Genomic DNA, 456,572 nt, shown 5'->3' on the forward strand with positions numbered 1-456,572 from the left:
CCGCTCCAATTCGTCGATTACGTCGACGAGCGCCTTGGTGAGCCGACTGTTGCCGCTGAAGTGCGCCATGATGCCTTCGAACTCGATGCCGACCGGCAGCCAGTCGTCGAGGCCGGTTTCGCCCGGCACGTAGGCGAACGACATTTCCGACAGCTCTTCGAGCCGTTTGAGCGCCGCCGCCGGGATGCCGTTGCGCGCCGCCGCCGCGGCCGCCTCGCCGGACAGCAACGACCGCAGACCGCACAGCTCGTCGGTGTCCTGCAACGTGATCGGGCTGACCACATATCCCGCGCGCGGGAGCGCGGTGACCAGTCCGTCGCGCCGCAGCCGCGCCAGCGCCTCTCGCACCGGCGTCTTGCTGATCTGCCATTGCTGCGCGAGCGACGTCTCGGTGAAACTGCTGCCGGGCGGCAGCGTCAGATCGATGATCTGCCGCCGGATCGCGCGGTATGCCTGACTCGTCCGGTCCAAGCCGGATTCGTCCTGGCCGACCAGCAGCAGCGCGGGGATGTTCGAGGATCCGGGAAGCAAGTCGTGAATATCGGGCACTCCGTCAGAATACCAGCTTTTGCCGGTTGATATGGCAGCGAAACAATCCAGTCTTCACTATAAGATACTTACTCTTGTTGTTGATATCTTAACGTGGCATGCTGCTACCCATGTCGCACTCCGCAACCAGTCCCTCCGCCCTCCACGACGTCCCCGCACTCGGCGCGATGACCGCCCGCGACCGCGCTCGCCGAACCGGCGGCCGGATTCTCCCGCTCATGGGCGCCCCGGTCCTCCCGATGCCCGAGCACGTGCGGGAGGCGGTCCGGCAGGCGATGGACCAACCGGACCCGCGCGACAGCCGCGGCCTTCCCGAGCTCCGTGCCGCGATCGCGGCCGAGCTCAGTCCCGGCGTCGATCCCGAACGCCGCCTGCTGGTCACCAACGGAGCGATGCACGGTCTTTCGCTCGCCCTGCGCACCTTGCTCGCACCTGGAGACGAGGTGATCGTGCCGACCCCGGCGTACTTCTTCGACGGCGCCATCCGCGAGTCCGGCGCGACGCCGAAGTACGTCCCGTCCCACAGCGGATGGACGTTCGATCTCGACGGCATGGCGGCCGCGGTGACCTCCCGCAGCCGTGCCGTGCTGCTCTGCAATCCGGTCAATCCGACTGGATACCTGCCCGACGCCGAGACCGTCGCCGCGGTAGTCGGTCTCGCCGCCCGGCACGGGCTGTTCGTCGTTTCCGACGATTCATGGCAGCATTTCGTTTTCGACGGCCGCCGGCACCATCCGGTGGAAGCGCTCGCGGAAACCTGGCCGCACCTGATCACCGTCACCAGCCTCAGCAAGTACTACGCACTCGCGACCTGGCGGCTGGGCTACGTGCTCGCGCCGCCCGCGGTCGTAGACGCGATGGAACGCCGCTTGCAGTGGGAAGCAGTGTGCTGCGGCGCGATTCCGCAGCATGCTGCCGCGGCCGCGCTCACCGGTCCGCGCGAGTGGCTCGACCGCGCTTTGTCGACCTACCAGCGAAAGCGCGATCTAGTCTGCGCCGGGGTCGAGGCCAGCGGGCTCCCCGCCCCGGTGCGCCCCGGCGGCGGCGCGTTCCTACTCGCCGACTGCGCCCGCCTCGGCGACACCCCGGACGCCATCGACCGGGCATTGCTGCGCAACGGGATCGCGACCATCCGCGGAACCGACCTGCACGCCCCGGAAAGCCATGTCCGAATCACCTTCGGCGCAGCCGAACCGGTGCTGGAGGAGCTGGTCGGCGCGCTCAGCCAGGCATGCCGGGAGTCCTAGCGGTACCGGTTTCGCGGCGTCGCCGAAGTCCGCTACTCTCGGTGCGGCATTTATCACAGTGTCAGCACGCTGGAGGTCTGCGTCGATGTCCGACCCACTCAACGCACCGCCCGGAGTCGACCCGACCAAGTCGAGTGTCGCGCGTCTCTACGACTATCTCCTCGGCGGGAAAGACAACTACGAGATCGACCGGCAGGTCGCCCGCGAGATGGCGGCGGCGGTGCCGGAGATCGCGCAGACCGCGTTGGAGAACCGGAACTTCCTGATCCGCGCCTGCCGCTTCCTCGCCTTCAGCGCGGGCGTCCGGCAGTACATCGACTGCGGGTCCGGGCTGCCGACGACGGAAAACGTGCACCAGGTCGTGCAGCGCGCGGACCCGACGGCGAAGGTCGTCTACGTGGACTACGACCCGGTGGTGGCCAGCCACGGCCGGGCGCTGCTGGACGAGAACGACTTCACCGAGTACATCCAGGCCGACATCTTCGACCCGATGAGCATCCTCGACAACCCGACGGTGCAGAACCACCTCGACTGGAACGAGCCGATCGCGGTCCTGTTCATCGCGGCGCTGCACCACCACAAGGGCGACCGCGGCGCACCGGCCGCGGTGACCAAGAAGTTCGTCGACCGGCTTCCCTCCGGCTCCTTCCTGGCGATCACCCACCTGATCGACGCGGCCGACAGCTCGCCGGACGACCAGGCGGTGCAGGACCTGGTCGAGGCGATCCACAAGGGCTCGATGAAGGACGTCACCGCGCGCACCCGCGAGGAGATCACCCAGCTGTTCCACGACCTGGAGATGATCCCGACCGGACCCGGCCGGCCCGCCGAGATCGTCGCGATTTCCGACTGGTGGCCGGACGGCCCGCGGCTGGGCGGGCAGACCGTCGCACAGCGGATCATGGCCGGCGGGGTGGCCCGGAAGCCCTGAGCGGGCGCTGAGTTTCGACGCGAGGGCCGGTGCTCCGGCCGGACAGCTTCGGCTGTTCCGGCGGAGCACCGGCCCTTTTCGGGTGCCCGGCCGTCTCGATCCGGTGCCGTCCCCGCGACCAGGTCACCGCCGCCAGCGGACCGGACGGCAACCCGGCACCCGCGCTGGCTCACTGCGCGACCAATTCCGGTTCCGCGGCCGGTTCCGGAGCAGTCGAACGCCGCAAAGCCACCATCCCGACGACTGCGAACACCACCACGACAGCGGCGCCGATCCCGGCCACCGTGTGCAGCCCCGACGAGAACGCGTCCCGCGCGGCAGCCAGCAACTGCTCCCCGACGCGCCCCGGCAGCGTCGCCGACGCCTCGATCGCCCCGGCGATGCTGTCGGTCGCCTGCGCGGCCGCCGGTGCCGGAACCCCGGCCGGGACGACGATCCCGCCGCGGTACACCGCCGTCGCGACGCTGCCGAACACCGCGATCCCCATCGCTATCCCGAATTCCGCGCTGGTCTCGGACATCGCCGAGGCCGCCCCCGCCCGCCGCGGCGAGACCGAGCCGACCACCATTTCGGTGCACAGCACGCCCTGCGGTCCCATGCCGAAGCTGGCGATCGCCATGCCCAGCACCACGAACGGCACGCCGCCGGTCCCGCCGGCGAGCGTGAACAGCACGATCCCGCCCGCCGCCACGAGCATTCCGAAGCCCAGCACGAACTCCGGCCGGTACCGGCGCGCCAGCCGCGGCGCGATCATCGAGCCGACGACCACCGCGAGCGCCTGCGGAACCAGCAGCAGGCCCGCGTCCACGGTGTTCAGTCCGGCGACCATCTGCAGGTACTGGCTGACCAGCATGAACACCCCGCCCATGGTGACCGCGCCGACCAGCATGATCGCCACCGCCGCGCTGAACGCGCGCACCCGGAACAAGCCGAGGTCGAGCAGCGGGTGTTCCAGCCGCTGCTGCCGCCGGACGAAAACGGCGCCGATCGCGAGACCGGCCGCGAGCACGAACAGTTCGAACAGAGACAAACCGTTCTTGGCGATTTCCTTGAGCGCGTAGATCACCGGCAGGATCGCGCCGAGCGACAGCGCGACGCTGGCGAGGTCAAGGCGTCCGGCGGCGGGATCGCGGTACTCCGGCAGCAGCTTCGGCGCGGTGGTGAGCAGCAGGATCATCACCGGCACGCCGAGCAGGAACACCGAGCCCCAGCGGAAATGCTCCAGCAGGAAGCCGCCGGCCACCGGACCGGCCACCATGCCGCCCATGAAGCAGCTCATCCAGACCGCGATCGCGGCGCTGCGCTCCTTGGGGTCCGGGAACATGTTGCTGATCAGCGCGAGCGTCGACGGCATCAGCGTCGCGCCGGCGACCCCGAGCACCGCGCGCGCCGCGATGAGCATCTCCGGACTGGTCGAGAACGCCGCCGCGACCGACGCGAGCCCGAACGCCGCACTGCCCGCCATCAGCAGCTTCCGCCGCCCGATCCGGTCGCCGAGGGTGCCCATCGTGACGAGGAACCCGGCGATCATGAAGCCGTAGATGTCGATGATCCAGAGCAGCTGCGTGCTGGACGGCCGCAGGTCCGCGGCGAGGTGCGGAACCGCGAGGTGCAGCACGCTCATGTCCAGCGACAGCAGCACGGTCGGCAGGGCCAGCACCGCCAGGCCCAGCCATTCTCGTCGTCCTGCGCTCATTGCCCGTCTCCCGTCGATCAGTGGTCTCACGGAAGCGACGATCGGAGCCAGGGCGGATCGACATCGGCGGCGAAAAAGATTTCGGTGCGGTTCGACGGACGGTGTTTCCGCAGGTCGACCGCCTGCCGAGGGCACCGCGCGCTGCCCTGCTGGTTGTCCGTCTCGGTTGACCTTCAAGCCGCTTGAACCCTGATGATGGGCAGGTGCCCAACCTGCTCACTATCGGTGCGTTCGCCCGCCGTTGCGGCCTCACCGCCAGCGCGCTGCGCTTCTACGCGGATTCCGGCCTTGTCCGGCCGGTCCGGGTGGACGGCGAATCCGGCTACCGCTACTACTCGCCAAGCCAAGTGGGCGAGGCACTGCTCGTCCGGCAGCTGCGCGAAATCGGCCTGCCGCTGGAACGCGTGGCGGCGGTTCTCGCCGCGGACCGAGGCGAAGCCGCGCGGATCGTCGACAACCACGTCGCCAGCCTGACCTCGCAGGCACGGGCGGCGCGCGCCACGGCCGCCGAACTGAAAGCCGCACTGGGCGGGTCAGCGGCTCCCGCTTCCTCCGTCGTGGTCACCGGCCCGGTCTTCACCGCCGCCGTCGAACAGGTCCTCACCGCCGCGACGCAGGAGTTGCCGGAGCTCAACAGCCTGCGCCTGGAAGTCTCCGCCGGAACGATCGTGCTCACCGCGACCGACCGGTACCGGCTCGCCACCCGCACTCTGGCCACCGCCGAACCGGACCCAGCCGAGTGGACCGCCACCATCGACGCCGACGACCTGCGGCTCGTCCTGCCCTGGACCCGTGGCCACCACCGACTGCGGCTGAGCGCCCGAGCAGGCAGCGTCGGTTTCGACGGCGGCGACGGAGCGGTCCGCACCTGCCGGACGCTCAGCGACCCCTTCCCCGACTACCGCCTGATGCTCGATTCCCTGCCCTCAGCGCGCACGCGGACCGTCGTGTCACGCGCCGCTTTGCTGTCCAGTGTGGAGCGACAGTACTCGCCACGGATCCGGCTCTCCTTCGAGGAAGCGAAAGTAACCGTTGCGGCCGAGGTAATTCCGGCTGTCCACACTGGACCACCGAGCTCGCTGGAGTTCGCGGCGAACACGCTGTACCCGGCTCTTCGCACCGCCGTCGGACCGGACGTGATGCTGGACATCGCCGCGCCGCACCTTCCCGTCGTCGTGCGCTCCGCCGACGACGGCGACTTGACGACCCTCGCGATGCCGCTGGAAGGGAAGAACTGATGTCGGACCCGATGCTCGCCGAGATCACCGCCGCCGTGACCGTGGGCCGGACTGGCGACGCAGACGCGGCGCGCGCCCGGCTGCGAGACCTCTGGGACGAAATCGGTCCCGGCGGCGATCCTTTCCACCGGTGCGTTCTCGCGCACTACCAGGCGGACCTGTTCGCCGATCCGGCCGAAGCACTGGTCTGGGACGTGCGGGCCCTGGACGCGGCCGCGACCGTCACCGATGAGCAGGTCCAGGCGCATTCCGCCGGGACGCAGGTAGCCGGGTTCTACCCGTCTCTGCACCTGAACCTCGCGGACAACTTCCGCCGCCTCGGCTCGTTTCCCGCCGCCGAACACCACATCGCCGAAGCCCGCCGCCGGCAGGACGCCCTCGGCGACGACGCCTACGGAGCCCTGCTCCGCCAGGCGATCAGCGAGGTAGCCGAGGCCATCGCCCACCGGTCCACGGAGAGGCGGGCCACCGCGCCAGGGGTGGGATAGGTCAACGTCCGTGAAGGGCGCCCTGGGGGAATCTGATTCCCTCAAGGGGCCCTTCACGGACTGCTGGAGCACGCGGCGGTCGGTCCGGCGTGCCGCTTCGCCAGCGCGGGCCCCGGCTCGGACCGGCAACCCTCAAGTAGCTCGATCGAGTGAACCTTCGCGCCAATCCCGCGCAACCGGACAATCCCCCCGTATTCCAGGCCGTGAAGGACCCCTTGAGGGAATCTGATTCCGGCGCGGGGCCCTTCACGGACAGTTAGCCCGGCACCTTCAGTGCCCGCATCCGCGCGTACAGCGTCGTCCGCGAGATCCCCAGCGCGCCGGCCGCCTTGACCTTGTTCCCGCCGGCCGACCGCAGGGCCGCCACGATCGCGTTCCGCTCGGCCCGTTCGATCGGAGCCAGCTCGTGCCCGGAGGCGTCCGCCAGCAGCGTCGGCGGCAGGTCGGCCGGGCCGATCGCGCCTGCCGATCGCTTGCGGATCGCCTGCCCGAGCACCCCGCGCAGCTCGGGCAGGTTTCCCGGCCAGTCGTACGAGCCGAGGATCCGCATCGCGCCGGGCGTGATGTTGTGCGTTCGCCCAGCCCCGAGTTCCGCCAGCATCCGCATCGCGACCTCGGGGAAGTCCGAGCGATGCGCCAGCGGCAGCAGCTCGACGCTCTCCGCGCACGACGCGACCAGCGCCCGCTCCGGCCCGCTCAGCCCCTCGCGCGGTCCGGTGGTCAGGACCAGATTCGGCCCCGCTCCGGTGGCGGCGTGCCGGGCCACCAGGTCGACCAGCTCAGCGGGCAGCAGATCCGCGCCGTCGACGCAGATGGTTCCGCTCCCTGCCTCGACCGCGGTCTGAAACTGCGCCGCCCACACCGCGGATCCGCCCAGCACCGCCTGCGCACCGGTCAGCAGCGTGCACGCGGGTGCGCGCAGCTGGGCTTCCGTCGTGCGGCCGGCCCCCGGCGGGCCGGAGATGTGCACATGCCCGATCGCGGCGGGCGAAACCTGCCGGACGCGGCCGCGCCGGCGGGTCTCGCCCGTGCCCAGCGGACGGATCTCGACCAGCACCCCGCCGCGAGCGCCGGAAACCGGTTCGGCGCGGACCCGGACGCGCTGCCCGGACCGCAGCTCGGTCTCCATTTCGGACGGTCCGGCGACCTCGCCGGCGAGGTTCCACAGCTGCGCGACATCCGAACCGTCCAGCAGGTCCGCGGCGGCCTGATTGCACAGCAGCAGGTCCGGGCCGATCGCGACCACCGGCCGGGTGCGCCGCGACGCCGCCTGGAACGCGGCCAGCAACGACCGTTCGGACACTTTGCTGCCCTCGAGAAGCTGTCGCTCGATCTCCTCCACGGCCTTCGCGACCAGCGGTGCGAGCAGCGGGTTCGCCTCGGCGGCCAGCAGGGTGATGTCCAGCGCGCCCTCCAGCCTGCGGGTCACCGGATGGAAAATCGGGTGCCCGTAACAGCTGAAGCCGCGCAGCGCCTCGGCGTAGTGCTCTTCGCCGTGCACCACGATGCTCGACCGAGTCTCCAGCGCGGTGCCCGGACCGTTGGTGCCGACCACGTCTTCCAGCAGGCAGGAGCCTATTTCCAGGCCCAGCTCCTCGAAGCAGTCCTCGGCCGCGCGATCGGCGCTCCACCGGTGCACCATCCGGCCCTCGTGGTCGACGAGCACAGTGGACATCGCGGTACCGGCGAGCCGCTCGTCCAGGTCTTCCAGCACCGGGGCGGCGGCGGACAGCAAGTGGCTGGCCGGGTCGACCTCCGCGGTCCGCAGATCGAGCAGCGCGGTGGCGGGCGCCAGACCGGCGAGCGAGGCACGGTGCCAGGACTGGGCGATCGGTTCCCGCAGCGCCACGCTGCGCGAGGACGTCATCGAGCTCACGCGGATCTCCACCTTCGTTGGTGACGCGCAGCAGGATAACCGTCGCTCTCCGCTGACGCTGTCCAGAACTTGAACACTTGGCCCCCGAATCACCCGGCAAGGTGGTGCCCCACCACCACCCGCGTGTCCGTGATGCGATCCGACGCGCGGTCCTTACCTCGAAAGGGGAAGCAGCGTGACTCTCAGTCACTCCGAGCCGGACACCGGGAACGAGCGTCCGGGCGTTTCCCGGCGCGGGTTCCTCGGCTACGTCGTCGCGGCCGGGACCCTGGTCGTGGCCGCCGACGTCGGGCTCACCACCTCCGCGGCGGCGAACGGACTCGCTCCGGCCGCGGTGCCGTCGCTTCCGCAGCCGCCCGAGCTGTACGACCTCAACGACGCGCTCACCGACGCCGCCCTGCCGACGTCGCAGCTGATCACCGTCACGATCAACAAGGACGGCAGCGCGTCGTTCGCGATCCCCCGTGCCGAAGTCGGCCAGGGCATCACCACCTCCTCGGCGATGATCATCGCCGAGGAGCTCGACCTGCCGGTCGAGAAGGTGCATGTCACGCTCGCCCCGGCCCGCCCGGAACTGCTGTTCAACCAGCTGACCGGCGGCTCGAACACCACGGTGTCGACCTACACGCCGATCCGGGTGGCCGCCGCGATCGCCAAGCAGCAGCTGCTCCAGGCAGCCGTGCTCCTGCTGGGCGGCACCGCCGACCGGTACCTCGTCAAGGGCGGGGTGATCACCGCGCCGAGCGGAAAGTCGCTCACCTACGGCGAATTGGCGACGAAGGCCGCGTCCAGCACCACCAAGCAGGTCACGCTCGACCCGAGCAAGCTCAAGAACGCCAGCCAGTTCAAGGTGCTCGGCAAGCCGCAGAACCGGCTCGACGCGCTCGACATCGTCACCGGCAAGAAGCAGTTCGCGATGGACCTGGACGTCCCGGGCGCGCTGCCGACCATGATCTGCCGGCCGCCGACGCTCAACGGCACACCGAAAGCCGTCCGCAACAAGGCGGACGTGCTGAAGCTGCCCGGCGTCACCGACGTCGCGATGATCCCGACCGGAGTCGCGGTCCGCGCGGAAACCTTCGGCCAGTGCATCGACGGCGTGCGCGCGCTCCAGGTCGACTGGGGCAAGGGCAGCGTCGAGGGCGAGAACGACGAAACGGTGCTGGCGAACCTGCGCCGAGCCGAGCTTCCCCTTGCCGTGCCGAAGGTTCCGGTCCTGGCGCAGACGGTCGAGGCGGACTTCGAGTTCATGTTCCGCTCCAGCGCGGCGCTCGAGCCCTACTGCGCGGTCGCCGACGTCCGGGACGGCAGCGCGGAAATCTGGGCCGGCCTGAAGTCGCCGATCGTCTCGCAGGGCGAGGTAGCGCAAGCGATCGGATTGCCGCAGGGCAAGGTGAAGGTGCACGTCATCACCGGCGGCGGTTCCTTCGGGCACAAGCTGTTCGGCAACCACGCCATCGAAGCGGCACAGGCATCGAAGGCGTTCGGCAAGCCGGTGCGGCTGATGTGGCACCGCGCCGACGAGCCGCGCCAGGGCCGGCTGCACCCGATGGCGACGTCGCGGATGCGAGCCACCGTGCTCGCCGGCAATGTGCTCACCTTCGAGCAGCGGCACACGTCGGTGGAGACCTCGTTCCGGCACGGTCTCGGCGAAGTGCTGACCTCGGTCGCCACGAAACTGCCGACCGGGCTGGGCAACCTCGGCGTGGCCGAAGCAGTTTTCGTGCTGAGCCAGGAAATGCCGTACAACTTCGGCGTCGTCGACCAGACGCTCACCGAGACCGACCAGCGGTTCAACACCGGGTCGATGCGCAACGTCTACTCGCCGGACGTGGGCTGCGCCAACGAGCTGATGGTGGACATCCTCGCCAAGGCGATGGGCAAGGACCCGCTGGCGTTCCGGCTCGAATTCCTGAAGAACGACAAGGTGAAGAGCGTGTTGCGCAAGGTCGCCGAGGTCGGCGGCTGGGGCAAGAAGATGGCCCCGGGCACCGCGCAGGGCATCGCGATCCACAAGGAGTACAAGGGCGCGAGCGCCTGCCTGGTGGAGATCGACTGCCGTCCGGAGACGGTGAACCGCAAGATCCGCGACGGCGTCGGCGGTCCGCGCGTGACGAAGGCGGTCATCGCCATCGACACTGGGCTGGTGATCAACCCGCGCGGTCTGGAAGCCCAGATGATGGGCTGCTTCTCCGACGGGCTGGCGCTGGCGCTGACCAGCAGTGTCCACCTGAAGGACGGGCATTTCCTGGAAGCCAGCTGGGACAACTACTTCTACACCCGGCAGTGGAACATCCCGCACGACTTCACCGCGATCGCGATGCCGTCCAACGGGGAGCAGCCGGGCGGCGGCGGCGAAGCGGGCGTGGCCTGTTCCGTCGCGGCGGTCGCGTGCGCGTACGCCCGCGCCACCGGCAAGGTCCCGAAGCGGTTCCCGATCAACCACGACGACCCGATCGGCTTCGAAGTCAAGACGTTCATCCCGCCCGTTCCCGAATCCCCGACCGACGGCCTGCGCCACACCTACTGAGGAGCCACCCGACGATGAGCAAGCACACCTTCATCCTCAACGGGAAGCCGGTGTCCGTCGACGTCGACGACGACGTGCGGCTGCTGTGGGTCCTGCGCGACGTGCTCGGCGTGCGCGGGCCGAAGTACGGCTGCGGCATCAACGTGTGCAAGGCGTGCACGTCGCACTTCAACGGCAAGGCGTTCAACCCGTGCTCGGTGCGGGTCGCGGACATCAAGGCCAGCGACGAGATCACCACGATCGAGGGCCTGCCGGACACCGTCAAGGCCGATCTGCACCCGATGCAGGAAGCCTGGCTGGAGAACGACGTCGCGCAGTGCGGCTACTGCCAGCCCGGCCAGATCATGGCCGCGGTGGCCAAGGTGAAGCAGGTCAAGGCCGAGGGCCGGGAGATCACCGACGCGGACCTGGACGAGATCCGCAACGTCTGCCGATGCGGGACCTACTCCCGCATCCGCGAGGCGATCAAGGCCGGCGCCGCGAAGATGTGAGCCGCGTTCGCTGCCCCGCACCCGCTTCCCGGTGCGGGGCAGCGTCGTGTCCGGGACTTGCCTGGACCAGCGCGCCGCCGAGGAGCAGCACGCCGACGCCGATCAGCTGCGCCGCGGTCAGCGCCTGGCCCAGCAGCAGCCAAGCAAGCAGGAGGGCGACCAGCGGTTCGGCCAGTGCCAGCACTCCGGCCGCCGCGACCGGCAGTCCGCGCAGGGCAGCCAGCCCGGCCAAGTACGGCACGACGGTGCCCGCCGCGGCCAGCACCAGCAGGGCCGGCCAGACCGGGAAGCTCGCCCCGCCGAGCCGGATCGGGCCGGCGGCGGCTTGCAATGTCCACAATGGACTCATTGCCAGCACCGCGGCCGCGCCGATCGCCAGCCCGGCCGCGGTCAGCCCGACCGGATCATGGTGCCGTACACCGCGTTCTCCGAGCAGGAAGTATCCGGCCGAGCAGACCGCCGAAGCGAGTCCCGCGACGACGCCGAGCACGTCCAGCTTCGTGCCCAGCCCGACGCCCGAGAGCAGCACCAGCCCGCCGATCGCGAGCGCGATGCCCAGCCAGGCCGGCGAAGAGAGCACGGACCGGCGGACGAAGCGCACCCACAGCGCGACCAGCACTGGCGACAGGTTGACGAGGACCATCGCGACCCCGACCGGAATCCGTTCTACCGCGGCGAAAAAGAAGAGCTGCACGCCCGCGACGCCGAGCAGACCGTCACCGAGCGGCAGCCACCGTTCGCCGCGCCGGAACCGCAGCGCCCGCGGCCGGGCGAGCGCGACGGCGGGCAGCAGCAGGACCGCGGCCAGCCCGATCCGTGCCGCGGTGGCCGCCGCCGGGCTCCAGCCCGAGTCCATCACCGCTTTGGCGAGCGGACCGGAGCTCGCGAACAGCGTCCAGGAGAGCAGGCTCAACCCGGTCGAGGTGCTCCGCTGCGGTGCCATCCGCGCATTGTGCGGGCGCGCACGGGACGGCGGCCACTGGTTTTCCGGGTGCGACGCGGGCCACATTCCCGGTTGTCACAACTTCCAGGCGCGCGGCATCTCATGGGCATCCGCTGCACGACACTGGAGGAAACGATGAACGCACGCATCGACATGATGGGCAACGACACCGCCAAGGCGCTCGGCAAGCGGTTCGCCGGGCTGAGCATGGTGTTGCACAACTCGTCGCTGCCGCAGCCGACACAGGAGCTGGTTTCGTTGCGCGCCAGCCAGATCAACGGCTGCGGTTTCTGCACCGACATGCACACCAAGGACGCCACCGCGGCCGGGGAGACCGTCGAACGGCTGTTCCTGGTCGCTGCCTGGCGCGAAGCGACGGTGTTCACCGACGCCGAGCGGGCCGCGCTCGCGCTGACCGAAGAAGGCACCCGCGTCGCCGACGGCGGGAGCGTGTCGGACGAGACGTGGGCGGAGGTGCAGAAACACTACGACGAGGACCAGCAGGTCGCGTTGATCTTCCTGGTCGGGTTGATCAACGCGGCGAACCGGATGAACGTCATCGCCCGCACGCCGGCCGGGTTCTACCAGCCGGCGATGCGCGCCGCGTTCGCGGACTGAGCGGCACACGTGCCGCCGCCGAGCAGCGGTGGAGCTCGGCGGCGGCCCGTGCCCTTCCTTCCCCCGGGCGGAAAACCCGTGCGCCTAGTCGATCCGGGCGATGGCCGACCCCTGTTTCACCACTTCGCCCTCCGCCACCAGCAGCCGGAGCACGCCGGCTGCCGGTGCGGGGACTTCCGCGTCGACCTTGTCGACCGCGACCTCGGCGATCAGGTCGCCTTCGGCCACCGTCGCGCCGTCCGCGGCGAACCAGGTGGCCAGTACTCCCTCGGCCTCCGGATCGTTCTCGGACAGCGCCGGGAACACGATGTCGGTCATGCGCCCACCAGGTCGAGCACGGCACGGCGGATCCGGGCCGGCGTCGGCAGGACCGCGTACTCCAGCGGCCGCGCGTACGGGATCGGCACGTCCGGCACCGCGACCCGGGCGGCGGGCGCGCGCAGCAGGCCGGGATCCCGTTCCGCGACGCGGGCGATCACCTCGCCGGACAGGCCGAACGACAGGTAGTCCTCGTCGACCACCAGCAGCCGCCCGGTCTTGCCCACCGAGGCGAGGATCGTGTCGGTGTCCAGCGGGACCAGGCTGCGCAGGTCCACGACCTCGCAGTCGACGCCCTGCCCGGCGAGCTCGTCGGCGACGTCCAGCGCGTGGTGGACCGAGAGCGACAGCGTGACGATCGTGACGTCGCCGCCGGTGCGCACCACGTTCGCCTTGCCGATCGGGACCTCGTAGTCGCCTTCCGGCACCGCGTCGACCGAGCGGCGGTTCTTCGCCATCCACGGCAGCCCCATGACTCCCTTGTGGAACAGGTACACCACCGGGTTGTCGTCCCGGATCGCCGCGGTCATCAAGCCCTTGGCGTCGGCCGGGCAGCTCGGCACGACGACCTTCATCCCGGGCAGGTGCGCGAACGTCCCCCACAGGCACTGGGAATGCTGCGCGCCGTCGGAATAGCCGCCGCCGACCGCGGCGGTCAGCACCATCGGCACCGCCACGTTGCCGCCGGACTCGAAGTGGATCTTGGCCATGTGGTTGTAGATCTGATCCATGCAGACGCCGAAGAAGTCGACGAACATCAGCTCGACGATCGGCCGCAGGCCCTCGACCGCCGCGCCGATCGCGGTGCCGATGAACGCGGACTCCGAAATCGGTGTGTCGAGCACCCGGCGCGGGCCGAATTTGTCGAGCAACCCGGTGGTGGAGCTGAAGATCCCGCCGTAGGCTCCGACGTCCTCGCCGAGCACGAACACCCGGTCGTCGCGCTCCATTTCCTGGGAGATCGCCTCCACCATGGCTTTCGCGGTGCTGAGCTTCCGCCCGGCGGGCGCGGAGGGTTCGGTGAGCGTCATTGCTTCTCTCCTCGCTGGTCAGGCTTGCGCGAACACGAAGTCCAGGGCAGCGGCCGGGTCGGGCTCGGGACTGTCCTTGGCGAACGCGATGGCCGCTTCGACCCGCTTGCTCGCGTCTCCGGCGATGCCGGCGGCCGCGGAATCGTCGAGCACGCCGTCGGCGCGCAGCTGCCGTTCGTAACCGGGCAGCGGATCCCGGCCGGGCACCCCCTCCAGATCGGACCGGTAGCCCTGCGCGTCACCCTCGAAGTGGCCCCACAGCCGAAGCGTGTGCACCTCGATCAAGCTGGGCCCGTCCCCGGCGCGGGCCCGCGCGACCGCCCGGCCCGCCGCCTCGTGCACCGCCTCGACCGAGTTGTCCTCGACGCGTTCGCCCGGAATCCCGTACCCGGCAGCACGTTCCGCGTTCGACGGAACACAGGTGGACGCGGAGCGCGGCACCGAAATGCCCCAGTCGTTGTCCTCCACTACGAACACGACCGGCAGGTGCCACAACGCGGCGAGATTGAGCGATTCGTGGAACGCGCCCTGGTTCGCCGCCCCCTCGCCGGTGACCGCGACCGCGACCCGGTCGGTTCCGCGGCGCTGGAACGCGAACGCCTGCCCGAGCGCCGGCGGATACCCCTCGGCGATGATGCCGGAGCAGGAGAAGTGCACGGTCGGGTCGAACAGGTGCATGTGCCCGCCGCGTCCCTTGCCGAGACCGGTCGAGCGGCCGAAGATCTCCGCGGTCATCTTGTCCAGGTCGACGCCGTGCGCGATGGCGAAATGATGCGGCCGGTGCGTGGCGGTGACCGCGTCGTCGGCGGTGAGGTGCGCACAAACCCCCGCAGCGACCGGTTCCTGCCCGGCGGACAGGTGCATCTCGCCCGGCACCAGCCCGGCCCCGATGTCGAAGACCGGTTTCTTGTCGGCGTGGTACTCGCGGAGGATCGCCTCCTCGTACGTGCGGATCAGGACCATCGTGCGGTACAGGTCCAGCCTGACCTTTGCTTCCATCGGGACCTCCGATTCGCTCTGGAGGCCAGAATCGCGCTGGTCCGGTCGCCGGACAACGGGCTGGATTTCAGATGGTGATAACGCTCAGCGCGCGAGACACCCGCTGCGCGGCCCGGCGCAACGACTGCGGCTGCGCGGTGCCCAGCCTCCGCGACGGGAGCGAAATCGCGACCGCCCCCAGCAACCCGTGCGCACGGACGGTGGCGGCCACGCACGACGTGCCCAGAAGGTATTCCTCGCGGTCGTTGAAGACGTCGTCGCTCTGCGAAAGCCGCTGCTCGAGGACGCGGGTGTCGGTGATGGTGTGCGGCGTGAGATCGGCGAGCCGGTGGCGGGAGAGGTAGTCGCGCCGCCCGTCGGCGTCGAGAGCGGACAGGATGCACTTGCCGAACGCCGTCGCGTGCGCCGATTCGTGCACGCCGACCCACAAGTCGGCCGACGGCGCGGTCGGGCCGTCGGCGATGTCGACAAGCTTGATGTCGCCGTCGGAATAGAGCGAGAGGTACGCGGCGCCGTGGACCTCGTCGCGGAGCGCGCGCAGGACTGGACGGATGCGCGGCAGCAGAGCGTGGAGCGAGTTGCGCCGGCGGAGTTCGCCGACCTGGCTGCCGAGCGTGTAGCCGTCGTCGAGTTTGCTGAGATAGCCCTCGTGGACGAGGGTGCGGAGCAGGTGATACGCCGTCGGCAGCGGCAGGCCGACAGTGCGCGCGAGCACCTTCGCCGGGACCGGGCGTTCGCTCGCGCCGACCGCGTCGAGCAGGTGGAGGGCGCGTTGGACAGACCCGATCAGAGTCGGTTCAGCCGCCATGCTGGTCACCTCCGCTGGTAACGCCCGCGAGATCCAGCATGAGGGATCGCTCTGACCTGGGCAAGGGCGGTTCAGCCGGACGGTTTACCGGGGTGTGGTCCGGGGAAGAGCCCGTTCACCCCACGCCGCGCCACTCCCCGCAAGGCGCGACACACGAGGATCGGAATCGCCCGCCAGCCGGGCCAGCGCGGCGGCCAGCCGCTCGCGATCGTGTTCAGCACATCCAGTGCGCCGAGCCGGACCGGCCCGGTACCGCGACTGCGCTGTCCAGCCGCCAGCACGCGTGACGGGGCCGCGTCCTCGGTCGCGACGAGCGGGGATGGCAGACCGATGCAGCCGCCGTCGGCCCGCCGTCCCGGAACGGCCCGCACCGGCTGTCCGAGGACTGCCCGGACCGCCCGAACCGCTCGCACTGAGCAGCGCAAACACCCGTCGTTCGCCAGTTGTGCGGGAATCTACTCGCTGGTAGGTTACCGGCCAGTCGTGATCCACTTCACGGTTCAAAGGGGAGCCATGATCCGGAAACCCGTCCGCGCGCTGATCGCCGCCGCCGCTCTCGCGATCTCGTCCGCCGTCGCGCTGCCCGGCGTGGCCTCGGCCGATTCCTTCTACCAGTACGACGGCAGCGCGCCGCTCTCGTCCTACGCCCCGGGCACCGTCCTCAAGACGCGGACGCTGAGCTACCACGTCTTCGGCATTCCCACTCCGGTGCAAGCCACCCAGCTGCTCTACCGGACCTCCGACGCGCAGGGCCGGGCCACCGCCAACGTCACCTCGGTCGTGCGGAACCCGGTGAACCCCAACGGAAAAGCCATCTCCTACCAGTCCGCGTACGATTCGCTGAACCCGGCCGACTCGCCGTCTCGCGCGATCGCCGGGGACGTGCGGCTCGGCGGCGTGCTGCCGAACGCCGAGTCGCTGCTCATCGCGCCGGCGCTCGCGCTCGGCTACAGCGTCGTCATCCCGGACACCGAAGGCCCGACCGCCGATTTCGCCGCCGGCCCGGAGTACGGACAGACCACCCTGGACTCCCTCCGCGCCGCGACACACGCGCCCGGCACCGGAATGAACGGGACCACCAAGGTCGGTTTGCTCGGCTACTCCGGCGGGGCGATCGCGACCGGCTGGGCGTCCGCGCTCGCCGCGAGCTACGCGCCGGACGTGGCGAAGAACCTCGTCGGCTTCGCCGAGGGCGGCGTGCTGGTCGACCCGGCGCACAACCTCCAGTACGTCGGCGGCAGCCCGGTCTGGTCCGGGGTCATCCCGATGGCGCTGATCGGCGTTTCGCGCAGCTACGGCATTGACTTGAAGCCGTACGCCAGCGAGTACGGGCTGAAGGTGCTCGCCGAGACCGAAAACGCCTCGATCGTCGACGCGCTCGGCCACTACCCAGGGCTGACCTGGCAGAAGCTGGTCAAACCGGAGTACGCCGACCCGGATTCGGTGCCGCCGTTCGTGGACGCGGTGAACAAGGTGAACATCGGCTCCGCACCGACCCCGTCGGTCCCCGGGTTCATCGCGCAGGCCAACAACGGCGCGCTGGAAGGGACCGTCAGCAACGTGGCGGGCATCGGCTCCGGCGACGGCGTGATGGTCGCCGGGGACGTCCGCGCGCTGGCGAAGCAGTACTGCGCCACCGGGAACACCTCGATCCAGTACACGCAGTACGACCTGCTCAGCCACTCGAGCGCGGTCCCGGCATGGGCGCCGGCAGCGCTGGCCTGGCTGAACGACCGGTTCGCTGGGAAGGCCGCGCCGTCGAGCTGCGGGCAGATCGCGCCGGGCAACTCGCTGGCGCCGGAGCAGCACACCGGCGCGTAAGGCGTCGCCGGACAACCGAATGACCAGGGGAGCCGGACCGCCGCGGTCCGGCTCCCCGCGTTTCCGGCCCGGCGCGCGATCAGCGGCCGCCGAGGCTCTCCGCCAGCCGGTCCAGCTGCCGCGCCCGGTCCAACTGCCGCGCCCGGTCCAGCTGCCGCAGCCGGTCCGTCGTCGGCGCCGGGTTAGTCCGTGAAGGGCCCCTTCACGGAATCTAAGTCCGTGAGGGGCCCCTTCACGGAATCTAAGTCCGCGAGGGGCCCCTTCACGGAATCTAAGTCCGCGAGGGGCCCCTCACGGAACCCACGTCCCTGAAGGGGCCCTTCACGGACGTGGGCCGGAACCGCTGCCACGAGGGAGGCCCCCGTCCCGAAGGACGAGGGCCTCCCGGTGCCCGCTCAGGAAATCAGCCGTCCGATTCGGCCGACGGGAGGTACGCCCCCGGGACCTGGTCCGGGGCGAAGATCTTGTCCTCGCCCGGGTACGGCTGGGTCCACCCGTGCACCTGGTACCACGTGAAGTGGTCCATCTGCGCCGGGTTGGCGTAGTCCGCGGTGGCGTTCGGGCCGCTCAGCTTCTGCTGGGACTGCCACTGCTCCCACTGCTTCGCCACCTGCTGCTGGCTCGCGGGCACCGCCGCCGACGCCGCGGCCGTGGACGCGGTCGGGACCACGTCCGGACCGCACGACGGCAGGGTCTTGAGGCCCGCGGTCAGCGACGTCTGGTTCGGCACCGCGGTGAACGGTGCGTAGTCCGGCTTCGCGGTGAAGGCGGTCGACATCGGGGTGGCCGCGCTGTCCTTCTGGTTCATCGGGTGGATCCCGAGGATCTGCTCGATGGTGCGGATCATGGTGATCTGCGAGTAGTACCGGCTGTCGGTCTTGCCGCGCTGCGCGTACGGGCTGATGACCTGGATCGGCGCCCGGTGGCCGTCGACGTGGTCGAGTCCGGCCTGGGAGTCGTCCTCGACCACGAAGACGGCCGAGTCCTTCCAGTACGGGCTGTGCGAGATCGTGTCGACGATCTTGCCCACCGCGAGGTCGTTGTCGGCGACCTGCGCGGCCGGGCTCGGCGGCCCGCCGGTGTGGTCGCTCGACAGCCACAGCATGTTCAGGTTGGCCGGGCCGTTCTTCTCGAAGTCCTTCTTCCAGATCTCGTACCGGTACTGGTCCGGGACCGCGGTGTCGAACTTCGGGTAGCCAGGCACCGAAACGCTGTTCAGCGACGGGATCGGCGACGAGGAGACCATCGGGTAGGCGCTCGGCTCGCCGGTGGCGGCCATGTTCTTCGCGTCGCAGTAGGTGTTCTGCCAGCTGGCCGCGGCCGGCTTGTCCAGGAACTGGTGGAACTCCCCGAAGTCGCGGACCGACTTGCCGGCCGCCTGTGCCCCGCTCCAGATGAAGCCGCTGCGCTGGTGGCCCAGCGCGTCGTCCTCGGTGTCGTAGCTGCGGGTGTACTCGCCCGCCGACGATTCGGTGTACTCCGGGTTGTCCGACTGCATGAGCCAGTTGTGGCCCTCGGCGGAGTTCGTGCCGATGTCGTAGGTGTTGTCGTACAGGCCGAACTGCTGCGCCAGCGCGTGCTGGTTCGGCGTGACGGCCTGGCCGAACTGGGCCAGCGCGGCGTTGCCGTTGCCGGTCTTGATGTCCCCGTAGAGCTGGTCGTACGTCCGGTTCTCCTTGACCAGCAGGAACACGTGCTTGATCGTCGACGGGTCGCCGAGCCGCTGCGGGACCGGGACCGGCGCCACCGGGCGATTGCCCTTCGCCTGCTGCACCGAACCCGGGGTCCAGCCGTTCTGCCTGAACACCTGCGACGTGGCGGACCAGGTCTGCCAGTCGCTGGGCAAAGGGAAGCGCTGCAGGCTGGAGGTGGTGTCGTGCGTCCCGTGCCCGGCCGCGGTGGTCGGGCGGCGGGCGTCGATGCCGCGGGTGTTCGCGACCAGGATGTTGTTGCCCTTGGCCGAGATGCCGGACGGGAAGTAGTCCGTCGGCAGCAGCCCGATGAAGGCGGCCGGGGCCTGCGGGAACCAGTAGCGGTAGACCGCGACCGCGTTCGCCCGGCCGAGCGTCACCAGCAGGTGGCCGTCGTCGGTGAGCGCGATGTCGGTCGGCTCGTAGCCGACGGTGGCCTCCGGCCACGGCTGCGTCGCGATGGTCTGGACTACGGCGTCGCGCTTGGCGTCGATCACCGAAACGCTGTCGCTGCCGGTGTTCGCCACGAAGAGGGTGTCGTTCTTGGCACGCAGCGCGGTCGGGTGCAGGCCGACGTCGATGCTCTTGACCGCGGCGGCCGGGTTCGCCAGGTCGATCACGCTGACCGTGCCGGTGGTGGCGGCGCCGGTCTTCGGGTTCGCGACGATGTCAGTCCCGTAGGAGTTGATCGTCGTCTCGCCCGGCTTGGCGGCGCGGCCGCCCTCGTTGCCGACGTAGATCCGGTTGCCGATGCGCACCAGGGCGCGCGGCGCGTTGCCGACCGTCCAGCTCTGCTTGATCTGGCCGCTGGCCGCATCGATCGCGACGACCCGGTTCTGGCCGTTCACCGCGGAGTACACAGTGGACCCGTCGGCGGAGAAGACCGCGCCGGAGGCGAGCGCGTGCTTGCTGCCGTCGGCCGGGATGGCGACCCAGGTCGGGTTCGCGACGCTGCCGTCGGGCTGCACGTCGAACTTGCGGTAGCCGTCGGTCTGGCCGAGCCACAGCGTCTTGCCGTCCGGCGAGTACGACGGGCCTTCCTGTCCGACGTCGTTGCCCGGGATCTGCAGGTCGGCCAGCTTGTTCTTGCCGACCAGCTGCTGCACCTTCCAGCTCTTCAGGTCGACGATGGTCAGCGCGATGCCCCCGTCGGTGGTCAGCGCGGCCAGGTGGCTGCCGTCCGGGCTGACTTCCGAAGCCATGATCTTGCCGTTCGGGACGACCAGGCGGTCGCCGATCGGCTTGAGGTACTGGTCGCTGGAGATCGTCAGGCCGTACTTGCCGTCCGAACCGACCTGGTCGTTGCCGAACTGCTGGGTGGAGGCGAGGCCGATGCCCGAACCGGCGGCCACGAGAGCGACCGCGGTCGCCCCCGCGGTGCCATAACGCAGCCGGCGGGACCTGAGGAGCCCCTTGGACTCCCCTGCCCGCCTGCGTCGGCGCGTTACTTGCATTGACTCATCCCTTCGGGGTCGAGGAGAGCAGTTCGACGTTGCCGTCGAACTGCCAAAGCGGGTTGGGTTGGTCCCCTTCCGGGGTCCGCACCTGGAAGTAGCCGTTCACTTCCTTCGGCCCGTCGCCGTCGGCGACGAACCGCCCGTCTGCGGTGACATCGAGCTGGTAGATCGCCTGTCCGGCGGCAGCGATGCCAGGGAGATGCCAGGTGACGACACAGCGCCAGTCGTTGCCGGCGCCCTCGGCTTCGACCCGGCCGCCGCCCTTGGCGCATTCCGTGGTGGCGGCGAGCTGGTCCTCGGTGACGTCGGGACGGTTCAGCTGCGCAGCCTGGATCCGGTAGAGGTGCGCGAACTCGACCGACAGCGACTGCTGCAGCTTCGCCTGGTCGATGCCCGATCCGGACGCGGGCGTGGCGGCCGCGACGACCGCCGTCGTCACGCCGATCAGCGCCACCAGCGGGACCAGGCCCGAGGTGACCACGCGACGGCCGGCGCCGTCGTAGCTGAGGTCGGTGAAGTCGCGCCGCAGGAACAGCAGATACGCCAGGCTGGTCGCGCCGGCCGCCCACACCAGGCTCACCGCGACGCTGATCAGCAGGGGTCCGAGCTGTGCCGGGTCGGTGAAGAGCCCGTTCCAGGAGATGAACGCATACGTCGGCAGCGCGAGCCGCACCACCACCGGCAGCGGCAGCAGCTGCGCCACCGCCATCACCAGCGCCACCACCGCGGGCAGCAGCAGGCCCATCGGCGACCGTCCTAACGCGACAGAGCCGAGGAGGCCGATGCCGGCCAGCGCGAGGGTCGGGGCGAGCACCGAGATCCAAGCGAGCGCGACTTTCAGCGCGGCGTCGCCGGAGGACAGCAGGTGTCCGTCGAGGCCGATCAGCGGCTGGTCACCGACTCCGAGCAGGCCGCCGGCTGTGCTGGACACGGCGAGCCCGGCCACCAGCAGCACGATCACGGTGAGGCTGGCGAACGCCTTCGCCGCGAAGATCCGCTGGTACGAGCGCATCGCGACGAGAAGGTGCCGCCAGGTGCCGAGCCGGTCTTCGGCGGCGAAGACGTCGCCGGCGACCAGCGAGGTCAGCAGCGGGAGCGCGTAGCTGCCGGCGAAACCGAGCAGCACCAGCGGACCGGCCCAGCCGGTCTGGCTCATCAGCCGGCCGAACACGGTGTCCACCGGCAGGTCGCTCTGCTGGCTCACCGCGGCGACGAACACCGCCGGGGCGATCCAGCAGGCCAGCAGCAGCAACCGGATCCGCCACTGGGACAGCAGCTTCCGCAGTTCGAACCGGTACCCGCGGCCCAGCCCGACCGGGCGGACCGGCGCGGGTGCCGGGGCGGCCTCGGCGACGGTCATCGCTTGCCCTCCTGCTCGGTCAGCTCCAGGAACGCCGCCTCCAGCGGCGAAACCACCGGAGCCAGTTCCCGGATGCCGATGCCCTCGCCGACGAGCCGCGCGACGAGGGCGTCCAGCGCGGGCGTCAGCCCGCTGATCACCAGCACGTCCGCCTGGCCGCGCGGGGTCTGCTTGTCGTCGATGCGCAGCTTCGGCACGTCCCCGGCGATCCGGCGGGCGGCTGCCTGGTCCGAGGTCGCCAGCCGGTAGGCCAGGCGGCGGTCCTCGGACTGGAGTTTCGTCACCGGGCCGGTGAAAACGACCTGGCCGGCGGACAGGATGGTGACCTCCGAGCAGAGCGCTTCCAGGTCGTCCATCCGGTGGCTGGAGAGCACGACCGCGGTGCCCTCGTCGGCGAGCCGGCCGAGCACGCCGTGCACGTGTTTCTTGCCGGCCGGGTCGAGGCCGTTCGACGGTTCGTCCAGCACCAGCAGCTTCGGTTTGGCCAGCAGCGCGGCGGCGAGCCCGAGCCGCTGGCGCATCCCGAGCGAGAAGCCGCGCACCCGGTCGTCGGCCACGTCGGCGAGCCCGACCTGGGCGAGGATGTCATCGATGTCGACCCGCTCGCCGCGCAACGAGGCCAGCGCGGCCAGGTTCTGCCGGGCGGTGAGCGACGGGTAGAGCCCCGGCCCGTCGACGAAGCCGGCGATGCCGTCGGGGGTCGCCAGCGCCCGGCCGACCGGGCGGCCGAGGATCTCCAGTTCGCCCTCGTCCGCGACGGCCAGGCCGAGCAGCAATCCGAGCAGTGTCGTCTTGCCCGCTCCGTTCGGGCCGACCAAACCGTGGATCTCGCCGTAGGCGACATCCAGGTCGACGCCGTCGAGTGCGACCACGTCGCCGAAACACTTGGTGATCGCGCGGGCTCGCACCGCGTCGCTTGCGTTCATGGTCCCCACTTTCCGAAGCCGTGAGGAACTTAGGCACGACAAGTGACGCGCGGACCGGTGCGCGGTTGAACGTTGGGGAAACCCCGGAGAGCGGATTCCGGCATCTCCGAACTAATCGGGCTTATCCGACGCGCGAGGTATCCTGGATCAAGGCATCGGACCGCGTGCGCTCGGCGTGGTCGTGCACCGGCGTGGTGATCATCAGCTCGTCGGGATCAGCGGCGGTGGCGACTGTCCGCAACGATTTCCGTAGGGTCGCCGGGCATCCGATGTGGACTGGCCGTCGTCGGCCGACGAGCCGGGAGCTGCGTCTTCCGGGCGGGGCAAGCGGATCCGCTTCCCGCGCGATCGGCTGAGCGTCTTAGCCCGAATGGAGCGCGCGAGTCAGCCGGGCCGTCGGTGTCCGCCGCGATCGCCGCGACGCTGACCACAATGGACGGTTCGGGCAGCGGGCCGGGGCGGAAGGTCTCCCGGCAGATCCGGGTCGCGTCCGGGTTGAGGTGGCAGGCGAAGGCGCAGTCCGGCGGCGCGATGCGAAGCCCTGCCGGCCGTCAGCTATTCCGTTGGGCAGGATCCTGCTCGGCCTGAATCCCGTGCTGGCGCGCGTACACGATGGCCTGCGGGCGGTCACGGCTGCCGGTCTTGGCGAAGATCTGGTTGATGTGGGTCTTCACCGTGGAGCGGCTCAGGTACAGCCGGGCGGCGATCTCCGCGTTGGACAGTCCCTCCGCGATCAGGCCGAGCACTTGGCCCTCGCGTTCGGTCAGGCCGCCGGGGAGGGCGGCGTCCCTCCCGGGGCGGCCGGGATCGTCGCGGCGGCTTGCCTGGATCAGCCGGGCCGCCGCGAGCGGATCGAGCATGGCGTGGCCGGAGGCGGCGGCTTCGATGGCGCGCTGGATGTCCGCGGCCGAGGCGTTCTTGGTCAGGTAGCCGATGGCACCGGCCTCGAGTGCGGCGAGGACCGAGTCGTCGTCGGTGTAGGTGGTGAGGACCACGACGGCGGTGGCCGGGCGTTCGGTCCGCAGCCGGCGGGTGGCCTCGACGCCGTCCGTGCCGGGCATGTGCAGGTCCATCAAGACCACGTCGGCCTCCTGCTCTACCGCCAGAGCGACGGCCTGCGCGCCGTCCGCGGCCGTACCGGCGACGTGCACCCCCTCGACGGCGCCGAGGATAGTGGCCAGGCCCGCGCGCACGACCTGGTGGTCGTCGGCGATGATCACGGAGATCGGGGTGGGGCTCATCGGTTGCTCCCGTCGCTGCGATCACCCAGATTGCCTGGTCGGCAAGGGATGCGTGCGGTGACTCGCCATCCGCCGTCAGGTGCGGGGCCGGCCTGGAGAGCGCCGCCGGCCTGCTCGACGCGTTCCCGCATGCCCTGGAGCCCGAATCCGCCGCCGCTCGCGCGCGATGCCGGTGATGTGTCCGGGCTTTCGGCAGGTCTGGTGTTGGCGACCTGCACGGTCACGTCGTTCGGCCCGAAGCAGACCCGCACGCTCACGCTCGAGGCCGGGGCATGTTTAGCGGCGTTGGTCAGGGCTTCCTGCACGAGCCGGTAGAGCGTGAGCGTGACGTCGGCATCGAGCGCTTGCCAGCCGCCCTCCAGCGCGAGATCTGCCTGATGGAGTTCGCAGAGCCGTTCGAGCTGCGCGGCCAGCGGCGCGCTCCCTCCGCGCAGCGCGCGGACGGCTTGGCGTGCCTCGTCCAAGCCGGTGCTGACCAGCTCGTGGCCCAGCTCGATCTGCTCGACAAGTTTCTCGCGCGGCGCGTCGGTGCGGGCGAGGGTGTCGATCGCGGTGAGCTGGATCGAAAGGGCGCCGAGGGTGTGCGCGAGCACGTCGTGCAGCTCGCGGCCGAGACGGTTGCGCTCCCCGGCCAGGTCCGCCTCGGCCTGGGCGACCTCGGCACGCTGCCGCTCGGTCGCGACCAGTGTACGGTGCCGGGCACGCTGGTCGATCTCGCGCCGGCTGGCACCAGCCACCAGCCCGGCAAGGGTCACCGCGGCGGTGGCCAGCAGGCGGCCGGGAAAAGGCCCGTGCGGGATCGTTGCGAGGCAGTAGGCGACGGGACCGGCCATCGCCAGCACGAGAGCGGCGGCCGGATCGAACGCGACGGCGGCGATGCTCGCCGCGACGCCGGTGAAGATCAGCCCATTGGCTTCGGTGGCAGCGAGCACCGCCCCGGCCGCGCACATCACCGCGACCGCCGCGGCCACCCGCGCACCCCGGGTGACGACGATCAGAACGAGCCAGGCCAGCGCGGCGACGGCGAGTGCGACGGGTGCCACGATCCCCGCGCCGGCGGGGAGCGTGACGACGTTGATCCAGATGGACACTCCCAGACCCGCCAGCATGGCCGCGACCCGCGCCCGCGGGTCGCGGATCATCCCGCTCAGCCCGATCCCGGGATGATCCTCGGCCGGCCTGAACCTGCTGGTGATACTCATCGCCCCGGATTATCCCTGCCCACCGCGCCCGCCGGGCGCACCCGAAGCGCGCGGGCGAGCCGGACGAAGCCGGCGACCATCGGCATCACCGCGTACCGGCCGGCGCGCGGACGGAGCCCGTTGCCGATCCCTGCGCCGCGACCGTGCCGGCCTGGGCCAGGCAGGCCCGGCCACGCGTCCACAGCCCAAGACTGCGGAAGAGGCTCATACTCACCGACAGGAAGATGAAGGCGTTCGTCAAAGCGGCCTCGCTCAGGTGATGGGCAGCCAGGAAAACGCCGAGTTCCGCCGGAAAGAGGTGCTGGGCGCCATAGGCGAAGCCGAGCCGGGCAGCGGTCACGGCGATCCAGACCGCCGCGTAACCGGCCCCCGAGCGGCTGACCGCGGCGGGCCTGCCCTGCCCGGGCGAGGTGCGCGGCCAGCGGCGCCGCCAATCCGGCTGGTAGCGGACCGACACCAGCAGCGGGCAGACCGAGAACAGCCCGAGCGCCGCCCCGACCAGCGCGCTGGCGCCCTGCAGCAGCAGGTCGTCGCGGCCGGTGGGCAGTGAGGTGAAGAAGAACGGCACGATCAGGGCGACGCCGACGAGCGGCCGTCCCACCCGGACCCAGCCGATCTTGCGGCGGCCGAGATCGGACTCGAGCACCACCGCCAGGATCGCCAGTTGCATGATCACGATGTTCGCTGTCATGCACTCACCCTCGCCGCGACGCCCCGTTCTGCCATCGGCCTCCGGGCTGGTCACCGGGTGGAGATGCGAGGACGGGGGGTGGAGAACCGGGTCCACCCCCTCCCCCCGGCTGCTGCTGCCGGAACCGGCCTCCCGGCCCGGACGCGGGCGGCTCGGCGGAAGCCTCAGCCGCAACCCTTGCCCCGACCCAGCCAGATCGTATATCTTTTGAGATATCTTCCCCGCCGACGACGACAACGACTCCCGGGCAGGTCACCGCTATGCACCCCTCGTCCAGCCGCACCCCGCCGGAACGCCCGGGCAAGGTCATCGCGCTTCATCTCAACTACCCCTCCCGCGCCGAACAACGTGGCCGCACCCCCGCAAAACCCTCGTACTTCCTCAAACCGGCCACCTCGATCAGCTCGTCCGGCACCCCGATCGAGCGTCCGGCCGGCACCGAACTGCTCGCCTTCGAAGGCGAGATCGCCCTGATCATCGGCAAGCGGGCACGGCGCGTCACCCCGGGCGACGGCTGGTCCCACGTCTCCGGCGTCACCGCTGCCAACGACTTCGGCGTATATGATCTGCGGTACGCCGACGGCGGCTCGAACCTCCGTTCCAAGGGCGGCGACGGCTTCACTCCGCTCGGCCCGGACGTTCTCCCCGCCGCCGGCATCGACCCGAAGAACCTCCGGCTCCGCACCTGGGTCAACGGCGAGCTCGCCCAGGACGACACGACGAAGGACCTCATCTTCGACTTCGGCACCCTGGTCGCCGACCTCTCCCAGCTCATCACCCTCGAACCGGGCGATGTCATCCTCACCGGCACCCCGGCCGGCTCCACCGTCGTGCAGCCCGGCGACGTCGTCGAAGTCGAAGTCGGCCACGACGACCAGACGACCGGCCGGCTGGTCACCCCGGTCGCCGAGGGCGCCACGCCGCTGCCGGAATACACCGCCCAGCCGAAAACCGACGACAACCAACGCGAACAGGCTTACGGCACCAGGGAATCCGCTGGTCTCCCGCCGGCTTTCGCCCTCACCGACGAGCTCAAAGCCAAGCTCGCCAGCGTAGGCACCGCCACCCTCTCCGCCCAGCTCCGCAAGAGGGGCTACAACGCCGTCTCCATCGACGGCCTGCGCTCCACTCGCCCGGACGCCAAACTCATCGGCCGCGCGAGGACGCTCCGCTACGTCCCCTTCCGCGAAGACCTCTTCAAGTCCCACGGCGGCGGCTACAACGCCCAGAAACGCGCGATCGACTCCCTCCACCCCGGCGACGTCCTCGTGATGGAAGCCCGAGGAGAAAAGGGAACCGGCACGGTCGGCGACATCCTCGCGCTGCGCGCCCAGGTCCGCGGTGCGGCCGGGATCGTCACCGACGGCGGCGTCCGCGACCTCAATGCCGTGGCGGCGCTGGACATTCCGACCTACCACGCCGGCCCGCACCCGGCCGTCCTCGGCCGCCGCCACGTTCCCTGGGACACCGACGTCACTGTCGCTTGCGGCGGCGCGACCGTCCAGCCGGGAGACGTGATCGTCGGTGATGCCGACGGCGTCCTGGTCATTCCGCCGCACCTGGTCGAGACCATCGCCGACGCGGCCGTCGAGCAGGAACGCCAGGAAACGTTCATCGCCGAGCAGGTCGCGGCAGGGGAAAGCGTCGACGGCTTGTACCCGATGAACGACCACTGGAAAGCCAGGTACGCGCAGTGGCACCGGTAACCGGAGAGAGCAAGTCGCAACGGGCGTACCGGTGGCTGAAAGAACGCATCGCCAACCGGACGTTCGGCCCCGGCTACCGGCTGGTGCTCGGCCAGATCGCCAAGGAACTGGACGTCAGCGTAGTGCCGGTGCGCGAAGCGATCCGCTTGCTGGAAGCCGAAGGACTCGTCACGTTCGAGCGCAACGTCGGCGCTCAGGTGGTCATGGTCGACGAGACCGCCTACGAGCACACCATGCAAACCCTGGCGCTGGTAGAGGGTTTCGCCACGTCCCTCTCTGCGCCCAGACTGTCCTCTTCGGACATCGAACGGGCGCGCACGATCAACGAGCAGATGCGCCAGTCGCTGGAGAGCTTCGAACCGCACCGGTTCACCGAACTGAACCAGGAATTCCACTCGGTCCTCTTCGAACCGTGCCCCAACCCGCACGTGCTCGACCTGGTCCACCGCGGCTGGCACCGGCTCGCCGCGCTCCGCGATTCCACCTTCAGCTTCGTCCCGGGCCGCGCGCACGAATCGGTCAAGGAACACGAACAGCTCCTCGTCCTGATCGAGCAGCACGCCGATCCGCTCGAACTCGAAATCGCCGCCCGCCGGCACCGCACCGCCACCCTCGACGCCTACCTCGACCGCCGGGCCGCCGCGTCCAGCGCGACCGCGCGCGAAACAACCTTGCCCGAAGCCACCCGGAAGGACCGCACCGCATGAGGTTCCGCAGCACCCCGAGCGCCATCACCGGCTCGATCGCCCCGCTGATGACCCCGTTCCTCAGCACCGGGGAGCTCGATCACGAAAGCCTGGCGAACCTGGTGAACTGGCAGATCGCGTCCGGTTCGCACGGCGTCTCGATCGGCGGCTCCACCGGCGAGCCCGGCGCGATGACCGTCGCCGAACGCGCCGAGTCGATCCGCACCGTGGCCAAAGCGGTCGACGACCGGGTGCCGTTCATGCCCGGCACTGGTTCCGCGAAGCTGGACGAGACGCTGGAACTCACCTCCGCCGCGCGCGACGCCGGCGTCGACGCCGCGCTGATCATCACCCCGTACTACGCGCGGCCCACCCAAGAAGCGCTTTACGCCTGGTACGCCACGGTCGCGAAGGAATTCCCGGACCTGCCGATCGTCGCCTACAACGTGCCGAGCCGGACGTCGGTCGACCTGGCCCCGGAAACCGTCGCGCGGCTGTTCCGCGATTTCGACAACTTCGTCGGGATCAAGGAGACCACCAAGGACTTCGAGCACTTCTCCCGCGTCCTGCACCTGTGCGGCAAGGAACTTCTCGTCTGGTCCGGCATCGAGCTGCTCTGCCTGCCGCTGCTCGCGCTCGGCGGCGCCGGATTCGTCAGCGCCACCGCCAACATCGCGCCGGCCGCCAGCGCCGAGATGTACCAGGCGTGGACCGAAGGCGATTTCGACCGGGCCCGCGAAATCCACTACGGCCTGCATCCGCTGGTCGACCTGCTCTTCGTCGAGACCAACCCGGCCCCCGGCAAGTGGGTGCTCGAGCAGCGCGGCCTCATCCGGTCCGGCTACGTGCGCCCGCCGCTGATCACCCCGACCGAACCCGGGCTGGCCCGGATCGCCGACCTGATGCGCCAAGGCGAGCAGTACCTCTCGCCCGTCGACGGCTTCACCGCGGAAGGAAACTGACCATGACCGCGCACCACGTTCCGGACGACCTGCCAGAACACCTCCGCCACTACATCGGCGGCGCCCCCGCCGACAGCGTCTCAGGCGACACCTTCGAGGTGCTCGACCCAGTCACGAACCAGCCGTACCTGACGGCTTCGGCGGGCAAGGCCGAGGACATCGCGCTCGCGGTCGCCGCCGCGAAGGAAGCCTTCGACCACGGTCCGTGGCCGAGGATGGCGCCGCGCCAGCGCGCCCGGGTGCTCAACAAGATCGCCGATCTGGTGGAGAGCCGCGACAAGCGGCTGGCCGAGCTGGAAACCTTCGACACCGGCCTGCCGATCACCCAGGCGCTCGGCCAGGCGCAGCGCGCGGCGGAGAACTTCCGGTTCTTCGCCGACCTGATCGTCGCGCAGGCCGACGACGCCTACCAGGTGCCCGGCAAGCAGATCAATTACGTCAACCGCAAGCCGGTGGGCGTCGCCGGGCTGATCACGCCGTGGAACACGCCGTTCATGCTGGAGAGCTGGAAGCTCGCGCCAGCGCTGGCGTCCGGCTGCACGGTGGTGCTCAAGCCAGCCGAGTTCACGCCGCTTTCGGCGAGCCTGTGGGCGGACATCTTCCGCGAGGCGGGCGTTCCGGACGGAGTGTTCAACCTGGTCAACGGGCTCGGCGAGGAAGCAGGCGACGCGCTGGTCAAGCATCCGGACGTCCGGCTGATCTCGTTCACCGGCGAAACCACCACCGGCGAAACGATTTTCCGCAACTGCGCGCTCGGCCTCAAGGGCATGTCGATGGAGCTGGGCGGCAAGTCCCCCGCCGTCGTGTTCGCCGACGCGGACTTCGAAGCGGCACTGGACTCGACGCTGTTCGGCGTCTTCTCGCTCAACGGCGAACGCTGCACCGCGGGCAGCCGGATCCTCGTGGAACGCCCGATCTACGACGAGTTCTGCGCCCGTTACGCCGAGCGCGCCCGCGACATCGTCGTCGGCGACCCGCACGACCCGGCCACCGAAGTCGGCGCACTGGTGCACCCGGAGCACTTCGAGAAGGTGATGAGCTACGTCGAAATCGGGAAGAGCGAAGGAAAACTGCTGGCCGGCGGCGGTCGCCCGGCGGGCTTGGACACCGGGAACTACGTCGCCCCGACGGTCTTCGCCGACGTAAAGCCGGATGCTCGGATCTTCCAGGAAGAGATTTTCGGCCCGGTCGTGGCGATCACGCCGTTCGACACCGACGAAGAGGCGCTCGCGATGGCCAACGACGTCAAATACGGCCTGGCCGCGTATGTCTGGACGGCCGACCTGACGCGTGCGCACACCTTCGCACAGGGCATCGAGGCCGGAATGGTCTGGTTGAACTCGCACAACGTGCGCGACCTGCGCACGCCGTTCGGCGGGGTCAAGGCGTCCGGCCTCGGCCACGAGGGCGGCTACCGCTCGATCGACTTCTACACCGAGCAGCAGGCCGTGCACATCACGCTCGGCGACGTGCACACCGCGCGCTTCGGAGCCGGGAAGGACAAGGCATGAACACCACGCCACCTGATGTCATCCGCTGCGCCTACGCCGAACTGATCGTCAGCGACCTGGCCAAGTCGCGCGAGTTCTATGTGGACGTGCTCGGCCTCGTCGTGACCTACGAGGACGACGACGCGATATATCTGCGCGCGTTCGAGGAATACCTGCACCACTCGCTGATTCTGCGCAAGGGCGCGGAGCCGGCGCTGGCCGTGCTCGCGTACCGGGTGCGCGGCGAGGCCGAACTTGACGTCGCCGAGGCGTACTACCGGGAACTCGGCGTCGAGGTGCGCCGCGTCGCGGCCGGGACGACTCGCGGAATCGGCGAAGCGGTGCGTATTCTCGACCCGCTCGGCTTCCCGGTCGAATTCTTCTACGAGGCCGAGCACGTCGAGCGTTTCACCCAGCGCTACGACGTGCACGGCGCGGGCGCGCTCTCGCGACTGGACCACTTCAACGTGAACACCCCGGACGTGCCTGCCGCGCGGAAGTACTACGAGGGCCTCGGTTTCCGGGTGTCGGAAGACATCGTGGACGACGAGGGCACGGTGTACGCGGCGTGGATGTTCCGCAAGCCGACCGTGCACGACGTCGCGCTCACCGGCGGCGCGGGCCCGCGGCTGCACCACCTCGCGTTCGCGACCCACGAGCGGCACCAGATCCTGCACATCTGCGACCACCTCGGCGCGGTCCGGGAATCGGACCGGATCGAGCGGGGCCCGGGACGGCACGGCGTGTCGAACGCGTTCTATCTCTACGTGCGGGACCCGGACGGCCACCGGATCGAGATCTACACCCACGACTACTACACCGGCGACCCGGACAACCCGGTGATCAGCTGGGACGTGCACGACAACCAGCGGCGCGACTGGTGGGGCAACCCGGTGGTGCCGAGCTGGTACACCGAAGCGTCCCGGGTGCTCGACCTGGACGGGAAGCTCCAGCCGGTGATCGAGCGCACGGCGACGAAGGAAATGGACGTGACGATCGGCGCGGACGGGTTCTCCTACACCCGCGCCGACGAGCAGGGTTTCAAGCTGGGCGAACAGGTCTGAGGTCCGGCCCTCTCCGTGAAGGGCCCCTTCCGGGACTTAGATTCTCTCAAGGGGCCCTTCACGGACAACTGCGGCGGCACTTCGATGGAGCGGTGCGGCTACGCCGACTCGAACCTCGCTCGGCCAGATCCCGGCCCGGCACAGATCGCGGGCGCGACGTGAAGCCGAGGCGTGGGAGTTCCGCGGCGGGCCGTCCGTTTCAGGCCGGCCGGTCGATCCGGCCCGGCATCGGGTCGCCTTCGGCCGAACCCGCCGGGAACGGCGGCGTCAGCCCGGCGACGCTGTTCTCGCCGGGGTCTCGACAGTCCTTTCCGGACTGCCGAGACCCCGCCGCGTCACCCGGCGCGCTTCGTGGCCCGTCCGGAGTGGACATACGCCGCCCGCCCGGAACCGTCGTCGCCCAGGAACACGAACGGCAGGTAGAAGCCGCTGTGCGCCTCTTTGAGGATCAGCGAGTCCTCGGCCCATCCGACCAGCTCCACCTTCGACCCGGAGCCGAATTCCGCCGCCTTGCCCTTCGGCCGATCCTCACTCCAGATCCGGCCTTCGTCGTCCTGCGAGATCACCACATCCCCTACCTCGCTGGCGTACGTGCCGAGATACCGGTCGGCCGAGAACGACACCGGCTCGGCCGGCGGCCGCGGCAGCGACGGCAGCTCCACCCCGGTGAGTTCCTTGACCAGCACCGGAACGACGTCGGCGTACAGCGGCACCGTGTTGCCGCCGTTGGTCAGCAGCACCACGGCGACGTTGTGTTCCGGCACGAGACGCAGGAACGCGGCCTGGCCGATCGTGTTGCCGTCATGGCCGTGCACCTGCCCGCTCGGCGTGTCGAACAGTTCCCAGCCGAGCCCCCATTTGTCGCCCAGAATCCCCAGCCGGGGCAACGTGACCTGCGGCCGCAGCATCGCCGCCGCGCTGTCGGCGCTGAGCACCTCGCCGCCGCCCGCGAGATGCATCCGCCCGAACGCCAGCAGATCCTCGGCGGTCATCGCCAGCATCGACCCGGCCGGGCCGTTGGACCGCAACATCGACCAGAACGGCGCCGGCACGAGATCCGCGCCGGGCTCCGGTTCGAGGTGCCCGATCGCGGCACGGAACCGGATCGCGTCGTTCGCCGAAGGCGAGAAATGCGTCAGGCCGAGCGGTTGTGCGAGATGGTCGCGAAGGCAGTCGTCGTAAGGCTTTTCGCGCAGCACCTCGACCAGCCGGCCGAGCACCACGTACCCCGCGTTGTTGTAGGAGAACAGCTCGCCCGGAGGGAAGAGCTGCGCGACCCCGTCGAGCGTCGCGACGAACTTCTCCACCGCGTCGTCGCCAGGCCCGGTGTCGGTGAACAGATCGCCCTCGAATCCGGCGGTATGACTGAGCAGCTGCCGCACGGTGATCGCCGCCGCGGCCTTTTCGTCGCCCAGCTTCAGACCGGGAAGGTACCGCCGGACCGGCGCGTCCAGATCGACGAGGCCCTCGTCCACGAGCTGCAGGACGAGCGTCGCCGTCCACACCTTGGTGATCGAGCCGATCTGGAAGACCGAATCGGTCGTGGCGGCGACGCCGGTGCCGAGGTTGAGCACCCCGGCGGCGGCGACCGCCGTCTCGTCGCCGACCGCCACCGCGACTGCCGCCGCCGGGACTCCGTGCTGTTCCAGCAGGGCGGGCAGCTGCTGCTCCAGCCTGCGAAATGCGTCGAGCTTGTCCATAGCCCGCAACGTAGCCCGCGAAAACGCGGAAAAGTTCGTCCTCCGGAACGAACTAACGCCCGCCCCCTGAACACCGGGACGAACCGCCGCGCGAACAGGCGTCAGCCAAGCCTGCCCGCCAACTGCGGTGAAGGGAACTGGGGGTCCGATGTTCCGCTCACGGCCTCGAACCCGAACCGCCCCAGCCCTCAGACCAGCACTTCCCCGCCACGGGCGACAATCCGCCCGCCGGAAACCACCAACGACCGGACCGGCACCCGCATCAACGCGTCCGGCACGTTCTCCGCGTCGATCAGCACCAGATCGGCTCGGCCCCCGACCACGAGATCATGCTTCTCCCGCCCCACGAACGCCCCGCCGCGACGAGTGGCCAGCTCCACCGCGGCCGTCAGGTCCGTGTCGGTCCGCAGCCCGTGCAACCGCGCGAACCCCTGCGCGACTCGCAGCACGTCCCCGTCTCCATAAGGCGACCACAAATCGCGGATGCCATCGGTCCCCAGCCCGACCGGCACCCCGCGTGCCGCCAGCTCGCCCCACGGCAAAGGCGCGGTCCGCACCGGCGCCACCGTCGCCAGCGAGATCCCGGCCGCCGCGATCTGGTCGGCCAAGGCGGACTGCCGAGCCGCCGGCAGCTCCCCGAGGGCGAACCCGTGCGACACCGTGACCTTGCCCCGCAGCCCGGTCCGCAGTGTCCGGTCCGCGATCAGTTCGTACTGGAACGCGCCCAGTTCGCCGCCGTCGTGCAGGTGGATGTCGAGGCCGACGCCCCGTCGCTCGGCGATGTCGAACAGCCCGTCCAGCTGCCCCACCGGATCCCGGTCGATGCCCGCCGGGTCCAGCCCGCCGATCCACCCGGCACCGGCCGCCGCTGCCTGGTCCAGCAGCTTCAGCACGCCCGGCCGGCGCAGCACCCCGTCCTGCGGGAAGGCGACGATCTCCATCGCCACCGCGCCGTCCAGCCGCGCCGCCGCTTCGCGGGCGATCTCGATGCCGCGCAGGCCCAGGCCCAGGTCGACGTCGATGTGCGTGCGGGTGGCCGTGGTGCCGTGCCGCAGGAATTCGCGCAGCACCGCCTCGGTCCCGTCGAGGCCGGGGATGCCCAGCTTGTCCCGCTCGGCCCGTTCGTGCGCGATCCGGCCTTCGGTGCTAGCGACGCCGCCGTAGGACACCCACGGTTGGCCCCACCAGCTCTTGTCGACGTGCGCGTGCGCGTTGACGAACCCGGGCAGCGCGAGGTGCCCGCCGCCGTCGACCGCCTCGCCCTCGACCGGGGCCGAGCCGGCCGGGCGTATCCCGGAAATCAGGTCGCCGTCGAGGACCAGGTCGGAGAGCTCGCCGCCCCAGGGGCGCACGCCGGTCACAGTGAGAGTAGCCACCAAAATGGTATACCAAATGGGCCGACTTGGCGTCGAACCTGGCCCTGACACTCCCAGGACCGGCGGGGTACTGGCCGCGCTTCCCGGCGGCTAGCACCATGGTCGAGGGCCGCGACGGGAAACCGATCCGCCGCGGCGGGAAAGGACAGGAAATGACCGACAACCGCCTCGGCGGAACATTCTCGATGGCCGGGCAGCCCGTCGCCCGCATGGGATACGGCGCGATGCAGCTGGCCGGCCCCGGCGTGTTCGGGCCGCCGCAGGACCGCGACGAAGCGCTCGCCGTCCTGCGCACCGCCCTCGACCTGGGCGTGAATCACTTCGACACGGCGGACTTCTACGGCCCGTACGTGACCAACGAGCTGCTCCGCGAAGCCCTCGCGCCCTACGACGGCCTGCAGATCGTCACCAAGGTCGGCGCGGTCCGCGACGACAAGGGCGGCTGGGTGCACGAACGCTCGCCCGAGCAGCTGCGCGAACAGGTCGAGTCGAACCTGCGCAACCTCGGTGTCGAGGCACTGGACGTGGTGAACCTGCGCGTCGGCGGCGGCGCGGACGGCCACTCGCCGGTGCCGGGCTCACTGGCCGAGCCGTTCGGCGCGCTCGCCGAGCTGCGCCAGGCGGGCAAGATCAAGGAACTCGGCGTAAGCGTCGTGGACGCCGAACAGGTCGCCGAAGCGCAGTCGATCGCGCCGGTGGTCACCGTGCAGAACTGGTACAACGTCGCACACCGCGGCGACGAAAAGCTCATCGAATCCCTAGCCGGGCAAGAAATCTCCTACGTTCCGTTCTGGCCGCTCGGCGGATTCGACCCGGTGCAGTCGTCCACTTTGGACCGGGTCGCCGCGCGCCTGGAAGCCAGCCCGAAGGCGGTCGCGCTGGCCTGGCTGTTGCACCAGTCGCCGAACATCCTGCTGATCCCGGGCACGTCTTCGGTCGCGCACCTGCGCGAAAACGTCGCCGCGGCCAGCCTGGAACTGCCCGCCGACGCGCTCGCCGAACTGGACCGCGTCGCGGAGTGACGGTTCCGTGGGTGGCAGAGCCCGGCTCTGCCACCCACGGCGGCTCCGGCGGTTGCCGAGGAACGACCGCGGCTGTCCTGCCCGCGTCTCGCACCTTGCCGGTACACCGCCCGCCGGACCGGTCCCGAGCCGCTGCCTCCGAGGAAGGAATCGAGCGACTGTTCTGGATCATGAATCCGGCGAAACTCACCGCGTACGCCGGCTGAAGGTGGGTACCCGCCGGGTATGAAGCGACCCGGCCCGGTGCGCTGGCTGCACTACGTCTACGGCGGCAGACTCCCCGACGTCTACCGCGAGTGGGTCCTGTACGACGCCACCGCGAAGACCTGGGTGCTCCGGTTCGCGTTCCGGGTCTTCGTCGAGGCGCTGCCGTGGCTGATCGCGGGCTACGTGGTGTTGCGGCTCGTGACGCCGATGCCGACGCTGATGATCGTCGCCGCCTTGCTGATCAGCCTGTTGCTGAGCCTTTTCCTGACCGTCACCAGCGCCGACGAACTGGCCGAGGTCCGGCTGGCGAAGCACGGATTCCCGCCTGGAACGGGGAAAGCGGTGCGGAAGCAACGCGGCGGCGCGTCGACTTGGCCGTAGCGGTCCGGCTCCGCCAGGCGAGCGGCGGGCGTCCGGGCTCGCTCGCCGATCCGGCGGTAGATTCCGGACAATCTCCCCCAGTGCCACGAACACCCCGAAGAAGGAGAGCCTCGGCGCGGATCCGGACGGGTGGCGGCCATATGGAGTACACTGATGTACCTGTAACTTTGAGTAGTCCCGCGTGACGAAGTGTGGGCCAGCCCGGTGGGAGGCGCACGATGAACGGAATCTCGGGCAGCACCCTGGCGAACCAGGTGCCCGCGCCCGACCGGCACGACGACGCGCGCACCGACGCCGAATTGCTCGCCGCCGTCCGAGCTGGTGATTGCCAAGCCGGCGGCGAACTGTTCCGGCGGCATGTGTCGCTCATGCGCGGGATCGCGAGCGGATGGGTGCGCCAGCCCGCCGAACGGGAGGATTTGGTCGCCGAAGCGTTCGCGCGGGTGCTGAGCACGGTCGCGGCGGGCGGCGGGCCGGAATCGAACGCGCCGGCGTACCTGGTGGCCACCATGCGAAATCTGTTCGCACGCTGGAGTCGCTACGAAAACCGGATCGATCTCTACGCGACGGTTCCGGAACACGCATCGGCGGACCTGGGTGCCGACGAACTCGCGGTGACCCGCTCCGAAGACCGCCTGGTCTGGTCGGCCTACCGGACCCTTCCCGGCCGCTGGCGAACGGTGCTGTGGCGGCAGGCCGCCGAAGGCGACACCGCGGCCGAGCTCGCCCCGCTGCTCGGCGTTTCGCCGAACGGAGTGGCGGTGCTGGCCCGCCGGGCCCGGGAAGGGCTGCGGCAGGCGTACCTGCAAGTCCAGGTGCCGGACGCGGATTTGCCGCAGTGCCAGGAAGTCCGCCGCCGGATGGGGGCGTGGCTGCGCGGCACTCTGCCCGCGCGACGAGCCGGCCTGCTGTCCGGGCATCTGACCGGATGCGCGCCGTGCCATTCGGTGGCCGCCGAACTGGCGGAGATCAATCGCGAGCTGCCGGCGATGACCGGATGCTGCGAGCCGGTGGTCCCCAAGCCTCGCTGACGAGGACTCGACCGACGGCTCCTGCCCGGACACCGAATGTCCGCGCGCCGTGCCGATGCGCTGCGAGACACGCCGATGCTGGTCAACGCAGGCGATCCGGGAGGAGACCGCGACGCACCCGGAACGGGGCGGCGAAGACGGTGCCCGCGCTGCCCGGGAAGAGCGCGGAAGGAGTCGTCTGGGCAGCGACCGCGCTGCCGGACGGGCCGAGCGGCGGGATGTTCGGGGACGGTCGCGAACGCACTGCGGGCCCAGACCGAAAATTCGGCCCGGGCCCGCAGATTTCCCCCCTCAACACACCATGAGGTCAGTGACCCAGGTGCATGTCCCCGAGGTGCAGCGCGCCGGCGTGCGACTCGAGCCCGTTGGCCAGGTCGTGCACGTGGTTCTGAACCTCGTTGAGCACGTTCGCGCCGTGCGTGGCGTCCGGCAGCTCGCCGGTGGCGACGTGCTGCGCGCCGGTCTCGACCGCGTCGTGCACCGCGCCCGCGGCGTGGTGCGCGGCAGCGCCGACGGCCGGCGCGTGCGAGGTCGCGCCCTCGATCGCGTGGGTCAGCGAGCCCGCGTTCGGCGCGGCCGGGACCGCGGCCGGCAGGTGCGGCAGTTCGCCCGCACCCGGGACCTGCGGCAGCGCACCGACGCCCGGAACCTGCGGCAGCGCACCGACACCCGGCACCGCCGGAAGAGCCGGCACGGCCGGAAGGCCCGGCACCGCCGGAAGGCCCGGCACCGCCGGGACGCCCGGCACGGCCGGCAGCGCCGGGGCGCCCGGGATCGCGCCGGCGGCGTGGTCCAGGGTCCCCGCCAGGTCACCGGCCGAAGTCAGGTCGCCCGCGGCGTGGGTCAGGTCGGCACGGACGTCGCCGTGCTCGCCGACCGGGGTGGAGCCGATCGCTTCGTTCACGGTGCCGAGCAGGTGCGAGCCGCCCACGCGGACGTCCTCGACCAGGCCGCTGACCGGGCCGCCGACGCCCGGGATCTTCGCGGTCTCGGCCACGACGGCCTTCCAGGTCAGCGCGTCGCCGAGGTGGTTGGTGGTGGCGTCCACGGCGGAGCCGACCAGCTTGCCGTCGAAGACGTGGTCGCCCACGGCGCGCACGGTGTTCTGGGTGTCGATCGCGGCCGCGTCGAGGATCGGGCCGACCAGCGGGGCCGGGTGGGTCGCGGCGGCGACGTGGTCCAGCACGCCCGAGACCGCGCCCAGCGCGCCGTGCGTGACGGTGTTCAGGCCGGTCTCGTCCGCGACGTTGCTGACGCCCTCGAAGACCGGGCTGAGGTTCGGCAGGTTGCCGAGGAGGCCGCCGAGTCCGGCGCCCGCCTCGTGCGCCACCGGCTCGGCAGCGGTGTTCGCCTTGTCCAGCGCGCCGGACACGGAGGCCGGGGCGGCCGGAACCGCGGGCACGCCGGCCGGGACCGCGGCGGGCAGCGGGGCGCTGTCCATCACCAGCGGCATGATGTCCTGCACGTCGGACGGGCTGAGCTCGCCGAGGCCGGCGCCGTTGAGCACGCCCTGCGGGTCAGCCTTGTAGTCCGCCAGGGACTGCGGGTCGTTCAGCAGGTTCATCGCGAAATCGTGCAGCGTCTGCACCGGGCCCATAGTTCGTATTCTCCTGTAATGACCAACGGATCGGGGTGGGGTGTCCGAAGAAAACACGGACGCGCCGCCCGTTGCGGCGGCGCTTTTTCCGAAGATAGGACTAAGCCGAATACCCGCCATCGGGGGGTCACCCGGGTCCGCGGCGGCCACCACTAGGGAGTTCACCCCTCCCCCGATTAGGGGCGTTAGGGGATTTGCGGCGTCATGCCAGGTCAACGGCCTATCGCGGGGACCACTCCGAAGAGCGCCGGTCACCCGCCGATCGGGGGACGGGCGGGCGTCGCCAGCCAATACTCCCCGGGACCACCCAATGGTGTGACACCCGAAGGAATTTCGCCCTGCCCGGAACGGACGAAACGGCGGGGAGGCCGGGCGAACCCGCTCTCCCCGCCGTTTCGCGGGCCAGCCGGAAACGAGAACGCGGAATCCGCAGTGCTCCCGTGACCGGCCTAGCCGATCCTAAGTCAGGCCCGGGCGACCTCCACGGAATCCGGCGTCGCAAGCTCCTTGAGCAGCTCTTCCTGCCGCTTCCGGTAGGCCGCGACGTTGGCGAGCTTGATCTCCTCGTATCCGCGCACCGCGTCCGGCAGCCCGGCCAGCTCGACCAGCCGCGCGTCGTCCGGACCGGCGACGTCCAGCGCCCGCTCGATCGTCTGCCGGTACTCGCCGACCAGCGCCCGCTCGACCTTGCGGACCTCGGCCCTGCCGAACGGGTCGAACCGGGTGCCGCGCAGCTTGCGCATGGCCCGCAGAGCCGCGAACGCAGGCCGGAAGCCGCGGCTGCCGAGGCTGATCTTGCGGTTCATGCCCAGCGCGCGCAGCACCGGCGGGTGCAACCGGTGCGCGAACCGGGTGCCGACGCCGAACTGGGCTTCGATCTCCGCGGTCAGCCGCGGATCCAGCGACAGCCGGGCGACCTCGTACTCGTCCTTGTAGGCCATCAGCTTGAACAGGTTCCGCGCGACCGCCTCGGCGACCGGCGCGCTGGCGCGGACGCGGATCCGCTCGACGAACTCCGCGTACTGCCGGGCGTACCGCTCGTCCTGGTAGGCGATCAGGTCCGGGACGCGGATGTCGAGCAGCCGGGCGAGTTCGCCGTCCGCCCGCACCAGCGAACGCACCCGGGCGACCGCCGCCGCGTCCACCGGGGCCGGTGCGGACGCGGCTTCCGGGGCGAGTTCGGCTTGCAGCGCCTCCGGGTCCGCGACCAGCTGACGGCCGCGGCGGAACGCCTGGACGTTCGTCTCCACCGCGGTGCCGTTGATCTCGATGGCGCGTTCCAGGCTCTCCGCGGTCACCGACAGCATGCCGGTCTGGTACGCCGCGCCGAGCTGGAGAATGTTCGCGAACTGGTCGTCGCCGAAGATTTGCTCGGCAAGGCCCCGCGCGTCCAGGTAGTGCCCGGACTCGGTGGCGTCGCCGAGCGCGGCGCGGATGCTCGTCTGGTCCGGGTAGGAGACTTCCTTGTCCACGACCATCCGCCCGGTCGGCACCTCCGAGGTGGAGACCACCGCGACGGTGCGGGCGGGATCGGTCACGCTCAAATACGCCGGGTCGGCCGCGACCAGCGCGTCGCACGCCAGGTAGAGATCGCATTCGCCGTTGGCGAGCTTCGGGGCCTGCTCGACCGCGCCAGCAGTGATCTTGACGTCCGAGACGACCGCGCCGCCCTTCTGCGCGAGGCCGATCTGGTCCAGAGTGCGGACCTCCTTGCCGTCGAGAACGCCTGCCACGCCGAGGATCTGCGCGACGGTGACCACGCCGGTGCCGCCGATGCCGGTGATCCGCACCGCGACGTCGCGCGGGGTCCGCACCGGTTCCGGCAGCGCGTCGGCGGCCAGCGGGGCGAGGTGGCGCCGCCGGACCTCGCCGGTCGGCACCACGGTCAGGAACGACGGGCAGTCGCCGTCGAGGCACGAGTAGTCGACGTTGCAGGACGCTTGGTGGATCTGGGTTTTCCGGCCGAACTCGGTGTCGACCGGCTGCACCGAAAGACAATTCGACTTCACGCCGCAGTCGCCGCAGCCCTCGCAGACGCGCTCGTTCACGAACACCTTGCGCGCTGGGGTTTCCTGCTTGCCCCGACGCCGCTTGCGCCGCTTCTCCGCCGCGCACTCCTGCTCGTGGATCAGCACCGTCACCCCGCGGTGGGCAGCCAATTCCTCCTGCGTACGAAGAAGTTCCGACCGGTCCCGCACCTCGACGCCGCGCGGCAGCGCGCGCTTGCGCAACCGGCGCGGCGCGTCCGAGGTGATGACGACCTTCGCCGCGCCTTCGGTCAGCAGCAACGCCGCGACCTTCTCCACCGACAGCCCGCCGACCGCGTCCTGCCCGCCGGTCATCGCGACCGCGGAGTTGTAGAGCAGCTTGTACGTGATGTCGACGCCCGCCGCGACCGCCGCGCGCACGGCGAGGCTGCCGGAGTGCATGAACGTTCCGTCGCCGATGTTCTGCATCAGATGCGGGGTCTCGACGAAGGGCGCCATGCCGATCCACTGCGCGCCTTCCCCGCCCATCTGGGTCAGCCCGACGACCTCGCCGACCTGCTCCGGTTCCATGAACAGAGCCATGGTGTGGCAACCGATTCCGGCGCCGACCAAGGTGCCTTCCGGGACCTTCGTGGACGAGTTGTGCGGACAGCCGGAGCAGAAATACGGCGTACGGGCCAGCAACGGCACCGAAATCCGCTCACGCCGGCGACGCTGCCGCCAAGCCGCGACGGGTTCGGCGCCGGACAGGCGCTTGGCCAGCCCGCCGGCGATCCGGTCCGGGTCGAGCTCGCCGAGTTCGGTGAACAGCACCTGCCCGTCCGGCCCGGACTTGCCGTGCACTCGCGGCGCGTTGGCGCGGCCGTACAGGATTTCCTTGATCGCCGGTTCCACCAGCGCACGCTTCTCTTCGACGACCAGGATTTCGTCGAGCCCCTCGGCGAACTCCTTGACGATCGTCGGCTCCACCGGGTAGATCACGCCGAGCTTCAGCAGCCGGATCCCGTAGCGGGACAACGCGGACTCGTCCAGGCCGAGCAACCGCAGCGCCTGCCGGAGGTCCAAATAGGACTTGCCGGCGGTGACGATGCCGATCCGGTCGCCGGGCGCGGACCGCACGATCCGGTTGACGCCGCTGGCCCGCACGTACTCCATCGCGAGCGGCAGCCGGACGCGGTGCAGGCTGTGCTCCAGCGTGACCAGCTCCGGGCCGAGCAGGCGGCTGTTCGGCTGGTGCCGGTAGGCGCCTTCGGGCAGCTCCGGCGCCCGCCATGGCGAACCGACCACCGCGGTGCCGCCGGCGTCGGCGACGTTCGCGACGATCTTCATCGACGACCACAGCCCGCTCGCCCGGGACAGCTCGACCGCGTGCCGGCCGTGGTCGAGCACATCCTGCGAATCGGCCGGGAAGAACACCGGCATCGCCAGGTCGGCCAGCGCGTGCTCGGACGCGCACGGAATGGTGGAGGACTTCGCGTTCGGGTCGTCGCCGACCAGCGCGACCGCCCCGCCGCGCGGGTCGGTGCCGGCCAGGTTCGCGTGCCGCAGCGCGTCGGTGGCGCGGTCCAGCCCGGGTGCCTTGCCGTACCACATGCCGACCACGCCGTCCGGGCGCATGGTGCCCGCCCGGGCGGCCAGCTGGCTGCCCATCACCGCGGTCGCGCCGAGTTCCTCGTTCACCCCCGGCTGGTGCACGATCCCGTGCTCGGCCAGCAGTTTCGCCCGGCGCGCCAGCTCCAGGTCGAACCCGCCGAGCGGCGACCCCTGGTATCCGGAGACGAACGCCGCCGGGTCCGCACCTGCGGCCCGGTCCAGCCGGATCCGGTCCAGCAGCACGCGCACCAGCGCCTGCACCCCGGTCAGGTAGACCGTGCCCGCTTCGCGAACGTACCGGTCTTCCAACGTGAAGGCGCTCATCCGCACTTCCCTTCCGCATGCCATTTCGCCCACGGACACCCCGCCGTTGGGACGTGAGCCACCTCACCGCAACGCTGACCCTGGCGCAACGCGCCCGGCCACCCTAGTGGCAAGGACGCAACGGATGTCACCGGACAGGGCCTTTTCGGCACATCCGTTGCGTACGATGCCCGTCATGGCCGAAGAACTGCTGGACGCGACGGACTACGAGATCATCGCGCTGCTGCGCGAGGACGCGCGCCGCACGTTCTCGGACATCGCCACGCAGGTGTCGCTGTCCACCGCGGCGGTGAAGCGGCGAGTGGACCGGCTCCGCGAGAAGGGCGTGATCACCGGCTTCACGGTGCAGATCGACCACGCGAAACTCGGCTGGGGCATCGAGGCGTTCGCGCAGCTGCGGTTCTTCGGCAGCACCAACGTCGCGGAGATCGTGGAGACCACCACCCGGATCCCGGAGGCGCAGGCGGTGTTCACCATCGCCGGCGACCCGGACGCGGTGGTGTGGCTGCGCAGCCGCGACATGGCGCATTTGCAGCGGACCATCGACGAGCTGCGGCGCAGCCACCGGATCACCAGCACACGCACGCTGATCGTGCTCGACTCGTGGGTGCGCGGGGAGGACCGGCCCGCGCCGGAATGACGAGAAGGGGCGAGCCGGCCGGCTCGCCCCTTCGAGGAGTGGTTCAGGCCTTGCGAATCGGCCCGATTGGCAGCAGAGTGCGGCCCGCGGTGGTGTTCGTGACCACGGCGAACGAGCCATACCAGGCGAGTACGGCGGTGACGAGCCCCAGCCAGCCGCCGACCTTGCCCATGCTCGCCGCTCCGCCCAGTTCGGCGATGGTGAGGAACAGGAAGGTCAGGAACAGCAGCACGAACACCCCGACCAGCACCGCGTTCGTGCGCAGCGCCGCGATCGTCATGTAGCCGGTGAAGATCGTGAAGACCAGCAGGAACATGCCGGTCGCGGTCGCCGCGTCGGCGGCCGGGATCTTGGGCGCGAACTGCCAGACGTAGAAGGCGAACGCCAGCCAGAACGCTCCGTAGGTGCCGAACGCGGTGGCGCCGAAAGTGTTGTTCTTGCGGAATTCCCACATCCCGGCGAGCAGCTGGGCGAGCCCGCCGTAGAACAGCGCTAGCGGCAGCACCACTGGTTCGATGGACTTCGGCACCAGACCGGCGTTGACGGTGCTGAGCACGAACGTGGTGGCGGCGAATCCGGCCAGCCCGAGTGGGCCGGGATCCGCGATCCCCGGGGCGGTTGAGGTCGGATGGGCGGCCGGTTCAGTCATCGGTTCCCTCGTTTCTTCCGGTGCTGCTTACTCCTCCTTGCCGGCATTGAGTCCGGCGGAGATGAGGTCCATGACCGAGGAGTCGGCGAGCGTGGTGACGTCGCCGATCTGGCGGTTTTCCGCGACGTCGCGCAGCAGGCGGCGCATGATCTTGCCGGATCGGGTCTTGGGCAGCTCGGCCACGACCATGATCTGCCGCGGTTTCGCGATCGGCCCGATCTCCTTCGCGACGTGGTTGCGCAGCTCCTGCACCGCCCCGTCACCTCCATCCACAGCGTTGCCGCGCAGGATCACGAACGCGACGATGCCCTGCCCGGTCGTCGGGTCCGTCGCGCCCACCACAGCGGCCTCGGCGACCGTCGGGTGCGACACCAGCGCGGACTCGACCTCGGTGGTGGAGATCCGGTGCCCGGACACGTTCATCACGTCGTCGACCCGGCCCAGCAGCCAGATGTCGCCGTCCGCGTCGTACTTCGCGCCGTCCCCGGCGAAGTAGTAGCCCTGCTCGGCGAACCGGGACCAGTAGGTGTCGCGGAACCGCTCGTCGTCGCCCCACACCCCGCGCAGCATCGAGGGCCACGGCTTGTCCAGCACCAGGTACCCGCCGCCGCCGTGCGGGACCTCCGTGCCGGTGTCGTCCACGACCTTCGCCGAAATCCCCGGCAGCGCCCGCTGCGCCGAACCCGGCTTCGCGGCGGTGACCCCGGGCAGCGGCGAGATCATGATCGCCCCGGTCTCGGTCTGCCACCACGTGTCCACCACCGGCGTCGTGTTCGCGCCGATCTTCTCCCGGTACCAGATCCACGCCTCCGGGTTGATCGGCTCGCCCACCGACCCGAGCACCCGCAGGCTCGACAGGTCGTACTTCGCCGGGATGTCCTCGCCCCACTTCATGAACGTCCGGATCAACGTCGGCGCGGTGTAGTAGATCGACACCTTGTACTTCTGGATGATCTCCCAGTGCCGGCCCTCGTGCGGCGTGTTCGGCGTCCCCTCGTACACCACCTGCGTCACCCGGTTCGCCAACGGCCCGTACACGATGTACGAGTGGCCGGTGATCCAGCCGATGTCGGCGGTGCACCAGTAGACGTCTTCGCCCGGCTTGTGGTCGAACACGACGTTGTGGGTGTACGCGGTCTGGGTCAGGTAGCCGCCGGAGGTGTGCAGAATGCCCTTCGGCTTACCGGTGGTGCCCGAGGTGTACAGGATGAACAGCGGGTGTTCGGAATCGAACGCTTCCGGCTGGTGCTCCGCGGACTGCCCGTCGACCAGCTCGTGCCACCACAGGTCGCGGCCCTCGGTCCACGGCGCCTCGCCTTCGAGGTCGCTGCCGGTGCGCTTGACCACGATGACCTTCTGGACGGTTTCCGCGCCCTGCAACGCTTCGTCGACGTTCGCCTTCATCGGCGCGGCCTTGCCGCGACGGTACTGCCCGTCCGAGGTAATCACGATCTTCGCCGCCGCGTCGTCCACCCGCGCCCGCAACGCCGTCGGCGAAAACCCGCCGAACACCACGCTGTGCAACGCCCCGATCCGCGCGCACGCCAGCATCGCGAAAATCGCCTCCGGCACCATCTGCAGCTGGATCGCCACCACGTCGCCCGCGCCCACCCCCAGCGACGACAGCGCGTTCGCCGCCCGCGACACCTCGTCCTTCAACTCCGCGTACGTGATGTCGCGAGTGTCGCCCGGCTCGCCGACCCAATGGATCGCCACCTGCTCCCCGTGCCCCGACTCCACATGCCGGTCCACGCAGTTGTACGCGACGTTCAGCTTCCCGCCCACGAACCACTTCGCGAACGGCGCATTGGTCCAGTCCAAAACCTGCGACCACTTCGTGTCCCACGACAGCCGCTCCGCCTGCGCCGCCCAGAACGCCTCCCGATCAGCGTCCGCGGCCGCATACAAATCCGCCTTCGCGTTCGCCTGACCAGCGAACTGCTCACTCGGCGGAAACGTACGGCTCTCCGTGAGCAGGTTGTCCAATGCTGGGGACTGCTCGGACATGGTGCAAAGCCTCCGTCGCCCTCGGCAGCAGGATCTCCACATCTGACACCTGCCGCAACAGACTTGTCCACTGTCCCCAGTGTCCCTCTTTCGAGTGGCCATCGGTAGTCTTCACCCGATTTGCGCACACAGTTTCGGAATATACTTCCCATTCCAGGACAAATGCTCCTCGCGGATACATTAAGAACGTCGCGGAATAAACCGGGAATACCGCGCCGGCGACTGGCACGGGAGCCCCCGCCGCCCCAGTGAGGTTCCGGCCCCGCCGACCGGACCGGAGCGAGTAGTGTCACCGGGTGCCAGAAGGCCCACCGGAGGGGAACAGCATGTCAGCCGAACCGGCCGGGGAGCCGCGTCCCCGCCGCGGCCGCCCGCGCGGGACCAGCGCGCGCCAGCTGGAGGAGATCGCGCTGCGCCTGTTCACCGAACAGGGTTTCCACGAGACGACCGTCGACCAGATCGCGGCCTCGGCCGGCGTCAGCCGGCGCACCTTCTTCCGTTACTACGACGCCAAGTCGGACGTGCTCTGGAACGAGTTCGACTCCGAAGTGGACACCATTCGCGAGCTGCTGGCGGACACCCCGGACGGCCTGCCGGTGCTGGAAGCCGTCCGGCGCGCGGTGCTGGCCGCCAACCACTACCGCGCCGAAGACGTGCCTGAGCTGCGGATGCGGATGAACCTGCTGAGCACCGTCGCCGAGCTGGCCGCGAGCGCGACCCGGCACTACGACGACTGGGAACGCGCGGTGATCAGCTTCGTGGCCCACCGCACCGGCCAGCCCGAAGACTCGCTGTATCCGCTGGCGGTCGGCCGCGCGGTCCTGGCCACCTGCCGGGCGGCGTACGAACGCTGGTCCGCCCGCGCGGACGCCGACCTCACCCTCTACCTGGACGCCGGCCTGCGCGCCCTCGCCGCCGGCTTCTCCGACGAAGTCCTGACCGCCGAGCCCGAGGCGCCATGACCAAGCCGTTCCGTGAAGGGCCCCATGAGGGACATAGATTCCCTCAAGGGGCCCTTCACGGACCAACGCCCGGCGGAACCTCAACTACCGGTGGTCGAGCAGAGCGGCGAGAGCGGCCGGCGCGGCCGCGGCGCCGCTGAGCGGATACCAGCGCGCACCGGATTCGCGTGCGAACCGTTCGGCTTCCTCGCAGTCCTCCGCCGGAGCCAGAATCAGCAATTCCTCGCACGCGCGCGCGGCCGGCAACGGATCCTGATCATCGGTCGCCCGGCAATCCGACAACAGAATGATCGTCTTCCGCGCCGCCCGCGAAGACGACAATTGCTCATTCGCTTTTCGCAACGCCGCCGCGAGCGCCGTCACGCCATGCCCCCGCAAGGACAACACCGATTCCACCACCGCGGCTTTCGACCGCGACGACCGCAGCGGCCGGATGACCTCGGCCTGCCGCGCGAACGACACCACTGCGTGTTCCTCCGGTGCCCGCCACGCACAGGCCGCCGCCGTGAGCGCGGCGGCCGCCAGCCGGGCACCCGTCATCGACCCGCTGGTGTCGATCACCATGCACAGCGCCAGTTCCGGCCGAGCCCAGCGGCGGGCCACCAGGTCGTCCAACGCCGGCACCCCGCCGATCGCCGCGGCGTCCACCAGCGCGGGCAGCGACCGGTCCAGGTCCAGTTCCCCGCCGCGATCGGCGCGATCGCGGCGCAGTTTTCCCACGCCTCGCCCGCGCGCGACGCCTCGCCGGGCAACGTCGATCATCAACCGCCGCGCCAGCCCGCGAGCCGCGGCACGCAACGACTCGTCGGTCGCCTTGCTCATCTCGACCAGGAGCGCCATCGCCTCGTCCGCGTCGTCGCGGAACACCGCGCTGAACGCTTCCTCGTCGAGAACGCCGACTTCCGGCGAGATCTCCGCGAACCGGCTGTTGCGGGACAGTTCCGAGCGCGGCGTGGTGCTGCTGCGCGCGGAACCCGGCCGCGGCGGTCGTTGCTGGTGTTGCTCAGTGCCCGCCGGCGGCGGGCTCAGGCTTCCCCCGGCGGTTCACCGCCTTCCGGTTCCTTCGGCGCGGATTCCTCGCCGAACACCGCCACGTACAGCTCGTCGATCACCGATTCCGCGGTGCGCCCGCTGGATTCGTGCATCCCGATCCGGCCGGACAGCGCCGCCATCGCGGCATCGTGGCCGACCCGCCACTCCGTCGCCTCCGCACCGCGGATCCGGGCCAGCGAAACCGAAAGCCGCACCACGTCGATCGCGCCGCGCACCGAAGAACCGACGCGCACGTCCGCGTGCTCCCGGGTACGCCGGACCAGGTCCACCACGCGGTCGCGCCACGGCGCCGGCACCGGCGGGCACCGGCGCGCGACGATGTCGTTTTCCTCGTCGTGGCTCTGGTAGCCCATGACGATCCGGCACACCCGGTCGTAGATCGCCGACGAGATCCGCGCCGTCCCCACCGCGTCGAACGGGTTCATCGCGGCCACCAGCCGGAACCCCTCGGCCGCGCGCACCCGGCCCAGCCGCGGCACGTGCAGCTCCGCTTCGGACATCACGGTGATCAGGACGTTGAGCGTCTCCTCCGGAATCCGGTTGACCTCCTCGACGTAGAGCAGCCCGCCGGTCCGCAGCGCCTCGATCAGCGGACCGTCCACAAAGGTCTCCGGGACGTAGCCTTCGGCCAGCACCCGCGACGGATCGAACTGCCCGACCAGCCGGGCCGGCGTCAGCTCCGCGTTCCCTTCCACGAACACGAACGACGAGCCGCCCGCTTCCGCGACCGCACGCAGCAGCGTGGTCTTCCCGGTGCCGGGCGGGCCTTCGAGCACGACGTGCGCGCCGCAGTCGAGACCGGCCAGCAGCAGTTCGATCTCGCGCTGCCGGCCGACCACCTCGTCGGAGAGGAACGGTACCGCCGCCCGGGGGCCGGAAACCGGCCCCCGGGCAGCGTGCAATGCCGTCACGGCGCGTCGTGGACCAGCACGCCGCGCACGTTCCGGCCCTCCAGCAGATCGTCGTACCCCTGGTTGATCTCTTCCAGGGTGTACGTCCGGGTGATGATTTCGTCCAGCTTCAGGTCCCCGCTCTGGTACAGCCCGAGGATCTTCGGGATGTCCGTGGTCGGGTTGCAGTCGCCGAACAAGCTGCCCTTCACGGTCTTCTTGAACAGCGTGAGGATCGAGCCGGGCAGGTTGACGTTGTTCACCGACAGCTTGTTCAGCCCGGTCAGCACGATCGTGCCGCCCTTGCCGGTGGCGTTGAACGCGCCGGTGACGATCTCCTCGGTGACGATGCCCGCGGTGACGATGGTCTTGTCCGCTCCGTTGCCGTTGGTGAACGACTGGGCCAGCTCAGCCGCTTCCTCCGGCGTCGCGACCGCGTGCGTCGCGCCGAGCTCCATCGCCTTCTCCCGCTTGTTCTCCAACGGGTCCAGCGCGATCACGTTCTTCGCACCGGCGTACCGCGCGCCCTGCACCGCATTGATGCCGATGCCGCCGACGCCGGACACGATCACCGTCTCGCCGGGCCGGACGTCGGCCGCGTTGACCGCCGAACCCCAGCCGGTCGGGACGCCGCAGCCGACCAGCACCGCCTTGTCCAGCGGCAGGTCGTCGTCGACCTTGACCACCGAGTTCTGGTGGATCGTGGAGTACTGGCTGAACGTGCCCAGCATGCACATCGCGCCGTATTCCTTGACCGGGCCGGGGCCGCTGAACGGGAACCGCTCGCCCGGCAGGTAGCCCTCCAGGATGGTGGCGCCCATGTCGCAGATCGCCTGCTGCCCGGTGGCGCACCAGCGGCACACGCCGCAGTTGGGGATGAACGAGCACACCACATGGTCGCCGGGCTTGACGCGGGTGACGCCGACGCCGACTTCCTCGATGATGCCCGCGCCTTCGTGGCCGAGCACCATCGGCAGCCGGGCCTCCAGGTCGCCGTGCGCGATGTGCACGTCGGAGTGGCACAGCCCGGCATGCGTGTACCGGATCAGCACCTCGCCCTCGCCCGGGCCTTCGAGATCCAGCTCCACTACCTCGATCGGCTTGCCGATTTCGTAGACCACCGCGGCCTTAGTCTTCATCGGGAACTCCTTTGTTCGATTGGGCGGATCACAACGCGACGTTGACGGACTTGGTCTGGGTGTAGAGGTCGAGCGCGGCGGCGCCGAGTTCCCGGCCCCAGCCGGACTGTTTGAAGCCGCCGAACGGCATCGCGGTGTCGAAGCCGTTGTACTGGTTGACCCAGACCGAACCGGCCTTCAGTTCCTTGGCGGTCCGGTGCGCCTTCGAGATGTCCCGGGTCCAGATGCCGGCGGCGAGGCCGTACTCGCTGTCGTTGGCCGCCGCGGCCACGCCTTGTTCGGCGTTGAACGGCAAGGCCGCCACGACCGGGCCGAAGATCTCCTCGCGGACGATGCTGAATTCCGGCTGCACGTCGACGAAAACGGTCGGCTCGATGAAGTATCCGGTGTCGCCCCAGCGTTTCCCGCCGGTGAGCGCGCGGGCCCCGTCGGCGATGCCCTCGCCGAGGTAGCGAGAGACCCGCTCGAACTGTTCCTGCGAAACCATCGGGCCGAGCTGGGTCGACGGGTCGAGGCCGGGGCCGATCTTCACCTGGCTCGCGGCGTCCGCGACCGCCTGGGTGAATTCCTCGAAGATGGTGTCCTCTACGTACAGCCGGGTGCCGGCGACGCAGCACTGGCCGTGGTTGAACATCCACGCGTTGACCGAACCGGGCACCGCGAGGTCGAAGTCGGCGTCCGCGAACACCACGTTCGGGCTCTTGCCGCCCAGTTCGAGGGAGACCTTCTTGAGGTTGCCGCTGGCCGCCTGGACGATCTTCTTGCCGACCTCGGTCGAGCCGGTGAAGGCGACCTTGTCGACGCCGTCGTGCGCGGCGAGCGCGGCGCCGGCGTCGCCGAACCCGGTGACGACGTTGACCACCCCGGGCGGGAACCCGGCTTCCTCGAACAGCTTGCCCAGCAGCAGCGCGGTCAGCGGCGTCTGCTCGGCGGGCTTGAGCACCACGGTGTTGCCCGCGGCGAGCGCCGGCGCGATCTTCCAGGCGGCCATCAGCAGCGGGAAGTTCCACGGGATGATCTGGGCGCACACGCCGACCGGCTCGCGCAGGGTGTAGGCGTGGAACTGGGCGTCCGGTGCGAACGGCATCGACACGTTCACCGTGCTGCCTTCGATCTTGGTCGCCCAGCCGGCGTAGTAGCGGAACACGTCGGCCGCCCAGCCGGTGTCCACCGCGGTGGCGATCGCCGCGGACTTGCCGTTGTCGAGGGCTTCGAGCTGCCCGAAGATCTCCGCCCGCTCGGACAGCAGGTCGCCGATGCGCCAGATCAGCCGTTCCCGCTGGTTCGGCTTCATCGCCGGCCACGGGCCTTCGTCGAACGCCTTGCGCGCGGCCGCCACCGCCCGGTTGACGTCCTCCGCTTCGGCGTGCGCGACCTCGGCGATCTTCTCGCCGGTGGCCGGGTCGTAGGTCGGGAACGTGCGGCCGGACGCGGCCGGCACCCACTGTCCGCCGATGAGCAGTTCGAGCGGCCCGGACACGAACTCCCGGACCCCGGTGTGCAGGGGGTACTCAACCGTTGCGGTCACCTGGCGCCTCCTCACTTCGTTGTGACGGAGGTCATCGTCACCCGGCGGACCGGGCGCGAAGTGTTACAGAAGTGGACAGTCCTCGGTGATGCCCAGCGCCTGCATGCGGCGGTAGAGCGTGGTGCGGCTGATGCCCAGCTCGCGCGCGGCGCGCAGCTTGTTGCCTTCGCTGGCGCGCAACGCCGTGACGATCGCGTTCCGTTCGGCGAGCTCGCGGCCGCCGAGCTGCCGGGTCCTCGAGCTGCCGCGGCAAGCCGGCGGCAGCTGAGCGAGGTCGATCACCCCCGTGTACGGAAGACGGGAGACTTCGCGCATCGCGGCGCGGAGTTCGTGCAGGTTGCCGGACCACGGGTGGGTGCGCAACGCGGCCAGTGCGGTGCCGGTGAACCGTGGTTTCCGGTCCGGGTGCTCGTCGCGGAGCATCGCTTCGGCGATGGCGGGCAGCTCGTCCAGCCGCTCGCGCAGCGGCGCGAGCGAGACGGTCTGGACGCACCTCGTCGCCACCGCCGCGACGGCGGGCGGCATGGCCTTCGGCGGGACGCTGGTGAGCAGCAGTGCCTTGCCGTCGTCGAGTGCTTCGCCGACCAGCGGCAGCAGGCTCTCCGGGAGCAGGTGGACGTCGTCCAGGATGACCGTGGTCCCCGGCTGGCCGACCAGGTCTGCGAAGCGGGCGGCCCAGGCGCGCGGTTCCTCCCGCAACGCGGCGGCCGCATGCAGCACGACCGGGTCGTCCACGCCGGCCCGGGTGCGCGCTTCGGTGGTGCGGCCGGTGCCGGGCTCGCCCGTGACGAGGACGGAGCGGGCGGTTTTCGCCGCCGCCGGCGCATACTTCCGCCGCTCGGTTTTCGAGATCCGGAATACCGCGCCGTCGGTTGACCCCGCGACGCGTTCGGCGGCCACCGAGAGAGTGATGCCGTCCCCCACCTCGAGGCAGGTGTCGAACACTCCGCGTTCCGGCACTTGCGGAAGCAGGGTGCGCAGCAGCGTCGGATCGGCGGGCCGGAGCTGGTCGATACAGGTTTCGTTGGCGAAGACGAGGTCGCCGCCGAGCACCGCGACCGGCACGCTGCGGTGATGCGTGGCCTGCTGGAAAGCGAGGAACAGCCGGCGTTCGCTGGCGCGCGCGGTTTCCAGGATGACCTGCTCGATGTCGCCGACCACGCGTTTCACCAGCGGCCCGAAAAGCGGGTTGCCGCTGGTGCTTTCACCGGTGATGTCGAGGACGCCTTCGATGCGCCCGGTCAGCGGATGCCGGATCGGATGGCCGTAGCAGCTGAACCGCTTCAACGCGTCGGCGTAGTGCTCCTGGCCGTGGATCTCGACGGCCTGCCGGGACTCGTGCGGCGTGCCCAGCGCGTTCGTGCCGACCCGGCCCTCGCTGAGCTGGGAGCCGTGCAGGACGCCGATCTCTTCGAGCTGGTGCTGCAGGCCGCGGTCGCCGAACCAGCGGAACACCAGGCGGCAGTCCTTGTCGGTGAGGAGGATGGAGAATTTCGTGCCGGCGAGCTGCTCGGCCAGCTGGTCGAGGACCGGCCGGGCGGCCTTCATCAGCCTGCTGGCCGGGTCGACGTCGGCGATCGAGATCGCCGAGGCGTTCAGCCCTGGTTCCACCCCGAACAGGCGAGACCGGCGCCAGGAGTCAGCGATGGGCGGGCGCAGCACAGCACCCCCCTGCGGCGGAATCCCTCCGAGCGACACTGCTCCTCCCGACTACCGGACGGCGACGTAGCGGTTCGTTCGACAGTACCTTCGCGGATCGTCAAGTTCCAGACGTGCACCCCAACCGACCTGCGAAGTCCTTTGTGGACAGTGCGTGGTCCCCGGGGCGGCCGGCGACGTCTCGCGACCATTTCGTCCCTCCTGTTCGACCGGGCCGACGGGGAACACCGGCGTTCACCGCGCCGCGGCCTGGGACCACGGGGACCGGCGAGGCGGTGGTGGAACTGCCGCCGCGGAAGCCGGCGCAATCGCATTGGTCAAGGATTTTCCCCATCCCGGCGGGCGAGGGTTCTTTTTTCCGGAGTCGAAGAGGGAAGACGCTCTGCTCCGACAGCGGGCCAGGCTGCCTCGCCTCACTCAGCGGCGTCCCGGACCACCTGCTCTAGCCTCTTCCCATGTCCGCCCCTTCCGCCGAGGATGTAGCAGCCGCGCTGTTCAGCGCGGTCGGCCTGATCTCCCGCCGGCTCCGCCAGAACCCCGTCGCCGCCGAGCTGTCCCTGCCGGAGCGCTCGGCGCTGTCCCACTTGAACCGCTACGGCCCGGCCACCACCGCAGCACTGGCCCGGACCGAACAGATCACCCCGCAGGCGATGAGCACCACCATCAGCGGACTGGCCGGTCGCGGCTTCGTGCGGCGCAGCCCAGACCCGGCGGACGGACGGCAGATGATCGTCTCCCTGACCGACGAGGGGACCGAAGTCCTGCGCGCCCGCCGCGACGCCCGGATCCGCCAGATCGCCGCTTCGCTCACCACGAGCTTCACCGCGGAGGAGCTGGCCGTGCTGGCCGAAGCGGCACCATTGCTGGACCGGCTGGGCGAGACGTTCTGATCGCGCGGCGGGCGTCGTCCGGATCGGCCGGAAGATCGCATCGCCGGCAGCAGCGGAGGGACCGGTCTGCGGCCGGAGCGCCAGCCAGCGGGGACGCGTGCGGCTCAACGAGTACGCGGCGTCTGCCGTCAAGTCTCGTCGGCCGACGAGCCGGGGCTCGCCGCCGTCCGGCCCGGAACTCAGCTGCGGGGCTCAAGATCCCTTGGTATCCTTGATCGCGGCCAGCAGCACCGATCCAGAGGATTCCTATCGTGGCAGGTGAAGACGACATCTCCGGGTGAGCCCGGGGCACGGGCCTTCCCGAGGACCAGCCGCGCAGGCGGTCCCGGGAGCACGGCACCGGCCCCTCGCTGAGCCCCGGCACGGCCGTTGCTGCCGTGCACGGAGATTCCCCCGGTATCGCGGCAGGTCAGGCGCACCGCGCCGACGCCGCGAAGTTCGAGGGCTGCGAGGTATTCGACCCCCAGCAGGCGAAGCGCGCTACTCGGGTGCGGCTGCGCACCGAGGCAGCGTGCCGCACCCGCGATGCGGCTCACGCCACCGGATGCGGCACCGCGACCGCGATGAGGCCAACCCAGCCGAGTGCGACGCACTTCGGCCGGACGCGGCACCGCCGCCAGGCGCAGCGCACTGGAACGGTGCAGCACCGCCGGCAGGGTGCGGCACCACCGGCGGCGGCCGCAAGCCCGCCAGGTGCGCCGCCCAGCACAGGGTCGAGAGAACGCCATTTCCCGCCGCGCGCGCCAGCGCCGCCGCGGGACCGGCAAGGCCAACGGTGCGACCGAAGCCCGCCAGGTCGTCCGCCCAATCCCAGCAGGCGCCACCGCCTGCCGATCCACCGTGAGGCACGCACCGCCATGTCCGATCTCCGCATCGTCCTTTCCGGACTCTCCTTCTCCTGGCCGGACGACACGCCGGTCTTCGACCAGCTCTCCGCCACCTTCCCGGCCGGACGCACCGGGCTCGTCGCGCCCAACGGGGCAGGCAAGTCCACCCTGCTCAAGCTCATCGCGGGGCAGCTCAAGCCCGCCGCGGGCAGCGTCACGGTCGACGGCGTCCTCGGGTACCTGCCGCAGGATCTCCCGCTTACCGCCGAGCGCACGGTCGCCGAGGTGCTCGGCGTCGACGCGATCCTCAAGGCCATCACGGCGGTCGAAGGGGGCGACGCGGCCGAGGAGCACTTCACGACCATCGGCGCCGACTGGGACGTCGAGGACCGTACGCGGGCCCAGCTCGACCGGCTCGGGCTCGGGGACGTCGCGCTCGACCGGCTGCTCGGCACGCTCAGCGGCGGCCAGGTCGTGTCGCTCGGGCTCGCCGCGCAATTGCTGCGCGACCCGGACGTCCTGCTTCTCGACGAACCCACCAACAACCTCGACCAGACCGCCCGGCACCAGCTTCGCGCGGTGCTCGACGACTGGTCCGGCTGCCTGCTCGTGGTCAGCCACGACCGCGCGCTGCTCGACCGGATGGACCGGATCGCCGAGCTCGGCCCGGACGAAATCCGGTTCTACGGCGGCAATTTCACTGAATACGAGCAGGCCGTGCAGGCGGAGCGCGAGGTCGCCGAGAAGAACATCCGCAACGCCGAACAAGAGGTCAAGCGCGAGAAGCGCGAGATGCAGCAAGCTCGCGAGCGCGCGGCCAAACGGGCCAGCAACGCACAGCGGAACCTGTCCAGTGCCGGACTGCCGAAGATCTTCGCGGGCACCATGAAGCGCAACGCGCAGGAATCCGCGGCGAAGGCGGACGGAGCGCACGCCTCCCGGGTCAGCGCGGCGAAAGCCAAGCTCGACCAGGCTGAGCGGTCGCTGCGCGAGGAACAGAAGATCAGTCTCGAACTGCCGAAAACTGCGGTGCCGCAGGGGCGGACGTTGTTCGACGGCAAGCACCTGAAGGTCCGGGACTTGTTCGCGGGCGAAGGCGCGGACCTGTCGATTCGCGGTCCGGAACGGATCGCGCTCACCGGCCCGAACGGCGTCGGCAAGTCGACATTGCTGCGGCTGGTGCACGGCACGCTCGCGCCGGACGCGGGCGAGATCAGCCGGGCGGACAGCCGGATCGCGTACCTTTCGCAGCGGCTCGACCTGCTCGACCTCGACCGGACGGTGGCGGAAAACCTCGCCGGCGCGGCACCGGAAATGCTGCCCGCGGACCGGATGAACCTGTTGGCGCGCTTCCTGTTCCGCGGTGCGCGGGCGCATCTGCCGGTCGGCGGGCTGTCCGGTGGGGAACGGCTGCGCGCGACGCTCGCGTGCGTGCTGTTCGCCGAGCCCGCTCCGCAGCTGCTGCTGCTCGACGAGCCGACGAACAACCTCGACCTGGTCAGCGCCGGTCAGCTGGAAAGCGCGCTGAACGCCTACCAGGGCGCGTTCGTCGTGGTCAGCCATGACGAACGGTTCCTCGCCGAGATCGGCGTCGACCGCTGGCTGCGGCTGGAGAACGGGCAGCTCCGGGAAACGGCCGGGATCGACGCGTGAGCGCGCTGCGCGCGCACGAGATCGTGCGGGTGCTCGGGGGACGGCGCGTGCTCGACGGGCTGTCGGTCACCGCGCCCCCCGGCCGCCGGATCGGCGTGATCGGGGAGAACGGCGCCGGGAAGTCGACCTTGCTGCGGGTGCTCGCGGGGGTGGACGCGCCCGACCGCGGCGAGGTCGAACGGCCGCCGGATCTCGGTTTCCTGCACCAGGAAATGCCGTACCACCCGGCCGCGACCATCGCGGACGTCGTCGGTCGCGCGCTCGCCGCGGCCCGCCGGGTGCTGGCCGAGCTCGAGCGGGTAGCCGCACTGCTCTCCGACGACGATCCGGCTCGGCTCGCCGAGTACTCCGGACTGCTCGACCAGGCACAGCGGCACGAAGTGTGGGATGCGGACCGCCGCGCGGAGGTCGTCCTGACCGGCCTCGGGCTCGGCGCGGTGCCGCGCGACCGCGCGCTCGGGTCGCTCTCCGGCGGCCAGCGCGGCCGCCTCGCGCTGGCCGAGCTGCTGATCCGCCGTCCGTCTGCGGTGCTGCTCGACGAACCGACCAACCATCTCGACGCCGAAGCGGTCACGTTCCTAGAACAGCAGCTGCGCGAACTGCCTGGCAGCGTGGTGTTCGCGAGTCACGACCGAGCATTCCTCGACGCCGTCTGCACCGACCTTCTCGACCTCGATCCGTCGCCGGAAGGCCCGGTGCGCCACGGCGGCGGCTACACCGATTACCTCGGCTGGAAACGCGCCGAACGAGAACGCTGGGAACGCCAGTACCTCGAAGAACAGGAAGAGCTGGAGCAGCTGCGCGACGCGCTCGGCAGCACCGCGCATCGGATCGCACCCGGACGGATCGCGCGGGACAACGAGAAAATGGGGTTCGGCCACACGTCCGGCCGGGTGCAGAACCAGATCTCGCGGCGCGTCCGCTCCGCCGCGAAACGGCTCGAAGAGAAGGAACGCACTCAGCTGCCCGCCCCGCCGCCGCGGCTCCGGTTCCGCCCGCGCGCCCTGTCCGCCGGCCTGTCCGGCGAAAAGCTGGTCACGCTGGAAAACGTGCACCTGCCGGACCGGCTGTCCGTCGCCGGGCTGGAGATCCGGCCGGACACCCGGCTCCTGGTCACCGGCCCGAACGGCGCGGGAAAGTCCACCCTGCTCCAGGTCCTGGCCGGACGGGCGGCCGTCGACGGCGTGACCCGGCAGCCCGGCCTGCGGATCGGATTCCTCGGCCAGGACACCGCATTCGACCGGCCGAACCGGACGGCGCGCGCCACCTACGCCGCGGTCCTCGGCCCCGAACGCGCCGCCGAGGTACCGCTTTCGTCGTTGGGGCTGCTGGGAAAGCCCGAGTCCGCCCGCCCGGTCGGCGAGCTGTCCGCCGGTCAGCGGCGCCGGCTCGCGCTGGCGCTGCTCATCGCCGACCCGCCGCAGCTGCTCCTGCTCGACGAGCCGACCAACCACCTCTCCCCCACCCTGTGCGACGAGCTGGAGGAGGCGCTGCGCACCAATCCCGGCGCGATCGTGGCCGCCACGCACGACCGGCGGCTGCGCGAACACTGGACCGGGGATCTCCTGGCGATCGGACCGGACCACCGCGCCACGCCGGGAAGGTGACCGCCGCGGAAGAGATCGACGATGTTCACGAGATCCCGCTCCGCGCCCGGTCGGCTACCTCGACCCCGCGGACCTGCCGATCACCGTCCGGGGCCTCTCGCCTTCCGCTGCGGCTACGGCCGGCCGCCGGACTTCCCGCTGCCTCGGACCCAGGAACTGCTCACGGTGCGGACCGACGGCCGCGAAGTCCGGCGGCGCCCGGAACCGGACGAATGACTCGCCCCGCTCGCCGGCAGCCCGCCGCCTGCCGGCGGACCGGACGGAGGCACCCCGCAGAGGGCGGATTTCCGGCTGGCCGGGGCGCGGTGAAATGCCCCGCGACCAGGCGGATCACCATGCCCTGCCGCCGTTTCGTCCCTGCTGCCGCACTCCGCGCCGGACACGTCCGTGCCAGAGTCATCGCGCGCGAACCGTGCCCTGTACTGTGACTCCGGGCCGGCAGTGTGCCTCAGGCGAGGCGACGACGACGGGGGGTTGACGTGGGCATCTTCGACAAGATCCGCGGCGAATTCATCGACATCATCGAGTGGACCGACGACAGCCGGGACACTCTCGTGTGGCGCTTCCCGCGCTACGAGAACGAGATCAAGATGAACGCCAAGCTGACCGTGCGCGAGTCGCAGGCCGCGGTGTTCGTGAACGAAGGCCAGGTCGCCGACGCCTACCCGCCCGGCATGTACACCCTGCAGACGCAGAACATGCCGATCATGTCCACCCTCAAGGGCTGGAAGTACGGCTTCAACTCGCCGTTCAAGGCCGAGGTGTACTTCGTCAACACCCGGCAGTTCACCGACCTCAAGTGGGGCACGCAGAACCCGATCATCCTGCGCGATCCGGAGTTCGGCATGGTCCGGCTGCGCGCGTTCGGCGGCTACGCGGTCCGGGTGGTCGAGCCGGTCGCGCTGCTGAAGGAGCTGGCCGGCACCGACCCGCAGTTCCGCACCGAAGAGGTGTCGGAGTACCTGCGCAGCATGGTCATCAGCAAGCTCGGGCCGTCGATCGCGGCGGCCAAGGTGCCGATGCTCGACCTGGTCACCCAGCAGGACCAGATCGCGGGCAAGATCGCCAACGCGCTGAACCTCGAACTGCGCGAGGTCGGCGTCGAGATCTCGAAGTTCATGATCGAGAACATCTCGGTGCCGCCCGAGGTCGAGGCCGCGATGGACAAGCGGACCCAGATGGGCGTGGTCGGCGACCTCGACCAGTACACGAAGTTCCAGTCCGCGAACGCGATCGAGGCCGCCGCCAACAACCAGGGCGGCGCGGGCGAGGGGCTCGGCATCGGACTGGGCATGGCTCTCGGCCAGCGCGCGGCCGGCCCGCAGCAGCCGCAGTACCAGCAGGCCGCCCCGCAGCAGTACCAGCAACCGCAGCAGTACCAGCAGGCGCCCCCGCCGCAGCAGCCTCCGATGCCGCCGCCGCTGCCGCAGGGCGAGCAGTGGTTCATCGGCGCGAACGGCCAGCAGCTCGGCCCGTTCGACCGCAACGGCCTCGGCCAGCAGATCTCCGCCGGCGCGCTCGTCCAGGACACGCTCGTGTGGAAGGCCGGCATGGCGCAGTGGACGCCGGCGTCGCAGGTGCCGGAGGTGTCCGCGCTGTTCGGCGCGGCCCCGCCGCCGCTCCCGCCGCAGTCCTGAGCCGAACCGACCGTTCCGGGGGAGACCCATGACCGATCCAGGCTTCCAGCAGAGCGGCGTGGCCAACACGACCTATCCGTGCGGCGGCTGCGGGGCGCGGCTGGAGTTCGCGCCCGGCTCGACGTCCCTGCAGTGCCCGTACTGCGGGTACCGGCAGGAGATCGCGCAGGGCGACCGGCAGATCAACGAGATCCCGTTCGCCCAGCTGGCCAGCCTCGCCCGCAAGCCGGTGGGTTCCATCGGCAAGTACGTGTTCGTCTGCCAGCGGTGCGGGGCGAGAACGGAGACGAACGAGACCGCGAGCGTATGCCAGTTCTGCGGCGCGCCGCTGGTCATCGACGGCAACGCGTCCGGGCAGCTGGTTCCCGAGGGTGTGCTGCCGTTCGCGTTCGACCGCGGCGCGGTGAGCACGCACCTGAAGAAGTGGACGGGTTCGCGCTGGTTCGCGCCGAACGCGCTGAAGAAGGTCACCACCGCCGAGTCCACCAAGAGCACCTACATCCCGCACTGGACCTACGACTCGCAGACGGTGTCGGTCTACACCGGCTCGCGCGGCGAGTACTACTACGTGACCGAGACCTATTACGAGAACGGCGAGCGCAAGACCCGCCAGGTCCGCCACACCCGCTGGTACCCGGCGCGCGGCCGGGTCGCCCGGAACTTCGACGACGTGCTGGTGCCGGCGAGCATGCAGCTGCCGCTGCCGGAACTGGACAAGCTCGCGCCGTGGCCGCTGCTCGAATCGGCGCCGTATCAGCCCCAGTTCCTGTCCGGGCACTACGCGCTGCGCTACGACGTGGAACCGGAGAACGGCTTCGAAGAGGCCAAGAACCGGATGGCCCCGGTCATCGCCGACGACTGCAGGCACGACATCGGCGGCGACGAGCAGCGGCTGGACTCGGTCGACACCCAGCACAACAACGTGACGTTCAAGCTGCTGCTGCTCCCGGTGTGGGTGGCGAGCTACGTGTACGCGGGCAAGACCTGGCAGATCCTGGTCAACGGCCGCACCGGCGAGATCCACGGCGAGCGTCCGTGGAGCAAGGTCAAGATCACCATCGCGGTGATCCTGGCCCTGATCGCGATCGCGGTGATCGTGTACTTCGTGGCCACCGGCAAGCATTCCGGGTCGACACACACGTCGTCCACCCACACGAGCCACACCCGGCACTGATCTTTCCGAGGCCGTGAAGGGCCCCTTGCCGGAATCTGATTCCGGCAAGGGGGCCTTCACGGACAAGCCGACCGGCACGATCGGCACAATCCGGGTCTTCCCTCCCCTATCCTCGCTAGGGAAACCGGGGGGCCGATGCATGCCGAAACCAGCCTTCGCAGTGCCACGCAAAGATCTGGTCCGCACCATTCTCCGCGGCAGCCCCGCAGAGCCCCCGGACCCCGCCGGCGACCTCTCCGCGGTCGGCGACGCCACCCTGGCCCGGGCCGCCCGCTACTGGGTGGTCGTCCCGGCCGCCTACCGCATCGCCGCCTTTCTCAAGGTCTTCATCGGCTACGCCTCGGCCAACGGTGCTCTCGGCCTGCCCCAAGTCCTTTCGGCGACCGCCTTCGGGATGACCGCGAACGCGGGATTCCTCTGGTGGCTGATCCGGTCCCGCGGACTTCCCGCCCGCCGCACCCGCCCCGTCCTGATCGCCGATCTGACTGTCGGACTCCTCCTCAACGTGGTCGTCGCCGCGACCGCGCCGTCGGCGGTCCAGCCCTTCGCCGTCGACGTGGCCTGGACCTGGATGATCGGCGCGGTCGCCATGTGGGCCGGCACCCGGGGCCTCCCCGCCGCGCTGGGCCTGCTGGCCGCGGCGATCCCGGTCCGCGCCGCGCTGACCCTGGCCGGCGGTCTCCCGCTGACCGACCCGCTGGCGGTCAGCCGCTCGGTCGGCTGCCTGATCGCGCTGGCGGTGGCGATCATCGTCGCCTGCGGCATCCTCGTCCTGCTCGGCGTCGGCACCCGGTTCGCCCTCGACATCGGCTTGCGCCGCGGCCAGGAAGCCGAACGCCGCCGCACCCGGCGCCTCCTCCACGACAGCGTCCTGCAGACCCTGGAAGCGTTCGCGATCACTCCGCCCGGCGACGACGATCACGCCGCGGAACGGCTCGCCCAGCTCCGCGCCGTCGCGCACGCCGAAGCGGCCGAACTCCGCCGCAGCATCACCGAACCCGTCGACCAGCGTTCCCGGCGCACTTTCCTGGTCGAACTGGCCGACGTCGCCGCCGAACTGGCCCGCGAGGGCCTGCGCACCCAACTCGTAGCCGCGGATTTCGCCGACGACGACCGCCTTTCCGCCGACCGCCGCACCGCGTTGTGCGAAGCAGTGCGAGAAGCATTGCGCAACACCGCGAAACACGCCGGAACCCGCCAGGTCGTGCTCCGCGTCGAGGAGCGCGACGGCGGCACCGCGGTAGTCGCGCGCGACCAGGGCCGCGGCTTCGACGTGCGCCAGCGGCGTCCCGGCTTCGGCATCCAGCAGTCCATCGAGGCGCGCTTGGCCGAGGTCGGCGGCACCGGACAGGTCGAATCGACGCCCGGCCACGGCACCCGCGTCACACTGTGGGTCCCGCACTGATTAGCAACCAAGACTGTTCAGTTTGATTTACCCAGTCTAACCTGTCTATGCTGCCGGCAGGCGCGCGATCACCCGCGCCGGACTTCGTCCTCCCCAGCCCGCAGAGAAGGACCCAGACATGCCTGTCAGCACGCTCGATCCCCAACCCGCGCTGGTCGTCGTCGATCTGCAGAACGGACTGGCCGCCCTCCCCGGGGTGCCGGAAGTCATCGCCCGCACGGCGGAACTGGCCGACGCCTTCCGCGCCCGCGAGCATCCGGTCGTCCTGGTCCGCGTCACCTTCGCCGCCGACGGCGCCGACCTGGTCCCCGGCCGCACCGAAGCGCCGCGGTCCAGCTTCGCCCGCCCGGACGGCTGGGACCAGATCACCCCGGAGCTGGCCGGGCACGACCAGGACATCGTGGTGACCAAACGCAACTGGTCCGCCTTCTACGGCACCGATCTCGACCTGCAGCTGCGCCGCCGCGGCGTGACCCAGGTGGTGCTCACCGGGGTGGCGACGAGCATCGGCGTGGAGTCGACCGCCCGTGCCGCGCACGAGCACGGGTACCACGTGGTGCTGGCGACCGACGCGATGGCGGATACGCAGCCGGAAGCCCACGAGAACAGCGTCCAGCGGATCTTCCCGCGGCTCGGCGAGACCGGCACGGTCGCCGAAATCCTCGAGTTGCTGCCCTGACCCGGGCAATCCGCTCGTAGTGCGTCGGCAACTGCAGTCGCACACCGTGCCCGCGTGCCGATTCACCACTTTCGGTGGTTAGCAGACCGCCCCCGCGCGGCCCACAATGCAAGGCCGGACACGGCCGAGGGCAGCCGCGGGGGCGATCGCATGGACACGCCGGAGAACGCACGCACCGACCGCAATCGCCGGATGCTCGAATCCTGGCGGCGCGGCGCGTCGATCACCGAAATCGCCCGGGAACACGGCCTGTCGCTGAGCTGGACCGGACGCCTGCTGCGCCAGGAAGGCGCGGTGCTGCCAGAGATCCGCCGAGGGGTGCGCCGCAAGCTCGACACCGCCCGGATAGTCCGGGAATACGAGGCCGGTGCCCCGATGCAGCACCTGGCCGCACAGCATTCCGCTTCCTACGGCACAATCCGCCGCCTGCTGTTGCGAGAGAACGTGAAAATACGTCCGCACGGCGGACAGAACGCCGGCGGACGGCGCACGCCGGACTCCCCCGATTCGCCCGCCGGATAACGAAAACGGATTCCGGGCCGCCGCCGTGGTTCGAAGTCGCGGCTAAGAGCGTGTCTCGTTTGGTGCGGTTGACAGGGCGGGCGGACTCGTCCGTGAGGGATCTCGGCGCCCTAGTCAACTGAGACGCGCTCTTAAGCACTCTTCCGCAGCCGCAACGCCAGCACCGGGCAAGCCGCCGCCGCGCGCCGGGCCTCGGCCACCAGCGGCTCCGGTACCGAAGCACCGGCGATCACCGGATAGCCCCACTCGTCCAACGACACCAGCTCCGGCAGCACCTCCGCGCACAACCCGTGTGCCCGGCAGGCAATCGGATCCACCGTCAGCCGGTTCACGCCGCACCCGCCGTCACCCGGCACGAGCCGCTTGTCAGATGTGCCTGGACGTCCGCGGCGAACACCCGCAACGCGCTCGCCGCCAGTCGCGCCGCTCCGTCCGGGTGGGCGCACGCGCCGCGGCCGGTCAGGACCGGGAGACGGCGTGCCAGCCGCCCTGTCGAGTCCCGCCCGGCCAGCAGTTCGGCGAAATCTCCAGCGACAGCCGGAAGGCCGAACATGCACGGCCCGCATTGCCGGGCCGACTCCGCCGCCAGCCGGGACAGGATGCGCGCCGTCACCTCCAGTCCGCAGCCCGGGTCCGGCAGCAGGTGCAAGGACGACAACCCGGGCTCCTTCCCCAGCGGCACCGGGTCCGCGAGCGCCCGCGGCAGCCACGTCCCGCCGAACCCGCCGACCAGAACCGCTCGCGAGGCAAGGGATCCGCCCGCCCGGGCGAGGACCGTGGAGATCGGCGTGCCCGCCGGAAATTCCAGCACGCCCGGCCGCGAAACCGCGCCGGTCACGGTGACCAAGTCGGTCCGGCCCGCCTGGTAGCGGTCCGCGCCGAGGCGGCTGATCAGCGCGAACCGGGCCAGCGTCTCGACGTTCTGCACCAAAGTCGGCCGCCCGTACAAGCCACGCTCTGTCGGGCGCGGAAGCTTGCCGGTCGGGCGCGCGTCGCCAGACGCGAGGAAGTGCACGAGTGCGGTCTCCTCGCTCGCGACGTACCGCGGCGGCACAGCGATCAGCTTGACCGGCACCGCGTCGCGGCGTTCCGCCAACGCCTCCAGCACGCTGCGGTTTCCTTCGTGCAGACAGAGAAATGCCTCCGTCGCACCGACCGCGCGAGCCGCGACCTGGATGCCGTCCAGCACGAGGTGCGGCGCGAGGTCGAGCAGCGCACGGTCCTTCGTGCTGAACGGATCGCTCTCGCAGCCGTTGGCGATCACGATCGCCTGACCGGGTGCGACCGAGCGCAGTTTCACCGCGGAGGGAAAGCCCCCTCCGCCGCGGCCCCGCAGGCCGGCGGCGTCGATCTCGCGGATCAGCGCGTCCCGGCTCAGCACGGGAAGTCCACCGTGGACAGTCAGATGTGCGGCCAGGTTGTGCCGGCGCGAGGGAAGCACGGAAGTCACCTCTGAAGGGACGAGAGGCGGCGAGCCTCGGTGTCGGGGTGGGTACTGCTGAACCGCACCGTCGCGGCGGCCAGCACGGCGATCACGCAGGCGATGTCCAGCGAGACCAGCAGCGGACGGGCGCTGTCGGAGGCGACCAGGCCGATGCCGTGCACGAGCGCGACCGGCCAGCACAGGTAGGCGAGCCAGTGCACCGCGCGCCACACCCGCAGCGGGATGCGCGCCCGCAAGAGACTGGTCACCACGATGGCGAGCAGCAGGTCCACCGCGGCCGCACCGAGTCCGACCCAGAACGGCTGGTAGCCCGAGACGAACGGAACCAGCACCGCCAGCCAGCTGAGATTCACGTAGCCGTCCACTACCGCGAACACAATGTGTGCGGCCAAGAACACGAGGCTGGCCAGCGAGAGGTTCCGGTGCAGGTCGGCCAGCGCGGACCGGGGCCACCGGCGCGTCGCCAGCCGGCTGGTGTTCAAGAACCCGAGCACGACGACCGCGGTGAAGAAGACCAATGCGACGATCCCGGTCGCCCGGCTGAAGTACCAGAGCGCGGAGCTCACGACGCACGCACCTTGCGGTCCTGCGGCCAGCCCGCGGTGGTGGCCACCGCACCCCGCGAACTCACCAGCCGGGCCGGCAGGCCCCTCGACGTCAGCCAGTCCGGTGCCGCCGTCCCGAGCACGACCGAAGCCGTGCTCGCGGTGTTGGCGTCCAGGCAGGACTTCGCCGCCACCGACACCGTCCGCCAGCACGGGCCGGCCGGCTTGCCAGTCCGCGGGTCGACGATGTGGTGCACCGTCCGGTCGCCGCGCCGCCAAGTCCTCCTGGCCACCCCCGACGTGGCCAGTCCGCCGCTGGTCAGCGTGATCGTCGGGCCGGACTGATCAGCCGCGTCGGCGTGGTCGTCGCCGATCGCGACCTGCCAGCCGCCCTCCGGAGCCGGGCCGTGGACCGCGAGGTCGCCGCCCAGGTTGACCAGCACGCCGCATCCCGCGCGGCGGGCGATCTCGACGGCGGTCCGGTCCGCGGCGAAAGCTTTCGCGGTCGCGCCCAGGTCGAGAAACACCCCGCGCAGCAGCACGACCGTCCGGGTCGCGGGGTCGAACAGCACCCGGTGCGTTCCGGGTGCGGGGACCGGCGACAGCTCAGGCCCGTCGGCGACCGACGCGAAGTCCCGGTCGTAGCCGAGCGCCGCCATCGACCCGCCGACCGTCGGGTCCACCAGGCCGCCGGTCAGCCAGGACGCCCGCAGTGCCGCCGACAACGCGTCCGCCAGCAGAGGGCTCACCCGCACCTCGCGACCGGCCGAGCGGTGCAGAGCGGAGATTTCCGAATCCGTCCGGAACCGGCTGCACGCCTGGTCGAGTTCGGCGAGCCGGGTGCGCAGCAGCGCGGTCGCCGGGCCGAGCGCGGCCTCCTCGGTGACGAGCACCCGGGCGGTCGTGCCCAGTGCCGGGAACTCCGCCGAGTACGGCCCGGTCACGACGCACCCGACCCGGTGTGCGCGCGGCCGGAACCGTGCCCGGGATTGGCCGCGGGCGCCTGCAGCTGGTCCTGGCCGGAGGTGCTCAAGTTGTTGCCGGTGCCGGTGCTGGAGTCGCCGGTTGCCGAGGTGCTGCCGGCGGGCGAAGCGTGCGCCGCGGTCAGCCCGTATCCGATCCCGCCCGCCGCCGCGATGCCGAGCACCGCCGCGACCGCCGTGGTGAACGCGGTCCGGTGCCGGACGCGCGCCCGTTCCTGTTGCCTGTTCCTGATCACCGGGTCCATGCCGGGTGTCCTCTCCTGCCGGGGAAACCCCAGTCTCAGCCGCGTAGCTATGAACCCGCTGGGAGAAACCTGTCAGTTTCCTGCCGGTCCCCGGCAGGTCCGGAATGAACGGGAGAACGGGCTGGTCGGCACCCGGCCGATGGCCCGGTTCGGCGGTCGAGCCACCGACATCCGGCGGCTCATCCGGTCCAGGCGCTGCCCGGCGAAGCACCGCGCCGCGTTCCAGCCGGGCTTCGGGTGGCGGTCCGGGAGAGCGAGTTCACACCACCCGGGGATGCACGTTCATACATCGTCGTGCATAATCATTCCTATGTCCAAGGTGCTCACTTCCCTTCCCGTCGGCGAGCGGGTCGGCATCGCGTTCTCCGGCGGCCTCGACACGTCCGTGGCAGTGGCCTGGATGCGCGACAAGGGTGCGGTCCCGTGCACCTACACCGCCGACATCGGCCAGTACGACGAACCCGACATCGCGTCCGTCCCGGGCCGCGCGCACGCCTACGGGGCGGAGCTCGCCCGGCTGGTGGACTGCAAGGAAGCCCTCGTCGAAGAGGGGCTTGCGGCGCTGACCTGCGGCGCGTTCCACATCCGCACCGGCGGCCGGGCCTACTTCAACACCACCCCGCTCGGCCGCGCGGTCACCGGCACCCTGCTGGTGCGCGCGATGCTCGAGGACGACGTCCAGATCTGGGGCGACGGCTCCACCTACAAGGGCAACGACATCGAGCGGTTCTACCGCTACGGCCTGCTCGCCAACCCCGGACTGCGGATCTACAAGCCGTGGCTGGACGCGGCGTTCGTCACCGAACTCGGCGGCCGCAAGGAAATGTCCGAGTGGCTGCAGGCTCACGAGCTGCCCTACCGCGACAGCACCGAGAAGGCGTACTCCACCGACGCCAACATCTGGGGCGCGACGCACGAGGCGAAGTCGCTGGAGCACCTCGACACCGGCATCGAGATCGTCGAGCCGATCATGGGCGTGCGGTTCTGGGACCCGTCGGTCGAGATCCCCGCCGAGGACGTCACCATCGGCTTCGAGCAGGGCCGCCCGGTGACGATCAACGGCAAGGAGTTCGACACCGCGGTGGACCTGGTGCTCGAAGCCAACGCCATCGGCGGGCGGCACGGGCTCGGCATGTCCGACCAGATCGAGAACCGGATCATCGAGGCGAAGAGCCGCGGCATCTACGAGGCTCCCGGCATGGCGCTGTTGCACGCGGCCTACGAGCGGCTCGTCAACGCGATCCACAACGAGGACACTCTCGCCAGCTACCACAACGAGGGCCGTCGGCTGGGCCGGCTGATGTACGAGGGCCGCTGGCTCGACCCGCAGGCGATGATGCTGCGCGAGTCGCTGCAGCGCTGGGTGGGCACCGCGGTGACCGGCGAGGTCACCCTGCGGCTGCGGCGCGGCGAGGACTACTCGATCCTCGACACCACCGGCCCGGCGTTCAGCTACCACCCGGACAAGCTGTCGATGGAGCGCACCGCGGACTCCGCGTTCGGCCCGGTCGACCGGATCGGCCAGCTGACCATGCGGAACCTCGACATCGCCGACTCCCGCGCCAAGCTCGAGCAGTACGCGAGCCTCGGCATGGTCGGCGGCACCTCGCACCCGAAGCTGATCGGCGCCGCGCAGGCCGCCGCGACCGGTCTGATCGGCGCGATGCCCGAGGGCGGCGCCGAGGCGATCGCCTCGCGCGGCAAGACGGACGACGTCGAACTGCTCGACCGGGCGGCGATGGAGTCCGGCACCGACTGATCCACCTCCCGCAGAACGCCCGCGCCGCATACCGGCGCGGGCGTTCTCCTCTGCGGAGCGTGGCCCGCTAACGTGTCGGCGTGACCCCGATCTTCCAGCTGTCCGACACCCATGTGACGGCCGAAGCCGAACTCGACCCGGTCTCCGCCACCTACGCGGGCATCGCCGTCGACCCGGCCGCGCTCACCGACCTGACCCCGGACGGTTTCGCCGCCCGCGCCGACCTGAACCGGCGCACGCTCGCCACTCTCGCGACGCTGGCGCCCGAGTCCCGCGCGGACCGGATCGCCGCCGCGCACCTGCGGAACAGCCTCGAAGCCGAGCTGGCCTGGTACGACCTCGACGAGCCGTACCGGACTGTCCAAGCGCATTTCGGCACGCTCAGCTCGCTGGCCGACTCCGTCCGGCTGATGCCGCGCACCGGCGAGGACGCCTGGCGCGCCTTGGCGATCCGGATGGCCGGCGTCGAAACGATGCTGGCCGGCTGGCAGACGACGCTGCGGACCGGCCTCGGCCGCGGGCTGCGCGCCGCCCGCCGGCAGGCGCTGGAAACCGCCGCACAGGCCGACCGGTATGCCGGGGTCCACAATGGACTCGTAGCGGAGTACGGCGACGGACCGCAAGCCGACGACCTGCGCGCCGCCGCTGCCGCCGCGCACCGCGGTTACGCGGCGATCGCCCGCTTCCTGCGCGAGGACTATGCCCCGCACGCCACCGAAACCGAAGGCGTCGGCGCGGAGCGCTACGCCGTCGGCGCCCGGCTGTGCCTCGGCGCGGAGATCGATCTGGCCGAAGCGTACGAGTGGGGCTGGGCCGAGCTTGCCCGGATCGAGTCCGAAATCGCCGCCGAGGCCGCGAAAATCCGGCCGGGCGCGAGCGTAAGGGAAGTTCTCGCGCTGCTGAACGACGAATGCGCGGTGGACGGCGAAGAGTCCTATTTGGACTGGCTACGCGCCGCGCACGACCATGCGCTCGAGGCGGCCGCGGAACACTTCGACATCCCGGAACCGTTGCACGCCTTGGACGTCACCCTCGCGCGCGACTCCGGCGCCGGTTCGCCGTACTACACCGGCCCGGCCGAGGACGGCAGCCGTCCCGGCCGCACCTGGTGGCCGCTGGGCGGGCGGAACCGGTTCGCCACCTGGTCGGAGCTGACCACGGTGTTCCACGAGGGCGTCCCCGGGCATCATCTGCAAATCGGCGTCGCCAGCCTGGCCGGAGACGCGGTGAGCCGCTACGCCCGGATCCATTCGGTCAGCGGGCACGCGGAGGGCTGGGCGCTCTACGCCGAACGCCTCGCCGACGAACTGGGCTGGTACTCCGAGCGCGGCACCCGGCTCGGAATGCTCGCGGGTTCCGCGCTGCGCGCCGCCCGGGTCGTGATCGACCTCGGCGCGCACTTGAACCTGCCGCTGCCGGACGGTTCCCGCTGGGACTTCGAGACCGCTTGCCGGTTCTTGCACGAACGCGGACTGGCCGCGGAACACCGCGTGCACGCCGAGGTCGTCCGCTACTTCGGCTGGCCGGCCCAGGCCATCTCGTACAAGCTCGGCGAACGCGCCTGGCTGCAGGCCCGCGAGGAAGCGGCCGCCAAGCCCGGGTTCACGCTGCGCCAGTGGCACCACGACGCGCTGGCGGTCGGCCCGGTCGGGCTCGCCGCCCTGCGGGACGCGCTGCGCTAAAAGCTTGTCTCAGGTGCTGCTCCCGTGATGCCTGGGCGGCCAGTGTGCCGGTCTGGCCGCGAAGGGCCCCTTCAGGGACTTGGATTCCCTCGACGGGCCCTTCACCGATAGGCCAGCCAACCGTTCGGCGCGCGCCACGTGAGACAAGCTAACCGCGGTTCTCGCACTCCTCGCACATGCCCCACCAGGTGACCTCGGCCTGGTCCACCCGGAATCCCGGTACCGGGCCAGGTTCGAGGCACGGCGCGGCGCCGACCGCGCACGGCACGTCCTGAATGCGTCCGCAACCACGGCACACCAGGTGGTGGTGGTTGTCGTCAAGCTCCACTTCGAACCGGGCCGGCGACCCGGCCGGCTCCAGCGAGCGCAGCAGCCGGGCGCCGACCAGGTCGTCCAGCACGTTGTACAGCCCCTGCCGGGACAACGCGCCGACCGCGCCTTCGGCGGAGAGCGAGGACGCGATCTCGGCGGCGGTGACGTGCGGAGTCCGGGCGACCGCCGCCAGCACCGCGCGCCGCTGCGGCGTGACGCGCAGGCCCTTGTCGCGCAACCGCGCCGCTAACTCGTCCATGGCCGCGAGCGTACCCGCGGAGTTGACCGGATCAATTCTGTCGTGCACCGGCTCACAGTCCCAGAGTTGACCTGATCCTAGGTTTGACTGGATCAACTTTAGGGTTGACAATGGTGCCGTGCTCACGACCCCGGTTCCTTCCGACGCTCCCGTGGACGTCCGGCTCCGGCGCGCCGGACTGCGCGTGACGACCGTGCGGCAAGTCGTGCTCGAAGTACTGGCCGACCACCCGCACGTCACCGTCGCCGAACTGCTGCCGCTGGTCCGCACCCGGTTGCGGATGGCCTCCACCCGCGCGGTGCACGACGTGCTCGCCACCGGCGTCGCCGCCGGCCTGGTGCACAGGTTCGACCACGTCGGAGTCGCCCAGCGCTACGAGATGTCCGGCTTCGACCATTCGCACCTGCTGTGCCGGCAATGCGGCCGGCTGGAGGCGACCGCCCCGACCGACTCCCCCGGCGAAGCGATCTCTGGACTCTGCACGTCCTGCAGGTAGCCGTCGCGCGCCACCCAGCCTTGCGCCGGTGAAGGACCCTTGCTGGACCCAGATTCCCGTCAGGGCCCCTTCACGGACCGAGTCGCATTACCTCAGGCGTAATTTACATACAGACTGAATGTATGTATCTTCCGGTGCATGACCTCACAAGAAGCGCTCGGCGCCCAGCACCTCCTCCCCCTCGCCCAAGGCACCCTCCGCTACTACGACCGGGGCGAACCCGGCGCCCGCCCGGTCGTCTTCGTGCACGGTGTCCTCACCAACGCCCTCCTTTGGCGCAAAGTCGTCCCCACCGTCGCCGACGCCGGATTCCGCTGCCTCGCCCCCGATCTCCCGCTCGGCTCGCACACCACCCCGATGCGGCCGGACGCCGACCTCAGCGCACCCGCCGTAGCCACCCTCCTCGGCGACTTCCTCACCGCACTGGACCTGGAAGACGCGATCCTCGTCGCGAACGACACCGGCGGGGCCATCACCCAGCTCCTGCTCGCCCGTTACCCGGACCGCGTCGGCAAAGTCGTGCTCACCCCGTCGGACAGCTTCGAGTACTTCTTCCCGCCGATCTTCCGCCCGCTGCCGAAGATCGCCCGCATCCCCGGCTCGATGTCCGTCCTCGGCCAGCTGCTGCGGATCAGGGCCCTGTACCGGCTGCCGCTCCTCTTCGGCTGGGTCGCCAAACGCCCGCTGCCGCCCGCCATCGCCGAGGAGTACCTCGGAAAGCTCCGCAAGTCCAAGGGAGTGCGCCGAGACCTGCGCAAGTTCCTCCGCACCGTCCACTCCCGGCACACCCTCGCCGCGGCCGAGAAACTGCGTCAGTTCAACCAGCCAGTCCTGCTCGTCTGGCCGCCGGAGGAAAAGCTGTTCCCGATCAGCCTCGCCCACCGGTTGGCGGCCGTGCTGCCGGACGCTGAACTGGTCGAGGTCCCGGATTCCTACACCTTCGTCTCCGAAGACCAGCCGGACGCACTGGCCGGCCACATCAAACGATTCGCCGCCGCCATGGCAGATTAGGTGCGTGCGACGTACCCAGCAGGAACGCTCCGACGCGACGCGAGCCGCCCTGATCACGGCCGCGCGCGACCTGTTCGGCGCGCGCGGCTACCACGATGTGCCCGCCGAAGAAATCACGCGCACGGCAGGTGTCACCCGAGGCGCGCTGTACCACCACTTCGGCGACAAGAAGGGCCTCTTCCGCGCCGTAGTCGAAGTGCTGGAACGAGAGCTGACCAACGAGGTGGACGCCGTGCTCGGCGATGCGGCAAACCCGCTGTCCGGCCTCGCTACCGCGCTGGGCGTCTTCCTCGACGCGTGCCTGCGCGAGGAAGTCCGGCGGATCTCCCTCACCGATGCGCCCGCCGTGCTGGGCTGGGAGGAATGGCGGCAGATCGAAGCCGCCTACGGCCTGGGTCTCGTCACGGAAAACCTGGCCAAGGCCCGGGACTCCGGCTTGATCGCCGACACTCCGGTGGAGACGCTGGCACAGCTGGTCCTCAGCACCGTGATGGAAGCCGCCCGGATGATCGCCGTCGCGGACGACCCGGACCGAGTGCGCGCCGACGTGCAGCAAGTGTTCGCCGGCTGGCTGTCCGGATTGCTCCGGCCGGCCTGACCGGCCGGGATGCGCCGCCGCCGACAACCGGGCACCATCGCCAAGACCGGAGGTGACCAGCCCATGCCCAACCCGCGAGCGCGTGCCCTCGGCGCGGCCCTGCGAACCGCCCGCTCCGAAGCGAACCTCGACCTCCCGCAGCTGGCCCGGCACCTCGGCGTCTCGCCCGGCCAGCTGTCCGGCTGGGAACAAGGCGAACCTGTCCCGCTGCCGGAGGAGGTCGCCGGAATCCTCGGCGCGCTGGGCGTGGTCGGCGACCGCAAAGCCCGGATTCGTTCGCTGGCCCGAGCCGCCGCCGGTTCCGCCTGGTTCACCCCGGGAACGCAGGCCGACCGCACCCACTACGAGACCCTCGTCTGCTACGAACGAGCAGCCGAACGCCTCTCGGTCTGGGCCCCGATCCTCGTCCCGGATCTGCTGCAGATCCCGGACTACGCCCGCCTCGCCTGCGGCCCGGACCTGCCCCCGGAAGCCGCGCTCGAACCGATCGTCGCCCAGCGCGTCGACCGCGCCCGCATCCTCTCCGGCACCGAAGCGGCGTTCTTCGTCGGCACTGCCGCGCTGGCGAACCACTTCGGCGACGCCGACACCATGCTCCGGCAGGTCCGAAGCCTTCAAGAACTGGCTGCCACCACCGAAATCCGCGTCCTCCCCAGCGAAACCATCGCCGAGGACGCGTTCACTCTGTTCCACGGTCCAGACCCAGCGGTGTACTTCCCGCGGAGCAACACCGGCTTGTTCCTGGTCGACGACCAGGCCGCGCCGTACCCCTCGATCGTCGCCCGGCTGGCCGAAGCCGCGCGGTCGCCCGAGGAATCCCTGCGCACGCTGAGCGAAGTGGCCGGCGAATTCGCCGGTGCGGTTCGCGCCGAACGCCGAGCCGACGACGCCGCCCTCGCCGAGATCCTGAACTCGTGAACGGCGGCGCCGGCGGGAACCGGCGCCGCCCTCGCGAGCAACGGCGTCAGTTCGTCAGATTCCCGAAGCGCCGCAACGTTTCCTCCGCACCGAGCGCCTGCGTGATCGAGTGCAGGTCCGGGCTGCGGGTCGAGCCGGTGATCGCGATCCGGATGATCTGCGACGCCTCGCGGATCGAGCCCGGGTAGGCGTCCGGGTCCTTCTTGAGTTCCTTGGCGTTCTTGGCGAACCCGTGCTTCGCCGCGACGTCGCGGATCTGCTGGAACCATTCCTGGCCGTCGTCGAGCTGCTGGTAGCTCGAGACGAAGTCCGACGCGACCGCGCGCACGACGTCCGCCGGCACGCCCAGCGCGGCGATCCGCTCGTCGTCCGGGCCGGTCGCTTCCTGGTGCAGCTGCGGGAAGAAGAACCCGTAGACGGCGCGGAAATCGCTCCACTTCTTCAGGTCCTTGCGCGGATTCTCGACGCCTTCGCGCTCCACCGCCAGCGCGCGCAGCGCCAGCTCGCGCGAGGACTCCAGCACCGTCTTGAGCTCCGGGTCGAACTGGTCCGCCCACTCCAGCACCGCTTCGAGGATCTCCGTGCCGGACAGCGTCGCGACGTAGTCGGCGGCGAGGTCGTCCAGCTTCACCAGGTCCACCAGCGGGCCGGCGACACCGCACTCGGCCAGGTTGATCGGCGCGTCCAGCGCCTCGGCGAGCGGCATCTCGGCGAGCCGGCCGTTGGCCAGGCCGCGCAGGTAGTACAGCACCGCGGGGACCGGGTAGCCGGCCTCCAGATAGAAGTCGACGGAGGCTTCCGGGTCCTTGCGCTTGGACAGCTTCCGCTTGCTGCCGCCCTCCTGCTTCATCAGCGGCGCGATGTGCGCGTACTGGATCGGCTCGAAGCCCAGCGCATCGAACAGCTGCTGGTGGGTCGGCACCGAAGAGATCCATTCGTCGCCGCGGATCACCAGGTTCACGCGCATCAGGTGATCGTCGACCGCGTGCGCGAAGTGGTAGGTGGGCAGCCGCGGGCTCTGGTCTGAGCTCTTGAGGATCACCACGTCGTTGCGGTTCGCCTCGGCCTCGATGGTGCCGCGGATCGCGTCCGTGAAGCGCACCCGCGCGCCGGTGTCGTCCGGTGCGCGGAAACGGACCACCCACGGCTCGCCCGCGTCGAGCTTCGCCTGCACGTCCTCGGCCGAAGCGTCGCGCCAGATCGCCCACGAGCCGTAGTAACCGGTCGGCAGCTTCGTCGCCTGCTGGCGCGCGGTGATGGACGCCAGCTCGTCCTTCGTCGCGAAATCGATGTACGCACGGCCTTCGCGCAACAGGTGCCGCACGTAGGTCAGGTAGATCTGCTCGCGCTCGGACTGGCGGTACGGGCCGTACTCACCGCCGCGCAGCGTGTCCTCGTCCGCCTGCAGCCCGAAGTGGGCGAAGCCGCGCTCGAACTGCTCCAGCGCACCTTCGACCTCGCGCGACTGGTCGGTGTCCTCGACACGGACCAGGTAGCGGCCTTCGGAGCGGCGCGCGACGTCCTGGTCGATCGTCGCGACGTAGATGCCGCCGATGTGCACGAAGCCGGTCGGCGACGGGCCGAACCGGGTCACCAACGCGGCGTCGGGCAGCTGCCGGGCCGGGTAGCGCTGCTCCCAGTGCTCCGGCTCGGGCAGATCCGCGGGGAACAGGGCGTCGATGACCGCACGGTCCAGCATCGGGGGTCGGGTCTCCCAGGTCGTTCGAGTGTTCTCGCTAGCCCTTCGAGTATCGCCGACCGTCGTCCTCGCCGGTCGCGCAGGTCCCCGCCGCTCTCGGCAAGGTTGCCAATCGACCGGTTCCGATATATCGTGAAAATGTCGCAATCGTTCGCGACAACTCGGCGACTGCCGCTCACCCGGAGCGGGAGCGCCGCAGCGAAAGGAAGCAAGACCATGAACACCCGACGACGACACCCCTTCCCCGGCGGCCATCACGAACACGGCGAGCACGACCAGCGCAGGCGGTCTTCGTTCGGCCCGTGGGGCCGCGACTTCGGAGACTTCGGCTTCGGCCCCGGCGGTCCGCGCGGCCGGCACGGCCACGGTCCGGGCGGACGCCGCGGACCGGGCCCCCGGCGCGGCCGGCGCGGCGACGTGCGAGCGGCGATCCTCACCCTGCTCGCGGAGCAGCCGCGGCACGGATACGAGATCATCCGCGAGATCGGGGAGCGCAGCGGCGGCCTGTGGAAGCCCAGCCCCGGCTCGATCTACCCGACCCTGCAGATGCTGGCCGACGAGGGCCTGGTGGTGAGCCGCGACGAGAGCGGCAAGAAGCTCTTCGAGCTCACCGACGAGGGCCGCGCCACCGCCGAGCAGCAGACCGGCACTCCGCCGTGGGAGCACTTCGCCGACGACGTCGACCCGGTCGAGCACGACCTGCGCAAGGCAGGCGCGACGCTCGCCGCGGCCGTGGTCCAGGTGATGCGCGCGGGCAGCGCTAACCAGCAGTCCCGCGTGGTGGACGTGCTCAACGAAGCACGCCGCTCGATCTACTCGATCCTCGGCGAGGTCGAGGACGAGGACTCCGGCGAGACGGCCGAATGACCGGGCAGGACGAGGCCGGTGGGTTTGACGCGGCAATGCACGCGATAGCCCACCGGCAGCGTCACCTCGCCCGGTCCCGGGTTCAGCCGGCGCACCTCGGCGATCGCACGCTGCGCGACCCGTGCGCTGAACTCGATCTTCAGCACTGATTCCGCCTCGGCGAAGTCCGCGAAGCGCCATCGCGTGCTCACCCGCCGGCAAGTGAACCCTTGCTCGGCGAAGAACCGTTCCACCGCGGGCGGGTCGTAGTGCGGCAAGTCCGCCCGCATCCATCCGCCGTATGGCTCGCTCGCCACGTCGAGGTCGACGATGACCGTCGTGCCTCCGGGCCGCAGCACCCTTTCCGCCTCGCGCAACCCGGGTTCGCAGCCAGGGCCGAAGAAGTACGCGGTGCGCGCGTGCACGATGTCCGCGCTGGCGTCGTCCGCGGGCACCTGCTGGGCTCGTCCGACCCGAACCCGCACGTTGTCCAGATCCCGCACCCGCCGCTCCGCGTCCCGCGCGAGCGGCGGGTGTGGTTCCACGCCGAGCACCGAACGCGCGTCCGCGGCGAAGACCGGCAAGTGGTAGCCGTCGCCGCAACCGAGGTCGAGGACGTCGCGGCCGGTCCAGTCGGCTTCCTCGCGGACGGCGCGCCAAATGTCTCCGTCGACGTCCTGCGCGCGGTTCTCGATGGCGTAAACCTGCTGGTGGTACCAAATGTTGGGGCTGGGGACGACTTCCCCGGACTTGGCCGGGCCGCGGGAGAACCAGCGCACAGGCCCTCCTCTCCCGCACCGGGCCGGCCGCGGGTGCGACCGGGTTTCCCGCTCAAAGCGTAGAACCCCGCTGCGGCGAATAGACTTCTCCCTCTCGGGAGGAGGCCATCATGTCTGTCGGCTGGGCCGGCACCCGCGCGATCCCGGCAGGTCTGCCGTGCTGGATCGAAGTGGCGTGCCGCGACGAAGCGCGAATCCAGGACTTCTATTCCCGCCTGTTCGGCTGGGAATACACGGCACGGAGAGACCCGGCCGCCCCGAACGGCAGATACTGGATCGCTTCCGCCGGCGGCGTCGCGGCCGGAGGCCTGTACCAGGCAGGGGCCCGCAGCGCGCCGGGCTGGACGCTGCAGCTGTCCGTGCCGCACACCGCCAGCGCGGCCGAATGGGTGGAACACCTCGGCGGGCAAGTCGTGCTCGGCCCGGTCGCGATCCCCGAGCGCGGCAGCATCGTGCACACCATCGACGCCTGCGGCGCGCCGGTGGTGTTCTGGGAGGCCCCGCCGGACTGGGAATTCGCCAGCGGCGTACCCAACGCGTTCAGCGGCGCGGACCTCAACACGCACGACGGCGCGGCGGCGGATCACTTCTACACCAAGCTGTTCAGCTATTCGAGCCGTCAGGTCGGCGACGGCGAAACCGTCGACTACGCCGAATACTCGCTGGAGCACACACCGGTGCTGTACCGGTACGTGATGGGCCCGGAGTACGGCCCGGACACTCCCCCGCACTGGCTGGTGTACTTCAAGGCCGAGCCCGCTCGCGGGACCGACGCCACCGCGGGCGAGGCGCTGATGCTGGGAGGTTCGGTGGTGATCGAGCCCTACGACACCGCGTTCGGCCGCACCGCGATCCTCGCCGACCCGGACGGCGCGGTGTTCGCCGTGATCGACCACTCGCGCGTGCTGGAGGACGTCGGCCGGGCCGAGGTCGACGACCCGTACGACGACTGAGTTCTACGCCGGAACGAAAGCTCCGCCCGCTCCGTCCAGGCCGGCTGCTTCCAGTCAGGCCGGAATGAAGGCCGAGAGCAGCAGCCAGGACACGACGGCCGAGGGCAGCAACGAGTCGAGCCGGTCCATGATGCCGCCGTGGCCGGGCAGCAGCGTGCCCATGTCCTTGATGCCGAGGTCGCGTTTGATCAGCGACTCGACCAGGTCGCCGAGCGTCGCGGTGAGCACGATCGCCGCGCCGAAGAGCGCGCCCTGCCAGGCGTGGCCGTTGAGCATCAGGCTGAGGGTGAGGACGCCGGCGGCGATGCCGGCGATCATCGAACCGGCGAAGCCCTCCCAGGACTTCTTCGGGCTGATCGTGGGCGCCATCGGGTGTTTGCCGCCGAGCACGCCGGCGATGTAGCCGCCGGTGTCGGAGGCGACGACGGCGATGAGGAACGCGAGGACCCGCCCGACCCCGTCCGCCGGCGGCACCAGCATCGCCGCGAAGGCGCCGAACAACGGCAGGTACGCGGCGGCGAAAACCGAGGCGCCGACGTCGCGGACGTAGCCGTTGGCCCCGCCGGGCAGCCGCCAGAGCAGGCAGGCGAGCACGGTGAGCACGAACGCGGTGAGCGCGCCTTCGCGGCCGTACGGCCAGGCGAGCCAGATCATCGCCTGCCCGCCGACGAGCACCGGGATCAACGCGACCTTGGTATTCGCGACCCGGCGCAGCACACCGGAGAACTCGACCGTGCCGACCGCGATCGCGGCGGCGATCACCCCGATGAAGAGGAACCGGACGGTGAGCAGGGAAACGATGATCGCGGCACCGAGCAGCAGCCCGACGCCGATCGCGGCGGGCAGGTTGCGCCCGGCACGAGACGTCTTCTTCGCCGGTTCCGCAGCCGATTTCGCAGCTTTTCCGGGCGCTGCACCGGAATCCGTCGACGAATCCGCCGCGGATTCTGCTTTCTCGGGCACCGCTGGGGTTTCCGCCCCGGCGGGGGGCGGAGTGGGCCGCGATTCCCGCGCCGGGCCGGACGTGGGGTCCGGCTCGGCGGCCGGGTCCGGCGCCGGGGTGTCGTGCACCCGCTCGTCGCGTTCCTCGCTCACCTGGCTCATCAGACCTCGAGCAGCTCGGCTTCCTTGTGTTTCACCAGCTCGTCGACCTGGTGGACGTAGGTGTCGGTGAGGTTCTGCAGTTCCTTCTCCGCGCGCGCGACCTCGTCCTCGCCGGCTTCGCCGTCCTTGGCGATGCGGTCGAGCTCTTCCTTGGCCTTGCGGCGGACACTGCGGATGGAGACGCGCGCGTCCTCGCCCTTGCCCTTGGCGACCTTCACCATCTCCTTGCGCCGCTCCTCGGTGAGCTGCGGGATGACGATGCGGATCACGGTGCCGTCGTTGCTCGGGTTGACGCCGAGGTCGGACTCGCGGATCGCCTTCTCGACGGCGACCAGCTGCGTCTGGTCGTAGGGCTTGACCAGCGCCATCCGCGCCTCCGGCACGGACACGCTGGCCAGCTGGTTCAGCGGGGTCGGCGCGCCGTAGTAGTCGACGACGATGCGGGAGAACATCGACGGGGTCGCCCGCCCGGTCCGCACCGAGGCGAGGTCCTCCTTCGCCACGGACACCGCTTTTTCCATCTTCTCCTCGGCGTCGAGGAGGGTCTCGTCGATCACGGCTACTCCCGGTGTTGTGATTGTCGAAGCTGTGCTTGATCCCAGCAGGTCTAGGCGGAAGCCTCGGCAGCGGGGGTGGCGACCAGCGTGCCGATCCTCTCACCACCGACCGCGCGCGCGATGTTGCCCTCGGTCAGCAGGTTGAACACGATCATCGGCATCTTGTTGTCCATGCAGAGGCTGAACGCGGTGGCGTCGGCGACCTTGAGACCGCGCTCGAGCACCTCGCGGTGGCTGATCTCGTTGAACATCTCCGCGTCCGGGTCCGTCTTCGGGTCCGCGGTGTAGACGCCGTCGACGGCCTTCGCCATCAGCACGGCTTCGCAGCCGAGTTCGAGCGCGCGCTGCGCGGCCGCGGTGTCGGTGGAGAAGTAGGGCATCCCGACGCCGGCGCCGAAGATCACGACGCGGCCCTTCTCGAGGTGGCGCTCCGCGCGCCGCGGGATGTAGGGCTCGGCGACCTGGCCCATCGTGATCGCGGTCTGCACGCGTGTGGGCAGGCCCTCCTTTTCCAGGAAGTCCTGCAGCGCCAGGCAGTTCATCACGGTGCCGAGCATCGCCATGTAGTCGGCGCGGTCGCGGTCCATGCCGCGCTGGGAAAGCTCCGCGCCGCGGAAATAGTTGCCGCCGCCGATCACCACCGCGATCTGCACCCCGGTGCGCGCGACGTCGGCGATCTGCTTGGCGACCGAATGCACGACGTCGGGATCGACTCCGACCGCGCCTCCGCCGAACATCTCGCCGCCCAGCTTCAGCAGCACCCGGCGGTATCCGCCCTCGACTCGGACGTCACCCATGTCTGTCGCCTCCTGCCCCTCGTAGACCCGACTGTGCCCCGTCCCCGATTCACGGAGACGGGGCACAGTGCCAGAACCTAGTCCCAGTGCCTCGCTCAGGCCTGGCCGACCTCGAACCGGGCGAACCGGGTCAGGGTCACGCCGGCCTCGTCGAGCAGGGCCTTGACGGTCTTCTTGTTGTCCTTGACCGACGGCTGCTCGAGCAGCACGTTGTCCTTGTAGTACGCGGTGACCTTGCCCTCGATGATCTTCGGCAGCGCCTGCTCCGGCTTGCCTTCCTCGCGGGCGGTCTGCTCGGCGATGCGGCGTTCGTTCTCGATGATCTCGGCCGGCACCTCCTCGCGGGTCAGGTACTTCGCGCGCAGCGCGGCGACCTGCATGGCGGCACCGCGGGCGGCGTTGACGTCGTCGCCGGTGAACTCGACCAGCACGCCGACGGCCGGCGGGAGGTCGGAGCCGCGGCGGTGCAGGTAGGTCGCGGTCTGGCCCTCGAAGGAGACCACGCGGCGCAGCTCGAGCTTCTCGCCGATGCGGGCGGACAGCTCCTGCACGGCCTCGTTGACCGGCTTGCCGCCCAGGTCAGCGGCCTTGAGCGCCTCGACGTCGCTGGTCTTCAGCGCCTTCGCGGCCTCGACGATCTTCGCCGCGAGCTGCTGGAACTCGTCGTTCTTGGCGACGAAGTCGGTTTCCGAGTCGAGCTCGATCAGGATGCCGCCGTCGCCGGCCACCAGGCCCTCGGCGGTGGCGCGCTCGGCGCGCTTGCCGACGTCCTTGGCACCCTTGATGCGCAGGAACTCGACGGCCTTCTCGAAGTCGCCGTCGTTCTCCTCGAGCGCCTTCTTGCAGTCCATCATGCCCGCGCCGGTCATCTCGCGCAGGCGCTTCACGTCAGCGGCGGTGTAGTTCGCCATCGTGTTGAATCCGTCCGTTTCAGGTACGTGTGCGGTGAGCAGTGCCCGGGCGGCCCTGCGCGGACCGCCCGGGCACGATGGATCAGGAGTTGGCCGGAGCCTGCTCGTCGGCGGCAGCCGGAGCGGCCTCGGCCTCGGTCGAGGCAGCGTCGGTCGCAGCGGCGGCGTCGGTCGCGGCAGCGGCCTCAGTCGCGTCCGCGGCGGCGGTCTCCGAGCCCGCGAGGAGCTCCTTTTCCCACTCGGCCAGCGGCTCTTCCGAAGCGCTGGTCTCCGGCTTCGCGTCGGCCGACCCGCCGTTGCGGCCCGAACGGGCCATCAGGCCGGCGGCAGCCGCCTCGGCGACCACCTTGGTGAGCAGCGCGGCGGAGCGGATCGCGTCGTCGTTGCCCGGGATCGGGTAGTCGACCTCGTCCGGGTCGCAGTTCGTGTCCAGGATCGCGACGACCGGGATGTTCAGCTTGCGAGCCTCGCCGACGGCGATGTGCTCCTTCTTGGTGTCGACGATCCACACCGCGGACGGCACCTTGGCCATGTCGCGGATACCGCCGAGGGTCTTCTCGAGCTTGTCCTTCTCACGGGTCAGCGTGAGAATTTCGCGCTTGGTGAGGCCGGCGAAGCCGCCGGTCTGCTCCTGCGCCTCGAGCTCCTTCAGGCGGAGAAGACGCTTGTGCACGGTCTGGAAGTTGGTCAGCATGCCGCCGAGCCAGCGCTGGTTGACGTAGGGCATGCCCACGCGCGCGGCCTCGTTGGCGATCGCTTCCTGAGCCTGCTTCTTGGTGCCGACGAACATGATGGTGCCGCCGTGCGCGACGGTTTCCTTGATGAACTCGTACGCACGGTCGATGTAGGTCAGCGTCTGCTGCAGGTCGATGATGTAGATGCCGTTGCGCTCGGTGAAGATGTAGCGCTTCATCTTCGGGTTCCACCGACGGGTCTGGTGTCCGAAGTGCACGCCGCTGTCGAGCAGCTGCTTCATGGTGACGACGGCCATTGCCGGAATCACACCTTCTCTGTAGTCACGCGCTCCCGCCGCAGGTTTCGTCCTGTGCGGAGACGCTGTTCCGGTTTGTCGCTGGCCACCGGGCGGCTGCCAGCCCTGGTGCAGTAGCCGATGCCCGGACCCGACGGGTTTGCAGTGCGAAACCCCAGGGACCGCCGGACACCGTGCGCCCCTCCGTCCGGGTCCCGCGCGAGGCGGACCGTCCGGGGAACGCGCGCACGTGCACGCGAAGTCAGCCCAGCAAGTGGACTGCGCACATGATTCTACCCCCTGCCACCAGCCCCGTCCCTGCGGGCAGCCTTCGCCCGGCCGAGAGTTGTCCACAACCGCACAAGCCTGTGGACAACTGCCGATGACGGACGGGCTGGCACCAGCTGGTCGGCGAGCATGGAGGCATGACCGCTGATCGAGGTTTTTCCCGCTTTTTCGCTGCTGGTTTCGCCGGTTTCGCTGGCGGTTCTGATGGTGGTTCTGATGGCGATCCTGCTGATGGTGCGACGTGCACCGAGGGGTTGGCGAGGTCTCTTGACGACGCTGCCGGTGCACCCGCGCCGCCGCCTGTTCTGCCCCTGCCTCCGCCACCCGCGCATCCGGTCGTCCAAGCGACCGCAGCACTGCTCTGCTGCTCCCAGGCCACCCGGTTGTCCGGCAGAGCGGACTCACCGCCCGCAGGTCCGGCCGGCGGACTCCGCACCAGCATCGTCCCCAGCACCGACGCGCTCTTCGCCGAGCGCCCGCTCCCCCGAAGCGGCCGTCACCGAAGAACGCCCGCCCGGCCGCCCATCCACCGCGTCGCCGCGTCGAGACTTCGAACGGCGTACTCCGCGACCTTCATGACGACCAGCGCCACTGCCCGATACTCGATCTTCGCCATCCGCCACACCCTCTTCGTCCTCCGCAGATTCGTCGGGCATCCGCCTCGCGCCGCCGAGCCGGGCCGCCTCCCCCGAATCCGCCTGTCCCTCCCCTGCGACTTCAGCTGGGGACACCCGCCGCTCCGGATGGCCAGGCCGACCAGCCAACCCGCCCATCCGGCACTCAGCGCGTCTTCGAACTCCCGCCGAACCACGGCCCGCACCCGGCTCACCGGGTCTGCCGCCCTGCTGTTGTGCGCCGTCCTGCTGTTTTGTGCCGTCCTGGCCGCGACCGGCACGCGCGCCGAAGCCGGACAATTCCCGGCCGCCGCCCCCACCGGATCCCTGACCTCGATCGCATCCACGCCCCCGTCCACACCCGCCGCGCCGCCGGCCCCCGCCTCGTCTCCAGCTCAAGCCACCTCCTCCGCACCACTCACCACCTCCTCCGCACCCGCCACGTCCTCCCCTGCGCCCGCCACGTCCACGCCGCTCGCCGCATCCCCTGCCCCCGCCACACCCACGCCGCCCACCACATCCCCTGCACTCACGACACCTGCGTCACCTGGGTCGTCTGCCGAGCAGCCCGGCCGCCTGTCGTGGCCGCTGACCCCGCTCCCCCACGTCACGCGCACCTTCGAACCACCCGCCACCCCATACGGTCCCGGCCACCGCGGCGTAGACCTCGAAGCCACTGCCGGACAACAGATCCTGGCCGCGGACATGGGCGTCGTCGTGTTCGCCGGCCAGGTCGGCGGCCAGGGCGTCGTAGCGCTGGACCACGACGGCGGCCTCCGCACGACCTACCTCCCCATCACCCCCGCGGTCGCCACCGGCGACCAGGTCTACCGAGGCCAGGTACTCGGAACCGTCATGCCGGGACACCTCGGCTGCCCGTCAGCAGCCTGTCTGCACTGGGGTGCCCGGCGCGGCGCCGAGTACATCGACCCGCTCGCTCTGGTCGGCGCCCCGAGCCGAGTCCGCTTGAAACCGTGGGCGGATGGCCGGTGACGTTGCGGGGTCGCAAAGCTGGCTTCATTTCCCGGCAGCCGTAGACAGCGAATCTCCGTTGCCTGCCGCTGCGACTTCGCAGTTCAAAGGCAATCGCAGTGCCGTCGCCCGTCAACAGCGCTGGTACACGTACGCCCGGCCGCCTGGGGGAACGAGCTGGCGATCCCGCAGAATGGTCGCCTTCGGCGTGCCAGGCCGGCCGCACATCTGGGTGAAATCGCCGTCGAGGTTGTCGGCGTATTCGATGTCGATCACAAGGTCGCCGTACACCTTGGCGTATGAATCGCATTCCTCGAACCGCACGCACTCCTCGGCCACCGCGAAGTCGAACCCGGCCTGTTTGCCCCGGACACCGAACTCGGCGGCGTTCTTCTGCCCGATCACCAGTCCGCTAGCGTGCGCGATCCGCGACAGTTGCGCGGCAAACGCCAGGTTGTCCTCCGGTTTGAGCGCGCCACCGGACCGGCTGAACGAGTCGAGATTGTCGATCTCGGCCGCCTGGAAACCCTTGTGCGCGCACAGCTTTATCGCCTGTCCGACCACCTCGGCCAGCCGTTCCCGCTTGGCCTCGGTGGAGGTATCCAAGATCAGCTCGTCGGGCCAGTTTCCGTCCACGAGCGGTTGGCCGTCAGCACCGCTGAGAACAAGATCGCGCCGCTGCTCCAGCCAGGTGGCCCTGTCGGCTGGCTGGGTCTGGAAACCATTGACGTAGCAGACATTGTAGAGCCCGGCGGCGGGTGAAGCGGTGCTGTCGCGCACGACGACGGCCGTGCCGGAGGGAGGCGGGTAGGCCCCGCCGAGCTGGTAGTCGAACTTCGCGCCGCCAGGCAACGCCGTGAGACCGGCGGTTGATGCTGGTGGGGCTGGTGAGCCGGGGGGCCGCTGCGGCGACGGGGAGCACGCGGCGAGCAGCCCGAGGGCGATCACCGTGCCGGCCATCGTCAGCGAAGTGCGCCTGCTCAAACAACGGTCCTCTCCGGCCACGGCTTCGTAGTGGATCTTACGCGGCCTGCCGGGCTGCTCCGGGCTGCGGTCAGCTCCCCTCCGAAAAATGCAACGACTCTGAGGCTGTTCTTGGTGGCATCACGGTGAGGCAAACAGAGAACCGCTGGTCAGCGAAGATCGACTTGTCATACGCCGCGAGCCCCTGCAGACGTCACCCCTCCCCGAACACGCCTGAAACGCACCCGCCGAGATCGACTGGAGGCAGCACGACGGCACCTTGCCGACCGCGCAGCCCGACCGCACCTCTCCGCTCCCGCAGTTGGCCACGCCGTTGGCCACGGCGCTGACCTGCGATCGATCGCGCGGCCGGTCAGCCGGTCGGCTGCTCCATGAGCTTGGCGCGCAGCCGCATCACCGCGCGAGTGTGCAGCTGGCTCACTCGCGATTCGGTGACGCCGAGCACCTTGCCGATCTCCGCCAGGGTCAGGCTTTCGAAGTAGTAGAGGCTGACCACGATCTTGTCCCGGTCGGTGAGCTGCGCGATCGCCTCGGCCAGCTGCCGCCGGTTGTCCTGGTCGACCAGGACGGCCACCGGGTCTACCGCACCGTCGTCGGGGAGCGTGTCGACCAGCGAACCGGCATCCTTGCCCGCCGCGACGAGATCCTCCAGCGCCACCACGCTGGTGAGACGGAGCTGGCCGTAGAAGTCGCGCAGGTCGTCCAGGCTGACGCCCATTTCCCCGGCGAGTTCGGCGTCCGTCGGGGTGCGGTGCAGGCGCGCGCCCAGGCGTTCCAGCGCGCGAGCGGTTTCCTTGGCCTTGCTGCGCACCGCGCGCGGCACCCAGTCCTGGGAACGCAGGTCGTCCAGGATCGCGCCCCGGATGCGCTGCATCGCATAGGTCTCGAAGCGCAAACCACGTTCCGGGTCGAACTTTTCGATCGCGTCCACCAGACCGAAAATCCCCGACTGCACCAGATCGCCAACGTCTACATGGGTCGGAAGACCGGTGCCGACTCGGCCGGCGACGTATTTGACCAGCGGGGCGTAGTGCAGCACCAGCCGGTCGCGCGACGTCTGGTCCGGTTTGTCGGCGAACTGCCGCCACAGCGCCTGGATCCCCGCGTCGACGTCATGACCAGGACGTCCGTCCCCGCTGACGGCGTCCTGCGCGCCGGGTCGGTCCGCCCCGGCTTTCGTGACCTGCGACGTGGAAGTCATTGCACGGTCGTTCTCGGCGTGCTGCTCAGTGTGGTCTCCGTGCTCGTGCGGATGCGCGTGCGCCGACGGTTCGGCCCGGCCTTCCTGGGCCGAGTCTCCGCCGGCCCCGTCAGGCCCGCGGGTGTGCTCGGTCATGGATCGCCTTCAGCCGATCGACGGTCACGTGAGTGTAGAGCTGGGTCGTGGCCAGCGTAGCGTGACCGAGCAGTTCCTGAACGCTCCTGAGATCGGCACCTCCCTCGAGCAGATGCGTCGCAGCCGAATGCCTTAGACCGTGTGGCCCCATGTCCAGAGCGCCGGGCACCGCGGACACCGCTTCGTGCACCACCCGGCGCGCCGCGCGCGGGTCGAGCCGCTTCCCGCGGACGCCCAGGAAAAGCGCCGCGACCGGCGTTTCCCCTGCCAGGGCGGGCCGTCCGGCCTCCAGCCAGACAGCCAATGCCTCCGCCGCCGGGACGCCGAACGGGACCGTCCGCTCCTTGTCGCCCTTGCCGACCACCGTCACCACCCGGCGGGAAAAATCGACCCGCCCGACGTCCAGTCCGCACAATTCCGACACCCGAATGCCGGTTGCATACAGCAATTCGACCAGCGCTCGATCACGGAGAGCGACCGGATCCCGTTCGGCTGCTCCTTTCGCGGAGGCGGTCATGAGCGCGTCCGCCTGATCGGCTCGCAACACGCCCGGCAACGTCCGATGCGCGCGCGGCGCGGCCAGCCGCCCACCCGGATCTGACTTCAGCAAGCCCGTGCGGTGCGCCCACGCGGTGAAAGTGCGCGCGGAGGCGGCGCGGCGCGCAAGGGTGGTCCGGCCGGCACCACCCGAGCGCTGCCCGGCGAGCCACGCGCGCAACAACGTGACGTCCAAGTCCTCGAAGCGCCGCGCGGGCCGGTCACCCTCCTCCACGGTCACGAACGCCAGCAGCGACACGATGTCGCCGACGTATGCGCGCACGGTGTGCGGCGACAGGCCACGCTCGAGCGCCAGGTGTCGTTCGTAATCCGCCACCACGGCCTGGGCTTGTTCCGGCAACTCGCCGCGAAGAGCACGAAGATCGGGTCGGGGCGGGTGTTTCCGGTGTCCGCCGGGACGCGGGACCGCGCCCTGGTGTGCACTCGCTGACGGCATGGCGATCACGCTGCGCGAACCATCGGCTTTGGTCAAGCATCGCCACGCCGATCATCGGCTGGCCCTTCGGACGATCTGCCGCCAGCCGGTCTCGCCGCGCACCGCGAATCCGTCGATTTCCAATGCCGGCAACAACGCGCGCACTCGCGAAACCGGCACTCCGGCACCCGCTGCGACCTGCTCCGGAGTGCGGCCGGCGCGCGGGAGCAGCGCGTCGTAGATCCGTGCGGCCTCCGGACCGAGGTCGTCGGTAGGGCGGTGACGCGTTTCCCGGACTGGGTTCGCGGCATCGAATCGGCCGACCGTTTCGAGCACCTCGTCGACAGTGGTGACCAGCGTCGCCCGGCAGTCTCGGATCAGGGCATGGCAACCCGCGGAACTTCCGGAGTGGACGGGGCCGGGCAGTGCCATCACGACCTTGCCGAGCGCACCTGCGGTGGTAGCGGTGTTGCGGGCACCGCTGCGAATTCCGGCCTCCACCACCAGGGTGCCGTCGGTGAGGCCCGCGATCAGCCGGTTCCGGACGAGGAAACGGTGACGTGCGGGGGTAGTCCCTGGCCCGTATTCGCTGACGACCGCACCGCCTTCCGCGACGATGCGCTCCAGAAGGTCGATGTTGCCCACGGGATACCCGTGGGCAAGGCCGCAGCCGAGCACCGCCACGGTGGTCCCGCCGCCCGCGAGCGCACCTCGATGCGCCGCCGCGTCAATGCCCAGCGCGGCACCGGAAAACACCGGTATCTGCCGGATTGCCAGCGCATGTGCCATCTCGACGGCATTGTGCAACCCGTAGTCGGTGGCGAGCCGAGCGCCGACGACTGCCACCGCTCGATCCGCCGCTTCAGCCAGGCTGATGGCACCGCGCACCCACAATCCGAGCGGCGCGGCGATGTTCTTCACCCCGTTCCCGGCAGCGACGGCCAACGACAGCAGCGGCCACGCCGGCCATTCGCGGTCTTCGGGAACCACGAGCCGGGCACCGGATTTGGCGGCTTCTTCGAGATCTCGTTCCGCGACCAAGGTTTCCCGCCGCGCGGCGGTTTCGCGCAGCACCTGGCTCGGACAGTCCCCGGCGCGGACGCGCGCGGCGGCTTCGACCGGTCCGCGCTCACCGACGAACTCCAGCACATGCGGTGCCGGCGGCTCCGCGACTCCGAGCAGGTAGGCGCGGGCGAGACGCTCGGACTCAGTCGCCGCGGCCTGGTCTTCGACGGCGGCTGTCACGCCGCACCTCTTCGGCAACCGGGCTGCTCGGGCAGCACGATCGCGAGGTGCCGATCCCGGGACAGCCGCTCGCGAACCCGGACCGGGTCGTGCTCGGGCCGGACCTCGCGTCCCCGGACGGGCCGCAGATGCCGGACGATCTCGCGTTGCGCGGTCCGGGGGCGGCGGTGCCGGGCGCGCGCCGGTACGGCCGGGACAGCTTGACGACGGGACATGGGGTTCCTTTCCTTCACGGTTCCGGGCGGCGGGTGCTCGTCCCGGGAGCTGGGTCAGCGGACCGGGCCGCGCTGGGCCAGGCGGGTTCGACAGGTCAGCGAGGTTTGACGGATCAGCGGCGTCCGACAGGTCAGCGGACTCGATAGGGCAGCCAGGTTTGACGAGGCAGCGGGGCTCGAACATCGGCGGGCTGGGGCTGGGGGGGCTGGCCGCCGGGTCCCGGCGGATCGGGCTGGTCAGTGGTCAGGCGGCCTTCCGCTCCCGGAAGTCCAGCGCCGCGCTGACGTGGTCCGTGTCGGGTTGCGGGAGTCCGGCCAGGTCGGCGAGCGTCCAGGCGATGCGCAGGCACCGATCGGCGCCTCGGGCGGTCAGGAGGCCGCGGTCGAGGGCTCGGTCGAGGACGGCTGTCGCGACTGGCGGGAGGGCGAAGTCGCGGCGCAGCACCGGGCCGGGCACCTCGGTGTTCGCTTGCCAGCCTTGGCCGCGCCAACGATGCCGGGCCCGGTCGCGGGCGGCCAGGACTCGCTCCCGGACCGTCGCGGACGGTTCCGGGGTCGCGGCCTGGTGGGCGGAGATCGCGGTGAGCGGGCGCAGCCGGACGCGGAGATCCACCCGGTCGAGCAAAGGGCCGGACAGCCGGGACAGGTAGCGACGGCGGGTCGTTGCCGAGCAGGTGCAGTCGGTCTCGCGAGGCGGGGCGCACGGGCAGGGGTTCGTCGCCAGGACCAGCTGGAACCTGGCCGGGTAGGTGACGACGCCTTTCGCCCGGGAGATGCGGACCTCGCCTTCCTCCAGAACCGTGCGGAGCGAATCGAGGCGCTGGCTGCCGAATTCGCAGGCTTCGTCCAGGAACAGGACCCCGCGGTGGGCCCGGCTGATCGCGCCGGGGGCGGCCAGGCCGGTGCCGCCGCCGATGAGGGCCGGCGGGCTGATCGAGTGATGCGGGGCGACGAAGGGCGGAACGGTGATCAGCGGCGCGGATTTCGACAGCGAGCCGTCCACCGAATGGATCGCCGTGACCTGGAGCGATTCCTCCGGGGAGAGATCCGGCAGCAAACCGGGCAGCCGTCGGGCCAGCATGCTTTTGCCTACGCCGGGCGGACCGGTCAGCAGGACATGGTGACCGCCGGCGGCCGCTACTTCCAGGGCCCAGCGCGCTTCCGGCTGGCCTACGACGTCGGCCAGGTCCGGGACGGCGGCGGGCACGGCACGGACCGGGGCGGCGGGGTGCTCGAGTTCGCCTTCGTCCTTCAGCCAGGCGAGCAGTTCGGACAGCCGGGAAACGCCGGCGATCTCCAGGCCGTCCACCAGCGCGGCCTCGACGAGGGACTCGATCGGTACGACGGCGCGCTCGTGTCCGGCCGCTTTGGCGGCCAGCAGGCCGGGCAGCACGCCGCGGACCGGCCGGATGCGGCCGTCCAGCGCGAGTTCTCCGAGCAGGATCGTGTTCAGCAGCTTCCGGGCCGGGACGGCGCCGGTGGCGACCAGGACCGCGGCGGCGATGCCCAGGTCGTACCCGGAGCCCATCTTCGGCAAGTTGGCCGGGGACAGCGCGAGGGTGATCTTGCCGTCCGGCCAGGGCTGGCCGGAGTTGCGGACGGCGGAGCGGACTCGGTCTTTCGCCTCGCGCAGACCGGCGTCGGGCAGGCCGACGAGAGTGACCCGGCTGAGGCCACCGCCCAAGTCGGCTTCGATCTCGACTACTCGGCCTTCGATGCCCAGCAGGGCGACGGACCAGGTTTTCGCGTGCGGCATCAGCGGGCTCCCGCAGTGCGCTGGAGGGCGGCGGGCCCGTCCATCCGGCCGCTCGGCACCGGCCAGGCTCCTGTGTTCAGCATCAGAAAGCCCCTCGGATGTGCTGCACGACCGGATCCTCGCCTCGCGGTGCGTAGACCGTCACGACGTCGTAGCGCACCCGGCACCAGCCGACGTGGTGCTCTCGCAGCCATCGCATCGCCGCTCGGTGGACCCGGTCGATCTTCTCCTGCGTCACCGACTCGGCAGGGCTTCCGTACTCCGTGCCGGAGCGGGTCTTCACCTCGCAGAAGACCACTCGCGCGCCTTCCGACAGGACCAGGTCCAGCTCGCCCTCCCGGCAGTGCCAGTTCCGGTCCAGCAGGACCAAGCCCGCGTCCTGCAGGCGCCGGGCGGCGAGGTCCTCGCCCCAGCGGCCGAACGTCTGGCGCCAGAGCGCGCCGTGGTTCGGGGCGTCGTTCATGAGGTCCCCCTCAGGCAGCGTGCGCACCGCGGTCACGGTGCGTGTGCTTCCACGATCGCAACGTGACGGAGCGCGACGCCAGGGGGATTTCCTCCGGGTGTGGATAACTCGAGGGTTGTGGATCGCTGCCCGGCCGCGGAACCCAGCGGCACCGGAAATGTCAGGGTGGTGTGCAGGAACGACGAAGGCCACCCGGCGGTGCCGGGTGGCCTTGTGGCGAAGCGGGAGAACTCAGCCCGAGAACGGGCCGTCTTCCGGGAGTCGCAGGTCGGGCTTGTCGAGTTCCTCGACGTTGACGTCTTTGAAGGTGATGACCCGGACGTGCTTGACGAACCGGGCGGGGCGGTACATGTCCCAGACCCACGCGTCCGACATGCGCACCTCGAAGTACACCTCGCCTCCACCGTCGCGCACCTGCACGTCCACGGCGTTGGCCAGGTAGAACCGCCGCTCGGTCTCCACCACGTACGAGAACTGGCCGACTATGTCGCGGTACTCGCGGTACAGCGAGAGCTCCATCTCGGTCTCGTACTTCTCGAGATCCTCTGCGCTCATGAAATCCGCGCCCCTCCTCGCGTTCGTCCTGCTCCGGCGGCGGAGCGTTCATTCTTACCCACCGGGCGGTCCGGGGCACGGACCGGCCCGCCCGCTTTTTCCAGGGCATTCTCCAGTGCAGCGTAGGTCAGTACTACCGGGTGCGGAGCAGTGAGCCCGTGTGCGAGCGCCGCGGTGGCGACATTCGTGTACGACCAGCGATGCACCCGGCTCGGACCGTACTCGCCCAGAGCGGCGAGATGGTCCGCTGTGCTGTACCCCTTGTGCACGTCGAACCCGTACGCCGGCAGCTCGTCGTGCAGGCCGGTCATGATCCGGTCCCGGGTCACCTTGGCCAGCACGGACGCCGCCGCGATGCTGGCGACGCAGCGGTCTCCCTTGATCACCGCGAGGTTCGCGGCGGGGATGCCGGGGACCGGGAAGCCGTCCGTCAGCACGTAGCCGGGGTGGGTCCGCAAGCCGGCGACGGCGCGGCGCATCCCTTCCAGATTCATCACCCGGATGCCGAGCAGATCGACCTGCTCGGCGGGGATGACGATCACGCAATAGTCGAGGGCTCGCTTCAGCACCCGGTCATAGACCCGGTCGCGGGCCTTCGCGGTGAGCAGCTTCGAGTCGGTGAGCTCCGGCAGCCGGGCAGCGTCGCCGGGGCGCAGCACGCAAGAGGCGACGACCAGCGGGCCGGCGCAAGCACCGGCTCCGGCCTCGTCCACTCCAGCGACCGGGCCGAGGCCGCGTCGCTCGAGCGCGCCCTGTAAACCCCAGAACAGTTCGCCGCGCACGACGGCGCGGGGCGGCCGCACGGGTTCGGCGGGAATGCGGGGAGCCGGGAGCGGGTACGCCGTCCCGGAATCGCCGAGGGAGCGCACTGGCTACCGTCTCCGGCCGGCCGCCTTGCGGAGGCCCGCCTTCAGCCGTCGTCCGCCGTAGAACACCGGCACGGCCGTCGCGACTCCGAGGCCGAGCGGAAGCCCTTGCTGCCAGGCCGGTGCGCCGAGCGCGACCGGCTGGGCGTTCTCCTGCGGATTGTGGTCCGAAATGCCGCCCCAGCGGCCCGGCGGCAGCACGATGATGCGCGCCTTGCCGATGACGTCGTCCACCGGCACCGCACCGTTGGGCCCGCCGCCGCCTTGATAGCGCGAGTCGGCGGAGTTGTTGCGGTTGTCGCCCATCACCCACAGGGCGCCCTGGGGCACCTTGACCGGAGCGAACGACTCCTGCACGGGGTGGTTCGGGTCTTCCCAGTGGATGTAGGGCTCGTCGAGCGCCTTGCCGTCGACGATCACCCGGTTGCGGTCGTCGCAACACTGAACGGTCTGGCCGGCGGTGGCGACGACTCGCTTGACGAAGTCCCGCTCGTCCGGCGGCGCGAAGCCGACCAGCGAGCCAAGGCCGCGCAGCGCGCGCACCACGATGTTGCTCGACTCCTGCGGCGCGATCTCGTTCTCGGTCCACGCGGGCGGGCCCTTGAACACGATCACGTCCCCCGGAGAGGGGTCCTTGAAGTCGTAGGTGACGCGGTCGACCAGGATCCGGTCGCCGGTGCACCCAGGGCAGCCGTGGAGCGTGGCCTCCATCGATCCGGACGGGATCATGTAGACCTTGGCGAGGAACGCCTGGATCAAGATCGTCAGGACCAGCGCGATCCCGATCAGGATCGGCAGTTCCTTCCAGAACGACCGTTTCTTCTCGGATTTGCCCCGCCGGTGCGACCCCCGACGCCCGCCGGACCGTTCCTGGTCCTCCGGGCGTTCGGGGCCGTCCTCGTCAGCGTTCTGGGACACGGGTTCGACCACGTCGCCAGGCTACCGGGTACCGCTGCTCAGGAAGCGGAGGTGGTCTCGCGGTTCTCGCGGCGCTCCTTGATCTTGGCCTTCTTGCCGCGGAGCTCGCGCAGGTAGTACAGCTTCGCCCGGCGGACGTCGCCGCGCTTGAAGACCTCGATCTCGGCCACGTTCGGCGAGTGCACCGGGAAGGTGCGCTCGACGCCGACGCCGAACGAGACCTTGCGGACGGTGAAGGTCTCCCGGACGCCGCCGCCGTGCCGGCGGATCACGACGCCCTGGAAGACCTGGTTGCGCTCGCGGTTGCCCTCGATGACGCGGACGTGCACCTTGAGCGTGTCGCCGGGGCGGAAGGCCGGGATGTCGGAACGCAGTGACTGCGCGTCCAGCGCGTCCAGGGTGTTCATCGGTGGTCCGTCCTCGTATTCGTGTGGCTTACGTACAGCTTGAGCGCGCAGCGATAGGCACTGCGACTAGCCCGGGGCTGATGGCGTTCACAATTGGCGACGCTGTTTGACGATTGCCGGGGCAAACGTCAAGCTGAAAGCGTCACGCCAACCGGTCCATTATGGCAAACCTCGGGCGAACCCTTCACAGGGGGTCTAGCCGGGGTGCTCGCCGAGCTGGTCGAGCACCTCGTGATCGCGCCGGTCCAGGCTGCCCTCCGGCAGCTTGGCCAGCAGATCGGGGCGGCGCCGCGCGGTGCGCTCGAGCGCCCGGTCGCGTCGCCAGCGGTCGATGACCGCGTGGTTGCCCGAGCGCAGCACGTCCGGCACCGCCAGGTCGCGCCACACCTCCGGGCGGGTGTAGCTGGGGCCTTCGAGCAAGCCGTCGGAGAACGAGTCCTCGGCCGCCGACCGCGCGTTGCCGAGCACGCCCGGCAGCAGCCGGACCACCGCCTCGACGATCACCAGCACCGCGGCCTCGCCGCCGACCAGCACGTAGTCGCCGATCGAGACCTCGTCGACCGGCATCCGGCGGGCCGCGTCGTCCACGACCCGCTGGTCGATGCCCTCGTAGCGGCCGCAGGCGAACACCAGGTGCTTTTCCTCGGCGTAGGAATGCGCCAGTTCCTGGGTGAACGGCTTGCCGGCCGGCGTGGGCACCACGAGCCGGGTCTCCTCGCCGCACACGTCGTCCAGCGCGGGACCCCAGATCTGCGGCTTCATGACCATGCCGGGACCGCCGCCGTACGGGGCGTCGTCGACCGCGCGGTGGACGTCGTGGGTCCAGTCGCGCAGGTCGTGCACGCCGACCTCGATGAGGCCGCGGTCGATCGCCCGGCCCAGCAGCGCGGCGCGCAGCGGATCCAGGTACTCGGGGAAAATGGTGACGACGTCGATGCGCAAGCGGTTACCAGTTCCAGTACTCGGTGGCCTGGGCGTGCCAGGGGCTCGGGACGTCCTGGTCGATCGCGAAGGCCATGCCGAGCCCCTTCGCGATCTTGATGCTGCGGTGCAGGGTCTTGCGGATCGGCGACCCGGCGGGCAGCCCGTTGTCGTCCGACCAGGTCTCGGTCTGCGTGACGCAGGTGCGCGCCCCGAAGCGGGCGTTCGAGCACGGAGCGGGCGCACCCCAGGTCTGCAGATGTTCGAAGTGCACGATCTTGCCCGAGCTCTTCTCGGTGATCGTGCCACGCGCGATGAGCCGGTAGTCCGTGGACGGCACGGTCCAGCGCACGTAGTGCTGGCGGCCGCCGTCGGACGGGATCGGCGTGCACGTGGAGCCGTTGCACGCGGACTCCTCGGTGACTCGCTGCGTGTAGTACGTGCCGTTGCCGTCCCAGCCGTCGAGCAGCACCCAGTCGCCCGAGCGGACGAAGTGCTCGGCGGTCGCCGGCGGCCACGTGACCGGGTCGCCCCAGGTGATCTGCGATTCGGTGGCCGACTGCGGCGACCACGCCCACTGGAACGCCTTCTCCCCCGGCGGGGCGTACTGGCCCGCGCTGCGCTGGAACATCAGCGAAAAGTCGCCGTACACCGGCGAAGCGGCCTGCGCGGGCGGCGCGGCGAAAGCGGTGGCCAGAACGGCTGCGAAGACAGCCTTCGTCCAGAACTTCACGAACTCCCCCTCAGTCAGCGTCGAGGAGGCCTTCGGGCGGATCGAGCACGACCCGACCCCCAGCGACATCCACCACCGGAACGATGGCGCGGACGAAAGGTACCAAGACCGAGCGCCCGTCGTGATCGAGTTCGAGCAGTTCCCCGGCCGGCGAGTGGACCACCTCGACGACCTTGCCGACGACCGTCCCGTCGGCCAGCTCGGCGCTCAGGCCGGCCAGCTCGTGGTCGTAGAACTCGTCCGGGTCGCCGGTGGGCGGCAGCGTGTCCGTGTCCGCCAGAAGCAGGGCTCCGCGCAGGGTTTCCGCGACATCGCGGGTGAGCACCTGCTCGAAACGCACCAGCAGCCGCCCGCTGTGTTCGCGGGCGGCTGCGATGGTGAGTTCTCTCGTGCTGCCGTCGCGCAGCTTCGTCGTGACGACCGCACCGACCGCGAACCGCTCCTGCGGAGAATCGGTGCGCACGTCGACCGCGAGCTCGCCGCGGATGCCGTGCGCTTTCGCGATACGGCCGACTACGACGTCCATCCTGACCGTTTCCGTAAGTTCCGGGTCAGCGATCGGTGTCGACGACGTCCACCCGGACGCCGCGGCCGCCGATGCCGCCCATCACGGTGCGCAGAGCGGTCGCCGTGCGACCGCCCCGGCCGATCACCTTGCCGAGGTCGTCGGGGTGCACGTGCACCTCGAGCGTGCGGCCACGACGCGTGGTCAGCAGCTCGACCCGGACCTCGTCCGGGTTGTCGACGATCCCGCGCACGAGGTGCTCGAGGGAGTCGGCGAGGAAGCTCACTCGGACTTCTCGCCCTCAGCAGCTTCGGCCTTCTCCTCGGCCTTCTTCGGGGCCTTCTTCTTCTGCGTGATCGCCTCGGCGGAGGGCTCCTCGCCCGCCGCGGCCAGCGCCGCGTTGAACAGGTCCTGCTTGGACGGCTTCGGCTCGGCCACCTTCAGGGTGCCCTCGGCGCCCGGCAGGCCCTTGAACTTCTGCCAGTCGCCGGTGATCTCGAGGATGCGCTGGACCGGCTCGGTCGGCTGCGCGCCGACGCCCAGCCAGTACTGCGCCCGCTCGGTGTCGACCTCGATGAAGCTCGGCTCTTCCTTCGGGTGGTACTTGCCGATCGTCTCGATGGCCTTGCCGTCCCGGCGGGTGCGCGCGTCGGCGATGATGATGCGGTAGTACGGCGCACGGATCTTGCCGAGGCGCTGCAGCTTGATCTTGACGGCCACGGGTGTGGGTACTCCTCAGTGCTGTGTGGTGCAAGGCGCGCGCCGAACCCGTGGGGACAGGCTTGCGGGCGCCCGGAGGTCAGGAGCTTCCGCGCGGCGAGAGGGTCCGGCGGAAGCGGGCAAGCAAACATTCTGCCAGATGCCCCGTCGTGCCTGCGCAGGGGCCCGCCGTGGTCAGAACGAGGCGATGCCGAGCGCGCCGAGCAGGATCGCGACCGCGGGCAGGAAGTTGTTCACCGCGTGCGCGACGATGCCGCCGGCGAGACGCCCGGTGCTGAGCCGGGCCAGCCCGATCGGAATCGAGATCACCAGCAGCAAGGTGGTGCGCAGCGGTTCCAGATGGCTGACCGCGAACACCGCGGTGGACAGCAGGAACGCGGCCATCCGGCCCCACTTCTCGCTGCGCCACTGCAGCCGCTCCACCGCGCCCCAGAGCAGGCCGCGGTAGATGATCTCCTCGCAGATCGGCCCGACCAGCCACAGGTAGCCGAACATGACGATCGCCGCGGGCACCGACATCTTGCGGTCGTCGACCACCGCGCTGATCGCCGAGGTCGCGTTCGACGAGCCCACCGCCTCGGTCCAGATCCACGCGCTCAGCGAGGTGAGCACCAGGCCGAGCAGTCCGTACTTGAGGCCGACGCGGGCGTCCGCCCACCGCCATTCCAGCCGCAAGTCGAGCTTCGGCCCGTTGCCGCGCACGAGCGTGACCAGCACCGCTGCCCCGGCGGCGATCAGAGTCGGCAGCATGGTGCCGAGCAGGACCGTGCTGATCGGCAGCGGCCGTCCGTGCGCGGGCTGGCCGGCCAGCACGCCGATGAACGCCGCGGACGCCAGCAGGATCGCTTCGACCAGGAGAAAGGCCCCGAATCCCCACCGATGGGACGGGAACGCGGCCGATTCGGCCCCGAATTCCTCCGGGGAGAGAGCGCTGGTTTCGCGGGGCCGTGATGTGGTCACGCCCGCCTCCCCGTGCTCGCTTGGCTCACCGGTCGAGCCTAGCCGCCGAAACGGCTTCGCACAGTACTCGGATGGTCTTGCTCAGTATCCGGTGAACAGCAGCACGGCCGGCGGCAAGTTGTTGGCGACGTGCGCGATGACGCTTGCCGAGGTCCGCCCGGAGTAGTGCCGGGCCAGGCCGAGCACCAGGCCCTGGCCGAACAGCGCGATCGTGCGGGTGGCCTCGCCGTGCAGCAGCGCGAACACCAGGGAGGTGAGCACCAGCACCACCCACGGCGGCACCCGATGGTGTACCAGTGCGTTCCACAGCGCGCCGCGCAGCAGCAGTTCCTCGGTCAGCGGCACAGCGACCACGAGCAGCAGCGCGGCGGCGACCAGCCAGACCGGGCCGCTGCCGGACACGTCCGGCAGATCGGTGAGCGGGCTGTCGGACACCTCGTCGCCGCCGAAGACGGAGATCTCGGCGAGATTCAGCACGAAACCGACGACAAGGGCGAGCGCGCCGCAGGCGAGGCCGATCCGGAGGTCGCGGCCGCGGGGGCGCAGGCCGAAGTCGCGTTCGAGACCGTCGCCGCGGCGCAGCGAGCCGAGCAGCGGGCCGAGGCCGAGGATCAGGTTCGGCAAGAGGGCCAGCAGGAGCAGCGGCCCGACGAATGCCTCGACCGGGTCGTCGTCGCGGACGTGCCGGTTGAAGGCGGCCGCGGTGAGGATGGTGACGAGGTAGTAGCCGGCGACTCCGCCGAAAAAGGCGGCGAATGCCCAATGGGCACCGAGTATTTTTCTGTCCCCAGCGTCGTCGGCCACGGTTTCACGCTAGGCGCCCGGCCCGTGGCGCGTCGCGGCGGGGTGGCGCCGGGCGAGACAGTCCTTCGCCGGGCGAGACAGTCCGCGAAGGGCCCCTTGAGGGAATCTGAGTCCGGTAATGGGACCTTCACGGACCGGCCGGCAGACCGCTCAGTGGAAGACGGTGCCGCCCAGCACGATGTGGCTCGGGTGGTGCAGCGCGGCCAGGTCCTCGCGCGGGTCGTCCGGATAGACGATCAGATCCGCCGGTGCGCCGTGTTCGAGGCCCGGGTGGCCAAGCCACTCACGCGCCGCCCAGGAGGCGCTCGCCAGTGCCTGCGTACGCGACATGCCCGCGCGGTGCAGCGCTTCGACCTCGTCCGCGATCCGGCCGTGCGCGACCATGCCGCCCGCGTCCGTGCCCGCGAAGACGCGTACGCCCGCTTCGACCGCTGAGGAGACCATCTCCGCCACGCCTGCGTGCAGGGCGCGCATGTGCGCCGCGTACGCCGGGTACTTGCCAGCTTTCTCCGCGATGCCCGGGAAGTTCTCGATGTTGATCAAAGTGGGCACCAGCGCGACGTCGCGGCGCGCGAGTTCGGCCAGCTGCTCCGGGGACAGCGCGGTCCCGTGCTCGAGACAATCGATGCCCGCGCCGATCAGGCCCGGCAACGCGGCTTCGCCGAACACGTGCGCGGTGACGCGCGCGCCGAGGTCATGAGCGACCCGGATGGCTTCGGCCAGGACGTCGTCCGGCCACAGCGGGGCGAGATCGCCTTCGGCGCGGTCGATCCAGTCGCCGACCAGTTTGACCCAGCCGTCGCCGCCGCGGGCTTGTTCGGCGACTGCTTCGGGCAGCAGTTCCGGGTCGTCCAGCTCGATCGCGAAGCCGGGGATGTACCGCTTCGGCAGCGCCAGATGCCGGCCGCAGCGGATGATCGTCGGCAGGTCGGCGCGGGATTGCAGAGGGCGCACGTCGAGCGGCAGGCCGCAGTCGCGGATCAGCAGCGTGCCGGCCTCCCGGTCGGTCACCGCCTGCTCCGCCGCCTCCTCCACCGGCACCGCGCCGTGCGGGCCCAGGCCCGGGTGGCAGTGCGCGTCGACGAGGCCGGGAACCACGAATCCGCCGGTCGACAGCGTCTCCGCGCCGGGGACCGGCTCGAAGGACAGCTTTCCGTCGTGGATCCACAGGTCCCGCGGCTCGCCGTCGGGCAGGACAGTGCCGCGCAGGTGCAGCGGGCTCACTTGTTCTTCGGGTCCTTCGGCAGCTTGAACTTGGACGGGTCGAAACCGGGCACGTCGTTCATGCTGCCGAGCTGGGACAGGTCCGGCATTCCGCCGGGCATTCCGCCGCCCATGCCGCCGGGGGGCAGCATCGGCATGCCGCCGGGCATTCCGCCGCGCACCTTGGGCTGCGTGGGGCCGCGCCCCTTGCTGCCCTTCTTCCCCTTCTTGCCCTTGCGGCTCTTGCTGCCGCCGCCTCCGCCGAAGCCGAACCGGCCGGCCATCTGCGCCATCATCTTGCGCGCTTCGAAGAACCGGTTGACCAGGTCGTTGACCTCGCGCACGGTCACCCCGGAGCCGTTCGCGATGCGCAGCCGGCGGGACCCGTTGATCATCTTCGGGTCGGCCCGCTCGGCCGGGGTCATGCCGCGGATGATCGCCTGCAGCCGGTCCAGGTGCTTGTCGTCGACCTGGGCGAGCTGGTCTTTCATCTGGCCCGCGCCGGGCAGCATGCCGAGCAGGTTGCCGATCGGCCCCATCTTCCGCACGGCCAGCATCTGCTCGAGGAAGTCCTCCAGCGTGAGCTGCCCGCTGGTCAGCTTCTGCGCGGCCTGTTCGGCCTGCTCCTGGTCGAAGTGCTGCTCGGCCTGTTCGATCAGGGTCAGCACGTCGCCCATGCCCAGGATGCGCGAGGCCATCCGGTCCGGGTGGAACGTGTCGAAGTCTTCGAGCTTCTCGCCGTTGGACGCGAAGAGGATCGGCTGTCCGGTGACCTCGCGCACGGACAGCGCGGCGCCACCGCGAGCGTCGCCGTCCAGCTTCGTCAGCACCACACCGGTGAAGCCGACGCCGTCCCGGAACGCCTCGGCGGTGGTGACCGCGTCCTGACCGATCATGGCGTCGACCACGAACAGGACCTCATCGGGGCGGATGGCTGCCCTGATATCACTGGCCTGCTTCATCAGCTCTTCGTCGACGCCCAGCCGGCCGGCGGTGTCGACGACGACGATGTCGTGCTGCGCGTGCTTGGCCTCTTCGATGGCGCGGCGGGCGACGTCCACCGGGTCGCCGACGCCGTTGCCCGGCTCGGGCGCGAACACCGTGACTCCGGCGCGCTCGCCGACCACCTGCAGCTGGGTGACCGCGTTCGGCCGCTGGAGGTCGCAGGCGACCAGCATCGGCGCGTGCCCCTGCTTCTTCAGCCACATCGCCAGCTTGCCGGCCAGCGTCGTCTTGCCGGCGCCCTGGAGGCCGGCCAGCATGATCACCGACGGCGGGTTCTTCGCCAGGTTCAGCCGGCGGGTCTCGCCGCCGAGGATGCCGACGAGCTCCTCGTTGACGATCTTGACGACCTGCTGCGCCGGGTTCAGCGCCTGGGAGACCTCGGCGCCCTTCGCGCGATCCTTGATCTTGGCGATGAACGCCTTGACGACCGGGAGCGCGACGTCCGCTTCGAGCAGCGCGATGCGGATCTCACGCGCGGTGGCGTCGATGTCGGCATCGGACAGCCGGCCCTTGCGCGAGAGCGTCTGCAGGGCCGAGGTGAGCCGATCGGAGAGGGTGTCGAACACGGGGGTGCACGCTCCAGCTGGGTCGAGAGTTCGCGTGCCGGGCGGCGCTCGACACCCCCGGCATCCTCCGAGGGTAGCCGCCCCGGCCGTCCGGCCTTCACAGGCACGCGCGAGTTATTACTCGCAGGCGTAGCAGCTTCCGGGACGACATACCCAAGAACGTGGGAAAATCGGTCGACGAGAGCCGGAAAAATAGTAAACATAGGCGTATGACATCAGCTATCGCCCGCCGCCCGACACTCGCCGAGCAGTCCGGGGACGACGACGAAGCGGTCCCGTTCCGGCGCATCGCCGGCCTGTTCCGGCCGCACCGGCGGGCGCTGGCCGGGCTGTGCGCGCTGCTGGTCGCGCAGGCCGGGCTGGGCGTGACGGCTCCGTTCCTGCTTCGGGAGATGCTCGACACCGCGCTGCCGCGCCGGGACGCGCTGCTGGTCAGCCTGCTGGCGATGGGGATGATCGCCGCCGCGCTCGGCTCCGGCGCGCTGAGCGTGGCGACCACCGGGCTGTCCAACACCATCGGCCAGCGAGTGATGAACGAGCTGCGGGTCGCGGTGTACAGCCACCTGCAGCGGATGTCGCTCGGCTTCTACACCCGGACGAAGACCGGCGAAGTGCTGTCCCGGGTGTTCAACGACATCGGCGGCGTCGACAACGTGGTGACCGAGACCGCCGCGGCGATCGTGCAGAACGGCACCACCGCACTGGCCATCGCGGTCGCGATCCTGATCATGGACTGGCAGCTCGCACTGCTTTCGCTGGTGGTCGTGCCGCTGTTCCTGCTGTTCACCCTGCGCCTCGGCGGCAAGCAGCGGAAACTGGCGCGCGGCCGGACCCGGCGGATGGCGCGGCTGACCACGATCGTCGAGGAATCGCTGTCGGTCACCGGCGTACTGCTGGCCAAGACGATGGGCAACGGCAAGCTGATGCGCGACCGGTTCGCCGAGGAATCGCGCGAAGTGGCGGCGCTGGAACGCAGCGCCGCGCTCGCCGGGCGCTGGCAGCGGGCGGCGCGGACGATGAGCCTGACCATCGTCCCGGCGCTGGTCTACTGGGCGGCCGGGCTGGAGCTCGCGGGCGGCGCGGCACCGGTTTCGCTGGGCACCGTGGTCGCGTTCACCAGCATGCTCAACCGGCTGCTCGGGCCGGCGACCGCGATGCAGACGGTGGGCCAGAACGTCGCGTCGGCGAAGGCGTTGTTCGGGCGGATCTTCGAGGTGCTGGACCTGCCGGTGGAGATCGGCGATCGGCCGGGCGCTCGCGAACTCGTCGCATCCGGCGGCGCGGTGTCGATGCGCGGGGTTTCGTTCCGCTACGACGACGAGGGTCCGTGGACGCTGCGCGACATCGACCTCGACGTGCCAGCCGGGACGACGACGGCACTCGTCGGTTCCACCGGTTCTGGAAAAACGACGCTCGCTTACCTGGTCGCACGGTTGTATGAGGCGACGGAGGGGAAGGTGTTCGTGGACGGGACGGACGTGCGGGAGGTGACGCTGGCTTCGCTGGCCGCCGGGGTCGGGCTGGTGTCGCAAGAGACGTATCTCTTCCACGCCTCGGTGCGCGAGAACCTGCGGTTCGCGAAGCCGGACGCGACGGACGAGGAACTGGAGACCGCGGCGAAGGCGGCGCATGTCCACGACATGCTGGCCGCGCTGCCGGAGGGGTACGACACCGTGGTCGGCGAGCGGGGATACCGGTTTTCCGGCGGCGAGAAGCAGCGGATGGCGATCGCGCGGATCCTGTTGCGCAATCCGCCGGTGCTGATCCTCGACGAGGCGACCAGCGCTCTGGACAACCGCACCGAACGTGCCGTGCAGGCAGAGCTGGACCGGCTGGCGGCGGGACGGACGACGCTGACCATCGCGCATCGGCTGTCCACTGTGGAGCACGCGGACCAGATCGCGGTGCTGGACGCCGGGCGGATCGTGGAGCGGGGCACGCACGACTCGCTGCTCGCCGCCGGCGGGAGGTATGCGCGGCTGGTGCGGGGCGAAACCGCCTAATCTGGCGGGTATGCAGACCGAATCCCCCGGCCGGATCGACGAAAACCGTTCCGGCGAGCTGTCGCAGCTGGCGCGGTCGGTGCGAGAGGGCGTCGGGCGGCTGAACTGGCGGATGCGGTCGGAGGTCGGCTCGCGAGTGCCCGGGCCGGCGGTGCTGGCGGTGCTGTCCCGGCTTTACCGCGGAGGGACGCAGACGCCCGGGGAACTGGCCGAGGCGGAGCGGATCCATCCCCAGTCGCTGACGCGCATTCTGGCGGGGCTGGTGGAGCGGGGGCAGGTCACCCGGACGCCGGATCCCGCGGACGGCCGCAGGTCGTTGATCGAGATCACCCCGGAGGGACTGCGGGAGCTGCGGGCTTACTCGGAGGAGCGGGAGCGGTGGCTGGCGGAGGCGGTCGAGCGGGAGTTGAGCGATACCGAGCGGGAGCTGCTGCGGCTGGCGGCCGGGTTGCTGGTCCGGCTGGCGGAGTCTTGACGGCGGAGGCCCCCGCTGGCTCCGCAGAAGTCCGTGAAGGGCCCCATCAGGGAATCTAAGTCCGGCAAGGGGCCCCTCGCGCACACGCCCCGCCGCGAAAAGTCTCGACTGGGCATGGGTGCGCGGGGCCAGGGTGTCACCGGGAGTTCCGGGGCGACCGCTCCCCACGGTCGTCCCCGGAACCTGGCGGAAGGACTCACCTCCCCGGGAGCCTTCCGCCGTCGGCACGCGGAGCGGGTCCCCCTCGACCGTTCTGCGTTGAGGAGAAGTCTGCCGGGTGGGCGGGGGCGCGCGGCAGCGTGAAGTCCCTCAATCCGGACTGCGTAGGACTACTCAGATGGCGACGCCGGGACTGCTCAGATGCAGGTGTCGGGGTCGGCCGTCTCGCTGACGAACTCGATGGTCGGCTCGGCGTCGGCCAGTTCCTCGGCGGAGCAGCTCACCGCGCAGGCCGCGGCTTGCAGGACCTCGACCAGGACGTCCAGCTCCTGGTTCGGCACGGCGGCGAGCACCGGATTGCGCGCGTCCATCCGGCCGGCCAGCCCGGCCAGGGCGTGCGCGAGCGCGTGCTGGCCGGCGACCAGCTGCGTGACGACCTCGGACAGCTCGCCCAGCGTCGCGGCGGGACCGTCGCCTCGCAGGGTGAGCGCCAGCTCGTCCGCGCAGGCACGCAGGTGGCCGGCCACGACGGTCGGAGGCAGTGACAGCCCCGGCAGGTTCTCTTGGCCCCGCACGCGTTCACCCCGCTCTCGCGCCGCCGCTCGGACTCGCCATCCTGCCACCGGAACCCGGCTGCGCACCCCCGACACCCCGAATGGGTGAACTCGGATGGCGCAATCCGGCCGGACGTGCTTGGCCAGGCCGAGGTCAGGAGACCGCGGCCAGCACCTCGTCGGTGACCGTGGCCCGCCACTGCGGAGTGACGCGCCCGGACTTCGGCGACAGCGCGAACGAGTCCACGACCGCGCCGCCGAGCGTGGCCGCCTTCGCCCAGTGGACATCCGCCTCGGCGCGGCGCAGGGCGCTCGCCACCCGGAACAGCAGGCCGATCCGGTCGGCGGCGCGCAGCTCCAGCACGACGGCGTCCGGGCCGCTCGTTTCGTCGTCGAACCACCGGACCACCGGGGCCACGACCACGGGCGACGACGTGGCGTAGTCGCGTTCCTTGGCGGCCAGACGCTGGGTGAGCGGCAGCGTCCCGGCGACGGCGCGGGCGAACTGTTCCCGCAGCAGCGCGGGCTCCGGCGGGGAGCCGAACTTCGGCGACGCGCTGAAGACGCCGGCGCGGCCGGCACCGTGTTCGCGCAGGACCGCCGAGTGGACTTCGAGGGAGTTCAGCGCCAGCACCCCGGCCGCGGGCGCGAGCAGTTCGCGGTTCGGCGGCACGGCCAGCACCACCGTGACGACCTTGCCCTGAGAGGTGATCCGGATCTGGCCGACGCCGGTCCGGGCGGCTTCGGCGACCAGTTCCCGCTGGTCGTCGTCGAGCGGCTCAGGCGGAGTGAAACCCTTGCCGTGCATGGCCTCTTCGCAGCTGCTGACCAGTTCGGCGAGGAGCCGGTCCTTCCAGTCGGTCCAGACGCCGGGCCCGGTCGCCAGCGAATCAGCGCGGGTCAGGGCGTGCAGGAGTTCCAGCAGGACCACGTTGCCGTCCAGGGTCTTCACGACGCGGGAGACGGTCGCCGGGTCGGCGATGTCGCGCCGGGTCGCGGTGTGCGGAAGCAGCAGGTGGTGGCGGACCGCGGCGGAAACGGTCGCCACGTCGGCCGGAGGCAGGCCGAGGCGTTGCGCGACCGAGCTGGCGATCTTCGCGCCCAGTTCGGAGTGGTCGACGTCGCGGCCCTTGCCGATGTCGTGCAGCAAGGTGCTGATCAGCAGCAGGTCCGGCCGCGAGACCGTGGTGGTGAGTTTGGCGGCTTCGACGCAGGCTTGCACGAGGTGCCGGTCGACGGTCCATTGGTGCACCGGCGAACGCGGCGGGAGGTCGCGGACGGCACCCCATTCCGGGAACAGCCGGGCCCACAGGCCGGTGCGGTCGAGCGCCTCGACGGCATCGACCAGGCCTTCCCCCGCGCCGAGCAGCTCTACGAGGGCGTTGCGTGCGTCGTCCGGCCAGGGTTCGCGCAGCTCGGGGGCGGATTCGGCGAGGGTGCGCAGGGTGCCCGGCGAGACCGGTTTCCCGGTGCGCGCGGACGCCGCGGCGACCCGCAGCAGGAGGGCTGGGTCCTTGGCGGGCAGCGCGTCGCGGGCCAGCGCGACTTCGTCCCCGTGCAGGACGACGCCTTCGGCGAGCGGACGGCGGACCGGGCGACGGCCGAAACGCGGCTTGTCCTCAGTGGACCGAAGGGCGACATCGACGGCGTAGGAGATGGCTCGGCCGGCACCGGACAGCTTGCGAGCCAAGGCGAATCGATCGCCGAGACCCAGTTCGGACGCCACCACGTCGGCTTCCGGTGCGCTCAGGATGTCTCGTTCGCGCCGCTGCTCGCGGCGCAGTTCGGTGCGGACGTCCAGCAGAAGTTGCTTGGCGGCCAGCAGTTCTTCGCCCGGCCGGTCGGTGAGCTGACCCGCGGCGAGGGCTTCCAGCACGGCGAAGTCGCGGAGGCCGCCTCGGCCGTGTTTGAGGTCCGGTTCGGCGGACTGGGCGATTTCGCCGCTGCGCCGCCAGCGCGTGTGGACGGACTCCGCCAGCTCGGGCAGGCGTTTGCGAGCGGTGCGCCGCCATTGGTCGCGAGCTGCGGACGCGAGCCGTTCGGTGAGCGCCGGGTCGCCGGCGATGTGCCGGGCGTCGAGCAGACCGAGCGCGGTCCGCAGGTCCTCGGACGCGACCTTCAGCGCTTCGCCGGGGGTGCGGACCGAGTGGTCCAGGCCGACTCGCGCGTCCCACAGCGGGTACCAGAGCGCGTCCGCGATCTCGCCGATCCGGCTGTTTCCGTTGTGCAGCAACACTAGGTCCAGGTCCGAGCACGGCACCAGCTCGCGTCGTCCCAGTCCCCCCACGGCGACCAGCGCGACACCCGAATCCGCGGTGTCGACGCCGGCCGCCGTCGCTCCTTTCCCGAGCCAGAACTCGTACAGGTCGACCAGAGCGGCCCGCAATGCGGGTGCTCCGTGCCGGCCGTCGAGCAGCAGTGCGGTGGCCCGGGCCAGTTCTCCCCCGTCGGTCATCGGCTACAGCGCATCCGTCCCGCGCTCGCCGGTGCGAACCCGGATCACCGTGTCCACTGGCGTGACCCAGACCTTCCCGTCGCCGATCTTTCCGGTGTGCGCGGCGGTGGTGACCGCGTCGAGGACCTTCTCCACGACGGTGTCGTCCACCACCACCTCGATCTTCAGCTTGGACACGAAGTCCACCGAGTACTCGGCGCCGCGGTAGACCTCGGTGTGCCCCTTCTGCCGCCCGTAGCCCTGCACCTCGCTCACCGTCATGCCGAGCACGCCCAGCTGCTCCAGCCCGGAGCGGACGTCGTCGAGCGTGAACGGCTTGACGATCGCGGTGATCAGCTTCATGCCTTCGTCTCCTCGAGTTTCGTGGCCGGCTTGACCGGGAACGTCGCCGAGTGGCCGAGCCCGCCCATCCCGGTGAAGTCGTACGCGCTCTCCGCGTGCTGGCCCTCGTCGATGCCGCCGACCTCGTGTTCCACGCTGACCCGGAACCCGCCGGCCTTCTTGATCGCGAAGCCGATGATCAGGGTAAGCACGAACGAGTAAGCCAGCACGGCCAGCGCGGCGACCGTCTGGATGCCCAACTGCTTGAAGCCGCCGCCGTAGAACAGGCCGTTCGCGCCGGCCGAGTTGACGCTCGTGGTGGCGAAGAAGCCGATCAGGATGGTGCCCACCAGGCCGCCGACCAGGTGCACGCCGACCACGTCGAGCGAGTCGTCGAAGCCGAACCGGAACTTGAGCGACACGGCCAGCGCGCACAGCACCCCGGCGATCACGCCGATCGCGATCGAGCCGAGCGGACTGACGAAACCGCAAGCCGGGGTGATCGCGACCAGGCCGGCGACCGCGCCGGAAGCCGCACCGAGCGTGGTCGGCTTGCCGAACTTGAGCTGTTCCACGAGCAGCCAGCCGAGCACCGCGGCCGCGGTGGCCACCGTGGTGTTGGTGAACGCGACGGCGGCGAGGTCGTTCGCGCCGAGCGACGAGCCGGCGTTGAAGCCGTACCAGCCGAACCACAGCAGCGAAGCGCCGAGCAGCACGAACGGGACGTTGTGCGGACGGCCGGTGTCCTTCGGCCAGCCCTTGCGCTTGCCGAGCACGATGGCCAGCGCGAGGCCCGCGGCGCCGGCGTTGATGTGCACCGCGGTGCCGCCTGCGAAGTCGAGCGCCTTGAGCTGGTTGGCGATCCAGCCGCCGACCGCGTCCTTGCCGGTGAATCCGTCGAACGAGAACACCCAGTGCGCGACCGGGAAATAGACCACGACAACCCAGATCGTGATGAACAGCGACCAGCCCCAGAATTTCGCCCGGTCGGCGATCGCGCCGGAAATGAGCGCCGGAGTGATCACCGCGAACATCAGCTGGAACATGCAGAACGCGAGCAGCGGCAACGCGTCCGGTCCGGGCCAGGGCACCGGCGGCGGGCCTTGGCTCGCCAGGCCGACCAGCTTGCCGAACGCGTCGGACAGCCCGGCGAAGTCGAGATTCCCGACCAGGCCGCCGAAAGCGTCGTTGCCGAAGGCTAGCGAGAACCCGAAGAGCACCCACAGCACACCGACAATGGCCAGTGCGATGAAGTTCATCATCAACATGTTCAAAACGCTCTTCGCGCGGACCATGCCGCCATAGAAGAACGCGAGGCCTGGGGTCATGAGCATGACCAGCGCGGCGCTGATCAGCACCCAGGCGGTATCTCCAGCGTTCAGCACAATCGTCCTCCCGTGCCGTGGGCAACTGTTGAGGAAGTGTTGGGCGCAGGTGTTTCGCCGGGGTCCGGTTCACGTTTCCCGCGCGTGAACTCCGGTGCGGTGGTTGTTACAGCCACGTTTCCGGGAGACCAGGGTGAAGTGTCCGGTTAGGCAACGTCATGGTCGAATAGCGGTCATGTCGTTTCCTGCCCGCGTCGTCGACGCGCTGCGCTGTTCGGTGTGCGCTTCGCCGGTCACGCTGGACGAGCGGACGCTCCGCTGTGCGCAGCGGCACTCGTTCGATTTGGCCCGGCAGGGTTATGTCAACCTGCTGCACGCCCGCATCCCGGCGGGCACCGCGGACACCGCGCCGATGGTGGACGCGCGGGCCGCGTTTCTGGCCTCCGGCGCCTACGCGCCGCTCGCCGCGGCGATCGCGGACGCGGCCGGCGCGACGACCGGGTTGGTCATCGACGCGGGCGCGGGGCCGGGGTACTACCTGTCGCGGGTGCTGGACGGTGCGCCGGAGGCGGTCGGGCTGGCGCTGGACGTGTCGGCGATCGCGTTGCGCCGGGCGGCTCGGGCGCACGCGCGGCTGGGCGCGGCAGTGTGGAACTTGTGGGAGCCGTGGCCGGTGGGCGACGGGGTGGCGTCGGTGGTGCTGGACGTGTTCTCGCCGCGGAACGCGAGCGAGTTTCACCGGGTGCTGACACCGGGCGGGAAGCTGGTGGTGGCGTCGCCGTTGCCGGGACATCTGGCGGAGCTGGGCGATCTGGTGCTCGCCGTGGACTCCCGGAAGGAAGAACGACTTGAAGCTGCGCTGGGCGGGTTCTTCGCGCGCGAGTCGGCGGTGGAGGTCGTGCGGACCGGAGAGTTCAGTGCGGCGCAGGTGCGGGACGTGGTCGCGATGGGGCCGGCCGGGTTCCACCTGGACCGGGACAACCGGCGGGAGCGGCTCGCGGCGGCGGCCGGACGGGCCGTGACGGTGGCGGTTTCGGTGAGCGTCTGGCGGCAGCGGTGAGTGCGGTGCTGCGCGTTGCCGAAACGGCTGACGTCGCGGCTGTCCGCCAGTTCGGCGAGGTGCACATTCGGTCGCATTACACCCCTCTGATCGGTGCCGAGGCGGCCGAGCGACAGGTCCGGCGATGGTGGAACGAAACCGAGCTCGCCGCCGCGGCCGCGGCGGGGCGGGTCGTCGTGGCGGAAGACGGCGGCGAGGTCGCCGGCGTCGGGCAGATCGGCGCTGACTGCGTCGTCGGCGAGCTGTATCTGGAGCCGCTTCACCGCGGCCAGGGGCTCGGGCCGAAGCTGCTCGGCACCCTCGCCGCGCGGGTGCCAGACGGCGGCCTGCGGGTCGAGCACTTCGCCGCCGACCAGCGCGCCGGCGCGTTTTACGAACGGGAAGGGTTCGCCGTCGAGCGGATCGAGGCGGGCCTCGGCGGGGACCCGGCGCTGGCCGTCGTCCGGCGCACCCGCGGGACCGTCCGGTGCCCGCACGGCTGGCGTGTCCGGGAAACCGGACTGGCCTGCCTGGACGATCTCGAAGTCGTGTTCCCCGGCGAACCGCCCGAAGCGGTGGCAGTGCGGTTCGCCGAGCGCCACGCCGCGACTCATCACCTGGACCGGAGACTGTTCTTCGCCGTCCAGGCAACAGCACCGGGACTGAACGCCCGGCTGGAAGGCGTCGGCAACTACGTCGACGGTCGCGGTCTCGCGCAGTTCCTCGACCGGCTCGACTTCCGCGGCTGGGAGGGCGAGCAGCGCTGGACCAGCGCCGACCGCGACGTCAGCGTCGCCGCGACCTACCGCCCGGGCGGCCGGATCGAACTGGCGTGGACGATCCGGCCGTGGCGGCAGTCCGTCTTCGGCGAGTGGGAAGCGACCGTGCTGACCTCGATCGAGGCGGGCGCGGAGAAGGACGAACTCGCCGCCCGGCTGCACCATTTCCTTACTGCCGAAGGGTTTCCAGTCGACTACCGCTGAGCGGTCACGGTCGCCACCAGGAACTCCTCCCCCGACGTCCGCAGGCCGTCCGCGCGTCCGGCCAGGTACCGGCCGATCAGGTCGTCCGCGCTGACGTGCCGGACGTCGCGGAACCCGCATTCCCGCGCGAACGCCAGCATCTCGTCCGGCGCGAAGAAGCTGACGAACGGCGTCCCGGCCGCTTCCGCGCCGCGCATCGCCGCTTCCCGGGCGGCGCGGTCCTGTTCGTCCAGGTACTTGTCCGGCAGCTGGAAGGTCATCGCCACCACGGTCCCCGGAGCGAACCCGGAGAGGGCGCGCAGCGTCGCCGCGTTCGCCTCGCGGGTCAGGTACATGCTGACCCCGGCGGATGCCACGACAGCGGGCTCGGACCGATCGAACCCATTGGCTGCCAACCGGTCCGGCCATTGTTCGCCGGACTCGAAGTCGACCGGCACGAACCGGTGCGGGGCGGGCAGGCCGAGTTCGGCCAGCCGCGCCCGCTTCCACTCCTGGACGCCCGGCCGGTCGATTTCGAAGACCCGCACGTCGAGCCCGGCCTCCCGCTGCGCGAACGTGTCCAGCCCGGCGCCCAGCAGAACGTACTGCGACGCCCCGCTTTCGCGTACCAGATCCTCGGCGAACCGGCTGCGCAGCACGATCCCGACGCGGAACCGCCGGGTGAACTCCAGGTCCATGTCCCCGCGGGAGCGCCAGTCCGGGCCGGGGTCGGCCAGCCGGAGCCCGATTTCGTCGGCCAGCGCGTGCGGCGGCGGATCGGCGAGCACGTGCAGCGCGCGCCACAACGCGACGCGTACCGCGGTGTGGTCCGGCTCGCTCACGACGCGGCCCGCAGCACCCACGTCCGGCCGTCCGGGTCGCGCACCGTCATCTCGCGCGTGCCGTAGTGGGTGTCCTCGAACGGGGTGAGCACGTCCAGCCCGGTGTCGACCGACTCCGACGGAACGGCCACCACCAGCGCCGTCTTGGGTTCCTGGCTCTCTGGCACCTCGACCACGAACACCGGCGGGCCGTCCCCGTTGGAGAGCTGGCCGGAACTGTGGTCGGTCTCGAAATCGAGGCTGAACCCCATGCGCTGCAAGAACTTCGCCGTCTTGCCCCAGTTGTGCGTCTCCATCACGAACATCGTGATGCCCTCGCTCATGTCACTCGTCCTCTCGCTCGTCCGGCGAGGCGCCGAGATAGGCCCGCAAGGCCGCGGTGACCAGTGCGGACAGCGATTGCTCGTTCTCGATCGCCCGGTACTTGACCTGCTTGATCAGCTCGACCGGCAGGTACACGTTGAACTGTTTGACCTCTTCTCCGGCCATACTAGAATGCTAGCAATCTAGTATGGCCCGGGCAAGGTCCCGCGACCAGGCGAGATGCGCCGTGAGAGGGTGGAGACATGGCGAAACCCTCCGGACTGCAGATCAGGAACATCATCGCCGCCGTCCTGATGGCTGCCGCGTTCGTGTTCAACCTGGTCACCGGCGGCCCGTGGTGGGTCACCGCGATCGTCGGCGTGGCGTGCATGCTGTCCTGCTTCTCGGCCTACCTGAACCGGCCGAGCGCACGCGGCTAGCCGCCCGGGCAATCCGGCAGGTGCAGACGGGAAACCCTGCGCCGAGTTCAGGTCTCGTCCTCTCGGGAGTCGCCTGCGGTTCAGGCGCCGCTGATTCACTCAGCGCGCTCATGATCGCAAGAGAGGACCATCGGTGCCCGGAAACGAATTCGCCGTCCATCCGGACGAGCTGGACAAGTTCAGCCAGTATCTGGAACAGACGACGGCACCCGCGGTGAAGCAGGCCGCGGCCGACGTGCACGGCTCCAACGGGTTCGACTACGACGCGTTCGGCGTGTTCCTCGCCCAGGTCCTCGCGGTCCCCGCGCGCATCGCGCTCGCCGTCGTCGGCGACAACCTGAACGGCGTGTCCGACAACGTCGCGCACACCTCCGACCTCACCAAGAAGGCCGCGAAGGCGTACCGGGACCAGGATGCCAGCGCGAAGGAAGGCATCGACAAGTTCCTGCCGGAGCTGGAAAAATGACCGACTTCAAGTGGGTCGACACCAGCAACCCGACCGCCGGCACCGGCGTCGCCGACAGCTGGAACGGCTTCGCCGGCGCGATCGACTCCCTCAAGAACGCGCACGGCGCGGACACCGCCGCGGTCGCCGTCGAAATCGGCGTCACCCTGGTCGGCGCGGTCATCGACACGGTCGCCTTCGTCCTCGACCCGATCGGCAAGCTCGCCGCGGCCGGCGTCGGCTGGCTGATCGAGCACATCGGCCCGCTCAAGGAAGCGCTCGACGCGTTCGCCGGCGACCCGACGGCGATCAAGCAGCTCGCCGACAACCTGCACAAGACCGGCGAGACGCTGCGCCAGGCAGGCCAGGACCTGGAAGCCTCGTACAAAGCCCAGATCACCCAGTGGGCGGGCACCACCGCGGACAAGTTCAAGAACGAGATCGACACCCGGATCACCCAGATCAACGACTCCGGCAAGGCGGTGGACACCGCGGGCTACGTCGTCGAGACGACGATGGCGCTGGTCAGCGTGACCCGCTCGCTGGTCCGCGACATCATCTCGACGGTGCTCGGCGACATCATCGCGGTGGCGCTGGTCGCGCTGGCGGCGGCGGTCTGGACGTTCGGCGCGTCGCTGGTCGCCGGCGTGGCGACGATCGTCGGGAAGGTCGCGGTCACCGTCGCGGACGTGATCGCCAAGATCGCCAAGATCGTCGCCCTCGCCGGCCGGACCCTGGGCCGGCTGAAGGACCTGGGGAAGATGTCCAAGCCGCTGCCGAACAAGCCCGGCAGCGACATCGAGATGCACCCTCCCGGCTCGCACCCGACACCGACACCGACGCCGCCGCCCTCGCCTCGGCCGAGTTCGGAAAGCGGCGGCGCGGGAGTCGGCGGCAGCGGTACGCACGCCCCGCCCGGCGAGCACCCGCCAGTCCCGCCGCCCGCAGAGCGTCCGCCGTCCCCGAACGGCGAGCACCCGCCGGGCAGCCAGACCCCGCACGAGGACGGGCCGAACCCCAACCAGCACCTCGACGACTGGAAGACCTGGGACGAGCACTTCAACCCGCCGCCGAAGGAGCCGACCCCGCCGCCGCGGGAACCAACGCCGCCGCCGCACGAACCGACCCCGCCGCCGAACGACCACACGTCCACGTCGTCGACGCCGGATCCTTCGCGGCCCAACACCCCGGACCCGGCCGCGCAGCGCCCGCCGGGCGGCGAAACCCCTCCGGCCAGTACGCCGCCGGCGAAGGTATCACCGCTGGAGCAGTACAAGATCGAGTGGATGAAGCACGACGACTGGCTCAAGAAGAACTACACGGAGAACCAGGCCAAGGCCAAGTTCATGGAGAACTGGCTCAAGAACGACCCGAAGTACAACGAGTACTTCCCGCTGATCAAGGGCATCTCGGACGCGAAGAGCACGAAGAACTGGGTCGGCTGGGTGACCAAGGACGCGATCACGGTGGACAAGGCGATGACCGACATCCACATGCGCGCGGAAGAGGCATGGAACCAGTCGGCCGAGGACTGGCGGAAGAACCACCCGGACCCGGCCCAGGGCGCCTGATCGCGATGAGCGGCCCGGCTAACCGACCCGCTCGGTGCCCCGGCCCGCGCGGTGACCGACCCGCGCGGCTGACCGCCGCGCGGCTGACCGGCGCGCGGTGAGCGGCGCGCGGTGAGCGGCCGCGGCTGACCAGCGCGCGAGTACCCCGGAAGCCGATGCCGTGAAGGGCCCCTTGACGGAATCTGATTCCCTCAAGGAGCCCTTCACGGAACCCGAGTCCCTCAAGGGGCCCTTCACGGAACCCGAGTCCCTCAACGGGCCTTTCTCGGAACCCGAGTCCCTCAAGGGGCCCTTCACGGCTTACCGGGGCTGGCGTAAAGACCTATCCGGCAGTCTCCGCGTAGCGGGCCGTGACGGCCTCCCGGCCACGCTTGCTCAGCTCTCCGAACAGCCTCAGCCGGGCCAGGCCGCCGTCGGGGTAGATGTCCAGGCGGACTTCGGTGACTTCGGGGCCGTCCTCGGCCAGCGCGAACCGGTGGCGCGTGTCCGGCTGCAGGCGGGTCTTCGGCAGCAGCTCGGCCCACTCCCCCTCGTCCAGCCGTCCGCTCACCGACGCCCATCCGGGCGCGTTGCCCTTCAGGTTGCTGGTGTCCAGTTCCACGAACCGCACCAGGCCGGCGCCCGCCAGCCGGACCGTGGCCCAGTCGTTGCCGTCGTCGCGGCGGCGGGCGGTTTCCCAGCCTTCCGCCTGGTGCGCGGCCAATCCCGGCGACAGCATGTTGTTCGGCGACGAGTAGAACATGTTGCTGCACCCGGTCACGATCGCGCCGTTCTCCAGCGCCGCCAGGTCCAGCGAGCGCGGGTCCAGCAGCGCCGGGTCGGGCACCGGGGCGCCATGGACGCGCAACCGGGCCACGCCGCCGTCGGGGTGCTGGGTCAGGCGGACGTGCGTGTACCGGCGCGGGGACGTGACCTTGTAGAAGTTCTCCGAGTCGCCGGTCGCGGGAGCGCGGTCGACCAGGATGTCCCAGTCGGCGTCCCGCAGTTCCGCCGCGCTCGGGTAACCGGGCGCCGAGGTCGCCGCGACCGAGACGAACGGCGGGTAGTTTCCCTTGAAAAACGCGGTGTCCACTACGACCCCGGAGAAGACTCCGGCCAGGCCGAGGCGGACGAGTGCGTGGTCGTCGCCCGGTTCGCGGTGACGGCGGGTCTCCCAGCCGTCGTACACCTGGCCCTTCGGCCCGAACGTCTCGGCGCGGTGCGCCGGGCGCCACGGGTTGACCAGGTTCTCCTTTTCGGCGAACAACTCGTCGCTCGCCCACATCACGGTGCCGCCGAACAGCCGCGAGGCCAGGTCGGGCTGTGCTGTCCACTCCGGACGGTCGGACACGCGCTCCTCCATCTCTTTAGCAGTTTCCCCGGGTCAGCAAGGTCCCCCTCGGCTCGTCGCCGGTCACCGGCTCGCCGCGCAGCCAGGTGCCGCGCACCACCCCGGCCAGCGGACGCTGGTCGTAGGCGCTCACCGGGTTGCGGTGGGCCAGTTTCGCGACGTCCACGACGAAGGCCTCGTCGGGCGCGAAGACCACGAAGTCGGCGTCGAAGCCGACCTCCAGCTTGCCCTTGCGGGTCATCCCCACTTGCGCGGCCGGGCGTTCGGCCATCCAGCGGACGACATCGGCCAGCCCGAACCCGCGCTGGCGGGCCTGCGTCCAGATCGCCGGCAAACCCAGCTGCAGGCTGGAAATCCCGCCCCACGCCAGGCCGAAGTCGCCGGTGTCAAAGCGCTTCAGCTCCGGAGTGCACGGCGAGTGGTCGCTGACGATCGTGTCGATCACACCGTCCGCCAGCCCCTGCCACAGCAATTCCCGGTTCGCTGCCTCGCGAATCGGCGGACAGCACTTGAATTGCGTTGCCCCGTCCCGGATTTCCTCCGCCACGAAGGACAAGTAATGCGGACAGGTCTCCACCGACAGCGCGACCCCCTCGCGACGCGCGCTGGCGATCAGCGGCAAAGCGTCCGAAGAGGACAGATGCAGCACGTGCGCGCGGGCGCCGGTGCGGCGCGCGGCTTCGATGACGTGGGTGATCGCCAGGTTTTCCGCGCCGCGCGGGCGGGAGCCGAGGAAGTCGCGGTACTTCTCGCCGTGCGGGTCGGGTGCCGCGTCGATCGCCTCGGAATCCTCGGCGTGCACGATCATCAGCGCGTCGAAGGACTTGAGCTCGCGCAGCGCCGACTCCAGCCCGGCCGCGTCCAGCGGCGGGAACTCGTCCACGCCGGAGTGCAGCAGGAAGCACTTGAAGCCGAAGACGCCCTCGTCGTGCAGGCCGCGCAGGTCGCTCTCGTTGCCGGGGATCGCACCGCCCCAGAAGCCGACGTCCACGTGCACCCGGCCGCTCGCGGCCTTGCGCTTGACCTCCAGCGCGGCCACGTCGACAGTCGGCGGCAGGCTGTTGAGCGGCATGTCCACTATCGTCGTGACCCCGCCGGCGGCGGCGGCGCGGGTCGCGGTCGCGAAGCCCTCCCATTCGGCCCGGCCGGGGTCGTTGACGTGCACGTGGGTGTCCACCAGCCCGGGCAGCAGGACCTCGTCCTCGACCAGCTCGATCACCCGGTCCGCGGGCAGGTCGGCCATGCCCGGCTCGACCGCGACGATCCGGCCGTCCTGGACGCCGATCGTCGCCGGTCCGAGGCCGGACGGGGTCACCGCGCGAGCGGCGCGCACCACGAGATCCATCGACGGCTGCCCTCCAATTTCACGGTACGGAAAGAGTCTTTCGCTCTCCGAGATTAGACACGTTCTTCCCGGCTCGTCAACGGCGCGCCCACCAGGTTACGGTCACCAAGTGGAGTTGGAAGCCGAGTTCACCAGCGAACCGTTCCGCGGCGAAGGCGCCCCGCCGGACCACGCCGTCCGCGCCCGCGACGCCGCGGACGCGGCCGGACTCGAAACCGACTTCGGCCCGCTCGGCACACTGGCCCGCGGCCCGGCCGAGGACCTGTTCGCCGCACTGCCGGCGATCGCCCGGGCCGCCCTCGAAGGCGGGGCCACCCGGGTAACGCTGCAACTGCGCCGGACCGACGATTCCGAAGCCGTTCCCGGGGTCGAACTCAACAGCGCGCTGGCCCGATTGATCGCCGACGTGGAACGCGAACTCGGCGCGAAACTGAGCGAACTCGACCGGCCGGCGAAGCAGCGCGCGGTACGCCTGCTGCGCGAGCGAGGGGCCTTCAACCTGCGGAAATCGGTCTCGGCGGTGGCCGAAGAGCTGGGCGTCACCCGGTTCACGGTCTACAACTACCTGAACCGCGAAGCGGACTGAAGATCGATTCAACAAAGTGTTGACGGACGCTCGGGCCGGCCGTACCGTCAGCGGAACACCACCTCCCCGGAGGAGATTCCGTTGCCGCTCGCACTCGCCGAGTTCAACTCCGCGTCCGCCGAAGAAGTCCGGCCCGTTCTCAGCGCCTGCCTGGCCGTTCCGCGCTGGGTCGACGCCCTGCTCGCCGCCCGCCCGTACGCCGATTTCGCCGCGCTGAGCACCACTGCGGACCAGGTGACTCCGTTGCGGCGCAACGAGATTCGCGCCGCGATCGCCGCGCACCCGCGCATCGGCGAACAGCCGGCAAGCAAGGGCAGCGACGCCGACTGGTCGCGTTCCGAGCAATCCGGTGTGGACAATCCGGACGAATTCGCCGCCGCGAACGCCGCTTACGAAGAACGGTTCGGCCACGTGTTCCTGGTGTGCGCCAGCGGGCGCAGCGGCGAGGAACTGCTCGCGAACCTGCGGTCCCGGCTGGGCAACGACCCGGAAACCGAACTCGACGTCGCCGGCGCGGAGCTGGCGAAGATCGCGCGACTGCGCCTGGCGAAAGCGATTACGGCATGAGCCTCGTGACCACCCACGTCCTCGACACCGCGACCGGCAAGCCCGCCGCCGGGATCGCGGTGCGCTTCGAGCGCCAGGACGGGACGCCGGTCGCGCAAGGCGTCACCGACGACGACGGCCGCATCCGCGACCTCGGACCGGACACGCTCGACCCCGGCGGGTACCGGTTGATCTTCGACACCGGGAGCTACCTCGGACCGGAGGCATTCTTCCCGGACGTCACAATCACCTTCCGGATCGCCGACGGCACCTCGCACCACCACGTGCCGGTGCTGCTGAGCCCGTTCGCCTATTCCACCTATCGCGGGAGCTGACATGGGAATCTCCTTGGGCCCCAACCAGTACGGCAAAGCCGAGGTCCGCCTCGTCACGGTCCGCCGGGAGGGAACCGTGCACCACCTGCGCGACCTCACCGTGTCCTCCGCGCTGCGCGGCGACCTGACGGCCACCCACCTGACCGGCGACAACACCGCCGTACTCGCCACCGACACGCAGAAGAACACGATGTACGCGTTCGCCAAGCAGCAGGACGTCGGCGAGATCGAGGACTTCGCGATCCGGCTCGGCCGGCACTTCGTCGACACCCAGGAAAAGATCACCGGCGCGCGCCTGACCATCGAAGAGCAGGGCTGGGACCGGATCGCGGTCGAGGGCACCCCGCACGACCACGCGTTCAGCCGCGCCGGCGGCGCCGAACGCCGCACCACCACCGTCACCGTGCAGGACGGCCGTGCCTGGGTGGTGTCCGGAGTGGACGGCCTGGTCGTGCTCAAGTCCACCGGGTCGGAATTCCACGGTTTTCCGAAGGACGAATACACCACCCTCGCCGAAACCGACGACCGCATTCTCGCCACCGCCGTCACCGCGCGCTGGCGCTACGAAGGATCCACCGGGATCGACTGGGCCAAGAGCCATCGGGAGATCCGGCAGACGCTGCTGCAGACGTTTGCCGCCAAGCACAGCCTCTCGCTGCAGCAAACCCTGTACGCGATGGGCGAAGCCGTGCTGCACTCGCGGCCGGAGGTAGCCGAAATCCGGTTCTCCTTGCCCAACAAGCACCATTTCCTCGTCGATCTAAGCCCCTTCGGCCTCGAGAACGCAGGCGAGGTGTTCTACGCCGCCGACCGCCCGTACGGCCTCATCGAAGGCTCGGTGGTCCGCGACGAAGCCGAAGAGCCCGGCCCGGCCTGGACCGACGCCGTGCTCTAGCCCCGAGTCCCCTCCGGGAGAGCGCATGTCAGCTTCGCAGGAACGACCATCTCGGCACCCCGTGGACGCGGCGCCTCCGCTGCCGCAACTGATCCTCGGAGGAATCCAGCACGTCGCGGCCATGTACGCCGGAGTGGTGGCCCCACCGCTCGTCATCGGCGCGGCTGTCGGCCTGTCCCCCGGCCAGCTCGCGCTGCTGATCAGCGCGGCGTTGTTCACCGCGGGGCTGGCCACCCTGCTGCAGACTCTCGGATGCTGGCGTTTCGGCGCCCGGCTGCCGCTGGTCAACGGCGTGACTTTCGCCGCGGTAGCACCGATTCTGTCCATCGCGGAGCAGCACCGCGGCGCCAATCCGCTCGGCGTGGTGTACGGCGCCACGCTCGCCGGCGGCGTGTTCGTCGTGTTCGCCGCTCCGTTCTTCTCCAAACTGACGCGGTTCTTCCCGCCGGTCGTGACGGGGACGGTCATCACCCTCATCGGGATCTCGCTGCTGCCGGTCGCGGTGCAGTGGATCGCCGCACAGCAGAAGGCCGCCAAGCCCACCGGCCTGGTGCTGGCCGGGATCACGCTGGTCGCGGTCTTGCTCTTCACCCGGTTCCTGACCGGGTTCTGGAGCCGGGTCGCGCTCCTGCTCGGCCTGGTCGCGGGCACCGTCGTCGCCTGGCCGCTCGGGCAGGTCGACACGTCCACCCTGAAACAAGCCCCGGTCTTCGGCATTGTTTCGCCGTTCCACTTCGGCGCGCCGGCCTTCGATATCGCCGCGATCGTCTCGATGCTGATCGTGATGCTCGTGGTGATGGCGGAAAGCACCGCGGACCTGCTCGCGCTCGGCGAGATCGTGGGCCGTCCGACCGACAGCCGCGTGCTGGCCGACGGCCTGCGCGCGGACGGGCTGTCCACCGCGGTAGGCACCGTCTTCGGCGGGTTCGCCTGCACGGCGTTCGCGCAGAACATCGGGCTGGTGTCGCTCACCCGGATGTTCAGCCGGTACGTGGTCGCCGCCAGCGGCGTGGTGCTCGTGCTGCTGGGCGTGTTCCCGGTGACCGGCGGGATCATCGCGCTGGTGCCGCAGCCGGTGCTCGGCGGGGCCGGGCTGGTGCTGTTCGGCAGCGTCGCGGTGAGCGGCGTCCGGACGCTCGCGAAGGCGTCGTTCGAGCATCCGGTCAACGTCGCGATCGTCGCCGCGTCGCTGGGCGTCGGGCTGATCCCGATCGCCATGCCGGGGTTCTACTCCGGGTTCCCGGCGGCGCTGCAGGTCGTGCTGAACTCCGGGATCAGCGCCGGCTGCGTCACCGCGGTGGTGCTGAACCTGGTGCTCCGGCCGCGCTTGATAGAACGCTCTACTGTGCAGGAGTTATCCTCGGTGCCGTGACAGGCACCAAGGACCGCATCCTCGCCGCAGGGGCGGAGTTGTTCCGCCAGGGCGGGTACGCCGGCACCGGCGTGAAGCAGATCGTCGAAAAGGCGGGCGCGCCCTTCGGGTCGCTGTACCACTTCTTCCCCGGCGGCAAAGTCCAGCTGGGCGAAGAAGTGGTACGGACCTCGGGAATGCAGTACGCGCAGCTGTTCGAGGTCTTCATCGCGCCGGCACCGGACCTGCTCACCGGCCTCGAAACGTTCTTCGGGGCCGCGGTCACCACCTTGCTGGAGACGGATTACGTCGAGGGCTGCCCGATCGCGACCGTCGCGCTCGAAGTGGCGACCACGAACGAACCCCTGCGCCAGGCCACCGCGGACGTGTTCACGGCCTGGACCGAGGCGGGCACCCGCGGCTTCGCGCCGTTCGGGCTGCCCGCCGAGCAGGGCCGCACCCTGACACTGGCTCTGGTCACCAGCCTGGAAGGGGCTTTTGTCCTGTCCCGTTCCCTTCGGTCGACCGAACCGATGGCGGTGGCGGGCGCGGCAGTGGTGGACGTCGCGCGGCGATTGCTGAGCGAACTCGGCCACGACGGGAAAAGGCAACCCGCCGGAGGCTAAGCGCTTGCCTCAGGCGGTGCGCGCCGAACGGTCCTCTTGCCTGTCCGTGAAGGGCCCTTGAGGGACTTGGATTCCCGCAAGGGGCCCTTTACGGACGGACCGGCGAACTGGCCGCCGGCCGCCCTGGCATCACGACAGCGCCAGGTGAGACATGCTCTAAGCTGGCGGCACTGACCGCGGCGTTCCCGGAGGAGGTGGGCGGTGTTCGGTCTCAGCATCGACCATATCGTCATCCTGCTGATCGCCGCGTTGTTCATCGTCGGCCCGGAACGACTGCCCGAGACCACCCAGTGGCTCGCGAAGACACTGCGGCAGATCCGCGGGTTCGCCGCGGGCACCCGGGCGCAACTCGAAGCCGAACTCGGCCCCGAGTATCAGCAACTGCGGAAACCGTTGCAGGAGCTGCAATCCCTGCGAATCGGCGACCCGCGGGCCGCGGTGACGAAGTTCCTTCTGGACGACACTCCAGCCGCGCCGGCCGCCTCGGTCGCCGCGCCGGCGGCTGTCGCACCGGTGCCGCTGCGGCCGGACGAGCGGCCGCCGGTCGATCCGGACGCGACCTGATCAGTCCGCGGCGCGCCACGCCCAGGCAGCCAGCACCAGCAATTCCCCGAGTTCCAGCACCGCCATCACGCGTTCCACCAGCCCGGTCGCCACGGTCGGCAGATGGCGGCCGAACAGGACATTCGCCGCGAACGGAATGAGAAACGGCAGAAAGAACGGCACCGCGGCATAAGACAGAATGCGCGACGATCGAGCGAAACCGCGCCACTGCGGCGAATTCCGCTGAGCTCGGCCGAGCAGCCAGCCGGCCAGCGGCAAACTGACGCAACTCACCCCGGTCGCACCGAGGTGCACTTTTCCGACCAGGGTCACCGCATTCCCCTGCGGGTCTTTCGTGAACAACGCGACCGCGGCCAGCCCGGCACACCAGGCGGTCATCGCCACCAGCGCCAGCGGCCCGCGCAGGATCGCGCGCCGGCGCAGCACCGCCAGCACCACGACCGACCCGGCAGAGGTGAGCAGCATCGCCGCCGCCCACATCCACCAGCCGGGACACCAGGCGTAGTCGCTGAGCATCGCGCTGACCGGGTCGATCGGGCCCCATCGCCGGTCGACGTGCAACACCACCAGGAACGCGGTCGCCGCCAGCACCGCGACCACTGCCGCACCGAGCGCGAGCTTCGTCCCTTTCGCCGGCGGGGCTGGCACCCGGACGCTGATCGCCGGGGTCAGTTCTGTCGCCACTGTGAGTTCTCCACTCGGATCCGCTGCCGTCCGGAAAAGCATATCCCGGACTCGGCCGCGCCCCTTTCCCGACAGTCCGGCCGCATTGCCCCGAAAACCGGGAAATCGCCCGATTCCCCTCTCAGCGTCCTGTCAGAAAATCCGGCTACGCTCACCGGAGTTCAGCGGGTGAAAAGACGGGAAATCCATGGGCGCCGCACGCGGCACGGAATTGCGGCTGTTGCTGTTCGCGGTGGCGCTCACCTGGTGCGCGCTCCTGCTCGTCGACGCCGACGCGTTGCAGCGCATCGATTCCTCGGTCCTCACCTACGGCGCGTCGTTCACCGCGGTGATGGCGGTGGCGCATTTCGCGGTCCGCCGCTGGGCCCCGCACGCGGACCCGCTGATCCTGCCGAGCACCGCGCTGCTGAACGGGATCGGCCTGGTGATGATCCACCGGATCGATCTGGGCTTGGCCGAACAGGCGGCGGAGAAGGGCAAGCAGTACTCCGCGGTGGCCGGCCAGCAGGTGCTGTGGACCGTGGTCGGCGTCGCGTTGTTCGTCGGCGTGCTGGGGTTCGTGCGCGACCACCGGGTGCTGACCCGCTACGGCCACCTCGCCGGACTGGCCGGGATCGTCGCGATCGTGCTGCCCGCGGTGCTGCCCGCCTCGATGTCCGAGGTCAACGGCGCGAAGGTGTGGATCAAGATCGGCGCAGCGTCGATCCAGCCCGGCGAGTTCGCGAAGCTGATGCTGATCGTGTTCGCTGCGACCTCGCTGGTGGCGAAACGGGACTTGTTCCGGGTCGCCGGGCGGAAAGTGCTCGGCGTCGAGCTGCCGCGAGCGCGCGACCTCGGCCCGATCGTGCTCGCCGCGCTGGGCTGCGTCGCGGTGCTGGCCTTCGAGAAGGAGCTGGGCGCCGCGCTGCTGTTCTTCGGGATCGTCCTGGTGATGATCTACCTGGCGACCGAGCGGGCGATCTGGGTGTTCGCCGGCCTGCTGATCTTCGTCGTCGGCTGCGTGCTGGCGTACTTCCTGTTCAACCACGTGCGCCAACGGGTCGCGAACTGGATGGACCCGCTGGCGACCTACGACCGGCCCGGCGGCGGGTACCAGATCGCGCAGGGACTGTTCGGGCTCGGCACCGGCGGCCTCGGCGGGACCGGTCTCGGCAACGGACGGCCGGACATCGTGCCGGAAGCGAACACCGACTTCATCACCGCGAGCATCGGCGAGGAGCTGGGTTTCCTCGGCCTGGCCGCGGTGCTGATGCTGTACCTGCTGATCGCCCTGCGGGGCATGCGGCACGCGCTCGCCGTCCGCGACAGCTTCGGCAAACTTCTCGGCGGCGGGCTCGCGTTCACCGTGGTGATGCAGATCTTCGTCGTCGTCGGCGGCGTGACGAAGCTGATCCCGGAAACCGGCATCACCGCGCCGTTCCTGTCGAAGGGCGGCTCGTCGTTGCTGGCGAACTACATCCTGGTGGCGTTGCTGCTGCGGATCTCCGACGCGGCAAGAAAACCGGCGACCGAACCGGTGAAGGCGATGCGCGCGCCGCTGGCGGACGCCGGGACGGTGCTCGTGCAGCGACCGCCGGTGCCGCCTCCTCCTCGCTGATACCGCGATGCCGGGCCGTGAAGGGAACATTGAGGGACTCTGAGTCCCTCAATGTTCCCTTCACGGCCGGGCCGGGGTCGTTTGCGAGGCCCCCGTCCGCACCGTCCTGGCAGCCGCGCGCGTCGTGGCCGGTTTCCCGGCGATCAGCGCTCCCGCAGCCGCGCGCTCGCCGTGGCCAGTTCTCCGGCGATCACCGCTTCCTCGCCCGACCGCAGCCGCCCGTCCGCGACCACGGTCCGGCCGCCAACGAACACCCGGCGCAACGGCGGCGTCGCGGCGAGCACCAGCGCCGCGACCGGGTCCTCGATCCCCGCGTAGTTCAGCCCGGTCAGGTCCCACAGGGCCAGATCCGCGAGCTTGCCCACCTCGACCGAGCCGAGCTCGTCCGCCCGGCCAAGGCAGCGGGCGCCGCCCATCGTCCCGAGCCACAGGGCTTCCCGGGTGGTCAACGCGGTCGGCCCGCCCCGCTGCCGGGCTTGCAGCAGCGCCTGGTGCAGCTCCTCGCCGAGCCCGCCGGACTCGCTCGACGCCGCGCCGTCCACGCCGAGGCCGACCGGTGCGCCCGCGTCCAGCAGGTCCCGCACCGGGGCGATCCCGGTGCCCAGCCGGCCGTTCGACGTCGGACAGTGCGCCGAGCCGGTACCGGTTTCGCCGAAGCGGCGGATCGCCGCCGGGGCGAGGTGGACGGTGTGCGCGAGCCAGACGTCCGCCGCGAGCCAGCCGAGCTTTTCCGCGTACTCCGCGGGGGTGCACCCGGTTTCGGCGAGGCATTGCTGTTCCTCGTCGCGAGTCTCGGCCAGGTGCGTGTGCAGCCGGACGCCCCGGCGGCGGGCCAGTTCCGCCGCGCCGGTCATCAGCTGCTCGGTCACCGAGAACGGCGAGCACGGCCCGACCGCGATCTGGAGGACGGCGCCGGGCGAGGCGTCGTGGTAGCGGTCGATCGCGGCCTCGGTGCCCAGCAGAGCGTCCTCTGTGGACTCGACCAACCGGTCCGGCGGGAGGCCGCCGTCCGATTCGCCGCGGTCCATCGAACCGCGGACCAGGTGCAGCCGCAGCCCGATCCGCTCCCGCGCGGCGGCGAGCGCGGCTACCTGGTCTCCGCCGTCGGACGGGAAAACGTAGTGATGGTCGGCGACGGTCGTGCAGCCGGTCAGCGCCAGCCGGGCCAGGCCGGCGGTACCGGCCGCGTGCGTGAGGTCCGCGTCGAGCTTGCCCCACACCGGGTACAGCGCGACGAGCCATTCGAACAAGGTGTGGTCGGCGGCCAAGCCCCGGGTCGCCCACTGGTACAGATGGTGGTGCGTGTTGACCAGGCCGGGAGTGACGAGACAGCCGGACGCGTCCACGCGCTCGTCGACCGGGCCGGGATAGCTGCCGGGACCGACCGCGGCGATGCGGTCGTCCTCGACGACGACGAACCCGGTGCGGTACTCCGGCCCGCTCACCGTCGCGATCGCGGCGTTCTCGACCACTGTCCTCATGCGACACCACACTTTCTCGCTGGACGGTCCAGTACACGCGCCCAGCCACCTGGCCGGCAACGGTGCGGTGCTACGAAAACCGGGGCGAAACCCCGCCGCCGCTTGGTGTGTTCGCACAGCGGCTGCCCCGGCCTGGCCAGGCCGGGGCAGCCAGCCGTCACAGCGCCTTCGCCGCCCGGTCCGCGACCAGGCTGAGGAACCGGCTCGGGTCGCTCAGCTCGCCGCCCTCGGCGAGCAAAGCCATGCCGTGCAGCAGTTCCGCGGTCTCGGCCAGCGAGGTGTCCTCCGGGTGCTCGGCGAACGCCTTGCGCAGCCCGGTCACCAACGCGTGCTCCGGGTTGAGCTCCAGGACGCGCTTCACCGGCGGAAGCTCCTGACCCATCGCGCGGTACATCTTCTCCAGCGTCGGCGTCAGGTCGCCCGCGTCGCCGACGATGCAGGACGGCGACGTGGTCAGCCGCGACGACAGCCGGACCTCCTTGACCGTGTCGGACAGCGTCGCCGACATCCACTTCAGCAGGTCCGCGTACTCGGCCTTCTTTTCGTCGCTGGCCTCGTCGCCGAGGTCGACCTCGCCCTTCGCCACCGACTGGAACGTCTTGCCGTCGAAGCCGCTCACCGCGTCCGACCACATCTCGTCCACCGGGTCGGTGAGGATCAGCACCTCGTACCCCTTGGCACGGAACGCTTCCAGGTGCGGCGAGTTCTCGATGACGGTGCGCGAATCGCCGGTCAGGTAGTAGATGTGCTCCTGCCCGTCCTTCATCCGCGAGACGTAGTCGCGCAGCGAGGTCGGCTTCTGCGCGTGGTGCGTCGAGTCGAACGACGAGATCTCCAGGATCTGCTCCCGGTTCTCCGGATCGTCGATCAGCCCTTCCTTGACCGCGCGGCCGAACTCGGCCCAGAAGGTCGCGTACTTCTCCGGCTCCTCGGTCATCATCGTCTTGACGGTGGAGAGCACCTTCTTCTCCAGCCGCCGCCGGATCGCGCGGATCTGGCGGTCCTGCTGCAGGATCTCGCGCGACACATTCAGCGACAGGTCCTGCGCGTCGACGACCCCCTTCACGAAGCGCAGGTAGTTCGGCATCAGCGCTTCGCAGTCGTCCATGATGAAGACGCGCTTCACGTACAGCTGCACGCCGCGCTTCGCGTCCCGCAGGAACAGGTCCATCGGCGCGCGGGACGGGAGGAACAGCAGCGCCTGGTACTCGAAGGTGCCCTCAGCCTGCATCCGGACCGTCTCGAGCGGATCGGTCCAGTCGTGGCTGATGTGCTTGTAGAACTCGTGGTACTCCTCGTCGGAGACCTCGTCCTTCGAGCGCGCCCAGAGCGCCTTCATCGAGTTGACGGTCTCCAGCGCCCCGTCTTCTTCGCCCAGCTTGACCATCTGCACCGGCCAGGTGATGAAGTCCGAGTAACGCTTGACGATCTCCCGCACCTTCAACGGCGACGTGTAGTCGAAGAGGTGGTCCTCGTCGTCGGCCGGCTTGAGGTGCAGCGTGACCGACGTGCCCTGCGGGGCGTCGGCGACCGTCTCAATCGTGTAGGTGCCCTCGCCTTCCGACTCCCAGCGCACGCCCTCCTCGGCGCCCGCGCGGCGGGTCAGCAGGGTGACCTTGTCGGCGACCATGAAGCTGGAGTAGAACCCGACGCCGAACTGGCCGATCAGGTCCTGCCCGGCGGAGTCCTTCGATTCCTTGAGCTTGCGCAGGAATTCGGCGGTCCCCGACTTCGCGATGGTGCCGATCAGATTGACGACGTCGTCGCGGTTCATCCCGATGCCGTTGTCGCGCACGGTGAGGGTGCGCGCCTCGGCGTCGAGAAGGATCTCGATGTGCAGATTGTCCGTCTCGGCCCGCAGATCCTTGTCGCGGTACGTCTCCAGGCGCAGCTTGTCGAGCGCGTCGGAGGCGTTCGACACCAGCTCGCGCAGGAAGATGTCCTTGTTCGAGTAGATCGAGTGGATCATCAGCTGCAGCAGCTGGCGCGCCTCGGACTGGAACTCCAGCGTCTCGACCTGCGCGGTTTCCTCTGCCATGGCTTTAGCGTTTCCTTTCCCGCCCCTGAAAAGACCGGCGGGAAGTCTACCCGCGCGCAACCAGGCGCCGCGCGGAGACCACTAAGTCCGTGAAGGGCCCCTTGAGGGACTTAGATTCCCTCAAGGGGCCCTTCACGGACCACAGCCGCGCCAACTCGCCAACCGCAGCCGCCGCAACCAGCCAACCCGGGCGTGACCGCCGCGAACGTTCAGGCTTGCCGCCGCGCGTACGCGTCCAGCCGGGCCGCCTCGAACGGCAGCTCCGACTCCGCCAACGCCCCGCAGCGGTAGCCGCCCAGCAGATACCGGGCCAGTGCCTCGGCCGTGGCGGGCTCGTCCAGCACTCCCCCGGCCGTCTTCGACGCGTAGTCCTGCAACCGTTTGGCTGCCGCCGGGGCACCCTCGCGGTAGAAGGTGTAGGTCGCCGCGTACCGGGTCGGCAGCTGGTGCGGGTGCAGGTCCCAGCCCTGGTAGAAGCCGTTCTCCAGCGACCGGCGCACCAGTCGCAGGTGCTCGGCCCACGCGCCGGGCAGGTCGTCGCCGACCGGGAGCCGGTTGGTCGAGCCGTCCGACAGCCGGACTCCGGTGCCTGCCGCCGCGACCTGCATCAGCTGCTTCGCGAAGTCCGCCGCCGGGTGCGCCATGCTCTGGTACGCCGCGCTGATGCCGAGACCCGCGCTGTAGTCGTAGGTCCCGTAATGCAGCCCGGAGCACCGGCCGTCGGCCGCCTGGACGATCTGCGCGACCGCCACCGTGCCGTCGGTCGACAGGATCGACTGCGCGGTTTCGATCTGCACCTCGAACCGCAGCGCCCGGTCCGGCAGTCCGTACGCGGTTTCCAGCCGCCCCAGCACTTCCGCGGCGACCTCGACCTGTTCCACCGCGGTGACCTTCGGCAGCGTCACCACGAATCCGTCCGGCAGCGAGCCCTCGGAAAGCAGCCCGGACAGGAACAGGTCAAGCGTCCGGATGCCCCGGCGCCGCGTCGCGGCTTCGAAGCTCTTGAACCGGATTCCGACGAACGGGGTGCCGCCGGTCGTCGCGAGAGTGCGCCCGGCAGCCGCCGCGGCCGCGTCCTCCGCTTCGTCGCCGGGATGGCCGTAGCCGTCCTCGAAGTCGATGCGGAGGTCCTCGATCGGCTCGGTGAGAAGCTTCTCGCGGACTCGCTCGGCCACCGCCGGGTCGAGATTCAGCAGGTCGCCGTGTTCGACGAAGGCCCGCATCGCCTGCTTGCCCCAATCGGCGACCAAGCGCGTGCGGTACTGCGACGCCGGCACGTACACCGTGTGCACTGGACGACGGCCCGGAGACTCGCCGGGGTAGCGCGCCGCCACCCGCGCGTCGGCCTCGGCCAGACGCGCGTCGGCGGCGGTGTAGACGTCCTCGGCGAGCCGTCCGCCGCCCATTACTGGATGTGCTCGTAGGCCGGCAGCGTCAGGAAGTCCGGGAAGTCGTCGGCAAGCGCGACCTGCTCGAACAGCTCGACAGCCGGCTTCAGCAGGTCGTCCTGGATCTCCGCGGCCAGCTCGCCGCGGACGTCGGCGACGACGCCGCGCACCAGCTCCGCGGTGACCTGGTCGCCGCTGTCCAGCTGCGTGCCGTTCTTGACCCACTGCCACACCTGCGACCGCGAGATCTCCGCCGTCGCCGCGTCTTCCATCAGGTTGTGGATCGCCGCCGCGCCATTGCCGCCCAGCCACGAGGCCAGGTAGCGGATGCCGACGTCGACCGCCGCGCGCAGACCGGCCGCGGTGGCGCTGCCCGGCGTCGACGCGACGTCCAGCAGCTGGTCGGCCGTCACGCTGACCTCGTCGCGGGTGCGCTCCAGCTGGTTCGGCTTGTCGCCGAGGACCTTGTCGAACTCTTCCTTGCAGAGTGCGACCATGCCCGGGTGCGCGACCCACGAACCGTCGAAGCCGTCCCCGGCCTCCCGCGACTTGTCGGCGTGCACCTTGTCGAAGGCGCCCTGGTTGACTTCCGGGTCCTTGCTCGGGATGAACGCGGCCATGCCGCCGATCGCGAACGCGCCGCGCTTGTGGCAGGTGCGCACCAGCAGCTCGGTGTAGGCGCGCATGAACGGCGCGGTCATGGTGACCGAGTTGCGGTCCGGCAGCACGAACTTCTCGCCCGCGTCGCGGAAGTACTTGATGACGCTGAACAGGTAGTCCCAGCGGCCCGCGTTGAGACCGGAGGCGTGCTCGCGCAGTTCGTAGAGGATCTCTTCCATCTCGAACGCGGCCGGGATGGTCTCGATCAGCACGGTGGCGCGGACGGTGCCGTGCGGGATGCCGAGTGCCTTCTCCGCGTGCGTGAACACGTCGTTCCACAGCCGCGCTTCGAGGTGGCTTTCCATCTTCGGCAGGTAGAAGTACGGGCCCTTGCCGGAGTCCAGCAGCGCCTGCGCGTTGTGGAAGAAGAACAGGCCGAAGTCGACCAGCGCGCCGACGCCCCTGCGGCCGCCGAAGGTCAGGTTGCGCTCGTCGAGGTGCCAGCCGCGCGGGCGGACCACGATGGTGGCGTGCTCGACGTCCGGCTTCAGCTCGTAGTGCTTGCCGTTCTGGTCCAACGTGATGGTGCCGCGGATCGCGTCGGACAGGTTGACCTGGCCGCCCACCACGTTCGCCCAGTGCGGCGTGTTGGCGTCCTCGAAGTCGGCGAGCCACACCTTGGCGCCGGAATTGAGGGCGTTGATCGTCATCTTGCGGTCGGTGGGACCGGTGATCTCCACGCGGCGGTCGCGCAGCGCGGCCGGAGCCCCGGCCACCTGCCAGTCGCCGTCGCGGATCTCCTTGGTCTCCGGGAGGAAGTCGAGGCGTCCGGTGGTCCGGGCCTCCTCCCTCCGCTTGCCGCGGGCGACGAGCAGCTCGTCGCGCCGCGCGGCGAACTCGTCGTGCAAGCCCGCCACGAAGGCAAGAGCTTCCTGCGTCAGAATCTCGTCTCCACGCTCGACCGTACCGCCGAGAACCTGGACCTCAGACATGCGCAACACCCCGGGTAGTACTTCGGATAACGTCCCTACGGTTTTCTACCTGACGGACTATAGTTTCTGCATAGCGGAACAGCAATCGGGTCAGTTCAGCTCTGTGAGGAGGACCACTGGTGGCGGCTGAGAAGACCGGACGGGACGGCGGCGTCCAGTCCCTGCAAAGGGCATTCGACCTGCTGGAGCACCTGGCGGACACCGGCGGCGAGGCCAGCCTTTCGGAGCTGGCGACGCTGTCCGGGCTGCCGATGCCGACCATCCACCGGCTGATCCGGACACTGGTCGCGCTCGGCTACGTCCGGCAGAACACCAACCGGCACTACGCGCTCGGCGCGCGGCTGATCCGGCTCGGCGAGAACGCGAGCATGCAGTTCGGCGCGTGGGCGCGGCCGCTGCTGGTGGAGCTGGTCGAGGAGGTCGGCGAAACGGCGAATCTGGCGGTGCTCGAACGCGACGAGGTGGTGTACGTCGCCCAGGTGCCGTCGAAGCACTCGATGCGGATGTTCACCGAGGTCGGCCGGCGGCTGCTGCCGCACGGAACCGGCGTGGGCAAGGCGATGCTGGCCGAACTGCCCGCGGACGAGGTCTCGGCGCTGCTGGAGCGGACCGGGATGCCCGCCTACACCGAGCACACGTTCACCGACCCGGACGCGCTCGCGGTCGAACTGAAGAAGATCGCCGGCCAGGGCTACGCACTGGACGAGGCGGAACAGGAACTGGGCGTGCGCTGCATCGCCGTCGCCGTCCCGGGCGCGCCGGTGCCGGCCGCGGTGTCGGTCTCCGGCCCGTCCGGACGGCTGACGGCGGACGCGGTCAGCCACATCGCGCCGGTCGTGCAGAAGATCGCGGACCGGCTCTCCCAGCAGTTGCCGGCTACCTGAGCTCGCCTTCGAGGAGGTCCAGCAGCATCCCGTCGTGCAAGGTGCCGTCGGGTGCCCGCTCGTAGCTCCGGAGCACCCCGACCCGGCGAAAGCCGAGCTTCTCGTACACGTGGATCGCGCGGGCGTTGTCCGCCGCCGGGTCGATGGTCAGCCGGTGGTGGCCCTGGTCGAACAGGCGCTGAGCCAGGACCCGGATCGCCTGCGCGCCGAGGCCGCGGCCGTAGTAGTCCGGGTGCACGGCGAGGTCGATGCCGGCGTGCCGGTACCGGCGGTCGAGTTCTTCCCAGGCTTGGATCACACCGGCCATGCGGCCTTCGTGCTCGATCGCGTACGCCTGGTGGCCTTCCTCGACCACGAGCAGGTCGTCGGTTTCCTCGTCCGGATCGCCCCACCACCGTGCGACCTCCGGCGCGGCGAGGATCTCCCGGATCCGTGGCCGGTCGGCTTCGGTCAGCGGCCGGAGGGCGATCATGACATCGGCTTGTCGTCCACCTTGACATGATATTTCGCGGTGGTCCCGTCGACCTCGGTGATCGTCGCGGTGACCCCGATCCGCAGCTTGTCGGAGGTCAGCTCGCACCGGGCCGACTTGCCCACCTCCGCCGGGATCGGCCCAGGGCAGGTGACCGAGTCCGGATGCTGCCCGATCGAGTCCAGTGCGCGGGTGATCGCGCGCTCGACGTCGGTTTTGGACGCCTCCGGCCCGACCGACACCGACACCGAACAGGCGGTCAGCGCAAGCCCGCAGGCGGCAAGCAGGACAGGGCGAATCGAGTGACGCACGGCAGGTCTCCTACTTGGCCCAGACGGACGGGGAAATGCGGTCGAGTACATCGCACCGCTGGTCGAGCGCGGCCAGCAGCTTCTCCGGATCCCGGTGCTCGTTCAGCCAGTCTTGAACCGTCAAGCGCCCGTTGATGAGCGTATATCCCTGGAAGTTGCGCAGACCGGTCTTGAGATACGCGGTGACGACCGGATTGAGCACGGCCCGGGCAAAGTCCGGATCGCCGGACCGCACCTGGTACGCGTCGTCGAATTCCGGATCGCCGACTGTGATGTCGCCTTGGCCGATCGCGGCGTTGATCCGGCTCTCCATCTTGGCGACCCGAGCAACCTCCAGCGCGGGACTCGTACCCGGGGCGTACACCCAGATCACCGGCCGGTCAGCTGCTTCGCCCTCGATCGCGGAGAGGGCAAGCCTCGCCGCGACGAACGGCCTGCCGCGGTGCCAGCCGGTCACCACATGGCGTGCGCGGCTCGCCCAGTACCGGTGGGTGATCGGTGCCATCGGCTGGAGGATGCGCTCTCCCCAGTTCCGCACGACGAACCGGTCTCCGTCGTTGTACTGGGCGCACACAGAGTCGTCAGGCGCCGCATAGGTCCAGCCTCGCCGCGCGCATTCCGCTTGCAGGAGAGCCGCCAGCTTCTTGTCGTTGCGGTTCAGCCACACGAACAACCAGATCATCCCGCCGACGAACAGCAGCGTCCCGCCGATGCCGAGGACGAGGATCCACAGCAGGCTCATCGCTGCGGCTCGCCGAATGTCCCGATGCCGTCGTTCATCCACGCCCCGCAACCGTGTCGATCTTGTTCCGGGGTTTACCGTGGCAGAGCTGTCCAGGGGAGCTGCGGCGAATGCCGCGTTATCCCCCGTTCGGGGGGGATCAGCCCAGCAAGGCGTCCACGAACGCGCCCGGCTCGAACGGCGCCAGGTCGTCCGGTCCCTCGCCGAGGCCGACGAGCTTCACCGGTACGCCCAGTTCGCGCTGGACCTGGAACACGATGCCGCCCTTCGCGGTGCCGTCGAGTTTCGTCAGCACGATCCCGGTGACGTCGATGACCTCGCCGAACACCCGGGCCTGCGCGAGGCCGTTCTGGCCGGTCGTGGCGTCCAGCACGAGCAGCACTTCGTCCACCCGCGCCTGCTTCTCGACGACCCGCTTCACCTTGCCGAGTTCGTCCATCAGGCCGGTCTTCGTGTGCAGCCGTCCGGCGGTGTCGACCAGGACCGCGTCCACGCCCTCCGCGATGCCTCGCTTCACCGCGTCGAACGCGACCGCGGCCGGGTCTCCGCCTTCCTTGCCCCGGACCACCGAGGCGCCTACGCGTTCGGCCCAGGTCTGCAGCTGGTCGGCGGCGGCGGCGCGGAAGGTGTCCGCGGCGCCCAGCACGACCGTGCCGCCTTGGGCGACCAGGACTCGGGCCAGTTTTCCGGTCGTGGTGGTCTTGCCGGTGCCGTTCACGCCGGCCACGAGCACGACCGCCGGCTGCTTCTTGCCGTCCACCTCGTGCGGCAGCGCGCGGACCGCGCGCTCGGCGTCGGTCGACAGCGCGGCGGTCAGCACCTCGTGCAGCAGTTCACGCGCCTCCCCCGAGGTGCGCACCGCGCGGCGGTTCAGCTCGTCGCGGAGCCGCTCGACGATCTGGGTCGTGGTGGCCGCGCCGAGGTCGGCCAGCAGCAGCGTGTCTTCGATGTCCTGCCAGGAGTCCTCGTCCAGGTCGCCGCCGCCGAGCAGGCCCAGGAGGCTCTTGCCGAACATCGACTGCGACTTCGACAGCCGTCCGCGCAGGCGCTCCAGACGGCCGGTGGCCGGCTCGATCTCCTCGATCTCGGCCACAGCGGGTGCGGCGGGTGCCGCGGGCTCGGGGACGACCTCGACCGGCGCCTCGACAACCGGCTCCGGTTCCGCTTCGACCGGCTCGGGCAGCTTGACGTCGAGCACCGAGCGCTGGTCCGAGTCGCGCGGCACCGCGGCGTCGTCGCCAACCGCGGGCTGGCCGTCTACCTCCGTGCGGTCTTCGACCGGATGCTCGACTGCCTCCGGTTCCGGCGCGGCCTTAGTCTCGCCGCCGGGCGCGAAGGAGATCCCGCCGGACGCGGTGTACCCGCCGCCCTTCGGCTTCTCCTCGACCTCGCGCGACTTGGCGATGCTGATCCGCCGCTTGCGCGCGATGAGCAGCCCGGACACCAGGATGGCGACCAGGACGACGACGGCGACGACAACGATCCAGAACCACATGCTCGACACGCCACCATCCTGTCATCCGCGTGCACCGGCCACAGGGCACCCCACCGCGAAGCCAACAGGTAACGCGAACTGTTCCGATTCGGCCAAGACTCCACTTTGCGGCTTGCGCCACCCTGTCCGCTTTGACTAGACCACTCCGAATGACCTCCCCCGCCGGTCACCGATTCCGCGTTCTCGGCCTGTTGTCGGGCACGTCCGTCGACGGCATCGACGTCGCCGTCGCCGAATTCCGCGTCGAAGACGGCGGCACGGTCGTCCTCGTCCCGCTCGGCGAACTCGACCTGCCCTGCCCGCGGGACCTCCGCGCCGAGCTGCTCGACGCACTCCCGCCGCGGCCGAGCAGCGCGCGGCAGCTGACTGTCCTCGACACCCGGGTCGGCCAAGCCTTCGCCGAAGCCGCCGCGCGCGGGATCGCCGAGTTCGGGCCGGTCGACGTGATCGCCTCGCTCGGGCAGACCGTCTACCACTGGGTCGAGGACGGCAAGGCGCTCGGCACCCTGCAGCTCGGGCAGCCGGCGTGGATCGCCGAGCGCACCGGCGTCCCGGTGATCGCCGATCTGCGGATCCGCGACATCACCGCCGGCGGACAGGGCGCGCCGCTGGCGAGCACGCTCGACGCGTGGTGGCTGCGCGGGATCGCCGAGCAGACCGGTCGTCCAGTGGCCGCGCTGAATCTCGGCGGCATCGCGAACATCACCGTGGTCACCGGATCGGACGCGGTGCTCGCCTATGACACCGGCCCGGCCAACGCGCTGCTCGACCTCGCCGCCGCGCGGGTCACCGGCGGCCGGCTCTCCGCCGACATCGACGGACGGCTCGCGCTGGCCGGTTCGGTGCGGCGGGACCTCCTCGACCGGCTCCTCGCCGATCCGTACTTCGCCGCCGCGGCACCGAAATCCACCGGCAAAGAACACTTCCACAGCGGATACCTTGATACCGCGCTGTCCGGATTGCCGCCGTTGCCGCCGGAGGACCTGCTGGCCACCCTCACCGAACTGACCGCCGCGACGGTCGCCGCGGAATGCCGGCGGCACGCCGTCGCCACCGTCGTCGCATCCGGCGGCGGAATCGCGAACCCGGCGCTCGCCGCCGCGCTCGCCCGGCACCTGCCCGGGGCACTGCGCACCAGCGACGACCTCGGCCTGCCCAGTTCCGCCAAGGAGGCTTACCTGACCGCGTTGCTCGGCTGGCTGAGCTGGTGCGGCGTCCCGGCGACGCTGCCCTCGGCCACCGGCGCACGCGGTCCGCGTCTGCTCGGCTCCCTCACGCCGGGCGCGACGCCCCTGAATCTCCCCGCCCCGCTGGGGGGCGCCGTGACCCGGCTCCGGGTCGCGAAATCCGGGAAACCACGGTAGGAGAACCCCATGAATCCAGTCGATCTGGTGATCGTCATCGTGTACCTCGCGGCGATGCCGATCATCGGCGTGCTGGTCGGACGCAGACAGAAGTCCGCGAACGACTACTTCGTCGGCGAGCGCAGCATGCCGTGGTGGGCGGTGACGCTGTCGGTGGTCGCCACCGAGACGTCCACGCTCACCGTGATCTCCACGCCCGGGCTCGTGTTCGGCAGTGCGTTCCTGTTCCTGGAAGTGGCTTTCGGCTACATCATCGGCCGGATCATCGCCGCGTTCGTGCTGCTGCCGCGCTACTTCCGCGGCAACTACGTGAGCGCCTACGAGTTCCTGGGCCGCCGCTTCGGCCGCGGGCTGCAGGGCACCGCGTCGGTCACCTTCGTGGTCACCCGGCTGCTGGCCGAAGGTCTGCGGCTGTTCGCGGGCGCGATCCCGATCAAGGCGATCCTGGACCACTACGGCATCCACACCGCGTACTGGCACATCGTCGTGCTGCTGACCGCGCTGACGGTGATCTACGCGTTCGTCGGCGGCATCAAATCGGTGATCTGGGTCGATGTCATCCAGTGGTCGCTCTACATCCTGGGCGCGATCGGCGCGGTGATCTTCCTGTCCACGAAGCTGCCGTCCGGCTGGACCTCGATCGCCGCCGACCAGGGCCGGTTCAAGCTGGTCGATTTCGCGTCGAACGTCCTCACCAACCCGTACGCGTTCCTGTGCGCGGTGGTCGGCGGGGCGTTCCTGTCGATGGCTTCGCACGGCGCGGACCAGCTGATCGTGGGCCGTCTCCTGTCGTGCCGGAACCTGCGCGACGGCCAGCGCGCGCTGATCGGCTCCTCCCTCGTGGTGTTCGTCCAGTTCGCACTGTTCCTGCTGGTCGGCGCGATGCTGTGGGTCTACACCGGCGGCAAGACCGGGGCGACCGCCACCGCGGTCGCGGCGGGCAAGATGTCCGGCGACGACGTGTTCTCCAACTTCATCGTCAACGACCTGCCGGTGGGCCTGGCCGGGCTGCTCATCGCCGGCATCCTCGCCTCCACCATGGGCGCGCTGGCCTCGGCGCTCAACGCGCTGTCCACGTCCACCATCGCCGACCTGTACCAGCGGTTCACGCACAAGTCGGTCGCGGACGCCAAGCTGCTGCGGCACGGTCGCATGTGGACACTCATCTGGGCGGCGGTGTTCGCGGTGTTCGCGTCGCTGTTCACCAACTCGAAGGACCCGGTGATCCAGCAGGGCCTCGGCATCGTGGGCTACACCTACGGCGCGCTGCTCGGCTCGTTCTTCCTGGGCCTGATCGTCCGCAAGGCCCGCCAGTCCGACGCGGTGATCGCGTTCGCCTGTTCGGTGGCCGGGATGGCGTTCCTGATCCTGTTCGTGAAATTCGACAAGGCGACCGCCGCGGTGCACCTGCGGTTCGGCGCCGCGACGAAGACGCTGGTGCCGCTGGCGACCTACTGGTACACCTTCGTCGGCGTGTTGATCACGCTGCTCGTCGGCGGATTGCTGTCGCTGCGCCGCCGAGGTGTGGACCCGAACGTCGAGAAGGTCGAAGAACCCGCGGAAACCGCTGCCTAGCAAAGGTTTATTCCGAAACGCGGCCCGGCGTCCTCAGTACGGGGACGCCGGGCCGCGGTCATCCGGCTCAGTGCGGTGCCCGGGCGGACAGCGCGGCAGCTTTCCGGCCCGCTCGCACCCGAAGACCGGGAGGGTCAGGCCGCCTTGCCGTGGAAGGAAAGACCCGCCTTGCCGCAGTAGATCTGCTTGCTGCCGCCGGCACCGCCGTCGTAGCCGCAGTTCCAGCCGTCGACGTCCAGGAACTGCCCGGTGCCCTCCGCCTTGGTCGGCGCCTGCCGCAAGTAGTCCGACATCACGTTGATCGCCTCGGTGCAGCCGACGGTGCCCGCCGGCATCGCGTCGGTCACTACGTCCACCTTGCTGTTCGGGCCGTCGACCGGGCCGCAGTCGGCGCCCTTGCCGAGTTCGCCGCGGCCGGGCAGGCCGCCTGACTTGGTCTGGCGCGGCGCGGGGACAATGCGCGGCTTGGTCTCGTGCGTGGCGGCCGGCGGCTTGGCGGGCGACTGGTGCGGCGTCGTCGCCGGCGCGCTCTGCGTGACCGGCGAAGCCGCCGACGACGCAGTGGGCGCGGCCGACAGCGAAGACATCGGCGACGCGGCCTGCGAGCCTTCGTTGCACGCGGCCACCGCCAGGACGATGCCGAGCATCGAACCGGAAATCAGCGTGCGAGCCACCTTGGTGCGCATTGTTCTGTCCCTTTCGCGTACTGCTTTGTTCCCCGGCACTCACCATGACGTGCGGGCAACGCGGCAGCCGGCTGAGCGGACAGAGCTTGCCCGTTCGGGCAGGAATCCACGTCCGGGGACAACCCGATCAGGACGCGGGCACCGGTTCCTCGGCCGCGGCGCGCAGCCGCTGCGAGATCACCTTCGTGATGCCGTCGCCCTGCATGCTCACGCCGTACAGCGCGTCGGCGATCTCCATGGTCGGCTTCTGGTGGGTGATGATGATCAGCTGCGAGGAATCGCGCAGCTGCTCCAGCAGGCCGATCAGCCGGCGCATGTTGGTGTCGTCCAGCGCCGCCTCGACCTCGTCCATCACGTAGAAGGGCGAAGGGCGGGCGCGGAAGATGGCCACCAGCATGCCGACCGCGACCAGCGACTTCTCCCCGCCGGAGAGCAGCGACAGCCGCTTGACCTTCTTGCCCGGCGGACGCGCTTCCACGTCCACGCCGGTGGCGAGCATGTCGTTCGGCTCGGTGAGCACCATCCGGCCCTCGCCGCCGGGGAACAGCACGCCGAAAACGGTTTCGAACTCGCGGGCGACGTCGGCGTAGGCCGAGGTGAATACCTCCAGGATCTTCTCGTCGACCTGCTTGATCACCGCTTCCAGGTCCTTGCGGGTGTCCTTGAGGTCTTCCAGCTGAGTGGAGAGGAACTTGTACCGCTCCTCCAGCGCCGCGAACTCCTCCAGCGCCAGCGGGTTCACCTTGCCCAGCAAAGTCAGGTCCTTCTCCGCGCGCTTGGCGCGGCGGGCCTGGGTTTCGCGGTCGTAGGGCATCGGCGGCGGCGGGGTGACGTTCTCGCCGCGTTCCTTGGCCGCCTCGTACTCGGCCACCTCGCCGGCGCTCGGCGGCACCGGGACGGCCGGGCCGTATTCCTCGACCAGGTCGGTCAGCCCGATGCCGAAGTCCTCGGCGATCTTGGCTTCCAGCGTCTCCAGCCGCAGTTTCTGCTCCGCGCGCAGCACTTCGTCGCGGTGCACCGCGTCGGTGAGCTTCTCGAGTTCACCGGACAATTCGCGGACCTTCGCGCGCACCGCGGTGAGCGCGGTCTCGCGGGTCTGCCGCTGCGCCTGTGCTTCGTCACGTTCCGCGGCGGCGCGCTGCACCGAAATCTCGATGCGCTCCAACGCGAACTCACCGGCGTTCACGACCGCGTTGGCGATCTCCGCGCCGCGTTCTCGCGCCGCTCGCGCCTTCGCCGCGCGTTCGCGGGCCTGCTGCTCGGCATAAGCGGCACGGCGCAGCGATTCCGCGCGACCGGCGATGCTGCGCGCCCGCTCTTCCGCGGTGCGCTGCGCGAGCCGCGCTTCGACTTCTTCCTGCCGTACCACGGCAAGCAGCTCGGCGGCCTCGTCGCGCTCGGCGGTGTCCGGGTCGTCCTCCACCGGCTGCTCGGCCACCGCGGCGAGCCGTTCTTCCAGCTCTGCCAGCTGTTCGAGCGCCTGCTCGCGGCTCTGCTCGACCTTCGCGCGCTGCTGGGTCAACCGCTCGACCTCGGCCTGCGCGGACCGCGCCGCTTGCTGCAACCGGTTCAGCCGCTCCGACGAACGCGCCTTGCGCACCTTGGCATCGCCGAGCGCGTCCTTCGCCTGGCCGACTTCCTCCCGGCGCGCCTGCTGCTCGGCACGCGCGCCTTCCAGCTCGGCGGAGTACTGCTCCAGCGCGCGTTCGGCTGTCCGCAGCCGTTCCCGCGCCTCGTCGACCGCCGCCTGGACCTCGATCACGCTCTCGCGCGCCGCCGAACCGCCTGCGATCCAGTCGGTGCCGAAGACATCGCCTTCCGCGGTCACCGCGCGCACCGCCGGGTGCTGTGCGACCAGCTGCCGGGCGGCTTCCAGGTCGGGCACCAGCGCGAGCCGGTCCAGCGCCTTGTCCACAGCCGGCCGCAACTGCTCCGGCGCGCTGACGACTTCCCGGGCCCAGCGCGCGCCCTCGGGCAGCGTCGGCCAGCCGCTGGTGTCCACAGTGGACCAACCACCGGCCGGGAGAATCCCGGCGCGGCCGGAATCGGTGTCCTTCAAGTACTTCAGCGCGTGCAGCGCGTTCTCGCCGCCGGACACCGCGACCGCGTCCGCCACCGGTCCGAGCGCCGCGGCCAGCGCCACCTCGTGCCCGGGCTGCACGGTCAGCAAGGCGGCGACCGAACCGAGCAGGCCGGGCATCTCCGCGGAAGCTCCGAGCAGCGCACCCGCGCCGTCCTTGCGCCTGAGCCCCATCGACAGCGCTTCGACGCGTGCCTTCTCCGAGGCGATCTCCCGCTCGGCGCCGCGCTCGGCCTTCACCAATTCCTCGACGCGCGCCTTGGCCGCGTTGTTCGCTTCCACCGCGCGGTCGTGGCGCTGCTGCAGCTCGGCGTCGTCGGACTCTTCGGTCCCGCCGGCGGCCTTCTCTTCTTCCAGCTCTTCGACGGCGATTTCCGCGCGCTCGGCCGCTTCCTGCAAGCCGACGGTGAGCCGGTCGACCTCGTCCGCGGTCGCGCCGTTCTTGCTGCGCAGCGCTTCGACCTGACCGGTCAGCTTCGCCATGCCCTCGCGGCGGTCCGCGATCGCCCGGACCGCGGCCCAGTGCGCGCGCTCGGCGGCCTGCACCCGCTGTTCGAGATCTTCCCGGCGCAGCACGGTTTCCGCGAGCAGCTCGCGGGCTTCCAGGACAGCTTCGTTCAGTTCCTGCTCGCGCTCGGCGGCCTGCTCGGCCTCGGCGAGCAGCTCCTCCGGGTCGCGGCCGCCGGTCGGCGCGGACACGTCGGACGAGAGGTGCCGCTGCCGTTCCACCGCCAGCCGCACGGTGCCGCGCAGCCGCTCGGTGAGCGCCGACAGCTTGTACCAGGTCTCCTGGGCGATCTGCAGCCGCGGCGCGTCCTCGGCCAGCGACGCTTCCAGCTCGGCTTCTTCGGCGGCGACCAGTTCCAGCGCCTGCTCGACTTCGGCACGGCGCTGCCGGGCGGTGCGTTCGTCGGCCTCGTCGCGCTGGATCGTCTCGCGCTGGGTGACCAGGTCGTCGGCGAACAGCCGGAGCCGGGCGTCGCGCAGGTCGGACTGCACCGACTGGGCCTTGCGGGCGATCTCGGCCTGCTTGCCCAGCGGTTTGAGCTGACGGCGCAGCTCGGTGGTGAGGTCGGTGAGCCGGTCCAGGTTGCCCTGCATGTTGTTGAGCTTGCGCAGGGTCTGTTCCTTGCGCTTTCGGTGCTTGAGGACGCCGGCCGCCTCTTCGATGAACGCGCGCCGCTCTTCCGGCTTCGATTCGAGGATCGCCGACAGCTGTCCCTGCCCGACGATGACGTGCATCTCCCGGCCGATGCCGGAGTCGGACAGCAGTTCCTGCACGTCCATCAGCCGGCAGCGGTTGCCGTTGATCTCGTACTCGCTCGCCCCGTCGCGAAACATCCGGCGGGTGATGGAAACCTCGGCGTACTCGATCGGCAGCGCGCCGTCGGCGTTGTCGATGGTGAGCGTGACCTCGGCGCGGCCCAGCGGGGCGCGGCCCGCGGTGCCGGCGAAGATGACGTCTTCCATCTTGCCGCCGCGCAGGTCCTTCGCGCCCTGGGTGCCCATGACCCAGCGGAGCGCGTCCAGGACGTTCGACTTGCCGGAGCCGTTCGGGCCGACCACGCAGGTGATGCCGGGTTCGAAGCGCAGCGTGGTCGCCGAGGCGAAGGACTTGAAGCCCTTGAGCGTCAGGCTTTTCAGGTGCACGTTGCTGCCGACCCCTCTGGCCACGGGTGCTGGTTGCTGCCGGTTGCCCCGGTCGGGACAGGCTACCCGGGGGTTCGGCGGCCCGGTGGGAGGCGGTGCCGCTCGGGCGCGCCTAGCACAGGACCGGCCGCCTCGGCAACCCCTTGAGTCACTTCCGGCGCACCCGCCTCAGCGTTCGCGGAACCCCTCGAGACCGCCCTTGGCCCCGGTCCAGCGCTCGACCACCTGATCCACTCTTCCGGGTGACGTTCCCGACCGCAGCGCGGCCAGCAACTGCGCACAGTCGCCTCGGCTACCCTCCGCGACCATCTCGACACGGCCGTCCGGGAGATTCCGGGCGAACCCGGTCAACCCGAGTTCCAGCGCCCGGCTCCGGGTCCACCAGCGAAAACCGACGCCCTGCACCTGTCCGTGCACCCAGGCCGCCAGGCGGACCGGGGATTCCTGCTCGCTCACCGGCCCCATCTTGCCGCATCCGGCCGGCTGCGGACTGTGACAGGCCGTCCCCCGCTGTCGCGCGAACGGGTCAACGGCAGTGATAGCCTCCGCCAGGGATCCGGGTCCGGAGCCGAGTTCTCCGCGCCGTCCCGCCTGTCTTTGAGTGGTGAATTAAGGAGCCTGCATGTCCCGTCCCGACGGGCCTTCAGCCGATTCCGGGAACACCGTCGCGGTGAGTGCCGCCACCGCGCCCCCGCCCGGCGCGTCCAGCCGGCTCGGCCGGTCCGGTTTCGCGGTGCTCGGCGTAGCCGGCCTGGTAGTGGCCACGGCCTTCGCCGCGGTCGCCGAGCTGGCCGGGCCGGGCACGGCCACCGACGCCGCCACCCCGGACACCAACCGCCAGGGCGGCGTCACGGACAGCTCGCAGGTGGTGCCCGGGAACGCGGTGCCGGGCGGCCCGATGACGCTGACCGGGTCGCCGACGCCGGGGCAGACCTCTTCGTCGGCGCCGACCACGGTGGTGTCCACCGGAGCCGACGGCAAGCCGACCACCAGCGTGGTCGCCCCTCCGCCGGTCGGCGGGCAGCCGGGCAACCCGGTGCCAGGCACCACTTCGGGCCGCAGCGACACGCCGCCGAACACGCCGGGCGGAGGCGGGACGCCGACCCAGCCTTCGTCGGACCCCAACCCCACCACCGCGACGACCACTCACTCCTCGACCCCGCCGAGTCCCCCGGCCAGTACGCCGACGAATCCGCCGGGCAGCAGCTCGACCGGCGGCCAGCCGTCGTCGTCGGCGGCGTCATCGTCGGCGTCGTCGCAGAGCCAGTCCTCTTCGGACTCCAGCCCCGCGCAGCCGTAAAGCTTGTCTCACGTAGTGCTGTTGTGATGCCTGGACGGCCAGTGTGCCGGTCCGTCCGTCCGTGAAGGGCCCCTTGAGGGACTTAGATTCCCTCAAGGGGCCCTTCACGGCTTTTCTTTACACCTCGAAGCGATACCCCATGCCCGGCTCGGTCAGCAGGTGCCGCGGCCGCGAGGGTTCCGGCTCCAGCTTTCGCCGCAGCTGCGCCAGGTACACGCGCAGGTAATGGGATTCCGTCTCGTAGGACGGCCCCCACACCTCGTGCAGCAGCTGTTTCTGCGCCACCAGCCGTCCCCGGTTGCGGACCAGCAGCTCCAGCACGCCCCACTCGGTTTTGGTCAGATGCACCTCGCGGCCCTCGCGCAGCACCTTCTTCGCCGCCAGGTCGATGGTGAAGGATCCGGTGTCCACCACGGCTTCCGAGCCGTCCGGGCCGCCGACCGTCGACCGGCGGACCGCCGCGCGCAGACGGGCCAGCAGCTCGTCCATGCCGAACGGTTTGGTCACGTAGTCGTCCGCGCCGGCGTCCAGCGCCTGCACCTTGTCCGCCGAGTCGCCGCGCGCGGACAGGACGATGATCGGCACCGTCGTCCAGCCGCGCAGGCCCGCGATCACCTCGGTGCCGTCCAGGTCCGGCAGGCCCAGGTCCAGGACCACCACGTCCGGCTTCGTCTCGGCGACGGCTTTGAGCGCGGCGGTGCCGTCGTGCGCGGTGATCACCTTGTACCCGCGAGCGTTGAGATTGATCCGCAGCGCCCGCACGATCTGCGGTTCGTCGTCGACGACCAGTACGGTCGCCGCGTTGTCGGCAGTCATCGCGCCACTCCCTCCTCGACCGCTTCGGCTTCCACCAGTTCCCGCCCGGTGCAAGCCGGCAGCGAAATCACCACCGTCAGTCCCCCGCCGGGAGTGTCCTCGGCGCGAACCGTACCGCCCATCGCTTCGGTGAACCCCTTGGCCACCGACAGGCCCAGCCCGACCCCCGGCGTCGAGTCCCGGTCGCCGCCGAGGCGCTGGAACGGCGCGAACGCCGATTCCGCGGCCCCCTTGCGCAGTCCCTTGCCGTGGTCGACGATCCGCAGTTCCACGAACTCCGAGTGCGCGCTGGCCCGGGCCGAAACGTCGCCGCCGCCGTGCCGCAGCGCATTGTCCAGGACGTTCGCGATCACCCGCTCCAGCAGACCCGGATCCGCCTGCACCGAAGGCAACCTCGCGTCCACCGCCACCTGCACCCCCTGCGAGTTGTCCACAGTAGACAAGGCGTGCGCGAGCACCTCGTCGTAGCCGACCGGGCGCAGGTGCGGGGTGACCGCACCGGTCGCCAGCCGGGACGAGTCCAGCAAGTTGTTGATCAGCCCGGCCAGCCGGTCCGCGGAGAGTTCCACGGCCTCCATCAATTCCTCAGTGTCCTCGTCGGACAGCGAGAGATCCGGTGCGCGCAGGCTGCCGATCGCCGCCTTGATGGAAGTGAGCGGCGTGCGCAGGTCGTGTCCGACGGCGGACAGCAACGTGGTGCGCAACTCGGTCGCCTCGGCTTTCCGCTCCGCTGCTGCCGCGGCGGCCGCCATCCGCTGCTGCCGCAAGGCGAGCAATGCTTGTCCGGCAACGGCTTCCAGCACCCGGCGGTCCGCCGCGGGCAACGCGCGTCCGCTCAGCGTCAGGTGCACGTCCGCGGTGACCGCGATGTCCACGTCGGCCTCGTCCGGATCCGCGCACGGCTGGTCGCCGGCCACCGCGACCTTGTCCCACTTGCCGTCGCGCTTCTCCAGCAACGTCACCGAAGTCAGGACGAAGTTCTCCCGCACTTTCTCCAGCAGCCGCTCGATCGGGTTCGGATTGGTCAGCACCGTCCGCGCGTAGGAAGCCAGCAACGACGCTTCGGTACGCGCCCGCGCCGCCGCGGCGCCTCGCCGGGCCGCGGAAGCAACCACCAGGGCCACCATGATCGCCACGACCATCATGACGATGAGCGTGACGACGTTCTGCGGGCTGTGCACATTCAGCGTGTACAGCGGCGGAGTGAAGAAGAAATTCAGCAACCCCGCGCCGAGAATCGACGCGAGCAAGGCTGGGCCCAGCCCGCCGACCAGCGCGACGATCACGGTCGCCAGCACGTAAAGGATCACGTCGGTGGAGAACTCCACCGCGTCCCGCAGCAACACGCCGAGACCGGTCGCGGCGAGCGGGAGCAGGACGGCGAGCACCCACCCGACGACGATTCGCGACGGCGCCAGTGGACTCGCGCCCAGCCTCGCGCGCAGCCGCCCGCCCGCGTAGGAGTGCGTGACCATGTGCACGTCGATCGGCCCGGACTGCTGGATCACCGTCGCGCCGATGCCCTCGTCGAAAAGCCGTGCCACCCGGGAGCGCCGGGACGTGCCGATCACCAGCTGAGTCGCGTTGACCCCCCGCGCGAAGTCGAGCAACGCGGTCGGCACGTCGTCGCCGACCACCGCGTGGAAGGTCGCGCCGACCTCCTCGGCCAGCGTGCGGCAGCGGGCCATCGCGGTCGGCCCGAGGCCGGCCAGCCCGTCGCCGCGCAGGATGTGCACGACCTGCAGCTCCGCGCCCGCCCGGGTGGCGATCCGGCTGGCGCGCCGGATCAGCGTCTCGCTCTCCGGTCCGCCGGTGATCGACACGACCACCCGTTCGCGGGTCTCCCAGGTATCGGTGATCTTCTGCTCGGCGCGGTAGCGCTGCAGCGCGACGTCCACCTGGTCGGCCACCCACAGCAGCGCCAGCTCGCGCAGCGCGGTCAGGTTGCCGGGCCGGAAGTAGTTGCCCAGCGCGGCGTCGATCCGCTCCGCCGGGTAGACGTTGCCGTGCGCGAGCCGGCGCCGCAACGCCTCCGGCGTGATGTCCACCAGCTCCAACTGCTCAGCGCGGCGCACGACCTCGTCCGGCACGGTTTCCTGCTGGGTGACGCCGGTGATCCGCTCGACCACGTCGTTGAGGCTCTGCAAGTGCTGCACGTTGACGGTGGAGAGCACGTCGATGCCCGCGTCGAGCAGTTCTTCGATGTCCTGCCAGCGCTTCTCGTGCCGGCCGCCGGGTACGTTCGTGTGCGCCAGCTCGTCCACCGCGACCACCTCGGGCGCGCGAGCGAGCACCGCGTCGACGTCCATCTCGGCGAACTCGTGCCCGCGGTGGCTGACCGTGCGCCGGGGCACGACCTCCAGCCCGTCGAGCAGGTCGGCGGTCTTCAGCCGGCCATGCGTCTCGACCAGGCCGACGACCACGTCGGTGCCCCGGTCCAGCCGTCGGCGCGCCTCGCCGAGCATGGCGAAGGTCTTGCCCACGCCCGGAGCCGCGCCGAGGTAGATCCGGAGTTCGCCTCGGCGCGGCTTCGGTGCTGTGTCGGAAGTGCTCACAGTGTTCAGTGTGCGCCAGGAGCGGCCGAACGCACGGCAAGGTTGAGCAGGAGCACGTTCACGCCGGGGATGCCGATCCCGTTGCCGGTGGTGTTGTCCCGGACCAGCTGCCGCACCTTCTCCTCGCTCAGCCCGGTGTTGCGCGCCACCCGAAGCACCTGCAGATCGGCGTAGGCGACGCTGATCGCCGGGTCGAGCCCGGAGCCGGACGCGGTCACCGCGTCCGCGGGCACCTCCGCCGGGGCGACGCCCTCGCGCTTGGCGATCAGCGCCCGCCGCTGCGCGATGGCCTTGGTCAGGTCCTCGTTGTACGGACCCTTGTTCGACGGGCCCGAAGTCGACGGATCGGCCGGGCCGAGCACGTCCTTCGACCCGGCCGAGGGCCGGTTGTGGAACCACGGGTCGCGCGCCGGGTCGGCGGGCACCGGGTCGATCCCGATCAGCGACGAGCCGGCGACCTGGCCGTTCAGCGTCACCTGCGAGCCTTCGGCGTGCGCCTGGAGCCCCGGGACGCGCGAGACCGCCCACACGCCCAGCGGGTAGACGACGCCGAGCAGCACGGTCATCGCGATCAGCAGGCGCAGGCCCGCCCAGGTCTGCTTGAGCAAGACGTTCATATCAGCCAATCCCAGGAATGTGGCGCACGATCAGGTCGATCACCCAGATCCCGAGGAACGGGCTGACGATCCCGCCGAGGCCGTAGACGAGCAGGTTGCGGCGCAGCAGCGCGGACGCCGACGACGGCCGGTAGCGCACCCCGCGCAGGGCGAGCGGGATCAGCGCGACGATGATCAGCGCGTTGAAGACGACCGCGGAGAGAATCGCCGACTTCGGCGTGGCCAGGTGCATGATGTTCAGCGCGCCGAGCTGGGCGAAGATGCTGGTGAACATCGCCGGCAGGATGGCGAAGTACTTCGCCAGGTCGTTCGCCACGCTGAAGGTGGTGAGCGCGCCGCGGGTGATCAGCAGCTGCTTGCCGATCTCGACGATCTCGATCAGTTTCGTCGGGTTCGAGTCGAGGTCGACCATGTTGCCGGCCTCCTTGGCCGCCATGGTCCCGGTGTTCATCGCGACGCCGACGTCGGACTGGGCGAGCGCGGGCGCGTCGTTCGTGCCGTCGCCGGTCATCGCGACGAGCCGGCCGCCCTCCTGCTCCTTCTTGATGAGCGCCATCTTGTCCTCGGGCCTGGCCTCGGCGAGATAGTCGTCGACGCCCGCGTCCTCGGCGATGGCCTTCGCGGTGAGCGGGTTGTCGCCGGTGATCATCACCGTCTTGATGCCCATCGTGCGCAGTTCTTCGAAGCGCTCCTTCATGCCCGGCTTCACCACGTCGGACAGCCGGATCACGCCGCACACGTTCGCCTTGCCGCCGGCGGCTTCCGCGACCACCAGCGGGGTCCCGCCCTGCTGGCTGATCTCGTCCACCACGCGCTCGGTCTCGTCCGGCACGTCGCCGCCGCGCTCGCGCACCCACTGGCGCACCGCGGAGGTCGCGCCCTTGCGGACCTCGCGATCGCCGATGTCGATGCCGCTCATGCGGGTCTGCGCGGTGAACGGGACGAACTCGGCGAGCTTTTCCGCGTCGTCGGCGGCCGCGGGCAGCCCGTGCTGCTCGGCGGTCAGCTCGACGATGCTGCGCCCTTCCGGCGTCCCGTCGGCGAGGCTGGACAGCCGGGCGGCCCGGGCCAGGTCGGTCATGGTCGACCCGCCGACCGGGATCAGCTCGGTCGCGCGGCGGTTGCCGAAGGTGATCGTGCCGGTCTTGTCCAGCAGCAGCGTCGACACGTCGCCGGCCGCTTCCACCGCCCGGCCGGACGTGGCCAGCACGTTGCGCTGCACCAGCCGGTCCATGCCGGCGATGCCGATCGCGCTCAGCAGCGCGCCGATGGTCGTGGGAATCAGGCAGACCAGCAAAGCGGTCAGCACGATCACCGACTGCTCGCTGCCGGAGTACGCGGCCATCGGCTGCAGCGCGACGACGGCGAGCAGGAAGATGACGGTGAGCGTGGCCAGCAGGATGGTCAGCGCGATCTCGTTCGGCGTCTTCTGCCGGGAAGCGCCCTCCACCAACGCGATCATCCGGTCCACAAAGGACTCGCCGGGCTTGGTGCTGATCCGCACGACGATCCGGTCGCTCAGCACCGTGGTGCCGCCGGTGACCGCCGACCGGTCGCCGCCGGACTCGCGGATCACCGGGGCCGACTCGCCGGTGATGGCCGACTCGTCGACGGTGGCGATGCCCTCGACCACGTCGCCGTCGCCGGGGATGACCTGCCCCGCTTCGACCACGACCCGGTCGCCGACGCGCAGGTCCACCCCGGGCACCTGCTCCTCGGAGCCGTCCTCGTTGAGCCGCCGCGCGACGGTCTCCTTCTTGGTCCGCCGCAACGATTCCGCCTGCGCCTTGCCGCGCCCCTCGGCGACCGCCTCGGCCAGGTTCGCGAACACGACGGTGAACCAGAGCCAGATCGCGATGAGGATCGAGAACACGCTCGGGTCGGTGACCGCGAAGACGGTGGTGAGCACCGAACCGGCCCACACCACGAACATGACGGGGTTTTTGAGCTGGTGCTTGGGGTGCAGCTTGCGCAGCGCGTCCGGCAGGGACGACCACAGCTGCTTCGGGCTGAAGACGCCGGCCCCGACCCGTCCGGTGTTTTCGACGTGGTGCTGCGTCTCCTCTTCCGGAGTCCGCTGTTGGGTGATGGTCATGCCAGTGCCTCTCGGAATTTGCCGGACGGTCGACGCCAGCAGCGATCTTCGGCGTCACTTCCGCATTGCGCGTTCATGCCAAAGCCTCCGAGATCGGCCCCAGCGCGAGCGCCGGGATGAAGGTGAGGGCCGCGACGAGGACGACGGTGCCGGTCAGCATCGTCCCGAACAGCGGCCCGGTGGTGGGCAGCGTGCCCGCGGTTTCCGGGACCTTCTTCTGCGCGGCAAGGGAACCGGCCAGGCAGAGCACCGCGATGATGGGCACGAGCCGGCCGATCAGCATGGCCACCGAGAACGACGCCTGGAACCAGTCGCTGGTCGCGGTCAGCCCGCCGAAGGCGCTGCCGTTGTTGTTGCCGGTGGACGCGTAGCCGTACAGGATCTCGGAAAGCCCGTGCGGGCCCGAGTTGCCGAGGGCGTCGCGGGTGCTCGGGAACATCAGGGCGAGCCCCGAACCGAGCAGGACCACGACCGGCATCGCGAGCATCGAGATCGCCGCGCAGGTGACCTCGACCTTGCCGAGCTTCTTGCCGAGGTATTCCGGCGTGCGCCCGACCATCAGGCCGGCCAGGAACATCGCGATGACGGCCATCACCAGGATGCCGTACAGGCCGGTGCCGACGCCGCCCGGCGAGATCTCGCCGAAGAGCATGTTCAGCATCGTGCCGCCGCCGCCGAGGCCGGACAGGCTGTCGTGCGCGCCGTTGACCGCGCCGGTCGAGGTGCCGGTGGTGGTGTCGGCGAACAGCGACGTGCCGCTGATCCCGAACCGCACTTCCTTGCCTTCGAAGTTGCCGCCCGCGGCCAGCGCGGCCGGGCTGCCGGAGCGCGCTTCCGAGGTCCAGATCAGTGCGAGCATCGCGCCCCACAGCACGGTCATCACCGAGAGCAGGACGTAGCCCTGCTTGCGGTTGCCCACCATCTGCCCGAAGGCGCGGGTGAGGGAGACCGGGATCACCAGGATCAGGAAGATCTCGATGAGGTTGGTCCACACGTTCGGGTTCTCGAACGGGTGCGCGGAGTTCGCGTTGAAGATCCCGCCGCCGTTGGTGCCCAGCTCCTTGATCGCCTCCTGGCTCGCCGCCGGCGCCAGCGCGATGGTGCTGTTGCTGCCGTCCGGGTTGGTCACCGCGACGCCGGAACGCAGGCTCTGCACCACGCCGAGCGCGACCAGGACGAGCGCGAAGACGAACGCCATCGGCAGCAGCACGCGGATCGTGCCGCGGGTCAGGTCGACCCAGAAATTGCCGAGCCGGTCGGTGCGCGAGCGGACGAACCCTCGCGTCACCGCGATCGCCACGGCGAGCCCGACTCCCGCGGACAGGAAGTTCTGCACGGTGAGCCCGGCCATCTGGACGAAGTGGCCCATCGTGGTTTCCGGCGTGTAGGACTGCCAGTTCGTGTTGGTGACGAACGAAACCGCGGTGTTGAACGCGACCGCCGGCGACACCGCGCCGCGGCCGAAGTTCCACGGCAGGATCGCCTGCAGCCGTTGCAGCAGGTACAGCAGGATCACCGAGACGAAGGAGAAGCCCAGCACGCCGGACGCGTAGGTCTTCCAGTGCTGTTCGGTGTCCGGGTCGACCCGGACCACCTTGTACAGCGCTTTCTCGGCCCGCAGGTGCTTCTCCGAAGTGAAGACGCGGGCGAGGTAGTCGCCGAGCGGTTTGTAGACCACCGCCAGGGCGACCAGCACGAGGCCGGCTTGCAGGAAGCCGGATACGACGTCACTCATCTCAGAATTTCTCCGGCTTCACGAGAGCGACGAACAAGTAGCCGAGAAGGGCCAGCGCCAGCAGTCCGCCGATGACGTTGGCCGCGGTGCCCACGCCGCTCACAGCTTCTCCAGCCCGCGCAGAACACCGGTCAGCACTGCGAAAACGCCGATGAGCAATAAGGCGTACAGCAAATCCGCCACGAGGCACCTCTCAGGAAGGGTCACCCGGCACGGGGTGACCGTCGGTCGATGCCACTGTGCGGTAGTAGCGGAGCGTGAGCACCCCTGTCTGACGCCTCCTTGACGCGGCGACCAGCGGGCGTTTACGCGATCTTGACGAGAGGTGACCCGGACCACGACGTCAAGCGCCGTTCGGGTTAGCCGGTGACCATGACGTCTTGTAGTCGGTGGGTGACTTACGGCACAACCAGTAGTGGATCAAGGACAGAGCGTGCAATTCGGGCAGACAAGGACCGTGGCCTGTGTTACACCTGGGTTAACCAATAGTTGTAGTAACCAAATAAAACCTGGGAGGTCCTCGCATGTGCGGAATCGCGGGCTGGGTGTCCTACGAGTCCGATCTCACGCAGCGCCAGGAGATCGCGGACGCGATGACCGAAACGATGTCCTGCCGCGGCCCGGACGACCGAGGCGTCTGGGTCCGCCGGTCGGTCGCGCTCGGCCACCGCCGGCTGGCGATCATCGACCTGCCCGGCGGCAAACAGCCGATGAGCGTCCGCACGCCCAACGGCGAGGTCGCGATGGTCTACAGCGGCGAGGCGTACAACTTCACCGAACTGCGCGAAGAGCTCACCAAGCTCGGCCACACCTGGGAGACCGACAGCGACACCGAGGTCGTCCTGCACGGCTACCTGCAGTGGGGCACCGACCTGGTGGACCGGCTCAACGGCATGTACGCGTTCGCGATCTGGGACGAGCGCGACCAGAAACTCGTGATGATCCGCGACCGGATGGGCATCAAGCCGTTCTACTACTACCCCACTCGCGACGGCGTGCTGTTCGGCTCGGAGCCGAAAGCGATCCTGGCGAACCCGTTGGCGCGCAAGGCAGTCGACGCGGACGGGCTCCGCGAGCTGCTGGCCTTCACGAAGCGGCCGGGCTGGTCGCTGTGGAAGGACATGTACGAAGTCGAGCCGGGCACCGTCGTGACGGTGACCCGCGACGGCATCAACACCCGGACCTACTGGAAGCTCGACGCCCAGCAGCACACCGACGACCAGGAGACCACGGTCGCGCGGGTGCGCGATCTGATGACCGACATCGTCAACCGGCAGCTGATCGCCGACGTGCCGCGCTGCGTCCTGCTTTCCGGCGGCCTCGACTCCAGTGCGGTCACCGGCCTCGCCGCCGCCCGCCTCGTCGAGGAGGGCGAGCAGCTCCGCACGTTCTCCGTCGACTTCTTCGGCCAGGAGGAGAACTTCCAGCCGGACGAGATGCGCGACACCCCGGACTCGCCCTACATCCGCGACGTCGCGAAGCTGGTCGGGTCCGCGCACCAGGACGTAATGCTGAACCCGGCCGACCTGAGCGACCCGGACGTGCGCCGCGCGGTCGTGCGGGCCCGCGACATCCCGTCCGGGCTCGGCGACATGGACACGTCGTTGTACTTGCTGTTCAAGGCGATCCGCGGGGAATCGACGGTCGCGCTGTCCGGCGAGTCGGCGGACGAGGTGTTCGGCGGGTACCGCTGGTTCCACGACGAGGCCGCGGTGAACGCGGACACCTTCCCGTGGCTGGCCTTCCGCAACAGCCTGATGGACGACCGGGAGTCGCTGCTCGATCCGGGACTGGCCGCGAAACTGGACCTGCCCTCCTACATCGACGACCAGTACCGCACCGCGGTGGCCCAGGTCGACCCGCTGGACGGCGAATCCGCCCGCGAGTCCCGGATGCGGGTCATCTCGCACCTGCACCTGACCCGTTTCGTCCGGCAGCTGCTGGACCGCAAGGACCGGATGTCGATGGCGGTCGGGCTGGAGGTCCGGGTGCCGTTCTGCGACCACCGGCTGGTCGAGTACGTCTACAACGCGCCGTGGTCGCTGAAAACCTTCGACGGCCGGGAAAAGAGCTTGCTGCGGCACGCGACCAAACACGTGCTGCCGGCGTCGGTGCGCGACCGGGTGAAGAGCCCGTATCCGTCCACGCAGGACCCCGGCTACGCGATCGCGCTGCAGCAGCAGGTCAAGGAAGTCCTGGCGCAGAAGGACAACCCGGTATTCGACATCGTCGGCCGCGACTGGCTGCAGGCCGCCGCGGAAACCGATTCGTCCGCGATCAGCCAGGCCCAGCGCATCGGCATGGACCGCACTCTGGACCTGTACCACTGGTTCGACATGTACTCGCCGGAACTGCAGCTGGGCTGAGCCGGGGGAGCTGAAAAGCCGTGAAGGGAACATTGAGGGACTCAGAGTTCCTCAATGTTCCCTTCACGGACGCCGAACCGGGCCCGCGGGTCAGAGTTCCAGCCGCGCGTCCACGTCCGCGCCGTGCACGTCCAGCTCCGCGCCCGCCCCGCTCAGCAGCCGCCGGGCGGCGGTGTTGTCCACTGTGGTCGTCGCGACGAACCGGGCCGCGCCGCCGTCCCGGGCGGCTTCCATCAGCACCTCGGCGACGCGCTTGCCGATCCCGCGCCCGCGCATGGACCGGCTCAGCCACACCCCGGCTTCGACCTCCATCGCCGCCTGGCCGGACACCGGCCGCAGCCGGGCCGCACCGGCCGGGTTCCCGTCGACCTCGATCAGCCAGGTGGTCTCGATCGCGGTGTCCGGGTTGAGCGAACGACGCCGGTGAAACGCCAGGAACGCCTCGCGCCGCGCGTCGTTCCAGCCCGCCGGGCCGTCCACCGGCGGCATGACTTCGAGCGGGTCGGCGTCGGCCACCGCGGCCTCGAGCAGCCGCGCGAGCTCGGGCTCGTCCAGCGGGATCAGCACGATCTCGGATTCTCCGGATCCAGGCACGCCCCGCAGCTTGGCACGACCGCCCGGCACGCGCTACCCCGTTCGGCCCAGTCGTTACGATCGGGAAAGGCGATGCCGCCACTGGCCGCCTCGATCCCGCCCGCCCCGGCGCGCTCGCCGACGCCGTCGCCTACCTCCGGAAACCCGGACCTACCTGCGCACCTCCGCCACTCGGACCGGCCGGTTCTCCCGGCGCGAGACTTCGCACGCTTCCGCGATATAGAACGCCTCCAGCGCGTCTGCCGCCCCGGCTGGAGACGGTGCCCGGCCTGCCGCCACCGCCAGGAACTCCCGCAGCTCAGCCGCGTACGCCGGCCGGAACCGTTCCATGAATCCCGGATACGCCGGCCCCGGCAACGGCGCGAACCCCGGCTCTACCGACCGCAGCGGAGCCCGTCCGTCCAAGCCCACCACGGCATTCCCCTTCGAGCCGAGCGCCTCGAACCGCACGTCGTAGCCGGCTCCGTTGTAGCGCGTGAGCGAAACCGTCGCGAGAGTTCCGTCGTCCAGCGTCATCGCTACGGCCGCGGTGTCGACGTCTCCGGCCTCCGCGAAGAACTGCTCGCCCTTGTTGCGCCCCACCGCGAACACCTCCTCGACCTCCCGCCCGGTCACCCACCGGACGATGTCGAAGTCGTGCACGCCGCAGTCCCGGAACAGCCCGCCGGAATGCGCGACGTACTCCGCCGGCGGCGGGGCCGGGTCCAAAGTGGTCGCCCGGACGCTGTGCAGCCAGCCCAGTTCGCCGTTTTCCACCGCGGCACGCGCCGCCTGGTAGCCCGCGTCGAACCGGCGCTGGAACCCGATTTGCACCGGCACGTCCGAGCCGGCGATCCGGTCGATCACCGCCAGCGTGCCCGGAATGTCCGCGGCCACCGGCTTTTCGCAGAAAACCGGCAGGCCGGCGTCGACCGCGCGCAGGATCAGCGACGGGTGCGCGTCAGTGGCGGCGGCGATCACCAGCCCGTCGAGACCCGCGCCGAACAGCGCGTCGATCCCGTCGGCCGCCTCCACGCCGAGCTTCGCCGCGGTCGCCTTGGCCCGCGCCGGATCGACGTCGGCCACCACCACCGACTCGACCTCGGCGAACGCGGCGAGCGTTTCCGCGTGCGCCGCGCCGATCCGCCCGGTGCCCGCCAGTCCCAACCTCATCGTTGCGCCTCCTCGTCGAGTGGGTTCGGCCCGGTGGTCGACCGCACCACCAGGGACGGATGAAGCAGATGCCGCACCGGTTCGGCGCGTTCGCCGCGGACGCGCTCCAGCAGCGCGTCGAAAGCCAGCCGGCCCATCTCGGTCCGTGGCTGATCCACTGTGGTCAGCGAGATGTGCCGCAGCGACGCCAGCGAGGTGTTGTCATAGCCCACCACCGAAACGTCCTCCGGCACGCGCAGGCCGTGTTCTTCCAGCGCTGAGATCGCACCGACGGCGTTGAAGTCGTTGCCCGCCAGCAATGCGGTGGGCATTCCGGCGGAGAGCAGTTCCCGCACCGCCTTCTCGCCAGCCGTGTCCGTGTGCTCACTGCGCACCACGAGCGGCGCGAGGCCGTGCGCGCGCATCGCCCGCTGGAATCCTCGCCGTCGCGCGGCCGCGCCGGCCGCTCCCCCGCCGTCGAGATGCGCGATCCGGCGGTGCCCCAGCTGGACCAGATGCTCGACCGCGAGCGCCGCGCCCGCCTCGCCGTCGTCGTTCACGGTGTCCACTCCGGACAGTCGCGACGTGCGGGAAACCAGCACCACCGGACACTGCCGGGCCGCCGCTTCGATCGCCGCTGCCGGAACCACCGGCGACAAAAGGATCACGCCGGCCGGACGGAACGACAGCAGGCTCCGCAACGCCGCGCCTTCCCGCGCCGGCATCCGGCCGCCGGTGTTCAGGATCAGGTCGAACCCGGCCGCCTGCGCCGCCGCGTCCAGTCCTTCCACCACATCGGCGAAGAAAGCGTTGCGCAGATCGTTCACCATCACCCCCAGCACGGTCGACGTACGGCTGGCCAGCGACCGCGCCATCACGTGCGGGGAATAGCCCAGTTCGTCGGCGGCTTCGAGCACTGCGGCGCGCCGCCGCGCGGAGACGTTCGGCGCATTGCGCATCACGAGCGACACCAGCGCCCGGGAGACTCCGGCCCGTGCGGCCACGTCCTCCATCGTGGGCCTGCCCATCCGAGACCTCCCCGATGAACCCTTGACGCGACGGTCCGGACGCTACAAGCTTAGAGCGCTCTAATCAAGCGCGCGCTCTCACCGTCCCCCGACCGGAGAGGGATCCATGACCGCGAAGATCCGTGTCGCCGCCGCCCCGATTTCCTGGGGAGTGTGCGAAGTTCCCGGCTGGGGCCGGGTGCTCGACTCCCCGGTCGTCCTCGGCGAAATGGCCGGACTCGGCATCACCGCAACGGAACTCGGGCCGCCCGGCTACCTGCCGCGCGATCCGGCCGAGCTGAAAGCGTTGCTGGAAAGCTACCGGCTCGAACTGCTCGGCGGCTTCCTCGCCGTTGCCCTGCATCGGAATCCGGCCACTGCCGTCGCCGAAGCCGAAGAATCGGCCGCGCTCTTCGCCGCGTGCGGCGCCGGCCTGCTGGTGCTCGCCGCGGCGACCGGGCTCGACGGTTACGACGAACGGCCGGAGCTGACCGCCGCCGAATGGTCCACTTTGGTCCGCACAGCGGGCCAGATCCGCGACGTGGCGGCGAAGCACGGCCTGCAGACCGTACTGCACCCGCACGTCGGCACGCACGTGGAGACTGAAGCCGAGGTCGAACGTTTCCTGGCGGACTCGGATCTTCCGCTCTGCCTGGACACCGGGCACCTGCTGATCGGCGGCACCGATCCGGTCGCGCTCGCGCAGCGGCATCCGCATCGGATCGGCCATCTGCACCTCAAGGACGTCCGCGGCGACCTGGCATCCGCGGTTCGCGCTGGCAGACTGCCCTATGCCGAGGCGGTCGGCCAGGGCCTTTACGTGCCGCTCGGCCAAGGCGACGTCGATCTCGAAGCCATGATCCGCGCGGTGACCGAAGCGGGCTACCGCGGCTGGTACGTGCTGGAGCAAGATACCGCGCTGAGCGAGGACAGCCCGGTCGACCAGCCCGGCCGGGACGTCGCGGCCAGCCTCGCATACCTGAGGAAGATCACCGGCTGACGTCAGAAGAGAAGCGAGGAGAGACAACGATGTCCCATCGCTGGGGGCGCAAACGGCGCTCCGGCCGCTTGACGGCGGGCCTGCTGGCCGCCGGTCTGCTGCTGTCCGCGTGCACTGGCCCTGCCGCCGAGCCGAAGTCGACCGCACCCGCGGCCGCGCCGACGCCGTCCGGGCCGCTGAGGGTCTCGGTGATCACGCACGGCACCGCGGGCGACGCGTTCTGGAACGTGGTGAAGAACGGTGCCGAACAAGCGGGCAAAGACCTTGGCGTGCAGGTGGAGTACGCGTCGGACGGCGATCCGGGCGCGCAGGCGAAGCTGATCGACAACGCGGTCGCGCAGCAGACCGGCGGGCTCGTCGTCTCGATGGCGAACCCGGACGCGCTGCGGCCGTCCATCGAGGCCGCGGTCCGCGCCGGGATCCCGGTGATCACGATCAACTCCGGCGAAGACAAGAGCGCGGAGTACGGCGCGCTCACCCACGTCGGGCAGAACGAGTCGATCGCCGGGCAGGACGCCGGGAAGAAGTTCAAGGAGCTCGGCAAGCACAAGCTGCTCTGCGTGATCCACGAGGCCGGCAACGTCGGGCAGGCGCAACGCTGCGACGGCGCGAAGGCCGGATTCGCCGGCACCGTGCAGACGCTGCAGGTGGACATCTCCAACCCGGCCGACGCCGAATCGCGCATCCGCGGCGCGGTGCAGACCGATGCCTCGATCGACGCGGTCCTCACGCTGAATTCGCAGGTCGCCGCCCGCGCGGTGAGCGCGATCAAGTCGGTCGGGTCGAAGGCGCAGGTCGCCACGTTCGACCTGAACTCCGACGTGGTGGCCGCGATCAAGACCGGCGACGTGCTCTTCGCGGTCGACCAGCAGCAGTACGAACAGGGCTACCTGCCGGTGCAGTTCCTCAAGCTGTACCGGGACAACGCGAATGTCGTCGGCGGCGGCAAGCCGGTGCTCACCGGACCCGACCTGGTCGACAAATCCACAGTGGACAAGGTCGGCCAGTACGTGCAAAGGGGCACCCGATGACGACCGTCGACGAACGGCTGGCGAAACCGCGCCTGACCGACCGGCTGGTGCTGCGCCCGGAGATCGGCGCGCTGCTCGGCGCGGTCGTGGTCTTCCTGTTCTTCACCTTCGCCACCGACAAGTTCTTCAGCGCCAGTGGCGCCGCGACCTGGCTGGACGACGCGGCGACGCTCGGCATCATGGCCGTGGCGGTGTCACTGCTGATGGTCGGCGGCGAGTTCGACCTTTCCGCCGGTGTGATGACCGCGTCCACCTCGCTGGTCACCGCGATCCTCGCCACCCAGGCCGGCTGGAACGTCTGGCTCGCGCTGCTCGTTTCGCTGGTCTTCGCGCTGGCGGTCGGCGCGTTCAACGGCTGGCTGGTGATGAAGACCGGCCTGCCGAGCTTCATCGTCACACTCGGCACTTTCCTTGCCTTGCAGGGGCTGAACCTCGGGGTGACGCGGCTGGTGACCGGGACCGTGCAGGTGTCCGGGATGCGCTCCACCGACGGCTACGCGTCCGCCGGGTTCGTCTTCGCCTCCACTGTGGACGTCGGCGGTACCCCGTTCCAGATCTCCATCGTCTGGTGGCTCGGCGCGATCGCGGTCGCCGCCTGGCTGCTGCTGCGCACCCGGTTCGGCAACTGGATCTTCGCCGTCGGCGGCTCGGCGGCCAGCTCGCGCGCGGTCGGCGTGCCGGTGGTGCGCACGAAGATCCTGCTGTTCATGGGCACCGCGCTGGCCGCCTGGCTGGTCGGCTCCATCAACATCCTGCGGTTCGCGAGCGTGCAGGCGAACCAGGGCATCGGGCTGGAATTCCAGTACATCATCGCCGCGGTGATCGGCGGCTGCCTGCTCACCGGCGGCTTCGGCTCGGCCGTCGGCGCCGCGATCGGCGCGCTGATCTTCGGCATGGCGCGGCAAGGCATCGTGTTCGCCGGCTGGAACAACGACTGGTTCATGCTGTTCCTCGGCATCATGCTGCTGGCCGCGGTCCTGGTGAACAACGCACTGCGGCGACGCGCGGAAAGGGTACGGCGATGAGCGCTCTCCTCGAAGTCCGCGAGATCGGCAAGCGGTACGGAAACGTAGTCGCGCTGCGCGAGGTGTCCACCGTCGTCAATGCCGGCGAAGTCACCTGCGTGCTCGGCGACAACGGGGCCGGCAAATCCACTTTGATCAAGATCCTCGCCGGAGTGCACCAGCACGACGCCGGCGAGTTCCTGGTGGACGGCTCGCCGGTGCGGTTCGCTTCGCCGCGGGAGGCGCTGGACCGCGGCATCGCCACCGTGTACCAGGATCTCGCCGTGGTGCCGCTGATGAGCGTGTGGCGGAACTTCTTCCTCGGCTCCGAGCCGACCGTCGGGTTCGGGCCGTTCCGCGCCCTGGACCGGCGCAAGGGCCGGGCACTGACCAAGAAAGCGTTGTCCGACATGGGCATCGACCTGCGCGACGTCGAACAGCCGGTCGGCACTCTCTCCGGCGGCGAACGCCAATGCGTGGCGATCGCCCGAGCCGTCCACTTCGGAGCGAAGGTGCTGATCCTGGACGAACCGACCGCAGCCCTGGGCGTGAAACAGGCCGGGCTGGTGCTGAAGCACGTCGCACAGGCGCGGGACCGGGGCCTGGGCGTCGTGCTGATCACCCACAATCCGCACCACGCGTACCCGGTGGCGGACCGGTTCCTGCTGCTCAAACGAGGCGCGCCGCTGGGGTCCTACGAGAAGTCCGAGATCGGCCTGCCGGAGCTGACCCAGCAGATGGCAGGCGGTGCCGAGCTGGCAGCGCTGGAACACGAACTCCGGCAGGCGTAGCGATCTCGTGAGTGGCTGAGCCGGTTGTCCGCGGCTCAGCCACTCACGGCGGCTTCCAGCCACGGCCGGACGACCGGCAGCACCACCGCCGCCTGCATCGCGCCCATATGGTCCAGCCCCGGCAGCACCTCGACCGTCCAGCCGCGCGCTTGCAGCTCAAGCCGCTCCCGCACCATCGGCCCGGCGATGTCGACCGTCACCCCGCCCCACCGCTCGGCGTAAACGATCCGGTCCTTCTCGCCGGCGAAGCACATTCGCGGGCACGACAGTTCGACCGCCCGGTCGTCGAAGTCCCGCAACGCCTCGTACAGCGTCACGAACTGCTTCGTCTGCGCGGTCGACAAAGCGATGTCGACCGAGTCCCAGTCCCCCGGTTCGGCCGGTCCCGACTGCTCGGCCGCGGGCCCGGCCAGCGCCATCTCCCAGGTAGCCCGGGTCACCGCGAGCATCTCCGCGTACGGCCCGTCCACCGGCGGATACCCGCCCATCACCAGCGCGGACAGCCGGTCGGTGCGCATCGCCAGCTGCAGCCCGGAAAGCGCCAGCCAGGAGTAGCCGTAATACGCGAACCGGTCCGCCCCGACCGCGTCCGCGACCGTCAGGAAGTCGGCCGCCACCAGGTCCGGGGTCAGGTCCGCCGGATGCGCCATCCGGTGCGCTTGATAGCCGAACGCCGCCACCCGGAACCCGTCGAGCCCGGCGATCAGCGAACGCCCCAGTTCCGGGTCGGCGCCCCATTGCCGGGCGGCCTCGGCTTCCGGTCCCGACGCCGGGCGCGGATCTTCCGGCACCAGCAGCACCGGACCGTCGCCGTACTCGAAAACCTCGATCGTCGAGCCGTCGGACAATCTCGCTTCCGTCATCCCACCATCTCTTTACGTTGTAAAGTATTACCGGCCGGCAGGATACTTTACGTAGTATCGAGTTGTCGAATCAGAGCTTGTCTCATGTGGTGCGCCGAATGGTCCGCTGGCCTGTCCGTGAAGGGCCCTTTGAGGGAATCCAAGTCCCCGAAGGGGCCCTTCACGGACAGACCGGCACACCGGCCGCCCAGAGATCACGACAGCACCACGGGAAACAAGCTTTCAGTGCGTGACCGCGGGCGAGGCGGCATCCGCGACGAGCTTGCGCGGGACCCCGGACCCGTCCGCGGGCACCGACCACACGGCGTTGTCCAGGCCGTACAGGATCGTGTGGTCGTCCTGCCACAGCGCCTGGTCGTCGACACTGCGGGTCTCCGCGAGCGGGGTCTCGCGCAAGGTCTTCAGGTCGAGCACGGACAGCCGCCAGACGCCTTCGCCGATCTTCTTCTTGAACGCGATCCGCGTTTCGTCCGGCGAAAGCGACGGGCATTCCACGTTCTCCCGCAGCGCCTGGCCGCGGTAGCTGTCGTAGTCGCCCTGGACCAGATAGGTCTTCCCCTTGCTGCCCATCGTCGCGTAGAAGCGCTTGCCGTCCTTCGCGAACGTGATGCCCCAGTAGTTGACATCCGGGGCGAAGTACCGGTGCCCGCCGACCGCCACCGGCAGCTCTTCGATGGTCTTTTCCAGCTCGCCGTTGGCCAGCTGGTAGACCCCGGCCCGGGTGGAGAACCCGGTGGAGGCATAAGAATCGCCAGTGACGAACACCGTCCAGTACACCCGGTCACCGGTCGGCGAAACCCGCGCGCGGCTCGGCGTCCCGGGCAGGTACTCCTTGTGCACGGGGCCGAAGTTCTTGTCCAGCACGGTGAAGTCGCTGACCGCGGGCAGCGTGCCGGGCCGGACCGCGAGACACATCCCGGTCCGCTCGGACACCGCGAACCGGTCGCACTTCAGGTCACTGTACTTCGGGGCGGCGCCCGGGTCGGCCAGCGGAACGACGCCGACGTGCCCGGTCGTGGTGCTGCGGAAGAACAACTGCCCGGGCGCGAGCGTGAGGTGCTCGGTCTTCAGCGGCTCGGCTTCCGGCGCGGACCGCGCGGTCACGACGTAGACGACCGCGGCCGCCGCGAGAACGACCGTCCCGAGGACTGCGAGGAGAATCTTTTTCACGGGCGCACCGGCTTCGCGAAGGCGGCGCCGAGCGCCACGACGGCAAGGGCTCCGGCCGCGACCAGCACCGCGGGCCGCAGGTCCCACACGGTCCAGGCGAGTCCGAAGAGGACAGACGAGAGCATCCGGGCGGCGGCCTGCCCGGTCTGCACCACCGCGAGCCCGGTGGCGCGCAGGTCGGCGGGCACCAGCGGCCCGGCGGCAGCCATCAGCACGCCGTCGGTGGCCGCGTAGAACACGCCGTGCAGGCCGAGCGCGAGCGCCGCGAGCCAGAACCCGGACACCGGACCGCACAGCGCGAGCAGCGCGCCGGTCAACGCGACGTGCCCGCCGAGGAACACCGGCCAGCGGCCGATCTTGTCAGCCAGTTTGCCGAGCGGGATCGCCAGCACCAGGTACACGCCGGCGGTGCCAAGCGGCAGCAACGGAAAGAACGTCGCCGCGACGTCCCAGCGCCGCTGCAGGACCAGGTAGACGAACGAGTCGCCGAGCGTCACCAACCCGAGCAGTGCCGCCCAGATCACCACGCGGCGGAACCCCCGCTCGCGCAGCAGCCCGAACGCGGCCCGCGCGGACACCTTCGCCCGGTCGACGACTTCCTGCTGGTGGTCGCGCACGAACAGCACCAGCAGCAGCACCGCGATCGCCGCGATGCAGAAACTGGTGAAGAACACCGAGGTGTAGCTGCCGAGGCTCACCGCGAGCACAGCCATCGCCACCAGCGGTCCGAGGAACGCACCGACGGTGTCCATCGCCCGGTGCACGCCGAACGACCGGCCGAGCGCGCCGGGCTCGCTGCTGAGCGAGATCAACGCGTCGCGCGGGGCCGTGCGCAGCCCCTTGCCGGTCCGGTCGGCGGCGAGCACCACGCCGATCGCCGCGACCGAGGAACCGGCCGCGACCAGTCCGAGCTTGCACACCGCGGACAAGCCGTAGCCCGCTCCGGCGACCGCCTTGAGCCGGTTCCACCGGTCGGCCAGGTGCCCGCCGAGCACCCGCACCACCGCCGTCGCCCCGGCGTAGAGCCCGTCGAGCAGACCGAACTGCAGCGGATTGAGGCCGAGGCCGAGCACCAGGTACAGCGGCAGCACCGCGGTCACCATCTCCGAGGAGATGTCGGTGACCAGGCTGACCGCGCCGAGTGCGACGACATTCGCCGACACCCGGCGCAGGCCGGCCTTCCGGCCGGTGCCCGCCGCGACGTCCGAACTACGGCTTGTCGCGATGTACATGCCAGATCCCTACTGTGTTTGCCAACCCGAGCACAGCCACGGCCGAAGGACTTCGCCCCGACGGTTGCCTGCCGCTTCGGGGCCGGACTGCTTTGCCCGGATCAGCCCTTGGCGTGGCAGGTGTAGGTCGGGCTGCTGTCCAGGACCTTGCTGTCGGTGCCGATCAACTGCTCGGAGAAGGAGTTGTCGGTCATCGTCAGCTTCAGCACGCCGAAGGTGTGATCCAGCAGCTTCTCCGTGGTCGAGTGCGGCGACTTGACGTCGTACGGGTTCGCGCCGCCCATGCCGCCGAGGATCTCGACCGGGCCGTTCGGGTCCGCCTTGCCGGACGCGTCCTGCGGCTTGAACCGCTCGTAGTGGTGGTCGTGGCCGTTGAGCACCAGGTCGGCCTTGTACTGGGTGAGCAGGTCCCACACCGGCTTGGAGCCGCGCTGGTCGCCGTGGTCGCCGGAACTCCACCGCGGGTGGTGGTAGTACGCGGCGACGCAGCCCTTGGTGTTCTTCGCCAGATCCTGCTTGATCCAGTCCAGCTGCTCGGTGTCGGTCAGCGCGCCGTCGTCGTTCACGAAGCCGTTCGAATCGATGGCGATGAAGTGCCAGTTGCCCATTTCCCAGCTGTAGTACCGCTTGCCGTTCGGCGTCGCGGCCTTGCCGAAGTACTGCTGGTATGCCTCGAACGGCTTGTTGTCGTCGTAGGTCTCGTGGTTGCCCGGGATCGGGTGCGTGATGCTCTTGAACTTGCCCCAGGTCTTGTCGTAGTAGTCCTTGAAGTTCTGCAGCGTCAGGCCGACGTTCTCGCTGTCGTACTGGTTGTCGCCCATGGTGATCACCGCGGCCGGGTTCATCTGCTCGACGAGCTTCGCGGTCTTCGGGTGCTGGCAGCTGGAGCTGCTCGCGGTGCACTGCTCCGCGATGTCGCCGGCAGCGGCGAGGACGAAGCTCGTGCCCGCGTTCCCCGGTTTGGTGTGCACCTTGATCGAAGAGCTGACCGGCGAGACGTTGCCGGCCTCGTCGCGGGCGCGAACGGTGTAGGCGTAGTCGGTATTCGGCGCGACCGTCGTATCGGTGTAGGACGTGCCCTGGCTGGTGGCGACGGACTTGCCGTCGCGGAGGATGTCGTAGCCGGCCACGCCGACGTTGTCGGTCGCCGCTGCCCAGGTCAGCGCGACGCTGCCGGAGCCGATTTCTCCCGCGGCGAGGTTCGACGGCGTGCTGGGCGGCTGGGTGTCGCCGGTGGAGTCCGCGTTGCCGTAAGCCTGGATCTCCCAGAACGAGTAGCCGTACTTCGTGGCGCGCTCAGTGCCGACGAAGCGCAGGAACCGGCCGTGCCCGTTCAGCCCGGTGAGGTCGTCGGTCTTGCCGTCGCCGTCGGTGACCGTCGCGATCGGCGTGTAGGTCTTGCCGTCGTCGGACATCTCGATGCGGTACTTCTTGGCGTAGGCCGCTTCCCAGTCGATCTTGACCCGGTGGACCTTGGACGCCGTGCCCAGGTCGACGTTCAGCCACTGCGCGTCGGAGCTGACCGAACTGGCCCAGCGCGTCTTGCCGTTGCCGTCGACGGCGTTCTCGGCACCGTACGCGGATGCTTCGCGGGTGGAAGAGCTGGCCTGTTTTCCCTGCGAAAGCAGCACATCCGCGGCGGGGGCGACGGAGTCGCGCGGCGCGGCGGACACCACGGCGGGCAGCATCACCACCGCTGCCACCGGCAACGCGAACCGGGTGATATTTCGGACACGGGACGAGGACACGTCGCACTCCTTCGGGCCGGACGGGAACTGGGCGGCGGCGTTGCGGCGTCTTCTGGTGTTCGGTTTGCGTTAAGAAAGTTTCCTAACTAAAACGGGAGAGTAGCGGGGGCGGTTTGTCCCGGCAAGGGCGATGTGGGCATGAAACGATCAAGAACCTCGTTATGCAGGCGGGTCCCGGCCTAGCGTGCGGACTGGTTGACCCGAACGCGGCAGCGCCGCATTCCGGTGAGCGGGATCGGGTTAGCCGGGTCCTGTCCAAGCGTCCGTGAAGGGCCCCTTGACGGAATCCAAGTCCCTCAAGGGGCCCTTCACGGAATCCAAGTCCCTCAAGGGGCCCCTCACGGAACCCACGTCCCTCAAGGGGCCCCTCACGGACGTTTGCCGGCGGGTTAGCGGTCGAGCAGGCGGCGGACTTCTTGCACGGCGGCACGGCCCGCCCGGTTCGCGCCTACAGTGCTGGCAGAAGGGCCGTAGCCGACCAGGTGCAGGCGCGGCTCGCCGACGACCCGCGTGCCGTCCATGCGGATGCCACCGCCAGGGGTACGCAGGTGAAGCGGCGCCAAGTGGTCAATCGAGGCACGGAAGCCGGTTGCCCACAGGATCATGTCGGCGGGCTCGAAGGCGCCGTCGGCCCAGACGACTCCCCCGGGAACCAGCCGCTCGAACATGGGGCGGCGGTCCAGGTATCCCGCAGCACGGGCGGCCACGACTTCCGGCGTCACGGCCAGGTCCGTCACGCTCACCACGCTTTCCGGCGGCAGCCCGGCGCGTACGCGCTCTTCGACCTTGGCGACTGCCTGGCGTCCCCAGTCCTCGCTGAACGGCTGGTCCCGCCAGACCGGCGGGCGCCGCGTCACCCAGACCGTCGAGCGGGCAACTGGGCCGATTTCCGTCAGCAGCTGCACCGCGGAGGTTCCGCCGCCGACGACCACTACTCGCTGGTTCGTGAACTCGCCGGGGCCGCGGTAGTCCGCGGTGTGCAGCTGGCGTCCGGCGAATTCGCCCGGATAGCGCGGCCAGAACGGCCGGTCCCAGGTGCCAGTCGCGCTGATCACCGCGCGCGCCGCCCAAGTCTCAGCAGGCGATTCGACCAGCAGCCGCTCCCCTTCGCGACGCACGGCGGTTACGTCGACCGGACGGTGCACCGGCAGGTCATACGTCTTCTCGAAGCGGCCGAAGTACTCCGACACGACCTCGCTCGCCGGGCGGTTCAGGTCCGGCGTTCCGAAGGCCATCCCGGGCAGGTCGTAGATCCCGTGCACCTTGCGCATCACCAGCGACGGCCACCGGTGCTGCCACGCGCCGCCCGGGCGTTTGCCGTGGTCGAGCACCACGAAACCGCGCTCGTTGACGAACCCGGCGCGACGCAGGTGATACGCCGCGGACAGACCGGCCTGCCCAGCCCCGACGACCACCACGTCGGTCTCGTGATCCACGCTCATATAGCGTTCAACAATTGCACGCGCCCGGTATTTCCGGCCGGACTCAGATCGAGACGCGGTTCCGGCCTGCGTCCTTGGCGCGGTACAGCGCCGCGTCGGCCGAGCGCAACACCTCGTCCAGCGTGGTCCCGGCTTCTGGATAACTCGCGACGCCGACCGACACCGAAAGCCCGTCGATCCGCACCGGGCCGCCCACCGCGACGGTCAGCTCCCCCACTGCGACCCGCACGCGTTCCGCGATGCCGAGCACGTCGGTTCTCCCGGTCGCGGGCACCAGCACGACGAACTCCTCGCCGCCGAACCGGCCGACCGTGTCGCTCTGCCGCACCGACGCCTCGATCGCCACCGCGACCGCGGCGAGCACTTCGTCGCCGGTCAGGTGGCCGTAGGTGTCGTTGATGCGCTTGAAGTGGTCCAGGTCGATCATCAGGACGGCGAACCCGCTGCCTTCGCCGCGCCTGCGCACGCGGGCGAGCTCGTTCGTCGCGAGGTCATGCCAGCCCGCGGTGTTGAGCAGACCGGTCTTCTCGTCGGTCACGACCGCTACCTGTAACTGCTGCTTCAGCAACAGGTAGCGGTGCAGCAGCAACAACGGCGGCAACACGAACACCACCAGCACCGGCTGATGCACGAACGCCAACGCGACCAGCCCGCCCAGGCACAACGTCGCGAGCTCGAAGGCGTTGTCCTCCCAGGTACCGACGAGGTCCGCAGGCGAGCGGCTGTTCGTGTACAGGTAAATGCCGGTCGCTACGAACACGACATTCGACAGTTCGAAGACAGCGGCCGCGAGGATGAGCGCGAAGACACCGTGCGCCGTGTCGAGCGGGCTTCGATTCAAACCGCCGACCGTCAACACGGCCGATGCCGCGAAGCACGACAGCATCGCCCAAGCCGTACTAGCCGCGAAGCGATGCGCGGGCCTCGTACGCACGTGACGCCACACTCGCAGCCACAAGTGCAGGTACAGCACCAACGCCAACACCGCGACCCAGGCCGGCGGAAGCAGAAACGCGCCGGCGAGATACCAGACCGACGTGACGTTGATGTGCGTCTGCCCGCTCATCCACCGCCGCAGGACCTCGATCCGCCGTGACAGCTCGGCCTGCGCGATCCCCAGCCCGGCCAGCACCGCGAACGAACCGAACTGAACAGCCCCGCCGAACCCGGTCACGAGCCCGGCGATCGTCACCGCCGCGGCGGCGGCCTCGGACCCCATGGCGTATCCGATCCACCGTCGCCGAGCCACCGCCCACATCGTCCACCGGGACGGCCAGCCTCGCCAGGCCGCCACCGCACCACGCATCCCGATGAGGACAGATGCCTGCATCGTGACGCCCCCACGTGACTAGGCCGACGGTAGTGGCCCAGGGTAGCCGGTCCGCCGCCAGCACAACCGGGCACAGCCACCGGCCCACGGAGGCCGTGAAGGGCCCCTTGCCGGAATCTGATTCCGGCAAGGGGCCCTTCACGGACACGCGGCCCCAGCCGACCCGAAGGCCAGTGCCCGGACGTGGTCCGGGGTCAGGCAGTCAGCGCCGCCGCAACTTCCGCAGCACCGCCACCAGAACCACCAGCAAGACGACCCCGATCGCCACCGGAGCAACCCGCTTGGCCACCGACTGTCCCGCATAATCCAGCAGGTCGATCGCTTCCGCCTCGCCGGTAGCCCCACCGGCGGGCACGCTGCGCAACCGCGGCTTCTCCTCCTCGGCCGGCTTCTCCGCGACCGGCTTTTCCGCCGCCTTCTCGCTCGCGGCCGGAACAGCTTCAACCGGCTTCGCTTCCTCAGCCGGAGCCTCCTCCGGCCCGGTCAAAGAAGCAGCCAGGTTCCCCGCGAAAGTATCCAGGATCTTCCCGCCGACCTCGGAAATCAGCCCGCGCCCGAACTGCGCCGGCCGCCCGGTGATCGCCAGGTCCGTGGCGACCGCCCCGTGCGTCCCGCCGTCCCGCTCGCTCAGCGTCAGCGTGACGGTCGCGGCCGCGGTGCCGCCGCCCCGGGCGTCTTTCCCGGACGCCTTGATCACGACCTTCCGGGCCGCCTCGTCCTTCTCCAGGAACTCACCGTGTCCCTTGTACAGCAACGAGATCGGCCCCAGCTTGACCTTCACCGTGCCTGAGAAGGTGTCCCCTTCCACCTTGGTGAGCGAGGCCCCGGGCATGCACGGGGCAACCCGCTCCGGGTCGATGACGGCCTGCCAGACCTCCCCGATCGGGGCGGGGACGGTGAATTCGTGGTCGAGCCGCACGGGCCGACCTCCTCTCCTGCGCACTTCGTCGAGCCGTTGCCTCCACCTTACGGCCGCCGCCCGCGAAGTGGTCCGGGAAGGACTCGTTGGAGGAATTCCCGCAACGAGTCCTTCCCGGAACGATCAGGCGCCCACCGCGGCCGCGACGGCGCGTCCGGTCAGCACCCGGACGAGATGCTGGCGGTACTCGGCGTCGGAATTGCCGTCGGCGACCGGGTTGGTGCCGTCGGCCGCGTGCGCGGCGGCCGCGCGGATCGTCTCCGCGGTAGCCGGCGCGCCGAGCAGCGCCTGCTCCACGCTGGTGGCCCGGATCGGCGTCGCGCCCATGTTCGTGAGCGCGACCCGGGCCTCCTCGATCACGCCGCCCTCGGTGCGCACGGTGGCCGCCACCGCGCACATCGACCAGGCTTGCGCGACCCGGTTGAACTTCTCGTAGTGCGCCCGCCAGCCGGTGTGTTTCGGCAGCCGCACCTCCACGAGCAGCTCGTCCGGCGCCAGCGCGGTGGTGAAGTAGTCCTGGAAGAACTCCGCCGCCGAGACCGTCCGCCGCCCGTTCGGGCCGGCCAGCACCAGCTCGCCGTCCAGTGCGAGCACGGGAGCCAGCAGGTCGCCTGCCGGGTCCGCATGCGCGATCGCACCGCCGAACGTGCCGCGGTGGCGCACCTGCGGGTCCGCGACGGTGTCGGTGGCTTCCTTCACCAGCGCGGCGTGCTCGGCGATCAGCCGGTCGCGCTGCACGTCGTAATGCGTCGTCATCGCACCGACCACCAGCGCGTCGCCGTCCTCGCGCACGCCGCGCATTTCGGCGACCTTGCCGAGATCGATCAGCGTTGTCGGCGCGGCGAGCCGCATCCGCAGCACCGGCAGCAGGCTTTGCCCGCCGGCCAGCACCTTCGCGTCCTCGCCCGCCGCCGCGAGCGCCTGCACGGCTTCGTCCACGGTGGACGGAGCGACGTAGTCGAACTGGGCCGGGATCACTGGGCACCTCCGTCGGTCGAAGCAGCGCCGGACTGGATCGCGCGCCATACGCGCATCGGACTGAGCGGCATTTCGATGTCGTTCACCCCGAACTGGCGCACCGCGTCGACCACGGCGTTGACCACTGCCGGCGTGGACGCGATCGTGCCCGCCTCGCCGACGCCCTTGGCGCCCAACGGGTTCGTGGTCGACGGAGTCTCCGTCCGGTCGGTCGTGAACGACGGCAGGTCCGCCGCGGACGGCAGCAGGTAGTCGGCGAACGTGCCGGTGGTGAGCGTGCCGCTCTCATCGTGCACGGCCTCCTCGTACAGCGCCTGCGCGATGCCCTGGGCGAGCCCGCCGTGCACCTGGCCTTCCACGATCAGCGGGTTGACCACGTTGCCGACGTCGTCCACGCAGACGTAGGAGCGCAGCTTCACCTGTCCGGTCTCGGTGTCCACTTCGGCCGCGCACAGGTGCGTGCCGTGCGGGAAAGAGAAGTTCTCCGGGTCGAAGGTGGCGTCCGAGTCGAGCGAGGGTTCGAGCCCGTCCGGGAGGTTGTGCGCGGCGAACACGGCGAGCGCGATCTCCTGGATGGACGTCGACGAATCCGTGCCCTTCACGGTGAACTTGCCGCCGGAGAACTCCAGGTCGTCCTCCGAGCACTCCAGCAGGTGCGCGGCGATCGGCTTCGCCTTCGCGACCACCTTTTCGGCCGCCTTGACGACCGCGATGCCGCCGACGACCAGCGAACGCGACCCGTAGGTGTCGAGCCCCTTGTGCGACGACTGCGTGTCGCCGTGCAGCACTTCCACGTCTTCGAACGGCACGCCCAGCTGGTCGGCGACGATCTGGCTCCACGCCGTCTCGTGCCCTTGGCCGTGCGCCGACGCGCCCGTGGTGACCTCGACCTTGCCGGTGGGCAGCATCCGCAGCGACGCGTACTCCCAGCCGCCCGCGCCGTAGTCGAGCGAACCGAGCACCCGGGACGGCGCGAGACCGCACATTTCGGTGAACGTCGAGATGCCGATGCCGAGCTGCACCGGGTCGTTCGATTCACGGCGTTCCTTCTGCTCGCGGCGCAGCGCGTCGTAGCCGAAGAGTTCCTTCGCCTTGTTCGTCGCGGCTTCGTAGTTGCCGGAGTCGTAGGTGAGCCCGCAGACCGTGGTGTACGGGAATTCCTCGTGCTTGATCCAGTTCTTCTCGCGCAGCTCCACGGGATCCATGCCCAGTTCGTCGGCGAGCTCGTCCATGATCCGCTCGATCGCGAACGTCGCTTCCGGACGGCCCGCGCCGCGGTAGGCGTCGGTGAGCGTGGTCGTGGTGAACACGTTGGTGCAGGCGAAGTGGTAGGCCGGGAACTTGTAGATCGCGTTGAACATGAACGCGCCGAGGATCGGCACGCCCGGCCCGACCAGGCCGTTGTAGGCGCCGAGGTTGGCCAGCAGCTCCACTTTCAGCCCGGTGACCGTGCCGTCCGCCTTCGCCGAGATGGTGATGTCCTGGATCTGGTCCCGGCCGTGGTGCGCGGCAAGCATGGTCTCGGACCGGGATTCGTTCCACTTCACCGGTTTGCCGAGCTTCCTGGCGACCAGCATGGCCATCATTTCCTCGGGCAGCACCCCGATCTTGCCGCCGAAGCCCCCGCCGACGTCCGGCGCGATGACGCGCACCTTGTGCTCCGGGATGCCCAGCGTCAAGGCGGACATCACGCGCAGGATGTGCGGAACCTGGGTCGCCGACCACATGGTGATCTGCGCACCGGTCGGATCGACCACGCAAGCGCGCGGCTCCATGAACGCCGGGACCAGGCGCTGCTGCCGGAACCGGCGCTTCAGCACGACTTCCGAAGAGGACAGTGCTTCTTCGACATTGCCGCCCGTGCCCGCCTCGGCGGAGTCGAACACCCACAATGCGTTCTTGTTGCTGCCCAGCTCCTCGTGCACGAGCGGAGCACCGTCCGCGAGCGCCGTTTCCATGTCGAGCACCGGCGGCAGGTCGTCGTACTCGACTTCAATGGCCTCCAGCGCGTCGCGCGCCTCGCTCGCCGACCGCGCGACGACGACGGCCACGCCCTCACCAGCGAAATTGACCTGGTCCGCAGCGAGGACGGGACGTCGCGGCGCGGCCATGTCCGGGGTGATCGGCCACGCGCACGGCATCCCGATCGCGCCTTCCGGATCAAGATCGCGCGCCGTGTAAACCGCGACCACCCCGGCCGCTTCCTTGGCCGCCGACGTGTCGATCGAAACGATCTTCGCGTGCGCCAACGGACTGCGCAGCACCGCGAGGTGCAGCATTCCGGGCAGCACGATGTTGTCCGTCCACCGGGTGCGTCCGGTGATCAACCGCTCGTCTTCCTTGCGGCGACGGGCTTTGCCGACTTCGGGTTCGATCGTGGCCGTCATCATTCACCACCCACGCCGACGTGGTTGATCTTCTCCGCGGCCGGCCCGGCGCCCGGGCTCATCCGCCCCGCCGCGTCCCGCACCGCGCGAACGATGTTCTGATACCCAGTGCAGCGGCAGAGATTGCCTTCGAGTCCTTCGCGTACCGCTTGCTCGTCCGGGTCCGGGTTGTCGGCCAGGAGGTCGATCGACTGCATGATCATGCCGGGGGTGCAGTACCCGCACTGCAGCGCGTGGTTGTCGTGAAACGCTTGCTGGACCGGGTGCAGCTGCCCGTCGCGGGCGAGGCCCTCGACGGTGGTGACCTCGCTGCCGTCGGCTTGCACAGCCAGCACGGAGCAGGATTTCACGCTGTGCCCGTCGAGGTGGACGGTGCACGCGCCGCAGTTGCTGGTGTCACACCCGACGACGGTGCCCACCTTCCCGACGCGTTCCCGTAAGTAGTGGACGAGCAGGGTGCGCGGCTCGACGTCATCGGTGTATTTCGTGCCGTCGACAGTGACGGTGATGCGCATCAAGGGCCTCCAAGTGCAAATGCCCGCCAGGCCCGGAAGGGCGGCGGGCCGGTTCGGGAACGGCCAAGGCGCGGTGGTGATCGGCCTCACAGGCGAGCGTGCTACTCCTTTCGCGCGCGGACAAGTCCCGTTGTCGCACGTCAGGAGGTCGGTTCCGTATTTGCGGGAACTTTTCGCGACTGGATCCGCACATGCGGGACTCCGGACGGGTGATTTTTCCGCCGCCAGAAGTGCGGACGGATCTTCGCGCAGAGGGCCGCTTTCGGGTGCGGAGTTCACCGACGGTGCGGTGGTGACGCGATTATGCAGCGATTGCCGGGGAAACGGCGCGATGAGGCGCGAAACGGTCCGCTGGCCTGTCCGTGAAGGGCCCCTTGAGGGACTTGGATTCCCGCAAGGGGCCCTTCACGGACCGACCAGCAAACTGGCTGCCGGCCGCCCAAGCATCACGACAGCATCACTTTCTCCCCGCCGCGAGGCGTCAGGTGTGGATCCGCCCGGTCAACGCTCCGAGCCGCCGTCCCGTTCCGCTCCAGCGCAGCGCGATGATCTCCGCCGCGATCGACACCGCGGTTTCCTCCGGGGTGCGCGCGCCCAGGTCGAGGCCGATCGGCGACGACAGCCGTTCCAGCTCCGGCTCCGTGATGCCCGCGTCGCGCAGCCGTGCGAAGCGATCGTCGTGCGTCTTGCGGGAGCCCATCGCGCCGACGTACCCGACGTCCAGGCGCAACGCGACTTCCAGCAGCGGCACGTCGAACTTCGGGTCGTGCGTCAGCACCGCGATCGCCGTGCGCGAGTCGATCCGGCCCGCTTCGGCTTCGGCCTTCAGGTAACGGTGCGGCCAGTCGACGACGACCTCGTGCGCGTCCGGGAACCGGCTGCTGGTCGCGAACACCGGGCGTGCGTCGCAGACCGTCACCTGGTAGCCGAGATAAGCACCCATCCGGGCCATCGCGGCCGCGAAATCGATGGCACCGAACACAAGCAGTCGCGGCGGCGGTTCGAACGAGTTCACGAACACCGCCATTCCCTCGCCGCGGCGCTGGCCGTCCGGTCCGTAGTGCAGGGTGCCGGTGCGTCCGGAGGCGAGCAGCCCGCGCGCGTCGTCCGCGACCGCGTCGTCCATCCGGGACGAGCCGAGCGTTCCTTCGGTCCGGTCCGGCCACACGATCATGTGCTCGCCGACCAGCCCGGCCGTCTCGTGCTCCACGATCGTGACCACCGCGACCGGCTCGCCGCCGCGCACCGACTCGACGACGCGTTCCAGCTCGGGCATCGACTCGCGGTCCACCGGCTCGACGTAGATGTCGATGATCCCGCCGCAGGTCAGGCCCACCGCGAACGCGTCGTCGTCGCTCACGCCATAACGCTGCAGCACCGGCTTGCGCTCCGCGACCACCTCGTTGGCCAGCTCGTACACCGCGCCTTCGATGCAGCCGCCGGACACGCTGCCGACGACGGTGCCGTCCGGCGCGACCATCATCGACGCGCCCGGCGACCGCGGCGCCGACGAGAAGGTGGCCACGACTGTGCCGAGCCCGACCGTTTCGCCCGCCTGCCAGCGGCGGTACACGTCGTCCAATACGTCACGCATCGGCAATCTCCCCGAGGAGTCGTTCCAAGGTCGCCAGGCTGTGCCCGGCGAGCAACCGGTCGATGTGCGGCAGTGCGGCCACGATGCCGGATTGGACCGGAGCATAGCCGTCGCGTCCCGCGTGCGGATTCACCCAGAATACGGCGTGCGCGAGCCGGCGCAGCCTGCCGAGCTGTTCGGACAGCAGGCTGACGTCGCCGCGCTCCCACCCGTCGGAGAACACGGTGACGACTGCACGCCGGGCGAACCCGCGCTGCCCCCAGCGGTCGAGAAAGACGCGCAGCGTCTCGCCCAGCCGCGTCCCGCCGGCGAAATCCGGCACCGCGGTGCCGGCCGCGAGCATCGCCTGCTCCGGGTCGCGCTGCCGCAGCTGCCGGGACACCCGGGTCATCCGCGTGCCCAGCGTGAAGACCTCGACCGACATCGGCGACGACCGCGCGACGACGTGCGCGAACCGCAGCAACGCGTCCGCGTACGGGCTCATCGAACCGGAAACGTCGATCAGCAGAACGACCTTCCGCGCCCGTGTCCCCCGCCGGTAATGCGCCAGCCGGACCGGCTCGCCGCCGGCCGCGAGCATGGCCCGCAGCGTCCGTGCCGGATCGAGCGCGCCGCGATGCGCAGACGCCCGCCGGGCAGCGCGGCGCTTCGGGAGCACGGGACGCAATGTCGCCAGCAACTCCCGCAGATGAGCCCGTTCCGACTTGGTCAGGTCGGCGAGATCCCGATGCCGGAGAATCTCGTGGTCGCTCGCCGCGACGCGAAGCGTGTCGTGCGCGGCCTCGGCACTGTCTCCGTCCCCGCCCTCGGCGGCGACCAGCGGCGCGATCCGAGCCTGCTTCTTGACCGGAGTCCCCGCCGTGGCGTTCGGCCGGTCGGCGCCCTCGAACCACCGCGCGAACGCTTCCTCGTACCGGGCCAGGTCGTCCGGGTCGGAGCAGAGGGTGAGCCGGCCTGCCCAGTACAGCTGGACACGCTGCGCGACGTCGACCTTCGCGACGGCCGACAGGTACGCCTGAACCCGGCGCGCGTTGCACGCGACGCCCGCTTCCCGCAACGCCGCGGCGAACCCGGCGTAACCGGCGAGAGGGTCAGCGACTTCGGTGCTCATGGGATCCATTGTGACCCTCGGCTGAGAACCCGCGGCGCGCCCAGCCGCAGGATTTCGCTTCGCGGAATCGCGCGCCGAAGCGGCGGCGGGCACGGCGATAGGGGCTTTGCCCGCCGAAGGCCGCGAGTCGGTGTCGTGGTCCGACGGGACGGTCTGGCCGGCGGCGGTTCCGGGCAGGGCGGCGGCCGGGTTGGAGCTGCTCCAGCCCGGCGGTGTTGGGTGCAGGCGCCACTTTGATGGAACCGGTCGAGCGGCTCGAATGTTCCGCCGGATCTTCCCCCGCTACCGGCACTGGCGCTGGCGGCAGCGCAGGCCGCGGCCTTTCCCCGCGCAAAGCTGCGACGGGCGGCAGCCTTCCCGAGCGCAAGTTAGGGCGGTCCGCAGCCTTTCCGGGCGCGGGTTAGGGCGGTCCGCGCGCACCATCCCGCCTCCGGGACGGCGCGCGCGGACCGTGGTTGCGCGCGGCGGCCGACCCCGGTAGCGCAGGGCGGGCGCGCGGAACCTTCAGAAAAGAACTGGAGTCAGCGGACGGCCGGGAGGGCAGTCCGGACGACGTCGGTCACGAACCCTCCCTCCGGCGCAGTCGCACGATCATTCATCGACCGGTCAAGCATGACCGGACGCGCCGCCCGGCGCAACGCCAATTAGCTCAAACGTCCACAATGGACACGATGGACACGATCACGAGAACAGCGTGTCCAGTTTCGCTCGCACGCGGTCGAGATCCTCGCTGTACTTCAGCACCGCGCCGAGGGTGCGCGCAGCGGTCGCGGCGTCGAGTTCGTCCTGGTTGAGGGCGAGCAAGGCGCGCGCCCAGTCCAAGGATTCGGCGACCCCGGGCGGTTTGAGCAGGTCCATCGCGCGCAGCCGGTGCACCGCGTCGGCGATCTGCCGCGCGAGCGTCTCGCCGATGCCTGGCAGCCGGCGGCGCAGGATGCTGATCTCGCGGGCGAGATCGGGGTGTTCGAGCCAGTGGTACAGGCAGCGGCGCTTGAGCGCGTCATGCACCTCGCGAGTGCGGTTGGACGTCAGCACGACCAGCGGCGGCTGCTCGGCGCGCACCTCCCCGTACTCCGGAATGGTGACTGCGTACTCGTCCAGCAGCTGCAGCAGGAACGCCTCGAACTCGTCGTCCGCACGGTCGATCTCGTCGATGAGCAGCACACACGGCGACGTCTTCAACGCTTGCAGAAGGGGGCGGGCCAGCAGGAACCGCTCGGTGTACAGGGACCGTTCGGCGGATTCCGGATCGAGCCGTCCGCCGTCGGCGGCTTCGAGCGCGCGCAGGTGCAGCAGTTGGCGGGGGAAATCCCATTCGTAGAGGGCTTGCGCGGCGTCGATGCCCTCGTGGCATTGGAGTCGCACAAGCGGCCACTTCAGCGCCTCGGCCAACGCGAGCGCCAGTGAGGTCTTCCCGGTGCCTGGCTCGCCTTCGCAGAACAGCGGGCGCTGCATCTGCACCGCGAGGAATCCCGCGGTGGCCAGCCCCTCGTCGGCGAGGTAACCAGTGGTGTCGAGGGCGGCCGCGAGCGCGTCGGGCGAGGAGAGGGGCTCTGTCACACTCCCGATCGTAAAGCCGCGACTGTCGATTGCGCCGTTCGCCGCCGATCCGTTCGCGAACCGGCTTGGCCACTGCCCCGGCCGGTTCGGGCCGTGCTCATACCGGAGCGGGCCGGGCGGCCGCGGTCGAGCCGAAGCGCCGGCCCGGGTCAGCGCCGTTCCGGGCCTGGGCCAGTCAAGTCTGCCGGACGGTCGACATCGCTGCCGCTGCCGAGGTCGCCGCACTCGATCAGCTGGACATCGGTCCGGCCGCGCAGCCAGTCCCGCGCCCCGTGGTCGCCGCGCGCCGACGCCGCGATCTCGGCCCACCACCGCCGCCCGAAGAGCACTGGATGCCCGGGAATTCCCTGGTATGCGGCTCTGGCCACGACCTGCTCCCCAGCGGTGCCTGCGATCCGCGCCAGTGCCTCGGCCGGCACCCACGGCAGGTCCACCAAGTGCACCAGCACCGCGGCCGCCGGGTCGTCCGAAAGAGACTCGAGCCCGGCTTTCAGCGACTCGCCCATCCCGTCCTGCCACCGCTCGGCGAACACCGGCCTGACGTCTGGCGGCAGCAACTCCCGCACCTGCTGAGCGGATGCGCCGAGCACGACCCGAACCGAAGCGCAGCCCGCCTCGGCCAGGTTCCGCACCGCACGCTGGACCAGCGGTTCCCCGTCGTACTCGACCAGCGCTTTGGGCCCGCCGAACCGCCGCCCCGCCCCGGCGGCGAGCAGCAGCCCGGCAACTGGCTCGGACATCCGCGCCTCAGCCCTGGATCGCCTGGCCGGGCGACGCCGCGGCGAGGTCTTCCGAAATGGCGGTGGCGGTGGCGAGCAGGCGCGGCACGAGTTCGGTGCGGACTGTCTCCACGGACGTCCGGCTGGCGTGCGTGGAGATGTTCACCGCGGCCACCGCGCGGCCGGCCCGGTTGCGGATCGGCGCGGCGACCGAACGCAGGCCCTCCTCGAGTTCCTGGTCGACCATCGCCCAGCCCTGCTTCCGCACGCGCGCCAGTTCGGCCTCCAGCGCGGCCTGGTGGGTGAGCGTACGCGGCGTCAGCCTGTCGAGGTCGGCGATGACGAAATACGCCTTCAGCTCGGTCGGGTCCATGTCCGCGAGCAGCACGTGCCCCATCGACGTCGCGTGCGCCGGAAACCGCGTGCCGACGTTGATGCTCACGGTCATGATCCGCGAAACCGCGACGCGCGCCACGTACACGATGTCGGTGATCTCCAGAACCGACACCGAGCTCGATTCGTGCACTTCCGCGGACAGCCGCTCCAGGTGCGGCTGCGCGATCTCGGACAAGCTCAGGCTGGACAGGTAGGCGTAACCGAGTTCCAGCACCCGGGCGGTGAGCGAGAAGTACTTGCCGTCGGTGCGGACGTACCCGAGGTCGACGAGCGTCAGCAGGAACCGGCGCGCGGCCGCTCGCGTCAGCCCGGTGACACGCGCAACGTCGCTGAGCGTCCGATGCGGCGCCTCGGCGCTGAACGCCTTGATCACCGCCAGCCCGCGCTCCAGCGACTGCACGTGATGCGCACCGCGTTCGGCCTGCTCCTCGGATTCCATGCGGCGAACCCTATCCGGCTGGGGGCTGGGCGGTGGGTTCTCCCAGCTCGGCGAGCACCCGCTGGGCGATGCCGATCGCGGTGTTCGCCGCCGGCACTCCCGCGTAGACGCCGGTGTGCAGCAGAACCTCGCGGATCTCCTCCGCGGTGAGGCCGTTGCGCACTGCCGCGCGGACGTGCATCGCCAGCTCGTCGTGGCAGTGCAGTGCGGTGAGCGCGGCCAGCGTGATGCAGCTGCGGGTCCGCCGGTCGAGCCCGTCGCGCGTCCACACCGAGCCCCAGGCCGCCTCGGTGATGTACTCCTGGAACGGCTTGCTGAACTCGGTGGTCCGCGCGACCGCCCGGTCCACGTGCTCGTCCCCGAGCACCTCGCGGCGCACCCGCATGCCCGCGTCGTAGCGGTCTCCGGTCATCGCTGCCCTTCGATCTGCCCGAGGATCAGCCGGGTGAACTCGCCCGGCTGCTCGAAGTTGCCCAGATGCGCGGCGGACTCGACGATCTCCAGCCGTGCGCCGGGAATGCCGGCCGCGATGACCTTGCCGTGGGTTTCGGCGGGCGTCGACGGGTCTTCCGCGCCGGCGATCACCAGCGTCGGCACCGAGATCTTCGGCAGGTCTCCGGTGAGGTCCATCCGCTCGATCGCGCCGCAGCACTCGGCGTACCCCTCGTCCGACTGGGCTCCGACCATTTCGCGCAGATAGCCGGCCTGGTCCGGATGTGCCTGCGCGTAGCCCGGCGTGACCCAGCGCCCGACGCTCGCCTCCGCGACCGCCTCGGTGCCCTCGGCCCGGACTGTGCGCGCCCGGTCGGCCCACATCTGCGCTGGGCCGAGCAGCGCCGACGTGCAGCACAGCGTGAGGCTCGCCAGCCGATCGCCGGCGTGCACGCCGAGCCACATGCCCGTCATCCCGCCCAGCGACAGGCCGACGAAGTGCGCCCGCTCGATGCCGAGCTCGTCGAGCAGCGCAAGCACATCGCCGCCGAGATCGGACTGGTCGTACGGCCCGGCAGGGGCCGGTGACGCGCCGTGGCCGCGCGTGTCGTACCGGACCACGCGGAAGCCGCGTTCGGTCAGCGGCGCGACCTGCGGCTCCCACATCCGGTGGTCGGCTCCGAGCGAGTTCGACATCACCACTACCGGACCCGTCTCCGGGCCTTCGACGACCCGGTGCACCCGGACGCTGTTCACGCTTGAACCTCCACAGTGGACTCCTGAGACCTCGGCCGGTCAGACCGCGAAGAAAACCGTCTCGCCTTCGCCCTGCAATCGCACGTCGAACCGGTAGCCGTCGCCGTCTTTCCGCGCCAGCAAGGTTTCCCGCCGATCCGCGGGAACGCTCGCCAGGACGGCGTCGCCCGCGTTGTCCTGATCCGCGAAGTAGATGCGGGTGACGACCCGGTTCAGCAACCCGCGGGCGAACACCGACACGTCGATGTGCCGGGCCTGCGGGGTCCCGGAGGCGTCCGGCACCGGCCCCGGCAGCAGGGTCAGGATCCGGTACTGGCCTTGGTCGTCGGTCGGGCATCGGCCGAAGGCCCGGAACGGGGCCGCCGGCTTGCCGCGCGGGTCGTCCGGGTGGTCGAAGCCGCCGGACGGGTCGGCCTGCCAGGTCTCGATCATCGCGTCCGGCACCGGGTTCCCGGCGCCGTCGTAGACGACGCCGCGGATCCAGATCGCCCCTTCGGTGCCTTCCGGGACCACGAACGGGCCGTCGTCCCACGGCAGCCCGATGGACAGGTACGGCCCGACCGTCTGCGAGGGCGTGCTTTCGAGACTCACTCGTCTTCCTCCTCGTCCTCGAACACCGACTGGTCGCGCCCGCGCACCACGATGTCGAACTGGAACGCCAGCGCCCATTCCTCTTCGGTGCGCTCGAGGTCGAACCGGGAGATCATCCGCTGCCGGGCCTTCTCGTCCGGAACCGCGTTGAAGATCGGGTCCTGGGAGAACAGCGGATCGTCCGGGAAGTACATCTGCGTGACCAGCCGCTGGGTGAACGCCGAGCCGAACACGGAGAAGTGGATGTGCGCCGGGCGCCACGCGTTGTCGTGGTTCTTCCACGGGTACGCGCCGGGCTTGATCGTGGTGAACTGGTAGCGCCCGTCGCGGTCGGTGAGAGTGCGGCCGAGCCCGTCGAAGTTCGGGTCGAGCGGCGAGGGCCAGCGGTCGCCGGTGTGCCGGTAGCGGCCGCCGGCGTTGGCCTGCCAGATCTCGACGAGCGAGTCGCGGATCGGCCGTCCGTCTCCGTCGAGGAGCCGGCCGGTGACGATGATCCGCTGTCCCTGCGGTTCGCCCGCGTGCTGGCGGGTGAGATCGTTGTCGAGCTCGCCGATCCGGCCAGGGCCCAGCAGCGGCCCGGTGACCTCGGTGAGCATCTGCGGCAGCAGGACCAACGGCTGCTTCGGATGCCGCAGCGCGGTGGAACGGTATTGCGGACTGTCCAGCGCCGGATGCGTGCCTTCCGGGTCGGGCCGGTATCGCGGCAGAGGTGTCGTCACGGTGCTCCTCCTCAGCGGTTCTCGAGCACGACGGCCAGGCCCTGGCCGACGCCGATGCAGATGGCGGCGAGCCCCCAGCGCGCCCCGGTGCGGCGCAACTGGTGCGCGACCGCGCCGATGATCCGGCCGCCGGACGCGCCGAGCGGGTGGCCGATCGCGATGGCGCCGCCGTTCACGTTCACGATCTCCGGATCCAGCTTGGACCATTCTTTCAGGCACGCCAGCGACTGCGCGGCGAACGCCTCGTTCAGCTCCACCACGGCGAGGTCGTCCCAGCCGATTCCGGCCCGCTCGATCGCGATCTCCGCGGCGCGCACCGGCCCGATGCCGAACACGTCGGGATCGACTCCGGCCGCGCCCCGTCCGGCGATGCGGGCGAGCGGCGTCTTGCCCAGCCGTTCGGCCGCGGCCTCGTCGCCGAGCAGCAGCGCCGAGGCACCGTCGTTCAGCGGAGACGCGTTGCCGGCCGTCACGGTGCCGTTTTCCTTGCGGAACACCGTCTTCAGCTTCGCCAGCTTCTCGGCCGTGGAGTCCGGCCGGATGCCCTCGTCCCGGGTCAGCTCGACGCCCTCGACCGGCACCACGTGGTCGTCGTAGAAGCCCTCGTCCCACGCCCGGGCGGCGTTCGCGTGGCTGCGCGCGGCGAACGCGTCCTGTTCCTCCCGGCTGATGCCGTAGCGTTCGGCGAGCAATTCGGTGGACTCGCCGAGGGAAACCGTCCAGTGCGACGGCATCGCCGGGTTGACCATCCGCCAGCCGAGCGCGGTGTTGTACAGCGTCTGGTTTCCGGCCGGGAACGCCTTGTCCGGCTTGGGCATCACCAGCGGCGAGCGGCTCATCGACTCCACGCCGCCGGCGACGACCAGCGACGCGTCGCCGACCTGGATGGCCCGGCTGGCCTGCACAGTCGCCTCGACGCCAGACCCGCACAGCCGGTTGACCGTCGCCCCGGGAACCGACGTCGGCCAGCCCGCGAGCAGTGCGGCCATGCGCGCCACATTGCGGTTGTCCTCCCCCGCGCCGTTGGCGTCGCCGAGCAGCACCTCGTCCACAGTGGACGGATCGAGCCCGTTGCGCTCGGCCAGCGCGCGCAGGACGCCCGCGGCGAGGTCGTCGGGGCGCACTCCGGACAGGGCGCCGCCGTAGCGCCCGAAGGGGGTGCGGATCGCGTCGAGTACGTAAGCGTCGCTCATTCGCCGGCCTTCTTCAGTTCGCGGAGCAGGGTCAGTTCGCGTTCGGTGGGTGCGGGGGTGGTCTTGAGGTCCGCGGCCGCCTTCAGTGTCCACCCGGTGGCTGCCACCGCTTGCTCCAGCTCGACCCCCGGGTGCAGTTCGGTGAGCGTCAGCTCGGCGGTCTCCGGGTCGGGCCGCATCAGGCCGAGGTCGGTGACCACCAGCGTAGGCCCGGCGCCGCGCAGGCCGAGCCGTTCCCGGTCGCCCCGGCCGGAGCCATGGCCGAACGAGGTGATGAAATCGACCTTGTCCACGAACGTCCGCTTGCTCTGCCGCAGGACGACGAAGACTTCCTTGCAGGACGCCGCGATCTCGGGCGCGCCGCCCGCGCCGGGCAGCCGCACCTTCGGATCGTGGTAGTCGGCGCCGATCACCGTGGTGTTGATGTTGCCGAACTTGTCCAGCTGAGCCGCGCCGAGGAAGCCGACGTCGATCCGGCCGGGCTGGAGCCAGTAGTTGAACACCTCGGGCACGCTGATCACCGCGTCCGCCGTGTCGGCCAGCTCGCCGTCGCCGATCGACAGCGGCAGCCGGCTCGGCTTCGCGCCGAGACAGCCCGATTCGTAGATCAGCGTGAGGTTCGGCGCGTGCGTGCGCCGGGCCAGGTTCGCCGCGGTGCTGGGCAGCCCGATCCCGACGAAGCAGGACATCCCTTCGCCGAGCGCACGGGCCGCGGCGATGCTCATCATCTCGTCGGCGGTGTACTCGCTCATGCCGTCACCCCGGTCAGCTCGTCCAGCCACTTGGCGAACTCCGCGCGATCCCGCCCGATCGCGTCCCATGCCTGATAAGCCGCGTTGTCTCGTTCGTAGTACCCGGCGGCGTACGACGGCGCCGCCCCGCGCGGAACCTCGGCGACCGCGGTGACCGCCCAGGACGGCAGGACCAGCGCTCCCGGCCGGGGTTCCAGCTCGTCGACGACCTCTTCCACGGTGACCAGCGACCGCTTCGCCGCGAGCACCGCTTCCTTCTGCACGCCCGCGATGCCCCACAGCTGCACGTTGCCCGCCCGGTCGGCCCGCTGCGCGTGCACGATCGTGACGTCCGGGTTCAGCGCGGGCACCGCGGTGAGCTGCTCGCCGGTGAACGGGCAGGTGATCGGCTTGATCGTGTCCGTCTGCGCGGGAAGGTCGGTGCCGGTGTACCCGCGCAGCACGGCGAACGGCAGCCCGGAAGCGCCTGCCACGTAGCGGTTCGCCATGCCGGCGTGGCTGTGCTCCTCGATCTCCAGCGGCACCGGCCACCCCTGCTGGACCGCGTCGCGGAACCGGTGCAGCGAGCCGACGCCCGGGTTGCCGCCCCAGGAGAAGATCAGCTTGCTCGCGCAGCCCGCGCCGATGAGCTGGTCGTAGACGATGTCCGGAGTCATCCGCACGAGAGTGAGACCCCGTCGGCCTTGACGGATGATCTCGTGGCCGGCCGCGACCGGGATGAGGTGCGTGAAGCCCTCGAGAGCGACCGTGTCCCCGTCGTGCACCAGCTCGGCGACCGCCTCGCCGAGCGACAGCACCCTTGCCATCACGAGCCTTTCCGTCTGGATCTTCCTGCTTCTGCCAGTTCCGCGTTATGGTGTTCGCATCGCGCACACTCGTTCTGCATTCGAACATAGCATGGATCGGCGGCCCGGGCGAGAGGTCAGCCGAAGGAAGCGAGGGACAGCGGGACCGAGCGGAAGAATCGGGCGGCTCAGCCGAGAGCCGGACGGAAGCTGTCGCAGCACAATGCGTCTTCAATCGAAAAACGGAGCGCGATGCTTTGGCTGCGCCGCGATAACCGTTTCAGGACAACAAGTCTGACCCGAAAAGCCGAACCGGGACGATCGCACGGCCGCGCGATCGCGACGCGGCGGCGGTCCGGTCCGGAACGGCGACGGCCGAGCGGTTTTCGCTGCGCAGTACCGCGATGCGGAAAACAGTCAGCGGCGGCGACGGCTGCCGTCGAGCACGGGGAATACGGTCCCCGCAGCTCAGGCGGCTATCTGCGGCGCGAACCTCGCTCTGCCGACGTCCGGGGCATTAGGCTGCTCGGCATGCCCAAGATCGCTGTCACCCGCTGGATCCCAGCCGAGGCCGCACAGGTTCTCGCCGAGGCAGGCGACGTCGAGATCTCCCCGGAGGACCGGCCGCTCACGCCCGAGGAACTACGGAAATTCGTGGCCGGCTCGTCCGCGGTGGTGTCGATGCTGCACGACCGGATCGACGGCTCGGTGGCGGAAGCGGCCGGGCCCGGGCTGAAGGTCGTCGCGAACGTCGCCGTGGGCTACGACAACGTGGACGTCGGCGCACTCGCCGAACGCGGCGTGGTCGTCACCAACACCCCGGGCGTGCTCACCGAAGCGACGGCGGACCTCACGTTCGGGCTGCTGCTGTCCGTTTCGCGGCGGCTCGGCGAAGGCGAACGCCTGCTGCGCGCCCGGAAGCCGTGGTCGTTCCATCTCGGATTCCTGCGCGGGTCCGGGTTGCAGGGCAAGACGCTGGGCATCGTCGGGCTCGGGCAGATCGGCCGCGCGGTGGCGGGCCGGGCCGCGGCGTTCGGGATGCGGGTCGTCTACTCGGGACGGTCCGCGAAGCCCGATTTCGACGGCGAGTTCGTGTCCTTCGAAGAGCTGCTGCACCGGTCGGACTTCGTGTCGCTGCACTGCCCGCTCACGCCGCAGACGCGACATCTCGTCGACGCGGCCGCGTTGCGGGCGATGAAGCCGAGCGCGTACCTGGTGAACATGACGCGCGGCCCGGTCGTCGACGAGGCGGCGCTGGCGGACGCACTCGAAGCCGGCGAGATCGCCGGTGCGGCGCTGGACGTGTTCGAGAAGGAACCGGATGTGCAGCCGCGGCTGCTGGATCGCGACGACGTGGTGCTGACGCCGCACCTCGGTTCGGCGACGGTGGAAACGCGGACCGCGATGGCGGTGCTGGCCGCGCGGAACGTCGTCTCGGTGCTCGCCGGCGCCGAGCCGCTGACGGAGGCGGGCCGATGACCCGGGTCGTGATCGCGCCGGACAAGTTCAAGGGGAGCTTGACCGCGGTCGAGGTAACCGAAGCGATCGCGCAAGGCGTGCGCGACGTCGTGCCGGATGCCGAGATCGCCGCGTGCCCGGTCGCGGACGGCGGCGAGGGAACGCTCGAAGTCCTGGAGAACGCCGGCGGTTCGGTGGTGCGCAAGACAGTGCGCGGCCCGCTCGGCGATCCGGTCGACGCGCGCTACGTGCTGCTCGACGGCACGGCGTACATCGAGTCGGCGCGCGCGTGCGGGATCGAGTTCGTGACGCCGAGTCCGGAAGTCGCGCTGACCGCGCACACCTGGGGCGTCGGCGAGTTGCTGAACGATGCCCTGGCCCGAGGCGCGCGGCGGCTCGTGCTGACCGTCGGCGGCACTGCCAGCACCGACGGCGGCGCCGGAATGCTCGCCGCGATGGGGGCTGCGGTCGTCGATTCGGCAGGCGGACCCGTGGGCCTGGGCGGCGGTGCCCTGGCGCGCGTCGCGAATGTCGACTTGGCCCCGGCGCGCGAACGCCTCGGCGCGGTTCCGGTGGCAGTCGCGACGGACGTGACCAACCCGCTGCTCGGCACGAACGGCGCGGCTGCTGTCTTCGGCCCGCAGAAGGGCGCACGCCCGGCTGACGTGCAAACCCTGGACGACGCGTTGTCGCAGTGGGCCAAAGCGCTCGTCCAGGCGGGCGCGCCGGACGCTTCCGACCTTCCGGGGGCCGGAGCGGGCGGCGGTGTCGCCGCGGGCGCGATCGCCGGGCTGGGCGCGACCGTCGAGTCCGGCTTCGACCTGATCGCGGCGCTGGTCGGGGTAGACACCGCCTTGCGCGGAGCGGACCTCGTGATCACCGGAGAGGGTTCGCTGGACGAGCAGTCGCTGGCCGGCAAAGCCCCGGCGGGCATCGCGGCGCGAGCCGGGCAGGCTGGCGTCCCGCTGCTGGTACTGGCCGGCCGGATCCAGCTGGACACGGCCGCACTGGCCGGACTGGGCGTGGTCGGCAGCAGCGCGCTCATCGACCACGCACCGTCACTGGACTACGCCCGGGCGCACGCCGCGGAACTGCTGCGCGAACGGACGGCAGCGCTGGTCCGGGAGTGGCTGCAATCGAGGTGACGCCGCCTCCGCCGCTGGAGAGCTAGCTGCGGCAACTCGCGCAGATGGCCTGCCGGCCGGGTGACTCGGTGCGGCAGGCCATCAACTCACATCGCGCGCGGACTAGAAGGGCTCTACAGAGGCCATGGACGCTCAGGCGGACTGCTGCGGCAGCACTGCGAACGCGACATCCCCTGTTTCGTCCTGCTGGACGTCCAGCACCTTGTCGTCGAGCAAAGCGGCGGCCTGGGGCTCGAGGAAGACCTTCGCCCCGCCGTCCGCGCCGACGATCCGGTCGCCGTCCTCCGGCGACGGGGCGACCGACAGTGCCAGCTGTGCCCCGTCGCCTTCCATGCTTTGCAGGGCGAACCGCAGGCCGCTCTGTTCGGAATCAGTGCCTTGCTCGGCGGTCAGCGCGGTGATCGCCTCGGCGGCGGCTTCGGTGACGGTCAGCATCTCTCGGCCTTCCCTTCGTCGCAGTCGGATGCGCGGTCGGTTGCAGGTGGTTTTTCACGCTAAGGGCGGTGCGGCGGCGGCGCAGTGTGAGCGGGAAGCCGTCGCCGCGACGGTGGAACCGGTCACAAACACGTTTGAGATCACGATCTCCGGGCCATGGCTGACCGGATCGCATCGGCGACCGTGCCGCCCCCGCGGTCGACCCGTTCGCCGCGACCGGGTGTCTCCGGCGGCTCGGATCCGTCCTCCCCGGTCGGGCCGGTCGCGATGGCCGCCGGGCTGGGCGTGTCGAGCGGGTCGGCGCGAAGGCTGTCGGCACCGGGTGCTTGACTCTGGTCGTCACCGAGTTCGCGCACGGGCATCTCCCGAAGTCCGGAGTGGTTCGTGGTGAGCTACCCGAGGCGACATCGGGTGAAACGGGCCGAACGGCTGTCGCTGGAATCACAACCGTTCATCGGGTTCAACAAGTTCACGATTCTGTGAAGCGGGGTTAGCGTCACAGCATGACCACCACCAGGTGGGTGCCTCGCGGCCGGAGCACGCTCCGCCGCGGGCGCACGTCCGGGCAGGACGCCGTGCCCGGCAGCGACCGGCCAGGCGGCGCTTCCGGCGACCGCTCGTCCGAGCCGGACCGGAATGTCGGAAGCCAGTCGCCAGGGAACGGCGAAGTGACCGATCGCCTGGACACCTCCGTCACGAGTTCGCCGCCGGCGGAGCGCTCCCCCGGCACCCCGGGCAAGCCTGATCGCCGCCAGCCGGCGAACGACGGCGGCACAGCTTCCGGCGGCAGCGCCGGAACCGATGCCAGGCGGTCTTTCGAGCCGAGCACTTTCGCACAGGACACCGCCGCCAACCTCCGCGGCACCGGCAGCTCAGAGACCGGCGCGCACGCTGCCCGGCATCTCGCCCCGGGCGGGCGGATCCCGGAAGCCGCCAGCCTCGCTGTCGCACCGGCGCCCGGCCGCCACGAACTCGGCGGACACGCCGCCTGGTATCTCGCCGCCGGCGTCGTCACCACCGGGCTGCAAGCCGTCCTCTTCCTGGTTTTCCGTCCGGAGTTCGGCGCGCAATGGGCGAACCTCGCCGCACTCGCGATCACGACCGTCGGGAACACCGAATTCCACCGGCGCGTCACGTTCGCCGGGCGAAGCAGCCGGGCAGGCAAACGGCATCTGCAGGATCTCGTCACTTTCGCCTTCTACGCGGGCTACGGCTCAGCCGTTCTCGCCACCCTCGACGCTGTCGCCGGGCAGCCCTCGGCGCAGCAGCAGACTGTCGCCTTGCTCGCGGCCAGCTTCGTCGGCGGAGTAGTCCGATTCGGCGCCCTGCGGTGGTGGGTGTTCGCCCGTCGGCCGGATGCCGACGCCGCCCAAGATCACCAGGAGTAAGGAACGCCGCGCTACCCGCGGTACGACCATTCTCTGTCGCGCTACGTGGCCGTCACTCTTCGTGAGGCGGATATCCGGCCATCCGCACATGCTGCGAGGCCGAATTCGTACTGTGCGTCGCCCGGTCTCGTTTGTGTCAAGACCACTGCTGCTAACGGGGTATTCGTAGTTGAAATGTGGACGGTCAGCCTCCGGCCGCTTAAAGTTACGGAGCGTCGCAACGGTCACAGCTTCCCCCTCGATCGATCGGAGTAGCTGCGACCGCAACATCACAGAGTGTTGACCCCAAGACAGCGACGGTCGCAGGGTCGCCGGGGAGACGACCATGACAGCACCGTCGAAGACGTCCCACAGCGCGGACTCCGGTGTCGCGGGGTACGTAAGACCCGAAACGCTGCCGCGGCCCGGCGCGCGCCTGACCAAGGAAGACCTCGATCCGCTCGTGCGCGCTGCGGGCCAGGGCGACCGGACCGCCATCGCCGGTCTGCTGCACGTTCTCCGCCCGGTCGTCGCCCGCTACTGCCGAGCCCGGATGGGCGGCCGCGACCTGTCCTACCTGTCCGCCGACGACGTCGCCCAGGACGTCTGCATGGCGGTTCTCAAGGCCCTGCCCGACTATCAGGACCGCGGAGGTTCGTTCCTCTACCTCGTGCACGCGATCGCCGCCAACAAGGTCGCCGACGCCTACCGGGCGGTGGCGCGCGACCGTTCCGAGCCGGTGCCCGAGCTGCCGGAACACCCGCTCAGCCACGGAAACGAGCCAGAAACGCACGCATTGCGGCTCGACCTCGGCAGCCGCTTGCAGGAACTGCTCACCCGGCTCGCCCCGCTGCAGCAGGAAATCCTCGCGCTGCGCATCGTCGTCGGGCTCAGCGCGAACGAGACCGCCGAAACGCTCGGCATCTCGGCCGGCAACGTCCGCGTCACCCAGCATCGCGCTCTGACCAAACTCCGCGAAATGGTGCAGGGCCTGGACCTCTGAGCCGCCTCGTCACCCGAACGGCTTGCCGTTCGCGACAGGCTCGACAACGCGTCATCCGCGAAGGCACTCTGGAACGAGCCGCCGCGCTCAGCCCAGTCGATAAGTCCGTTTCGCCGTGTGCTCGAAAACCTCCAGCCGCTCCGGATCGCTCAGCCCGCCGGTGAGCGACACCGCCGCGTCCAGGACGACCTCGTAGGCTGCCGCCAGTTCGCAGACCGGCCAGTCCGACCCGAACATGACCCGGCTCGGGCCGAACGACGCGAAAACGTGGTCCGCGTAGCGGCGCAAGTGGCCGACCTGCCACTCGCGCCAGTCGGCTTCGGTCACCAAACCGGACAGTTTGCAGTGGACGTTGTCATGAGCGGCCAGCGCGGCGACATCGTCCGCCCACGGTTGCCAGTCGCCGGCCGCGATGCCGGGTTTCGCGGCGTGGTCGAGGACCAGCCGCACCTCCGGGAGTCGTTCGGCCACTTGCCGCGCGGCGGCGAGCTGGGCCGGGCCGACCAGGAGGTCGTAGACCAGTCCGGCGTCGCCGACCGCGGTCAGTCCGCGCAGGATTTCCGGACGCAGCAGCCAGTCCGGGTCCGGCTCGTCCTCGACCTGGTGCCGGATGCCGACCAGCGGGCCCAGCTCGCCCAGCCGGGCCAGCCGGTCGGCGACGTCCGGCGCGGCCAGGTCGACCCAGCCGACCACACCGGCCACGAGCGGCTCCGCCGCCGCGGTGGCGAGGAACTCCTCGGTCTCCGCCTGATCCGGCACGGTCTGCGCCAGGACGGTGGCATGCACGCCGGCCGCGGTCGTCACGGCACGGAGGTCGCCGACGGTGTACGGCCGGCGGATCGGGGCCAGCGCGTCGCCGGACATCCACGGGTAGGCGCGGCGCGTCGGATCCCAGAGATGGTGGTGCGAGTCGATCACTGCGTTCCTCCATGCGGGGCTGGGCGGGCGGGCGGCCGGGGCCGCCCTGTCGGGTTGGACGGCGGGGCTGTCGGGCGGCCGAGCGCATCGGTCACGGCGGTCGGCGAGACGCCTCGCGGCCACCGCGCGTCACCAGTCGGCAGCTCCGTCGCCACACGCCCCGCCACGTAGGGCATCGTCACTGTCCTCGAGCCGTTCGGCCCCGAGACAGCCCAGACACCGTTCAACACCGTCACTGTCCGCCTCCTGACCCCGCTCGGCTGGCAGCCAAGCGAAGCAGTCCAGCGTCCGCGAGGTCGTCCCACAACGCGGCCGGGATTTTCGCCGCTGCCCGGCGGACGTTGAGCGCTACTTGCTCCGCATCGTGCGCGCCGACGACCACTGAAACCACCGCTGGATGGGTGCGGGGCAGCGCCAGCGCGGCTTCGGGCAGCGAAACCCCATGGCGAGCGCAGATTGCCGCGATCTTCCGGGCCTTCTCCACGAGATCCGCGGGTGCGGCGGCGTAGTCGTAGATCGCGCCGGGTTCTTCGGTGGCAAGGATCCCGCCGTTGAAGACCCCGCCCGCCACCACGCCGACTCCGCGTTCGGCGCACAGCGGCAGAAGATCGTCCAGGGCAGGCTGGTTCAGCAGGGTGTAGCGACCCGCCATCAGCACGTGGTCGACGTCGAACCGGCGGACGAACTCCGCCAGCATCGGCGCCTGGTTCATTCCGGCCCCGATCGCGCGCACCACGCCCTGCTCGCGCAGTTCCAGCAGCGCCGGGAACGCGCCCGAGACCGCGTCCTCGAAATGGTCGTCCGGGTCGTGCACGTAAACCAGGTCGATCCGGTCGAGGCCGAGCCGGGTCAGGCTCGACTCAAGCGAGCGCAGCACGCCGTCGCGGCTGAAGTCCCAGCGGCGGCGATAGGTCGCGGGGACGTCGAAGCCCTCGTCGTCGCGCTCGCCGGGGGCCGCCGCGCGCGGTTCCAGCACTCGTCCGACCTTCGTCGACAGGACGTACTCGTCACGCGGATGACCGGCCAGCGCGGCCCCGAGCCGGCGCTCGGACAGGCCAAGGCCGTAATGCGGTGCCGTGTCGAAGTAGCGGATGCCCTCGTCCCACGCCCGCCGGACGCTCGCCGCGGCCACTTCGTCCGGTATCGCGTGGTAGAGATTGCCCAGCTGCGCGCCGCCGAGTCCCAGCGGGGGAAGGTCCACGCTCACGCCTCCGCCGGGAGTTCCCACACCAGGCCGAGGCCATGGGCGAGTTCGGAACGGTCGAGGTCGAGCAGCGCGTTGATCCGTTCCTGCCAGGCGATATCGGCCGGGTCGACGGCGAGTTTCGCGCGCATCTGCTCGAAATCGTCCACCTCGACGAAGTGGAACAAGTCGAGCCCGTCGCGCCAGATCCGCCACGACCGCACGCCGGCCCGGCGCAGCGCGGCATCCAGATCCTGCGGAATGACGGCGTGCACCTCCTCATACGTGCTCTCCGTGCCGGGCTTGAGCCGGGTGCGCAAGGCCACTGTCTGCGGGGCCGAGGCGTGGGTCATCGTCGCTCCTGTCTGGTCTCGTGGCACGCTGTAGGGAGTAAACATCCGAGGTCTCTGCAGGGAGGGCGATTCCGATGCCCGTCACCGATGTCGCGATCGACAAGATCAAGGACATGATCATCTCGGGCGAGCTGGCTCCGGGCGACCGGCTCCCCAAGGAGGCCGAGCTGGCGCAGCGGCTGGGACTTTCCCGCAGCTCGCTGCGGGAAGCGGTGAAAGCGCTGTGCCTGATCCGGGTCCTGGACGTCCGGCAAGGAGACGGCACCTACGTCACCAGCCTCGAGCCGAACCTGCTGCTCGACGCGATGACGTTCGTCGTCGACTTCCACCGTGACGACACCGTGCTCGATTTCCTTGCGGTACGCCGGATCCTCGAGCCCGCGGCGACCGCGCTGGCGGCGCTGCACATGAGCGACGAGGACATCGACGAGCTCGGCGCGATGCTGGGCGAGCTGCAGGATTCGCCGACCGTCGAGGCACTGGTGGCCAACGACCTCCAGTTCCACCGCAAGATCGCCGACGGCTCGGGAAACCCGGTGCTGTGCTCGCTGCTCGAAAGCTTGTCCGGGCCGACCGCGCGGGCGCGAATCTGGCGCGGGCTCACTCAGGAGGGCGCGGTGGCGCGAACCCGGGAACAGCACGGTGCAATCTACGACGCGATCGCCGCCCGGGAGCCGGAACTGGCCCGTTCGTGGGCGACGGTGCACGTGGCCGGGGTGGAGCAGTGGCTGCGCAGCACGCTGGTGGACGAGGAATCGGCCGGGGAGACGCCGGCGGCTTCCTGAACGAGGGAACCCGCCCGGTCGCGGCCGGCGGGAATCCCCGGCCCGCCCCCGAGACGCGGTGTTGTCCGTGAAGGGCCCCTTCGCGGACTTAGATTCCGGCAAGGGGCCCTTCACGGCACGAAGCTCCTTCGACATCCCAGTGCCGATCAGGTCTGCGGCTTCCCGCCGGCGTACCGGCTGATGATCAGCGCGACCAGGATGATCCCGCCGTAGATCGCCTTCAGCCATTCCGCCGGGACCTGGGCGATGCGCAGCAGGCTGTCCACCGACTGCAGCAGCAGCACCCCGGTCAGAGCGCCGACCAGCGTGCCCCGTCCGCCGTCCAGCGAGACGCCGCCGATCACGGCCGCGGCGAAGACCTGCAGGATCAGCCCGTCGCCCTGGCCGGCGCCGAGCGCGCCGACGTAGCCGGTGTAGGCCAGGCCGCCGATCGCCGCCAGCACGCCGGCCACCACGAAGACCGCCCAGGAAATCCGGTCCACCCGGATGCCCGCCGCCCGCGCCGCCTCGCGGTTGCCGCCGATGGCGTACAGCGACCGGCCCACCCGGTGGTAGCGCAGGCCCAGTCCGAAGACCACGAACAACACCGCGGCCAGCCACACCGACATCGGCAGGCCGGCGAACGTCGTCGTCGCCAAACCGGTGAACGCGTCCAGATGGTCGAACAGCGTCTTGCCGTTCGTCGTGCCGATCTGGGTTCCGCGCAGCACGGTCAGCATGGCCAGCGTCACGATGAACGCGTTCAGCTTCAGCTTCACGATCAGGAAGCCGTTCACGAACCCGATCAGCGCGCCCACCACGGGAATCGCGACCAGGCCCAGAGCGGCCGGCCACTGCGTGCCGAAGCCGGACGACGCGGCCGGGATCACCAGCATCGCGCCGATCGCCGGCGCGATGCCCATCGTCGATTCCAGCGACAGGTCGAACTTTCCGGTCAGCAGCACCAGCGATTCGCCCAGCACCACCAGCGACAGCGCGGCCGCCGCGGACAGGATGCTGATCACGTTGTCGAAGGTGAAGAACGTGTCGCTGATCAGCCCGCCGATCACGAACACGACCACGAGCGCGGGCAGCAGCGCCAGCTCGCGCAGCCACGCCGTCTTCCGCCGCTTGGCGAGCGGCGCGGGCAGCGCCGTCTGCGGGTCGCTCATCAGGTCAGTCATGGAGCCCGACTCCTTCGATGTCCGCCACCAGGTCCCCGTCGGACCAGCCGGCCTGGTGAACGGCCGCCACCGCGCCCGCGCGCAGGACCAGCACCCGGTCCGCCAGGCGCAGGTCGTCCAGCTCGTCACTCACGAGCAGCACCGCCTTCCCCTCGGCCCGCACCCGGTCCACGACCGCGAGCAGGGCCTCTTTCGACTTCACGTCCACGCCCGCGGTGGGGTTGATCAGCACGACCACCCGCGGATCGCTCGCCAGCGCACGGGCGAGCACGACTTTCTGCTGGTTCCCGCCGGAAAGATCGGACACCGGCTGGTCCGGACCGGCCGCCACGATGTCGTAGTCGGCCAGCGCCGTGGTCCCGCGCTCGCGGCGGGCTTTCGGCGACGCGATGCCGCCGGAACCCATCCGGTCCAGAATGGACAGCGTCGCGTTGTCCATGATGGAGTGTTCCAGCACGAGACCTTCGTGGTGCCGATCCCGCGGAACACAACCGATTCCCGCGTGCAGCGCCGCCGGAATGTCGCCCGGGGGAAGCTGCTTTCCTTCCACCGAAACAGTTCCGGCGGTCGGCGCGCGGAGCCCGTACACCGTCTCGGCCACCTGGTGCTTGCCGCTCGCGTTGCTGCCCGCCAGGCCGACCACCTCGCCGCGGTGCACCCGCAGCGAGACGTCCGCGAACCCTTCGCCGGACAGCGAATCGACCGTCAGCACTTCTTCGGCGTCGGCCGCCAGCGGATCACGTGACGCGGCGTCTCGGACGGCGAGACCGCCCTGCTCCCCCGTCATCGCGTCGACCAGCGCGGCGCGGCTGACCTCTTCCACCGGCGCGGTGAGCACGTGCCGCGCGTCGCGCAGCACGGTCACCGCTTGGCACACCTCGTAAACCTCGTGCAGGTGGTGCGAGATGAACAGGAAGGTGACCCCGCTGCGCCGCATCTGGCGCATTCGCTCGAACAGCCGCTCGATCGCCTGGCTGTCCAGCTGCGCGGTCGGTTCGTCCAGCACGATGAACCGGGCGCCGTAGCTCAGCGCGCGGGCGATCTCCACGAACTGCCGGTCCTCGACCGACAGTTCGCCCGCCGGGGTGTCCACATCGACCCGCACGTCCCACGAGTCGAGCAGCTCCCGCGCCTGCCGGCGCAGCTTCTTCCAGCCGATCGCGAACCCGCCGCCCGCCTGCCGGTTCAGGAACAAGTTCTCCGCGACGGTCAGCTGCGGCACCACCATCGCGTGCTGGTACACGCACGCCACGCGGGCCTTCCAGTCGTCCTGTTTGGACAGCGGAGGGGCCGGCGCGCCGCCGAAGGAGACGCTTCCGGTGTCCGTGGTGGACAGTCCGGTGAGGATGGAGACCAGGGTGGACTTGCCCGCCCCGTTCCGGCCGACGAGCGCGTGCGACTCGCCGGGCCGGACGGTGAGGCTGACGTCGTGCAGCGCGACGGTGGGACCGTAGCGCTTCCCGACGCCGTCCGCCTGTACTACCGGCGCGCTCACAGGTTGTTACCCCACAAGGCTTTGTCGTCCACGTTCTCCTTGGTCACGACCGGCGCGGGCAGCTGGTCCTCCAGGATGCCCGGGCTGATCTCGACGATCGTGGAGCCGTGGTCGGTCGGTCCCGGCTTGAACGTCTCGCCCGCCATCGCCTTCTTCAGCCAGTACATGCCGTACTTGGCGTAGGCGTCGGCAGGCTGCGAGACCGTCGCGTCCAGTTCGCCGTTGCGGATCGCGGCGAGCTCCTGCGGGATGCCGTCGTTGCTGACCAGCACCACGTGCTTCGGGTCGCCGACCGGGAAGAACAGGTTCTTGCGCTTGAGCGCCTGCTCGGTCGGCGCCAGGTACACGCCGCCCGCCTGCATGTACACGCCCTTGATGTCCGGGTTCGCGGTGAGCAGGCTGTCCAGGCCGGACGAAGCCTTGTCCGCCTTCCACTCGGCGGCGACCTCGAGCACCTTGATGTCCGGGTACTTCGTCTTCATGCAGTCGCGGAACGCCGCCGAGCGGTCGCGGCCGTTGATCGACGCGAGGTCGCCCATCACCTGCACGACCTTGCCGCTCTTGACCCGCTTGCCGATTTCGTCGCACGCCTTGGCGCCGTAGGCCTTGTTGTCCGCGCGCACCACCATCGCGACCTTGCCGCTCTCCGGGGCGACGTCCACCGCGACCACCGGGACGTTCTTGTTCTCCGCCTGCTTGAGGCCGGCGACGACCGCCGCCGAGTCGAGCGGGGTCACCAGCAGGCCCTTGACGCCCTGGTTCAGCAACGTGCCGATGTCAGTGATGAGCTTGGCCGGGTCGCTGTCGGCGTTCACCGTCGGCAGCGCGTCGAGGGCCTGCTCCTTGGCCATCTGCGGCACGTATTTGTTGTACGCCTGCCAGAACGGAGAGGTCAACAACGGCACTGTCGCCCCGATCTTGCCGGTTCCGCCGCTGCCGCCGGCCGCCGCTGGCTTGTCCTTCGTGGACCCGCACGCGCCGAGCGCCAAACCGCACGCAGCCACTGCGGCGGCCAGCCGAATCACCTTTGTACGCACCGCATCCTCCTTGATGACAGGTCTTGTGGGCAGGGCAGAGTTCAGTGCTGGACGGGTCCGCGCGGGCGCAGGCCGTACATGCCTCCGTCGACCGCGAGCGCGGTGCCGGTGGTCGACGCGGACAGCGGGCTGGCCAGGTACGCGATGGCGTTCGCGACCTCGTCCGCGGTGACCAGCCGGCCCATCGGCTGCCGGGCGGCGAGCGCGGCCCGTTCGGCCGCCGGGTCCGCCGCGGTGTCGAGCAGCCGCCCGACCCAAGGGGTGTCCGCGGTGCCGGGGCACACGCAGTTGACCCGGATCCGGTCCGGCAGGTGGTCGGTCGCCATCGCCAGGGTCAGCGAGAGCACCGCGCCTTTGGTGGCCGAGTAAAGCGCCCGGGCGGGCAGCCCGGCCCAAGCCGCGATCGAGCAGGTGTTGACGATCGCCGCCCAGGGCGAGTTCTTCAGGTGCGGCAGCGCCGCACGAGCGGTGCGGACCATCCCGACGACGTTCACGTCGTAGGCGCGGTGCCACTCGTCGTCGTCGTTCGCGGTGACGTCGCCTTGCGCACCGATTCCCGCGTTGTTGACCAGGATGTCCAGCCGGCCGAAGCGCTCGACGACCGCGTCGACCGAGCCGCGCACCTCGGCGTCGGACGTCACGTCGCAGCGGAACCCGGCCAGCGGCTCGGGCACCTCGTCGGTTTTGAGGTCCAGCACCGCTACCCGCGCGCCGCGGGCGGCGAGCAGGTTCGCCGCCGCGAGGCCGATGCCGGAGGCTCCGCCGGTGACCGCGGCGACCAGGCCGTCGAATTCGCTCACTGCGCGTTCTCCGTCCATTCAGGACCGTCCGGGAAGCTGAACCGGCGCAGCGTAGCGTCGTGCATGCGCGCGGAGAACCCCGGAGCGGAGGGGGCGAGGTAGCGGCCGCCCTCGACGACCGCCGGGTCGGTGAAGTGGTCGTGCAGGTGGTCCACCCACTCGATGCTGCGGTCGGCGTCCGAGCCGGAGACCGCGACGAAGTCGAACATGGACAGGTGCCGGACCAGCTCGCACAGCCCGACCCCGCCGGCGTGCGGGCACACCGGAATGCCGAACTTGGCGGCCAGCAACAGGATCGCCAGGTTTTCGTTCACCCCGCCGACCCGGGCGGCGTCCAGCTGCAGCACGTCGATCGCGCCCGCCTGCAGCAACTGCTTGAACACCACCCGGTTCTGCACGTGCTCGCCGGTCGCGACCTTGATCGGCGCGACCGCCTTCGCGATGGCGGCGTGGCCGAGCACGTCGTCCGGCGACGTGGGTTCTTCGATCCAGTACGGGTCGTAGGGCGCGAGCGCGGTCATCCACGACACCGCGGTCGCGACGTCCCAGCGCTGGTTCGCGTCGACCGCCACCCGGATGTCCGGGCCGACCGTCTCGCGGGCCAGCTTCATCCGCCGGACGTCGTCCTCGAGATTGCCGCCGACCTTCAGCTTGATCATCTCGAAGCCGTCGGCCACCGCCTGTTCGGCCAGCCGGACCAGCTTCGCGTCGGAGTAGCCGAGCCAGCCCGCCGACGTGCTGTACGCGCGGTAGCCGTCGGCCTCGATCTTGGCGATCCGCTCCGCCTTGCCGGGTTCGGCGGCGCGGAGGATGTCCAGCGCTTCGGCTTCGGTGAGCGCGTCGGAGAGATAGCGGAAGTCCACCAGGGAAACCAGTTCCTCCGGCGTCATCCGCGCCGCGAACTTCCACACCGGCAGCCCGGCGCGGCGCGCGGCGAGGTCCCACGCGGCGTTGACGATCGCGCCGATCGCCATGTGCGCGACGCCCTTTTCCGGTCCCAGCCACCGGAACTGCGAGTCGCCGATCAGCACTCGGGAAATCTCGCCGAGCGCTGCCGCGTCCTCCGGGACGGCACGGCCGACCACGTGCGGCGCGAGCGCGCGGATGGCGGCGGCCTGCACGTCGTTGCCGCGGCCGATGGTGAACGCGAGGCCGTAGCCGTCCGGACCGGCGTCGGTGTGCAGCTCGACGTAAGCGGCCGAGTAGTCCGGGTCCGGGTTCATCGCGTCCGAACCGTCGAGCTCGCGCGACGTCGGGAAGCGGACGTCGCGGACCTCCATGCCGATGATCTTCGCCATGTCAGGCCTGCCCGAAGGTCTGGCGCTGCTTGCCGAGGCCGTCGATTTCCAGCTCGACGACGTCGCCCGCGCGCAGGTACGGCTTCGGCTCCGGCTGTCCGAGCGCGACGCCTTCCGGGGTGCCGGTGTTGATCAGGTCGCCGGGACGCAGCACCATGAACTGGCTCAGGTAGCGGACGATCTCGGCGACCGGGAAGATCATGTCCTGGGTGGAAGAGTCCTGGAACTTCACGCCGTTGACCCAGGTGCGCAGGCCGAGCGCCTGCGGATCCGGCACCTCGTCGGCGGTGACCAGCTCCGGGCCGAGCGGGTTGAACGTCTCGCAGTTCTTGCCCTTGTCCCACTGGCCGCCGCGGTTCATCTGGAAGTCGCGCTCGGACACGTCGTTCGACACGACGTACCCGGCGACGTGCGCCAGCGCCTCCTCCGGGCTTTCCAGGTAGCGGGCCGTCTTGCCGATCACCACGCCGAGTTCGACCTCCCAGTCGGTGGCCGTGGAGCCGCGCGGGACGAGCACCTCGTCGAACGGCCCGACCATGACGTCGGGCGCCTTCATGAACAGCACCGGCTCGGCCGGCGGCCGCGCGCCGGTTTCCTCGGCGTGGCGGCGGTAGTTCATGCCGATGCAGACGATCTTTCCGGGCGCGGCGATCGGCGCGCCGACCCGCAGCCCGGTCCCGTCGACCTCCGGGAGTCCGCCCGCCGCGAGCGCTCGCGCGGCTTTCGCGGGCCCGTCGCCGGCGAGGAACGCGCCGTCGATGTCCGGCGTGACCCCGGAGAGGTCGTGAAGGGTGCCGTCACCAGCACGGACGAACGGGCGCTCAGCCCCCGCTGCCCCGAGACGCACAAAACGCACGGACGATCCCTTCTCTCTACACCCACTTCGCGATACATCCGATGTATAGCGCATCGGTGGGCGGTGAATCTAGAGCGAGACGGGATTTTCCGGGGAAAGTGGTCCGATCACCGGTCAGTGCCGGGCATTCGGACCCGATAACGGACACTGAGCAGGCGGGATCGGCCCGCCCGAGCGAAGGAGACGGACAGCGCGGATGGGCACGAAACCGGGCGACCCGGCGGGACCAGTAGCGGCGAGCCAGCCGAGCGCGGCGCACGGCAAGATCCGACGTCTGCTCATCCTCGGCGGCCTCTCCGCGTTCGGCCCGCTCTCCATCGACATGTACCTGCCGGCGCTGCCCCGGATGGCGAACGACTTCCGGGCCGCCGACACCACCGTCCAGCTGACGCTGACCGCGTTCGTGATCGGACTGGCTGTCGGGCAGATCGTCGCCGGTCCGCTGTCGGACTCGTTCGGCCGCCGGCGACCGCTGCTGGCCGGGCTCGTGCTGTACCTCGCCGGTTCGGTCGCCGCCGCGGCCAGCCCGAGCGTCGAACTGCTGATCGCGGCCCGGTCCGTGCAGGCGCTGGGCGCGGCGGCCGGGATCGTGATCGCCCGCGCGACCGTCCGCGATCTCTACACCGGCACCGCGATGACGAAATTCTTCTCGCTGCTGCTGCTTGTCAACGGTCTCGCGCCGATCCTCGCCCCGGTGGTCGGCGGGCAGCTGCTCACGTTCACGTCCTGGCGCGGCGTTTTCGTGGTGCTGACCGGGTTCGGCGCGGTGCTGCTCGCCGCCGTCGCCTTCCTGCTGCCGGAATCCCTCGCGCCCGCCCACCGGCATCCGGCGCACCTGGGCAGCGTGCTGCGGACCTACGGGCGGCTGCTGACGGAACGGGCCTTTCTCGGCTACGCACTCACCGCTGGGCTGAACTTCGCGGCGCTGTTCGCGTATATCTCGGGTTCGTCGTTCGCACTGCAGGACGTCTATCACCTCAGCCCGCAGGAGTTCAGCCTCGTTTTCGGGCTCAACGGCGTCGGGATCGTGCTTACCGGACAGCTCAACGGATGGCTCGTCGGCCGGTTCCCGGAGCGGACGCTGCTGCGTACCGGAGTCTGCCTGTCGGCGACGTCCGGCGTGCTCACCCTGGTGGCCGCCGCATTCGGGCTTCCGCTGATCGCATTGCTGATCCCGTTGCTGGCCATGGTTTCCTGCATCGGGATCATCAACCCGAACGCCAGTTCGCTGGCGCTGGCCGGGCACGCGCGCACCGCCGGCTCGGCGTCCGCCCTGCTGGGCGTGCTGCAGTTCGCGGTCGGCGGGATCGCGACCCCGCTGGTCGGGCTCGGCGGCCCGGGCACCGCGCTCCCGATGGCCGCGACGATGGCCGGGTTCAGCGTGCTGGCCCTGCTCTCGTACCTGGCCCTGGCGCGGCCGGTCAAGCCAGCTCAGCCAGGTTCCCCTTCCGCAGCTGGTCGTCAGTGACCACGACCCGGTTGTCCACCAGGTTTTCCAGCGCGTCGCCGTCGTCCCACTGATTGACGTTCATCGCGGCGGACACCTCGCCGCCCGGGGTCACCCAGAACGCGGTGAAGTCGTAGCCGGCTAGATCGCCGCGGACCACGACCCGGTCGCGGTCGAGGTCCGGCAGACCGCGGTACTCGCAGCCGATCGCCGGGCCCCCGTGCTCGGGGTCGTACTGGTCGGAGAAGAAGTACGGGCTCTTCAAGTACGGCTCGTGCTCGCCGACGAGGTTTCCAGCGACCAATTCTCCTTGCGTACGCGCGGTTGCCCAGTGCTCGACGCGTACGCGATGTCCGTAGCGCGGGTGGAACTGCGAAGCAATGTCGCCGATCGCGTACACGTCCGGAGCCGCCGTACGCAGGCCAGCGTCGACGCACACCCCGCCGTCGTCAGCCAGCTCCAGACCGGCGACGTGCGCAAGGTCCACGTTCGGTGCCGCGCCGACTGCGATCAGCACGACGTCGGCCGACAGCTCGTCGCCGTTCGACAGCCGAACGCCTGTCGCCGTCGTATCGCCAGTGATCGCCGAAACGCCTTCGCCGAGACGCCACTGCACGCCGTGCTCGGTGTGCAGACGGTGGAACACTCCAGCGATCTCTTCGCCGAGAACGTTCGCGAGCGGCTGTTTTTCCGGCGCGACAACGGTCACCTCCGCTCCGTGCGTACGCGCGGCGGCGGCGGCTTCGGTGCCGATCCAGCCCGCACCGACGATCACCACCCGCTTCGCGGCTTCGAAGGCCGCGCGCAGCCGTAGGGAATCGTCGAGGGTGCGAAGCGTGTACAAGCCGGGAAGGTCGCCTCCAGGCACTTTCAGCGCGCGCGGGCGCGAGCCGGTGGCAAGGACCAGGCGGTCGTAGCGGTGCTCGCCACCGGTGTCGTCCAGGACAAGGCGCGCGCCCAGTTCTATCCGCGTCGCGGCGACGCCGGAGACGAGGCGAATGTCGTGCTCGGCCCAGTAACCCTCTTCACGCACCCAGTCGGGCTCGTCGGCATTGCCGAGCAGCACTGCTTTCGACAGCGGAGGCAGCTCGTACGGCCGATGCGGATCAGCTCCGAGCACCAGCACGTCCCCTTCGAAACCGCGTTCCCGGACGGTGGCCGCAGCGGTGGCCCCAGCCAGTCCCGATCCGACGACGACGATGTTCCGCGGTTCCGACATCCGTCCTCCCTTGGTGCCTGTGACCTGCGGGAACCGACGCTACTCCGGTCCGTCGCGGCCTGCCGGAAACCGGCCGGTAGGCAATTCGGGTGAACCGGCGTAAGACGCCCGTCACCGGGTCGTCCCCCCTCCGCACGAAGGACACGGGCAGTACGTGATCGGAGGGCGAGGACCGTGACAGGGCACGACATCGGTGCGGAACGGAACGAGTGGACGGTCGGATGCCGGGACCTGGCGGGAAGGCGGCGGGACGTCACGGTCTTCGTGAGCAGCGACGACAAGGTCGTGGTGGTCGCGCCGCCGGGCGAGGCCGCCGTACTGGGCCCGCTGGAGGTCGGCCGGCTGCGCGCGGCCCTGCGCGACGCCGTCGTGGCCACCGCCACGCAGCACCATCGCACCGGAACCGACTGACAACTACCGTTCCTACTCGTGAGTAGGTAGAGTCGGCGCCCGCAGACCCCGAAAGGTGCCGGCCATGACCACCTATTTCGTCACGGGCGCTACGGGCTTCCTCGGGAAGCGCCTGGTCGCCCGGTTGCTCGCGCGGCGGGACACCGCCGCAGTCCACGTACTCGTCCGCAACACTTCGCGCGAGCGGCTCGCCGCGCTCGCGCGGGACTGGCCGAACTCAGACCGCCTGGTCCCCGCCGTCGGCGACCTCACCGAGCCCCTGCTCGGCCTCGACCCGGCCGGCTACGACGGGGTCGACCACGTCGTGCACCTCGGCGCGGTCTACGACTTGACCGCCGACGAGGCGGCGAACCGGTCCGCGAACGTCGAAGGCACCCGCAACGTGCTCGCCTTCGCCGCCGCCGCCGGTGCCGGGCTGGTGCACCATGTCTCGTCGATCGCGGTCGCGGGCGACCACGCCGGCCGGTTCACCGAGGCGGACTTCGACCTCGGCCAGTCGTTCAGTTCTCCCTACCACGCGACGAAGTTCGAAGCGGAGAAGCTGGTCCGCGCCGCCGGCCTGCCGTTCCGCGTCTACCGGCCCTCGGCCGTCGTCGGCGATTCGCGCACCGGCGAAATGGACAAGGTCGACGGCCCGTATTACTTCCTGCCGGCGATTTCCCGGCTCGCCGCGCTGCCCCGGCAGCTGCCGCTCCTCGCGCCCGACCTCGGTGCCACGAACCTCGTGCCGGTGGACTATGTGGTCGCCGCGATGGAGTACCTCATGCACCGCGACGCGCCTTCAGGCAGCACCTATCATCTCGCTTCGCCGCGACCGCAGAAGCTGCACGAGGTCTACAACGCCTTCGCGCGCGTCGCGGGCGCGCCTCGGGTACGCACGACAGTGCCGTCCGGACTACTTCGCGCGACAGCATCCCGTCTCGCAGCCGTGGTCGACCGTGTCCCAACTGGACGTGCGACGCGCGCTGCGGTGTTGACTGAGCTGGGCGTTCCGCTCGAAGTACTCCCCCACCTGAACGCAGAGGTGGAGTTCGATACTGCGCGCACCACTTCGGAGCTGTACGGCAGCGGTGTGCACCTTGCCGAGCTTCCCAACTACGCCGAACCGCTGTACCGCTACTGGCGCGCGCACCTCGACCCGGACCACGCTCGCCGCCCGGGACTCAACGGACGCATCGTGCTGGTGACTGGTGCGTCTTCGGGCATTGGCCGAGCTAGCGCACTCGCTGTAGCACGACGCGGCGCGAAGGTACTTCTCGTCGCGCGTCGCGCCGAAGAACTCGAAGAGGTGCGTAGCGAGATCGCCGCGGCAGGAGGCGATGCAGCGGCGTACCCGTGCGACCTGACGGACGGCGACGCGGTCGACGCGCTCGTCAAGGCAGTCCTCGCGGACCACGGCGCGGTCGACATACTGGTGAACAACGCAGGCCGGTCCATTCGCCGTTCGGTGCAGCTGTCCACCGAACGGTTCCACGACTACGAACGCACCATGGCCATCAACTACTTCGGCCCGGTGCGGTTGATCCTGGGGCTGCTGCCATCGATGACCGAGCGGCGGTTCGGGCACGTCGTGAACGTGACGACGCAGGGTCTGCAGACCGACACTCCGCGGTTTTCCGCTTACCTGGCTTCGAAAGCGGCGCTTGAGGAGTTCGGCCTGACGGCCGGCCGCGAGACGCTGTCGGACGGCGTGACGTTCTCGTCGGTCCGCATGCCATTGGTGCGCACCGACATGATCGCGCCGACCGGTTCGTACCGCGGAATGCCAGCCAGCTCGCCGGAACGCGCGGCGGCGCTCGTGGTGAAGGCGATCGAACAGCGGCCGCAGGTGCTCAGCCTGCCCGAGGGACGAGCGGCAGAGCTGAGCGCGCTGGCGATGCCGGGCTTGGCGCGGTTCGCGGCACATCTGGTGTACCGGGTGATGCCGGAATCCGCGCCGGAAGCCCGGAAGCGTCCGCGGCAACCCGCTGCGGCGGCGGTGGCGGGGACCCTGACGCGATTGGTTTGGCGACGGCGGGCCTGAGGCAGCCAGCACCCGTCGCCTCACCTCGCCCACGGTCCGTGAAGGGCCCCTTGAGGGACTTGGATTCCGTGAAGGGCCCCTTCACAGACCGCTGCCCAGCCGCTCTGCCCAGCCGCTGTCCGCCGCCACCTCTGGCCGTGAAGGGAACATTGAGGGACTCTGAGTCCCTCAATGTTCCCTTCACGGCCACCAACGACCTTCACGGCCACCAACGACGCTCACTCCGCCAACGCGTCCTCCGGTGACCCGGCGGCCAACGCGGCCAGCACCTGCAACGCACTCCCCAACGTCTCCTGCGCCGGCGCGGACACCGCGATCCGCACCGCGTTCGGCGCATGCCCCGGCACCACCGAGAACGCCGCCGCCGGAGACAACGCGATCCCCCGCCGGGCCGCCGCCGCGACGAACGTTTCCGCTCGCCACTGCTCCGGCAGCTCCCACCACCGGTGGTACGCGGCCGCGTCGCCGCGCACCCGGAACCCCGCCAGCCGGTCCGCGACGATCTCGGCGCGGACCGCCGCGTCCGCTCGTTTCGCGGCTTCCACCTCAGCCAGCACCCCGCCGGTGATCCAACGGCGCGCCGCTTCCGCCGAAAACCTCGACGCGGTCCACCCACCGGAGCGGATCGCGCTGGCCAGGCGCGGCAGCCAAGCCGGCGGCACCACCAGGAACCCGGCCGTCAGCCCCGGCGCGACCCGCTTCGACAGGCTGTCCACGAAAACCGTCCGCTCCGGCATCAGCGAGGCCAGCGGCTCGGTGTCCGGGCGGAGGAACGTGTAGATCCCGTCTTCGACCACCGGCAGGTCCAGCCGTCGGACGACCTCGGCCAGTTCCGCCCGGCGCGCGGGCGGCATCGTGATGCCGAGCGGGTTGTGCAAGGTCGGCTGGACGTACAGCGCCCGCACCGGAGCGGCAGCCGCCAGCGCGGCGGGGACCAGGCCGTGCGAGTCGGTCTCGATCGGGACCAGTTCGATGCCGAGCCGGGTCGCGGCGGCCTTGACCACGGGGTAGGTCAACGATTCCACCGCGAGCCGCTCGCCGGTCGGGACGAACGCGGACAGCGCGGCGGCGATGCCTTGCCGTCCGTTGCCGGCGACGAGGACCGATTCCGGGTCCGGTGCCCAGGATCCGCGCGAGAGCATCGCGACCGCCGCCTCGCGGACCTGCTTCGTGGCGGCCGCGCCGAGGGGGTGCAGAGCATCGGTGAAGACGTCCGCGCGCAGCACCGGTTCCAGCGCCCGCGCGAGTTTCGGCGACTGACTCGGCAATACGGCGAAGTTCAGTTCCAGGTCGATCCGCGCGTCGCCGGGCTCGGACAATGCCGGTTCCGGCCCCGGCCGGGCCGCGCGCACGAACGTGCCCCGGCCCACTTCGCCGACCGCGAGGCCGCGCCGGACGAGTTCGCCGTACACCCGCGCCGCCGTGGAACCGGCGATGCCGCGCTCGCGCGCGAACCGGCGTTGCGGGGGCAGCCGGTCGCCCGGACGCAGCCGCCCGGCCTCGATGTCGGCGGCGAGTTCGTCCGCGACGACGCGGTAGTCGTCCATCGCACCCTCGCTCTGCCCCGGGATCCGCCCGGACGCATCATGGCACCAGCCGGTCGCCTTGGGCTTCAGCGGCCCAGGGAACTCCCCGAACGGGCGTCACTAGGTTAGCCTTACCTACGTGGTACAGACGACGCGGCTGCACGCCGAAGACCTCACTCTGGCCTACGACGGCCGGACCGTCGCCGAGCGGCTCGGCGTGGTCATCCCGGACCAGTCGTTCACGGTGATCGTCGGCCCGAACGCCTGCGGCAAGACGACTCTGCTGCGCGCGCTCGCCCGGATGCTGAAGCCTCGCACGGGCGCGGTCTACCTGGACGGCGAGGTGATCTCCAGCTACGGCGCGAAGGAGGTCGCGCGCCGGCTCGGGCTGCTGCCGCAGAGCTCGATCGCACCGGACGGGATCACGGTGGCCGACCTCGTCGCGCGCGGCCGCTACCCGCATCAGAAACTGCTGCGCCAATGGTCCCGCGAGGACGCGACGGTCGTCGCCGGCTCGATGCGCGCGACCGGCGTCGACGACCTGGCCGAGCGACTGGTCGACGAACTGTCCGGCGGGCAGCGGCAGCGCGTCTGGATGGCGATGGCGCTGGCCCAGCAGACCGACTTGCTGCTTCTCGACGAGCCGACGACGTACCTGGACATCGCGCACCAACTCGACCTGCTCGACCTGTGCGCGACGCTGCACAGCGAGCAGGGCCGCACGCTCGTCGCGGTGCTGCACGACCTGAACCACGCGGCCAGGTACGCGACCCACCTGATCGCGATGCGCGACGGGAAGGTGCTGGCGACCGGGACGCCGGAAGAGGTGGTGACGGCGGAGAACGTGGAGCGGATCTTCGAGTTGCCCTGCCGGGTGATGGAGTGCCCGGAGAGCGGGAGCCCGATGGTGATCCCGAAGGTCAGCCGCCGAGCCGCGTGAACAGGGCTGCCGCGGTGGATTGGCCGGCGCGTCGGCGGCGCTTTCCCAGCAGCCGCCGAGGCCCGGCCGCGACCGGCCTTCGCCTGACGTGCGCACGCGCCGCCCTCACCGCTGCACCAGGAACGACCGCCATATCTCAGCGGGCAAGCCCGAGCCCGTCACCTTCGTCCCGTCACCGTCGACCAGCTTCCGGTCGTCGTCCGTGCCGATCCACACCGAGGCCGCCAGCTTCTCCGTGTAGCCGACCGCCCACGCGTCCTGGTTGTCCTGAGAGTTCCCGCGCTCGGACTCACCGGTCCGCAACGCGGCCGAGCCGCCGTCCGGCAGCGTCGTGCGCAGCGCCTCGGTGACGTCCCGTGCCACCTCGGGCGCGACGGTCGCGGTCGGCTCTTTCTCGTACTGCCACACGACTTTCCCGGACTGGTCCAGCACCTTGTCGACCAGATGCGCCGGCGCGTGCCGCCCGTCCGCGGCGAAGGTCGCATACGCGCTGGCGACATCGAGCGGCCGCAGCGGATACCGGCCGACCACGATGCCGGAGCCGATGGTGACGCCGTCCTTTTCCCGCATTGTCGGCGTGCTGTCGACCTCGTCCGGGATCCCGGCCGAACGGGCGGCAGCGCTCACCGCGTCGACGCCGACCTTCCTCGCCAGCGAAATGAACGGAGTGGTCGCTCCCGAAGCCAGCGCGCTGCGGACGGTGCACGGCTGCGGGCACTTCGCCGGGTACTCGAACTTCTCGCCCAGATACTCGATCCGCGCCGGTTCATCGAGCCGGTCGGTCAGCCGCATCCCGGACGCCAGCCCGGCCGCGGCGGTGAACGGGTGGAACGCGGAGCCGAGCGGGTGCCCGGTCCCGGCGTAGTCGCGGACGCCGTTGTTGCCGCCGTCGTAGGCCCGCACCGCCCCGCTCGCCGGGTCAATCGCCACCAGCGCGCCGCGAAACTCGGCCGGTGCGGCTTTGAGCCGGTCGTCCAGCGACGCGTGCGCGGCGGCCTGCAACTTCGGGTCCAAAGTGGTCTGAACGGTCAGGTTCCCTTGCTGCAACCGGGAAAGCGGGAACCCGGCCTCCTCCAGCTCGGCGAGCGCCTGCTGCTTGAGGTGATACTGGTCGTAGTTCACGCTGACCCGGGTCTCGGCGGGCGGCTTGATCTCCGCGCCCGGGTACGCCATGCCGTCGGCGTTCTTGAGATAGCCGCGCTCCACCAGCTTGTCGCGTACGTACCGCCAGCGCTTCGCGGCGTGCTCGTCGCCGGACACCGCGGGGTCGTGCACCGACGGCGACTGGATCATCCCGGCGAGGAACGCTGCCTCGCTCCAGGTGATGCTGTCGTCGAGCGGGCGGCCGAAGAACGCGTTCATCGCCGCGGCCGGGCCGAAGGTGTTGCGGCCGAAGGAGATGATGTTGACGTAGCTTTCGAAGATCTGCTCTTTGCTCTGCTGCTGGGTGATCTTCGTGGCGAGCACGAGCTCCTGCATTTTGCGCGACAGCGTCGAGTCCTCGTCGCCGGTCGACTTCTTGATGTACTGCTGGGTGATGCCGGACCCGCCGCCGACGCCGGTCAGGAACGCCCGGCCGATCCCGGTCGGGTCGAAGCCGGCGTTGTCCCAGAAGGTCGGGTCCTCGGTGGCGACGATCGCGTCCCGCAGCTTCGCCGGCACCTGGTCGAACGGCACGAACCGGCGGTCGCCGCCCGCGGGCACGATGCGCAGCAGGTCGCTGCCGTCCGCGTACTTCAGCACGACGGTCTTGTCCAGCGAGGCGAGCACGTCCTGCGGGCTGCGCACGTCCAGCAGCAGATAGGCGATCCAGAACGCGATCAGCGGCACGCCGACGGCCAGGCCGGTCGCGCAGTACGCGATCCGGCGAATCCGCCGCCACTTGCCCGGCCGGACGACAGCGGTTTGGTCACTCTCCGAGTCTGACTCCACTTATGGTGGACGGGTGAACGGGCGACAAGGTTCTGCCGATCCGGTGAATTGATCACGAGAGGAAGGCGCGCAGCAGTGACGCGGTTCCTTCGATGTGCTCGGCCATCGCGTGCCGCGCGGCCGCCGGGTCGCCGGCCAGGATCGCGTCCACGATCGCCGCGTGCTGGGCGTTCGAGTGCTCCAGGTTGGGCTCCAGCAGCGGGATCCGGTCGAGCAGCTGGTTGATCCGGGTCCGCGCGTCGGCGAGCGCGCCGGTCAGCGACGCGGACCCGGTGACCTCGGCGATCGCCAGGTGCAGCCGGGAGTCCTTGCGCCGGTAGTCGGCGAGGTCGGCGGTCGCGGCTTCGGCCAGGGTGCTGGTGAGGTGCTGGCGATCGGCCGGGCTGAGCGTGCGCGCGGCGGCCGCCTCGGCCGCTCCGGTCTCCAGCACCTGCCGCAGGCAGAACGCGTCTTCCAGGCCGGCCGCGTCGATCTCCCCGACCGTGCGTTCGGCCGGGGCCGGCAGCTGCTCGTTCACGAACGTGCCGCCGTAGCGGCCGCGCCGGGATTCCACGTAACCCGCGTCGGCCAGCGCGCGGATCGCCTCGCGCAGGGTCACCCGGCTCACCCCGAGCCGTTCGGCCAGCTCCCGCTCGGACGGCAGCCGGTCACCCGCCCCGACCACCCCGAGCCGGATCGCCTGCAACAGCCGCTCAACGGTCTCCTCGAAGGCGTTCCCGGCCCTCACCGGCCGGAACAGCGCCTCGTTCGCGCTCACCACCGAGGTCGATTCCACGGTCCGAGTCTAGGCGGTCTTATTGCAGAGAAGTATTTGCAAAGGATCCTCTGCGGTCTAGAGTGAGGCCATGGCCCTTGAACGCCGCACCCGGCAGCTCGACCCGCGCACCTTGCGCGCGCTGGCCCACCCGCTGCGGATGGAGCTGCTGGACCTGCTGACCGTCGAGGGCCCGGCCACCGCGACCGGGCTCGGCAAGCGGGTCGGCGAAAGCTCCGGGACCACGTCGTGGCATCTGCGCCAGCTGGCGGACGCCGGCCTGGTCGAGGAGGACCCCGGGCGCGGGTCGAAGCGCGAACGCTGGTGGAAGGCCGCGCAGGATTCGACGCGGATGGAACCGGAGGACTTCCTCGACGACCCGCGTACGGCCGGAACGATGCTGGCCTACATGCACCACTACCTCGACCAGAATTACCGCGAGCAAGCACAGGCCGTCGCGGATCTTCCGCGCTGGACGAAGGAATGGCGCGACAGCTCGACGTTGGGCCGCGCCGCACTGGAACTCACGCCCGGCGAAACCCGGCAGATGGTCGAAGAGATCGAAGCAGTCGTCGACCGCTACCGCCGTCCCGCCGCCCCCGGCGACGAAACCGTCATCGCGCATTGGGCGGCGTTCCCGCGTTCGGCCGACGAAACCACCTAGGGGGAATCCTGATGAAAGACTTCATGATCGAGTACGTCGCTGCCCGCCAGGCCGAACTGCGCGCCGCCGCCCGCCCGCAGCTGCGCCCGGTCCGCACCTCCCCGGCCCGGCAGCGACTCGGCTGGTGGCTGATGGAACTGGGCCTGCGCCTGGCCGCTCCCCCAGCCCCGGCCCCGGCCCCGGCCCCGAGATTCCGTGAAGGGCCCCTTCAGGGAATCTAAGTCCCTGAATGTTCCCCTCACGCGCGCCGAAGTCCCTGAAGGTTCCCCTCACGCACGCCGAAGTCCCTGAAGGGGCCCCTCACGGAACCCAAGTCCCTCAAGGTTCCCCTCACGCACGCCGAAGTCCCTGAAGGGGCCCCTCACGGAATCCAAGTCCCGCAAGGGGCCCCTCACGGACGGGAAGTCAGCACTCGATGACGTTCACGGCGAGCCCGCCGCGAGCGGTCTCCTTGTATTTCACGGACATGTCCGCACCGGTCTCGCGCATCGTCTTGATCGCCTTGTCCAGCGTCACCACGTGGCTGCCGTCGCCGCGCAACGCCATCCGGGACGCGTGGATGGCCTTCGACGCGCCCACCGCGTTGCGTTCGATGCACGGGATCTGCACCAGGCCGCCGACCGGGTCGCAAGTGAGGCCCAGGTGGTGTTCGACGCCGATCTCGGCGGCGTTCTCCACCTGCGCCGGCGTGCCGCCCTGCACCTCGGTCAGGCCGGCCGCGGCCATCGCCGACGCCGAGCCGACCTCGCCCTGGCAGCCGACCTCGGCGCCGGAGATCGACCCGGTCTGCTTGAGGATCGAGCCGATCGCGCCCGCGGTCAGCAAGAACGTGACGATGCCGTCGTCGGACGCGTCGCGCACGAACCGCTGGTAGTAGTGCAGCACCGCGGGAATGATCCCGGCCGCGCCGTTCGTCGGAGCGGTGACAACGCGCCCGCCCGCGGCGTTCTCCTCGTTGACGGCGAGCGCGTACAGGCTCACCCAGTCCATCGCGTACAACGGATCGTCCGCGCCGTCTTCAGCGAGCAGCTTGTCGTGCAGCGACTTCGCTCGCCGCGGCACCTTCAGCCCGCCGGGCAGCACACCTTCGTGCGTGTAGCCGTTGCGTACGCATTCGGCCATCACCTGCCAGATGCCGAGCAGGCCGTCTCGAACTTCTTCCTCGCTGCGCCAGGAAAGTTCGTTCTGCAGCATGATTTCGCTGATCGGCAGGCCAGTGTCCGAGCAGTGCTTCAGCAGGTCCGCGCCGGTGCGGAACGGGTACGGCACCGGTGTGGAATCCTCCACGAACACGGTGTCGGTCTCGTACGACTCGTCGCGCACGAAACCGCCGCCCACCGAGTAGTACGTGCGTTCCCGCAGCAGAGCGCCGTTCTCGCTGAACGCGCGGAACACCATGCCGTTCGGGTGCGCGGGCAGCGATTTGCGCCGGTGCATGGTCAGGTCGGCATCCTCGGCGAAGGCCACCTCGTGCGTGCCGCCGACGGAGAGCCGCCCGGACTCCCGGATCGCCGCGACCTTGGCAGCCACCGTGTCGGTGTCGACGTCCTCCGGCCGCTCGCCGGAAAGCCCGAGCAGCACCGCTTTGTCGCTGCCGTGGCCGAAGCCGGTCGCGCCGAGGGAGCCGAACAGCTCAGCTTCCACCCGCGCGACCTGGCTCAGCTCGCTGTCCTCGACGAGGCCGTCCACAAAGGTCTTGGCCGCCCGCATCGGGCCGACCGTGTGCGAACTGGACGGCCCGATGCCGATCGAAAACAGGTCGAAGACGCTGATCGCCATTGATCCGCCCCTTCTCTTAGTGTCTCGCCAGCACGCTGCTGGCTTCTTGTGCTGCTGGTCCTTCGGCGGTGAGGTGGGCCAGGTTTTCCGGGAGTTCCTCGCCCCGGTGCGCCTTCGTCTGGGCGTAGAGCCGGCCCGCCCGATACGACGACCGCACCAACGGACCCGCCATCACACCCGGGAACCCGATCCCCTCCGCAGTCCGCGCGTGCTCCACGAACTCCTCCGGCTTCACCCACCGGTCCACCGGATGATGCCGCGGCGACGGCCGCAGGTACTGGGTGATCGTGATGATCTCGCACCCCGCGTCAAACAACTCCCGCAACGCGACAGCGACCTCGTCCGGAGTCTCGCCCATCCCCAGAATCAGGTTCGACTTCGTCACCAGCCCCGCCGCACGAGCCTGCGTGATCACCTCCAGCGACCGCGCGTACCGGAAACCCGGCCGGATCCGCTTGAAAATCCGCGGCACCGTCTCCACGTTGTGCGCCAGCACCTCCGGCCGCGACCCGAACACCTCCGCCAGCTGACCCGGCTCCGCATTGAAGTCCGGAATCAACAACTCCACACCCGTGCCCGGGTTCAACGCGTGAATCTGCCGCACCGTCTCCGCATACAGCCACGCACCCCCATCAGCCAGGTCGTCCCGAGCCACCCCGGTGACCGTCGAATACCGCAACCCCATCGCCTGCACCGACTCCGCGACCTTCCGCGGCTCACTACGGTCCAACGCAGCAGGCTTGCCCGTATCGATCTGACAGAAATCACACCGCCGCGTGCACTGATCCCCACCGATCAAGAACGTCGCTTCCCGATCCTCCCAACACTCGTAAATGTTGGGACACCCCGCCTCCTCGCAAACCGTGTGCAGACCCTCCCGCCTCACCAAACCCTTCAGCTCAGTGAACTCCGGACCCATCCGCACCTTGGTCTTGATCCACGACGGCTTCTTCTCAATCGGCGTCTCACTGTTGCGGACCTCAAGCCGAAGCAGTTTGCGGCCTTCGGGCTGCGCGCTCATCGGCCGAGCTCCGCGTACAGCGGGTGCTTCTTGGCGAGCAGCTCGACGCGGGCGCGCAGCGCCTGCTGGGCCGCCTCGTCGAAGTCCGGCTTGAGCGTCTCGGCGATGATGTCGGCGACCTCGGTGAAGTCTTCGGCGCCGAAGCCGCGGGTGGCCAGCGCCGGGGTGCCGATCCGCAGGCCGGAGGTGACCATCGGCGGGCGCGGGTCGAACGGCACCGCGTTGCGGTTCACGGTGATGCCGACCTCGTGCAGCCGGTCTTCCGCCTGCTGGCCGTTCAGCTCCGAGTTGACCAGGTCGACCAGCACCAGGTGCACGTCGGTGCCGCCGGTGAGGACGCGGACGCCCGCCTCGGCGCAGTCGGTGCGCGACAGCCGGTCGGCGAGGATCTTCGCGCCCTGCAGCGTGCGCTCCTGGCGCTCGCGGAACCCGTCGGTGGCGGCGATCTTCAGCGCCACCGCCTTGGCCGCGATGACGTGCTCCAGCGGACCGCCCTGCTGCCCGGGGAACACCGCCGAGTTGATCTTCTTCGCCAGCTCCTCGCGGCACAGGATCAAGCCGCCGCGCGGGCCGCCCAGGGTTTTGTGCGTGGTGGTGGTGACGATGTCGGCGTGCGGAACCGGCGACGGGTGCAGTCCGGCGGCCACCAGGCCGGCGAAGTGCGCCATGTCGACCATCAGCTTGGCGTCGACCAGGTCGGCGATCCGGCGGAACTCGGCGAAGTCCAGCTGACGCGGGTAGGCCGACCAGCCGGCCACGATCAGCTTCGGCTTGTGCTCGACCGCCAGCCGCTCGATCTCGGCGACGTCGACGATCCCGGTCTCCTTGTCGACGTGGTAGGCGACCACGTTGTACAGCTTGCCGGAGAAGTTGATCTTCATCCCGTGCGTCAGGTGGCCGCCGTGCGCCAGGTCGAGGCCGAGGATGGTGTCGCCCGGCTTCAGCACCGCGAACATCGCCGCCGCGTTGGCCTGCGCGCCCGAGTGCGGCTGCACGTTCGCGTGCTCCGCGCCGAACAACGCCTTGGCCCGGTCGATCGCGAGCTGCTCGACCACGTCGACGTGCTCGCAGCCGCCGTAGTAGCGGCGGCCCGGGTAGCCCTCGGCGTACTTGTTGGTCAGCACCGAGCCCTGCGCCTCGAGCACGCCGACCGGCGCGAAGTTCTCCGAGGCGATCATCTCCAGGGTCGACTGCTGGCGGTGCAGCTCCGCGGCGACCGCCGCGGCGACCTCGGGATCGATCTCGGACAGGTGGGCGTCGAACGGGGAGGTCATCAGTTCTCCTGGGTCAGCTCGGCGTACGCGGAGGCGTCGAGCAGCTCCGGGACGTCGCCCGTGAGCCGCACCTTCAGCAGCCATCCTTCGGTGTACGGGTCCGAGTTGATGACCTCGGGGGTGTCCGATGTGGTCTCGTTCACCGCCACCACCTCGCCGCTCACCGGCGAGTACAGCTCGCTGACCGATTTGGTCGACTCGACCTCGCCGAAGACCTCGCCCGCGGTGACCGTGTCGCCGACTCCGGGCAGCTGCACGAACACGATGTCGCCGAGCGAGCCGGCCGCGAACGCGGTGATGCCCACCGTCGCGACGCCGTCCTCCACCGACAGCCACTCGTGTTCCTTGGTGTAGGACAGGTTCTGGGGGATGCTCACAGTTCTGGCTCTTTTCAGGCTCGGGAGTAGAAGGGCAGGGCGACGACCTCGACCGGCTCGACACGGCCCCGGATGTCGACGGACAGCGCGGTGCCGGGCTCGGCGTGCTCCCGGTCTACATACGCCATGGCGATCGGGTAGCCCAGCGTCGGCGACAGCGCGCCGCTGGTGATCTCCCCGATAGTGGCATCCCCGGCGAGCACGGCGTACCCGTGCCGCGGGGCGCGGCGGCCGGTGCCGCGCAGGCCGACCCGCACCCGCGGGACGTCGGCTTTGGCAAGCTCCGCCAGAGACGCGCGGCCCACGAAGTCGCCCGGCTTCTCGAACTTCACGACCCGGCCGAGACCAGCCGCGAACGGGTTCAGCTCGCGAGTGAGTTCGTTGCCGTACAACGGCATTCCGGCTTCCAGCCGCAGCGTGTCGCGGCAGGCGAGCCCGCACGGGACCAGGCCGTGCTCCTGGCCGGCCTCGGTCAGCAGCTGCCACAGCGCCGGGGCTTCGGCGGCCGGCACGAACAGTTCGAAGCCGTCCTCCCCGGTGTAGCCGGTGCGGGCCAGCAGCACGTCGTGCCCCTTCACGACCGCCGGGACGCTCGCGTAGTACTTGAGCGCGCCGAGGTCGGCATCGGTGACCGCGCCGAGCACCGCGACCGCGTTCGGGCCCTGCACCGCGATCAGCGCGGTGTCCGCCGACCGGTTCTCCACCACCGCGTCGAACCCGGCGACCCGCTCGGCCAGCGCGTCCGCGACCACGTCGGCGTTGCCGGCGTTGGCCACCACGAGGTACTCCTGGTCGGCGAGCCGGTAGACGACCAGGTCGTCCAGCACGCCGCCGTCGGCGTCGCAGATCATCGTGTACCGGGCCCGGCCCGGCTTCACGCCGGTCAGGTTGCCGACCAGCGCGTAGTCGAGCACGTCGGCGGCCTGCGGGCCGACCACGTGGATCTCGGCCATGTGCGACAGGTCGAACAGCCCGGCCGCCTCGCGGACCGCCTTGTGCTCGGCCAGTTCGCTGGCGTAGCGCACCGGCATCGACCAGCCCGCGAAGTCGGTGAACAGCGCGCCGAGGCCCCGGTGGACTTCGTGCAGAGAGGTTTCCTTGGACACGGGGCTCAGCCTTCGTAGGAGTCGAGGGGCGGGCAGGAGCAGACGAGGTTGCGGTCGCCGCGCGCCCCGTCGATGCGCCGCACGGGCGGCCAGTACTTGGTCTTGCGCGCCACGCCGACCGGGTACGCCGCGAGCTCGCGGTCGTAGTCCGCGGTCCACTCGCCGATGACCGACGACGCGGTGTGCGGCGCGCCGCGCAGCGGGCTGGTCTCGGCGGTCCAGCGGCCGGCGGCGACCTCGTCGATCTCGTGCCGGATGGCGATCATCGCCTCGCAGAACCGGTCGATCTCGGCCAGGTCCTCGCTCTCGGTGGGCTCGACCATGAGCGTGCCGGCGACCGGGAAGGACATGGTCGGCGCGTGGAAGCCGTAGTCGATGAGCCGCTTCGCGACGTCGTCGACGGTCACGCCGGTTTCCTTGGTGATGCCACGCAGGTCGAGGATGCACTCGTGGGCGACCAGGCCGTCCTGTCCGGTGTAGAGCACCGGGTAGTGCGGCGCCAGCCGGGCGGCGATGTAGTTGGCGGCCAGCACCGCGACCTTGGTGGCCTCGGTGAGCCCCGGCGCGCCCATCATCCGCACGTACGCCCAGGAGATCGGCAGGATCGAGGCCGAGCCGTACGGCGCGCCGCTGATCGGGCCGACTCCGGACTCCGGACCGGCCTGCGCCAGCAGCGGGTGGTTCGGCAGGTAGGGCGCGAGGTGCTCGCGGACCGCGACCGGGCCGACACCCGGTCCGCCGCCGCCGTGCGGGATGCAGAACGTCTTGTGCAGGTTCAGGTGCGACACGTCGCCGCCGAACTCGCCCGGCTTCGCCAGGCCCAGCAGCGCGTTGAGGTTCGCGCCGTCCACGTACACCTGGCCGCCGCCGTCGTGCACGATCTTGGCGAGCCGCTCGATGCCGTGCTCGTAGACGCCGTGCGTGGACGGGTAGGTGACCATGATCGCGGCCAGGTCGGCACTGTGCTCGTCCACTTTGGACTGCAGGTCTTCGAGGTCGACGTTGCCCTCGTTGGTGCACTTGACCACGACGACGCGCATTCCGGCGAGCACCGCGGACGCGGCGTTGGTGCCGTGCGCCGAGGACGGGATCAGGCAGACGTCGCGCTCGGGCTGGCCGTTCGCCCGGTGGTAGGCGCGGATGGCCAGCAGCCCGGCCAGCTCGCCCTGGCTGCCCGCGTTCGGCTGCAGCGACACCTGGTCGTAGCCGGTGACCTCGGACAGCCAGCCGGACAGCTGGCGGACCAGCTCGTGGTAGCCCTCGGCGTCTTCGGCCGGCGCGAACGGGTGGATGCCCGCGAACTCGCGCCAGCTGATCGGCTCCATTTCGGTGGTCGCGTTGAGCTTCATGGTGCAGGAGCCGAGCGGGATCATGCCGCGGTCGAGCGCGAAGTCCTGGTCGGCGAGGCGGCGCAGGTAGCGCAGCATCGAGGTCTCGGAGCGGTGCGAGTTGAACACCTGGTGGGTCAGGTAGCCGCTCTCGCGGACGAGACCGTTCGGGAGAGCCTGCGCGGCTTCCCACTCGCTGTCGACGCCGAAGGCGCGAAGCACCTTCGCGAGCGTGTCGGGACGCGTGACCTCGTCAACTGCGACGCGCACGTTGTCGGCATCGACGTGGCCGAGGTTGATGCCCGCCTCGCGCGCCGCCGCGTGGATCGCCTCCGCACGGCCCGGCACCTTCGCGACGACAGTGTCGAAGAACGCTTCGTGCGCGACCTCGACGCCGCCGGCGTGCAGCGCGTTCGCAAAGCCCGCGGCAAGCTCATGGACGCGCGTCGCGATCGCCTTCAGCCCCTCGGGGCCGTGGTAAACCGCGTACATCGATGCGAGCACCGCGGGAAGCACCTGCGCGGTGCAGATGTTGGAGGTCGCCTTCTCGCGACGGATGTGCTGCTCGCGCGTCTGCAGCGCGAGGCGGTACGCGGTGTTGCCGTCCGCGTCCACCGACACACCGACGAGACGGCCCGGCAGCGAGCGCTCGAGACCGGCGCGCACCGCCATGTAGCCGGCGTGCGGTCCGCCATAGCCCAGCGGCACACCGAAGCGCTGCGTGGAGCCGACAGCGACATCCGCGCCGAACTCGCCGGGCGCGGCGATCAGGGTGAGCGCCAGCAGGTCGGCAGCCACCGTGTACAGCGCGCCCGCGGCCTTCGCGGCCTCGGAAACCGCGTGGTAGAAACCGCGCCCGCGCAGCACGCCGGACGCGCCCGGGTACTGCACGACGACGCCGAAGAACTCGTCCGGCAGCCCGGTGAGCAGGTCGCGCACCTGCACGTCGATGCCGAGACCGGCGGCACGGGTCCGCACGACCTCGACCGTCTGCGGCAGGCACTCCGAGTCGAGGACGACCACGTTCGACTTCGACTTCGCGGCCCGGCGCATCAGCGTCATCGCCTCGGCGACCGCGGTGGACTCGTCGAGCATCGACGCGTTGGCGATGGCCAGCCCGGTGAGGTCGGAGACGGCGGTCTGGAAGTTCAGCAGCGCTTCGAGCCGGCCCTGCGAGATCTCCGGCTGGTACGGCGTATACGCGGTGTACCAGGCCGGGCTCTCCAGCACATTGCGGCGGATGACGCCGGGGGTGACGGTGTCGGAGTAGCCGAGGCCGATCATCTGCGTCATCGGCCGGTTGCGACCAGCGAGCGCGCGCAGCTCCGCGGTGGCCTCTTCTTCCGAGGCGGGGGCGGGAAGAGCGAGATCGCCCGCGGAGCGGATGGCGGTCGGGACCGCCGCTTCGACGAGGGCGTCCAGGCTTCCGTAACCGCATTCGGCGAGCATCTTGGCCCGCTCGGCCTCGCCGGGGCCGATGTGGCGGGTATCGAACGACGTGGAGGTGATGGGAGCTCCTCGGGACGGGCACCGGGCGCGGCGGTGCACTGGGAACTCCCCCTCTGTCATGGGCACCTGAGAGTTTCACCGCGCGCTCGGCACGGCTTTCACCTTGGGTGAGGCGCGCGGATGCGCCTTCTTTCCAGAGTGGCCTCGCCAAAAGCGGTAGCGGTTACCTGAGAGATTCCGGGGAGTTTGCTCCTTCGGTGTCCCACTGATCTCATGGGACTCTCCCGCTCCGGCTCGAACGGCCCGATATTCGGTTGGGCGGATCTGTTGTGGACTGTGCACGTGGTGGCGGCCACTCTACCTGCCGCTTCACGCGCCAGTCTAGCGCGCCGGACGTACGCCACACCGCTCCGGAGAGAGCCGTGAAGGGCCCGTTGCCGGACTTAGATTCCGGCAAGGGGCCCTTCACGGACAGTCACAGCGGGGTCACATAGGCACCGGAGATGCCGCCGTCGACCAGGAACTGCGAAGCGGTGATGAAGCTCGCGTCGTCGCTCGCGAGGAAGGCGACGGCGGCCGCGATTTCCTCCGGCTCCGCGAACCGGCCGACCGGCACGTGGACCAGCCGCCGCGCGGCGCGCTCCGGGTCCTTCGCGAACAGCTCCTTCAGCAGCGGGGTGTTGACCGGCCCCGGGCACAGCGCGTTGACCCGGATGTTCTCCCGGGCGAACTGCACGCCCAGCTCGCGCGTCATGGCGAGCACGCCGCCCTTCGACGCGGTGTAGGAAATCTGCGAGGTCGCCGCTCCCATCACCGCCACGAACGACGCGGTGTTCACGATCGAACCGCGGCCCTGGCGCTGCATGTGCGGCAGGACCGCCTTGCAGCACAGGTAAACCGAGGTCAGGTTGACGCGCTGTACCTTCTCCCAGGCTTCGATGCCGGTGGTGAGGATCGAGTCGTCCTCCGGCGGCGAGATGCCCGCGTTGTTGAACGCGACGTCGACCGCGCCGAACTGGTCGACGGTCGTCTGGAAGAGGGCTTCGACCTGGTCCGCGTCGGTCACGTCGACCTGGACGAACTGCCCGCCCACCTCGTCCGCGGCGGCTTTGCCCTGCTCCGGCGTGACGTCGCCGATCACTACCTTCGCGCCCTCGCTCGCCAGCCGCTTGGCAGTGGCGAGGCCGATTCCGCTCGCGCCGCCGGTGATCACCGCGACCCGGCCGTCGAAACGCTGCACCATCTCTAGTTCTCCGTACTCAGAAAGACGTTCTTGGTCTCGGTGAAGGCGGCTGCCGCGTCCGGGCCGAGCTCGCGGCCGAGCCCGGACTGCTTGAAGCCGCCGAAGGGGGTCCAGTATCGGACCGACGAATGCGAGTTGACCGACAGGTTCCCCGACTCGACGCCGCGGGCGACCCGGAACGCCCGGCCGGCGTCGCGGGTCCAGATCGAGCCGGACAGTCCGTAGTCGGTGCCGTTGGCCATCCGGACCGCCTCGTCCTCGTCGCGGAACCGGACCACCGCGACGACCGGGCCGAAGATCTCGTCCCGGGCCAGCGGGTCGTCCAGCCCGGACGGGAGCACGACGGTGGGCGCGAACCAGTAGCCCGGCCCGGCCGGCGCGCTGCCGCGGAAGGCGACCGGCGTCTCGTCGGTGACGTAGGAGGCGACCTTGGCGTGGTGGCCGGCCGAGATGAGCGGACCCATCTCGGTCGCCTCGTCCGCCGGGTTCCCGACGACGACGCCCCGAACCGCGGGTTCCAGCAGTTCCAGGAACCGGTCGTACACGGTGTCCTGCACCAGGATCAGCGACCGCGCGCAGCAGTCCTGCCCGGCGTTGTCGAACACGCCGTACGGCGCGGTGGCGGCGGCCTTCTCCAGATCGGAGTCGGCGAACACGATGTTCGCGTTCTTGCCGCCCAGCTCCAGGGTGACCCGCTTGACCTGCGCCGCGCAGCCGGCCATCACCTGCTTGCCGACCTCGGTGGAGCCGGTGAACACCACCTTGCGCACCGCGGGATGCGTCACGAACCGTTGCCCGACAACGGATCCCTTGCCCGGCAGCACCTGGAAGACGCCGTCCGGGATCCCCGCTTCGCGGGCCAGCTCGGCCAGCCGGAGCGCGGTGAGCGGGGTCAGCTCGGCGGGCTTGAGCACCACCGTGTTGCCCGCGGCCAGCGCCGGCGCGAAGCCCCAGCCGGCGATCGGCATCGGGAAGTTCCACGGCACGATCACCCCGACCACGCCGAGCGGCTCGTGGAAGGTCACGTTGATGCCGCCGGCGACCGGGATCTGCTTGCCCAGCAGCCGTTCCGGCGCACCCGCGGAGTACTCCAGCAGGTCGCGGACGTTGCCCGCCTCCCAGCGGGCGTTGCCGATGGTGTGCCCGGAGTTCTCGACCTCCAGCCGGGCGAGGTTCTCCAGGTCCCCCTCGACCGCGTCGGCGAACCGGCGCAGCAGCCTCGCCCGGTCGCCCGGGGCGACGTCCCGCCAGGCCGGGAACGCGGCTTGCGCGCGGGCGATCGCGGCGTCGGTCTGCGCGAGCGTGGTCAGCTCGACCTGGCGCACCACTTGCTCGGTGGCCGGGTTGCGCACGTCGAATACGGTCTCGGTCATTTACCCTCCTGCGCGGCGTCCGCCAGGGCGGCGAACAGCCGGACGTCGCTGATGTCCTGCTCCGGGTGCCACTGCACGCCGAGCACGAACTCCCCCGGCAGCTCCGCGGCCTCGACGGTGCCGTCGGCCGCGTGCCCGGAGGCGACCAGCCCGGCGCCGAGCCGGTCGATCGCCTGGTGGTGGTAGCACTGGACCTTCGTTTCCGAGCCGAGGATCGCCGCCGCGCGGGTGCCGTCGACCAAGCGCACCGTGCTGGCGCCGAAGGTCGCCGGGGCCGGTTGATGCGCGGTGCCGCCGAGAGTTTCCGGCAGATGCTGCGTCAGCGTGCCGCCGAGCGCGACACTGATCACCTGCAGCCCGCGACAAACGCCGAGCACTGGCTTGCCCGCTGCGCGCGCTGCCTCGAACAAGCCGAACTCGAACGCGTCGCGCGCCTCGCGGGTGTAGGTCTTCGGGTGCGCTTGCTGGCCGTAGCGGCTGGGCTGAACGTCCGCGCCACCAGTGAGGACCAGGCCGTCAATGCGTTCGACGAGCTTGTCGTACGCAGTGGAGACCGGAGGCAGCAGTACCGGGATCCCGCCCGCCGCGACCACGCTGTCCGCGTACGCGCGGTGAAGCAGTGTTGCTTCGGTGTCCCAGGCGAGAAACTTCGCCTGCTCCGAGTACATGCTGAGGCCGATGACGGGTGGGTCAGAGTCGTTCGAAACCACGGATGCGCTCCCAGTCGGTCACAGCTCGGTCGTACGCCTCGCGCTCGATCCGCGCGGCGTTGAGGTAATGGTCAACCACGTCGTCCCCGAAGGCATGTCGTGCGATACGGCTGCCGTCGAGCGCGGCTTCGGCTTCAGCGAGCGTCGACGGCACGCGGGGCTTGTCGGATCCGTACGCGTCACCGACGAACTCCGGCTCCAACGGCAGTTCGTTCTCGATGCCGTACAGCCCTGCGGCGACCATCGCGGCGACACCGAGGTACGGGTTCACGTCTCCGCCGGGTACGCGGTTCTCGACGCGCAACCCGTCGCCGTGGCCCACAACGCGCAACGCGCACGTGCGGTTGTCGTGGCCCCACGCGATCGCAGTCGGTGCGAAGCTTCCTCGAACGTAACGCTTGTAAGAGTTGATATTCGGCGCGAAGAAGTAGGTCAGCTCGCGCAGCGCTTCGAGCTGACCAGCAAGGTAGTGCTGCATCAGTTTCGAGAAGCCGTGCTCGCCATCACCGGGCAGCACCGCTTCGCCGGACTTGCTGCGCAGGCTGAGGTGGATGTGACAGGAGTTGCCCTCGCGTTCGTTGTACTTCGCCATGAACGTGAGGCTTTTGCCTTCCTGCGCGGCGATTTCTTTCGCGCCGTTCTTGTAGATCCCGTGGTTGTCGCAGGTGGCGAGCGCCTCGGTGTAGCGGAAGGCGATCTCGTGCTGGCCTGGGTTGCACTCGCCTTTCGCCGACTCCGGGTACAGCCCCGCGCCGGCCATCTCGTTCCGGATGCGGCGCAGCAGCGGCTCGATCCGCGCGGTGCCGAGCATCGAGTAGTCGACGTTGTACTGGTTGGCGGGCTTGAGGTTCTGGTAGCGCTTGTCCCACGCGGACTCGTAGCTCTCGTCGAAGACGATGAACTCGAGTTCGGTGCCCGCGTACGCGACGAGCCCGTGCTCGGCGAGCCGGTCGAGCTGCCGGCGCAGCACCTGACGCGGCGAGACGGACACTGGTCCGCCTTCCACCCGTTCGACGTCCGCGAGGACCAGCGCGGTGCCCTCCTGCCACGGAATCTCGCGCAACGTCGAGAAGTCCGGGCGGAGCACGAAGTCGCCGTAGCCGCTTTCCCAGGAAGACACCGCGTAGCCGTCGACGGTGTTCATGTCGACGTCGACCGCGAGCAGATAGTTGCACGCCTCGGTCGCGTGGCTCGCCACCTCTTCGAGGAAGTACTCCGCCGAACAACGTTTTCCCTGCAGCCGCCCCTGCATGTCGGTGATCGCGACCAGCACCGTGTCGATCGTGCCGGCCGTCACCCGTTCGCGCAGAGCTTCGAGCGTGAGCATTCCTCGCCTGACTGCCATCACACCGCCCCAAAGGTTCGGATCAGGTCCTTTGCGGGTTCTTCCTACCTGGAGGTGCCGTCGGGGTCAATCCGCTAAAAGGTATTTTTTTGATCCATTAACCGCGCTGCCACCGGCGGGCGTCGGCTATGTCCGGGTTGCCCGGCTGAGAAGATACTGTGAATCGGGTGCGTCCGGGACCAAATCCGCCGCCTCGTGCGTTGGACCGGGCAAGAGAGGTGAGAGGGATGACTGAAGCATTCACGCAGACCACGTTCAGCCAGCAGCAGGCGCGGCCGCAGCTCCCCACGCTGCCCACTGGGTGGCCGATCGGGTCGTACGAGTCCTACGAGCAGGCCCAGCGGGCCGTCGACCACCTCGCGAACGCTGACTTCCCGGTCGCCGACGTGACGATCGTCGGCGTGCAGCCGATGCTCGTGGAACGCGTGGCGGGCCGGATGACCTGGGGTCGGATGCTGAGCTCGGCGGCGATGTCGGGTGCGGTGTTCGGGCTGTTCCTGGGGCTGGTGCTGAGCTTGCTCAACCCGGCGGGGGGAATGCTGGTGATCGTGCTCGGCCTGGCGGCCGGGATCGTGTTCAATGTCGCGTTCGGGGCGCTGGGGTATGCCGCGAACCGGAACAAGCGCGGGTTCATCTCGCAGAGCCAGCTGGTGGCGCAGCGGTACGACGTGCTGTCGCAGCCGCGCAACGCGGAGAAGGGGCGCGAGCTGCTGGCCGATCTGGCCGCGCGGTCCGCGTTCAACCACTGAGTTTCCCGCAACTCGCCCCCACCGGGCGTCCGGGCCGCATGGCCGGGACGCCCGGTTTCGCGTTCCGGACCTGGCGGCGCGGGAGCCCGGGAAGCCCGGCTGAGCGTTCCGGACCTGGCCGCCGAGACGCCCAGTTGGCCTTCGGCACCCGCCGCACGGTGACGCGGCAACTGCCGGTCGCGGCTCGGAGCACGCCAAACCGCCGTCGCGAGTGCTTGCATCGGCGGCGTCGGTCAGCGGCAGATCGGCCGGGAAGCCATCCTGCCGACTCGACGCCGAACCCGGTGCGCGGCAAGCCATCGCACCGGGTTCGGCGTCTCGGCAGCCCGGATTCGCGGTTACTTCGTGGGCGGAGCGGGACTGGCCGGCGTCGCGGGGGCGGACGACGAGGCCGGGGGCTTCGGGATCGCGGCGGCGAACGGGACACCGGGTTCCTCGCGGCAGTAGTCCCGGTAGGCGTTGTAGCCGTTGACGTTTCCGCGGTCGTCCTGAGTGCCCTGGATGAGCTGCGGCCGCGGGAATTCGTTGTCGTCGCCGATGGCCTTGGTGGTCCCGGTGTCCTTTTCGCAGCCGTAGCGGGTGATCGTCAGCGGGCGGCCGCGGTCGTCGTAGAGGTAGACATTCTGCAACGGCTTGCCGTTCGCGTCGAAGGCGTAGACGTTGTTCACCCGGTAGGTGCCGTAGCGCAGCTCGCCGTCGTAGTAGGTCGGACCGTCATAGGACGAATGCGAACCGGAGGCGTACGTGTGGTTCGCGACCAGGCCGAAGCCCGCGCCGACACCTCCGAACGCCCCGCCGACCACGAACGCGGACACCGGCACCGCGAGCCACAGCAGGCGGGCGTCGGTCTTGATCCTCGGACCGGCCCACAGCACCAGGCCGGCGACGACGGCCAGGAACGGCAGCAGCAGGATCGCGTGCCGCTGCCGGACCATCAGCAGCAGCCCGAAGCCCACCAGCACCAGCGCGCAGACCACCCACCACGCCGGCTTCAGCGAACTCAGGTAGGCGACCACGCGGTCCGCCGATTTGTCTTCTCGCATCGCCTTGGCGATCGCTTTGGCGCGGTTCACCTCCGGCAGGCTGCGCACCGACTCGATGCCGTGGTGCAGCAGGAAGCCGACGCTCACCGCGAAGACCGGCACCAGGATCATCATCCCGGCCAGTCCTTCGGCGTCCGCGCGCAGCGCCGCGTAGAAGCCGACCAACGCCACCCCGAACGCGGTGAACAGCAAGCCCCACAAGGCAAGGCGCGGGCCGAGCAGATTCGGTTTGACGAGCACTGCCGTGCCCGCCGAGGCCGCGTCCGGGACGACCGCGGTCTCCGGCGCCGCGGGATAGCCGCCAGAGGCGCGCAGCTCGGCCGCATAACTCTCCGGCGTTCCGAGACGCGCGGCGAGATCGTCGACGGTCGCGTTCGCGCCGAGCTCCGCCTCGATCTCGTTCAGGTGCGGGCGGACGTCCGCCAGCAGCTCCTCGACCTCCGCCGCGGGCAGATCCGCGAGGGCGGTGCGCACCCGCGCCAGGTACACCCGCACGGCCGTGGACTTGTCCGTACTCATGCTGACTCTCCCCGATTCGTGCCGCGGACGTGCCTCCGCGGTTCCGCCTTGCCCCGCGCACCCGATCCGGCCCTCCCGCCGGGACCGAGCCGCCGCCTTCGAGCGCTCATGCCGTTTCCGCCACCAAACCGTCCATAATGGACGCGAAGCTGCGCCAGGTCCGGACCGATTCGGCCAGCCGCTGCCTGCCCGGATCGTTCAGGCTGTAGTACTTGCGGTGCGGACCTTCCTCGCTCGGCACCACATACGACGTGAGCAAACCCGCCTTGTACAGCCGCCTCAGCGTGCCGTACACCGATGCGTCCCCGACCTCCTCCAGGCCGGCGACGCGAAGTCTTCGGAGCACGTCATAGCCGTACCCGTCGCCTTCGCGCAGCACTGCCAGCACCGCCAAGTCCAGCACTCCTTTGAGCAGCTGACTGATTTCCACGGCGTCCTCCCCAGTCCTGCGGGACAGAAGGTACCACGCATAGCGCAGTAGTGCGCACGGCGGACGGCCGAACGGCGGTGCCGATGCCCGTTCGTGCCGATCACCGGGACCCAAGCAGGCAGGCTGCCGATCGCCGGGATCCAAGCAGGCAGGCTGCCGGACGCCGGGACCCAAGCAGGCAGGCTGTCGGACGGATCCGGCCGAGTCGTGGCCGAAGCCGCACTGGCGGCCCTGCCCCGTTCACGTCAGTGGTCGCCGACGTTCCAGCCCGCCTTGAGGAAGGCCGTCCACACCCGGTTCCGGGATTGGCTCGCCTGGCTGACGCTCGCGATCACGACGGCTGGCTTGGCATTCCCCGCGTCCGCGGGCGGAACGCTGAAGTCACCCCGGCAGGCAGAGAAGCCACGGGTTCCCAGCAGCGGTTGACGGATCGGCCAACTCCGCGGCTGCCCGCTCGCCGTCGCGGTGACGGCACTCGATCTTCACCACCCGACCGCCCGCCGGGATCAGCGAGCCCGCCGCTGGCACCGAGGACAGAAGTGCGACGAGCGATTCATGAAGGACTCCCGCTTGATCGGAGTCGCACACCGGGTGCACGGCTCGCCTTCGCGCCCGTACGCCTGCAACGTCCGCGAGAAGTACCCCGACTCCCCGTTCACGTTCACATAGAGCGCGTCGAATGAGGTCCCGCCGACTTTGAGCGCCTGCGCCATCACGTCAGTCGCCGCGCCGAGCAGTGTTCGGCCTTGTGCCGCAGTGAGTTTCTCGGTGGGCCGGGCCCAGTGCAGCTTCGAACGCCACAACGCCTCGTCCGCGTAGATGTTGCCGATTCCGGACACCAGCGTCTGGTCGAGCAGCGCGCGCTTCGCCTCGGTACGGCGCGCTCGCAACGCGCGCACCGCCGCCTCCAGGTCGAACTTCGGATCCATCGGGTCGCGCGCGATGTGCGCGATGGTGCGCGGAACCGAATCGCCGTCGACCTCGACCAGCTCGTCGAGAGCCAGCCCGCCGAACGTCCGCTGGTCCACGAACCGCAGTTCCGGCCCGCCGTCGGCGAACCGGACGCGCACGCGCAAATGCTTCTCGTCCGGCACGTCCGCGGGCTGCACCAGCATCTGCCCGCTCATCCCGAGATGCGCGATGACGGCCTCGCCGTGCGCCAGGTCGAGCCACAGGTACTTGCCGCGCCGCCGCGCGGCCTCGATGGTGACGCCAGCCAGCCGCCCGGCGAAATCCGCGGGCCCCTCGGCATGACGGCGAATCGCGCGATCGTGCAGCACCGTCACATCTCGCACAGTCCGGCCGGCGACATGCGCGGCCAGGCCGACGCGAACAACCTCGACCTCAGGCAACTCGGGCATGACCACATTCTGCCCGGCCCCACCGACAATTCCGGGACCGCCCGCCCGCACAGAAAACCAGGAAGGGCCTCTGGAGAGACCTAGATTCTCTCCAGAGGCCCTTCCCGGACCACGACACGTAGTTCCGCGCCGCTGAACCAGCTCCCCAGCCCTCGCCGGCTCCGGCGACGACCAAGGAAACGCCTCAGCTGGCGTCGTCCCCCGTGCCGAGTTCTTCCGACAGCGACCGCCAGGCAGTCTCCGCCGCCTTCTGCTCGGCTTCTTTCTTCGTGGTCCCGGTGCCCGAACCCAGCGCCCGCCCCGCCACCAGCACCGTGGCGGTGAACTCCTTGCGATGGTCCGGACCGCTGTCCTCGACCCGGTACTCGGGCACGCCGAGACCGGCGGACGCGGTCAGCTCCTGCAGGCTGGTCTTCCAGTCGAGGCCGGCCCCGCGCAGCGGAGCCTCGGCCAGCAACCCGTCGAAGAGGTGGTGCACGAGCTTGCGCGCGACCTCGATGCCGTGTGCGAGATACGCGGCGCCGATCACGGCCTCGAGACCGTCGGCGAGGATGCTCGCCTTGTCCCGGCCGCCCGTGAGCTCTTCACCCTTGCCCAGCAGCAGGTGCGCCCCGAGCCCGCCTTCGCCGAGCCCGCGCGCGACACCGGCCAGCGCGTGCATGTTGACGACGCTGGCGCGCAGCTTCGCGAGCTGGCCCTCGGGCAGGTCGGGGTGGGTGGTGTAGAGGTGGTCGGTGACGACCAGGCCGAGCACCGCGTCGCCGAGGAACTCCAGTCGCTCGTTCGGCGGCAGGCCGCCCTGCTCGTACGCGTACGAGCGGTGGGTGAGCGAAAGACGGAGCAGCTCGGGGTCGAGATCGACCCCGAGCGCCTCGAGCAATGCGGCGGGATCGGCCGTGGGTCCTCCGACGGACTTACCCCCCATGATCGGCTGCCCGCTCAGGCGGGCTCGACGACCTGGCGGCCGTTGTGCTGGCCGCACGCCGGGCAGGCGATGTGCTGGAGCTTCGGCTGGCGGCAGGCGCGGTTGGAGCAGGGCACCAGCTGAACCGGAGCCGCCTTCCACTGGCTGCGGCGGGAGCGCGTGTTGGATCGCGACATCTTCCGCTTCGGGACGGCCACGAGTAGATCTCCTTCAAACGGTCTGCTCGCGGACGCGAGCGAACTTTTCTTCTCCCGGATCGAGCTGGACGCTCGTCAGGCTTGCTCTCCGGAGCCGTGCGCAGGCTTATCGCCCGCGTTTTCGTCGAATCGCTCGACCAGCGCGGCCCACCGAGGATCTATCTTCTCATGCCCGTGTCCGGGCTCGAGATCGGCCCACTTGACACCGCATTCGACGCAGAGCCCGGGGCAGTCTTCCCGGCACAGCGGAGCCAGCGGAAGCGCCAGCACGACGGCGTCGCGGACGGTCGGTTCAAGATCGATCCGGTCGTCCACCAGGCGCGGGATCTCGTCCTCGTCGGTGGTCTCCTCGGTCACCGAACCGGGGTAGGCGAACAGCTCGGTCAGCTCGACCTCGACCTCTTCGGTCAGCGGGTCGAGGCAGCGCGAGCACTCGCCGGTCGCGGTGGCGGTGGCGGTGCCGCTCACGAGCACGCCTTCGACGACGGATTCGAGCAGCAGGTCGAGTTCGACCGGCGCACCCGCGGGGATCTCGAGCACGCCGGGGACGCCGAGCGCGGTCGGCACCGGCGCGCTGCGGCTCAGCTCGCGGCTGAGTCCCGCGCGGCGGCCGAGCTCACGGGTGTCGACCACCCACGGGCTGCGGTCGTCGAGCTGCGCCGGGCGGGGGTTCTGGGCAGGGTTTTCGGACATCGCCTACCAGCGTACGCAGGCCCGCACGCCCCTTTCGAGGCGGCCGGGCCAGCGGCACGCGAGGGCGGGCGAAAACCTCAGACCTGGTAGTCGTACAGCGTCGAGCGCCCGCCGCCGCTGCCGAGGCTCGTCGACGGCGACCGCAGGTGGTTGCGCCCGGAGTCGACCGTGCGCAGCGTGGTGGCCAGCAGCTCGGAGAACTCGGCGAGCTTGCCGTCCACGTACGCGTCGCAGTCGGCACGCTGGCGGTCCGCTTCGGCGTGCGCCTCGTCCACGATCCGCGCGGATTCCGCGTGCGCGGCCTGCACGACCTCGGTCTGCGAAACGAGCCGGGCCTGCTCGGCGCGGGCGTCTTCGATCGCGCGGTCGTAGGCGTCCCGGCCGGCCTGGACCATCCGGTCCGATTCGGCGCGGGAACGTTCGGTGAGGTTCTGGTACTCGGCCTGCCCGGCCGCGACCATCCGCTCGGCCTCCGCGTGCGCGTCGCCCAGCATCTGGTCGGCGCGGGCGCGCGCGTCGGCGAGGATCCGCTCGGCCTCGGACGTGGCGTCCGACACCGTCCGCTCGGCTTCCTCGTTGGCCCCGGCGACGGTCTCCCCCGCCTCTTTCCGGGCGGCCAGCAGCAGGTCGTCGCGCTTGTCGAGAACGTCCTGCGCGTCGTCGACCTCGCCGGGAAGCGCGTCGCGGACGTCGTCGAGCAGCTCGAGGACGTCGCCGCGGGGCACCACGCAGCTGGACGTCATGGGAACACCACGGGCCTCTTCGACGATCGTCACGAGCTCGTCGAGTGCCTCGAAAACCCGGTACACGGCAACTCCCTCAAGCAGTTTCCCCGATCACTGGCTCCAGTCTGCCCGCTTTGCGGCCTGAACCGGTGAACGCGCACCCGACCGGGCGTGTCCTCGCCTGGCCGGCGGGAGCGGCTCACCCGCTGGTGGTACCGCTCCCGCCGCGCTTGATCAGGAGCCGAGGTCGATCCGTTCGAAGGTCGAGTAGCGGTCCGGGGTGTAGGCGAGCTCGCCGCCGTTGCCGGCGATCACCCGGTCGTTGGTGCCGACCGGGTAGAGCGTGTAGTACCCGGAGGCGCACGACGGCAGGACGCCCTCGCGGTTCTCGTAGGTCTTGCCAGTGCCGAGGGTGCCGGCCCGGGCGCCGTCGACGACCTGCTTGGCTTCGGCGGACAGGGTCGAGTAGCCGACGCCCTTCAGCTTGGACAGGTCGCCGCACTGGGCGGTGCTGCCGCCGCCGTCGACGTCGATGACCTGGAAGGTGGCGTAGTGGTCGCCGGTGTAGAAGTACTCACCGCCCTGACCGGTGACGATCCGACGGGTGCCGCGGGTCGGCGCGCCGGGGGTGATCACCGTGTACTCGTGGTAGTAGCTCGCCGAGCAGGACGGCAGGACGCCCTCGCGGTTCGTGAACACGACCCCGTCGTTCTTCGGGTACGGGAACGGCCCGCCCGACTGGATGAGGTTGTAGGTGTCCGTCGCTTCCTTCGGCAGCGCGGACAGCTTGACGTGGGTGTAGCCGGACAGGTCGCCACAGGAGTTCTGCAGCGCGGACGCCGGGGCTGCCTGATGAAGCGGGACAGCCTCCGCGGCCGTGCCAATCCCCAGGAAACCGACCAGCAGTGCGAAAAGGACACCGACAATTCGGCTGCGGTTGTTGGTCATTTTCGGACGGTAACCCGCGGCGGCGGCCGGAAGAATGCCGCGAGGTGAACAGTCTCGGCCCGAGGCCGAAGTCCCGACGAAGGCAGTAATCCGTTCAGGCTAAAACCGGCCGCCGGACTGGCGGACCGCGCCGTCCGGGATCTCGATCACCGGCCCTGGCGGTGGTCCGTGAAGGGGCCCCTCACGGAATCTACGTCCCCCAAGGAGCCCTTCACGGAATCTAGGTCCCGGAAGGGGCCCCTCACGGAATCTAGGTCCCGCAAGGGGCCCCTCACGGAACCCAAGTCCCTCAAGGAGCCCCTCACGGAATCCAAGTCCCGCAAGGAGCCCCTCACGGAATCCAAGTCCCGCAAGGAGCCCCTCACGGAATCCAAGTCCCGCAAGGAGCCCCTCACGGAATCTAAGTCCCCCAAGGGGCCCCTCACGGAATCCAAGTCCCCCAAGGGGCCCTTCACGGACGTTTCGGGCGAAAGCCTCAGTCGCGCTTCGGGTAGATCGCGAGCAGCCGCTCGTGCACGACCGGCGGCACCAGGTTCTTGACGTCGCCGCCGAGTGCGGCGACCTCCTTGACCAGCGAGCTGGACACGAAGCCGTACGCCGGGTTGTTCGCCATCAGCAGCGTCTCGAGCCCGGTGAGCTCGCGGTTCATCTGGGCCATTTGCAGCTCGTAGTCGAAATCGCTGACCGAGCGCAGGCCCTTCGCGACGGCCGCGATGTCGTTTTCGCGGCAGTAGTCCACCAGCAGGCCGTGCCACGAGTCGACGCGCACGTTCGGCAGCTTCGCGGTGATCTCGCGCAGGATCTCCATGCGTTCCTCGACGCTGAACAGGCCCTTCTTGCTCTTGTTCACCCCCACCGCGACGACTACCTCGTCGAAGAGCACCGAGGCCCGCTCGATGATGTCGAGATGTCCGTTGGTGGCCGGATCGTAAGAGCCGGGACAGACCGCACGCCGCATGGCGCGGAACGCTATCAAGCCCCGACGTCGCGCGCTCTCTCGTGACTATTGCGTCACACCTCGGGCGCGTACTCCGCCCAGTAGAGCGCAGTGTCGCCGTAGCGCTTGTCGCGAAGCGGCTTGAACGACGACGGCCAGTCCGGGGCTCCGTCGCGCGTCGCGCGCTCGATCACGATCAGCGCGCCGTCGGTCAACCAGCCGCCACTGTGCAGAGACGCGAGCACAGTGCCCAGCGAAGCAGCGCCGACGGCGTACGGCGGATCTGCGAGCACCAGGTCGAACTGCACTGACGAAGGCACGGCGACGACCGCCTCGACACTGCTGTGCCGGACTGTGCCGCCCAACCGCAACTCGGCGACGTTGCCGCGAAGCACGTCTGCGGCGCGACGGTCCGCTTCGACGAACCACGCGTCCGCAGCACCCCGCGAGAGCGCTTCGAGGCCGAGCGCACCGGAGCCGGCGTAGAGGTCGAGCACGCGGGAGCCGTCCAGCTCACCGGCTACTTCCAGCGCGTTGAACAACGCTTCCCGTACCCGCTCCGACGTCGGCCGGGTGCCCTTGGGCGGCACCTTGAGCCGCCGTCCGCCGGCCTTGCCCGCCACGATCCTCGTCACCCGGCCATCTTCGCCGACGGTCCCGGTGTGGCGTTGGCCAGGACATGCCGAACCCGCGCGCGCGGGCGCGTAGAGTCGTCATTCGCCCTCCGGAGGCGGAGCGAGCTGGTTCAAGGGAGCGTTGCGTGTCGGAACCCCGGGTGAGACGGGCTGAGATCGCCGTCGAGCAGGCCCACGTCGACCGGGTGTACACCCGCCTCGCCGAGCTGCGGACCCAAGCCGAGGCGATGCGGGCGAAGGGCTACGAGCTAGGCCAAGGGGCCCAGCGCGAGGCGATCTTCGAGCAGGCGTCGATGCTGTTCGAGCGCGACATGATGGTCTACCACGCGAACCAGACCCTGCAGACGCTCGACGCCGAGTACGAGGGCCTGGTCTTCGGCCGGCTCGACCACCGGGACCAGGAGCACATCTACGTCGGGCGGCTCGGCATCCGCGACACCGAGTTCGACAACCTGGTCACCGACTGGCGCGCGCCCGCCGCCGCCGCGTTCTACCAGGCCACCGCGGAAGAACCGATGGACGTCGTGCGCCGCCGGGTGATCCGCTGCTCCGGGCAGACCGTGCTGGACGTGGACGACGACGTGCTGATCGCCGACGCGGTGCCCGAAGACATGCAGATCGTCGGCGAGGGCGCGCTGATGGCCGCGCTCGGCCGTTCGCGCGGCGAGAAAATGCGGGACATCGTCGCCACGATCCAGAAGGAACAGGACGAGGTCATCCGCGCGCCGTGGCGCGGTGTCACAGAGATCACCGGCGGTCCGGGCACCGGCAAGACAGCGGTCGCGCTGCATCGCGCGGCGTACCTGCTGTACCGGCACCGCCGTCAGCTCGGCGGCGCGGGCGTGCTCGTGATCGGGCCCTCGGGCGTCTTCACCACGTACATCTCGCGCGTGCTCCCGTCGATGGGCGAGACGAACGTCGAGTTGCGCGCGCTGGGCGAAGTGCTCGACGGGCTTGAAGCGACTCGGCAGGACACCGCCGCGCTGGCCGCGATCAAGGGCTCGCTTCGGATGCGAAAGGTGCTGCTGCGCGCGTTGCGCGACACGCCGCCCGGAGCGCCGACAGAGATGAAGATCGTCTACCGCGGCGAAGTGCTGAAGCTCAACGCTCGCGAGCTGGACAAGGTGCGGCGCAAGGCGCACACGCACGGCGCTCCGCCGAACCGTTCGCGCGTACGCGCCGCGGAGCTGCTGCTGGGCGCGCTCGCGGACAAGGCCGAGGAGTACGCGAAGGCGGACGGCAAGGAGGTCGACCGCGCAGAGCTGATCACCGATCTCGGCGAGCGCATCGAGTTCCACCGCTTCCTCGTGGTCTGGTGGCCGGTGCTGTACCCAGCGCAGGTGCTCAAGTGGCTCGGCGCCGAGAAGCGGATGGCCGCGGTGTCGAAGGGCATCCTGAGCCGGAACGAGATCAGCCTCCTGTCGGCCGATTTCGCGGATCGCTCGCGCGGCTGGACGGTGGCCGACGTGGCGCTGCTGGACGAGCTGCGCGTGCTGGTCGGCCCGGAGCCGAAGCGCCGCCGCCGGCAGACCGTGGTCGAAGCCGCGCCGGAACGCGGCAGCAACGGGGCCTCGACGCACCGCCCGGAGCACTACGACGAGTACTCGCACGTGGTCGTCGACGAATCTCAGGACCTTTCGCCGATGCAGTGGCGGATGGTCGGCCGGCGCGGCAAGTACGCGAGCTGGACCGTGGTCGGCGACCCGGTGCAGAGTTCCTGGCCGGACCCGGCCGAGGCGGCGCAGGCGCGCGACCAGGCGTTCGGCGTCAAGACCGCGCGCCGCCGCTACACGCTGCGCACGAACTACCGGAACTCGGCGGAGATCTTCGATCTGGCGGCGAAGGTAGTAGTCGGGCACGCACAGGCGGACGAGCTGCCGAAGGCCGTGCGCACCACCGGGATCGAGCCGGAGGTGCGGCCGGCCGACCCGGCGGCGCTGGCGACCGCGGCACAGGCGGCGGCGAAGGAACTGCTCGGCGCGGTCGAGGGGACCGTGGGCGTGATCACCGCCATGGACCGCGTCGAGGAGGTCGAGGGCTGGTTCGCCGGGCAGACCGACGAGCGGCTGAAGGTGGTCGGCAGCCTCGATTCGAAGGGCCTGGAGTACGACGCGGTCGTGCTGGTCGAACCGATGGACCTGGTCACCGAGTCGTCCACCGGCCGGCGAGTGCTGTACGTCGCGCTGACCCGGGCGACGCAGCAACTGGTCGTGCTGGCCTCGAACCCGGACTGGCTGCCCGCGTCCTCGTGAGCGCCGGTGCCGGTCAGAACCGGCATAGCCACCCGAGCGGAGGGAAGGGAATCGGGGTCGCGTGCGTTACCGCTGTACGTGACTTCCCTGCCTGACGTGCCGCTGTCCGTGCTCGACCTGTCCCCCGTCTCCGCGGGGAAGGGGGTCGGCGAAGCGCTGCGCAACACCCTCGACCTCGCCCGCAACGCCGAACGGCTGGGCTACCACCGGTACTGGCTCGCCGAGCACCACAACATGCCAGGCATCGCCAGCTCGGCGACGGCGGTGCTGATCGGGCACGTCGCGGATGCCACCGAGACGATCCGGGTCGGCTCCGGCGGCATCATGCTGCCCAACCACGCGCCGCTCGTGGTGGCCGAGCAGTTCGGCACGCTGGAGGCGTTCCACCCGGGCCGGATCGACCTGGGCATCGGCCGCGCGCCGGGCACCGACCAGCGCACCGCGCTCGCGCTGCGCGGGCCGGGCGGGCTGTCCGCGGAGAACTTCCCGGAGCACCTGATGGAGCTCATCTCCTATTTCGAACCGGACCCGGCGCGCGGCGTCAACGCGGTCACCGCGGAGGGCAACAAGCCGCCGGTGTGGCTGCTCGGCTCGTCCGGCTTCAGCGCGCAGCTGGCCGGCCGGCTGGGTCTGCCGTTCTCGTTCGCGCACCACTTCGCGGCCGAGAACACGCTGCCGGCGGTGCGGCTGTACCGGGAGAACTTCCAGCCGTCGGAAGTGCTTTCCGAGCCGTACGTGATGCTGGGCGTGCAGGTGATCGCCGCCGAGACCGACGAGCGCGCTCGATACCTCGCCGGGCCGAGCGGGCTGACCTTCCTCAGCCTGCGCCGCGGCCGCCCGATCGCGCTGCCGACGCCGGAGGACGCGGCCGAGTACCCGTACACCGAGATGGACCGGTCGTTCCTGGCCGAGCGGTTCGGGTCGAGCATCGTCGGCGGCCCGGAGACCGTTCGCAAGGGTCTGGACCAGCTGCTGGCCGACACCGGCGCGAACGAGCTGATGATCACCACCATGGTCCACGGGCACGAGGACCGGGTGCGCTCCTACGAGATCGTCGCCGACCTCAAGCGCTGATGGAGACGTTCGCCTGGCGCGGGCAGCAGGTGCGGTGGTCCCGGCAGGGTTCGGGGCCACCGCTCGTGTTCTGCCACGGCACCCCGTGGTCGTCGAAGCTGTGGGCGCCGATCGCGGCGGCCTTCGCGCCGGACTTCACCGTCTACCTGTGGGATATGCCGGGTTACGGCAGTTCCACGATGGCCGAGGGCCAGGATGTCTCGTTGGCCGCGCAGGGCGAGACGTTCGCCGCGCTGCTGGACCACTGGGGCCTCGAAGAGCCCGACGTGGTGGCGCACGATTACGGCGGCGCGGTCAGCCTGCGGGCTTATCTGTTGCACGGCGCGGCCTACCGATCGCTGGCGCTGGTCGACGTCGTCGCGCTGGCGCCGTGGGGGTCGGAGTTCTTCCGCCTGGTCGCCGAAAACGCCTCTGTGTTCGCGGCCTTGCCGCCGAATCTGCACGAGGCGCTGGTCCGCGAGTACATCGCCGGCGCGGCATATCGTCCGCTGCCGGCGGAGGCGCACGACCTGCTCGTGCGGCCGTGGCTCGGTCCGGCCGGGCAGGCGGCGTTCTACCGGCAGATCGCCCAAGCCGAGCAGCGCTACACCGACGAGATCGAGCCGCGGTACCGGGACGTCAGCCTGCCGACGCTGGTCGTGTGGGGTGCCGAGGACACCTGGATTCCAGTCGACCGCGCGCACCGGCTCGCCGGGATGATCCCGGGCGCCGGGCTGGAACTCGTCCCGTCCGCCGGGCATCTCGTCCAGCTCGACGCGCCGGAAGCGCTCACCGCGGCGCTGTACCGGTGGTTGGCGCGCTGATCAGGTCGATCAGCCGTTCCGGGGCGCGCAGCGGCAGGTAATCGCCGGCCCTGGGCACGATCTCCAGTCGTGCGCCGGGTGACCCGCGCGAGGTGGCCGACGGCGTCTTCCGCCGTGCTGAGCCCGACCAGCCCAGCCTGCTCGATGCCGAAGCGGTCGAGCACCGCGAGCAGTTCGTCCTCATACCGGAACGGCGCGGAAGGCGGCCACCGTCGGCGGGAAAGTACTCGATCGCCGTGCCGCCGGTCTCGCCAGCCCGGCCGCCCACAATGGACCGAAGCGCCGAATGCACCGCCCCGGAAAATTATTCGCGCAGTTCGACAAGCGCATTCCGCACACTTGTCAGAACCGTACAAGAATTTCGGTTTTACCAGGCCGTGACCGGTCCCGGAGTGCCAAGTTCTTGTCTGCGGGCAGGGCTCTCGTTAGCGTACTGATCAGTAATCAAACCGCACGGTAACCCCGGACACGCTTTCTCCCGGACGCGCACCGCCATTCGGAGCAACCGGAACGACGGCGTTCGACGGGTATTCCGCCGTGTCCGAAAATAGCGGGGAGGGCAGGCGATGGCGATTCCCGGTGCCGCGGCGCTGCGCCAGACCGGCCGGCTTTACGCGCTGGGACTCGACGTCGTCCGGCTGGCCTTCCGCCGCCCGTTCCAGTTCCGCGAACTCGTGCAGCAGTTCTGGTTCATCGCGAGCGTCTCGATCCTGCCGACCGCGCTGGTGTCCATCCCGTTCGGCGCGGTGATCGCGCTGCACATCGGCTCGCTGACCACTCAGATCGGCGCGCAGTCGTTCACCGGCGCGGCGAGCGTGCTGGCGATCATCCAGCAGGCCAGCCCGATCGTCACCGCGCTGCTCATCGCCGGGGCGGGCGGCAGCGCGATGTGCGCCGACCTCGGTTCGCGCACCATCCGCGAGGAAATCGACGCGATGGAGGTGCTGGGCGTTTCGCCGATCCAGCGGCTGATCGTGCCTCGGGTGCTGGCCGCGATGGGCGTTTCGGTGTTCCTGAACGGCATGGTCAGCGTGGTCGGCGTCCTCGGCGGCTATTTCTTCAACGTGATCATGCAGGGCGGCACGCCGGGCGCGTACCTGGCGAGCTTCTCCGCGCTGGCGCAACTGCCCGACCTGTGGATCAGCGAAATCAAGGCGCTGCTGTTCGGCTTCGTCGCCGCGGTCGTCGCGTCGTACCGGGGCCTCAACCCGCGCGGCGGGCCGAAGGGCGTCGGCGACGCGGTGAACCAGTCCGTCGTCATCACCTTCCTGCTGCTGTTCGTGCTGAACCTGATCCTCACCACGGTCTACCTCCAGCTCGTGCCGCCGAAGGGAAGCTGATGGCCACCCGGACCCCCGCCCGGCTGCTCGACGCCGTCGACCGCAGGCTCGGCTTCCTCGACACCCTCGGCGACCAGATCCTGTTCTTCCTGCGCGCGCTCGGCTGGGCGCCGCGCGCACTGCGCCGGTACCTGCGGGAAATCGTCCGGCTGCTGGCCGAGGTGAGCTTCGGCAGCGGCGCGCTGGCGGTGATCGGCGGGACGATCGGCGTGATGGTCGGGATGACCGTCGCGACCGGCACCGTGGTCGGGTTGCAGGGCTACTCGGCGCTGAACCAGGTCGGCACGTCCGCGTTCGCCGGGTTCATCTCGGCGTACTTCAACACCCGGGAGATCGCGCCGCTGGTGGCCGGGCTGGCCCTGTCGGCGACGGTCGGCTGCGGCTTCACCGCGCAACTGGGCGCGATGCGGATTTCCGAGGAAATCGACGCGCTGGAAGTGATGGGCATCCCGAGCGTGCCGTACCTGGTGACCACGCGGGTGATCGCCGGATTCGTCGCGGTGATCCCGCTGTACGCGGTGGGCCTGCTCTCGTCGTATCTCGCGTCCCGGCAGATCACCGTCTGGGGATTCGGCCAGTCCGCGGGCACCTACGACCATTACTTCCTGCTGTTCCTGCCGCCCGGCGATGTGCTCTGGTCGTTCGGAAAGGTGCTGGTGTTCAGCGTCGTGGTGGTGCTCGCGCACTGCTACTACGGGTTCCGTGCCAGCGGCGGGCCGGCCGGCGTCGGCGTCGCGGTCGGCCGCGCGGTACGGACCGCCATTGTCGCGATCAGCGTCCTGGACTTCTTCCTGAGCCTGGCGATCTGGGGCGCGACGACGACCGTGCAGGTGGCCGGATGAGCCGACGGCTGCAGAAGACCAAAGTCCGCGTCGCCGGAGTGTTGTTCCTGGCCGCGTTGTCCGCGTTCGTCCTCTTCACCGTGAAGGTCTACGACAAGGACTTCACCACCGCCGTGCCGGTGACGCTCAAGGCGGACCGGGTCGGCAACCAGCTGCGAGCCGGCGGTCAGGTAAAGGCGCGCGGCGTGGTGGTCGGCGAGGTCCGCGGCGTACGCGCGGTGCCCGGCGGTGCGGAGATCGCGCTGGCGCTGGAGCCGGACAAGGTGCGGTGGCTGCCGGAGAACGTGTCCGCGTTGCTGGTGCCCAAAACCCTCTTCGGCGAACGGTACGTGCAACTGTCCATTCCGGACGCCGATCGAGCGCGCCCGCTGCGCCCCGGCGACGTGATTTCCCAAGACCGCTCGGCGAACGCGATCGAGCTGGAACGGGTCTTCGACAACCTGCTGCCGGTGCTGAAAGCCGTGCAGCCGCAAAAACTGGCGACCACGCTCACCGCCGTCGCCACCGCGTTGCAGGGCCGGGGCGAACAACTCGGGCAGACCTTGGCCACCGCGGCGGACTACCTGCGGAAGTTCAACCCGAACCTGCCGCGGCTGGACCGGAACGTCCGCGATCTCGCGACGGTGACCCGGCTGTACGGCGACATCGCGCCTGATCTGCTGAACGCGCTCACCGATTCGGCAGTCCCCCTGGGCACCGTCAACGCGAAGCGCACCGACCTCGGCTCGCTGTACCAACAGGTCACAACGTCGTCGCAGGATCTCACCGCCTTCCTTCGGCAGAACGGCGACAACCTCATCGCGCTGTCCGCGGACAGCCGCCGCCCGCTGGAGATCGGCGCGAAGTACTCCCCCAGCTTCCCGTGCACCCTGCAGGCGCTGACCGACCTGAAGCCGAGCATGGACAAGGTCCTCGGTGCGGGCACGAAGGAGCCGGGGCTGCACGTCGAGATCACCGTGTCGCAGCCGCGCGGGAAATACATTCCCGGCAAGGACGCGCCTGCCTACACCGAGAAGAGCGGGCCGAGGTGCTACCCGAGCGGGGTGGTCCCGAACGCCGGAACACCGGCGGTGGCGCCTTCGGCCAAGGGCGACCTCGGCATCGCGAATTCCCCGCAGGAGCAGCAGTTCCTGGCTCCGCTGATCGCGCCTGCCCTCGGACTCGCGACGTCCGACGTGCCCACCTGGAGCAGTGTGCTCGTCGGCCCGCTCTACCGCGGAACGGAGGTGACGGCGAAGTGAGGAACCTGGCCGCTCCCCTGGTCAAAAGCCTGCTCTTCATCCTCGTGACCGCACTCGCGACGGTCGTGCTCGCCTTCTCGATCACCGGCGGTTCGGTCGGCGGCGGCCAGCGGTACGGCGCGACCTTCACCGACGCCACCTCACTCAACGTCGGCGACGACGTGCGGATCTCCGGGGTGAAAGTCGGCCAGATCGAAAGCCTGGACGTGGTGGGCCACAACCGTGCGCACGTCGAGTTCTCCCTGGAGGAAGGCCGGACCGTGCCCGCCGACGTGCTGGCGGTGCTCAAGTACCGCAACATGGTCGGGCAGCGCTATCTGGCGCTGGAACGAGGCAGCGGCACCGGCACCGGCGTGCTGCCGCCCGGCGGCGAAATCCCGCTCGACCGCACCACCCCCGCACTCGACCTGACTGAGCTGTTCAACGGCTTCAAGCCGCTGTTCCAGGCGCTGTCGCCGAAGGACGTCAACAACCTGTCCGGCGAGATCGTCCAGGTGCTGCAGGGCGAAGGCGGCACGGTGACCGAACTGCTCGCGCACACCGGGTCGCTCACCAGCACGCTGGCCGACCGCGACCGGGTGATCGGCCAGGTGATCGGCAACCTGAACTCGGTGCTGAAGACCGTGAACGGCAAGGGAGACGCGCTCGCCACCCTGGTGTCCACGCTCCGGCAACTGGTGTCCGGCCTGGCCGGCGACCGCACCGCGATCGGCGACGCGGTGTCCGGGCTGGCCGAGCTGACCCAGTCCACGTCCGGCCTGCTCACCGAGATCCGGCCCGGGCTGAAGGACAGCATCGCCGGGCTGGACCGGCTGTCGCAGAACCTGAACGAGGGGAAGGCCGACGTGGACCGGTTCCTGACCACGCTGCCGGAGAAGATGAACGGCATCGGCCGGATCGGCTCGTACGGCTCGTGGATGAACTTCTACCTGTGCAGTTCGACGCTGCGGTCCTCGCCGCCGCGCGGGGTCCCGGCGACCGCGGCGAGGTGCGGCGCGTGAAATCGTTCCGGGAGCGCAACCCGCTCGTGCTGGGGGTCATCGGCAGCGTCGCGCTGGCAGCGGTGCTCACCGGCACGCTGAACTACCGCAACCTGCCGTTCCTCGGCGGCACCGGCTACCAGGCCGAGTTCACCGAGGCAGCCGGATTGCAGGCGGACGACGAGGTGCGGATCGCCGGGATCAAGGTCGGCGAGGTGTCCCGGGTGGACCTGGACGACGACCACGTGCTGGTCAGCTTCCGGGTCAAGGACGCCTGGGTGGGCGACCAGACCTCGGCGCAGATCAAGATCAAGACGCTGCTGGGCCGGAAATTCCTGGCACTCGACCCGGCCGGCCGCGGCGAGCAAGACCCGGGCCGGCCGATCCCGCGCAGCCGCACGGTGACCCCGTACGACGTGACGGACGCGTTCAACGGCCTCGCCGACACCGTGGGCGCGATCGACACCAACCAGCTCGCGGCCAGCTTCTCCACGATCAGCGACACCTTCCGCAACTCGCCGCAGCATGTCCGGACGGCGCTCGACGGGCTCAGCGCGCTGTCGAAAACGGTGTCCTCGCGGGACCGCGAAATCGCTGAACTGCTGGCCAACGCCCGCAAACTGACCACCACGGTCGCCAATTCGAACGACGACTTCGAAAAGCTCGTCAACGACGGAAACCTGCTGCTCACCGAACTCGACCGGCGCAAGGACTCGATCCACGAGCTGCTCGTCGGCGCACAGGCGCTGGCCAAGCAGCTGTCCGGTCTCGTGACGGACAACACCGCGCAGCTCGCTCCCGCACTGCGGCAGCTCGACCAAGTAACCGACTTGCTGCAACGGCAGGACCGAAACCTCGCCAAGAGCCTCCAGCTGGCCGGACCGTACTTCCGCGTGGTGAACAACACCGCGGGCAACGGCCGCTGGATCGACACCTACCTGTGCGGCCTGATCCCGGAAAACCGCGATCCGTGCACACCGCCGCTGGGAGGCGCGAAATGACCGCCAGCACTCGGGCAGGCCGGTTGGTCGCCTTCGCCTTGGTACTGGCGCTGGTGATCTGCGGCGTCTTGTGGTGGGTGTTCTCCGGCTCCGGCCGGTACCGCGTCACGGCGTACTTTTCGCAGGCCGTCGGTGTCTACAGCGGATCCGACGTGCGAGTGCTCGGCGTGAAAGTCGGCGAGGTCACCGCGGTCGTACCGCAGGGCGACCAGGTCCGAGTCGACTTGTCGGTAGACCCGCATGTCGCGGTCGCCGCCGACACGACCGCGCTGGTAGTCGCGCCCAGCGTGGTCGCGGACCGCTACGTCCAGCTGGGCAAACTCGCCCGCACCGGGCCCCGGCTGAGCGACGGCGCGGTGATCGGCCGGGACCGCACCGGCACTCCGGTCGAGCTGGACCAGCTGTACGCCAGCTTGGACACGCTGAGCAAAGCGCTCGGCCCGAACGGCGCGAACGCCGACGGCGCACTGTCCGACCTCCTGCGCACCGGCGCGGCGAACCTGAACGGCAACGGCAAGGCCTTCAACACCTCGGTCCGCGACTTCGCCCAGCTCGCGCGCACCCTGGCGGGCAACTCCTCGGACCTGTTCGGCACCGTCGACGAGCTGCAGAAGTTCACCACCATGCTCGCCACGAACGATCACCAGGTCGGCGAGGTGAACCAGCAGCTGGCCAAGGTGTCCGGCACGCTCGCGGCGAATCGCGGCGAACTGTCCGAGGCGCTGCGCTCGCTTGGCACCGCGCTCGCCTCGGTGCAAGCATTCCTCCGGGACAACCGGGCGTCCATCAAGTCCAATGTGGACAAGCTGGCCGGGACGACCCGGACGCTCGTCGACCAGCGCGCCTCGCTGGCCGAAGCGCTGGACGTCGCACCGCTGGCCGTGCAGAACGTCCAGAACTCCTTCGACCCGGCCACCGGACGCCTGCAGGGCCGTTCCGACCTGCTCGACTACTTCCCGCTGCCCGCCTCGGCCGTGGCGGCCACCGGAGGCGGCCGATGAAAGCGCGACGGACGATCCTGGCGTTGACCCTGTCCGTGCTGGCCGGCTGCGCGGCACCGAGCGGCTTCCACGGCGTGTACGACCTGCCGCTGCCCGGCGGTGCCGACCTCGGCTCGCATCCCTACCAGGTCACCGTGCAGTTCGCGGACGTCCTCGACCTGGTTCCGCAGGCCGCGGTCAAGGTGGACGACGTCCCGGTCGGCCGGGTGCAGTCGATCCGGCTGGGCAAAGACGGCTGGACCGCCGAAACCGTGCTGGCGGTGAACGGCGACGTACGCCTGCCGGCGAACGCGGTCGCGCGGCTGCGGCAGTCTTCGCTGCTGGGCGAGAAATTCGTCGAACTCGCACCGCCGGACGGCCCCGCGTCCGGGCAGCTCGGCGCGGACGCGGTGATCCCGGTGTCGCGGACCAACCGCAACCCGGAGTTCGAGGAAATCTTCGGCGCGCTGTCGCTGCTGCTCAACGGCGGCGGCATCGGCCAGCTGCAGACGATCAACAAGGAACTGTCGAAGGCGATGGACGGCAACGAAGAGGAGATCCGCAGCTTCCTCCGCGGCGTCGACGACCTGATGTCCAATCTGGACACGCACCGCAAGGACATCACCGATGCGCTGGACGGGCTCGACCGGCTGTCGTCCTCGCTGGCGGATCGGAACAAGCAGATCGCCGACGCCCTCACCGACCTGACTCCCGGTTTGAAAACCCTCACCGACCAGCGCCCGCAGCTGGTGACCATGCTGCAGTCGATGGACCAGCTGTCCGGGGTGGCCACCAACGTCGCGAACAAGAGCCGCGACGACCTGGCCGCCGACCTCCGTGCGCTGGCGCCGATCCTGCACCGGCTCGCCGACGCCGGGTCGAATCTGCCCAAGGCGCTGGAGATCCTGCCGACGTTCCCGTTCACCGACCCCGTGCTGGACGCGCTCAAGGGCGACTACTTGAACGTCTACGCGACGTTGCTGCCCGGTGCCGACGTCCAGCTCCCGCCGCCCGGACAAGGCGTGCCCCCGGGCTTGCCGGCCCTGCTGCTGCCGTCCGGAGGCAACTGATGCTGACTCGACGGGTCCGGATCCAGGTGATCGCGTTCGTGATCGTCGCGCTGGCCGCGACCTCGATCGTCGGGGCGAAATACGCCGGCATCGCGCGGCTGTTCGGCGTCGGCGCCTACACCGTCCGGCTGGAATTGGCCGAAGGCGGCGGCATCTTCACCAACGGCGAGGTGACCTACCGCGGAGTGGCGGTCGGCCGGATCGGCCAGCTGCGGCTGACCGAACAGGGCATGGAAGCCGACTTGCTGCTGAACGACTCGGCCCCGCGAATTCCGGCGAACTCGCGGGCTTTCGTCGCGAACCGCTCCGCCGTCGGCGAGCAGTACGTCGATTTGCGCCCTTCGACCGACCGCGGCCCGTACCTGGAAGACGGCAGCGTCATCCCGCGCGGCGCGACCACGCTGCCGCTGCCCGTGCAGACCTTCTTGTCCGATGTGGACTCCCTGACCGCGTCGGTGCCGACCGCCGATCTGCGTACCGTGGTGAACGAACTGGACACCGCGTTGCAGGGCACCGGCCCGAACCTGCAAGTGCTGATGGACACGGCGAAATCGTTCACCGATTCGGCTTCCGCCCACCTGCCGCAGACGACGAAACTGGTCAACGACGGCTCGACGGTGCTGAAAACCCAAGTCGACTCGTCCTCGGCCTGGCGAGATTTCAGCCGTAACGCGCACCTGTTCGCCGCACAACTGGCCTCCTCCGACGGCGATCTGCGGCAGCTGATCGCCAGTGCCCCGCCCGCCGCGACCCAGGTGTCCGGCCTGCTCCGGGACACCAGCCCCGGACTGCCGATCCTGATGGCGAACCTCTTGACCACCGCGCAGGTTTTCAGCGCCCGCACGGACGGCTTGGAACAGCTGCTGGTGACTCTGCCGAAGACGGTCGCTTCGACATCGGCCTCGATCACCCCGGACGGCGGGAAGATGTCGCTCGCGCTGACGTTCTGGGACCCGCCGCCGTGCCGGAAGGGATACGAGGGAACGCCCGTCCGCAGCAGCCGGGACCTGCCAGTGCTCCCGTTCGACACCGCCGCGTCCTGCACCCTGCCCACGGGGAACCCGACGTCGGTCCGCGGCTCGCAGAACGCGCCGCACGCCGGCGTCCCGGCCCCGGCCCGCCCCGGCGGCCTGCCGACGGCCGCCGACGGCATCCCGACGTCGACCGATCTGGAGGAGATGCTGTGGCTGCGCCGGGGAAACTGACTGAGGTCACATCGGAGCCGCACCGCGACGACGCGGTTGCCCCGGCCGAACCTGACGGCCGAGCCGCCGACGCTCCGCGGCAAGCGCGCTCGCCGCGGAGCACCCTGACCTGGGTCACCGGAGCCGCCCTGGCCCTGGCGGCCGCGTTCGCCGCCTGGTCGGCCTGGTCCTGGCACGCCGCTGCGACGGCTCCCGCGTCGACCGGAGGCGCCACCCGGGACGAGGCAGTCGCCGCCGGCCGCACCCTGATCGCGACCGTCACGACCTTCGACCCCCAGCAGCGGGACCAGGACTTGGCGCATTGGCGAGACGCAACCACCGGCGCCTTGCAGGTCTCGCTGGCCAGCACCGCCCCGCCGTCCGGTCCCGCGACGACCGGTCACGTCCTGGACGCCGGGCTGTCCGACCTGAACGCGGAGGCGGGCACCGCGAAACTCCTCGCGTCGGTGGAAATCGCCGTGACCAAGGACGGTGCGGCACAACCCGCCCGCCGCACCCGCCTGTCCGCCACGATGACCCGCACCGCGTCCGGCTGGAAACTCAGCTCGCTCGACCAGCTGGGGGTGGCCGGATCGTGAAGAGCTCGCCGCCCCGCCGGGTCTCGCGAAAGCTGGCCGAGCCGGTCAGTCGGTCCGGAGCCCGCCTCGCGCCAGCCAGTCCCGCCGCCGACGACGACGCTTCCGGCGCCGGACCAACCCCCACCCCAGCCAGTCTCGCCGCCGACGATCGTTTCACCGCCGGACCAACCCCCACGCCAGCCAGTCTCGCCGCCGACGATCGTTCCACCGCCGGACCAACTCCCGCGCCAACCGTCCCGCACCCCCGCCGCCTGCCCGCGATTCTCCTGTCCCTTGCCGTCCTCCTCGCCGCTGCCGGCACCTGGTGCACCGTCGAAACCCACTCCGCCGCAGCGACCGGCTCCGCCGCGAATCGCGCCCTCACCGACCAGCCGGCCACCGCCGACGTCGCCGCCGCGGTCAGCCTCGCCTTGAACCAGATCTTCTCCTACTCCTACGACAAAACCGATGTCACCGAAAACGCCGCCGCCACTGTCCTGCGCGGCCGAGCGCGCGATTCCTACCAAAAACTCTTCGCGCAGGTGCGGAAGATGGCCCCGGAACAGAAACTCATCCTCACCTCCCGGGTCTCCGCCACCTCGGTGCAGCAGCTTTCCGGGGACCGCGCACAGTTGCTCGTTTTCCTCGACCAGTCCGCCGCCCGGGGGAATTCCGTCACTCCGGAGACCGCCGCCGCGCAACTGTCCGTCACTGCGCAGCGAATAGCCGGAACCTGGTTCGTCACCGATCTCGTACCCCGTTGAAAAAATAGTTCCCGACCGCCGAAGGAGTACCGTCATGCCCACTTCCCGAATCGCCCGGACCGCCCGGGTGGGCGCATTCGCCGCCGCTGCCGCGACCGCCGCGAGCCTCGCGTCGGCCGTTCCCGCGTCGGCCGCCGAAATCCCGATCCCGATCGCCTATTCGGTCGCCGGCAGCACGGTCGTGAAGAAGACCGGCAGCACGCTCTCGCTCGGTCCCGGCAGCCTTGACGGCAATCTCCTGATCGACGACCAGACCGGGGCCGTCGGCCTCAACGCGAACCTGCAGCTGCCACCCTCCACCGCGAACATCTCGCTGCTCGCCGGCGGCTTCCGGATCAAGGCGAAGGTGACCGTCACTCCGACCGCGCCCGCGACCGGCACCCTCGCGAACGGCACGCTCACCACCCACGAGACCGCGAACATGGAGATCAGCGACATCTGGGCCGGCCCGATCGTGCCGGTCTTCCCGGTGCCGACCGTGCCCGGCAGCTGCACCACGACCACGCCGATCGACCTGACCCTGTCCGCCCCGAACGTCGACATCACCAAGCCGATCACGCTCACCGGCAATTACACCATCCCGGACTTCAAGAACTGTTTCATCGCCGATCTCGCCCTCGGCGCACTCGTGTCCGGACCAGACAACACGATCTCGCTCACCCTGACCTCGAAGAGCTGACCGACAGCCAAAAGACGGGGACGCCGGACCATTTCCGGCGTCCTTTTTTCGTGTCCGCCAACTTAGCTGGATTGTCACTTCCCAACGAGCCAAGAGTACTGTTTACGCTGTCAGTGACAAGAGAATCGGTCCAGCCGAACACCCGGCAACAAGGCTCCCACCAGGCTTGTTGCCGACCGAACTCGCGGGTAACCTGGTGCGGGCGGTCAGAATTATCCAACCGAGCCTGCTCCCCGTTCCCCGCGAACCCACCGGAACGGAATCCGCGGGCAGTTCCAGCCCTCTTTTGCAGGCACCATGAAAATGCATTCGAACCTAAGGAGAATGGTATGCCTCGGATCCGCACACTGTCCAAGGGCGTCGTTACCGGCGTCGCCGTCGGTGCGATCGCGGTGCTGGCCGCGGGCACCGCGTCGGCGGCCACCCAAACCTACTCCGCCGGACCCGCCAGCTACAGCTGTACCTTCCCGGCGATCCCGGCGCAGACGGTGTCGATCTCCGCGCACTTCGACGGCCCGGACACGATCCCGGTCAACACCAGCGTCACCCCGGCCAACGTCGGCGGCAGCGCATCGATCACCTCGATCGTGCACGCACTGCTCACCGCCGCCGGCTACGACGGCATCCGCGGCACCGCGGACGTCCCGATCACCGTCGACAACGGTTCGCTGTCGCAGCCGGACGCTTCCGGCCTGCAGATCCCGGAGCAGATCTACCCGGCCGGCGGCGGGATCACGGTGAACATCAACCAGGCGTCGACGTCGGTCATTCCGACCTACACCGCACCGGCCGCGGCGGGCGCGGTGAACTTCGCCCTCGGCACGACGATCACCGCGAATCTCGAGTTCCACAAGGCAGCCGACGGCAGCTGGACCCCGTGGACGATGACCTGCACGGCACCGTCGGGCACCAGCTTCACCCCGTCCGGCACCATCACCGCATCCTGACCCTGGACCAGTGGAGGGGCGGCCCGGCGGCCGCCCCTCCAGTCGTCGTTCCGGGTCTCGTTGGGGAGCGCGCTCGGTTGACCTCAGCTTGCTGCTCGACCGAGCGGGATGCCCAGCGGCAGCGCGGAGCTGCAGGTCGAACGAACGGGAGTCGCTCTCCGCGCCAACGCCATAGGTCCTCTCGCTGCGGGCGGGACACCAGCGCCGTCGCCGACACCGCCTGGTCACCGCGAGCCGACCCGGGCGTCGGCGAAGACCGGCCCGGCCGGAGGCCCAGGAGCCGGTCCCCTCCGCACTTAGGACACGCCGCCGCGTCAGTGGCAGCGCACCGACAGGTCCGTGATCACCAGGCCGAACTCATATCCCGCCGACGCACTGGTGACCGGTCCGCACACCGGCGGCTTCGGCACCGTCGCCTGGCTGTAGGTGTTGTTGCCCCAAGCGACCAGCGACCCGTCCGCCTTGATCGCCAGGTTGTGGTTCCACCCCGCATCGATGGCGACGACCCCGCTCGCCGCCGCGGCGGGCACGTCGGTCTGGCCGTCGTTGTCGTGCCCCCAAGCGATCACTCCGCCGTTCTTCAACGCGAGACTGTGCTCGTACCCGGCCGAAATCGCCGTCACACCGGATTTCGCCGCCGTGGGAACCGTCGTCTGGCCGTACTCGTTGCTGCCCCAGCCAAGCACCGCGCCGTCCTTCAGCACGAGGCTGTGGTCCCCGCCCGCGGAGATCGCACTGACGCCGGACTGCGCGAAGTCCGGCACGTCCGTCCGGCTGCCCCAGCTCACCACCCGGCCGTTCGACAGCAACGCGAGGCTGTGCACCGCGCTGGCAGAGATCGCGATCACCCCGCTGGAAACCGCTGCCGGAAGCTCCGTCTGGCCGTACCAGTCGTTCCCCCACGCGTAGACCTTGCCGTTCTTGAGGGCGAGGCCGTGGGTCCAGCCAGCGGCGATCTCGGTGGTACCCGACGACAGGTCCTCCGGTACCTCGCTTTCGCCGAAGTTGTTGTCGCCCCAGGCGAGTACCGCGCCGTTCTTCAGCGCCAGCCCGAATAGTCCGCCTGCCGAAACCGCGGACAGGCCCGATGTGGTGGCCGGCGGCATGTTCGACATGCCCCGGGTCCCCCACTGATAGACGCCCCCAGCCGCTGTCAGCTGCGGCACGTTCGCCGCGCCAGCCGCACTGCCCGCCGCGCCAGCCGCACTCAGCGGCGCTCCGCTCGCGCTCAGCTTCGCCGCGGCCACGCCGTTCAGCGGCAACACATTCACTGCGACGACCGGCCCGCTCGCCGCGGCCCCCGCCCCGATCACGGCGACCGCGGCGACCGCGGCGACCGCGGCCGCAACCTTGTCCCATCGCCGGTGTCCGGCCGCCATCGCAGCTCCTTCCTCCGCACTGTTCACCGGGATACTTCCAGCCTTCGCGACCCCTGCGGCGAAGCCTCAGATTCTTTGTCAGAATCCGATGAAAACCGGCCTCCGAACTAGCTGGCGAACATAAGAAAAACCCCTGCTGGCAAAGGAAATCCGGCACTCGCCGACGATGCTTGCGCACCGGCCGAACCGATCGGTAACTTCGCTCGGAAACCGTTCTCGGGACCGACCGGAGGAGGCGCGATGCCGGAAGCAACCGCACCCGCCGCCCACCGCCGTCCGGCCCGCCGAACGACTTTCGCCGCGCTCGCGGTCCTCGGCGTCCTGTCGATCGGCACTGGCGCGCTCACCGGCGTCAGCTCCGCCTCGACCGAAGCGCCCGCCCCCACCGTCCCGCCCCCGTCGTCATCCGGCGAACAGCAAGTCAGCAAAGAGATCGTCTTCGACTGTCCGTACGCCGCCCCCGCCGGGCCGCAGCAGATCAGCTTGACCGTCTCCGCGACCGTGCCTACGACAGTGCAGGTCGGGACCGGATTGAAATTCCATTCCCTGACGGCTTCTTTCACGCTCCCCCAGGTCGTCGCCGCCCAGCTGGCACCAGCTCCCGCGGACAGCATCCGGGGCGGTCTCACCCTCGATCTGACCGCGCGGCAAGGAGACAAGAGCACCGCGATCCCTACGCCGTTCACGATCGACGCGACTCCGGTGCCGGCAACCGGCGACGCGAAGCTGACCGCGACCGCGGACCTGCCGGACCAGGCGATCACCGCCCCCGGCCGGGTCAGCTTCGACCTCAGCGCCCCGACCATCGCCCTGAAGCCGGCCACCGACGGACCAGCCGAGTCGACCCCGGTCGCCTGCACCCTCGTCCCGGACCAGACGACGACGCTGGTTTCGATCCTCGCCACCACGGCACCCCCCGCCGCTCCGAGCCCGGGTAACCCGAACAGCCCGCCGCCGCTCCCTCCCCCGGCCCGCCCCAACGCGGTCGCACCACAGGAGGACGGCGACTACCCGCTCATCACTCCGCTCAACTACGTCCAGGTCACCGCGACTTCGTCGATCTACCGGCTGGGCGCGACCGTCGCCGGCAACCGGACCGGGGTGCTCAACGGAACTTGGACAGTGCTTTTGGTCCCCCCTGACTACGTCCCGCGCGATCCGAGCACCATCTCCGGCGTGGTCGGCTTCCGTCCGACCACCGCGACCTTCCTCGGTTTCGGCTTCGTGCCGGTCACCGCGACCGTCGAGTTCCTGCCCCTCGACTACCGCAATTCCACGCTGATCGACCTCAGCGGCCAGCTCTGGGGCGGCAGTCGACTGACCACCCACGTCCAGGTGATGGCCCGGATGAGCAACGCCAAAATCAACGGCGTGCCACTGGACCTCGGCCCGGACTGCGTCACCGCCAAGCCGGTCTCGCTCTACCTGTCCGGCAAATACAACGCGACGACGGGCGGCGTCCTCGGCACGGACCCGAATTCGCCCGACCCCGACTACCGCGGTTTCGCCCTGCCGCCGTTCGTCCACTGCGGCACCGCCGAACCGCTCAACCCGCTGCTCACCGGCATGGCCTCCACTACGACGAACATCAACCAGGCCAAGGTGGTCGAAGTGAACTTCGGCGAGTGCGCCTCGTACTCGCACCCGGATCACACCAAATGCCCGCCGATCCCGGACACGCCGGCTCCCGGCTGAGACCGAACCGGCGCTGATGCGCCAGAACGTTTCCGGCGCATCAGCGGACATGCTCGCCCTTCATCCAGAAAGCCGTCACCAGGTTCTTGGATGGCAAGACTCTCGCTGACTTGCACTTCCCAACCACGCGAAGCGACTTCCTTTTACCGAGCATGACGAATTCGCGCAGCTCCGAGGGCACCGGCGGGCGGCCGACCTCGCTCCGCTCCGACTACCGCATCACGTGCGTGCGCCGGTATTCGTCGTGCACAACTACGGCGCTCGCTCACCCCGGAGGCTGCGCCTCTCAGCGGCGGCTTGGCGAGTCTTCGAGAGGCGTCGGACGACGGCTGGCTGGCACCACGCTCGCCCGCGCGAGAGGCGGCGGCCAAGGCAGTTCCGGTCGGAGCTGATCGTCCCCGGCCGCACGCAGGACCAGTTCCATCTCAAACCTCGCCGCCGGGTCACGGAGCAAATCGCCAAACGTCGCCTGCAGCTGGCGCATGCGATAGCGCACCGTCTGCGGGTGAACTTGGAGCCGCTCGGCGATCTCGACCACGTTCGCCTGGCTGTCCAGCCAGGCGCGGAGCGTTTCGAGCAGCCGGTCCTGCTGTTTGTCGGTCATCTCCGCCAGCGGAGCGAAAAGCCGAGCCCGGAGCAGCTCGGTCAGCGCACCGTCGGAATGCACGAGCAGCGCAGCAAGATGGCCCTCGGCGCGAATCACCCGTTGAGCAGGGATTCGCCCTCGATCGGCGAGAACCAGCGCCCGGCGGGCCCAGCGCAACGAATCGGCGAGATTCGCCAACGGCACACACGGCCCGACGGCCAGCCGGCAGTCCGGCAGCGCCGCCTCAAGCGTCGCCAGCCGCGCGCCGGTGACCGCGCCGGGGACGACGATGCACGGCTCGGCGGAATCCAGTTCCGCGAGCACATCCGAGTCGAACGTCGCATGGCGACGCGCCCTGCCGTTCAACGGCGATTTGACCGCGACCGGCGAAGCCTGCTCCGGCACCCCCCACCCAGTGAGCTGCGCCAGCTCCGCGATCGCCTTTGGCGGAGCAGCCGGCACTTCCAGCAGGACTCCGAGCAGCCGTCGCCGCCAAGTGTCCAGTGCGCCAGCCGTCCGGGCTTTCGCTTCCAAGTAGCCGTCCAGCGCCACGGACGCCAATTCGTCCATGAACGCCAACATCGCGTCGGCCAGCTGAGACATCACCGCCGACGAAAGACCGGCCCGCCGTCCGACGCGCATGATGCGACGCCACGACACGCGCGCGCCGACCCGATACGCCGACTGCAGCGTGTCCAGGCTGCGCCCTTCGCGCATCTCGTTCTGACCGAGCCGGTGATGTACCTCCAGCGACTGCTCCTTCGACACGCGCGGGTCCGCGATTTGCGCGACGAACAGCGTGATGGCGTACTGGACCCCAGCCCGGATCGATCGCCCATACGGACCGTCGAGCGGTCTCGCGTAGGCAGGAATCGACCCGCGGATCTCGTCGACGATCTCGTCGGACAGACTCGCGAGCTCAGGACGCAGGATCTCGGCTAGCTTGCGCGGCAGCGCGGTCGGCGGCACAGCGTGATCGAGTCCCCGCTCCACCGACATCGCAGCTCCTTCGCTCCGCCCCGGTCTCCCCGGCCGCCTCAGAATGGCCGGCAACTCCCGCATCCATTGCGGGGTGACACCCGGCACATCGAAAAGACAACGCGAAACGTGTCACCGGTCCGGGAAGAAACCGATTTCTTGTCACTTTTGTGACAAGTTCACGAGGTCGGCCCCGTACCGCGTGACAACACACCGCTGGCCGCGCCGTGGCGTGCGTGCGAATGGGCGAACCCGGCCGCCTCCGCCCGCGATCGCCGGACCACGCCCCGATCGCCGCTCAGTGGCAACCGAGCGTGACCGCCCAGCGAGCCCGTCCTCCCTCTTGTATCATCTACTTGATACAAGAGGGAGGAACCCGCCATGAGGCTGGACTCAGCCATCGCGGTCGCGATCAGCACCGGCGTCGTGGGCTTGATCGTGCTGATCGTGCTCTGGCCGAACGAGAAGCAGGGCACCCGGCTGCTCGTCAAATGGGGCGTGCCGAACCTGGCCGCCGACCAGGTGTCGGTTGCCGTGCGCTACCTGCGCCGCCGGCGGTTCTGGTACCCATGGCTGTTCATCGGTCTCCCGCTGATCCCCCATGCGGAAGATCTCGCGCGGGCGCACGGCCTCGGCTCGATCGTGTTCGTCGCGCTGTTCGGCGGGCTGATCGCCGAAGTCCTGGCTCAGCGTTCCTCGCGAGAACCCCGCAAGGAAGCCTTGCTCGCACCCCGTGGCGTGCTCGATTTCGCTCCGCTGTGGACGATCATCGTCGCCGGACTGGCCACCGGAATCGCTGCGGTGCATCTCGCCGTTCAGGGGCAATGGCCCCAGACGGCGGTCATCCTCGGCTCGGCCGCAGTGTCCTGGCTGATCGTGCTTCTCGCCGTCCGGCGGCCAGCCGCCGGCGACCCGGAAGCCGACTTGGCACTGCGCACGCGCAGCGCCCGCGTCGCGCTCGGGCTCAGCGTCGGAACGACCGGAACGCTGGGATGGAGCGTCGGCACGATGAGCGCATTCATCGCGTTTGTCGCCACCATCGCCGCGTTCCTCGCGATCGTCGGCCCGCCGGCGAAACCGCGCACGACAACCCGGGCAGCACGCTAGATGCCGCTGCGAGTGGTGGTCGACGCGGAAAACGGCGTTCCGCCATGGCGTCAGGTACACGACCAGATCGCCCGTGCGATCACGACCGGCTCCCTGCCGCGGGATGCCCGTCTGCCGCCGATTCGTCAGCTCTCGAGGGACCTCGGACTCGCCTCCGGGACCGTCGCTCGCGTGTACCGCGAACTCGAAGCCGCCGGCTGGGTCACCACTGCCCGGGCCAGGGGCACCGTCGTGACCGGACCGGCCGATCGGCCGGATCCGGCGACACTGCTCCTCGGCGCGGCCGCCGAATACGCCCGGCACAGCCGGGAACTCGGCGTCACGCCGGACGAAGCCGTCGACGCCGTGCGGGTGGCGCTGGCGAATCTGGACGCACCGCCGCAGTAAACCCGGGCGACCGTCCGGCCGGCGTGGTTTTCGCCGTCAGGCGGACCGTGTTCCGCACGGTGCGCGCGCACCTCCTTCTGCCCGTGCGTTTTCCTTGGTCCGCGGACCGGACGAGGCGCGGATCGCTGCCTCGGCGCGGAGGCTCAGCCCTCCATCAGCACCCTCCCCACCGCGGCCAGCACCGGCTCGAGCGCCGAAACGTCCGAGCCGACGCATTCCGTGATGCCGGCGCCGACGACGTCCATTCCGGACAGTCCGTCGATCGCCGCGGCCAATTCGGCGATTGTGAGCCCGCCGGGCTCCGGACAGTTCACTCCGGCGAATTCGCCCGGGTCGAGAACGTCCAAGTCCACATGCAGATAAACGCGGTCCGCGCCGGCGGTCGCCAGCGCGGCGGCGACGTCTTCGGTCCGCACAGCGAGCCCGCTGGCGATGGCTTTCTCTTCGGCCGGATCGAACGCGCGAGTGCCGAACAGCGCCACGCGGCCGGGTTCGATCGCCGGGCTGGCGGCGAACTCGTTGTCTCCTTCGCCCAGCAGCGACCGCAACACCATGCCGTGGAAAGCGCCGGACGGCGAAGATTCCGCGGTGTTCAGGTCCGCGTGCGCGTCGAACCAGGCGACGCCAAGCGTTGCGCCGTAACGGAAACGCGCGACGCCGACCGGGATCAGCTCCACTCCGCAGTCGCCGCCGATGGTCAGCACCGGGCCTTCCGGCGCTTCGATCGCGGACAGCTGCAGCTGCCGGTTCGTGCCGGTGAGCACGGCCCGGTTGGCGATTCCAGTGACGACGTCGGACCCGGAAAAGTCCTGGCGCACATGGTGCACTGGTTTGCCGAGCACGTGCCCGGCGAGTTCGGAGAGCGCGCGGCAGCCCTCGACCAGCTTCCGTGCCCGGGACCCGATCGCGCCCTGCCATTGCGGCACCGCGTTGATCAGCATGCTTCGACGCTAGCGCGACCGGACCGGAAAAAGCGAGGACGAAAAAATGCGAGGGGTCCTTTCGCGCCGGGCTGGCGCGAAAGGACCCCTCGTGCACTGAAAAGTGGCGCGGGAAGCGGCTATTCGAGCACGATGAGAAGGTCCCCGCCCTCGACCTGCTGAACGGAGGTGATCGCCAATCGACCGACCTTGCCCGCGGCCGAAGCGGTGATCGAGGCTTCCATCTTCATCGCCTCGATGGTCGCCACGGTCGCCCCGGCCTCCACTTGGTCGCCCTCGGCCACCTGCAGGGTCACCACGCCGGCGAACGGCGCGGCGATCTGCTTCGGGTTGCCCTTCTCGGCCTTTTCGGTGGCCGGGATGTCCGAGGCGATCGAGCGGTCCCGGATCTGGATCGGCCGCAGCTGGCCGTTGAGCGTGGTCATGACGGTGCGCATGCCGCGTTCGTCGGCCTCGCCGACGGCTTCCAGTTCGATGAGCAGCCGCACGCCGGGCTGGAGCTCCACCCGGTATTCCTCGCCCGGGCGCAGACCGTAGAAGAAGTCCTTGCTCGGGAGCACGCTGGTGTCGCCGTATGCCTCGCGGTGCGCGAGGAATTCCTTGGTGGGGCCAGGGAACAGCAGTCGGTTCAGCGCGCCGCGGCGGTTCTCAGCGAGCTCCTTGCGGTCCTCCTCGGACAGTTCGGCGACCGGCTTCGCGGCCGAACGGCCTTCGAGCGCCTTGGTGCGGAACGGTTCCGGCCAGCCGCCCGGCGGGTCGCCGAGTTCGCCGCGCAGGAAGCCGATCACCGAGTCCGGGATGTCGAACTTGTTCGGCTCCGCCTCGAAGTCCGCCGGAGCGACGCCGGCGCCGACGAGGTGCAGCGCGAGGTCGCCGACCACCTTGGACGACGGCGTCACCTTCACCAGGTGGCCGAGGATCTTGTCCGCCGCGGCGTACATGGCCTCGATGTCCTCGAACCGGTCGCCAAGGCCGAGCGCGATGGCCTGGGTGCGCAGGTTGGAGAGCTGCCCGCCGGGGATCTCGTGGTCGTAGACGCGGCCGGTCGGCGAAGCGAGACCCGCTTCGAACGGCGCGTAGATCTTGCGGACGCTCTCCCAGTACGGCTCCAGGTCGCCGATCGCGTGCAAGTCGAGACCGGTGCTGTGCGGCGAGTGGTCGGTAGCCGCCACGATCGAGCCGAGCGACGGCTGCGAAGTGGTGCCTGCCATCGACGACACCGCGCCGTCCACCGCGTCGGCGCCGGCCTGGATCGCCGCCAGGTAGGTGGCGAGCTGGCCGCCGGCGGTGTCGTGCGTGTGGAGGTGCACCGGCAAGTCGAATTCCTTGCGCAGCGCGGTCACCAGCCGCGCCGCGGCGGGCGCGCGGAGCAGGCCGGCCATGTCCTTGATCGCCAGGACGTGCGCCCCGGCGCCGACGATCTGCTCGGCCAGCTTGAGGTAATAGTCGAGCGTGTAGAGCTTCTCGTTCGGATCGGACAGGTCCGAGGTATAGCAGAGCGCGACCTCGGCGACCGCCGACCCAGTGGCGCGGACGGCTTCGATGGCCGGCCGCATCTGCTCGACGTCGTTGAGCGCGTCGAAGATCCGGAAGATGTCGATACCGGTCGCGGTCGCCTCATCGACGAAGGCCGTGGTGACCTCAGTCGGGTAAGGCGTGTAGCCGACCGTGTTGCGGCCGCGCAGCAGCATCTGCAGACAGATGTTCGGCACGGCTTCGCGCAACTGCGCCAGCCGCTCCCACGGGTCCTCGGCGAGGAAGCGCAGCGCTACGTCGTACGTCGCGCCGCCCCAGCATTCGAGCGACAGCAGCTGCGGCACGGTCGCGGCGACGACCGGGGCCACCGCGAGCAGGTCCTTCGTGCGCACCCGGGTCGCGAGCAGAGACTGGTGCGCGTCGCGGAAGGTGGTGTCGGTGACGCCGAGCTGCGGCGACTCCCGCAGCCAGCGCGCGAATCCTTCCGGACCGAGCTCGACCAGCTTCTGCTTGGACCCGTCCGGCGGCGTTGTGTCGGCGGGCAGCTTCGGCAGCTTGGTGGCCGCATCGGGCGTGCGCGGGCGCTCGCCGTGCGGTCGGTTGACAGTCTGGTCGGCAAGGTAGGTGAGCAGGCGCGTGCCGCGGTCGGCGGAGTGGCGCGCGGTCAGCAGGTGCGGCCGTTGCTCGATGAACGAGGTGGTGACGTTGCCTTCGCGGAAGTCCGGATCGTCCAGCACTGCCTGCAGGAACGGGATGTTCGTCGCCACTCCGCGGATGCGGAACTCGGCGACCGCGCGGCGGGCGCGGCCCACCGCGGTGCGGAAATCGCGGCCGCGGCAGGTGAGCTTCACCAGCAGCGAGTCGAAGTGGGCGCTGATCTCGGTGCCGGAGAACGCGGTGCCGCCGTCGAGCCGGATGCCCGAGCCGCCCGGTGAGCGGTAGGCGCTGATCATGCCGATGTCCGGACGGAAGCCGTTGGCCGGGTCTTCGGTGGTGATGCGGCACTGCAGCGCGGCGCCGCGCAGGTAGATCTTGTCCTGCGACAGGCCGAGGTCGGCCAGGTTCTCACCGGCGGCGATGCGCAGCTGGGACTGCACGAGGTCGACGTCGGTGACCTCCTCGGTGACCGTGTGCTCGACCTGGATGCGCGGGTTCATCTCGATGAACACGTGCTTGCCCTGGCGGTCCAGGAGGAATTCGACGGTGCCCGCGTTGCGGTAGCCGATCTGCCGCGCGAACTTCACCGCGTCCGCGCAGATGCGGTCGCGCAGCTCGGGGTCGAGGTTCGGCGCGGGGGCCAGCTCGACGACCTTCTGGTGCCGGCGCTGCACGGAACAGTCGCGCTCGTACAGGTGGATCACATTGCCCTCGCCGTCGGCGAGGATCTGCACCTCGATGTGCCGCGGTTCGACCACGGCCTTCTCCAGGAACACGGTCGGGTCGCCGAACGCCGATTCGGCCTCGCGCGCGGCGGCCTCGATCGACTCGCGCAGCTGGGCCGGGTCCTCGACGCGGCGCATGCCGCGCCCGCCGCCGCCCGCGACCGCCTTGACGAACACCGGGAAGCCCAGCTCGCCGGCCGCGGCGACCAGTTCGTCCACGTCGCTGGAGGGCTGCGACGAGCCGAGCACCGGGACGCCCGCCTCGCGCGCCGCCTTGACCGCGCGCGCCTTGTTGCCGGTCAGCTCGAGGATCTCGGCGCTCGGGCCGACGAAGGTGATCCCCGCTTCTTCGCAGGCCCTGGCCAGGTCGGGGTTCTCCGACAGGAAGCCGTAGCCCGGGTAGACCGCGTCGGCGCCCGCCTTCTTGGCGGCCTGGACGATCTCCTCCACCGAGAGGTAGGCGCGGACCGGGTGGCCCGGTTCGCCGATCTCGTACGCCTCGTCGGCTTTCAGCCGGTGCAGCGAGTTGCGGTCTTCGTGCGGAAACACGGCGACTGTGCCCGCGCCCAGTTCGTAACCTGCGCGGAACGCCCGGATCGCGATTTCGCCGCGATTGGCCACCAGCACTTTGCGGAACATGCCCGGTCCTTCCCTGTTCGGATCGGTATTCGAAGGCACGTTACCCGGTTGTTCCCGCGGTACGGGAGGCGTAGTCCAAGTGATGGACATCATGGGCCCCGACCTGCCGGACCGCCGCTGGCCCGGCTGGCCGCCCGCACCGGTCAGGGCTTGTCTTCGGGCAGCGTGCAGACCAGCCGATTGGCCGTTCCAGAGGGCACATTCTTGACTACGTTCTGCGTTGCGTCCCGCACAATTGCCTCGTCGACCGCGGCGGGCGCGAGGTCCGGATGCGCGGACCGGTAGACGGCCACCGCGCCGGCCGCCACCGCCGCCGCCATCGAGGTGCCGGAAAGAGGCCCGACATCCGCGGTGCCGGCGATCGGCGCGGGGATGTCGACGCCCGGCGCGTACAGGTCGAGCGGCGTCCCAAAGTTCGAGAAACTCGCGACTTGGTCTTGGACGTCGGTCGCGCCGACGGTCAGCGCCGCCGGGACGCGAGCAGGCGATATCTGGCTGGCATCGGTGCCGCCCTCCCCGGCCGGAACCACGATCGGCATCACCGCGGCGACACCTTTGACAGCGTTGTCGAGCTGTTCGTTCGGCACGCCGCCGATCCCGAGCACGGCGACCGCGGGCTGATGCGCGTTCTTCGCGACCCAGTCCAGGCCAGCGATGATTGTGTCGGTCGCTCCGCCGCCTGCCTTGTCCAGGACCCGGACCGGGAAGATCTGCGCGCCCTTGGCGACGCCGTAGCTGTGCCCGGCGACGATTCCCGCGACCCGGGTGCCGTGGCCGTTGGTGTCGGACGTGTCAGTGCCAGTGGTGAGGAAATCCTTGCCGGGCAGCACCTGGCCTTGCAGATCCGGATGTTTCGCATCGACACCGCTGTCGATCACGTAGACGGTGACGCCGGAACCGTCCGAATCGTAGTGGTACTTCTGGTCGAGGCCGGTCCGCTGGTCGATCCGGTCCAATGCCCAGCTCGGCGGGTTGACCTGAGTCCCGCTCGCTGCCAGTGCGGCCGGCTGCACGCCGACCACCAGCAAAAACGTCAGTGTTGCCGGAAAAAGGCCACGCGCCGCTCGGTTCCGCATGTCTGCGGTGGTATCCCGGCGGCCGGTTGGCGGCAACTCGACGTCACCCGATGGGCTGGTCCCTGTCCAGCGCCGGGCCGGCGCGGCGCACCTGCGGTCGAGACGGCTGTTCGAGAGGAGTTGATCTGTGCTGCGACCTGGGTTTCGCCGATAACCGGCTAACCGGCGACTGCCAGCGGGAGGTGCCCGCGCACTGACGCTGACGGCAAGCAGACGAGTACGTCGAAGGCCCGCGCGACGTCGACCTCAGAGTGTGCGTACCGCATCCGCGACGAGCCGGCCAAGCCGTCCGCGCGGATTTGCCGTCGAGGCGGAACTCGCCGGCTGCGTGCTGCTCAATGCTCGCGTAGCACGCTTCGTTGCCGGTAAACGGCGACAACGAGGGCAGGCGCTCGACGAAGGTCTCGCCGTTCAGCGGCGACATCCAAGGAACGTCCCGACACGGCTGGGCACCGTGAAGCCTCATCACTCGGCGTTGCCCGCCGCCCCACCAAGGCTTAATCGCGCAGGGACAACCGGTACCGGATCTCCTCGATCGGGACCGTTCCCTCGGCCATCGTCTCGACTTTCGTCCTTCCGTCCGAGACCCAGCCTGCGCGCTCGTAGAACTTCCGTGCGCGCTCGTTGGCCGACAGGACCCACAAGGTCGCCGTCTCGAAGCGGGCGGCGAGGCCGCGCACGCATTCCTCGTGCAGGGCGCGGCCCAACCCGTTGCCCCACTGGGCCGGCAGGAGGTAGATGGCCGACAGTTCCCCGGTTTCGGGAGTGGTGTCGTCGTCGCGGCCGGGGCCGAAGACAGCGAAGCCGGCCGTCTCACCCGAACCGGCTTCGCTGGCGACGAGCACCGTGTGCGGCAACGACGGGTTCGCGAGGTTCTCGGCCCAGGACTCGGTTCGCGCGGGGACCGACAGGCCGGACAGGAACTCGTCCGGCATCAGCCCCGAGTAGGCCGCCTGCCAGGAACTCACGTGGACGGCCGCGATGGCGGCCGCGTCTTCCAGCGTCGCTCGGCGGACTGCGGCAGTCTTTTCCGGCACCGTTCCTCCCGGGTTTCCGGCAAAGCACCTGGTACGGACAGGGAAGCACAGGCGAGCGGGCAGTGCATGCGAATTCCGGCGGGTTCCGGGCGGGGAAAGGATCGAGGACGAGTGGACGAGCGCGGGAAACCGCGAGTCGGCGGGCGAGGTGTCAGTCAGCGGAATGGCGAGCCGCCGCACAACCAACCCGCAAGCCCGGGGCAGCGGGCCGCCGCGCGGCCACGGAGCCACGAGAACCGCAGCTCAGCTCTTCTCCAGGTACTCCGCCCTCTCCATGTCCACCACGTCCGCGACCATCTGAGCCAGCCCGCCCGCCGATGCCAGCGTGGGATCCTTCAGCACGATTTCCTGGGCCTGCGCGCGGGCCTCGGTGATCACGTCCTCGTCCCGCAGCAGCGACAGCAGCTTCAGCCCGGATCGCTTTCCCGACTGGGCCGCGCCCAGGATGTCGCCTTCCCGGCGCAGTTCCAGGTCCAGCCGGGACAGCTCGAAGCCGTCCGTGGTGGACTCGACGGCCGCGAGGCGTTCGCGGGTCGACGTGCCGTCCAGGGTTTCCGTGACCAGCAAGCACAATCCGGGCACGCTGCCACGGCCGACGCGGCCTCTCAGCTGGTGCAGCTGGCTCACGCCGAACCGGTCCGCGTCCAGGATCACCATCGCGGTCGCGTTCGGCACGTTCACGCCGACCTCGACGACCGTGGTCGCGACGAGCACCTCGATCTTCCCCGCGCCGAACGCCTGCATCACGGCGTCCTTCTCGTCGGTCGGCATCCGGCCGTGCAACGCGGCGATCTTCAAGCCCTTCAACGCCCCGTTCGCCAGATCCGGCGCGACGTCCAGGACCGCGAGCGGCGGGCGCTTGTCGCTCTTGTCCGAGGGGGGTTCGTCGCCGATCCGCGGACACACGACATACGCCTGGTGGCCCTTTCCGACCTCCTCGCGGACCCGCTGCCACACCCGGTCGAACCACGCCGGCTTCTCCGCCACCGGAACGACCGTCGTCTTGATCGGGGACCTGCCGACCGGCATTTCGCGCAATGCCGAGGTTTCCAGGTCTCCGTACACCGTCATCGCGACCGTGCGCGGGATCGGCGTCGCGGTCATGACCAGCACGTGCGGGCTGGTCGAATCGGCGCCGCGCGAGCGCAGCGCGTCTCGTTGCTCGACGCCGAACCGGTGCTGTTCGTCCACGACCGCCAGGCCGAGGTCGGCGAATTTCACCGTGTCCTGGATCAGCGCGTGCGTGCCGACGATGATGCCCGCCTCCCCGCTTACCGCTTCCAGCAACGCTTTCTTGCGTTCCTTGGCGCCCATCGATCCGGTCAGCAGGGTGATCCGGGTGGCGTTCTCCGCCGCGCCCAGCTCGCCCGCCATCCCCAGCGAGCCGAGCATTTCCCGGAGCGACCGGGCGTGCTGCGCGGCGAGCACCTCGGTGGGCGCGAGCATCGCGGCCTGCCGGCCGGCGTCGACGATCTGCAGCATCGCCCGCAGCGCGACCACCGTCTTGCCCGACCCGACCTCGCCCTGCAGCAGCCGGTTCATCGGGTGCTCGGACGACAGGTCCGCGGCGATCTCGTCGCCGATCGCGCGCTGGCCCGCGGTCAGGTCGAACGGCAGCTGCTTGTCGAACGCGTCGAGCAGGCCGCCGTCGGTGTGCGGGCTGGCTTTCGCCGGACGCGACACCGCGGAGTGCCTTCGCTGGGCGAAAATCAGCTGCACGGCCATCGCTTCGTCCCACTTGAGCCGGTGCCGCGAAGTCTCCAGGTGCGCCCAGTCCTCCGGCCGGTGGATGCCGCGCAGCGCGCGCTCCAGCCCGGGCAAACCGTTGCGGGTGCGCAATTCCTCCGGCATCGGGTCTTCGCCGACCTCGAGCACGTCCAGCACCTGCCGCACGCACTTGGCGATCGACCAGGTCGGCATGCCCTGCGCGGCCGGGTAGACCGGGATGATCTCGGCGAGGAAGTTGTCGACCGCTTCCGCCTCGCGTTCTGCGTCGAGCAGTTCGTACTCCGGATTGGCCAGCTGCAACGTGTCCCGGAAGGCGGTGACCTTGCCCGCGAACAGCCCGGTCTTGCCCGGCACCAGGTCCTTCTCGCGCCACGCCTGGTTGAAGAACGCGCACGCCAGCCGCCGCTTCCCGTCGGTGATCACCATGTCCAGGATGGTGCCGTTGCGGGACTTCATCCGGCGTTTGCTGACCTTTTCGATCCGTGCCAGCACGGTCGCGTGCTCGCCCAGCTCCAGCCCGGCGATATCGGTGAGCTCGCCGCGCTCGGCGTAGCGGCGCGGATAGTGGCGCAGCAGGTCGGAAACCGTCTCGATGCCGAGCGCGCCGGAGAGCGCCTTCGCCGTCTTCGCGCCCAGCAGCAGCGGAAGCTTGTCGCGCAGTCCGGCCATCGTTACTCGACCCCCATCAGCAGCACGGCGTCGACCTGACCGCCGGCGTAAGTCGTCAGTTCCACTTCGGGGTGCTCCAGCCGCAGCTGCTCGGTGAGCTCCGCGGTCAGGCCCGGCGGCGCGTCCGCCCCGCTCAGCACGGTGACCAGCTCGCCGCCGAGCGCCAGCATCCGGTTGAGCACGCCGACAGCGGCCGCGACCAGGTTCGTCGCCGACGCCGGAGCGGGCTCGATCGACACCACCTCGTCGTCGACCAGGCCGACCACGTCGCCGGTCTGCGCCCGTCCCACCCAGGTTAGCGACTCCTCACGGGCGACCCGCAGCTCGCCACGCCTCGTCGCGGCCGCCGCTTCGGCCATCGCGACCACGTCGTCGTTGACCCGCCGGTCCCCGTCGTGCACCGCCAGCGCGGCCAGCACCTGCACCGGCGACGAGCACGGGATCACCACGACGTCCCGTTCCCCCGCCATCGGATGCCCGGCGGCGGCGTCGGCGGCCGCGGTGAGATCCGGGCCGCCCGGCAGCACGCTGACGTGCTGGCCGGCCGCCTCGTTGAACAAGCCGATCAGGTCCTCGACGCTCGGCGTCTCGCCCGGCGGCACGGCCAGCACCGCGACGCCCTCGGCACGCAGCAGCTCGGCCAGCCCGCCGCCGCGGACGACGGCGACCACCGACCGGTCCAGGCCGCCGCCCGGTTCGATCGGGGTAGGCGTGATCAGCGGCTCGACGCGGATGTTCCGCGGGCGGCCCAGCTGCAGGCCGGCCTCGATGGCCGCGCCGATATCCGCGCAATGGACGTGCACCGCGTGGCTGCCCGCCCCGTCGCCGGCCACCGTCACGCTGTCGCCGAAGCCGCTCAGTTCCTTCCGCAACGCCGGCAGCCGGGCCTCGTCGGCCTCGTCCAGCAAGTACATGACTTCCCACGCGTACGCCTGCTCGACCACCGGCTCGACGGTCGCCCGCAGCTCGTGCCCGAGGTCCTCGGCTTCGCCGGTGATCACGCTGGCCAGCGCGTCGAGGACGGCGACCAGGCCGCGCGCGCCCGCGTCCACTACCCCGGCCTTGGCCAGCGCGGGGAGCTGCTTGGGCGTTTCGTCCAGCGCGGCCGCGGCGACCGCGACGACGTCGCGGACGACCTCCGGCAGGACGGCGGTGGTTCCCCGGACCGCCGCGGCCACCGAGTGCAAGACCGTGAGCATCGTCCCCGCGACCGGGCGGCTGACCGCGCCGGTCGCGACCTGGTCCGCGTGCCCGAGCGCGGCCGCGAGGCCCGGACCGTCCAGCTCGCCGGTGGCTGCCCAGTCCGCGATCCCACGTACGACCTGGGAAAGGATCACGCCCGAGTTGCCCCGTGCGTGCGCCACCGCGCCCCGCGCCAGCACCGCCAGCGCCTCGGCGGCGTCGGCGGGCTCGGCCGCCTGGAGCGCCTCGTGCGCGCCGGTCATCGTGTACAGCAGGTTGGAGCCGGTATCGGAGTCCGCGACCGGGTACACGTTGATGCCGTCGATCGCGGTCCGCAGCCTGGTCAGACTGTGCACCGAAGCCGCTGCCCAGCCCGACACCGCCATCGCGTCCAGCACCCGCACCCGTAACCTCCTAGCCGGTCCCCGCGAGGGTAACGACCCCGCGACACGGCCCCCGAAACCACTCGTTACTATGGTCGAGTTGCCCGGCACGTTCGGGCGCGCATTCTTTGTCCCATATCCAGAGGAGTTCGACGTGGCTGCCGTGTGCGACGTCTGTGGCAAGGGACCCGGCTTCGGCAAGTCGGTCTCGCACTCCCACCGGCGTACCAACCGCCGGTGGAACCCGAACATCCAGACTGTGCACGCCAAGGTCGGCGTGTCCCAGCGCAAGCGCCTGAACGTGTGCACGTCGTGCATCAAGGCGGGCAAGGTCGTTCGCGGCTGATTCCCAGTTTTCGGCAAAAAGGGGCGGGCGCTTTCGAGCACCCGCCCCTTTTGTGTGCGCCGAGCCGTCAGCGCAGGAACCCGGTCAGCACGTCCCGCAGGGTCTCCGGCGCGTTGAGCACGCCGTGGTCCTGGCCCGCGATCTCCTCGTGCCGCCCGTGCGCGACGGCGTCCGCCACCGCTTTCGCACCGGCCTTCATCCACTCGTCGCTGGCGCCGCCCGAAAGCGACAGCACCGGCACGGTGATCGCGGCCAGCCGATCGACCGGCAGGTGGTTGCCGCGGCCGCAAATCGTCAGGTCGTACGGCAGGGTGTGCGCGAGACCGACGAACCATCCCCACACCGGGGCGGCCTTCATCCGCTCCACGATCTCCGCCGGCGTGCCGGTCCCCTCGACCAGGAACAGCTCGACCGCGCCGTCCCGGTCGTCCTCCGCCAGGCGGGCGCTGATCCGGTCGACCAGGTCGTCGCCGGGACGCGGCCGATCCTCGCCGACGATGAACGGCGGCTCGTAGACCGAGACCCGGCCGATCGGCAGGCCGCGCGCAGCGGCTTCCAGCGACAAGATCGCGCCGGACGAATGGCCGAAAATCGCCGCCGCCCCGCCGACAGTCTCGATCAGCGCGGCCAGGTCATCGATCTCGCGCTCCACCGCGTAGAGCGGCGCGTCCCCGCTGTCGCCTCGGCCGCGGCGGTCGAAGGCGATCGCGGTGAATCCGGCGTCGGCGAGCACTCCGGCCAGCGCGGCGACGGTAGTCCGGTCGTTGACCGCGCCGCCGACCAGCAGCACCGGCGCGCCCGAGCCATAGGTCTCGAACGCGATCGGAGTGCCGTCGGCGGACGTGACGGTGGCGGTCATGGTGTTCCCTCCAGGGTTGAATCGGTCTTCACCCTGGAGGTCGGAACCGTCCGCCGGTACCGGACACGCCGGGCTAGGGGAGTTTCCAGTCGACCGGCTGGGCGCCCTGCTGGACGAGCAGCTCGTTCGCCCGGCTGAACGGACGCGATCCGAAGAACCCGTTGCGCGCCGAGAGCGGGCTCGGGTGCGCCGACTCGATGCACGGCACTTCGCCGAGCATCGGCCGCAGATTGCGGGCGTTGCGGCCCCACAGGATCGCCACCAGCGGGCCGCCGCGCGCGGCGAGCGCCTTGATCGCCTGCTCGGTGACCTGCTCCCAGCCCTTGCCCTGGTGCGAGTTCGGCTTGTGCGGCTGAACCGTCAGCGACCGGTTGAGCAGCAGAATGCCCTGGTCCGCCCACTGCGTCAGGTCGCCGCTGGCGGGCTTCGGGTGGCCCAGGTCCTCGACGTACTCCTGGTAGATGTTGATCAGGCTCTTCGGGATCGGCCGCACGTCCGGGGCCACCGAGAAGCTCAGTCCGACCGCATGCCCGGGAGTCGGGTACGGGTCCTGGCCGACGATCAGCACGCGGACGTCCTGGAACGGCTGCTGGAACGCGCGCAGCACGTGCTCGCCGGCCGGCAGGTAGGTGCGGCCCGCGGCGATCTCGCCGCGCAGGAACTCGCCCATCGCGGCGATCTGCGGGGCCACCGGTTCGAGGGCGTGCGCCCAGCCTGCTTCGACGATCTCGGTCAGCGGTCGTGCGGTCACGGCCCGCGAGCCTAGCGGCAGGTGGCGGGCGTCACTGGGCCGGGGCTGGCACCGAGGCTGGCGACGTGGCCGTGGCCGTGGCCGTGAAGGGAACATTGAGGAACTCTGAGTCCGTCGATGTTCCCTTCACGGACTCCAAGTCCCTCAAGGGGCCCCTCACGGACTCCAAGTCCCTCAAGGGGCCCTTCACGGAACGTCAGTCCAGCCGGCGCAGCTGTTCGCGGAACCGGGCGGCGCGGCGGACGTAGGAGTCCACGACCATGCCGATCTGCTCCGCCGAGAAGGACTTGTTCTCCCGGGTCTTCGCCGGCACGCCCAGCGCGATCTCGCCGGTCCGCACCGTCGAGTTGTACGACAGCACCGCGCCCGCGCCGACCATCCCGCCGTCCTCGATCACCGTGCCGTTCAGCACCACCGAACCGGACGCGATCAGGCAACCGGTGCCGATCCTCGCGCCCTCGATGTGCACGGCGTGGCCGACCGCGGACGCCGGGCCGAGAATCGTCGGGTCCTTCGCCGTGCAATGCACGACGCAGCCGTCCTGGATGTTCGACCGCTCGCCGAGTTCGATGTAGCCGTGGTCTCCGCGCAGCACCGTCTGCGGCCAGACCGACGCGTGCGCGGCGATCCGGACGTCGCCGATCACCGTCGCGTCGGGGTGGACGTAGGCGTCCGGGTGAATCGCCGGGACCAGGTCGCCGAGCGCGTAGATGGCCAATGTCGCCTCCGAGTCAGAGATCCTTGCCGTAATACCGGCTGTACGGCTCGTCCAGGTAGTGCCCGAAACCAGGCACCTCGGTGTAGCCGGACGAACCGTAGAGCGCGATCGCTTCCGGCTGCTCGGTGCCGGTCTCCAGGACGACCCGCTTCCGGCCGGCCTCGGCCGCGGTCCGTTCCAGCTCGGCGAGCATCGCCCGGGCGAATCCGCGGCCCCGCGCGGAATCCACCACGTACATCCGTTTCACCTCGACGTCGCCGGGCCGGAAGGACGGCGCCGGGCCGTCGTGCGCCCGCCAGGCGCCGGACGCGACCGGCACGTCGTCGAGGTAGCCGACGAGGAACAGCCCCCGGGGCGGGGTGAACTCCGCGGCGTCCATCGGCGTCTCGTCCTCTTCGCCGTACCGCTGCCGGTACTCCTCTTGGATGCCGGCCATCATCTTGACGGCGTCGGGGTGGTCGAAGGCGACGACGCGAATGTCCACGCCGCCACCCTAAACAACCGGCTACTGCTGCCAGTGCTCCCAGCCGCCCTGATGCGCGTACTCCTTGCCGTCCACCGTCACGCCGGAGCCGGGCATGGTGACCACGCCGATCTTGCGCCAGCCTTCGGGCAGGTCTTCGAACGGCGGGAACGTCGCGGCCAGCGCGTGGTCCTCGCCGCCGGTCAGCACCCACTGCAACGGGTCCGCGCCCAGCGCCCTGCCGACCTCCTGCAGACGCGAGGACACGTCGAGCAGCGAAGTCTGCACGTCGAGGCCGACTTCGGACGCCTCCGCGAGGTGCCCGAGATCGGCGAGCAGGCCGTCGGACACGTCGATCATCGCCGTCGCGCCCGCGAGCGCCGCCCGCGGGCCGGCCGCGTACGGCGGTTCCGGGCAGCGCTGCGCGTTCACCACGCCGACCGGCGACCGGAACCCGCGGCGCAGCACCGCGAGGCCCGCAGCCGCCCAGCCGAGCCGGCCGCACACCGCGAGCACGTCGCCGGGGCGCGCGCCGGAACGCGTGACCGGTTCGCGATCTTCGAGGTCACCCAATGCGGTGACGCTGATCACCAGCTGGTCCGCGCTCACCATGTCGCCGCCGCCCACCCCGGCACCGGCCGCGGCCGCCTCGGCCCAGATGCCGTCCATGATCTCCGTCACGACGTTCACCGGGGTGTCCGCCGGGCAGGCCAGCCCGACGAGCACCGACGTGGGCTTCGCGCCCATGGCGGCGACGTCGGACAGGTTCACCGCGACCGCTTTGCGGCCGACTTGTTCCGGGCTCGACCAGTCGAGCCGGAAGTGCACGCCGTGCACCAGCACGTCGGTGCTCGCGACCACCCGGCCGTCCGGCGCGGCGAGGACCGCCGCGTCGTCGCCGGGACCGAGCAGTGTCGACGCGGGCTGCGCGCGTCCTTCGGTGACCCGCCGGATCAGGCCGAACTCGCCCGTCCCAGCCACCGAGTTCTCGTCCGGTGACACCGGTCACCTCCTGTTTCCCTCGCCTGTGTCGGATTGGTTACCCGACAATCGGATCCCCTAGGTTTTTCCCGGGGCTGGCGCTACGTTGCCTACACCGTTCCTACCCCGAGCCGTCCGCCACCGACGAAAGGGCACGCCGTGGTCCACGCATACATCCTCATCCAGACCGAGGTCGGCAAGGCCGCCGCGGTGGCTGCGGAGATCTCCGGGGTCCCGGGCGTGACCAGCTCCGAGGACGTCACCGGGCCTTACGACGTCATCGTGCGCGCCACCGCCGAAACGGTGGACCAGCTCGGCCAGCTCGTGGTGGCCCGGGTGCAGAACGTGGACGGGATCACCCGGACGCTGACCTGCCCGGTGGTCCACCTCTGACCCGTGGTCCACTGAAGCGGTGGCAGATACCGACACCGGCGCGCCTCCGAAGGCCGTCCTCGTCATCGCATCCGTCCTTGTGTTCGCGCTGGCCGCGGCGGTCGTCGTCTTCGCGCTGACGAAGAACTCGTCCGGCGGGAACGACGCGGCGAACCAGCCGCTGGCGTTGGTGTCCGTGCCCGCGCCGCAGGCCGGCTCGGCCGACTGCAAGAACCTGATCACCGGCGTTCCGGCCACGCTGACGTCGAACGGCAAGGAGCTGTCGCCCCGCACGCTCGCCGAACCGGCGCCGCCGTCCACCGTCGCCTGGGGCGAACCGGATCCGGTCGTGCTGCGCTGCGGCCTCGAACGGCCCCCGGAGCTGACCCCGAGCTCGCAGCTGCGCATGGTCAACAAGGTGCAGTGGCTGGTTGTCGAGCAGGGCGGATCGGCGACCTGGTACGCGGTCGACCGCGCGGTGTACGTCGCGCTGACCGTGCCGGGGAACACCGGGACCGGCCCGCTGCAGGCTATTTCGGACGCTATTTCGGCGAAGCTTCCGGCGAAGCCGCTGAAGTTCTAACGAGTTCCCCCGCGCCCCAATGTGGCATTGGGTGCGTCACATGCAGCGAATGTGGCATTGGGTGCGTGCGATGCAGCGAATGCCACATTGGGGTGGTCTGAGCGGGGGGGCCTAGCGTGCCCGGGAACTGGTCGTCGGGGAACTGGTCGTCCGGGCCGCGATCGTCTCCAGCGACACCCCGGTCGTCTTCGGCCCGAGCACCGCCACGTTCGCCATCAGCAGCACCATCGCGCCCGCGACCACGGCGAACATCGCGGTCGCGCCCACCGACTGCAGGACCGGCAGCAGCACGAACGGCATCGCCGCGGTCGCGAGCCGGGACAGCGAGTACGCCGAGCCCGCCGCCGTTCCGCGCAGCGACGTCGGGAAAAGCTCGCCCTGGTAGGTGTGGAACGCGTTCGAGAACACGTTGCTGACCGCGGTGTAGCAGAACCCGAACACCGCGATCAGCGCGCCGGACGTGGCGTATCCGAAAGCAAGACCGAACCCCGCCATCGCCGCCGCGCTGGCGACGATCAGCCATTTCCGTTCGATCCGCTCGATGACCGGAATGGACAGCGCGGAGCCGATCGGGTAGCCGAGGAAGGTGAGCGCGCTGAACGTCAGCGAGCTGACCAGGCTGAATCCCTTGGCGGCGAGCACAATCGGCACCAGCGACCCGAAGCCGTAGTAGCCGAACGACTGCAGCAGCTGGAACACGTACAGCATCGCGGTCCGGCGCAACCACGGCGGACGCAGCAAGGCCGCCGCCCGCACCGGTTCCGGCGCGGGCGGTTCCGGCTCCGGTTCGGGCAGCGGCTGCGGCGCGCTCGCTTCGAGCTTGCGCACGATCTCGTCCGCCTCGGCGGTTCTGCCTTGCGCGGCAAGCCAACGCGGCGACTCCGGCAGAGTGAAGCGCAGCGCCCACACCACTGCCGCGCCCAGCGCACCGATGACGAAGAGCCAGCGCCAGCCGTCGAATCCGAGCGGCGCGTGGCCGGCCAGCGCGCGGGCCAGGAACCCGGCGGCGGGGACACCGCAGAAGCCGATCGTGTACGCCCACGCCGTGGCCCGGCCGCGAGAACGCGCGGGAAGCAGATCGGCCAGGTACGCATCGGCGACCGGCAGCTCCGCGCCGATGCCGATGCCCGCGATGAACCGGCAGGCCACCAGCATCCACACGTCCGTGCTGAACGCGCCGAGCAGCGTGAACACCGAGTACAGGCCGAGGGTGAGCAGGAAAGCCCGCCGCCGGCCCAGCCGGTCGGCCAGCCGCCCGAGGAACGCCGCGCCGACGAACGCGCCGACGAACGCCGAGGCCAGCACATACTTCAGCGTCGTCGGGGTGACGCCGAACTCCTTGGTCAGGACCGTGCTGATGGTCGCGGCGAGGAACAGGTCGTAAAGGTCGAAGAAGGTCGCGATGCCGACCATGCCGACGAAGTACCGATGCCGCCGGGTGACCGGAAGCCGGTCGAGCCGGGACGCGATCTGCATTGCTGCCTCCTGGCTGCCGGTCAGCGCAGGCCGGTGCCCCGGGCGAGCGCGGTGTCGACAAGGGTCGACAGCAGCGTCGCGTAGTCGACGCCGGTGACCTCCCACATCTTCGGATAGGCGGACTTCGTGGTGAAGCCGGGCATCGTGTTGACCTCGTTGATCACCGGTTCGCCGTCGTCGGTGACGAAGAAGTCGACCCGGGCCAGGCCCTGGCAGTCGAGCGCGCGGAACGCTTCGACGGCCATCGCGCGCAGCCGCTCGGTGAGCGCGTCGTCCAGCTTCGCCGGGATGTCCAGCTCTGCGTCCTCGCCGAGGTACTTGGTCTCGAAGTCGTACCAGGCGTCCTCGTCCTCGGCGAGCACGCGGATCTCCGCGGGCAGCGACGCCTCGATCCGGCCATCCGGGAACTCCAGGACGCCGCATTCGACCTCGCGCCCGTGCACGGCGGCCTCGACCAGCACCTTCGGGTCGGTGCGCCGGGCGAGCTCGATCGCGGCGTCCAGGTCGGCCCAGTCGGCGACCCGGGAGATGCCGACCGACGAACCGGCGCGCGAGGGCTTCACGAACACTGGCAGCCCGAGCCGTTCGCGGTCTTCCTGGGCCACAGTGGACTGTCCGCGGCGCAGCGCCGAGTAGGTGCCGACCGGCAGTCCTTCCGCGGCGAGCAGCTTCTTCGCGTATTCCTTGTCCATCGCCGCCGCGCTGGCGAACACGCCCGGGCCGACGTACGGGATGTCGGCGAGTTCGAGCAGCCCCTGGATGGTGCCGTCCTCGCCGAAGGCACCGTGCAGCACCGGGAAGACGACGTCGACGGTGCCGAGCACCTCGGTGGCCTTGCCCGGGTCGACGGTCCGCAGCTCGCGGCTGGTCGCGTCGCCAGCCAGCACCAGCGCGCGGCCGGACTCGACCGTCGGCAGCTGGCGGCCCTGGATGCTGAGCTGCTTCGGGTCGCCGGTGCCGAGCACCCAGCCGCCGCTCGGCGTGACGCCGACCGGGAGCACCTCGAAGCGGTCCGGATCCAGGTTGGCGATCACACTGCCCGCGGACAGGCACGAGATGGTGTGCTCGCTGCTGCGGCCGCCGAACACGACCGCGACCCGGATCTTTTCAGCACTCATAGCCGGTCACCGTACCGGGTGAGCTTGGCCAACAGCGCACACCCGGGGTCTCCGGCTCCCCCGCCGACGACGGATTCCCAGCGCGATCAGCGCCGCGCCCAGCGCCAGCTGTCCGAGGCGGACGAGCCGGACCAGCCGGACACTGAGGCACCGATGGCCGAAATGGGCGGATTGACGCATGCTCGTCCAGGCCGGCCCGGTCTGGACGGAGCAGGAAGGGCGGCTGCCCAAGTCCGGCGCTCCGGCGAGACCGGACCTCCCTGTCCGCGGACCGTCACTTTCCCGGCTGCGATTCGCTTACTCCCCGGGCGTTCACCAGCGACGCCCGCCCGAACCACGCGACCCCGCGCAGCACCAGGAACGCTATGCCCGCCAAGACGACGATCGTGAAGTCCGGCAAGGTCTGGTACGCGACGTCCACCGGCAGCCAGCTGCCGTAGCTGGCCATCCCGACCCCGACGAACACTGCCGCGTAAACCACCGCGGCGGCCAGCAGGTTCCCCACCAATGGACGCCCTGCTGTCCGGCGAAAACCCTTGTCCCGCAGCAGGTCTGGCAGCTGACGCGCACGCCGCACCTGCCGTCGGGCAGCGAGCGCCATCGCGATCACGACCAGAACCGCGACCCCGTCGACGATTCCGTAGGTCACCAGAAAACCGTTGCCGATCTCCGGTGCGGGTGCGCCGGCGAGCATGGCGAGAGTGTTCTGGTAAGCCGCACCGTTGTCCAGCAGCATCGGGTTGCGCGCGGTGAGCACGACGAGGCCGACGCGGCTTTGCGGCAGGTAGCCGATGTTGGCGTGGTAGCGAGTCAGGTCACCGTCGTGCTCGACCACCGGCTGCCCGTTCACCGTGCCGGTGCCCCAGCCGAATCCGTAGTGGTCGATGCCCTGGACCGCGTGGTCGTCGCCGGTCGGAATGGCTGGGCTGTGCATCAGCCGCAGGCTTCCCGGCGACAGCAGCCGGGCGTTCCGATAGGTGCCGGTCAGCTGGAAGGTCAGGTAGTGGCTGAGGTCCTCGGCGGTGGAAATCAGGTACCCGTCGGGCAGCGCGCCGCGGAACTCCGGCGTTTCGATCGGCACGTTCAGCCCGAACAGCACGGACGATCCTTCGACCAGACCGGCCCGGCGCGCTTCGGCGAGGTCGGTGAAGCTCCGGGTCATGCCGAGCGGGGCGAAGATGTGTTCCTTGACGTAGTCGGCGTAGCGCTGGCCGGACACCTGCTCGATCATCAGTCCCAGCGTCGCGTAGTTCTTGTTGCAGTAGTGGAAGACCGTCCCCGGCCGGGACACCGGGACGACGTCGGCGACTGCTCGGACGCGCTGCTCCAGAGTGGTTTCCGGCTCGTAGATGTCCACCCGGCCCGCTTCGGTCGGCAGGCCGCTGGTCTGGGTCAGCAGCTGCCGCACCGTGATCGGTTCGTTCGCGCCGCCGGTGCGGAACCAGGGAAGGTACGCGGTGATCGGGGTGTCCAGGCCGACCTTGCCCGCGTCGACGAGCTGCAGGACAGCGAGCGAGGTGAACGATTTGCTCAGCGACCCCAGCAGGAACGGCGACTGCGGGGTGACGCCGTCGCCGACCGCGCCGGTCTTCACCGTGCCGTCGCCGGACACCAGCGCGTAGGACGCCGCCGGCATCCGGGCCGTGGTCAGCTCGTCCCGCAGGTGCGCCACCGCGGGATCGGCGCCCGGCTGTGCCGATGCCGGTGCGGCGAACACCGCGAGAGTTGCCGCCGCGACCGCCACCGCGGTCGCCGCCGCTGCCAGCCGAATCAGCCGAGCCATGGGTGCGCTCCTCCGTGCGTCGAGTCGATCGGCTCACAGCCTCTCGGAGGAGCTGGTCGCGCACCATGAAGCTGACCGGCGGACCGTGGGTAGGGCTGTCCCCCGGTTCAGCGGAAAAGCTCGACCAGCTTCGGCACCGCCGCGATCAGCGCCTCCCGCGAACAGCCCGCGTACCCGAGCGCGACTCCGTGCATCGTCGGCGTCCCGGCGAAGTGCCGGGCCAAGCCGTCCAGCCGGATCGCATGCCGCTCCGCTGCGGCGATCAGCTCGGCTTCGCGTTCGGCGCTCGCCACCGGGACGACCAGGTGCGCGCCCGCGTCGTCGCCGACGAACGGGACGCCCGCTCCGGACAGCGCGGCGACCAGCAGCGTCCGGCGTTCGGCCATTTCCCGGCGCAGTTTCCGCAAGTGCCGGCCGAGGTCGCCGGTGCGGGCCAGTTCGACCACGACCCGCTGTCCGGCCGGCGACGGGCGGGTGCCGGTGAGATCCCGGTACGCCAGCACGGATTCCGCCACCGCCGCGGGTGCGACGAGCCAGCCGGCGCCGAGAGTGGGAGTGAGGATCTTGCTGGTGGTGCCCAGGTGCACGACCACGTCCGGAGCGAGCGCGGCCAGCATCGGCAGCGGGGCGACGTCGAAGCGCAGCTCGCCGTCGTAGTCGTCCTCGATCACCAGCATGTCTTCGGCTCGGGCGCGCTCGACCAGCTGCACGCGCCGGGCCGCGCTCATCCGGCTGCCCATCGGATATTGGTGCGCCGGCGAGCAGTACACCGCCCGCGCGCCGGCCGGGATCGCGTCCGGGCGCAGGCCCTCCTCGTCCACCGGTACGCCCACGACGGTGAGCCCGGCCTGCCGGAACGCTTGCACCGCCCGCTGATAACCCGGTTCCTCGAAAGCGACGACGGCACCGCGGCGCAGCACCGCGGCGGCCAGTTCCACCACCGCCGCGGTCGTGCCGCCCGTCGCCAGCACCGAACCGGCCGCCAGACCTCGATGGCGCAGCAGGTGTTCCGACACGGTGGCCCGGTATTCGGGCAGCCCGGCGCGATGCGCGCGAGTGAGCGGATCCGGGTCTGCGGCGGCGCGCCAGGCTCGCCGCCAGGCCGCTCGGTCGAGTCCGGCTGCCCACGGCGCGCCGGGAGTGAGGTCGAGGGTCGGCGCGGCTTCGGTTTCGGCGAGCAGCGAACCGGCCGTGGTGACCGACGCCGCGGCGCGGGTCGGCGGAGTGGTCACGTAGGTGCCCGAACCGTGCCGGCCGGCGATCCAGCCCTCCGCGTGAAGTTGCTCGTAGGCGGCGGAAGTGACCGTGCGCGAGACGCCGAGCCGCTCGGCCAGCGCGCGAGTGGAGGGCAACCGGTCGCCGCCGCGCAGATGGCCGCCGGCCGCGGCTTCGCGCAGCGCGTCGGCCAGTTGCACGGCCAGCGGAGTGGCCGCGTCGCGGTCGAGACTGACCGGCAAAGCGGTGTCGGCATAAGACACGGCGGACCTCCGGCACGAGGAGTGGACTTCTCAAGTGTAGAGGAAGTGGACGTTCAAGGTAGCCACTTGACTGCCGCACACTGGGCGCATGAGCAGCCTTTCGCCGACCGAACGCACCACCCTCGGCCGCAAACGCCACCGCGCCGCCACCGACCGGGCAGTGCTGCACGCCGTGCTCGACGAGGCGCTGATCTGCCACCTCGGCGTGGTCCGCGACGGCGCTCCGCTGGTGCTGCCGACCGGCTACGGCCGCGACGGCGACACCTTGTACCTGCATGGTTCCACGGGAGCGGCCAGCCTGCGAGCGGCCTCCGGGGAAACCGACGTGTGCGTGACTGTGACGCTGGTCGACGGGATCGTCTACTGCCGCTCGGTGAACAACCACTCGATGAACTACCGCAGCGCGGTGATCCTCGGCCGCGCCCGGCCAGTCACCGACCCGGACGAAAAAATGCACGGCCTGCGGGTGCTGACCGACCACCTCTCCCCCGGTTCGTGGGAACACGCGCGCGAGGTGAACAAGAAGGAGTTCGCGGCCGTTTCGGTGCTGGCGCTCGACCTGGCCGAGGCATCGGTGAAGCTGCGCGCGGAAGGTCCGGACGACGAGCCGGAGGACGTCGAAGCGGACGCCGCTTGGGCGGGCGTGCTGCCGGTGCGGACGGTGTTCGGCGAGCCGGAGCCCTCGGCGGACCTCTCGCCTGGGTGGTCTGTACCGGAGCACGTTTCCGGGCGCGTCACCCGAACCGCGACGGCCGCGCGGTAACCGCTGCGGCCAAGTCCGTGAAGGGAACATTGAGGGACTCTGAGTACCTGAATGTTCCCTTCACGGACCGCTGCGGGCTCGGGTTGACTCCGGCAGCGGCAGCCGCACGGTGAACACGGTCCGCCCCGGCCGGCTGGCCACCGAGACCTCCCCGCCGTGCTCGACCACCAGCGAATGCACCACCGACAGCCCCAGCCCGGTCCCGCCGCCGGCGCGGGTCCGGGAATTGTCCACGCGGTAGAACCGGTCGAAGATCCGTTCCTGGTCCTCGGCCGAAATCCCCGGTCCCGCGTCCGCGACGGACACCAGCGCCGCGCCGGCCGAAACCGTCACCGCGAGTTCCACCGAAGTCCCGGCCGGGGTGTGCACCGCCGCGTTCGCCAGCAGGTTGTCCACGATTTGCCGCAGCCGCACTGGATCCGCCCGCAGCAGCACCGGATCTTCCGGGATCGACACCGCCAGCGGATGCTCCGGACGGCCCGCCCGGAACGCGTCCGCGGCGGCGACGGCTACCTCGGTCAGGTCCATCCGCCGGGGCCGCACCGGCGGTTCCGCGTCGTGCGCGTCCAAGCGCGCGAGCAGCAGCAGATCGTCCACCAGCACGCTCATCCGCGCCGTCTCGGCCCGGATCTTCTCCAGGTGCGCCTCGCGTTCGGCCGGCTCGTTCGCCGCGGCGTAGCGGAAAAGATCGGCGTAGCCGCGAATCGACGTCAGCGGCGTCCGCAGCTCGTGCGAAGCGTCGGCGACGAACCGGCGCAGCCGGTCGTTCGCCTCGGAGCGGACCGCCAGCGACGATTCGATGTGGCTCAGCATCAGGTTGAACGCGGTGCGCAGCTCTTCGACCTCCGCGCCGCCGCCCGTTCCGGACGCGCGCACCGGCAGCTGCGCGGTGCCGGTCAAGTCGTGCGAGGCGATGTCGTGCGCCGTCCCGGCCATGTCCGACAACGGCCGCAGGCCGCGGCGCAGCACCAACCGCCCGGCGATCACCAGGATCGCCAGCGCGACGAGGAACGCGATCACCTCGATCAGCATCAGCTGCCGCAAGGTGTTGTCGAGATCGGACTGCGGCGCGGCGCTCAGCAGTACCGTGCCGGTGCCGCTTTGGCCGGTCTCCACCGGACACGCCCGCACCCGGTAGGGACCCTGTCCGGGCAGGGTGATCGTCCGGAAGAGGTCGCCGCCGGTCGCTTCCACGGCGATCTGCGCCAGCGGGCGCACGTCGGCCGGCAGCGTGTTGCCCGGCTGCGGCACGGCGTTGCCTTGCCGCACGTCGAACACCGCGGAGTACCAGGAGTAGACCGCCTCCGGGTTGTCCTTCGACTCGCGCAGGTGCGGCACCTGGGCAACCTGGCTGGAGCGGAGCTGCTCGTCGAGCCGCCGGCTGAGGTAGTCGTGCATCAGTTCCACCGTCAGCGTGCCGACGATCGCGAACACCACCAGCGCCAACGCACCCAGGCCGAACGCCAGCCGGGTGCCCAGCCGCGACGCGCGCCAAGCTCGATACCACCGCCGGGCCCAGCGTCCGGCCCGGCTCACCGCTCCGCCTGCCGCACCGCGTATCCGACCCCGCGCACGGTGTGGATCAGCGGCTCGGACTCGGTGTCCAGCTTGCGCCGCAACCGGGAAACCGCGAGTTCGACCACATTGGACCGGCCGCCGAAGTCGTACTCCCACACGTGGTCGAGGATCTGCGCCTTGGTCAGCACCGCGGGCGAGTGCCGCATCAGGTAGCGCAGCAGTTCGTACTCGGTCGGCGTGAGCTCGGCGAGTTGCCCGCCGCGCCGCACTTCGTGCGTTTCCTCGTCCAGCGTGAGCTCGCCCACCGCCAGCACCGCTGCGCGAGGTTTGTCCGTGCCGGACGTCCGGCGCAGCACCGCGCGCAGCCGCGCCATCAGCTCCTCGACGGAGAACGGCTTCACCAGGTAGTCGTCACCCCCGCGGGTGAGGCCGGCGATCCGGTCCGAGGTGGCGTCCTTGGCCGTCAGGAAGACCACCGGCACCGCACCGTGCTTCTCGCGCAGCCGGTCCAGCACGGCGAAGCCGTCGAAGTCGGGCAGCATGACGTCGAGCACGATGATGTCGGGCGCGAACTCGGCGGCGCGCGCGAGCGCGTCCGTGCCGGAACCCGCGGTCGCGGCCAGCCAGCCCTCGTACCGGGCGACGGTCGCGACCAGGTCGGCGATGTGCTGCTCGTCGTCCACGACGAGCAGCCGCACCGGATTCGGGTTCTCCACCCCGCCATCCTCCGTGACGCCCGCGCGGACGCGCGAGCCGAACCCGCGGCTGACAGCCAGTCGACAGGTTCGAGATCCGAAAACGTCTCGCGCCAAAGCAGGCATACCGGGCACACTCGCGGTCGATCAGTCACCGGACGTCCTGGGGAGTACCGATGCCTTCCGTCGTAAAGAACATCACCGTCGACAGCGCCGATCCGTGGCAGCTCGCGCAGTTCTGGTCCGAGGTGACCGGCCAGCCGGTCGACGAGGCGGACAAGCCAGGCGACCCGGAGGTCGGCGTCCGCCTGGCCACCGGCGCGTGCCTGCTGTTCATCGCCGTCCCGGAAACCAAGACGATCAAGAACCGCCTGCACCTGTGCCTGCAGCCGGACGTCCCCCGCGACGAGGAGGTCGAACGGCTGCTGAAGCTGGGCGCCACACTGCACTCCGACCTGCGCCACGAGGACGGCACCGGCTGGGCGGTGCTGCAAGATCCGGAAGGCAACGAGTTCTGCGTCTTGCGCAGCGCGGCGGAGAAGGCGTGAGCGGCGCGCGCGTCTGCGGTCTGGACCTTTCCCCGGCGTCGCTCGGCGAGGCGCGGAAGCTCGCTGAAAGCACCGGCGCGGAGATCCCCTGCCGTGTTTGATGGCCCCGGATCGCCGCGAGCTACACCCTGCAGGCACGGTCGCCCGCCTAAAGTGCGGGCATGACTCGCATCGCCGTCGCCGCGCTGGGCGGCACCATCTCGATGGCCCCCGGAGGTTCGATCGACAACGGCGTGGTGCCGCGGCTGAGCGCCGAGGACTTGCTCGGCGAGCTCGGCGCGCGGCTGCCGATGGAGGTCGTCGCGGCGACGCTCGCGGGCATCTCCAGCTCCTCGATGGACTACGAGACGCTCAGCCGGACCCGGCAGTGGGGCCTGGAGCAGCTCGAAGCGGGCGCGGACGGCCTGGTGGTGGTGCAGGGCACCGACACTCTCGAAGAAACGGCGTACTTCTTCGATCTCACCTGGCCGTCCGAAGCGCCGGTCGTGCTCACCGGCGCGATGCGGAACCCGAGCCTGCCCAGCCCGGACGGGCAGGCCAACCTCCTCACCGCGCTCACCGCGGCCGCCGATCCGCGCAGCCGCGGCCGGGGCGCGCTGGTGGCGTTCAACGACGACGTGCACGCCGCGCGCTGGGTCCGGAAAACGCATTCCACACACGTCGAAACGTTTTCGTCGCGGCCGGCCGGGCCGCTCGGGATGGTCGCCGAAGGCGCTGTGCACTACTTCCACCCGTCGTCGCCTCGGCTGCCGGCGCTGCCGCCGGTCTCGACCGCCGATCTGGTGCCGCTGGTGGAATCCGGGCTGAACGACGCCGGAGAACTGTTGCGGCTGGTACTCGACGGCGGCGCTCGCGGCGTCGTCGTGGCCGCCAACGGTGTGGGACACGTTTCCGCCGGAACCGCCGACGCGATCGCGGCGGCGGAGGTGCCGGTGGTCGTCGCGTCCCGGACGGGCGCCGGGCCGACTCTCCGCAGCACCTACGGGTTCCACGGCTCCGAATCGAGCCTCATCCGGATGGGCGCGACGATGGCGGGCTGGCTGTGCCCGCGGAAATCCCGGATCCTGCTGCAGCTTCTGCTCGCCGCCGGACGCGGCCGCGAAGAGATCGAGCGGGAGTTCCGGCTGCGCGGCGATCTCGACTAAGCCCAACGCCTCCTCGCCGGTAAGTGCGTGAAGGGAACATTGAGGGTTCCTCTGTGTTTGTCAAGCTGCTGGGTTCGGTGTCGTAGAGTTGTGGTTGGCGGGTCCGGGAAGTGACTTGTCCGAAGAGCCGGCCGTCGGGGTAGGGCTGGTCGCGCTGGATGTCAGAGTCGCCCCCGCGTGTCCTCCCGGGCCCGCCGCTCGTGTCTGCCGGCGCTGGTCGGCGATCATGACTCGCCAGACGTGGTCGGCCAGACGGCGTTTCAGGCAGCGCATCGCTTCTTTGTGAGTCTTGCCCTCGGCGATCTTGCGGTCGTAGTAGAGGCGTCCTCTGGTTCCGGACATGCGCACCTGGGTCAAGGCGATCGTGTGCAGGGCATTGTTCAGCTTGCGGTCGCCCTGGCGCGACAGCCGGTGCCGCGCCGTGCCGGCGCTGGCGATCTCGATCGGCGCCGCGCCGGCGTGGACGGCGAAGGCCGCTGCTGTCGGGAACCGCGAGGCGCGACCGGTGCGCCCGATCAGCCGCGCGGCCACCACCGGGCCTATGCCGACGACGTCGGGCAGGCTGCTGCCGGAATCGGCGACGGCCTGCTGCATGCGCTTCTGGTTCGTCTTCACACGGGTGTCCAGTGCGCGGATGTCGGCGACCAGGTCCCGCGCGAGGTCCTTGCGGGCCTGCTCCGCCGGAGAGGCCGGCCGGACCCGCGCCAGCATCGCGGCCGCCTGGCCGGCGGTCAGGTCGGCGGGTGCGCCGCCGGGCATCAGTTCGCGCAGCAGGGCGTGCAGCTGGTTGACCGTCCGGGTGCGTTGCCGGGTGAGGTTGGTCCGCCGCTCGTCGAGCATCCCCAGCACCGTCGAGAGCCCCTCGGCGGTCACCGGGGTCCCGTCGCCCTGCAGCGCTGCCACGCTGGCCGCCGCCGCGGCGTCCAGGGCGTCGTTCTTCCGGCGGCCCCGCGAGAGCTGCCGCACCCGCGCGGTCGCGGTCGCGGGGACGTCCACGACGGTCTCGCCCCGCGCGGTGAGCCACTGCGCCAGATGACGGCCGAGCCCCCAGGCGTTTTCCACCGCCCAGCGGCGTTGCCCGAACCGCCGGGCCCAGACCAGCAGCTTCCGGTATTCCGGCAATGCCGCGTCGATGCGGACGGTGTCCAGCGTCGCGTNGCTGCCCGGGTCGAGCGCCGCCGCAGTGTGACTGGACTTGTGCGGGTCGACTCCGATCACGACCATCAACCGCGTTCCTTCCTCGTCAGATACGGGAAACCGCGGTCGACATTCCGACTTTCAGCTTGTGGTGCCCGAACCTCTGTTGAGTCAGACCGCAGCCGGTGCCGGACCAGGACACACACCCTCAACGAGCCAGCCCGCACAAGGGCGGCAGGAATCTCACGAGCGATCCCAGCCCGGCACTTCCGGCAGACTACGACCAGTGATCAGCCAGCCAATCCAACCGGTCACCACATACAAGTCGGAATCTGAGTCCCTCAATGTTCCCTTCACGGACCAACCTCGGGAGTGCTCAGCGCAGCAGCGCCGGGCCGTCCACCGAATTCGCCAGGTACGAACGCATCTGCCGGCCGCCTTCGCGGTACACGTGCACGCTGATCGCCGGGTCCGGCCCGTCGTTGCGCACCTCGTGCACGTATCCCGGCCCGAACACCCGCGACTGCCCGGCGCTGAGCCCGTGCACCTCGGTCACCGCCCGGCCGCCGGGTGCCCGCCGCGCGACGGTTTCAGTCAGCTGCCCGGAGACGATGGTGAACGCGCCGCTGGAGAAGGCGTGGTCGTGCAGGTCGGTGTGCTGGCCGGGAAGCCAGCTGAGCAGCCAGACCTCCTGGCCTTCGGTGCGCTCGACCAGCGCGGAGAACCGTGCCTCCGGGTCGTAGCGCAGCAGCGCGCCCCAGCGTTCCCGGTCCGCCGCCACGTCGAGGGCGACGCGGACCGGGTGGCGCAGGGCGGGGTCTTCGGGACGCAGCAGGGTGTTGTCCGGAACGGCGAACATGAAAAGAAGTCCTTACCAAGGAAAGCGGGTGTCGAGCTGGGCCGGGGCGGGTTCACCGACAACAGCGACACGACATGCCCATGACGGGGCGGAGGTCGGCAGACCCCGGCCGCATCGTCATCGCGCACGTCAGCATGCGGTCAAGCGAACCAGCCCCGGGCCGCCCGGTCAACCGCTTCCCAGCTCGTGGACGGCTCCGAACCGCTCGCGTTTGCGCAGGCCACCCGGCTGCCGCGAGCCGGAGCCGGTCAGCTCCACTCGTGTTTCTGCGACCGCCCGAGCAGCTCCGCGCCCGCCTGCCGCGGGTCGACGCCCTCGTGGCACACCCGGTACATCGCGTCGGTGATCGGCATGTCGACCCCGTGCCGCCGCGCCAGTTCGCGGATCGACGAGCAGGACGCGACCCCCTCGGCGACCTGCCCGCCGGTCGCCGCCTGCGCCTCGGCCAGCGTCTCGCCGCGGCCGAGCCGTTCGCCGAAGGTCCGGTTGCGCGACAACGGCGACGAGCAGGTCGCCACCAGGTCGCCGAGCCCGGCGAGACCGGCGAAGGTCAGCGGGTCGGCGCCGAGTTTCGCGCCCAGCCGCGCCATTTCGGCGAGGCCGCGGGTGATCAGCGTCGCCATCGTGTTCGCGCCCAAGCCCATCCCGGCGGCCATGCCGCAGCTGAGCGCGATCACGTTCTTGCACGCGCCGCCCAGCTCGCAGCCGATCACGTCGGTGTTGGTGTAGGGCCGGAAATACTGGTTCGACGTGGCCCGCTGCACCGCCTTCGCGCGCTCGTGGTCGGCGCACGCGAGCACCGCCGCGGCCGGCTGCCCAGCGGCGATCTCGCGGGCCAGGTTCGGCCCGGACACCACGACGATCTCGCCGGGGTCCACTTCGGCGAGCTCGGCGATCACCTCGCTCATCCGCTTGAGCGTGCCCAGTTCCACGCCCTTGGCGAGGCTGACCAGGATCGCCTCCGGCGGCAGCAGCGGCCGCCATCCGGTGAGGTTCGCGCGCAGGCTCTGGCTCGGCACGCCGAGCACCACGGCGTGGGCTCCGGCCAGCGCCTCGGCCGCGTCCGCGGTCGCGGTGATCCGCTCCGGCAGCCGGGTTCCCGGCAGGTACGACTCGTTGGTGTGCCGCTCCCGGATCTCCTCGGCGACGCTTTCCCGGCGCGCCCACATCGTGACGTCGCGGCCCGCGTCGCCGAGCACCTTCGCGAACGCGGTGCCCCACGAACCCGCGCCCAGCACGGTCACCCGCTGCACGTCGGCGGCGAAGCCGGCCATCAGTCGCCGTCCTCCTGCTTCTTCGGCTCGGCGGTCTGGACCGGCTTCCCGGGCGGAGCTTCCTTGACCGGCGGCTCTTCCTGCCGGATCTCCGCGAGCAGCCGGGTGACCTCGTCCATCATCAGCGCGGTGACCTCGCGCAGCGTCGAAGCGCTGCGCGGGTTCCCGCCGCGGAAGGCGGACAGGTCGATCGGGTCGCCGACCAGGTGCGTCACCGTCTTGCGCGGAAACGGTGTGAACTTCTTGGTGTAGCCGTTGAAGATGTGATTCGTGCCCCAGCGCGCGATCGGGAACACCGGTACGTCGTTCTGCAGCGCCAGCCGGGCCGCGCCGCTGTAGGCGTCCTTCGGCCAGCCGTCCGGGTCCTTGGTGATGGTGCCCTCGGGGTAGATCACGATGATCTTGCCCGCTTCGAGCGCCTGATGCGCGGCCTTGAGGCTGTCGCCGGCCGCGCTCGACCCGCGCTCCACCGGGATCTGCCCGGACCCGGTGACGATCCGGCCGAAGATCGGCACGCCCTTCAGGCTCGCTTTGAGGAAGAACCGCGGCACCCGCTTCTGCCGGTGCACGAAGACCGCGTCGACCGGCGGGTCCAGGTGCGAGATGTGGTTCATCACCAGCACCGCGGCCCCTTCGCGGGGAATCTTCTCCGCGCCCAGGTACACCCGCTTGCCGATCGCGGTCATCGGGTAGAACGCAGCGGCGGCCAGCCCCACCCAGAAGCCGCCCTTCTCACGCCGTGCCAAGTCTCCTCCTCGATCGCTTTGCTCCGCCTGATCCTGCCGCGCGCCGGTTCGCGCAGTCCAGCGAGGGTGCACTCACGACCCCGGGCAGGGGTTTCGGGTAAAGATGGACAGGTGGACGCGGACTTGGTCATGCCTCTGAAGCACCCGAGCACGGGCAAGTCCCGGCTGCGCGGCGCGGTCGCCGCGCAGCGGCACGCCGAGCTGGTGCTGGCGCTGGCCTGCGACACGCTGGCGGCGGTCACCTCGGCCGCCGGGATCCGGCGGGTGCTCGTGGTCACCTCCGATCCGGCGGCGTTGTCCGAATTGGCCGGTCTCGGCGTCGAGCTGGTCACGGAACCGGCGGGGGGCGGGCTCAACGAGGCTTTGCGGCACGGCGCGGAGCTAGTGCGCGCGGACACGCCGTCCGGCGTGGTCGGCGCGCTCCAAGCGGATCTGCCCGCGTTGCGCGCGGTGGATCTGGCACAGGCGCTGTCCGATGCGGCCGGGCGCCGCGCGGTGGTCGTCGACCGCCAGGGCACTGGGACCACGCTCCTGCTCTCCGCTCCGGGAGAGCCGCTCGACCCGCAGTTCGGCCCCGGGTCCGCGGCGCTGCACCAAGCTTCCGGTGCGATCCCGCTCACCCGCGAGCTGCCGTCGCTGCGCAGCGACGTGGACACCGAAGATGATCTCCGCCACGCCGCCGCACTCGGTCTCGGCAAGCGCACCGCGGCATTGCTCCCGGCCGAACGGGCACAATTGCGCTGACGTGTTCACGCGACCTTCATCGCGGCCTGCGCAAACTGTGGCTTCGTAGTGAACAATGGGCACCGTGAGCACAGAAGACGGCAGTACCCCGGCCCGGCGGCGCAGGACGGGCGCGGCGAAGAGCGACGGCGGCCCGGCCCCGGCCCGGCGCACCACCGCCGCGAAGACGTCCGCACGCGGCGACTCCGACGGTGCCACCACCCGGCGGGCCAAATCCAGCTCGGCGTCGGCGGAGCAGAATGTTAAGCCGGCCAAGCGCAAAGCCGCCGCGTCCAGCGCGCTGCGCAAACCCGCCGCGCCGCCGGCTGCGGCCAAGACCCCGGCGCGCTCGCGCCGGACCACGACCGAGACCGGCGAGGAATTCCGAGCCGTCCCGTCGGCCCCGCCCGCCGTCACTTCCGCGCCCACGGCAGTCGAGACGCTGCCCGACGACCGCTATTTCAACCGCGAGCTGTCCTGGCTCGACTTCAACGCCCGCGTGCTCGCGCTGGCCGAGGACGAATCGCAGCCGCTGCTCGAGCGGGCGAAGTTCCTCGCCATTTTCGCGTCCAATTTGGACGAGTTCTACATGGTGCGGGTCGCCGGGCTGAAGCGGCGCGACGGCACCGGCCTGTCGGTGCGCAGCGCGGACGGGCTCACTCCGCGCGAACAGCTGGACTACATCGCCAAGCGCAACCAGGACCTGGTCGAGCGGCATACCGCCGCGTTCGAGGACCACTTGCGCCCGCAACTGGCCGAGCAGGACATCCAGCTCGTCGGCTGGTCCGACCTGGCCGGCGCGGCCCAGCTCCGGCTGTCGAGTTACTTCTCCGAGCAGATCTTCCCGGTGCTCACGCCGCTCGCGGTCGACCCGGCGCACCCGTTCCCGTACATCTCGGGGCTGTCGCTGAACCTCGCGGTCACCGTGCGGGACCCGCAGGGCGGCACCGAGCGGTTCGCCCGGGTGAAGGTGCCGAGCAACGTGCCGCGGCTGATGCGCGTCGAAACCGAGCGCGGCAGCCGGTCGGCCACCTTCCTCCCGCTCGAGGAACTGATCTCCGCGCACCTGAGCGATCTGTTCACCGGCATGGAGGTGACCGAGCACCACATCTTCCGGGTCACCCGCAACGCCGACTTCGAAGTCGAGGAAGACCGCGACGAGGACCTGCTGCAGGCGCTGGAGAGGGAGCTGGCGCAACGCCGGTTCGGCCCGCCGGTGCGGCTCGAAGTGGCGCAGGACATGAGCGAGCACATGCTCGAACTGCTGCTGCGCGAGCTGGAGGTGGATCCGGAGGACGTGGTCGAGGTCCCCGGGCTGCTCGACCTGACCTGCCTGTTCCAGCTGTCCGGCGTGGATCGCAAGGAACTGAAGGACCGGCCGTTCGTGCCCGCGACGCACCCGGCGTTCGGGGAACGGGAGACGCCGAAGAGCGTGTTCGCGACGCTGCGCGAAGGCGACGTCCTGGTGCACCACCCGTACGACTCGTTTTCCACGAGCGTGCAGCGCTTCATCGAACAGGCCGCGGCCGACTCGAAGGTGCTGGCGATCAAGCAGACGCTGTACCGGACCTCGGGCGATTCGCCGATCGTGGACGCCCTGATCGACGCAGCCGAAGCGGGCAAGCAGGTCGTGGCGCTGGTGGAGATCAAGGCGCGATTCGACGAGCAGGCCAACATCACCTGGGCGCGCACGCTGGAACGCGCGGGCGTGCACGTGGTGTACGGCCTGGTGGGCTTGAAGACGCACTGCAAGGTGTCGATGGTGGTACGGCAGGAGGGTTCGACGATCCGCCGCTACTGCCACATCGGCACCGGCAACTACAACCCGAAGACCGCGCGGCTGTACGAAGACCTCGGCCTGCTCACCGCGGACCCGAACATCGGCGCGGACATCACCGACCTGTTCAACGTCCTCACCGGCTACTCGCGCCAGGACACCTACCGCACGATCCTCACGTCGCCGCACGGCATCCGCCGCGGCATCGTGCGTGCGATCGGCGAGGAGATCGAACTGGCGCGCGCCGGGCTCGAAGCGGGCATCCGGATCAAGTGCAACTCGCTGGTGGACGAGCAGGTGATCGACGCGCTGTACCACGCGTCGCAGGCCGGCGTGCCGGTCGACGTGGTGGTGCGCGGGATCTGCTCGCTGAAGCCGGGCGTCGAGGGGTTGAGCGAGAACATCCGCGTCCGCTCGATCCTCGGCCGGTTCCTGGAGCACTCCCGGGTGTTCAACTTCCGCGCCGGCGGCACGCACTGGATCGGCAGCGCGGACATGATGCACCGCAACCTGGACCGCCGGATCGAAGCTCTGGTGCGGGTCAAGGACCCGAAGCTGACCCACCAGCTGGACGCGGTGTTCGACTCCGCGCTCGACCCGCACACCCGATGCTGGGTGCTCAGCTCGTCCGGCGAATGGCAGCCGTTCCCGGCCGCTGGTTCGCAGGTCCGCGACCACCAGCTCGAACTCGCGAAGCTGCATGGGGCTGTCGGATGAGCGTTGACGTCCGGGCTGCTGGCGCCGTGCTGTGGCGTCGCGCCGGGGCCGCGTTCGAGGTCGGGCTCGTGCACCGGCCGCGCTACGACGACTGGTCGCTGCCCAAGGGAAAGGTCGACCCGGGCGAAACTGTCGCGGCTACCGCGGTGCGCGAGATCGCCGAGGAGACCGGCTTTCGCGCCGTGCTGGGCCGCTACGTGGCGCAGACGACCTACGACGTGCCGTCCCGCGACAACGGCCGGTTGCTGAAGAAGCGCGTCGACTATTTCAGCGGCGAGGCGGAGTCCGGCGCGTTCGAGCCCAACGCGGAAGTCGACGAACTCCGCTGGCTCGACGCGCGCGCGGCCGAGCAGCTGCTCACCCACCCAGCGGATGTGCGGGTGCTGCGCGAATTCTGCGCGCTGCCGCCCGCTCAGACGACGGTGCTGCTGGTGCGCCACGCGAAGGCGGGAAAACGGGAAGACTGGACGGGCGACGACGATCTCCGTCCGCTCTCCGAAGCTGGCCAGCGCCAAGCCGCCGCACTGCGCGACCTCCTGCCGCTTTTCGGCCCGGACCGCGTGTTCTCCGCCCCGCGACTGCGCTGCGTGCAGACGGTCGGTGCCATCGCGGATGCGCTGCGCACCGAGGTGCAGCACGAGCCGCTGCTGTCGGAAGAGGGCTACTGGCCCGATCCGGCTTTGGGCATCCACCGCCTGCTGGACATCGTCGCGGCTGGCGGGACGCCGCTGATCAGCAGCCAGGGCGGGGTGATCCCGGACCTGGTGAGCGCACTGGCGGACCGCGACGGAGTCGATCTGCCCGCCGCGCGAGACGGCGTGGTGCCGAGCAAGAAGGGGTCTGTGTGGGTGCTTTCGTTCCAGAGCAGGACTGACGATCCGGCCGGCCCGGTCCTGGTCGGCGCGGACTACTACCCCAGCCCGCTGCCCGCTCCGGCGCCCGCGGCGTCCTGAGTCCTCGCGTTTCCCGGCCCGGCGTGCTGCGGGCGGTACTGGACGCTGGGTGCCCCTTCGCGCCCGTCGCGGCGGAAGCTCTGCTCGGGCATGCGCTCGCGGTCCTTGCCGCTGCTGGGTCCTTCTCTGCCGGAAGCCGCGGCCGGTTGCTCGCCGCCGGCCTGAGCCGTTGCCGCTTGGCAGCCCGGTTCGAGCACCAGCCACCGCTTGCCATCCCGGTTCCGGCACCAGCCGCCGCGCCCGGCAAACCGCTTCCGGCACCAGGAGCTGCGCCCCGGCAACGCTATGCCAGGGCCAGCAACTGCGCCCCGGCGACGCAGTGCGAGAGCCGCCCCCACGCTCCACAACCGCCGCCAGCAGCCCGATCCCGCATCCGGCCCCTCCAGGCACCGGCGACCTCGTTCCGGCGCGCACGCCGGGATTCCGGCCTCCGCATCCGGGTCTCTGGCCGGGCTAGGCAGCCTCCGCATTCGGCTCCGCCCCGTCCGGAATCGGACACCAATCCATCATTCGCCGGACCACACCCGAAATTGGTTAGCCAGACTCAGGATTTACCCCCGGGCGGGGGCCGGCAAAACCGACCCCCGGAGACAGGCCGCCTGGCTTTACCCCAGTCCGGTATTAGCGCCGTGCGGACGTTTAGCCGACTGCCCGCATTAGCCGGACAACCGCCTCCGCGAGATCTTTCCCCGCCCGATTATTGCCCTCCCGGCACCGTCGGAACGACCATTCCGCCCTCGCCGAATACCGCCTGGCTACCCCGCCGAGCCCTTTCCTGCTGCCATTAGCCGACCTTGCTCCCGAACGCCGCCGAGCGGCCAACCGCAGGTCCGGGCGGTCCACGAAGATCTGTTGTCCCGTCCGCAATCCCCGCCGAGCTCCCGATTGCCCGCACCACACGGCAGGGCCCCGACCTCGTTCGAGGTCGGGGCCCTGCCGTGAAGCATCCGCGCGAAAGCTCGCGGCTACTTCTTCCGAGCAGCCGAGGTGCGCTTGGCCGGGGCCTTCTTCGCCGCCGCCGCGGTGGTCTTCTTCGCCGCGGTGGTGGCAGTCGCCCGCTTCGCCGCCGGCTTGGCAGCGGCCTTCGCCCGCGTCGTCGTGGCCGCCTTGGCCGGGGCCTTGGCCGCGGTCGTCTTGGCAGCCGTCGCCCGGGTCCTCGTCGTCGCCGCCTTCGCCGGGGCCTTGGCCGCAGTGGTCTTGGCGGCCGGGGCCTTGGCAGCGGTCGTCTTCGCGGCGGTGGCCTTGGCCGGCGCCTTCGCCGCCGTGGCGCGGGTCCGCGTCGCGGCCGGCTTCGCAGCGGCGGCGCGGGTGCCGCGGGTGGCGGTGGTCCCCGCTGCGCGAGTGCTGGTCGCGCGCGTCGTGGCGGTGCCGGCGGCGCGCTTGACCGCGGTGGCCTTCGGCAGCTTCTTGCTACCCGAAATCACGTCCTTGAACGTGGTTCCGGCGCGGAATGCCGGCACGTTCGTCTTCTTCACGCGGACGGCTTCGCCGGTACGCGGGTTGCGCGCGGTCCGGGCGGCGCGAGCGCGCTTCTCGAACACACCGAAGCCGGTGATGTTCACCTTCTCGCCCTTGTTGACCGTACGGATGATGATGTCGACGAGACCGTCGACGGCCTCCGAAGCAACCTTTTTGTCGCCCAGGCGCTCCGACAGCGCCTCGATCAGCTGGGCCTTGTTGGCCATTCCAGTCCTCCAAGAAGGAACTCATCGTCCACGGCCCGGTCGGCCGACTAACGCACACGGTATTACCAAGACAGCACAAATTCCAAACGGCAGGCGAAACTTTCCCTTGCGGCGGGAACTGTTCCGCCCTCCCCAGGGACTGGATTACCGGCCGGGGAGGCGCCGTTCGGCGTGGGCGACGAGGGGGTCCGCGGGGCCGGGATTCCCTTGCTGAGCAGGGAAATCCCGGCCGGCGGAGCAGGTCAGGAAGTGACCACGGGAAGGGTCTTCGGCTTCCAGGAGGGGCGCGCCGACTCGAAGGAGTCGATGTCCCCCGCGTGGCGCAAGGTCAGGGCGATGTCGTCGAGCCCTTCGAGCAGCCGCCAGCGGACGTAGTCGTCGATCTGGAACGGCGCGGTGAAGTCCTTGGCCCGCACGGTCTTGGTTTCGAGGTCGACCGAGACCTCGGTGCCCGGCTCGTTCTCCAGCAGCTTCCAGAGCAGCTCGACGTCCGACTGCTCGCACTGCGCGGCGACGAGGCCGCCCTTGCCGGAGTTGCCGCGGAAGATGTCCGCGAAGCGGGACGAAATGACGACCCGGAAGCCGTAGTCCATCAGCGCCCACACCGCGTGCTCGCGGGAGGAGCCGGTGCCGAAATCGGGCCCGGCGACGAGCACCGAGCCGTTCTTGAACGGCTCGGAGTTGAGGATGAAGTCCTCCTGGGCGCGCCAGGCGGCGAACAGTCCGTCCTCGAACCCGCTGCGGGTCACTCGCTTGAGGTAGACGGCCGGGATGATCTGGTCAGTGTCCACGTTGGACCTGCGCAGCGGGACCCCGACGCCGGTGTGCTGGGTGAACGGTTCCATGGTGGTAGCTCCTCTCCCTCAGGTCAGGCGGTCAGGTCGGCGGGCGAGGACAGCGTGCCGCGCACCGCGGTGGCGGCGGCCACGAGCGGCGACACCAGGTGCGTGCGCCCGCCCTTGCCCTGCCGTCCCTCGAAGTTCCGGTTGGAGGTGGAGGCGCTGCGCTCGCCGGGGGCGAGCTGGTCCGGGTTCATCCCGAGGCACATGGAGCAGCCCGCCTGCCGCCATTCGGCTCCGGCTGCGGAGAAGACCTTGTCCAGCCCCTCCTCCTCGGCGGCCTTGCGCACCCGCATCGAACCGGGCACCACGAGCATCCGGACCGAATCGGCCACCTTCCGCCCGCGCAGCACCTCCGCCGCGGCCCGCAGGTCCTCGATCCGGCCGTTGGTGCACGAGCCGAGGAACACCGTGTCCACCGCGACCTCGCGCAGCGGCGTGCCCGGCTTCAGATCCATATAGGACAGCGCCTTCTCGGCGGCGAAGCGCTCGTTCTCGTCGGCGATGGCCTCCGGGTCCGGCACCGAGGCGCCCAGCGGCAGGCCCTGGCCCGGGTTGGTGCCCCACGTCACGAACGGGGTCAGCTCGTCCGCGTCGAGGTGCACTTCGGCGTCGAACTGCGCGCCCTCGTCGGTGCGCAGCTCGCGCCAGTTCGCCACCGCGGCGTCCCAGTCCTCGCCGTGCGGCGCGTGCGGACGGCCCTTGAGGTACTCGAAGGTCGTCTCGTCCGGCGCGATCATGCCGGCCCGCGCGCCCGCCTCGATCGACATGTTGCAGATGGTCATCCGGGCTTCCATCGACAGGCCCTCGATGGCCTTGCCGCGGTACTCCAGGACGTATCCCTGGCCGCCGCCGGTGCCGATCTTCGCGATGACGGCGAGGATCACGTCCTTCGCGGTGACGCCCGGCTGCAGCGCGCCGTCGATGTTGATTGCCATCGTCTTGAACGGGCGCAGCGGCAGCGTCTGGGTGGCGAGCACGTGTTCGACCTCGGAAGTGCCGATGCCGAACGCCATCGCGCCGAACGCGCCGTGGGTGGAGGTGTGACTGTCGCCGCACACCACCGTGGTGCCTGGCTGGGTCAGCCCGAGCTGCGGGCCGATCACGTGCACGATGCCCTGCTCGGCGTCGCCCATCGGGTGCAGCCGGACGCCGAACTCCTTGCAGTTGCGGCGAAGCGTGTCGACCTGGGTGCGCGACACCGGGTCGGCGATCGGCAGGTCGATGTCCACGGTGGGGACGTTGTGGTCCTCGGTGGCGATGGTGAGGTCGGGGCGGCGGACCGGGCGCCCGGCCAGGCGCAGTCCGTCGAACGCCTGCGGGCTGGTCACTTCGTGCACCAGGTGCAGGTCGATGTAGAGCAGATCCGGTTCGGCGCCTTCGCCTCGGCGCACGAGGTGGCTGTCCCACACCTTCTCCGCCAGCGTACGAGCCTTGCCGGTGGGGCTGGTCATCTCCGGCTCCTTCCACGGGATCGGCCGGGACCACGGAACTCGAGCGTCGCCGCCTCTGCGGGAGAAGAGCCGCGTGCGCACGCAGCCCGGGTTCGGTTTTCCCAGATTCTGGACTTCCCACACTACGGGAAGATAGTATCGCGTCGTGGGACAGCATAGCGGTATCGGAGTACTGGACAAAGCCGTGGCGGTGCTGCAGGCCGTCGCCGAGGACCCGTGCGGGCTGGCGGAACTCTGCACGCGCACCGGGCTGCCGCGGGCGACCGCGCACCGGCTCGCGGTCGGACTCGAAGTGCATCGCCTGTTGCGGCGCGGCCCGGACGGGCGCTGGCGGCCGGGCACCGCGCTCGCCGAACTGGCGGGCGGGTCGACCGACCCGTTGCTCGACGCGGCGAGCTCGGTGCTGCCGAAGCTCCGGGACATCACGGGCGAAAGCGTGCAGCTTTACCGGCGCGACGGCGTCCAGCGCGTGTGCGTCTCGACCGCGGAGCCGCCGAGCGGCTTGCGCGACACCGTCCCGATCGGTTCCCGGCTGCCGATGACGGCCGGCTCGGGCGCGAAGGTCCTTGCCGCGTGGTCGGATCCGCACACGCAGCGGACCATCCTCGCGGACGCGGTCTACGGCGAGCGGACTCTGCTCGAGGTGCGCCGGCGCGGCTGGGCGCAGAGCGTCGCGGAGCGGGAACCGGGCGTCGCGAGCGTTTCGGCCCCGGTGCGCGATTCCTCCGGCACGGTCGTCGCCGCGGTTTCGGTGTCCGGCCCGATCGAGCGCATCGGCCGCAAACCCGGCGCGCGGTGGGCGGCCGATCTCCTCGCCGCCGCCGACGCGCTCCAGGAACGTCTCTGACCGACGGCTCCCACCACGCGCCCGCCTCGGCCGCCTCCCCCGCCACGCCGGTGGGAGGCGGCCTTTTTCGCGCGGTTTTCGATCGTCCTCAGTAGACCGTCAAACAGTCCCGAAGGTGCCGCGCCGGCCCGTCGCCGGAGCCTTCGGCAAACCCTAAGAACAGGCAAAACCGCAGGACAGCGGGTGTCTACATGCGACTTTGCCGGTGCCGCAAGCACTCTCGCCGGTCTTCCGGCCAGTGAAAGAAAGCCGCCCGGCCGACCCGTCCGGGCGACCCCGATCCCAGGGCGCGGCAACGAAAAAGGGCAGGTCCCGATTGGACTTGCCAAGCCCATGGGTGATAATGGCCTCGTTCGGCCTGCATGGCCGTGAAAAATAAGTTCTGGTTGGAGGAACTGGAATGGCCAACAAGGCCCAGCTGATCGAAGCTCTGTCCGAGCGCATTGGCGACAAGAAGGCTGCCGCGGAAGCCGTCGACGGTCTCGTCGACATCATCATCCGCACCGTCCACAAGGGCGAAAAGGTCACCATCACCGGCTTCGGCGTCTTCGAGAAGCGCGCCCGTGCCGCCCGCACCGCGCGCAACCCGCGCACCGGCGAAGCCGTGCGGGTCAAGAAGACCAACGTGCCCGCGTTCCGGGCCGGCACCACGTTCAAGGACGTGATCTCCGGTACCAAGAAGCTGCCGAAGGCGACCGCCGTCAAGCGCGCGACCGCCGGCACCGCCGCGAAGACCACCGCGACGCGCGCCACCGCGACGACCGCCACCCGCAGCACCCGCGCCACCGCTGCGAAGCCGGCCGCCACCCGCACCCGCGCCACCGCGGCCAAGGCTCCGGCCAAGGCCACCGCGGCGAAGGCCACCACCACCCGCGCGAAGGCGACCGCCACCAAGGCCGCCGCCGCCAAGGCCCCGGCCAAGGCCACCACCACGCGGGCCACCAAGGCCGCCGCCGCCAAGCCGGCCGCCAAGAAGACCACGGCGACCGCGAAGAAGGCCCCGGCCAAGCGCACCTCGGCCGCGAAGAAGAAGTAACTCCGGTTCTCCGGATTTTCACCGACAAGCCCCGCCCGGCTTCTCCCCGGGCGGGGCTTGTCGCATCTGCACCCGGTTTCGCCTGGTTGCCAGAGAAGGCTGGGATGCTTGGCTCACAGCGGCATCGGCCGCCCGCCTCGACTGCTCACTGAGCGAACCTGCCGCCCCTTGCTGGTTATGCCTAGCCCCGTTATGCCTAGCCCGCCGCTGGCCCGCCAACGCACCGCTCTCGGCTGCCTGCTCCTCCCCGGGGAGCCTTCGTCTCCCGCCCGCGCCTCCCTGAATTCGCGGAGGCTGTTGGCCGCCACCGCATCTCAGAGGGCCGAGTCCCGAACGAGTTGCCGCGCTTCGCCGCGCCGAAGGCTGTGCCCGTTGACCCGCCTCGGCATCGCCCCGTGGCCGCCTCCCCCACGCGGCGCTGTCGCCGTCCTCCTCAGCATTCGACCGCACTAGGCAGCACCAGCAGCCCGCGTCCGCCCCCGTACGGCCTGCCCAGACTCCAGTCCACCAACGACATCCCCGGCCGTCGCAACGGGCCTGAGTTGCCCGACAGCCCGATCCGGCAGCTGAGCCCCTGCAGCGATCTCGCCATCGCGGTCACCGACGCCGCCCCCAGCCGCCGCCCGCGTTGCACCCGCCTCCACGCACTGAGCCGCCCAGCCGTCGACGGGCAGCCGCACTCCGGCCGTCTGCCCGCCGGAGTCCGATTTCGTAGCCGCGAAAAAGCGTTTCGGCGTCCAGGCGCAGTCCGGCCACGAGGCTGGCCGAAGACGCTTGATCCGCAACACGTATGCCCGGCGCCACTCTTCGGACGCCCGAACGCGGGGTTCGCTCCGGCGACCGCCGCGACCCGACGCTGCTGGCCGAACCGGCGAATCCCGGACCTCCGCACCAGATCATGCTTCCGGTCCAGTTCCCGGCGTCGGCCGTCGCGCCGCGGATCCACCGGGGCACCGGTCAACCCGAGAGCCCTGTTCCGCGCCAAGATCCGTTGGCGTGCTTGGCCGCCTGGCCGGGTGAACTCGAACACCCCAGCGCGGCACCGAATCCCGGTGCCCGGCCCGCTCATCTGAGCTGCCGCACGGAAGATCGAGCATTGTCCCAGTCCGCTGCTGAGCGCGCAGGACGGCCGGAAGAGTCTTTTCGACCAGCGGATTTTCCCTGGCCGGATCAGCCATTCCGGCTGCGGGCGCGACGACTGGCCCGTCGCCCCGACCGGGTGCGGGCGGCTCGCCCGGCGTTCCGAGGGACCTTCCGCCACGATGCCGCACGCGCCGGATTCCGGCAACCGCCGGGTTTCCTTGCCGTGTCCGGTCCGGCACAATGAGTGGTGCCCGGGTGTCCGCGGTCACCCGGGCCGCGCTGTGTCCACAACGGACTCTCCGGTTGTTACCCGAACGTGACCACCGGTTGTCGCGCCCGGCCCTCGCGCACCCGGGCGAACCGCCGAATACGGGCTGGTTTCGCCAGCGCACACCCGCTTTTCCGGACTGCGGCGGCAACCTCGCGCGCCCGGGCGCGGCGCGCCCGCGAAAGTAGGTGCCGGGCCACGAAAAGCGGCCGCGAACGGTGAACCGGTCGCGCGATCGCCTCCGCCGAGTGTTGGTCTATGCAATCATGTCGCCCGGCAAGGATCCCGAGTGCGAAAACATGAGAAGACTGTGCCGATAGTTCGTGTGGAGAAGCTGTACAAAGTGTTCGGCCGCGAGGCCGAAGCGGCGGTGGCCAAGCTGGAGAACGGCGCCGACCGCAGCCAATTGGGCGGGGCGACCGCGGCCGTGATCGACGCCTCGTTCTCCGTGGAGCGCGGCGAGATCTTCGTGGTGATGGGACTGTCCGGTTCGGGCAAGTCCACCCTGCTGCGGACGCTGAACGGACTGCTGCCGGCCACGTCCGGGCGGGTGCTGGTGGACGACACCGACCTCACCGGCAGGTCCGCCGGGCAGGTGCGCGAGCTGCGCCAGCGGCGGATGAGCATGGTGTTCCAGCATTTCGCGCTGTTCCCGCACCGCACTGTCGCGGAGAACGTCGCCTACGGGCTGAGCGTGCAGAACGCGCCGCGCGAACGGCAAACCGAACGCACCGCCGAAGCGCTGGAAATGGTCGGCCTCACCGGCTGGGAGGACCGGTTGCCCGGTCAGCTTTCCGGCGGGATGCGCCAGCGCGTCGGCCTCGCCCGCGCGCTGGCCGCGGACACCGAGATCCTGCTGATGGACGAGGCGTTCAGCGCGCTCGACCCGTTGATCCGCAAGGAAATGCAGGACCAGCTGCTGGTCCTGCAGCGCCAGCTCGGGAAGACGATCGTCTTCATCACGCACGACCTGAACGAGGCGATGCGGCTCGGCGACCGGATCGCGATGATGCGCGATGGCCGGATCGTCCAGGTCGCCACCGCGCAGGAGATGCTGACCAGCCCGGCCGACGAATACGTCGCGAGGTTCGTGCGCGACGTCGACCGCACTCGGGTGCTCACCGCCGCGGCGGTCATGGCACCCGCGAAAATCACCTTCACCACCGCCGATCCGCCCGCGCAAGCGCGGGAAACGATGCGCCGGAACGAACTTACCGGCGTACTGGTGACCGAGAACGCGCGATTCGCCGGCTCGGTCACGCTGAGCGCGGTGACCGAGGCCGTCGAAAGCGGCGCGGACACGATCGCCGGAGCGGTGGACCGCAACGCGGCGAGGACCGCGCCGGACACCCTGATGGCCGACCTGTTCGGCAGCGCCGCGTCCGCGCTGGCACCGCTGGCAGTCGTCGGCAAGGAGGACGCACTGCTCGGCCAGATCACCGGCGAGGCGCTGCTGACCACGCTGAGCGGCGGAGAAGACGAGGTGCGCACCCATGACTGAGAGTCTCGCTATCGGCGATCTGCCGCAGATTCCCGTCGGCACCTGGTTCAAAGCGGTCATCGACTGGCTGCAGGGCAACATCGGCCCGTTCTTCGACTTCGTCGAGAAGGTCGTCAACGGCGCGATCACTGGGCTTTCCTCCGCGCTGACCTGGGCTCCGTGGCCGGTCCTGCTGGTGCTGTTCGGCGCGCTCGGCTGGTGGCTGCGCGGCTGGAAGTTCGGCCTCGGCGCGGCGATCGGCTTCGCACTGATCAACAGCCTGCGCGAGTTTCCGTCCGCGATGCAGACGCTGTCTCAGGTGCTGGTGTCCGGCGTGGTCGCGGTGGCGATCGCGATCCCGGTCGGGATCGCGGCCGCGCGCCACGAGACGGTGACCCGGATCGTCAAGCCGGTGCTGGACTTCATGCAGACGCTGCCCGCGTTCGTCTACCTGATTCCGGTCATCTTCTTCTTCTCCATCGGACCGGTGCCCGGCGTCGTCGCGACCGTGGTGTTCTCGCTGCCGCCCGGCGTGCGGCTGACCGAACTCGGCATCCGCCAGGTCGACCCCGAAATGGTCGAAGCCGGGGAGGCGTTCGGCTCCCCGCCGGGCCGGATCCTGCGGGAGATCCAGATCCCGCTGGCGATGCCGTCGATCATGGCCGGCATCAACCAGATCATCATGCTGTCGCTGTCGATGGTGGTGATCTCCGGCATGGTCGGCGCGCCCGGCCTCGGCGCCGAGGTGTACGCCGCGGTCACCAGCCTGAAGCTGGACCTCGGCTTCAACGCCGGCATCAGCGTTGTGGTGCTGGCGATCTACCTCGACCGGCTGACCTCGGCGCTGGGCGCGCGTTCGGCGGTCGGCCGGGCGCAGCGGCTGGCTTCCGCCTGACCCGCCAACCTCCGTCTCCAGAAAGGACGAACGAGTGCGCACAACGAAACGCTTCGGCCGGATCCTCGCCGTGGGCGCCGCCGTGACGGCCCTGGTCGGCCTCACCGCGGCGTGCGGCGGCCGGGAGGCCCAATCGGGCAACAGCCAGCAGGCGAAGACCGTCACCATCGGCTACATCAACTGGGACGAGGACGTCGCCCTCACCAACCTGTACCAGGCGGTGCTGGAGGAGAAGGGATACACGGTCAAGACGCAACTGCTCGACGTCGGCCCGATCTACGCGGGCTTGGCCAAGGGCGACGTCGACCTGTTCCTCGACTCGTGGCTGCCCGCGACGCACAAGCAGTACTGGGACCAGTACCACGAGAAGCTCGAAGATCTCGGCGCCTGGTACGACAAGGCGACTCTCAACCTGGCCGTGCCGCAGTATGTGAACGACGTCAACAGCATCGCCGACCTCAAGGACAAGGCGAGCATGTTCGGCGGCAAGATCACCGGCATCGAGGCCAGCGCGGGCGAGACCGGCATCGTCCAGAAGGACGCGGTCCCGCAGTACGGCCTCAACGGCGCGATGACCCTGCAGAACTCGTCGACCACCGCGATGCTGGCCGCGCTGGACAGCTCGATCAAGGCGAAGAAGCCGATCGTGGTCACGCTGTGGCACCCGCACTGGGCCTACTCCCGCTACCAGCTCAAGGATCTGCAGGACCCGAAGGGCGCGATGGGCAAGGGCGAGCAGATCCACGCCCTGGGCCGCAAGGGCTTCGGAAAGGACTTCCCGGCGCTCGCCGCGGTGGCCAAGAAGCTGAAGATGTCCGACGAGGACCTCGGTTCTCTCGAGGACGCGATCCAGAAGGCCCCGAAGGGCCAGGAGAAGGCCGCCGCCAAACAGTGGGCGGACCAGCACAAGCAGTTCGTGGACCAGGCGTTCGCCGGTCTCTGACGCTCTTTTCCACGACGGCCCCGCGCTCCCGGAGCGCGGGGCCGTCGCGTTGCACCGGACCGCCCTCTGCGGTAACCGGTGGAGCCAAATGCCTCCCAGTTTCGCCAGCAGCGCAGGGAGGACCGACACCGACCTGACCATCGTCACGGCGTCCAGGAGCAGCGGTCCCGTTGCGATTCAAGAGAAAAGACGTTGCCGGGCGAGACATAGCCCAGCAGCGGATCGCTCATCGCCACCACGGACACCCGGATCCCGTGCCCGGACCGGATGAGCAAGGCCAGCGGCAGCGTGATCATCTCGCCGGCCAGGAGGTCGCCGCAGATCTGCCGGTTGAGCTGGACCGAACTGGTCAAGTCGCGGGCGGAGGCGCTGACGCCTTGTCCGCCGTGCCCGGCTCCGGCTCCGGCCGTCTGAGGCTCGCTTCGCTCGGCACACCGCCAGCCAGCCCCGGCCGCGGATTCAGGAGTGCTCCACGTCACCGGCCCAGCACGCCTACGCACCTGTCCGCCACCTGACGCGGACGCTTCCTCCGACGAACCCTCGCCCGCCGGTGCCGTCGGAGCAGCTGTGCGCTGAATCACTCCACCCAGCACACCGTCCATAATGGCCGGAACGGGAAATACAAAAAAGCCCCGCACTCTTGCGAGTGCGAGGCTTTTGCCTGCTGTACCCCCGATGGGATTCGAACCCACGCTACCGGCGTGAGAGGCCGGCGTCCTAGGCCGCTAGACGACGGGGGCTAGGAACTTCCCCGTTTCCGGGGTTTTCTTGCTGGAGAGAACTTACCAGAGCCGATTTCTCGCCTCCGAGAGGGGGTCCTCTCCGCAGCTGGGGTACCAGGACTCGAACCTAGACTAACTGGACCAGAACCAGTCGTGCTGCCAATTACACCATACCCCAGTGAGGTACTTTCCCGTTTGACCGGGTCAGTGCCGCACGAGGAGAAATACTAGAACATGCCGCCGCGGACCTGTGCAGCGGGGGTCCCCGCCGCCCGCGGAGCTGGCACGCCGACCGTCGCGTATTCCGAAACCAGCAGCTCAGGCAGCTCGTCGAGACCAGCGACCGTGTGCACTCCGTCCGGTGCCCGCTCGCCAGTGCGGCTCGTGCCGTCGCGGTCGAGCCAGACCGCTCCGAAGCCCGCGTCGAACGCGCCGATCGCGTCGGTGTCGAGTTTGTCGCCGACGTGCACCGCCCGCTCCGGCGGACAGTCCATCGCGAGGCACACCGACTGGAACATCACCGGATCAGGCTTGGCGACGCCGATCTCCCCGGCGATGGCGACGTGGTCGAAATACGGCGCGAGCCCAAGGTCCGCGATCTTCTGCCGCTGATGCGCGCCGGACGCGTTCGTGACAGCCGCGAGCCGCAGCCCGGCCGCACGCAGCCAGTCGAGACACGGGAGCACGTCGTCGAAGAGCCGCCAGGATCGCGCCAAGATCTCGCGCCGGCGCGTCTCGAAGGCGCGCACCTGCTCCGCGTCCGCGAGAATCCCCAGCTCGGCAAGGAAACACCCGGTACGCCGGTGATGCATCACGTCGTAGCCGAGCTGCCCGGCGACCACGAGCGCGACGTGCTCCTCGGTGATCAGGTCCCACAGCGGCCAAAGATCGTCCCGCCCAGTGAGCACCGCGAGCGACCGGCGAATGGCAGCGGTGCAGTCGATCAGAGTGTCGTCGATGTCAAGACACACCAGGCTCAGCTCGGGAGGCACCCACAGCTCGCGGCCGGCAACGGCAGGCGGGGCAGTGCGATGCAGCGACGGAGCGGCCGGGGCGAAATCCACTCCGTGAGGCTAGGGCACGCGCCGCTTCCGCAACGCGGCCAAAAAGGTGATAACCGCTCAGCCATTGCGGCGGATCGCCTCTACCCCCGGTGCGCAAAGTGGCCAGCCGGTGACGCTCACCACCAGCTCACGCGGCCGAGCGAGTGAAAGACACCCCTCCGGGACGCTTCACCGGAAGCGTGCACATTCCACACCGCCACTGCCCGGCACCGCGCCGATGTTCGACGCGGCGCGCGAGGGCACGGTAAATCCCCGGCGTACCAACGACTTCCCGCCATACGCTCGCTTCACAAAGATCAACACTGGCCCGGATTGCGATCACAAGTTCCGCCACCGAACTAACCAGCCATCGTTTTCCCGAAAATGCCGGAGCCAGGCCTTTCCGCGTCGCCGACAGCTCCCCCTCGTCCGAGGAGATCCACATCCGTAAATCGCGCGCCATTAAGCACGCTCAGTCGCAGGCGGCCGCGAGAACGATCATCCGCCGACTGGATCGCACAACGCCGTCCGCTTCTCGGCAACACGCTCGCCGCCAGAACGACACCGCCCTTCCGTCCGCCAACAGCCCAACCCGCCGCTCCGGCGTGTTACCCGCCCGGCACCTCCCTCGGACCGCTCGAGCTCATCACCCGCAACCCATGCCAGGTCCGCCCGTCGCCGCTTCGCGCGGCTCGCCCTACCCCGCCTTAGCTGCACCGCCTTTCCTCCCAGTCCCCCCTTTCGGCCGACTTGACGCGACCTCCGCCCTGGGTGCATCCTCACTGTTATTCAACAGGTGATGAAAAATAGGAGCTGGGGAAGATGACCGAACACACCGGATGCGTCATCGTGGGCGGCGGACCGGCCGGCATGGTGGCGGGACTGCTCTTGGCCCGGGCTGGCGTAACGGTCACTGTGCTGGAGAAGCACGCTGACTTCCTGCGCGATTTCCGCGGCGACACTGTGCACCCGTCCACGCTCACGTTGCTGGACGAACTGGGCCTCGGCGAGAAGTTCGACGCGCTTCCGCAAACCAAGGTCACCAGCGCGGGTTTGCCGACCCCCGACGGCGGCACGCTGACGATCGCCGATCTGTCCCTGCTGGACGTCCCGCGCCCGTACATCGCGATGGTCCCGCAGTGGGATTTCCTGGACCTGCTCGCAGACGCGGCACTTGAGGAGCCGACGTTCACCCTGCGCCTGGAAACCGAAATGACCGGTCTCCTCCGGTCGGGCCGCCAGGTCACCGGCGTGCGCTACCGCACCGCCGACGGCGCCGAAAGCGAACTGGCCGCCGACCTGGTGATCGCCGCCGACGGGCGGTGGTCACTGGCCCGGCGTTCAGCTGGTCTCACCCCGCACGAGTACTACACGCCGTTCGACGTCTGGTGGTTCCGGCTTTCGCGCGCCGCCGAGACGGAGACCGCCACGCTCATCCCGAGGATGCGCAACCGCCGCTTCGCGGTTCCGTTGCCGCGCAAGGGCTACTACCAGATCGCGTACCTGACGCCGAAAGGCAAGAAGCTGGACGACGCTGGCATCGAGAACTTTCGCCAGGACGTCACCGAAGCCTGCCCGGAGTTCGCTGACCGGGTGCACGAACTGAAGTCGATGGATGATGTCAAAGTCCTCGACGTCCGCCTCAACCGCTTGCGGCGCTGGCACGTCGACGGTCTGCTCTGCATCGGCGACGCGGCACACGCGATGTCACCGGTAGGCGGTGTCGGCATCAACCTGGCAGTCCAAGACGCGGTAGCAGCGGCGCGGCTGCTGGCTGACCCGCTGCTGCACGGCCGGCCGACTCAGAAGGAACTGGCCGCAGTCCGCCGACGCCGCCTCCTGCCGACCGTCGCCGTCCAGGGTCTGCAGCGTCTCCTGCACCGGCGCGTGATGGGCCCCGTCATGGCCGGCCATAACGATGGCCCGCCCGAGCAGATGATCGCTTTCCTGAAGCGCTTCCCGAAACTGGCCTACCTTCCGGCACTCCTCATCGGAGTCGGCATCAACCGGGAAACCACGCCCGCATTCGCCCGCCGCCCGGCGGAACCAGCTAACCGATAACCAGCCGGCAAGACACCGCGACAGCGGCCGCTTCCGCCGTCGCCCGCGAACGCGCCAGCCGCTCGATGGCACCCATCAGCAGCCTGATCAGAGACGCCGACCGCTGTCGCCGCCAAGAGGCAACTGCGCCCAGCTTGCATCCGACCGGCGCCGTCTCGGCGTTCGCCGCTGTGCGGCAACAGTGCCGCCCGCCGCCCGGCCGAACCGGCCCAGCTACCAGCGAACACGCCTTGACCAGGGATTCGCCACCGAACGGCAACGCCCCAGACCACCTGCCGGGACGGCCACCCCTAGACCACCCGCCGGGTCCGTCGCCACCCAGTGGCAACGGAGCCGGCGGCGGGGGTCAGATGTCCTGGACCGGGTTGGTCAGTGTGCCGATCCCGTCGATCGTGATGGACACCGACTGCCCGTCGACGATCGGCCCGACTCCCTCCGGCGTACCGGTGAGGATGACGTCGCCGGGCAGGAGGGTCATCACGCGGGAGACGAATTCCACCAGTTCGGGCACCTTGTGCACGAGATCCGATGTCCGCCCGTCCTGCTTCAACTCGCCGTCGACCTCGCTGCGCAGAGCCAGGTCGGACGGGTCGAGCGAGGTTTCGATCCACGGGCCGAGCGGGCAGAACGTGTCGAACCCCTTCGCCCGGCCCCACTGGCCGTCGGACTTCTGGAGCTCACGCGCGCTCACGTCGTTCGCGACCGTGTAGCCGAGGATCGCGCTCGCCGCGCGGGCGGCGGGCACGTTCTTCACCGGCTGGCCGATCACGACGGCGAGCTCGCCCTCGAAATCGACCCGGCCGACGTCGGACGGGCGGCGGATCGGCACATTCGGGCCGATCACTGTCGTCGACGGCTTGATGAACAGCATCGGCGCGGCCGGCACCTCGTGGCCGAACTCGGCCGCGTGCTTCGCGTAGTTCCGGCCGACGGCGATCACCTTCGACGGAAGGATCGGCGCGAGCAGCCGGACGTCGGCCAGCGGCCAGCGCTTGCCGGTGAAGGTCGGTTGGCCGAACGGGTGCTCCGCGATCTCGAGGACCTGGGCGTCGCCGCCTTCACCCTCGATCGAAGCGAACGCGACACCACTGGGATGAGCAATACGAGCTAGACGCACGACGCCAGTCTACGTACCCCCGCCCCAGCGCGCGCACTCCGCGCAGGTGCGAAGGGTCCATTCGCGTCGGTCCCGTACGAACGGACCCGTCGTACGGCTCCGACTCGACCCGCTCACGCGCGGCCCGTTGCGCCGAACACGCCGGGATACGCAGCTCAGCCCGAGTGCTCATCACAGGACCCGACGCGGTGGGCACCTCATGCATTCACCGCAGCCACCTCCTGGTCAGCAGGAGCGTCCGCCGAGGTCACCGCCAGACTCTTGTGGGCGAACGCGTCGCACATCGCGAGCCAGCTCGCCTCGACGATGCTGCCGTGCACGCCGACAGTGGTCCATTCGTGTTCGCCGTCACTTGTTTCGAGAAGCACCCGCGTCACTGCGTGCGTACCCGGGTTCGACGGCAGAATCCGCACCTTGTAGTCGGCCAGCTCGACGCTGTCCAACCAGGACAGATGGGGCGTCAACGCTTCCCGCAGCGCCGCGTCGAGCGCGTGCACCGGGCCGTTGCCTTCCGCGGTCGAAATGACCCGCTCGCCCGAGACGCGCACCTTCACCGTCGCTTCGGAGACGACCGCGCCGTCCGGACGGTGGTCCAGCACCACCCGGTAGGACTCGAGCTCGAACGGCAACGGCTCCGGTTCTTCGCCCGCGTCCTCCTCGACCTCGCGGCGCAGCAGCAGCTCCAACGAGGCATCGGCGGCTTCGAACGACCAGCCTTCCGATTCGAGTTCCTTGACCTTCCGCACTGCGTTCGTCAGCGCGTCGGGCCGGCCGGCAAGGTCGACCCCGAGTTCACGTCCCTTGAGCTCGAGACTGGCCCTGCCGGCCATCTCCGTGACCAGTACCCGCATGCTGTTGCCGACTGAAGACGGATCGATGTGGTTGTACAACAACGGATCCACCTTGATCGCACTCGCGTGCAGCCCCGCCTTGTGGGCGAAAGCGGACGACCCGACGTAAGCCTGATGGGTGTCGGGTGCGAGATTGGCGATTTCGGCGACTGCATGGGAGACGCGGGTGAGCTCGGCGGCCGCTCCGGTCGGGAGGACCTCCATTCCGAGCTTGGTCACGAGGTTTCCCGCTACGGCGAACAGATCGGCGTTGCCGGCCCGTTCGCCGTAGCCGTTCGCGGTGCACTGCACGTGCGTCGCGCCGGCCTGAACCGCGGCGACAGAGTTCGCCACGGCACAGGAAGTATCGTCCTGGCAATGGATTCCCAGCCGGAATCCGGTCTTCTCCTTGATTTCCCTGACGGTTTCGGCAAGTCCGAGCGGCAGCTGCCCGCCGTTGGTGTCGCACAGGACCAGGACGTCCGCGCCAGCGTGCGCCGCCGCGTCGAGGACCCGCAACGAGGTTTCGGGAGAGAACGCGTATCCGTCGAAGAAGTGTTCCGCGTCAAGGAAAACTCGCCGTCCTTCGCCGACGAGGAACGCCACTGTGTCCCGCACCATCGCGCACGCCTCGTCGACCTCGACTCGCAACGCACGCTCGATGTGCCGAAGGTCCGATTTCGCCACCAGAGTGACGACCGGCGCCTCAGAATCCAGCAGCGCACGCACCTGCGGGTCCCGGTTAGCGGTAGTACCCGCTTTGCGCGTGGACCCGAAGGCAACAAGCGCAGCGTGCTTGAGAGCGAGTTCTCCCTTGGCAGCCCGGGAAAAGAACTCCGTGTCCTTCGGCAACGCGCCCGGCCAGCCGCCCTCGATGAACCCGACCCCCAGGTCGTCCAGCAGTCGCGCGACCGCCAGCTTGTCCGTGACGGAGTAGGTGATCCCCTCGCGCTGCGCGCCGTCACGCAGGGTGGTGTCGTAGAGGTGGAAGGCATCGCCGAGCGGCGTGCCGGCGGGTTCCGTGCGGGTCACGGTGTTCTCCTTGTGGCGGGGCAGAACCTTGTTCAGGCAACAAAAAAACCTCCCGCATGGGTGCGAGAGGTTGCGCGCCGGTAGCTCTTGTGGAGCGTCTATCCGGCGCGCAGCGCAATAATGACGGAGATGGCGGCCATGACAGACACTATGCCACAGCTTCGCCCGGCTTCCAAGCTCCGGGCGAAGCATCCCACCTTCTGAGAGCCGTCAGCCGGGCAGATTCGCCAGGTAACGGCTGAAATCCTCGATCGCGGAAGCGTTCCGCGGACCTTCCACCAACGCCGCGTACGGCAGCGCGAAAAAGCGTCCCTGCTTCACTGCGGGGAGATCCCGGAGACCCGGCCGCGAACGGAGAAAGTTCTCCTTGTCCGCGACGCTGCCGACCTCGCTGCCGTAGTCGTTGATGAGGATGACGTCCGGCGCGCGCTGGACAACGGCCTCCCAGCTGACACTCGTCCAGCTGTCGTCGAGGTCGGCGAAGATGTTGACGCCACCCGATTTGGTGATGATTTCGTCTGGGCCGGCGTTCCGCGCGGAGGTGAACGGCTGGTCACGGCCGTCGTCGTAGAGGAACACCTTCGGCTTGACCCGGCCGGCCGGCATCGAGTTCGTGGCGGCAGCGACGCGGGACCGGTAGTCTTCGATCAAACGTTCTGCACGATCGCTGATCCCGAAGATCGTCCCCAAATTGCGCACGTCTGTGTACAGCGCGTCAAGCGGCCTCATGATGCCCCTGTGCTTGCCTGCGCCGTTACGGCACGCCTCGGTGAGCTGGTAGCTGGAGATGCCCAGCTTGGAGAGGGAGTCCGGAGTGAACCCGGTCCCCTCCGAAAAGCCATAACCCCAGCCCGCGAACACGAGGTCCGCGCCCGCACCCTGCACCACCTCGCGATTGATCTTCTCCGCGAGCTTCGGCACCTTGGCGAACTCGGCTTTCCATGGCGATGACGCCACACCGCCGGACTGTCCTTTGTCGACTACGTAGCCGGCCATCCGGTCGGCCAGCCCCAGAGCGAACATCAGCTCCGTGATGCCGATGTCGTTCGCGACCACCCGGGAAGGAGGTTTCGCCACGGTCAACGACGAACCGCAATTGGTCACGGTCACCGGAAACCCGGCCGGAGCGGCTGCGCTGTCCCGTTCGGACACCTTGGCGCCACATCCCGTGACGACGAGAGCGGCTGCCACGATCGACGCGACTGCTTTACGCATCACTGTCCTCCTGAGACTCGAGCCGGTCGAACAACAACTGCGGCCGTCCCGACGCCGGGTGCGGCACCACATGCGCGCGCACTCCGAACACCTCGGCGAGCAAAGCAGGGGTGAGCACCTCGTCCGGAGTTCCGCTCGCGACGAGGCGCCCGCGGTCGAGCACGTGGACCATGTCGCACACGGCAGCAGCCAGATTCAGGTCGTGCAGCGCGGCCAGCACAGTCGGTCCGCTGCGGCGGGCGAGGTCGAGGACTTCCAGCTGATGCCGGACGTCGAGATGATTGGTCGGCTCGTCGAGCACAAGGATCCGCGGTTGTTGCGCGAGCGCACGAGCGATCAGGACGCGTTGCCGCTCGCCGCCGGACAACGTGAGCACGCCTCGATCCGCCAAAGCGGAGAGGCCGACCTGCGCCAGTGCGGCGGCGCACAACCGGTGATCGGCCGCAGTCATTCGATCGAGCAATCCATGGTGCGGAAGCCGGCCCATCGCCACGACCTCGGCGACCGTGAAATCGAACTCCGCGTGCGTTTCCTGGGCCACCGCGGCGATCGCGCGTGCCCGCTTCCGCGGAGCCATCCTGTCGATCGGCTCGCCGTCGACCAGCACAACACCGACGGAGGGCTTGAGCGCTTGGTACGCGGCGCGCAACGTGGTCGACTTTCCGCTGCCGTTCGGCCCGAGCAGCCCGACGAACTGCCCTTGCCGCGCTTCGAGAGTCACGTCGGCGACGAGCTTGCGGCCGGCGGCCGTCACGCTGACGTCGCGGAGCGAGAGGTCCATTCACGCGCCTCCGAACACATAGGCGCGGCGACGCATCAGGATGAGGAACGCTGGCACGCCCACCGCCGCGGTGAGCACACCGATCGGCAATTCCTCGGGCGCGGCAAGAACCCGCGCGGCGACGTCCACCCACACCAGGAAGACGGCACCGGCGAACGGAGCGACGGCAAGCACTCTGCGGTGGTCCCCCCGACGACCAACCGCACCAGGTGCGGAAGGACCAACCCGACGAAGCCGATCGCTCCGCTCACCGCGACCAGGACGCCGGTCATCGCAGCGCAAACGACGAACAGCAAGATGCGGAGCTTCCCGACGTCGACGCCGAGCGTGGTCGCCGCTTCGTCGCCCATGGCGAGCGCGTTCAGCCGGCCGGACAACGCCCACAACAGCAGCGCCCCGCCGCCGACGACGATCGCGGCCACCGGCAGTGTGCCCCAGTTCGCGCCGGCGAGACTGCCCAGCAGCCAGAACAGCGCCGACCGCGCGGCCTCGCCGTTCGGCGCTTGGAAGACGATCACGGTGGTGATGGCGAAGAAACCATAGGACAACGTCGTCCCGGTCAGCACGAGCCGCAGCGGCGCAAGCCCTTGCCGCGTACGGGCCACGACATAAACGATCAACGTCGCACCGAGCGCGGCGACAAACGCGCCAGCCGAGAGCGCGTAGATCCCGAGCGACGCGAAAACCCCGAACAACGTCACCGCCGCCGCGCCAACCGACGCCCCGGAAGAAATCCCGAGCACATACGGCTCGGCGAGTGCGTTGCGCACCATCGCCTGGATGGCGACGCCGACCGTCGCCAATCCGGCGCCGACCACCGCCGCGAGCAGCACCCGTGGCAGCCGCAAGTCCCAGATGATCCGGTACTCGCCTACGTCGTCCAGGCCGATCGTCCCGCCGAACAGGCCGGCACGGAGAAAGGCCCACGTATGAGTGACCGGCACGGCGACCGTTCCGATCCCGACCGCGACGACAACAGACCCGGCGAGCAGTACGGCGAGCGTGCCGAGGACCGGGCCCAGCGTCCGTCGCCGTGGTCCGGCAACGGCCCCGACCAGGGATTCGCCATCCTGCGGCGACGCGGCCGAACTCCCCGCGGAGCGGGTGCCGCCCGCACCGACGAGCGACTCGGCTGCGGATTCGCCGTCCAGCGGCAACGCATCTCGCCGCCCTTCGGACCGGATGCCGGGCAGCCGGGCAAACCGCTCGGATCGAGAAACGTCCAGGAGGCTGGTGTGGTGGTCATCCGGGCCTTCGAGGACCGACCGGTCGGCCGTCCCGGCGCTCGCTCGCGAATCTTGATCGGCCTTGGCCGCGCTTCCCCACCGGGTGTCGCCTGACATCGGCGAAGCATCGTCTGCCTCGGTGTCGGCCGATGGCTGTGAGTCTCTGGCCGCACTGCCGCCGCGCAACGGCGAAAGTCCGCCCGCCTGGCCAAGGTGGTCGGTCCGGGCGGCTGGCGTCGAGGCAGAGCCGCTCGCGCTCCGGGCATCGGCATGGCCAGAAGAAGGCGGTCCGGCCGCTCCGGGTACCGGTTCGGGACGGGAGGAAGGATCTCGCGACGACGAAGACACTGCGGAGGGACCCAATCGGATACCGGGTCCACGGGCGCAAGACGGCAGCCGCCAGCAACGTCAGGAGCGGGGGTGTCGTCTCCCGCGGACCGCGACGGGAGGGGACGAGGTAAAGCGAGAACTCCCGCCGGTATCGGGCTTGCCTTCCGGTCCCAGAGGAACAGGACCGGAAGGCCCACCGTTGCGCGTCAGCGCCGGACTTCGACCGGCTTCCGCGGCGAGGGGTTCTGAAAAGGGCTGCCGGCGTCAGCCGACCTGACGGACGTTGGACGAGACCAGTGCGGCGAGCCGGTCGCCGATCGCCTGGGTCGCGCCCGGCGACGACTGGTCTCGCGTAGCGAGGTCGAACGCCACCGACGCCTCGATGCGGCGCGCCGCTTCCTTCTGGCCCAGGTGGTCCAGCAAGAGCGACACAGACAGCACCGCAGCGGTCGGGTCGGCCAGGCCCTGGCCGGCGATGTCCGGCGCGCTGCCGTGCACCGGCTCGAACATGCTCGGGTTGCGGCGGGTGATGTCGAGGTTGCCGCTGGCCGCGAGGCCGATGCCGCCAGTCACCGCGGCCGCCAGGTCGGTGAGGATGTCGCCGAAGAGGTTGTCGGTGACGATCACGTCGAAACGGGACGGGTCGGTGACCATGTGGATGGTCGCGGCGTCCACGTGCGAATACGCGACGGTGACCTCGGGGTGCTCCAGGGAGACCTCTTCGACGATCCGCGACCACAGCGAGCCGGCGTGCTCCAGCACGTTGGTCTTGTGCACCAGAGTGAGGTGCTTGCGAGGCCGCTGCTCGGCGCGGTTGAACGCGTCCGCGACCACGCGCCGCACGCCGAAGGCCGTGTTGACGCTGACCTCGGTGGCGATCTCGTGCTCGGTGTCCTTGCGCAGCAGACCGCCGTTGCCCGCGTACGGGCCTTCGGTGCCTTCGCGCACGACGACCATGTCGATGTCGCCCGGGTCGGCCAGCGGTCCGCGCACCCCGGGGTACAGCCGCGCGGGGCGCAGGTTCACATGGTGGTCGAGTTCGAACCGCAGCCGCAGCAGCAGGCCGCGCTCGAGGATGCCGCTCGGCACCGTCGGGTCGCCCACCGCACCGAGCAGGATCGCGTCGTGCTGGCGGAGTTCGCCGAGCACCGACTCCGGAAGCAGCTCGCCGGTGGCGTGCCACCGGGAGGCGCCGAGGTCATAGTTCGTGATCTCCGCCGACGGTGCCACTTCACCGAGCACCTTCAGCGCTTCGGAGACCACCTCGGGCCCGATCCCGTCCCCTGGGATCACAGCGAGCCGCATCCACACACCTCCGTAGCCAAGGCCACCGGGCGCACCGATGGCCCATTCGCACAAAAACGCCAGCAGCGGAAGGTTACCGGCCGTAGACAAGAGGCCGTAGCCGCACCACCCTTATGCCGCATCCTCCCACAGGGTGAGACACCCGTTCGGGGGAACGAGAACGGGGGCTTGCCCAGGCCGGACAGCCTGGCCAAGCCCCCGCGTTCCCGCAATGCGGCCGTTCGGCGACCACAGCTCATCCTCCCCTGAACGGGTGACGAGCTCAGCCGCGCTGCAGCTGCGATTCGATCCGCACGACCGAGGCTCGCTGCCCGGACGCGTTGTGGTGCTCGATCGCCAGCAGGCCCTTCGCCTTGTCTCCGGCGATCGCACCCTGGTTCCGGTTGACCACCAAAGCAGTCCCCGGCTTAGCGGCGTAGCCGAGAGCCGCGTCGCCGCCGCCTTGGACCGCGTACGCGGGCGCTAGCGCGTCGAACGAGAGCGGAGTGCCGACCTCGTCGATCAGCCCGTTCTTGTTGCCCGGAGCGACGTAGTAGCCGGCGGTGCCGACCGTGTAGCTGATCCGGTGCGACGCCGCCTTCGGGTCGATCCCGAGCGCGGCGATGCTGACCGGCAGCACCATCACGTTCGAGTCGAACACGTTGGTGTCGACGTCGCCGAGCTGGCCGTTGATCGCCTGCAGATCCACCGACGGGTTGCCCGGTTTGGTCAGCGACACCGTGTTCACCAGCAGGACGTCGGACCCGGTCGCCTTCGTCACGAAGGTCTCGAAGTCCGGCTTGCCGTCGCCGGTGGTGTCGATGTCCACGAACGGCACCGTGTTGCTGCCCAGGTTCGCGAAGTCGCTCCAGGTGGTGACCCCGAACGCCAGCATCGCGTTCTCCGGATCCCCCTGGGCCTTGGCGAGCGGGGCCGTCGACGCGGCGCCGACGTACCGGATGTCGCCGCCCTTGGCGGTGCGGTTGAGCGTGCAGTCCGCCGTGACGTGCGCGTCGCACTCCGGCAGCTGCGGCGACTCGGCCTGCAGTTCCAGCACGCTGATCAGCGAGCGGTAGCGCTGCGCGCCGGTGCCCTGGTCGATGCCCTTGCCGCCGACGTTCAGCACGGCCTGGGCGCTGTTCGCGCCGAAGCGCACGCCGGTCGGCGTGGTGATCGCCGAAACCGGCTTCGGCGACGAGTACACGGCAACCCGCAGCGGAACGGTCGAGCCGTTCTTCGGGGTGAACGCGATCCGGCCCGAAGCGTCGGCCACGAACTGTCGCGCCAGGCCGGCCTGCGTCGCCGCCATCGTCGGGTCGAGCACCTTGCGCAGTGCCTTCGGGTCGGCGATCTTCAACGTCACCTGCACCGTCGCGACCCCGCGCGGGTTCAGCTTGACCGAGCTCTTGTCCACTGTGTACTCGACACCGGGCAGGCTGTTGACCGCCTCGTAGCCCACCGAGTACTCCGCGGCCTTGACGCCTTTGTTGACCACCTTGATGGTCTTCGACAGCGTCACTGGACCGCCGGCCTCGACTGTGCCGAACGTGACGCTGACGGCACCCGGGTCATCCTGCACGTACGCGAGAACCTGGTTGTCCAAGGCAGCTTTCGCGTCGATCCGGCCGGCCCCGACGCGCTGCGGGCCGTAGGTGTGGCCCGCGCCGTCGGTGATGTCGTGCACCGCGGTGCCCACGACGTCGGCCTTGACCTCTTCGACGCTCCAGTCCGGGTGTGCCTGGCGGACCAGCGCCGTGATGCCCGAGGTGTGCGGGGCGGCCATCGACGTGCCCGAGATGACCAGCCGGCCGTTGCCGCTGCCGCGGAACGCCGACGTGATCGTGTCGCCCGGAGCCGCGACGTCCGGCTTCACCGACGGACCGCGTCCGCCGCGCGAGGTGAACGAGCTCGGAGTGTCCACGATGGACTGGTCATAGGTCTGCAGCGTGGTCCGCCCGGCACCGAACAGCCGCACGGTCAGCGTGCCCGCGTTCAGGCCGGCGCGAGCCGACTGCGTCGCTTTGCCGGTGAACTGGAACATCGGGACCGCCGCGTTGCCCGCGATACCCGCGCCGAAGTGCTCCACAGTGGACGAAAGCAGCACCGCCTTGGCACCGGCGGCCTGCGCGTTGTTGGCCCGCGCCGCGGACCCGCACGCCCGGGTGGCGTCGTTGTCGTCCCACTCCAGCCACACCGTCTTGCCGGCGGCCTTCGCCTTGTCCTCGGCCGAGTAAGCCTTGCAGCCGGCGTTGTTGTCCGCCGCGAGCGGCACGACCGGAGCAGTCAGGTCGAGGTTGTCGTAGCCGGTGTATTCCTGGCTGTACTGGCCCGGCTGCTGACCGGCGGTCGGCGTCTTGACCTCGACCGCGTCGCGCAGTTCGCCCGCGTCGCGGCTGCTGGCCACGGTGAGCGCTTCCGGGGTGTTGCCCGGCGAACCGGCGATGTCGTTGATATCGCCGCCGTTGCCCGCCGAGATCACTGGCAGCACGTTGTTCTGCGCGAGCTTGCGCACGAACAGCGAGTCCGGGTCGTCCGGCGCGCCGAAGTCGCTGCCCAGCGACAGGTTCACCACGTCGAGGTGGTCGGTGAAGTCGCCGTCGCCGTCCGGGTCGAGAGCCCAGTCCAGCGCCTGCGAGGTGACGTTGGTGGAACCCTTGCAGCCGAATACCTTGACCGCGTAGAGCAGAGCCTTCGGCGCTGTGCCCGGCCCGATCCGCATCGCGTCGAGCGTCTTCCTGTTCAGCTTCTTGTAGTCGCCGGTGAACGTGCTGCCGTCGGCGTTCACGCCGAACCCTGCGATGGTGCCCGCGACGTGCGTGCCGTGCTCGCCGCACGCGATCGGGTTGAGGTCCGGCTTCGGCGTCGGCGAGCCGGTCTTGCCCGCCGAGTCGTAGTCGTCGCCGACGAGGTCGGTGCCGCCGACCACCTTGGCGCTCGGGAACAGCGGCGACGGCTTGGCGCGGTCGACGGCGTTGTACGCCTCAGCCGTACCGGGGCCGCCGAAGTCGGCGTGTGTGTAGTCGATGCCGTCATCGATCACGCCGACGCGGATGTTGTCGCCGAACTTGCCCGTCTTCTGCCAGCTCACCAGCGTGTTCGTCAGCTGCTCGGCGCTGGCGTTGGTGCGGGTCTTCGGCACGACGGTGCGCACCGACACGACGTCCGGACGCCGCGCGAGTTCGCGGATCTTGGCGGCGTCGGCGGTGACCACCGCACCGGCCACCGCGTTGGCGGTCTGCGTGACCAGCTTCATGCCCGCGTCCGCGGCCTTCAACTGACCGACGACGGAGTTGACCGCGGCCGCGGTCTCGGCCTTCGCCGCCTTCGCCGCCTGCTTGGCCTTCTCCTTGCCCTTGCCCTCCTCCGCCTTGAACGCGTCCACGGCGGGCTTCTTCGCCAGCTCGATGAACGCGGTGACGGGACCCTGCGCGGCGCTCAGCCGGGGCGAAAGCTTGCCCGCGACCTTGCTCGCGTCGACCTTCGCCGGGACGACCGGCTCGGCCAGCGGCGCGCCCTGCGCGGACGCGGCGGGCACGGCGACCGCCGCCGCCAGCACCACCGCGGAGCCCACGACCACTGAACGGGCGGCCCACCCGGGCAACCGGGTTCTGCTCATGAGTAACCCCTTCTCGAGGCCAGCATCACGAACCTGCCGGTGCTCCCACCTCGCAACCCCCGACGGTGAGCACTGGCGCCGCGCCGTGCTCTCACGGCGCGTGGTTCGGCCTCGCGGCACAGAACCTAACCGCCCGAAACACCTACTTTCGTGCGGAAAAGGCTCCGTTACCCGAATGTTGCCGGTCTGGGCGAAGCGCGAAACGGCCCCTCTCCCGGTACGGGAAAGGGGCCGTTCGAGACGTAGGGAACTAGCTGAAGTCGACCGCGCGAATCGTGTGCGCGCCGACGGTGGCCCCGATCGGCTCCAGCACGTTGCTGTCCACGTGCCGGTCGACGCGCAGCAGCATCATCGCGTCCGTGCCGTCGGTGGTCTGGCTGATCTGCGCCGCCTCGATGTTGATGCCGGCCTCGCCGAGCAGCGTGCCGACCCGGCCCATGACGCCCGGGCGGTCCGGGTATTCGAGGACCAGCACGTCGCCCTCGGCGCGCAGGTCGAAGTGCCGTCCCTTGACCTCGACGATCTTCTCGACCTCGTCCTTGCCGGTGACCGCACCGGACACGGTGAGCACCGTGCCGTCGCCGTGCACCGCGCGGATGGTGACCAAGCTGCGGAACTTCGGGCTCTCCGACACCGACGTCAGCTCCACCTGCACGCCGAGCTCCTCGGCCAGCCGCGGCGCGTTGACGAAGGTGACCTGGTCGTCGACCACGCCGGCGAACAGCCCGCGCAGTGCGGCCAGCTGCAGCACCGAGGTGTCCTCGCTGGACAGTTCGCCCTTGACCTCGACGGTCACCGACGTCGGCGCCTTCGGGTTCAGCGCGGTCAGCACCTGGCCGAGCTTCTGGGTGAGCGACAGGTACGGCCGGACCTCGTCGCCGACCGAACCGCCGCCGGACACGTTGACCGCGTCCGGCACGAAGTCGCCGCGCAGCGCCAGCAGCACCGAACGCGCGACGTCCGTGCCCGCCCGGTCCTGCGCCTCGGCGGTGGACGCGCCCAGGTGCGGCGTGACCACGACGTTCGGCAGGTTGAACAGCGGGCTCTCGGTGGTCGGCTCGGTCACGAACACGTCGATGCCGGCGCCGCCGACGTGCCCGCTGCGCACCGCCTCGGCCAGCGCTTCTTCGACGATCAGCCCGCCGCGGGCGGCGTTGACGATGATCACGCCCGGCTTGGTCTTCTTGAGCGCCTCGGCGTCGATGAGCCCCTTGGTCTCCGGGGTCTTCGGCAGGTGGATGGAGATCGCGTCGGCGCGCTCCAGCAGCTCGTCCAGGGTGACCAGCTCGATGCCCAGCTGTGCGGCGCGCGCGGCCGAGACGTAGGGGTCGTACGCGATCAGCTTGGCGCCGAACGCGGCGAGGCGCTGCGCGAACAACTGGCCGATCTTGCCCAGGCCGACGACGCCGACCGTCTTGCCGTTGATCTCGACGCCGGAGAACGAACTGCGCTTCCACTCGCCGCCGCGCAGGCTCTGGTCCGCGGCGGGAACGCGCCGGGCGACCGCGAGCAGCAGCGCGACCGCGTGCTCGGCGGCGGAAACGATGTTCGACGTCGGCGCGTTGACCACGAGCACACCGCGCTCGGTGGCGGCCGGGACCTCGACGTTGTCCAGCCCGACGCCCGCGCGGGCGACGACCTTCAGCTGCGTGGTGGCGCCGAGCACCTCGGCGTCGACCTTCGTGGCGGATCGGACCAGGAGCGCGTCGGCGCTCTTCACCGCCTCGAGCAGCGCGGGACGGTCCGTGCCGTCCACCTGCCGGACCTCTACCTCGTCACCGAACACGCTCAGCACGGAGGGCGCGAGCTTCTCCGCGATGAGGACGACGGGTTTGTTGGGCTTGGTCACGATGCGGCTCCCACTATCTGGTCACGAAATCGAGGACGCTCTCCTGCGGCGCACGCCATTGTGCCCGGACGGCGGGAGTTTAACCCGCTCTTGCACCACCTCGCTGCCCCCGCTGTTCACTTGCCCGTAATCCGGTGAAAACAAGGGACAGCAACCGCTCCGTTCCGCCGTCGCCGGGGAGGTGCGTTCCGCCCCAGGAAGCGCCGTGCAGCAACAGAAGCAGCTCCCGGACGGTCAGATCGGCGCGGAGCACGCCTGCCTTCTGCGCGCGGTCCACTAGATGGGACGCCGCGGTCTGCATCTCCTCACAGGAGGCGTGCAGCCGGGATCGCGGGTCGTCGATCGCATCGGCCAGGAGCTCGGTGAGGCCGCGGTAGGACGAGGACGTCGCGCCGAACCCGACGAGCCACGCGTACAGCGCGTCGAGCGGGTCCTCGGCGGCCAACAGCTCGCGCGCCTTCGCCGCCTGCGTGTCGAATCGATCCCGCAACAGGGCCTCGATGAGGTCATCACGAGTCGGAAAGTGGCGGTAGAGGGTGCCGATCCCGACGCCGGCGCTGCGGGCGACGTCTTCAAGGGAGGCATCGACGCCGCGCTCAGCGAAGGCCCGCCTGGCCTCGACCAGCAGGCGTTCGTAGTTGCGGCGGGCGTCCGCGCGCATCGGTTTGACGTCGCTCATCTCGCCTCCGAGTTTATCGCGTGACAAATCGGAGGGTGACTCCGTATATTAACCGGAGGCTGCCTCAAGTTATGGAGGAATCGTGCTCGAAAAATCCCGGGCAAGACGGGGCGCGGTCGATGCCTGGCTGCCCACCGCCCCGCCGCCGGACGCCGGACGCACCGCGAGCCGCCGGCTGGCCGCACCCGGCTGCGGCCCGGTGTGGCGCTGCGAGGGCCCGGGCACCCGCGAATTCTTCGCGCATTTCGGTGACTTGCCGGCGTCGACGGAGGACGTGGTTCTCGGCACCGGGATCACGAACGCCTGGTCGCGCCCGGCCGGACCGCTCAGGCCAACGGAGCGACACGGGCCAGGCCCATCCCGGCGGTTCGTGCTCAGCATCGGCCATGCGTTCCAGGCCGCCGTACGACAAGATGCGCCCACAGCTGTCCGAAATGGACACCACAGCCGCGGAAAGACCCACACCGGTCGCCTTCCCGCGACCAGTCGCTGCTGTCGGCCCGCGGATGCTGAAACCGCCCCGTGACCTGGCCGACGGCGCCCACCCGCTCGCTCAACCCGTTGAACACACGCCCTATGCGCGCAAGATTCTCGGGCCGGACAAGCTGTTGCTCCCGCAGCAGACCGTTCTGTTCGACACCCCGCGCGCACGCTCGGGAACAGGTCCATCTGGTCGCGCGAACTGCCTGCGCCAAGCGAAGGCGTACGTCGCCGGCCCCAGCGAACGCTCCACCGACAACCTCGTCCGGCGCGGCTCCCCCGCGACGATCGCCGGAGGACGGAAAGAACTGTTCGACCCCGGAGCCGATCACGCCCTGATCAGCCCGGCCACCACCACTCTGGAGTCTATTGTGGACGTGCTTGCGACACTGGCCCCCGCCGTCACGGAGGTCTCGCGATGACGATCGGAATCTGGACCTTCGCCTTCGACGGCAACGACGCCGGCGCGGTCCGGGCCGCCGCGGCCGAGGCCGAATCTCTGGGCTACGCCGCACTGTGGTTCGGCGAATACCGGGGCCGCGAGGCCTTCACCCACGCTTCGCTTCTGCTCAACGCGACGACTCAGCTGACCGTCGGAACCGGGATCGCCCGGTTTTCCGAACGCTCCCCGATCGCCGCCGAAGCCGCCGGACGCACCCTGAACGAAGCCCACCCGTGCCGATTCGTCCTCGGCCTGGGCGGCCATCTCCCCGGCGGCGCGCGCACGACGATGCGGGAATATCTCGACGCTATGGACGCCGTGGACCTCGCCGTCTCCGGCGAGTTCCGGCCGCGCCGGCTGCTTGCCGCGCTCGGGCCGAAGATGCTGGAACTGGCGGCAGAACGGACCGACGGTGCACACCCGTATTTCGTGCCGCCCGAACACACGGCGTTCGCGCGGGAGACGATGGGCCCAGGCGCGTACCTGGCAGTCGAACAGGCGGTCGTCCTTGACTCGGATCCCCTGCGAGCCAAGCGCATTGCCCGCGAGCATGTCGCGCAATACGTAGAGTTGGCCCCGCACCAGCGCGCGAACCTGCGCCGTCTCGGGTACTCCGACGACGATCTGGCCGGCGGCGGCAGCGACCGGCTCGTCGACGCGATCGTGGCTTATCGCGACGAGGAAGAGGTCGCGGGAAGGATCCGCGCACATCTTGAGGCGGGGGCCGACCAGGTGTGCGTCCAGGTACTGAGCGCCGGCCCGGAGATTCCGGTGGAGGGCTGGCGGCGGCTCGCACCGTTGGTGCGGTGATCTTCGCTTGGTCGCGCTCGGCCCGCGCGGAGATGGCCCGGGCTGCTGAACCGCATGGAGTTGACCTTGGAGCTGCCGTCCGTGGAACGGCTTCATCCGCCCGGGGATCGGGAGCGTCCGGCTACGGTCCCCGGACAGCCGCGGTTCGGGCCGCGGTTCGGGTCGCAGTTTTGGCCGCCTTCCGCCGCCGGGTTCCAGCCGCCGGGTTACGAGCCTTCGACTGGCCGACGCCTGGTGCGTTTCCCGCCCTGGGTCGATCGGCGGTTGCCTACAGCTTCCGTGCCGATGCTGGAAAACAGAGTTCACCGAGAAACGCCCGGTGCCAGCCAAAACCTTCGACTCGCCGGACGCGCGCACCCCCGCACCCGTCCCTTCTTGACGGCGATGTCGCCAATTTCCGGCTACGCGCCCTCCGGCTCTCTTGGCCGCGCCAGCACAACGCCTCCCGCGGACCCTTGACGGCGATGCCAGGCGCCGCCGTGGACAACGCACGACGACCGCCCTCGTCGTGCGCTAAAGTCGTGTCCGCGCGGCAGGGGCCGCATCCTGTCCGCGGAAAGGGCTGAGCCCACCCCCGTACCACCAGTTGCCGAGCGCTCTCCTTCTTCCCTGCCCGGTGCCAGCGGACCACGGGCGCGCCAGGGAAGAAAGGACTCCTGCGATGTCTGCCCTGCCCGCGAAACCCGACCTCGGCCAGCTCCGCAAGCAAGCCAAAGACCTCGCCCGCGCAGACGGCATCGCCCTGTCCGAAGCGCAGTTCCGTCTCGCCCGTCGCTACGGATTTCCCAGCTGGCCACAGCTTCAGTCGTACGTCCGCCGGATCACCGAGTACGGACCCGGCCTCCAGCACGCCTATCACCAAGACGTCGAGTACTACCGCGGCCGGGCCGACGGGCTCCTCGCATCCGCCGAAGACGGCACCCCGCACGCATGCGAGGCATTCGCCCGGCACGAACAACCGCTCACGCGCACTGGCGCGTCGACGGTCATCGCGAGAGAGCACGGCTTCCGGACTTGGCGCGCGCTGCAGGCCCACGTGAAGGAGTTGCCAAAAAACGGCGAACCGTTCGCCCGGGCATATCAACTGATAGAAGCCGGGGACACAGCGGCGCTATCAACATTGCTGAACGAAGCTCCCCATCTAGTCTACGCGCGCGGTACCAACGGCAACGATCTTTTGGGGATGGCGTCCGCGACCCAAGACGAGGGCCTGGTCCGACTTCTGTTGGCCCGCGGAGCCGACCCCTCGCGGGCCAACGCGCACGGGTGGACCGCGCTGCACCAGTGCGCATACAGCGATTTGCCGAAAATCGCCGAGATCCTCATCGAAGCCGGCGCACCGCTGGATGTCCCCGGCCGAGGCGACGGCGGCACACCGCTCGTAGTGGCGTTGTTTTGGGGAAACCGCGCGGTGGCCGAAAAACTGGCAGCGCGCGAACGGTCCCCTCGCAACCTGCGCGTGGCAGCCGGCATAGGCGACGGCGCACTATTGGATGAACTTGTCGGCCCGGCTGGGACTCTTTCCCCGAACGCCGGAGCACACCGTGGGTTCTACCGGCCGCACAGCGGTTTCCCGCGCTGGCGACCGACGACCGATCCGGCCGAGATCCTCGACGAGTCCTTGGCTTGGGCCGCCCGCAACGACCAAGTGGACGCACTGCGGACGTTGGCGGCCCGCGGAGCGAACCTGAACGCGGATGTCTACCGCGGCACCGCTCTCACCTGGGCCGCGGCGCGTGGCCATTCAGCGGCGACCGAAACCTTGCTGTCGCTCGGCGCGGACGTCAACCACATCGGCACCTTCGGCGGTCCAGGCCACGGCGTCGGCATCACGGCGCTGCATCTGGCGGCCCAATCCGAGCACTTGGACGTCATCGAGATCCTCGTGTCCGCCGGCGCGGACCTCACCGCGCGCGACGCTCTCTGGGACAGCACACCTGAAGGTTGGGCAGAAGCGTGCGACAGCCCCGCGGCCAAGGAACTGCTGCACCGGCTCGGTCGCCGCTGACTGGCGACGCCTCGTGGACAACCGGAGTGGTCAGTCCGTATCTTTCTCCTTAGCGGACTTCCCACTCCGTTTTGCCTACGCTTCGGGAGGACTCCATGACCACCCCGCGCGACCTGTTCGACCAGCTCCTCCGCGGAATCACCGAGGGCCGGTTCGCCGACCTGGCGCAGCTCTACACCGAAGACACCGTCGTGGAACACCCCACCGCAGTCCCCCGGCCAACCCGGCTGGAAGGCCGAGCCGCGCTGCATGCGCGATTCGGCAGCGCCCCCAGCCAGGCCATTCGCATCAAGGCCCACGACGTCACCGTCCACGAAACCGCCGACCCGGAGGTGATCGTCGCCGAATACCGGTACACGACGGAGTCGCTTCGCGCCGGCCGGACGACCGAATCGGCGAACATCCAGGTCCTCCGCGCCCGGGACGGGCTCCTGGCCCATACCCGCGACTACCACGACTACCTGCAATTAGCCCTCGCCCAGGACGCGACCGCAGGGTTGCCAGCTGCCTACCAGAACGCGCCCGCCTACGACCTGCGCCCGGCCGCGCCTCGTCCGGAACTCTCCCCGCCGGACAGCAGGGAAGGCGTGTTCCAACGGCTCGTCTTCGGCGTCGCTGACCGACAGTGGTCGGACCTGCCCGATCTCTACGCGGCTAAAACCGACGTCCGCCACCCGTTCCTGCCTGACTCCCCGGTCCTGCGCACCCGCGACGATCTGCGCGCCCACTTCTCCGCCGCTGCCGCGTCCGCGCTACGGATCGAAGTGACCGATCTGGTGCTGCACCTGGGCACCGATCCAGAAGTGATCATCGGCGAGTCGACGTATCTGGGCGAAACCGGAATTGGCACACCATTCCAGATCAATAACATCTTCGCGATGCGCGTCCGCGACGGGCACATCGTGGAGTCCCGCGACTATGGCGACCACCTCGCGCTGGCCGCCGCCACCGGTCGACTTCCGGAGCTGCTCGCCGGTGTTGGCGAATAGCGGCGACCCGTTGCAGCGCCGCCGCCCGGTCTCCCCTTCGGCAGCTGCAACGCCCTCTTCGCCTTTCGCCATTATTCGGCAAGACACTTCGACCAGCGAAAATGCCCCAGTCGCGCTAACTTCCGGCCCCGTCTGCCGCGATGCCGTCGTCTCCGCCACGCCCCTCGACAACTCCCGCCAACGCCGAGGCCACCAACGCGACTGCTCGGTCCCCGTCGTCCACCAGCCCGCGCAGAACGTCCAGCGCAAGAGTCCCCGGCAGCTCGGCGAGCGCCTGCGTCAACCGGATCCGCACCGCGGAATCGTCCGGATGCGCGGCCAGCTCGTCCGCCAGGACCCGGACGATCCCGTCCGCATTCGTGGCGGCCATCTCGCTCAAGACCTCTGCCGCCTCGACATCGCTTCGCCCCGAAACGACCAACTCGACCAGCGTCGGCACCGCGTCCGCCGAACCACGCGCCCCTAACGCGAGCGCCGCGTAGCGACGAACGGTCGCGTCCGAATCGGATAGTGCGGCCGTCAGCACCGCCGTCGCGTCCTCACCCGGCATTTCGATGACCGCCAGGATCGCGCGGCGCCGGATGTCCGGGTCCTCCGATCGCATGCCAGAAGCCACGCTTGCCACACCATCGCCGTCCGCCCGGGCGAGCGCCCAGCGCAAGGCGCCCGCGACATTCGGATCGGATTCGGCGAGGACCGCCCTGGCCAGGACTTCCGCGGGCACCGGCAGCTCGTCGGCCGGAGCCAGGACGGTCTGTTGCCGGCGCGCGGCACCAGGCGAACCCAGTCCGCGCAGAAGCTCGACGATGCGCAGGGCTCCCTCCCAGCCAGAGGGAGCCGTGGCATCGACCGCGCGGAGCCGATCGAGCAACTCCTGCTCCCGCTTCAACCGGTCCTCGGTCCGCCGGATGAGGTCGCCGACCAGTTCGGCCGGCACGAACGCGGGATCTTCCAGCGCTCGTCCGATCTGGCGCAGCGACATGCCCAGCGAGCGCAGGCTCTCCACGTGGAAGATCCGGCGGATGTCCGCCGCGGAGTACTCGCGGTAGCCGCCGACGGTGCGCCCGGTCGGCCGCACCAGCCCGAGGGTGTCGTAATGCCGGAGCATCCGAGTGCTCACCCCCGAGCGGCGCGCGACCTCACCGATCAGCACGCGACCTCCCGCGCCCGCTCCGGACCGAGCGCGACGATCCGTTTCGCCTCGTCCACTGCCTGGTCGAACCCCGTGTCCGGGTCAAGCAGCAGCCGCTCGGTGACGGCTGCGTGCTCGTGTACCTCAGGGTCGGCGTGCGCTTGACCCGCTGCCAGCACCGGCTCGATCACCGGTCCGAGCGCGACGAGCGCCCGGCTGAGACTCAGCCGCACCGTCCGGTCGCCGCGGCCGAATTGAGTCGCCAGTTCCGCGGCGAGCCCGGCTTTGGCCTCGTCGGGCGCGAGGATGACCGCCGCGCGCCAGGCGCTTCGCGCGACCTCGTCGTCCACGTCGCGAAGCAGCGATCGGGTGATCGCCGGCCACGCGCTCCGGTCGCCGATTTTCGACAACGTATGCAATGCCTGGCTCCGGGCCTGCGCCACGGCCGACTGCAGGTCCGCGATCAACCGCGGGACTGTGACCGTCGCCGGGAACCGGGTCAATGCCCAGGTCAACATGTCGCGGACGTAGAAGTCCGGTTCGACCGCGCACCGGCCGACCAGGACATCGACGAAACCGGCGTCGTCCGGGCGCGTCCCGACCGCCAGCGCGGCTTGCAGACGAATCGACGAGTTCTCGGCGCCCAACGCTTCGATCAGCGGCTGGTACTGGGGATTCTCCTGTGTCGAGTTCATCGAGATCACCTCCGCCGACCAGTCAAGACCTTGTCACGATGTCAAGGTCAAGCCCGACCGGCAAACGGGCGGCGAACCCCTGGTCAGGCCGGACGCGATCCGCGCCGGCCGCGACTCGCACGAGCGGGCACGGCTCGTCCGATGCGTGCCATTGCGGGCGTCGCCGTCTTTCGGCAACGCTCCCGGCAGACGAGGCTCGGGCGTTCCCGCGAAAACCTCGGCAACCGTCACCCGCGAATCACCCCAGAAACGCCCGGGCTGCGCACGCGGCCTCGCCGGCAGGGTCTCGCCGCGCGCGCCCGGTTGAGAGTCCTTGACCTGCCTTGTTGTTTCATCTGGTTTTCATCAACCGTCGTTAGCGTGCGGGCAGCGGCGGTTGCCCCGCGGAGGCGGCGCGGAAAGGAAACGATGGTCCAGCAGGTTTCAGGGGATGTGCGGCCGCGTCCAGGTTCCGCGCCGTCCGGGTGCGTGTCCGGGCTGATGGCGATGATCCTGCTCGCTGGCTGCGGGGACGGCAGAATCCTGGGGACGCCAACTGCAGATCCGACTGCAACGGAGAGTGTGGCCGTAACGGGGGCGTCGATGCTGCCGACGCTCCACGCCGGAGAAAACGTCACGTTTCGGTCGCTCAAAGCCGGAACATACAGCGCCCGCCCTGGGGACATCATCCTCTTCAGCCCACCGACAACGTGGGCAGCAGGCGATCGGCAGCGATTGATCGACCGGGTGATCGCGGTCAGCGGCCAGACCGTGGCGTGCTGTGACTCGCAGGGCCGCTTGCTGATCGACGGCAAGCCGCTGGACGAGACGTATCTCCACGGGAAGCAGAGCGATCTCCAGGACCACCCGATGTCGTTCGGCCCGGTCGTCATCCCGCCAGGCCGCCTGTGGGCGATGGGCGACAACCGCAACGACGCTGCGGATTCGCGCTTTCGGGGCGGCGGCGGGGTGTCCGGCACGGTTCCCGTGGAGAACGTCATCGGGGTGCTGGACCCGCCACGGTAGGCGTCCAGCCGCCACGGATTTCAGATCGATTTCGGCCGCCCTCGTCCAGCCCAGCCTGCAACTTCAGCGAGAACGAACAAACCGGGTGCCAAGATCAGGGAGAAGGTGACCTCGATCCAGCGAACCTGCCGCTCCCCGGCTACGGTTTCCCCGGCAAATCGAACTCCCCGTCGCGGACCCCGCGGGAAAACGCGTCCCATTCCGACGGCGTGAACACCAGCACCGCCCCGTCCGGATCGGTCGGCTGCCGGATCGCGACGTAGGTGACCCCGTCCGAATGCGGCACGAACGCGTACTCCGCGCAGTGCTCGAGGGCCGCACCCGCCGGCTCGGCGCGGACCCAGGTCGCGTCAGCCAAATCGAGTTCGTGCCGGATGTGTGCTTTGTCGTCGGTCGCCCCGCTCATCGGACCAGCGTAGGCCGCCGGACGGCCAAACGCCGGGAGACAGCACGAGGCCCCGCCGTCCGAACCAGGGACGACGGGGCCTCGCGGCAAAAAGACTCGCGGATCGGGAAACCGTCAGGCGGTTTCGGTGATCGGGCGGTCCACCCACGACATGAGGTCGCGCAGCTTCTTGCCGGTCGCCTCGATCGGGTGCTGGTTGCCCTGCTCCTCGAGCTTGGTGAAGTTCGGCCGGCCGGCCTCGTCCTCGGCAACCCACTCGCGGGCGAAGGTGCCGTCCTGGATCTCGCCCAGGATCTTCTTCATCTCTTCCTTGACCGCCGGCGAGATGACGCGCGGGCCGCGGGTCAGGTCGCCGTACTCGGCGGTGTCGGAGATGGAGTAGCGCTGGCGCGCGATGCCGCCCTCGTACATGAGGTCGACGATCAGCTTCAGCTCGTGCAGCACCTCGAAGTAGGCGATCTCCGGGGCGTAGCCCGCCTCGGTCAGCACCTCGAAACCGGTCTGCACCAGCGCGGACGCGCCACCGCAGAGAACCGCCTGCTCGCCGAACAGGTCGGTCTCGGTCTCTTCCTTGAAGGTCGTCTTGATGACGCCGGCGCGGGCAGCGCCGATGGCGGCCGCGTAGGAGAGGGCCAGCGCCTGGGCGTTGCCGGACGCGTCCTGCTCGACCGCGATCAGCGCCGGGACGCCCTTGCCGTCGACGAACTGGCGGCGGACCAGGTGGCCCGGGCCCTTCGGAGCGACCATCGCGACGTCGATGTTCGCCGGCGGCTTGATCAGGTCGTAGCGGATGTTGAAGCCGTGGCCGAAGAACAGCGCGTCGCCGTCCTTCAGGTTCGGCGCGATGTCCTGCTCGTAGATGTAGCGCTGCTTGGTGTCCGGCGCGAGGATCATGATCAGGTCCGCCTCGGCCGAAGCCTCGGCCGGGGTCAGCACGCGCAGGCCCTGCTCCTCGGCCTTCGCCCGGGACTTCGACCCCTCCGGCAGGCCGATGCGGACGTCGACGCCCGAGTCGCGCAGGCTGAGCGAGTGCGCGTGGCCCTGGCTGCCGTAGCCGATCACGGCGACCTTGCGACCCTGGATGATCGACAGGTCGGCGTCGTCGTCGTAGAAGATTTCCACTGCCATGGGGGGTACTACTTCCTTCCGTACTTACACGAAATCTGTGGTTCAGCGGGGAGAAGCGGCGGTGATCGAGCGGGCCCCGCGGCCCACCGCGACCATGCCGGACTGGACGAGTTCGCGGATGCCGTACGGCTCCAGCATCCGCAGCAGCGCGCCGATCTTGTCCGACGTTCCGGTGGCCTCGACGGTGAGCGCCTCCGGCGAGACGTCCACCACCTTGGCGCGGAAGAGCTGGACGGTCTCGAGGACCTGGCTGCGCACGGTGGCGTCGGCGCGGACCTTGACGAGCAGCAGTTCGCGCTGCACCGCGCTGCCCGGTTCCAGCTCGACGATCTTGATCACGTTCACCAGCTTGTTGAGCTGTTTGGTCACCTGTTCGAGCGGTAGCTCTTCGACGGCGACCACGATCGTCATCCGGGACACCTCGGGGTTCTCCGTGGGCCCGACAGCAAGGGACTCGATGTTGAAGCCGCGGCGGGAGAACAGTCCGGAGACCCGGGCGAGCACGCCGGGCTTGTTCTCGACCAGCACGCTCAGCGTGTGGACGGTCATGCTTGCTCTCCCTCCGCGGCGGCCTCGGCAGCCTCCTGCGAAACCTCGTCGTCGTCGAACAGCGGCCGGATGCCGCGGACGGCCATGATCTCGTCGTTCCCGGTGCCCGCGGCCACCATCGGCCACACCTGGGCATCCTTCCCCACGACGAAATCGATCACGACAGGACGGTCGTTGATTTCCATCGCGCGGCGGATCGTCGCGTCGACGTCCGCCTTGGTCTCGCAGCGCAGGCCCGCGCAGCCGAGCGCCTCGGCCAGCAGCGTGAAGTCCGGGATGCGGTGCTTGTGAGTGCCGAGGTCGGTGTTGGAGTACCGCTCGGAGTAGAACAGGTTCTGCCACTGCCGGACCATGCCGAGGTTGCCGTTGTTGATCACCGCGACCTTGATCGGCGCGCCCTCGATGGCGCAGGTGGCCAGCTCCTGGTTGGTCATCTGGAAGCAGCCGTCGCCGTCGATCGCCCACACCTGCGTGCCGGGCAGGCCGAACTGTGCGCCCATCGCGGCCGGCACTGCGTAGCCCATGGTGCCGAGGCCGCCGGAGTTCAGCCAGGTGCGCGGCTTCTCGTACTTGATGAACTGCGCGGCCCACATCTGGTGCTGGCCGACGCCCGCGGTGTACACCGCGTCCGGCCCGGCCAGCTCGCCGATCCGTTCGATGACGTACTGCGGCGACAGCGAGCCGTCGTCCGGCCATTCGTAGCCGGCCGGGTAGTCCTCGCGCCAGGAGTCGAGTTGCGTCCACCAGTCGGACAGGTCGGGACGGGCGTGCTCGAACTCGGCCTTCACCGCGTCGATCAGCTCGCCGATGATCTCCTTGCAGTCGCCGACGATCGGCACGTCCGCCTTGCGGTTCTTGGAGATCTCCGCCGGGTCGATGTCCGCGTGGACGATCTTCGCCTCCGGCGCGAACGACGACAGCTGGCCGGTGACCCGGTCGTCGAACCGGGCGCCGAGCGCGACCAGCAGGTCGGCGCGCTGCATCGACGCGACCGCGGCGACCGATCCGTGCATGCCGGGCATGCCGACGTGCTGGCGGTGCGAGTCCGGGAACGCGCCGCGCGCCATCAGCGTGGTCGCGACCGGGATGCCGGTCAGCTCGGCCAGCGCGAGCAGCTGCTCGGACGCCTCGGCCTTGATCACGCCGCCGCCGACGTACAGCACCGGTCGCTGCGCCTTCGCGATCAGCTTCGCGGCTTCGCGGACCTGCTTGCCGTGCGGGCGCAGGGTCGGGCGGTAGCCCGGCAGGCGCAGCTCTGGCGGCCAGGAGAACGAGGTCATCTCCTGCAGCACGTCCTTGGGGATGTCGACCAGCACCGGGCCGGGCCGTCCGGTCGAGGCCAGGTGGAACGCCTCGGCGATCGCCCGCGGGATCTCCGCCGGATCGGTGACGAGGAAGTTGTGCTTGGTGATCGGCATGGTGATGCCGCAGATGTCAGCTTCCTGGAACGCGTCGGTGCCGATCAGGTTGCGCGATTGCTGCCCGGTGATCGCGACCACCGGGACCGAGTCCATGTTGGCGTCGGCCAGCGGGGTGACCAGGTTCGTGGCGCCCGGGCCGGAGGTCGCCATGCACACGCCGACCTTGCCGGTCGCTTGCGCGTACCCAGTGGCCGCGTGCCCGGCGCCCTGCTCGTGGCGGACGAGGACGTGGCGGACCTTCGTGGAGTCCAGCAGCGGGTCGTAGGCGGGAAGGATGGTGCCACCGGGAATGCCGAACACGACTTCCGCGCCGACCGCTTCGAGCGAGCGGACGAGGGACTGCGCACCGGTGAGGCGCACCGGCGTACCGGCGGGCGGGGCCGGCTTCGGACGGGCTCCGGGGACTCCGGGCGCGGTCGGCCCGGGTTTCGCGTCGCTCCGCGACGTGGCACTGGTCATCGGTTCTGCCTCGTGGGTTCTCGGTGTCACTCGTTCGGGTTGTCTGGGCCGTACTTCCGGTCGGGGAACCGGTTTCACGCAACAAAAAACCCTCGCCGACCGTAAGGTCGCACGAGGGTCGCGCGTCGACGCAGCGGACTGTTCCTAAGCGTCGACGCGCTGAGGAAGTACGAGACCGGTCTGCGTAATCACGGACCCGACGTTAGTCTCGCGCCTGGCCGAGTGTCAACTCTACGGGACAGCGGTTCCGCATTGTGGACGGCCAGTACTGCACCGCCGCGACCCGGGCGCAGGTCGCTCCGGGCGTCGGTGCACCATTCCTGCGTGGCCAAGAAACAGCAGCACCAGCGCGCGGACGAGGGCCGGAAGGCCGTGTTCCGGATCCCGACCACGGCGTACCTGGCGATCGGTCTTCTGACCATCTGTGTGACTCCGATCGCACTGGGCGAGATCGGCGGGTTCCAGTGGCTGTACGTCTTCCCGCTCGCGCTGCTGGTGTTCGTCGCACGCACGCGCACCGTCGCGACGAGGGAAGGACTGCACGTCCGGACGGTTTTCGGCCAGCGCGAGCTGCCGTGGTCTTCACTCAAGGGATTGGCGATCCACAAGGCCCGGGTGCGCGCGGTTCTGAAGGACGACACTCAGGTCAGCCTTCCCACTGTGCGGACGCGGCATCTGCCGGTGCTGGCGCTCGTCAGCGAAGGGAAGATCAAGGACCCGTCGGGAGTGCTGAGCGACGAGGAGCTGACCGGGCGGAAGCCGGACGCTCCCGAGGCCGAGGCCGCCCAGGCCGCCGCTTCGGACGCCAAGCCGGATCCGGTCGCCGCGACGCCGGAACACCAGCCGAACGCCGATTCCGGCACCGCCGCCGAAACCGCCGAGTCGCCGTCCGGCGGCGACACGAAGCCGGCCGCCTCGGAGACCGGCGGAGGCAGCGGCAAACCCAGCGAGTAGAATTGGTAGGACCAGTTTGCGGAGCCACTGTTCCGCTCCGCCTGGTTCAGCCTTCTGACCTGGGAGAATGCCGTGCCGCACCTCCGTTCCCGGACCACCACTCACGGTCGAAACGCGGCGGGCGCGCGCTCGCTCTGGCGTGCGACCGGAATGACCGACAGCGATTTCGGCAAGCCGATCGTCGCGATCGCCAACTCCTACACCCAGTTCGTGCCCGGCCACGTGCACCTCAAAGACCTCGGCGAGATCGTCGCCGAGGCGGTGGCGGAAGCCGGCGGCGTCGCGCGCGAATTCCACACGATCGCGGTCGACGACGGCATCGCGATGGGCCACTCGGGGATGCTTTACTCGCTGCCTTCGCGCGAGATCATCGCCGACTCGGTGGAGTACATGGTCAACGCGCACCAGGCCGACGCGCTGGTGTGCATCTCCAACTGCGACAAGATCACGCCGGGCATGCTCAACGCCGCGATGCGGCTCAACATCCCGACCGTGTTCGTCTCCGGCGGCCCGATGGAAGCCGGCAAGGCGGTGGTCGTCGAGGGCGTCGCGCACGCCCCGACCGACCTGATCACCACCATCGCGGCGTCGGCGAACTCGGCGATCGACGAGGCCGGGCTGTCCGAGGTGGAGCGTTCCGCGTGCCCGACCTGCGGTTCGTGCTCCGGCATGTTCACCGCGAACTCGATGAACTGCCTCACCGAAGCGCTCGGGCTGTCGCTGCCCGGCAACGGCTCGACGCTCGCGACGCACGCCGCGCGCCGGGAGCTCTTCTCGAACGCGGGCCGCACCGTGGTCGAGCTGTGCCAGCGCTGGTACGGCGACGACGACGAGTCCGCTCTCCCCCGCTCGATCGCCACGAAGGCGGCGTTCGAGAACGCGATGGCGCTCGACATGGCCATGGGCGGTTCGACGAACACCGTGCTGCACATCCTCGCCGCCGCGCGGGAGGGCGAGGTCGACTTCACGATCAGCGACATCGACGCGATCGGCCGGCGCGTGCCGTGCCTGTCGAAGGTGGCGCCGAACTCGGACTACCACATGGAAGATGTCCACCGGGCCGGCGGAATCCCCGCCATCCTGGGCGAGCTTTACCGCGGCGGGCTGCTGAACACCGACGTGCACGCGGTCCACGCGCCGGACATCGCCACCTGGCTGAACGAATGGGACGTGCGCGCCGAAGCACCGTCGGAGAAGGCGGTGGAGCTGTTCCACGCCGCGCCCGGCGGAGTCCGGACGACCGAGGCGTTCTCCACTGAGAACCGCTGGTCGTCGCTGGACACCGACGCCGCGGGCGGCTGCATCCGAGACATCGAGCACGCCTACACGAAGGACGGCGGCCTCGCGATCCTGCGCGGCAACCTCGCGGAGAACGGCGCGGTCATCAAGGCCGCCGGCATCGACGAGGACCTGTGGCACTTCCAGGGCCCGGCACGGGTGCTGGAAAGCCAGGAGGAAGCCGTGTCGGCCATTCTGAAGAAGGAGATCCAGCCGGGCGAGGTGCTGGTCATCCGCTACGAAGGCCCGGCAGGCGGCCCCGGCATGCAGGAGATGCTGCACCCGACCGCGTTCCTCAAGGGCTCCGGCCTGGGCAAGAAGTGCGCCCTGATCACCGACGGCCGCTTCTCCGGCGGCTCGTCCGGCATCTCGGTCGGCCACATTTCCCCGGAGGCCGCGGCAGGCGGCCTCATCGGCCTGGTCGAGAACGGCGACCAGATCGTGCTGGACGTCCACGAACGCCGGCTCGAGCTGCTCGTCGACCCGGAGGTCCTGGCCGAACGCCGGGCGAAGATGGACGCCTCCGAGCGCCCGTGGCAGCCCAAGGACCGGCAGCGACCAATCACCTCGGCACTGCGCGCCTACGCCCGGATGGCGACGTCGGCCGACACCGGCGCGGTGCGCGACCCGAACCGCTGATCCGGGGTTTTCCGGTTTCGCCGTTACGCGGCAATGGGCCCGCGCGTCGTGCGCGGGCCCATTGCCGTGTCGGCCGATTTTCTGTGCCGGCTGACTTGCACGGGTCCGGACTGCCTACGCGCCTTCCGTCCCCGGATTCCTGCCCGGACCAGGCATTCGCCGCAGGACGGCAACACCTGCACCGCCACCTGCGACGGCCCGCCAGGCCGGGACCAGCTCGGTCGCCCCAACGGCCAGCAGGCCGGCCGCCCGACCACGCTGTCACCGCGTCAAGACGATGACCACCACCGAAGCGGCCGCAGACAGCAGCAGCGAAATCAACCCCAGCGGCAACGGCCGTTTCCGCCACGGGGTGTTCCGCTCCAGCGACACGGTGCCCGCGCCGGTGAAGATCAGAGTCAGCGCGCTCAGCCCCAGCAGCAGCTCGAACTCCCAGCCCTGGCCGGAGCCTTCGAAGAAGCCGCCGTGGAACTTCGCGTAGACGACGTTCGCGGCCACGCCCAGCAGCCCCGCCGCGGCGAGCGGCGTGAACAGGCCGACGATCACCAGCGCGCTGCCCGCGACTTCGGTGACGCCGGTGATCCAGGACAGCAGCGTCGTCTGCTTGTGGTACCCGAACGCCTCGAGCACCTGCGCGAATCCACCGACACCCGGTCCGCCGAAAGCGCCGAACAAATGCTGCAGGCCGTGCGCGCCCATGATCACGCCGAGGCCGAGGCGCAGCACGAGCAGGCCCACGCCCAGCCCGCCTTGGCGCGGCTCGTCGTAGTCGCTGCCGCCTGAGTCCTCAACTCCGGACAGCAGGCTGGTCGGGTAGTCGTCCCCTTGACTGGTCACGCGGCGAAGGTTAAGGGATCACGGCGCTGCTCGCGAGCAAGCACGCCGAGGTCAGGGGCACTTTCAGGGTTCACCCTGAGGTGGTGGCCGACTTTAGGGCACAGTCAGTATTCGCCGCGCACGAGATTGCCTGGTAACTCTCCGCCAGCGTACCGGGCGATTTCCGCAGCGGCCACCACATAAGCACGCCGCCGGACGCCGCGAACCGCACCGGCCACGTGCGGCGTCAGCACGAAACCGGGTGCCGACCACAGCGGATGGCCGGCAGGCAACGGTTCGGGATCGGTGACGTCGAGCGCGGCTCGCAGCCTCCCGCCAGCGAGTTCCGCGACCAGCGAGTCGGTCACCACCACCGGCCCCTGAGCTGCGTTGACCAGCACCGCGCCGTCCCGCATCAAGGACAGGAACTCCGCATCGACCATGCCGCGTGTCCGCGACGTGAGGGGGACCATCATGACCACCACATCGTGGTGCGGCAGCAGTTCCGGCAGTTCTTCGACGCCGTGCACGCCTTCCCGCGCCGACATGCCGACCATCGTGCAACGGACGTCGAACGGCTCCAATCGCCGCCGCAACTGCCGTCCGAGGTCTCCAGCTCCGACGATCAGCACGTGCTGACCTTGCAGGGTGTCCGACGGCAGCGGCTCCCACCGCCTCTCCCGTTGCGCCGACGCGTAACCGTCCAGATTCCGGTACATCGCCAGCAGGACGCCCACCGCCCACTCCGCAGTGCTGCCGCCGTGCGCGCCGCGGCAGGTGGACAGCAGGACGCCGTCCGGAACGCGGCCGACCCAGTCGTCCGCGCTGGCGGTCAGCAACTGGACCAGTCTGAGGTTCGGCAGATCGCGCCAGATGGCGTCGCCGGCCGAGTCCATGTCCGGAACGAGCACTTCGGCTTTCGAAGCCTCCGGCGGCAGTTCGGCACCCCATTCGTAGCGCACGGCGTTGACGAGAGGGTTCTCGGACAGTATGGCGACACCGTCGTCGTCCGGAACCAGCACGGTGACTGTCACGATCACCACGGTAGCCACTTACCAGTTGCTCACGCCGGGCCACCTAGGCTGGGGCATCATGCGTACCCGGTTCCGGTGGTCGGCCCCGCTGGCCTTGCTCGCCTGCGGCGGTCTCGTGCTCTCCGGCTGTGCGCGGTTCGACGACACCGCCGCCGGCCAGACGTTCACCCCGGCACCGGTGCCAAGCCCTGAGTCGCCGCCCCAAATCCAGGAGAACGGCACCGATTCCGGCGGCGGTCCGCACCCCGGTCCCGCGCAAGCTCCGCCGACCCCGGTGCCGCCGCCGCAGGGCTGCAAAGACTTCGACAAGGCTGTCATTGCGACCTGTCTGGACACGGTTTCCGCGGTCGCTGGTCTGCCCGGCGACGGATCCTCCCCGTCCGCACTCGCCGGAGAGCGGAAATCCGGTCGGGTCATGCTGGCCAGCGCCGGCCACGATGCCGCGTCGTTCGCACAGCTGGACGTCCAGGCGGACGGCGACGGCGGGCTCACCAGCCTGGCGCTTTCGCCGAGTTACGTCGAGGACCAGCTTGTCTTCGCCTACGTCACGACCGCGACGGACAACCGCGTCGTGCGGTTCGCCAAGGGCCAGGCCCCGAAGCCGGTGCTGACCGGAATCCCTAAGGGGCCGACCGGTAACCGCGGCGCTGTCGCCAGCGACGGAGCCGGAGCACTGCTCGTAGCGACCGGAGACGCCGGCAACCCTGCCTCGGCCACCGACCCGAGCTCGCTGGCGGGCAAGGTGCTGCGGATCGACGTATCCGGCAAACCTGCGGCGGGGAACCCGACTGCCGGATCCGCCGTGTACGCCGCTGGCCTGCACTCGCCTGGCGGCATCTGCAGCTCATCCGACGGGCAGCGACGCTGGGTGACCGACCACCCGGCGAACGGCCCGGACGCGGTTTACCGGCTGCAGTCCGGCCAGCCCCTCAGCACACCCGCCTGGACCTGGCCGGACAAGCCGACGCTGGGCGGCTGCATCGACTTCGTCGACGCGACCGGGGTATTGAGCGTCGCATCGGCGACGGGCTTGCAGAACGTGCCGGTCGGCAAGGACGGAGCCGTCACGGGCAAGCCGTCGGTCTCCCTGGACGGCAAAGGCAAGCCGGGCACGACGTACGGCCGGCTCGCGGCCATGAGCATGGTCAACCCGCAGCTCGGCGTCGCGGGGACGGTCAACAAAGACGGCGGCAAACCGGTCTCCAGCGACGACCGGGTGGTCCTGATCGTGATGAGCGACACCGGCGGCGGACCGGGGAAGGACTGACTCCGTCCGCTGCGCGACCGGCTGATGCGCTGCGCGTCCGGCTGGCGATTGTGCCGTTCACCTGCGGTTGGCCGGTAAGCGGCGACGACCCGGACCGGGTTCGGCGGAGGTGTGCTGGTCTCGCCTGTGGCAGCCCGGCACCGGCAATCCGGTCGCGCCTCGGGGAGCGTCGCCATTGGGCGGCGACAGGCACCGATAGGTTTGTTCAGGGCCTGATGCCCAGGGTCGCCACCGAACGGCGAATCCGTCAGCAACCACCCTCAAACAGGATCGACCAGCGAATCGTCACTCAACGGCGAGAACGCGAAGCCCTGCTCTCCACCCGCGCCGCGCGGATGTCCACCACCGCGGCCACCGCCGACCCGACCGCGAACGCCATTCCCGCATACCGCCCAACGCCGGCTGAAATCGTCACGCCGGCGGCTTCCAGGAAGGCGCGCTGATCGCTGTCGAACACCCAGTCCAGCGTCGTCCAGCCGATCACCATCAGCAGAATCGTCGCCAATCCGGCAACTAGCCACAACTGCGGCAGCCCGCTGATCCGAGCCTTCCGCACCTGTCCGAACAGGACCACCGCCACGCCAGCAAGCACCAGCAGCAGCGGCGGCCCCCACGAGAACAGATCCGAGTTCCAAGCCGTGCGCACGACATCGCTGTGCGGCAACGTCCCGAACGCGTCCCGCACATCCGACGTCGCCGTGTCGGCAGACAGCACCGTCCAGGGCAGGAACGTCGACCCAGTCGCGAGGAGCCCAGCGCACAGGCCGAGCCACTCGCGCCGGGTGACGCGTCCAACCGAGAAAGCCACTCAGGACCCGACGCGCTCGATGATCAGTTCGCGCACACGCTTGGCGTCGGCCTGGCCCTTGGTCGCCTTCATGACCGCACCGACGATCGCGCCCGCCGCGGCGACCTTGCCGCCACGGATCTTGTCGGCGATGTCCGGCTGCGCGGCCAACGCCTCGTCCACCGCGGTGAGCAACGCCGAGTCGTCGGAGACGACCTTCAGACCGCGCTTCTCGACGACCTCGCGCGGCGAACCCTCGCCGGCGAGCACGCCCTGTACGACCTCCTTGGCGAGCTTGTTCGTCAGCTCCCCGGAGGACACGAGCCCGATCACCTCGGCGACCTGAACCGGCGTGATCGCCAGTTCGGCCAGTTCGACCTCGCGCGTGTTCGCTTCCTGCGCCAGCGTGTTGACCCACCAGCCGCGCGCCTCGTCCGGCTTCGCGCCGGCTTCGACCGTCGCCGCGACGAGGTCGACAGCGCCGACGTTCAGCAGGTCGCGCAGCGCTTCGTCGGAGAGCTTCCAGTCTTCCTGGATCCGCTTGCGGCGCTCCCACGGCATCTCCGGCAGGGCCGCACGCAGCTGCTCGACCCATTCGCGCGACGGCGCGATCGGCACCAGGTCGGGCTCCGGGAAGTACCGGTAGTCCTCGGCGGTTTCCTTGGTGCGCCCGGACGACGTGGTGCCGTCAGCTTCCTGGAAGTGCCGGGTCTCCTGGTGGATGGACCCGCCCTCTGCGAGGATCGCCGCCTGGCGCGTCATCTCGTACCGCACCGCGCGCTCGACACTGCGCAGCGAGTTGACGTTCTTCGTTTCCGTGCGGGTGCCGAATTCCGTCGCGTCTTTGGCCATCAGCGACACGTTCGCGTCGCAGCGCAGCGAGCCCTGGTCCATCCGGACGTCGGACACGTCGAGCGCACGCAGCAGGTCGCGCAGCGCGGTGACGTACGCACGCGCCACCTCGGGCGCCCGAACACCGGTGCCGGTGATCGGCTTGGTGACGATCTCGATCAGCGGCACACCGGCGCGGTTGTAGTCGAGCAGCGAGTGCTCCGCGCCGTGGATCCGGCCGGTCGCGCCGCCGACGTGCAGCGACTTCCCGGTGTCCTCTTCCATGTGCGCGCGCTCGATCTCGACCCGAACGACCTCGCCGTCGTCCAGCGTCACGTCGAGGTAGCCGTCGAAGGCGATCGGCTCGTCGTACTGCGACGTCTGGAAGTTCTTCGGCATGTCCGGGTAGAAGTAGTTCTTCCGGGCGAACCGGCACCACTCGGCGATCTGGCAGTTCAGCGCCAGGCCGATCTTGATCGCGCCCTCCACCGCCTTGCCGTTCACGACCGGCAGCGACCCGGGCAGGCCCAGGCAGGTCGGGCAGGTCTTGGTGTTCGGCTCGCCGCCGAACTCGTTGGCGCAGCCGCAGAACATCTTCGTCTTCGTGCTGAGCTCAACGTGGACCTCGAGCCCGAGGACGGGGTCGAACCGCTCGACGACCTCGGCGTAGTCCATCAACTCGGCCACCGCAGTCACTTCGTTCCTCCCAGTTCCGGAACCTGGTGCACCAGCGAGCCGCCGGCAGCGGCGTCGCGCGCGGCCTCGTACGCGGCGCCAACGCGGTACAGCCGGTCGTCGGCGAGCGCGGGGGCCATGATCTGCAAGCCGACCGGCAGGCCGTCCTCGTCGGACAGTCCGCTCGGCACGCTCATGGCCGCGTTGCCCGCGAGGTTCGACGGGATGGTGCACAGGTCGGCGAGGTACATCGCCATCGGGTCGTCGACGCGCTCGCCGATCTTGAACGCCGTGGTCGGCGTCGTCGGCGAGACCAGCACGTCGACCTTCTCGAAGGCTTGGGTGAAGTCGCGCGCGATGAGCGTGCGCACCTTCTGCGCGGAGCCGTAGTACGCGTCGTAGTAGCCCGACGAAAGCGCGTACGTGCCGAGCATGATGCGACGCTTCACTTCGGCACCGAAGCCCTTTTCGCGCGTCAGCGACATGACTTCTTCGGCGCTGTGCGTGCCGTCGTCCGAGACGCGCAGGCCATACCGCATCGCGTCGAAACGCGCGAGGTTCGACGACGCTTCACTCGGCGCGATCAGGTAATACGCGGGGAGCGCGTACGTGAAGTGCGGGCACGACACCTCGACCACTTCGGCGCCGAGGGCGCGAAGCTGCTCCACAGCAGCATCGAACGACCGAAGCACGCCTGGCTGGTAACCGTCGCCGCCGAACTCCTTCACGACGCCGACGCGTACGCCGGACAAGTCGCCCTTCGCGCCTTCACGCGCCGCAGCGACGACCGGCGGCACCGGTGCGTTGATGGACGTCGAGTCCATCGGGTCGTAGCCAGCGATAGCTTCGTGCAGCAGCGCGGCGTCCAGCACGGTACGCGCGCACGGCCCGGCCTGGTCGAGCGAAGAAGAGAACGCCACGAGCCCATAGCGCGACACTCCGCCGTACGTCGGCTTCACGCCGACAGTGCCCGTTACGGCGCCGGGCTGACGGATCGAACCGCCAGTGTCCGTGCCGATGGCCAGCGCCGCTTCGAACGCGGCGAGCGACGCCGAGGAGCCGCCGCCGGAACCGCCAGGGATGCGCGCGTGGTCCCACGGGTTGTGCGTCGGGCCGTACGCGGAGTTCTCCGTTGACGAGCCCATCGCGAACTCGTCCATGTTCGTCTTGCCGAGGATGACGACGCCGGCTTCGCGCAGCTTGCGCGTGACAGTCGCGTCGTACGGCGGCAGCCATCCCTCGAGCGTGCGCGAACCACAAGTGGTCGGCACGCCCTTCGTGGTCAGCACGTCCTTCAGCGCCAGCGGGACGCCGGCCAGCGGCGACGCCGGCTGCTCGCCCGCGGCCAGCTGCTCGTCGACGGCCTTGGCCGCGCCGAGCGCGCCTTCCGTGTCGACGTGCAGGAACGCGTGCACGTGGTCGTCCACCGCGGCGATGCGGTCCAGGTGCGCCTGCGCGACCTCGACGGCGGACACCTCACGCGAGTGGATCTTCGCCGCCAGCTCGGCGGCGGTCAGCTTGACGAGTTCGCTCACTGCTCTTCTCCCAGGATCCGCGGCACCCGGAACCGGCCCTCTTCGGCGGCTGGCGCGGCGGCCAGCGCTTCCTCCTGCGCGAGGCTGGGGCGGACCACGTCCTCACGGAAGACGTTCGTCAGCGGCACGGCGTGCGAGGTCGGCGGGACGTCGTCCGCGGCGACCTGGCTGACCTTCGCCACCGAGTCCAGGATCTGGTCGAGCTGGCCGGCGAAGACGTCCAGCTCGTCGTCGGTCACGGCCAGCCTGGCCAGCTTGGCGAGGTGTGCGACCTCGTCTCGGGAAATGTTGGGCACGCGGGTGACTCCCGGGGTGTGCTGTGCGGGTGCTGTCGGAAGCTGCAAGTCTATGGTGACGGCGCCGGACAGCTCGACCGGGTTATCCGGGCGACGGGAGCCGGGCAGGGCGTCCCGCGTGTCGGACGGCGGGTCCCCACCGGGTACCGGTCTGTCACAATCGGCGCCCGGCAAGCGCGTCCCACAACAGAGCTGGGACGCCTGAAGCGAGAGGGGCGCGTGGTGTCGTTCCTGATCCGGGTCCAGCTACCGGACTCCCCTGGCACCCTCGGCGCGGTCGCGACCGCGCTCGGCACGGTGGGGGCAGACATCCTGAGCGTGGACGTGGTGGAGCGCGGCGGCGGTCTCGCGATCGACGACCTGGTGGTCGAACTCCCGTCCGGCCGGCTCCCGGACGCGCTGATCACCGCGGCCGAGAGCGTGGAAGGCGTCGAGGTCGACGCCGTGCGGCCATACGCGGGCATCCTCGACACCCATCGCGAACTGGAGCTTGTCGAGGAGATCGCGGCCCAGCCGAAAGAAGGGCTGAGCCTGCTCGCCGAGGGCGTGCCGAAGATCATCCGCGCGGGCTGGGCGGTGATCGTCGAACACTCGGAATCCGGCCCACGCCGGCTGGCCTCGTCGAGCGCGGCCCCGGAGAACCCGGTCACGGACCTGCCCTGGCTGCCGCTGGAGCGCGCCACGGTGCTGGACGGCGAGGAGGACTGGGTCCCGGAGACCTGGAAAGAGCTGGGCACCGAGCTGGCGGCGACACCGCTGGGCAAGCCGGGGGTCGCGATGCTGGTCGCGCGGCCGGGCGGGCCGAATTTCCGCGCCGCCGAAGTCGCTCGGCTGGCCCATTTCGCCGGGATCGTCGCGGTGGTACTGGACGGCTGACCCAAGTTTTGGGTCGGCTGTCCTGACATAGAATCACCTGACACGCAGTTGCATGTCAGGTGGTTCTGCTTCAGCTGCGAGTGCTGCGGGATGCAGTCTCGGTCAGCCCGTAGTCCCGGCACGGCCGCGGTCACCGCTTCGCTGGACATCCAGAGACTGATCGCTGGCCATTAACCGCGCTCTCGTTACTCGGCAATGCCGCTGCGTCGGGACGTCGGGTCAGCATTTATCGGCGCAAAGCGTGATCACCGCGTTAGGTCCACCACGGCTCCTGGTTTGAGGTGGTCTGCCGTCAGTCCTGGTCGCTGATCATCGGCCGAACTGGTGCCAGGCGAATCGACCTCGCGGAGGTTGTGCAGCCCAACTGCCTGCCTCGCCCGTCGCCACGCTCAAGGTCTCCGTCGTGGCCGTGATGGTCGCAACAGTCTCCGTTGTCGTTGTGGTGCCGCCCGGCGGCGCAGCGCTGCACGCGACCGCCAGAAACGCGGCTGCACCGACGATAGGCATGGCGGCTTGAGTGGGTTTCGGCGTCATCATGCATCCCCCGGCCGGCCGGAACTTCGTGCGTGACAACCGTCCAACCGCTGCCACCCAACGACGACAACCGTCGGCCAGCCGCCGCTCTGACTTGTCGCCGAAAATCGGCAACAGGCCCTGACCTGCGACAAGACCTCAGAGTGGATACTCGTACGCGATCAAATCGACCCCCGGATGCGGATGCCAGTCCCGCTCGGGCACCCGGCGGAACCCGATTCGTCCGTAAAGCCGGTGTGCCGTCCGCATCACGTTGAGGCTGCTCAGCACGACCTTGCCGACACCGAGTTCCCGGCCCCGGTCCAGCACCGTCCGGGTCAGGGCCTCGCCGATCCCGCGCCCACGCGCTGCCGCGGCGACTGCCAGCATTCGGAACTCAAGCTCCCCCGGACTGGAAATCTCAGCGAGCGCGCTCCCGGGTTGCACCACCGCGACCGACCCCATGACCTGCCCGTCCGGGTCGACCGCGACCAGCAGTTCCGCGTGTTCCGCTCGGCCGGCGACGTCGCGCAGTTTCGCCTCGTACTCGGCGTCGACTTCGAAGAATCCCTCGACCCGGTACGCCTCGACAGTCACTTCGCCGACCGCGTCGAACTCGTCCGGACGCGCTGGACGGATCTGGATCTCAGTCATCGCCAGTCTTCCCGCCTTCGCTGGTGTCGAGTGCCAGTTCCGCGGCCGCCTCGGGTCCGTTGTCGAGCAATGTCCGGAAGCCGTTCTCGTCCAGCACCGGCACCTTGAGCTGCACCGCCTTCTCGTACTTCGAGCCCGGCGAGTCCCCCACCACGACGAACGCCGTCTTCTTCGACACCGACCCGGCGGCCTTGCCCCCGCGAGCCATGATGACTTCCTTGGCTTCGTCGCGGGAGAACCCGTCGAGCGAACCGGTCACGACGATCGACATGCCTTCGAGGTTGCGCGGGATGGACTCGTCGCGCTCCTCCTCCATCCGTACCCCGGCACGTCGCCACTTTTCGACGATTTCCCGGTGCCAGTCGACCTCGAACCACTCCTGCACGGCATGGGCGATAGTCGGCCCGACGCCGTCGACGTCCGCGAGTTCCCCCTCGCTCGCGTCTTCGATTCGTTGCAGCGAACCAAATTCCCGGGCCAGCGCCTGGGCCGCCGTCGGCCCGACGTGCCGGATCGACAGCGCGACGATCACCTTCCAGAGCGGACGGTCCTTCGCCGAATCCAGGTTCGCCAGGAGCTTCCGCGCGTTCGCTGACAGCTCGCCCGCCTTGGTGCGGAACAGCTCCACCTCGGCGAGCGCTTCCTCGCCGAGGTCGAACACGTCGCCTTCGTCGGCCACCACTCGCGCGTCGAGCAGCGCGACCGCGGCCTCGTACCCGAGCACCTCGATGTCGAACGCACCCCGGCCGGCCAGGTGGAACAGGCGTTCCCGCAACTGCGCGGGGCAGAACCGGGTGTTCGGACAGCGGATGTCCTTGTCGCCTTCCTTCTGATAGGCGAGCTCGGTGCCGCATTCCGGGCAGTTGACCGGCATGACGAACTCGCGCTCGTCACCGGTCCGCGCGTCTACGACCGGACCGAGCACTTCGGGGATCACGTCGCCGGCCTTGCGAATCACGATCCGGTCGCCGATCAGGACGCCCTTGCGCTTCACTTCTTCCTGGTTGTGCAACGTCGCGCGGGCGACTGTCGAGCCTGCGACCTTCACCGGTTCGGTCACCGCGAACGGCGTCACCCGGCCGGTGCGGCCAACCCCGACCTGAATGTCGAGCAAGGTCGTGATCGCCTCTTCCGGCGGATACTTGTAGGCGATCGCCCAGCGCGGCGCGCGCGACGTGGAGCCGAGACGACGTTGCAGCGCGACCTGATCGACCTTGACGACCACGCCGTCGATCTCGTGCTCGGCGTCGTGCCGATGTTCACCCCAATAGGCGATGTGTTCGGTGAGTTCGGTGGCGGTCCGCAGCACACGCGCGTGCGGCGACACCGGCAAGCCCCAAGCGACCAGCGCATCGTATGCGTGCGATTGCGTCGCCGGTTCGAAGCCCTCGCGCTTGCCGATGCCGTGGCAGATCAGCCGGAGCCGGCGTTCCCTGGTGACCTTCGGGTCCTTCTGCCGCAACGAGCCAGCCGCGGTGTTGCGCGGATTGGCGTACGGCGGTTTGCCTGCCTCGACCATTTTCGCGTTCAGCTCGAGAAAATCCTCGATCCGGAAGTAGACCTCGCCCCGCACCTCGACAAGTTTCGGCACCGGGAATTCTTCGGTGCCGCTGAGCTCGTCCGGGACCTGTTCGAGGGTGCGGATGTTGAGCGTCACGTCTTCGCCCGTCCGGCCGTCGCCGCGGGTGAGGCCACGCGTGAGCTTGCCGTTCGCGTAGAGCAGGTTGATGGCCAGGCCGTCGATCTTCAGCTCAGCCAGGTACTCGGTGGACCCGATTTCCCTCTCGACGCGTTCGACCCAGGCAGCGAGCTCGTCCGGGTCGAACACATTGTCCAGGCTCAGCATGCGCTCAAGATGGTCGTGCGCGGTGAACTCGGTGGAGAAGGTGCCTCCGACGTTCTGGGTCGGCGAGTCCGGCGTGACCAGCGCCGGGTACTCGTCCTCGATCGCCTGGAGATCGCCGAGAAGCGCGTCGAACTGGCCGTCGGAGACGATCGGCGAGTCCAGCACGTAATACCGGAACTGATGGCCGCGGATCTCCTCGACGAGCGCACCGTGCCGCTCGCGCACGCCAGCCGGCACGTCTGTGACGTCCTGGGCGGCCTCCGTGGCCGCCGGGTCCTGGGGAAGGTCGGTACTGCTCACGGGTGGTGAGCCTAGTCGGAGGCACCGACACTTACGCCCGGCTGCTCCGGCAGGCCGAGGACGAGCTCACGGAACTCCAGCAAATCGATCGTGCCTTCCGGTTCGGCCTCGGCCGTCTCGACCCGACGCAGCCGCTCTGCGGCTACTCGTTCGCCCAACGTCGCGTCGAGCGGCAGGAATGTCATCGTCGTCCGGGCAGCCTCGTCGAGGTCCGCGAACGCTGGATGGTGGACCGCGACGTCGACCACGCCGCCCTCCACCTGCGCGACGATCCGCACATCGGCGAGCGAGATCCGATGCTCCCCCAGGTTCACCGCGACCTCGGTCGGATCCGGGACCGGCGGCACCGAATCGTGGTACTCCCAGATGGCGTCATCCGGCGGACCGGCGGCCTTCCAGGCGTCCGTGTACGGGCGCAGCTCCGGGTCTTCCTGTCCGCTGACGACCAGCGCGTAGATTGCCCGCCGACCTCGCTCCAGCGAGAAGTGCAGCCGGGGGTGAAAGGTCTCGACCAGCACACACAGGTCGTGCTCGACGCGGCGCGGCTCGCCTTCGCCCAGCGCAGCACTGACCTCGGGCAAAAGGTCGTACCAGCCTTCCCAGAACGCGACCGCCGCCGCGGCTGCGTCGGACGGCACCGGCTGCTCAGGCCACGGCGTACGAGGATCTGGCGGCGCGGCGTCCGCGGATGCGGTGTCAGAGCGGCGACGGAACAAACGCATGATTCGGAATTTCCCCCGGTTGTCTCTCTCTGCATCCACGGTACGCGCCGTCCCCTCGGCACGTCTGCGAAATCACCAGTTCTCAGGCGGCTCGACAAACCCTTTGCCCAGGTCGCGGCTGAGAGCGAGAGCACGGCGCATCCACTCGTTCGTGGCTCCGGCCAGCCCGCATGCCGGCGTTGGGACCGCGCGCTCGGCGAGAATCGAACGGTTGAAACCCAGCCGGTCGACGAGCTTGAGGGCCGGTGCCGCGACCTCTTTCAGGGTCGGAGCGACCGTCGGGCCGAGGGCCGGAACGAGCCCGAGGAACAACGACATCCCGCTGTCCCAAGCCTCGCCGATCTCGTCCAGAAGCTCCGCTGACGCACCGGCGAGCGCGCTGACGTCGAATGCGACCGCGCCGGCGCCAGCAGCGCGGAACAGCGCAAATGGCGGCCGCGGAGCACAGCAGTGGACGATGACCGGCTGACCGGTGATCGCGCCGACTCGCTCGATCGTCGCGGCCAGCAGTTCCCGCACCTCAGGCTCGGGAATCGCCGGAACATTCCCGTATCCCGACGGCGTGCGCAGATTCCCGGCAAGAACCGCAGGCAATGTCGGCTCGTCGAGCTGCACGACGACCGGCGCTCCACTCCGCGTGACCAGTTCGGCGACGTGCTGGGTGAGCCCGTCGAGCAACGACTCAGTGAAGTCCCGCAGCGCGCCGCGGTCGGTGAGAACTCGGTGTCCGCGGGCCAGCTCGATCCCGGCGCCGAGTGTCCACGGCCCGGCGATCTGTGCTTTGAGCACAGCCGGCGCACCGGCGTTCTCCCTCGCCTCCTGGACCGCGTCGAGGTCCCACTGGAGCAGGTCACGCCCCCGGCGATGGTCGTGACCAGGCCGCCCAGCCACGCGGTAACCGCTCGGCACGACTTCGACAGCGAGGTCGACCAACAGCGCGGCGCTCCGGCCCACCAGATCGGCACCAACGCCCCGAGCAGGCAGTTCAGGCACATACGGGAAGCTGGGAAGCTCGCCGAACACCACAGCGGCAGCCTCGACGGGATCGGTCCCGGGCATGGACCCGATCCCGGTAGCGGCACCCGCGGGCCAAGGTCGTTCACTCACAAGCCGAATTGTCGCGGAACGGGACGCCGCTCGCCGCACCACCCCTTCCGAACACATTCACCCGAGTGCGCGTAACTAGCCGGACATTCGCCGCATATCCCTTTGCCTGCACCGAATTCGGGGCCATCAGGTTAGTCTGGATCGTCATGACCAGCGCCGCCCCGCCACCGCCCGGCAAAACACCCGGTGACGCATCCGCCCGGGAGCCGCAGCGAGTAGCCATGCCCGGAGCACTGCCGCGCCGAACCTCGGGCCGATCCCTCGAACGGACGCTCTTCACCGAGCCAGTCCTCTTCGTAAGCCGCACCCCGAAGCCGACGAACGCCGGCGACGAATACGGCGTGTTCGACGGCCAGGGCATCCACATCGGGGCGGTCACGGTCACGACTCCGAGCTTTCTCCGCAGACTCATTCAACTTCTGTGGAAATCCGACCAGTACGTCGGCCGCCGGTTCGAAGTCCGCGACGCAGACCAGAGCACGGTCTTGAAGGTGGCGACACCGGCAAAGGACCCGGTCGCTCGGTTCATTGTCACCCGAGCTGATGAAACTCCGATCGGCAAGATCGCGCCTGACGGCAACGGCCGCTTCGCTCTCCGCGGCGAGAGCACGACAATCGCCACCGCCACCGTTTCGGCGCGGCACCCGTGGGAAGTCGCCGTCGAGGACCACTCCGGCACTGAGGTAGCCCGAGTCGCGCGCATCGCGCCGGACGCTTCCCCGATCAGCGGCGACGCCTGCGTCGTCGAGATTCCACAGCAAGTCCCCGAGCCTCTGGCCAGCATGCTTGTCGCCGCCACGCTGACGATGGACATCGCCTTCGCTCCGCAATCCCGCTGACCACGTGACCGGCGTCTCACCCCCACTCGGTGGACAGCGCACGAAACGCGGCTCAATGTAAGGAAAGTCCGGGACGTCGGAGTCCCGCTGGGACGGAGGTCGCCGTGGAGCCGTTGCCCGAAGGCAGCAACTCGAATTGGGCGGACCCCGGGGTTTACGAAGTAGCCACGGGTGTCTACCGAATCCCGTTGCCCTTGCCGAACGACGGCCTGCGCGCAGTCAACGTCTATGCCGTTACCGACGGCACCGACCTTGTGCTCGTCGACTCGGGCTGGGCACTCGAAGAGTCTCGCCGCCTGCTGACCGAAGCGCTCGACGCGATCGGTGCCGAACTGGGTGACGTTCGCGAGTTCCTCATCACCCACGTCCATCGGGACCACTACACCCAAGCCGTCGCACTCCGGCGCGAGTTCGGCAATCGCATCGCCCTCGGCAAGCTCGAAGAGCCCTCGCTAGACGCAAGTGCCGATCCGAACAAGTTCCCTTTGCAGGCTCAGGTCGACCTCCTTCGTCGCAGCGGCGGCCAAGCGGTCATCACCGCACTGAGCCAGATGTTCGGCTCAGCACCTCGCCCTACCGAGGACGATCTTTGGGAAGCCCCGGACGAGTGGCTGGCACCTGGCCGGCGCACCGTGCTGCCCGGACGAGAGCTGGACGTCGTCCATACACCGGGCCACACCAATGGTCACGTGGTTTTTGTGGACGCCGCAGCCGGCCTGTTGTTCTCCGGCGACCACGTGCTGCCTCACATCACGCCCTCGATCGGTTTCCAACCTGTTCCCGCGGACTTGCCGCTCAACGACTACCTCGAATCGCTCCGCTTGGTGCGGGCCATGCCTGACCACCGCATGCTGCCGGCCCACGGACCGGTCACCGACAGCGTGCATGCGCGCATCGACGAACTCCTTGCCCATCACAGCCAACGTCTCGAGACGATGGCCGCCCAAATCGAAGCCGGCGCAAGCACAGCGTTCGAAGCGGCCAGCCGCCTGGGCTGGACGCGCCGTGGCCGCAAACTGTCCGAAATGGATGCCTTCAACCAGATGCTCGCCGTTCTGGAAACCGGCGCGCACCTGGATCTCCTGGCCTCACAGGGCAAGCTGGCGGTCGAAGAGACCGACGAAATTCGCCGCTACAAGACCGCATAGCGTCCGACCGCCGATCACTCACCCGATGGAATACTGACTGTCATGACACCCCTGGCCGTAAGGAAGGCCCGCCGCGACGATGTCGAAGCGATCGTGCGGATGCTTGCCGACGACCAGCTCGGCGCAACCCGAGATTCGCCCGACGACCTCGACCCTTACCTGCACGCTTTCGAAAGCATTGCCGCAGACCCGAATCAGCTGCTGGTCGTCGCGACCTCCTCGGACGACCAGCCAGTGGCGACGCTTCAGCTGACGATCATCCCCGGTCTCGCTCGACGCGGCGCGCTTCGCGGGCAAATCGAGGCGGTCCGCGTACACCAGGACCGCCGCGGTTCGGGCCTTGGTGCGCGACTCGTGCAATGGGCCATCGACGAATCCCGGCGACGCGGCTGCAACCTGGTCCAACTCACGTCGGATACAAGCAGGCAGGACGCGCACCGTTTCTACGAACGACTGGGTTTCGTCCCAAGCCACACCGGCTTCAAGCTGCGTCTCTGATTCCCCCCTCCGAGCAACTCGGCCGTCTCGCGATCACGCGTTCGACTTTCACCGTGCCAGAACCGCCGCGGAAATGCCAAGCCGCTGCGCGAGGGGTCCGTTCGCGCATTTTAGCTGACAGTATCCGCCTCGATGCGTATCGTGACATTTATGAACATGTCCGCCGCCGCGGCAAACCAAGCCGACCACGGCACCACCACCGAAACCGCCGACCTTGTCTTTTTGCTTCGCGCCATGCAGTCAAATCTGGAACTTTTCGGGCGTCTGCAAGCCGAACAACTCATGGCAGCAGCCAAGAGCGCAGACCGGCAGATAGCGCAGCTGCAGGCTCTGCAGCTGCGCTGCCTGGCCGCACTGCGAAGACGAAGACCGGACCAGCGTGAACTGGCTTGCGAACTCGCCCTTGCTTTGCACATCACGGACACCCGCGCTGGAGCGATGCTCTCCGCCGCCGACGCTTTGACCGAGCGCTTGCCACGGACCCTGCGCCTCATGGACCAGGGCGAGTTGGACCTCTATCGAGCTATGAAGGTCACCATCGGCACGAGTCGCCTCTCCGACCACCACGCACAGCTGGTCGACGTTCTGCTCGAGCCCCGGTTGGCCGATAAGAACCCGACGCAGATCCGCAAAGCAACCGCATACGCTGCAACAAAAATCGATCCGGACGGCGCAGCGAACCGGATGACGCAGAGGCACTCCGAGCGACGGGTCATGCTCCACCACCAAAGCGAAGGCATTTCGCAGCTTACCGTCGACAACGTATCGACCGACAAGGCCACCGCAGCCTATCTTCGCATCGATCGGATAGCTCGATCGCTCAAGACCGGCAGTGAAAAACGCACCCTCGACCAACTACGAGCCGACGTCGCGGTAGACCTCTTGCTCACGGGCAAGGGCGGCGTGCCGGAGCGAAGCGAGGTGTACCTCTATGTCGACCTGCAGACGTACCTGGGGCTCAACAACAATCCAGCAGAGCTGACCGGTCATGGACACATCCCCGCCGAGTTGGCGCGCCACATCGCGACCGGCCCCGACACCACCCTCCGCAGGGTGATCACTGATCCGCTGACCGGGCAGGTCATCGAGGTCGGGAAATTCAGGTACCGGCCCAACATCGACGTGGACGAGCTCATTCGAGTCCGTGACCGAGAGTGCCGGCAGCCGGGATGCCCGCGACCAGCGCAGAGCTGCGTTACGGAAGCAACCGGCTCTGATCCCACAGACACCGATTCGACGTTGAGCTATTGCCGTCGTCATCGCCGGTTGAAGAACCGCGCAGACTGGACCTACCAGGTCTTGGAAGACGGAAAGCTCGTTGTCACAACACCGACCGGGGAAACGGCAGAAAGCACAGCTCCGCCGCTACACGATCCGCAACCGAATCCTGAGCATCCAGGCCAAGAACGCCTGGGCGCGTAAGGAGATCAGCGCGTTCCCGAGATCTTGGCGCTGCCGAGAACGAGGTCGCCTGCCTCGCCGTCTTGCTGGTAGAGGACCACGACCTGACCGGGTGCCACACCCCGCAACGGCTCGCGCAGCTGGATGGAAACTCTCCCGTCGTCGCCCACTTCGGCGACGGCATCGGCGATGCCGCCGTGTGCACGGACCTGAACCGTGCATTCGGTCGGCCCGTCGAGAACTCTCCCGCTCGGCCAGATCGCCCGGTCTGCATCGATAGCTCCGACACCGAGATCAGCCGACGATCCGACCTTCACCGTGCCCGAAACAGGTTCAAGGGAAAGGACGTACCGCGGACGGCCATCGGCAGCCGGCGCATCGATGCCAAGTCCCTTCCGCTGCCCCACCGTGAACCCGTGCACACCGGTGTGGCGTCCCAGCACTGCGCCCGTCTCCGCGTCGACCAACTCTCCCGGACGCTCGCCAAGTCGCTTCTCGAGGAACTTCTTGGTGTCGCCATCCGGAATGAAGCAGATGTCATGGCTGTCGGGCTTGCGTGCAACGGAAAGCCCGCGCTGCTCAGCTTCTGCTCGCACGTCCGACTTCCAGGAGTCGCCGAGCGGAAACATTGCATGGCGAAGCTGCTCCGGCTGAAGGGAAGCCAGTACGTAAGACTGGTCCTTGCCCTCGTCCGCGCTCCGGCGGAGCTCCAGTTCACCGTCGACCGTAGCCAGACGCGCGTAGTGACCCGTCGCGACGGCGTCGAATCCGAGCGCAAGCGCCTTCTCGAGCAGGGCCTCGAACTTGATCTTCTCGTTGCAGGTCACACAGGGGTTCGGTGTCCGGCCGGCGGCGTACTCACCCACGAAGGTTTCGACGACCTCTTCGGTGAAGCGCTCCGCGAAGTCCCAGATGTAGAAGGGGATGCCGAGGATGTCCGCGGCCCGTCGCGCGTCATGTGAGTCTTCGATGGTGCAGCAGCCACGCGAACCGGTCCGCAGCGTGCCCGGTTGAGCCGAAAGCGCCAGGTGCACTCCAACGACGTCGTGGCCGGCATCCACCGCACGCGCTGCGGCTACGGCCGAGTCGACTCCTCCGCTCATTGCAGCCAAAACCCGCATTGCTTACACCTCTTGCTTCTGGATCTGTTTACGCATGCCGGCGAGGCCGGCCTGTCGAGCGCGGGCGACGACACCGCCGATCTCACGGGCAAGGGTGTGCACGTCGTCCAGTGTCGACGTGTGACCGAGCGAAAATCGGAGGGATCCCCTTGCTGCGGAAGCATCCGCACCCATTGCGAGGAGAACGTGACTTGGCTGCGCGACGCCTGCCGTGCAGGCCGAGCCGGTGGAGCACTCGATGCCCTTTGCGTCCAGGAGCATCAGCAGGCTGTCGCCCGCGCAGCCGGGGAAAGTGAAATGGGCGTGGCTCGGGAGGCGGTCTCCTTCACGGCCGTTGAGGATCGCGTCTGGGACCTCACGCAGGACTGCGGCCGCGAGTTCATCACGCAGCTTTTCGACCCGAGCGGCGTAATCCGCACGTCCGCCGACGGCAGCTTGCACGGCGGCTGCGAAGCCGGCGATGGCGGGAACGTCGAGGGTGCCGGAGCGCACGCTGCGCTCCTGCCCGCCGCCGTGCAGCACCGGGACGCAGGAGGTGTCACGGCTGAGCAGCAGTGCGCCGACGCCGTAGGGGCCACCGAGTTTGTGACCAGTAAGAGTGAGCGCGGCCGCCCCGGAAGCGGTGAAGTCGACGGGCACCGCACCGACTGCCTGTACTGCGTCGGTGTGCAGGGGGATGTTGTACTCGTTGCAGACCGAGGCGAGAGCGGCGATCGGATTGACGGTGCCGACCTCGTTGTTCGCCCACATCACTGTGGCCAACGCGACGGTCTCCGGCGACGATTCGATCGCGGTGCGAAGCGTGTCCTCAGCAACCCGGCCCTGATCGTCGACTTCGAGCCAGGTGATCTCCGCGCCGGAATGCTGTTCCAGCCACTCGACTGTGTCCAGAACCGCGTGGTGTTCAACCGTGCTGCAAAGGATACGGCGGCGGGCTGGGTCATCACCATTGCGTGCCCAGAAGATGCCCTTGACCGCGAGATTGTCGCTCTCGGTGCCTCCACCGGTGAAAATGACTTCCGACGGACGCGCACCCATCGCCGCGGCGATCGCCTCGCGCGCCTCCTCGACCGACCGGCGAGCCCGCCGGCCCGAAGAGTGCAGCGCGGAGGCGTTGCCCACGGTGGACAAAGCCTCAGTCATCGCCGCCACGGCTTCGGGCAGCATCGGAGTGGTCGCCGCATGGTCGAGATAGGTCATCGCTCTACCAGCGTAGACCGCTGCGGCCTGTGACGAAGCTCGCCCCAGCCCGCAGAGTGGCACGTCACACCTGTTTCGGCCACCTGCTGGTGAGGCGGACGCCGAGCAGCGCGAGCAGTACGAGCGCGATGGCGAGCACCGCCATCGGCAGCGACGGCTGAGCGGCCGACGCGACGACGGTTAGGAGAACCCCGCCGAGGCCAATGAGCAGCGCCGCTCCGACCCAGTCCGCCAACTGCATGGCTGAGGTGTTGAACCCGCGCTCCCCCTCCGGCGAATAGCGCAGCAGCAGGACTGAGATGGCGGGCATTGCGATGCCCATCCCTGCGCCGCCAACCGCGCAAATGATGAATGCCACCCAGGCCGGGAACCACGGTTGGGCGACGAAACCGAACCCGACCAAACCGGCAGCGACCAGGGCGAACCCGGTTCTCAGCGATACCTCGCGCGACCAATCGAGAAACCGGCCCTGGAGCGCGGACGCGGCGGACCAGCCGAGCGCGGTGATGGTCAGCGGCAGACCGGCAAGAGCGGGGCTGTAGCCATGCACAGAGCTCATCGTCAGCGGGAGGTACGCCTCCATCCCGGCGTACGCGCCGGAGATCAGGGCGCGGGAGGCAACCACCGTGGGCAGCCCGGGCCGAGACGTCATCGTGCCAACGGGCAATAGCTTCCGCAGCGCGACCGCCAGCGCGACCAGCCCCGCGGCACCGTAGATGATCGCGACCGGCGACGGGTGTTGCCCCGCCCAACTCAGCGCCGCGACGCCCAACGCAGCGACCACCGCAGGGATAACTCCGGCACGACGTCCGCGCGACGACGGGACATGGGCCGGCAACCGGCGAGTGACCGCGTAGAGGAGGGCTACTCCTATCCCGACCAGCGGAATCAACCCGAGGAACACCCATCGCCAGCCGACGGTGACGGTCACCAAACCGGCCACCGAAGGGCCGATGACGGCTGGCAGAACCCATGCCGCCGCGTTGGCGGCGTAGATGACGGGGCGTTCGCGGTCGCTGAACGTCAGAGCGATCAGAAGCGACACCGAGACCAGCAGGAACCCCGAGCCGAAGCCCTGCAGGGCACGGCCGGCGAGGAGCGCTGGCATGGTGGTCGCGGTGCCCGCGACGAGGAGTCCGGCTGCGAACAACGCCGGCCCGACCAGCAACGCCGGGGCCGGGCCCCGGCGATCTCCCAGCCGGCCGGACAAGACTGTGGCCACGACGCTCGCCACCAGGAAGGTGGTGAACGGCCACGAGTACAGCGCGAAGCCGTGCAACTCGGCGACCAAGGTCGGCATCGCAGTGGCAACGCCCATGTTCTCGAACGCCACGAGCGTGACCACGAGCAGCAGGCCGACAGTGACGAGACGGTGCTCGGGACTCCACAGAACACTTTTGTGCGGCCGCGTTTGGACGGTCTGACTCATGATCACGAGACTGCAACCTCCAGCACTGTGGAAGTCAAGCGGGTTGGCGAGGCACGCGCGCGCCGGGGTGATGCGCAAGACCGCGACGGAAACGCTGGGTGACGCCGCTCTGGAACTTGGCGGCGAGGCCCAGCAGGTCGGCCAGCCGATGCGGTGAACCAGGTTCACCGCAGCTGTCGCTGAGCACCGCTTATGCCGAGCCGGGACTAGCGTTGGCCGCTGGCAGGCGAATAGAGCATGGCTCGGAATGTTCCGGGCGTTGACCAGCTTGAGATAGGACGTACGGCGTGCCGCCGCGGATCGAAGGAGAGTGCGATCGAATGCGAGCTATCACTTTCGCCGAGTACGGCGGACCCGAAGTCCTTCAACTGGCCGAAGTCCCGGCACCGGAGCCTGGCCCGGGCCAGGTGCGCGTCGCCGTTCGGCGGGCAGGCGTGAACCCGATCGACTGGAAGATCCGGTCCGGAGCGATGGCCGGCGGCGCAGCACTCGAAAACCCGCAGATCCCGGGCCTGGAGATCGCGGGGGTAGTCGACGCGATCGGCGGCGGCGCTGAGTTCAGCGTCGGCGACGAGGTGTTCGGATGGTCGTCGACCGGCGGGTATGCGGAGTTCGCGCTCGGTGGAACGATTGTCCGCAAGCCGGCGGATCTCTCATGGGAAGACGCGGCGGCGTTGCCGGTCGCCGGCGAGACGGCGTTGCGGGTCTTGCGTTTGCTCGAGGTCAAGCCCGGTGAGCTTCTCGTAGTTCACGGCGCGAGTGGCGCTGTCGGGCGGTTTGCGACCCAGATAGCGGTCAGAACAGGGGCGACCGTCATCGGAACGGCTGGGCAACGAAGCCTCGATGAGGTTCAGTCGTTAGGAGCGACTCCGGTGCGTTACGGCGAGGGTTGGCTTGAGCGAGTCCGGGCAGCGGCTGACCGGCCTGTCGACGCGGTGTTCGATGCGTCCGGCCATGGGGTCTTGCCGGAGTCGGTCGAGCTGCGTGGGTCGAAGGAACGCATCGTAACCATCGCGGATCCGGCGGCATTCGAGATGGGGATTCCGTTCACTTCCGGCGGACAAGATGGCCAGACGCCTGAGGTACTCAACGAGATCCTCGGATACGTCCAAGCTGGGCTGCGGATTGCTCAGGGGAAGAGCTACCCGCTGGCGGAAGCAGCAGCCGCGCAGGAGGAGAGCCAGAACGGCCATCCCGGCGGGAAGCTGACCATCGCCGTTTCTTGACTGCCATTGCCGCGTACAGTCGATCATGAGGACGGTCTGGGGCGAAGTGGTCCGGGGCGGTCGACGGTTCAAGGTTGCCGTTCGCTGACGACGGTTCGGGCAAGTGTGGCTGCCCAGCACCGTCAGAGCCGAGCGGTTTCTTTGACGACAGCAGGTTCTGACTCTCGCCGTTCAGCGGCGACAACGTGCCAGGAGCCGCTGGCAGGAAGGGACGGATTGCCCTCGCCGTTCAGGGGCGACGGTAGTGAGCAACAGGCATGCCGGGAGCCGACCGGAATGGCGAAGCGGGTGTCGCCAGAAATCGGCAACACCCGCTTCTTAGGTCATGACCAGGCAATTCGGTCAGCGAACCGCCGGGTGAGCCGGTTTGCGCGAGCTGACCAGGATCCGACGGCGCTGCGGCGGAATGCGGACCGTGCCGAGCGCGGAATGGACCGCGGACTCTGCCAGGGCGGCCAGGGAATGACGGTCCTCCGCCCTGCCCGGGGCGATCTCCGGACAGACGTGCACTTCGAGAACCAGACCGCGCAACGAGGCGACTCGGCCCAGCGATGCGATCAAGGACTCCGGGCCGATGAACGCAGGCTGGCTGGTTTCGCGGCCGTCGGCCAGTCGATAACGCAAGGCAATCGGCCGGACCGGAACGCCGCCGTCGATCGCGGCCTGGAAGGTGGCCGTCGTGAAGCGGCCCGACGCCAGGCCGCACCAAGTCGTGCCCTCGGGAGTGACATTGACGAGCGCACCGCCGCGCAGGCTGTCGGCTAGCTCAGTCATCGTGCCCGGCAGGGTGCGCAAACGGTTGCGGTCGAGAAAGATGCTGCCGCCTCGGCGGACGAGCGTTCCGAGGATCGGCCAGGAGCCGATTTCGATCTTCGCGAGTGCGCGCATCGGGCGCAGCGCGTTGATGGCGATGATGTCCAGCCACGAGATGTGGTTGTTGACAACCAGCGCGCCTCGGCCTGCGGGAGCGGCTAGGAAGTCTTCACCGCCGACCACGGACAGCCGAACGCCGAACGCCCGCAGGACCGAGCGGAAGATCCGGCGCAGCAAGCGATCCCGGCTCTGTCCGCGGACCACGAGCAGAGCCGGCGAAACCAGCAGTGCCGCGAAGACCACCGTCACCGCGGCGGCGTAACGCATGACCCGGCGGGGCAGGGCGACGGTAGGCGCGCCTTCGGTAAGGCAACCGTCCCCGCACGGGGACGTTGGCATCCAGGCGTGGCTCATGACTTCACTCCGAGGAAGAACTTCAAATAGCGCTCGTCGACCTGCTGCAGGTCAAGAAGGACGAAGAAGTCCGCGACACCGAAGTCCGCGTCGAGGGCAGGCGGGCCGCACACCTTGGCGCCAAGCCGCACATAGCCCTTGATCAGCGGCGGGAGAACTGCCCGGTCCGGGCGTGCGACGCTGCCCGATTCCCAGGGGTGCAGCGGGGAAACGCGCAGCGAGTCCTCGGCGTGGTGCTTGGTGCGCAAGACGTCCCAGACGCCCGCGGCGTAGCTGCCGCCGCCGGTCAGGGGGACCGACGCGCAGCCGGCCAGGTAACGGTGACCGGAAAGGAGCATGTAGCGCGCGATTCCTGCCCAGACCAAGCTGACGACGGCACCGCTGCGGTGGTCGGGGTGAACACAGGACCGTCCGGTCTCGACCAGAGAGGGCCGCAGGTCGGCGAGGGCGGAGAGATCGAATTCGCTGTCCGAATAGAGTTTCCCGGCCTGCGCGGCGCGTTCCGGTGGGAGCATCCGGTAACAGCCGACGATCTCGCCGGTGTTGTCGTCGCGGACGACGAGGTGGTCGCAGAATTCGTCGAAGTAGTCGACATCCCGGCCGGGTACCGGGGAATGCAGTTCCGCTCCCATCTCCTCGGCGAAAACCCGGTATCGCAGCTTCTGCGCGGCGAGCACTTCGTCGTTCCCGTTGGCGACCAGGAGCGAATACCTCGGCGCACCCGCGGGAAGGTCGACACCCGCCTGATCAGTACTGACGAGGAGCTGTGACGACGTCATGGTCAAGGTGTACCTGCCGGTAAGCGGCCGCGGAGAGTGCGAATCGATGACCGGTCAGTGCACGTTGAGTTAATAGCCGGTTCTCAGGTTCTTCTCAGGCACAAGAGCCGTCCCGGGAAACGCGGAAAGCCGCCGCGTGACGGGCACGCGGCGGCCTTCCGGGTGAAAGAAAACGTCAGCCCTTGCGCTTCTCGACGGCCTCGGTCAGCTGCGGCGCGACGTTGAACAGGTCGCCCACCACGCCGAAGTCGGCGATCTCGAAGATCGGAGCTTCGGCGTCCTTGTTGACGGCGATGATCGTCTTCGACGTCTGCATGCCGGCGCGGTGCTGGATCGCACCGGAGATGCCCAGCGCGATGTACAGCTGCGGAGACACCGTCTTGCCGGTCTGGCCGACCTGGAACTGCGCCGGGTAGTAGCCGGAGTCGACGGCCGCGCGGGATGCGCCGACCGCCGCGCCGAGCGAGTCGGCCAGCTTCTCGACGACGTCGAACTTCTCCGCCGAGCCGACGCCGCGGCCACCGGACACGACGATCGACGCCTCGGTCAGTTCCGGACGGTCGCCACCGACGACCGGCTCGACGCCGGTGATCTTGGCGGCCTTGGCCGGGTCCTGCGCCGGGATCTCGACGGTCTCCTCGGCAGCCGCGCCTTCCGCAGCCTCCGCCTCGACCGCACCGGGACGCACCGACACAACCGGCGCACCCTTGGCAGCCTTGGCCTTCACCGAGAAGGCACCACCGAAGATCGACTGGTCCACGGAGCCGTCAGCGTTCACGCCGACCGCGTCGTAGAGCAGACCGGAGCCCAGGCGCAGCGCGACTCGCGCGGCAACCTCCTTGCCCTCGGCGCTGGCGGCGACGAGCACCGCGGCCGGGGAGACCTGCTCGGCCAGCTTCGCGAGCACGTCGACCTTCGGCGTCACCAGGTAAGCGCCGGCGTCGTCGCCCTCGGCGACGTACACCTTCGCAGCGCCATAGCCGGCAAGTGCTTCCTTGGCCTTTGCCGCGGAGCCGGTCTGGCCCACCACGACGGCGGACGGCTCGCCCAGGGCGCGCGCAGCGGTCAGCAACTCGAGCGTGACCTTCTTGACATCACCGTCGACGTGGTCGACGAGGACGAGTACTTCAGCCATTTTCCGGAATCCTCCTCGAAACCGTGTCTCAGATGAGCTTCTGCGCGACCAGGTACTCGGCGACCTTCGAACCGCCGTCGCCCTCGTCCTCGACCTTCTCGCCCGCGGTGCGCGGCGGCTTCGGCGATGCCTCGACGACGGTCGACCACGCGTTGGCGAGGCCGACCTCGCCCGCGTCGATGCCCAGGTCGGCGATGGTCAGCGTCTCGACCGGCTTCTTCTTCGCGGCCATGATGCCCTTGAAGGACGGGTAGCGCGGCTCGTTGATCTTCTCGCTCACGCTCACCAGCGCCGGCAGGTTCGCCTCGAGGTGGGTGATGCCGTCTTCGGTCTCGCGGTCAGCCTTCACGGCGGAGCCTTCGACCGTCAGCTGGCGAACGTAAGTCAGCTGCGGCAGGCCCAGCAGCTCGGCCAGGATCGCGGGCACCGCGGCACCGCGGCCGTCGGACGCTTCGTTGCCGGCGATGATCAGGTCGTAGCCCTCGACCTTGCCGACAGCGGCGGCGATGACCTTCGCGGTGGCGATCGCGTCGGAGCCGTGCAGCGCCTCGTCGGACACGTGGATGGCCTTGTCGGCGCCCATGGACAGCGCCTTGCGGATCGCGTCGGTGGCGCGGTCCGGGCCGACCGAGATCACGGTGACCTCGCCTTCGCCGGCTTCCTTGATCTTGAGGGCCTCTTCGACAGCCTTCTCGTTGATCTCGTCGAGCACGGCGTCGGCGGATTCGCGGTCAAGGGTGTTGTCGGAACCGGAGAGCTTCCGCTCCGAGTAGGTGTCCGGTACCTGCTTGACCAGGACAACGATGTTCGTCATGGGTCTTCTTCGACCTCCCGGTTGGGGCCGGCTCTCGGCCGCGGGACAGTGCTCTACTGAGCGGTAGATTAGGGCCAATTCCGCAGCCGGACCCGTCGAGGTGACCGCATTCACCTGGAAGAGCAATCTATTGGGACCATCGTCCCGGTAACTGAGTCAGTTAGCTCGTCCAGCCAGCCGCTCGCCCGATCGGAGCAACGGCTGCCTACTCGCAGTAGACCGTCAGGGATTACGCTCGACCACCATGTCCGCGCACATCGCCGTAGTCACCGACTCGACCTCGTGCTTGCCCGAGCAGCTCGCCGCCCAGTGGCGAATCGGCGTCGTCCAGGTTCAGCTGCACGTCGGAGACCAAACGGACGACGAGCACCGCTTCGATCGGGGCGAGCTCGTCCAGGCCATGAAGTCCGGCACGACCGTCACGACGTCCCCGCCCGATCCAGGCGCGTTTTTCTGGGCCTACCAGGACGCGGCGTCGGCCGGTGCGTCGGCGATCGTGAGCCTGCACATCTCCGGACGGCTGTCGCAGACCGTGGAAGCAGCGCGGGAAGCCGCCCAGCAGGTGCGGATCCCGGTCCACATCCTCGACAGCGGAACGGCCAGCATGAGCCTCGGCTACGCGGCGATCTCGGCAGCGCGCGTCGCGGCTGCCGGCGGACAGCTCGAACGGGTACTGGACGCCGCCGAACGCCGGGTCCGCAACTCGACCGAGATCATCTACGTCGACACGCTCGAGTACTTGCGGCGATCGGGACGGATCGGCGCGGCCCAGTCGATGCTCGGAAGCGCGTTCGCGATCAAGCCGCTGCTCACCGTCCGCAATGGCGAGGTGAGCCCTCTCGCCCGGGTTCCAGGCGCCAAGCGGGCGATGAACCGGCTCGTCGACCTGGCTGTGAAGGCGGCTGGCGACCAGCAGGTGGACCTCGCGGTAACCCGGTTCGGTTCCGACGAGAGCGAGGTCGTCCGGCGGCTGCGCGAACGGGTGCCGGGCGCGGGCGAGATCGTGGTGGCCGACGCGAGCACCGTGATCGGCGCCCACGTCGGCCCGGGCGCGCTCAGCATCACGGTGTCGCCGACGAACTGACCTCGGCTCGCCGGCCCGGAATCAGCAGCGCCGCCAGCGGGATCAGCACGGTCACCGCCAGGCCGCCGACGATGAGCACCTGGTCGAGCTGCGGAAACTGCCCGACATGCCCCACGTGGTAGATCAGATGCGGGACAGCGAACAGCAGGGCCGCGACGGAAACCAGCCTCGCGACGGTTGTGGTGCCCATCACGGCGGCACCGACGAGCATCGTGCCGAGCGCGAGGCTCAGGCCGCCGAAATCGATGATGAAGTGCACGTTGTAGGGGCCGTCCATGGACACCCAGCCGTGCCGGAAACCGGGGAAGTCCTGGTAAAACCCCATCGGGTCGAGCAGGGGCCACAGCCCTTGCACCAGGGTGTAGAGACCGAGCAGTGCCAGGAGGATGCGCGTGATCGTCCGTTGCATGGGGCTGGAACGAGACAGCTGGGCGGAACGTGACAGGCGCTAGGGTCGCGCAGGTGACCAACGCAGCCGCCCGGGCCGAGGCACTCCACCTCACCGGCGAACGAACCGTCCCCGGCATCCCCGAGGAGAACTACTGGTTCCGACGCCACGAAGCCGCGTACCTCGCCCTCCTGCCCCACTGCGCCGACGCGACGGTGCTCGAAGCCGGCTGCGGCGAGGGCTACGGCGCCGGGCTCATCGCCCAGCACGCCGGTCGGGTGCTCGCGCTGGACTACGACGTGCCGACCACTGAACATGTCGCGCGCCGGTACCCGGAAGTCTCCGTCGCGCGGGCGAACCTGGCCTACCTGCCGGTGCCCGACGGCGCGGTCGACGTCGTCGCGAACTTCCAGGTGATCGAACACCTGTGGGATCAACACGGCTTCCTGGCGGAATGCTTCCGGGTGCTGCGCCCGGGCGGGAAGCTGCTGGTCACGACGCCGAACCGGCTCACGTTCACGCCGGACAGCGACACGCCGCTCAACCCGTTCCACACCCGCGAACTGGCACCGTCCGAACTGAACGAACTGCTGCGCGCCGCTGGATTCTCCGTGGCGACGCTGCACGGACTGCACCACGCGGAAACCCTGCGCACGGCTGAGACCAGTTACGGCGGCTCCATTATCGACGCGCAGCTGAACGTGGTCATGGGCTCCCTTCCCGGGCAGGCGACCTGGCCCGCGGACCTCCTCGCCGACGTCGCCGCGATCCAGGCCAGCGATTTCGCGATCCACGGCGACGACCTCGACGCCAGCCTGGACCTCGTCGCCGTGGCGGTGCGCCCGTGAGCACCCGGAACCCGGAATACGAAGGAACGTTCTGCCTCGTCCTGCACAGCCACCTGCCGTGGCTACCGCATCACGGCAACTGGCCGGTCGGCGAGGAATGGCTGTACCAAGCGTGGACGCATTCGTACCTGCCGGTGGTCGACCTGCTGCGCCGTTTCGCCGCCGAGGGGCGACGCGACGTGCTGACGCTCGGCATGACGCCGGTCCTCGCAGCGCAGCTCGACGATCCATACGCCATCCGCGCCTGTCACGACTGGATCGGCCACTGGCAGCTGCGCTCGCAGCACGCATCGACCCTGTGGCGCGGCGACCCGCTGCTGCGCGACCTCGCTGCGGCCGAGCACCAATCCGCGGTTCACGCCGCCGAGGAACTGGAAACGCGCTGGCGGCACGGCTTCTCGCCGATCCTGCGGTCGCTTGTGGACAGTGACACGATCGAGCTGATCGGCGGACCGCTAGCGCATCCGTTCCAGCCCTTGCTGGACCAGCGGGTGCGCCAGTTCGCCCTCCAGGCCGGCCTGGAGGACACCGCGCTGCGCATCGGCCGGGCACCAGAAGGTATTTGGGCACCTGAATGCGGTTATGCACCGGGAATGGAACGAGACTATCAGGACGCGGGAGTCCGGCGCTTCCTCGTCGACGGGCCTTCACTCCGTGGTGACACTTCGTCCGCGCATCCTGTCGGGGACTCCGACGTCGTCTGCTTCGGCCGCGATCTCGAGGTCACGTACCGGGTTTGGTCGCCGAAAGCTGGCTATCCAGGCCACGCCGCGTACCGGGATTTCCACTCCTGGGCGCACGAGGTCGGCCTGAAGGCGTCCCGCGTCACGGGAAAAACCGTTGAGCCGCAAGATAAAGCACCGTATGAGCCGGCGCTGGCCGCAGAGGTTCTCGGCTCGCATGTGAAGGACTTCGTCGAGACAGTCGTCGCCCGGTTGCGCTCGCTCCGTGAACAACGCGGCCGCGAGTCACTGGTCGTCGCCGCGTATGACACCGAACTGTTCGGCCATTGGTGGCACGAAGGTCCCGCGTGGCTCGAAGGAATCTTGCGCGCCCTGCCCGAAGCGGGAGTCCGGGTGACCACTCTGCGCGGAGCTCTCGAAGCTGGACACCTCGGGGAACCGGTCGACCTGCCGGCTTCTTCCTGGGGCTCCGGCAAGGACTGGCGGGTCTGGGACGGCGAACAGGTCGCCGACATGGTGCAGGACAACGCCGCACTCCAAACCCGGCTGCTCGACCTTGTCGATGCGCACGAGGGGACCGCTCGCGACGCCGTCGCCGACCAGGCAGTCGTGGAAGCGATGATGGCCTTGTCCAGCGACTGGGCCTTCATGGTCACCAAAGACTCCGCCGCCGACTACGCCCGCCGCCGCGCCCGCGTGCACACCGAGCGATTCGACGCACTGGCCGGCCTGCTCCGCAGCGGGGACCGCGCTCGCGCCCTCGCGCTAGCCGCTGAATACCGTCGGGCCGACGGCCCGTTCGGCCACCTGGACGCGCGCGCCCTGCGCCGTCCTCCCGCATGACAAGCGAAGGGACCTCAATGGGAATCCGCGAATTGCCGCTCAAGACCCTGTCCGGCGAAGGCACCACCCTCGACGGGCCGCTGGCCGGCAAAGCGCTGCTAGTGGTGAACGTGGCGTCGAAGTGCGGGCTGACTCCGCAGTACACCGGCCTTGAGCGGCTTCAGGAACGATTCGGCGACAAAGGTTTCTCGGTCGTCGGGTTCCCGTGCAACCAGTTCGCGGGCCAGGAGCCGGGCACAGCGGAAGAGATCCAGACGTTCTGCTCCACGACGTACGGGGTGTCCTTCCCGCTGTTCGAGAAGATCGAGGTGAACGGCGAGGGCCGGCACCCGCTCTACGCGAGCCTCACCGAAACTGCCGACGCCGAGGGCGAGGCGGGCGACGTGCAGTGGAACTTCGAGAAGTTTCTGATCAGCCCGAACGGCGAGGTCCTCGGCCGGTTCCGTCCGCGGACCGAACCGGAAGACGACACCATCGTGTCCGCGATCGAGGCGGCCCTTCCGGCCTGAGTTCCGGTTCCGCTCTCCGGCCCGCGTCGAACGCGGCCGGAGAGCATTCGCCGTTCAGCGGCGATACGGTTCGTGACCGCCTGCGGCGAGCGCGGCACCAGAAGCAGCCGGCGGTCGCCGCGGGTCCGTCTCCAGCTGCCGCGCAGTCGTCGCTGTTTACTGGCGAATCCACCGCCATGAACGCCGGACCGGCCTCCTCCGCCGCACCGGATGTCTCGTGACAGTCTCGCCATCCAGCGGCTAATCGCAGGTCAGCCGCCCTGTGCGGCATCTTTATGCGGTTCGCCAACGGTCTTCACCACTGGATGCGAACCCCGCACGATCACCGCTCGGTTGTGGTTCGCGGCGTCGACGAAGTCAAGCTTCTGGACGCGCCGGTCGTAGGTGAGGAGGCCGTTCACTTCATTTTCGACATCCGTCGTCTGAGTGTAGATCGCGCCGGAGAGACCGCGGTCGGAAACCAGCCGTTCGAGGCGTTCGCTGACCTCTGCGTACCGGCGGGTGAGATGCGCGGAATCCGTCGTCATTTCGTAGGCGTTGGGCGGACCAGGCCAGCGGTGGTCGTCGAGAACCAGTCCGAGGCCACCATATTCGCCGTCGACCAGTGCACGACTGTCCCCGTCGTGCGGTTCGCCCGGCCCGACATACGTGTGGTCGTCGTAGATATCGCCGGCACCGGTGTCCGGACGGGAGAAACAACAGTTCACCCCGCTGTTGGCGACCACCAGCCGCGTCGGGTCGAGTTCTTTGACGAGCGCTGCGATCCGGGCTGTGTCGAATTCTCCCCAGCCCTCGTTGAACGGCACCCACGCGACGATCGACGGGACGTTGCGCAGCTGAGCGACCAGTTCCCGCAGCTCCGCCTCGAACCGCCGCTGGCCCTCGGGCAATGGATCCGGCGCGTGCCCAGGCGGCCCTGCGAACGACACGACCAGCGACGGCATGTCCTGCCATACCGCCAGACCCAGCCGGTCTGCCCAGTAATACCAGCGGGCGGGCTCGACCTTGCCATGCTTTCGGACCAGATTGAACCCGAGTTCTTTCGTCTTCTCGAGGTCGAACCGGAGCGCCTCGTCGGTCGGCGCGGTGTAACCGCCGTCCGGCCAGTAGCCCTGGTCGAGTGGTCCGTGCAGGAAGGTGACCCGACCGTTCAGCGCAATCCGCGACTGTCCGTTGACATCCGGGACAATTTCTACCGTTCGCAGGCCGCAATAACTGGCCACCTCGTCCAGGACGTCACCGTGCGCATTCAGCAGACGCACTGTGAGGTCGTAAAGAAATGGATCGTCCGGCGTCCACAGATGCGGCTCGGGAAGGTCAGCCCGCAGCCGTCCGCCGGCCGGGCCGCGGACGCACACCACGCCGTCGCCAGTTGGCGGCGAAACCGCCAGTTCCACTTCAGTTCCGCCCGTAACCTGCGGGAACACCGTCACGCCGGACAAGTCGGAGGAGATCTCGAGCGCGGAAATCCGGTCCGTGGGCACCGGTTCGAGCCACACGCTCTGCCAGATTCCCGACATCGACGTGTAGCAAATCCCGCCCGGTTCGTTACGTTGCTTGCCGACCGGGTAGGGCTCGATGTCTGTGCGGTCCTCGGCGCGAATGGCGATTTCCTGCGGCCCGGATGCACGGAGCGCATCGGTGATGTCCGCGGAGAACGCGGTGTACCCACCCTCGTGAGTGACCACCGATTGGTTGTTGACCCGCACCTCGGCTTTCTGGTCGACTGCGCCGAGATGCAGCAACACTCGTCGCCCGTGCCAGCCATCCGGAATCTCGAACAACCGCCGGTACCAAAGGACTTCGTCACGCCGGCCGATCCCGGACAACGCGGATTCCGGCGCGAACGGAACCAGAATGCGCTCGTTGTAGCCGACCGGCCGTGGCCCGGTCGGCGAGGCCGGCCAGCCGGCGTACTCCCAGATGCCGTTGAGGTTAAGCCAATCCGGTCGGCGGAACTGAGGTCTCGGGTACTCGGGCAGCACCGCGGAGGGATCGACTTGGTCAGTCCACGGGGTGGTCAGCAGCGGTTCGACGCGTCGCCAGTCAGGCTCTGGTTGAGTCATCGCCGTCCATGGTGGCAGAGAACTGCACGCTAGGGCACGGTCGCTAGGGGCGGCTAGTTCGCTGCCGGACGCAGTGGAGCCTGTGCCCCGCGACGCGTTCGTAGGGTCGCCGTCGTGGTCGCCTGTCAATGACGAATGACCCGGCGGTGGCCGGAGACCGACGATCTGGCGCTCGGCGTCAAATACTTCGGAAGGTCTGTTGACGGCCAGCCGGCTGGCAGGAGTCTTTGGGCCGGTGGTTAGCCAGCCAGGAGCGACGGAGAGATGCCATTAGCCGACGCGCGGCAAACACACCGAGCCTGCGGCAGCCGGCCGCACCATCGCAGAGCCCTGTCGGCGGACCGTTGACCAGCACCGATGTCCTGCCGGACAACGGTGAACTCACCATGCAGAAGCCGTCGCCACTTTCCGGCAAAACGCTCTGACCAGCAGTTTCTTCTACCTGCAGTCGGTCTTTGGCCGAGCGTCAGCGGTGCTGCGAGCTGGCAGCTCGGGCGGCCGCCCAAGGTAAGCGACTGGCGAGTAACCTCGGGCCATGCGCGTGCTGATGCTGTCCTGGGAGTACCCGCCGGTGGTCATCGGCGGACTGGCCCGGCACGTCCATGCGCTGGCTAGGCATCTCGTCCAGCAGGGACACGAGGTCGTGGTCCTCTGCCGGCACACCGCGGGGACCGACGCGTCGACGCATCCGCGCAGCGATCGGGTCGTCGACGGAGTCCGGGTCATCCGCGTGGCGGAGGACCCGATGCACCTCACTTTCGAGCGCGACCTCGTCGCGTGGACGCTGGCGATGGGGCACGCCATGATCCGGGCCGCGCACGATCTCCTGCGCGCCTGGCAGCCCGATGTGGTGCACGCCCACGACTGGCTGGTCACTCACCCGGCCATCGCGGTCGCGGAGGCGGCGCGGGTTCCGCTCGTCGGCACGATCCACGCGACTGAGGCCGGCCGGCATTCGGGGTGGCTGTCGCATCCGTTGAACCAGCAGGTGCACTCGGTGGAGTGGTGGCTGGCCAACCGCTCCGACGCGGTGATCACTTGTTCCCAGGCGATGCGGAAAGAAGTCGCGCACCTCTTTGAAATCGATCCGGCCGACGTCGCGGTGATCCACAACGGCATCGAAGGCCGCAGTTGGCGGGTGTCGTCTGGCGAAGTCGAACGGATGCGGGACCAGCACAGCCCGGACGGTGCTCCGTTCCTGTTGTTCTTCGGCAGGCTCGAGTGGGAAAAGGGTGTGCAGGACCTGCTGGCCGCACTGCCCCGGATCCGGCGGCAGTTCCCGGGGACAAGGGTCGTCGTCGCCGGAAAAGGGCGACATCACGACGAGCTCGTAGCACAGGCTCGCAAGCTGCGGATTCGCCGGGCAGTCGACTTCGTCGGACACCTGTCCGACCGGGATTTGCGCGCGCTCCTGGCCGCGGCCGACGCGGTGGTGCTGCCCAGCCGGTACGAGCCGTTCGGAATCGTCGCGCTCGAGGCAGCGGCCGCAAAAGCGCCGCTGGTGGCATCGACCGCAGGCGGTCTCGGCGAGGTCGTCATCGACGGGGAAACCGGGTTGGCGTTCGCGCCTGGCGACGTCACCGGGCTCACCAAAGCGGTGACGACAGTGTTGAACGACGTCCCGTCCGCGACCCGACGTGCGCGGGCTGCCCAAGGCCGGCTCGCGGCGGACTTCGACTGGGGCCGGATCGCGGAGGCGACCGTCGAGGTTTACCGACGGGCCCGGGTGGGCGAACCAGTGGAGCTCGGGCGGCCGAAGATCGCTACCGGGAACGCGTTCGAGGTACAGTAGCCGCAGGTCAGCGCATTGCTCGGGTTTTTGCCGATTGGTGGCGAATCTGGTCGGGCGGCTGAAGCACCTGCTCGCCGTTTGTAGCGTGAGCTGCGAGGCGGCTGGTGGAGAGCTTCGCCGGTCCGCAGCGAATGGCACCGGCGGGTGCTTGATCGGGTCATCTGCACGGCCGCCCGGATTTCGCCAGTTGACGACGATGACCGATCGCCGGGCCGACGCTGCCTGCGGTCGGCTTAGCGCGGGCGGCAGGTGTCAGCGAGGGTCGACGGCTGCGACAATGTCCCGGTAGTCCGGGTCGGCGGCGACGCGGTCGAAGGCGCTCGCCAAGACCGCGTCGGTGATCTGCGCTGATCGCGACAAGGCCGAAGCCCGCGCCCTCCGCCCTGAAGTGGACGACGGAGAAGCGCGGGCTCGGGAAAGACCCGGGTCCGGTGGCGGGGAGCCTCCGCCACCGGACCCGTCCCCCGCCACCATCCCAAACGTGGTGCGGGGCAACCGGTCGCCTGTGGTCAGGTCACGGGCGACCGGAACTGGGGTTACCGCACCGCCTCGGTGAGGTAGCGGGCATAGGCGCCCGTCGTGAGGAAGCTCGGCAGTTTGTCGCCGAGCGCGGTCTCGGTGAAGATCGCGCGGGCGTCGTCCAGGCGAGCCGACGGGCCGAGGTCCGCGCGGACCTTCGCCAGCTCGTCGTCCAGGAACTCGACTGCAAGCTCATGAGTCAGCGCGGTGCCGTCCTCGAGCTTCGTGCCGTTGCGGATCCACTGCCACACCTGGCAGCGGGCGATTTCGGCCGTCGCGGCGTCTTCCATCAGGTTGTGGATCGCCGCAGCGCCGGTGCCACGCAGCCAGGAGTCGACGTAGCGAAGGGCGACGTTGATGTTCGCGCGCACGCCCGCCTCGGTCACTTCGCCGCCGGCGCTCGCGACGTCGAGCAAGTCCGCGGCGGTGACGGTCACGTCATCGCGCAGCTTGCCGAGCTGGTTCGGCCAGCCGCCGAGGACGTTGTCGAACACCTCGCGGCACACCGGGACCAGGCCGGGGTGCGCGACCCAGGAACCGTCGAACCCGTCGCCTGCTTCGCGTTCCTTGTCCTGGCGGACCTTTTCCAGCGCGTTCTCGTTGGTGACCGGATCCTTGCTCGGGATGAACGCGGCCATTCCGCCGATCGCGTGCGCTCCGCGGCGGTGGCAGGTGCGGACGAGCAATTCCGTGTAGGCGCGCATGAACGGGACCGTCATCGTCACCTGGGCACGGTCCGGCAGAACGAAATCGGCGCCGTGGGCGGAGAAGTTCTTGATGACACTGAAGATGTAGTCCCAGCGTCCGGCGTTCAGGCCGGCCGCGTGCTCGCGCAGTTCGTAGAGGATCTCGTCCATCTCGAAGGCCGCGGTGATCGTCTCGATCAGCACGGTCGCCCGGATGGTGCCGCGCGGAATGCCGAGTTCCCTCTGCGCCAGCAGGAAAACGTCGTTCCACAGCCGCGCTTCGAGGTGGCTTTCCAGCTTCGGCAGGTAGAAGTACGGGCCGCTGCCGCGCGCCAGGAGCTGGCGTGCGTTGTGGAAGAAGTACAGGCCGAAGTCCACGAGGCTGGCCGAAACCGGGCGGCCGTCGATGCGGATGTGCTTCTCCACCAGGTGCCAGCCGCGGGGGCGGGCGACGATCGTGGCCGGGTCGTCGCCGATCGCGTAACGCTTGCCTGCTTCGGTCGTGAAGTCGATGTTGCGGCGGATGGCGTCGAACAGGTTCAGCTGCCCGTCGACGACGTTGTGCCAGGTCGGGGACGTCGCATCCTCGAAGTCGGCCAGCCAGACCTTCGCGCCGGAGTTCAGCGCGTTGACGGTCATCTTCCGGTCGGTCGGCCCGGTGATTTCGACGCGGCGGTCCTCGAGACCGGGCGCGGCGGGCGCGATGTGCCAGCTCTCGTCGGCTCGGATCGACTGAGTCTGCGGAAGGAAGTCCAGGTGCTCCTCACCCGACTGCAGACGTTCGCGGCGGCGGCGGCGCTCGTCGAGGAGCTCGCGGCGGCGTCCGGCGAAGGTGTTGTCGAGCTTGGCTACGAAGTCCAGTGCGGCCGGGGTGAGGATCTCGGCGAAGCGGCCGTCGACGGGCCCGGTGACCTCGATGCGGGTGTTCAACGTGTCAGCCATCTCGTACCTCCGCGAAGGGGGAAAGGGAAGGGGCGGGCCGGCGACCGGAGTCGCCGGCCCGCGAGGTGTGTCAGTGGAACTGGTCTTCTTCGGTCGAACCCTTGAGCGCGGTGGTCGAGCTCTCCGGGTTCAGCGCGGTGGAAACCAGGTCGAACCAGCCGGTGCCGACCTCGCGCTGGTGCTTCGTCGCGGTGTAGCCGCGCTCCTCCGAAGCGAACTCGCGCTCCTGCAGATCGACGTAGGCGGTCATGCCCTCGCGGGCGTAACCGTGCGCCAGGTCGAACATCGAGTAGTTCAGCGCGTGGAACCCGGCCAACGTGATGAACTGGAACTTGTAGCCCATGGCGCCGAGTTCGCGCTGGAAACGCGCGATGGTGTCGTCGTCCAGGTGCTTCTTCCAGTTGAACGACGGCGAGCAGTTGTAGGCCAGCATCTGGTCCGGGTACTGCGCCTTGATCGCCTCGGCGTACTTGCGGGCGACCTCGAGGTCCGGCGTGGAGGTTTCCATCCACAGCAGGTCGGCGTACTGCGCGTAGGCCAGGCCGCGGTCGATGCACGGCTCGATGCCGTTGCTGACCTCGTAGAAGCCCTCAGAGGTACGGCCGCCGGTCAGGTACTTGCGGTCACGCTCGTCGACGTCGCTGGTCAGCAGGGTCGCGGCCTGTGCGTCGGTGCGGGCGACGACCAGGCTCGGCACGTTCAGCACGTCCGCGGCGAGGCGGGCGGCGTTCAGAGTGCGCTCGTGCTGCTTGGTCGGGATCAGGACCTTGCCGCCGAGGTGGCCGCACTTCTTCTCGGACGCGAGCTGGTCTTCCCAGTGCACGCCCGCGGCACCGGCCGCGATCATGCCCTTCATCAGCTCGAACGCGTTCAGCGGACCGCCGAAGCCGGCTTCCGCGTCGGCGACGATCGGGGCGAACCAGTCGATGTCGCCGTTGCCCTCGGCCCAGTTGATCTGGTCCGCGCGGCTCAGCGCGTTGTTGATGCGGCGGACCACGGCCGGGACCGAGTTGGCCGGGTAGAGGCTCTGGTCCGGGTAGGTCTGGCCGGCCAGGTTGGCGTCGGCGGCGACCTGCCAGCCGGACAGGTAGATGGCCTTGAGGCCGGCCCGCACCTGCTGCACGGCCTGGTTGCCGGTGAGCGCGCCCAGCGCGTGGACGTAGTCCTCGCTGTGCAGCAGCTCCCACAGCTTCTCGGCGCCGCGGCGCGCGAGGGTGTGCTCTTCGACGACCGAACCGCGAAGCTTCACCACGTCGGCGGCGGAGTAGGTCCGCTGGACGCCCGCCCAGCGGGGGTCGGTCTTCCACTGCTCGGCCAGCTCGGCCGCCGCCTGCTCGAGCTGATTGGCCTGCTCGGTCATCGGACTCTCCCGTGTTGCGAAGTTTGCGATTGCTCGCCTTGCCTGGTCACGACCCTGACACGAGCGGGAAAACCGGGTCTACACCTCCAATTTGCCAATTTCTGCGAAGGCCGCCTAGCATGTTGCGAAGGTTGCGAATCCACGGTTCGCAACCACAGCGAAAATTCGCGGGCTTGATCGTTCACGTAATCGTTCAGGCCCGGAAACCTTCCGGCCGAACGGAGCTCCCATGGACAAAACTTTCGCCGGAGCGCGGCTACGGCATCTGCGCGAGAGCCGGTCGATGAGCCAGGCCGACCTGGCCCGTGTGCTCGAGATCTCACCTAGTTACCTCAACCAGATCGAGCACAATTCGCGCCCGCTGACCGTGCCGGTGCTGCTGCGGATCACGCAGGCGTTCGGCGTCGACACGGAGTTCTTCGCCAACAACGACACGTCTCGGCTCGTCGCCGACGTGAAGGAAGCGCTGCTGGACGAGGTCGTGGGCGTCGACGTGACCACGACCGAACTGAACGAGCTGGCCAGCAACCTGCCGTCGATCGCGCAAGCGCTGGTGAAGCTGCACCGCAGCTACCGCAACGCGGTCGAAAGCACCGCCGCGCTGACCACGGAAAACGGTCTGGGCCTGCACGGCAGCGCGGCCGCGTCGCTGCCGCACGAAGAGGTCCGCGACTTCTTCTACGAGCGGGAGAACTACGTCGCCGAGTTGGACGAACGCGCCGAGCGGATGGCCGCGTCGATCCCGCTTCGCCGCGGTTCGGTGCTCGGGTCGTTGAAGGACCGGTTGTGGCAGCGCTATGGCGTCGAGGTGACCAGCGAGGGCATCGACGAATCCGCCGGCGAGCAGCACCGGTACGAGCCGGCGACGCGAATGCTGCGGCTGGCCCCGAGCTTGCGGGTCGGGCAACAGGCGTTCCGGATGGCATCGCAGATCGCGTTGCTCGAGTACGACGACCTGATCACCGAACTCGCCGATTCGTGGGCGTTTTCCGGCCCGGCGGCGCGGACGCTCGCCCGGGTCGGCCTGGCGAACTACTTCGCCGGCGCGCTGATCCTGCCGTACGGACCGTTCCTGGCCGCGGCGGAGGAGTTCCGGTACGACATCGAGCGGTTGTGCGACCACTTCGGCGTTGGATTCGAAACCGCATGCCACCGACTGTCGACGCTGCAGCGGCCGAAGCAGCGCGGAGTCCCGTTCTCGTTCGTGCGGGTGGACCGTGCCGGGAACATGTCGAAGCGCCAGTCAGCGGCAGGCTTCCACTTCTCGCGCGTCGGCGGGGCGTGCCCGTTGTGGAACATCTACGAGGCGTTCACGTCGCCAGGCAAGATCCTCACCCAGATCGCGGCGCTCCCGGACGGCAAGCGGTACTTCTGGGTCGCGCGGACCGTTTCGCGCAACATCGGCGGCTACGGCAGCCCAGGCAAGACGTTCACCGTCGGCCTCGGCTGTGAACTGCGGCACGCGGGCCGGCTGATCTACTCGATGGGTCTCGACCTGGACGAACCTGCCGCCGCGACGCCGATCGGCATGGGCTGCAAGGTGTGCGACCGGCCGGCGTGCTCGCAGCGCGCGTTTCCGGCGATCGGCAAACCGCTCACCGTGGACGAAAACACCAGCACCTTCGTCCCGTATCCGGCAGTGCCGAAGACGTGAGCGGCAACGATGAGATGTGTTGACGCGAGTGCCCCGGACGTGTTCGCCGGGCGCGAAGTACATTCACCCGAGTGCAGGACATCGACACGGTGAACGCAGAACTGGTCGAGCAGGCCGCCGCTCGTCTCGCGGGCGTGGTCACGCGGACGCCTCTCGAACCCAACGCGCGGCTCTCGTCGCGCGTAGACGCGCGCGTCTGGCTCAAGCGCGAGGACCAGCAGACGGTCCGTTCGTACAAGATCCGAGGCGCGTACAACTTCATCGTGCAGCTCGACGCTGCAACGCGGGAGCGGGGCGTCGTGTGCGCGAGCGCGGGCAACCACGCGCAAGGTGTCGCGTACGCGTGCCGTCGGCTTGGAGCAGACGGCCGCGTCTACGTGCCGGGTACTACGCCTCGCCAGAAGCGTGAGCGCATCGCGGCGCTCGGCGGGACGCACATCGAGGTCATCGTTGTCGGCGAGACGTACGAAGATGCCTTCGCGGCGGCTCAGGATGACGCCCGGCGCACGGGGGCGACGCTCGTGCCTGCGTTCGATGACGTCCGCACTGTCGCCGGTCAGGGCACGGTGGCCGTTGAGGTGGTTTCGCAGCTCGGGTTCGTCCCGGACGTCATCGTGGTGCCGGTCGGCGGCGGCGGATTGCTCGCCGGGATCGCGACCTGGGTCCGGGAGCGGCACCCGGAGATCCGAGTCGTCGGCGTAGAGCCGGCCGGCGCGATGTGCATGGCGGCCGCGCTCGAAGCGGGCTCGCCGGTGCGGATCGACTCGGTCGACCCGTTCGTGGACGGTGCGGCGGTGCGCGAGGCGGGGAAGGTGACCTTTCCGTTGATCCGCGACAGCGGCGCGGAACTGACCTCGATCGCCGAGGGTGCGGTGTGCACGGAAATGCTCGCGTTGTACCAGTCGGACGGGATCATCGCCGAGCCCGCGGGCGCACTCGCCGCTGCGGCGCTGGGGACGAGCGTGCAGGTCGAGCCGGGTCAGACGGTGGTGTGTGTCGTGTCCGGCGGCAACAACGACGTCAGCCGCTACAGCGAGATCCTCGAGCGTTCACTGATGCACGAGGGGCTGAAGCATTACTTCCTCGTCAGCTTCCCGCAGGAACCCGGCTCGCTGCGCCGGTTCCTTGACGAGATCCTCGGGCCGGAGGACGACATCACCCGGTTCGAGTACGTGAAGCGCAACAACCGGGAGATCGGGCCGGCACTGATCGGCGTCGAGATCCCGCGCCGGGCAGACCTTCCGGGCTTGCTGGCACGGCTGGAGAAGAGCCCGCTGCAGGTGGAACGGGTGGAGCCGGGGAGTCCGTTGTTCCATTTCCTGCTCTGACCTGGTCGAGACAGTATTAGTCAGGCCTGGCCGAGCGTGGCGAGCGCACTCCGGCGACCGAAAGCCCGCTGCTTCTTCGCCACCTCAGGGCGAGTCGTTTCCGCAGGTCAGCAAGTTTCGCCAGAAAACGGCAACGCCTGGTCACTCCAGCTCGGCCGTGCCTTCACGGTAGATCTTCGCCGACGCGATCCGGTCCCCTGCCAGCCGGTAGAACCCGGCGATGGCGAACACGAGGTCGTCACCGTTGTGAGTCAGCCGTTCCGTCAGCTGGGCTGCTGCTTGATCGCCGTCCACCAGGACGTTCTCGATGGTCAGCGTCGGGAGAAGCTGTTCCATGGCACCGCTGAACAAGTCAGTCAGTTCCGCGCGCCCGCGCGCGACGCTGGTACCGGTGATCCAGACCGCGTCGTCGGTGAAACCGTCGAGGAGGGTTTGCAGATCCCGGTTGTTGAACGCGGCGACATGCTGGTGCAAAGCATCGCTCATGGGGAGACGCTACCGACGCGGTCCAACAGTTTTTCTGAACCGCTCGCACCCAATGCGCGGGAAGTGCCAATTACTGCCACTCGCACGACCACGGCAGATGACCAGCGTCCTAAGCGGCAAACCCCGCCGATGCCGCGGATTCCGCTGCACCGCACCAGAATCCTCGGGACAAACGGTTCCGCGTCAGCTTTCGCCGAGCGTTTTCTGCAGTGCTTTGTTCGCCTTGCGCGCCATGTCGGCGACCGCTTCCCGGCGGGCCGCATCCGCGGCGTAGTCGTCCTGACGGTTTCGGACCACCCGGGCAGGTGAACCGACCGCGATCGAGTAGTCCGGGATGTCACCGCGCACCACCGCATGCGCGCCGAGCACGCTGCCGCGGCCGATGCGGGTGCCCTTGAGGACGCTGACCTTGGTGCCGAGCCAGGTGTCCGGTCCGATCCGGACCGGCGACTTCACGATGCCCTGGTCCTTGATCGGCACGTGGATGTCGGCGGTGACGTGGTCGAAGTCGCAGATGTAGACCCAGTCGGCGACGAGCGTGGCCGCGCCGAGCTCGATGTCGAGGTAGCAGTTGATCACGTTCTGCCGCCCGAACACCGACTTGTCACCGATGCGAAGGGACCCCTCGTGACAGCGGATCGCGTTGCCGTCCCCGATGTGTACCCAGCGGCCGATCTCCATCCGGCCGTAGCCGGGGCGGCAGTGGATCTCTACATTCTTGCCGAGGAACAGCATCCCGCGGAGAATGATGTGCGGGTTCGCGATGCGGAATTTGAGCAGGCGGTAGTACCGGACGAGGTACCACGGCGTGTACGCGCGATTGCGCAGCACCCAGCGCAGCGAGTCAGCCGTCAGGAACTTCGCCTGGTGCGGGTCCCGACGGGCCCGCCGCCAGGCGCGTACGCGCGACAGCGCGGGCGCACCCCACATCGACGTCATACCGTTGACCGTAACCTGTCGACGACGGCCGGCCGCAGGCAAGGGGAGCAGGATGGGGACCAAGCTGATCATCGACACCGATCCCGGGGTCGATGACGCTTTCGCGATCGCACTGGCCGCGAGGTCGGAGGACGTCGACCTGCTGGGCGTCACGACCGTCTTCGGGAACGTGCCGCTGGCCACCACGACGTCCAACGCGCGCCGGTTGCTGCAGCTGTGCGACCGGCCGGACGTCCCGGTCGCGGCAGGCGCCGCGCGGCCGCTTGTTTACCGCGAGCTGCACCGAGCCAGCACCGTGCACGGTTCGGACGGATTGTCCGGACGCGGCGGTTCGCTGCCGGAGGCCACCCGTCCGCTTGAAGACTCGGACGCGGTGAGCCTGATGGTCTCGCTGCTCGAAGCCGCGGACGAGCCGGTGACCATCGCTCCGATCGGTCCGCTCACGAACATCGCCGCCCTGCTCGCGGCACACCCTGGCGTGCGGTCGAAGATCGCGCGGATCGTCCTGATGGGCGGCGCGATCGTCCGTGGCAACGCGACCGCGGTCGCCGAGTTCAACATCTGGGCCGACCCGGACGCGGCGCGACGGGTGATCGTCGAGGACGACGTCCCGTGCGTGATGGTCCCTCTCGACCTCACCCACCGCTGCGCCGTCGACGGCGAATGGCTGGCGAAACTCGCCGCGTCCGGGCCGGTGGGGCAGGCGCTGAACGGGTTCACGCCGGACTACCTCGCGCACTATCGGCAGGTGCTCGGCTACGAAGGCATCGTGATGCACGACGCGGTGGCGGTCGCCGAAGCGATCCGGCCGGGCCTCCTGCGCACGGAGACGCATCCGGTCAACGTCGATTCGACGCCCGGCCCGACTCGCGGCATGACGATCGTCGACCAGCGGGCGGTGCCGAAGGCGCCGACCGGACGGCTGGTCGAGGTGGCGGTCGACACGGAACTGGACGGGCTGCGTGAGTTCGTGCTGTCGAGACTCGCCGGGGGTCGGTGATGGCGGCGGTCGGGGGGTCGCCGTTTGACGGCGAGTCGCAGGTCGGGGCCAGCTCGGGGGGCGGCGGCGAGTCGTTGCCGACTATTGGCGACGGGGCTGGCGGCTCCTCGGCCGCGAGCGGCGGAGCGTCGGGCAGCGTGTCGCCGACGGATGGCGAAAGCTTGGCCAACGGGGGCGGGTCGCCGGCAAACGGCGACGCCGCAGGAGCCGAGGGCGCGTCGCCGGTAAGCGGCGAAACCGCGAAGGGCGAGCGTGGGTCGCTAGTAGGCGGCGACAACGTGACGGGCGAGCGTGTGTCGTCGCTTACCGGCGAAGAGGCCGGCGAGCTGTCGCCGCTCAATGGCGACAGCCCCGGTCTCCCGGCACAGAGCGGCGAGATTTCTACGTCGACCAGCGTGTCGCCATTGGGTGGCGAAACGGCTGAGCCCTCGAGCACCGGGACCGTGGGTCCAGCGAAGGCGGGCTTTCTTGCCCGGAATCGGCGAGTCGCGGTCGTGCTGGCGACGGTTGTCGTGGTCGTCGCCGCGGTGACGGTCGCGTTCCAGGTTCTGCCTGGCGGTCGTGGCCAAGCGGAGCCCGGGAACGTCGCGGCGACGTCGGCGCCCGCTCCGGCGAGCGCGGCTGCCTCGTTGCCGCCGTCGGCGTCCGCGGTGCCAGCTCAGCCGGGCGTGCCGCAGCCAGGCGAGTTCGGGCCGTGGGCGTCGCGGACGAGTCAATGGCTCGACATCCCGCTGCGGGCGATGAACGGGTACGCGCAGGCGACCGTCACGCTCAGCAAGGAACAGCCGGAGTGTCACCTTTCCTGGATAACCCTTGCCGCGATCGGGAAGGTCACCAGCGACCACGGGCGTGCGCAGGGTGGCCACATCGGCGACAACGGGACTCTCGGTAAGCCGCTGGGCACCGTCGAAGTCCGCGACTTCTACCACCGCGTCGTCTCGACGCCGGGTGCTGCCGGGCCGTTGCAGCTCTCCCCCGAGGTGTGGTCGAAGTGGCAGCGGAGCGCGTCCGGCGGCAAGCCGGACATCCAGAACGTCGACGACGCGGCCCTCACCGCCGGCCGGGCGCTGTGTGCGAATGGTCGCGATTTGGCGACGGACTGGTGGAACGGCGTCGCCACGCTAGAACCGGCGCCGGTCGTCCTGCACCGGACGCTCGCGACGATGAACGTCTACGGCACGGTCGGCCAAAGCGCCCAGCCGCCGAACCCGGCAGTCCTGACCGCGGTCGACTTCGCGATCGACCAGATCGGGCTCCCCTATGTCTGGGGCGGCAACGGCACCCACGACGCGGATCCCGGATTCGACTGCTCGGGCCTGACGACAGCCGCGTACGCGAGCGCGGACATCAAACTGATGCGCACGGCCGACACGCAGTTCCGCAGCGTCACCCGCGTGAACGAGCCGCAGCTGGGCGACTTGATCTTCTACGGCGAGCCGGCCACGAAGATCCATCACGTGGGGCTGTACATCGGGAACCAGCAGATGATCGACGCGCCCCAAACCGGGCAAGCGGTGCAGGTTCATCCGTACCGGAAGCCGGGCGACGACTACGCGGGTGCCGGGCGGCCTACTGCTTGACGCCGTCCGGGCCGGCCACGGTGTTGCCGTGCCGGTCCGCCGTGCGCGGCAGAGCGGACGCGGTCGTCTCGTTGAGACTGCTCGGCTAGGACTCCCGGGTCGTTGCGGGTCGGCTCGGGTATCTGCGACCGCTCGCCAATTGGCTCGCCGGCGCGGATACCCGAGCCTTCTCGTTCACCCGGGCGGGGTTCCGCACTCGGTCATCCCGGTGCGAAACCTCGTTACCGCCGGACTCAGGTCTCGGATCGCGGGACGTCGAGGGTCCGCTTGACGACGTCCAGGCCGCGCGACATCGCGTCGGCCATCGGTGCAGCGAGCGTCTCCGGGAGTACGTCGCGGATCCACACCAGCCGGCACCGTTGCGCGCCATCCGCGATGATCTGCATGGAAGCGTTGTCATGTTCTGGTTTAACGGTGCCGTCGACGACCGAGTAGACGATGCGGCGCGCGTCGTGGTCGACCGCGACGCGTCGTTCGCGGACCACAGTGCCGTCGGCGAAGGTGACGACTCGGCAGTCGGCCTCTGGGCGGGTGTCCGTCACGAAACCGGGGGCCATGCGCGAGGGGCCGGCGGTGAAATCGCCGATCACCTCCCACACGGCCTCGGCATTGGACTCGATCGTGATTTCCTTGCGGATGGAAGCCATCTCTCCTGCTTGTCTCGTCAGCGGATCAGTCGCGTGCGGCCAGGCACAGAAGGTGCCCCTGCGGATCGGCCAGGACCACCCATTGGCCTTCGCCGGGTTGAAAGTCGGGCTGCCTGGCGCCGAGTTCGCGCAGCCGGGCGATGGTCGTGTCCAGGTCGGACACCAGAAAGTCCAGGTGGGCTTGCTTCCCGGGGCCAGGCCAGGCGGGCGGTTGATAGCCCTCGACCCGCACGAAGGCGAGCTGGAGCTCACCGTCGCCCAGGTAGACGGAGTCCTCGTCGCTGGCGGTCGTCGGCCAGCCGGTGATTTCTTGGTAGAACTCGGCCAGTGCTGCGGGATCGGCGCAGTCGAGCACGACTGTGGCGAGTTGGACCAGTGCGGGCATGGCGTACCTCCTCGGGTTCGGTCTGCACCAGCCTGCGCCGAAGCCGCTGTCCGGTCTTGAAGATCTTTGCGGAATTGTCAGACCCTCCGCATAGCCTGCGACGGTGCTGTCCTTTGAAGCTCTCGCGACTCGTACGGAATTCGCCGTCGCTGCGGTGGACTGCCAAGACGACCACCGCGGATGGTCGGCCGAGCAGCCGCGCGACGACGTGCGGCTCGTCCTCGTGCGCGAGGGCGGGTTTCGCCGACGGGTGCGCGGCGTCGACGTGGACCTTGATCGCACTGTCGGTTACCTCGGACTGCCGGGCGAGGAGGAACATTTCGCCCACCCGGCAGGCGGTGACAAGTGCACGTCGATCAGCTTGACCCCTGAGTTCTGGCGCGCCTTCGCGGGCGATGCACCCCGGTTGGCTCGCGGATCGTTGTATGTGGACGGCAGGCTCGAACTTGCCCACCGCCAAGTCCTCGCGACGGCGCGCACTGCTGGCGACGCGGGCGAGGAAGGGCTGGCCGAACTCGTGGCAGAGGCCGTTCGGCAGGTGGTGGTGTCGACTTTTCCGGACAGTGGCCGGGCGGGGGTCCACGACAGGGCGCTGGCAGCTCGGGCCCGCGCTGCGATCAACGACGGTCATCCGGCTGCGGACGGACTAGTTTCGCTCGCGGCGTTGCTGGACGTCTCGCCTTATCGGCTGAGTCGGGTTTTCCGTCGCGAGCTAGGGGTTTCGTTGACGCGCTATCGAAACCGGGTCCGGGTTTCCCGTGCGATGGACCGGCTGGCGAGCGGCGAGCCGAGTCTGGCGGTCCTTGCCGCCGACCTCGGTTTCGCCGACCAAGCACACTTGTGCCGGACGGTTCGTGAGCACTTGGGTCATACGCCGACCGCGTTGCGCGGGCTGCTCAGGCCGGGTGGCCGCGGGTAGGCCCATACGATCAGAGGTCCGAGAACCCAAAGTCAGCTGGACCGCTCGCCTAGTGCCGCGACCAGGCGCTTCGCTGCGGCATCGAGCGCGGGACTGTGCTGCCCCGCCCGGTATCGGCGCGCAGCAACGATAATCGCGGCCGCCACGGTTGCCCGGTCGAAGACCGGGACGGCGATCGCGCGGATGTCCGGGTCGGCCAGCCCGTCGCTGCGGGCGATCCGCTGCGCCCGGATCGTCGGCAGTTCAGCGTGGAACGCCTGGACCAGCTCGACGTTCGGCTCAGCTCGTAGCAGCTCTTCCCGGTCACGGTCCGCGGCGAAAGCCAGCAGCAGCCGGCCAGCCGCTGTCCGGAGGGCTGGACGCGGCGCGTGTTCGTCGGTGACCCGTTGGATCCGTTGCGGCGCACGCGGACCCGCGTGGTCGAGGTACAGCACCTGCCGTCCGACCAGCACCGCGAGGGCCAGCGGAGCGCGGGCCGTCTGGCTGAGCCGTTCGAGTTCGCCGTGGTGCAAGCCCGCCGGGGCGGTGAAAGCGCCTGCCAGCAGTCCCAGTACTTGCGGGCGCAGGCCCAGCCGGTATCGCCGGTCCTCGGCGACCAGGTATCCGCAGGCGCGAAGTTCCTGGACCAGGTCCTGAGTGGAACTGACCGGGGCGTCGACGGCGGCCGCGATTTCGGACAACGTCAACGGAACTGGCGCGCGAGCCACGACATCGAGGATCTGATCCGCTCGCCTGAGCGCGCGTTGTCCGGCCATGGCCACACTTTACGCATATCCGGAAAGACGCTCAGCGGTGCCGAGACCGCGAAATGCTGGTGTCATGAGCGAAGAAATCGTTGCCGCGCTAGCGGCGGACCTGGGTGTCGAGGCAGGAAAAGTCCAGATCGTGGGAGCCGATCCGGTGACGCCGTCGCCGCACCGGCTCGGCGAATCGGCCGCGGCCGCGATCGCCCTTTTCGGGCAGCAGATCGCCGCGATCGCGGAGACCGGGCAACCGGTCCGGGTGCGTGTTGACGAGGCCGTCGACCAGTTGCGTTCTTCGTATCTGACCACGATCAACGGCCAGCCGGCGCATCATCTCGCCGAAGACCCCGCCGCGCTCGGCAACAACGACTTCTACCGGGCACGAGACGAGCGGTGGATCTTTCTCATCACCACGTACCCGCACCAGCGCGACGCGGTGTGCAAGGTGCTCAACTGCCCGCCGTCGCGGGATCGGATCGCTGAAGCTGCCCAGCATTGGGACGCGTTCGCGCTTGAGGACGCAGTGTGCGCGGCCGGCGGTGTCGCGGCGGTTGTGCGCAGTGCCGAAGAATGGCGCGCGTCAGCCGTCGGACAGGCGAGTCTGGCTCATCCGGTGATCCGGCTGGAGCGCATCGGCGACGCCGAGCCGCGCCCGTTGCCGGAAACCGGCCACTGGCCCCCGCTCGGCGGGTTGCGGGTGCTTGACCTCACGCATGTCATCGCGGGTCCGTTCGCGACCAAGCTGCTCGCCGCGTTCGGGGCGAACGTTCTGCATGTCACGCGTCCGGACCTGCCGGACCCTCAGGCGATGATCGCGCTGACCGGCGGCGGCAAGCGCAACGCCTACTGCGACCTCCGCGAGCCGGGCCAGGCGGATCGGCTCGGCGAGCTCTGCGCCGAGGCTGACGTCTTCGTCAACGCCTACCGCGGGATGACCGCCCGGGGTTTCGACGCGGAAACCCTCGCTGCGCGGTCTCCGGGCCTCGTCGCGCTCGATTTTCACTGCTGGGGCGCGGACGGGCCGTGGGCGCGTCGTGGCGGATTCGATCAGTTGGCTTGCGCCGCCACGGGATTCGCACAAGCTGAGGCGCGGGACGGGATTCCGTCGTTGCCGCCGACCTACTTGCTCAACGACTACCTGGCCGCCTACCTCGGTGCTGCCGGGGTGCTGGCGGCCGTGCGCCGACGCGCCGTCGAAGGGGGCAGCTGGCGAGTGCGGGTCGAGCTGGCGCGAGTGTGCACCTGGGTGCAGGAGCTCGGCGTGTTTCCGCTGGAGCAGGTCCGCCATCTCCCCCGGCCGGATGCGCCGGCGATCGGTCGGCACCCGACCCAGGGTCCGATGGGCACGATCGTCGAACCTGCTCTGCCACTGGACTTCGGCGGGTTGCCGACGCCTGTTCCGAAGCCTCCGCATCTGCTGGGAACGTCGCCGTTGGCGTGGTGAACGTCGTCGTTGGCGTGGTGCACATCGGCGTTCCGGGCGGTTTGGTCGCCGTTGCGATCGTCGCAGGCAGGGCAAGACCGGGGGTTCGCGGGGTTGCGACGTCGCGACAGCCCGGTCGGCGGTCGGTGCGAATCGATCGCCGTTGCGGATGCTCCCGGCGGCACCGATCCGCGGCGACGATCGAACCGGCTTCCTCGCCAGCTCCGAGCCACGATTGCGATGTCCACGGCCAATGCGCGTGTCAGGCCTGGCAGCCCGGACGATCGGGACGTTTACGTCGCCGGTCCGAGCGGATTGTCGATAACGCACCGCCAGCGGCCGTCCGCGCCTTCCCTGGCGACGGCGGCGGCAGGCCCGCGGCCCGGTCAGTTTTGCCGAATCAGGTCGACGGAGACCTCCCAAAGCTGTTGCGCTGCCATCGGGTCGCACGCCCACTGCTTGACGGCATGGCTGTTGCCGGCCAACTCCGCTTCGTCGGCGACGGTGGCCGCTTCGTTGCAGTCGTCGAGGTAATGCCCGCCGCTGCGCGCGAACTCCGGCGCGGTCGCTGCGACGAGCGTGGTCGCCGCGCCTTGTTCGACGGTCTTGTAGGCGAAAACGCCGGCCGCCTCCAACCGGTCCAGGTGATCCTTCATCTCCTGGGTAAAATCTCGTTGCAGGCCAGTGGAAACGCCGCCGGGATTGACCGCGTTGGCGACGATGCCGTCCGCTGCCCACCGCCGCGTCGCCTCTACCGTGAACAGCGAGTTCGCCGTTTTCGACTGCCCGTAGGCCAGTTGCGGGTCATAGGCGCGACGGACGAAGTGCAGATCCTCGAAGACCACCGGCGAGTACATGTGCGCCCCCGAGGTCAGCGCGACGATCCGCGCGCCGCCGCGTTCGGCCGCGCCGGCGGCGAGCGCGCGATGCAATCCGGCGGCCAGTGCGAAGTGGCCGAGGTGATTGGTCGCGAACTGCAGCTCCCAGCCTTGCCGGGTGCGGCCCAGCGTCGACAGCATGACGCCGGCGTTGTTGATCAGCAGGTGCAGTGGCCCCTCCCAGCGGTCAGTGAACCGGGCGATGGCGGCCGGGTCGGCGAGGTCGAGGCGAGCGGACTGGACTGCCGGATTTCCGGTGGTCGCGGTGATGTCGGCAGCGACGGCGGCGCCGCGTGCGGGATTGCGCACGGCGAGGGTGACTTCGGCTCCGGTTGAGGCGAGAGCGCGGGCCGTTTCGCGGCCGAGGCCCGACGTGGCGCCGGTGACGATCGCCCGGACCCCCGCGAGGTCAAGCCCGGCCACGACGTCGTCGGCGGTGCTGCCAGCTCCGAAGGAAGTGCGGATCAACGAGTGGTGCGACATGCCCCGACTATACGTCTTGAACAGATCTTGTATAGTGGGTTTATGACCGATCGGCGGACTCAGGTACTGGAGTCGGCGCTGCAGGTCTTCGCGCGCTACGGCTATCGCAAGACATCGATGGACGACGTCGCGAAGGCTGCCGACATCTCGCGCCCGGGACTGTATTTCCACTTTTCGTCCAAACCGGAGCTGTTCCGCGCCACCGTCCAGCACTCGCTCGAAGACGGTGTCGAGGCCGCGCGGCGTTCCCTCGCCGATTCCGGGCAGTCGCTGCCCGAACGGCTGGCCGAGGCGTTCGACCAGTGGTGCGGCCGGTACGTCGGACCGATGTCCGCGGAGATCGACGTGCTCGTGGACGCGAACCCGGATCTGCTCGGCGACCTTCCCGCCGAGTACCCGCGGCGCTTCCGCGACATCGTCGCGGAAGCGATCGGCGGCGACCGCGCGGACGCGGTGGCCGACACGCTGATCAGCACGGCGGCCGGGATCAAGCACAACGCCGTCACCCGGGACGAGTTCCGCACCCGGATGACGATCGCGATCGACCTCTACTGCGGGCGTTGACCTAGCCGCCCCTAGCCGTCCCTGGCCACTCCTTCGACCGCCCGCACGTCTTCCCGGCCGGGCCGCGTCGGCGTCCGGCGATACCTCACCCTCGCCGAGTCAGTCCCAGTAGTTGAACAGTGCCTCGCCGACCGTCACGGGCTTCCAGTGCGCGACGTCGGCGGGCAGCAGATGGGGCCACTCCGCGGCCACGAAACTGCGTTCGAGATCAGCGGGGGCGAGCACACGGAACTCCGCGTAGCCGGCGAGGACGGCGGACAGCTCCGGTTCGTCGACGAACTCGAGCGGGCTCCAGTCCCGGGTCGGCGTGAAGTCGAACGAGCGCGGGCGGGCGATCGCAAGCACCGGCAGATCCTGGGCAGCGACGACCGCGACAGTCCGGTCGCGATACTCGACTACCGCTTGCCAGAAATTCGGAGTGGCGCCCGGGATACGGAAATCGGCCAGTGTCCCGCCGGTGAACCGAGCGGACTCGAAGCAGACCCGACGTACCGCGCGCAGATCGACCACTGTCGCAGCGTACCGGCCGATCTCCCGCCGGAGTCGCGGAATGCGCCCGTCATCAACGCCGTACAGCCCTCGTCCTTCCGGAACTCGCGGGTGATCACTGCGCCCTCGATCTCCAGCGGCGGGTCCAATGGCAGTACGCGAGTCGACGTCGCCGTCGCTTGGTCGGCGGGCAGGAGCGCCCAGGTGTCTGGCGCGGCACCGACCGCAACGGACGACGCCCCGCCTTCCCAGTAGGGCCTTCCCTACCGGAAACCCTCCGGTCGCCTGGCGTGTGGGCGGGACTCGTCTTTCCTAGCGTCTTAGCCATGCTGATCTCCCTTCTGTCCAGAACAGCCGCGGTCGTCGCGGCGGGGGCGCTTGCCTTGGGCACAGCTGTCCCGGTGTCGGCTTCAGGCCAGGACGATCGCGGGCGAGTGGTGTCGGCCGTCCACCTGTCCGGGCTGGACCCGGCCAGCGCCAGGGCCGCGCTCGGTCATGCTGGCTTCGACTCAGCTGCCGCGGTCTACGGCGTCGACCTCTACCGGCTCGAGTACCGCACGATCGATGCCGCTGGTCGGCCGACTACGGCCAGCGGGTTGCTGGCACTTCCCCGTAGTCGCGCGCGGGCATTGTGGACGGTCTCGTTCGCGCACGGCACCGAGAGCTACCGGCCGGACGCACCGTCCTCGCTCGAGCCCAGCGGCTTCCTTTCCGCGCCGGCAGTCACTTACGCGGCAGCCGGTTTCGCCACCGTGGCACCGGACTACCTCGGACTGGGCCAGGGGCCTGGCGCGCATCCGTGGATGGACGTCCCCTCCGAAACCACCGCGTCGTTGGATCTGCTGCGCGCGGCTCGGTCCTTCGTGCCTGGCACCGGGCGGAGGCTGGAGCGGAAGGTGCTGGTCACCGGTTTTTCCCAAGGGGCTTCTGCGGCTCTCGGGCTGGCACGAGCGGTCCAAGCCGGGGCGGATCGGCGGTTCGAGCTCGCCGGCGTCGCGCCGATCAGTGGTGCGTACGAATTCCAGCGCGCCGAACTCCCCGCGCTGCTGGACGGGCGGATTACCGGAAAGACCGCGGTCGCCTACACCGCCTACCTGCTTGTTGCCTGGAATCGGCTGCATCACCTGTACCGAAGCCCGGGCGAGGTGTTTCGGGCACCGTATGCCGATCGGGTCGACGCGTTGTTCGACGGCAGCACGCCCGGGCTCAAGATGCTGGCAGCGTTGCCGGACAGCATTTCCCAGTTGCTCACCAGTCGCGGCCTTGCGCTGCTGAAACAACCCAACCAGCAGTTCCGCCAGGCGCTACAGGTCGCGGACAGTGTGTGTGCCGACTGGGCAACGCAGTCGCCGATTCGGCTGTATCAGGCCGCGGGCGACGAGCAGGCCGTCACGGACAACACCGCGGGCTGCCATTCCGCTTTCGCGGCCAGGCAGGTGAACGCACCGGTGGTCGAGCTCGGAACGCCCGACTACCACGGCTCTCGGCACCTCGGTTCCGCTGTCGCCGGGACGGCGGACATCGTGCGGTGGTTCACGCAGGTGTCGCGAGCCGCCTGAAGCGGGCCCGGTCTGGTTGAGACGTTGCGGCCAGACCGGGTGCTCAGGCGAGCGAAACGGCGACTTCTTCCAGGGCGTCCAACGATTCCTGCATCCCGGTTTCCATGCCGGACTCGATGATCGCGTCGCGGAGTTCCTTCGTGGGCGTACGGGTCAGCATGGTCACCGTTGTGCGGCCATCGGATTCGGCGAAAGTCACGGTGACCACCGGAGCATCCACTTCGGACACTTCCGGGGTTTCGTAGACCTCCGTGTGGACCAGCCGCTCGTTCGGGACGATTTCCCGGTACTCGCCGTGGAACGCGACTTCGAAACCGCCGTCCGCGGCCATCACGTAGCGCCAGCGGCCGCCGACCCGCAGGTCGATGTCCACCGACGTGACCGTCCCCCGCTTGCCCGCCCACCAGCGTTTCACCAGTTCAGGCGTGGTCCAGGCGCGGTAGACCTGCCGTGCGGGGGCGGCGAAGTCCCGGGTGATCCGGATCTGGTCGTCAGCGGGCAGGGTCAGTTTCGCGGTGCCGCTCGTCGTTTCCGCCATGATCGTCCTCCTCTGTCGAGCCGATTTCCTCCAGTACGGCGTCCAGCGCCGCGAACCGGTCCTCCCAGGACCGCTCGTAGCGGCGGACCCAGTCGTGAATCGGTTTGAGCGCGGTGCCGTTCAGCCGGTAGAGCCGCTGCCGGCCGTCCTCGCGCACTTGCACCGCGCCGACCTCCCGCAGCACCCGCAAGTGCTTCGACACCTGCGGCTGCCCCAGCCCCAGCAGCCGGACCAGGTCGCCGACCGGACGCTCGCCTCCGGCGAGAACGTCCAGGATTTCCCGGCGCCTCGGTTCGGCTACCGCGTTGAAGACGTCGGTCGTGGTCGCGGCCCGTGCCATGCGCCCATCATATTCCGATATGGGTATGCGTCAAGAGGCGGGCCGGGCACGGACGTGGAAGCGCTCCCCCTGCGGGCCGAAAAGAGCGAGCAGTTCGCAGACGGGCTGGCCTGCGTTGCCGAACCAGTGCGGAACATGGGTGTCGAACTCGGCCACCTCGCCGGGCTGCAGGACAACGTCGTGTTCGGCGAGGCGCAGGCGCAACTGTCCGGAAAGGACATACAGCCACTCGTATCCCTCGTGGACGCGCAGCTCCGGCAGCTCCGCGTGCTGCTCCGGCGGCAGCACGATCTTGTATGCGCGGACTCCGCCCGGCCGGCGCGTGAGCGGCAGGTAGGTGCGGCCCTGCCGGACGAATGGTTTCGGATGCAGGCGCGGGTCTCCGATCGGCGGGGCACCGACGAGTTCGTCCAGCGGGACCTGGTACGCGCGGGCCAGCGCCAGCAGCAGTTCGAGGGTCGGTTTGCGCTGACCGGCCTCCAGCCGCGACAGGGTGCTCACCGAGATGCCGGTGGTTTCCGACAGCCCGGACAGCGTCGCGTTCCGCTGTTTGCGCAGCGCACGCAGTCGCGGGCCGACCGCGTTCAGGACCTCGCCGGGGTCTTGGCCGTCTTCGCTCATGCCCTATTTGCTACTTCGGCAAATATCTTTGTCAAGTCGGCGGGTTCTGCGGATAGTCCGAGGAGCAGCGACGATTCAGGAGGATCCAGTGGACGAGAAGTACGACGTCGTAGTGGTCGGCGGCGGCGCGGCCGGGCTCAGCGCGGCGGTGGCGCTCACCCGGTCGCGACGGTCGGTGCTGGTGGTGGACTCGGGCGAGCCGCGCAACGCGTCCGCTGGACACGTGCACAATTATCTGGCCCGGGAAAACACGCCGCCGGCCGAGCTGCTCGCGATCGGGCGGGACGAGCTGGCCGGTTACGGCGGCGAAGTGGTCCGGCAGACCGTGACGTCGGTGTCCCGCGCCGAGGAAGAGTTCACGGTTTCGCTGGCGGACGGCCGGCGCGTGCGGGCGCGGCGGGTGCTGGTCGCGTCCGGGCTGGCCGACGAGCTGCCCGAGGTGGCCGGACTGGCGCAGCGGTGGGGCCGCGACGTGCTGCATTGCCCGTATTGCCACGGCTGGGAGGCACGCGACCAGGCGATCGGCGTGCTGTCGACCGGGCCGATGACCGTGCACCAGGCGCTGATGTGGCGGCAGCTGACCGACGATGTCGTCGTGTTCCGGCACACGTATGGGGATTTCGACGAGGCGCAGCTGCGGGCGCGGGGAATCCGGATCGTGGACGGACTGGTCGCGGCAGTCGAAACGGAGAGCGGCCAGCTGACCGGCGTCCGGCTCGAATCGGGCGAGGTCGTGGCGCGCGAGGCGTTGGTCGTCGCGCCGAGGTTCACCGCTCGGGCGGATTTCCTTGCGCCGTTGGGCATCGAGCCAGCGCCGGTGGAGGTAGACGGGTTCGTGGTCGGCACAGCGGTGCCGGCGCAGCCGACCGGTACGACGTCGGTGCCGGGGCTGTGGGTCGCCGGGAACGTCACAGACATGCACGCGCAGGTAGTCGTAGCAGCAGTGGCAGGACTCAAGACCGGCGCGGCGATCAATGGGGAACTTGTCATGGAGGAGGCCGAGGCCGCGGCACGGTTGGCGCAGGAGCCGTTCTCGCATGAGATGGAACGCGAGGTCGCGAGGCGGGTCAACGCGCATCAGCACGAGGCGTCGCCGTTCGACCAGAGCTCCTGGGAGGAGCGGTACCGGTCGCGTCCGGAGATCTGGAGCGGGCGGCCGAACGAGCAGCTGGTGACCGAGGCGACCGGTCTCGAACCGGGCCACGCGCTGGACGCCGGCTGCGGCGAAGGCGGCGACGCGATCTGGCTCGCGCAGCGGGGCTGGCAGGTGACGGCAGTCGACTTCTCGGTCACCGCGGTCGAGCGCGGGCGGGCACAGGCCGAGAAACTCGGGGTGGCGGAACGGATTTCCTGGGTGGTCGCGGATCTCGCCGAGTGGGTTCCCGCAGCGAAATTCGATCTGGCGACGTCGCATTTCCTGCATGTGCCGCCGACGGCGCGGAAAGCGGCGTTCGAGAGGCTGGCGGACGCGGTGTCACCGGGCGGGACGTTGCTCGTGGTCGGACACGACCTGACCGACCCGCACGCGTCGCGGCCGCACCTGGCGGACATGGTGTTCACGGCGGAGGAAGTGGCGAAGACGCTGGACTCGTCGTGGGCGTCCGTGGTGACGGAGCTTCGGGAGCGGACGGCTGCCGGGGCGGACGGAGCGGAGATGGCGGCCCGGGACACGGTGCTGGTGGCCCGGAAGGGGTGAGCCGGTCGGGGCCAGGCCCGGCCTGGAGAGTGCTGCGGGCAGTACCGGTCAGCCCCGGCGTGGCAGCACCGCGCCGGGGCTGACAAGGCACGCATCGCGACGGCGCGGACTGCCGCCTGGCATCGGGACAAAGAACCGACCGATGAGTTTTGGCGGTCCCGCCGGTCTACCCCCTGCGAACCGAACCGACCGGAGCAGGGAGCACCTCATGGGCAAAGTGTTGTGGCACGTCGCGATGTCGCTGGACGGCTTCGTAGCGGGCGAAGGCCACGCGATGGACTGGATGTCGGGCGTCAACGTCGCCCCGGGAGTGCACGAAGCGGCCATTGCCCGCATCGGGGCGATTCTCGGCGGACGACGCGGGTTCGACGCCGCAGTGGCGAAGGCACCTGGCCAGGTCGGCAAGCAGCCCTACGGCGGCGGCTGGACCGGGCCGATCTTCGTCCTCACTCATCACCCCGATGACGCGCCCGCGGAAAACGGCATCACGTTTCTCGACTGCGGCCTCCGCGAGGCCGTCGAGACAGGGCTGGAAGCAGCGGGCGGGAAGGATCTCGAGCTGCACAGCCAGGACATCGCACGGCAGTGCCTGGAACTCGGGCTCGTGGACGAGTTCGCCGTGCACCTCCTGCCGGTGATGCTCGGCTCCGGCGTCCGGCTGTTCGACAACCCGGGCGGGCAGCCGGTCCGGTGGCAGCGGATCTGGGACGGGGACCCGGTGCGGGCGGTCGATCTGCGGTACGCACCGGCCCGCTAGTCCCGGTCAGCGGGACGGCGCGGCATCCGAATGGCCGATGGCCTCCACGCGACTATTGGTCTATACCACATGGACAGGGTTTTTCCGCCCGCCGGTCCTCACCGTGGAGGTTCCACTCATGCGTCTCCCCCGGAAACTGGCCGCCGCGTTCGGCGGGTTGCTGGCTGTCGCCGGGTTGGCGGTGCCTTCGGGCACCGCCAACGCAGCCAGTGCTTCGATTCCGCTCGCACCGTATGTGGACATGGGAGCTTGGCCGACTCCGGTGCTCTCCACCATGTCCGCACAGAGCGGCGTCAAGAGTTTCTCGCTCGGTTTCGTCACCGGAGCAGGCTGCAAGGCCAGCTGGTTCGCCGCCTACGATCCCCGGCAAGGCTGGCAATCCGACGAAATCGCCAAGATTCGCGCAGCGGGCGGGGACGTCAAGGTCTCCTTCGGCGGCGCGTCCGGCGTCGAGCTCGCGCAAGCGTGCGGCGACGTCGATTCGCTGGCCGCCGAGTACGACGCGGTGGTCAAAGCCTATGCCCTCAAGTACATCGACGTCGACATCGAGGGCGCGGCGGTCGCCGATCCGGGCTCGATCCAGAAGCGGTCGCAGGCGCTCAAGAAGGTCCAGGACGCCAATCCCGGTCTGAAGATCTCGCTGACACTGCCAGTGCTGCCCAGCGGCCTCACCTCCGACGGGCTGAACGTGGTGACCTCGGCCAAGAACGCCGGCGTGAACCTCGACTTGGTGAACGTGATGGCGATGGACTACTACCAGGGTGCCGGCGACCAGGGTGCCAAGGCGATCCAGGCGGCGCAATCCACGCAGGCGCAACTGAAATCCGCGCTCGGACTGTCCGATGCGGACGCCTGGCAGAAAGTCGGGCTCACTCCGATGATCGGCGTGAACGATTCGCAGAACGAGATCTTCTACCAGAAGGACGCCACCGCGGTGGTGGACTTCGCCCGCAGCGTCCACTTGGGAATGCTGTCGATGTGGGAGGTCGGCCGCGACGCGAACGCGTGCACCGGCGCGCTGTACAAGTGCACCAACGTTCCCCAGCAGCCGTACGAGTTCTCGAAGATTTTCGCCGGCTACACCGGATGAGACGGGCGCGGCCCGGGCCCGGCGCGGGACCCGGGCCGCGACCGGAAATCAGGGCAGGTAGTACATCGGGTTCGGCAGCTTCACGGGACGGTCGGCGTAGCCGCCTTCCAGGTCGCTGAACTGGTCGCCGAGGTTCAGCACGATGTGCGCGCCGGTCGCCTGGATGTGCGCCCGGGTGCCCGACTTGTACTGCACGGTGTTGCAGGTCAGCCCGCACGGAAGGTAGTCCGGCGGGGTCGTCTTCGGCTTGAAGTACGCGCCGGCTGGCGCCGGGTAGCCCTCGTTGGCCAGGTTCTTCAGCGACTGCGGACCCTGCCGGTCGTTGCGGCCGGTCAGGAAGTAGACCCGCACGCCGTGGCCGGCGGCCCAGTTCGCCAGCTCCAGCACCGGTTTGTTCGGCCCGAACGTGCCCTCGTCGATGGCCTTCTGCTGCTTCACCGGGTCGAAGCCGAAGTCGTTGTCGACCTCCCAGCCGTAGGTGATCTCGGCGGTGTCGTCCACGTCGAGCACGATCGCCGGGTTCTTCACCGTGCCCAGCTTCTGCTGCAGGAACCGCTTCGCGTCAGCGACCACGCGCTTGGTGTCGGCGACGAACCGGCTGCTTTCGGAGTAGTGGTGCTTGCCGGACGCGTCGATCCAGTCGCCGTAGTACGCCTTGACGTCCAGCTTTGCCTGGCCGACGTTGGCCGGTTCCCGGCCGTGCGCGGCGGTGACGGCGTCCGAACCGGCCAGTGCGGTCGCACCGCCGGCCACGGTGGCGCCGATCGCCGCGGCGGCGGCCAGCTTGACTAGAGCGGGAAAACGAGACACAGCGACCCTCCAGTGATCATTCGGAACCCGGAGAATCTACGCTCCGTCAACCGGAATGAAAACCCTCCGTAGGTATGCGTTCAGCGCGGCACACGAACGCCACCGGCGACCGGCCGATCCGAGTCAGCACCACAGTGGACTCGTCGTGGCCGCGCGGCTTCAGCCTGCGACGCAACGCGTCCGGGTCGACGTCCAAGCCACGCACGAGGATTTCCAGCCGGCCGACGTCCAGCTTCTTCAACGCCTGCCCGAGCGTCTTCTCCCGGTACGGCAGCTGTTCCCGGATCCGGAACGCCCGCACCCCGGGCGGCGGTGTGTCCCCGGTCAGGTAAGCGATGCGTTCGTCCAGCTGCCACAATCCGTGCTGGGCGGCGTAATGCCGGACCAGGCCGGCCCGGACGACCGCGCCGTCCGGATCGATGAGCCACTCCCCGGGATCCCGGACCGGAATGTCATCCGGCAGGGAGTCCGTCAGAGTCCACTGTGTACCGTCCGACCGCAACACGGTCGCCCGGCGCGTGACGCCCGAGGAAACGCCGCGCCACAGACACGCCTCGCGGACTTGACCGTCGAGCGACACGAGTTCGACCTCGTCCGCCCACGGCGCGATGGAGAAGTCCATGCCAGGTGCGCATTTCACGGACAAGATCCGGCCCGGATAGGCGTCGACCAGTTCGTCCAGCGGCGGCAGGAAATCCGCCGGACGCCAGACCCGGCGGCCGGCGGAATCGCGCCGGGCCGGGTCGGCGGCCACCGCGGCATCCCGCGAGACCGGGCGCAATGCGTCCGCACGAGCCACCAGGACCGCAACCTCGGCGACCGCGGCGTTGTGCCGGGCCATTTCCAGCCGCACCGGGTCCACATCGGACCCCAGCGCCACCCGGGCCACCCGGCCCAGTTCGATCAGATCGGCGCCGACCGAACAGGTCACGTCGTGCACGGCCAGGCCGGCCAGCCGCGCGGCGCGATGGCGGGCCACTGGAGTGGCGCTCGCCTGCTGGACGGCATCGCCGGTGAACAGCCAGTCCGAAGAGGACTCCAGCTTTCCGGCGGATTTCCGGCGCAGGGACACGGTCTCCAGCACCGCGGCCGCGCGCTGCTCCCCTACCGCACGCCGCGCGGCAGCGACGTCAGCGATGCGCGACGCGTCCAATTCGGAACAGCCGGCGAGCGCCGCCTTCCCCGCGTCCGAGCGGAGGAAGGCGACGTCGTCGAGCGTGAAACTGTAAGGCAATTCAGGACGGCCGCTTGGTCCCGGTGATCATCACGTTGTAGAACAGTTCGCGCGGCAGCACCTTCGACAGCAGCTTCTTGTCCAAAGCGGACAGCCGCAGCCACAGCCGGTAGGCGAACAGCCGCCAGCGCACCGTGAGCTTCTCCTGCGGCACCGCCGCTTCGAAGGTGCGGATCGGCCAGCCGGCGAGCGCCGCGGAGAACTCCTCGGTCACCGCGCGCACGTCCTGAGCGCCAGCGCCGCGAGCCATCGCTTCCAGCTCCGACGGGTCGAAGGTGTGGATGTCGACCACGGCCTCCAGCGCGGCGGCACGGGATGACTCGTCCAGCTCCTCCTGCGGCCGCCGCCAGCCGCTCAGCGCGGGCAGCTTGGTGATGTTCGTGGTGAGATACCAGGTGACCTGGCCCAGCCGGCGCGCGTACCGGTCGCCGATCTTGGTCGGCTCGCCGGCGAACACGAACCGCCCGCCCGGCTTGAGCACCCGCAGCACCTCGCCGAACGCCTGGCGCACGTCCGGGATGTGGTGCAGCACCGCGTGCCCGACCACCAGGTCGAAGGTGTTGTCGTCGTAGGGGATCCGCTCCGCGTCGGCGACCCGGCCGTCGACGTCCAGGCCGAGGCCCTCGGCGTTGCGCAGCGCGACCTGCACCATGCCCGGTGACAGGTCGGTGACCGAGCCCTTCTTCGCGACGCCGCCCTGCATCAGGTTCAGCAGGAAGAAACCGGTGCCGCTGCCCAGCTCCATCGCGTGCTGGTACGGCTGGCCGTCGTCGCCGGCCACCGCGTTGAACACGTCGGTGGCGTAGGAGATGCAGCGCTCGTCGTAGGAGATCGACCACTTCTCGTCGTAGGTCCCGGCTTCCCAGTCGTGGTAGAGGACGTTCGCCAGCTTCGGGTCGTCGTAGGCGGCTTTGACCTCTTCGGCGGTGGCGTGCGGATTCGGCGCCGGGTCCGACACGGAAGTCACTTCCCCTCGAAGACGGCTTTGCCCGGGCCGTTGTCGATGAACGACTGCATGCCGTTCTTCTGGTCCTCGGTCGCCCACAGTGCGGTGAACAGCTGGGTCTCGATCTTGAGGCCGGTGGCCAGGTCGACGTCCAGCCCGGAGTCGATCGCGGCCTTGGCCGCGCGCAGCGCCACCGCCGGGCCGTTCGCGAACTGCGACGCCCACTTGTGCGCGGCCGCGTACACGTCGTCCGGCGCGACGACCTCGTCGACGATGCCGAGTTTCAGCGCCTCGTCGGCCTTCACGAACCGGCCGGTGAAGATCAGGTCCTTGGCTTTGCTCGGGCCGATCAGCCGGGTCAGCCGCTGAGTGCCGCCGGCGCCCGGGATGATGCCGAGCTGGATCTCCGGCTGGCCGACCTTCACGTTGTCGCCCGCCACCCGGTAGTCCGCGGTGAGCGCCAGCTCCAGGCCGCCGCCGAGGGCGTAGCCGGTGATCGCGCAGACGACCGGCTTCGGGATGTTCGCGACCCGGGCGAGCGACGCGGTCAGCTCGGCGCCGAACTTCGCGATCTCCGGGTAGGTGCGGGAAGCCATCTCCTTGATGTCCGCGCCGCCGGCGAAGGTCTTCTCGCCGCCGTAGAGGATCACCGCGCGCACGTCGTCGCGGTCGGACGCCTCGCGCGCGGCCTCGGCGAGCTCGGCCTGGACCTGATTGTTCAGCGCGTTGACCGGCGGCCGGTCGAGCCGGATCGTGCCGATCCCGCCCTCGACCTCCAGGGTTACGAACTCTCCCACGCGACTCCTCCTCGTGAACGGGCGTTGACGGGCTGCCAAAAGGCTACCGGCCGGTAAGGACAAGCTACCGGCGACGGGCGAAGAACCGCTCGCCCGAGCGCTGCAGCACCAGGTCCTGGTCGAACGTCTTGGACAGGTTCTCGCTGGTGATCACGTCGTCCACCAGCCCGGACACCACCGCGCGGCCCTCGCGCAGCAGCAGCGCGTGCGTGAAGCCGGGCGGGATCTCCTCGACGTGGTGGGTGACCAGCACCATCGCCGGCGCGTCCGGGTCCATCGCCAGTTCGGACAGCCGGGCCACCAGGTCCTCGCGGCCGCCGAGGTCGAGGCCGGCCGCCGGCTCGTCGAGCAGCAGCAGCTCCGGGTCGGTCATCAGCGACCGGGCGATCAGCACCCGCTTGCGCTCGCCCTCGCTCAGCGTGCCGAAGGTGCGCTCGGCCAGATGTCCGATGCCGAGCGCGCCGAGCAGCTCGCCGGCCCGGTCGATGTCCATCCGGTCGTACTGCTCGCGCCAGCGGCCCATCACCGCGTAGCCGGCGCTGACCACGACGTCGGACACCTTCTCGTCGCCCGGCACCCGCTGGGCGATCGCGGCGGAGGTGAACCCGATGCGCGGGCGCAGGTCGAAGATGTTCACCTTGCCGATCCGGTCGCCGAGCAGGTCGAGCGTGCCGGAGGTGGGGTGCAGCTCGGCGGCGGCCAGCCGGAGCAGAGTGGTCTTGCCCGCGCCGTTGGGGCCGAGCACCACCCATCGCTCGTCCAGCTCGACCGCCCAGTCCAGGGCCGCGAGGAGGTCGTTTCCGGTGCGGCGGACGCCGACACCGGACATCCGCACGACGAGGTCGTCGGGATCGCTGGGCAGGATCGGCTCGCTCACGGCCCCATTGTGGCGGTCGCCCGCGCACCCGTGCGCACCCGCCCGGGGGTAACCGTCCAGCGGCTGGGACAAGCGGCCGTACAACGGACGGTTGTGGCAGCATCGAAGGCATGTCCAGGTCCGTGACCGCCGCCGCGCCCGCTCTGTGGCGCCGTCGTGCGATCGACCTGCTCCTGGTGGCTTCCAGCGGATGTACCCGGGCGCGGCGCTGAGCCCTTCGCCGGCGCGGCGCGCTGTGCCCGGCCCATTCCGACTCGCCCCAGGAGCACCCCGTTGACCACGTCCATCGTCCGCCACGACGTCGAAATCCATCCCCGGCTGACCGATCCGCTGCTCGCCGAGCTGCTGCACCCGTCGCGGCTGCTGTGGACGCCGCGCGAGCTGGCCGGCCTGACCCGCGCCGTCGCCACGGAACTGACCACCGGCCTGCGCGGCATTCTCCGGTTCGATGAAGACCAGCGCTGGTGGGCACGGCTCGCGCTGACCGGCGGCGTCGAGCTGTGGCTGCTGTCCTGGCTGCCCGGCCAGCACACGAAACCACACGACCACGGCGGCGCGGCTGGCTCGTTCACCGTGCTGCAGGGCGAACTCGGCGAGGAGTACCGCTACCCCGGCGGCCCGGTCCGCCGCCGCACGCACGCCGCCGGCGAGGGCATCGGGTTCGGCGCCGGGCGCGCGCACCAGGTGCTCGGCGTCAGCGACGAGCCCGCGGCGAGCGTGCACGCTTACTCGCCGCCGTTGGTGCAGACGCGCGAGTATGCGAGCCTGGCCGACGTGCCGAACGAAATTCCGCCGCTGCCCTCGATCGTGCGGCCGTGACCGCGATCGACCGTTTCCTCGCCGCCGCCCGGTCCGCTCTGGACCGGGCGGAGCCGGCGCGGGCGGCTCAGTTGCAGGCGGACGGCGCGCTGATCGTGGACATCCGGCCGCACGCGAACCGGGCCGCCGAAGGGGAAATCCCGGGCTCGGTCGTGGTGGAGCGGATCCATCTGGAGTGGCGGCTGGCGCCGGACAGCGAGTGGCGGCTGCCCGGGGTCACCGCGGAGACGGTCGCGGTGGTGGTGTGCAACGAGGGCTACGCGTCAAGCTTGGCGGCGGCGGATCTGCAGCGGCTCGGGCTGGCCGGGGCGACGGATCTCGTCGGCGGCTTCCGGGCCTGGGCCGCGGCCGGACTGCCGGTCCAGGCGGGCGGCTCCCCGGCGGTCCGGTAGCCGCCGGTCCGGGCGTGGCTGCGCGGCGGTCCGTGAAGGGAACATCGAGGGACTCTGAGTACCTCAATGTTCCCTTCACGGCATCTCAGTCCCTCAAGGGGCCCTTCACCGACGACCGGCGCTGCGACGCGGGTCAGGCCAGGACGACCCGGGCCAGTTCCGCGGGGCTGGCCAGCAGCCGGTGCTTCGGCAGTACCCGCACGGTGTAGCCGACCGAGCCGGCGCGCGGCAGCCGCAGGGTCGCGGCGAACGCGCCGATGCCCGCCGGGGCCATCTCGACCTGGACCGAATCGGCGAGTTCGTCGCCGTCGCCTACCTGGCCGACCACCGCCTGGATATCCACTTCGGACGGTTCGAGGCCGGCCAGGTCGATCCGGGCCCGGATGGTCACCTCGGTGCCCACCACGAGCCGTTCGGTGTGGTCGTACTCGAGTTCGGCGTCGAAGATCCGCACCCGCGGCCAGGCGACCTCCAGTTTGGTCCGGTAGTCGGCCAGCGAAAGCGCGCCCTGGTTGCCGTCCTCGGTCGCGGCGGCGACCATCCGCGAGGCAGGCAGGTAGCCGGAATCCACGTACTCGCGCACCATCCGGGAGGCCTGCACGCGCGGGCCGAGCGTTTCCAGCGTGTGCCACACCATCGACAGCCAGCCGGTCGGCACTCCTTCCGCGCCGGTGTCGTAGTACAGCGGCGCGATCTGCTGGCCCAGCAGGTCGTACAAGGCGGCGGCTTCGAGGTCGTCGCGGCGCAGCGGGTCGGTGACGCCGTCGGCGGTCGGGATGGCCCAGCCGTTCGAGCCGTCGTAGCACTCGTCCCACCAGCCGTCCTTGATGGACAGGTTCAGGCCGCCGTTGAGCGCCGACTTCATCCCGGACGTGCCGCACGCTTCCAGCGTCCGCACCGGGTTGTTGAGCCACACGTCGCAGCCGCGGTAGAGGTAGCGGGCCATCGACATGTCGTAGTCCGGCAGGAAGACGATCCGGTGGCGCACCTGCGGATCGTCGACGAAGCGCACGATCTGCTGGATCAGCTGCTTGCCGTTCTCGTCCGCCGGATGCGACTTGCCGCCGATCACGATCTGGATCGGGCGTTTCTCGTCCAGCAGCAGCGCGCGCAGCCGGTCCGGGTCGCGCAGCATCAGTGTGAGCCGCTTGTACGTGGGCACGCGGCGGGCGAAGCCGACGGTGAGCACGTCCGGATCGAAAACCCGGTCCGTCCAGCCCAGTTCGAGCGCCGACGCGCCGCGCTGCATCCACGCCGCGCGCACCCGTCGCCGGACCTCGCCCACCAGCTTCTCCCGCAGCTCGCGGCGCAGTTCCCACAGCTGCTGGTCGGTGACGCCGTCGCGCAGCGAACTGCCCGGAGTGCGGCCCTCGTGACCGAACTCCTCGTGGTTGCCGCCGAGCAGCGCGCTCAGCTCGCGAGCCACCCAGGTCGGCCCGTGCACGCCGTTGGTGATGGACGAGATCGGCACCTCGTCGTCGTCGAAACCGGGCCACAGGCGGGAGAACATCCGGCGCGTGACGCGTCCGTGCAGTTCGGACACGCCGTTCGCGCGCTGCGCCAGCCGCAGCCCCATGTGCGCCATGTTGAACAGGCCCGGGTTGTCCTCCGCGCCGAGCTGCAGGACGCGCCGCACGTCGACGTCCGGGACCAGGCGGCCGTCGGAGAAGTAGCGCTGCACCAGGTCGACCGGGAAGCGGTCGATGCCCGCGCTGACCGGCGTGTGCGTGGTGAACACCGTGCCGGCGCGGACCGCGGGCAGCGCCTCGTCGAAGGCGAGCCGGTCGGTCTGGACGATCTCGCGGGCGCGCTCCAGGCCGAGGAATCCGGCGTGGCCCTCGTTGGTGTGGAAGACCTTCGGCTGCGGGTGCCCGGTCAGCTCGCAGAACTTCCGCACCGCGCGGAAGCCGCCGATGCCGGCCAGGATCTCCTGCCGGATGCGGTGGTCGGCGTCGCCGCCGTACAGCCGGTCGGTGACCGAGCGAAGGTCCTCGTCGTTGCTTTCGATGTCGGTGTCGAGCAGCAGCAGCGGGATCCGGCCGACGCGCGCCCGCCACATCTGCGCGTGCAGGTCGCGTCCGCCCGGCATGGCGACCTCGACGAGCACCGGGCGGCCGCCTTCGGCGACCAGCTCCAGCGGGAACGCGTTCGGGTCGATCACCGGGTAGTGCTCGACCTGCCAGCCGTCCAGCGACAGGCCCTGGCGGAAGTAGCCGGACCGGTAGAGCAGACCCACGCCGATCATCGGCACGCCGAGGTCGGAAGCGGCTTTGAGGTGGTCGCCGGCGAGCACGCCGAGGCCGCCGGAGTAATTCGGCAGCGCCTCGGTGACGCCGAACTCCATCGAGAAGTAGGCGACCGCCCGCGGCAGGCCCTCGTCGGTGCGCCGCTGATACCAGCGCGGTTCGGTGAGGTAGCGCTCCAGGTCGGCGGCCGCCTCGTGGGTGCGCTGCAGGAAGTCCGCGTCGCGGGCCAGCTCTTCGAGGCGCTCCGGCGGCAGCGCGGTGAGCATCCGCAGCGGGTCGCGGATCTTGTTGAACAGCTCGGCGTCCATCGAGGCGAACAGGTCGCGGGTCGGCGGATGCCACGTCCAGCGGAGATTGGTCGCGAGTGCGCCGAGCCCGGCGAGCGGCTCGGGCAGGCTGGCGCGGACGGTGAACCGGCGGACTGCACGCATGGTCAGCGACAATATCCGGCTCGGCCGCGGCCCGCTTCGGGGATTGTCCGCGCGCCGCGCCCGGCGACTAAGTAAGGTCCGGGTTCGTTGTCGACCCGGAAGTGGAACGAGGGAACATGAGCCGAGGGGGACGCCGGTACGCGCTGGTCGCGATGGCCGCGCTGGTGGCGCTGGGCACGACGGCGTGCGGCGGGAGCAGTGCCGCTCCCGCGACGGCGGGCGCGGGCAACGTCGCCGGACTGCCGGTCACGCACTTCGAGAGCGGGCTGAAGGCGGACGCGCCGAAGCCGAATCTGCAGGTGCAGAACGCGGCCGGCACCGAGGACGACCAGATCGCCACCGCCGCCATCGCCGACGTGCAGGCGTACTGGGGAGAGATGCTCCCGGCGGACTTCGGCAAGCAGTTCGAGCCGGTGAAGTCGCTGCTGTCCTACGACGCGAAGACCGACACCGAGGAGACGGCCTGCGGCAGCGTCAAGCAGCTCGTGAACGCGTTCTACTGCGCGGGCGACGACTCGGTGGCCTGGGACCGCGGCGTGCTGCTGCCGATGCTGCGCAACCGGTTCGGCCCGATGTCGGTGGTGACGGTGCTCGCGCACGAGTTCGGGCACGCGGTCCAGTACCGCCTCGGCCCGGCGGCCGGCATCTCGAAGTCGACGCCGTCGGTAGTGAAGGAACAGCAGGCGGACTGCTTCGCGGGCGGCTACTTCCGCTGGGTCGCCGAAGGCAAGAGCAAGTTCTACCAGGTGTCCACCGCCGAGGGACTGGACAAGATCATGGCCGCGATGTTCCTGATCCGCGACCAGGCCGGCTCGAGCGCGACCGACAAGCAGGCGCACGGCACTGCGTTCGACCGCACGTACGCGTTCCAGGCCGGGTTCGAGAAGGGCCCGAAGGAATGCGCCGGGATGAACGCGCAGAACGTGAAGGCGCGAGTGGTGGAGCGGCCGTTCGACCCGGGCGACAAGGGCAAGGGCGACAAGACCTTCGACGAGCAGATCGTGGCGCTGCTGAAGGACAGTCTTGACGACGCGTTCAAGGGTGCGGGCGTGCCGGGCCCGCAGTTCGTCGCCGGAAACGGCAGCTGCGCGGGCGGGGCGAACACGCCGCCGGTGTCGTACTGCGCGAACGACAACACGGTGAACTACGACCTGAACGCGTTGCGGAAGCTGGCTCAGCCGGTGGACCAGGAAGCCGAGTTCAAGGGACAGGCCGGCGGCGGATCAGGCGACTTCGCGGCGTTCGCCGAGCTGGCGTCGCGGTACGCGCTGGGGATCCAGAAGGGCGTCGGCGCCTCGCTGGACACCCCGAATGCCGGGCTGCGGACGGCATGCCTGGTGGGCGCTTGGGCGAAGTTCACCACCCGGACCGACGGCAAGGCGAAGCTGCGGCTGTCCGCGGGCGACCTGGACGAGGCGATCTCGGACTTGCTGCGCCCGGACGGCCTGGTGTCGGCGAATGTGAACGGCGACCGGCCGGACAGCGGGTTCGACCGGGTGGAATCGCTGCGGCGGGGCTATCTGGAGGGGTCGCCGGCTTGCTCGAAGGCGTATCCGTGAGGTGAATCTGTCCCCGGCCAACGTCCGGGAAGGGCCCCGTGAGGGAATCCAAGTCCCTCAAGGGGCCCTTCCCGGACAGCTGGTCAGAACAGTGCCGACGCCAGGTCCCGCCGGGCCTTCATCACGCGTTCGTCCGCGGCGTCGAACAGCTCGAACAGCGCCACCAAGTGCTCCCGGACCCGGTTGCGGTCCTCCCCGGCCGTCCGGCGCACCACATCCACCAGCCGCCGGAACGCGCCCTCGACGTCCTGCTCGGCGATCTCCAGGTCCGCGGCGGCCAGCTGCGCATCCAGATCCGACGGGTCGGCCTCAGCGCGCTCCCTCGCCGACGGGTCCGCTGCCTCCGCGCGGGCGGTGAACCGCACCTGCGCCAGCGCGTTCTTCGCCAGTTCGTTGGCCGGTTCCGCGTCCAGGATGCGCTCGTACGCGGCTTCCGCGGCGGCGAAATCGCCCTGTTCGAATGCTTCTTCGGCCTCGGTGAACCGGGGGTCCTCCGGCTCTTCTACCGGCCCGCGCGCCTCCTCGGCCGCGCGGATGCCGGGCAGCCGGTCGCGCAGGGCGTCCAGCAGCGAGCCCAGCCACTTGCGGATCTCCGGCTCCGGCAGCGCCCCGGAGAACGCGTCGACCGGCTGGCCGCCGGCGATCGCCACGATCGTCGGGATCGACTGGGCGCCGAACAGCTGCGCGATCCGCGGGTTCGCGTCGACGTCGACCTTCGCCAGCACCCAGGCGCCGCCCGCTTCGCCGGCCAGCCGCTCCAGCACCGGGCTCAGCTGCTTGCACGGCCCGCACCACTCGGCCCACAGGTCGACGACCACGAGCTGGTTCAGCGACCGCTCCACGACGTCGGCCTGGAAGGTCGCCTCGGTGACCTCGAGCACGGCGTCCGACGGCGGCGGGGCCGAACCGTCCGAGGGAGGGGCCGCTCCGGCCGGCGGGGCCGGCGGCTGGTTCCGGGTGGCTTCCGCCCGGGCCTTGAGCGCGGACAGGTCGACCGCGCCGGACAAGGCGGCGGACATGGCCGCTGACTTCGCTGCAGATCCGCGTGGGTGTGTCACGCCCTCCATCCTGGCACGGCTCGCCCCGGCGGTTCAGCAGCATCCCCGGGGTTGGGATCGGTTCGCGTTGGCAGGACGCCGCGGCTGGGGCATGCTCTGCCCCGGGAACACCGAGGAGGATCCGAGGATGCTGAGCCGGCGCAACGCCACCGTGGTGGGCGCTGTCGTGGTGGGCGCGGGATGGATCGCCGGTGTCACCCTGCTGATCACGCATCAGGACGAGCCGGGCGCGGCGTCCGCGCCGGAACTGCGCCAGCAGCTGGCCGCGGCGCTGGCCGACCGCGACTCGGGCGCGCTGTCCGGCCTGTTCGACCTTCCCGGCTCCGGCGGCAGCGACCTCGCCGACGACTACGTCCGCGTCCTCAAGGACGCCAACGCGCACGACATCACGGTCCGGCTCGCCCCGGACGAGCGCTCCCCGACCGCCGCGCTCGTGCAGGGCAAGACCGGCCAGGGCACGCCGTTCAGCTACCAGCTAGCGGTGACCACCGCGAAGGGCCGCTGGACGGTCGCGTTCACCCCGCCGATCCCCTGAGAACGGGTAACCGACCGGCGGACAGCCCCGGCCGCGTTGCGGAAGCCGGGGCTCGCTCGCGCGGCGGCCTCGCGGAACCTCCTGATCGCCTGCTCCGCGAGCGAAGCACGGGTACGTCGCTTGGCTGCCAAGCCGCGTCAGTCCTCCCGCAGGTGCGCCTCGATCCGGTCCACCTTCGCGGTCAGCTGCCCGGAGTCGAAGCCCGGCCGAATGTCCGCCTTGAGCACCAGCCCCACCCTCGGCGAGCCCTCGCCGGCCGCCTCGACGGCCTGCTTCACCACCGCCATCACGGAATCCCAGTCGCCTTCGATCTCGGTGAACATCGAGCTGGTCGAGTTCGGCAGCCCGGATTCGCGCACCACCTTCACCGCGCGCGAGACGGCCTCGCTGACGCCGCCGTCCGGATCTCCGCCCGACGGGCTCACGCTGAATGCCACGATCATTCCGGCTTCCTTTCCCCGCGGGCTTTGCCGCGCTGAGCAGGGCGATCGCCGCCACCGGGGTACCCGCTGGTAGCTTCGCGTGTCATGAACCGTCCGCTGCCGTTCGATCCGATCGCCCGTGCCGCCGAGCTGTGGCAAGACCGGATCGGTCCCGCCGGAACGATGGCCGCGGTCACCGGTGTGATGCGGGTGCAGCAGATCATCCAGTCCGCGGTCGACGGCGCGCTCAAGCCGCACGGACTCACCTTCGCCCGCTACGAGGCTCTCGTGCTGCTCACCTTCTCCCGCAACGGGCGGCTGCCGATGCGAGTGATGGGCGAACGGCTGCAGCTGCATCCCACCAGCGTCACCAACATAGTGGACCGGCTGGAGCGGGACGGGCTCGTCAAGCGGGTGCCGCATCCCACCGACCGGCGCACGACGCTCGTGGAGATCACCGACGAGGGCCGCGCGCTCCGGGAGACCGCCACCGTGTCCGTCACCGGCATCGACTTCGGTCTCACCGGGCTCACCGAGCGGCAGGTGGAGCAGCTGACCGAGCTGCTCACCAAGGTCCGCAAGTCGGCGGGCGACTTCACCGGCTGACCGGCAGGCAACGCGAAACGGGCCCGTGCGAAGTTCGCACGGGCCCGTTTGCGCAAGCGGGGAGGTCAGGCGTTGGCCGGCTCCGGCACGCGGACGAACAGGCCGACGCCGCCCTGGGCGAGACGCTCCGGGCCGTCCAGGCGGCCGTTGCGCAGCGCCCACTTCTCGAACAGCCAGGTGAACAGCGGCGGGATGCTCGCCAGCAGCGCCAGCAGCAGCGTCTTGCCGCGCCATCCCAGCGGCTTCGCCACGGACAGGGAGGTGATCACGTACAGGACGAAGACGACGCCGTGCACCATGCCGAGGACGGGCACGCCGCCCTCGTTAGACGCGCCGACGACGTACTTGAGAAACATCCCGATCAGCAAGCCGAGCCAAGACAGAGCCTCGGCAACTGCGGCCACGCGGAACACGAGAGCGGCCTTGCTGGACACGACATCCTCCTGTGCGTCACCTGGTGCGTGCCGACTGCACACACAAAAAACACGTCCGACGGACTGTCCAAGGGGGACTGGCCACCCCTGGCGTCAACTGCGCTGTCGAACGCGATGTGACCAGTGTGAGGCGTGATCGGCCTCACCGGAACACCGGGGCCCGTGACCCTGGTCACGAGCAGGCGCAAAATGGTCTGAACCACTTTAAGGCAGTCGGCGGAAACGCGCGGGAAATGCCCGGTTAACGACGAAGGCCGCCCCTCGATCCCAAGATGCGAGAGGCGGCCTTCACCGAACGTCCACAAACGAACACTAAGCGGCACAAGGAGACGCTGGCGCCGACGAAGGTGATGTTCCCCACGCGGCCCGCGCCGCGTCGCCGGTCAGCGTGAAGTCCAGAGTGGACCCGCGGCGGAGCTGTTCCAGGCTGACGAACGTCTTGTCCGACGAGGTCCCGTTCACCCGCAGCCCCGACACGTACTGCAGCTGCGCGCCGTTCGCGCTGCCCGCCTTGATGGTGATGTCCCGCCCGTTCTGCAGGTGCAGCACCGACTTGGCGAACCGCGGCGCGTTCAGCGCGAAGTTCCCGGTGCCCGGAACGGCCGGGTACAGGCCGAGCGCGCTGAAGACGTACCAAGCGGACATGGTGCCGAGGTCGTCGTTGCCGGTGGCGCCGTTGGGCTTGTTGGTGAACAAGGTGTGCGCGGCCCGGACCACCGCGGAGGTCTTCCACGGCTGCCCGGCGAGCGTGTACATCCACGGCGAGTGCAGGTCGGGTTCGTTGTTGGGGTTGTAGCGGAACTGCTTGTAGTAGTCGTAGGGACCGACCACCCACTTCTCGTGCGCGGTCTTCGCCGGGTCCTGCACGAGGTCGGAGTAGTCGAAGAAGTCGTCGAGCCGCTTGCCGACGTTCGCCAGGCCGCCCATCTTCGCGGCCAGCCCGGGCACGTCCTGCTGTACCAGCCACTGGTACTGCCATGCGGTGCCTTCGTGGAAGCCGTCCTGGCCCTGCGGGCTGTACGGGCCGTCTGCCGGGGTGTACCAGCTGCCGTCCGCGCTCTTCGGCCGGAAGTAGCCGGTGAAGCCGCGGTCCGTGACCGACGGGTCCCACAGCGTCGCGTACGTCCGGCCCTTGGCGGCCAGCTGCTTCGCGTCCTGCTGACGGCCTAGGGCGGAGGCCATCACCGAGAGGGAACAGTCGGCGAGGGCGTACTCCAGGGTCGCGGACGCGCCGTGCGCCGGGTCGATGTCCTGGCCCTTCTTCGGGAAATTCGGGTCGTACTGCACGAATCCGTTGGCCTGGTAGCTGGCGTTCCCGGACCGGCCCTGGAACGGAGAACTAGCCGGCGGGATTTCGCGCGAGTTCTGCAGCAGCGCTTCGTAGGCGTGCAGCTCGTCGCCGCGCAGCGCGCCGAACCGCCACAGGTCGACCAGGAACGGCGTGACCGGATCTCCGGTCATGGTGTTCGTTTCCTGGCTCGCATACGCCCAGCGCGGCAGCCAGCCGCCCTGGTCGTGAATGGCGAGGATGCTCTTCGCGATGTCCCGCGCCCGGTCCGGCTTCAACAGGGCGAGCAGCTGGTTCTGCGACCGGTAGGTGTCCCACAGGGAGAAGAAGTCGTAGTACGTCCAACCGACAGCGCGGTGGATCTTCTTGTCGAAGCCGTAGTACCGGCCGTCGGCGTCGTTGGCGGTCAGCGGCTGCAGGAACGCGTGGTAGAGCGAGGTGTAGAAGACCGTGCGGTCGTCTGGTGTGCCGCCGGTGATGTCCACACTGGACAATTCGTGCCGCCAGGCGCGCTGGACCTCCGCCCGCACCGCGTCGAAGGGCAGCACTCGGGACGCGGCGAGGTTGCCGTCCGCGCCGCGGGCGTCCACTTGGGACAGCGAGGTGGTGGCGGTGATCTGTCCGCCGTCCGGGAAGGTCAGCCACGCGCCGCGCAGGCCCGCGCCGCCCTGCGCGGCCCGGCTGCCGGGCGTGCCGCCCTCCGGCGACCAGGTGCCGTACGAAGCGAACGGCTTGTCGAACTTCGTGGTGAAGTAGGTGGTGTAGGGCTTGCCGCCGCAGAACGCCTGTGACTCGACGGTGCCCGCGATGGTGTGGTCGTCGACGATCCGGACGCTGCTGCCGCTCACCGGTTCCTTCGCGTTGGCCTGGCCGACGTTGACGAACACGTTGGCCGGACCCGGCTTCGCGAACGAATACCGCTCGACGCCGCTGCGGGTGCTGGCGGTGGTCTCGACGTCGATGCCGCCGTAGCCGGTGAGGTGCACCTTGTAATAGCCCGGCTTGCCGACTTCACCGTCGTGGGTGTACGGCGCGGCGTACTTGGCCTGGTCGAACGTCGCGGCCTGGCTCGTGTCGAAGGCCGCGCCGGGACCGACGTCGCCGGTCGTGGGCAGCATCGACACCAGGCCGCCCTGCTCCCAGCAGCCCGCGCCGGACAGGAAGAAGTGGCCGAAGCCGCGGATCGCGGTGTCGGTGTAGAGGTAGCCCGCGTAATGGGTGGTGATCGGGCTGGACTGCACCATGCCGAACGGGGCCGAGGCGCCGGGGAAGGTGTTGCCTTCGTCTTGCGTGCCGATGAACGTGTTCACCGCGTCCAGCGGGTCGCCGGGGCGCGCTTGCGCGGCCACTGGGGTGAGCGCCGCGGCGACGACCGCCAAGACCGCCGCTCCCGCCACAACTCTGCTTCTCATGGGACTCCTCGGGTAACGGCCGTGAAGGGAACATCGAGAGACTCAGAGTCCCTCGATGTTCCCTTCACGGAACGACAGACGGGATCAGCCGGCCGCGATCGCGAAGACGTGCATGTCTCCGCCGCTGACGCCGCTCGGCAGGCTCACGCTCGCCACGGTTTTGCCCGCATCCAGCGTGATCGGCGCGGTGGCGAACACCATCGTGCGGATCTGCTGCGGGTCGCCGCCCGCGGAATTGCGGTACGGCGTGGACAGCGCGATCCGGTTGCCGAACGCCGGCTGCGCTCCCCCGCCGCCCAGGGTCCAGTCGGAGAACCCGACCGCGGCGGTGGACTTGCTGCCGTCGGTGTAGGTCACGGTCAGCGTGCCTTGGGCGTTGCCGTTGCTGGCGGAGCCGAGCAACGCCAACCGGCCCGAGCCGGACACGCTGATCGTCTGGCCGGCGGCGACGACATTGTCCGGGTCGCCGACTGGATACGACGGCCAGGTGAAGTTCAAGCCGTCACTGGACACCGTGCTGCCCGGCTTCGCCCCGGCCTGGGCCAGCGCATCCGCCGAGTAGCTCCAGCCGCCCCCGTCGAAGTTGCCCGCTGCCGAATTCGAATCCGGCGAAAGGCCGGTGTTGTCCACTGTGGCCAGCCAGCTGCCCGGCTTCGCGACCAGCACCGTCAACACCGTCTGCACGTCGGCCAGGCCCGGCGAGGAGAACGTGACCGGGATCCGGCGCGGGCCGTCCGCGGTGCCGGCCGGGACGCTCACCGTCACCGCGGCATGTCCCTTGCCCGCTGCGGGCACCTGGATGGACCCGGTCGCAGGGGACAGCGTGATGCCGTCCACGCTGCCCGCGGAGTAGGTCCAGGTCTTCGCGGTGCCGGACAGATCCTGCACCCCGACCGAAACCGAAGCAGTCGTGCCGGCGGGCACCACCGCGCGGGCCGGGTCCGCGAAGGACAGACTCGGCTTTTCCTGTTCCCGGAACGACGGCGGTGCATCGGACGGAGAAGAGCCCCAAGCGGTCTCGGTCGTCGAGCGGGTGAAGTCGAGCTGGCCGCCCTGCGAGATCAGCCCTTCGGGCAGCCACGCCTTGCTGGCCGCGCTGCCGTTGACCTTCAGGCTGCCGACGTACTCGCCGGTGCCGGGCGCGTTCACGGTGATCTTCTTGCCCGCGCCGGTGGTCAGTTCCGTGTGCGGGAACCGAGGTGTGGTCAGGACCGTTTCGGCGCGGCCCGGGATCTCCGGGTAGATGCCGAGGGCCGACCACACGTACCAGGCCGACATCTGGCCCAGGTCGTCGTTGCCGATCAGGCCCTCCGGACGCGGGTTGTACAGCTCGTCCATCGCCCGGCGCACGATGTTCTGCGTCTTCGCCGGCGCGCCGGCGAACGAGTACACGTACGGCGCGTTCGAGTTCGGCTCGTTGCCCAGGAACGCGTACGGCTCATGGGTTCCGGCGTTCAGCTTCGTGAAGAAGGTGTCCAATCGCGACTGGACAGCGGTGTTGCCGCCGAACGCGGTGGTCAGACCGCCGAGGTCGTAGGGGACCATCCAGTCGTACTGCGCGCCGTTGCCTTCGACCCAGCCCTGCGAGCTCGACGGGTCGTAGTTCGCGGAGAACGAGCCGTCGGAGTTGCGCGGCTGCAGATGCCCGGTACCGGGGTTGTAGAGGTTCTGCCAGTTCTGCGCGCGCTTCATGAACGTGGTGTAGGTGGCTCCGTCGCCGAGCCGTTTCGCGAACTGGGCGATGGCGAAGTCCGCGCTGGTGTACTCCAGCGTGTCCGCCGCCGCACCCGGCACGTAGCCGAGCTTCTGGTAGTCGGCCAGACCTGGCCGTTCCACGTAACCCTGCGTCGGCTGGGTTGCGCCCTTGATCATGAGCAGCAATGCCTTCTGCGCGTCGAAGTCACGCGCGCCGTAGGCGTAGGCGCTGGAAACGATGATGTGGTACGGATCCCCGTTCATCACGCCGGTGTAGTCGTTCGCCACCGTCCAGCGGTCCCACGAGCCGCCTTGTTCGGCGTAGGCCATCATCGAGCGCACCAGGTCGGAAGTCTGGTGCGGATCGATGGTGGCCAGCAGCGGGACCTCGGACCGGTAGATGTCCCAGCCGGAGATGTTGGTGTACATCGCGTGCCCGCGCTCGGCCTGGTGGATGCGGCCGTCGAAGCCCGGGTACCGGCCGTCCGCATCGGAAAACACGTTCGGCTGGATCAGCGCGTGATACAGCGACGTGTAGAACGTCGTCGTGTCGGCGTCGCTGCCCCCGCTGACCTGGATCTTGCCGAGCTGGTCGTTCCACGCCTGGCGAGCCGAGGCAGCGACCACGTCGAACGGCTTCTTCCCGTCGTTCTCCGCCTTCAGATTCGCCTTCGCCCCGTCGACGGACACAAAGGACAGCCCGACCTGGACGTTGACCTGCGCGCCGTTCAGATTCGGGAACGTCACGTACCCGCCGCTGCCCGGGCCGCTGACCGTGGTGTCCTGCGGCTTCGAAAACGCCGGCCGGGCCAGCGAGGAGCCGATTCCGTTGAGCTGCGCGACTTTCGCCTTCGCGCCACCGGTCTCCGCGGTCTTGCCCGGCGTCACCGCGCCGTTCTTCCAGGTGCCGACCGAGGCGAACGGGGTGTCGAACTTCGCCGAGAAGTAGACCCGGTAGGAGTCCTTCGCGCCGCAGAACCGGCCGCTGGTCGCCCAGCCGCTGATGGTGTCCTTGCCGATGGTGATCGACGCGTCGTCGGTGCCGTTGACCGAGCCGGAAGTGTTGACGAGCAAGGTGGACGCCGCGCCCGCCGGGTAGGTGAACCGGCCGGAACCGGTGCGCTGGGTCGCGCTCAGCTCGACCTTCGCGCCGTTGTCGAGCGCGACGTCGTACTTGCCGGCGGTCGCGTGCTCGTTCTTGTGGTCGAACGTCGAGGTGTAATGGCCCGGATCGGTCGCGGGCGACGTGCTGACCTCGCCGACGTAGGGCATGAACGGGATGTCTTGATACGTCGTGCAGCCCGCGCCGGAAAGGTGCGTCAGGCTGAACCCGGTGAGTGTGTTGTCGTCGTAGAAATAGCCGCCCGGCTGGGATTTCTTGGTGTCCGGGCTCCACTGGACCATGCCGAACGGGGCCACCGCGCCGGGGAAGGTGTTGCCCGCCCCGCCGCCGGTGCCGTGGTCCGCGCCGCCGGGCCGGGTGCCGACGAACGGGTTCACCCATTTCGCCAGGTCAGCGGTCTTGCCGACGGCCGGCGCGGCCGTCGCCAGTGCGGGGGCGGCCGCCGCCACCACCGCGGAAGTCACCAAGATCAGTCCGGCTCTCCAGCGCGCTCGCGCCATCGCCATCGCCATCGCCTCTCCAGTTGTCCGGCGCGACCCGGGCTGCCCTCGGTCGAGGCATCGATGACAACCTTGTCGCGCTCCGTCGATGCGGGACACCTTGGGCACTGGCTCACGAGGTCGTCAAGACTACGGTGGGAGCCTGTCCAGTTCCAGACAGCGATGTCCACCATCCGCACCAGCACGTTCGTCGGCCACCGGCGCGATCGCGGGCGGCCCATTGACAGCGCACCGGGAAATGGTGTCCAATCCCGGGCATTATGACAACGTTGTCTCACTCCGGCCGGGACGCGGACGGCGTCCCCCGCCCCGCGAGCAGGCGGGCCACGATGAGCGACGTCGCCCGGCTGGCCGGCGTCAGCATCAAGACCGTGTCCCGGGTCGTCAACGACGAACCCGCGGTGCACCCGGACACCGCCGAGCGGGTGGTGGCCGCGATCGAGCAGCTCGGGTTCCGCCGGAACCTGGGTGCGCGCAACCTGCGCCGCGGCTCGACCACCGGCACCATCGGCCTGGTCGTGGAGGACGTCGGCAACCCGTTCTACTCCGAGCTGAACCGCGCGGTGGAGCGGATCGCCACCTCCTTCGGCAGGCACGTGCTGACCGGGTCGTCCGGCGAGAACTCCGACCGCGAACGCGAACTGGCGCTGGAATTCTGCGCGCGCCGGGTGGACGGGCTGCTGATCGTGCCCGCCGGGCTGCAGCACGGGTACCTGGTGCCGGAAATGCGCGCGGGCACCCCGGTGGTGTTCCTCGACCGGCCGGCCGGCGACATCGTCGCGGACACGGTGCTGGTGGACAACCTCGGCGGCACCGTCGAAGCGGTCGGCCACCTTGTCCGGCACGGGCACCGGCGGATCGCGTTCCTCGGCGACAGCCCGGACATCTTCACCGCGTCCGAGCGGCTCCGCGGCTTCCGGGAAGGCTGTGTGCGCAACGGGATCTCCTACGACGAGAGCCTCGTGGTGATGCAGACGCCGACGCCGGAGACGGTCGGGCAGGCGGTGCGCAAGCTGGTCGAAGGACCGGCTCCGGCCACCGCCGTGATCGCCGGCAACAACCGGGTCGCGGTGCACCTGCTGCGCGCGCTCGCGCACGCCGAGCACCGGCCCGCGCTGGTGAGCTTCGACGATTTCGAACTGGCGGATCTGCTCGACCCGCCGGTCACCGTGATCGCCCATGACGTCAGCGCCCTCGGACACGCGGCGGCAGAGCTGCTGTTCGCTCGCATCCAAGGGGATCAGTCCGCACCGAGAAAGGTAGTTCTGCCCGTGCACCTAGTCGCCCGCGGTTCCGGAGAGGCCGCCCTGTGACCCAGCATCTCGAACCGGTCCGGCTCCCGGCCAACCAGCCGCCGCAGTTCTACCGCGGCGGCGACGCGATCGCCGCCCTGCGCGGCGCCACCGGCACCGGCACCAAGTTCGGTCCGGAGGACTGGGTCGGTTCCGTCACCACCATGTTCGGCCAGGAGACCAACGGCCTCACCAAGCTGCCCGGCGGGAGCTGGCTGCGCGACTCGGTCGTCGCCGACCCCGAGGCGTGGCTGGGCGCGGCGCACGTCGCCAAGCTCGGCGACTCCACCGGCCTGCTGGTGAAGCTGCTCGACGCCGGGCAACGGCTCCCGGTGCACTTCCATCCGACGGACTCCTTCGCCCGCAAGCACTTCGACTCGCACTTCGGCAAGACCGAGGCGTGGATCGTGGTCGGCACCTATGGCGAGGACCCGCGGGTGTACCCCGGTTTCCGGGAAACGCTGAGCAAGGACACCGTCGCGGAGTGGACGCGGGAGCAGGACGCGCCGAGCATGCTGGGCGCGCTCAACAGCATCCCGGTGCGGGCCGGCGACACGGTCTACATCCCGGCCGGGCTGCCGCACGCGATCGGCGAAGGCGTGTTCGTGGTGGAGCTGCAGCAGCCGACGGACTTCAGCCTGACCCTGGAATGGCGCGATTTCCTCGCGTCGCCGGAAAAGGGCCACCTCGGCATCGGCTTCGACACCGCCATCGAAACCCTGGACACCTCCGGCTGGGACGACGAGCGGCTCGCGACGATCGTCAAGCACACCGCGGGGGATGACGCACAGACGGTGGACTTGCTGGCTCCCGGTTCCGCGGAGTTCTTCCGGGCCGACCGGATCCAGCTGACCGGTGGCGCGTTCGCCCTGGACCCGTCGTTCAGCGTGCTCGTCGCGCTCGACGGCGCCGGCACGCTGCGCACCGAGCGCGGCGGCGAGTTCCCGGTGGCCAAGGGCGACACCTACGTGGTGCCGTTCGCGGCGGGCCAGACCGAGCTGTCCGGTTCGCTGACCGTCATCCGCTGCCGTCCGCCCGCCCCCGAAGGGAGTTAGCGCCGATGAGCGAGATCCTGCTCGACGCGGTGGACCTGACCAAGCACTACGGATCGGTGGAAGCCCTGCGCGGCGCGTCTTTCCAGGCGCGCGCGGGCGAGGTGACCGCCTTGATCGGCGACAACGGCGCGGGCAAATCCACGCTCGTGAAGTGCCTGTCCGGGGCCGAACAGCCGACGTCGGGCCGGATCTTGCTCGACGGCGCGGAGATCCAGCTGGACTCGCCGGTGACCGCGCGCAGGCTCGGCATCGAAACCGTCTACCAGGATCTCGCCGTCGCGCCGGAGCTGGACCCGGCGGCAAATCTGTTCCTGGGCCGGGAAATCCCGCGCAAGGGCCTGCTGGGCAAGCTCGGCATGCTGGACAAGGCGGAGATGCGCCGGCAGGCGGTCGCCGAATTCGACCGGCTCGGCGTCACGTTGCAAAGCACCGACGTGCCGATCGGGTCGCTCTCCGGCGGGCAGCGGCAAAGCGTCGCGGTCGCCCGGTCGGTGGTGTGGGCGTCGAAGGTCGTGTTCATGGACGAGCCGACCGCGGCACTGGGGGTGGTGCAGCGCGAACGCGTGCTGGAGGTGATCAAGAAGGTTCGGGACAAGGGCATCGCGGTGGTGCTGATCAGCCACAACATGCCCGAGGTGCTGTCGGTTTCGGACCGGATCGAGGTGCTGCGGCTGGGCAAGCGGGTCGCCCGGTTCGCCGGGGCGGACACGAAGCTCGAGGACCTGGTCGCGGCGATGACCGGTGCCCTGGTGCAGGAGGAGGCGGCCTGATGAGCGCTCCCGCGAAGGACATTCAGACCACTGTGGACGGCGGATTCAGCAAGCGTCCACTGGGGAAACGGCTCATCGGGGCCAACACGTTCTGGATCGCTCTCGTGCTGATAGCTCTGATCGCGGTATTCACCGCCATCGCGCCGGCCGAGTTCGCGACGCTGTTCACCTTCCAGACACTGCTGATCGAAACTTCTGTGCTGCTGGTGCTTTCGGTCGGCATGACGTTCGTGATCATCACCTCCGGCATCGACCTGTCGGTCGGGTCAGTGCTGATCTTCTCCGGCATGGTCGCCGGGAAGATCATGGAAGCGCTCAGCGGCGGCGATGCCTCGCACACCGGCTGGGGTGTGATCACAGTGGGGCTCGTCGCAGCAATAATCGCAGGCACGATCTGGGGCTTCGTCAACGGATTCCTGATCGCGGTGGCGGGCATCCCGCCGCTGATCGTCACGCTCGGCACGATGGGTGCCGCCCTGGGCGCGTCCTACCTGCTCAACGGCGGTTCGGACGTGCGCAGTGTGCCCACCGAACTGAACAAGACCCTCGGCTACGGCACATCGTTCGGCGGGATCCCGAACCTGGTGCTGGTGGCCGTGGTGATCACGCTGATCGGCGCGTGGCTGCTGCACACCACGCGATTCGGCCGCTACACGTTCGCCGTCGGTTCGAACGCCGAGGCGGCACGCCGCTCGGGCATCGGCGTGACCGCGCACCTGCTCAAGGTGTACCTGCTCACTGGCTTCCTGGCCGGCATCGCAGGTTTCCTGTCGCTGGCTTACTACGCGTCGACCACGATTTCGGCGCACACCAACGACAACCTCAACGCCATCTCCGCGACGGTGATGGGCGGCACGAGCCTCTTCGGCGGCGTCGGCTCGATGCTGGGCACGGTGATCGGGGTCTTCATCCCGGCGGTGCTGAAGAAGGGCTTCAACATCACGCACGTGCAGGACTTCTGGCAGATGATCGCGGTCGGCGCGGTCCTGATCGCGGCGGTGTGGTTCGACCAGCGCCGCCGCCGCAAGCGCAACTCCCGCTGAATCGGTTCCCCTGAGTACAAAGAGGTGCTTACGATGAAACTGAGCAGGACTTTCCTCGCGGCCGGGACTCTCGCGTCCGCGGCGCTGCTGGTCGCCGCATGCGGGTCCGGGCAGGTGGGACAGAGCGGATCCGGAGACAGCTCGGCTGGCAACTCCGCGAACAGCAAGAAGCTGGCGCTGGTGCCGGGGGTGCAGGCCGAACCGTTCTACATCTCGATGCAGTGCGGCGCGCAGGAAGAAGCGAAGAAGCTCGGCTACGAGCTGACCACGCAGGCACCGCAGAAGTTCGACGCGGCTATGCAGACGTCGATCGTGAACGCGATGGGCTCCAACCCGCCGGCCGCGCTGCTCATCGCGCCGACCGACGACCAGGCGATGCTCGCGCCTATCCAGCAGGTCAAGAACCGGGGCACGAAGATCGTCGAGGTGGACACCTCGCTCAAGGACCAGAGCGTCGCGGTGTCGTCGATCTCCTCGGACAACGCCGAGGGCGGCAAGCTGGCCGCGCAGACCATGGCGAAACTGGCCGGCGACAAACCGGGTTCGGTGCTGATCCTGGACACCATCGCGGGAACATCCACCACCGCGGCCCGTGCGAAGGGTTTCGAGGATGAGTTGAAGAACCACCCGAACCTCAAGTCGGCGGGCATCCAGTTCACGCAGAACGAGCCGGACCAGGCCGCTTCGAAGGTGACCGCGGCGCTCGCCTCGACCCCGGACCTGGTGGGGATCTTCGCGACCAACCTGAACACCGGCGAAGGCGCGGCGACCGGTCTGCGCAACGCGGGCAAGATCGGCAAGGTGAACCTGGTCGGCTTCGACGCCAGCCCGTCCGAAGTGGACGGCCTGAAGAAGGGCGAATACCAGGCGCTGATCGCACAGGACCCGGCGCAGATCGGCACCCAGGGCGTGGACCAGGCGGTGGCCGCGCTGACCAGCAAGCCGGTGCAGCGGAACCTGACCGCGCAGCTGCACTCGATCACCAAGGACGATCTGGACGCCAACTCGAAGTACTTCTACAAGCAGAGCTGCTAACCTCCGGCGTGCCGGCTAAGAGCAGGTCTCGCCTGGCTCTGTCGTGATGCCTGGGCGGCCGACGGCCAGTTTGCCTTTCTGTCCGTGAAGGGCCCCTTGAGGGCATCCAAGTCCCTGAAGGGGCCCTTCACGGCCGGACCAGCAGACGGTTCGGCGTGCACCACCTGAGACAATCTCCAAGGGGACTTTCCGCACGGAAAGTCCCCTTAGTCGCGTTTACAGCTAGGATCTACTCCCCCAGCGCCGGGAGGGAGGCTGCCGATGACCGAGCGCGCGCTCTCGCTGCGCCGTTCGCCGCCCGATGCCTCGGACGTGCTGGTCGCGGCGCGGCGGATCAGCGACGACCTCAAGGACGGCCTGACCAGCGCTCGGGCCCGGCGCGCGGCGACCGGTCTGCGGCGGCTCTTCGGCATCCCAGGCGCCGGGCTGGTCGACGTCTCCGCCACGTCGGTGTGGTCCGGGCCGTTGCCGCCGGACAAGCTGGTGGTGCCCGTCATCGTGGAGGTGCTGCAGAGCGAGGAGCCGGTGCACACCGACGATCTCTTCGCGCTGCCGCTGCACGTCCACGACGAACTGGCCGGGGCGTTGGTGCTGGTCAAACCGGTGAAGGCGAAGATCGCCCAGCGGGCGGCCGAGTTCGTAGTGGAGGCGCTGGAGCGGGCACGGCTCGAAGCGTCCGCCGACCAGGCCGCGCAGGCCGAGCTGCGAGCGCTGCGCGCGGAGATGTCGCCGCATTTCGTGTACAACGCGTTGACGGTGATCGCCTCACTGGTCCGTTCCGACCCGGACCGGGCTCGCGACCTGATGCTCGATTTCGCCGACTACACCCGCTACAGCCTGTCCCGGCACGGCGAGTACACCGTGGTGGCCGAGGAGTTCCGCGCGGTGGAAACGTACCTCGCGCTGCAGCGGGCGGTGCTGGGCGAACGGTTGAAGGTGCAAGTGCGGGTCGCGCCGGAGGTGCTTGCGGTGGCGGTGCCGTACCTGGTACTCGAACCCCTCGTGGAAAACGCGATCCGGCACGGCATCGAGCCGCGTTCGGGCGCCGGGCTGGTCCAGGTGCACGGGCAGGCGGAAGGGAACGACTGCGTGATCAGCGTCGAGGACGACGGGGTCGGCATGGAACCCGCGCGGGCGGCGGACATCCTCGCCGGCCGCGGCGACGGCACCGGACTCGGACTGGCCAATGTGGACAGACGATTGCGCACCGTCTACGGGGCCTGGTACGGGCTGACGGTGGAAACCGCGGTCGGCGCGGGTACCCGGGTGATCCTTCGGGTGCCGCGGTTCCAGCCGGGGGTGCTGCCGTCGTGACCGGGCTGCGGGTGCTGGCGGTCGACGACCTCGCGCCGGCGTTGGACGAGCTGTGCCGGATGCTGCGCGAAGCCCCCGAAGTCGGCGAGGTGGTCGGGGCGAGCGACGCGCTGAAGGCGCTGAAGCTGTTGCAGGCCGACCATTACCACGCGGTCTTCCTGGACATTTCCATGCCCGGCCTGGACGGGCTGGAGCTGGCGTCGCTGCTGGCCAAGCTGTCCGAGCCGCCGGTGATCGTGTTCGTCACCGCGCACGACGGGCACGCGGTGACCGCGTACGGCATCGGCGCGGTGGACTACCTGCTCAAGCCGGTGCGGACGGAACGGCTGTCCGCCGCGCTGGCGAAGGTGACCCGGCTGGCGCCGAGCGTCCGCCGCCAGCCCTCGCCGGACGCGATGGCCGCGCTGCCGGTCGACTCCGGCGGCCGGACCCGCTACGTCCGCCGCGACGACGTGCTGTTCGCCGAAGCCAACGGCGACTACGTCCGGCTGCACACCCGGACCGCCGTGCATCCGGTGCGAATGCCGATCTCGCGACTCGAAGAATATTGGGAAGGCACCGGATTCACCCGGGTGCACCGCGGATTCCTGCTCTCGGTGCGGGCGGTGCTGGAGTTGCGCAGCGACACGACCGGCGGCTTGCTGGCGCACACCGAGGCCGGCGACGTGCCGGTGAGCCGAAGGCACGCGAGGGACCTGCGAGACCGGCTGCTGGAGGCGGCGCAGCGCGGGCAGCTCGGCGGCCCGCGGTGAGCCGCAGCAAACGCGTCGCGGTCACTAGCCCGCAGACCCGGCTCGCCCGCTCCCGGCGGCAGGAGCGGGGCCGCTGGCGGATGCCGCGGCTGCGGACGCCCGAGGCGGAACGCGCCACCGAGCTGTACCGGAGCCAGCGGCGGCGCGGGATCCCGGCGCTGGTCGCGATGTTCGCGCTGGTGCTGGGGCTGCCGGTGGTGTTCTCGCTCGCGCCCGGCCTCGACGCGGTGCGGATGTGGGGGATCCCGGTGTCGTGGCTGGTGATCGCGGTCCTGCCGTACCCGGTGCTGGCCGCGCTCGCCTGGTGGCAGCTGCGGCGCGCGGAAAAGACCGAGGACGACCAGTGACCAGCGCCGCCGACCGCCGGTGGTGCGTGAAGGGAACATTGAGGGACTCTGATTCCCTCGATGTTCCCTTCACGCACCGGCAACTCCCGGGAGAAGCCCGAGGGGTGCGCGGGGCCGGGCACGGGAGCAGCTGAGTGGACATCGCGCTGGCGGTCGCCCCGGTAGTCCTCGTCACGCTCCTCATCGGCGTGCGCGGGGTCGCCGCCATGCGCACCACGTCGGACTTCCTCGTCGCGTCGCGCCGGATCTCGCCGTTCGTGAACTCCGCCGCGGTCTCCGGCGAATACCTTTCCGCCGCGTCGTTCCTGGGCGTAGCGGGCCTGGTGGTGAAGGACGGCATCGGCGCGCTCTGGTACCCGGTCGGCTTCACTGCGGGCTATGTGGCGATGCTGGTCCTCGTCGCCGCCCCGATGCGCCGCTCCGGCGCGCTCACCGTTCCGGACTTCGCCGAGGCCCGGCTCGCTTCCCGGCCGCTGCGCCGGCTCGCCGCGGTAGTCGTGCTGGTGATCGGAACCATTTACGTGGTCCCGCAGTTCCGCACCGCCGGTCTGGTGCTCACCGCGGTCGGCGGGACACCGTACTGGGTCGGCGTGGTCATCGCGGGCACCGCGGTCAGCGTCACCCTCGCGCTCGGCGGGATGCGCGCCGCGACGTACGTCCAGGCGTTCCAGTTCTTCCTGAAGCTCTTGCTGTTCCTCGTCCCCGCGCTGTGGCTGGTCGTCCAGGCCGGTGCCGCCACCCGGGACTCGAGCCTGAACCCGGTCGAGTTCACCCGTTTCTCCCACGCCACGCCGGTCCAGTTCGACCACGACGTCACTCTGACCCTCCGCGAGCCCACCGTCGTCGACGGCCGCGGGCCGTTGCCTCCCGGACAAATGGTGGTGCACAAGGGAGAACAGCTCACCTTCGCAGCCGGTGCGCAGGTCCCCGGCGTCAGCGGGGAAGTGGCGCTCGGCGGTCCGGACTGGCAGCGTCCGCTGCTGGAAATCGACAAGGGGCATCCGTTGCTCGGCACCTGGGCCGTCCTGATCGCCACCGTGCTGGGCACGATGGGCCTCCCGCACGTCCTGATGCGCTTCCACACCAGCCCGGACGGCCGCGCCGCGCGCCGCACCGCCGCGATCACCGTGGCGTTGCTCGGCGTCTTCTATCTCTTCCCCGGCATCTACGGTGTCCTTGGCCGGGTGCTGGTGCCGCAGCTGTATCTCTCCGGCGATACGGACACAGTCGTCGTCGCGCTGCCGTCCCAGGTCGACCACAGCTGGGCCGGGCAGCTGTTCACCGCGTTGCTCACCGCGGGCGCGTTCGCCGCGTTCCTGGCGACCTCGCTCGGCTTGCTGCTCGTGATGTCCGGCGCGCTCGCCTACGACCTGATGCCGGGCGGGCTGCGCCGGCTGCGGGCGACCGTGGTGTTCGTCGCCATCGCGATGGTCGTGCTGGCGCTGCCGTCCGCCCGCCTCGATGCGGGAGTCCTGGTGACGTGGGGGTTCACCGTCGCCGCGTCCACGTTCTGCCCGCTGCTCGTGCTCGGCATCTGGTGGCAGCGGCTGACCGCGGCCGGCGCGATCGCCGGCGTCGTCACCGGACTGGCGGCGTCGTCCGGGTCCATTCTTTTCGCGCTCGCCGGCCCGCCGATGCGCGGTTGGGCGGCGATCTTGGTGTCGCAACCGGCACCCTGGTCGGTACCGCTGGCATTCGGAGTAATGATCGCGGTGTCGCTGCGCGGGCGCCCGCCTTCCTGGGCCGGGGACGCGATGTTGCGCCTGCACCTCGACGAACGCCCTTCGTCCACGCCCGGTGACCGTTCGTCGACCGTTCGTCGTGCGGCTCGGCGTTTGAGCCGCTGACGGTTCCGCCGCCCCGACGCCGTCCCTACTGTGTCGCGCACCACATCCGCAGCGTCGCGAGGGAGAGATTCCATGAGCGCAGGCGATTCGTCCGGCGCCCCGCCGGACCCGACCTGGGAACAGGTGCACGACAGCGCCGAGTTCCGTGAACTCCGGGGCCGGCTCCGCCGGTTCGTGTTCCCGATGGCCGGACTGTTCCTCGCCTGGTACCTGCTCTACGTTCTGCTGGCCGACTACGCGCACGGCTTCATGAGCACGAAGATCACCGGCAATTTCACCGTCGGGCTGCTGTTCGGCTTGCTGCAGTTCGTGTCCACCTTCCTGATCACGTGGCTGTACGTGCGCTACGCCAACAAGAAGCTGGACCCGCTGGCCGAGCGGATCAGGAACGACGTCGAAAACCCGGCAGTGGAGGCGGCATGAGCACACAATCGCGACAGCCCGCTCGTGACGCCGACTGGGTGCGGGTATCCCGCGGCGACACCGGCGGCGGCATCAGCACACAATCGCGACAGCCCGCTCGTGACGCCGACTGGGTGCGGGTATCCCGCGAAACACAGGAGGCGGCGTGAAAACCCTGGCCGCGAGCGTGGAGGGCAGCAGCCCGACGCTCAACATCACCATCTTCGCGCTGTTCGTGGTGATCACGCTGGTGATCGTGTTCCGCGCGAGCCGCAACACGAAGACCGCGTCCGACTACTACGCGGCCGGCCGTGCGTTCACCGGCCCGCAGAACGGCATCGCGATCTCCGGCGACTACCTTTCCGCTGCGTCGTTCCTTGGCATCGCCGGCGCGATCGCGGTGTACGGCTACGACGGCTTCCTCTACTCGATCGGCTTCCTGGTGGCGTGGCTGGTCGCGCTGCTGCTGGTCGCGGAACTGCTGCGCAACACCGGCAAGTTCACGATGGGCGACGTGCTCGCCTTCCGGATGAAGCAACGTCCGGTGCGCGCCGCGGCCGCGGTGTCCACCCTGGTGGTCTCGTTCTTCTACCTGCTGGCCCAGATGGCCGGCGCGGGCGGCCTGGTCGCGCTGCTGCTGGGCATCGAGGGCAAGGCCGCGCAGTCGGTGGTCATCGTCGTGGTCGGCCTCATCATGATCGCCTACGTGCTCATCGGCGGCATGAAGGGCACCACCTGGGTGCAGATCATCAAGGCGGCGCTGCTGATCGTCGGCGCGCTGGCGATGACGCTGTGGGTGCTCGGCAAGTACGGCTTCAACTTCTCCGCGCTGTTGCAGGGCGCGGTCGACAAGGCGGGCCACGCCGGAGAAGCGCTGCTCGGGCCGGGCAAGCAGTACGGCGCGAACGGCACCACGAAGCTGGACTTCTTCTCCCTCGGCATCGCTCTGGTGCTCGGCACCGCTGGCCTGCCGCACGTGCTGATGCGCTTCTACACCGTGCCGACCGCGCGCGAGGCGCGTCGTTCGGTGGTGTGGGCGATCGTGCTGATCGGCGTGTTCTACCTGTTCACTCTGGTGCTCGGTTATGGCGCTGGAGCGCTGGTCGGCCCGGACGCGATCAAGAAGGCGCCCGGCGGCGTCAACTCGGCGGCCCCGCTGCTCGCGCTCAACCTGGGCGGCCCGGTGCTGCTTGGCCTGATCTCGGCGATCGCGTTCGCGACGATCCTCGCCGTGGTCGCCGGGCTGACGATCACCGCGTCCGCCTCGTTCGCCCACGACGTGTACGCGAACGTGGTGAAGAAGGGCAAGGCCACCACCGGTTCGGAGGTCAAGGTCGCCCGGATCACCGCCGTGGTGATCGGCGTCGTGGCGATCCTCGGCGGCATCCTGGCCAACGGCCAGAACGTCGCGTTCCTGGTGGCGCTGGCGTTCGCGGTGGCGGCGTCCGCGAACCTGCCGACGATCCTGTACTCGCTGTTCTGGAAGCGGTTCAACACCCAGGGCGCGCTGTGGAGCATCTACGGCGGCCTGATCATCACTATCGTGCTGATCGTGTTCTCGCCCGCGGTGTCCGGCAAGCCGGTCGACCCGAAGACCGGCAAGAGCGCCTCGATGCTGCAGGGCGTCGACTTCCACTGGTTCCCGCTCGACAACCCCGGCCTGGTGTCCATTCCGATCGCGTTCTTCCTCGGCTGGCTCGGCACGATGCTGTCGAAGGAGCACGACAAGGCGAAGTTCGCCGAGATGGAGGTCCGGGCCCTCACCGGCGCGGGTGCGGAGAAGGCCGTGCAGCACTGATTTCCGGAAAGAACCGCCGGGCGTCGCGTTCCCTCGCGACGCCCGGCGGTTTTTCAATACGGCAGCTTGCCTTGCGCGATTTCGCCGAGCACGCCTTCCAGCTTGCTCCGCAGATACCGCCACAGCCCGGCGCCGAGCGAAATCCGGGCTACCCCCAGTTCGGCAAGCCCGGAAATCCCCGGCCCGCCCGGCAGCGCGGAAACGTTCACCGCACCCCCGGCCTGCCGGACGAACTCCGCGATCAACTCGGCGGGCCGCAAGAAGATCGGGTACACGCAGTCCGCCCCCGCCTCCCGGTAGGCACGCCCCCGCGCGACCGCCTCGTCGAAGACCGATTCCTGATCCGGCTGCCCGAGAAACAGGTCGATCCGGGCGTTGATCACCAATTCGTCCCCGGCCGCCGCCCGGATCCCCGCGATCCGCTCCGCCTGCGCGTCGACCGGGTGAAGCCCCTCGCCGGCGTAATCGGTGTCCTCGAAATTCAGCCCGACCGCACCGATTTCCCGCAACCGGGCGACAAGTTCCGCAGGCGGCAACCGGTACCCGCCCTCAGCGTCGACAGTCACCGGCGCCGACACCGCGTCCACGATCCGCCGAGCTGCCGCGAACATGTCGTCGGCCGGCGCCTTCTCCCCGTCCGGCAGCCCGAGCACCGCCGCGACGGCCGCGGAACTGGTAGCCACCACCGGAAAACCGGCGGCTTCGATCGCTTTGGCGGAATCCGCGTCCCACGCGTTCGGCAGCACCAACGGCGTGCCGGGCACGTGCAGCGCCCGCAACTCCGCCGCGCTCATGCCGCCCGCTCCGGCAGCTCGGCGTGGCTGGCCACCATGAGCCGGTTCCAGGTATTGATCGCGACCACCGACCACGCGAGCGCCCGGTACTGCTCCTCGGAAAACACCTGGGCCGCCGCGGCGTAAACGTCCTCGGGCACGTCCTTGTTTTCTGAGATGAGCGTCATCGCCTCGGTGTAGGCGAGTGCGGCCCGCTCCTGCTCGGTGAACAGGTCCGTCTCGCGCCACCCCTCCAACACGAAAAGCCGCCGCGGCGACTCCCCGACGGCGACGGCTTCCGCGGAGTGCATGTCCAGGCAGTACGCGCACCCATTGAGCTGCGAAGCGCGGATCTTGACCAGCTCGACGAGCTTCGGGTCCAGCCCCGCTTCGTTCCCGGCTTTCCTGATTTCGCCCTGCAGCTGGCGCATGGCCTGGTACAGGCCACCAGAGGCAAGCGCGATCCTCTTCGTCATGCCTTCACGCTAACGGCGACTGGCCTAGCTGACTGGTCCAGTTCATGCCATGCGCGCTGGGCCAGTGTCCCCCTGCGGCAAAAGCCGTGAAGGGCCCCTTGCCGGAATCCAAGTCCCGCAAGGGGCCCTTCACGGACCGATGGAGCTTGCTCAGCCGCTTACCGCGCGCAGAACAAGCACAACGGCAACACCAGCTCCAGATCCGTCTTCCGCACCGGCTTCCCGTCCACCGGCACGGTTCCCGGCGGAGTGTCCGCGTCCGGCTGGATCCCGCCGGCCGCGACCCGGTCCAGCGTCCGCAGCCCGGCCTCCCCGACCGTCCCGAACACCGTGTAGTTGGGCCGCAGGCTGGAATCCCCGTACACCACGAAGAACTGCGAGCCGTTGGTGTCCGGCCCCGCGTTCGCCATCGCCAGCAGGCCGCGCCCGTAGGTCCGCCGCTGCCCGGTCGGGTCGTTCGGCGCGGGCGGCAAGCCGACTGGCAGCTCGTCCTTGAACTTGTACCCCGGGCCGCCTTCCCCGGTGGCTGAAGGGTCCCCGCACTGCAGCACCTTCAACGTCGGGTACGCCGTCAACCGGTGGCAGGTGGTCCGGTTGTAGAACCCGCTCTTCGCCAGGTGCAGGAAACTCTGCACCGTGCAGGGCGCCTCGGCCCGGTCGAGTTTGAGCGGCAGCAAGCCCTGGTTGGACAACACCGCGACATCCACCGATCCGCGATCGGGCGTGTGCCGCGGGTCCGGCGGCAGCGACACCGGCCGCACCGCGGGATCGTCCGGGGTTTCGGTGTACTGGCAGGGCCCCGACGTCGCCTTCGGCGGCGCGCTCTCCGCCGCGGAGGCCGGCGCGGCCACCGCCACCAGCGAGAACGCGGCCAGCACCGACACGAGCAACTTCTTCATCCGCTTTCCTTCCCCCCATCGGAGGAACGAAGTATAGGGAAGCGTTCTTGCCCGCGCCCCCGGCGAAAGTCGCAACCTCGCGCGCCGCTGACCAGTTCCTGACCAGGGCGGAGGTCCGCAGTTCGGTCGGGACGCGACGAAACCGCCCAAAGCTGGTGATCGGCTGCGCCGGTTCTCATCGGCACAGCCACTCAGCAGGACTCTAGCTCTTCAGCTCCGCGATCAACCGGTCCGCCGCCGCGAACGGATCCAGCTCCCGTGCCGCCACCAGGTCGGCCAGCTCCGCCAGCCGGCTCCCGTGCCGCAGGTCCGCCAGCTCCGCGTGCAACCGCCGCAGCGCGATAGCGGCGACCTCGCCCCGCGCCCGGGCGGCCCGCCGACGGGCCAGTTCCCCATGTGCGGCAAGCCATTCGTGGTGTGCGCGCAGGGCCGCCACCACCTCGTCGACGCCCTCGCCCTTCGCCGCCACCGTGCGCACGATCGGCTGCCGCCAGCTCGGCCCGCGCAACTCCCGGCGCGCCAACGCGATCATGTTCTTCAAGTCGTGCACCGTCGCGTCCGCGCCGTCGCGGTCGGCCTTGTTGACCACGAACACGTCCGCGATCTCCAGCACGCCCGCCTTCGCCGCCTGGATCCCGTCGCCCATCCCCGGCGCGAGCAGGACCACCGTGGTGTCCGCCAGTTTCACAACGTCCACTTCGGACTGTCCAACCCCGACGGTCTCGATCAGCACGACGTCGAATCCGGCCGCGTCGAGCACCCGCACCGCCTGCGGGGTCGCCCAGGACAGGCCGCCGAGATGCCCGCGGGTGGCCATCGAGCGGATGAACACGCCCGGGTCGGTGGCGTGCTCGGTCATCCGGATCCGGTCGCCGAGCAGCGCGCCGCCGGAGAACGGGGACGACGGGTCGATCGCCAGCACCCCGACCCGCAGCCCCTCCCCGCGCAAGGCGGTGAGCAGCGCGGACGTCGACGTCGACTTGCCGACGCCGGGCGGGCCGGTCAACCCGACGACGCGGGCACGGCCGGTGTAGGGGGTCAGCGCGCGGGCGATGTCCGCCACCCGCGGAGAGGAATCCTCGACTAGCGAAATGAGCCGGGCGACCGCGCGCGGTTGGCCTTCCCGCGCGCGGCCGACCAGTTCGTCGAGGTCGGGGCCGGCCAAATTACGCCGACGGGACGCGGATCAGCAGCGCGTCGCCCTGTCCGCCGCCGCCGCACAGGGCAGCCGCGCCCAGGCCGCCGCCGCGCCGGCGCAGCTCGTGCACCAGGTGCACGGCGAGCCGGGCGCCGGACGCGCCGATCGGGTGGCCCAGCGCGATCGCGCCGCCGTTCACGTTCACCTTCGCCGGGTCCAGGCCGAGCTTCTCGCTCGACACCAGGCCAACCGAGGCGAACGCCTCGTTGATCTCGACCAGGTCCAGGTCGGACACGTCCAGCTTGGCCTTCTTCAGCGCGGCGCGGATCGCGTTCGACGGCTGCTCCTGCAGGCTCGCGTCCGGTCCGGCGACGACGCCGTGCGCGCCGATCTCGGCCAGCGGCGTGAGGCCCAGCTCGGCCGCCTTCTCCGGGCTGGCCACGATCACCGCGGCCGCGCCGTCGGAGATCTGCGAGGACGAAGCGGCGGTGATGGTGCCGTCCGAGGCGAATGCCGGGCGCAGCTTCGCCAGGCCCTCGACGGTGGTGTCCGCGCGGACGCCCTCGTCGGTGTCGAACATGACCGGGTCGCCCTTGCGCTGCGGGATCGGCACCGGCGCGATCTCCTCACGGAAGAACCCGGCCTCGATCGCGGCGGCGGCGCGCTGGTGCGAACGCGCGGAGAACTCGTCCTGCTGCTCGCGGGTGACGCTGTAGCGGGCGTTGTGCTTCTCCGTCGAGACGCCCATCGCGACCTGGTCGAACGCGCAGAACAGGCCGTCGTAGGCCATGTGGTCGACCAGCGTGGCGTCGCCGTACTTGAAGCCGGACCGGGACTTCGGCAGCAGGTGCGGAGCCTGGGTCATCGACTCCTGGCCGCCCGCGACGACGAGGTCGAACTCGCCCGCGCGGATCAGCTGGTCGGCGAGCGCGATGGCGTCGAGGCCGGACAGGCAGACCTTGTTGATGGTCAGCGCCGGCACGTCCATCGGGATGCCCGCGTTGACCGCCGCCTGGCGCGCCGGAATCTGGCCCGCGCCCGCGGTGAGCACCTGGCCCATGATCGTGTACTGGACCTGCTCCGGCGAGACGCCGGCCTGTTCCAGCGCGGCCTTGATCGCGATCCCGCCCAGCTGGGCTCCCGAGAAGTCCTTCAACGAGCCGAGCAGCCGCCCGATCGGGGTGCGGGCAGCGCCCAGGATCACGGAACCGGACACGACGTCCTCCAAAGCTTCGATGCACTGGCAGTGTTTCCACGATACGGCCTGCGCGGGCTCCCCGGCGCGTCTTGATGGAGCCAGTGTGAGGGGGCGCACGCGCTCTTCCCGGCGCGGGGCAGCGGCTTATCCTCCCGGTATGGACACCGAGCCCACCGCATCCGCGCTCAAGCCGTTCGTCACCGCGATCGACCACGTCGGCATCGCCGTGCCCGACCTCGACGCCGCGATCGCGTTCCACCGGGACCACTTCGGCCTGGAACTCGCGCACGAGGAGGTGAACGACGAGCAGGGCGTGCGCGAAGCGATGCTGCGCGCCCCGGGCGCCGCCGGCACCGAGACGATGATCCAGCTGCTGGCGCCCTCCCGCGAGGATTCGACCATCGCGAAGTTCATCGGCCGCAACGGGCCGGGCCTGCAGCAGCTCGCCTACCGGGTGTCCGATGTGGACGCCGCGGCGGCCGCGCTGCGGGCGCAGGGGCTGCGGCTGCTGTATGACGAGGCGAAGCGCGGGACGTCGAACAGCCGGGTGAACTTCGTGCACCCGAAGGACGCCGGCGGGGTGCTGGTCGAGCTGGTCGAGCCGGCGGCGACCGGGCACTGACGCACCCACCCCGACCACCCCAATGCCACATTGGGTGCGTTGAGCCACCCCAATGTGGCATTGGGTGCATCCCAGGCACCCAATGTGGCATTCGGTGCATCCCAGGCACCCAATGTGGCATTCGGTGCATCCCAGGCACCCAATGTGGCATTCGGTGCGTTGAGCGCACCCAATGCCACATTGGGGCGCTGCAGGTTCGGAGCCGCCGAGCGCGGGGGGCGCGTGAGGGAGCGGGGCGGCGCGTGAGGGAGCGGGGCGGCGCGTGAGGAACCGGAGTGGCGCGTCAGGAACCGGCGGGGCGCATCAGGAAGCGGGGGTGGGCGGCGCGCCCTTCGACGCCTTTGCCGACAGCGCGTTCGCCACGAACGTCAGTTCCCCGTCGAATTCCGCCGGCTGGTCGTCGCCCGAGTGCCGGGCGGTCGCGTGCCGGTGGCTGACCGCCCGGGCCAGCAGCCCGGACGCGTTGTCGATGTCCGGCCCGGCCAGCCGCCCGCCGGCCGCGGCCACGATCACCGACCGCATCAGCCGGACCAGCTGCTGGTAGCGGTCGGACAGCGCCTCGCGCACCACGTGGTGCGTGTCGGCCTCGCGCCACAGCAGGTGCGAGAGGCCCAGCGAACCGGTGAACCGGCGGTCGAGTTCGCCGACCAGCCGGCGCAGGGAACCCGCCAGGTCGCCGGGGACGACGACCGCAGCGGGTTCGATGCGTTCGTCCGGCAGCCGGTCGACCAATGCGGCCAGCAGGTCGGACTTGCGGCGGAAGTAGTAGTGGACCAGGCCCTTCGGGACCCCGGCGCGCTCCGCGATGCGGGACGTCGGGGTCGCTTCGAAGCCGGACTCGGCGAACAGCTCCTCCGCCGCGCACAGGATCCGTTCCTTCGCCGAGTCGTCGGTCATCTCCGCCTTCCTCCCCTCCGCCGCCCTCGCCGGGGCGGCTTCGCCGCGCTCTGCTTGTCCTGTCCTCGCCGGGGAATCCCCGGCTTCGTCAGTGCTGCCCGGCCGTGCGGTGGGCGGCGTTGGCCTCCGGCATCGCGGCCGCGCCGGCGATGATCGTCAGCGCCCCGGCGACCCAGGACGTCCACGACGCCCCGTTGAACTGCGTGTACCCCATCACCCACGGCGCGATGAACAGCAACGCGCCAAGGACGATCTGCACGCCCTCGCTGTAAACCATGCTCGGCGCCGCGAGCGACACCAAGCCGTCGATAGCGATCAGCGCACCGAGGACCACCATCGTCCACATCATCGTGGTGTTCGTGCTCAGCCAAAGGGGTGAAAGAGCGGCGACAACACCGATGACGACTTCCGCCCAGTCATAGGGCCGCATCCAGGCGCGCGTCGAGACTTCACTCATTCGTGCTCACCTCCGCCGGAAAAGAGCCGTTCAGGGAGATTTCCCACTTCCACTGTGCGCCTTGACTGGCCAGCCGGTCAAGATTCCGTACGTCACACTTCGACTCGTGGACCGGGGGTTCGGCCCGTACAGTGAGGCCCCCGGTTACCGACGAGTAATTTCGGCTCCCGCGGCCGACCCCCTGGAGGTCTCGATGACGCACCTCGACCAGATCCAGCAGGCGATCCTGAGCGGCCGCCTCGAAGAGCTCGCCGACCTCCCCGTCCCCGAGCGCTACCGCGGCGTGACCGTGCACGCCGACGAGGTCGACATGTTCGAGGGCCTCGAAAGCCGCGACAAGGACCCGCGCCGGTCGCTGCACCTGGACGAGGTGCCGACGCCGGAGCTGGGCCCGGGCGAGGCGCTGGTCGCCGTCATGGCCAGCGCGATCAACTACAACACTGTCTGGACCTCGATCTTCGAGCCGATCCCGACGTTCAAGTTCCTGCAGCGCTACGGCAGGGTCTCGCCGCTGGCCAAGCGGCACGACCTGCCGTATCACGTGGTCGGCTCCGACCTTTCCGGCGTCGTGCTGCGCACCGGCGCGGGCGTGCACAACTGGAAGCCGGGCGACGAGGTCGTCGCGCACTGCCTGAACGTCGAGCTGGAAGGCCCGGACGGGCACAACGACACGATGCTCGACACCGAGCAGCGGATCTGGGGCTTCGAGACCAACTTCGGCGGACTGGCCGAGATCGCGCTGGTCAAGGCGAACCAGCTGATGCCGAAGCCGGCGCACCTCACCTGGGAGGAGTCCGCTTCCCCGGGCCTGGTGAACTCCACCGCCTACCGGCAGCTCGTGTCGCGCAACGGCGCGGACATGAAGCAGGGCGACGTCGTCCTCGTCTGGGGCGCCTCGGGCGGCCTCGGCTCGTACGCGACGCAGTACGCGCTCAACGGCGGCGCGATTCCGGTGTGCGTGGTCTCCAGCCCGGAGAAGGCGGAGATCTGCCGGAAGCTCGGCGCGGAGCTGATCATCGACCGCACCGCCGAGGGGTACCGGTTCTGGAAGAACGAGAACGAGCAGGACCCCAAGGAATGGCAGCGGTTCGGCGCGAAGATCCGCGAGCTGACCGGCGGCGAGGACCCGGACATCGTGTTCGAGCACCCGGGCCGGGAGACCTTCGGCGCGTCCGTCTACGCCGCGCGCAAAGGCGGCACCATCGTCACCTGCGCGTCCACCTCGGGGTACATGCACCAGTACGACAACCGGTATCTGTGGATGAACCTGAAGCGGATCATCGGCTCGCACTTCGCGAACTACCGCGAATCGTGGGAGGCCAACCGGCTGATCGCGAAGGGCCTGATCCACCCGACGCTGTCGAAGACGTACTCGCTGGAAGAGACCGGCCAAGCCGCCCTGGACGTGCACCGCAACGCTCACCAGGGCAAGGTCGGCGTGCTCGCGCTCGCCCCGGAAGAAGGGCTCGGCGTGCGCGACGAGGAGATGCGAGCGAAGCACCTCGACGCGATCAACGCCTTCCGCGGCGCCTGAGGGCGGACCTCCCGCCCCTCCGGTCCGGCCGCTCGGCGCACGAGCGGCCGGACCCCGTGGGTGCTCACCCGTCCGTGACCGCGGAGCAGCTACGGTGGGGGCTATGAGCCTTGGCGATGAACGCGAACTCGTGCCGCTGGGAGCCGGCTTCGACGTGGCGAAGCGGGGGTACAGCCGGGCACAGGTCGACGACCACCTGGAACGGCTTGACGGCGATCTGAAGATGCTCACCGCCGACCGCGACGCCGCCATCGCCCAGGCGGGCGATCTCGCCCGGCAGCTGGAAGTCGCGCGCGGCGAGATCGCCGACCTGCGCGGTCAGGTGGACCGGCTCGCGCAGCCGCCGACGAGCGTCGAGGGACTGTCCGAGCGCCTGCAGCGGATGCTGCGGCTGGCGCAGGACGAGGCCGCCGACACGCGCGCCCGCGCCGAGGCCGAGGCCGGCCACATCCGGGCGAAGGCGGAGACCGACGCGAGCGCCATGCGCGCCCGCTACGAGCAGCTGCTCACCGAACTCGACCTGCGCCGCAAGGAAATGGAAGCCGAGCACCGCAAGGTGCTGGAGGACGCGCGCGCCGAGGCGAAGCGGATCACCGACGAGGGCGAGGCCGAGCGCAAGAAGCTCGACGGCGAGTCCGAGGCCCGCCGCACCCAGGTCGAGGAAGACTTCGAGATCGCCATGGCCACCCGCCGCGCCGAGGCGATGCGGGTACTGGCCGAGCAGGAAGCCGCCAGCAAGGCCGAGGCCGAGCGCCGGGTCCGCGAGGCGGCCGAGGACGCCGCCGCGATCCGCGCGAAGGTGCTCGAGGAGGAGACGGCCGCGAAGGCCGACATCGACCGCCGCCAGCGCGAATCCGTCGCGGACGCGAACAAGCGCCGCCAGGACTCGATCACCGAGGCGAACGCCCGGCTGGCCGAGGCAGCCGACGAGGCCCGCCGCCGCGTCCGCACCGCCACCGACGAGTCGAACCGGCGGATCACCCAGGCCAACGAGCGGGTCGAGGCGCTGCGCACGGTCCGGGCCAGCCTGGCCGAGCAGGTCCGCTCCGCGCGGACGGTGCTGGCCGAGGCGCAGCACGTGCTGGGCGAGATGGACGGGGCGGTGCCCGCGGACATCAAGGCTGCGGCCGACGCGACTCCGAAGCCCGGGGGCGGCAAGAACACAGGTGCGGGCTCGGCTCCGGCCGGGTCCGGCGCGGCCAGCAGCGGTTCGGCGAGCGGCGGCGGCGCGCAGGCCGCGCAGAACTCCGGCGGCAACGCCACCGCGACCGCGGTCAAGACCGCTGCCGCAGGTCAGAGCGCTCCTGGCGGGGCAGCGCAGCCAGCCCGCGGCGATGTCGAGCAGACCATCCGGCTGCGCACCTCCGACGTGCCCAAGCCGCAGCCGCAACCGCGTCCGGCGGGAAAACCGACTGGCGAGTAACCTTCCCCCGCGAAGGGGCCGCGCCGCCCCGCTGACCCATCTCGCCGGGAGGTTGTGCATGGCTGTCTATCGGACTGTGGTGGTGGGCACGGACGGATCCGACTCGTCCTTCGCCGCGGTGGACAAGGCCGCTGGGGTGGCCGCGGCCGCCGGGGCGTCCCTGGTCGTCGTGTGCGCCTACCACCCCGCCAGCCGTCATGACGTGGAACTCGCCCAGGACCAGCTGGGCGAGGAGGCTTACCAAGTGGTCGGCTCCGCGCCCGCGGAGGACACCCTGCAGTCCGCGCGGGACCGGGCGATCCGGGCCGGTGCGGAGAAGGTCGACACACTGGCCGTCGAAGGCGAGCCGGTGGACACCCTGCGCAAGGTCGTGAAGGACCGCGAGGCGGACCTGCTGGTGGTCGGCAACCGCGGCCTCAACACGCTCGCCGGCCGGATACTGGGCTCGGTGCCGTCGGAGGTGGCCCGCAAGTCGGGTGTCGACGTGCTGATCGTGCACACCACCTGACCTCGTGGCCGATTCTTCCCGGGACCTGCAGCAACGACTGGAACGCACCCTCCTCGGCGGACCGCGCCGCTACACGCGGCTCGAAGTCGCCGAACGGGCCGGCGTGCCCGAAGAACGGTCACGCCGGCTCTGGCGGGCACTGGGCTTCGCCACCGTGGAGGACGGCGAGCGGGTCTTCACCGACGCGGACGTCGAGGCGATGCGGATCGCCGACGGACTGGTGAGCTCCGGTCTGGTCGCGCCGGGCATGGAGGTCGCGGTCACGCGTGCGCTCGGCCAGCACCTGTCGCGGCTGGCCGAGTGGCAGGTGCACATGCTGTGGCAGCTGATCACCGACAACCCGGAGCTGGCGCGCAACGACCGCCAGGTGACCCGGCTCGTGGAACGGCTGCTGCCGGAACTGGAGCAGGTGCAGAACTACGTCTGGCGGCGGCACCTGGCCGCGTTCGCCGGGCGGGCGTTCGCCAGCCCGGAGGAGGACCTGGAGACGCGGTCGCTGGTCGTCGGGTTCGTCGACATGGTCGGCTACACCCGGTTCACCCGCCAAGCCGACGAGGAACAGCTGACCCAGGTCCTCGACGGCTTCGAAACGCTGGCCACCGAGATCATCGCCGAGCACCACGGCCGGGTGGTGAAGATGATCGGCGACGAGGTCTTCTTCGTCGCCGACACTCCCGAGGACGGCGCCGAGATCGCGTTGACGCTGGCCGAACGGACCGGCGAGGACGACGACCTGCCCGCGGTCCGGGCGGGCCTGGCTTCGGGACGGGTGCTGTCGCGGTTCGGCGACGTGTACGGGTCGGTGGTGAACCTCGCCGCGCGGCTGACGTCGGTGGCGCGGCCGGGAACCGTGCTGGTCGACCGGGAACTGGCCGGCGAGCTGGAATCGTTGCCGCAGTTCGACCTTCGCACCCGGCGGCCGATCGCGGTGCGCGGCTACAACCGGCTGCGGCCGTCCGCGCTGCGGCGGGCCAAGGAAAAGCCGACCGGCCGGTTCGCCTCCTCGCAGGAGCTGGCCGCGGAAATGATGGGTCTCGCCGAACCCGCCGCCGAGACTCCGGAGCCGGACGATTTCCCCGCTGCTTCGCGCAAGCGTCGCCGCCGGCGCTGACCCGTGTCAGGCGTCGAAGTCGACCGTCACCCGCTCCGAAACCGGGTGCGACTGGCAGGTCAGCACGAACCCGGCGTCCACTTCGGACTTTTCCAGCGCGAAGTTGCGGCGCATGTCCACCGATCCTTCGGTGACCTTCGCTCGGCAAGTGCCGCACACGCCGCCCTTGCACGCGAACGGCAGGTCCGGCCGGAACCGCTGGGCGCCGTCCAGCACGGACGAATCGCGGGGCAGGTTCATCGTCGTGGAGCGGCTGTCGAGGACCAGCGTCACTTCCGAGGACGCTCCGGCGATCGCCGGGTCTACGTGCTTGACCGGCTCCGGCGGCACCTCGTCCACGTAGAACAGTTCCTGGTGGACCCGTTCCGCCGGGACGCCCAGCGATCCCAGGAGTTCCTGTGCGGAAGTGACCATGCCGAACGGGCCGCACAGCCAGAAGTGGTCTGCCTCCTCGACCGGCACGATCGACCCGAACAGCGCACCCAGCTTGTCCGCGTCGAGGCGGCCGGTGAACAGCTCCGCTTCGCGCGGTTCGCGGGACAGGACGTGCACGAGTTCCAGGCGCGCCGGGTAGCGGTCCTTCAGGTCGGCCAGATCGTCGGCGAACATCACGGTGTCGGTGCGGCGGTTGCCGTACAGCACGGTCACCGTCGCGTCCGGCGTGGCCAGCAGCGAGGCCGCGATGGAGAGCACCGGGGTGATGCCGGAACCGGCGGCGATCAGCACGTGGTGGCCGCCCGCGGCCAGGTCCGGGGTGAACGAGCCGGTCGGCGCCGAGACCTCGACGGTGTCGCCCGGGCGGACCTCGTTGACCAGCCAGGTCGAGAAAACGCCCTCCGGGACCAACCGCACGCCGACGCGCGGCCGCTCCCCCGCCGGGGCGCAGATGGAGTACGAACGGCGCTCGTCGCGGCCGTCCACCATGCGGCGCAGGGTGAGCGACTGCCCGGGCGCGAAGGCGTAGGTTCCGGCGAGCTCTTCCGGCACGTCGAAGGTGACGGCGACGGCGTCGTCGCAGAGCCGTTCGACGTCGGCCACCCGCAGCGGGTGGAACCCGGTGCGGCGGGAAACGGTGGCGGTCACTCAGATCTCCTTGACGTGTTCGAACGGCTCCCAGCAAGACCGGCAGCGCCGCAACGCTTTGCACGCGGTCGCGCTGAACCGGGACTGCTCTTCGGTGTCGAGCGAGCCGCAGCGCGGGCACGCGACCCGGCGCACGGAAGGCCCCAGCGTCAACGGAATCGGCCCGGACCGGCGCGGCGCGGCTCCCGGCGGCGCGATCCCGGCTTCGGCGAGCTTGCGGCGGCCGTTCTCGCTGATCCAGTCCGACGTCCACGCCGGCTCCAGCACGGTGCGGATGTCGATGTCGGTGTAGCCCGCGCCGCGCAACGCGTGCTCCAGGTCGTCGCGCATGGTGTCCATCGCCGGGCAGCCGGTGTAGGTCGGGGTGATCGACACCGTCACCCGGCCGTCCTTTTCGGACACTTCGCGCAGCACGCCCAGATCCGCGAGCGTCAGCATCGGCAGCTCGGGATCGGTGACGGTGGACGCCACCGCGATCGCGGTGGCGGACGCCGCCTCCGCGGGAGGACGCACGCCGGCGGTCACCAGGTCGCTCCCGGCATCGCGCGCGCCACGCTCTGCAGCTCGGCCAGCAGGAAGCCCATCTGCTCGGTGTGCACACCGTCGCGCCCGGTCCGCCCGGACACCCCGGCGACCGTGCCGGTTTCCGGCCGGGACAGCGTCGCCGCGGCCACGGCCCGGTCCACGATCTCGTCGAACTCCGGCCGCAGCGAAGCAGCGTCGACCAGCTCGTCCGGATGCGTCGTGAACAGTTCCGCCACGTACGGCCACACCGCGGCCAGGCCCTCCGCCATCCGCTCGTGCGACAGCGGAGTCCCGTCGCCGAGCCGCACCAGCCACTGCGCCGAGTAGTCGCGGTGGTAGGCCAGTTCTTTCACGCCCTTGGCCGCGATCGCCGCCAGCACCGGGTCCGCGCTGGACTCCAGCCGCTGGAACAGCGCGAGCCGCCAGGTCGAGAACACGAACAGCCGCGCGATCAGGTGGCCGAAGTGGCCGCCGCCCAGCTCCGCCAGCCGCACGTTCCGGAACTCGTTCTCCGCGCGCAGGAATGCGAGGGTGTCCTCGGACCGGCCGGTGCCGTCGGCCTTGCCGGCGCGGGCCAGCAGCAGCCGGGCCTGGCCGAGCAGGTCGAGGGCGATGTTCGCGATCGCGACCTCGTCTTCCAGCTCGGGCGCGCCCGCGACCCATTCCTGCAGCCGGTGCGAGAAAATCAGCGCGTCGTCGCCGAGCATCAGGCAGTACGCGGCCAGCCGCGCACTGTCCACTCCGGACGGCACCGAAGTGTCCACGCCGGACAGCGGATCGGCGAAGCCGGTGCCGAACGCCCACCGCGAGTCGTTCTCTTCGGTGATGGATTCGTAGACGTTGTCAAAGGACACAGCAGGACATCCCTTACATGTGCGGAACGTTGTCGGGAATGTCGTAGAACGTCGGGTGCCGGTACACCTTGTCCCCGCTGGGCGCGAAGAACGGGTCCTTCTCGTCCGGCGACGACGCGGTGATGTCCGAGGCGCGCACCACCCAGATCGAGACGCCCTCGTTGCGGCGGGTGTAGAGATCGCGGGCGTGGTGCAGCGCCATCTCGTCGTCCGCCGCGTGCAGCGAACCCACGTGCACGTGGTTCAGCCCGCGCTTCCCGCGGACGAACACCTCGTACAGCGGCCAGTCGTGCTTCATCAGGAACCCTTCTTCGCAGCATGTGCGGCAGCGGCCTCGCGAACCCAGGCCCCGTCTTCGTGCGCCTTGCGCCGGTGCGCGATCCGCTGCGCGTTGCACGGACCGTTGCCCTTGAGCACGTTCTTGAACTCGTCCCAGTCGACCGCGCCGAAGTCGTAGTGCTCCCGCTCGGCGTTCCATTTCAGGTCCGGGTCCGGGAAGGTGACCCCGAGGGCTTTCGCCTGCGGCACCGACATGTCGACGAATCGCTGGCGCAGCTCGTCGTTGGTGTGCCGCTTGACCTTCCACGCCATCGACTGCGCGGTGTTCGGCGAATCCGCGTCCGGCGGCCCGAACATCATCAGCGAGGGCCACCACCAGCGGTTCACCGCCTCCTGCACCATGTCCCGCTGCTGCTCGGTGCCGCGCATCATGGTCATCAGCAGCTCGTAGCCCTGCCGCTGATGGAACGACTCCTCCTTGCAGATCCGGATCATCGCCCGCGCGTAGGGCCCGTACGACGAGCGGCACAGCGGCACCTGGTTGCAGATCGCCGCGCCGTCCACCAGCCAGCCGATCACGCCGACGTCGGCGAAGGTCAGCGTCGGGTAGTTGAAGATCGACGAGTACTTCTGCTTACCGGTGATGAGCTTGTCGGTCAGGTCCGCGCGGTCCGCGCCGAGCGTCGCCGCCGCGGAGTACAGGTACAACCCGTGGCCGGCCTCGTCCTGCACCTTCGCGAGCAGGATCGCCTTGCGCCGCAACGACGGCGCGCGGGTGATCCAGTTGCCCTCCGGCTGCATCCCGATGATCTCCGAGTGCGCGTGCTGCGCGATCTGCCGGATCATCGTCTTGCGATAGCCCTCGGGCACCCAGTCTCGCGGCTCGATCCGCTGGTCGCGCTCGATGGTGTGCTCGAACAGGGCTTCCAGGTCCGGTTCCGCTACCGCAGTCACGGCTGCTCCTTCGAGACGAGGGTGAGCACGTCGTACTTCGCCACCGAGTCGCCGTCGGCGTTCGTGACGTCGGCGTCCCAGCGGACTTCGCCGTACTCCTGGTCGATCCGCGGCGTGATCTGCTTGGCGGTCAAGGTGACGGTCAGCGCGTCGCCCGCCTTGACCGGCGTCAGGAACCGCAGGTTCTCCAAGCCGTAGTTGGCCAGCACCGGCCCCGGCTCGGGCGAGACGAACAGGCCCGCGGCGAACGAGAGCACCAGATAGCCGTGCGCCACAATGCCGCCGAACAGCGGGTTCGCCGCCGCAGCGGCCTCGTCGGTGTGCGCGTAGAAGGTGTCGCCGGTGAACTCGGCGAAGTGGTCGATGTCGGCGCGCGTGACAGTGCGCGGACCGGCCACCACGGTGTCGCCGATGTTCAGCTCTGCCAGCGACTTCCGGAACGGGTGCTCGCCTTCGACGCGCGGACCGCCTTCGACCCACCGGCCGGTGACCGCACCGAGCACCTTCGGGCTGCCCTGCACGGCGGTGCGCTGCATGTGGTGCAGCACGCCGCGGATACCGCCCATTTCCTCGCCGCCGCCCGCGCGGCCAGGCCCGCCGTGCACCAGCTGCGGCATCGGCGAACCGTGCCCGGTGGATTCCTTCGCGTCGTCGCTGTCGAGCACGAGCAGCCGGCCGTGGTACGGCGCGACGCCCAGCACGATCTCGCGGGCGAACACCGGGTCGCCGGTCACCACGGACCCGGCCAGGCTGCCGCCGCCGCGCGCCGCGAACTCGATGACCTGCTTGACCGACGTGTACGGCATCAGCGTGGACACCGGGCCGAACGCCTCGACCTCGTGCGGCTCCGCGCGCTCTGGATCGGCCTTGAGCAGCACCGGAGAGAGGAACGCCCCGGTCGCCGCGTCACCGTCCACGACATCGACGTGTTCCGGGTCGCCGAAGACGATGCTGCCCGCGTCGAGCAGTGCCTTGAGCGAACGGCGTACCTCTTCGCGCTGTTCCAGACTGGCCAGCGCGCCCATCCGGACGCCCTCCGCGTTCGGATTGCCGACAGTTACTTTCGCGAGCCGGGCGCTCGCCGCCTCGGCGACGTCGTCCAGCATCTCGGCCGGCACGAACGCGCGGCGGATGGCGGTGCACTTCTGGCCCGCCTTCACCGTCATCTCGGTGACCAGCTGCTTGACGAACAGGTCGAACTCCGGCGTCGACGGCCGGGCGTCCGGGGCGAGGATCGAGCAGTTCAGCGAGTCGGCCTCGGCGTTGAATCGCACCGAGTTCCGCACGATCGCCGGGTGCGCGCGCAGCTTCTGCGCGGTGGACGCAGAACCGGTGAACGACACCAGGTCCTGCGCGGTCACGTGGTCCAGCAGGTCTCCGACGCTGCCCGCGACGAACTGCACCGTGCCCTCGGGCAGGATGCCGGATTCGACGATCAGCTCCACGAGCCGCGCGGTCAGGTACGCGGTCTGGCTGGCCGGTTTGATCAGGCTGGGCACGCCGGCGAGGAACGCGGGCGCGAACTTCTCCAGCGGACCCCACACCGGGAAGTTGAAGGCGTTGATCTGGATCGCGACGCCGTGCAGCGGCGTGGCGATGTGCTGCGCCACGAATGTGCCGCCCCGGCTCAGCGGCTCGACCGCACCGTCTACGTACACGGTGTCGTTCGGCAGCTCGCGCTTGCCCTTCGAGCCGTAGCTGAACAGCACGCCGATGCCGCCGTCGATGTCGAACTTCGAATCGCCGAGCGTCGCACCCGTGCGCGCCGACAGTGCGTACAGCTCTTCACGGTGCTCACGCAGGTACGAAGCGAGCGACTTCAGCAGAGCAGCACGCTGATGGAACGTCAGCTTGCGCAGCGCGGGACCGCCGACCGTGCGGCCGTACTCGAGCGCACCGGCGAAATCGACTCCCTCCGAGGAAATCCGGGCCACTTCCTCCCCGGTAGCCGCGTCGTGCAGCGGAACACCCTCGCCAGGCGCCGTGTGCCATCCCCCGGAGACGTAGCTGCGGAGCAGAACCATGCCGACCCTCTCGCCGAATTACCAACCGGACGTTCAGTAATTCGCAGGATAGCTGCTCGCCGCACTGATCGGAACCCCCGCACTGCTTGACACTGCCGAAGACGCCGCCTTTACTGGGCCCAGCGACAATTACCGGCCGTTCGGTCAGTAAGTAACCAGCTTCGGAGGACGGTCGGCCGTGACCCGCAATGCCGCGCACACCATGTTCGACGCCGATGAAGCGTCCCGTGCGCTCGGCATAGAACTGGTCGAAGCGGCGGGCGGGCGAGCGGTGGCCACCATGAAGGTCACCGAGACGATGGTCAACGGCCACGACATCGCCCACGGCGGGTACGTCTTCCTGCTCGCCGACACCACGTTCGCCCTCGCCTGCAACACGCACGGGCCGGTCACCGTCGCCGCCGGCGCGGAGATCTCCTTCGTCGCGGCGGGCAAGCTGGGCGATCACCTCGTCGCGACGGCCGTCGAGCGCACCCGCTACGGCCGCAACGGCATCTACGACGTCACCGTGCACCGGGAAACCCCCGGCGGGCCCGAGGTCGTCGCCGAATTCCGCGGCCGCAGCCGCGTCATCGAGAAGACCCGGGAACCACAGTGACTGCCGAGACGTCCGAGACCGCCCAGACCGCAGATTCCGCCGAAACCCTCAGCGCCGACGAGCTGGCCGCGCTCCAGCTGGAACGGCTGCAGTGGACACTGCGACACGCGTACGAGAACGTCGCTGTCTACCGCAAGAAGTTCGACGACGCCGGCGTGCACCCGGACGACTGCCGCGAGCTGGCCGACCTGGCGAAGTTCCCCTTCACCACCAAGGCCGACCTGCGCGACAACTACCCGTTCGGCATGTTCGCGGTCCCGCAGGACCAGGTACGCCGGCTGCACGCCTCCAGCGGCACCACCGGGAAGCCGACCGTCGTCGGCTACACCGAACAGGACCTGGACACCTGGGCGACGGTGATGGCGCGGTCGATCCGCGCGGCCGGCGGCCGGCCCGGGCACAAGCTGCACAACGCCTACGGGTACGGCCTGTTCACCGGCGGCCTCGGCGCGCACTACGGCGCGGAAAAGCTGGGCTGCACCGTGATTCCGGCCTCCGGCGGGATGACCGCCCGGCAGGTCCAGCTGATCACCGACTTCAAGCCGGAGATCATCATGATCACCCCGTCGTACATGCTGACGCTGCTGGACGAGTTCGAGCGTCAGGGCGTGGACCCGCGGGCGAGTTCGCTGCGGGTCGGCATCTTCGGCGCGGAGCCGTGGACCGAGCAGATGCGCACGGAGATCGAGGACCGGTTCGGACTGGACGCGGTGGACATCTACGGCTTGTCCGAGGTGATGGGCCCGGGCGTCGCGCAGGAATGCGTGGAAACCAAGGACGGCCTGCACATCTGGGAGGACCATTTCTTCCCCGAGGTGATCGACCCGTTCACCGAGCAGGTGCTGCCCGCGGGCGAGTCCGGCGAACTGCTGTTCACGTCGCTGACCAAGCAAGCGCTGCCGATCATCCGCTACCGCACCCGCGACCTGACCCGGCTGCTGCCGGGCACCGCGCGGCCGGCGTTCCGGCGGATGGAGAAGGTGACCGGCCGCAGCGACGACCTGATCATCCTGCGCGGGGTGAACGTCTTCCCGACCCAGATCGAGGAGATCGTGCTGCGGACCGCCGGGCTGAGCCCGCACTTCCAGCTGGTCCGCTCCACCCGGGGACGGCTGGACCACCTCACCGTCCGGGTCGAAGCCCGTCCGGACGCGTCCGCGGACGCCCGGACGCTCGCCGCCTCGGTGCTGGCCACCGGAGTGAAGGACGGCGTCGGCGTGACCGTGTCGGTGGAGGTCGTGGACCCGGACACGCTGGAGCGCTCGGTCGGCAAGATGCGCCGGGTGCTGGACCAGCGCTCGTGACCGCACCCGCCCGCCGCGGCCGTCCCGGCTACGACCTGGAGTCGCTGCTGCAGGTCGCCGTCGAGCTGTTCAACGAACGCGGCTACGACGGGACCAGCATGGAGGACCTGTCGCGCAAGCTCGGCATCACGAAATCCGCGATCTACCACCACGTGCCGAGCAAGGAGGAACTGCTGCGGCTGGCGGTGGACCGGGCGCTGGACGGGCTGTTCGAGGTCGCGGACCGGACCGAGGCGCTGGACGGCCGCGCGATCGACCGACTGGAGCATCTGGTGCGCGGCAGCGTGCTGGTCCTCGCGGACCGGCTGCCGTTCGTGACGCTGCTGCTTCGGGTGCGGGGCAACACGAAGGCCGAACGAGCGGCGCTGGCCCGGCGGCGCGAGTTCGACCGGCTGGTGACGGATCTGGTGAAGCAGGCGGAGGTAGAAGGCGACGTCCGGCCGGACCTCGACCCGGCGGTCGCCGCGCGCCTGCTGTTCGGCACGGTGAACTCGCTCATCGAGTGGTACCGGCCGAGGCGCGGGTCCTCGCCGGAGGAACTCGCGGACGCGGTGTGCAAGATGGCGTTCGACGGGTTGCGCGCCTGAGTTTTACCGGCTGCGGCCCCGCGGTTGCCTGCCGAGTCAGTCGCGGGGTTGCCGGAGGCCGTCCGAACGGGCTTTCACGGCAATGGACTGCAGGGCGGACAGGTGCTCGGCCAGGGTGTCGCGGCCGCTGTCGGTCAGGTTGAGCCAGGTGCGCGGCCGCTTGCCCACGTAGCCCTTGCGGACGTCGACGTAGTCGTTTCGGGAAAGGGTGGAGATCTGTTTGGACAGCGCGGAATCGGAGAGCTGCACCGAGTCGCGCACGAACCCGAACTCCGCCCATTCCGCGGCGGAGAGCAGCGCCACGATCGCCAGTCTCGTCGGGTCCAACAGGAGCTGGTCGAGCTCGGCCACCACTCAGTCCTTGTCTTGCCGGCGAAGCAGCCACAGCTGGAACCTGGGGCCGAGAAAGATGATATAGAGCCCGGCTAAGACGCCGTAGCAGATGGTGCCGTGCGGGATGTGGAGCAGCGGGATGGCAACGCCCGCGACGATCGACAGGCCCACGATAGGGGCGAGGCGCCACCCGGTGGGAGGCAGAGCCCGGCTCGACACCGCGACCGGCTGGCCGAGCAGGCTGCTTCCGATCCTGGTGCGCAGCAGGACGACCAGCAGCAATCCGACGGCCAGCACGACCCAGGTCAGCCAGGACCGCGTCGCGGGGAACAGGTCGATGGCCACCGTGTAGCCGACCACGACCAGACCGGCGACGATCGAGTTCCACCGGCTGCCCAGCGCGGACGCGACCACCCGCTGCCTGCTCTCGTTTGCACTGCGCAGCGCCGCCGCCGCCTCTTCCGGCGTCGGCGTGTTCATCGGTTCGCTCACAGCTGCCACTCCTTCGCGCCGGACGCCCCTCAGGCAAGTAGTTGCCTGATAAGAAAGTAACTTGTACTTTCCGCTTAGGCAAGTACGTTCCTGTGCGGCTGATCTTCCGCGTCGGCCGGCGGCCAGTGCCCGGGCAGCGCTTCGGGACGAGTCTCGGGCCGGACTCACCTCCGGTCCCGCTGCGCGGGCATGGTCGCCACGAAGCCCGTGCTGCGCCCCAGATCGTCCAGCAGCCAGCCCATTCGCTTCACCGTCCGCAGAATCAGCGCGGAATCGAGCACCGACAGCGGAGCCAGGCCCTGTTCCAGGTGTTCCTGCATCCGCATCGACTCCTCGATCGACCGCATCCACGTCGTCACCAGAAGATTGGCCGGACCGGGCAGGCTCGCCACCTGGCGCAGCGCCGGGTTGGCGCGCAGCCGGTCCACGCAGGTGGACACGTGCGCTACCGGGACCTGGCACCACCAGTTCACGACGATCGGCGACGGGGTGAGGCCCTGCGCGATCTCGCAGCGGAAGGTCAGCGCGTCCGCGCTGAGCAGGTGGCCGAGCTGACGGCGGACCGTCGACACCGGCCGCCCGGTGATGCGCGCCAGGTCTGCGGCGCTGCGACGGCCGTCTTCGCCGAGCGCGATGGTCAGCGGCGCGTACGGCTCCTTCCACGGTTCGACCGCGGCAGGCCGGCCACTGCCGGCTGGAGGCAGCTGAGACACCGCCTGCACCCGGGTCCGGTCCAGCGCGCCCACCCGCCACGAACTGCCTTCGACGTGCAGCCGAGACGCCAGGTGCGACCGGGTGTTGAGCACCCCGGGCAGGCTCGGAATCGCGTCCAGCAGCAGCGTGGACAGGTCGCGCATGCCAAGTCCGAACACGGTCAGCACCAGGCTGTACTCGCGCGAAGCCTCCTCGATGCTGGCGACTGACGGCCACGTGCGCAGTTCCCGGATCAGGTCCCGGACCTGGCCGCTGGCGCAGCGGATCTCCACATACGCGGCTTGGATCTGGGGCAGCGCCGAGACGTGCGGGTACGCGGTCACCCAGGCCGCGCCGCCCTCGCGCAGCCGTTCCCATCGCCGGGCGAGGGTGACCGGCGACGAGCTGAGCGCGTCGGCCAGGTGAGCCCAGCTGGCGCGGGGCCGCAGCTGCAGCGCGTGGATGAGCGAAAAATCCTCCTCTTCGAGGGTTTCGAGCACGTTTTCTTCTCCAACCAGCTGATCAACAAGCGATTCCGGCGATTTTAGCCCGAGATCAGCCCTAAATTCGCACACTCGACCACCAAGACGCCCGTTCCCCGACGAAGAGGAGCCGAGCCGGTGGACCTCCACGACGACGCCCGCAGCCAGCAGGACGATCTGGCCCAGTTGCGCCGCGAACTGCACCGCGAACCCGAGATCGGCCTGGACCTGCCCCGTACCCAGGAACGCGTGCTGCGCGAACTCGACGGGCTCGGGCTGGAGATCTCCACCGGAACCGGTACGACGTCGGTGACCGCGGTGCTTCGCGGCGAAGGCCCGGCGCGCGATTCCGCTCAGCCGCGCACGGTCTTGTTGCGGGCAGACATGGACGCGCTTCCGGTCCAGGAGGCGACCGGGCTCGACTTCGCCGCCACCAACGGCGCGATGCACGCGTGCGGCCACGATTTGCACACCACGTCGCTGATCGGCGCGGCTCGGCTGCTGCGCACTCACCGCGACCGGCTCAACGGCGACGTCGTGCTGATGTTCCAGCCCGGGGAAGAAGGTTGGGACGGCGCAGGAGTGATGCTGCAGGAAGGCGTGCTCGACGCCGCGGGCCAGCGGGCCGATGCCGCGTACGGACTGCACGTCTTCTCGGCGATGCTGCCCAGCGGCCAGTTCGCCAGCCGCCCCGGCACGCTGATGTCCGCCTCGCACAAGCTGCTCGTGACCGTGCACGGCGAAGGCGGCCACGGCTCGATGCCGCACCGCGCCAAGGACCCGATTTCCGCCGCCGCGGCGATGATCACCGCGCTGCAGACGATGATCACGCGACGGCTGGACATCTTTGACCCGGCAGTGCTGACCGTCGGCGTGATTCGCGGTGGCACCAAACGCAATGTCATCCCGGCGACCGCGGAGTTCGAAGCCACCGTCCGCTGTTTCTCCGACGAGACGGCCGCTCTCCTCGACACGACGATCCGCGAGACGATCGACGGGGTCGCGCGGGCGAACGGCGTGACTGCCGACGTCACGTTCGAGAACGAATATCCCGTGACTGTCACCGATGTCGACGAGACCGCGTTCGGCGCCGAGGTCGTCCGCGAAGCGATCGGCGAGGAGTTCTACACCGAGCTGCCGAACCCGGTGGCCGGCTCCGAAGACTTCTCCCGCGTGCTCGCCGCGGTGCCCGGCACATTCCTCGGCCTCGGCGCACTGCTGCCTGGTCTCGACCCGCAGGCCGCGCCCAACAATCACAGCCCGTACGCCGATTTCGACCCATCGGTGCTCTCCCGCGCCGCCACCGTCTACGCCGAGCTCGCTGTCCGCCGTCTCGACCGCTTCGCCGAAGGAGCCTCCCGATGACCACAAACGTCATCCCGGACCGCCGCCGGACTCTGTTCGGACTCGGTGCCGGCAACGCGATGGAATGGTTCGACTGGAACATCTATGCCACCTTCGCGTCCTTCTTCGCTTCGCAGTTCTTCAACGCGCACAGCGCGGTTTCGGCGTTGCTGAGCACCCTCGCGGTCTTCGCGGTCGGCTTTGCCGCGCGACCGCTCGGCGGCCTGGTCTTCGGCTGGATCTCCGACCGCAAGGGCCGTCAGCTTTCGATGGCGCTGACCGTCGCGATAGCCGCCGGCGGCAGCCTGGTCATCGGGTTCTCCCCCACCTACGGCCAGATCGGCGTCGGCGCGTCGGTGATCCTGGTGGTGGCCCGGCTGGCGCAGGGTCTCGCGCACGGCGGGGAACTGCCTTCGGCGCAGACCTACATCGCCGAGGTCGCCCCGGCGTCCCGGCGCGGGCTGTGGTCGAGCCTGATCTACTTCTCCGGTACCTGCGGCGTGCTCGCCGGGACGCTGATGGGCGCGGTGCTGTCCGGCGTGCTGACGCACGAGCAGATGCTCTCGTTCGGCTGGCGGATCCCGTTCGTGGTCGGCGGGATCTTCGGCTTGTACTCGCTCTACGTGCGGCTGCGGATGCGGGAAACCGGCGTGTTCCTGGCCGAGGCCGGCACCGCGAAGAAGGCGGAAAAGGGCCGGATCTGGCAGGCGATCAAGCAGAACCCGAAGCTGCTCGCCCAGGTGGTCGGGCTGACTGTCGGGGCCACCGTGATCTACTACATGTGGGCCGTCGCCGCGCCGTCGTACGCGATCACGGTGCGCGGGGTGAACCCGACCGGCGCGCTGTGGGCGGGCGTGTTCGCGAACCTGGTCTTCCTGATCGCGTTGCCGCTGTGGGGGATGCTGTCCGACCGCATCGGCCGCAAACCGGTCCTGTTCCTCGCCACCGGCGGTCTGCTCGTACTGAGTTACCCGCTGAACGCGATGGTCGGACACGAGGCGTGGCAGCTGTTCCTGGCGATGTCGATCGCACTGGTCTTCATGGCCGGCTTCTCGTCGGTCGGCCCTGCGGTGTACGCGGAGATCTTCCCGACCCGTATCCGGACTGTCGGCGTGGGCGTCCCGTACTCGATCGCAGTCGCGGCTTTCGGCGGCACGGCACCGTATCTGCAGACGCTGTTCGCCGAGCAGGGGCACCCGACGCTGTTCGTCGCCTACGGCATGGTGCTGGCAGTGATCAGCACGGCGGTGATCTTCACGCTCCCGGAGACGCGCGGGGTGGACCTGCGCTCGGGTGCGAGCACACCTGCCGAAGAACGGGCTGCTGCCTGAGCCGTCCGTGAAGGGCCCCTTGCCGGACTTGGATTCCGGCAAGGGGCCCTTCACGGACCTGCTCCTCGGCAGCGCAGGCAGCTGCCGGCCAGCCGAGTTAGTCGACCGCCCCCGACTGCCACCGCAGCGCCTCCCGCAACTGCCCGATCAGCGCCTCGTCGTCCTCCTCGCTCGGGTCCGCGCCGAGCGGCACCCACTGCTCGGCGACCAGCGTTCCGTCGGCGTAGCTGCTGATCAGGATGCCCTGATAAGACACCCCGGGGCTCTCGTCCACCCGGACGTGCCGGTGCTGCAGCCGCACGCCGACCCAGCGGCCGGGCCGCCGCGGGCAGTGGTCGGTCCCGTTCATCGCGCTCCGCTCGCCCCTGTCCCCCGGCTGTTTGGTCGCGAACCGGGCCTCTGGAGTTACTCGCCGGTTGTTCCGGTTCCGTAACAGCACCCTCTCCCCCGGGCGGCCCGGCGTGTTGACAACCGGCTCGCCCGGCGGCGAGGCTGGCCGGATGAGCGGACCCCGGCGCCGGCTGGACCCCGCCGAGCGCCGGGCGGAAATCCTCGCCGCGGCCCGGCGGTGCTTCGGCGCGGGCAGCTATTCCTCGGTGTCCACTTCGGACATCGCAGCCGCCGCCGGGGTGGCCCGGCCGCTGATCAACCACTACTTCGGCGGCAAGCGCGAGCTGTACCTGGAAGTGGTGCGGCAAATGACGATCGTGCCCGCCCCGGTCGTCGACGCGCTGCCGGACGGGCCGGTCCGGCTGCGCCTGGAAGTCGGCCTGGACCGGTGGATCGACATCGCCGAACGCCACCGCGAAGCCTGGCTGACCGTGCTCGACGCGGCGCACGACCCGGAGGTCGAGCAGATCATGCTGGAGGCGGACGAGATCGCCGCCGACCGGGTGCTCGCCGCCGCGCTGCTCCCGGCGGACGGGCATCCGCAGCTGCGCGCGATGATCCGCGCGTACGGCGGCATGCTGCGCGCCGCGTCGCGCGAATGGCTCGTGCGCGGCGCGCTGGACCGGGACGAACTACGCACGTTCCTGGTGGAAACGCTGGTACAGCTGCTGGAGACCACCTATCCGGCAGTGGTCGCGCAGCGGACTTCCTGAATACGGCGACCCCGCCGTCCCGGTGACCAGCAGGCTGGTGCCGACGAGGAAGCCCGCGAAGACGACCCACCAAGGCGCTTTCCGACCAGCGGCACCGCAAAACCAGCGCCCCGGATCGGCCCGCTGAACGCCCCCGGTGAGCAACGACGGGTCCGCTAACGCTTCCCCTGGGCACGGCGGGCGTACGCGGCCGGTGTGGTTCCGGTCCAGCGCTTGAACGCGTAGATGAAGCTCGATGCCTCGGCATAGCCCAGCCGCAGCGCGACATCGTCGACCGACAGCGCGCCGGTGTCCAGCAGTTCCTCGGCGAGCGTCTGCCGGACTTCGTCGAGCAGCTGCCGGTAGCCGGTGCCCGCCTCGGTCAGCCGGCGTCGCAGCGTCCGGGTGCTGAGGGTGAGCTGACGCGCGATCTCGTCCATCCCGGCGTCCGCGCCGCCGAGCCGCACCAGCCGCTCCCGCACCAGCTGCGGCACGCCGGACCGGGCACGCCGACGGGCGACCAGCGCGTCGCATTGCGCGGCGCACAACGCCACGGTCTGCTCGTTCGCCTGCGGGAGCGGACGATTGAGCAGATCCGGCTCGAATGTCGCGCGGTGCTCGGCCGCGCCGAAAAACGGCACCGTCCCGAAGGCGGTCCGATAAGACTCCACATAGGACGAACCCTGGAAGGTGAATTCCAGTTGCCGCAGCGAGATCCCGGGCAGCAGGTCCTGCATCACGGTGTAGATCGCGGACAGGTCGCGCAGCACGAGGAACCGCGCGACGTCGGCGGGCACCCGGGAATCGTCGAGCACCAGGCCGAGGCCGGCGTCGCTCAGCTCGACGTGCGGAATGCAGAAGGTGAACGACAAGTCCAAGTAGCGCAAGGCGAACACCATCGCGTCGCGCATCGTCGGACTGCTGATGCAGGCGAACCCGAAGATCCCGAACGTCGTTACCCGGTACCGGCAGCCAAGACTCAGCGCGACGTCGTCGCCGGAACCGACCGCCGACAGCAGCGCCCGCACGACAGCCAGTTCCTGGCGCGCGTCGAGCTGCCGGTCCGGCGCACGGAGTTCCGCGACCGGCACGCCCGGCAGCTCCGCTCCGCGCTCCGCGGCGAACTGGTGCATCAGCAGCACGCTCGCGGTGCCGCGCGGATAGTCCCAATCGCGGATCGAAGGCGCGGCCAGCTCGCTCATGGCCGGAATTATGGATCAGGTCGCGGTCGCGGCGCCGCGCGAACGCGGAAAAACTGTCGGTGCTGCCGGTTAGGCTCCCGCCGTGCGCCTTTCCCGCCGCGCCCTCAACCGCGCCACACTCGAGCGTCAGCTGCTGCTGAAGCCGGCCGAGATGCCGGTGCTCGACGCGGTCGCGCATCTCGCCGGGCTGCAGGCGCAGGCACCGTTCCCGCCGTATTACGCCTTGTGGTGCCGGTTGCGGGGATTCCAGCAAGAGGAGTTGTCCAGGCTGCTGCTGGACCGCAGCGTGGTGCGGATGGTGCTGATGCGCGGCACCGTGCACCTGGTGCCCGCCGCGGACGCGCTCGCCTGGCGGCCGCTCGTGCAGATCGTGATGGACCGCGCCCTGACCGCGGTCAACCAGCATCGCGAACCGCTGTCGAAGGTCGACCACGGGGCGGTCGCGAAGACCACCGCCGAGCTGTTGCGCGAACGGCCGCATTCGAGCGACCAGCTGGGCAAAGCGCTCGCCGAGCGGTACCCGGCGGCCCCGGCCGCGTCGCTGATGTTCCTGGCCCGCGCGGTGCTGCCGCTGGTGCAGATCCCGCCCCGCGGGGTGTGGGGCAAGGCCGGGCAGCCGACCTACCAGGTCGCCGACCACTGGCTGGAAGGCGTCGCCGCACCGGATCCTTCGCCGGCCGCCCTGGTCCGCCGCTATCTCGCCGCGTTCGGCCCGGCGACCGTCGCCGACGTCCAGACCTGGGCCGGCGTCACCAAGCTGGCCGAGGTCGTCGAGCGGATGGACCTGCGCACCTACACCGACCCGGACGGCCGCACGCTGTACGACCTGCCGGAGGCCACGCTGCCGGACGAGGACACGCCGGTGCCGCCTCTGCTGCTCGGCCCGTTCGACCAGACGATTCTGTCCTATGCCGACCGCACCCGGGTGGTCACCGACGAGCATCGCAAACGGGTGATCACGGTGAACGGGCTGGTCAAGGGCACGCTGCTGATCGACGGCCACGTACGCGGGAGCTGGGAGACCAGCACCGCCCGGGGAGCGGCGAAGCTGGTGCTGACGCCGTTCGAACGACTCGCGAAGCGTGACGCTGCGGCGCTGGAGAAGGCTGGCCGGAATCTGCTGGCCTGGGCCGAACCGGAGAAGACCCACGAGGTGCGGCTGACGAGCGGGTGAAGGACGCGGACGGACTCCGGCGACCGCGCGAACCGGCCGCACGGAGCCAGCAGGCACGACTGCCCCACGCAGCGGCGCGCCGCTGGATGAGCTGCGGCCGCCAGCCAGATGGCCGGAATTCTCGATCGGCTGGCCGTTCCTGACCTTCCCCGCCGCCGCCCGGCTGCGTAATTTCAGGTCATGAACGACACCGCCAGTACGACGCCGTCCGTGCTGATCGTGGGCACCGGGTTCGGCGGGATCGGTGCCGCGATCGAGCTGAAGCGCGCCGGGTTCGCCGACGTCACCATCCTCGAACGCGCCGCCGAACCGGGCGGGGTGTGGCGGGAGAACACCTACCCCGGCGCGGCCTGCGACGTTCCCTCGCCGCTCTACTCGTTCTCCTTCGAACCCAACCCGGACTGGCCGAAGCGGTACGCGATGCAGCCGGACATCCACGCCTACCTCAAGCGCGTGATCGAGAAGTACGGCATCGGCCCGCACATCCGGTACGGCCGCGAAGTCACCTCCGCCGCATACGCCGACGGTCGCTGGCGCGTCGAGACTGCGCAGGGCGAGACCTTCGTGGCGGACGTCTTCGTGCCCGCGGTCGGGCAGCTGTCCCGGCCCGCGCTGCCCTCGATCCCGGGCCGCGAGAGCTTCGCCGGCACGGCGTTCCACTCCGCCCAGTGGAACCACGATATCCCGTTGGCGGGCAGGAAGATCGCCGTGATCGGCACCGGGGCGAGCGCGATCCAGTTCGTGCCGGAGATCCGGAAGCAGGCCGCGCACGTCACCGTTTTCCAGCGCACGCCGCCGTACATCATGGCCAAGAACGACGGTCGCTACGCGGACTGGCAGAAACGCGTCTTCCGCCGTCTGCCCAAGACGCAATGGCTCGGCCGCGCGCGGATCTTCCTGCTCGCCGAGTACGCGACCTACGCGATGACCCGGCATCCGGTGCTGGCCAAGATCTTCGAGCTGCGCACCGCCCAGCTGCGCCGCCGCCACCTCAAGTCCGCCGCTCTCCGGAAGAAGGTCACCCCGGACTATCCGCTGGGCTGCAAGCGGATCCTGTTCACCAACGACTACCTGCCCGCGCTCGCGCAGCCGAACGTGTCCGTCGAAACGGCCCCGATCAAGGAAATCACCCCGCGCGGGGTGCGCACCGCGGACGGGGTGGAGCACGAAGTCGACGTGCTGATCTACGGCACCGGTTTCAAAGCCACCGAGTTCCTCGGCCCGATGCAGGTGTTCGGCCGCGACGGCCAGCCGCTGTCCGAGGCCTGGCGCGGCGGCGCCCGCGCGTACCTGGGCCTGACGGTGCCCGGCTTCCCGAACCTGTTCTGCATGTACGGCCCGAACACCAACCTCGGCGCCGGTTCGATCATCTACATGATCGAACGCCAAGCCCGGTACCTCCGGCAGGCGGTCGAGCACCTCGCCCGCCCCGGCGTGGCGTCGCTCGAAGTGCGCGCCGAGGTCGAAGAGCGCTACGACCGCGAGGTGCAGGCCCGGCTCGGGCACAGCGTGTGGAGCGGCTGCACCAGCTGGTACCGGCAGGAAAACGGCCGGGTGAGCACCAACTGGCCCGGGCTGGTCGTCGAGTACGACCGCCGGACCCGGGTGCTCGACCCGGCCGACTACGTCATCCGCTCCTGAGCGGCTAGGCCGGAGAGAACCGGCCTAGCCGCTCAGGAGGGTCAGGGAAGGTCCTTCAGCCCCGCGCTGACCGTGTTCGCGAAGCCGTATCCGTTCGACGCGTCCCAGTTGATCGACCAGGTCATCGCGCCGCGCAGGTCCGGATAGGCCGCCGAGGGCTTGAACGAGCCGCAGCCGGAACCCTTGGCCATGCAGTTCATCGCCGACACGACGTTCGACGGCGGCTGGTAACCGCCGCCCGCCGCGGAACCGGACGACGGCAGGCCGAAGGCGACCTGGTCGGCGCGCAGGCCGCCCTGCAGCTGGATGCAGGAGAGCGCGGTGAGGAAGTCGACCGTGCCTTGCGAGTAGACGCTTCCGTTGCAGCCGTTCATCGCGCCCGAGTTGTAGTACTGCATGTTGACGACAGTGAGGATGTCCTTGATGTTCAGCGCCAGCTGGAAGTAGCCGCCCTGGGCGGACTGCATGTCGATGGTCTGCGGTGCCATCGTGATCACCGAACCGCCGCCGGCGTGAATGCCGCGCAGCGCCTGTGCCATGTAGGTGGCGTTGATGCCGTTCTCGAGGTCGATGTCGACGCCGTCGAACCCGTAGGTCGAGATCAGCTGCTTCACCGAGTTGGCGAAGTTGTCCGCCGACGAGCTGTCGCCGACGCTGATCGTGCCCTTCTCGCCGCCGACCGAGATGATCACCTTCTGGCCGCGCGCCTGCACGGTCTTGATGTCCGCGCGGAACTGCGCGTCGGTGTAGCCGCCGAGCTTGGACGACAGGCCCGGATCGAGCGTGAAGCTCACCGCGCCGGGCGTGCTGGTGGCGTCGGCGAAGGCGACCGCGATGACGTTGTAGGTGGTCGGTACGTCCGCCAGTTTCAACGTCTTCGCGCCGTTGTCGAAGTTCTGCCAGTAGCCGGTGAGGATGTGCTTCGGCAGGCCGCTCTCCACCGGCGGCGGCGTGGTCGTGGTCGGCGTCGACGAACTGGCGGACGTGGTGGGAACGGTCGGCGGGGCCGAGGTGGTGGGCGAGGTGGTGGGCGGGGTGCCCGGACCGTCGAGGCTGACGTCGTCGGCGAGGTAGGCGGGCTGGCCGTACCAGCCGTGCAGGTACACGGTCAGGCTGGTGGACGAGCCGGTGGTGAAGCTCAGGCTGAGCTGCTGCCACCCGCTGCCGCCGGGAGTCCACGTGCTCTGCTCGACCGAGCCGGAGACGCCCAGGTAGACGTAGCTGCCCTGGACCCAGGCGGACAGTTTGTACGCGGTGTTCGCCTGCACAGTGACCTGCTGCGAGCACTGTCCGGTGTCGGACGAGGACGGCGCGGCGCTCAGCGAATGGCTGCCGTCGTGCGCCTGGGTGGCGACCACCGAAGCCGTTCCGGTGCAGGTCCAGCCGTCGAGCGAACCGCTCTCGAAGCCGGGGTTGGCGAGGATGTTGGCGGCCGATGCGGTGCCGGAGCCCAGCGAGAGCGTGACGCCGAGCGCCAGCGCTACCGAGGCCAGCAGGGACAACAGCGCAGGCAGGCGCCGTCGGGACGGGTGTGGGGACACGGTCGGACCTCCGCGGGGGCAGTGAGGCAGATCACCTCAAAGTGGACTAGACCAATGCGGAAGTCAAGGAACTTTCGGCGGGCCATCCGCGACCCGCCGGGCGGGCAGCGGCAGAATGCAGACCCAGAGCCACCCGAGACGAAGCAGGAGCCTGGTTTGAGCGTGCAGTCGGTCGAGCAGCGGATCGCCGAAGAGCTGGGGGTGCGCGAAGGGCAGGTCAAGGCCGCCGTCACGCTCCTCGACGAGGGGTCGACGGTGCCGTTCATCGCCCGGTACCGCAAAGAGGTCACCGGAGAGCTGGACGACGCCCAGCTGCGGACGCTCGAAGAGCGCCTGCGCTACCTCCGCGAGCTGGACGAACGCCGGGCCGCGGTGCTCGACTCGATCCGGAGCCAGGGCAAGCTGGACGACGAGCTCGAAGCGCAGATCCTCGCCGCGGACACCAAATCGCGGCTGGAGGACATCTACCTGCCCTACAAGCCCAAGCGGCGCACCAAGGCACAGATCGCCCGCGAAGCCGGCCTGGAGCCGCTGGCCGACGGACTGCTGAACGACCCCGCGACGGACCCGCAGGCGGCCGCCGCGGTGTTCGTGGACGCGGACAAGGGCGTCGCCGACACGCAGGCCGCACTGGACGGCGCACGCGCGATCCTGGTCGAGCGGTTCGCCGAGGACGCCGACCTGATCGGCGAGCTGCGCGAGAAGATGTGGGCCGAGGGCCACCTGGCGTCCAAGGTCCGCGCGGGCAAGGAGACCGACGGGGCCAAGTTCTCCGACTACTTCGCCTTCTCCGAGCCCTACACCAAGCTCCCCTCGCACCGGATCCTCGCCATGCTGCGCGGCGAGAAGGAAGAAGTCCTCGACCTGTCGATGGAGCCGTCCGAACCGGTCGCCGAGGACGCCCCGCCGCGGGTCGGCCCGACCGAGTACGAGCAGCGCATCGCCGCCCGGTTCGGCATCAGCCAGCAGGACCGGCCTGCCGACAAGTGGCTCGGCGACACCGTGCGCTGGGCCTGGCGCACGAAGATCCTCCTGCACCTGGGCATCGACCTGCGGATGCGGCTGCGCCAGTCGGCCGAGGACGACGCCGTGCGCGTGTTCGCCGCGAACCTGCGCGACCTGCTGCTGGCCGCCCCGGCCGGCACCCGCGCGACGATGGGCCTCGACCCGGGCTTCCGCACCGGCGTGAAGGTGGCCGTGGTCGACGCGACCGGCAAGGTCGTCGACACCCACGTGATCTACCCGCACCAGCCGGCGAACAAGTGGGACCAGTCGATCGCCGAACTGGCCGTGCTGGCCAAGAAGCACAACGTCGACCTGATCTCGATCGGCAACGGCACCGCGTCGCGGGAGACCGACAAACTGGCCATCGAGCTGATCAAGAAGCACCCGGAGCTCAAGCTCACCAAGGCGGTCGTGTCCGAGGCGGGCGCGTCCGTGTACTCCGCTTCGGCGTTCGCTTCGCAGGAACTGCCCGGCATGGACGTCTCGCTGCGCGGCGCGGTCTCGATCGCCCGCCGGCTGCAGGACCCACTGGCCGAGCTGGTGAAGATCGACCCGAAGTCGATCGGCGTCGGCCAGTACCAGCACGACCTGTCCGAGGTGTCGCTGTCGCGGTCGCTGGACGCGGTGGTCGAGGACTGCGTGAACGCGGTCGGCGTGGACGTGAACACCGCGTCCGCTCCCCTGCTGACCCGCGTTTCGGGCATCACCACGTCGCTGGCCGAGAACATCGTGGCGCACCGCGACAGCAACGGCCCGTTCCGTTCCCGCACCGCGCTCAAGGACGTCGCCCGCCTGGGCCCGAAGGCGTTCGAGCAGTGCGCCGGCTTCCTCCGCATCCCGGACGGCGACGACCCGCTCGACGCGTCCTCGGTGCACCCGGAGTCCTACCCGGTGGTCCGGCGGATCCTCGACCGCACCGGCACCGGCATCCGCGAGCTGATCGGCAACGAGCGCACCCTGAAGACGCTGAAGCCGGCCGAGTTCGTCGACGAGACATTCGGCCTGCCGACCGTCACCGACATCCTGTCCGAGCTGGAGAAGCCGGGCCGCGACCCGCGTCCGGCGTTCAAGACCGCGACCTTCGCCGAGGGCGTGGAGAAGATCGCCGACCTGAAGCCGGGGATGCGCCTGGAGGGCGTCGTCACGAACGTGGCCGCGTTCGGCGCGTTCATCGACGTCGGCGTGCACCAGGACGGCCTGGCGCACGTTTCGGCGCTGTCGAAGAACTTCGTGAAGGACCCGCGCGAGGTGGTGAAGCCCGGCGACATCGTGAAGGTGAAGGTGCTCGAGGTCGACGTGCCGCGCAAGCGGATCTCGCTGACGCTGCGGCTGGACGACGAGCCGGGCGCCGGGAACAACCGCGGTGGCGGTGGGGGCCGGGACCGTGGCCAGGGCAGCGGCGGCCAGGGCGGCCAGGGCGGTCAGCGGCGGAATCCGCAGCAGCGCGGGGGCGGCGGCGGCCGGGATCGTCGTGACTCCGGAGGCAGCGGCTCGATGGCGGACGCGCTTCGTCGGGCCGGGTTCGGCAAGTAGGACACCCCAATGCCACATTGGGTGCGTCAGACGCACCCAATGTGGCATTCGGTGCGTTCAGCGCACCCAATGTGGCATTCGGTGCGTTCAGCGCACCCAATGCCACATTGGGGCAGCGTCGGACGGCGCGCTGACGGGTAGCGCGCGTCAGGGATTCATCTCGTAGGCGCCGGACAGATCCCGCACCAGCGCCCACACCCGGTCGAACCGCTCGCCGTCCACCACCGGCTTGCGCAGGCCGGACAGCACCAGCTCCTGTTGCTTCTCCGTCGAGCTCGGCTTGCCGTGCAGATCGACCGCGGCGAGGCTGAAGTCCTGAACCAGCACCGCGAACAGCTGGTCGATCAGGTCGTCGGCGACGCCGGTCAGCTCGGCTTGCTCCAGGATCAGCTGGCCGTACACCACGAGGGTGAACAGCTCGGTCAGCGCGAGCCCGAAGTCCAGGTCCTTCTGCTGCGCCTCGTCCGGCGTGGCCTCCGACAGCAGCCGCACCAGCACACCGGCCTGTTCGGCGAACAGCGCGACGTTCGGGATGTGCTTGGCGTTTTCGTAGGCCGGTTTCCAGTCGTGGAACCGGATCTTCGACAGCCCGCGCGCCGGGCCTTGGCGGAACAGGAAGTCGTCGTCGGCCGCGTCGTCGCGGGTCGGGACCGGCGCGTACTCCTCCGGCGCGAACAGGTACGCGGGCATGAACTTCGCGATCAGCGCGAGGTTCACCGCGACGGTGCCCTCCAGTTTGGGCAGCCCGTCGATGTCGTTCTTCGCCATCGCCAGGTACGTGTCGGCCTCGAATCCCTTGGCCGCCACCACATCCGCGACCAGGCCGATCACCTTCTGCGCCTCGGTGGTGACCTTCATCTTGGTGATCGGGTTGTACAGCAGGTAGCGGCGGTCCTGCTGGTTCGCCGAGCGGAAGTAGTCGACCGCACGGTCGGAGAACAGCTTCATCCCGTTCAGCCGCGCGTACGCCTCGACGAATTCACGGCGCACGTGCGGGAAATCGGTGACCGGGTTGCCGTACAGGATCCGGTTGTGCGCGTGCGTGATCGCCTCGTACAGCGAGTGCGTCGCCATTCCGATGCCGCCGAAGCACAGGTTGAACTTGCCGATGTTGACCGTGTTCAGCGCGGCGCTGAACGCTTCCGGTCCAGTGTGGAGGATGTCCTCGGCGCGCACCGGGTAGTCCTCCAGCCGGAACTCCGCCACGTACATCTGCGACGGCACGACGTTCTTCACCACGTGGTAGTTCGGATGCTCGGAATCGGCGTAGAAGAACACGTACTGCTCGGGTCCTTCGACGCCCTCGATCCGGCCGAACACCGAAACCGTGCGGGCGCAGTTCCCGTTGCCGATGTAGTACTTCGACCCGGTGGCGCGGTAGCCGCCCTCGCCGTCCGGGGTGAGCACGAGGTCGGACGAGTAGATGTCCGCCCCGTGCTCCTTTTCGGACAGCCCGAACGCGCCGACGCCGCCCGCGTCCAGCGCCTCGGCGGCGCGTTTGCGGGCGGCTGCGTTCGCGCTCTGCCACACCGGGCCGAGGCCGAGGATGGTGACTTGCCACGGGTACCAGTAGTTCAGGCCGTAGAAGCCGAGGATCTCCGACAGCGCCGCGACCCGGCTGGTGTCCCAGCGCTTGTCCGGATTCCCCGCCGAGTCCGAGGCCGGGGTGAGGAAGGTCGAGAACAGGCCTTCCCGCCCGGCGAACTCGAGGAAGTCGGCGTAGAACTCGCGTTCGTGGTACGCCTCGGTCAGGCGCCGCTTGCCGCGCGCTTCGAACCAGTCGATCGTCGCCCGCAGCAGGCGCTGGGTCTCCGGGTCGAACTTCCGGGCGTCGTAGTCCCGCGGGTTCAGCAGCGCGCTCATCGCATCTCCAGGTCAGCCGTGGTTACCGCCCGGTAACCTTAGCGCGGTGCGGCCGCCGAATTCCAGCGCGTCCACCCGGCCGTGGCCGTCGCGCCGGAAACGGGCGCTCGGCCTGCGGGTGTCCGTGGCCCGGGCGAGCAGGTCTTCGCCGACGAAGACGACCTCGAACGGCGGCGGCGAGACGATGTCCGAGCTGTCGCTGTCGAGCAGCATCTGGGCCCAGAGCGAGCCGTCCCGCTCGGTGACTTCGAGGGCGAGCGCACCGGTCTCGAACTTGCCGAGGAATTCGCCCGGTTCGACCGCCACCGCCGGCGCGCTTTCCAGGCTCGGCAGCCCGGCGAGGTGCTCCAGGCACCAGTCGACGATCCGCGGGCCGAGCGCACTGCCGCCCACGCTGTTGGTGAGCACGGTGACCGCGAGGTCCTCGCTCGGCGCCAGCTGGAATTCGGACAACTGCAGGTTGCTGACGTTGCCGCCGTGCCGCACCAGCTGGGTGCCGCCGTGGCGCTGCCGCAGCCAGGACAGCCCGACCTCCTCGATCGCCAGCGCCGCCGGACGCTGCGCGGCCTGCATCAGTTTCCGGGTCTCGTCGCTGAGCACCTTGCCGCCGGACAGCTGGAACCGAGCCCACTTCAGCTGGTCACGGGCAGTGGACCAGAGCCCGCCAGCCGGCGCGTCGCTCCGCGAAAGCCCGACCAGGTGCGCGACCGCCGGGCCGTCCTCGCGCATCGCGTGGCCGACCGCGTGACGGCGGGTGAGCACCTCCCACGGCTGGAAGAACGAATCCGTCATTTCCAGCGGGGCCAGCAGCCGGGTGCGGACGAACTCCTCGTACGGGAGCCCGGAGACCGCTTCGACAAGCCGGCCGGCCAGCAGGAAGCCGGCGTTGCAGTAGGAGAAGACCTCGCCGACCGGGAAGATCTGCGGCAGTTCGTCGAACTTCCGCACCGCGCGGGCGAGCGCGTCGTCGCCCCAGCCGGTGTCGACCTCGATGTCGCCGAGAAAGCCGGAGCTGTGCGTGAGGAGATGCCGCAGCGTCACGGTTTCGCGGGCGACCGGGTCGGACAGCCGCAGCTCCGGCAGGTAGCCCGCGATCGGCGCGTCCAGTTCGAGCACGCCGTCCTCGACCAGCACCAGTGCCGCGGTGGCGGCGAACGTCTTGCTGGTGGAGCCGATCATGAACAGCGTGTCGTCGTCCACCGGCAGCTGGGTGTCCACACTGGACACTCCGGCGGTGAGCAGCGTTTCCTCGCCGCGGTAAGCGATTCCGACCGATACGCCGGGCACCGCGGCTTCCCGCGCCCAGTCGCCGAGCAGTCCCCGGAGTTCGTCTGCACTCATGCCG

Annotated in this window: 415 protein-coding genes, 2 tRNA genes, 1 pseudogene and 1 riboswitch (1 of these 419 cut by a window edge); of the genes and pseudogenes, 165 read left to right on the forward strand and 253 right to left on the reverse strand. The window is 69.7% G+C overall.

What is annotated here, in order from left to right:
* Positions 1-549 carry the 5' portion of a GntR family transcriptional regulator gene (locus AMYBE_RS0122140; protein ID WP_034287176.1) on the reverse strand. It extends 210 nt beyond the left edge of the window, so only the first 549 of its 759 coding nucleotides appear in the window; its start codon is at positions 547-549; its stop codon lies off the left edge, out of view.
* Positions 550-659: 110 nt separating this feature from the next.
* Between AMYBE_RS0122140 and AMYBE_RS0122145 the strand changes: the two genes are divergently transcribed.
* On the forward strand, positions 660-1,796 hold the full coding sequence (locus AMYBE_RS0122145) for a pyridoxal phosphate-dependent aminotransferase (RefSeq protein ID WP_154676273.1): 1,137 nt from the start codon (positions 660-662) through the stop codon (positions 1,794-1,796).
* 85 nt (positions 1,797-1,881) lie between these two features.
* Complete coding sequence (locus tag AMYBE_RS0122150; protein ID WP_020661579.1) at positions 1,882-2,727, forward strand: SAM-dependent methyltransferase; 846 nt, start codon at positions 1,882-1,884, stop codon at positions 2,725-2,727.
* A gap of 169 nt (positions 2,728-2,896) precedes the next feature.
* Here the strand turns inward: AMYBE_RS0122150 and AMYBE_RS0122155 are convergent, their stop codons facing one another.
* Positions 2,897-4,423 (reverse strand): MFS transporter, encoded by a 1,527-nt coding sequence (locus tag AMYBE_RS0122155; protein WP_020661580.1) that lies wholly within the window; start codon positions 4,421-4,423, stop codon positions 2,897-2,899.
* A 203-nt stretch (positions 4,424-4,626) separates the two neighbouring features.
* Between AMYBE_RS0122155 and AMYBE_RS0122160 the strand changes: the two genes are divergently transcribed.
* Together AMYBE_RS0122160 and AMYBE_RS0122165 are read left to right on the forward strand one after the other, a co-directional pair.
* The gene (locus tag AMYBE_RS0122160; RefSeq protein WP_020661581.1) at positions 4,627-5,661 is read left to right on the forward strand and encodes a DNA polymerase III subunit beta family protein; all 1,035 of its coding nucleotides are present in this window, start codon (positions 4,627-4,629) and stop codon (positions 5,659-5,661) included.
* Positions 5,661-6,149: a hypothetical protein gene (locus tag AMYBE_RS0122165; protein WP_020661582.1), complete on the forward strand. Its 489-nt coding sequence runs from the start codon at positions 5,661-5,663 to the stop codon at positions 6,147-6,149. Before AMYBE_RS0122160 ends, AMYBE_RS0122165 begins: the two co-directional genes overlap by 1 nt.
* A gap of 256 nt (positions 6,150-6,405) precedes the next feature.
* Here the strand turns inward: AMYBE_RS0122165 and AMYBE_RS0122170 are convergent, their stop codons facing one another.
* Positions 6,406-8,016: a sigma-54-dependent Fis family transcriptional regulator gene (locus tag AMYBE_RS0122170; protein ID WP_027927887.1), complete on the reverse strand. Its 1,611-nt coding sequence runs from the start codon at positions 8,014-8,016 to the stop codon at positions 6,406-6,408.
* Positions 8,017-8,200: 184 nt separating this feature from the next.
* On the opposite strand from AMYBE_RS0122170, the gene AMYBE_RS0122175 reads away from it, so the two are divergent.
* Entirely contained in the window at positions 8,201-10,555 is a 2,355-nt protein-coding gene (locus AMYBE_RS0122175) for a molybdopterin cofactor-binding domain-containing protein (protein ID WP_020661584.1), read from the forward strand.
* Positions 10,556-10,569: 14 nt separating this feature from the next.
* A complete protein-coding gene (locus AMYBE_RS0122180) occupies positions 10,570-11,046 on the forward strand; it encodes a (2Fe-2S)-binding protein (protein WP_020661585.1) in 477 nt (158 codons plus the stop codon).
* Here the strand turns inward: AMYBE_RS0122180 and AMYBE_RS0122185 are convergent.
* The gene (locus AMYBE_RS0122185; RefSeq protein ID WP_034289054.1) at positions 11,021-11,989 is read right to left on the reverse strand and encodes an EamA family transporter; all 969 of its coding nucleotides are present in this window, start codon (positions 11,987-11,989) and stop codon (positions 11,021-11,023) included. The two genes, AMYBE_RS0122180 and AMYBE_RS0122185, sit on opposite strands and share 26 nt — an antisense overlap.
* Before the next feature lie 135 nt (positions 11,990-12,124).
* On the opposite strand from AMYBE_RS0122185, the gene AMYBE_RS0122190 reads away from it, so the two are divergent.
* Positions 12,125-12,607: a carboxymuconolactone decarboxylase family protein gene (locus tag AMYBE_RS0122190; RefSeq protein WP_020661587.1), complete on the forward strand. Its 483-nt coding sequence runs from the start codon at positions 12,125-12,127 to the stop codon at positions 12,605-12,607.
* 84 nt (positions 12,608-12,691) lie between these two features.
* On the opposite strand, the gene AMYBE_RS0122195 is transcribed toward AMYBE_RS0122190, so the two are convergent.
* From AMYBE_RS0122195 to AMYBE_RS0122210, 4 genes are all read right to left on the reverse strand, one after another.
* Positions 12,692-12,925, reverse strand: a complete 234-nt coding sequence (locus AMYBE_RS0122195; protein ID WP_020661588.1) for a biotin/lipoyl-containing protein — start codon at positions 12,923-12,925, stop codon at positions 12,692-12,694.
* Positions 12,922-13,956, reverse strand: a complete 1,035-nt coding sequence (locus tag AMYBE_RS0122200) for an alpha-ketoacid dehydrogenase subunit beta (RefSeq protein ID WP_020661589.1) — start codon at positions 13,954-13,956, stop codon at positions 12,922-12,924. Before AMYBE_RS0122200 ends, AMYBE_RS0122195 begins: the two co-directional genes overlap by 4 nt.
* An 18-nt stretch (positions 13,957-13,974) precedes the next feature.
* Positions 13,975-14,955 carry a thiamine pyrophosphate-dependent dehydrogenase E1 component subunit alpha gene (locus tag AMYBE_RS0122205; RefSeq protein WP_020661590.1) on the reverse strand — a complete coding sequence of 327 codons (981 nt, stop codon included), beginning with the start codon at positions 14,953-14,955 and terminating at the stop codon, positions 13,975-13,977.
* 67 nt (positions 14,956-15,022) lie between these two features.
* Positions 15,023-15,763, reverse strand: coding sequence for an IclR family transcriptional regulator (locus AMYBE_RS0122210; protein ID WP_020661591.1), 741 nt, complete (start codon positions 15,761-15,763; stop codon positions 15,023-15,025).
* 513 nt (positions 15,764-16,276) lie between these two features.
* Here AMYBE_RS0122210 and AMYBE_RS0122215 point away from each other — a divergent pair.
* Complete coding sequence (locus AMYBE_RS0122215; protein WP_020661592.1) at positions 16,277-17,584, forward strand: lipase family protein; 1,308 nt, start codon at positions 16,277-16,279, stop codon at positions 17,582-17,584.
* 403 nt (positions 17,585-17,987) lie between these two features.
* On the opposite strand, the gene AMYBE_RS0122220 is transcribed toward AMYBE_RS0122215, so the two are convergent.
* From AMYBE_RS0122220 to AMYBE_RS0122250, 6 genes are all read right to left on the reverse strand, one after another.
* The gene (locus AMYBE_RS0122220) at positions 17,988-20,729 is read right to left on the reverse strand and encodes a bifunctional YncE family protein/alkaline phosphatase family protein (protein WP_027927888.1); all 2,742 of its coding nucleotides are present in this window, start codon (positions 20,727-20,729) and stop codon (positions 17,988-17,990) included.
* Between the two features lie 4 nt (positions 20,730-20,733).
* A complete protein-coding gene (locus tag AMYBE_RS0122225) occupies positions 20,734-22,092 on the reverse strand; it encodes an ABC transporter permease (RefSeq protein ID WP_020661594.1) in 1,359 nt (452 codons plus the stop codon).
* Positions 22,089-23,018, reverse strand: a complete 930-nt coding sequence (locus AMYBE_RS0122230; protein WP_020661595.1) for an ABC transporter ATP-binding protein — start codon at positions 23,016-23,018, stop codon at positions 22,089-22,091. Before AMYBE_RS0122230 ends, AMYBE_RS0122225 begins: the two co-directional genes overlap by 4 nt.
* Before the next feature lie 551 nt (positions 23,019-23,569).
* Positions 23,570-24,259: a response regulator gene (locus AMYBE_RS0122240; protein WP_020661597.1), complete on the reverse strand. Its 690-nt coding sequence runs from the start codon at positions 24,257-24,259 to the stop codon at positions 23,570-23,572.
* Positions 24,256-25,461 (reverse strand): sensor histidine kinase, encoded by a 1,206-nt coding sequence (locus AMYBE_RS0122245; RefSeq protein ID WP_084470119.1) that lies wholly within the window; start codon positions 25,459-25,461, stop codon positions 24,256-24,258. Before AMYBE_RS0122245 ends, AMYBE_RS0122240 begins: the two co-directional genes overlap by 4 nt.
* An 85-nt stretch (positions 25,462-25,546) precedes the next feature.
* Positions 25,547-26,131, reverse strand: a complete 585-nt coding sequence (locus AMYBE_RS0122250; RefSeq protein ID WP_154676275.1) for a hypothetical protein — start codon at positions 26,129-26,131, stop codon at positions 25,547-25,549.
* 281 nt (positions 26,132-26,412) lie between these two features.
* Between AMYBE_RS0122250 and AMYBE_RS0122255 the strand changes: the two genes are divergently transcribed.
* Genes AMYBE_RS0122255 through hpaD form a run of 5 tightly spaced genes read left to right on the forward strand, consistent with a single transcriptional unit; the run spans position 26,413 to position 32,060 of the window.
* Complete coding sequence (locus tag AMYBE_RS0122255; protein WP_020661600.1) at positions 26,413-27,858, forward strand: fumarylacetoacetate hydrolase family protein; 1,446 nt, start codon at positions 26,413-26,415, stop codon at positions 27,856-27,858.
* Positions 27,846-28,565: a GntR family transcriptional regulator gene (locus AMYBE_RS42140; protein ID WP_020661601.1), complete on the forward strand. Its 720-nt coding sequence runs from the start codon at positions 27,846-27,848 to the stop codon at positions 28,563-28,565. The genes AMYBE_RS0122255 and AMYBE_RS42140 overlap by 13 nt, the downstream gene beginning before the upstream one ends.
* Positions 28,562-29,506, forward strand: a complete 945-nt coding sequence (dapA, locus tag AMYBE_RS0122265) for a 4-hydroxy-tetrahydrodipicolinate synthase (RefSeq protein ID WP_020661602.1) — start codon at positions 28,562-28,564, stop codon at positions 29,504-29,506. The genes AMYBE_RS42140 and dapA overlap by 4 nt, the downstream gene beginning before the upstream one ends.
* Positions 29,507-29,508: 2 nt before the next feature.
* Positions 29,509-31,017 carry a 5-carboxymethyl-2-hydroxymuconate semialdehyde dehydrogenase gene (hpaE, locus tag AMYBE_RS0122270; protein ID WP_020661603.1) on the forward strand — a complete coding sequence of 503 codons (1,509 nt, stop codon included), beginning with the start codon at positions 29,509-29,511 and terminating at the stop codon, positions 31,015-31,017.
* Positions 31,014-32,060, forward strand: coding sequence for a 3,4-dihydroxyphenylacetate 2,3-dioxygenase (gene hpaD / locus AMYBE_RS0122275; protein ID WP_020661604.1), 1,047 nt, complete (start codon positions 31,014-31,016; stop codon positions 32,058-32,060). Before hpaE ends, hpaD begins: the two co-directional genes overlap by 4 nt.
* Positions 32,061-32,395: 335 nt before the next feature.
* On the opposite strand, the gene AMYBE_RS0122280 is transcribed toward hpaD, so the two are convergent.
* The gene (locus tag AMYBE_RS0122280; protein ID WP_020661605.1) at positions 32,396-33,760 is read right to left on the reverse strand and encodes a serine hydrolase domain-containing protein; all 1,365 of its coding nucleotides are present in this window, start codon (positions 33,758-33,760) and stop codon (positions 32,396-32,398) included.
* A gap of 188 nt (positions 33,761-33,948) precedes the next feature.
* Positions 33,949-35,136 carry an amidohydrolase gene (locus tag AMYBE_RS0122285; RefSeq protein ID WP_027927890.1) on the reverse strand — a complete coding sequence of 396 codons (1,188 nt, stop codon included), beginning with the start codon at positions 35,134-35,136 and terminating at the stop codon, positions 33,949-33,951.
* 152 nt (positions 35,137-35,288) lie between these two features.
* Here AMYBE_RS0122285 and AMYBE_RS0122290 point away from each other — a divergent pair, with 152 nt between their 5' ends.
* The 3 genes from AMYBE_RS0122290 to AMYBE_RS42145 all read left to right on the forward strand — a co-directional run bounded on the left by AMYBE_RS0122290 (position 35,289) and on the right by AMYBE_RS42145 (position 37,777).
* Positions 35,289-36,158 (forward strand): oxidoreductase, encoded by an 870-nt coding sequence (locus AMYBE_RS0122290; RefSeq protein WP_027927891.1) that lies wholly within the window; start codon positions 35,289-35,291, stop codon positions 36,156-36,158.
* 225 nt (positions 36,159-36,383) lie between these two features.
* A complete protein-coding gene (locus AMYBE_RS0122300; protein ID WP_020661609.1) occupies positions 36,384-36,746 on the forward strand; it encodes a DUF5313 family protein in 363 nt (120 codons plus the stop codon).
* Positions 36,747-36,964: 218 nt separating this feature from the next.
* On the forward strand, positions 36,965-37,777 hold the full coding sequence (locus AMYBE_RS42145; RefSeq protein ID WP_020661610.1) for a sigma-70 family RNA polymerase sigma factor: 813 nt from the start codon (positions 36,965-36,967) through the stop codon (positions 37,775-37,777).
* 307 nt (positions 37,778-38,084) lie between these two features.
* On the opposite strand, the gene AMYBE_RS0122310 is transcribed toward AMYBE_RS42145, so the two are convergent.
* Both AMYBE_RS0122310 and AMYBE_RS0122315 read right to left on the reverse strand, forming a co-directional pair.
* Positions 38,085-39,374: an IniB N-terminal domain-containing protein gene (locus tag AMYBE_RS0122310; protein ID WP_020661611.1), complete on the reverse strand. Its 1,290-nt coding sequence runs from the start codon at positions 39,372-39,374 to the stop codon at positions 38,085-38,087.
* A 464-nt stretch (positions 39,375-39,838) separates the two neighbouring features.
* Positions 39,839-43,279, reverse strand: coding sequence for an indolepyruvate ferredoxin oxidoreductase family protein (locus AMYBE_RS0122315; RefSeq protein ID WP_020661612.1), 3,441 nt, complete (start codon positions 43,277-43,279; stop codon positions 39,839-39,841).
* Between the two features lie 175 nt (positions 43,280-43,454).
* Here AMYBE_RS0122315 and AMYBE_RS0122320 point away from each other — a divergent pair, with 175 nt between their 5' ends.
* Positions 43,455-43,919 (forward strand): Lrp/AsnC family transcriptional regulator, encoded by a 465-nt coding sequence (locus tag AMYBE_RS0122320; protein WP_020661613.1) that lies wholly within the window; start codon positions 43,455-43,457, stop codon positions 43,917-43,919.
* Positions 43,920-43,962: 43 nt separating this feature from the next.
* On the opposite strand, the gene AMYBE_RS0122325 is transcribed toward AMYBE_RS0122320, so the two are convergent.
* Together AMYBE_RS0122325 and acs are read right to left on the reverse strand one after the other, a co-directional pair.
* Positions 43,963-44,568, reverse strand: a complete 606-nt coding sequence (locus AMYBE_RS0122325; RefSeq protein WP_020661614.1) for an acetate uptake transporter — start codon at positions 44,566-44,568, stop codon at positions 43,963-43,965.
* A gap of 27 nt (positions 44,569-44,595) precedes the next feature.
* Positions 44,596-46,575: an acetate--CoA ligase gene (acs, locus tag AMYBE_RS0122330; protein WP_020661615.1), complete on the reverse strand. Its 1,980-nt coding sequence runs from the start codon at positions 46,573-46,575 to the stop codon at positions 44,596-44,598.
* A 326-nt stretch (positions 46,576-46,901) separates the two neighbouring features.
* Between acs and mftR the strand changes: the two genes are divergently transcribed.
* Positions 46,902-47,537: a mycofactocin system transcriptional regulator gene (gene mftR / locus AMYBE_RS0122335; protein WP_020661616.1), complete on the forward strand. Its 636-nt coding sequence runs from the start codon at positions 46,902-46,904 to the stop codon at positions 47,535-47,537.
* A gap of 84 nt (positions 47,538-47,621) precedes the next feature.
* Here the strand turns inward: mftR and AMYBE_RS0122340 are convergent, their stop codons facing one another.
* From AMYBE_RS0122340 to AMYBE_RS0122360, 5 genes are all read right to left on the reverse strand, one after another.
* Entirely contained in the window at positions 47,622-48,404 is a 783-nt protein-coding gene (locus AMYBE_RS0122340) for a vWA domain-containing protein (protein WP_020661617.1), read from the reverse strand.
* 158 nt (positions 48,405-48,562) lie between these two features.
* Entirely contained in the window at positions 48,563-49,501 is a 939-nt protein-coding gene (locus tag AMYBE_RS0122345) for an AAA family ATPase (RefSeq protein ID WP_020661618.1), read from the reverse strand.
* Positions 49,498-50,619 (reverse strand): NDMA-dependent alcohol dehydrogenase, encoded by a 1,122-nt coding sequence (locus AMYBE_RS0122350; protein WP_020661619.1) that lies wholly within the window; start codon positions 50,617-50,619, stop codon positions 49,498-49,500. Before AMYBE_RS0122350 ends, AMYBE_RS0122345 begins: the two co-directional genes overlap by 4 nt.
* 28 nt (positions 50,620-50,647) lie before the next feature.
* On the reverse strand, positions 50,648-52,147 hold the full coding sequence (locus AMYBE_RS0122355; protein WP_020661620.1) for an aldehyde dehydrogenase family protein: 1,500 nt from the start codon (positions 52,145-52,147) through the stop codon (positions 50,648-50,650).
* 63 nt (positions 52,148-52,210) lie between these two features.
* On the reverse strand, positions 52,211-53,758 hold the full coding sequence (locus AMYBE_RS0122360) for a sigma-54-dependent Fis family transcriptional regulator (protein WP_211226838.1): 1,548 nt from the start codon (positions 53,756-53,758) through the stop codon (positions 52,211-52,213).
* 503 nt (positions 53,759-54,261) lie between these two features.
* Between AMYBE_RS0122360 and AMYBE_RS0122365 the strand changes: the two genes are divergently transcribed.
* The 8 genes from AMYBE_RS0122365 (at position 54,262) to AMYBE_RS0122400 (ending at position 64,200) form a co-directional block, all read left to right on the forward strand.
* On the forward strand, positions 54,262-54,696 hold the full coding sequence (locus tag AMYBE_RS0122365) for a MarR family winged helix-turn-helix transcriptional regulator (protein ID WP_020661622.1): 435 nt from the start codon (positions 54,262-54,264) through the stop codon (positions 54,694-54,696).
* An 857-nt stretch (positions 54,697-55,553) separates the two neighbouring features.
* Positions 55,554-57,176: an ABC-F family ATP-binding cassette domain-containing protein gene (locus AMYBE_RS0122370; protein ID WP_020661623.1), complete on the forward strand. Its 1,623-nt coding sequence runs from the start codon at positions 55,554-55,556 to the stop codon at positions 57,174-57,176.
* Complete coding sequence (locus tag AMYBE_RS0122375; RefSeq protein ID WP_020661624.1) at positions 57,173-58,783, forward strand: ABC-F family ATP-binding cassette domain-containing protein; 1,611 nt, start codon at positions 57,173-57,175, stop codon at positions 58,781-58,783. The genes AMYBE_RS0122370 and AMYBE_RS0122375 overlap by 4 nt, the downstream gene beginning before the upstream one ends.
* Before the next feature lie 479 nt (positions 58,784-59,262).
* On the forward strand, positions 59,263-60,420 hold the full coding sequence (locus tag AMYBE_RS0122380) for an SPFH domain-containing protein (RefSeq protein ID WP_020661625.1): 1,158 nt from the start codon (positions 59,263-59,265) through the stop codon (positions 60,418-60,420).
* Positions 60,421-60,448: 28 nt separating this feature from the next.
* A complete protein-coding gene (locus tag AMYBE_RS0122385; protein ID WP_020661626.1) occupies positions 60,449-61,594 on the forward strand; it encodes a TFIIB-type zinc ribbon-containing protein in 1,146 nt (381 codons plus the stop codon).
* A 139-nt stretch (positions 61,595-61,733) separates the two neighbouring features.
* On the forward strand, positions 61,734-62,999 hold the full coding sequence (locus AMYBE_RS0122390) for a sensor histidine kinase (RefSeq protein ID WP_020661627.1): 1,266 nt from the start codon (positions 61,734-61,736) through the stop codon (positions 62,997-62,999).
* A gap of 118 nt (positions 63,000-63,117) precedes the next feature.
* Complete coding sequence (locus AMYBE_RS0122395; protein WP_020661628.1) at positions 63,118-63,678, forward strand: isochorismatase family protein; 561 nt, start codon at positions 63,118-63,120, stop codon at positions 63,676-63,678.
* Positions 63,679-63,828: 150 nt separating this feature from the next.
* Positions 63,829-64,200: a helix-turn-helix domain-containing protein gene (locus tag AMYBE_RS0122400; RefSeq protein ID WP_020661629.1), complete on the forward strand. Its 372-nt coding sequence runs from the start codon at positions 63,829-63,831 to the stop codon at positions 64,198-64,200.
* Between the two features lie 131 nt (positions 64,201-64,331).
* Here the strand turns inward: AMYBE_RS0122400 and AMYBE_RS0122405 are convergent, their stop codons facing one another.
* Genes AMYBE_RS0122405 through AMYBE_RS0122425 form a run of 5 tightly spaced genes read right to left on the reverse strand, consistent with a single transcriptional unit; the run spans position 64,332 to position 67,417 of the window.
* Positions 64,332-64,532: a ferredoxin gene (locus tag AMYBE_RS0122405; RefSeq protein ID WP_051124987.1), complete on the reverse strand. Its 201-nt coding sequence runs from the start codon at positions 64,530-64,532 to the stop codon at positions 64,332-64,334.
* Positions 64,529-65,641, reverse strand: coding sequence for an NADH-ubiquinone oxidoreductase-F iron-sulfur binding region domain-containing protein (locus AMYBE_RS0122410; RefSeq protein WP_154676277.1), 1,113 nt, complete (start codon positions 65,639-65,641; stop codon positions 64,529-64,531). The genes AMYBE_RS0122405 and AMYBE_RS0122410 overlap by 4 nt, the downstream gene beginning before the upstream one ends.
* A gap of 5 nt (positions 65,642-65,646) precedes the next feature.
* On the reverse strand, positions 65,647-66,210 hold the full coding sequence (locus tag AMYBE_RS0122415) for a ferric reductase-like transmembrane domain-containing protein (RefSeq protein WP_020661632.1): 564 nt from the start codon (positions 66,208-66,210) through the stop codon (positions 65,647-65,649).
* Positions 66,207-67,133 carry an FAD:protein FMN transferase gene (locus AMYBE_RS0122420; protein ID WP_020661633.1) on the reverse strand — a complete coding sequence of 309 codons (927 nt, stop codon included), beginning with the start codon at positions 67,131-67,133 and terminating at the stop codon, positions 66,207-66,209. Before AMYBE_RS0122420 ends, AMYBE_RS0122415 begins: the two co-directional genes overlap by 4 nt.
* Positions 67,130-67,417 (reverse strand): hypothetical protein, encoded by a 288-nt coding sequence (locus AMYBE_RS0122425; protein WP_020661634.1) that lies wholly within the window; start codon positions 67,415-67,417, stop codon positions 67,130-67,132. Before AMYBE_RS0122425 ends, AMYBE_RS0122420 begins: the two co-directional genes overlap by 4 nt.
* Positions 67,418-67,727: 310 nt before the next feature.
* On the opposite strand from AMYBE_RS0122425, the gene argG reads away from it, so the two are divergent.
* Together argG and AMYBE_RS0122435 are read left to right on the forward strand one after the other, a co-directional pair.
* A complete protein-coding gene (argG, locus tag AMYBE_RS0122430; protein ID WP_020661635.1) occupies positions 67,728-69,176 on the forward strand; it encodes an argininosuccinate synthase in 1,449 nt (482 codons plus the stop codon).
* 80 nt (positions 69,177-69,256) lie between these two features.
* The gene (locus AMYBE_RS0122435) at positions 69,257-70,858 is read left to right on the forward strand and encodes a DUF885 domain-containing protein (protein WP_020661636.1); all 1,602 of its coding nucleotides are present in this window, start codon (positions 69,257-69,259) and stop codon (positions 70,856-70,858) included.
* A gap of 148 nt (positions 70,859-71,006) precedes the next feature.
* Here the strand turns inward: AMYBE_RS0122435 and AMYBE_RS0122440 are convergent, their stop codons facing one another.
* Positions 71,007-71,429: a Fur family transcriptional regulator gene (locus tag AMYBE_RS0122440; protein WP_020661637.1), complete on the reverse strand. Its 423-nt coding sequence runs from the start codon at positions 71,427-71,429 to the stop codon at positions 71,007-71,009.
* A gap of 118 nt (positions 71,430-71,547) precedes the next feature.
* Here AMYBE_RS0122440 and AMYBE_RS42150 point away from each other — a divergent pair, with 118 nt between their 5' ends.
* The 4 genes from AMYBE_RS42150 (at position 71,548) to AMYBE_RS42155 (ending at position 74,452) form a co-directional block, all read left to right on the forward strand.
* Entirely contained in the window at positions 71,548-71,925 is a 378-nt protein-coding gene (locus AMYBE_RS42150) for a Fur family transcriptional regulator (protein WP_020661638.1), read from the forward strand.
* Between the two features lie 138 nt (positions 71,926-72,063).
* Positions 72,064-72,936 carry an alpha/beta fold hydrolase gene (locus AMYBE_RS0122450; RefSeq protein ID WP_020661639.1) on the forward strand — a complete coding sequence of 291 codons (873 nt, stop codon included), beginning with the start codon at positions 72,064-72,066 and terminating at the stop codon, positions 72,934-72,936.
* 4 nt (positions 72,937-72,940) lie between these two features.
* Positions 72,941-73,534: a TetR/AcrR family transcriptional regulator gene (locus AMYBE_RS0122455; RefSeq protein WP_020661640.1), complete on the forward strand. Its 594-nt coding sequence runs from the start codon at positions 72,941-72,943 to the stop codon at positions 73,532-73,534.
* 63 nt (positions 73,535-73,597) lie between these two features.
* Positions 73,598-74,452, forward strand: coding sequence for a helix-turn-helix domain-containing protein (locus tag AMYBE_RS42155; RefSeq protein ID WP_020661641.1), 855 nt, complete (start codon positions 73,598-73,600; stop codon positions 74,450-74,452).
* 46 nt (positions 74,453-74,498) lie between these two features.
* Here AMYBE_RS42155 and AMYBE_RS0122465 read toward each other — a convergent pair whose 3' ends face one another.
* Complete coding sequence (locus tag AMYBE_RS0122465) at positions 74,499-76,151, reverse strand: glutamate--tRNA ligase (RefSeq protein WP_020661642.1); 1,653 nt, start codon at positions 76,149-76,151, stop codon at positions 74,499-74,501.
* Positions 76,152-76,367: 216 nt separating this feature from the next.
* On the opposite strand from AMYBE_RS0122465, the gene AMYBE_RS0122470 reads away from it, so the two are divergent.
* A complete protein-coding gene (locus tag AMYBE_RS0122470) occupies positions 76,368-77,018 on the forward strand; it encodes a PadR family transcriptional regulator (RefSeq protein WP_020661643.1) in 651 nt (216 codons plus the stop codon).
* On the opposite strand, the gene AMYBE_RS0122475 is transcribed toward AMYBE_RS0122470, so the two are convergent.
* On the reverse strand, positions 76,964-77,776 hold the full coding sequence (locus AMYBE_RS0122475) for a class I SAM-dependent methyltransferase (RefSeq protein WP_020661644.1): 813 nt from the start codon (positions 77,774-77,776) through the stop codon (positions 76,964-76,966). The genes AMYBE_RS0122470 and AMYBE_RS0122475 overlap by 55 nt on opposite strands.
* Before the next feature lie 110 nt (positions 77,777-77,886).
* Between AMYBE_RS0122475 and AMYBE_RS0122480 the strand changes: the two genes are divergently transcribed.
* Positions 77,887-78,729 (forward strand): VOC family protein, encoded by an 843-nt coding sequence (locus AMYBE_RS0122480; protein ID WP_020661645.1) that lies wholly within the window; start codon positions 77,887-77,889, stop codon positions 78,727-78,729.
* A 54-nt stretch (positions 78,730-78,783) separates the two neighbouring features.
* On the opposite strand, the gene AMYBE_RS0122485 is transcribed toward AMYBE_RS0122480, so the two are convergent.
* The 5 genes from AMYBE_RS0122485 to rpsB form a co-directional block, all read right to left on the reverse strand.
* Positions 78,784-79,833 carry a phosphatidate cytidylyltransferase gene (locus tag AMYBE_RS0122485; RefSeq protein WP_020661646.1) on the reverse strand — a complete coding sequence of 350 codons (1,050 nt, stop codon included), beginning with the start codon at positions 79,831-79,833 and terminating at the stop codon, positions 78,784-78,786.
* Positions 79,833-80,390 (reverse strand): ribosome recycling factor, encoded by a 558-nt coding sequence (gene frr, locus AMYBE_RS0122490; RefSeq protein WP_020661647.1) that lies wholly within the window; start codon positions 80,388-80,390, stop codon positions 79,833-79,835. The genes AMYBE_RS0122485 and frr overlap by 1 nt, the downstream gene beginning before the upstream one ends.
* 50 nt (positions 80,391-80,440) lie before the next feature.
* Complete coding sequence (gene pyrH / locus AMYBE_RS0122495; RefSeq protein ID WP_020661648.1) at positions 80,441-81,187, reverse strand: UMP kinase; 747 nt, start codon at positions 81,185-81,187, stop codon at positions 80,441-80,443.
* A gap of 95 nt (positions 81,188-81,282) precedes the next feature.
* Complete coding sequence (tsf, locus tag AMYBE_RS0122500; RefSeq protein ID WP_020661649.1) at positions 81,283-82,098, reverse strand: translation elongation factor Ts; 816 nt, start codon at positions 82,096-82,098, stop codon at positions 81,283-81,285.
* Positions 82,099-82,180: 82 nt separating this feature from the next.
* Positions 82,181-83,089, reverse strand: coding sequence for a 30S ribosomal protein S2 (gene rpsB, locus AMYBE_RS0122505; protein ID WP_020661650.1), 909 nt, complete (start codon positions 83,087-83,089; stop codon positions 82,181-82,183).
* A gap of 1,217 nt (positions 83,090-84,306) precedes the next feature.
* Between rpsB and AMYBE_RS46690 the strand changes: the two genes are divergently transcribed.
* On the forward strand, positions 84,307-84,963 hold the full coding sequence (locus AMYBE_RS46690) for a M23 family metallopeptidase (protein ID WP_154676595.1): 657 nt from the start codon (positions 84,307-84,309) through the stop codon (positions 84,961-84,963).
* A gap of 111 nt (positions 84,964-85,074) precedes the next feature.
* Here the strand turns inward: AMYBE_RS46690 and AMYBE_RS0122520 are convergent, their stop codons facing one another.
* The 20 genes from AMYBE_RS0122520 to ffh form a co-directional block, all read right to left on the reverse strand.
* Complete coding sequence (locus AMYBE_RS0122520; RefSeq protein ID WP_027927898.1) at positions 85,075-85,902, reverse strand: endo alpha-1,4 polygalactosaminidase; 828 nt, start codon at positions 85,900-85,902, stop codon at positions 85,075-85,077.
* A gap of 376 nt (positions 85,903-86,278) precedes the next feature.
* A complete protein-coding gene (locus tag AMYBE_RS0122525) occupies positions 86,279-87,262 on the reverse strand; it encodes a FliA/WhiG family RNA polymerase sigma factor (protein ID WP_020661655.1) in 984 nt (327 codons plus the stop codon).
* The gene (locus AMYBE_RS0122530) at positions 87,237-88,256 is read right to left on the reverse strand and encodes a tyrosine recombinase XerC (RefSeq protein ID WP_245573239.1); all 1,020 of its coding nucleotides are present in this window, start codon (positions 88,254-88,256) and stop codon (positions 87,237-87,239) included. Before AMYBE_RS0122530 ends, AMYBE_RS0122525 begins: the two co-directional genes overlap by 26 nt.
* A gap of 51 nt (positions 88,257-88,307) precedes the next feature.
* Positions 88,308-89,480: a DNA-processing protein DprA gene (gene dprA, locus AMYBE_RS0122535; protein WP_020661657.1), complete on the reverse strand. Its 1,173-nt coding sequence runs from the start codon at positions 89,478-89,480 to the stop codon at positions 88,308-88,310.
* A complete protein-coding gene (locus tag AMYBE_RS45025) occupies positions 89,477-89,695 on the reverse strand; it encodes a hypothetical protein (RefSeq protein ID WP_154676278.1) in 219 nt (72 codons plus the stop codon). Before AMYBE_RS45025 ends, dprA begins: the two co-directional genes overlap by 4 nt.
* A 244-nt stretch (positions 89,696-89,939) precedes the next feature.
* Positions 89,940-91,451 (reverse strand): YifB family Mg chelatase-like AAA ATPase, encoded by a 1,512-nt coding sequence (locus AMYBE_RS0122540; RefSeq protein ID WP_020661658.1) that lies wholly within the window; start codon positions 91,449-91,451, stop codon positions 89,940-89,942.
* 82 nt (positions 91,452-91,533) lie between these two features.
* A complete protein-coding gene (locus tag AMYBE_RS0122545; RefSeq protein WP_027927901.1) occupies positions 91,534-91,914 on the reverse strand; it encodes a YraN family protein in 381 nt (126 codons plus the stop codon).
* 231 nt (positions 91,915-92,145) lie between these two features.
* Entirely contained in the window at positions 92,146-92,469 is a 324-nt protein-coding gene (locus AMYBE_RS0122550) for a DUF2469 domain-containing protein (protein WP_003096226.1), read from the reverse strand.
* Positions 92,466-93,272, reverse strand: coding sequence for a ribonuclease HII (locus AMYBE_RS0122555; RefSeq protein ID WP_027927902.1), 807 nt, complete (start codon positions 93,270-93,272; stop codon positions 92,466-92,468). The genes AMYBE_RS0122550 and AMYBE_RS0122555 overlap by 4 nt, the downstream gene beginning before the upstream one ends.
* Positions 93,273-93,341: 69 nt before the next feature.
* Positions 93,342-94,265 carry a signal peptidase I gene (lepB, locus tag AMYBE_RS0122560; protein ID WP_020661661.1) on the reverse strand — a complete coding sequence of 308 codons (924 nt, stop codon included), beginning with the start codon at positions 94,263-94,265 and terminating at the stop codon, positions 93,342-93,344.
* A 26-nt stretch (positions 94,266-94,291) separates the two neighbouring features.
* Entirely contained in the window at positions 94,292-94,660 is a 369-nt protein-coding gene (gene rplS / locus AMYBE_RS0122565; RefSeq protein WP_020661662.1) for a 50S ribosomal protein L19, read from the reverse strand.
* Positions 94,661-94,855: 195 nt separating this feature from the next.
* Positions 94,856-95,602 carry a tRNA (guanosine(37)-N1)-methyltransferase TrmD gene (gene trmD / locus AMYBE_RS0122570; RefSeq protein WP_020661663.1) on the reverse strand — a complete coding sequence of 249 codons (747 nt, stop codon included), beginning with the start codon at positions 95,600-95,602 and terminating at the stop codon, positions 94,856-94,858.
* A gap of 4 nt (positions 95,603-95,606) precedes the next feature.
* Positions 95,607-96,314, reverse strand: coding sequence for a hypothetical protein (locus tag AMYBE_RS0122575; RefSeq protein ID WP_020661664.1), 708 nt, complete (start codon positions 96,312-96,314; stop codon positions 95,607-95,609).
* Between the two features lie 10 nt (positions 96,315-96,324).
* On the reverse strand, positions 96,325-96,840 hold the full coding sequence (gene rimM / locus AMYBE_RS0122580) for a ribosome maturation factor RimM (RefSeq protein ID WP_020661665.1): 516 nt from the start codon (positions 96,838-96,840) through the stop codon (positions 96,325-96,327).
* A gap of 25 nt (positions 96,841-96,865) precedes the next feature.
* Positions 96,866-97,105: an RNA-binding protein gene (locus AMYBE_RS0122585; RefSeq protein WP_003103110.1), complete on the reverse strand. Its 240-nt coding sequence runs from the start codon at positions 97,103-97,105 to the stop codon at positions 96,866-96,868.
* Positions 97,102-97,539 (reverse strand): 30S ribosomal protein S16, encoded by a 438-nt coding sequence (rpsP, locus tag AMYBE_RS0122590; protein ID WP_020661666.1) that lies wholly within the window; start codon positions 97,537-97,539, stop codon positions 97,102-97,104. The genes AMYBE_RS0122585 and rpsP overlap by 4 nt, the downstream gene beginning before the upstream one ends.
* 174 nt (positions 97,540-97,713) lie before the next feature.
* Entirely contained in the window at positions 97,714-98,499 is a 786-nt protein-coding gene (locus tag AMYBE_RS0122595) for a CPBP family intramembrane glutamic endopeptidase (RefSeq protein WP_020661667.1), read from the reverse strand.
* Between the two features lie 81 nt (positions 98,500-98,580).
* The gene (locus tag AMYBE_RS0122600) at positions 98,581-99,303 is read right to left on the reverse strand and encodes a CPBP family intramembrane glutamic endopeptidase (protein ID WP_020661668.1); all 723 of its coding nucleotides are present in this window, start codon (positions 99,301-99,303) and stop codon (positions 98,581-98,583) included.
* A gap of 150 nt (positions 99,304-99,453) precedes the next feature.
* Complete coding sequence (locus AMYBE_RS0122605; RefSeq protein WP_020661669.1) at positions 99,454-100,527, reverse strand: amidohydrolase family protein; 1,074 nt, start codon at positions 100,525-100,527, stop codon at positions 99,454-99,456.
* Positions 100,524-102,077, reverse strand: coding sequence for a signal recognition particle protein (gene ffh, locus AMYBE_RS0122610; protein WP_020661670.1), 1,554 nt, complete (start codon positions 102,075-102,077; stop codon positions 100,524-100,526). Before ffh ends, AMYBE_RS0122605 begins: the two co-directional genes overlap by 4 nt.
* 209 nt (positions 102,078-102,286) lie before the next feature.
* On the opposite strand from ffh, the gene AMYBE_RS0122615 reads away from it, so the two are divergent.
* Positions 102,287-104,080: an ABC transporter ATP-binding protein gene (locus AMYBE_RS0122615; RefSeq protein ID WP_020661671.1), complete on the forward strand. Its 1,794-nt coding sequence runs from the start codon at positions 102,287-102,289 to the stop codon at positions 104,078-104,080.
* 10 nt (positions 104,081-104,090) lie between these two features.
* The gene (locus tag AMYBE_RS0122620; protein ID WP_020661672.1) at positions 104,091-104,555 is read left to right on the forward strand and encodes a MarR family winged helix-turn-helix transcriptional regulator; all 465 of its coding nucleotides are present in this window, start codon (positions 104,091-104,093) and stop codon (positions 104,553-104,555) included.
* 356 nt (positions 104,556-104,911) lie between these two features.
* On the opposite strand, the gene AMYBE_RS0122625 is transcribed toward AMYBE_RS0122620, so the two are convergent.
* The 4 genes from AMYBE_RS0122625 to AMYBE_RS0122640 all read right to left on the reverse strand — a co-directional run bounded on the left by AMYBE_RS0122625 (position 104,912) and on the right by AMYBE_RS0122640 (position 109,429).
* A complete protein-coding gene (locus tag AMYBE_RS0122625; RefSeq protein WP_020661673.1) occupies positions 104,912-105,289 on the reverse strand; it encodes a hypothetical protein in 378 nt (125 codons plus the stop codon).
* Between the two features lie 133 nt (positions 105,290-105,422).
* The gene (locus AMYBE_RS0122630; RefSeq protein WP_020661674.1) at positions 105,423-107,723 is read right to left on the reverse strand and encodes a [protein-PII] uridylyltransferase; all 2,301 of its coding nucleotides are present in this window, start codon (positions 107,721-107,723) and stop codon (positions 105,423-105,425) included.
* Positions 107,724-107,726: 3 nt separating this feature from the next.
* Complete coding sequence (locus tag AMYBE_RS0122635) at positions 107,727-108,065, reverse strand: P-II family nitrogen regulator (protein WP_020661675.1); 339 nt, start codon at positions 108,063-108,065, stop codon at positions 107,727-107,729.
* Positions 108,062-109,429, reverse strand: coding sequence for an ammonium transporter (locus AMYBE_RS0122640; protein ID WP_020661676.1), 1,368 nt, complete (start codon positions 109,427-109,429; stop codon positions 108,062-108,064). Before AMYBE_RS0122640 ends, AMYBE_RS0122635 begins: the two co-directional genes overlap by 4 nt.
* 175 nt (positions 109,430-109,604) lie before the next feature.
* On the opposite strand from AMYBE_RS0122640, the gene AMYBE_RS0122645 reads away from it, so the two are divergent.
* Positions 109,605-110,429 (forward strand): putative RNA methyltransferase, encoded by an 825-nt coding sequence (locus AMYBE_RS0122645; protein WP_020661677.1) that lies wholly within the window; start codon positions 109,605-109,607, stop codon positions 110,427-110,429.
* A gap of 5 nt (positions 110,430-110,434) precedes the next feature.
* Positions 110,435-111,391, forward strand: coding sequence for a DUF6228 family protein (locus AMYBE_RS46795; protein ID WP_063710041.1), 957 nt, complete (start codon positions 110,435-110,437; stop codon positions 111,389-111,391).
* Here AMYBE_RS46795 and AMYBE_RS0122660 read toward each other — a convergent pair.
* The 3 genes from AMYBE_RS0122660 to AMYBE_RS42175 are packed head-to-tail and all read right to left on the reverse strand — an operon-like array spanning position 111,382 to position 112,701.
* Positions 111,382-112,212 carry a class I SAM-dependent methyltransferase gene (locus AMYBE_RS0122660; protein WP_027927904.1) on the reverse strand — a complete coding sequence of 277 codons (831 nt, stop codon included), beginning with the start codon at positions 112,210-112,212 and terminating at the stop codon, positions 111,382-111,384. The two genes, AMYBE_RS46795 and AMYBE_RS0122660, sit on opposite strands and share 10 nt — an antisense overlap.
* Positions 112,209-112,535, reverse strand: a complete 327-nt coding sequence (locus AMYBE_RS0122665) for a VOC family protein (protein WP_020661680.1) — start codon at positions 112,533-112,535, stop codon at positions 112,209-112,211. The genes AMYBE_RS0122660 and AMYBE_RS0122665 overlap by 4 nt, the downstream gene beginning before the upstream one ends.
* A gap of 1 nt (position 112,536) precedes the next feature.
* Positions 112,537-112,701, reverse strand: a complete 165-nt coding sequence (locus AMYBE_RS42175; protein ID WP_020661681.1) for a ribbon-helix-helix protein, CopG family — start codon at positions 112,699-112,701, stop codon at positions 112,537-112,539.
* 77 nt (positions 112,702-112,778) lie between these two features.
* Here AMYBE_RS42175 and AMYBE_RS45480 point away from each other — a divergent pair, with 77 nt between their 5' ends.
* From AMYBE_RS45480 to AMYBE_RS0122685, 3 genes are all read left to right on the forward strand, one after another.
* Positions 112,779-112,955, forward strand: coding sequence for a hypothetical protein (locus tag AMYBE_RS45480; RefSeq protein ID WP_020661682.1), 177 nt, complete (start codon positions 112,779-112,781; stop codon positions 112,953-112,955).
* A gap of 133 nt (positions 112,956-113,088) precedes the next feature.
* Complete coding sequence (locus AMYBE_RS0122680; RefSeq protein ID WP_020661683.1) at positions 113,089-113,421, forward strand: hypothetical protein; 333 nt, start codon at positions 113,089-113,091, stop codon at positions 113,419-113,421.
* Positions 113,418-114,971 carry a WXG100 family type VII secretion target gene (locus AMYBE_RS0122685; protein WP_027927905.1) on the forward strand — a complete coding sequence of 518 codons (1,554 nt, stop codon included), beginning with the start codon at positions 113,418-113,420 and terminating at the stop codon, positions 114,969-114,971. The genes AMYBE_RS0122680 and AMYBE_RS0122685 overlap by 4 nt, the downstream gene beginning before the upstream one ends.
* A 322-nt stretch (positions 114,972-115,293) precedes the next feature.
* Here the strand turns inward: AMYBE_RS0122685 and alc are convergent, their stop codons facing one another.
* Both alc and allB read right to left on the reverse strand, forming a co-directional pair.
* Complete coding sequence (alc, locus tag AMYBE_RS0122690) at positions 115,294-116,313, reverse strand: allantoicase (RefSeq protein WP_020661684.1); 1,020 nt, start codon at positions 116,311-116,313, stop codon at positions 115,294-115,296.
* A 4-nt stretch (positions 116,314-116,317) separates the two neighbouring features.
* Positions 116,318-117,646 carry an allantoinase AllB gene (gene allB / locus AMYBE_RS0122695; protein WP_020661685.1) on the reverse strand — a complete coding sequence of 443 codons (1,329 nt, stop codon included), beginning with the start codon at positions 117,644-117,646 and terminating at the stop codon, positions 116,318-116,320.
* A 109-nt stretch (positions 117,647-117,755) separates the two neighbouring features.
* On the opposite strand from allB, the gene AMYBE_RS0122700 reads away from it, so the two are divergent.
* The 7 genes from AMYBE_RS0122700 to AMYBE_RS0122730 all read left to right on the forward strand — a co-directional run bounded on the left by AMYBE_RS0122700 (position 117,756) and on the right by AMYBE_RS0122730 (position 122,549).
* Entirely contained in the window at positions 117,756-118,232 is a 477-nt protein-coding gene (locus AMYBE_RS0122700) for a helix-turn-helix domain-containing protein (RefSeq protein WP_020661686.1), read from the forward strand.
* An 81-nt stretch (positions 118,233-118,313) separates the two neighbouring features.
* Positions 118,314-118,799 carry a 2-oxo-4-hydroxy-4-carboxy-5-ureidoimidazoline decarboxylase gene (uraD, locus tag AMYBE_RS0122705; RefSeq protein WP_020661687.1) on the forward strand — a complete coding sequence of 162 codons (486 nt, stop codon included), beginning with the start codon at positions 118,314-118,316 and terminating at the stop codon, positions 118,797-118,799.
* Entirely contained in the window at positions 118,796-119,113 is a 318-nt protein-coding gene (gene uraH, locus AMYBE_RS0122710) for a hydroxyisourate hydrolase (protein ID WP_020661688.1), read from the forward strand. The genes uraD and uraH overlap by 4 nt, the downstream gene beginning before the upstream one ends.
* 1 nt (position 119,114) lies before the next feature.
* On the forward strand, positions 119,115-120,008 hold the full coding sequence (gene pucL / locus AMYBE_RS0122715) for a factor-independent urate hydroxylase (protein WP_020661689.1): 894 nt from the start codon (positions 119,115-119,117) through the stop codon (positions 120,006-120,008).
* 25 nt (positions 120,009-120,033) lie between these two features.
* Complete coding sequence (locus AMYBE_RS0122720; protein WP_027927906.1) at positions 120,034-121,380, forward strand: nucleobase:cation symporter-2 family protein; 1,347 nt, start codon at positions 120,034-120,036, stop codon at positions 121,378-121,380.
* Positions 121,377-121,985 (forward strand): TetR/AcrR family transcriptional regulator, encoded by a 609-nt coding sequence (locus tag AMYBE_RS0122725; protein WP_020661691.1) that lies wholly within the window; start codon positions 121,377-121,379, stop codon positions 121,983-121,985. The genes AMYBE_RS0122720 and AMYBE_RS0122725 overlap by 4 nt, the downstream gene beginning before the upstream one ends.
* Before the next feature lie 201 nt (positions 121,986-122,186).
* A complete protein-coding gene (locus AMYBE_RS0122730; protein ID WP_020661692.1) occupies positions 122,187-122,549 on the forward strand; it encodes a twin-arginine translocase TatA/TatE family subunit in 363 nt (120 codons plus the stop codon).
* On the opposite strand, the gene AMYBE_RS0122735 is transcribed toward AMYBE_RS0122730, so the two are convergent.
* Complete coding sequence (locus tag AMYBE_RS0122735; RefSeq protein WP_020661693.1) at positions 122,550-123,233, reverse strand: DUF998 domain-containing protein; 684 nt, start codon at positions 123,231-123,233, stop codon at positions 122,550-122,552. It abuts the gene before it with no gap.
* A gap of 187 nt (positions 123,234-123,420) precedes the next feature.
* Here AMYBE_RS0122735 and AMYBE_RS0122740 point away from each other — a divergent pair, with 187 nt between their 5' ends.
* Positions 123,421-124,830, forward strand: a complete 1,410-nt coding sequence (locus AMYBE_RS0122740) for an FtsW/RodA/SpoVE family cell cycle protein (protein WP_020661694.1) — start codon at positions 123,421-123,423, stop codon at positions 124,828-124,830.
* A 143-nt stretch (positions 124,831-124,973) separates the two neighbouring features.
* Here AMYBE_RS0122740 and AMYBE_RS0122745 read toward each other — a convergent pair whose 3' ends face one another.
* The 4 genes from AMYBE_RS0122745 to aceB (AMYBE_RS0122760) all read right to left on the reverse strand — a co-directional run bounded on the left by AMYBE_RS0122745 (position 124,974) and on the right by aceB (AMYBE_RS0122760) (position 131,329).
* Complete coding sequence (locus AMYBE_RS0122745; RefSeq protein WP_027927908.1) at positions 124,974-126,311, reverse strand: 8-oxoguanine deaminase; 1,338 nt, start codon at positions 126,309-126,311, stop codon at positions 124,974-124,976.
* A 157-nt stretch (positions 126,312-126,468) separates the two neighbouring features.
* A complete protein-coding gene (gene htpG, locus AMYBE_RS0122750; protein ID WP_020661696.1) occupies positions 126,469-128,349 on the reverse strand; it encodes a molecular chaperone HtpG in 1,881 nt (626 codons plus the stop codon).
* A 209-nt stretch (positions 128,350-128,558) separates the two neighbouring features.
* Positions 128,559-129,755: a DUF6986 family protein gene (locus AMYBE_RS0122755; protein WP_020661697.1), complete on the reverse strand. Its 1,197-nt coding sequence runs from the start codon at positions 129,753-129,755 to the stop codon at positions 128,559-128,561.
* Positions 129,755-131,329, reverse strand: coding sequence for a malate synthase A (aceB, locus tag AMYBE_RS0122760; protein ID WP_020661698.1), 1,575 nt, complete (start codon positions 131,327-131,329; stop codon positions 129,755-129,757). The genes AMYBE_RS0122755 and aceB (AMYBE_RS0122760) overlap by 1 nt, the downstream gene beginning before the upstream one ends.
* A 119-nt stretch (positions 131,330-131,448) precedes the next feature.
* On the opposite strand from aceB (AMYBE_RS0122760), the gene AMYBE_RS0122765 reads away from it, so the two are divergent.
* The gene (locus tag AMYBE_RS0122765) at positions 131,449-132,213 is read left to right on the forward strand and encodes an IclR family transcriptional regulator (protein ID WP_020661699.1); all 765 of its coding nucleotides are present in this window, start codon (positions 131,449-131,451) and stop codon (positions 132,211-132,213) included.
* On the opposite strand, the gene AMYBE_RS0122770 is transcribed toward AMYBE_RS0122765, so the two are convergent.
* From AMYBE_RS0122770 to ftsY, 4 genes are all read right to left on the reverse strand, one after another.
* A complete protein-coding gene (locus tag AMYBE_RS0122770; RefSeq protein ID WP_020661700.1) occupies positions 132,206-132,685 on the reverse strand; it encodes a GNAT family N-acetyltransferase in 480 nt (159 codons plus the stop codon). The two genes, AMYBE_RS0122765 and AMYBE_RS0122770, sit on opposite strands and share 8 nt — an antisense overlap.
* On the reverse strand, positions 132,682-132,996 hold the full coding sequence (locus AMYBE_RS0122775; RefSeq protein WP_020661701.1) for a DUF4333 domain-containing protein: 315 nt from the start codon (positions 132,994-132,996) through the stop codon (positions 132,682-132,684). Before AMYBE_RS0122775 ends, AMYBE_RS0122770 begins: the two co-directional genes overlap by 4 nt.
* Positions 132,997-133,006: 10 nt before the next feature.
* The gene (locus tag AMYBE_RS0122780) at positions 133,007-133,738 is read right to left on the reverse strand and encodes a hypothetical protein (protein ID WP_020661702.1); all 732 of its coding nucleotides are present in this window, start codon (positions 133,736-133,738) and stop codon (positions 133,007-133,009) included.
* Between the two features lie 139 nt (positions 133,739-133,877).
* On the reverse strand, positions 133,878-135,233 hold the full coding sequence (gene ftsY / locus AMYBE_RS0122785) for a signal recognition particle-docking protein FtsY (protein ID WP_020661703.1): 1,356 nt from the start codon (positions 135,231-135,233) through the stop codon (positions 133,878-133,880).
* A gap of 149 nt (positions 135,234-135,382) precedes the next feature.
* Here ftsY and AMYBE_RS0122790 point away from each other — a divergent pair, with 149 nt between their 5' ends.
* Both AMYBE_RS0122790 and AMYBE_RS0122795 read left to right on the forward strand, forming a co-directional pair.
* Positions 135,383-136,597 (forward strand): anhydro-N-acetylmuramic acid kinase, encoded by a 1,215-nt coding sequence (locus AMYBE_RS0122790; protein ID WP_020661704.1) that lies wholly within the window; start codon positions 135,383-135,385, stop codon positions 136,595-136,597.
* A 9-nt stretch (positions 136,598-136,606) separates the two neighbouring features.
* Complete coding sequence (locus tag AMYBE_RS0122795) at positions 136,607-138,172, forward strand: sodium:solute symporter (RefSeq protein ID WP_020661705.1); 1,566 nt, start codon at positions 136,607-136,609, stop codon at positions 138,170-138,172.
* Between the two features lie 134 nt (positions 138,173-138,306).
* On the opposite strand, the gene AMYBE_RS0122800 is transcribed toward AMYBE_RS0122795, so the two are convergent.
* The 3 genes from AMYBE_RS0122800 to AMYBE_RS0122810 all read right to left on the reverse strand — a co-directional run bounded on the left by AMYBE_RS0122800 (position 138,307) and on the right by AMYBE_RS0122810 (position 143,053).
* Positions 138,307-138,858: a hypothetical protein gene (locus tag AMYBE_RS0122800; RefSeq protein ID WP_020661706.1), complete on the reverse strand. Its 552-nt coding sequence runs from the start codon at positions 138,856-138,858 to the stop codon at positions 138,307-138,309.
* Positions 138,859-138,985: 127 nt separating this feature from the next.
* On the reverse strand, positions 138,986-142,588 hold the full coding sequence (gene smc / locus AMYBE_RS0122805; protein ID WP_027927910.1) for a chromosome segregation protein SMC: 3,603 nt from the start codon (positions 142,586-142,588) through the stop codon (positions 138,986-138,988).
* Between the two features lie 168 nt (positions 142,589-142,756).
* The gene (locus AMYBE_RS0122810; protein WP_020661708.1) at positions 142,757-143,053 is read right to left on the reverse strand and encodes an acylphosphatase; all 297 of its coding nucleotides are present in this window, start codon (positions 143,051-143,053) and stop codon (positions 142,757-142,759) included.
* 157 nt (positions 143,054-143,210) lie between these two features.
* On the opposite strand from AMYBE_RS0122810, the gene AMYBE_RS45030 reads away from it, so the two are divergent.
* Entirely contained in the window at positions 143,211-143,888 is a 678-nt protein-coding gene (locus tag AMYBE_RS45030; protein ID WP_154676279.1) for a hypothetical protein, read from the forward strand.
* 117 nt (positions 143,889-144,005) lie between these two features.
* On the opposite strand, the gene AMYBE_RS0122820 is transcribed toward AMYBE_RS45030, so the two are convergent.
* The 6 genes from AMYBE_RS0122820 to kdpF form a co-directional block, all read right to left on the reverse strand.
* A complete protein-coding gene (locus tag AMYBE_RS0122820; RefSeq protein WP_020661710.1) occupies positions 144,006-144,704 on the reverse strand; it encodes a response regulator in 699 nt (232 codons plus the stop codon).
* A complete protein-coding gene (locus AMYBE_RS42185) occupies positions 144,701-147,259 on the reverse strand; it encodes a sensor histidine kinase (RefSeq protein ID WP_020661711.1) in 2,559 nt (852 codons plus the stop codon). Before AMYBE_RS42185 ends, AMYBE_RS0122820 begins: the two co-directional genes overlap by 4 nt.
* Positions 147,260-147,264: 5 nt before the next feature.
* Positions 147,265-147,876, reverse strand: coding sequence for a potassium-transporting ATPase subunit C (locus AMYBE_RS0122830; RefSeq protein WP_020661712.1), 612 nt, complete (start codon positions 147,874-147,876; stop codon positions 147,265-147,267).
* 1 nt (position 147,877) lies between these two features.
* Positions 147,878-149,971 carry a potassium-transporting ATPase subunit KdpB gene (gene kdpB / locus AMYBE_RS0122835; protein WP_020661713.1) on the reverse strand — a complete coding sequence of 698 codons (2,094 nt, stop codon included), beginning with the start codon at positions 149,969-149,971 and terminating at the stop codon, positions 147,878-147,880.
* Positions 149,972-150,044: 73 nt separating this feature from the next.
* Positions 150,045-151,706 (reverse strand): potassium-transporting ATPase subunit KdpA, encoded by a 1,662-nt coding sequence (gene kdpA, locus AMYBE_RS0122840; protein WP_020661714.1) that lies wholly within the window; start codon positions 151,704-151,706, stop codon positions 150,045-150,047.
* Between the two features lies 1 nt (position 151,707).
* Positions 151,708-151,809: a K(+)-transporting ATPase subunit F gene (gene kdpF / locus AMYBE_RS0122845; protein ID WP_020661715.1), complete on the reverse strand. Its 102-nt coding sequence runs from the start codon at positions 151,807-151,809 to the stop codon at positions 151,708-151,710.
* 421 nt (positions 151,810-152,230) lie between these two features.
* On the opposite strand from kdpF, the gene asnB reads away from it, so the two are divergent.
* Entirely contained in the window at positions 152,231-154,072 is a 1,842-nt protein-coding gene (gene asnB, locus AMYBE_RS0122855) for an asparagine synthase (glutamine-hydrolyzing) (protein WP_020661716.1), read from the forward strand.
* Between the two features lie 90 nt (positions 154,073-154,162).
* On the opposite strand, the gene AMYBE_RS42190 is transcribed toward asnB, so the two are convergent.
* The 3 genes from AMYBE_RS42190 to AMYBE_RS0122870 all read right to left on the reverse strand — a co-directional run bounded on the left by AMYBE_RS42190 (position 154,163) and on the right by AMYBE_RS0122870 (position 156,825).
* A complete protein-coding gene (locus tag AMYBE_RS42190) occupies positions 154,163-154,666 on the reverse strand; it encodes a GNAT family N-acetyltransferase (protein ID WP_034289099.1) in 504 nt (167 codons plus the stop codon).
* Positions 154,667-154,816: 150 nt separating this feature from the next.
* Positions 154,817-155,818, reverse strand: a complete 1,002-nt coding sequence (locus tag AMYBE_RS0122865; protein ID WP_020661718.1) for a Gfo/Idh/MocA family protein — start codon at positions 155,816-155,818, stop codon at positions 154,817-154,819.
* Positions 155,815-156,825 carry a LacI family DNA-binding transcriptional regulator gene (locus AMYBE_RS0122870; protein WP_027927911.1) on the reverse strand — a complete coding sequence of 337 codons (1,011 nt, stop codon included), beginning with the start codon at positions 156,823-156,825 and terminating at the stop codon, positions 155,815-155,817. The genes AMYBE_RS0122865 and AMYBE_RS0122870 overlap by 4 nt, the downstream gene beginning before the upstream one ends.
* Positions 156,826-156,931: 106 nt before the next feature.
* Here AMYBE_RS0122870 and AMYBE_RS0122875 point away from each other — a divergent pair, with 106 nt between their 5' ends.
* Genes AMYBE_RS0122875 through AMYBE_RS0122890 form a run of 4 tightly spaced genes read left to right on the forward strand, consistent with a single transcriptional unit; the run spans position 156,932 to position 160,630 of the window.
* Complete coding sequence (locus tag AMYBE_RS0122875; RefSeq protein WP_020661720.1) at positions 156,932-157,804, forward strand: sugar phosphate isomerase/epimerase family protein; 873 nt, start codon at positions 156,932-156,934, stop codon at positions 157,802-157,804.
* A 29-nt stretch (positions 157,805-157,833) separates the two neighbouring features.
* Positions 157,834-158,835, forward strand: a complete 1,002-nt coding sequence (locus tag AMYBE_RS0122880) for a sugar ABC transporter substrate-binding protein (RefSeq protein ID WP_020661721.1) — start codon at positions 157,834-157,836, stop codon at positions 158,833-158,835.
* The gene (locus tag AMYBE_RS0122885; protein ID WP_020661722.1) at positions 158,832-159,860 is read left to right on the forward strand and encodes an ABC transporter permease; all 1,029 of its coding nucleotides are present in this window, start codon (positions 158,832-158,834) and stop codon (positions 159,858-159,860) included. The genes AMYBE_RS0122880 and AMYBE_RS0122885 overlap by 4 nt, the downstream gene beginning before the upstream one ends.
* Positions 159,857-160,630, forward strand: coding sequence for an ATP-binding cassette domain-containing protein (locus tag AMYBE_RS0122890; RefSeq protein WP_020661723.1), 774 nt, complete (start codon positions 159,857-159,859; stop codon positions 160,628-160,630). The genes AMYBE_RS0122885 and AMYBE_RS0122890 overlap by 4 nt, the downstream gene beginning before the upstream one ends.
* A gap of 35 nt (positions 160,631-160,665) precedes the next feature.
* On the opposite strand, the gene AMYBE_RS0122895 is transcribed toward AMYBE_RS0122890, so the two are convergent.
* The 22 genes from AMYBE_RS0122895 to AMYBE_RS0123000 all read right to left on the reverse strand — a co-directional run bounded on the left by AMYBE_RS0122895 (position 160,666) and on the right by AMYBE_RS0123000 (position 184,282).
* Positions 160,666-161,493, reverse strand: a complete 828-nt coding sequence (locus tag AMYBE_RS0122895) for an alpha/beta fold hydrolase (protein WP_027927912.1) — start codon at positions 161,491-161,493, stop codon at positions 160,666-160,668.
* 222 nt (positions 161,494-161,715) lie between these two features.
* A complete protein-coding gene (locus AMYBE_RS0122900; protein WP_020661725.1) occupies positions 161,716-162,663 on the reverse strand; it encodes a TolB-like translocation protein in 948 nt (315 codons plus the stop codon).
* Positions 162,660-163,895 carry an MFS transporter gene (locus AMYBE_RS0122905; RefSeq protein ID WP_020661726.1) on the reverse strand — a complete coding sequence of 412 codons (1,236 nt, stop codon included), beginning with the start codon at positions 163,893-163,895 and terminating at the stop codon, positions 162,660-162,662. Before AMYBE_RS0122905 ends, AMYBE_RS0122900 begins: the two co-directional genes overlap by 4 nt.
* 101 nt (positions 163,896-163,996) lie before the next feature.
* On the reverse strand, positions 163,997-165,583 hold the full coding sequence (locus AMYBE_RS0122910) for a discoidin domain-containing protein (protein ID WP_034289102.1): 1,587 nt from the start codon (positions 165,581-165,583) through the stop codon (positions 163,997-163,999).
* Between the two features lie 449 nt (positions 165,584-166,032).
* Positions 166,033-167,085 (reverse strand): NAD(P)-binding domain-containing protein, encoded by a 1,053-nt coding sequence (locus AMYBE_RS0122915; protein WP_020661728.1) that lies wholly within the window; start codon positions 167,083-167,085, stop codon positions 166,033-166,035.
* Between the two features lie 43 nt (positions 167,086-167,128).
* Positions 167,129-168,343, reverse strand: coding sequence for a GGDEF domain-containing protein (locus AMYBE_RS0122920; RefSeq protein WP_027927914.1), 1,215 nt, complete (start codon positions 168,341-168,343; stop codon positions 167,129-167,131).
* A gap of 274 nt (positions 168,344-168,617) precedes the next feature.
* Positions 168,618-169,334: an SRPBCC family protein gene (locus AMYBE_RS0122925; RefSeq protein WP_020661730.1), complete on the reverse strand. Its 717-nt coding sequence runs from the start codon at positions 169,332-169,334 to the stop codon at positions 168,618-168,620.
* 123 nt (positions 169,335-169,457) lie between these two features.
* Positions 169,458-170,312, reverse strand: a complete 855-nt coding sequence (locus tag AMYBE_RS0122930) for an FAD binding domain-containing protein (RefSeq protein ID WP_020661731.1) — start codon at positions 170,310-170,312, stop codon at positions 169,458-169,460.
* Positions 170,309-172,699: a xanthine dehydrogenase family protein molybdopterin-binding subunit gene (locus AMYBE_RS0122935; RefSeq protein WP_020661732.1), complete on the reverse strand. Its 2,391-nt coding sequence runs from the start codon at positions 172,697-172,699 to the stop codon at positions 170,309-170,311. Before AMYBE_RS0122935 ends, AMYBE_RS0122930 begins: the two co-directional genes overlap by 4 nt.
* On the reverse strand, positions 172,699-173,214 hold the full coding sequence (locus tag AMYBE_RS0122940; RefSeq protein ID WP_020661733.1) for a (2Fe-2S)-binding protein: 516 nt from the start codon (positions 173,212-173,214) through the stop codon (positions 172,699-172,701). Before AMYBE_RS0122940 ends, AMYBE_RS0122935 begins: the two co-directional genes overlap by 1 nt.
* Positions 173,215-173,695: 481 nt before the next feature.
* Positions 173,696-174,808 carry an XdhC family protein gene (locus AMYBE_RS0122945; protein WP_020661734.1) on the reverse strand — a complete coding sequence of 371 codons (1,113 nt, stop codon included), beginning with the start codon at positions 174,806-174,808 and terminating at the stop codon, positions 173,696-173,698.
* A complete protein-coding gene (locus AMYBE_RS0122950) occupies positions 174,801-175,919 on the reverse strand; it encodes a vWA domain-containing protein (protein ID WP_020661735.1) in 1,119 nt (372 codons plus the stop codon). Before AMYBE_RS0122950 ends, AMYBE_RS0122945 begins: the two co-directional genes overlap by 8 nt.
* A gap of 681 nt (positions 175,920-176,600) precedes the next feature.
* Positions 176,601-177,479 carry an AAA family ATPase gene (locus AMYBE_RS0122955; protein WP_020661736.1) on the reverse strand — a complete coding sequence of 293 codons (879 nt, stop codon included), beginning with the start codon at positions 177,477-177,479 and terminating at the stop codon, positions 176,601-176,603.
* 149 nt (positions 177,480-177,628) lie between these two features.
* Positions 177,629-178,219, reverse strand: coding sequence for a nucleotidyltransferase family protein (locus tag AMYBE_RS0122960; protein WP_020661737.1), 591 nt, complete (start codon positions 178,217-178,219; stop codon positions 177,629-177,631).
* A gap of 7 nt (positions 178,220-178,226) precedes the next feature.
* Positions 178,227-179,033, reverse strand: a complete 807-nt coding sequence (locus tag AMYBE_RS0122965) for an IclR family transcriptional regulator domain-containing protein (RefSeq protein ID WP_020661738.1) — start codon at positions 179,031-179,033, stop codon at positions 178,227-178,229.
* A 10-nt stretch (positions 179,034-179,043) separates the two neighbouring features.
* A complete protein-coding gene (gene pcaC, locus AMYBE_RS0122970; protein WP_020661739.1) occupies positions 179,044-179,445 on the reverse strand; it encodes a 4-carboxymuconolactone decarboxylase in 402 nt (133 codons plus the stop codon).
* Complete coding sequence (gene pcaD / locus AMYBE_RS0122975) at positions 179,442-180,221, reverse strand: 3-oxoadipate enol-lactonase (RefSeq protein WP_020661740.1); 780 nt, start codon at positions 180,219-180,221, stop codon at positions 179,442-179,444. Before pcaD ends, pcaC begins: the two co-directional genes overlap by 4 nt.
* A gap of 39 nt (positions 180,222-180,260) precedes the next feature.
* Entirely contained in the window at positions 180,261-180,812 is a 552-nt protein-coding gene (pcaG, locus tag AMYBE_RS0122980; RefSeq protein WP_020661741.1) for a protocatechuate 3,4-dioxygenase subunit alpha, read from the reverse strand.
* Positions 180,809-181,531, reverse strand: coding sequence for a protocatechuate 3,4-dioxygenase subunit beta (gene pcaH, locus AMYBE_RS0122985; protein ID WP_020661742.1), 723 nt, complete (start codon positions 181,529-181,531; stop codon positions 180,809-180,811). The genes pcaG and pcaH overlap by 4 nt, the downstream gene beginning before the upstream one ends.
* An 11-nt stretch (positions 181,532-181,542) precedes the next feature.
* The gene (locus AMYBE_RS0122990) at positions 181,543-182,724 is read right to left on the reverse strand and encodes a thiolase family protein (protein ID WP_020661743.1); all 1,182 of its coding nucleotides are present in this window, start codon (positions 182,722-182,724) and stop codon (positions 181,543-181,545) included.
* The gene (locus AMYBE_RS0122995) at positions 182,721-183,476 is read right to left on the reverse strand and encodes a CoA-transferase subunit beta (protein WP_020661744.1); all 756 of its coding nucleotides are present in this window, start codon (positions 183,474-183,476) and stop codon (positions 182,721-182,723) included. Before AMYBE_RS0122995 ends, AMYBE_RS0122990 begins: the two co-directional genes overlap by 4 nt.
* Entirely contained in the window at positions 183,473-184,282 is an 810-nt protein-coding gene (locus AMYBE_RS0123000) for a CoA transferase subunit A (RefSeq protein WP_027927915.1), read from the reverse strand. Before AMYBE_RS0123000 ends, AMYBE_RS0122995 begins: the two co-directional genes overlap by 4 nt.
* Positions 184,283-184,792: 510 nt before the next feature.
* Here AMYBE_RS0123000 and AMYBE_RS0123005 point away from each other — a divergent pair.
* Positions 184,793-185,740: a 2-hydroxyacid dehydrogenase gene (locus tag AMYBE_RS0123005; protein ID WP_020661746.1), complete on the forward strand. Its 948-nt coding sequence runs from the start codon at positions 184,793-184,795 to the stop codon at positions 185,738-185,740.
* Positions 185,737-186,864, forward strand: a complete 1,128-nt coding sequence (locus tag AMYBE_RS0123010) for a glycerate kinase (RefSeq protein ID WP_020661747.1) — start codon at positions 185,737-185,739, stop codon at positions 186,862-186,864. Before AMYBE_RS0123005 ends, AMYBE_RS0123010 begins: the two co-directional genes overlap by 4 nt.
* 132 nt (positions 186,865-186,996) lie before the next feature.
* Here the strand turns inward: AMYBE_RS0123010 and AMYBE_RS0123015 are convergent, their stop codons facing one another.
* Positions 186,997-187,299: an iron-sulfur cluster biosynthesis protein gene (locus AMYBE_RS0123015; RefSeq protein WP_020661748.1), complete on the reverse strand. Its 303-nt coding sequence runs from the start codon at positions 187,297-187,299 to the stop codon at positions 186,997-186,999.
* A gap of 140 nt (positions 187,300-187,439) precedes the next feature.
* Complete coding sequence (locus tag AMYBE_RS0123020) at positions 187,440-187,655, reverse strand: hypothetical protein (protein WP_154676280.1); 216 nt, start codon at positions 187,653-187,655, stop codon at positions 187,440-187,442.
* A gap of 564 nt (positions 187,656-188,219) precedes the next feature.
* On the opposite strand from AMYBE_RS0123020, the gene AMYBE_RS46290 reads away from it, so the two are divergent.
* Positions 188,220-188,687 (forward strand): GtrA family protein, encoded by a 468-nt coding sequence (locus tag AMYBE_RS46290; protein ID WP_051124990.1) that lies wholly within the window; start codon positions 188,220-188,222, stop codon positions 188,685-188,687.
* Between the two features lie 325 nt (positions 188,688-189,012).
* Positions 189,013-189,669: an RNA polymerase sigma factor ShbA gene (shbA, locus tag AMYBE_RS0123035; protein ID WP_020661751.1), complete on the forward strand. Its 657-nt coding sequence runs from the start codon at positions 189,013-189,015 to the stop codon at positions 189,667-189,669.
* Between the two features lie 87 nt (positions 189,670-189,756).
* On the opposite strand, the gene AMYBE_RS0123040 is transcribed toward shbA, so the two are convergent.
* From AMYBE_RS0123040 to AMYBE_RS0123050, 3 genes are all read right to left on the reverse strand, one after another.
* The gene (locus tag AMYBE_RS0123040; protein WP_020661752.1) at positions 189,757-190,587 is read right to left on the reverse strand and encodes an amidohydrolase family protein; all 831 of its coding nucleotides are present in this window, start codon (positions 190,585-190,587) and stop codon (positions 189,757-189,759) included.
* Positions 190,588-190,819: 232 nt separating this feature from the next.
* Positions 190,820-191,794 (reverse strand): aldo/keto reductase, encoded by a 975-nt coding sequence (locus AMYBE_RS0123045; protein WP_020661753.1) that lies wholly within the window; start codon positions 191,792-191,794, stop codon positions 190,820-190,822.
* Entirely contained in the window at positions 191,791-192,123 is a 333-nt protein-coding gene (locus AMYBE_RS0123050) for an L-rhamnose mutarotase (RefSeq protein ID WP_020661754.1), read from the reverse strand. The genes AMYBE_RS0123045 and AMYBE_RS0123050 overlap by 4 nt, the downstream gene beginning before the upstream one ends.
* A gap of 74 nt (positions 192,124-192,197) precedes the next feature.
* Here AMYBE_RS0123050 and AMYBE_RS0123055 point away from each other — a divergent pair, with 74 nt between their 5' ends.
* The gene (locus AMYBE_RS0123055) at positions 192,198-192,908 is read left to right on the forward strand and encodes a FadR/GntR family transcriptional regulator (RefSeq protein WP_020661755.1); all 711 of its coding nucleotides are present in this window, start codon (positions 192,198-192,200) and stop codon (positions 192,906-192,908) included.
* A gap of 146 nt (positions 192,909-193,054) precedes the next feature.
* On the opposite strand, the gene AMYBE_RS0123060 is transcribed toward AMYBE_RS0123055, so the two are convergent.
* From AMYBE_RS0123060 to AMYBE_RS0123085, 6 genes are read right to left on the reverse strand one after another with little or no spacing between them, the layout of a single operon-like run.
* The gene (locus AMYBE_RS0123060) at positions 193,055-194,071 is read right to left on the reverse strand and encodes an ABC transporter permease (RefSeq protein WP_020661756.1); all 1,017 of its coding nucleotides are present in this window, start codon (positions 194,069-194,071) and stop codon (positions 193,055-193,057) included.
* Positions 194,064-195,566: a sugar ABC transporter ATP-binding protein gene (locus AMYBE_RS0123065; protein WP_020661757.1), complete on the reverse strand. Its 1,503-nt coding sequence runs from the start codon at positions 195,564-195,566 to the stop codon at positions 194,064-194,066. The genes AMYBE_RS0123060 and AMYBE_RS0123065 overlap by 8 nt, the downstream gene beginning before the upstream one ends.
* Complete coding sequence (locus AMYBE_RS0123070) at positions 195,563-196,603, reverse strand: sugar ABC transporter substrate-binding protein (RefSeq protein ID WP_034287193.1); 1,041 nt, start codon at positions 196,601-196,603, stop codon at positions 195,563-195,565. Before AMYBE_RS0123070 ends, AMYBE_RS0123065 begins: the two co-directional genes overlap by 4 nt.
* Before the next feature lie 41 nt (positions 196,604-196,644).
* Positions 196,645-197,403: an SDR family NAD(P)-dependent oxidoreductase gene (locus AMYBE_RS0123075; protein ID WP_020661759.1), complete on the reverse strand. Its 759-nt coding sequence runs from the start codon at positions 197,401-197,403 to the stop codon at positions 196,645-196,647.
* Positions 197,400-198,701: an enolase C-terminal domain-like protein gene (locus AMYBE_RS0123080; protein ID WP_020661760.1), complete on the reverse strand. Its 1,302-nt coding sequence runs from the start codon at positions 198,699-198,701 to the stop codon at positions 197,400-197,402. Before AMYBE_RS0123080 ends, AMYBE_RS0123075 begins: the two co-directional genes overlap by 4 nt.
* 1 nt (position 198,702) lies before the next feature.
* Complete coding sequence (locus AMYBE_RS0123085; RefSeq protein ID WP_027927917.1) at positions 198,703-199,557, reverse strand: fumarylacetoacetate hydrolase family protein; 855 nt, start codon at positions 199,555-199,557, stop codon at positions 198,703-198,705.
* Between the two features lie 196 nt (positions 199,558-199,753).
* Here AMYBE_RS0123085 and AMYBE_RS0123090 point away from each other — a divergent pair, with 196 nt between their 5' ends.
* Complete coding sequence (locus tag AMYBE_RS0123090) at positions 199,754-201,025, forward strand: Bcr/CflA family multidrug efflux MFS transporter (RefSeq protein ID WP_020661762.1); 1,272 nt, start codon at positions 199,754-199,756, stop codon at positions 201,023-201,025.
* Here the strand turns inward: AMYBE_RS0123090 and AMYBE_RS0123095 are convergent.
* The gene (locus AMYBE_RS0123095) at positions 200,979-202,223 is read right to left on the reverse strand and encodes an NAD(P)/FAD-dependent oxidoreductase (protein WP_020661763.1); all 1,245 of its coding nucleotides are present in this window, start codon (positions 202,221-202,223) and stop codon (positions 200,979-200,981) included. The two genes, AMYBE_RS0123090 and AMYBE_RS0123095, sit on opposite strands and share 47 nt — an antisense overlap.
* Before the next feature lie 174 nt (positions 202,224-202,397).
* Here AMYBE_RS0123095 and AMYBE_RS0123100 point away from each other — a divergent pair, with 174 nt between their 5' ends.
* A complete protein-coding gene (locus AMYBE_RS0123100; protein WP_020661764.1) occupies positions 202,398-202,634 on the forward strand; it encodes a hypothetical protein in 237 nt (78 codons plus the stop codon).
* A gap of 64 nt (positions 202,635-202,698) precedes the next feature.
* Positions 202,699-204,657, forward strand: a complete 1,959-nt coding sequence (locus tag AMYBE_RS0123105; RefSeq protein ID WP_020661765.1) for an SDR family oxidoreductase — start codon at positions 202,699-202,701, stop codon at positions 204,655-204,657.
* A 218-nt stretch (positions 204,658-204,875) separates the two neighbouring features.
* On the opposite strand, the gene AMYBE_RS0123110 is transcribed toward AMYBE_RS0123105, so the two are convergent.
* Positions 204,876-206,204: an aminotransferase-like domain-containing protein gene (locus AMYBE_RS0123110; RefSeq protein WP_020661766.1), complete on the reverse strand. Its 1,329-nt coding sequence runs from the start codon at positions 206,202-206,204 to the stop codon at positions 204,876-204,878.
* Positions 206,205-206,322: 118 nt separating this feature from the next.
* Here AMYBE_RS0123110 and AMYBE_RS0123115 point away from each other — a divergent pair, with 118 nt between their 5' ends.
* The gene (locus tag AMYBE_RS0123115; RefSeq protein ID WP_020661767.1) at positions 206,323-207,123 is read left to right on the forward strand and encodes an ABC transporter ATP-binding protein; all 801 of its coding nucleotides are present in this window, start codon (positions 206,323-206,325) and stop codon (positions 207,121-207,123) included.
* Positions 207,124-207,228: 105 nt separating this feature from the next.
* Here AMYBE_RS0123115 and AMYBE_RS0123120 read toward each other — a convergent pair whose 3' ends face one another.
* Entirely contained in the window at positions 207,229-209,055 is a 1,827-nt protein-coding gene (locus AMYBE_RS0123120; RefSeq protein ID WP_020661768.1) for a transglycosylase domain-containing protein, read from the reverse strand.
* A 52-nt stretch (positions 209,056-209,107) separates the two neighbouring features.
* Positions 209,108-209,830 carry a FadR/GntR family transcriptional regulator gene (locus AMYBE_RS0123125; RefSeq protein WP_027927918.1) on the reverse strand — a complete coding sequence of 241 codons (723 nt, stop codon included), beginning with the start codon at positions 209,828-209,830 and terminating at the stop codon, positions 209,108-209,110.
* Between the two features lie 70 nt (positions 209,831-209,900).
* Between AMYBE_RS0123125 and AMYBE_RS0123130 the strand changes: the two genes are divergently transcribed.
* Together AMYBE_RS0123130 and AMYBE_RS42200 are read left to right on the forward strand one after the other, a co-directional pair.
* Positions 209,901-210,473, forward strand: coding sequence for a winged helix-turn-helix domain-containing protein (locus AMYBE_RS0123130; RefSeq protein ID WP_020661770.1), 573 nt, complete (start codon positions 209,901-209,903; stop codon positions 210,471-210,473).
* 11 nt (positions 210,474-210,484) lie between these two features.
* Positions 210,485-210,694, forward strand: coding sequence for a hypothetical protein (locus AMYBE_RS42200; protein ID WP_020661771.1), 210 nt, complete (start codon positions 210,485-210,487; stop codon positions 210,692-210,694).
* A gap of 184 nt (positions 210,695-210,878) precedes the next feature.
* Here AMYBE_RS42200 and AMYBE_RS0123140 read toward each other — a convergent pair whose 3' ends face one another.
* The 10 genes from AMYBE_RS0123140 to AMYBE_RS0123185 form a co-directional block, all read right to left on the reverse strand.
* Entirely contained in the window at positions 210,879-212,252 is a 1,374-nt protein-coding gene (locus tag AMYBE_RS0123140) for an L-serine ammonia-lyase (RefSeq protein WP_020661772.1), read from the reverse strand.
* Between the two features lie 16 nt (positions 212,253-212,268).
* Positions 212,269-213,273 (reverse strand): lipoyl synthase, encoded by a 1,005-nt coding sequence (gene lipA / locus AMYBE_RS0123145; RefSeq protein ID WP_020661773.1) that lies wholly within the window; start codon positions 213,271-213,273, stop codon positions 212,269-212,271.
* Complete coding sequence (gene glyA / locus AMYBE_RS0123150) at positions 213,270-214,547, reverse strand: serine hydroxymethyltransferase (RefSeq protein ID WP_020661774.1); 1,278 nt, start codon at positions 214,545-214,547, stop codon at positions 213,270-213,272. Before glyA ends, lipA begins: the two co-directional genes overlap by 4 nt.
* Positions 214,547-214,924: a glycine cleavage system protein GcvH gene (gene gcvH, locus AMYBE_RS0123155; protein WP_020661775.1), complete on the reverse strand. Its 378-nt coding sequence runs from the start codon at positions 214,922-214,924 to the stop codon at positions 214,547-214,549. Before gcvH ends, glyA begins: the two co-directional genes overlap by 1 nt.
* A 14-nt stretch (positions 214,925-214,938) precedes the next feature.
* Positions 214,939-216,030: a glycine cleavage system aminomethyltransferase GcvT gene (gene gcvT / locus AMYBE_RS0123160; protein WP_020661776.1), complete on the reverse strand. Its 1,092-nt coding sequence runs from the start codon at positions 216,028-216,030 to the stop codon at positions 214,939-214,941.
* Between the two features lie 5 nt (positions 216,031-216,035).
* Positions 216,036-218,867, reverse strand: a complete 2,832-nt coding sequence (gene gcvP / locus AMYBE_RS0123165) for an aminomethyl-transferring glycine dehydrogenase (RefSeq protein WP_027927919.1) — start codon at positions 218,865-218,867, stop codon at positions 216,036-216,038.
* 43 nt (positions 218,868-218,910) lie between these two features.
* Positions 218,911-219,014, reverse strand: a riboswitch (glycine riboswitch).
* A 268-nt stretch (positions 219,015-219,282) separates the two neighbouring features.
* Positions 219,283-220,050 carry a 3-oxoacyl-ACP reductase gene (locus tag AMYBE_RS0123170; RefSeq protein WP_020661778.1) on the reverse strand — a complete coding sequence of 256 codons (768 nt, stop codon included), beginning with the start codon at positions 220,048-220,050 and terminating at the stop codon, positions 219,283-219,285.
* A gap of 2 nt (positions 220,051-220,052) precedes the next feature.
* Entirely contained in the window at positions 220,053-221,423 is a 1,371-nt protein-coding gene (locus AMYBE_RS0123175; RefSeq protein WP_020661779.1) for an aldehyde dehydrogenase family protein, read from the reverse strand.
* Positions 221,420-222,133, reverse strand: coding sequence for a gamma-glutamyl-gamma-aminobutyrate hydrolase family protein (locus AMYBE_RS0123180; RefSeq protein WP_027927920.1), 714 nt, complete (start codon positions 222,131-222,133; stop codon positions 221,420-221,422). The genes AMYBE_RS0123175 and AMYBE_RS0123180 overlap by 4 nt, the downstream gene beginning before the upstream one ends.
* Complete coding sequence (locus tag AMYBE_RS0123185; protein WP_020661781.1) at positions 222,114-223,460, reverse strand: glutamine synthetase family protein; 1,347 nt, start codon at positions 223,458-223,460, stop codon at positions 222,114-222,116. The genes AMYBE_RS0123180 and AMYBE_RS0123185 overlap by 20 nt, the downstream gene beginning before the upstream one ends.
* A gap of 245 nt (positions 223,461-223,705) precedes the next feature.
* Between AMYBE_RS0123185 and AMYBE_RS0123190 the strand changes: the two genes are divergently transcribed.
* Positions 223,706-224,227, forward strand: a complete 522-nt coding sequence (locus tag AMYBE_RS0123190; RefSeq protein ID WP_020661782.1) for a YflT domain-containing protein — start codon at positions 223,706-223,708, stop codon at positions 224,225-224,227.
* Between the two features lie 338 nt (positions 224,228-224,565).
* Here AMYBE_RS0123190 and AMYBE_RS0123195 read toward each other — a convergent pair whose 3' ends face one another.
* The 10 genes from AMYBE_RS0123195 to rsmD form a co-directional block, all read right to left on the reverse strand.
* On the reverse strand, positions 224,566-225,789 hold the full coding sequence (locus tag AMYBE_RS0123195; RefSeq protein ID WP_020661783.1) for a DUF1700 domain-containing protein: 1,224 nt from the start codon (positions 225,787-225,789) through the stop codon (positions 224,566-224,568).
* A 106-nt stretch (positions 225,790-225,895) separates the two neighbouring features.
* Positions 225,896-226,219, reverse strand: coding sequence for a PadR family transcriptional regulator (locus AMYBE_RS0123200; RefSeq protein WP_020661784.1), 324 nt, complete (start codon positions 226,217-226,219; stop codon positions 225,896-225,898).
* 506 nt (positions 226,220-226,725) lie between these two features.
* Complete coding sequence (gene mutM, locus AMYBE_RS0123210; protein ID WP_020661785.1) at positions 226,726-227,580, reverse strand: bifunctional DNA-formamidopyrimidine glycosylase/DNA-(apurinic or apyrimidinic site) lyase; 855 nt, start codon at positions 227,578-227,580, stop codon at positions 226,726-226,728.
* A gap of 184 nt (positions 227,581-227,764) precedes the next feature.
* A complete protein-coding gene (gene rnc, locus AMYBE_RS0123215) occupies positions 227,765-228,505 on the reverse strand; it encodes a ribonuclease III (protein ID WP_211226841.1) in 741 nt (246 codons plus the stop codon).
* Between the two features lie 14 nt (positions 228,506-228,519).
* Positions 228,520-228,702, reverse strand: a complete 183-nt coding sequence (gene rpmF, locus AMYBE_RS0123220; protein ID WP_020661787.1) for a 50S ribosomal protein L32 — start codon at positions 228,700-228,702, stop codon at positions 228,520-228,522.
* Positions 228,703-228,777: 75 nt separating this feature from the next.
* Positions 228,778-229,395 (reverse strand): YceD family protein, encoded by a 618-nt coding sequence (locus AMYBE_RS0123225; RefSeq protein WP_020661788.1) that lies wholly within the window; start codon positions 229,393-229,395, stop codon positions 228,778-228,780.
* Positions 229,396-229,472: 77 nt separating this feature from the next.
* A complete protein-coding gene (locus AMYBE_RS0123230; protein WP_020661789.1) occupies positions 229,473-230,204 on the reverse strand; it encodes a DivIVA domain-containing protein in 732 nt (243 codons plus the stop codon).
* A 150-nt stretch (positions 230,205-230,354) separates the two neighbouring features.
* The gene (locus AMYBE_RS0123235) at positions 230,355-231,068 is read right to left on the reverse strand and encodes a ribonuclease domain-containing protein (RefSeq protein ID WP_020661790.1); all 714 of its coding nucleotides are present in this window, start codon (positions 231,066-231,068) and stop codon (positions 230,355-230,357) included.
* 475 nt (positions 231,069-231,543) lie between these two features.
* Positions 231,544-232,026, reverse strand: coding sequence for a pantetheine-phosphate adenylyltransferase (coaD, locus tag AMYBE_RS0123245; RefSeq protein WP_020661792.1), 483 nt, complete (start codon positions 232,024-232,026; stop codon positions 231,544-231,546).
* 53 nt (positions 232,027-232,079) lie between these two features.
* Complete coding sequence (gene rsmD / locus AMYBE_RS0123250; protein WP_027927921.1) at positions 232,080-232,640, reverse strand: 16S rRNA (guanine(966)-N(2))-methyltransferase RsmD; 561 nt, start codon at positions 232,638-232,640, stop codon at positions 232,080-232,082.
* 125 nt (positions 232,641-232,765) lie between these two features.
* On the opposite strand from rsmD, the gene AMYBE_RS0123255 reads away from it, so the two are divergent.
* From AMYBE_RS0123255 to AMYBE_RS0123325, 15 genes are all read left to right on the forward strand, one after another.
* Complete coding sequence (locus AMYBE_RS0123255) at positions 232,766-234,892, forward strand: HelD family protein (RefSeq protein WP_027927922.1); 2,127 nt, start codon at positions 232,766-232,768, stop codon at positions 234,890-234,892.
* Positions 234,893-234,970: 78 nt separating this feature from the next.
* Positions 234,971-235,966 carry an LLM class flavin-dependent oxidoreductase gene (locus tag AMYBE_RS0123260; protein ID WP_020661795.1) on the forward strand — a complete coding sequence of 332 codons (996 nt, stop codon included), beginning with the start codon at positions 234,971-234,973 and terminating at the stop codon, positions 235,964-235,966.
* Complete coding sequence (locus tag AMYBE_RS0123265; RefSeq protein ID WP_020661796.1) at positions 235,966-236,769, forward strand: alpha/beta fold hydrolase; 804 nt, start codon at positions 235,966-235,968, stop codon at positions 236,767-236,769. The genes AMYBE_RS0123260 and AMYBE_RS0123265 overlap by 1 nt, the downstream gene beginning before the upstream one ends.
* Positions 236,770-237,335: 566 nt before the next feature.
* Positions 237,336-238,109, forward strand: coding sequence for an MlaE family ABC transporter permease (locus tag AMYBE_RS0123270; RefSeq protein ID WP_020661797.1), 774 nt, complete (start codon positions 237,336-237,338; stop codon positions 238,107-238,109).
* Entirely contained in the window at positions 238,109-238,951 is an 843-nt protein-coding gene (locus AMYBE_RS0123275) for an MlaE family ABC transporter permease (protein WP_020661798.1), read from the forward strand. The genes AMYBE_RS0123270 and AMYBE_RS0123275 overlap by 1 nt, the downstream gene beginning before the upstream one ends.
* Positions 238,948-240,192: an MCE family protein gene (locus AMYBE_RS0123280; RefSeq protein ID WP_020661799.1), complete on the forward strand. Its 1,245-nt coding sequence runs from the start codon at positions 238,948-238,950 to the stop codon at positions 240,190-240,192. The genes AMYBE_RS0123275 and AMYBE_RS0123280 overlap by 4 nt, the downstream gene beginning before the upstream one ends.
* Entirely contained in the window at positions 240,189-241,193 is a 1,005-nt protein-coding gene (locus tag AMYBE_RS0123285; protein WP_020661800.1) for an MCE family protein, read from the forward strand. Before AMYBE_RS0123280 ends, AMYBE_RS0123285 begins: the two co-directional genes overlap by 4 nt.
* Entirely contained in the window at positions 241,190-242,173 is a 984-nt protein-coding gene (locus tag AMYBE_RS0123290) for an MCE family protein (RefSeq protein ID WP_027927924.1), read from the forward strand. Before AMYBE_RS0123285 ends, AMYBE_RS0123290 begins: the two co-directional genes overlap by 4 nt.
* Complete coding sequence (locus tag AMYBE_RS0123295) at positions 242,170-243,174, forward strand: MCE family protein (protein ID WP_020661802.1); 1,005 nt, start codon at positions 242,170-242,172, stop codon at positions 243,172-243,174. Before AMYBE_RS0123290 ends, AMYBE_RS0123295 begins: the two co-directional genes overlap by 4 nt.
* The gene (locus AMYBE_RS0123300) at positions 243,171-244,223 is read left to right on the forward strand and encodes an MCE family protein (protein WP_020661803.1); all 1,053 of its coding nucleotides are present in this window, start codon (positions 243,171-243,173) and stop codon (positions 244,221-244,223) included. Before AMYBE_RS0123295 ends, AMYBE_RS0123300 begins: the two co-directional genes overlap by 4 nt.
* A complete protein-coding gene (locus AMYBE_RS0123305) occupies positions 244,223-245,428 on the forward strand; it encodes an MCE family protein (RefSeq protein ID WP_020661804.1) in 1,206 nt (401 codons plus the stop codon). The genes AMYBE_RS0123300 and AMYBE_RS0123305 overlap by 1 nt, the downstream gene beginning before the upstream one ends.
* Positions 245,407-246,006: a hypothetical protein gene (locus AMYBE_RS0123310; protein WP_020661805.1), complete on the forward strand. Its 600-nt coding sequence runs from the start codon at positions 245,407-245,409 to the stop codon at positions 246,004-246,006. The genes AMYBE_RS0123305 and AMYBE_RS0123310 overlap by 22 nt, the downstream gene beginning before the upstream one ends.
* On the forward strand, positions 246,003-246,749 hold the full coding sequence (locus AMYBE_RS0123315; RefSeq protein WP_020661806.1) for a hypothetical protein: 747 nt from the start codon (positions 246,003-246,005) through the stop codon (positions 246,747-246,749). Before AMYBE_RS0123310 ends, AMYBE_RS0123315 begins: the two co-directional genes overlap by 4 nt.
* 34 nt (positions 246,750-246,783) lie before the next feature.
* Complete coding sequence (locus AMYBE_RS0123320) at positions 246,784-247,428, forward strand: hypothetical protein (RefSeq protein ID WP_020661807.1); 645 nt, start codon at positions 246,784-246,786, stop codon at positions 247,426-247,428.
* 329 nt (positions 247,429-247,757) lie between these two features.
* Positions 247,758-248,375, forward strand: a complete 618-nt coding sequence (locus AMYBE_RS0123325; protein ID WP_020661808.1) for a DUF6801 domain-containing protein — start codon at positions 247,758-247,760, stop codon at positions 248,373-248,375.
* A gap of 314 nt (positions 248,376-248,689) precedes the next feature.
* Here AMYBE_RS0123325 and AMYBE_RS0123330 read toward each other — a convergent pair whose 3' ends face one another.
* The gene (locus AMYBE_RS0123330) at positions 248,690-249,754 is read right to left on the reverse strand and encodes an RCC1 domain-containing protein (RefSeq protein WP_020661809.1); all 1,065 of its coding nucleotides are present in this window, start codon (positions 249,752-249,754) and stop codon (positions 248,690-248,692) included.
* A gap of 240 nt (positions 249,755-249,994) precedes the next feature.
* On the opposite strand from AMYBE_RS0123330, the gene AMYBE_RS0123335 reads away from it, so the two are divergent.
* Positions 249,995-251,449 carry a DUF6801 domain-containing protein gene (locus tag AMYBE_RS0123335; protein WP_020661810.1) on the forward strand — a complete coding sequence of 485 codons (1,455 nt, stop codon included), beginning with the start codon at positions 249,995-249,997 and terminating at the stop codon, positions 251,447-251,449.
* Between the two features lie 286 nt (positions 251,450-251,735).
* Here AMYBE_RS0123335 and AMYBE_RS0123340 read toward each other — a convergent pair whose 3' ends face one another.
* The gene (locus tag AMYBE_RS0123340) at positions 251,736-253,034 is read right to left on the reverse strand and encodes a PucR family transcriptional regulator (RefSeq protein WP_020661811.1); all 1,299 of its coding nucleotides are present in this window, start codon (positions 253,032-253,034) and stop codon (positions 251,736-251,738) included.
* 360 nt (positions 253,035-253,394) lie between these two features.
* Between AMYBE_RS0123340 and AMYBE_RS0123345 the strand changes: the two genes are divergently transcribed.
* Both AMYBE_RS0123345 and AMYBE_RS0123350 read left to right on the forward strand, forming a co-directional pair.
* Positions 253,395-254,120 carry a hypothetical protein gene (locus AMYBE_RS0123345; protein WP_020661812.1) on the forward strand — a complete coding sequence of 242 codons (726 nt, stop codon included), beginning with the start codon at positions 253,395-253,397 and terminating at the stop codon, positions 254,118-254,120.
* Positions 254,121-254,507 carry a GntR family transcriptional regulator gene (locus tag AMYBE_RS0123350; RefSeq protein WP_020661813.1) on the forward strand — a complete coding sequence of 129 codons (387 nt, stop codon included), beginning with the start codon at positions 254,121-254,123 and terminating at the stop codon, positions 254,505-254,507. It begins immediately after the preceding gene.
* A gap of 143 nt (positions 254,508-254,650) precedes the next feature.
* On the opposite strand, the gene AMYBE_RS0123355 is transcribed toward AMYBE_RS0123350, so the two are convergent.
* From AMYBE_RS0123355 to AMYBE_RS0123380, 6 genes are all read right to left on the reverse strand, one after another.
* Positions 254,651-255,448, reverse strand: a complete 798-nt coding sequence (locus AMYBE_RS0123355; RefSeq protein WP_020661814.1) for an arginase family protein — start codon at positions 255,446-255,448, stop codon at positions 254,651-254,653.
* Positions 255,449-255,567: 119 nt separating this feature from the next.
* Positions 255,568-258,945, reverse strand: coding sequence for a pyruvate carboxylase (locus tag AMYBE_RS0123360; protein WP_020661815.1), 3,378 nt, complete (start codon positions 258,943-258,945; stop codon positions 255,568-255,570).
* 143 nt (positions 258,946-259,088) lie between these two features.
* Positions 259,089-260,021: a S8 family peptidase gene (locus AMYBE_RS0123365; protein WP_020661816.1), complete on the reverse strand. Its 933-nt coding sequence runs from the start codon at positions 260,019-260,021 to the stop codon at positions 259,089-259,091.
* A gap of 497 nt (positions 260,022-260,518) precedes the next feature.
* The gene (locus tag AMYBE_RS0123370; protein WP_020661817.1) at positions 260,519-261,058 is read right to left on the reverse strand and encodes a GNAT family N-acetyltransferase; all 540 of its coding nucleotides are present in this window, start codon (positions 261,056-261,058) and stop codon (positions 260,519-260,521) included.
* Positions 261,059-261,301: 243 nt separating this feature from the next.
* Positions 261,302-263,455, reverse strand: coding sequence for an ATP-dependent DNA helicase RecG (gene recG, locus AMYBE_RS0123375; protein ID WP_020661818.1), 2,154 nt, complete (start codon positions 263,453-263,455; stop codon positions 261,302-261,304).
* 2 nt (positions 263,456-263,457) lie between these two features.
* Entirely contained in the window at positions 263,458-265,041 is a 1,584-nt protein-coding gene (locus AMYBE_RS0123380; protein ID WP_020661819.1) for a DAK2 domain-containing protein, read from the reverse strand.
* A 133-nt stretch (positions 265,042-265,174) separates the two neighbouring features.
* Between AMYBE_RS0123380 and rpmB the strand changes: the two genes are divergently transcribed.
* Entirely contained in the window at positions 265,175-265,366 is a 192-nt protein-coding gene (gene rpmB / locus AMYBE_RS0123385) for a 50S ribosomal protein L28 (RefSeq protein ID WP_003091970.1), read from the forward strand.
* Between the two features lie 67 nt (positions 265,367-265,433).
* On the opposite strand, the gene AMYBE_RS0123390 is transcribed toward rpmB, so the two are convergent.
* The 5 genes from AMYBE_RS0123390 to AMYBE_RS0123410 all read right to left on the reverse strand — a co-directional run bounded on the left by AMYBE_RS0123390 (position 265,434) and on the right by AMYBE_RS0123410 (position 269,159).
* Positions 265,434-266,225, reverse strand: a complete 792-nt coding sequence (locus tag AMYBE_RS0123390) for an alpha/beta fold hydrolase (protein WP_020661820.1) — start codon at positions 266,223-266,225, stop codon at positions 265,434-265,436.
* Between the two features lie 73 nt (positions 266,226-266,298).
* The gene (locus AMYBE_RS0123395; RefSeq protein WP_020661821.1) at positions 266,299-266,976 is read right to left on the reverse strand and encodes a uracil-DNA glycosylase; all 678 of its coding nucleotides are present in this window, start codon (positions 266,974-266,976) and stop codon (positions 266,299-266,301) included.
* 196 nt (positions 266,977-267,172) lie between these two features.
* The gene (locus AMYBE_RS0123400) at positions 267,173-267,694 is read right to left on the reverse strand and encodes a gamma carbonic anhydrase family protein (protein ID WP_020661822.1); all 522 of its coding nucleotides are present in this window, start codon (positions 267,692-267,694) and stop codon (positions 267,173-267,175) included.
* A 13-nt stretch (positions 267,695-267,707) separates the two neighbouring features.
* Positions 267,708-268,178 carry a GNAT family N-acetyltransferase gene (locus AMYBE_RS0123405; RefSeq protein WP_020661823.1) on the reverse strand — a complete coding sequence of 157 codons (471 nt, stop codon included), beginning with the start codon at positions 268,176-268,178 and terminating at the stop codon, positions 267,708-267,710.
* A 21-nt stretch (positions 268,179-268,199) separates the two neighbouring features.
* Positions 268,200-269,159 carry a thiamine-phosphate kinase gene (locus tag AMYBE_RS0123410; protein ID WP_020661824.1) on the reverse strand — a complete coding sequence of 320 codons (960 nt, stop codon included), beginning with the start codon at positions 269,157-269,159 and terminating at the stop codon, positions 268,200-268,202.
* A 138-nt stretch (positions 269,160-269,297) separates the two neighbouring features.
* Here AMYBE_RS0123410 and AMYBE_RS0123415 point away from each other — a divergent pair, with 138 nt between their 5' ends.
* On the forward strand, positions 269,298-269,531 hold the full coding sequence (locus tag AMYBE_RS0123415) for an Lrp/AsnC family transcriptional regulator (protein WP_020661825.1): 234 nt from the start codon (positions 269,298-269,300) through the stop codon (positions 269,529-269,531).
* A 19-nt stretch (positions 269,532-269,550) separates the two neighbouring features.
* The gene (locus AMYBE_RS0123420; protein WP_020661826.1) at positions 269,551-270,093 is read left to right on the forward strand and encodes a DUF3515 domain-containing protein; all 543 of its coding nucleotides are present in this window, start codon (positions 269,551-269,553) and stop codon (positions 270,091-270,093) included.
* 111 nt (positions 270,094-270,204) lie between these two features.
* On the opposite strand, the gene AMYBE_RS0123425 is transcribed toward AMYBE_RS0123420, so the two are convergent.
* The 4 genes from AMYBE_RS0123425 to pdxR form a co-directional block, all read right to left on the reverse strand.
* A complete protein-coding gene (locus AMYBE_RS0123425; RefSeq protein WP_020661827.1) occupies positions 270,205-271,569 on the reverse strand; it encodes an MFS transporter in 1,365 nt (454 codons plus the stop codon).
* Between the two features lie 20 nt (positions 271,570-271,589).
* Positions 271,590-272,687, reverse strand: a complete 1,098-nt coding sequence (locus AMYBE_RS0123430; RefSeq protein ID WP_020661828.1) for a D-alanine--D-alanine ligase family protein — start codon at positions 272,685-272,687, stop codon at positions 271,590-271,592.
* Positions 272,688-272,961: 274 nt separating this feature from the next.
* Positions 272,962-274,470: a serine hydrolase domain-containing protein gene (locus AMYBE_RS0123435; protein WP_020661829.1), complete on the reverse strand. Its 1,509-nt coding sequence runs from the start codon at positions 274,468-274,470 to the stop codon at positions 272,962-272,964.
* A 107-nt stretch (positions 274,471-274,577) separates the two neighbouring features.
* Entirely contained in the window at positions 274,578-275,948 is a 1,371-nt protein-coding gene (gene pdxR, locus AMYBE_RS0123440) for a MocR-like pyridoxine biosynthesis transcription factor PdxR (RefSeq protein ID WP_020661830.1), read from the reverse strand.
* 88 nt (positions 275,949-276,036) lie between these two features.
* Between pdxR and AMYBE_RS0123445 the strand changes: the two genes are divergently transcribed.
* Entirely contained in the window at positions 276,037-276,711 is a 675-nt protein-coding gene (locus tag AMYBE_RS0123445; RefSeq protein ID WP_020661831.1) for a pyridoxamine 5'-phosphate oxidase family protein, read from the forward strand.
* Between the two features lie 60 nt (positions 276,712-276,771).
* Here the strand turns inward: AMYBE_RS0123445 and AMYBE_RS0123450 are convergent, their stop codons facing one another.
* Together AMYBE_RS0123450 and AMYBE_RS0123455 are read right to left on the reverse strand one after the other, a co-directional pair.
* Complete coding sequence (locus AMYBE_RS0123450) at positions 276,772-278,247, reverse strand: sensor histidine kinase (protein WP_020661832.1); 1,476 nt, start codon at positions 278,245-278,247, stop codon at positions 276,772-276,774.
* Entirely contained in the window at positions 278,244-278,945 is a 702-nt protein-coding gene (locus tag AMYBE_RS0123455; RefSeq protein ID WP_020661833.1) for a response regulator transcription factor, read from the reverse strand. The genes AMYBE_RS0123450 and AMYBE_RS0123455 overlap by 4 nt, the downstream gene beginning before the upstream one ends.
* Positions 278,946-279,100: 155 nt before the next feature.
* Between AMYBE_RS0123455 and AMYBE_RS0123460 the strand changes: the two genes are divergently transcribed.
* Positions 279,101-279,472: a VOC family protein gene (locus AMYBE_RS0123460; RefSeq protein WP_020661834.1), complete on the forward strand. Its 372-nt coding sequence runs from the start codon at positions 279,101-279,103 to the stop codon at positions 279,470-279,472.
* A gap of 161 nt (positions 279,473-279,633) precedes the next feature.
* On the forward strand, positions 279,634-280,617 hold the full coding sequence (locus AMYBE_RS0123470) for an asparaginase (protein ID WP_020661836.1): 984 nt from the start codon (positions 279,634-279,636) through the stop codon (positions 280,615-280,617).
* Between the two features lie 60 nt (positions 280,618-280,677).
* Here AMYBE_RS0123470 and AMYBE_RS0123475 read toward each other — a convergent pair whose 3' ends face one another.
* The 4 genes from AMYBE_RS0123475 to AMYBE_RS0123495 form a co-directional block, all read right to left on the reverse strand.
* Positions 280,678-281,841, reverse strand: coding sequence for an IS110 family RNA-guided transposase (locus AMYBE_RS0123475; RefSeq protein WP_020661837.1), 1,164 nt, complete (start codon positions 281,839-281,841; stop codon positions 280,678-280,680).
* A 289-nt stretch (positions 281,842-282,130) separates the two neighbouring features.
* Positions 282,131-282,613, reverse strand: a complete 483-nt coding sequence (locus tag AMYBE_RS0123480) for a cysteine dioxygenase (protein ID WP_020661838.1) — start codon at positions 282,611-282,613, stop codon at positions 282,131-282,133.
* A 248-nt stretch (positions 282,614-282,861) separates the two neighbouring features.
* Positions 282,862-283,887 carry an NAD(P)H-dependent glycerol-3-phosphate dehydrogenase gene (locus tag AMYBE_RS0123490; RefSeq protein ID WP_020661840.1) on the reverse strand — a complete coding sequence of 342 codons (1,026 nt, stop codon included), beginning with the start codon at positions 283,885-283,887 and terminating at the stop codon, positions 282,862-282,864.
* Entirely contained in the window at positions 283,887-284,633 is a 747-nt protein-coding gene (locus AMYBE_RS0123495) for a lysophospholipid acyltransferase family protein (protein WP_034287205.1), read from the reverse strand. The genes AMYBE_RS0123490 and AMYBE_RS0123495 overlap by 1 nt, the downstream gene beginning before the upstream one ends.
* A gap of 111 nt (positions 284,634-284,744) precedes the next feature.
* Here AMYBE_RS0123495 and cofC point away from each other — a divergent pair, with 111 nt between their 5' ends.
* The 3 genes from cofC to AMYBE_RS0123510 are packed head-to-tail and all read left to right on the forward strand — an operon-like array spanning position 284,745 to position 288,803.
* A complete protein-coding gene (gene cofC / locus AMYBE_RS0123500) occupies positions 284,745-285,377 on the forward strand; it encodes a 2-phospho-L-lactate guanylyltransferase (protein WP_020661842.1) in 633 nt (210 codons plus the stop codon).
* Positions 285,378-285,432: 55 nt separating this feature from the next.
* Complete coding sequence (locus tag AMYBE_RS0123505; protein ID WP_020661843.1) at positions 285,433-287,850, forward strand: RNA degradosome polyphosphate kinase; 2,418 nt, start codon at positions 285,433-285,435, stop codon at positions 287,848-287,850.
* On the forward strand, positions 287,847-288,803 hold the full coding sequence (locus AMYBE_RS0123510; protein ID WP_027927926.1) for an NUDIX hydrolase: 957 nt from the start codon (positions 287,847-287,849) through the stop codon (positions 288,801-288,803). The genes AMYBE_RS0123505 and AMYBE_RS0123510 overlap by 4 nt, the downstream gene beginning before the upstream one ends.
* A 965-nt stretch (positions 288,804-289,768) precedes the next feature.
* Here the strand turns inward: AMYBE_RS0123510 and AMYBE_RS0123520 are convergent.
* From AMYBE_RS0123520 to leuC, 3 genes are all read right to left on the reverse strand, one after another.
* On the reverse strand, positions 289,769-290,488 hold the full coding sequence (locus AMYBE_RS0123520; RefSeq protein ID WP_020661845.1) for an HU family DNA-binding protein: 720 nt from the start codon (positions 290,486-290,488) through the stop codon (positions 289,769-289,771).
* Positions 290,489-290,730: 242 nt separating this feature from the next.
* The gene (gene leuD, locus AMYBE_RS0123525; RefSeq protein ID WP_020661846.1) at positions 290,731-291,333 is read right to left on the reverse strand and encodes a 3-isopropylmalate dehydratase small subunit; all 603 of its coding nucleotides are present in this window, start codon (positions 291,331-291,333) and stop codon (positions 290,731-290,733) included.
* Positions 291,334-291,356: 23 nt separating this feature from the next.
* Positions 291,357-292,781: a 3-isopropylmalate dehydratase large subunit gene (gene leuC, locus AMYBE_RS0123530; protein WP_020661847.1), complete on the reverse strand. Its 1,425-nt coding sequence runs from the start codon at positions 292,779-292,781 to the stop codon at positions 291,357-291,359.
* A gap of 145 nt (positions 292,782-292,926) precedes the next feature.
* Between leuC and AMYBE_RS0123535 the strand changes: the two genes are divergently transcribed.
* The 5 genes from AMYBE_RS0123535 to AMYBE_RS0123555 all read left to right on the forward strand — a co-directional run bounded on the left by AMYBE_RS0123535 (position 292,927) and on the right by AMYBE_RS0123555 (position 299,333).
* A complete protein-coding gene (locus AMYBE_RS0123535) occupies positions 292,927-293,628 on the forward strand; it encodes an IclR family transcriptional regulator (protein WP_009074079.1) in 702 nt (233 codons plus the stop codon).
* Positions 293,629-294,028: 400 nt separating this feature from the next.
* On the forward strand, positions 294,029-294,664 hold the full coding sequence (locus AMYBE_RS0123540) for an HU family DNA-binding protein (RefSeq protein ID WP_020661849.1): 636 nt from the start codon (positions 294,029-294,031) through the stop codon (positions 294,662-294,664).
* A gap of 1,676 nt (positions 294,665-296,340) precedes the next feature.
* On the forward strand, positions 296,341-297,516 hold the full coding sequence (locus AMYBE_RS0123545) for a quaternary amine ABC transporter ATP-binding protein (RefSeq protein WP_020661850.1): 1,176 nt from the start codon (positions 296,341-296,343) through the stop codon (positions 297,514-297,516).
* Complete coding sequence (locus tag AMYBE_RS0123550) at positions 297,509-298,390, forward strand: ABC transporter permease (RefSeq protein ID WP_020661851.1); 882 nt, start codon at positions 297,509-297,511, stop codon at positions 298,388-298,390. Before AMYBE_RS0123545 ends, AMYBE_RS0123550 begins: the two co-directional genes overlap by 8 nt.
* Before the next feature lie 34 nt (positions 298,391-298,424).
* Positions 298,425-299,333: a glycine betaine ABC transporter substrate-binding protein gene (locus AMYBE_RS0123555; RefSeq protein ID WP_020661852.1), complete on the forward strand. Its 909-nt coding sequence runs from the start codon at positions 298,425-298,427 to the stop codon at positions 299,331-299,333.
* A gap of 143 nt (positions 299,334-299,476) precedes the next feature.
* Here AMYBE_RS0123555 and AMYBE_RS0123560 read toward each other — a convergent pair whose 3' ends face one another.
* The 4 genes from AMYBE_RS0123560 to AMYBE_RS0123575 all read right to left on the reverse strand — a co-directional run bounded on the left by AMYBE_RS0123560 (position 299,477) and on the right by AMYBE_RS0123575 (position 301,026).
* Entirely contained in the window at positions 299,477-299,686 is a 210-nt protein-coding gene (locus AMYBE_RS0123560) for a hypothetical protein (RefSeq protein WP_020661853.1), read from the reverse strand.
* 314 nt (positions 299,687-300,000) lie between these two features.
* Positions 300,001-300,073 (reverse strand) — tRNA-Glu (locus AMYBE_RS0123565).
* Positions 300,074-300,161: 88 nt separating this feature from the next.
* A tRNA-Gln gene (locus AMYBE_RS0123570) sits at positions 300,162-300,233 on the reverse strand.
* A 49-nt stretch (positions 300,234-300,282) separates the two neighbouring features.
* The gene (locus AMYBE_RS0123575; protein ID WP_027927929.1) at positions 300,283-301,026 is read right to left on the reverse strand and encodes an HAD family hydrolase; all 744 of its coding nucleotides are present in this window, start codon (positions 301,024-301,026) and stop codon (positions 300,283-300,285) included.
* 894 nt (positions 301,027-301,920) lie between these two features.
* Between AMYBE_RS0123575 and AMYBE_RS0123580 the strand changes: the two genes are divergently transcribed.
* On the forward strand, positions 301,921-303,159 hold the full coding sequence (locus AMYBE_RS0123580) for an FAD-dependent oxidoreductase (RefSeq protein ID WP_020661855.1): 1,239 nt from the start codon (positions 301,921-301,923) through the stop codon (positions 303,157-303,159).
* Positions 303,160-303,505: 346 nt separating this feature from the next.
* On the opposite strand, the gene AMYBE_RS0123585 is transcribed toward AMYBE_RS0123580, so the two are convergent.
* From AMYBE_RS0123585 to AMYBE_RS0123625, 9 genes and pseudogenes are all read right to left on the reverse strand, one after another.
* Positions 303,506-304,276 carry a fumarylacetoacetate hydrolase family protein gene (locus tag AMYBE_RS0123585; RefSeq protein WP_020661856.1) on the reverse strand — a complete coding sequence of 257 codons (771 nt, stop codon included), beginning with the start codon at positions 304,274-304,276 and terminating at the stop codon, positions 303,506-303,508.
* A gap of 197 nt (positions 304,277-304,473) precedes the next feature.
* Complete coding sequence (cimA, locus tag AMYBE_RS0123590; protein WP_020661857.1) at positions 304,474-306,138, reverse strand: citramalate synthase; 1,665 nt, start codon at positions 306,136-306,138, stop codon at positions 304,474-304,476.
* A 210-nt stretch (positions 306,139-306,348) separates the two neighbouring features.
* Positions 306,349-307,194: an ABC transporter substrate-binding protein gene (locus AMYBE_RS0123595; RefSeq protein ID WP_245573241.1), complete on the reverse strand. Its 846-nt coding sequence runs from the start codon at positions 307,192-307,194 to the stop codon at positions 306,349-306,351.
* Between the two features lie 151 nt (positions 307,195-307,345).
* Entirely contained in the window at positions 307,346-308,134 is a 789-nt protein-coding gene (locus AMYBE_RS0123600) for an ABC transporter ATP-binding protein (protein ID WP_020661859.1), read from the reverse strand.
* Positions 308,135-309,477: pseudogene (locus tag AMYBE_RS42205) on the reverse strand (FecCD family ABC transporter permease).
* 477 nt (positions 309,478-309,954) lie between these two features.
* The gene (locus AMYBE_RS0123610; RefSeq protein ID WP_020661860.1) at positions 309,955-310,995 is read right to left on the reverse strand and encodes a 3-isopropylmalate dehydrogenase; all 1,041 of its coding nucleotides are present in this window, start codon (positions 310,993-310,995) and stop codon (positions 309,955-309,957) included.
* A 262-nt stretch (positions 310,996-311,257) separates the two neighbouring features.
* Positions 311,258-314,590, reverse strand: a complete 3,333-nt coding sequence (locus AMYBE_RS0123615) for a S8 family peptidase (RefSeq protein ID WP_027927930.1) — start codon at positions 314,588-314,590, stop codon at positions 311,258-311,260.
* Between the two features lie 250 nt (positions 314,591-314,840).
* Complete coding sequence (serA, locus tag AMYBE_RS0123620; RefSeq protein WP_020661862.1) at positions 314,841-316,439, reverse strand: phosphoglycerate dehydrogenase; 1,599 nt, start codon at positions 316,437-316,439, stop codon at positions 314,841-314,843.
* 79 nt (positions 316,440-316,518) lie between these two features.
* The gene (locus tag AMYBE_RS0123625) at positions 316,519-317,118 is read right to left on the reverse strand and encodes a TetR/AcrR family transcriptional regulator (RefSeq protein ID WP_020661863.1); all 600 of its coding nucleotides are present in this window, start codon (positions 317,116-317,118) and stop codon (positions 316,519-316,521) included.
* A gap of 506 nt (positions 317,119-317,624) precedes the next feature.
* Between AMYBE_RS0123625 and AMYBE_RS46295 the strand changes: the two genes are divergently transcribed.
* The 4 genes from AMYBE_RS46295 (at position 317,625) to AMYBE_RS42215 (ending at position 321,847) form a co-directional block, all read left to right on the forward strand.
* Positions 317,625-318,020 carry an LLM class oxidoreductase gene (locus tag AMYBE_RS46295; protein WP_020661864.1) on the forward strand — a complete coding sequence of 132 codons (396 nt, stop codon included), beginning with the start codon at positions 317,625-317,627 and terminating at the stop codon, positions 318,018-318,020.
* A complete protein-coding gene (locus AMYBE_RS0123635; protein WP_020661865.1) occupies positions 318,017-318,850 on the forward strand; it encodes a TIGR03620 family F420-dependent LLM class oxidoreductase in 834 nt (277 codons plus the stop codon). The genes AMYBE_RS46295 and AMYBE_RS0123635 overlap by 4 nt, the downstream gene beginning before the upstream one ends.
* Positions 318,851-319,466: 616 nt before the next feature.
* The gene (locus AMYBE_RS0123640; RefSeq protein ID WP_245573242.1) at positions 319,467-320,858 is read left to right on the forward strand and encodes an ankyrin repeat domain-containing protein; all 1,392 of its coding nucleotides are present in this window, start codon (positions 319,467-319,469) and stop codon (positions 320,856-320,858) included.
* A 95-nt stretch (positions 320,859-320,953) separates the two neighbouring features.
* Entirely contained in the window at positions 320,954-321,847 is an 894-nt protein-coding gene (locus AMYBE_RS42215; protein ID WP_020661867.1) for a nuclear transport factor 2 family protein, read from the forward strand.
* A gap of 115 nt (positions 321,848-321,962) precedes the next feature.
* On the opposite strand, the gene AMYBE_RS0123650 is transcribed toward AMYBE_RS42215, so the two are convergent.
* The gene (locus AMYBE_RS0123650) at positions 321,963-323,000 is read right to left on the reverse strand and encodes a HEAT repeat domain-containing protein (protein WP_020661868.1); all 1,038 of its coding nucleotides are present in this window, start codon (positions 322,998-323,000) and stop codon (positions 321,963-321,965) included.
* Positions 322,994-323,674: a HEAT repeat domain-containing protein gene (locus AMYBE_RS0123655; RefSeq protein ID WP_020661869.1), complete on the reverse strand. Its 681-nt coding sequence runs from the start codon at positions 323,672-323,674 to the stop codon at positions 322,994-322,996. Before AMYBE_RS0123655 ends, AMYBE_RS0123650 begins: the two co-directional genes overlap by 7 nt.
* Positions 323,675-324,160: 486 nt before the next feature.
* On the opposite strand from AMYBE_RS0123655, the gene lepB (AMYBE_RS44170) reads away from it, so the two are divergent.
* Positions 324,161-324,679, forward strand: a complete 519-nt coding sequence (gene lepB / locus AMYBE_RS44170) for a signal peptidase I (RefSeq protein ID WP_281172139.1) — start codon at positions 324,161-324,163, stop codon at positions 324,677-324,679.
* A 139-nt stretch (positions 324,680-324,818) separates the two neighbouring features.
* Here the strand turns inward: lepB (AMYBE_RS44170) and AMYBE_RS0123665 are convergent, their stop codons facing one another.
* The 4 genes from AMYBE_RS0123665 to AMYBE_RS0123680 form a co-directional block, all read right to left on the reverse strand.
* Positions 324,819-325,085: a DUF397 domain-containing protein gene (locus AMYBE_RS0123665; RefSeq protein WP_020661871.1), complete on the reverse strand. Its 267-nt coding sequence runs from the start codon at positions 325,083-325,085 to the stop codon at positions 324,819-324,821.
* A 114-nt stretch (positions 325,086-325,199) separates the two neighbouring features.
* Positions 325,200-326,213 carry a ketol-acid reductoisomerase gene (gene ilvC / locus AMYBE_RS0123670; RefSeq protein ID WP_020661872.1) on the reverse strand — a complete coding sequence of 338 codons (1,014 nt, stop codon included), beginning with the start codon at positions 326,211-326,213 and terminating at the stop codon, positions 325,200-325,202.
* Positions 326,214-326,255: 42 nt separating this feature from the next.
* A complete protein-coding gene (gene ilvN, locus AMYBE_RS0123675) occupies positions 326,256-326,762 on the reverse strand; it encodes an acetolactate synthase small subunit (protein WP_020661873.1) in 507 nt (168 codons plus the stop codon).
* Positions 326,759-328,642: an acetolactate synthase large subunit gene (locus AMYBE_RS0123680; RefSeq protein ID WP_020661874.1), complete on the reverse strand. Its 1,884-nt coding sequence runs from the start codon at positions 328,640-328,642 to the stop codon at positions 326,759-326,761. Before AMYBE_RS0123680 ends, ilvN begins: the two co-directional genes overlap by 4 nt.
* Before the next feature lie 324 nt (positions 328,643-328,966).
* Here AMYBE_RS0123680 and AMYBE_RS42220 point away from each other — a divergent pair, with 324 nt between their 5' ends.
* Entirely contained in the window at positions 328,967-329,596 is a 630-nt protein-coding gene (locus tag AMYBE_RS42220; RefSeq protein WP_020661875.1) for a PH domain-containing protein, read from the forward strand.
* Between the two features lie 72 nt (positions 329,597-329,668).
* Positions 329,669-331,513: a dihydroxy-acid dehydratase gene (ilvD, locus tag AMYBE_RS0123690; RefSeq protein ID WP_027927933.1), complete on the forward strand. Its 1,845-nt coding sequence runs from the start codon at positions 329,669-329,671 to the stop codon at positions 331,511-331,513.
* Positions 331,514-331,774: 261 nt separating this feature from the next.
* Here ilvD and AMYBE_RS0123695 read toward each other — a convergent pair whose 3' ends face one another.
* A complete protein-coding gene (locus tag AMYBE_RS0123695; RefSeq protein WP_020661877.1) occupies positions 331,775-332,350 on the reverse strand; it encodes a DoxX family membrane protein in 576 nt (191 codons plus the stop codon).
* A 104-nt stretch (positions 332,351-332,454) separates the two neighbouring features.
* The gene (locus tag AMYBE_RS0123700; protein ID WP_020661878.1) at positions 332,455-333,363 is read right to left on the reverse strand and encodes a 2-hydroxyacid dehydrogenase; all 909 of its coding nucleotides are present in this window, start codon (positions 333,361-333,363) and stop codon (positions 332,455-332,457) included.
* Between the two features lie 58 nt (positions 333,364-333,421).
* Here AMYBE_RS0123700 and AMYBE_RS0123705 point away from each other — a divergent pair, with 58 nt between their 5' ends.
* Positions 333,422-334,630 (forward strand): PQQ-dependent sugar dehydrogenase, encoded by a 1,209-nt coding sequence (locus tag AMYBE_RS0123705; protein ID WP_027927935.1) that lies wholly within the window; start codon positions 333,422-333,424, stop codon positions 334,628-334,630.
* Between the two features lie 289 nt (positions 334,631-334,919).
* Here AMYBE_RS0123705 and AMYBE_RS0123710 read toward each other — a convergent pair whose 3' ends face one another.
* The 4 genes from AMYBE_RS0123710 to gatC are packed head-to-tail and all read right to left on the reverse strand — an operon-like array spanning position 334,920 to position 338,754.
* Positions 334,920-335,438: a hypothetical protein gene (locus AMYBE_RS0123710; protein ID WP_020661880.1), complete on the reverse strand. Its 519-nt coding sequence runs from the start codon at positions 335,436-335,438 to the stop codon at positions 334,920-334,922.
* Positions 335,439-336,944, reverse strand: coding sequence for an Asp-tRNA(Asn)/Glu-tRNA(Gln) amidotransferase subunit GatB (gene gatB, locus AMYBE_RS0123715; protein WP_020661881.1), 1,506 nt, complete (start codon positions 336,942-336,944; stop codon positions 335,439-335,441). It abuts the gene before it with no gap.
* Positions 336,941-338,458: an Asp-tRNA(Asn)/Glu-tRNA(Gln) amidotransferase subunit GatA gene (gatA, locus tag AMYBE_RS0123720; protein ID WP_020661882.1), complete on the reverse strand. Its 1,518-nt coding sequence runs from the start codon at positions 338,456-338,458 to the stop codon at positions 336,941-336,943. Before gatA ends, gatB begins: the two co-directional genes overlap by 4 nt.
* Positions 338,455-338,754, reverse strand: a complete 300-nt coding sequence (gatC, locus tag AMYBE_RS0123725) for an Asp-tRNA(Asn)/Glu-tRNA(Gln) amidotransferase subunit GatC (RefSeq protein ID WP_020661883.1) — start codon at positions 338,752-338,754, stop codon at positions 338,455-338,457. The genes gatA and gatC overlap by 4 nt, the downstream gene beginning before the upstream one ends.
* A 222-nt stretch (positions 338,755-338,976) precedes the next feature.
* On the opposite strand from gatC, the gene AMYBE_RS0123730 reads away from it, so the two are divergent.
* On the forward strand, positions 338,977-339,630 hold the full coding sequence (locus tag AMYBE_RS0123730) for an ACT domain-containing protein (RefSeq protein WP_027927936.1): 654 nt from the start codon (positions 338,977-338,979) through the stop codon (positions 339,628-339,630).
* 672 nt (positions 339,631-340,302) lie between these two features.
* Here AMYBE_RS0123730 and AMYBE_RS0123735 read toward each other — a convergent pair.
* The 4 genes from AMYBE_RS0123735 to AMYBE_RS0123750 all read right to left on the reverse strand — a co-directional run bounded on the left by AMYBE_RS0123735 (position 340,303) and on the right by AMYBE_RS0123750 (position 344,772).
* Complete coding sequence (locus tag AMYBE_RS0123735; RefSeq protein WP_020661885.1) at positions 340,303-340,797, reverse strand: GNAT family N-acetyltransferase; 495 nt, start codon at positions 340,795-340,797, stop codon at positions 340,303-340,305.
* Positions 340,790-342,943 (reverse strand): NAD-dependent DNA ligase LigA, encoded by a 2,154-nt coding sequence (gene ligA / locus AMYBE_RS0123740; RefSeq protein ID WP_027927937.1) that lies wholly within the window; start codon positions 342,941-342,943, stop codon positions 340,790-340,792. The genes AMYBE_RS0123735 and ligA overlap by 8 nt, the downstream gene beginning before the upstream one ends.
* Before the next feature lie 11 nt (positions 342,944-342,954).
* Entirely contained in the window at positions 342,955-343,665 is a 711-nt protein-coding gene (locus tag AMYBE_RS0123745; RefSeq protein ID WP_027927938.1) for a hypothetical protein, read from the reverse strand.
* A gap of 72 nt (positions 343,666-343,737) precedes the next feature.
* A complete protein-coding gene (locus AMYBE_RS0123750) occupies positions 343,738-344,772 on the reverse strand; it encodes a methionine synthase (protein WP_027927939.1) in 1,035 nt (344 codons plus the stop codon).
* 65 nt (positions 344,773-344,837) lie between these two features.
* Between AMYBE_RS0123750 and AMYBE_RS0123755 the strand changes: the two genes are divergently transcribed.
* The 4 genes from AMYBE_RS0123755 (at position 344,838) to AMYBE_RS42225 (ending at position 348,679) form a co-directional block, all read left to right on the forward strand.
* The gene (locus AMYBE_RS0123755) at positions 344,838-345,611 is read left to right on the forward strand and encodes a hypothetical protein (RefSeq protein ID WP_211226844.1); all 774 of its coding nucleotides are present in this window, start codon (positions 344,838-344,840) and stop codon (positions 345,609-345,611) included.
* Positions 345,612-345,715: 104 nt separating this feature from the next.
* Positions 345,716-346,759, forward strand: coding sequence for an MBL fold metallo-hydrolase (locus tag AMYBE_RS0123760; protein ID WP_020661890.1), 1,044 nt, complete (start codon positions 345,716-345,718; stop codon positions 346,757-346,759).
* 42 nt (positions 346,760-346,801) lie between these two features.
* The gene (locus AMYBE_RS0123765) at positions 346,802-347,257 is read left to right on the forward strand and encodes a GNAT family N-acetyltransferase (protein WP_020661891.1); all 456 of its coding nucleotides are present in this window, start codon (positions 346,802-346,804) and stop codon (positions 347,255-347,257) included.
* A gap of 150 nt (positions 347,258-347,407) precedes the next feature.
* Entirely contained in the window at positions 347,408-348,679 is a 1,272-nt protein-coding gene (locus AMYBE_RS42225) for a DUF222 domain-containing protein (protein WP_245573243.1), read from the forward strand.
* 5 nt (positions 348,680-348,684) lie between these two features.
* On the opposite strand, the gene mnmA is transcribed toward AMYBE_RS42225, so the two are convergent.
* From mnmA to AMYBE_RS0123785, 3 genes are all read right to left on the reverse strand, one after another.
* A complete protein-coding gene (mnmA, locus tag AMYBE_RS0123775) occupies positions 348,685-349,779 on the reverse strand; it encodes a tRNA 2-thiouridine(34) synthase MnmA (protein ID WP_027927942.1) in 1,095 nt (364 codons plus the stop codon).
* 3 nt (positions 349,780-349,782) lie between these two features.
* On the reverse strand, positions 349,783-350,979 hold the full coding sequence (locus AMYBE_RS0123780) for a cysteine desulfurase family protein (protein WP_020661895.1): 1,197 nt from the start codon (positions 350,977-350,979) through the stop codon (positions 349,783-349,785).
* A gap of 64 nt (positions 350,980-351,043) precedes the next feature.
* Positions 351,044-352,408 carry an MFS transporter gene (locus tag AMYBE_RS0123785; RefSeq protein WP_027927943.1) on the reverse strand — a complete coding sequence of 455 codons (1,365 nt, stop codon included), beginning with the start codon at positions 352,406-352,408 and terminating at the stop codon, positions 351,044-351,046.
* Here AMYBE_RS0123785 and AMYBE_RS45035 point away from each other — a divergent pair.
* Both AMYBE_RS45035 and AMYBE_RS0123795 read left to right on the forward strand, forming a co-directional pair.
* Positions 352,407-352,565, forward strand: a complete 159-nt coding sequence (locus tag AMYBE_RS45035) for a hypothetical protein (protein WP_154676284.1) — start codon at positions 352,407-352,409, stop codon at positions 352,563-352,565. The two genes, AMYBE_RS0123785 and AMYBE_RS45035, sit on opposite strands and share 2 nt — an antisense overlap.
* Before the next feature lie 163 nt (positions 352,566-352,728).
* Complete coding sequence (locus AMYBE_RS0123795) at positions 352,729-353,634, forward strand: NADP-dependent oxidoreductase (protein ID WP_020661898.1); 906 nt, start codon at positions 352,729-352,731, stop codon at positions 353,632-353,634.
* A 342-nt stretch (positions 353,635-353,976) separates the two neighbouring features.
* On the opposite strand, the gene AMYBE_RS0123800 is transcribed toward AMYBE_RS0123795, so the two are convergent.
* The 4 genes from AMYBE_RS0123800 to AMYBE_RS0123815 form a co-directional block, all read right to left on the reverse strand.
* Positions 353,977-354,861, reverse strand: a complete 885-nt coding sequence (locus AMYBE_RS0123800; protein WP_027927944.1) for a lysophospholipid acyltransferase family protein — start codon at positions 354,859-354,861, stop codon at positions 353,977-353,979.
* The gene (locus tag AMYBE_RS0123805) at positions 354,858-355,640 is read right to left on the reverse strand and encodes a GNAT family N-acetyltransferase (RefSeq protein WP_020661900.1); all 783 of its coding nucleotides are present in this window, start codon (positions 355,638-355,640) and stop codon (positions 354,858-354,860) included. Before AMYBE_RS0123805 ends, AMYBE_RS0123800 begins: the two co-directional genes overlap by 4 nt.
* 175 nt (positions 355,641-355,815) lie before the next feature.
* A complete protein-coding gene (locus AMYBE_RS0123810) occupies positions 355,816-356,775 on the reverse strand; it encodes an electron transfer flavoprotein subunit alpha/FixB family protein (RefSeq protein ID WP_020661901.1) in 960 nt (319 codons plus the stop codon).
* Positions 356,776-356,803: 28 nt separating this feature from the next.
* Positions 356,804-357,589, reverse strand: coding sequence for an electron transfer flavoprotein subunit beta/FixA family protein (locus AMYBE_RS0123815; protein ID WP_020661902.1), 786 nt, complete (start codon positions 357,587-357,589; stop codon positions 356,804-356,806).
* 244 nt (positions 357,590-357,833) lie between these two features.
* Here AMYBE_RS0123815 and AMYBE_RS0123820 point away from each other — a divergent pair, with 244 nt between their 5' ends.
* Positions 357,834-358,673, forward strand: coding sequence for a DegV family protein (locus AMYBE_RS0123820; RefSeq protein ID WP_020661903.1), 840 nt, complete (start codon positions 357,834-357,836; stop codon positions 358,671-358,673).
* Here the strand turns inward: AMYBE_RS0123820 and AMYBE_RS0123825 are convergent.
* Positions 358,651-359,082: a hypothetical protein gene (locus AMYBE_RS0123825; RefSeq protein ID WP_020661904.1), complete on the reverse strand. Its 432-nt coding sequence runs from the start codon at positions 359,080-359,082 to the stop codon at positions 358,651-358,653. The genes AMYBE_RS0123820 and AMYBE_RS0123825 overlap by 23 nt on opposite strands.
* A 53-nt stretch (positions 359,083-359,135) precedes the next feature.
* Here AMYBE_RS0123825 and AMYBE_RS0123830 point away from each other — a divergent pair, with 53 nt between their 5' ends.
* From AMYBE_RS0123830 to AMYBE_RS0123840, 3 genes are read left to right on the forward strand one after another with little or no spacing between them, the layout of a single operon-like run.
* Complete coding sequence (locus AMYBE_RS0123830; protein ID WP_020661905.1) at positions 359,136-359,909, forward strand: class I SAM-dependent methyltransferase; 774 nt, start codon at positions 359,136-359,138, stop codon at positions 359,907-359,909.
* Positions 359,906-361,435, forward strand: coding sequence for a 1,4-alpha-glucan branching protein domain-containing protein (locus AMYBE_RS0123835; protein WP_020661906.1), 1,530 nt, complete (start codon positions 359,906-359,908; stop codon positions 361,433-361,435). Before AMYBE_RS0123830 ends, AMYBE_RS0123835 begins: the two co-directional genes overlap by 4 nt.
* 17 nt (positions 361,436-361,452) lie before the next feature.
* Positions 361,453-361,944, forward strand: a complete 492-nt coding sequence (locus AMYBE_RS0123840) for a glutathione peroxidase (RefSeq protein WP_020661907.1) — start codon at positions 361,453-361,455, stop codon at positions 361,942-361,944.
* Positions 361,945-362,195: 251 nt separating this feature from the next.
* Here the strand turns inward: AMYBE_RS0123840 and AMYBE_RS0123845 are convergent, their stop codons facing one another.
* Positions 362,196-364,010, reverse strand: coding sequence for a glycoside hydrolase family 2 protein (locus AMYBE_RS0123845; RefSeq protein ID WP_020661908.1), 1,815 nt, complete (start codon positions 364,008-364,010; stop codon positions 362,196-362,198).
* A gap of 535 nt (positions 364,011-364,545) precedes the next feature.
* Between AMYBE_RS0123845 and AMYBE_RS0123850 the strand changes: the two genes are divergently transcribed.
* On the forward strand, positions 364,546-365,802 hold the full coding sequence (locus tag AMYBE_RS0123850) for a glycosyltransferase family 4 protein (RefSeq protein ID WP_020661909.1): 1,257 nt from the start codon (positions 364,546-364,548) through the stop codon (positions 365,800-365,802).
* Between the two features lie 536 nt (positions 365,803-366,338).
* On the opposite strand, the gene aceB (AMYBE_RS0123860) is transcribed toward AMYBE_RS0123850, so the two are convergent.
* Together aceB (AMYBE_RS0123860) and aceA are read right to left on the reverse strand one after the other, a co-directional pair.
* Entirely contained in the window at positions 366,339-367,949 is a 1,611-nt protein-coding gene (gene aceB, locus AMYBE_RS0123860; RefSeq protein WP_020661911.1) for a malate synthase A, read from the reverse strand.
* 70 nt (positions 367,950-368,019) lie between these two features.
* The gene (gene aceA, locus AMYBE_RS0123865) at positions 368,020-369,309 is read right to left on the reverse strand and encodes an isocitrate lyase (protein ID WP_020661912.1); all 1,290 of its coding nucleotides are present in this window, start codon (positions 369,307-369,309) and stop codon (positions 368,020-368,022) included.
* 229 nt (positions 369,310-369,538) lie between these two features.
* On the opposite strand from aceA, the gene AMYBE_RS0123870 reads away from it, so the two are divergent.
* Positions 369,539-370,963, forward strand: coding sequence for a short-chain fatty acyl-CoA regulator family protein (locus AMYBE_RS0123870; protein WP_020661913.1), 1,425 nt, complete (start codon positions 369,539-369,541; stop codon positions 370,961-370,963).
* Between the two features lie 71 nt (positions 370,964-371,034).
* Positions 371,035-372,291, forward strand: coding sequence for a threonine ammonia-lyase IlvA (ilvA, locus tag AMYBE_RS0123875; RefSeq protein WP_020661914.1), 1,257 nt, complete (start codon positions 371,035-371,037; stop codon positions 372,289-372,291).
* A gap of 141 nt (positions 372,292-372,432) precedes the next feature.
* Here ilvA and AMYBE_RS0123880 read toward each other — a convergent pair whose 3' ends face one another.
* Both AMYBE_RS0123880 and AMYBE_RS0123885 read right to left on the reverse strand, forming a co-directional pair.
* Positions 372,433-372,777, reverse strand: a complete 345-nt coding sequence (locus AMYBE_RS0123880) for a nuclear transport factor 2 family protein (RefSeq protein ID WP_020661915.1) — start codon at positions 372,775-372,777, stop codon at positions 372,433-372,435.
* Between the two features lie 183 nt (positions 372,778-372,960).
* Complete coding sequence (locus AMYBE_RS0123885) at positions 372,961-373,716, reverse strand: acyltransferase (protein WP_020661916.1); 756 nt, start codon at positions 373,714-373,716, stop codon at positions 372,961-372,963.
* 52 nt (positions 373,717-373,768) lie between these two features.
* Here AMYBE_RS0123885 and AMYBE_RS0123890 point away from each other — a divergent pair, with 52 nt between their 5' ends.
* Both AMYBE_RS0123890 and AMYBE_RS0123895 read left to right on the forward strand, forming a co-directional pair.
* A complete protein-coding gene (locus tag AMYBE_RS0123890) occupies positions 373,769-374,716 on the forward strand; it encodes a nucleoside hydrolase (RefSeq protein ID WP_020661917.1) in 948 nt (315 codons plus the stop codon).
* 494 nt (positions 374,717-375,210) lie between these two features.
* A complete protein-coding gene (locus AMYBE_RS0123895; RefSeq protein WP_020661918.1) occupies positions 375,211-376,296 on the forward strand; it encodes a C40 family peptidase in 1,086 nt (361 codons plus the stop codon).
* 233 nt (positions 376,297-376,529) lie between these two features.
* Here the strand turns inward: AMYBE_RS0123895 and AMYBE_RS0123900 are convergent, their stop codons facing one another.
* Positions 376,530-376,943, reverse strand: a complete 414-nt coding sequence (locus AMYBE_RS0123900) for an SRPBCC family protein (protein WP_020661919.1) — start codon at positions 376,941-376,943, stop codon at positions 376,530-376,532.
* Positions 376,944-376,968: 25 nt separating this feature from the next.
* Complete coding sequence (locus AMYBE_RS0123905) at positions 376,969-377,328, reverse strand: VOC family protein (protein WP_020661920.1); 360 nt, start codon at positions 377,326-377,328, stop codon at positions 376,969-376,971.
* 103 nt (positions 377,329-377,431) lie between these two features.
* Between AMYBE_RS0123905 and AMYBE_RS0123910 the strand changes: the two genes are divergently transcribed.
* Positions 377,432-378,247: a helix-turn-helix transcriptional regulator gene (locus AMYBE_RS0123910; RefSeq protein ID WP_020661921.1), complete on the forward strand. Its 816-nt coding sequence runs from the start codon at positions 377,432-377,434 to the stop codon at positions 378,245-378,247.
* Positions 378,248-378,279: 32 nt separating this feature from the next.
* On the opposite strand, the gene AMYBE_RS0123915 is transcribed toward AMYBE_RS0123910, so the two are convergent.
* On the reverse strand, positions 378,280-379,002 hold the full coding sequence (locus AMYBE_RS0123915) for an IclR family transcriptional regulator (protein ID WP_020661922.1): 723 nt from the start codon (positions 379,000-379,002) through the stop codon (positions 378,280-378,282).
* Between the two features lie 64 nt (positions 379,003-379,066).
* Here AMYBE_RS0123915 and AMYBE_RS46695 point away from each other — a divergent pair, with 64 nt between their 5' ends.
* Positions 379,067-380,434 (forward strand): CoA transferase, encoded by a 1,368-nt coding sequence (locus tag AMYBE_RS46695; protein ID WP_020661923.1) that lies wholly within the window; start codon positions 379,067-379,069, stop codon positions 380,432-380,434.
* Between the two features lie 365 nt (positions 380,435-380,799).
* Here the strand turns inward: AMYBE_RS46695 and AMYBE_RS0123925 are convergent, their stop codons facing one another.
* Positions 380,800-381,774 carry an SDR family NAD(P)-dependent oxidoreductase gene (locus AMYBE_RS0123925; protein WP_020661924.1) on the reverse strand — a complete coding sequence of 325 codons (975 nt, stop codon included), beginning with the start codon at positions 381,772-381,774 and terminating at the stop codon, positions 380,800-380,802.
* A gap of 42 nt (positions 381,775-381,816) precedes the next feature.
* Between AMYBE_RS0123925 and AMYBE_RS0123935 the strand changes: the two genes are divergently transcribed.
* Positions 381,817-382,338, forward strand: coding sequence for a TetR/AcrR family transcriptional regulator (locus tag AMYBE_RS0123935; protein WP_020661925.1), 522 nt, complete (start codon positions 381,817-381,819; stop codon positions 382,336-382,338).
* A gap of 99 nt (positions 382,339-382,437) precedes the next feature.
* On the opposite strand, the gene AMYBE_RS0123940 is transcribed toward AMYBE_RS0123935, so the two are convergent.
* Positions 382,438-382,848, reverse strand: a complete 411-nt coding sequence (locus tag AMYBE_RS0123940; RefSeq protein WP_020661926.1) for a hypothetical protein — start codon at positions 382,846-382,848, stop codon at positions 382,438-382,440.
* 305 nt (positions 382,849-383,153) lie between these two features.
* On the opposite strand from AMYBE_RS0123940, the gene AMYBE_RS42230 reads away from it, so the two are divergent.
* On the forward strand, positions 383,154-384,386 hold the full coding sequence (locus AMYBE_RS42230; RefSeq protein ID WP_034287213.1) for an alpha/beta hydrolase family protein: 1,233 nt from the start codon (positions 383,154-383,156) through the stop codon (positions 384,384-384,386).
* Positions 384,387-384,429: 43 nt separating this feature from the next.
* On the opposite strand, the gene AMYBE_RS0123950 is transcribed toward AMYBE_RS42230, so the two are convergent.
* Genes AMYBE_RS0123950 through AMYBE_RS0123960 form a run of 3 tightly spaced genes read right to left on the reverse strand, consistent with a single transcriptional unit; the run spans position 384,430 to position 385,885 of the window.
* Positions 384,430-384,924: an SRPBCC family protein gene (locus AMYBE_RS0123950; protein ID WP_020661928.1), complete on the reverse strand. Its 495-nt coding sequence runs from the start codon at positions 384,922-384,924 to the stop codon at positions 384,430-384,432.
* On the reverse strand, positions 384,878-385,264 hold the full coding sequence (locus AMYBE_RS0123955) for an ArsR/SmtB family transcription factor (RefSeq protein ID WP_020661929.1): 387 nt from the start codon (positions 385,262-385,264) through the stop codon (positions 384,878-384,880). Before AMYBE_RS0123955 ends, AMYBE_RS0123950 begins: the two co-directional genes overlap by 47 nt.
* Before the next feature lie 30 nt (positions 385,265-385,294).
* Positions 385,295-385,885, reverse strand: coding sequence for a helix-turn-helix domain-containing protein (locus AMYBE_RS0123960; protein WP_020661930.1), 591 nt, complete (start codon positions 385,883-385,885; stop codon positions 385,295-385,297).
* Between the two features lie 88 nt (positions 385,886-385,973).
* Here AMYBE_RS0123960 and AMYBE_RS0123965 point away from each other — a divergent pair, with 88 nt between their 5' ends.
* The 3 genes from AMYBE_RS0123965 to AMYBE_RS0123975 all read left to right on the forward strand — a co-directional run bounded on the left by AMYBE_RS0123965 (position 385,974) and on the right by AMYBE_RS0123975 (position 389,428).
* The gene (locus AMYBE_RS0123965; protein WP_020661931.1) at positions 385,974-387,581 is read left to right on the forward strand and encodes a bifunctional NAD(P)/FAD-dependent oxidoreductase/class I SAM-dependent methyltransferase; all 1,608 of its coding nucleotides are present in this window, start codon (positions 385,974-385,976) and stop codon (positions 387,579-387,581) included.
* A gap of 208 nt (positions 387,582-387,789) precedes the next feature.
* Complete coding sequence (locus AMYBE_RS0123970) at positions 387,790-388,338, forward strand: dihydrofolate reductase family protein (RefSeq protein WP_020661932.1); 549 nt, start codon at positions 387,790-387,792, stop codon at positions 388,336-388,338.
* 118 nt (positions 388,339-388,456) lie between these two features.
* Entirely contained in the window at positions 388,457-389,428 is a 972-nt protein-coding gene (locus tag AMYBE_RS0123975; protein WP_020661933.1) for a chitinase, read from the forward strand.
* 48 nt (positions 389,429-389,476) lie between these two features.
* Here the strand turns inward: AMYBE_RS0123975 and AMYBE_RS0123980 are convergent, their stop codons facing one another.
* The 5 genes from AMYBE_RS0123980 to AMYBE_RS0124000 all read right to left on the reverse strand — a co-directional run bounded on the left by AMYBE_RS0123980 (position 389,477) and on the right by AMYBE_RS0124000 (position 394,092).
* Positions 389,477-390,238, reverse strand: a complete 762-nt coding sequence (locus AMYBE_RS0123980; RefSeq protein ID WP_020661934.1) for an HAD family acid phosphatase — start codon at positions 390,236-390,238, stop codon at positions 389,477-389,479.
* Between the two features lie 46 nt (positions 390,239-390,284).
* A complete protein-coding gene (locus tag AMYBE_RS0123985; RefSeq protein WP_020661935.1) occupies positions 390,285-391,472 on the reverse strand; it encodes a THUMP-like domain-containing protein in 1,188 nt (395 codons plus the stop codon).
* A 1-nt stretch (position 391,473) separates the two neighbouring features.
* Positions 391,474-392,439: a class I SAM-dependent methyltransferase gene (locus tag AMYBE_RS0123990; RefSeq protein ID WP_020661936.1), complete on the reverse strand. Its 966-nt coding sequence runs from the start codon at positions 392,437-392,439 to the stop codon at positions 391,474-391,476.
* On the reverse strand, positions 392,436-393,215 hold the full coding sequence (locus AMYBE_RS0123995) for an enoyl-CoA hydratase/isomerase family protein (protein WP_020661937.1): 780 nt from the start codon (positions 393,213-393,215) through the stop codon (positions 392,436-392,438). The genes AMYBE_RS0123990 and AMYBE_RS0123995 overlap by 4 nt, the downstream gene beginning before the upstream one ends.
* Before the next feature lie 64 nt (positions 393,216-393,279).
* Complete coding sequence (locus tag AMYBE_RS0124000) at positions 393,280-394,092, reverse strand: ABC transporter ATP-binding protein (RefSeq protein ID WP_020661938.1); 813 nt, start codon at positions 394,090-394,092, stop codon at positions 393,280-393,282.
* Positions 394,093-394,365: 273 nt separating this feature from the next.
* On the opposite strand from AMYBE_RS0124000, the gene AMYBE_RS0124005 reads away from it, so the two are divergent.
* Together AMYBE_RS0124005 and AMYBE_RS0124010 are read left to right on the forward strand one after the other, a co-directional pair.
* The gene (locus AMYBE_RS0124005; protein WP_020661939.1) at positions 394,366-394,911 is read left to right on the forward strand and encodes a cysteine dioxygenase; all 546 of its coding nucleotides are present in this window, start codon (positions 394,366-394,368) and stop codon (positions 394,909-394,911) included.
* Positions 394,908-395,303, forward strand: a complete 396-nt coding sequence (locus tag AMYBE_RS0124010) for a rhodanese-like domain-containing protein (protein WP_020661940.1) — start codon at positions 394,908-394,910, stop codon at positions 395,301-395,303. The genes AMYBE_RS0124005 and AMYBE_RS0124010 overlap by 4 nt, the downstream gene beginning before the upstream one ends.
* A 133-nt stretch (positions 395,304-395,436) precedes the next feature.
* On the opposite strand, the gene glgP is transcribed toward AMYBE_RS0124010, so the two are convergent.
* Positions 395,437-397,980: an alpha-glucan family phosphorylase gene (gene glgP, locus AMYBE_RS0124015; RefSeq protein ID WP_020661941.1), complete on the reverse strand. Its 2,544-nt coding sequence runs from the start codon at positions 397,978-397,980 to the stop codon at positions 395,437-395,439.
* A gap of 116 nt (positions 397,981-398,096) precedes the next feature.
* Between glgP and AMYBE_RS0124020 the strand changes: the two genes are divergently transcribed.
* A complete protein-coding gene (locus AMYBE_RS0124020) occupies positions 398,097-399,539 on the forward strand; it encodes a neutral zinc metallopeptidase (RefSeq protein ID WP_020661942.1) in 1,443 nt (480 codons plus the stop codon).
* 83 nt (positions 399,540-399,622) lie between these two features.
* On the opposite strand, the gene AMYBE_RS0124025 is transcribed toward AMYBE_RS0124020, so the two are convergent.
* Positions 399,623-400,558 carry a tetratricopeptide repeat protein gene (locus AMYBE_RS0124025; RefSeq protein WP_020661943.1) on the reverse strand — a complete coding sequence of 312 codons (936 nt, stop codon included), beginning with the start codon at positions 400,556-400,558 and terminating at the stop codon, positions 399,623-399,625.
* A gap of 166 nt (positions 400,559-400,724) precedes the next feature.
* On the opposite strand from AMYBE_RS0124025, the gene AMYBE_RS0124030 reads away from it, so the two are divergent.
* Positions 400,725-401,132, forward strand: coding sequence for a hypothetical protein (locus tag AMYBE_RS0124030; RefSeq protein ID WP_020661944.1), 408 nt, complete (start codon positions 400,725-400,727; stop codon positions 401,130-401,132).
* Positions 401,133-401,269: 137 nt separating this feature from the next.
* Here AMYBE_RS0124030 and AMYBE_RS0124035 read toward each other — a convergent pair whose 3' ends face one another.
* On the reverse strand, positions 401,270-401,575 hold the full coding sequence (locus AMYBE_RS0124035; RefSeq protein ID WP_020661945.1) for a thiamine-binding protein: 306 nt from the start codon (positions 401,573-401,575) through the stop codon (positions 401,270-401,272).
* An 84-nt stretch (positions 401,576-401,659) separates the two neighbouring features.
* Here AMYBE_RS0124035 and AMYBE_RS0124040 point away from each other — a divergent pair, with 84 nt between their 5' ends.
* Positions 401,660-402,160 carry a MarR family winged helix-turn-helix transcriptional regulator gene (locus AMYBE_RS0124040; protein WP_020661946.1) on the forward strand — a complete coding sequence of 167 codons (501 nt, stop codon included), beginning with the start codon at positions 401,660-401,662 and terminating at the stop codon, positions 402,158-402,160.
* A gap of 65 nt (positions 402,161-402,225) precedes the next feature.
* Here AMYBE_RS0124040 and AMYBE_RS0124045 read toward each other — a convergent pair whose 3' ends face one another.
* From AMYBE_RS0124045 to AMYBE_RS0124055, 3 genes are all read right to left on the reverse strand, one after another.
* Positions 402,226-402,594, reverse strand: coding sequence for a DUF3817 domain-containing protein (locus AMYBE_RS0124045; protein ID WP_020661947.1), 369 nt, complete (start codon positions 402,592-402,594; stop codon positions 402,226-402,228).
* 312 nt (positions 402,595-402,906) lie between these two features.
* Positions 402,907-405,294 (reverse strand): GH92 family glycosyl hydrolase, encoded by a 2,388-nt coding sequence (locus AMYBE_RS0124050; protein WP_027927948.1) that lies wholly within the window; start codon positions 405,292-405,294, stop codon positions 402,907-402,909.
* 84 nt (positions 405,295-405,378) lie between these two features.
* Positions 405,379-408,624, reverse strand: a complete 3,246-nt coding sequence (locus AMYBE_RS0124055) for a GH92 family glycosyl hydrolase (RefSeq protein ID WP_020661949.1) — start codon at positions 408,622-408,624, stop codon at positions 405,379-405,381.
* Between the two features lie 317 nt (positions 408,625-408,941).
* Between AMYBE_RS0124055 and AMYBE_RS0124060 the strand changes: the two genes are divergently transcribed.
* The 11 genes from AMYBE_RS0124060 to AMYBE_RS0124110 all read left to right on the forward strand — a co-directional run bounded on the left by AMYBE_RS0124060 (position 408,942) and on the right by AMYBE_RS0124110 (position 420,267).
* On the forward strand, positions 408,942-409,925 hold the full coding sequence (locus AMYBE_RS0124060) for a LacI family DNA-binding transcriptional regulator (RefSeq protein WP_020661950.1): 984 nt from the start codon (positions 408,942-408,944) through the stop codon (positions 409,923-409,925).
* Entirely contained in the window at positions 409,922-410,959 is a 1,038-nt protein-coding gene (locus tag AMYBE_RS0124065; protein WP_020661951.1) for a class I mannose-6-phosphate isomerase, read from the forward strand. The genes AMYBE_RS0124060 and AMYBE_RS0124065 overlap by 4 nt, the downstream gene beginning before the upstream one ends.
* A 5-nt stretch (positions 410,960-410,964) precedes the next feature.
* On the forward strand, positions 410,965-411,729 hold the full coding sequence (locus AMYBE_RS0124070) for an ATP-binding cassette domain-containing protein (RefSeq protein ID WP_020661952.1): 765 nt from the start codon (positions 410,965-410,967) through the stop codon (positions 411,727-411,729).
* Positions 411,729-412,772 (forward strand): ABC transporter permease, encoded by a 1,044-nt coding sequence (locus AMYBE_RS0124075; RefSeq protein WP_020661953.1) that lies wholly within the window; start codon positions 411,729-411,731, stop codon positions 412,770-412,772. The genes AMYBE_RS0124070 and AMYBE_RS0124075 overlap by 1 nt, the downstream gene beginning before the upstream one ends.
* A 33-nt stretch (positions 412,773-412,805) precedes the next feature.
* On the forward strand, positions 412,806-413,807 hold the full coding sequence (locus AMYBE_RS0124080; RefSeq protein WP_020661954.1) for an ABC transporter substrate-binding protein: 1,002 nt from the start codon (positions 412,806-412,808) through the stop codon (positions 413,805-413,807).
* A 261-nt stretch (positions 413,808-414,068) separates the two neighbouring features.
* Positions 414,069-415,121, forward strand: coding sequence for a sensor histidine kinase (locus AMYBE_RS0124085; RefSeq protein ID WP_020661955.1), 1,053 nt, complete (start codon positions 414,069-414,071; stop codon positions 415,119-415,121).
* Positions 415,118-415,873: a LytR/AlgR family response regulator transcription factor gene (locus AMYBE_RS0124090; RefSeq protein WP_020661956.1), complete on the forward strand. Its 756-nt coding sequence runs from the start codon at positions 415,118-415,120 to the stop codon at positions 415,871-415,873. Before AMYBE_RS0124085 ends, AMYBE_RS0124090 begins: the two co-directional genes overlap by 4 nt.
* Positions 415,870-416,220 carry a DUF485 domain-containing protein gene (locus AMYBE_RS0124095; protein WP_027927951.1) on the forward strand — a complete coding sequence of 117 codons (351 nt, stop codon included), beginning with the start codon at positions 415,870-415,872 and terminating at the stop codon, positions 416,218-416,220. The genes AMYBE_RS0124090 and AMYBE_RS0124095 overlap by 4 nt, the downstream gene beginning before the upstream one ends.
* 134 nt (positions 416,221-416,354) lie before the next feature.
* Positions 416,355-418,067: a sodium/solute symporter gene (locus AMYBE_RS0124100; RefSeq protein WP_020661958.1), complete on the forward strand. Its 1,713-nt coding sequence runs from the start codon at positions 416,355-416,357 to the stop codon at positions 418,065-418,067.
* A 72-nt stretch (positions 418,068-418,139) separates the two neighbouring features.
* Positions 418,140-418,490: a DUF485 domain-containing protein gene (locus AMYBE_RS0124105; RefSeq protein ID WP_020661959.1), complete on the forward strand. Its 351-nt coding sequence runs from the start codon at positions 418,140-418,142 to the stop codon at positions 418,488-418,490.
* A gap of 145 nt (positions 418,491-418,635) precedes the next feature.
* Positions 418,636-420,267: a solute symporter family protein gene (locus AMYBE_RS0124110; protein ID WP_020661960.1), complete on the forward strand. Its 1,632-nt coding sequence runs from the start codon at positions 418,636-418,638 to the stop codon at positions 420,265-420,267.
* A 53-nt stretch (positions 420,268-420,320) separates the two neighbouring features.
* On the opposite strand, the gene AMYBE_RS0124115 is transcribed toward AMYBE_RS0124110, so the two are convergent.
* The 5 genes from AMYBE_RS0124115 to AMYBE_RS0124135 all read right to left on the reverse strand — a co-directional run bounded on the left by AMYBE_RS0124115 (position 420,321) and on the right by AMYBE_RS0124135 (position 424,769).
* On the reverse strand, positions 420,321-421,061 hold the full coding sequence (locus AMYBE_RS0124115; protein WP_020661961.1) for an isocitrate lyase/PEP mutase family protein: 741 nt from the start codon (positions 421,059-421,061) through the stop codon (positions 420,321-420,323).
* Positions 421,058-421,516 (reverse strand): carboxymuconolactone decarboxylase family protein, encoded by a 459-nt coding sequence (locus tag AMYBE_RS0124120; protein WP_027927952.1) that lies wholly within the window; start codon positions 421,514-421,516, stop codon positions 421,058-421,060. The genes AMYBE_RS0124115 and AMYBE_RS0124120 overlap by 4 nt, the downstream gene beginning before the upstream one ends.
* A 158-nt stretch (positions 421,517-421,674) precedes the next feature.
* Positions 421,675-422,415, reverse strand: coding sequence for a peptidylprolyl isomerase (locus AMYBE_RS0124125; RefSeq protein WP_020661963.1), 741 nt, complete (start codon positions 422,413-422,415; stop codon positions 421,675-421,677).
* A gap of 202 nt (positions 422,416-422,617) precedes the next feature.
* A complete protein-coding gene (gene meaB, locus AMYBE_RS0124130; RefSeq protein ID WP_020661964.1) occupies positions 422,618-423,580 on the reverse strand; it encodes a methylmalonyl Co-A mutase-associated GTPase MeaB in 963 nt (320 codons plus the stop codon).
* 1 nt (position 423,581) lies between these two features.
* On the reverse strand, positions 423,582-424,769 hold the full coding sequence (locus AMYBE_RS0124135) for an acetyl-CoA C-acetyltransferase (protein ID WP_027927953.1): 1,188 nt from the start codon (positions 424,767-424,769) through the stop codon (positions 423,582-423,584).
* 139 nt (positions 424,770-424,908) lie between these two features.
* Between AMYBE_RS0124135 and mce the strand changes: the two genes are divergently transcribed.
* Positions 424,909-425,373, forward strand: coding sequence for a methylmalonyl-CoA epimerase (mce, locus tag AMYBE_RS0124140; protein ID WP_020661966.1), 465 nt, complete (start codon positions 424,909-424,911; stop codon positions 425,371-425,373).
* A gap of 303 nt (positions 425,374-425,676) precedes the next feature.
* Here mce and AMYBE_RS0124145 read toward each other — a convergent pair whose 3' ends face one another.
* A complete protein-coding gene (locus AMYBE_RS0124145; protein WP_020661967.1) occupies positions 425,677-426,270 on the reverse strand; it encodes a TetR/AcrR family transcriptional regulator in 594 nt (197 codons plus the stop codon).
* Positions 426,271-426,358: 88 nt separating this feature from the next.
* Positions 426,359-426,727 carry an SPW repeat protein gene (locus AMYBE_RS0124150; protein ID WP_020661968.1) on the reverse strand — a complete coding sequence of 123 codons (369 nt, stop codon included), beginning with the start codon at positions 426,725-426,727 and terminating at the stop codon, positions 426,359-426,361.
* 193 nt (positions 426,728-426,920) lie between these two features.
* On the opposite strand from AMYBE_RS0124150, the gene ccrA reads away from it, so the two are divergent.
* The 4 genes from ccrA (at position 426,921) to AMYBE_RS0124170 (ending at position 431,303) form a co-directional block, all read left to right on the forward strand.
* Positions 426,921-428,261 carry a crotonyl-CoA carboxylase/reductase gene (gene ccrA, locus AMYBE_RS0124155; RefSeq protein ID WP_020661969.1) on the forward strand — a complete coding sequence of 447 codons (1,341 nt, stop codon included), beginning with the start codon at positions 426,921-426,923 and terminating at the stop codon, positions 428,259-428,261.
* Positions 428,262-428,391: 130 nt separating this feature from the next.
* Positions 428,392-429,684 carry a coiled-coil domain-containing protein gene (locus AMYBE_RS42235; protein WP_051124993.1) on the forward strand — a complete coding sequence of 431 codons (1,293 nt, stop codon included), beginning with the start codon at positions 428,392-428,394 and terminating at the stop codon, positions 429,682-429,684.
* A 58-nt stretch (positions 429,685-429,742) separates the two neighbouring features.
* Positions 429,743-430,192, forward strand: a complete 450-nt coding sequence (locus tag AMYBE_RS0124165) for a universal stress protein (protein WP_020661971.1) — start codon at positions 429,743-429,745, stop codon at positions 430,190-430,192.
* A 4-nt stretch (positions 430,193-430,196) separates the two neighbouring features.
* Positions 430,197-431,303, forward strand: coding sequence for an adenylate/guanylate cyclase domain-containing protein (locus AMYBE_RS0124170; protein ID WP_020661972.1), 1,107 nt, complete (start codon positions 430,197-430,199; stop codon positions 431,301-431,303).
* A 6-nt stretch (positions 431,304-431,309) separates the two neighbouring features.
* Here the strand turns inward: AMYBE_RS0124170 and paaE are convergent, their stop codons facing one another.
* From paaE to paaZ, 6 genes are read right to left on the reverse strand one after another with little or no spacing between them, the layout of a single operon-like run.
* Positions 431,310-432,386, reverse strand: coding sequence for a 1,2-phenylacetyl-CoA epoxidase subunit PaaE (gene paaE / locus AMYBE_RS0124175; protein WP_020661973.1), 1,077 nt, complete (start codon positions 432,384-432,386; stop codon positions 431,310-431,312).
* The gene (paaD, locus tag AMYBE_RS0124180; RefSeq protein WP_020661974.1) at positions 432,387-432,911 is read right to left on the reverse strand and encodes a 1,2-phenylacetyl-CoA epoxidase subunit PaaD; all 525 of its coding nucleotides are present in this window, start codon (positions 432,909-432,911) and stop codon (positions 432,387-432,389) included. It abuts the gene before it with no gap.
* The gene (paaC, locus tag AMYBE_RS0124185) at positions 432,908-433,765 is read right to left on the reverse strand and encodes a 1,2-phenylacetyl-CoA epoxidase subunit PaaC (RefSeq protein WP_020661975.1); all 858 of its coding nucleotides are present in this window, start codon (positions 433,763-433,765) and stop codon (positions 432,908-432,910) included. The genes paaD and paaC overlap by 4 nt, the downstream gene beginning before the upstream one ends.
* Positions 433,766-433,778: 13 nt before the next feature.
* Positions 433,779-434,063, reverse strand: coding sequence for a 1,2-phenylacetyl-CoA epoxidase subunit PaaB (paaB, locus tag AMYBE_RS0124190; protein ID WP_009073848.1), 285 nt, complete (start codon positions 434,061-434,063; stop codon positions 433,779-433,781).
* On the reverse strand, positions 434,063-434,998 hold the full coding sequence (paaA, locus tag AMYBE_RS0124195; protein ID WP_020661976.1) for a 1,2-phenylacetyl-CoA epoxidase subunit PaaA: 936 nt from the start codon (positions 434,996-434,998) through the stop codon (positions 434,063-434,065). The genes paaB and paaA overlap by 1 nt, the downstream gene beginning before the upstream one ends.
* A complete protein-coding gene (gene paaZ, locus AMYBE_RS0124200; RefSeq protein WP_020661977.1) occupies positions 434,995-437,022 on the reverse strand; it encodes a phenylacetic acid degradation bifunctional protein PaaZ in 2,028 nt (675 codons plus the stop codon). The genes paaA and paaZ overlap by 4 nt, the downstream gene beginning before the upstream one ends.
* Before the next feature lie 202 nt (positions 437,023-437,224).
* Here paaZ and paaI point away from each other — a divergent pair, with 202 nt between their 5' ends.
* The 3 genes from paaI to AMYBE_RS0124215 are packed head-to-tail and all read left to right on the forward strand — an operon-like array spanning position 437,225 to position 439,511.
* Positions 437,225-437,620, forward strand: a complete 396-nt coding sequence (gene paaI, locus AMYBE_RS0124205) for a hydroxyphenylacetyl-CoA thioesterase PaaI (RefSeq protein ID WP_034289133.1) — start codon at positions 437,225-437,227, stop codon at positions 437,618-437,620.
* On the forward strand, positions 437,617-438,924 hold the full coding sequence (paaK, locus tag AMYBE_RS0124210) for a phenylacetate--CoA ligase PaaK (protein ID WP_020661979.1): 1,308 nt from the start codon (positions 437,617-437,619) through the stop codon (positions 438,922-438,924). The genes paaI and paaK overlap by 4 nt, the downstream gene beginning before the upstream one ends.
* Positions 438,921-439,511 carry a TetR/AcrR family transcriptional regulator gene (locus tag AMYBE_RS0124215; RefSeq protein ID WP_020661980.1) on the forward strand — a complete coding sequence of 197 codons (591 nt, stop codon included), beginning with the start codon at positions 438,921-438,923 and terminating at the stop codon, positions 439,509-439,511. Before paaK ends, AMYBE_RS0124215 begins: the two co-directional genes overlap by 4 nt.
* Before the next feature lie 36 nt (positions 439,512-439,547).
* Here AMYBE_RS0124215 and AMYBE_RS0124220 read toward each other — a convergent pair whose 3' ends face one another.
* From AMYBE_RS0124220 to AMYBE_RS0124230, 3 genes are all read right to left on the reverse strand, one after another.
* Positions 439,548-439,862 carry a winged helix-turn-helix domain-containing protein gene (locus AMYBE_RS0124220; protein WP_154676286.1) on the reverse strand — a complete coding sequence of 105 codons (315 nt, stop codon included), beginning with the start codon at positions 439,860-439,862 and terminating at the stop codon, positions 439,548-439,550.
* Between the two features lie 3 nt (positions 439,863-439,865).
* Positions 439,866-440,336 carry a hypothetical protein gene (locus AMYBE_RS0124225; protein WP_020661982.1) on the reverse strand — a complete coding sequence of 157 codons (471 nt, stop codon included), beginning with the start codon at positions 440,334-440,336 and terminating at the stop codon, positions 439,866-439,868.
* Between the two features lie 164 nt (positions 440,337-440,500).
* Positions 440,501-441,529: an Lrp/AsnC family transcriptional regulator gene (locus AMYBE_RS0124230; RefSeq protein WP_020661983.1), complete on the reverse strand. Its 1,029-nt coding sequence runs from the start codon at positions 441,527-441,529 to the stop codon at positions 440,501-440,503.
* Between the two features lie 120 nt (positions 441,530-441,649).
* On the opposite strand from AMYBE_RS0124230, the gene AMYBE_RS0124235 reads away from it, so the two are divergent.
* The gene (locus tag AMYBE_RS0124235; protein WP_020661984.1) at positions 441,650-442,876 is read left to right on the forward strand and encodes a M20 metallopeptidase family protein; all 1,227 of its coding nucleotides are present in this window, start codon (positions 441,650-441,652) and stop codon (positions 442,874-442,876) included.
* Positions 442,873-444,186 carry an MFS transporter gene (locus tag AMYBE_RS0124240; protein ID WP_020661985.1) on the forward strand — a complete coding sequence of 438 codons (1,314 nt, stop codon included), beginning with the start codon at positions 442,873-442,875 and terminating at the stop codon, positions 444,184-444,186. Before AMYBE_RS0124235 ends, AMYBE_RS0124240 begins: the two co-directional genes overlap by 4 nt.
* Before the next feature lie 97 nt (positions 444,187-444,283).
* Here AMYBE_RS0124240 and AMYBE_RS0124245 read toward each other — a convergent pair whose 3' ends face one another.
* Positions 444,284-444,535 carry a hypothetical protein gene (locus AMYBE_RS0124245; RefSeq protein WP_020661986.1) on the reverse strand — a complete coding sequence of 84 codons (252 nt, stop codon included), beginning with the start codon at positions 444,533-444,535 and terminating at the stop codon, positions 444,284-444,286.
* Between the two features lie 151 nt (positions 444,536-444,686).
* Here AMYBE_RS0124245 and AMYBE_RS0124250 point away from each other — a divergent pair, with 151 nt between their 5' ends.
* Entirely contained in the window at positions 444,687-445,289 is a 603-nt protein-coding gene (locus tag AMYBE_RS0124250; protein ID WP_020661987.1) for a TetR/AcrR family transcriptional regulator, read from the forward strand.
* A gap of 155 nt (positions 445,290-445,444) precedes the next feature.
* On the opposite strand, the gene AMYBE_RS0124255 is transcribed toward AMYBE_RS0124250, so the two are convergent.
* Entirely contained in the window at positions 445,445-446,470 is a 1,026-nt protein-coding gene (locus tag AMYBE_RS0124255) for an AraC family transcriptional regulator (protein WP_020661988.1), read from the reverse strand.
* Positions 446,471-446,552: 82 nt separating this feature from the next.
* Between AMYBE_RS0124255 and AMYBE_RS0124260 the strand changes: the two genes are divergently transcribed.
* Both AMYBE_RS0124260 and AMYBE_RS0124265 read left to right on the forward strand, forming a co-directional pair.
* The gene (locus AMYBE_RS0124260; RefSeq protein ID WP_020661989.1) at positions 446,553-447,644 is read left to right on the forward strand and encodes a winged helix DNA-binding domain-containing protein; all 1,092 of its coding nucleotides are present in this window, start codon (positions 446,553-446,555) and stop codon (positions 447,642-447,644) included.
* A 180-nt stretch (positions 447,645-447,824) separates the two neighbouring features.
* On the forward strand, positions 447,825-449,285 hold the full coding sequence (locus AMYBE_RS0124265) for a flavin-containing monooxygenase (protein WP_020661990.1): 1,461 nt from the start codon (positions 447,825-447,827) through the stop codon (positions 449,283-449,285).
* A gap of 41 nt (positions 449,286-449,326) precedes the next feature.
* Here the strand turns inward: AMYBE_RS0124265 and AMYBE_RS0124270 are convergent, their stop codons facing one another.
* Entirely contained in the window at positions 449,327-450,826 is a 1,500-nt protein-coding gene (locus tag AMYBE_RS0124270; RefSeq protein ID WP_020661991.1) for a chitinase, read from the reverse strand.
* Positions 450,827-450,982: 156 nt separating this feature from the next.
* Between AMYBE_RS0124270 and AMYBE_RS0124275 the strand changes: the two genes are divergently transcribed.
* Positions 450,983-453,364 (forward strand): Tex family protein, encoded by a 2,382-nt coding sequence (locus AMYBE_RS0124275; protein WP_020661992.1) that lies wholly within the window; start codon positions 450,983-450,985, stop codon positions 453,362-453,364.
* A gap of 147 nt (positions 453,365-453,511) precedes the next feature.
* Here the strand turns inward: AMYBE_RS0124275 and AMYBE_RS0124280 are convergent, their stop codons facing one another.
* Both AMYBE_RS0124280 and AMYBE_RS0124285 read right to left on the reverse strand, forming a co-directional pair.
* Positions 453,512-455,227, reverse strand: coding sequence for an acyl-CoA dehydrogenase family protein (locus AMYBE_RS0124280; protein WP_020661993.1), 1,716 nt, complete (start codon positions 455,225-455,227; stop codon positions 453,512-453,514).
* A gap of 12 nt (positions 455,228-455,239) precedes the next feature.
* Positions 455,240-456,568: a serine hydrolase domain-containing protein gene (locus AMYBE_RS0124285; protein ID WP_020661994.1), complete on the reverse strand. Its 1,329-nt coding sequence runs from the start codon at positions 456,566-456,568 to the stop codon at positions 455,240-455,242.
* Between the last annotated feature and the right edge of the window lie 4 nt (positions 456,569-456,572).

Source organism: Amycolatopsis benzoatilytica AK 16/65, from assembly GCF_000383915.1.
Lineage (GTDB): Bacteria > Actinomycetota > Actinomycetes > Mycobacteriales > Pseudonocardiaceae > Amycolatopsis > Amycolatopsis benzoatilytica.

Excerpts from the sequence above, each read along its gene's own strand:
- AMYBE_RS0124285 (WP_020661994.1), bottom strand. The coding sequence starts at position 456,568 with ATGAGTGCAGACGAACTCCGGGGACTGCTCGGCGACTGGGCGCGGGAA.
- AMYBE_RS0124255 (WP_020661988.1), bottom strand. The coding sequence starts at position 446,470 with ATGAGCGAGCTGGCCGCGCCTTCGATCCGCGATTGGGACTATCCGCGC.
- pcaC (WP_020661739.1), bottom strand. The coding sequence starts at position 179,445 with ATGACCGGAGACCGCTACGACGCGGGCATGCGGGTGCGCCGCGAGGTG.
- AMYBE_RS0122830 (WP_020661712.1), bottom strand. The coding sequence starts at position 147,876 with ATGAACGTCTTGCTCAAGCAGACCTGGGCGGGCCTGCGCCTGCTGATC.
- AMYBE_RS0123950 (WP_020661928.1), bottom strand. The coding sequence starts at position 384,924 with ATGGCGGAAACGACGAGCGGCACCGCGAAACTGACCCTGCCCGCTGAC.
- AMYBE_RS0122720 (WP_027927906.1), top strand. The coding sequence starts at position 120,034 with ATGTCAGCTTCGCAGGAACGACCATCTCGGCACCCCGTGGACGCGGCG.
- AMYBE_RS0124105 (WP_020661959.1), top strand. The coding sequence starts at position 418,140 with ATGAGCGCAGGCGATTCGTCCGGCGCCCCGCCGGACCCGACCTGGGAA.
- AMYBE_RS0124050 (WP_027927948.1), bottom strand. The coding sequence starts at position 405,294 with ATGAGAAGCAGAGTTGTGGCGGGAGCGGCGGTCTTGGCGGTCGTCGCC.
- AMYBE_RS0124240 (WP_020661985.1), top strand. The coding sequence starts at position 442,873 with ATGACCACAAACGTCATCCCGGACCGCCGCCGGACTCTGTTCGGACTC.
- kdpB (WP_020661713.1), bottom strand. The coding sequence starts at position 149,971 with ATGACCATCACCCAACAGCGGACTCCGGAAGAGGAGACGCAGCACCAC.
- hpaD (WP_020661604.1), top strand. The coding sequence starts at position 31,014 with ATGAACACCACGCCACCTGATGTCATCCGCTGCGCCTACGCCGAACTG.
- AMYBE_RS0122620 (WP_020661672.1), top strand. The coding sequence starts at position 104,091 with ATGCAGACCGAATCCCCCGGCCGGATCGACGAAAACCGTTCCGGCGAG.
- ftsY (WP_020661703.1), bottom strand. The coding sequence starts at position 135,233 with ATGTGGTTCTGGATCGTTGTCGTCGCCGTCGTCGTCCTGGTCGCCATC.
- acs (WP_020661615.1), bottom strand. The coding sequence starts at position 46,575 with ATGTCCGAGCAGTCCCCAGCATTGGACAACCTGCTCACGGAGAGCCGT.
- AMYBE_RS0123130 (WP_020661770.1), top strand. The coding sequence starts at position 209,901 with ATGGCCCTTGAACGCCGCACCCGGCAGCTCGACCCGCGCACCTTGCGC.
- AMYBE_RS0123810 (WP_020661901.1), bottom strand. The coding sequence starts at position 356,775 with ATGGCTGAAGTACTCGTCCTCGTCGACCACGTCGACGGTGATGTCAAG.
- mnmA (WP_027927942.1), bottom strand. The coding sequence starts at position 349,779 with ATGCGGGTTTTGGCTGCAATGAGCGGAGGAGTCGACTCGGCCGTAGCC.
- AMYBE_RS0122940 (WP_020661733.1), bottom strand. The coding sequence starts at position 173,214 with ATGCGCATCACCGTCACTGTCGACGGCACGAAATACACCGATGACGTC.
- AMYBE_RS0123825 (WP_020661904.1), bottom strand. The coding sequence starts at position 359,082 with ATGCAACGGACGATCACGCGCATCCTCCTGGCACTGCTCGGTCTCTAC.
- AMYBE_RS0123010 (WP_020661747.1), top strand. The coding sequence starts at position 185,737 with ATGACCCGGGTCGTGATCGCGCCGGACAAGTTCAAGGGGAGCTTGACC.
- AMYBE_RS0123480 (WP_020661838.1), bottom strand. The coding sequence starts at position 282,613 with ATGTTCGCCGTTCCGGACAACACCCTGCTGCGTCCCGAAGACCCCGCC.
- AMYBE_RS0122630 (WP_020661674.1), bottom strand. The coding sequence starts at position 107,723 with ATGACCGACGGGGGAGAACTGGCCCGGGCCACCGCACTGCTGCTCGAC.
- AMYBE_RS0122890 (WP_020661723.1), top strand. The coding sequence starts at position 159,857 with ATGAGCGCTCTCCTCGAAGTCCGCGAGATCGGCAAGCGGTACGGAAAC.
- rimM (WP_020661665.1), bottom strand. The coding sequence starts at position 96,840 with ATGGACGTCGTAGTCGGCCGTATCGCGAAAGCGCACGGCATCCGCGGC.
- AMYBE_RS0123800 (WP_027927944.1), bottom strand. The coding sequence starts at position 354,861 with ATGAGCCACGCCTGGATGCCAACGTCCCCGTGCGGGGACGGTTGCCTT.
- AMYBE_RS0124085 (WP_020661955.1), top strand. The coding sequence starts at position 414,069 with ATGACCGAGCGCGCGCTCTCGCTGCGCCGTTCGCCGCCCGATGCCTCG.
- AMYBE_RS0122545 (WP_027927901.1), bottom strand. The coding sequence starts at position 91,914 with ATGAACGACGCCCCGAACCACGGCGCGCTCTGGCGCCAGACGTTCGGC.
- AMYBE_RS0123705 (WP_027927935.1), top strand. The coding sequence starts at position 333,422 with ATGCGTACCCGGTTCCGGTGGTCGGCCCCGCTGGCCTTGCTCGCCTGC.
- AMYBE_RS0122790 (WP_020661704.1), top strand. The coding sequence starts at position 135,383 with ATGACCTCCCCCGCCGGTCACCGATTCCGCGTTCTCGGCCTGTTGTCG.
- AMYBE_RS0122205 (WP_020661590.1), bottom strand. The coding sequence starts at position 14,955 with ATGGAAGCAAAGGTCAGGCTGGACCTGTACCGCACGATGGTCCTGATC.
- AMYBE_RS0123095 (WP_020661763.1), bottom strand. The coding sequence starts at position 202,223 with ATGTCGGAACCGCGGAACATCGTCGTCGTCGGATCGGGACTGGCTGGG.
- AMYBE_RS0123280 (WP_020661799.1), top strand. The coding sequence starts at position 238,948 with ATGAGCCGACGGCTGCAGAAGACCAAAGTCCGCGTCGCCGGAGTGTTG.
- AMYBE_RS0123610 (WP_020661860.1), bottom strand. The coding sequence starts at position 310,995 with ATGCGGCTCGCTGTGATCCCAGGGGACGGGATCGGGCCCGAGGTGGTC.
- AMYBE_RS0123615 (WP_027927930.1), bottom strand. The coding sequence starts at position 314,590 with ATGAGCAGAACCCGGTTGCCCGGGTGGGCCGCCCGTTCAGTGGTCGTG.
- AMYBE_RS0123550 (WP_020661851.1), top strand. The coding sequence starts at position 297,509 with ATGACTGAGAGTCTCGCTATCGGCGATCTGCCGCAGATTCCCGTCGGC.
- AMYBE_RS0122740 (WP_020661694.1), top strand. The coding sequence starts at position 123,421 with ATGGGCGCCGCACGCGGCACGGAATTGCGGCTGTTGCTGTTCGCGGTG.
- AMYBE_RS46295 (WP_020661864.1), top strand. The coding sequence starts at position 317,625 with ATGCTGAAACCGCCCCGTGACCTGGCCGACGGCGCCCACCCGCTCGCT.
- AMYBE_RS0123655 (WP_020661869.1), bottom strand. The coding sequence starts at position 323,674 with ATGAACTCGACACAGGAGAATCCCCAGTACCAGCCGCTGATCGAAGCG.
- AMYBE_RS0122400 (WP_020661629.1), top strand. The coding sequence starts at position 63,829 with ATGGACACGCCGGAGAACGCACGCACCGACCGCAATCGCCGGATGCTC.
- AMYBE_RS0122895 (WP_027927912.1), bottom strand. The coding sequence starts at position 161,493 with ATGACGGAAGCGAGATTGTCCGACGGCTCGACGATCGAGGTTTTCGAG.
- AMYBE_RS0123140 (WP_020661772.1), bottom strand. The coding sequence starts at position 212,252 with ATGGCGATCAGCGTCTTCGACCTGTTTTCGATCGGCATCGGGCCGTCC.
- AMYBE_RS0122220 (WP_027927888.1), bottom strand. The coding sequence starts at position 20,729 with ATGCAAGTAACGCGCCGACGCAGGCGGGCAGGGGAGTCCAAGGGGCTC.
- AMYBE_RS0122950 (WP_020661735.1), bottom strand. The coding sequence starts at position 175,919 with ATGAGCACCGAAGTCGCTGACCCTCTCGCCGGTTACGCCGGGTTCGCC.
- AMYBE_RS45025 (WP_154676278.1), bottom strand. The coding sequence starts at position 89,695 with ATGTCCCGTCGTCAAGCTGTCCCGGCCGTACCGGCGCGCGCCCGGCAC.
- AMYBE_RS0122310 (WP_020661611.1), bottom strand. The coding sequence starts at position 39,374 with ATGGGCCCGGTGCAGACGCTGCACGATTTCGCGATGAACCTGCTGAAC.
- AMYBE_RS42230 (WP_034287213.1), top strand. The coding sequence starts at position 383,154 with ATGCTGATCTCCCTTCTGTCCAGAACAGCCGCGGTCGTCGCGGCGGGG.
- AMYBE_RS0122465 (WP_020661642.1), bottom strand. The coding sequence starts at position 76,151 with ATGCTGGACCGTGCGGTCATCGACGCCCTGTTCCCCGCGGATCTGCCC.
- recG (WP_020661818.1), bottom strand. The coding sequence starts at position 263,455 with ATGGCCGGACTGCGCGACAAGCTTCCGCTGCTGCTGGGCGCGAAGACG.
- AMYBE_RS0123885 (WP_020661916.1), bottom strand. The coding sequence starts at position 373,716 with ATGACGTCGATGTGGGGTGCGCCCGCGCTGTCGCGCGTACGCGCCTGG.
- AMYBE_RS0123850 (WP_020661909.1), top strand. The coding sequence starts at position 364,546 with ATGCGCGTGCTGATGCTGTCCTGGGAGTACCCGCCGGTGGTCATCGGC.
- AMYBE_RS0124030 (WP_020661944.1), top strand. The coding sequence starts at position 400,725 with ATGCTGAGCCGGCGCAACGCCACCGTGGTGGGCGCTGTCGTGGTGGGC.
- AMYBE_RS0123600 (WP_020661859.1), bottom strand. The coding sequence starts at position 308,134 with ATGGACCTCTCGCTCCGCGACGTCAGCGTGACGGCCGCCGGCCGCAAG.
- AMYBE_RS0124060 (WP_020661950.1), top strand. The coding sequence starts at position 408,942 with ATGAGCGACGTCGCCCGGCTGGCCGGCGTCAGCATCAAGACCGTGTCC.
- aceB (WP_020661698.1), bottom strand. The coding sequence starts at position 131,329 with ATGTCTGAGGTCCAGGTTCTCGGCGGTACGGTCGAGCGTGGAGACGAG.
- AMYBE_RS0122800 (WP_020661706.1), bottom strand. The coding sequence starts at position 138,858 with ATGCGCACCAAGGTGGCTCGCACGCTGATTTCCGGTTCGATGCTCGGC.
- AMYBE_RS0124265 (WP_020661990.1), top strand. The coding sequence starts at position 447,825 with ATGAACGACACCGCCAGTACGACGCCGTCCGTGCTGATCGTGGGCACC.
- AMYBE_RS0124115 (WP_020661961.1), bottom strand. The coding sequence starts at position 421,061 with ATGAGCGCGGCGGAGTTGCGGGCGCTGCACGTGCCCGGCACGCCGTTG.
- AMYBE_RS0123960 (WP_020661930.1), bottom strand. The coding sequence starts at position 385,885 with ATGAGCGAAGACGGCCAAGACCCCGGCGAGGTCCTGAACGCGGTCGGC.
- AMYBE_RS45480 (WP_020661682.1), top strand. The coding sequence starts at position 112,779 with ATGGCGAAACCCTCCGGACTGCAGATCAGGAACATCATCGCCGCCGTC.
- AMYBE_RS0122365 (WP_020661622.1), top strand. The coding sequence starts at position 54,262 with ATGTCCGCCCCTTCCGCCGAGGATGTAGCAGCCGCGCTGTTCAGCGCG.
- AMYBE_RS0123580 (WP_020661855.1), top strand. The coding sequence starts at position 301,921 with ATGACCGAACACACCGGATGCGTCATCGTGGGCGGCGGACCGGCCGGC.
- AMYBE_RS0123490 (WP_020661840.1), bottom strand. The coding sequence starts at position 283,887 with ATGGCCGGCTTCGCCGCCGACGTGCAGCGGGTGACCGTGCTGGGCGCG.
- AMYBE_RS0124040 (WP_020661946.1), top strand. The coding sequence starts at position 401,660 with ATGAACCGTCCGCTGCCGTTCGATCCGATCGCCCGTGCCGCCGAGCTG.
- AMYBE_RS0123190 (WP_020661782.1), top strand. The coding sequence starts at position 223,706 with ATGACTGAAGCATTCACGCAGACCACGTTCAGCCAGCAGCAGGCGCGG.
- AMYBE_RS0124165 (WP_020661971.1), top strand. The coding sequence starts at position 429,743 with ATGGCTGTCTATCGGACTGTGGTGGTGGGCACGGACGGATCCGACTCG.
- AMYBE_RS0122915 (WP_020661728.1), bottom strand. The coding sequence starts at position 167,085 with ATGAGCGTGGATCACGAGACCGACGTGGTGGTCGTCGGGGCTGGGCAG.
- AMYBE_RS0124280 (WP_020661993.1), bottom strand. The coding sequence starts at position 455,227 with ATGAGCGCGCTGCTGAACCCGCGGGACTACGACGCCCGGAAGTTCGAC.
- AMYBE_RS0122440 (WP_020661637.1), bottom strand. The coding sequence starts at position 71,429 with ATGGACGAGTTAGCGGCGCGGTTGCGCGACAAGGGCCTGCGCGTCACG.
- AMYBE_RS0123015 (WP_020661748.1), bottom strand. The coding sequence starts at position 187,299 with ATGCTGACCGTCACCGAAGCCGCCGCCGAGGCGATCACCGCGCTGACC.
- AMYBE_RS0122530 (WP_245573239.1), bottom strand. The coding sequence starts at position 88,256 with ATGCCGTCAGCGAGTGCACACCAGGGCGCGGTCCCGCGTCCCGGCGGA.
- AMYBE_RS42155 (WP_020661641.1), top strand. The coding sequence starts at position 73,598 with ATGCCCAACCCGCGAGCGCGTGCCCTCGGCGCGGCCCTGCGAACCGCC.
- leuC (WP_020661847.1), bottom strand. The coding sequence starts at position 292,781 with ATGACCAGCCCCACCGGCAAGGCTCGTACGCTGGCGGAGAAGGTGTGG.
- AMYBE_RS0122480 (WP_020661645.1), top strand. The coding sequence starts at position 77,887 with ATGTCTGTCGGCTGGGCCGGCACCCGCGCGATCCCGGCAGGTCTGCCG.
- argG (WP_020661635.1), top strand. The coding sequence starts at position 67,728 with ATGTCCAAGGTGCTCACTTCCCTTCCCGTCGGCGAGCGGGTCGGCATC.
- paaI (WP_034289133.1), top strand. The coding sequence starts at position 437,225 with ATGTTCGACGCCGATGAAGCGTCCCGTGCGCTCGGCATAGAACTGGTC.
- AMYBE_RS0123270 (WP_020661797.1), top strand. The coding sequence starts at position 237,336 with ATGGCGATTCCCGGTGCCGCGGCGCTGCGCCAGACCGGCCGGCTTTAC.
- AMYBE_RS0122870 (WP_027927911.1), bottom strand. The coding sequence starts at position 156,825 with ATGGGCAGGCCCACGATGGAGGACGTGGCCGCACGGGCCGGAGTCTCC.
- AMYBE_RS0123265 (WP_020661796.1), top strand. The coding sequence starts at position 235,966 with ATGGAGACGTTCGCCTGGCGCGGGCAGCAGGTGCGGTGGTCCCGGCAG.
- coaD (WP_020661792.1), bottom strand. The coding sequence starts at position 232,026 with ATGCGGCGTGCGGTCTGTCCCGGCTCTTACGATCCGGCCACCAACGGA.
- AMYBE_RS0122910 (WP_034289102.1), bottom strand. The coding sequence starts at position 165,583 with ATGCTGCCCGCCGTGGTGTCCGCCGCGCCGCGCGACTCCGTCGCCCCC.
- AMYBE_RS0122755 (WP_020661697.1), bottom strand. The coding sequence starts at position 129,755 with ATGGGCGGCGGACGGCTCGCCGAGGACGTCTACACCGCCGCCGACGCG.
- AMYBE_RS0124070 (WP_020661952.1), top strand. The coding sequence starts at position 410,965 with ATGAGCGAGATCCTGCTCGACGCGGTGGACCTGACCAAGCACTACGGA.
- AMYBE_RS0122185 (WP_034289054.1), bottom strand. The coding sequence starts at position 11,989 with ATGGCACCGCAGCGGAGCACCTCGACCGGGTTGAGCCTGCTCTCCTGG.
- AMYBE_RS0122965 (WP_020661738.1), bottom strand. The coding sequence starts at position 179,033 with ATGGAATCCGAGGAGCAGGCCGAACGCGGTGCGCATCACGTGCAGTCG.
- leuD (WP_020661846.1), bottom strand. The coding sequence starts at position 291,333 with ATGGAACCGTTCACCCAGCACACCGGCGTCGGGGTCCCGCTGCGCAGG.
- AMYBE_RS0123680 (WP_020661874.1), bottom strand. The coding sequence starts at position 328,642 with ATGACCAGTGCCACGTCGCGGAGCGACGCGAAACCCGGGCCGACCGCG.
- AMYBE_RS0122395 (WP_020661628.1), top strand. The coding sequence starts at position 63,118 with ATGCCTGTCAGCACGCTCGATCCCCAACCCGCGCTGGTCGTCGTCGAT.
- AMYBE_RS0122150 (WP_020661579.1), top strand. The coding sequence starts at position 1,882 with ATGTCCGACCCACTCAACGCACCGCCCGGAGTCGACCCGACCAAGTCG.
- AMYBE_RS0122615 (WP_020661671.1), top strand. The coding sequence starts at position 102,287 with ATGACATCAGCTATCGCCCGCCGCCCGACACTCGCCGAGCAGTCCGGG.
- AMYBE_RS42225 (WP_245573243.1), top strand. The coding sequence starts at position 347,408 with ATGAACATGTCCGCCGCCGCGGCAAACCAAGCCGACCACGGCACCACC.
- AMYBE_RS0123325 (WP_020661808.1), top strand. The coding sequence starts at position 247,758 with ATGCCTCGGATCCGCACACTGTCCAAGGGCGTCGTTACCGGCGTCGCC.
- AMYBE_RS0123050 (WP_020661754.1), bottom strand. The coding sequence starts at position 192,123 with ATGACCCACGCCTCGGCCCCGCAGACAGTGGCCTTGCGCACCCGGCTC.
- AMYBE_RS0123185 (WP_020661781.1), bottom strand. The coding sequence starts at position 223,460 with ATGCTCACGCTCGAAGCTCTGCGCGAACGGGTGACGGCCGGCACGATC.
- AMYBE_RS0123305 (WP_020661804.1), top strand. The coding sequence starts at position 244,223 with ATGCTGACTCGACGGGTCCGGATCCAGGTGATCGCGTTCGTGATCGTC.
- AMYBE_RS0123840 (WP_020661907.1), top strand. The coding sequence starts at position 361,453 with ATGGGAATCCGCGAATTGCCGCTCAAGACCCTGTCCGGCGAAGGCACC.
- mce (WP_020661966.1), top strand. The coding sequence starts at position 424,909 with ATGGACACCGAGCCCACCGCATCCGCGCTCAAGCCGTTCGTCACCGCG.
- AMYBE_RS0123520 (WP_020661845.1), bottom strand. The coding sequence starts at position 290,488 with ATGGCCAACAAGGCCCAGCTGATCGAGGCGCTGTCGGAGCGCCTGGGC.
- AMYBE_RS0123445 (WP_020661831.1), top strand. The coding sequence starts at position 276,037 with ATGAGCAGCCTTTCGCCGACCGAACGCACCACCCTCGGCCGCAAACGC.
- AMYBE_RS0122425 (WP_020661634.1), bottom strand. The coding sequence starts at position 67,417 with ATGGACCCGGTGATCAGGAACAGGCAACAGGAACGGGCGCGCGTCCGG.
- alc (WP_020661684.1), bottom strand. The coding sequence starts at position 116,313 with ATGGAGGAGCGCGTGTCCGACCGTCCGGAGTGGACAGCACAGCCCGAC.
- AMYBE_RS0123505 (WP_020661843.1), top strand. The coding sequence starts at position 285,433 with ATGGGCACCGTGAGCACAGAAGACGGCAGTACCCCGGCCCGGCGGCGC.
- AMYBE_RS0123635 (WP_020661865.1), top strand. The coding sequence starts at position 318,017 with ATGACGATCGGAATCTGGACCTTCGCCTTCGACGGCAACGACGCCGGC.
- AMYBE_RS0122865 (WP_020661718.1), bottom strand. The coding sequence starts at position 155,818 with ATGAGGTTGGGACTGGCGGGCACCGGGCGGATCGGCGCGGCGCACGCG.
- AMYBE_RS0122325 (WP_020661614.1), bottom strand. The coding sequence starts at position 44,568 with ATGACTGAACCGGCCGCCCATCCGACCTCAACCGCCCCGGGGATCGCG.
- AMYBE_RS0122960 (WP_020661737.1), bottom strand. The coding sequence starts at position 178,219 with ATGTCCGAGCCAGTTGCCGGGCTGCTGCTCGCCGCCGGGGCGGGGCGG.
- AMYBE_RS0122525 (WP_020661655.1), bottom strand. The coding sequence starts at position 87,262 with ATGACCGAGCACACCCGCGGGCCTGACGGGGCCGGCGGAGACTCGGCC.
- AMYBE_RS0122230 (WP_020661595.1), bottom strand. The coding sequence starts at position 23,018 with ATGAACGCAAGCGACGCGGTGCGAGCCCGCGCGATCACCAAGTGTTTC.
- ilvN (WP_020661873.1), bottom strand. The coding sequence starts at position 326,762 with ATGACCGTCCACACGCTGAGCGTGCTGGTCGAGAACAAGCCCGGCGTG.
- AMYBE_RS0123795 (WP_020661898.1), top strand. The coding sequence starts at position 352,729 with ATGCGAGCTATCACTTTCGCCGAGTACGGCGGACCCGAAGTCCTTCAA.
- AMYBE_RS0122540 (WP_020661658.1), bottom strand. The coding sequence starts at position 91,451 with ATGCCGCACGCGAAAACCTGGTCCGTCGCCCTGCTGGGCATCGAAGGC.
- glyA (WP_020661774.1), bottom strand. The coding sequence starts at position 214,547 with ATGACCTCCCCGTTCGACGCCCACCTGTCCGAGATCGATCCCGAGGTC.
- AMYBE_RS0122945 (WP_020661734.1), bottom strand. The coding sequence starts at position 174,808 with ATGCGTGACGTATTGGACGACGTGTACCGCCGCTGGCAGGCGGGCGAA.
- AMYBE_RS0124250 (WP_020661987.1), top strand. The coding sequence starts at position 444,687 with ATGAGCGGACCCCGGCGCCGGCTGGACCCCGCCGAGCGCCGGGCGGAA.
- AMYBE_RS0123090 (WP_020661762.1), top strand. The coding sequence starts at position 199,754 with ATGGGCACGAAACCGGGCGACCCGGCGGGACCAGTAGCGGCGAGCCAG.
- AMYBE_RS0124145 (WP_020661967.1), bottom strand. The coding sequence starts at position 426,270 with ATGACCGACGACTCGGCGAAGGAACGGATCCTGTGCGCGGCGGAGGAG.
- uraH (WP_020661688.1), top strand. The coding sequence starts at position 118,796 with ATGAGCCTCGTGACCACCCACGTCCTCGACACCGCGACCGGCAAGCCC.
- AMYBE_RS0122470 (WP_020661643.1), top strand. The coding sequence starts at position 76,368 with ATGAACACCCGACGACGACACCCCTTCCCCGGCGGCCATCACGAACAC.
- AMYBE_RS45035 (WP_154676284.1), top strand. The coding sequence starts at position 352,407 with ATGATCACGAGACTGCAACCTCCAGCACTGTGGAAGTCAAGCGGGTTG.
- AMYBE_RS0123225 (WP_020661788.1), bottom strand. The coding sequence starts at position 229,395 with ATGTCCGAAAACCCTGCCCAGAACCCCCGCCCGGCGCAGCTCGACGAC.
- AMYBE_RS0123765 (WP_020661891.1), top strand. The coding sequence starts at position 346,802 with ATGACACCCCTGGCCGTAAGGAAGGCCCGCCGCGACGATGTCGAAGCG.
- AMYBE_RS0122385 (WP_020661626.1), top strand. The coding sequence starts at position 60,449 with ATGACCGATCCAGGCTTCCAGCAGAGCGGCGTGGCCAACACGACCTAT.
- AMYBE_RS0123350 (WP_020661813.1), top strand. The coding sequence starts at position 254,121 with ATGCCGCTGCGAGTGGTGGTCGACGCGGAAAACGGCGTTCCGCCATGG.
- AMYBE_RS0122315 (WP_020661612.1), bottom strand. The coding sequence starts at position 43,279 with ATGAGCGCCTTCACGTTGGAAGACCGGTACGTTCGCGAAGCGGGCACG.
- paaB (WP_009073848.1), bottom strand. The coding sequence starts at position 434,063 with ATGAAGCACGACTGGCCGCTGTACGAGGTGTTCGTCCGCGGGAAGCGC.
- AMYBE_RS0123330 (WP_020661809.1), bottom strand. The coding sequence starts at position 249,754 with ATGGCGGCCGGACACCGGCGATGGGACAAGGTTGCGGCCGCGGTCGCC.
- ccrA (WP_020661969.1), top strand. The coding sequence starts at position 426,921 with ATGACGCACCTCGACCAGATCCAGCAGGCGATCCTGAGCGGCCGCCTC.
- AMYBE_RS0122245 (WP_084470119.1), bottom strand. The coding sequence starts at position 25,461 with ATGAGTATCACCAGCAGGTTCAGGCCGGCCGAGGATCATCCCGGGATC.
- AMYBE_RS0122180 (WP_020661585.1), top strand. The coding sequence starts at position 10,570 with ATGAGCAAGCACACCTTCATCCTCAACGGGAAGCCGGTGTCCGTCGAC.
- AMYBE_RS0122320 (WP_020661613.1), top strand. The coding sequence starts at position 43,455 with ATGGCCGAAGAACTGCTGGACGCGACGGACTACGAGATCATCGCGCTG.
- AMYBE_RS0122990 (WP_020661743.1), bottom strand. The coding sequence starts at position 182,724 with ATGAGCGACGCTTACGTACTCGACGCGATCCGCACCCCCTTCGGGCGC.
- AMYBE_RS0123235 (WP_020661790.1), bottom strand. The coding sequence starts at position 231,068 with ATGACCAACAACCGCAGCCGAATTGTCGGTGTCCTTTTCGCACTGCTG.
- AMYBE_RS0122875 (WP_020661720.1), top strand. The coding sequence starts at position 156,932 with ATGACCGCGAAGATCCGTGTCGCCGCCGCCCCGATTTCCTGGGGAGTG.
- rpsB (WP_020661650.1), bottom strand. The coding sequence starts at position 83,089 with ATGGCCGTCGTCACCATGAAGCAGCTGCTCGACAGCGGCGTGCACTTC.
- hpaE (WP_020661603.1), top strand. The coding sequence starts at position 29,509 with ATGACCGCGCACCACGTTCCGGACGACCTGCCAGAACACCTCCGCCAC.
- mftR (WP_020661616.1), top strand. The coding sequence starts at position 46,902 with ATGTCAGCCGAACCGGCCGGGGAGCCGCGTCCCCGCCGCGGCCGCCCG.
- shbA (WP_020661751.1), top strand. The coding sequence starts at position 189,013 with ATGACAGCACCGTCGAAGACGTCCCACAGCGCGGACTCCGGTGTCGCG.
- AMYBE_RS0123320 (WP_020661807.1), top strand. The coding sequence starts at position 246,784 with ATGCCCACTTCCCGAATCGCCCGGACCGCCCGGGTGGGCGCATTCGCC.
- AMYBE_RS0123345 (WP_020661812.1), top strand. The coding sequence starts at position 253,395 with ATGAGGCTGGACTCAGCCATCGCGGTCGCGATCAGCACCGGCGTCGTG.
- AMYBE_RS0122145 (WP_154676273.1), top strand. The coding sequence starts at position 660 with ATGTCGCACTCCGCAACCAGTCCCTCCGCCCTCCACGACGTCCCCGCA.
- htpG (WP_020661696.1), bottom strand. The coding sequence starts at position 128,349 with ATGGCAGAGGAAACCGCGCAGGTCGAGACGCTGGAGTTCCAGTCCGAG.
- AMYBE_RS0123955 (WP_020661929.1), bottom strand. The coding sequence starts at position 385,264 with ATGGCACGGGCCGCGACCACGACCGACGTCTTCAACGCGGTAGCCGAA.
- AMYBE_RS0122665 (WP_020661680.1), bottom strand. The coding sequence starts at position 112,535 with ATGAGCGAGGGCATCACGATGTTCGTGATGGAGACGCACAACTGGGGC.
- AMYBE_RS0123175 (WP_020661779.1), bottom strand. The coding sequence starts at position 221,423 with ATGACCGAGACCGTATTCGACGTGCGCAACCCGGCCACCGAGCAAGTG.
- AMYBE_RS0122225 (WP_020661594.1), bottom strand. The coding sequence starts at position 22,092 with ATGACCGTCGCCGAGGCCGCCCCGGCACCCGCGCCGGTCCGCCCGGTC.
- AMYBE_RS0123935 (WP_020661925.1), top strand. The coding sequence starts at position 381,817 with ATGACCGATCGGCGGACTCAGGTACTGGAGTCGGCGCTGCAGGTCTTC.
- AMYBE_RS0124020 (WP_020661942.1), top strand. The coding sequence starts at position 398,097 with ATGAGCCGAGGGGGACGCCGGTACGCGCTGGTCGCGATGGCCGCGCTG.
- pyrH (WP_020661648.1), bottom strand. The coding sequence starts at position 81,187 with ATGGGTGACGTCCGAGTCGAGGGCGGATACCGCCGGGTGCTGCTGAAG.
- AMYBE_RS0123355 (WP_020661814.1), bottom strand. The coding sequence starts at position 255,448 with ATGCTGATCAACGCGGTGCCGCAATGGCAGGGCGCGATCGGGTCCCGG.
- mutM (WP_020661785.1), bottom strand. The coding sequence starts at position 227,580 with ATGCCCGAGTTGCCTGAGGTCGAGGTTGTTCGCGTCGGCCTGGCCGCG.
- AMYBE_RS0122215 (WP_020661592.1), top strand. The coding sequence starts at position 16,277 with ATGATCCGGAAACCCGTCCGCGCGCTGATCGCCGCCGCCGCTCTCGCG.
- AMYBE_RS0123005 (WP_020661746.1), top strand. The coding sequence starts at position 184,793 with ATGCCCAAGATCGCTGTCACCCGCTGGATCCCAGCCGAGGCCGCACAG.
- AMYBE_RS0123890 (WP_020661917.1), top strand. The coding sequence starts at position 373,769 with ATGGGGACCAAGCTGATCATCGACACCGATCCCGGGGTCGATGACGCT.
- AMYBE_RS0123745 (WP_027927938.1), bottom strand. The coding sequence starts at position 343,665 with ATGCGTTTGTTCCGTCGCCGCTCTGACACCGCATCCGCGGACGCCGCG.
- AMYBE_RS0123365 (WP_020661816.1), bottom strand. The coding sequence starts at position 260,021 with ATGCGGAACCGAGCGGCGCGTGGCCTTTTTCCGGCAACACTGACGTTT.
- allB (WP_020661685.1), bottom strand. The coding sequence starts at position 117,646 with ATGGATCTCGTGGTGCGCGCCGCTCGCGCGGTGACCCCGTCCGGCCTC.
- AMYBE_RS0122195 (WP_020661588.1), bottom strand. The coding sequence starts at position 12,925 with ATGACCGACATCGTGTTCCCGGCGCTGTCCGAGAACGATCCGGAGGCC.
- AMYBE_RS0123925 (WP_020661924.1), bottom strand. The coding sequence starts at position 381,774 with ATGTCGCACCACTCGTTGATCCGCACTTCCTTCGGAGCTGGCAGCACC.
- AMYBE_RS0123975 (WP_020661933.1), top strand. The coding sequence starts at position 388,457 with ATGCGTCTCCCCCGGAAACTGGCCGCCGCGTTCGGCGGGTTGCTGGCT.
- AMYBE_RS0122300 (WP_020661609.1), top strand. The coding sequence starts at position 36,384 with ATGAAGCGACCCGGCCCGGTGCGCTGGCTGCACTACGTCTACGGCGGC.
- AMYBE_RS0123900 (WP_020661919.1), bottom strand. The coding sequence starts at position 376,943 with ATGGCTTCCATCCGCAAGGAAATCACGATCGAGTCCAATGCCGAGGCC.
- AMYBE_RS0123170 (WP_020661778.1), bottom strand. The coding sequence starts at position 220,050 with ATGGTGCAGCGTTTCGACGGCCGGGTCGCGGTGATCACCGGCGGCGCG.
- AMYBE_RS0123430 (WP_020661828.1), bottom strand. The coding sequence starts at position 272,687 with ATGAGTGCTGAAAAGATCCGGGTCGCGGTCGTGTTCGGCGGCCGCAGC.
- AMYBE_RS42175 (WP_020661681.1), bottom strand. The coding sequence starts at position 112,701 with ATGGCCGGAGAAGAGGTCAAACAGTTCAACGTGTACCTGCCGGTCGAG.
- AMYBE_RS0123110 (WP_020661766.1), bottom strand. The coding sequence starts at position 206,204 with ATGGACGACTACCGCGTCGTCGCGGACGAACTCGCCGCCGACATCGAG.
- AMYBE_RS0122685 (WP_027927905.1), top strand. The coding sequence starts at position 113,418 with ATGACCGACTTCAAGTGGGTCGACACCAGCAACCCGACCGCCGGCACC.
- AMYBE_RS0124075 (WP_020661953.1), top strand. The coding sequence starts at position 411,729 with ATGAGCGCTCCCGCGAAGGACATTCAGACCACTGTGGACGGCGGATTC.
- AMYBE_RS0122810 (WP_020661708.1), bottom strand. The coding sequence starts at position 143,053 with ATGGGGCCGGTGAGCGAGCAGGAATCCCCGGTCCGCCTGGCGGCCTGG.
- AMYBE_RS0123435 (WP_020661829.1), bottom strand. The coding sequence starts at position 274,470 with ATGGCTCGGCTGATTCGGCTGGCAGCGGCGGCGACCGCGGTGGCGGTC.
- AMYBE_RS42145 (WP_020661610.1), top strand. The coding sequence starts at position 36,965 with ATGAACGGAATCTCGGGCAGCACCCTGGCGAACCAGGTGCCCGCGCCC.
- AMYBE_RS0122190 (WP_020661587.1), top strand. The coding sequence starts at position 12,125 with ATGAACGCACGCATCGACATGATGGGCAACGACACCGCCAAGGCGCTC.
- AMYBE_RS0123815 (WP_020661902.1), bottom strand. The coding sequence starts at position 357,589 with ATGACGAACATCGTTGTCCTGGTCAAGCAGGTACCGGACACCTACTCG.
- AMYBE_RS0122795 (WP_020661705.1), top strand. The coding sequence starts at position 136,607 with ATGAATCCAGTCGATCTGGTGATCGTCATCGTGTACCTCGCGGCGATG.
- AMYBE_RS0123470 (WP_020661836.1), top strand. The coding sequence starts at position 279,634 with ATGACTCGCATCGCCGTCGCCGCGCTGGGCGGCACCATCTCGATGGCC.
- AMYBE_RS0123510 (WP_027927926.1), top strand. The coding sequence starts at position 287,847 with ATGAGCGTTGACGTCCGGGCTGCTGGCGCCGTGCTGTGGCGTCGCGCC.
- AMYBE_RS0122210 (WP_020661591.1), bottom strand. The coding sequence starts at position 15,763 with ATGGCGGCTGAACCGACTCTGATCGGGTCTGTCCAACGCGCCCTCCAC.
- AMYBE_RS0123295 (WP_020661802.1), top strand. The coding sequence starts at position 242,170 with ATGACCGCCAGCACTCGGGCAGGCCGGTTGGTCGCCTTCGCCTTGGTA.
- AMYBE_RS0123880 (WP_020661915.1), bottom strand. The coding sequence starts at position 372,777 with ATGAGCGATGCTTTGCACCAGCATGTCGCCGCGTTCAACAACCGGGAT.
- AMYBE_RS45030 (WP_154676279.1), top strand. The coding sequence starts at position 143,211 with ATGTCCCGTCCCGACGGGCCTTCAGCCGATTCCGGGAACACCGTCGCG.
- lipA (WP_020661773.1), bottom strand. The coding sequence starts at position 213,273 with ATGAGCGCGCAGCCCGAAGGCCGCAAACTGCTTCGGCTTGAGGTCCGC.
- AMYBE_RS0122165 (WP_020661582.1), top strand. The coding sequence starts at position 5,661 with ATGTCGGACCCGATGCTCGCCGAGATCACCGCCGCCGTGACCGTGGGC.
- AMYBE_RS0122250 (WP_154676275.1), bottom strand. The coding sequence starts at position 26,131 with ATGCAACTGGCGATCCTGGCGGTGGTGCTCGAGTCCGATCTCGGCCGC.
- AMYBE_RS0122885 (WP_020661722.1), top strand. The coding sequence starts at position 158,832 with ATGACGACCGTCGACGAACGGCTGGCGAAACCGCGCCTGACCGACCGG.
- rnc (WP_211226841.1), bottom strand. The coding sequence starts at position 228,505 with ATGGGGGGTAAGTCCGTCGGAGGACCCACGGCCGATCCCGCCGCATTG.
- AMYBE_RS0123785 (WP_027927943.1), bottom strand. The coding sequence starts at position 352,408 with ATGAGTCAGACCGTCCAAACGCGGCCGCACAAAAGTGTTCTGTGGAGT.
- AMYBE_RS0123000 (WP_027927915.1), bottom strand. The coding sequence starts at position 184,282 with ATGGCAAGGGTGCTGTCGCTCGGCGAGGCGGTCGCCGAGCTGGTGCAC.
- AMYBE_RS0122550 (WP_003096226.1), bottom strand. The coding sequence starts at position 92,469 with ATGAGCGCAGAGGATCTCGAGAAGTACGAGACCGAGATGGAGCTCTCG.
- AMYBE_RS0124035 (WP_020661945.1), bottom strand. The coding sequence starts at position 401,575 with ATGATCGTGGCATTCAGCGTGAGCCCGTCGGGCGGAGATCCGGACGGC.
- AMYBE_RS0123665 (WP_020661871.1), bottom strand. The coding sequence starts at position 325,085 with ATGAGCGGGGCGACCGACGACAAAGCACACATCCGGCACGAACTCGAT.
- AMYBE_RS0123080 (WP_020661760.1), bottom strand. The coding sequence starts at position 198,701 with ATGGCGAAGATCATCGGCATGGAGGTCCGCGACGTCCGCTTCCCGACG.
- AMYBE_RS0122290 (WP_027927891.1), top strand. The coding sequence starts at position 35,289 with ATGACCGACAACCGCCTCGGCGGAACATTCTCGATGGCCGGGCAGCCC.
- AMYBE_RS0123845 (WP_020661908.1), bottom strand. The coding sequence starts at position 364,010 with ATGACTCAACCAGAGCCTGACTGGCGACGCGTCGAACCGCTGCTGACC.
- AMYBE_RS0122645 (WP_020661677.1), top strand. The coding sequence starts at position 109,605 with ATGTCGTTTCCTGCCCGCGTCGTCGACGCGCTGCGCTGTTCGGTGTGC.
- AMYBE_RS0124055 (WP_020661949.1), bottom strand. The coding sequence starts at position 408,624 with ATGGCGATGGCGATGGCGCGAGCGCGCTGGAGAGCCGGACTGATCTTG.
- AMYBE_RS0123735 (WP_020661885.1), bottom strand. The coding sequence starts at position 340,797 with ATGACTGAGATCCAGATCCGTCCAGCGCGTCCGGACGAGTTCGACGCG.
- AMYBE_RS0122485 (WP_020661646.1), bottom strand. The coding sequence starts at position 79,833 with ATGAGCCAGGTGAGCGAGGAACGCGACGAGCGGGTGCACGACACCCCG.
- AMYBE_RS0123275 (WP_020661798.1), top strand. The coding sequence starts at position 238,109 with ATGGCCACCCGGACCCCCGCCCGGCTGCTCGACGCCGTCGACCGCAGG.
- AMYBE_RS0123060 (WP_020661756.1), bottom strand. The coding sequence starts at position 194,071 with ATGACTGACCTGATGAGCGACCCGCAGACGGCGCTGCCCGCGCCGCTC.
- AMYBE_RS0122905 (WP_020661726.1), bottom strand. The coding sequence starts at position 163,895 with ATGTACATCGCGACAAGCCGTAGTTCGGACGTCGCGGCGGGCACCGGC.
- AMYBE_RS0123335 (WP_020661810.1), top strand. The coding sequence starts at position 249,995 with ATGCCGGAAGCAACCGCACCCGCCGCCCACCGCCGTCCGGCCCGCCGA.
- aceB (WP_020661911.1), bottom strand. The coding sequence starts at position 367,949 with ATGGCTGACACGTTGAACACCCGCATCGAGGTCACCGGGCCCGTCGAC.
- AMYBE_RS0122200 (WP_020661589.1), bottom strand. The coding sequence starts at position 13,956 with ATGACGCTCACCGAACCCTCCGCGCCCGCCGGGCGGAAGCTCAGCACC.
- AMYBE_RS0122920 (WP_027927914.1), bottom strand. The coding sequence starts at position 168,343 with ATGTGGGCGGTGGCTCGGCGACGGTGGATCGGATACGCCATGGGGTCC.
- AMYBE_RS0122370 (WP_020661623.1), top strand. The coding sequence starts at position 55,554 with ATGTCCGATCTCCGCATCGTCCTTTCCGGACTCTCCTTCTCCTGGCCG.
- AMYBE_RS0124150 (WP_020661968.1), bottom strand. The coding sequence starts at position 426,727 with ATGAGTGAAGTCTCGACGCGCGCCTGGATGCGGCCCTATGACTGGGCG.
- AMYBE_RS0123625 (WP_020661863.1), bottom strand. The coding sequence starts at position 317,118 with ATGAGCGACGTCAAACCGATGCGCGCGGACGCCCGCCGCAACTACGAA.
- AMYBE_RS0123820 (WP_020661903.1), top strand. The coding sequence starts at position 357,834 with ATGTCCGCGCACATCGCCGTAGTCACCGACTCGACCTCGTGCTTGCCC.
- AMYBE_RS0123805 (WP_020661900.1), bottom strand. The coding sequence starts at position 355,640 with ATGACGTCGTCACAGCTCCTCGTCAGTACTGATCAGGCGGGTGTCGAC.
- AMYBE_RS0123105 (WP_020661765.1), top strand. The coding sequence starts at position 202,699 with ATGACCACCTATTTCGTCACGGGCGCTACGGGCTTCCTCGGGAAGCGC.
- paaZ (WP_020661977.1), bottom strand. The coding sequence starts at position 437,022 with ATGGTTCTGCTCCGCAGCTACGTCTCCGGGGGATGGCACACGGCGCCT.
- AMYBE_RS0123300 (WP_020661803.1), top strand. The coding sequence starts at position 243,171 with ATGAAAGCGCGACGGACGATCCTGGCGTTGACCCTGTCCGTGCTGGCC.
- AMYBE_RS0123055 (WP_020661755.1), top strand. The coding sequence starts at position 192,198 with ATGCCCGTCACCGATGTCGCGATCGACAAGATCAAGGACATGATCATC.
- AMYBE_RS0123360 (WP_020661815.1), bottom strand. The coding sequence starts at position 258,945 with ATGTTCCGCAAAGTGCTGGTGGCCAATCGCGGCGAAATCGCGATCCGG.
- AMYBE_RS0123780 (WP_020661895.1), bottom strand. The coding sequence starts at position 350,979 with ATGACCTATCTCGACCATGCGGCGACCACTCCGATGCTGCCCGAAGCC.
- AMYBE_RS0122745 (WP_027927908.1), bottom strand. The coding sequence starts at position 126,311 with ATGAGGACAGTGGTCGAGAACGCCGCGATCGCGACGGTGAGCGGGCCG.
- AMYBE_RS42200 (WP_020661771.1), top strand. The coding sequence starts at position 210,485 with ATGAAAGACTTCATGATCGAGTACGTCGCTGCCCGCCAGGCCGAACTG.
- AMYBE_RS0123425 (WP_020661827.1), bottom strand. The coding sequence starts at position 271,569 with ATGCAGATCGCGTCCCGGCTCGACCGGCTTCCGGTCACCCGGCGGCAT.
- AMYBE_RS0122520 (WP_027927898.1), bottom strand. The coding sequence starts at position 85,902 with ATGGCCGGCACGGTGATCGCCCTCGGGCTGCTCGCCGCGTGCTCCCCG.
- rplS (WP_020661662.1), bottom strand. The coding sequence starts at position 94,660 with ATGAACACCCTGGACGCGCTGGACGCGCAGTCACTGCGTTCCGACATC.
- AMYBE_RS0124245 (WP_020661986.1), bottom strand. The coding sequence starts at position 444,535 with ATGAACGGGACCGACCACTGCCCGCGGCGGCCCGGCCGCTGGGTCGGC.
- AMYBE_RS0122170 (WP_027927887.1), bottom strand. The coding sequence starts at position 8,016 with ATGACGTCCTCGCGCAGCGTGGCGCTGCGGGAACCGATCGCCCAGTCC.
- AMYBE_RS0122635 (WP_020661675.1), bottom strand. The coding sequence starts at position 108,065 with ATGAAGCTGATCACCGCGATCGTCAAGCCGTTCACGCTCGACGACGTC.
- AMYBE_RS0122155 (WP_020661580.1), bottom strand. The coding sequence starts at position 4,423 with ATGAGCGCAGGACGACGAGAATGGCTGGGCCTGGCGGTGCTGGCCCTG.
- ilvC (WP_020661872.1), bottom strand. The coding sequence starts at position 326,213 with ATGGCAGTGGAAATCTTCTACGACGACGACGCCGACCTGTCGATCATC.
- tsf (WP_020661649.1), bottom strand. The coding sequence starts at position 82,098 with ATGGCGAACTACACCGCCGCTGACGTGAAGCGCCTGCGCGAGATGACC.
- AMYBE_RS0124120 (WP_027927952.1), bottom strand. The coding sequence starts at position 421,516 with ATGACGAAGAGGATCGCGCTTGCCTCTGGTGGCCTGTACCAGGCCATG.
- AMYBE_RS0123390 (WP_020661820.1), bottom strand. The coding sequence starts at position 266,225 with ATGACCGCCACCGTCACGTCCGCCGACGGCACTCCGATCGCGTTCGAG.
- asnB (WP_020661716.1), top strand. The coding sequence starts at position 152,231 with ATGTGCGGAATCGCGGGCTGGGTGTCCTACGAGTCCGATCTCACGCAG.
- AMYBE_RS0122255 (WP_020661600.1), top strand. The coding sequence starts at position 26,413 with ATGCACCCCTCGTCCAGCCGCACCCCGCCGGAACGCCCGGGCAAGGTC.
- AMYBE_RS0122240 (WP_020661597.1), bottom strand. The coding sequence starts at position 24,259 with ATGAGCCCCACCCCGATCTCCGTGATCATCGCCGACGACCACCAGGTC.
- AMYBE_RS0122880 (WP_020661721.1), top strand. The coding sequence starts at position 157,834 with ATGTCCCATCGCTGGGGGCGCAAACGGCGCTCCGGCCGCTTGACGGCG.
- AMYBE_RS0123915 (WP_020661922.1), bottom strand. The coding sequence starts at position 379,002 with ATGGCCGGACAACGCGCGCTCAGGCGAGCGGATCAGATCCTCGATGTC.
- glgP (WP_020661941.1), bottom strand. The coding sequence starts at position 397,980 with ATGCGTGCAGTCCGCCGGTTCACCGTCCGCGCCAGCCTGCCCGAGCCG.
- AMYBE_RS0122820 (WP_020661710.1), bottom strand. The coding sequence starts at position 144,704 with ATGACTGCCGACAACGCGGCGACCGTACTGGTCGTCGACGACGAACCG.
- AMYBE_RS0123905 (WP_020661920.1), bottom strand. The coding sequence starts at position 377,328 with ATGCCCGCACTGGTCCAACTCGCCACAGTCGTGCTCGACTGCGCCGAT.
- aceA (WP_020661912.1), bottom strand. The coding sequence starts at position 369,309 with ATGACCGAGCAGGCCAATCAGCTCGAGCAGGCGGCGGCCGAGCTGGCC.
- AMYBE_RS0123195 (WP_020661783.1), bottom strand. The coding sequence starts at position 225,789 with ATGAGTACGGACAAGTCCACGGCCGTGCGGGTGTACCTGGCGCGGGTG.
- AMYBE_RS0122450 (WP_020661639.1), top strand. The coding sequence starts at position 72,064 with ATGACCTCACAAGAAGCGCTCGGCGCCCAGCACCTCCTCCCCCTCGCC.
- AMYBE_RS0124080 (WP_020661954.1), top strand. The coding sequence starts at position 412,806 with ATGAAACTGAGCAGGACTTTCCTCGCGGCCGGGACTCTCGCGTCCGCG.
- AMYBE_RS0122390 (WP_020661627.1), top strand. The coding sequence starts at position 61,734 with ATGCCGAAACCAGCCTTCGCAGTGCCACGCAAAGATCTGGTCCGCACC.
- lepB (WP_281172139.1), top strand. The coding sequence starts at position 324,161 with ATGATCCTGCTCGCTGGCTGCGGGGACGGCAGAATCCTGGGGACGCCA.
- AMYBE_RS0123340 (WP_020661811.1), bottom strand. The coding sequence starts at position 253,034 with ATGTCGGTGGAGCGGGGACTCGATCACGCTGTGCCGCCGACCGCGCTG.
- kdpA (WP_020661714.1), bottom strand. The coding sequence starts at position 151,706 with ATGAGTGACGTCGTATCCGGCTTCCTGCAAGCCGGCCTCGTGCTGGTC.
- AMYBE_RS0122770 (WP_020661700.1), bottom strand. The coding sequence starts at position 132,685 with ATGATCGCCCTCCGGCCGCTGACCGAAGCCGACCGGCCACGGATCCGG.
- AMYBE_RS0123870 (WP_020661913.1), top strand. The coding sequence starts at position 369,539 with ATGGACAAAACTTTCGCCGGAGCGCGGCTACGGCATCTGCGCGAGAGC.
- AMYBE_RS42215 (WP_020661867.1), top strand. The coding sequence starts at position 320,954 with ATGACCACCCCGCGCGACCTGTTCGACCAGCTCCTCCGCGGAATCACC.
- pucL (WP_020661689.1), top strand. The coding sequence starts at position 119,115 with ATGGGAATCTCCTTGGGCCCCAACCAGTACGGCAAAGCCGAGGTCCGC.
- AMYBE_RS0123970 (WP_020661932.1), top strand. The coding sequence starts at position 387,790 with ATGGGCAAAGTGTTGTGGCACGTCGCGATGTCGCTGGACGGCTTCGTA.
- AMYBE_RS0122935 (WP_020661732.1), bottom strand. The coding sequence starts at position 172,699 with ATGACGGCCACGATCGAACCCGAAGTCGGCAAAGCCCGTCGCCGCAAG.
- AMYBE_RS0122350 (WP_020661619.1), bottom strand. The coding sequence starts at position 50,619 with ATGAAGACTAAGGCCGCGGTGGTCTACGAAATCGGCAAGCCGATCGAG.
- AMYBE_RS46695 (WP_020661923.1), top strand. The coding sequence starts at position 379,067 with ATGAGCGAAGAAATCGTTGCCGCGCTAGCGGCGGACCTGGGTGTCGAG.
- AMYBE_RS0122995 (WP_020661744.1), bottom strand. The coding sequence starts at position 183,476 with ATGAGCGAGTACACCGCCGACGAGATGATGAGCATCGCCGCGGCCCGT.
- AMYBE_RS0122280 (WP_020661605.1), bottom strand. The coding sequence starts at position 33,760 with ATGGACAAGCTCGACGCATTTCGCAGGCTGGAGCAGCAGCTGCCCGCC.
- AMYBE_RS0123460 (WP_020661834.1), top strand. The coding sequence starts at position 279,101 with ATGCCTTCCGTCGTAAAGAACATCACCGTCGACAGCGCCGATCCGTGG.
- AMYBE_RS0124025 (WP_020661943.1), bottom strand. The coding sequence starts at position 400,558 with ATGTCCGCCGCCTTGTCCGGCGCGGTCGACCTGTCCGCGCTCAAGGCC.
- AMYBE_RS0124125 (WP_020661963.1), bottom strand. The coding sequence starts at position 422,415 with ATGAAGAAGTTGCTCGTGTCGGTGCTGGCCGCGTTCTCGCTGGTGGCG.
- dapA (WP_020661602.1), top strand. The coding sequence starts at position 28,562 with ATGAGGTTCCGCAGCACCCCGAGCGCCATCACCGGCTCGATCGCCCCG.
- AMYBE_RS0123540 (WP_020661849.1), top strand. The coding sequence starts at position 294,029 with ATGGCCAACAAGGCCCAGCTGATCGAAGCTCTGTCCGAGCGCATTGGC.
- AMYBE_RS0122780 (WP_020661702.1), bottom strand. The coding sequence starts at position 133,738 with ATGAGCCTGCTGTGGATCCTCGTCCTCGGCATCGGCGGGACGCTGCTG.